391 protein-coding genes, 6 tRNA genes, 1 other RNA gene, 3 pseudogenes and 1 CRISPR repeat array are annotated in these 420,746 nt (G+C 50.5%); of the genes and pseudogenes, 236 read left to right on the top strand and 165 right to left on the bottom strand.

Translation table 11 applies throughout. The features are described from left to right. Positions 1–5: 5 nt before the first annotated feature. Positions 6–2,060, bottom strand: a complete 2,055-nt coding sequence (locus tag AEST_RS11520) for a S9 family peptidase (RefSeq protein ID WP_008609209.1) — start codon at positions 2,058–2,060, stop codon at positions 6–8. 234 nt (positions 2,061–2,294) lie between these two features. On the opposite strand from AEST_RS11520, the gene AEST_RS11515 reads away from it, so the two are divergent. Together AEST_RS11515 and AEST_RS11510 are read left to right on the top strand one after the other, a co-directional pair. After that, the gene (locus AEST_RS11515; RefSeq protein ID WP_008609208.1) at positions 2,295–2,984 is read left to right on the top strand and encodes a hypothetical protein; all 690 of its coding nucleotides are present in this window, start codon (positions 2,295–2,297) and stop codon (positions 2,982–2,984) included. Between the two features lie 511 nt (positions 2,985–3,495). After that, on the top strand, positions 3,496–4,122 hold the full coding sequence (locus tag AEST_RS11510) for a hypothetical protein (protein ID WP_008609207.1): 627 nt from the start codon (positions 3,496–3,498) through the stop codon (positions 4,120–4,122). 361 nt (positions 4,123–4,483) lie between these two features. Here AEST_RS11510 and AEST_RS11505 read toward each other — a convergent pair. From AEST_RS11505 to rpsU, 4 genes are all read right to left on the bottom strand, one after another. Then, positions 4,484–4,560, bottom strand: a tRNA-Ile gene (locus AEST_RS11505). Between the two features lie 306 nt (positions 4,561–4,866). Then, the gene (gene rpoD / locus AEST_RS11500; protein ID WP_008609205.1) at positions 4,867–6,717 is read right to left on the bottom strand and encodes an RNA polymerase sigma factor RpoD; all 1,851 of its coding nucleotides are present in this window, start codon (positions 6,715–6,717) and stop codon (positions 4,867–4,869) included. A gap of 86 nt (positions 6,718–6,803) precedes the next feature. After that, positions 6,804–8,558, bottom strand: a complete 1,755-nt coding sequence (gene dnaG, locus AEST_RS11495) for a DNA primase (RefSeq protein WP_008609204.1) — start codon at positions 8,556–8,558, stop codon at positions 6,804–6,806. A gap of 119 nt (positions 8,559–8,677) precedes the next feature. Then, on the bottom strand, positions 8,678–8,893 hold the full coding sequence (gene rpsU / locus AEST_RS11490) for a 30S ribosomal protein S21 (protein ID WP_008951050.1): 216 nt from the start codon (positions 8,891–8,893) through the stop codon (positions 8,678–8,680). Between the two features lie 239 nt (positions 8,894–9,132). On the opposite strand from rpsU, the gene tsaD reads away from it, so the two are divergent. Continuing rightward, positions 9,133–10,146 (top strand): tRNA (adenosine(37)-N6)-threonylcarbamoyltransferase complex transferase subunit TsaD, encoded by a 1,014-nt coding sequence (tsaD, locus tag AEST_RS11485; protein ID WP_008609203.1) that lies wholly within the window; start codon positions 9,133–9,135, stop codon positions 10,144–10,146. Positions 10,147–10,177: 31 nt separating this feature from the next. Here the strand turns inward: tsaD and plsY are convergent, their stop codons facing one another. Next, complete coding sequence (gene plsY / locus AEST_RS11480; RefSeq protein WP_008609200.1) at positions 10,178–10,783, bottom strand: glycerol-3-phosphate 1-O-acyltransferase PlsY; 606 nt, start codon at positions 10,781–10,783, stop codon at positions 10,178–10,180. 137 nt (positions 10,784–10,920) lie between these two features. On the opposite strand from plsY, the gene folB reads away from it, so the two are divergent. From folB to AEST_RS11465, 3 genes are read left to right on the top strand one after another with little or no spacing between them, the layout of a single operon-like run. Continuing rightward, on the top strand, positions 10,921–11,283 hold the full coding sequence (gene folB / locus AEST_RS11475; protein ID WP_008609199.1) for a dihydroneopterin aldolase: 363 nt from the start codon (positions 10,921–10,923) through the stop codon (positions 11,281–11,283). After that, positions 11,283–11,771, top strand: a complete 489-nt coding sequence (gene folK / locus AEST_RS11470) for a 2-amino-4-hydroxy-6-hydroxymethyldihydropteridine diphosphokinase (protein ID WP_008609198.1) — start codon at positions 11,283–11,285, stop codon at positions 11,769–11,771. The genes folB and folK overlap by 1 nt, the downstream gene beginning before the upstream one ends. A 2-nt stretch (positions 11,772–11,773) precedes the next feature. Continuing rightward, positions 11,774–12,577, top strand: coding sequence for an undecaprenyl-diphosphate phosphatase (locus tag AEST_RS11465; protein ID WP_008609197.1), 804 nt, complete (start codon positions 11,774–11,776; stop codon positions 12,575–12,577). A 70-nt stretch (positions 12,578–12,647) separates the two neighbouring features. On the opposite strand, the gene AEST_RS11460 is transcribed toward AEST_RS11465, so the two are convergent. Together AEST_RS11460 and AEST_RS11455 are read right to left on the bottom strand one after the other, a co-directional pair. After that, the gene (locus AEST_RS11460; RefSeq protein WP_008609196.1) at positions 12,648–13,370 is read right to left on the bottom strand and encodes a hypothetical protein; all 723 of its coding nucleotides are present in this window, start codon (positions 13,368–13,370) and stop codon (positions 12,648–12,650) included. A gap of 512 nt (positions 13,371–13,882) precedes the next feature. Next, positions 13,883–15,103 carry a multifunctional CCA addition/repair protein gene (locus AEST_RS11455; RefSeq protein ID WP_193759647.1) on the bottom strand — a complete coding sequence of 407 codons (1,221 nt, stop codon included), beginning with the start codon at positions 15,101–15,103 and terminating at the stop codon, positions 13,883–13,885. Positions 15,104–15,179: 76 nt separating this feature from the next. On the opposite strand from AEST_RS11455, the gene AEST_RS11450 reads away from it, so the two are divergent. Both AEST_RS11450 and AEST_RS11445 read left to right on the top strand, forming a co-directional pair. Beyond that, on the top strand, positions 15,180–16,109 hold the full coding sequence (locus AEST_RS11450; protein ID WP_008609194.1) for an ExeA family protein: 930 nt from the start codon (positions 15,180–15,182) through the stop codon (positions 16,107–16,109). A gap of 1 nt (position 16,110) precedes the next feature. After that, entirely contained in the window at positions 16,111–16,809 is a 699-nt protein-coding gene (locus AEST_RS11445) for a general secretion pathway protein GspB (RefSeq protein WP_008609193.1), read from the top strand. Positions 16,810–16,813: 4 nt separating this feature from the next. Here the strand turns inward: AEST_RS11445 and AEST_RS11440 are convergent, their stop codons facing one another. Both AEST_RS11440 and putA read right to left on the bottom strand, forming a co-directional pair. Continuing rightward, positions 16,814–17,947: an HD-GYP domain-containing protein gene (locus AEST_RS11440; RefSeq protein ID WP_008609192.1), complete on the bottom strand. Its 1,134-nt coding sequence runs from the start codon at positions 17,945–17,947 to the stop codon at positions 16,814–16,816. Between the two features lie 97 nt (positions 17,948–18,044). Next, positions 18,045–21,821 carry a bifunctional proline dehydrogenase/L-glutamate gamma-semialdehyde dehydrogenase PutA gene (gene putA / locus AEST_RS11435; protein WP_008609191.1) on the bottom strand — a complete coding sequence of 1,259 codons (3,777 nt, stop codon included), beginning with the start codon at positions 21,819–21,821 and terminating at the stop codon, positions 18,045–18,047. Positions 21,822–21,955: 134 nt separating this feature from the next. Between putA and AEST_RS11430 the strand changes: the two genes are divergently transcribed. Continuing rightward, positions 21,956–22,471, top strand: a complete 516-nt coding sequence (locus tag AEST_RS11430; RefSeq protein ID WP_008609190.1) for an Lrp/AsnC ligand binding domain-containing protein — start codon at positions 21,956–21,958, stop codon at positions 22,469–22,471. A 9-nt stretch (positions 22,472–22,480) separates the two neighbouring features. On the opposite strand, the gene AEST_RS11425 is transcribed toward AEST_RS11430, so the two are convergent. Further along, positions 22,481–23,080, bottom strand: a complete 600-nt coding sequence (locus tag AEST_RS11425) for a TIGR04211 family SH3 domain-containing protein (RefSeq protein ID WP_008609189.1) — start codon at positions 23,078–23,080, stop codon at positions 22,481–22,483. Positions 23,081–23,194: 114 nt separating this feature from the next. Here AEST_RS11425 and AEST_RS11420 point away from each other — a divergent pair, with 114 nt between their 5' ends. Continuing rightward, positions 23,195–24,124: a CYTH domain-containing protein gene (locus AEST_RS11420; RefSeq protein WP_008609188.1), complete on the top strand. Its 930-nt coding sequence runs from the start codon at positions 23,195–23,197 to the stop codon at positions 24,122–24,124. A 9-nt stretch (positions 24,125–24,133) separates the two neighbouring features. Continuing rightward, entirely contained in the window at positions 24,134–26,941 is a 2,808-nt protein-coding gene (gene glnE, locus AEST_RS11415; RefSeq protein ID WP_008609187.1) for a bifunctional [glutamate--ammonia ligase]-adenylyl-L-tyrosine phosphorylase/[glutamate--ammonia-ligase] adenylyltransferase, read from the top strand. Here glnE and AEST_RS11410 read toward each other — a convergent pair. The 3 genes from AEST_RS11410 to tolC form a co-directional block, all read right to left on the bottom strand. Next, entirely contained in the window at positions 26,910–27,494 is a 585-nt protein-coding gene (locus AEST_RS11410) for a TcpQ domain-containing protein (protein WP_008609186.1), read from the bottom strand. The genes glnE and AEST_RS11410 overlap by 32 nt on opposite strands. Before the next feature lie 20 nt (positions 27,495–27,514). Further along, complete coding sequence (gene lpxL / locus AEST_RS11405; protein WP_008609185.1) at positions 27,515–28,438, bottom strand: LpxL/LpxP family Kdo(2)-lipid IV(A) lauroyl/palmitoleoyl acyltransferase; 924 nt, start codon at positions 28,436–28,438, stop codon at positions 27,515–27,517. Positions 28,439–28,553: 115 nt separating this feature from the next. Next, positions 28,554–29,849, bottom strand: a complete 1,296-nt coding sequence (gene tolC, locus AEST_RS11400) for an outer membrane channel protein TolC (RefSeq protein ID WP_008609184.1) — start codon at positions 29,847–29,849, stop codon at positions 28,554–28,556. A gap of 126 nt (positions 29,850–29,975) precedes the next feature. Between tolC and nudF the strand changes: the two genes are divergently transcribed. From nudF to rraB, 9 genes are read left to right on the top strand one after another with little or no spacing between them, the layout of a single operon-like run. Further along, positions 29,976–30,611: an ADP-ribose diphosphatase gene (gene nudF, locus AEST_RS11395; protein ID WP_008609183.1), complete on the top strand. Its 636-nt coding sequence runs from the start codon at positions 29,976–29,978 to the stop codon at positions 30,609–30,611. Between the two features lie 39 nt (positions 30,612–30,650). After that, positions 30,651–31,061, top strand: coding sequence for a DUF1249 domain-containing protein (locus AEST_RS11390; RefSeq protein ID WP_238534598.1), 411 nt, complete (start codon positions 30,651–30,653; stop codon positions 31,059–31,061). A gap of 2 nt (positions 31,062–31,063) precedes the next feature. Further along, the gene (locus AEST_RS11385; protein WP_008609181.1) at positions 31,064–31,822 is read left to right on the top strand and encodes a metallophosphoesterase family protein; all 759 of its coding nucleotides are present in this window, start codon (positions 31,064–31,066) and stop codon (positions 31,820–31,822) included. After that, positions 31,822–32,382: a YqiA/YcfP family alpha/beta fold hydrolase gene (locus tag AEST_RS11380; protein ID WP_008609180.1), complete on the top strand. Its 561-nt coding sequence runs from the start codon at positions 31,822–31,824 to the stop codon at positions 32,380–32,382. The genes AEST_RS11385 and AEST_RS11380 overlap by 1 nt, the downstream gene beginning before the upstream one ends. A gap of 21 nt (positions 32,383–32,403) precedes the next feature. Beyond that, positions 32,404–34,296, top strand: coding sequence for a DNA topoisomerase IV subunit B (parE, locus tag AEST_RS11375; RefSeq protein ID WP_008609179.1), 1,893 nt, complete (start codon positions 32,404–32,406; stop codon positions 34,294–34,296). Positions 34,297–34,310: 14 nt separating this feature from the next. Continuing rightward, positions 34,311–35,729 (top strand): tetratricopeptide repeat protein, encoded by a 1,419-nt coding sequence (locus tag AEST_RS11370; RefSeq protein ID WP_008609178.1) that lies wholly within the window; start codon positions 34,311–34,313, stop codon positions 35,727–35,729. Further along, the gene (parC, locus tag AEST_RS11365; protein WP_008609177.1) at positions 35,729–38,008 is read left to right on the top strand and encodes a DNA topoisomerase IV subunit A; all 2,280 of its coding nucleotides are present in this window, start codon (positions 35,729–35,731) and stop codon (positions 38,006–38,008) included. The genes AEST_RS11370 and parC overlap by 1 nt, the downstream gene beginning before the upstream one ends. A 47-nt stretch (positions 38,009–38,055) precedes the next feature. Continuing rightward, positions 38,056–38,799, top strand: a complete 744-nt coding sequence (locus tag AEST_RS11360; RefSeq protein WP_008609176.1) for a 1-acylglycerol-3-phosphate O-acyltransferase — start codon at positions 38,056–38,058, stop codon at positions 38,797–38,799. A gap of 6 nt (positions 38,800–38,805) precedes the next feature. Further along, positions 38,806–39,177 (top strand): ribonuclease E inhibitor RraB, encoded by a 372-nt coding sequence (gene rraB / locus AEST_RS11355; protein WP_008609175.1) that lies wholly within the window; start codon positions 38,806–38,808, stop codon positions 39,175–39,177. Positions 39,178–39,397: 220 nt separating this feature from the next. Here the strand turns inward: rraB and AEST_RS11350 are convergent. Both AEST_RS11350 and merR read right to left on the bottom strand, forming a co-directional pair. Then, positions 39,398–40,225 (bottom strand): annotated as a pseudogene (locus AEST_RS11350) (ISL3-like element ISPst2 family transposase); the annotation flags it as partial. Positions 40,226–40,249: 24 nt separating this feature from the next. Next, the gene (merR, locus tag AEST_RS11345; RefSeq protein WP_008609174.1) at positions 40,250–40,705 is read right to left on the bottom strand and encodes an Hg(II)-responsive transcriptional regulator; all 456 of its coding nucleotides are present in this window, start codon (positions 40,703–40,705) and stop codon (positions 40,250–40,252) included. Positions 40,706–40,776: 71 nt separating this feature from the next. On the opposite strand from merR, the gene AEST_RS11340 reads away from it, so the two are divergent. From AEST_RS11340 to AEST_RS17060, 7 genes and pseudogenes are all read left to right on the top strand, one after another. After that, positions 40,777–41,127, top strand: coding sequence for a mercuric transport protein MerT (locus AEST_RS11340; RefSeq protein WP_001294660.1), 351 nt, complete (start codon positions 40,777–40,779; stop codon positions 41,125–41,127). Positions 41,128–41,142: 15 nt separating this feature from the next. Beyond that, positions 41,143–41,418 (top strand): mercury resistance system periplasmic binding protein MerP, encoded by a 276-nt coding sequence (gene merP, locus AEST_RS11335; RefSeq protein WP_000732276.1) that lies wholly within the window; start codon positions 41,143–41,145, stop codon positions 41,416–41,418. A 27-nt stretch (positions 41,419–41,445) separates the two neighbouring features. Next, the gene (merC, locus tag AEST_RS11330) at positions 41,446–41,853 is read left to right on the top strand and encodes an organomercurial transporter MerC (RefSeq protein WP_000522993.1); all 408 of its coding nucleotides are present in this window, start codon (positions 41,446–41,448) and stop codon (positions 41,851–41,853) included. 38 nt (positions 41,854–41,891) lie between these two features. Continuing rightward, positions 41,892–43,574 carry a mercury(II) reductase gene (gene merA / locus AEST_RS11325; RefSeq protein WP_039925428.1) on the top strand — a complete coding sequence of 561 codons (1,683 nt, stop codon included), beginning with the start codon at positions 41,892–41,894 and terminating at the stop codon, positions 43,572–43,574. Between the two features lie 17 nt (positions 43,575–43,591). Further along, the gene (gene merD, locus AEST_RS11320; RefSeq protein ID WP_008609170.1) at positions 43,592–43,957 is read left to right on the top strand and encodes a mercury resistance co-regulator MerD; all 366 of its coding nucleotides are present in this window, start codon (positions 43,592–43,594) and stop codon (positions 43,955–43,957) included. After that, entirely contained in the window at positions 43,954–44,190 is a 237-nt protein-coding gene (gene merE / locus AEST_RS11315) for a broad-spectrum mercury transporter MerE (protein ID WP_001087807.1), read from the top strand. Before merD ends, merE begins: the two co-directional genes overlap by 4 nt. Positions 44,191–44,255: 65 nt before the next feature. After that, positions 44,256–44,360 (top strand): annotated as a pseudogene (locus tag AEST_RS17060) (DUF3330 domain-containing protein); the annotation flags it as partial. A gap of 11 nt (positions 44,361–44,371) precedes the next feature. Here AEST_RS17060 and lspA (AEST_RS11310) read toward each other — a convergent pair. Then, a complete protein-coding gene (lspA, locus tag AEST_RS11310) occupies positions 44,372–44,884 on the bottom strand; it encodes a signal peptidase II (RefSeq protein ID WP_008609163.1) in 513 nt (170 codons plus the stop codon). 3 nt (positions 44,885–44,887) lie between these two features. Next, complete coding sequence (locus AEST_RS11305; protein ID WP_008609162.1) at positions 44,888–45,784, bottom strand: cation efflux transmembrane domain-containing protein; 897 nt, start codon at positions 45,782–45,784, stop codon at positions 44,888–44,890. A gap of 95 nt (positions 45,785–45,879) precedes the next feature. Here AEST_RS11305 and cadR point away from each other — a divergent pair, with 95 nt between their 5' ends. Together cadR and AEST_RS11295 are read left to right on the top strand one after the other, a co-directional pair. Then, positions 45,880–46,287, top strand: coding sequence for a Cd(II)/Pb(II)-responsive transcriptional regulator (gene cadR / locus AEST_RS11300; protein ID WP_024126910.1), 408 nt, complete (start codon positions 45,880–45,882; stop codon positions 46,285–46,287). Between the two features lie 176 nt (positions 46,288–46,463). Continuing rightward, a complete protein-coding gene (locus AEST_RS11295; protein ID WP_008609161.1) occupies positions 46,464–46,688 on the top strand; it encodes a hypothetical protein in 225 nt (74 codons plus the stop codon). A gap of 140 nt (positions 46,689–46,828) precedes the next feature. On the opposite strand, the gene AEST_RS11290 is transcribed toward AEST_RS11295, so the two are convergent. From AEST_RS11290 to AEST_RS11270, 5 genes are all read right to left on the bottom strand, one after another. Continuing rightward, positions 46,829–47,533 (bottom strand): LytR/AlgR family response regulator transcription factor, encoded by a 705-nt coding sequence (locus tag AEST_RS11290; RefSeq protein WP_008609158.1) that lies wholly within the window; start codon positions 47,531–47,533, stop codon positions 46,829–46,831. Beyond that, complete coding sequence (locus AEST_RS11285) at positions 47,514–48,575, bottom strand: sensor histidine kinase (protein WP_008609157.1); 1,062 nt, start codon at positions 48,573–48,575, stop codon at positions 47,514–47,516. Before AEST_RS11285 ends, AEST_RS11290 begins: the two co-directional genes overlap by 20 nt. Further along, positions 48,572–49,567, bottom strand: a complete 996-nt coding sequence (locus tag AEST_RS11280) for a serine hydrolase domain-containing protein (protein WP_274517119.1) — start codon at positions 49,565–49,567, stop codon at positions 48,572–48,574. Before AEST_RS11280 ends, AEST_RS11285 begins: the two co-directional genes overlap by 4 nt. A gap of 41 nt (positions 49,568–49,608) precedes the next feature. After that, positions 49,609–50,262 (bottom strand): hypothetical protein, encoded by a 654-nt coding sequence (locus AEST_RS11275; RefSeq protein WP_008609146.1) that lies wholly within the window; start codon positions 50,260–50,262, stop codon positions 49,609–49,611. Positions 50,263–50,435: 173 nt separating this feature from the next. Continuing rightward, the gene (locus AEST_RS11270) at positions 50,436–52,133 is read right to left on the bottom strand and encodes a TIGR03545 family protein (protein ID WP_008609144.1); all 1,698 of its coding nucleotides are present in this window, start codon (positions 52,131–52,133) and stop codon (positions 50,436–50,438) included. Between the two features lie 205 nt (positions 52,134–52,338). Between AEST_RS11270 and AEST_RS11265 the strand changes: the two genes are divergently transcribed. Continuing rightward, entirely contained in the window at positions 52,339–53,934 is a 1,596-nt protein-coding gene (locus AEST_RS11265) for an amidase (protein ID WP_008609143.1), read from the top strand. Here the strand turns inward: AEST_RS11265 and zntR are convergent. Beyond that, entirely contained in the window at positions 53,897–54,304 is a 408-nt protein-coding gene (gene zntR, locus AEST_RS11260; protein ID WP_008609141.1) for a Zn(2+)-responsive transcriptional regulator, read from the bottom strand. The two genes, AEST_RS11265 and zntR, sit on opposite strands and share 38 nt — an antisense overlap. Positions 54,305–54,491: 187 nt before the next feature. On the opposite strand from zntR, the gene AEST_RS11255 reads away from it, so the two are divergent. Further along, entirely contained in the window at positions 54,492–56,963 is a 2,472-nt protein-coding gene (locus AEST_RS11255) for a heavy metal translocating P-type ATPase (protein WP_008609139.1), read from the top strand. A 20-nt stretch (positions 56,964–56,983) separates the two neighbouring features. On the opposite strand, the gene AEST_RS11250 is transcribed toward AEST_RS11255, so the two are convergent. From AEST_RS11250 to AEST_RS11235, 4 genes are all read right to left on the bottom strand, one after another. Then, positions 56,984–57,181, bottom strand: a complete 198-nt coding sequence (locus AEST_RS11250) for a hypothetical protein (RefSeq protein ID WP_008609138.1) — start codon at positions 57,179–57,181, stop codon at positions 56,984–56,986. 9 nt (positions 57,182–57,190) lie between these two features. Continuing rightward, the gene (locus AEST_RS11245; protein WP_008609136.1) at positions 57,191–58,048 is read right to left on the bottom strand and encodes a copper resistance D family protein; all 858 of its coding nucleotides are present in this window, start codon (positions 58,046–58,048) and stop codon (positions 57,191–57,193) included. 2 nt (positions 58,049–58,050) lie between these two features. Next, on the bottom strand, positions 58,051–58,497 hold the full coding sequence (locus AEST_RS11240) for a copper resistance CopC family protein (RefSeq protein ID WP_008609134.1): 447 nt from the start codon (positions 58,495–58,497) through the stop codon (positions 58,051–58,053). 103 nt (positions 58,498–58,600) lie between these two features. Continuing rightward, positions 58,601–59,008 (bottom strand): hypothetical protein, encoded by a 408-nt coding sequence (locus AEST_RS11235; RefSeq protein WP_008609133.1) that lies wholly within the window; start codon positions 59,006–59,008, stop codon positions 58,601–58,603. 192 nt (positions 59,009–59,200) lie between these two features. Here AEST_RS11235 and AEST_RS11230 point away from each other — a divergent pair, with 192 nt between their 5' ends. The 5 genes from AEST_RS11230 (at position 59,201) to vapC (ending at position 66,134) form a co-directional block, all read left to right on the top strand. Then, positions 59,201–59,608, top strand: a complete 408-nt coding sequence (locus AEST_RS11230) for a hypothetical protein (RefSeq protein WP_008609132.1) — start codon at positions 59,201–59,203, stop codon at positions 59,606–59,608. A gap of 71 nt (positions 59,609–59,679) precedes the next feature. Further along, positions 59,680–61,524, top strand: a complete 1,845-nt coding sequence (locus AEST_RS11225; RefSeq protein ID WP_008609131.1) for an efflux RND transporter periplasmic adaptor subunit — start codon at positions 59,680–59,682, stop codon at positions 61,522–61,524. 3 nt (positions 61,525–61,527) lie between these two features. After that, entirely contained in the window at positions 61,528–65,376 is a 3,849-nt protein-coding gene (locus tag AEST_RS11220; protein WP_008609130.1) for an efflux RND transporter permease subunit, read from the top strand. Positions 65,377–65,496: 120 nt separating this feature from the next. Then, positions 65,497–65,727: a type II toxin-antitoxin system VapB family antitoxin gene (gene vapB / locus AEST_RS11215; protein ID WP_008609129.1), complete on the top strand. Its 231-nt coding sequence runs from the start codon at positions 65,497–65,499 to the stop codon at positions 65,725–65,727. Further along, complete coding sequence (gene vapC, locus AEST_RS11210) at positions 65,724–66,134, top strand: type II toxin-antitoxin system tRNA(fMet)-specific endonuclease VapC (protein WP_008609128.1); 411 nt, start codon at positions 65,724–65,726, stop codon at positions 66,132–66,134. Before vapB ends, vapC begins: the two co-directional genes overlap by 4 nt. A gap of 114 nt (positions 66,135–66,248) precedes the next feature. Here vapC and AEST_RS11205 read toward each other — a convergent pair whose 3' ends face one another. Continuing rightward, positions 66,249–67,697: a S41 family peptidase gene (locus AEST_RS11205; protein WP_008609127.1), complete on the bottom strand. Its 1,449-nt coding sequence runs from the start codon at positions 67,695–67,697 to the stop codon at positions 66,249–66,251. Positions 67,698–67,893: 196 nt separating this feature from the next. Next, positions 67,894–68,982, bottom strand: coding sequence for a DUF3083 family protein (locus AEST_RS11200; RefSeq protein ID WP_008609126.1), 1,089 nt, complete (start codon positions 68,980–68,982; stop codon positions 67,894–67,896). Between the two features lie 215 nt (positions 68,983–69,197). On the opposite strand from AEST_RS11200, the gene AEST_RS11195 reads away from it, so the two are divergent. Continuing rightward, positions 69,198–69,842, top strand: coding sequence for a MarC family protein (locus tag AEST_RS11195; protein ID WP_008609125.1), 645 nt, complete (start codon positions 69,198–69,200; stop codon positions 69,840–69,842). A 47-nt stretch (positions 69,843–69,889) separates the two neighbouring features. On the opposite strand, the gene AEST_RS11190 is transcribed toward AEST_RS11195, so the two are convergent. Beyond that, positions 69,890–71,398 carry a Na+/H+ antiporter NhaC family protein gene (locus AEST_RS11190; protein ID WP_008609124.1) on the bottom strand — a complete coding sequence of 503 codons (1,509 nt, stop codon included), beginning with the start codon at positions 71,396–71,398 and terminating at the stop codon, positions 69,890–69,892. Positions 71,399–71,789: 391 nt separating this feature from the next. Between AEST_RS11190 and AEST_RS11185 the strand changes: the two genes are divergently transcribed. Further along, on the top strand, positions 71,790–72,584 hold the full coding sequence (locus AEST_RS11185) for a THxN family PEP-CTERM protein (RefSeq protein WP_008609123.1): 795 nt from the start codon (positions 71,790–71,792) through the stop codon (positions 72,582–72,584). Positions 72,585–72,681: 97 nt separating this feature from the next. On the opposite strand, the gene AEST_RS11180 is transcribed toward AEST_RS11185, so the two are convergent. Genes AEST_RS11180 through pepA form a run of 3 tightly spaced genes read right to left on the bottom strand, consistent with a single transcriptional unit; the run spans position 72,682 to position 77,532 of the window. Further along, positions 72,682–75,540 (bottom strand): valine--tRNA ligase, encoded by a 2,859-nt coding sequence (locus AEST_RS11180; protein WP_008609122.1) that lies wholly within the window; start codon positions 75,538–75,540, stop codon positions 72,682–72,684. A gap of 19 nt (positions 75,541–75,559) precedes the next feature. Beyond that, positions 75,560–76,024: a DNA polymerase III subunit chi gene (locus tag AEST_RS11175; protein WP_008609120.1), complete on the bottom strand. Its 465-nt coding sequence runs from the start codon at positions 76,022–76,024 to the stop codon at positions 75,560–75,562. Then, positions 76,024–77,532 carry a leucyl aminopeptidase gene (gene pepA / locus AEST_RS11170; RefSeq protein WP_008609119.1) on the bottom strand — a complete coding sequence of 503 codons (1,509 nt, stop codon included), beginning with the start codon at positions 77,530–77,532 and terminating at the stop codon, positions 76,024–76,026. The genes AEST_RS11175 and pepA overlap by 1 nt, the downstream gene beginning before the upstream one ends. Positions 77,533–77,746: 214 nt before the next feature. On the opposite strand from pepA, the gene lptF reads away from it, so the two are divergent. Next, on the top strand, positions 77,747–78,850 hold the full coding sequence (gene lptF / locus AEST_RS11165; protein ID WP_008609117.1) for an LPS export ABC transporter permease LptF: 1,104 nt from the start codon (positions 77,747–77,749) through the stop codon (positions 78,848–78,850). Position 78,851: 1 nt separating this feature from the next. After that, the gene (gene lptG / locus AEST_RS11160; RefSeq protein ID WP_008609116.1) at positions 78,852–79,919 is read left to right on the top strand and encodes an LPS export ABC transporter permease LptG; all 1,068 of its coding nucleotides are present in this window, start codon (positions 78,852–78,854) and stop codon (positions 79,917–79,919) included. Positions 79,920–79,949: 30 nt separating this feature from the next. On the opposite strand, the gene AEST_RS11155 is transcribed toward lptG, so the two are convergent. Then, the gene (locus AEST_RS11155; RefSeq protein WP_008609115.1) at positions 79,950–80,453 is read right to left on the bottom strand and encodes an RDD family protein; all 504 of its coding nucleotides are present in this window, start codon (positions 80,451–80,453) and stop codon (positions 79,950–79,952) included. Between the two features lie 428 nt (positions 80,454–80,881). On the opposite strand from AEST_RS11155, the gene AEST_RS11150 reads away from it, so the two are divergent. The 4 genes from AEST_RS11150 to AEST_RS11135 all read left to right on the top strand — a co-directional run bounded on the left by AEST_RS11150 (position 80,882) and on the right by AEST_RS11135 (position 84,738). Beyond that, positions 80,882–80,968, top strand: a tRNA-Leu gene (locus AEST_RS11150). A gap of 163 nt (positions 80,969–81,131) precedes the next feature. Further along, positions 81,132–82,259, top strand: coding sequence for a hypothetical protein (locus tag AEST_RS11145; protein WP_008609114.1), 1,128 nt, complete (start codon positions 81,132–81,134; stop codon positions 82,257–82,259). Next, positions 82,256–82,708 (top strand): three component ABC system middle component, encoded by a 453-nt coding sequence (locus AEST_RS11140; RefSeq protein ID WP_008609113.1) that lies wholly within the window; start codon positions 82,256–82,258, stop codon positions 82,706–82,708. Before AEST_RS11145 ends, AEST_RS11140 begins: the two co-directional genes overlap by 4 nt. Next, the gene (locus AEST_RS11135; protein WP_008609112.1) at positions 82,705–84,738 is read left to right on the top strand and encodes a DUF3732 domain-containing protein; all 2,034 of its coding nucleotides are present in this window, start codon (positions 82,705–82,707) and stop codon (positions 84,736–84,738) included. The genes AEST_RS11140 and AEST_RS11135 overlap by 4 nt, the downstream gene beginning before the upstream one ends. A 106-nt stretch (positions 84,739–84,844) precedes the next feature. Here the strand turns inward: AEST_RS11135 and AEST_RS11130 are convergent, their stop codons facing one another. From AEST_RS11130 to AEST_RS11095, 8 genes are all read right to left on the bottom strand, one after another. Further along, positions 84,845–85,114 carry a helix-turn-helix domain-containing protein gene (locus tag AEST_RS11130; protein ID WP_008609111.1) on the bottom strand — a complete coding sequence of 90 codons (270 nt, stop codon included), beginning with the start codon at positions 85,112–85,114 and terminating at the stop codon, positions 84,845–84,847. After that, a complete protein-coding gene (locus AEST_RS11125) occupies positions 85,111–85,521 on the bottom strand; it encodes a DUF2787 family protein (protein ID WP_008609109.1) in 411 nt (136 codons plus the stop codon). Before AEST_RS11125 ends, AEST_RS11130 begins: the two co-directional genes overlap by 4 nt. Positions 85,522–85,551: 30 nt before the next feature. Then, the gene (locus tag AEST_RS11120) at positions 85,552–85,995 is read right to left on the bottom strand and encodes a JAB domain-containing protein (RefSeq protein ID WP_008609108.1); all 444 of its coding nucleotides are present in this window, start codon (positions 85,993–85,995) and stop codon (positions 85,552–85,554) included. Between the two features lie 122 nt (positions 85,996–86,117). Then, a complete protein-coding gene (locus AEST_RS11115) occupies positions 86,118–86,567 on the bottom strand; it encodes a DUF6641 family protein (RefSeq protein WP_008609107.1) in 450 nt (149 codons plus the stop codon). Between the two features lie 39 nt (positions 86,568–86,606). Continuing rightward, complete coding sequence (locus tag AEST_RS11110; RefSeq protein ID WP_008609106.1) at positions 86,607–88,631, bottom strand: AAA family ATPase; 2,025 nt, start codon at positions 88,629–88,631, stop codon at positions 86,607–86,609. A gap of 10 nt (positions 88,632–88,641) precedes the next feature. Beyond that, the gene (locus tag AEST_RS11105) at positions 88,642–89,535 is read right to left on the bottom strand and encodes a tyrosine-type recombinase/integrase (RefSeq protein WP_039925424.1); all 894 of its coding nucleotides are present in this window, start codon (positions 89,533–89,535) and stop codon (positions 88,642–88,644) included. 153 nt (positions 89,536–89,688) lie between these two features. Beyond that, positions 89,689–91,008 (bottom strand): hypothetical protein, encoded by a 1,320-nt coding sequence (locus AEST_RS11100; protein ID WP_008609104.1) that lies wholly within the window; start codon positions 91,006–91,008, stop codon positions 89,689–89,691. 1 nt (position 91,009) lies between these two features. Further along, positions 91,010–92,791, bottom strand: coding sequence for a DUF3987 domain-containing protein (locus tag AEST_RS11095; RefSeq protein ID WP_008609102.1), 1,782 nt, complete (start codon positions 92,789–92,791; stop codon positions 91,010–91,012). Between the two features lie 423 nt (positions 92,792–93,214). Between AEST_RS11095 and AEST_RS11090 the strand changes: the two genes are divergently transcribed. Then, the gene (locus AEST_RS11090; RefSeq protein WP_008609101.1) at positions 93,215–94,030 is read left to right on the top strand and encodes a hypothetical protein; all 816 of its coding nucleotides are present in this window, start codon (positions 93,215–93,217) and stop codon (positions 94,028–94,030) included. A 723-nt stretch (positions 94,031–94,753) separates the two neighbouring features. Here AEST_RS11090 and AEST_RS17520 read toward each other — a convergent pair. Next, positions 94,754–96,043 carry a flagellin N-terminal helical domain-containing protein gene (locus AEST_RS17520; RefSeq protein WP_008609100.1) on the bottom strand — a complete coding sequence of 430 codons (1,290 nt, stop codon included), beginning with the start codon at positions 96,041–96,043 and terminating at the stop codon, positions 94,754–94,756. Between the two features lie 152 nt (positions 96,044–96,195). Continuing rightward, positions 96,196–96,426 carry a helix-turn-helix domain-containing protein gene (locus AEST_RS11080; RefSeq protein ID WP_039925456.1) on the bottom strand — a complete coding sequence of 77 codons (231 nt, stop codon included), beginning with the start codon at positions 96,424–96,426 and terminating at the stop codon, positions 96,196–96,198. 575 nt (positions 96,427–97,001) lie between these two features. On the opposite strand from AEST_RS11080, the gene AEST_RS11075 reads away from it, so the two are divergent. Continuing rightward, on the top strand, positions 97,002–97,490 hold the full coding sequence (locus AEST_RS11075) for an MgtC/SapB family protein (RefSeq protein WP_039925421.1): 489 nt from the start codon (positions 97,002–97,004) through the stop codon (positions 97,488–97,490). A 101-nt stretch (positions 97,491–97,591) separates the two neighbouring features. On the opposite strand, the gene umuC (AEST_RS11070) is transcribed toward AEST_RS11075, so the two are convergent. Both umuC (AEST_RS11070) and umuD (AEST_RS11065) read right to left on the bottom strand, forming a co-directional pair. Further along, entirely contained in the window at positions 97,592–98,869 is a 1,278-nt protein-coding gene (gene umuC, locus AEST_RS11070; RefSeq protein ID WP_039925420.1) for a translesion error-prone DNA polymerase V subunit UmuC, read from the bottom strand. Then, entirely contained in the window at positions 98,866–99,300 is a 435-nt protein-coding gene (umuD, locus tag AEST_RS11065; protein WP_008609094.1) for a translesion error-prone DNA polymerase V autoproteolytic subunit, read from the bottom strand. Before umuD (AEST_RS11065) ends, umuC (AEST_RS11070) begins: the two co-directional genes overlap by 4 nt. A 567-nt stretch (positions 99,301–99,867) precedes the next feature. Between umuD (AEST_RS11065) and AEST_RS11055 the strand changes: the two genes are divergently transcribed. The 3 genes from AEST_RS11055 (at position 99,868) to AEST_RS11045 (ending at position 101,650) form a co-directional block, all read left to right on the top strand. Beyond that, positions 99,868–100,089, top strand: coding sequence for a hypothetical protein (locus AEST_RS11055; protein ID WP_039925417.1), 222 nt, complete (start codon positions 99,868–99,870; stop codon positions 100,087–100,089). Positions 100,090–100,215: 126 nt separating this feature from the next. Next, positions 100,216–100,731, top strand: coding sequence for a hypothetical protein (locus AEST_RS17280; protein ID WP_238534594.1), 516 nt, complete (start codon positions 100,216–100,218; stop codon positions 100,729–100,731). A 4-nt stretch (positions 100,732–100,735) separates the two neighbouring features. Further along, entirely contained in the window at positions 100,736–101,650 is a 915-nt protein-coding gene (locus AEST_RS11045; protein ID WP_008609093.1) for a DUF4868 domain-containing protein, read from the top strand. 27 nt (positions 101,651–101,677) lie between these two features. On the opposite strand, the gene AEST_RS11040 is transcribed toward AEST_RS11045, so the two are convergent. The 4 genes from AEST_RS11040 to AEST_RS11025 all read right to left on the bottom strand — a co-directional run bounded on the left by AEST_RS11040 (position 101,678) and on the right by AEST_RS11025 (position 106,015). Beyond that, a complete protein-coding gene (locus AEST_RS11040) occupies positions 101,678–102,385 on the bottom strand; it encodes a DarT1-associated NADAR antitoxin family protein (protein WP_039925413.1) in 708 nt (235 codons plus the stop codon). Between the two features lies 1 nt (position 102,386). Beyond that, positions 102,387–103,058, bottom strand: a complete 672-nt coding sequence (locus tag AEST_RS17050) for a DarT ssDNA thymidine ADP-ribosyltransferase family protein (protein ID WP_083840428.1) — start codon at positions 103,056–103,058, stop codon at positions 102,387–102,389. Between the two features lie 90 nt (positions 103,059–103,148). Further along, positions 103,149–103,880, bottom strand: coding sequence for a BRO-N domain-containing protein (locus AEST_RS16835; protein WP_051030625.1), 732 nt, complete (start codon positions 103,878–103,880; stop codon positions 103,149–103,151). 857 nt (positions 103,881–104,737) lie between these two features. Continuing rightward, entirely contained in the window at positions 104,738–106,015 is a 1,278-nt protein-coding gene (locus AEST_RS11025) for a tyrosine-type recombinase/integrase (RefSeq protein WP_008609089.1), read from the bottom strand. Between the two features lie 333 nt (positions 106,016–106,348). Here AEST_RS11025 and AEST_RS11020 point away from each other — a divergent pair, with 333 nt between their 5' ends. Then, complete coding sequence (locus AEST_RS11020) at positions 106,349–107,245, top strand: hypothetical protein (RefSeq protein WP_039925410.1); 897 nt, start codon at positions 106,349–106,351, stop codon at positions 107,243–107,245. A gap of 26 nt (positions 107,246–107,271) precedes the next feature. On the opposite strand, the gene AEST_RS11015 is transcribed toward AEST_RS11020, so the two are convergent. The 9 genes from AEST_RS11015 to AEST_RS10975 form a co-directional block, all read right to left on the bottom strand. Continuing rightward, positions 107,272–108,369, bottom strand: coding sequence for a DNA cytosine methyltransferase (locus tag AEST_RS11015; RefSeq protein ID WP_039925409.1), 1,098 nt, complete (start codon positions 108,367–108,369; stop codon positions 107,272–107,274). 115 nt (positions 108,370–108,484) lie between these two features. After that, positions 108,485–108,808 carry a hypothetical protein gene (locus AEST_RS11010; protein WP_039925407.1) on the bottom strand — a complete coding sequence of 108 codons (324 nt, stop codon included), beginning with the start codon at positions 108,806–108,808 and terminating at the stop codon, positions 108,485–108,487. 57 nt (positions 108,809–108,865) lie between these two features. Continuing rightward, positions 108,866–109,138, bottom strand: a complete 273-nt coding sequence (locus tag AEST_RS11005) for a helix-turn-helix domain-containing protein (protein WP_008609084.1) — start codon at positions 109,136–109,138, stop codon at positions 108,866–108,868. Next, positions 109,135–109,545 (bottom strand): DUF2787 family protein, encoded by a 411-nt coding sequence (locus tag AEST_RS11000; protein ID WP_008609083.1) that lies wholly within the window; start codon positions 109,543–109,545, stop codon positions 109,135–109,137. The genes AEST_RS11005 and AEST_RS11000 overlap by 4 nt, the downstream gene beginning before the upstream one ends. A 36-nt stretch (positions 109,546–109,581) precedes the next feature. Next, positions 109,582–110,025 carry a JAB domain-containing protein gene (locus AEST_RS10995; RefSeq protein ID WP_008609082.1) on the bottom strand — a complete coding sequence of 148 codons (444 nt, stop codon included), beginning with the start codon at positions 110,023–110,025 and terminating at the stop codon, positions 109,582–109,584. Between the two features lie 111 nt (positions 110,026–110,136). Next, positions 110,137–110,592 carry a DUF6641 family protein gene (locus AEST_RS10990; protein ID WP_008609081.1) on the bottom strand — a complete coding sequence of 152 codons (456 nt, stop codon included), beginning with the start codon at positions 110,590–110,592 and terminating at the stop codon, positions 110,137–110,139. Positions 110,593–110,631: 39 nt separating this feature from the next. After that, entirely contained in the window at positions 110,632–112,656 is a 2,025-nt protein-coding gene (locus AEST_RS10985; protein ID WP_008609080.1) for an AAA family ATPase, read from the bottom strand. A 10-nt stretch (positions 112,657–112,666) separates the two neighbouring features. Continuing rightward, on the bottom strand, positions 112,667–113,560 hold the full coding sequence (locus AEST_RS10980) for a tyrosine-type recombinase/integrase (RefSeq protein ID WP_039925406.1): 894 nt from the start codon (positions 113,558–113,560) through the stop codon (positions 112,667–112,669). 150 nt (positions 113,561–113,710) lie between these two features. After that, a complete protein-coding gene (locus AEST_RS10975; protein WP_156803893.1) occupies positions 113,711–114,394 on the bottom strand; it encodes a hypothetical protein in 684 nt (227 codons plus the stop codon). Between the two features lie 268 nt (positions 114,395–114,662). On the opposite strand from AEST_RS10975, the gene AEST_RS10970 reads away from it, so the two are divergent. Together AEST_RS10970 and AEST_RS10965 are read left to right on the top strand one after the other, a co-directional pair. Next, positions 114,663–116,705, top strand: a complete 2,043-nt coding sequence (locus AEST_RS10970; RefSeq protein WP_008609077.1) for a DUF3987 domain-containing protein — start codon at positions 114,663–114,665, stop codon at positions 116,703–116,705. Positions 116,706–116,820: 115 nt separating this feature from the next. After that, entirely contained in the window at positions 116,821–118,131 is a 1,311-nt protein-coding gene (locus tag AEST_RS10965; RefSeq protein ID WP_008609076.1) for a hypothetical protein, read from the top strand. Between the two features lie 25 nt (positions 118,132–118,156). Here AEST_RS10965 and AEST_RS10960 read toward each other — a convergent pair whose 3' ends face one another. Continuing rightward, on the bottom strand, positions 118,157–119,350 hold the full coding sequence (locus AEST_RS10960; protein ID WP_008609075.1) for a flagellin N-terminal helical domain-containing protein: 1,194 nt from the start codon (positions 119,348–119,350) through the stop codon (positions 118,157–118,159). A gap of 248 nt (positions 119,351–119,598) precedes the next feature. Here AEST_RS10960 and AEST_RS10955 point away from each other — a divergent pair, with 248 nt between their 5' ends. The 5 genes from AEST_RS10955 to AEST_RS10935 all read left to right on the top strand — a co-directional run bounded on the left by AEST_RS10955 (position 119,599) and on the right by AEST_RS10935 (position 123,908). After that, a complete protein-coding gene (locus AEST_RS10955) occupies positions 119,599–119,823 on the top strand; it encodes a helix-turn-helix domain-containing protein (protein ID WP_008609074.1) in 225 nt (74 codons plus the stop codon). Between the two features lie 400 nt (positions 119,824–120,223). Beyond that, positions 120,224–121,003, top strand: a complete 780-nt coding sequence (locus tag AEST_RS10950) for an ABC-three component system protein (protein ID WP_008609073.1) — start codon at positions 120,224–120,226, stop codon at positions 121,001–121,003. Continuing rightward, the gene (locus tag AEST_RS17585; protein WP_039925399.1) at positions 120,987–121,208 is read left to right on the top strand and encodes an ABC-three component system middle component 7; all 222 of its coding nucleotides are present in this window, start codon (positions 120,987–120,989) and stop codon (positions 121,206–121,208) included. The genes AEST_RS10950 and AEST_RS17585 overlap by 17 nt, the downstream gene beginning before the upstream one ends. Beyond that, a complete protein-coding gene (locus AEST_RS10940; protein WP_008609071.1) occupies positions 121,201–122,820 on the top strand; it encodes a DUF2326 domain-containing protein in 1,620 nt (539 codons plus the stop codon). Before AEST_RS17585 ends, AEST_RS10940 begins: the two co-directional genes overlap by 8 nt. A gap of 335 nt (positions 122,821–123,155) precedes the next feature. Next, positions 123,156–123,908 (top strand): hypothetical protein, encoded by a 753-nt coding sequence (locus tag AEST_RS10935; RefSeq protein WP_008609069.1) that lies wholly within the window; start codon positions 123,156–123,158, stop codon positions 123,906–123,908. A gap of 98 nt (positions 123,909–124,006) precedes the next feature. Here AEST_RS10935 and umuC (AEST_RS10930) read toward each other — a convergent pair whose 3' ends face one another. Both umuC (AEST_RS10930) and umuD (AEST_RS10925) read right to left on the bottom strand, forming a co-directional pair. Continuing rightward, positions 124,007–125,287, bottom strand: a complete 1,281-nt coding sequence (gene umuC / locus AEST_RS10930; protein WP_008609068.1) for a translesion error-prone DNA polymerase V subunit UmuC — start codon at positions 125,285–125,287, stop codon at positions 124,007–124,009. After that, positions 125,284–125,718 carry a translesion error-prone DNA polymerase V autoproteolytic subunit gene (gene umuD / locus AEST_RS10925; protein ID WP_008609067.1) on the bottom strand — a complete coding sequence of 145 codons (435 nt, stop codon included), beginning with the start codon at positions 125,716–125,718 and terminating at the stop codon, positions 125,284–125,286. Before umuD (AEST_RS10925) ends, umuC (AEST_RS10930) begins: the two co-directional genes overlap by 4 nt. A gap of 569 nt (positions 125,719–126,287) precedes the next feature. Between umuD (AEST_RS10925) and AEST_RS10920 the strand changes: the two genes are divergently transcribed. Further along, positions 126,288–126,509 (top strand): hypothetical protein, encoded by a 222-nt coding sequence (locus AEST_RS10920; protein ID WP_039925398.1) that lies wholly within the window; start codon positions 126,288–126,290, stop codon positions 126,507–126,509. A gap of 34 nt (positions 126,510–126,543) precedes the next feature. Continuing rightward, positions 126,544–127,338 (top strand): hypothetical protein, encoded by a 795-nt coding sequence (locus tag AEST_RS17195; protein ID WP_008609066.1) that lies wholly within the window; start codon positions 126,544–126,546, stop codon positions 127,336–127,338. Positions 127,339–127,374: 36 nt separating this feature from the next. Here the strand turns inward: AEST_RS17195 and AEST_RS10915 are convergent, their stop codons facing one another. The 5 genes from AEST_RS10915 to AEST_RS10895 form a co-directional block, all read right to left on the bottom strand. Further along, positions 127,375–128,046: a DUF2290 domain-containing protein gene (locus AEST_RS10915; RefSeq protein WP_039925397.1), complete on the bottom strand. Its 672-nt coding sequence runs from the start codon at positions 128,044–128,046 to the stop codon at positions 127,375–127,377. A gap of 6 nt (positions 128,047–128,052) precedes the next feature. Continuing rightward, positions 128,053–130,251 carry a DEAD/DEAH box helicase gene (locus AEST_RS10910; protein ID WP_008609065.1) on the bottom strand — a complete coding sequence of 733 codons (2,199 nt, stop codon included), beginning with the start codon at positions 130,249–130,251 and terminating at the stop codon, positions 128,053–128,055. Between the two features lie 572 nt (positions 130,252–130,823). Beyond that, complete coding sequence (locus AEST_RS10905; RefSeq protein WP_008609063.1) at positions 130,824–132,101, bottom strand: tyrosine-type recombinase/integrase; 1,278 nt, start codon at positions 132,099–132,101, stop codon at positions 130,824–130,826. 362 nt (positions 132,102–132,463) lie between these two features. After that, entirely contained in the window at positions 132,464–133,216 is a 753-nt protein-coding gene (locus AEST_RS10900; RefSeq protein WP_008609062.1) for a substrate-binding periplasmic protein, read from the bottom strand. 98 nt (positions 133,217–133,314) lie between these two features. Next, positions 133,315–134,238 carry a family 14 glycosylhydrolase gene (locus AEST_RS10895; protein WP_476496685.1) on the bottom strand — a complete coding sequence of 308 codons (924 nt, stop codon included), beginning with the start codon at positions 134,236–134,238 and terminating at the stop codon, positions 133,315–133,317. Positions 134,239–134,572: 334 nt separating this feature from the next. On the opposite strand from AEST_RS10895, the gene AEST_RS10890 reads away from it, so the two are divergent. The 4 genes from AEST_RS10890 to AEST_RS10880 all read left to right on the top strand — a co-directional run bounded on the left by AEST_RS10890 (position 134,573) and on the right by AEST_RS10880 (position 139,228). Further along, complete coding sequence (locus AEST_RS10890; protein ID WP_008609059.1) at positions 134,573–135,676, top strand: AI-2E family transporter; 1,104 nt, start codon at positions 134,573–134,575, stop codon at positions 135,674–135,676. Then, positions 135,663–137,570 carry an alkaline phosphatase D family protein gene (locus tag AEST_RS10885; RefSeq protein ID WP_008609058.1) on the top strand — a complete coding sequence of 636 codons (1,908 nt, stop codon included), beginning with the start codon at positions 135,663–135,665 and terminating at the stop codon, positions 137,568–137,570. The genes AEST_RS10890 and AEST_RS10885 overlap by 14 nt, the downstream gene beginning before the upstream one ends. Before the next feature lie 113 nt (positions 137,571–137,683). Next, the gene (locus tag AEST_RS17275) at positions 137,684–137,839 is read left to right on the top strand and encodes a hypothetical protein (protein WP_008609057.1); all 156 of its coding nucleotides are present in this window, start codon (positions 137,684–137,686) and stop codon (positions 137,837–137,839) included. A 6-nt stretch (positions 137,840–137,845) separates the two neighbouring features. Beyond that, on the top strand, positions 137,846–139,228 hold the full coding sequence (locus tag AEST_RS10880; RefSeq protein WP_008609056.1) for an ATP-binding protein: 1,383 nt from the start codon (positions 137,846–137,848) through the stop codon (positions 139,226–139,228). Here the strand turns inward: AEST_RS10880 and AEST_RS10875 are convergent. From AEST_RS10875 to AEST_RS10865, 3 genes are all read right to left on the bottom strand, one after another. After that, positions 139,217–140,131: a pirin family protein gene (locus AEST_RS10875; protein WP_008609055.1), complete on the bottom strand. Its 915-nt coding sequence runs from the start codon at positions 140,129–140,131 to the stop codon at positions 139,217–139,219. The genes AEST_RS10880 and AEST_RS10875 overlap by 12 nt on opposite strands. Positions 140,132–140,418: 287 nt before the next feature. Beyond that, positions 140,419–141,300, bottom strand: coding sequence for a LysR family transcriptional regulator (locus tag AEST_RS10870; RefSeq protein ID WP_008609054.1), 882 nt, complete (start codon positions 141,298–141,300; stop codon positions 140,419–140,421). 55 nt (positions 141,301–141,355) lie between these two features. Beyond that, on the bottom strand, positions 141,356–141,805 hold the full coding sequence (locus AEST_RS10865) for a DoxX family protein (RefSeq protein ID WP_008609053.1): 450 nt from the start codon (positions 141,803–141,805) through the stop codon (positions 141,356–141,358). A gap of 220 nt (positions 141,806–142,025) precedes the next feature. On the opposite strand from AEST_RS10865, the gene AEST_RS10860 reads away from it, so the two are divergent. Further along, positions 142,026–142,694: a PilZ domain-containing protein gene (locus tag AEST_RS10860; protein WP_008609052.1), complete on the top strand. Its 669-nt coding sequence runs from the start codon at positions 142,026–142,028 to the stop codon at positions 142,692–142,694. 79 nt (positions 142,695–142,773) lie between these two features. Here AEST_RS10860 and AEST_RS10855 read toward each other — a convergent pair whose 3' ends face one another. Further along, the gene (locus AEST_RS10855; RefSeq protein WP_008609050.1) at positions 142,774–143,469 is read right to left on the bottom strand and encodes a pirin family protein; all 696 of its coding nucleotides are present in this window, start codon (positions 143,467–143,469) and stop codon (positions 142,774–142,776) included. A gap of 294 nt (positions 143,470–143,763) precedes the next feature. Here AEST_RS10855 and AEST_RS10850 point away from each other — a divergent pair, with 294 nt between their 5' ends. From AEST_RS10850 to AEST_RS10835, 4 genes are read left to right on the top strand one after another with little or no spacing between them, the layout of a single operon-like run. Then, a complete protein-coding gene (locus AEST_RS10850) occupies positions 143,764–144,666 on the top strand; it encodes a virulence factor BrkB family protein (RefSeq protein ID WP_008609048.1) in 903 nt (300 codons plus the stop codon). A gap of 3 nt (positions 144,667–144,669) precedes the next feature. Beyond that, positions 144,670–145,110 carry a D-aminoacyl-tRNA deacylase gene (gene dtd, locus AEST_RS10845; RefSeq protein ID WP_008609047.1) on the top strand — a complete coding sequence of 147 codons (441 nt, stop codon included), beginning with the start codon at positions 144,670–144,672 and terminating at the stop codon, positions 145,108–145,110. Continuing rightward, positions 145,110–146,012, top strand: coding sequence for a bifunctional GNAT family N-acetyltransferase/hotdog fold thioesterase (locus AEST_RS10840; protein ID WP_008609046.1), 903 nt, complete (start codon positions 145,110–145,112; stop codon positions 146,010–146,012). Before dtd ends, AEST_RS10840 begins: the two co-directional genes overlap by 1 nt. A 4-nt stretch (positions 146,013–146,016) precedes the next feature. Then, complete coding sequence (locus AEST_RS10835; protein WP_008609045.1) at positions 146,017–146,838, top strand: NAD(P)H-binding protein; 822 nt, start codon at positions 146,017–146,019, stop codon at positions 146,836–146,838. Here the strand turns inward: AEST_RS10835 and AEST_RS10830 are convergent. From AEST_RS10830 to hutC, 4 genes are all read right to left on the bottom strand, one after another. After that, positions 146,835–148,856 carry a methyl-accepting chemotaxis protein gene (locus tag AEST_RS10830; protein ID WP_008609044.1) on the bottom strand — a complete coding sequence of 674 codons (2,022 nt, stop codon included), beginning with the start codon at positions 148,854–148,856 and terminating at the stop codon, positions 146,835–146,837. The genes AEST_RS10835 and AEST_RS10830 overlap by 4 nt on opposite strands. Before the next feature lie 159 nt (positions 148,857–149,015). After that, positions 149,016–150,551, bottom strand: a complete 1,536-nt coding sequence (gene hutH, locus AEST_RS10825; RefSeq protein WP_008609043.1) for a histidine ammonia-lyase — start codon at positions 150,549–150,551, stop codon at positions 149,016–149,018. Positions 150,552–150,561: 10 nt separating this feature from the next. After that, on the bottom strand, positions 150,562–152,244 hold the full coding sequence (hutU, locus tag AEST_RS10820) for a urocanate hydratase (RefSeq protein ID WP_008609042.1): 1,683 nt from the start codon (positions 152,242–152,244) through the stop codon (positions 150,562–150,564). Between the two features lie 11 nt (positions 152,245–152,255). Next, positions 152,256–152,963: a histidine utilization repressor gene (gene hutC / locus AEST_RS10815; protein ID WP_008609041.1), complete on the bottom strand. Its 708-nt coding sequence runs from the start codon at positions 152,961–152,963 to the stop codon at positions 152,256–152,258. 157 nt (positions 152,964–153,120) lie between these two features. On the opposite strand from hutC, the gene hutI reads away from it, so the two are divergent. After that, the gene (hutI, locus tag AEST_RS10810; protein WP_008609040.1) at positions 153,121–154,344 is read left to right on the top strand and encodes an imidazolonepropionase; all 1,224 of its coding nucleotides are present in this window, start codon (positions 153,121–153,123) and stop codon (positions 154,342–154,344) included. A 7-nt stretch (positions 154,345–154,351) separates the two neighbouring features. On the opposite strand, the gene AEST_RS10805 is transcribed toward hutI, so the two are convergent. Both AEST_RS10805 and rraA read right to left on the bottom strand, forming a co-directional pair. Further along, positions 154,352–155,419 carry a formimidoylglutamase gene (locus AEST_RS10805; RefSeq protein WP_008609039.1) on the bottom strand — a complete coding sequence of 356 codons (1,068 nt, stop codon included), beginning with the start codon at positions 155,417–155,419 and terminating at the stop codon, positions 154,352–154,354. A 3-nt stretch (positions 155,420–155,422) separates the two neighbouring features. Beyond that, positions 155,423–155,908 (bottom strand): ribonuclease E activity regulator RraA, encoded by a 486-nt coding sequence (gene rraA, locus AEST_RS10800; RefSeq protein WP_039925452.1) that lies wholly within the window; start codon positions 155,906–155,908, stop codon positions 155,423–155,425. Between the two features lie 187 nt (positions 155,909–156,095). Here rraA and AEST_RS10795 point away from each other — a divergent pair, with 187 nt between their 5' ends. Beyond that, complete coding sequence (locus AEST_RS10795; protein ID WP_008609037.1) at positions 156,096–156,620, top strand: phosphatase PAP2 family protein; 525 nt, start codon at positions 156,096–156,098, stop codon at positions 156,618–156,620. Positions 156,621–156,630: 10 nt separating this feature from the next. Here AEST_RS10795 and AEST_RS10790 read toward each other — a convergent pair whose 3' ends face one another. The 5 genes from AEST_RS10790 to priA form a co-directional block, all read right to left on the bottom strand. Then, positions 156,631–157,002: a gamma-butyrobetaine hydroxylase family protein gene (locus tag AEST_RS10790; RefSeq protein ID WP_008609036.1), complete on the bottom strand. Its 372-nt coding sequence runs from the start codon at positions 157,000–157,002 to the stop codon at positions 156,631–156,633. After that, positions 157,002–158,333, bottom strand: coding sequence for an HslU--HslV peptidase ATPase subunit (gene hslU / locus AEST_RS10785; RefSeq protein ID WP_008609035.1), 1,332 nt, complete (start codon positions 158,331–158,333; stop codon positions 157,002–157,004). The genes AEST_RS10790 and hslU overlap by 1 nt, the downstream gene beginning before the upstream one ends. Before the next feature lie 11 nt (positions 158,334–158,344). Next, positions 158,345–158,863 carry an ATP-dependent protease subunit HslV gene (gene hslV, locus AEST_RS10780; RefSeq protein ID WP_008609034.1) on the bottom strand — a complete coding sequence of 173 codons (519 nt, stop codon included), beginning with the start codon at positions 158,861–158,863 and terminating at the stop codon, positions 158,345–158,347. A gap of 56 nt (positions 158,864–158,919) precedes the next feature. Continuing rightward, complete coding sequence (locus AEST_RS10775) at positions 158,920–159,477, bottom strand: SPOR domain-containing protein (protein ID WP_008609033.1); 558 nt, start codon at positions 159,475–159,477, stop codon at positions 158,920–158,922. A 127-nt stretch (positions 159,478–159,604) separates the two neighbouring features. Further along, entirely contained in the window at positions 159,605–161,791 is a 2,187-nt protein-coding gene (priA, locus tag AEST_RS10770; protein ID WP_039925451.1) for a primosomal protein N', read from the bottom strand. A gap of 199 nt (positions 161,792–161,990) precedes the next feature. Here priA and rpmE point away from each other — a divergent pair, with 199 nt between their 5' ends. Continuing rightward, positions 161,991–162,203 (top strand): 50S ribosomal protein L31, encoded by a 213-nt coding sequence (gene rpmE / locus AEST_RS17040; RefSeq protein WP_008609030.1) that lies wholly within the window; start codon positions 161,991–161,993, stop codon positions 162,201–162,203. A 92-nt stretch (positions 162,204–162,295) separates the two neighbouring features. On the opposite strand, the gene AEST_RS10765 is transcribed toward rpmE, so the two are convergent. Continuing rightward, positions 162,296–163,198: a tetratricopeptide repeat protein gene (locus AEST_RS10765; protein ID WP_008609029.1), complete on the bottom strand. Its 903-nt coding sequence runs from the start codon at positions 163,196–163,198 to the stop codon at positions 162,296–162,298. Between the two features lie 447 nt (positions 163,199–163,645). Between AEST_RS10765 and AEST_RS10760 the strand changes: the two genes are divergently transcribed. After that, positions 163,646–164,890: a malic enzyme-like NAD(P)-binding protein gene (locus AEST_RS10760; protein WP_008609028.1), complete on the top strand. Its 1,245-nt coding sequence runs from the start codon at positions 163,646–163,648 to the stop codon at positions 164,888–164,890. A 68-nt stretch (positions 164,891–164,958) separates the two neighbouring features. Here the strand turns inward: AEST_RS10760 and metJ are convergent, their stop codons facing one another. Beyond that, complete coding sequence (gene metJ / locus AEST_RS10755) at positions 164,959–165,294, bottom strand: met regulon transcriptional regulator MetJ (RefSeq protein ID WP_008609027.1); 336 nt, start codon at positions 165,292–165,294, stop codon at positions 164,959–164,961. Positions 165,295–165,474: 180 nt separating this feature from the next. Here metJ and metB point away from each other — a divergent pair, with 180 nt between their 5' ends. The 8 genes from metB (at position 165,475) to argH (ending at position 176,342) form a co-directional block, all read left to right on the top strand. Continuing rightward, on the top strand, positions 165,475–166,647 hold the full coding sequence (gene metB / locus AEST_RS10750) for a cystathionine gamma-synthase (RefSeq protein ID WP_008609026.1): 1,173 nt from the start codon (positions 165,475–165,477) through the stop codon (positions 166,645–166,647). An 11-nt stretch (positions 166,648–166,658) separates the two neighbouring features. Next, positions 166,659–167,765 (top strand): aspartate kinase, encoded by a 1,107-nt coding sequence (locus AEST_RS10745; RefSeq protein WP_008609025.1) that lies wholly within the window; start codon positions 166,659–166,661, stop codon positions 167,763–167,765. A gap of 149 nt (positions 167,766–167,914) precedes the next feature. Further along, the gene (locus tag AEST_RS10740) at positions 167,915–170,824 is read left to right on the top strand and encodes a ligand-binding sensor domain-containing diguanylate cyclase (RefSeq protein WP_008609024.1); all 2,910 of its coding nucleotides are present in this window, start codon (positions 167,915–167,917) and stop codon (positions 170,822–170,824) included. 141 nt (positions 170,825–170,965) lie between these two features. Beyond that, positions 170,966–171,994, top strand: a complete 1,029-nt coding sequence (argC, locus tag AEST_RS10735; protein ID WP_008609023.1) for an N-acetyl-gamma-glutamyl-phosphate reductase — start codon at positions 170,966–170,968, stop codon at positions 171,992–171,994. Further along, the gene (argB, locus tag AEST_RS10730; protein WP_008609022.1) at positions 171,991–172,755 is read left to right on the top strand and encodes an acetylglutamate kinase; all 765 of its coding nucleotides are present in this window, start codon (positions 171,991–171,993) and stop codon (positions 172,753–172,755) included. The genes argC and argB overlap by 4 nt, the downstream gene beginning before the upstream one ends. A 60-nt stretch (positions 172,756–172,815) precedes the next feature. Then, the gene (locus AEST_RS10725; protein WP_008609021.1) at positions 172,816–173,730 is read left to right on the top strand and encodes an ornithine carbamoyltransferase; all 915 of its coding nucleotides are present in this window, start codon (positions 172,816–172,818) and stop codon (positions 173,728–173,730) included. Between the two features lie 8 nt (positions 173,731–173,738). After that, positions 173,739–174,953 (top strand): argininosuccinate synthase, encoded by a 1,215-nt coding sequence (locus AEST_RS10720; protein ID WP_008609020.1) that lies wholly within the window; start codon positions 173,739–173,741, stop codon positions 174,951–174,953. 3 nt (positions 174,954–174,956) lie between these two features. After that, positions 174,957–176,342: an argininosuccinate lyase gene (argH, locus tag AEST_RS10715; RefSeq protein ID WP_008609019.1), complete on the top strand. Its 1,386-nt coding sequence runs from the start codon at positions 174,957–174,959 to the stop codon at positions 176,340–176,342. 60 nt (positions 176,343–176,402) lie between these two features. On the opposite strand, the gene AEST_RS10710 is transcribed toward argH, so the two are convergent. Then, a complete protein-coding gene (locus tag AEST_RS10710) occupies positions 176,403–178,904 on the bottom strand; it encodes a penicillin-binding protein 1A (protein WP_008609018.1) in 2,502 nt (833 codons plus the stop codon). A gap of 156 nt (positions 178,905–179,060) precedes the next feature. Here AEST_RS10710 and AEST_RS10705 point away from each other — a divergent pair, with 156 nt between their 5' ends. The 9 genes from AEST_RS10705 to AEST_RS10665 all read left to right on the top strand — a co-directional run bounded on the left by AEST_RS10705 (position 179,061) and on the right by AEST_RS10665 (position 187,958). Next, on the top strand, positions 179,061–180,140 hold the full coding sequence (locus tag AEST_RS10705) for a pilus assembly protein PilM (protein WP_008609016.1): 1,080 nt from the start codon (positions 179,061–179,063) through the stop codon (positions 180,138–180,140). Beyond that, positions 180,128–180,721, top strand: a complete 594-nt coding sequence (locus tag AEST_RS10700; protein WP_008609015.1) for a PilN domain-containing protein — start codon at positions 180,128–180,130, stop codon at positions 180,719–180,721. Before AEST_RS10705 ends, AEST_RS10700 begins: the two co-directional genes overlap by 13 nt. Beyond that, on the top strand, positions 180,721–181,320 hold the full coding sequence (locus AEST_RS10695; protein WP_008609014.1) for a type IV pilus inner membrane component PilO: 600 nt from the start codon (positions 180,721–180,723) through the stop codon (positions 181,318–181,320). Before AEST_RS10700 ends, AEST_RS10695 begins: the two co-directional genes overlap by 1 nt. Continuing rightward, positions 181,317–181,850 (top strand): pilus assembly protein PilP, encoded by a 534-nt coding sequence (locus tag AEST_RS10690; protein WP_008609013.1) that lies wholly within the window; start codon positions 181,317–181,319, stop codon positions 181,848–181,850. Before AEST_RS10695 ends, AEST_RS10690 begins: the two co-directional genes overlap by 4 nt. 15 nt (positions 181,851–181,865) lie before the next feature. Further along, positions 181,866–183,932, top strand: a complete 2,067-nt coding sequence (locus AEST_RS10685; protein ID WP_008609012.1) for a type IV pilus secretin PilQ — start codon at positions 181,866–181,868, stop codon at positions 183,930–183,932. Positions 183,933–184,085: 153 nt separating this feature from the next. Continuing rightward, positions 184,086–184,604, top strand: coding sequence for a shikimate kinase AroK (gene aroK / locus AEST_RS10680; RefSeq protein ID WP_008609011.1), 519 nt, complete (start codon positions 184,086–184,088; stop codon positions 184,602–184,604). Positions 184,605–184,626: 22 nt separating this feature from the next. Continuing rightward, complete coding sequence (aroB, locus tag AEST_RS10675; RefSeq protein ID WP_008609010.1) at positions 184,627–185,682, top strand: 3-dehydroquinate synthase; 1,056 nt, start codon at positions 184,627–184,629, stop codon at positions 185,680–185,682. Continuing rightward, complete coding sequence (locus AEST_RS10670; protein ID WP_008609009.1) at positions 185,682–187,070, top strand: SPOR domain-containing protein; 1,389 nt, start codon at positions 185,682–185,684, stop codon at positions 187,068–187,070. Before aroB ends, AEST_RS10670 begins: the two co-directional genes overlap by 1 nt. Before the next feature lie 36 nt (positions 187,071–187,106). Further along, positions 187,107–187,958, top strand: coding sequence for a Dam family site-specific DNA-(adenine-N6)-methyltransferase (locus tag AEST_RS10665; RefSeq protein WP_193353308.1), 852 nt, complete (start codon positions 187,107–187,109; stop codon positions 187,956–187,958). Here the strand turns inward: AEST_RS10665 and AEST_RS10660 are convergent. The 3 genes from AEST_RS10660 to AEST_RS10650 all read right to left on the bottom strand — a co-directional run bounded on the left by AEST_RS10660 (position 187,932) and on the right by AEST_RS10650 (position 189,164). Further along, positions 187,932–188,126 (bottom strand): DUF2970 domain-containing protein, encoded by a 195-nt coding sequence (locus AEST_RS10660; protein WP_008609006.1) that lies wholly within the window; start codon positions 188,124–188,126, stop codon positions 187,932–187,934. The genes AEST_RS10665 and AEST_RS10660 overlap by 27 nt on opposite strands. A gap of 1 nt (position 188,127) precedes the next feature. Beyond that, a complete protein-coding gene (locus AEST_RS10655; RefSeq protein WP_039925392.1) occupies positions 188,128–188,367 on the bottom strand; it encodes a hypothetical protein in 240 nt (79 codons plus the stop codon). Between the two features lie 113 nt (positions 188,368–188,480). After that, positions 188,481–189,164 (bottom strand): TorF family putative porin, encoded by a 684-nt coding sequence (locus tag AEST_RS10650; protein WP_008609004.1) that lies wholly within the window; start codon positions 189,162–189,164, stop codon positions 188,481–188,483. A 226-nt stretch (positions 189,165–189,390) separates the two neighbouring features. On the opposite strand from AEST_RS10650, the gene rpe reads away from it, so the two are divergent. The 11 genes from rpe (at position 189,391) to speD (ending at position 199,631) form a co-directional block, all read left to right on the top strand. Continuing rightward, on the top strand, positions 189,391–190,065 hold the full coding sequence (gene rpe / locus AEST_RS10645) for a ribulose-phosphate 3-epimerase (RefSeq protein ID WP_008609003.1): 675 nt from the start codon (positions 189,391–189,393) through the stop codon (positions 190,063–190,065). 49 nt (positions 190,066–190,114) lie between these two features. Beyond that, on the top strand, positions 190,115–191,119 hold the full coding sequence (trpS, locus tag AEST_RS10640) for a tryptophan--tRNA ligase (protein ID WP_008609001.1): 1,005 nt from the start codon (positions 190,115–190,117) through the stop codon (positions 191,117–191,119). Positions 191,120–191,148: 29 nt separating this feature from the next. Next, a complete protein-coding gene (locus AEST_RS10635) occupies positions 191,149–191,940 on the top strand; it encodes a DUF6671 family protein (RefSeq protein ID WP_008609000.1) in 792 nt (263 codons plus the stop codon). 50 nt (positions 191,941–191,990) lie between these two features. Continuing rightward, positions 191,991–192,962 carry an L-threonylcarbamoyladenylate synthase gene (locus tag AEST_RS10630; protein WP_008608999.1) on the top strand — a complete coding sequence of 324 codons (972 nt, stop codon included), beginning with the start codon at positions 191,991–191,993 and terminating at the stop codon, positions 192,960–192,962. 18 nt (positions 192,963–192,980) lie between these two features. Beyond that, a complete protein-coding gene (locus tag AEST_RS10625; RefSeq protein WP_008608998.1) occupies positions 192,981–193,565 on the top strand; it encodes an anthranilate synthase component II in 585 nt (194 codons plus the stop codon). A 264-nt stretch (positions 193,566–193,829) separates the two neighbouring features. Then, positions 193,830–195,047 carry an aspartate aminotransferase family protein gene (locus AEST_RS10620; RefSeq protein ID WP_008608997.1) on the top strand — a complete coding sequence of 406 codons (1,218 nt, stop codon included), beginning with the start codon at positions 193,830–193,832 and terminating at the stop codon, positions 195,045–195,047. Positions 195,048–195,210: 163 nt separating this feature from the next. Continuing rightward, the gene (gene astA, locus AEST_RS10615; RefSeq protein ID WP_008608996.1) at positions 195,211–196,227 is read left to right on the top strand and encodes an arginine N-succinyltransferase; all 1,017 of its coding nucleotides are present in this window, start codon (positions 195,211–195,213) and stop codon (positions 196,225–196,227) included. A gap of 14 nt (positions 196,228–196,241) precedes the next feature. Then, on the top strand, positions 196,242–197,711 hold the full coding sequence (gene astD / locus AEST_RS10610) for a succinylglutamate-semialdehyde dehydrogenase (RefSeq protein WP_008608995.1): 1,470 nt from the start codon (positions 196,242–196,244) through the stop codon (positions 197,709–197,711). Between the two features lie 131 nt (positions 197,712–197,842). Continuing rightward, the gene (locus AEST_RS10605; protein ID WP_008608994.1) at positions 197,843–198,193 is read left to right on the top strand and encodes a DUF3802 family protein; all 351 of its coding nucleotides are present in this window, start codon (positions 197,843–197,845) and stop codon (positions 198,191–198,193) included. 148 nt (positions 198,194–198,341) lie between these two features. Continuing rightward, complete coding sequence (locus AEST_RS10600) at positions 198,342–198,752, top strand: OsmC family protein (protein ID WP_008608993.1); 411 nt, start codon at positions 198,342–198,344, stop codon at positions 198,750–198,752. A gap of 72 nt (positions 198,753–198,824) precedes the next feature. Continuing rightward, positions 198,825–199,631 carry an adenosylmethionine decarboxylase gene (gene speD / locus AEST_RS10595; protein ID WP_008608992.1) on the top strand — a complete coding sequence of 269 codons (807 nt, stop codon included), beginning with the start codon at positions 198,825–198,827 and terminating at the stop codon, positions 199,629–199,631. Positions 199,632–199,709: 78 nt separating this feature from the next. Here speD and AEST_RS10590 read toward each other — a convergent pair whose 3' ends face one another. Then, on the bottom strand, positions 199,710–200,606 hold the full coding sequence (locus tag AEST_RS10590; protein ID WP_008608991.1) for a phosphoribulokinase: 897 nt from the start codon (positions 200,604–200,606) through the stop codon (positions 199,710–199,712). Between the two features lie 135 nt (positions 200,607–200,741). On the opposite strand from AEST_RS10590, the gene AEST_RS10585 reads away from it, so the two are divergent. Then, positions 200,742–201,134 carry an MAPEG family protein gene (locus AEST_RS10585; RefSeq protein WP_008608990.1) on the top strand — a complete coding sequence of 131 codons (393 nt, stop codon included), beginning with the start codon at positions 200,742–200,744 and terminating at the stop codon, positions 201,132–201,134. On the opposite strand, the gene AEST_RS10580 is transcribed toward AEST_RS10585, so the two are convergent. The 3 genes from AEST_RS10580 to AEST_RS10570 are packed head-to-tail and all read right to left on the bottom strand — an operon-like array spanning position 201,131 to position 205,130. Next, positions 201,131–202,909: an ExeM/NucH family extracellular endonuclease gene (locus AEST_RS10580; protein ID WP_008608989.1), complete on the bottom strand. Its 1,779-nt coding sequence runs from the start codon at positions 202,907–202,909 to the stop codon at positions 201,131–201,133. The two genes, AEST_RS10585 and AEST_RS10580, sit on opposite strands and share 4 nt — an antisense overlap. Positions 202,910–202,964: 55 nt before the next feature. After that, entirely contained in the window at positions 202,965–204,254 is a 1,290-nt protein-coding gene (gene purD, locus AEST_RS10575; RefSeq protein ID WP_008608988.1) for a phosphoribosylamine--glycine ligase, read from the bottom strand. 33 nt (positions 204,255–204,287) lie between these two features. After that, a complete protein-coding gene (locus AEST_RS10570) occupies positions 204,288–205,130 on the bottom strand; it encodes a class I SAM-dependent methyltransferase (RefSeq protein WP_008608987.1) in 843 nt (280 codons plus the stop codon). Positions 205,131–205,300: 170 nt separating this feature from the next. Here AEST_RS10570 and trmJ point away from each other — a divergent pair, with 170 nt between their 5' ends. The 21 genes from trmJ to AEST_RS10465 all read left to right on the top strand — a co-directional run bounded on the left by trmJ (position 205,301) and on the right by AEST_RS10465 (position 226,767). Further along, on the top strand, positions 205,301–206,044 hold the full coding sequence (gene trmJ, locus AEST_RS10565) for a tRNA (cytosine(32)/uridine(32)-2'-O)-methyltransferase TrmJ (protein WP_008608986.1): 744 nt from the start codon (positions 205,301–205,303) through the stop codon (positions 206,042–206,044). 5 nt (positions 206,045–206,049) lie between these two features. After that, the gene (gene cysE / locus AEST_RS10560; protein WP_008608985.1) at positions 206,050–206,853 is read left to right on the top strand and encodes a serine O-acetyltransferase; all 804 of its coding nucleotides are present in this window, start codon (positions 206,050–206,052) and stop codon (positions 206,851–206,853) included. Positions 206,854–206,936: 83 nt separating this feature from the next. Then, on the top strand, positions 206,937–207,416 hold the full coding sequence (gene iscR / locus AEST_RS10555; RefSeq protein WP_008608983.1) for a Fe-S cluster assembly transcriptional regulator IscR: 480 nt from the start codon (positions 206,937–206,939) through the stop codon (positions 207,414–207,416). A 19-nt stretch (positions 207,417–207,435) separates the two neighbouring features. Next, positions 207,436–208,650: an IscS subfamily cysteine desulfurase gene (locus AEST_RS10550; protein ID WP_008608982.1), complete on the top strand. Its 1,215-nt coding sequence runs from the start codon at positions 207,436–207,438 to the stop codon at positions 208,648–208,650. A gap of 27 nt (positions 208,651–208,677) precedes the next feature. Further along, complete coding sequence (gene iscU / locus AEST_RS10545) at positions 208,678–209,061, top strand: Fe-S cluster assembly scaffold IscU (RefSeq protein ID WP_008608981.1); 384 nt, start codon at positions 208,678–208,680, stop codon at positions 209,059–209,061. A 6-nt stretch (positions 209,062–209,067) separates the two neighbouring features. After that, positions 209,068–209,391 carry an iron-sulfur cluster assembly protein IscA gene (gene iscA, locus AEST_RS10540; protein ID WP_008608980.1) on the top strand — a complete coding sequence of 108 codons (324 nt, stop codon included), beginning with the start codon at positions 209,068–209,070 and terminating at the stop codon, positions 209,389–209,391. Positions 209,392–209,409: 18 nt separating this feature from the next. Continuing rightward, complete coding sequence (hscB, locus tag AEST_RS10535) at positions 209,410–209,934, top strand: co-chaperone HscB (RefSeq protein WP_008608979.1); 525 nt, start codon at positions 209,410–209,412, stop codon at positions 209,932–209,934. A gap of 7 nt (positions 209,935–209,941) precedes the next feature. Then, positions 209,942–211,798 (top strand): Fe-S protein assembly chaperone HscA, encoded by a 1,857-nt coding sequence (gene hscA / locus AEST_RS10530; protein ID WP_008608978.1) that lies wholly within the window; start codon positions 209,942–209,944, stop codon positions 211,796–211,798. A gap of 1 nt (position 211,799) precedes the next feature. After that, complete coding sequence (fdx, locus tag AEST_RS10525; protein ID WP_008608977.1) at positions 211,800–212,138, top strand: ISC system 2Fe-2S type ferredoxin; 339 nt, start codon at positions 211,800–211,802, stop codon at positions 212,136–212,138. Between the two features lie 70 nt (positions 212,139–212,208). Continuing rightward, complete coding sequence (gene ndk / locus AEST_RS10520) at positions 212,209–212,640, top strand: nucleoside-diphosphate kinase (RefSeq protein ID WP_008608976.1); 432 nt, start codon at positions 212,209–212,211, stop codon at positions 212,638–212,640. A gap of 108 nt (positions 212,641–212,748) precedes the next feature. After that, entirely contained in the window at positions 212,749–213,876 is a 1,128-nt protein-coding gene (rlmN, locus tag AEST_RS10515; protein ID WP_008608975.1) for a dual-specificity RNA methyltransferase RlmN, read from the top strand. A 23-nt stretch (positions 213,877–213,899) separates the two neighbouring features. Beyond that, on the top strand, positions 213,900–215,618 hold the full coding sequence (gene pilW / locus AEST_RS10510) for a type IV pilus biogenesis/stability protein PilW (protein WP_008608974.1): 1,719 nt from the start codon (positions 213,900–213,902) through the stop codon (positions 215,616–215,618). Beyond that, positions 215,605–216,543, top strand: coding sequence for a RodZ domain-containing protein (locus tag AEST_RS10505; RefSeq protein WP_008608973.1), 939 nt, complete (start codon positions 215,605–215,607; stop codon positions 216,541–216,543). Before pilW ends, AEST_RS10505 begins: the two co-directional genes overlap by 14 nt. Further along, the gene (gene ispG / locus AEST_RS10500; RefSeq protein ID WP_008608972.1) at positions 216,543–217,643 is read left to right on the top strand and encodes a flavodoxin-dependent (E)-4-hydroxy-3-methylbut-2-enyl-diphosphate synthase; all 1,101 of its coding nucleotides are present in this window, start codon (positions 216,543–216,545) and stop codon (positions 217,641–217,643) included. The genes AEST_RS10505 and ispG overlap by 1 nt, the downstream gene beginning before the upstream one ends. 93 nt (positions 217,644–217,736) lie before the next feature. Then, entirely contained in the window at positions 217,737–219,002 is a 1,266-nt protein-coding gene (hisS, locus tag AEST_RS10495; RefSeq protein ID WP_008608969.1) for a histidine--tRNA ligase, read from the top strand. A 19-nt stretch (positions 219,003–219,021) separates the two neighbouring features. Then, positions 219,022–219,651, top strand: a complete 630-nt coding sequence (locus AEST_RS10490; protein WP_008608968.1) for a YfgM family protein — start codon at positions 219,022–219,024, stop codon at positions 219,649–219,651. 9 nt (positions 219,652–219,660) lie between these two features. Further along, positions 219,661–220,848 carry an outer membrane protein assembly factor BamB gene (gene bamB / locus AEST_RS10485; protein ID WP_008608967.1) on the top strand — a complete coding sequence of 396 codons (1,188 nt, stop codon included), beginning with the start codon at positions 219,661–219,663 and terminating at the stop codon, positions 220,846–220,848. Positions 220,849–220,923: 75 nt separating this feature from the next. Beyond that, on the top strand, positions 220,924–222,420 hold the full coding sequence (gene der, locus AEST_RS10480) for a ribosome biogenesis GTPase Der (protein ID WP_008608966.1): 1,497 nt from the start codon (positions 220,924–220,926) through the stop codon (positions 222,418–222,420). A 10-nt stretch (positions 222,421–222,430) separates the two neighbouring features. Beyond that, positions 222,431–224,686, top strand: a complete 2,256-nt coding sequence (locus tag AEST_RS10475) for an arginine/lysine/ornithine decarboxylase (protein WP_008608965.1) — start codon at positions 222,431–222,433, stop codon at positions 224,684–224,686. A gap of 97 nt (positions 224,687–224,783) precedes the next feature. Continuing rightward, entirely contained in the window at positions 224,784–225,878 is a 1,095-nt protein-coding gene (locus tag AEST_RS10470; RefSeq protein ID WP_008608964.1) for a DUF2157 domain-containing protein, read from the top strand. Then, positions 225,871–226,767, top strand: a complete 897-nt coding sequence (locus AEST_RS10465) for a DUF4824 family protein (RefSeq protein WP_008608963.1) — start codon at positions 225,871–225,873, stop codon at positions 226,765–226,767. Before AEST_RS10470 ends, AEST_RS10465 begins: the two co-directional genes overlap by 8 nt. On the opposite strand, the gene AEST_RS10460 is transcribed toward AEST_RS10465, so the two are convergent. Genes AEST_RS10460 through xseA form a run of 4 tightly spaced genes read right to left on the bottom strand, consistent with a single transcriptional unit; the run spans position 226,764 to position 230,655 of the window. Continuing rightward, entirely contained in the window at positions 226,764–227,372 is a 609-nt protein-coding gene (locus AEST_RS10460) for a gamma-glutamylcyclotransferase (protein WP_008608962.1), read from the bottom strand. The two genes, AEST_RS10465 and AEST_RS10460, sit on opposite strands and share 4 nt — an antisense overlap. Positions 227,373–227,406: 34 nt before the next feature. Beyond that, the gene (locus AEST_RS10455) at positions 227,407–228,618 is read right to left on the bottom strand and encodes a GGDEF domain-containing protein (RefSeq protein WP_008608961.1); all 1,212 of its coding nucleotides are present in this window, start codon (positions 228,616–228,618) and stop codon (positions 227,407–227,409) included. Position 228,619: 1 nt separating this feature from the next. Next, positions 228,620–229,264, bottom strand: coding sequence for a DsbA family oxidoreductase (locus tag AEST_RS10450; RefSeq protein WP_008608960.1), 645 nt, complete (start codon positions 229,262–229,264; stop codon positions 228,620–228,622). A 53-nt stretch (positions 229,265–229,317) separates the two neighbouring features. Then, positions 229,318–230,655: an exodeoxyribonuclease VII large subunit gene (gene xseA / locus AEST_RS10445; RefSeq protein WP_008608959.1), complete on the bottom strand. Its 1,338-nt coding sequence runs from the start codon at positions 230,653–230,655 to the stop codon at positions 229,318–229,320. A gap of 152 nt (positions 230,656–230,807) precedes the next feature. On the opposite strand from xseA, the gene guaB reads away from it, so the two are divergent. Beyond that, positions 230,808–232,277 (top strand): IMP dehydrogenase, encoded by a 1,470-nt coding sequence (gene guaB / locus AEST_RS10440; RefSeq protein WP_039925389.1) that lies wholly within the window; start codon positions 230,808–230,810, stop codon positions 232,275–232,277. A gap of 106 nt (positions 232,278–232,383) precedes the next feature. Next, positions 232,384–233,961 (top strand): glutamine-hydrolyzing GMP synthase, encoded by a 1,578-nt coding sequence (gene guaA / locus AEST_RS10435; RefSeq protein ID WP_008608957.1) that lies wholly within the window; start codon positions 232,384–232,386, stop codon positions 233,959–233,961. 591 nt (positions 233,962–234,552) lie between these two features. Here guaA and AEST_RS10430 read toward each other — a convergent pair. From AEST_RS10430 to AEST_RS10420, 3 genes are all read right to left on the bottom strand, one after another. After that, a complete protein-coding gene (locus AEST_RS10430; RefSeq protein WP_039925388.1) occupies positions 234,553–234,855 on the bottom strand; it encodes a type II toxin-antitoxin system RelE/ParE family toxin in 303 nt (100 codons plus the stop codon). Further along, complete coding sequence (locus AEST_RS10425; RefSeq protein WP_039925386.1) at positions 234,843–235,100, bottom strand: type II toxin-antitoxin system Phd/YefM family antitoxin; 258 nt, start codon at positions 235,098–235,100, stop codon at positions 234,843–234,845. Before AEST_RS10425 ends, AEST_RS10430 begins: the two co-directional genes overlap by 13 nt. 182 nt (positions 235,101–235,282) lie before the next feature. After that, positions 235,283–236,428 (bottom strand): alpha/beta hydrolase, encoded by a 1,146-nt coding sequence (locus AEST_RS10420; protein ID WP_008608956.1) that lies wholly within the window; start codon positions 236,426–236,428, stop codon positions 235,283–235,285. Between the two features lie 417 nt (positions 236,429–236,845). On the opposite strand from AEST_RS10420, the gene AEST_RS10415 reads away from it, so the two are divergent. The 3 genes from AEST_RS10415 (at position 236,846) to AEST_RS10405 (ending at position 238,293) form a co-directional block, all read left to right on the top strand. Then, positions 236,846–237,112: a type II toxin-antitoxin system Phd/YefM family antitoxin gene (locus AEST_RS10415; RefSeq protein WP_039925384.1), complete on the top strand. Its 267-nt coding sequence runs from the start codon at positions 236,846–236,848 to the stop codon at positions 237,110–237,112. A gap of 199 nt (positions 237,113–237,311) precedes the next feature. Continuing rightward, positions 237,312–237,758 carry an SRPBCC family protein gene (locus AEST_RS10410; RefSeq protein WP_008608955.1) on the top strand — a complete coding sequence of 149 codons (447 nt, stop codon included), beginning with the start codon at positions 237,312–237,314 and terminating at the stop codon, positions 237,756–237,758. A gap of 19 nt (positions 237,759–237,777) precedes the next feature. Further along, positions 237,778–238,293 (top strand): GNAT family N-acetyltransferase, encoded by a 516-nt coding sequence (locus tag AEST_RS10405; protein WP_008608953.1) that lies wholly within the window; start codon positions 237,778–237,780, stop codon positions 238,291–238,293. Here the strand turns inward: AEST_RS10405 and AEST_RS10400 are convergent. The 4 genes from AEST_RS10400 to srmB all read right to left on the bottom strand — a co-directional run bounded on the left by AEST_RS10400 (position 238,253) and on the right by srmB (position 241,473). Next, positions 238,253–238,693, bottom strand: coding sequence for a type II toxin-antitoxin system HicB family antitoxin (locus AEST_RS10400; RefSeq protein ID WP_008608951.1), 441 nt, complete (start codon positions 238,691–238,693; stop codon positions 238,253–238,255). The two genes, AEST_RS10405 and AEST_RS10400, sit on opposite strands and share 41 nt — an antisense overlap. A gap of 11 nt (positions 238,694–238,704) precedes the next feature. Continuing rightward, positions 238,705–238,887 (bottom strand): type II toxin-antitoxin system HicA family toxin, encoded by a 183-nt coding sequence (locus tag AEST_RS10395; RefSeq protein WP_008608949.1) that lies wholly within the window; start codon positions 238,885–238,887, stop codon positions 238,705–238,707. 155 nt (positions 238,888–239,042) lie between these two features. Beyond that, positions 239,043–240,101 (bottom strand): S66 peptidase family protein, encoded by a 1,059-nt coding sequence (locus tag AEST_RS10390; RefSeq protein WP_008608948.1) that lies wholly within the window; start codon positions 240,099–240,101, stop codon positions 239,043–239,045. Between the two features lie 151 nt (positions 240,102–240,252). Continuing rightward, positions 240,253–241,473: an ATP-dependent RNA helicase SrmB gene (gene srmB / locus AEST_RS10385; RefSeq protein WP_008608947.1), complete on the bottom strand. Its 1,221-nt coding sequence runs from the start codon at positions 241,471–241,473 to the stop codon at positions 240,253–240,255. Between the two features lie 68 nt (positions 241,474–241,541). On the opposite strand from srmB, the gene AEST_RS10380 reads away from it, so the two are divergent. Beyond that, positions 241,542–242,267 (top strand): tRNA1(Val) (adenine(37)-N6)-methyltransferase, encoded by a 726-nt coding sequence (locus AEST_RS10380; RefSeq protein ID WP_008608946.1) that lies wholly within the window; start codon positions 241,542–241,544, stop codon positions 242,265–242,267. Here AEST_RS10380 and fldB read toward each other — a convergent pair. After that, complete coding sequence (fldB, locus tag AEST_RS10375; RefSeq protein WP_008608945.1) at positions 242,256–242,777, bottom strand: flavodoxin FldB; 522 nt, start codon at positions 242,775–242,777, stop codon at positions 242,256–242,258. The genes AEST_RS10380 and fldB overlap by 12 nt on opposite strands. Positions 242,778–242,959: 182 nt before the next feature. On the opposite strand from fldB, the gene xerD reads away from it, so the two are divergent. The 8 genes from xerD to yghX all read left to right on the top strand — a co-directional run bounded on the left by xerD (position 242,960) and on the right by yghX (position 251,696). Continuing rightward, positions 242,960–243,871, top strand: a complete 912-nt coding sequence (gene xerD, locus AEST_RS10370; RefSeq protein ID WP_008608944.1) for a site-specific tyrosine recombinase XerD — start codon at positions 242,960–242,962, stop codon at positions 243,869–243,871. 16 nt (positions 243,872–243,887) lie between these two features. Then, positions 243,888–244,619, top strand: a complete 732-nt coding sequence (gene dsbC / locus AEST_RS10365) for a bifunctional protein-disulfide isomerase/oxidoreductase DsbC (protein WP_008608943.1) — start codon at positions 243,888–243,890, stop codon at positions 244,617–244,619. Between the two features lie 4 nt (positions 244,620–244,623). Then, positions 244,624–246,357, top strand: coding sequence for a single-stranded-DNA-specific exonuclease RecJ (recJ, locus tag AEST_RS10360; protein WP_008608942.1), 1,734 nt, complete (start codon positions 244,624–244,626; stop codon positions 246,355–246,357). 113 nt (positions 246,358–246,470) lie between these two features. Further along, a protein-coding gene (gene prfB, locus AEST_RS10355; protein ID WP_169313976.1) for a peptide chain release factor 2 occupies positions 246,471–247,569 on the top strand; the annotation gives its coding sequence in 2 pieces (ribosomal slippage) (positions 246,471–246,545 and positions 246,547–247,569; 1,098 coding nt in all). Positions 247,570–247,596: 27 nt separating this feature from the next. Further along, positions 247,597–249,117, top strand: a complete 1,521-nt coding sequence (gene lysS / locus AEST_RS10350; protein WP_008608940.1) for a lysine--tRNA ligase — start codon at positions 247,597–247,599, stop codon at positions 249,115–249,117. Between the two features lie 176 nt (positions 249,118–249,293). Next, the gene (locus AEST_RS10345; protein ID WP_039925448.1) at positions 249,294–249,677 is read left to right on the top strand and encodes a PA2779 family protein; all 384 of its coding nucleotides are present in this window, start codon (positions 249,294–249,296) and stop codon (positions 249,675–249,677) included. Next, positions 249,677–250,645: a PA2778 family cysteine peptidase gene (locus AEST_RS10340; protein WP_008608935.1), complete on the top strand. Its 969-nt coding sequence runs from the start codon at positions 249,677–249,679 to the stop codon at positions 250,643–250,645. The genes AEST_RS10345 and AEST_RS10340 overlap by 1 nt, the downstream gene beginning before the upstream one ends. Positions 250,646–250,805: 160 nt before the next feature. Next, a complete protein-coding gene (gene yghX, locus AEST_RS10335) occupies positions 250,806–251,696 on the top strand; it encodes a YghX family hydrolase (RefSeq protein WP_008608934.1) in 891 nt (296 codons plus the stop codon). Between the two features lie 561 nt (positions 251,697–252,257). Here the strand turns inward: yghX and AEST_RS10330 are convergent. Then, positions 252,258–252,893, bottom strand: coding sequence for an NAD(P)H-dependent oxidoreductase (locus tag AEST_RS10330; protein ID WP_008608933.1), 636 nt, complete (start codon positions 252,891–252,893; stop codon positions 252,258–252,260). A 303-nt stretch (positions 252,894–253,196) separates the two neighbouring features. Next, positions 253,197–253,661 (bottom strand): CreA family protein, encoded by a 465-nt coding sequence (locus AEST_RS10325; protein WP_039925382.1) that lies wholly within the window; start codon positions 253,659–253,661, stop codon positions 253,197–253,199. 265 nt (positions 253,662–253,926) lie between these two features. Here AEST_RS10325 and AEST_RS10320 point away from each other — a divergent pair, with 265 nt between their 5' ends. Continuing rightward, a complete protein-coding gene (locus AEST_RS10320) occupies positions 253,927–254,874 on the top strand; it encodes a S41 family peptidase (protein ID WP_156803891.1) in 948 nt (315 codons plus the stop codon). A gap of 142 nt (positions 254,875–255,016) precedes the next feature. Here the strand turns inward: AEST_RS10320 and AEST_RS10315 are convergent, their stop codons facing one another. Next, the gene (locus tag AEST_RS10315) at positions 255,017–255,331 is read right to left on the bottom strand and encodes a helix-turn-helix domain-containing protein (protein WP_039925379.1); all 315 of its coding nucleotides are present in this window, start codon (positions 255,329–255,331) and stop codon (positions 255,017–255,019) included. Further along, complete coding sequence (locus AEST_RS10310) at positions 255,318–255,650, bottom strand: type II toxin-antitoxin system RelE/ParE family toxin (RefSeq protein ID WP_039925378.1); 333 nt, start codon at positions 255,648–255,650, stop codon at positions 255,318–255,320. Before AEST_RS10310 ends, AEST_RS10315 begins: the two co-directional genes overlap by 14 nt. A gap of 667 nt (positions 255,651–256,317) precedes the next feature. On the opposite strand from AEST_RS10310, the gene AEST_RS10300 reads away from it, so the two are divergent. Next, a complete protein-coding gene (locus tag AEST_RS10300; protein WP_008608929.1) occupies positions 256,318–257,145 on the top strand; it encodes a MipA/OmpV family protein in 828 nt (275 codons plus the stop codon). Positions 257,146–257,358: 213 nt separating this feature from the next. Here the strand turns inward: AEST_RS10300 and AEST_RS10295 are convergent, their stop codons facing one another. The 4 genes from AEST_RS10295 to parS form a co-directional block, all read right to left on the bottom strand. After that, positions 257,359–257,643, bottom strand: coding sequence for a type II toxin-antitoxin system RelE family toxin (locus tag AEST_RS10295; RefSeq protein WP_008949998.1), 285 nt, complete (start codon positions 257,641–257,643; stop codon positions 257,359–257,361). Then, on the bottom strand, positions 257,633–257,884 hold the full coding sequence (locus AEST_RS10290; RefSeq protein ID WP_008608928.1) for a type II toxin-antitoxin system Phd/YefM family antitoxin: 252 nt from the start codon (positions 257,882–257,884) through the stop codon (positions 257,633–257,635). The genes AEST_RS10295 and AEST_RS10290 overlap by 11 nt, the downstream gene beginning before the upstream one ends. A 269-nt stretch (positions 257,885–258,153) precedes the next feature. Next, on the bottom strand, positions 258,154–258,624 hold the full coding sequence (locus tag AEST_RS10285; protein ID WP_008608926.1) for an RES family NAD+ phosphorylase: 471 nt from the start codon (positions 258,622–258,624) through the stop codon (positions 258,154–258,156). After that, positions 258,624–259,076 (bottom strand): type II RES/Xre toxin-antitoxin system antitoxin, encoded by a 453-nt coding sequence (parS, locus tag AEST_RS10280; protein ID WP_008608925.1) that lies wholly within the window; start codon positions 259,074–259,076, stop codon positions 258,624–258,626. Before parS ends, AEST_RS10285 begins: the two co-directional genes overlap by 1 nt. A 158-nt stretch (positions 259,077–259,234) precedes the next feature. On the opposite strand from parS, the gene AEST_RS10275 reads away from it, so the two are divergent. Together AEST_RS10275 and AEST_RS10270 are read left to right on the top strand one after the other, a co-directional pair. Then, complete coding sequence (locus AEST_RS10275) at positions 259,235–259,582, top strand: PadR family transcriptional regulator (RefSeq protein ID WP_008608924.1); 348 nt, start codon at positions 259,235–259,237, stop codon at positions 259,580–259,582. Further along, positions 259,582–260,529 carry an HAAS signaling domain-containing protein gene (locus tag AEST_RS10270; RefSeq protein WP_008608923.1) on the top strand — a complete coding sequence of 316 codons (948 nt, stop codon included), beginning with the start codon at positions 259,582–259,584 and terminating at the stop codon, positions 260,527–260,529. The genes AEST_RS10275 and AEST_RS10270 overlap by 1 nt, the downstream gene beginning before the upstream one ends. A 142-nt stretch (positions 260,530–260,671) precedes the next feature. On the opposite strand, the gene AEST_RS10265 is transcribed toward AEST_RS10270, so the two are convergent. The 3 genes from AEST_RS10265 to AEST_RS10255 form a co-directional block, all read right to left on the bottom strand. Then, the gene (locus tag AEST_RS10265) at positions 260,672–260,893 is read right to left on the bottom strand and encodes a hypothetical protein (protein ID WP_008608922.1); all 222 of its coding nucleotides are present in this window, start codon (positions 260,891–260,893) and stop codon (positions 260,672–260,674) included. 298 nt (positions 260,894–261,191) lie between these two features. Then, entirely contained in the window at positions 261,192–261,404 is a 213-nt protein-coding gene (locus AEST_RS10260; RefSeq protein WP_008608921.1) for a coiled-coil domain-containing protein, read from the bottom strand. 14 nt (positions 261,405–261,418) lie between these two features. Further along, the gene (locus AEST_RS10255) at positions 261,419–261,637 is read right to left on the bottom strand and encodes a hypothetical protein (protein ID WP_008608920.1); all 219 of its coding nucleotides are present in this window, start codon (positions 261,635–261,637) and stop codon (positions 261,419–261,421) included. A gap of 185 nt (positions 261,638–261,822) precedes the next feature. Here AEST_RS10255 and tadA point away from each other — a divergent pair, with 185 nt between their 5' ends. After that, positions 261,823–262,326, top strand: coding sequence for a tRNA adenosine(34) deaminase TadA (tadA, locus tag AEST_RS10250; RefSeq protein WP_008608919.1), 504 nt, complete (start codon positions 261,823–261,825; stop codon positions 262,324–262,326). Here tadA and AEST_RS17270 read toward each other — a convergent pair. Together AEST_RS17270 and mltF are read right to left on the bottom strand one after the other, a co-directional pair. Continuing rightward, positions 262,283–262,447, bottom strand: a complete 165-nt coding sequence (locus tag AEST_RS17270; RefSeq protein WP_008608916.1) for a hypothetical protein — start codon at positions 262,445–262,447, stop codon at positions 262,283–262,285. The two genes, tadA and AEST_RS17270, sit on opposite strands and share 44 nt — an antisense overlap. A 74-nt stretch (positions 262,448–262,521) precedes the next feature. Continuing rightward, on the bottom strand, positions 262,522–263,952 hold the full coding sequence (gene mltF / locus AEST_RS10245) for a membrane-bound lytic murein transglycosylase MltF (RefSeq protein WP_008608915.1): 1,431 nt from the start codon (positions 263,950–263,952) through the stop codon (positions 262,522–262,524). 198 nt (positions 263,953–264,150) lie between these two features. On the opposite strand from mltF, the gene purL reads away from it, so the two are divergent. Then, positions 264,151–268,041 carry a phosphoribosylformylglycinamidine synthase gene (purL, locus tag AEST_RS10240; protein ID WP_008608910.1) on the top strand — a complete coding sequence of 1,297 codons (3,891 nt, stop codon included), beginning with the start codon at positions 264,151–264,153 and terminating at the stop codon, positions 268,039–268,041. 103 nt (positions 268,042–268,144) lie between these two features. On the opposite strand, the gene AEST_RS10235 is transcribed toward purL, so the two are convergent. The 7 genes from AEST_RS10235 to olsF form a co-directional block, all read right to left on the bottom strand. After that, positions 268,145–268,405, bottom strand: a complete 261-nt coding sequence (locus AEST_RS10235; protein ID WP_008608909.1) for a hypothetical protein — start codon at positions 268,403–268,405, stop codon at positions 268,145–268,147. A 57-nt stretch (positions 268,406–268,462) separates the two neighbouring features. Then, on the bottom strand, positions 268,463–269,557 hold the full coding sequence (locus tag AEST_RS10230) for a diguanylate cyclase (RefSeq protein WP_008608908.1): 1,095 nt from the start codon (positions 269,555–269,557) through the stop codon (positions 268,463–268,465). A 48-nt stretch (positions 269,558–269,605) separates the two neighbouring features. Further along, positions 269,606–270,523: a histone deacetylase family protein gene (locus AEST_RS10225; protein WP_008608907.1), complete on the bottom strand. Its 918-nt coding sequence runs from the start codon at positions 270,521–270,523 to the stop codon at positions 269,606–269,608. Then, entirely contained in the window at positions 270,523–272,367 is a 1,845-nt protein-coding gene (locus AEST_RS10220) for a bifunctional acetyl-CoA hydrolase/transferase family protein/GNAT family N-acetyltransferase (protein WP_008608906.1), read from the bottom strand. The genes AEST_RS10225 and AEST_RS10220 overlap by 1 nt, the downstream gene beginning before the upstream one ends. 133 nt (positions 272,368–272,500) lie before the next feature. Continuing rightward, positions 272,501–273,196: an OmpW/AlkL family protein gene (locus AEST_RS10215; RefSeq protein ID WP_008608905.1), complete on the bottom strand. Its 696-nt coding sequence runs from the start codon at positions 273,194–273,196 to the stop codon at positions 272,501–272,503. A gap of 158 nt (positions 273,197–273,354) precedes the next feature. Further along, positions 273,355–274,869 carry a DUF3300 domain-containing protein gene (locus AEST_RS10210; RefSeq protein WP_008608904.1) on the bottom strand — a complete coding sequence of 505 codons (1,515 nt, stop codon included), beginning with the start codon at positions 274,867–274,869 and terminating at the stop codon, positions 273,355–273,357. Between the two features lie 135 nt (positions 274,870–275,004). Further along, positions 275,005–276,711, bottom strand: a complete 1,707-nt coding sequence (olsF, locus tag AEST_RS10205) for a bifunctional ornithine lipid synthase OlsF (RefSeq protein WP_008608903.1) — start codon at positions 276,709–276,711, stop codon at positions 275,005–275,007. Between the two features lie 152 nt (positions 276,712–276,863). Here olsF and AEST_RS10200 point away from each other — a divergent pair, with 152 nt between their 5' ends. Next, positions 276,864–277,784, top strand: a complete 921-nt coding sequence (locus AEST_RS10200; RefSeq protein WP_008608901.1) for a 2-hydroxyacid dehydrogenase — start codon at positions 276,864–276,866, stop codon at positions 277,782–277,784. 311 nt (positions 277,785–278,095) lie between these two features. Here AEST_RS10200 and smrA read toward each other — a convergent pair whose 3' ends face one another. From smrA to AEST_RS10185, 3 genes are all read right to left on the bottom strand, one after another. Continuing rightward, positions 278,096–278,674 carry a DNA endonuclease SmrA gene (smrA, locus tag AEST_RS10195; RefSeq protein WP_008608899.1) on the bottom strand — a complete coding sequence of 193 codons (579 nt, stop codon included), beginning with the start codon at positions 278,672–278,674 and terminating at the stop codon, positions 278,096–278,098. A gap of 112 nt (positions 278,675–278,786) precedes the next feature. Further along, a complete protein-coding gene (locus AEST_RS10190) occupies positions 278,787–279,065 on the bottom strand; it encodes a hypothetical protein (RefSeq protein WP_008608898.1) in 279 nt (92 codons plus the stop codon). A gap of 152 nt (positions 279,066–279,217) precedes the next feature. After that, a complete protein-coding gene (locus tag AEST_RS10185) occupies positions 279,218–280,546 on the bottom strand; it encodes a M20/M25/M40 family metallo-hydrolase (protein ID WP_008608897.1) in 1,329 nt (442 codons plus the stop codon). A gap of 120 nt (positions 280,547–280,666) precedes the next feature. Here AEST_RS10185 and AEST_RS10180 point away from each other — a divergent pair, with 120 nt between their 5' ends. Next, positions 280,667–281,056 (top strand): response regulator, encoded by a 390-nt coding sequence (locus AEST_RS10180; protein ID WP_008608896.1) that lies wholly within the window; start codon positions 280,667–280,669, stop codon positions 281,054–281,056. Positions 281,057–281,122: 66 nt separating this feature from the next. Then, the gene (locus AEST_RS10175; protein WP_008608895.1) at positions 281,123–281,419 is read left to right on the top strand and encodes an ArsR/SmtB family transcription factor; all 297 of its coding nucleotides are present in this window, start codon (positions 281,123–281,125) and stop codon (positions 281,417–281,419) included. Positions 281,420–281,537: 118 nt separating this feature from the next. On the opposite strand, the gene rpsT is transcribed toward AEST_RS10175, so the two are convergent. Then, positions 281,538–281,807 carry a 30S ribosomal protein S20 gene (gene rpsT, locus AEST_RS10170; RefSeq protein WP_008608893.1) on the bottom strand — a complete coding sequence of 90 codons (270 nt, stop codon included), beginning with the start codon at positions 281,805–281,807 and terminating at the stop codon, positions 281,538–281,540. Positions 281,808–281,981: 174 nt separating this feature from the next. Here rpsT and murJ point away from each other — a divergent pair, with 174 nt between their 5' ends. The 19 genes from murJ (at position 281,982) to AEST_RS10075 (ending at position 300,864) form a co-directional block, all read left to right on the top strand. Next, a complete protein-coding gene (murJ, locus tag AEST_RS10165; protein ID WP_193759646.1) occupies positions 281,982–283,559 on the top strand; it encodes a murein biosynthesis integral membrane protein MurJ in 1,578 nt (525 codons plus the stop codon). 48 nt (positions 283,560–283,607) lie between these two features. Beyond that, complete coding sequence (gene ribF / locus AEST_RS10160) at positions 283,608–284,558, top strand: bifunctional riboflavin kinase/FAD synthetase (protein WP_008608891.1); 951 nt, start codon at positions 283,608–283,610, stop codon at positions 284,556–284,558. A gap of 14 nt (positions 284,559–284,572) precedes the next feature. Next, on the top strand, positions 284,573–287,398 hold the full coding sequence (ileS, locus tag AEST_RS10155; protein WP_008608889.1) for an isoleucine--tRNA ligase: 2,826 nt from the start codon (positions 284,573–284,575) through the stop codon (positions 287,396–287,398). Further along, positions 287,398–287,889 (top strand): signal peptidase II, encoded by a 492-nt coding sequence (gene lspA, locus AEST_RS10150; RefSeq protein WP_008608888.1) that lies wholly within the window; start codon positions 287,398–287,400, stop codon positions 287,887–287,889. The genes ileS and lspA (AEST_RS10150) overlap by 1 nt, the downstream gene beginning before the upstream one ends. Then, the gene (gene fkpB, locus AEST_RS10145) at positions 287,886–288,317 is read left to right on the top strand and encodes an FKBP-type peptidyl-prolyl cis-trans isomerase (protein ID WP_008608887.1); all 432 of its coding nucleotides are present in this window, start codon (positions 287,886–287,888) and stop codon (positions 288,315–288,317) included. The genes lspA (AEST_RS10150) and fkpB overlap by 4 nt, the downstream gene beginning before the upstream one ends. Positions 288,318–288,319: 2 nt before the next feature. Continuing rightward, positions 288,320–289,249, top strand: coding sequence for a 4-hydroxy-3-methylbut-2-enyl diphosphate reductase (gene ispH, locus AEST_RS10140; RefSeq protein ID WP_008608886.1), 930 nt, complete (start codon positions 288,320–288,322; stop codon positions 289,247–289,249). A gap of 12 nt (positions 289,250–289,261) precedes the next feature. Beyond that, a complete protein-coding gene (locus tag AEST_RS10135) occupies positions 289,262–290,341 on the top strand; it encodes a sensor histidine kinase (protein ID WP_008608884.1) in 1,080 nt (359 codons plus the stop codon). After that, positions 290,319–291,026: a LytR/AlgR family response regulator transcription factor gene (locus tag AEST_RS10130; protein ID WP_008608882.1), complete on the top strand. Its 708-nt coding sequence runs from the start codon at positions 290,319–290,321 to the stop codon at positions 291,024–291,026. Before AEST_RS10135 ends, AEST_RS10130 begins: the two co-directional genes overlap by 23 nt. Before the next feature lie 108 nt (positions 291,027–291,134). Then, positions 291,135–291,710, top strand: a complete 576-nt coding sequence (locus tag AEST_RS16830; RefSeq protein WP_008608881.1) for a GspH/FimT family pseudopilin — start codon at positions 291,135–291,137, stop codon at positions 291,708–291,710. A gap of 8 nt (positions 291,711–291,718) precedes the next feature. Further along, entirely contained in the window at positions 291,719–292,153 is a 435-nt protein-coding gene (pilV, locus tag AEST_RS16825) for a type IV pilus modification protein PilV (RefSeq protein WP_008608879.1), read from the top strand. Further along, positions 292,150–293,121, top strand: coding sequence for a PilW family protein (locus tag AEST_RS10115; RefSeq protein WP_008608878.1), 972 nt, complete (start codon positions 292,150–292,152; stop codon positions 293,119–293,121). Before pilV ends, AEST_RS10115 begins: the two co-directional genes overlap by 4 nt. 2 nt (positions 293,122–293,123) lie before the next feature. Continuing rightward, positions 293,124–293,633 carry a pilus assembly PilX family protein gene (locus AEST_RS10110; RefSeq protein ID WP_008608877.1) on the top strand — a complete coding sequence of 170 codons (510 nt, stop codon included), beginning with the start codon at positions 293,124–293,126 and terminating at the stop codon, positions 293,631–293,633. Positions 293,634–293,642: 9 nt separating this feature from the next. Then, positions 293,643–297,053 carry a pilus assembly protein gene (locus AEST_RS10105; RefSeq protein ID WP_008608876.1) on the top strand — a complete coding sequence of 1,137 codons (3,411 nt, stop codon included), beginning with the start codon at positions 293,643–293,645 and terminating at the stop codon, positions 297,051–297,053. Then, on the top strand, positions 297,050–297,460 hold the full coding sequence (locus AEST_RS17515) for a type IV pilin protein (protein ID WP_008608875.1): 411 nt from the start codon (positions 297,050–297,052) through the stop codon (positions 297,458–297,460). The genes AEST_RS10105 and AEST_RS17515 overlap by 4 nt, the downstream gene beginning before the upstream one ends. A gap of 78 nt (positions 297,461–297,538) precedes the next feature. Next, complete coding sequence (locus AEST_RS10095; protein ID WP_008608874.1) at positions 297,539–298,012, top strand: type IV pilus modification PilV family protein; 474 nt, start codon at positions 297,539–297,541, stop codon at positions 298,010–298,012. 3 nt (positions 298,013–298,015) lie between these two features. Continuing rightward, entirely contained in the window at positions 298,016–298,978 is a 963-nt protein-coding gene (locus AEST_RS10090; protein WP_008608873.1) for a PilW family protein, read from the top strand. A 43-nt stretch (positions 298,979–299,021) separates the two neighbouring features. Further along, positions 299,022–299,399 (top strand): hypothetical protein, encoded by a 378-nt coding sequence (locus tag AEST_RS10085; RefSeq protein ID WP_238534593.1) that lies wholly within the window; start codon positions 299,022–299,024, stop codon positions 299,397–299,399. Further along, a complete protein-coding gene (locus AEST_RS10080) occupies positions 299,396–300,463 on the top strand; it encodes a hypothetical protein (RefSeq protein WP_008608870.1) in 1,068 nt (355 codons plus the stop codon). Before AEST_RS10085 ends, AEST_RS10080 begins: the two co-directional genes overlap by 4 nt. Beyond that, the gene (locus AEST_RS10075; RefSeq protein ID WP_008608869.1) at positions 300,463–300,864 is read left to right on the top strand and encodes a type IV pilin protein; all 402 of its coding nucleotides are present in this window, start codon (positions 300,463–300,465) and stop codon (positions 300,862–300,864) included. Before AEST_RS10080 ends, AEST_RS10075 begins: the two co-directional genes overlap by 1 nt. 109 nt (positions 300,865–300,973) lie before the next feature. Here AEST_RS10075 and AEST_RS10070 read toward each other — a convergent pair whose 3' ends face one another. After that, the gene (locus AEST_RS10070) at positions 300,974–301,468 is read right to left on the bottom strand and encodes a GspH/FimT family protein (protein WP_008608864.1); all 495 of its coding nucleotides are present in this window, start codon (positions 301,466–301,468) and stop codon (positions 300,974–300,976) included. Positions 301,469–301,607: 139 nt separating this feature from the next. After that, positions 301,608–302,441: an ammonia-dependent NAD(+) synthetase gene (nadE, locus tag AEST_RS10065; protein ID WP_008608862.1), complete on the bottom strand. Its 834-nt coding sequence runs from the start codon at positions 302,439–302,441 to the stop codon at positions 301,608–301,610. A 138-nt stretch (positions 302,442–302,579) separates the two neighbouring features. Between nadE and glnB the strand changes: the two genes are divergently transcribed. Then, on the top strand, positions 302,580–302,918 hold the full coding sequence (gene glnB / locus AEST_RS10060) for a nitrogen regulatory protein P-II (RefSeq protein ID WP_008949963.1): 339 nt from the start codon (positions 302,580–302,582) through the stop codon (positions 302,916–302,918). Between the two features lie 28 nt (positions 302,919–302,946). On the opposite strand, the gene AEST_RS10055 is transcribed toward glnB, so the two are convergent. Genes AEST_RS10055 through AEST_RS10045 form a run of 3 tightly spaced genes read right to left on the bottom strand, consistent with a single transcriptional unit; the run spans position 302,947 to position 307,324 of the window. After that, positions 302,947–304,485, bottom strand: coding sequence for an FAD-binding domain-containing protein (locus tag AEST_RS10055; RefSeq protein ID WP_238534591.1), 1,539 nt, complete (start codon positions 304,483–304,485; stop codon positions 302,947–302,949). Continuing rightward, the gene (locus AEST_RS10050) at positions 304,458–305,798 is read right to left on the bottom strand and encodes a DASH family cryptochrome (RefSeq protein WP_008608853.1); all 1,341 of its coding nucleotides are present in this window, start codon (positions 305,796–305,798) and stop codon (positions 304,458–304,460) included. The genes AEST_RS10055 and AEST_RS10050 overlap by 28 nt, the downstream gene beginning before the upstream one ends. Continuing rightward, on the bottom strand, positions 305,795–307,324 hold the full coding sequence (locus tag AEST_RS10045; RefSeq protein ID WP_008608851.1) for a cryptochrome/photolyase family protein: 1,530 nt from the start codon (positions 307,322–307,324) through the stop codon (positions 305,795–305,797). Before AEST_RS10045 ends, AEST_RS10050 begins: the two co-directional genes overlap by 4 nt. A gap of 124 nt (positions 307,325–307,448) precedes the next feature. On the opposite strand from AEST_RS10045, the gene AEST_RS10040 reads away from it, so the two are divergent. Then, positions 307,449–308,075, top strand: coding sequence for a ZrgA family zinc uptake protein (locus AEST_RS10040; RefSeq protein WP_008608849.1), 627 nt, complete (start codon positions 307,449–307,451; stop codon positions 308,073–308,075). Positions 308,076–308,179: 104 nt separating this feature from the next. Here the strand turns inward: AEST_RS10040 and AEST_RS10035 are convergent, their stop codons facing one another. After that, positions 308,180–308,725 (bottom strand): DUF3299 domain-containing protein, encoded by a 546-nt coding sequence (locus AEST_RS10035; protein WP_008608847.1) that lies wholly within the window; start codon positions 308,723–308,725, stop codon positions 308,180–308,182. Between the two features lie 98 nt (positions 308,726–308,823). On the opposite strand from AEST_RS10035, the gene AEST_RS10030 reads away from it, so the two are divergent. Genes AEST_RS10030 through AEST_RS10020 form a run of 3 tightly spaced genes read left to right on the top strand, consistent with a single transcriptional unit; the run spans position 308,824 to position 311,276 of the window. Next, positions 308,824–309,516: an ABC transporter ATP-binding protein gene (locus AEST_RS10030; protein WP_008608846.1), complete on the top strand. Its 693-nt coding sequence runs from the start codon at positions 308,824–308,826 to the stop codon at positions 309,514–309,516. Beyond that, positions 309,510–310,766 carry an ABC transporter permease gene (locus tag AEST_RS10025; protein ID WP_008608845.1) on the top strand — a complete coding sequence of 419 codons (1,257 nt, stop codon included), beginning with the start codon at positions 309,510–309,512 and terminating at the stop codon, positions 310,764–310,766. The genes AEST_RS10030 and AEST_RS10025 overlap by 7 nt, the downstream gene beginning before the upstream one ends. Positions 310,767–310,775: 9 nt before the next feature. Further along, on the top strand, positions 310,776–311,276 hold the full coding sequence (locus AEST_RS10020; RefSeq protein ID WP_039925375.1) for a DUF1543 domain-containing protein: 501 nt from the start codon (positions 310,776–310,778) through the stop codon (positions 311,274–311,276). On the opposite strand, the gene AEST_RS10015 is transcribed toward AEST_RS10020, so the two are convergent. Both AEST_RS10015 and AEST_RS10010 read right to left on the bottom strand, forming a co-directional pair. Then, a complete protein-coding gene (locus tag AEST_RS10015) occupies positions 311,191–312,246 on the bottom strand; it encodes a metal-dependent hydrolase (RefSeq protein ID WP_008608844.1) in 1,056 nt (351 codons plus the stop codon). The genes AEST_RS10020 and AEST_RS10015 overlap by 86 nt on opposite strands. A gap of 23 nt (positions 312,247–312,269) precedes the next feature. Further along, the gene (locus tag AEST_RS10010) at positions 312,270–313,076 is read right to left on the bottom strand and encodes a PEP-CTERM/exosortase system-associated acyltransferase (protein ID WP_008608843.1); all 807 of its coding nucleotides are present in this window, start codon (positions 313,074–313,076) and stop codon (positions 312,270–312,272) included. Positions 313,077–313,170: 94 nt separating this feature from the next. On the opposite strand from AEST_RS10010, the gene AEST_RS10005 reads away from it, so the two are divergent. Beyond that, positions 313,171–313,389, top strand: a complete 219-nt coding sequence (locus AEST_RS10005) for a hypothetical protein (protein ID WP_008608842.1) — start codon at positions 313,171–313,173, stop codon at positions 313,387–313,389. A gap of 116 nt (positions 313,390–313,505) precedes the next feature. On the opposite strand, the gene ssrA is transcribed toward AEST_RS10005, so the two are convergent. Together ssrA and smpB are read right to left on the bottom strand one after the other, a co-directional pair. Next, positions 313,506–313,865, bottom strand: a transfer-messenger RNA (tmRNA) gene (ssrA, locus tag AEST_RS17035). A gap of 143 nt (positions 313,866–314,008) precedes the next feature. Further along, complete coding sequence (gene smpB, locus AEST_RS10000) at positions 314,009–314,491, bottom strand: SsrA-binding protein SmpB (RefSeq protein ID WP_008608841.1); 483 nt, start codon at positions 314,489–314,491, stop codon at positions 314,009–314,011. Positions 314,492–314,597: 106 nt separating this feature from the next. Here smpB and AEST_RS09995 point away from each other — a divergent pair, with 106 nt between their 5' ends. Together AEST_RS09995 and AEST_RS09990 are read left to right on the top strand one after the other, a co-directional pair. Then, positions 314,598–315,032 carry a type II toxin-antitoxin system RatA family toxin gene (locus tag AEST_RS09995; RefSeq protein WP_008608839.1) on the top strand — a complete coding sequence of 145 codons (435 nt, stop codon included), beginning with the start codon at positions 314,598–314,600 and terminating at the stop codon, positions 315,030–315,032. After that, a complete protein-coding gene (locus tag AEST_RS09990; RefSeq protein WP_008608838.1) occupies positions 315,022–315,372 on the top strand; it encodes an RnfH family protein in 351 nt (116 codons plus the stop codon). Before AEST_RS09995 ends, AEST_RS09990 begins: the two co-directional genes overlap by 11 nt. 157 nt (positions 315,373–315,529) lie before the next feature. Here AEST_RS09990 and AEST_RS09985 read toward each other — a convergent pair whose 3' ends face one another. The 3 genes from AEST_RS09985 to nadK form a co-directional block, all read right to left on the bottom strand. Then, a complete protein-coding gene (locus AEST_RS09985) occupies positions 315,530–315,886 on the bottom strand; it encodes an outer membrane protein assembly factor BamE (protein ID WP_008608836.1) in 357 nt (118 codons plus the stop codon). A gap of 150 nt (positions 315,887–316,036) precedes the next feature. Then, entirely contained in the window at positions 316,037–317,710 is a 1,674-nt protein-coding gene (gene recN, locus AEST_RS09980) for a DNA repair protein RecN (RefSeq protein WP_008608835.1), read from the bottom strand. Between the two features lie 80 nt (positions 317,711–317,790). Next, positions 317,791–318,672, bottom strand: a complete 882-nt coding sequence (gene nadK, locus AEST_RS09975) for an NAD(+) kinase (RefSeq protein ID WP_008608834.1) — start codon at positions 318,670–318,672, stop codon at positions 317,791–317,793. A gap of 204 nt (positions 318,673–318,876) precedes the next feature. On the opposite strand from nadK, the gene hrcA reads away from it, so the two are divergent. After that, positions 318,877–319,896: a heat-inducible transcriptional repressor HrcA gene (gene hrcA / locus AEST_RS09970; protein ID WP_008608832.1), complete on the top strand. Its 1,020-nt coding sequence runs from the start codon at positions 318,877–318,879 to the stop codon at positions 319,894–319,896. A gap of 40 nt (positions 319,897–319,936) precedes the next feature. Then, the gene (gene grpE, locus AEST_RS09965) at positions 319,937–320,509 is read left to right on the top strand and encodes a nucleotide exchange factor GrpE (protein ID WP_008608831.1); all 573 of its coding nucleotides are present in this window, start codon (positions 319,937–319,939) and stop codon (positions 320,507–320,509) included. A 45-nt stretch (positions 320,510–320,554) separates the two neighbouring features. On the opposite strand, the gene AEST_RS09960 is transcribed toward grpE, so the two are convergent. The 4 genes from AEST_RS09960 to AEST_RS09945 form a co-directional block, all read right to left on the bottom strand. Beyond that, complete coding sequence (locus AEST_RS09960) at positions 320,555–321,319, bottom strand: rhamnogalacturonan acetylesterase (RefSeq protein ID WP_008608830.1); 765 nt, start codon at positions 321,317–321,319, stop codon at positions 320,555–320,557. Then, positions 321,316–322,332: a pectinesterase family protein gene (locus AEST_RS09955; RefSeq protein WP_008608829.1), complete on the bottom strand. Its 1,017-nt coding sequence runs from the start codon at positions 322,330–322,332 to the stop codon at positions 321,316–321,318. The genes AEST_RS09960 and AEST_RS09955 overlap by 4 nt, the downstream gene beginning before the upstream one ends. A 125-nt stretch (positions 322,333–322,457) precedes the next feature. Beyond that, on the bottom strand, positions 322,458–324,953 hold the full coding sequence (locus AEST_RS09950; protein ID WP_039925374.1) for a glycoside hydrolase family 88 protein: 2,496 nt from the start codon (positions 324,951–324,953) through the stop codon (positions 322,458–322,460). Between the two features lie 139 nt (positions 324,954–325,092). Next, positions 325,093–327,897: a TonB-dependent receptor gene (locus tag AEST_RS09945; RefSeq protein ID WP_008608827.1), complete on the bottom strand. Its 2,805-nt coding sequence runs from the start codon at positions 327,895–327,897 to the stop codon at positions 325,093–325,095. 436 nt (positions 327,898–328,333) lie between these two features. Between AEST_RS09945 and AEST_RS09940 the strand changes: the two genes are divergently transcribed. The 18 genes from AEST_RS09940 (at position 328,334) to AEST_RS09855 (ending at position 351,669) form a co-directional block, all read left to right on the top strand. Beyond that, positions 328,334–329,092, top strand: a complete 759-nt coding sequence (locus AEST_RS09940) for an SDR family oxidoreductase (RefSeq protein WP_008608825.1) — start codon at positions 328,334–328,336, stop codon at positions 329,090–329,092. 56 nt (positions 329,093–329,148) lie between these two features. Then, positions 329,149–329,991, top strand: a complete 843-nt coding sequence (gene kduI / locus AEST_RS09935; RefSeq protein WP_008608823.1) for a 5-dehydro-4-deoxy-D-glucuronate isomerase — start codon at positions 329,149–329,151, stop codon at positions 329,989–329,991. 81 nt (positions 329,992–330,072) lie between these two features. Beyond that, entirely contained in the window at positions 330,073–331,092 is a 1,020-nt protein-coding gene (locus tag AEST_RS09930) for a TRAP transporter substrate-binding protein (protein WP_008608822.1), read from the top strand. Then, the gene (locus tag AEST_RS09925; RefSeq protein ID WP_008608820.1) at positions 331,085–331,585 is read left to right on the top strand and encodes a TRAP transporter small permease; all 501 of its coding nucleotides are present in this window, start codon (positions 331,085–331,087) and stop codon (positions 331,583–331,585) included. The genes AEST_RS09930 and AEST_RS09925 overlap by 8 nt, the downstream gene beginning before the upstream one ends. Further along, positions 331,585–332,880, top strand: a complete 1,296-nt coding sequence (locus AEST_RS09920) for a TRAP transporter large permease (RefSeq protein ID WP_008608819.1) — start codon at positions 331,585–331,587, stop codon at positions 332,878–332,880. Before AEST_RS09925 ends, AEST_RS09920 begins: the two co-directional genes overlap by 1 nt. Positions 332,881–332,899: 19 nt before the next feature. Beyond that, positions 332,900–333,676, top strand: a complete 777-nt coding sequence (locus AEST_RS09915) for an IclR family transcriptional regulator (RefSeq protein WP_008608818.1) — start codon at positions 332,900–332,902, stop codon at positions 333,674–333,676. A gap of 13 nt (positions 333,677–333,689) precedes the next feature. Then, complete coding sequence (locus AEST_RS09910; RefSeq protein WP_008608817.1) at positions 333,690–334,775, top strand: LacI family DNA-binding transcriptional regulator; 1,086 nt, start codon at positions 333,690–333,692, stop codon at positions 334,773–334,775. A gap of 169 nt (positions 334,776–334,944) precedes the next feature. Then, positions 334,945–336,390: a glycoside hydrolase family 28 protein gene (locus AEST_RS09905; protein ID WP_008608816.1), complete on the top strand. Its 1,446-nt coding sequence runs from the start codon at positions 334,945–334,947 to the stop codon at positions 336,388–336,390. Positions 336,391–336,446: 56 nt separating this feature from the next. Continuing rightward, complete coding sequence (locus AEST_RS09900) at positions 336,447–338,015, top strand: UxaA family hydrolase (RefSeq protein ID WP_008608815.1); 1,569 nt, start codon at positions 336,447–336,449, stop codon at positions 338,013–338,015. Positions 338,016–338,063: 48 nt separating this feature from the next. Continuing rightward, positions 338,064–339,488: a glucuronate isomerase gene (gene uxaC, locus AEST_RS09895; RefSeq protein ID WP_008608813.1), complete on the top strand. Its 1,425-nt coding sequence runs from the start codon at positions 338,064–338,066 to the stop codon at positions 339,486–339,488. Between the two features lie 82 nt (positions 339,489–339,570). After that, complete coding sequence (locus tag AEST_RS09890; RefSeq protein WP_008608811.1) at positions 339,571–341,037, top strand: mannitol dehydrogenase family protein; 1,467 nt, start codon at positions 339,571–339,573, stop codon at positions 341,035–341,037. Next, a complete protein-coding gene (eda, locus tag AEST_RS09885) occupies positions 341,037–341,681 on the top strand; it encodes a bifunctional 4-hydroxy-2-oxoglutarate aldolase/2-dehydro-3-deoxy-phosphogluconate aldolase (protein WP_008608810.1) in 645 nt (214 codons plus the stop codon). The genes AEST_RS09890 and eda overlap by 1 nt, the downstream gene beginning before the upstream one ends. Positions 341,682–341,691: 10 nt before the next feature. Beyond that, positions 341,692–342,645 (top strand): sugar kinase, encoded by a 954-nt coding sequence (locus tag AEST_RS09880; RefSeq protein WP_008608809.1) that lies wholly within the window; start codon positions 341,692–341,694, stop codon positions 342,643–342,645. A 102-nt stretch (positions 342,646–342,747) separates the two neighbouring features. Then, complete coding sequence (locus tag AEST_RS09875) at positions 342,748–344,361, top strand: NADP-dependent glyceraldehyde-3-phosphate dehydrogenase (protein ID WP_008608808.1); 1,614 nt, start codon at positions 342,748–342,750, stop codon at positions 344,359–344,361. Between the two features lie 117 nt (positions 344,362–344,478). Beyond that, entirely contained in the window at positions 344,479–347,247 is a 2,769-nt protein-coding gene (locus AEST_RS09870; RefSeq protein WP_008608807.1) for an FAD-binding and (Fe-S)-binding domain-containing protein, read from the top strand. 35 nt (positions 347,248–347,282) lie between these two features. Continuing rightward, positions 347,283–347,663: a response regulator gene (locus AEST_RS09865; RefSeq protein WP_008608806.1), complete on the top strand. Its 381-nt coding sequence runs from the start codon at positions 347,283–347,285 to the stop codon at positions 347,661–347,663. A gap of 10 nt (positions 347,664–347,673) precedes the next feature. Then, positions 347,674–350,034 (top strand): PAS domain-containing protein, encoded by a 2,361-nt coding sequence (locus AEST_RS09860; RefSeq protein WP_008608805.1) that lies wholly within the window; start codon positions 347,674–347,676, stop codon positions 350,032–350,034. 6 nt (positions 350,035–350,040) lie between these two features. After that, positions 350,041–351,669, top strand: coding sequence for a diguanylate cyclase (locus AEST_RS09855; protein WP_008608804.1), 1,629 nt, complete (start codon positions 350,041–350,043; stop codon positions 351,667–351,669). A 39-nt stretch (positions 351,670–351,708) separates the two neighbouring features. Here the strand turns inward: AEST_RS09855 and luxS are convergent, their stop codons facing one another. After that, the gene (gene luxS / locus AEST_RS09850; protein ID WP_008608803.1) at positions 351,709–352,218 is read right to left on the bottom strand and encodes an S-ribosylhomocysteine lyase; all 510 of its coding nucleotides are present in this window, start codon (positions 352,216–352,218) and stop codon (positions 351,709–351,711) included. 209 nt (positions 352,219–352,427) lie between these two features. Here luxS and dnaK point away from each other — a divergent pair, with 209 nt between their 5' ends. The 6 genes from dnaK (at position 352,428) to AEST_RS09820 (ending at position 359,412) form a co-directional block, all read left to right on the top strand. Continuing rightward, positions 352,428–354,332, top strand: coding sequence for a molecular chaperone DnaK (gene dnaK / locus AEST_RS09845; protein ID WP_008608802.1), 1,905 nt, complete (start codon positions 352,428–352,430; stop codon positions 354,330–354,332). A gap of 62 nt (positions 354,333–354,394) precedes the next feature. Further along, positions 354,395–355,534 carry a molecular chaperone DnaJ gene (dnaJ, locus tag AEST_RS09840; protein WP_008608801.1) on the top strand — a complete coding sequence of 380 codons (1,140 nt, stop codon included), beginning with the start codon at positions 354,395–354,397 and terminating at the stop codon, positions 355,532–355,534. Between the two features lie 106 nt (positions 355,535–355,640). Beyond that, on the top strand, positions 355,641–356,444 hold the full coding sequence (locus tag AEST_RS09835; protein WP_008608800.1) for a M48 family metallopeptidase: 804 nt from the start codon (positions 355,641–355,643) through the stop codon (positions 356,442–356,444). 182 nt (positions 356,445–356,626) lie between these two features. Further along, positions 356,627–357,235: a hypothetical protein gene (locus tag AEST_RS09830; RefSeq protein ID WP_008608799.1), complete on the top strand. Its 609-nt coding sequence runs from the start codon at positions 356,627–356,629 to the stop codon at positions 357,233–357,235. Between the two features lie 211 nt (positions 357,236–357,446). Further along, entirely contained in the window at positions 357,447–358,316 is an 870-nt protein-coding gene (locus AEST_RS09825) for an HprK-related kinase A (RefSeq protein ID WP_039925373.1), read from the top strand. After that, complete coding sequence (locus AEST_RS09820; protein WP_008608796.1) at positions 358,306–359,412, top strand: nucleotidyltransferase domain-containing protein; 1,107 nt, start codon at positions 358,306–358,308, stop codon at positions 359,410–359,412. The genes AEST_RS09825 and AEST_RS09820 overlap by 11 nt, the downstream gene beginning before the upstream one ends. Here AEST_RS09820 and AEST_RS09815 read toward each other — a convergent pair. After that, complete coding sequence (locus AEST_RS09815; protein WP_008608795.1) at positions 359,390–360,715, bottom strand: Na+/H+ antiporter NhaC family protein; 1,326 nt, start codon at positions 360,713–360,715, stop codon at positions 359,390–359,392. The two genes, AEST_RS09820 and AEST_RS09815, sit on opposite strands and share 23 nt — an antisense overlap. Positions 360,716–360,904: 189 nt before the next feature. Here AEST_RS09815 and AEST_RS09810 point away from each other — a divergent pair, with 189 nt between their 5' ends. The 6 genes from AEST_RS09810 (at position 360,905) to greA (ending at position 370,359) form a co-directional block, all read left to right on the top strand. Next, positions 360,905–362,776, top strand: coding sequence for an MFS transporter (locus AEST_RS09810; protein WP_008608793.1), 1,872 nt, complete (start codon positions 360,905–360,907; stop codon positions 362,774–362,776). A 106-nt stretch (positions 362,777–362,882) separates the two neighbouring features. Next, a complete protein-coding gene (locus AEST_RS09805) occupies positions 362,883–364,037 on the top strand; it encodes an iron-containing alcohol dehydrogenase (protein ID WP_008608792.1) in 1,155 nt (384 codons plus the stop codon). 281 nt (positions 364,038–364,318) lie between these two features. Beyond that, positions 364,319–365,128 (top strand): 4-hydroxy-tetrahydrodipicolinate reductase, encoded by an 810-nt coding sequence (gene dapB / locus AEST_RS09800; protein WP_008608791.1) that lies wholly within the window; start codon positions 364,319–364,321, stop codon positions 365,126–365,128. A 250-nt stretch (positions 365,129–365,378) separates the two neighbouring features. Next, entirely contained in the window at positions 365,379–366,503 is a 1,125-nt protein-coding gene (gene carA, locus AEST_RS09795; RefSeq protein WP_008608790.1) for a glutamine-hydrolyzing carbamoyl-phosphate synthase small subunit, read from the top strand. A 161-nt stretch (positions 366,504–366,664) separates the two neighbouring features. Continuing rightward, the gene (gene carB, locus AEST_RS09790) at positions 366,665–369,886 is read left to right on the top strand and encodes a carbamoyl-phosphate synthase large subunit (RefSeq protein ID WP_008608788.1); all 3,222 of its coding nucleotides are present in this window, start codon (positions 366,665–366,667) and stop codon (positions 369,884–369,886) included. After that, on the top strand, positions 369,883–370,359 hold the full coding sequence (gene greA, locus AEST_RS09785) for a transcription elongation factor GreA (RefSeq protein ID WP_008608787.1): 477 nt from the start codon (positions 369,883–369,885) through the stop codon (positions 370,357–370,359). Before carB ends, greA begins: the two co-directional genes overlap by 4 nt. A gap of 47 nt (positions 370,360–370,406) precedes the next feature. Here the strand turns inward: greA and AEST_RS09780 are convergent, their stop codons facing one another. Both AEST_RS09780 and AEST_RS09775 read right to left on the bottom strand, forming a co-directional pair. Continuing rightward, the gene (locus tag AEST_RS09780) at positions 370,407–371,540 is read right to left on the bottom strand and encodes an RNA polymerase sigma factor (protein ID WP_008608786.1); all 1,134 of its coding nucleotides are present in this window, start codon (positions 371,538–371,540) and stop codon (positions 370,407–370,409) included. 7 nt (positions 371,541–371,547) lie between these two features. After that, positions 371,548–372,495: an alpha/beta fold hydrolase gene (locus AEST_RS09775; protein WP_008608784.1), complete on the bottom strand. Its 948-nt coding sequence runs from the start codon at positions 372,493–372,495 to the stop codon at positions 371,548–371,550. A 216-nt stretch (positions 372,496–372,711) separates the two neighbouring features. Here AEST_RS09775 and cas1f point away from each other — a divergent pair, with 216 nt between their 5' ends. From cas1f to cas6f, 7 genes are all read left to right on the top strand, one after another. Then, positions 372,712–373,689, top strand: a complete 978-nt coding sequence (gene cas1f, locus AEST_RS09770; protein WP_008608783.1) for a type I-F CRISPR-associated endonuclease Cas1f — start codon at positions 372,712–372,714, stop codon at positions 373,687–373,689. Beyond that, positions 373,686–377,018, top strand: coding sequence for a type I-F CRISPR-associated helicase Cas3f (gene cas3f / locus AEST_RS09765; RefSeq protein ID WP_008608782.1), 3,333 nt, complete (start codon positions 373,686–373,688; stop codon positions 377,016–377,018). The genes cas1f and cas3f overlap by 4 nt, the downstream gene beginning before the upstream one ends. A 201-nt stretch (positions 377,019–377,219) precedes the next feature. Then, positions 377,220–377,480, top strand: coding sequence for a hypothetical protein (locus AEST_RS09760; RefSeq protein ID WP_039925371.1), 261 nt, complete (start codon positions 377,220–377,222; stop codon positions 377,478–377,480). A gap of 35 nt (positions 377,481–377,515) precedes the next feature. Further along, positions 377,516–378,886, top strand: a complete 1,371-nt coding sequence (gene csy1, locus AEST_RS09755) for a type I-F CRISPR-associated protein Csy1 (RefSeq protein WP_008608781.1) — start codon at positions 377,516–377,518, stop codon at positions 378,884–378,886. Then, the gene (gene csy2, locus AEST_RS09750; RefSeq protein ID WP_008608780.1) at positions 378,883–379,872 is read left to right on the top strand and encodes a type I-F CRISPR-associated protein Csy2; all 990 of its coding nucleotides are present in this window, start codon (positions 378,883–378,885) and stop codon (positions 379,870–379,872) included. The genes csy1 and csy2 overlap by 4 nt, the downstream gene beginning before the upstream one ends. A 14-nt stretch (positions 379,873–379,886) precedes the next feature. Further along, a complete protein-coding gene (gene csy3 / locus AEST_RS09745; RefSeq protein ID WP_008608779.1) occupies positions 379,887–380,891 on the top strand; it encodes a type I-F CRISPR-associated protein Csy3 in 1,005 nt (334 codons plus the stop codon). A gap of 11 nt (positions 380,892–380,902) precedes the next feature. Next, positions 380,903–381,472: a type I-F CRISPR-associated endoribonuclease Cas6/Csy4 gene (gene cas6f, locus AEST_RS09740; RefSeq protein ID WP_008608778.1), complete on the top strand. Its 570-nt coding sequence runs from the start codon at positions 380,903–380,905 to the stop codon at positions 381,470–381,472. Between the two features lie 129 nt (positions 381,473–381,601). Then, positions 381,602–384,091: a CRISPR direct-repeat array (repeat unit 28 nt; unit sequence CTTCACTGCCGAACAGGCAGCTTAGAAA). 128 nt (positions 384,092–384,219) lie between these two features. Here cas6f and AEST_RS17190 read toward each other — a convergent pair. After that, positions 384,220–384,290: transfer RNA gene (locus tag AEST_RS17190), tRNA-OTHER, on the bottom strand. A gap of 154 nt (positions 384,291–384,444) precedes the next feature. On the opposite strand from AEST_RS17190, the gene AEST_RS17185 reads away from it, so the two are divergent. Continuing rightward, a complete protein-coding gene (locus AEST_RS17185) occupies positions 384,445–384,669 on the top strand; it encodes an addiction module protein (RefSeq protein WP_169313975.1) in 225 nt (74 codons plus the stop codon). Between the two features lie 95 nt (positions 384,670–384,764). Here the strand turns inward: AEST_RS17185 and AEST_RS09735 are convergent, their stop codons facing one another. The 4 genes from AEST_RS09735 to radD form a co-directional block, all read right to left on the bottom strand. Next, positions 384,765–384,974, bottom strand: a complete 210-nt coding sequence (locus tag AEST_RS09735; RefSeq protein ID WP_008608773.1) for a hypothetical protein — start codon at positions 384,972–384,974, stop codon at positions 384,765–384,767. Positions 384,975–385,017: 43 nt separating this feature from the next. Further along, positions 385,018–385,091, bottom strand: a tRNA-Gly gene (locus AEST_RS09730). A gap of 52 nt (positions 385,092–385,143) precedes the next feature. Further along, positions 385,144–386,352 carry an FIST signal transduction protein gene (locus AEST_RS09725; protein ID WP_008608772.1) on the bottom strand — a complete coding sequence of 403 codons (1,209 nt, stop codon included), beginning with the start codon at positions 386,350–386,352 and terminating at the stop codon, positions 385,144–385,146. A 67-nt stretch (positions 386,353–386,419) separates the two neighbouring features. Beyond that, positions 386,420–388,153: a DNA repair helicase RadD gene (gene radD, locus AEST_RS09720; RefSeq protein ID WP_008608771.1), complete on the bottom strand. Its 1,734-nt coding sequence runs from the start codon at positions 388,151–388,153 to the stop codon at positions 386,420–386,422. 88 nt (positions 388,154–388,241) lie between these two features. On the opposite strand from radD, the gene AEST_RS09715 reads away from it, so the two are divergent. Then, positions 388,242–388,637 (top strand): hypothetical protein, encoded by a 396-nt coding sequence (locus AEST_RS09715; RefSeq protein WP_008608770.1) that lies wholly within the window; start codon positions 388,242–388,244, stop codon positions 388,635–388,637. Between the two features lie 5 nt (positions 388,638–388,642). Here AEST_RS09715 and yhbY read toward each other — a convergent pair whose 3' ends face one another. Continuing rightward, positions 388,643–388,939, bottom strand: coding sequence for a ribosome assembly RNA-binding protein YhbY (yhbY, locus tag AEST_RS09710; RefSeq protein ID WP_008608769.1), 297 nt, complete (start codon positions 388,937–388,939; stop codon positions 388,643–388,645). Between the two features lie 81 nt (positions 388,940–389,020). Here yhbY and rlmE point away from each other — a divergent pair, with 81 nt between their 5' ends. The 18 genes from rlmE to AEST_RS09620 all read left to right on the top strand — a co-directional run bounded on the left by rlmE (position 389,021) and on the right by AEST_RS09620 (position 408,106). After that, the gene (gene rlmE, locus AEST_RS09705; RefSeq protein ID WP_008608768.1) at positions 389,021–389,650 is read left to right on the top strand and encodes a 23S rRNA (uridine(2552)-2'-O)-methyltransferase RlmE; all 630 of its coding nucleotides are present in this window, start codon (positions 389,021–389,023) and stop codon (positions 389,648–389,650) included. 48 nt (positions 389,651–389,698) lie between these two features. Further along, positions 389,699–391,627 (top strand): ATP-dependent zinc metalloprotease FtsH, encoded by a 1,929-nt coding sequence (gene ftsH, locus AEST_RS09700; protein ID WP_008608767.1) that lies wholly within the window; start codon positions 389,699–389,701, stop codon positions 391,625–391,627. Positions 391,628–391,764: 137 nt separating this feature from the next. Next, positions 391,765–393,132: an IS4 family transposase gene (locus AEST_RS09695; protein ID WP_008608766.1), complete on the top strand. Its 1,368-nt coding sequence runs from the start codon at positions 391,765–391,767 to the stop codon at positions 393,130–393,132. 65 nt (positions 393,133–393,197) lie between these two features. Next, positions 393,198–394,031 carry a dihydropteroate synthase gene (gene folP, locus AEST_RS09690; protein WP_008608764.1) on the top strand — a complete coding sequence of 278 codons (834 nt, stop codon included), beginning with the start codon at positions 393,198–393,200 and terminating at the stop codon, positions 394,029–394,031. Between the two features lie 3 nt (positions 394,032–394,034). Continuing rightward, positions 394,035–395,369, top strand: coding sequence for a phosphoglucosamine mutase (gene glmM / locus AEST_RS09685; RefSeq protein WP_008608762.1), 1,335 nt, complete (start codon positions 394,035–394,037; stop codon positions 395,367–395,369). 102 nt (positions 395,370–395,471) lie between these two features. Continuing rightward, positions 395,472–396,209, top strand: a complete 738-nt coding sequence (tpiA, locus tag AEST_RS09680; protein WP_008608760.1) for a triose-phosphate isomerase — start codon at positions 395,472–395,474, stop codon at positions 396,207–396,209. A 2-nt stretch (positions 396,210–396,211) separates the two neighbouring features. Continuing rightward, complete coding sequence (gene secG, locus AEST_RS09675; RefSeq protein ID WP_008608759.1) at positions 396,212–396,547, top strand: preprotein translocase subunit SecG; 336 nt, start codon at positions 396,212–396,214, stop codon at positions 396,545–396,547. A 7-nt stretch (positions 396,548–396,554) separates the two neighbouring features. Beyond that, positions 396,555–396,639, top strand: a tRNA-Leu gene (locus AEST_RS09670). Between the two features lie 63 nt (positions 396,640–396,702). Further along, positions 396,703–396,779: transfer RNA gene (locus AEST_RS09665), tRNA-Met, on the top strand. Positions 396,780–397,194: 415 nt separating this feature from the next. Beyond that, entirely contained in the window at positions 397,195–397,650 is a 456-nt protein-coding gene (gene rimP, locus AEST_RS09660) for a ribosome maturation factor RimP (protein WP_008608757.1), read from the top strand. A gap of 34 nt (positions 397,651–397,684) precedes the next feature. Further along, positions 397,685–399,181, top strand: a complete 1,497-nt coding sequence (gene nusA / locus AEST_RS09655; RefSeq protein WP_008608756.1) for a transcription termination factor NusA — start codon at positions 397,685–397,687, stop codon at positions 399,179–399,181. Between the two features lie 25 nt (positions 399,182–399,206). Next, on the top strand, positions 399,207–401,882 hold the full coding sequence (infB, locus tag AEST_RS09650) for a translation initiation factor IF-2 (RefSeq protein WP_008608754.1): 2,676 nt from the start codon (positions 399,207–399,209) through the stop codon (positions 401,880–401,882). Positions 401,883–401,975: 93 nt separating this feature from the next. Next, positions 401,976–402,386 carry a 30S ribosome-binding factor RbfA gene (gene rbfA, locus AEST_RS09645; protein WP_197408368.1) on the top strand — a complete coding sequence of 137 codons (411 nt, stop codon included), beginning with the start codon at positions 401,976–401,978 and terminating at the stop codon, positions 402,384–402,386. Then, the gene (gene truB, locus AEST_RS09640) at positions 402,386–403,336 is read left to right on the top strand and encodes a tRNA pseudouridine(55) synthase TruB (protein ID WP_008608751.1); all 951 of its coding nucleotides are present in this window, start codon (positions 402,386–402,388) and stop codon (positions 403,334–403,336) included. Before rbfA ends, truB begins: the two co-directional genes overlap by 1 nt. Positions 403,337–403,435: 99 nt before the next feature. After that, positions 403,436–403,705: a 30S ribosomal protein S15 gene (rpsO, locus tag AEST_RS09635; protein ID WP_008608749.1), complete on the top strand. Its 270-nt coding sequence runs from the start codon at positions 403,436–403,438 to the stop codon at positions 403,703–403,705. 169 nt (positions 403,706–403,874) lie between these two features. Continuing rightward, positions 403,875–405,995: a polyribonucleotide nucleotidyltransferase gene (gene pnp, locus AEST_RS09630; protein ID WP_008608748.1), complete on the top strand. Its 2,121-nt coding sequence runs from the start codon at positions 403,875–403,877 to the stop codon at positions 405,993–405,995. Position 405,996: 1 nt separating this feature from the next. Beyond that, positions 405,997–406,890: a lipoprotein NlpI gene (gene nlpI, locus AEST_RS09625; protein ID WP_008608747.1), complete on the top strand. Its 894-nt coding sequence runs from the start codon at positions 405,997–405,999 to the stop codon at positions 406,888–406,890. After that, the gene (locus AEST_RS09620; RefSeq protein ID WP_008608746.1) at positions 406,856–408,106 is read left to right on the top strand and encodes a hypothetical protein; all 1,251 of its coding nucleotides are present in this window, start codon (positions 406,856–406,858) and stop codon (positions 408,104–408,106) included. Before nlpI ends, AEST_RS09620 begins: the two co-directional genes overlap by 35 nt. Here AEST_RS09620 and AEST_RS09615 read toward each other — a convergent pair. The 3 genes and pseudogenes from AEST_RS09615 to AEST_RS09600 all read right to left on the bottom strand — a co-directional run bounded on the left by AEST_RS09615 (position 408,103) and on the right by AEST_RS09600 (position 410,714). Further along, on the bottom strand, positions 408,103–408,462 hold the full coding sequence (locus tag AEST_RS09615; RefSeq protein ID WP_083840418.1) for a PilZ domain-containing protein: 360 nt from the start codon (positions 408,460–408,462) through the stop codon (positions 408,103–408,105). The two genes, AEST_RS09620 and AEST_RS09615, sit on opposite strands and share 4 nt — an antisense overlap. Positions 408,463–408,490: 28 nt before the next feature. Beyond that, positions 408,491–409,617: pseudogene (locus AEST_RS09605) on the bottom strand (ISAs1 family transposase). A 281-nt stretch (positions 409,618–409,898) separates the two neighbouring features. Continuing rightward, entirely contained in the window at positions 409,899–410,714 is an 816-nt protein-coding gene (locus tag AEST_RS09600; protein ID WP_008608742.1) for a hypothetical protein, read from the bottom strand. A 124-nt stretch (positions 410,715–410,838) separates the two neighbouring features. On the opposite strand from AEST_RS09600, the gene AEST_RS09595 reads away from it, so the two are divergent. The 4 genes from AEST_RS09595 to AEST_RS09580 are packed head-to-tail and all read left to right on the top strand — an operon-like array spanning position 410,839 to position 415,287. Continuing rightward, positions 410,839–411,492: a heteromeric transposase endonuclease subunit TnsA gene (locus tag AEST_RS09595; protein ID WP_008608741.1), complete on the top strand. Its 654-nt coding sequence runs from the start codon at positions 410,839–410,841 to the stop codon at positions 411,490–411,492. Further along, complete coding sequence (locus AEST_RS09590) at positions 411,485–413,362, top strand: Mu transposase C-terminal domain-containing protein (RefSeq protein ID WP_008608740.1); 1,878 nt, start codon at positions 411,485–411,487, stop codon at positions 413,360–413,362. The genes AEST_RS09595 and AEST_RS09590 overlap by 8 nt, the downstream gene beginning before the upstream one ends. Continuing rightward, positions 413,359–414,255, top strand: coding sequence for a TniB family NTP-binding protein (locus AEST_RS09585; protein ID WP_008608739.1), 897 nt, complete (start codon positions 413,359–413,361; stop codon positions 414,253–414,255). The genes AEST_RS09590 and AEST_RS09585 overlap by 4 nt, the downstream gene beginning before the upstream one ends. 3 nt (positions 414,256–414,258) lie before the next feature. Continuing rightward, positions 414,259–415,287 carry a TniQ family protein gene (locus tag AEST_RS09580; RefSeq protein ID WP_083840415.1) on the top strand — a complete coding sequence of 343 codons (1,029 nt, stop codon included), beginning with the start codon at positions 414,259–414,261 and terminating at the stop codon, positions 415,285–415,287. On the opposite strand, the gene AEST_RS09575 is transcribed toward AEST_RS09580, so the two are convergent. Next, positions 415,281–416,006 (bottom strand): hypothetical protein, encoded by a 726-nt coding sequence (locus tag AEST_RS09575; protein ID WP_039925364.1) that lies wholly within the window; start codon positions 416,004–416,006, stop codon positions 415,281–415,283. The genes AEST_RS09580 and AEST_RS09575 overlap by 7 nt on opposite strands. Positions 416,007–416,023: 17 nt before the next feature. Next, the gene (locus AEST_RS09570) at positions 416,024–416,587 is read right to left on the bottom strand and encodes a hypothetical protein (RefSeq protein ID WP_156803889.1); all 564 of its coding nucleotides are present in this window, start codon (positions 416,585–416,587) and stop codon (positions 416,024–416,026) included. 116 nt (positions 416,588–416,703) lie between these two features. Between AEST_RS09570 and AEST_RS09565 the strand changes: the two genes are divergently transcribed. Beyond that, positions 416,704–417,828, top strand: a complete 1,125-nt coding sequence (locus tag AEST_RS09565) for an ISAs1 family transposase (RefSeq protein WP_008606797.1) — start codon at positions 416,704–416,706, stop codon at positions 417,826–417,828. Here AEST_RS09565 and AEST_RS09560 read toward each other — a convergent pair. From AEST_RS09560 to AEST_RS09550, 4 genes are all read right to left on the bottom strand, one after another. Beyond that, positions 417,821–418,435, bottom strand: coding sequence for a hypothetical protein (locus tag AEST_RS09560; protein ID WP_051030621.1), 615 nt, complete (start codon positions 418,433–418,435; stop codon positions 417,821–417,823). The genes AEST_RS09565 and AEST_RS09560 overlap by 8 nt on opposite strands. After that, complete coding sequence (locus tag AEST_RS17180; protein WP_156803888.1) at positions 418,432–418,596, bottom strand: hypothetical protein; 165 nt, start codon at positions 418,594–418,596, stop codon at positions 418,432–418,434. Before AEST_RS17180 ends, AEST_RS09560 begins: the two co-directional genes overlap by 4 nt. Continuing rightward, positions 418,593–419,717, bottom strand: a complete 1,125-nt coding sequence (locus tag AEST_RS09555) for an ISAs1 family transposase (RefSeq protein WP_008606797.1) — start codon at positions 419,715–419,717, stop codon at positions 418,593–418,595. Before AEST_RS09555 ends, AEST_RS17180 begins: the two co-directional genes overlap by 4 nt. A gap of 58 nt (positions 419,718–419,775) precedes the next feature. Next, the coding region (locus AEST_RS09550) for a sensor histidine kinase (RefSeq protein WP_238534590.1) at positions 419,776–420,746 on the bottom strand (971 nt) is incomplete at its 5' end.

Genomic DNA, 420,746 nt, shown 5'->3' with positions numbered 1-420,746 from the left:
AAGGTTTAGTCCTTGCGGTAGCGCTTAAACCAGGCCAGCGCATGCTCCACCTTGGCAATTAACCATGACGGCCGGTTAGTGACACCATGGTAAGCATCGGGTACCCGCACCATGGCACTATCAACCTGCCGTAACTGCAGTGCCTGATAGTATTGTTCAGTCTCTGCAATAGGTGTGCGCCGGTCTTTTTCACCGGTAAACAGTAACACCGGCGTGCTAACGTTACCCACTAAAGAAAGTGGTGAGCGCTGCCAGTAATGCGCCTGTTCATCCCAGGGGGTACCGGGGAACTGATTACGGATTTGACCAACATAGCTGTCGGCAGCCAGGACTTTTGAGGTCCAGTTAACCACCGGATTGGTCGCCGCAGCAGCATTAAAACGCTGGGTTAAACCTACCGCATACAGGGTTGCTATGCCACCGGCCGAACCGCCTGCGATAAACAGGTTATTCTGATCGATAAAGCCTTTCGCCAGCATCGCATCGACCCCCGACATATGGTCTTTAAAGTCATGCTCAGAGGAATAATTGTAGTGCAGCAGCATCGCAAAGCGCTCGCCATAGCTGGTACTGCCGCGGTAGTTGTTATACAACACCACATAACCTTCAGCGGCATAGCGTTGTAGCTCAGCAGCAAACTGCGGACCATAGGCCAGATGTGGTCCACCATGAATTTCCAGGATCAGCGGATATTTTTTGCTGGGGTCGAAATCAGGCGGCGTAATATACCAGGCCTGGATTTCTTCATTGCCGGCAGTCGAAGTGTAGCGGATCTCCTGCACCTTACCGAGCTGACGCTGTGCCAACAACCCACCATTGAGATCGGTAAGGGTGCGGCTGGCCTTATTCCGAAACACGGCCACTTCGGCCGGGCGCTGGCTGCTGCCCTGAGTGTAAGCCAAGGTGCCATTGCTGGCGACGCTATACATGCCGCTTAAGTATGGCCGGCCCCAGCTGGTACCGCCCAGATCTGAGACTAAGTCGGTCATGCGGTCGCGGGTACTGATTTGTGCAACCTTAGTCAGGCCACGATCAGCATACTGGAATACCAGGGTGTTATTGTTAACCCAATTTGGATTTTCGACACTACGATCCAGCTCAGCTGCCAACATCCGGATCTGCCGTGAACCCAGATCCAGCAGCTTCAGTTTACTGTTAACGTAAGATACGGCATCCGGCCGGGTAAAGGTAAAGGCCAGCGTTTTACCATCTGGCGACAACGCTGGTTCCGCTTCTTCACCGTCTAAGCTGGTCAGCTGGGTCAGTTGTTGATTGCGCAGATTCACCTGATATAAGTCGGCCTGGCGGCTTTGTAACTCCCAATCCGGATGACGGTTGGCGGAGAAAATCAGGTTTTGGCTATCGGTTGTCCAGACTAAGGGCCCCCGATGTTCAAAAGCACCAGTGGTGAGCTGTCGCTCTACGCCACCATCAGCCGGTAGTACAAAAATCTGGGTGTAGGCAGATCGCATAACGCCGCGACCATCTGCCTGATAATAAGTACGCTCGACCACGATGGGGCTGGCGGCCCAGTTCGCGTTAGCGGGTTTTTTCGGTTGATAAACACTTTTGGCAAACTCGGTGGCAGGAGCGGGTACGTCTGCCATAAAGGCAATCTGCTGACCATCCGGCGACCAGCTAAGCTGACCGGGACGCAACTGCACCTGGCTAATTGCTGCCGTTTTTTGCTCCTTCAACCAATACACATAAATCTGACTGCTGCCATCACGTTCAGAAACAAAGGCAATACGGTTATTATCCGGCGCCCAACGTGGCTGACTGTAGCTAAAATTATCGGCAAACAGCGGCGAATGGGCGCCGGTATCAAGATCCAGTAACCATAAGCTGCTCTCGGTACGATCAGTCATGACATTATTTTGCTGCCGTACATAGACAACACGTTTGCCATCAGGCGAGATTTGCACATCGTTGGCACCAGCCAGACGGAAAATATCTTCGGCTTGCAGTGGCGTAGCAGTATTGATATTTGCGCTGCTTGCCAGCACCGCAGGTGCAAAACTGATTGCGGCTAATAGGCCAGCCAGGGGTAACAGTTTCATAAAACCTCTTGCGTGATTATTTTGTCTGTACCTTACCTGTTCCATACCGCACTGCAACTAAAAATCCGGCAAAGCTCATAATTTTCAGGACCATCGTAAGAAAGCGTCAGCTTCTTTGATCTGGATGCTGGCAAAGCTATTGCGGCCTGACTAGGCTTTGCTTGTTTGTACAAATTAGCGCCGGTTTCGCTGATATTAGCGGACCTGTTGCCAGATTAACGCGGGAGAGTTCTGATGCGTAACCTTATCGCTTATTTACTGCTCAGTGCCTTGCTTTACGGCGCGCAGACTATGGCTGCCGGGCAACTCTGGCTGGTAACACCACAATCGGCTACTGCGGTAGCTGTCGGGAAAGATACCGCGTCACCGCCAGCGCAGCAGGTACAGGCCTTTCTCAGCCTCGATATCCGTAATCGGGCAGTCACCAGCTTTGATAGTCAGCTGTTGCAATTACAGGGCACTGGTATGCAGCCGGTGTTGGTAATGCAGTACTGTTTTGAGCAGCAAAGTTTTATCTTCCAGCCTGACTGGTTGGGGCCAACAGGCAATAATGATCTTTGGCTCAGCTCCGCCTTACTGCAGCAGCTTGGCTTGCCACAGCAACGCTTGCCAATGCAAATCGATGACTTTACCGAGCAATTTAGCGGCCAGGCCGATGAAAGTACCCAGATCCAATATCTGAGCCGGCAGATCACTGTTCGCGGCATAATCCCAAGCCGGCTGACCTTGCCCGGACCGGCTAACTTTGTGATCCGCAGTGATTGTAACCCGCCACCACAACAAGAGCGCAGCGTTATGCCACCACACTTTTTGTTATGGTGCGATTGCCCACAGGACGATTTAGCTCAGTCATTACAGCAGTATTTAACCGGCTTATATCGGCAGGCTGGGGTGCAGGTGCGGTTTGGTGTGCAGCGGTTGTAATGGAGCAATGCATCATACTGGTTAGTATCAAATGCCAGAAAAATTACTGACGAAGAAAGAAACACGCAAAAATTTTTACTCATTCCAGGGTATGGTTCTAATATAGGTATTCTTGAGTCGGAGTTTTCCAAAGCCGTTTGTGAGAAGGCCAAAGCTATCCAAATAACACCTTTTGATTTCGCTAGTGATATAGAGTGGCTTCTTGATGGGGGCGTAATGAAACGCCGATAGTATGAATTTAATCACAAACCTATAAGACAACAGGCAGTTCACGCTAAAAAGTTGAGTTTGCTCTGTTACTACTGCTCAGTTTCGAAAACTAGGGATAGCTTGGCATGAAAGTTTTGAAAATGGGAGCATTATAAATACCGGATAGTGGATCAATGGCCAGCAGACTCCCGGAAACTTCAGATACTTTACCCCGCTTCAAAACTTTAAGTTTTTATTTCCCAATATGCCTCAACTTGTTAATATAATGTTTTATTGTCTTCTATATTAAAAAGGATGTTACATGATTAAATTCAAACTATTTGGCCTGGTAATACTTTTCTTATCAGCTTGTTCGAAAAACCCCTACGAGGCATATCCTGGCCTCTGGGAGAGGCAAGACGAAAACCGTAAAGAAGTTATTGAAATAAAACAAGCTGATGGCATTTTCCTACTTAATACCACTGTTTTGAAGGATAAGCATGATAATAGCAATAGCCACAATTTTAGTGCTCTAGCCAAAGTTGACGGTCAACTGAGCTTTAACAACGGTTTGAGTAACATTTTTTTAGTGTTGTCAGAAAGCGATACTTTGATCGTTGGAAAGGATAAGTATAAGCGTATCTCATCTAATAGATTAGATGAGATAAAAGCTGAACTAGCCAAACTCGAGCAGGAAAGAATCGCAACCCAGCAACGGGCAATCGAGGAGAGAGAGCAGGAGCGTCTGGCGCAACAGGAGAGCATGCGACAACGAAATCTAGAAAGAGAAAAGTGCCAAGCTTTGCTTGATAAAATTAATGTTGAAATCGCGGGTATTAAGCAATTTAGCGCCAATAATGCAAAATGGACTGCCGAATACGAGAAGATTAAACAAAAATATACCGAGATAGCCAAGCAATATGTGAATTGCAAGCCAGATTTTTTCTAAAACCTAATGTGAATTAGTCTCGACTTAATCTGACAGACACCGTGAAAAACTGGTAACTGTCAGATCAAGTCTGAGCTAGTACACTTAAGAACTGGCATGCGCTGTCGCCTCGTAAACTTAAGAGCTTTCAGTGCTTACGTCGTTTTCATCATTTTGTTCCGTTTTAGCGGGTTTCGATATATCCCACGTTTACAGCTCATTTTCTTCGTACAAGCAATACGCGGATTATTTTGGTATACAAAATTTAATCAAATAGAAATATGGTTGAAAAACAAAGTGCGGAGGTTGTACGATGTCGGTAGCACAGAGGTAGCACCGAGCTATTTTCAGGAAGTAGGGTAAAACAACAAGCCTTTAAAAATGGTGGCCCCAGCTGGACTCGAACCAGCGACCGATCGATTATGAGTCGAGTGCTCTAACCAACTGAGCTATGGGGCCGTACAAACTAAACTTTTGACTTTTGTGCTAACACATCCCTGATGATCGGCACTCAGCTCGGCCATCCACGGCCTCGCGCTCAAGTCTTTCGAAGTGACGTTAAGTCACTTCTCATCACCTACGGTGACCGCCTTTCGCCTAAGCTATGGGACCATGCAAACGCGAGGAAGTATAAAAACTTTTACTAACTTTGTCATCCGGCTTCTGACACTAACTTCAATTGGTTGCTGCTTTTTTACGCTGAAAACGCTTAAAACACCAAAGACGCTAAAAAGCGCCTTTGGTTTCTAGCGGACAGAGCTGTAATTACTCGTCCAGGAAGCTTTTTAGTACTTCAGAGCGTGAAGGGTGGCGCAGCTTACGCAGGGCCTTGGCTTCAATTTGCCGGATCCGCTCACGCGTTACGTCAAACTGTTTGCCCACTTCTTCCAGCGTATGGTCGGTATTCATATCGATTCCAAACCGCATCCGCAGAACCTTGGCTTCGCGGGCGGTTAAGCCAGCCAGTACTTCGTTAGTGGCGTTTTTCAGGCTTTCCATGGTCGCAGAGTCCAGTGGTGATTCACCGCTGGAGTCTTCGATAAAGTCGCCCAGATGCGAATCTTCATCATCACCAATCGGCGTTTCCATTGAAATCGGCTCTTTGGCGATCTTCAGTACCTTGCGGATCTTATCTTCCGGCATTTGCATCCGTTCTGATAATTCCTCTGGTGAGGGTTCGCGACCCATCTCCTGCAGCATTTGCCGTGAAATACGGTTTAGCTTGTTGATGGTTTCAATCATATGCACCGGGATACGGATGGTCCGCGCCTGGTCAGCGATAGAGCGGGTAATGGCCTGGCGGATCCACCAGGTTGCATAAGTTGAGAACTTATAGCCACGGCGGTATTCGAATTTATCTACCGCTTTCATCAGGCCGATATTACCTTCCTGAATTAAGTCCAGGAACTGTAAGCCACGGTTGGTGTACTTCTTGGCAATCGAAATAACCAGACGTAAGTTCGCCTCTACCATTTCTTTCTTGGCGCGGCGGGCTTTAGCTTCACCAATCGACATCCTGCGGTTGATATCTTTAATTTTAAAGATGCTGAGGCCAGTTTCTTCTTCGACCTTCTTCAGTTTTTCAATGCAGCGAATTAACTCGTCTTTGGCTTCCGCCAGTTTTGCTGAATAGGGTTTGTTGCCACTGATTTCGGCATCAACCCAGGCAGTTGAAGTTTCGTGGCCGGTAAAGGCTTTAACGAAGTTTTTCTTCGGCATCTTGGCGTATTCAACGGCGTGTTTCATTACCAGCCGTTCCTGCACCCGCACCCGGTCCATCATCTCACGCATGTTTTTAACCAGGCGGTCGAATTGCTTAGGTACCAGGCGGAAGCAGCGGAAGACTTCGCTTAGCTTTTCAATTTCGGTTTTGGTAGTGGGATGCTCACGACCGTTTTGCACGATCGAATTGCGGGTCACCTCGTACTGGGTACGCAGCTCGGCAAATTTTTGTTTTGCCAGCTCCGGATCCGGGCCGCTGTCGCCGTCATCACTGTCGGCATCGCCGTCTTCGTCGCTGTCATCGTCAGTATCAGAACTGTCGTCCTGATGTTCTTCCGGTAAGTCGGAGCCGATATTGCTACCCATTACCGGGGCATCATCGACTTCATTCGGGTCAACGAAAGCCGAAACGATATCGCTTAAGCGGATTTCTTCCGCTTCGTATTTATCCCACTGTTCCAGCAGGTAAGTAATGGCTTCCGGATATTCGGCAACAGAGGTTTGTACCTGGTTAATCCCGTCTTCAATGCGCTTGGCGATATCGATTTCGCCCTCGCGGGTTAACAGTTCCACGGTACCCATTTCGCGCATATACATCCGCACCGGATCGGTAGTACGACCCAGTTCTTTGTCTACGCTGACCAGCGCCTGAGCCGCTTCTTCCACCGCATCTTCATCGGCGGTGGCATCAGACATAATCAGATCATCGGTATCAGGGGCACTTTCGAAGACCTGAATACCCATATCGTTGATCATGCGAATAATATCTTCGATCTGATCAGAGTCGATAATGTCTTGTGGAAGGTGATCGTTTACTTCGGCAAAGGTCAGATACCCTTGCTCTTTACCTTTCAGGATCAGGAGTTTTAACTGCGACTGAGGACTTTGCTCCATAGAGACTTATCTTCCACCAAAGTTGATTAATCTAAAAATGCGAACTGGCGATTATAACAAAGCGGGGCTTTTCTAGCCAGCCGCCATTAATTCACCGGACGCGGTTTTTTGCTTTTCAGCGCTTGTAGCAACAAATGATATTCCTGCCATTCGGCTTTTGTTAGTTGCTGCAGTTTGTCTTTTCGTTCCAGGGCTTCCAGCCGCTGTTGCAGATATAAATCCTCAATTGAATGAAAAGTATCGAGGAAATCCTGCGTCAGTTGCTCGGGCGCAATTTGATGTTCCCAACTTGCTAACTTTAACAGTATGGTATGCTCTGGCAGATCTCTCCAGTATTCCAGCAATTGTGCAGTAGTAATTCCCGGTTTAGCCAGAATATGCTGCTGCAGGCTCAGCAATAAATTGATGCCGGGCAAGGCGGCGTCGGCCAGCTCGGGGGCATCCGGCATAACCTGTACTAAACCCGGATTTTGCAGTAATAGGGCAATAGCCCGGCGCATTGGCGTAATTTTTAGCGTGGTCGATGGTGCCACTGGCCGTGCTTTGGCCGGAGCTTTGGTTGTGCGGGCACTTTGGCGGCCGAGTAAATTATCCAGCTTGCTGCTCAGCTGTTCCTGATAATAGGTGCCTGGTACCTGGCGGATCAGCTCCGTAGCCTTAGCCGCCAGCGCGGTTTTTCCGGCATCAGAGCTGGGGTCACTTTCAGCCAGTAAATGTTCAAATAAATATTGGCTGAGTGGTTTGGCTTGCGCCAACCGCTCTAAAAAGGCGGCTTTGCCTTCTTTTTGCACCAGTGAATCCGGGTCTTCACCATCGGGTAAAAATACAAATTTTAGCTCCACACCGTCTTTTAGTTGTGGCAGGGCATTTTGCAGCGCGCGCCAGGCAGCATCGCGACCGGCGCGGTCACCGTCATAGCAGCAAATCACCTGGCTGGTATAGCGAAACAACGTATGAAAATGATCTGAGGTCGTGGCGGTGCCCAAGCAGGCCACCGCAAAGCGGATATCGTGTTCCGCTAATGCCACTACATCCATATAGCCTTCGACCACCAGTAACCGTTCCAGATGGCCCGGTTGCTGCCGCGCTTCATACAGACCATACAGCTCACGGCCCTTGTGAAATAGCCGGGTTTCCGGTGAGTTCAGGTATTTAGGCTGGCCATCACCCAGTACCCGACCACCAAACGCAATCACCCGGCCGCGCTTGTCGCGAATGGGAAACATCAGGCGGTCACGGAAAAAATCAAACTCGCGGCCGTTGTCGTTGCGGCTAATCAGTTTTAAATCGTAGAGCTGGTCGCGTTTGGCTTTACTGTTGGCGTTAAAATGCTTCAGCAGCCCATCCCAGCTCTCTGGCGCATAGCCCAGCTGGTAGTCGGCAATACTCTGTGCACTCAGGCCGCGTTTGGTCAGATAGGCCTGCACCTCTGCGGCTTTCGGATGTTGTTGCAACTGCTGCTGATAATAACTGGCCGCTTGTTGCATTAGCGTGTAGTCATCAGCCTGGGCTTGTGGTCTGTTATTAAATTGGCCTTTTTCGCGTGGCACTTCCAGATGCAGATCTTTGGCCAGCTCTTCAATGGCTTCAACAAATTCCAACTGCTCAAATTCCATCATAAAGCTGATGGCATTGCCATGTGCGCCGCAGCCAAAGCAATGATAAAATTGCTTGTCCGGGCTGACAGTAAAAGACGGGGATTTTTCGTTATGAAAAGGGCAGCAGGCCGTGTAATTGCGGCTACCGGCTTTTTTAAGCGGTACGCGCTTATCAATCAGTTCTACTATGTCCGTGCGGGCCAGTAGCTCATCGATAAATTGACGGGGAATTTGTCCTGCCACTGTTGTCCTTTTTATTCGGGTCTTAGAAAAAGACAAACCGTGTTCATAGAACACGGTGTGCAGATAAAGCATTTAAACCAGGGCTGGTGAGCCCTGCACCGTTATCCGGCAGCTGTAACTTAGTACAGGCGGATACGACGTGCGTTTTCGCGAGACATTTTCTTCGCGTGACGCTTAACAGCAGCAGCTTTCTTGCGCTTGCGGATCCACGTTGGTTTTTCGTAGAACTCTTTCGCACGTACGTCAGCTAAAACGCCGGCTTTTTCACATGAGCGCTTGAAACGACGCAGGGCTACGTCAAACGGTTCGTTTTCTTTTACTTTAACTACAGGCATTAAATTCTCACCTCAGGCCAAAACTGGTTTTCGTTAACCAATACGATTAAAAATGGTGCGGTATTCTACGCAAAAAGCACCACTAAAGTAAAGCGCTTGTGCGATCTTAAATCAGATCCTCTGGCGACCAGGGCGCCAAGCCGCTACAATGCACGTTTTTCAGGGCGCTGAGTATAGCGAAGTGCGATGCACTAAGCGATCTTTTTCCTGCTTTTCCGCCCGAAACAGAGGTCTGAACGATGCGAGTACTGGGAATAGAAACTTCCTGCGATGAAACCGGCATTGCCATCTACGATGGTGAGCGCGGCCTGCTGAGCCATGTGCTGTATAGTCAGATACCACTGCATGCCGATTATGGTGGCGTAGTACCGGAATTAGCATCGCGTGATCATGTGCGTAAAACCCTGCCATTAATTAAACAGGCGTTAAACGAAGCGGGGCTGACGGCAGCCGATATTGATGGCGTCGCCTATACTGCCGGCCCCGGCCTGGCGGGTGCGTTACTGGTCGGGGCAACGTTGGGCCGCAGTTTAGCCTTTGCCTGGCAAAAGCCGGCGCTGGCGGTACATCATATGGAAGGCCATTTGTTGGCACCGATGCTGGAAGAGAGAGCCCCCGAATTTCCGTTTCTGGCGTTGCTGGTCTCAGGCGGTCATACCCAGTTGGTGGCAGTGAAGGGCATCGGGCAGTATCAGTTACTGGGGGAGTCGATAGACGATGCCGCCGGTGAAGCCTTTGATAAAACGGCCAAGTTGATGGGGCTGGATTATCCGGGCGGACCGTTACTGGCGAAACTAGCCACGCAGGGCGATGCGAAAAAGTACAGCTTTCCGCGGCCGATGACCGATCGTCCCGGGCTGGATTTTAGCTTTAGTGGCTTAAAAACCGCGGCCTCGATGGTGATTCAAAAAGAAGGCAACTCGGCACAGGTGCAGGCTGATATCGCCGCCTCTTTTCAGCAGGCAGTGGTGGATACTTTGCTGATTAAATGCCGCCGCGCTTTGGAGCAAACCGGCTACAAGCGGCTGGTAATTGCCGGTGGTGTTAGTGCTAATGAATCACTGCGCCAGCAACTGGCGGCATTAATGCAAAGCCTGAAAGGGGAAGTGTATTATCCACGCAAGGAATTTTGCACCGATAACGGCGCTATGATTGCCTTTGCCGGTTACCAGCGTTTAAAAGCCGGGCAGCAACAGGATTTATCGATTGGTGTTACGCCACGCTGGCCACTGGAGCAGCTGCCAGCGATTTAACGCGGCACTTATGGAAACGGTCGCAAGCGGGTTATTCGCGTACCCGCTTGGATTTATCCCAAATCTTACTTTCCTGCCGGCGGTAGAGCCGGCGGATATTTTCATGATGACGGGCAATAATCAGGATACTTAGCATCAGTACCGGCAAGGTATAGAGTGGTTTGATCCACCAGGTGAAGAGCGGCGCCAGCGCGACGGTGATCAGCGCACCGAGCGACGAATAACCGGTCAGTAATACTACCAGCAGCCAGGTACCAATCAGCAAGCCCGCCAGATCCAGTCCAATCGGCATCATGGCGCCAAAGGCAGTGGCCACGGCTTTGCCGCCTTTAAAGCCAAAAAATAATGGATAGATATGCCCCAGGCAGGCGCAAATCGCAATAATCCCCAACCACAGTGGTTCAATTTTCAGAAAGTATGAGCCCCAGACCGGGATAGTGCCTTTCAGGATATCGAAGACCAGCACCAATACCGCTGGCAATTTACCACCCAGGCGCAGCACATTGGTGGTGCCGGGATTACCTGAGCCATGAAAGCGCGGATCCGGCAGACGAAATAACTGACACACCAGCACGGCCGACGAAATCGAACCCAGCAGGTAAGCAGCTAACATCATGATCAGGATCAGCAGGGTCATTCCGTGGTTCCTCAGCACCCATTTTTGCGATACTATGACGACAGTTTATTCGGGCAGCAGAATACGGGTGTTCCTGCATTTCACCTATCCGACCAGCCTACCTGAAACGAAAAATAACGCAATGCGGAATTCACCGGATGGATATCGTTTTTATCAAGCAACTTGCCGTTGATACGGTGATTGGCGTTTACGACTGGGAAAAACAGATCAAGCAGCGCTTATTGCTGGATCTGGAACTCAGTTATGATCTGAGCCTGGCCGGACACAGTGACGAACTGCGTCACACGCTGGACTATGCCGTGATTAGCGAACGGGTAGTTGCGTTGATTACTGCGCAACCGCTTGAACTGATCGAAACTGTGGCCGAGCGGGTTGCCCAGCTGCTACTCAGCGAGTTTGCGACCCAGGATGTTAAAGTCACAGTGTACAAGCCGGGTGCCGTGCCTGCGGCGCAAACCGTTGGTGTCAGCATTCAGCGTAGCCGCGAGGCGCTAAGCTAATGGCGTTGATTTATATTAGCGTCGGCTCGAATATCGACCGGGAGCACTACGTGCGCGCTGGTGTACGTAAACTGGCCGAACATTTTGGTGCTTTGACCCTATCCTCAGTGTATGAAAGCGAAGCGGTCGGTTTTAACGGCGACCCTTTTTATAATCTGGTGGTCGGTGTCGAAACGACGCTGAGTCTGACCGAGTGCGTCACGCTGTTAAAAGAAATTGAAGATCAGTTTGGCCGGGTGCGCGGTGCGGAAAAATTTTGTGGTCGCACTCTGGATCTGGATTTACTAACCTACGATCAGCTGGTGTGTCAGCAGCCGGTTGAGCTGCCCCGTGGTGAGATAACCGAAAATGCGTTTGTACTCTGGCCGTTGGCCGAAATTGCCGCGGAACAAATTCATCCGTTAACCCAACTAAGCTACGCGACTTTGTGGCAAAACTACAACAAACCCCAGAAACTCTGGCCAATTGATTTTTCATGGAGTGACTAATCTTGAGCATGCTTGAAGTGATTATCCTGTCGATTATTCAGGGTATTACCGAATTTTTACCTATTTCTTCTTCTGCCCATTTAATTCTGCCGTCCGCCATTTTCGGCTGGGAAGATCAGGGCATTGCTTTTGATGTCGCGGTGCATGTTGGCACCTTACTGGCGGTGATGTTGTATTTTCGACAGGATATCGGCCAACTTACTGTAGGCTGGGTCAATTCCTGCCGCGGTAAACAAAGCACTTATGGCACACTAGCCTGGATGGTTATCGCTGCCACTATACCGGCAGGTTTGGCCGGGCTGATTTTTGCCAGCGCCATTGAAACCTATTTGCGCTCGCCCTGGGTGATTGCCATTACCACCCTGATCTTCGGCTCCTTACTTTGGTATGCCGATGCCACTGCCAAACAACATACTGTGATGGAAAAGATGGGCTGGCGCCAGGTGTTGATTATTGGCGTTGCCCAGGCCATTTCGCTGATCCCGGGCACCTCACGCTCAGGGATTACCATGACCGCAGGCTTGATGCTGGGGCTGGATCGAGCCAGCGCCGCCCGTTTCTCGTTTTTATTGTCGATCCCGATTATTGTACTGATTGGTGGTTATCAGGCCAGTAAGCTATTAAAAGAGCCACAAGCCTATGATTTACCCGCGCTGGCTGCTGGCCTGGGTTTATCCTTTATCAGTGCCCTGATTTGTATCCACTTCTTCTTAAAAATTATCAGCCGGATGGGGATGCTACCCTTTGTTATTTACCGGCTGTTGTTAGGTGCTGGTTTGCTGGTGTTTTTAACCTTCTTTCATTAACGGCATCAGGTTTTGAAGGCGGAGATGCCTTTGCATTAAATGCTGTTTTTAGCCTGCCGCCAGTGAGACGCTAGCGCAGGCTAAAGAAAAATACCAGGCCGGCAGTGAACAGGTCGGCACGACCCGAGCGGCCAAGGCTGTTGCTGTAGCTGAAGTCGAGCTGTAACCGCTCTGGGATCAGCTCCGCCAGATAGCCAATTTGATAAAGTGGCCGGCCAGCCTGTTCACGGTACAGTTCTGCAAATACCCAGTGATTTTCCCGGACGGCAAACTGCGCTGAGACGCCGGCGACCCAGTCGTTTGTTGCGCTATCGCGCTTCAGGTGGCCCAGGTTGGTATGAATAAGGACGGCGTCATCTGCCAGGCTTCTGGTGTAGGCTAGGTTTAACAGCCAATCACCCTCTTGCCGGGCGTCAGCAGCAAACTGATAAGCCAGTTGCGCGGTGATACCAAAGCCATTGCTCTCAAGCGTTTTCAGCTCGGTCTTGGCCGCAAAGGCATACTGCTGTGGTTCGCCGCCCGGTGTTTTGGCAAGGCCAATACCCCATTCCACGCCAAAGGCCCGGCAGGCCGGTACCGCCCAAAAGGTATTGGCGCCAGCCTGGCGTTCAACCCAGCTTTCCAGCTGACAGTGGTCGACGATGGTGGCATCGTCGTTTAGCATTGGTCTACCTGCTAAGGCAGGTAGCGTAATAGCCGCCAGGCTCAGGCTCAGAGCAAGCCGGGTAAGGACTAACGATTTGGATGGGGCTAAGGTTGCATCACGCAAAGCAACATGGTTCTGCTGTAACATGTGCCTGTTCCTCTTCGGTTAGGGCGAAGCGGCCACCAGGGCTAACAGTTAGGTCTAATCAGGTTTTAACGGCAACATTCAACAAGCCAAGACATTTGGAGGCGTGCAACATCACCACGCTAAATAAGGTGGATAGCGATGCGCGCACAAAAAACGGCAGCAGAATGCGTTAGTTAACAGATTAAATGGGTAGAGAGTGCCTGAAACGGTAAAAAGGCTCAAACAAAACACCAGTTGACGATCTCAGTTGCAGTGCGCAACTAAAAATACGTTGTAAGGTTATTGTTTGTGGTAGAGCAGGAGAGGATTCGCGAAGAATTACAGTCACTACTCTGTCGCTGACAGAGTAGACACCAAAGGAGCTACACTATCAGACGCTTTTTACTGAAACAGGCCACGGCCTACTTCCAGATTGTTCGCCCACAGTGGGTCCTCGCTTTGGTTAAAATTGCTGCGCAGTATAAAGATTGAACCGTAGCTGTCAAGTAAAACAGCCCGATGTCACAAAACCTTCATTTCAGGCCCTGCAGTCGCAGCTGTTGTAAGCGCGCCTGTTGCAATGCCTCTTTAATCGCCGGGCCTGTGATACCCGTAGCCATGACCTGTTGCGCTGTTACCTTAAGTGCGGCCTCTGCTAACTGTTGTAAATAAGCCGCCTGCGCATACTCCGCCTGCTCAAAGCCGGTACGGCCGCGCAGATCGGCGGTGCAGCAAAGCAGAATATCGTTCAGTCGCTCTGGTTTGCGCCATAAATCTATCGCATTGAAAAACTTCAGCACGGTGCTGGCTTTTAGCTCCTGGGCGCGGTGCACCAACTGATGATACTCGCAGACCAGCAGCGCCAGTTCACGGCAACTATTGGGTACCCTTAAGCGCTCACACAGCTGCTGGATTAACGGTAAACCCGTATGCTCGTGGCCATGATGGGAAGGTAACAGCTCGGTTGGGGTAACACCTTTACCCAGGTCATGCACTAAACTGGCAAAACGGACTTCGATTTTTTCTGACAGCTTGGCCGCTTGTTCCAGCACTAGCAAAGTATGGACTCCGGTATCAATTTCCGGGTGCCATTTTTCCGGTTGGGGTACGCCCCACAGCGCAGCCAGCTCCGGCATCAGGGCGTCAAGCGCACCACATTGCTGTAGTAACGCAAAGTAAGCGGCCGGGGTTTGTGTCGCAAGCGCTTTGGCAGTTTCGACCCACACCCGCTCTGCACTCAGGGTTTGTAATTCGCCACTGCGACTTAGTTGTTGCATCAAAGCCAGTGTTTGTGGTGCTACCTTAAAACCTAAATGGGCATAGCGGGCATAAAAGCGGGCAACCCGCAGCACCCTGAGCGGATCCTCCACAAAGGCAGCAGAGACATGGCGTAGCAGCTTGTGGGCAAGATCCTGCTGGCCGCCAAAGGGATCAATTAGCTTGCCGTCAGCGGCTTTAGCAATCGCATTAATGGTCAGATCACGACGGGCGAGATCTTGCTCCAGCGTCACATCAGGCGCAGCATAAACGCTAAAACCGGTATAGCCAGAGCCGGCTTTACGCTCGGTACGGGCCAGGGCGTATTCTTCTTTGCTTTTCGGATGCAGGAATACCGGGAAATCTTTACCCACCTGCTGATAGCCCAGTTCCAGCATCTGCGCCGGGCTGGCGCCGACGACGACATAGTCACGCTCAGTAAAGGGATAGCCCAACAGTTCGTCGCGCACGGCGCCGCCAACAAGATAAATTTGCACACGCTTTCCTGATTGCTGTTTTTTTGCCATTATACCCGCCTTGGCCTAATTTGCAGTGCTGATAAACAGGATAGCGATGTATAGCGGATTTTTTGGTTTTAGCAGCCCGCCGTTTTCGATAGCACCCAACCCGGACTTTATGTTTTTAAGCCCCCGCCACGCGGAGGCTTTGGCTCATCTGCGCTTTGGTCTGGGCGATGCCGGTGGTTTTGTGCTGTTAACCGGCGAGGTCGGTACTGGTAAAACCACGGTATCGCGCAGCCTGTTGCAGGAGCTGGATGAGCAAACTGATGTTGCCTTTATCCTAAACCCAACGCTGTCGGAGCTGGAACTGCTGGCAGCAATCTGTGATGAGCTAAAGATCCGCTATAAAAAAACCGACGCCAGCCTGAAGTTATTGGGCGATAAAATTACCCAGCGACTGCAAAAAAATCATGACGCCGGCAAAAAGACCATCCTGATTATCGATGAAGCTCAACATTTACAGCCGGCGGTACTGGAGCAACTGCGGCTGTTGACTAATCTGGAAACCAACACCAAAAAACTGCTACAGGTGATTTTGATTGGTCAGCCAGAACTGCAACAACTGTTACAGCGCAACGATTTACGCCAGCTGGCACAGCGGATCACCGCCCGTTATCATCTGCTGCCGCTGAACCTTAGCGAAGTGCAGCAGTATGTGCGTTTTCGGCTGAAAGTGGCCGGCTGTGAGCGGCCGGTCTTTAACGACAAGGCAGTGAAAAAGCTGTACGAGCTCAGCGGTGGTATTCCGCGTTTACTTAACCTGCTGGCTGATCGGGCGTTATTGGCAGCCTATGGTAAACAGCAAGCGGTGGTTGAAGCCTACGAAGTGCAACGTGCTGCGGCCGAGATCCTGCCGCTGAATCAAGCGTCGACGACTGAGAAAAGCCTGCCAGGCTGGCTCTGGCCGCTATTAGCGTTGTTCGGTATAATTCTTGGCTTCTTACTGGCAGTACAAGTTCTGCCGCTGTGGCGTGGAGACTAAGATGTCGATCCTGATGGATGCGTTAAAACAACAAGCACCGGTTGCGGCACCGGTTTCACAGTTCTGGCGCAATCTGGCGATTAGCCTGGCCTTGTTATTGGCAGTGTTAGCGGGTTTTATTGCCGGTTATCTGCTGCTGCCAGGTAAGACAACTGCTATTGCAGTTACCGAGCCCGTTGTTACCCCAGCCAGTAGCACCACTATTGCGGCCACACTGTTGCAAGCGCCGGCCGTGGCGGTTGCACCAGCGCAGTCGGCTAAGGTTGAAGCGCCGACGCCGGTAATCGAAACGCTGCCTGAAGCGCAACCTGTAGTCACGCTAACCACCAATACCGCCCGTGCTGAGCCAGTGGCGCAGCCGGAGCCGGAAGTATCGGCGGAGCTGCGCGAGCGTTTTGCCAGTGCTCTGGCTGAGACGGAGCAAAGTCGTCCGGCGGCCAATCTGACCGCACACAGTGCGCCGGCGCAGGATGTTGGCATGTTGGATCTGACCTTACAACGTCAGTTACCGCGCCTGAAGTTCGAAGCGCATGTGTTTGCCACCCAGCCAGCACAGCGCTGGGTCAAGGTGAATGGCAAGTCGTTACAGGAAGGGCAGTGGATCACTGCTGATGTGCGCTTGAAAGAGATCACCCCGCACTATGTGTTGCTGGAGTTTGGTAATACGCTTTTCAGTATGCGAGCTTTAAGCGAGTGGTAAGCGATTACAGGTAATTCCTGACATCCAGCCCCAGTTTTCGCAAATCCACACAGGCTTCGATCTGTTCTTCCGGAAAACGGGCCAAATCTACCACCTTAGGCGGAATATGGTGCTGATGCACACTATGGTAGAACACCTTTACTTTCGGTGCCGTCGGCTTTTTGCTGTTGTTTTCCAGTACCAGCGCCAGCCGGCCGGTGCTGAGTTTGACTACTGTACCCGGTGGATACACACCGATACATTTAATAAAGAGCTGCAGTAAATCCCCATCCAGCTTGGCGGGCGCCAATGCCAGTAACTGCCGGGCAACCACTATTGGATTAACATAGCCATGCTCCGGTGCTGACATTTGTTCGTATTGGTTGACGATCGCTAACATCTTACTGCCATTATCCAGTTGATGATCGCGGATCGGCGGCTGGCCAGTGCCATCCGGGCAGGCGCAATGCTGGCTGATCCACAGTGAAATATCACCGGCCAGGGCCGCGCTGCGCTGCAAGACGGCGAGGCTGGTGCTGATTGCCGCGGCGTCTTCGGCGTGCAATAACTGCGGATTTTGGGCTTTACCGACATCATGTAACAGTGCGGCCGTGATCAGGGCCTGAATTTTATGCTTAGGCAAGTTCAGAAAGCGGGCAAAAGCGGCCATGTAGATAGCACAATTTAAACTGTGCCTAAGCAGCTGATCACTTTGTTCCGCAATACGCCCCAGGCAAAGTAACACATCGGGGTTGCGGCTAACCGCATCAGACAAGCCGGCACTAACTTCATGCACCAAGCTAAGATCAATGGCTTCATTATGGGCGGCAGCTTGCAGTACTTGTTTTTGGATGGCCTGAGTCTGTTCTATCACCCGGGCTGCTTTAGGTTGTTCATCGGCAAACAGTGCCCGAAAGGCGGCCGGTTCAGCGCTGGTGGCTGGTTCGGTTGGTGTCGCGACAGGTTCTGCTGTGGGAGTCAGCTGCCGGGCCGGATCAATCGCCACCGCCAGCACGCCTTGCTCGCGTAGGCGGCGAATAGTTTCAACGCTACGTACCCAGCCGGCATGCTTGATTGCCAGATCACCGGTTTGCTCCAAAACCTGAACGACATAGCTACCAGGCTGTAGCTGATCAATGGTTACGCGCTGATAAGACATCTATCCTTGCCCTGAATCCTTAAACTACAACTACTATCATAGCAAAAAGCCCACCATCTGGTGGGCTTTTACGTTGATTTAACAAAAAAATCCGCTATTAGCCGACGTTATCCGCCATCGTCATCAGCGAGGCATTACCGCCGGCCGCTGTGGTATTGATGGTTATAGTCTTTTCGGTGACCAGACGGTGTAGCATGCGCTCATCGGCCGGTGAGGTAATCAGCGGCAGAATGGCGCCTTCACGTGCCGCAATCAACTCAGCGGCCAGTGGCTTCAGCGCGCTGCTGACTTCGATAATGGCGCCGTTTAATTCCGGATGCGCCAGCAAGGTGGTCAGACAATCCAGCCGGACTACTGCCAGTAAATGCTGTGGCATACCCGCCGCCAATAGCGCTTTAATACAGGCCTCGGCTTCTGGCAGCTCGGCATCCTCCACCGCGGTGATCACGGCGTTACCGGCCGCCAACGCGGTGATAATGCTCAGTAACCAGTGGCTAAAGTTGCTGCTGTCATCGCGCAATAAGGCCAGAATGCCACGTGGATCCAGCACCAGCACGTTACTCTCACCGGTTGGTCCAGGCAGGTTAATCGGACGGTTTAATTCCAGTTCAACCCGTTGCAGTTTGGCGCGGGCGACCATTAACACCTGCTCCAGATCCGGCTCCTGGCGACTTACCACCTGATTGCTGGCTAAGGATGCCAGAAATTGCCTTAGCACGGAGGTACGCGCCGTGGTTGGCAGCTGTGACCACTTTTGCTGTGCCACTGCAGCTGCCGGCATCGCATAAGCCACAGCACTGCTGGTGGTTTCGGCCAGTAAGCGGGCTTTTTTCGCTTCATCCAGCGCTGCACAATCAACACTGAGGTTGTCTTTTACCAGTCGCTCCAGATACAGCGGGCCACCGGCTTTCGGACCTGTACCAGACAGACCACGGCCACCGAAAGGCTGCACGCCTACCACAGCGCCAATCATATTGCGGTTAACATAGATATTACCGGCTTTGATTTCACGGGCGACCTTGCTGGTAAACTGCTCAATCCGGCTGTGTACGCCCATGGTCAGGCCATAGCCGGTAGCATTGATTTGCCGGATCACATCTTCCACCTCTTCGGCCTTAAAGCGGATGATATGTACCACCGGACCAAAGACTTCACGCTCCAGCACCGTCAAATCGGCAATTTCATACAGGTGCGGTGCGAAGAAATAATGCTCGCCCTCTGTCGGAATAGCACAGGCATAATGTAGCTTGGCTTTATCCTTTAAATAATTCACATGGCTGGTTAGCCGGTCATGGGCTTTGGCATCGATAACCGGGCCCAGGTCAGTGCTTAACCAGGCCGGATCGCCAACATGCAGCTCGGCCATGGCACCTTTAATCATCGCAATAATCTTATCGGCCACGTCTTCCTGCAGGAATAACACCCGAAGTGCCGAGCAGCGCTGGCCGGCACTCTGGAAGCCAGATGAAATCACATCATCGACCACTTGCTCTGGCAGGGCAGTAGAGTCAACAATCATACAGTTCTGACCGCCGGTTTCGGCAATCAGTGGTACCGGCTCGCCGCCGCGCTCGGCCAGTTTACGGGCGATCCAGCAGCCAGTTTCGGTAGAGCCGGTAAACATCACGCCCTGCACCCGCAGATCTGGCACTATGTGTTCACCAACCTGACGACCCGGTGCAATCACCAGTTGCACCACATGCTCCGGCATACCACATTCGCGCAGTAATTCCACAGTACGCAGCGCAATCAGACTGGTTTGTTCTGCCGGTTTGGCGACCACGGTATTACCCACTACCATCGCTGCCGCGACCTGACCGATAAAGATTGCCAGTGGGAAGTTCCACGGGCTGATACATAAGAATACACCACGCGCCTGCTGTGGTTTGGCACATAGCAGCTCGGCCTGATGGGCATAGTAACGGCAGAAATCGACCGCTTCGCGTACTTCAGCTACCGCATCAGCCAATACTTTGCCAGCTTCTTTAACACAGAGAGTTAATAATTCGTCGCGGTGTTGCTCCATAGCATCGGCTAACTTACGCAGCAGCGAGGCCCGCTCACTGATGGTTGTCGCTGACCAGCTGGTAAAGGCCTGCTCAGCGTTAGCCAGCAGTTGCTGCATTTGCTCCGGGCTATGATGGTGCAGATAACCGATAACTTCTCGCAGGTTCGCCGGGTTGACCACAGCTACCGCACCTTCAACTGCTTGCTGGTTGGTGATTATCTGCTCAAATTCCGACATATGCTGTTTCAGCGGTGTCAGCTGGTTAATATCGGTCAGATCCATGCCTTTTGAGTTCAGGCGGCTGGCGCCATAAAGATTCGCCGGCAGCGGAATAGACTGATTGCGTTTCTGGCGCCAGCTTTTTACCACTTCAACCGGATCTTGCAGCAGCGATTCGACCGGAATGCTCTCGTCGATAATATTGTTGACGAAGGAGCTGTTGGCACCATTTTCCAGTAAGCGCCGCACCAGGTAGGCCAACAGATCCGAGTGTTCACCAACAGGGGCATAGATACGGCAGGGCACTTTTTCATTGGCAACCACTAAGTCATACAGCGCGTCGCCCATGCCATGTAAACGTTGGAATTCAAAACCGGTCAGATCGCCAGCCATTTCCAGAATAGTGGCCACGGTATAGGCATTGTGGGTAGCAAACTGCGGATAGATGCTATCGCGGTAAGCCAGCAGTTTTTTGGCGCAGGCCTGATAGGAGACGTCCGTTGACGGCTTGCGGCTAAATACTGGGAAATCGTCCAGCCCTTCCACTTGTGACAGTTTGATCTCGGTATCCCAATAGGCGCCTTTTACCAGGCGCACCATCAGCTTACGACCGACTTTTACCGTCAGCTCGCGCAGCCACTCAATCACATGCAAGCCACGTTTCTGATAGGCCTGAACTGCTAAACCAAAGCCTTCCCAGCCGTTCAGATCCGGATCGCTGAATACCGCGCCAATCACATCCAGCGACATATCCAGCCGATCGGCTTCCTCAGCATCAACGGTAAAGCCAATATTGTAAGACTTGGCAGCCAGTGCCAGCTGTTTCAGACGCGGGACCAGCTCCGCATGCACCCGGTCCAGATGGCTGAATTCGTAACGTGGATGGATAGCCGATAATTTCACCGAAATGCCCGGGCTCTTAATCGGGCCGCGGCCGTTAGCCGCTTTACCAATGGCATGGATCGCCGTCATATAGGCGGCAAAGTAGCGGTCAGCATCGGCCATAGTGCGGGCGCCTTCACCCAGCATATCGTAAGAGTAGCTAAAACCTTTGGCTTCCATTTCCACCGCACGCGCTAAGGCTTTGTCGATGGTTGTACCCAGTACAAACTGAGTGCCCATAATTTGCATCGCGTAACGCACCGCCTGACGGATCACCGGCTCACCTAAACGACCACAGGTGCGTTTTAATAAACCAAATTGCTGTTTACGCTCGTCGTCGGAGTAATTCACCAGCTTACCGGTTAACAACAAACCCCAGGCCGAGGCGTTGACAAAGAGTGAGCTGCTGTTGCCCAGGTGCGAGCTCCAGTCGCCCTGTGACAGCTTGTCGCGGATTAAACGGTCAGCGGTGGTTTTGTCCGGTACCCGCAACAAGGCTTCAGCCAGACACATCAGCACCAGACCTTCTTCGGTTGACAGCGAAAACTCGTTTAACAGCGCATCAACACCGCCTTTGCCAACCTGCGACTGGCGGATATACAGCACTAGCTGACGGGCCCGTTCCCAGGCACGGCTACGGGTTTTGGCATCAACCTCGGCCAGCGGCAGCAGAAAATCTAACACCTGATCTTCATCGGCGCGGTAGTGATTGCGGATGGTTTGACGCAGCGGGTCGGTAGTAACCAGTGAACCGTTAAACAGCATAGAAAAATATCCTGAAAGTAGGCCATATTATTGGCGGCATTGTAGAGAAAAGGCTGCCGCATAGGGTGGTTATTTTTTTAATTTAACCGTATATAATTCTGTCAATAATAGCCAAAACCCAAAAAAATACTGCCATGACGACGAACAGCAAAATTAAAGCGTTAGACCGGATCGATATTAGTATTCTGGATACGCTGCAAAAAGAAGGGCGTATTGCCAATGTCGACCTGGCAAAGAAGGTGAATTTAAGCGCCAGCCCCTGTATTGACCGGGTAAAGCGGCTGGAAAAAGAGGGTTTTATTGAAGGCTATGGTGCCAGGTTAAACAGCAGCAAACTTGGCTATGGTACTGCGGCCTTTATTCAGGTCACGCTGGACCGCACCACCAGCGATGTGTTTGATAAGTTCCGCGATGCGGTGGTGCAAATTCCTCAGGTGGCGGAGTGCCATATGGTGGCGGGCGGTTTTGACTATTTACTGAAACTGCGGCTGCCGAATATGGAAGCCTACCGCAGTATTCTGGCGCAGATTGTGGATTTGCCCGGTGTGGCGCAAACCCATACTTATGTGGTGATCGAGCAGGTCAAAAACGACCAGGGCTTGCCGCTGAAACTGCATGCCGATGCGAGTACGCCACCGGCACAAAGTTAGCGAGCCGTGTTACATCCAGCGATCGCTGTTACGACGCTGTGGTATCAACTTGGGCAAAATCAGCCCGAATAACAGACCAAACAGTAAGATGGCACCGCCCAATACCATAGGTTGCTGCCAGAAGCTGGCTTGCTGCGCATCCAGTTCATTACTAAGCCGCTCGTTAGTGCGTTTTAGCTGTTCCAGTTCGGCCAGCGCCTGGTCGCGCTCCAGCGTCAGGCGCTGCACCACTTGTTGCCCTTGACCGCTATCCTGTTCCAGCTCAGTTAAACGGACGCTTTGCTGTTCAAAACGGCTCTGTAGTTCCGTAAACTGCGCCCGCAGACCCGGGGTTAAGCTCAAGTGTTCTTTCGGTAACCAACCGCTGCGGTTATCCTCGGTTTGCACCTGGACATAGCCTTCTTCTTCAGCCAGGCGTAGCACGCTGCTGCCAGCGGTCAGGGTGCCAATAATCCGGTATTGATTACCCGGACCTGAGTGCAGATAAACTACCAGATTATCGGAAATAAAGGCTGGGGTAGCGCTGGTTTGCGCCTTAACTACAGACACACAAAGCAGCAGGCTAAGCAAAAATAACCACTGACAAAAGCTGCGAAATAAACTGAACATAGGTATCCTGACCAAAATCAAAGCAGTAGTGCATGGGTATTGGCGATGATAGGCAGTTGTGTAGCAGTTTACAAGGGCTAATACCGGCGCTGTGTTATTGCAGGAGAGATCAGTATGAGTCTGGAGCTAGAGTTAAAGTTTTTAGTCGGTGCAGCCGACGCACCGCAAGTGGGTAAGCTATTGGCGCTCTATGGGCAAGTTACGGCAAACCCTGCTCAGCCGTTACTAAATGCCTATTTTGATACCCCACAGCAATGGTTCCGTCGCCACGACATGGGGTTGCGAAGCCGGCAAAAGCAGGGAAAATTTGAGCAAACCATTAAACTGGCGGGGCAACAGCATGGCGCTTTGCAGATCCGGCCCGAATATAATCTGCCTTGCGCTGGTGTGGTGCCAGAGCTGGCTGCCTTTCCAAGCAATATCTGGCCGGCACAGGCCGAGCCTGCAGTACTACAACAGCACTTGCTGGAGCTGTTTCGCACTGACTTCATCCGGCAGAGCTGGCAGCTGACTTCGCCACAGGCACTGATTGAAATAGTCTATGATCAGGGCGAGGTACGCTCCGGTGAGCGCCGGCAGCTGATTTCTGAACTGGAGCTGGAACTGCTGGATGGCGACGCCCTGGCGTTGTTTGACCTGGCGGAGTTTCTGTTACAGGCTTTGCCACTGAGGGCAGGCTGGTTGAGTAAAGCGGCCAGAGGGTATCAGCTTTATCTGCAGCATGGCACTCCTTATCCGCCTGAAATCCCACTCTCAGTACTGCCAGCGGAACGTTTGCTACGACATTTACAGCGCTTACAGCAACTGGAGAATTGTTATAGCCAGCAACTCAATCTGGCGCTGCTGCAGGATGTCGCAGCTGAGCTGCAGCTGCTGACGGATATCCTGCAGGATGAGGGCGAGCAACTGCTTGCCAGCCAGGGCCGTGGCCTGTTGCGCCAGCTTGCTGAGCAGCGGGGGTTGCTGTTCAATCAGCAAAGTTATCAATTATGGTTGCTAAAGTTGTCCCGTTTGCTGTGGCAACGCCAGCAATCCGGCTGCTGAGGAAAAAAGATGACAAGCACTGAATCAATCGTCACCACTTTAACGCCATCACAGCAGGCTAACTTGCATCTGTTGCTGCAGGCCAGCAACTTTCTGGCCAGAACACTACAGCAACAACCGGCATTAGTCAGCGAACTGATTGAGTCGGAACGGCTGGCAAGTAGCTTACAGCAGGGGTTTAGCGATCCGCTGGCGCAAACAGCGGATCTCAGTGAGCAGCAAGCCTTTGCCTTGCTAAGACAATACCGCAATTCCAGCCTGAGCCGGATCCTGGCTGCGGACATTCTGCAGTTACAACCGATCACTGCCAGCCTGAGTCAGGTTTCCGCGCTGGCAGATTGCCTGATCAACAGTGCTTATCACTGGGCGTACCAACAACTCAGTGCTTTGCACGGTACCCCGCTGGATCAGCAAGGACAGCCGATGCCACTATTGATCCTGGGCATGGGCAAATTGGGCGGGCGCGAGCTCAATTTTTCATCAGACATTGATCTGATTTTTACTTATCCGGCCAATGGTGAAATTGCCGGCAGCCGGCGGCCGTTGGAGTATCAGCAGTTTTTTACCAAGTTAGGACAAAAACTGATCGCCGCCCTGCATCAGGTGACGGCGGATGGTTTTTGCTATCGGGTAGATATGCGGCTACGCCCTTTTGGGGAAAGCGGCCCGCTGGTACTGAGCTTCGCGGCACTGGAAGACTATTATCAGGAGCAGGGCCGGGAATGGGAACGTTACGCCATGTTAAAAGCCCGGGTGCTGAATCCGGATCCCTGTCACAGTGTGGAACTGACTGCTTTACTGAAGCCATTTATTTATCGGCGCTATATCGATTACTCGGCCATTGAGTCGCTGCGGCGGATGAAGCAGCTGATTGAGCAGGAGAATCGCCGCCGTAACCGGCGTGACAATATCAAGCTGGGGGCCGGTGGCATTCGCGAAGTTGAGTTTATTGTGCAAACCCTGCAACTGATCCGTGGCGGCCGGATCCCCAGTTTGCAGCAAGCCTCTATTTTGCTGGCGTTCAAGGCGCTTCGGACAGAGGGGATCCTGGACGCAGCCAGTGCAACCATGCTGGAGCAAGACTACCTGTGGTTGCGCCGGGTTGAACAAGCGCTGCAAGGCATGGAGGATAAGCAAACGCAAACCCTGCCGACCGATCCTGAGCAGCAACAGATGTTGCTGACGGCTTTGCAGCGGCCGGATTGGTCCACACTGACCGCCGAGATTGAACAGGCGATGCAGCGTATCCATAGCCAGTTTAAACAGGTGATCGAGCCCGAGCAGCAATTGGAAGCCGAAGAGATCAGTCTCGGGCGGTTGTTATGGGATAGTGAGCTACCCAGCACTGAACTGGCGGAACAGCTCGACTGGTTGGATAGCGAACAGGCTGAACAGCTGGTTGCCCAGCTGCAGCAGTTTAAACAGGATTGTCAGCGACGCTCTGTCGGGCCGCGCGGCCGCGATTACCTGGCCAAGTTGATCCCGCGCTTACTGCATTGGCTGGAACAGCAGCAGGCTTCGACGGCGGTATTAAGCCGGATCCTCGGAGTGTTCCGGCAAATTGTTACCCGTACCGCTTACCTTGAGTTGCTGTTTGAAAATCCACCGGCCTTGCAACAGCTGGTCCTGTTGTGCGCGCAAAGCGGCTGGCTGGCCGAGCATCTGGCCCGTTATCCGATGTTGTTGGATGAGCTGATTGATCCGGCGCAGCTATATCAGGTTGCCAATAAAGATGATTACCGGGACCGTCTGCGGCTCTATCTGTTGCGGGTGCCGGAGGATGATTTGGAGTTGCTGATGGAAAGCCTGCGGCAGTTTAAACAGGCACAGCAGTTACGCATCGCAGCCGCCGATATCAGTGGGGTGTTGCCACTGATGAAAGTCAGCGATCATCTGACCTGGCTGGCCGAAGTCATTATCGAACAGTTGGTTGAGCTGGCCTGGCAACAAATGACCGAGCGTTTCGGCTTACCAGCCGGCGCCAGTCAGCAGGATAAAGGTTTCGCGGTAATAGGTTACGGTAAGTTGGGGGGGCTGGAACTGGGGTATGGCTCCGATCTGGATTTGGTGTTTGTGCATCAATGTCAGAGCCAGGCGCCAACCAGCGGCGAGCGGGCTATTGATTCGCTGCAATTTTACCTGAAGCTGGTGCAGCGCATTCTGCATCTGAGTACCACCCGTACCAATAGTGGTGTGCTGTATGAGATTGATACCCGCTTGCGACCATCCGGGAATTCGGGCTTGCTGGCGATCCATATTGATACGTATCAGCAGTACCTGCAGCAAGAGGCCTGGACCTGGGAGCATCAGGCGCTGGTGCGTGCCCGCCTGATCGTTGGTTCGCCGGCCCTGAGTGCCCGCTTTACCGGGATCCGGCAACAAATCCTCAGTCAGCCCAGAGAGTTGGTGAAATTACAGCAGGAAGTACGCGACATGCGGCAAAAGCTGCGCCAGCACCATGGTGCCGACAGCACGGATGTTAAACATAGCGTCGGCGGTATTGTTGATCTGGAGTTTATCAGTCAGTACCTGGTACTGGCTTATGGCGCACAACATGCCGAGCTCTATCAATACAGTGACAATATCCGGATCCTGGAGGCGGCGGCTCAGGTTGGCTTAATTAGCCCTCAGCAAGCGGAACAACTTGCCGAAGCTTATCAGCTGTTACGAGGGGTGGGTCACCGCGCCACGCTGATGCCGGCCATGCAAAGCAATTTGCAGCACAGTAACGAACAGCGGTTGGTATTATTGCGCCAGGCCGTCAACCAGGCCTGGCAGCAGTGGCTTAACGACGAGCCGGCAGGGATGGTGCCGTAGCGATACAGCTCTGCCGCAGATACTCATGTTCCAGATCGGTCATCACCAGAGCCCGTGCCCGCGGGCAGTACCAACCGGTAACCCGTTGTTTAAAGTCGGGACTGATGGTAAATGCCAGTTCTTGTACGGTATCCAGCAGGGTACCGTTGGTTTCAAAGAACTGCTTAATCACATAGTCGCGTGGTAGAGTCCAAAACAGTACCAGATTTTCTTGTTGTGCGTATTGGCCCAGCGCCTGCTTGACTGTTTCACCGGCCTGAAAACGACGACGGGTATTAGCGCCGCGCCAGGCTGGATCGGCTGCCGTTACCTGAAGTTCGCGCCGGCGTAGCTGAGGGATCAGGTCTTTGCTGCTATCTTGCAGCGTAATAATATACTCACTCTTAGAGCTGCCCTGCATAATGCTATTGCGGAAGTTGGCATAAAACCGGCTGAAGCCCTCTGCTGCGGTATTGGTTTTTTCCGGATTGATCAACACATCAGGTTTAATCACCAGAAAATAGATCAGCACTATGCCCAGCAGCAGTAAAATCACATTAACAAATACTTTCATAGGTCGCTCCGGCGCCAGATTTAGTAAAGCGAGGGCGCATTGGGATCCGGTCGGGTTTTAAAGCGCCGGTGCAGCCACATATATTGTTCCGGGTGTTGCAGTACCGCCCGTTCAACCCACTGATTTACCCGGGTCACATCCAGTTTATCGTCCCCGCTGGGGAAGTCTTGAAACGGCGGCAGAATTTCAATCTGATAACCCTGATAGTCAGCTAAGCGACTGGTGATAACCGGGATCACGACGCAGTTAGCGGCATTGGCAAACAGCAGGGTACCGGTCGTGGTCGCAGTCTCAGCAACAGCAAAAAAAGGCACAAATTCGGCGCGATTGCGGCCATAGTCCTGATCCGGCAGATAAAAACACACTTCCTGGCCATTCAGGGCCTGGATTAGCCCTTTGACATCGCGCTTGCCGATCATATATTTATTCGAGCGGGCGCGACCATGGTACTGCAGGTAGTCCCACAGGGGATTATTGTTCGGCCGGTAAAAGCCGACACTGGGATGGGTTAAGCCGAATACCCGGCAGGCCGCTTCCAGATGCAGAAAGTGGGCGGCCAGTAATAACACACCCTTGCCTTCAGCCAGCGCCTGTTGAATATGCTCATAGCCTTTAAAATGGGCCAGCTTACGGATCCGCCAATCTGGCCACCACCAACCAATCACGGTTTCCAGCATAGCTTTGCCACTTTCTTCGGCGTTACGCCAAAGTAAGGTTTCGCGCTCGGCTGCAGCCATCTCGGGAAAACACAGCTCTAAATTACGACGTGCAATCTTCTGACGGGATTTCAGCACCTTGAATAATAAGCGGCCAAAAGTGGCGCCAATGCCCATTAATACGCGGTAAGGTAGCCAACTTAGCAGGTATAAAAAGGCTGCACCCAGCCATAACAGCCAATATTGCGGTAATAAAAAACGCCAACTAAAACGGGGAGCATTCACCACTATCTACGCATCCGAAAACTCAGGTTGCTGGTATTGTAACGGAAAAATGACTGCGGGAAAGCTGAAACTGGTAGGAGCATGGGCGGGTGCAGCCTGAGCTACACCCGCAACCAGCTTAGTTGGTCAGGGCTGCGTTAATTGCCAGCAGGTCCTGTTCGGTCAGATTACCTGCTGCCTGCTTTAGCTGCAGCTGGGCCAGAATATAGTCATAACGGGCACCGGCCAGATTACGCTGGGCGTCAAACAGGTTGCGGGTGCTCAGCAACACGTCAACGATAGTCCGGGTACCAACCTCAAAACCGGCTTCTGTGGCCTGCAGTGCGCTTTGCGCCGAGATCACCGCTTGTTCCAAAGCGCGGATCACGGACATCTGTGAGTTGACGTTATTAAAAGAACTGCGCACCTGCCGTACGACGGAACGATGGCTTTGTTCCAGTGCCTGGCTAACTTCAACATAATTTGCCTGCGCGACCCGTACGCCTGCTTCGATACCGCCACCAGCATAGATGGGTACCGACAGATTAATACCGACCGAGCTGCTATCGGCGCGGTCAAAGCCTGAAGTTTTCGAAACGCCCAGGTTTGCGGTGGCATCCAGGGTTGGTAAGTGACCGGCTTTGGCCAGTTCGATATCCAGTGACGACACATCCAGCGCAATACGCTGAGCCTGTAACGTCAGGTTATTTTGCTCGGCAATATTCATCCACTCGCTGACCATCTCTGGTGATGGCCGTGAGGCTGAGAACTTATCGGTATTCAACTGCGCTATTTCAGCATGATACTGGCCGGTAATTTCGCGCAGCGCTTCGCGGGCGTTTTCCAGTGCATTCTCGCTACTGATGCCACGGGCAACGACGCTGTCAAACTGCGCTTGTGCTTCATGCACATCGGTAATGGCGGTTAAACCCACGGCAAAGCGTTGTTTGGTTTGTTCCAACTGGCGCTCTACTGAGCGTTTTTCCGCTTCGACAAAGGTCAGGTTATCACGGGCCCGCAGCACATCAAAGTAGGCACTGGTCACCCGGACAATCAAATCCTGCACTTCGGCGTTGTAAACGGTCTGGCTTTGTAGCGCGACCTTTTCCGCGCGGGACAAACCTTGCCAGTTGCTCCAGTCGAACAATGATTGTCGGGCCTGGATACCGGCGCCGACCGTGTTACTGCCGCTAAAGCGCAAGTTATCGCGGCTGCTACGCGTAACATCGGCGCCGAAACTGACTGACGGCAGCAAGCGCGATCTGGACACATCAATACGGGCTGTGGCAGCGTCACGGCTGGCAGCCGCGCGCTGTACTACCGGATCTTTTTGGGTGGCTAACTGATAAACGGCTTGTAAATCCTCAGCACTTAATTGCAGGCTGAATAAGCTCAGAGATGACAGCACCAAGGTGCTTAAAAGGGTTTTTTTCATCTTTATAAATCCTGATGGTAAAGGAAAGTGCGTATAAGTGCCCAAATGATAACCTGTTAACCTAAACTAGGTAATGATTAAACCGTAAAGTTACCCTGAAGAGTGTAACAAAATGTGAGGACACCTATGTCAGAATTCAAGGTACGTCAGTATCCTGCTTTTGCGGCAACAGATCTAGAAATAATCGATAAAAGCACCGTTTTTCAGGGTTTTTTCCGGATTGAGCGCTGGCAACTGCGGCATAAATGTTTTGCCGGCGGCTGGAGTGACGTGATGACCCGTGAAATTTTTGAGCGTGGTCAGGCGGTCGTGGTGCTGCCCTACAATGCCGGGACCGACGAAATCGTGTTAGTGGAGCAATTCCGGGTCGGCGCTGTTAGTAGCGGCCAAAGCCCTTGGTTGCTGGAAGCTATTGCCGGCATGATTGAGCCGGGGCAAAGCCCGGAGCTGACGGCGAAGCGGGAAGCGGTAGAAGAGGCCGGTATTGAACTGACAGAGCTGATGCCTATGTTACACTATTACTCCAGCCCGGGTGGCAGTACCGAACGGATCCAGCTATTTCTGGGGCGTTTAACCGCGCCGGTCGCGGAGGGGATCTTTGGTTTGAGTGCCGAGCATGAAGATATTAAAGTTCATGTCATGCCCAGAATGCAGGCTATGCAGCTGCTGGCTGAAGGTAAAATTGATAATGCCGCCACAGTAATTGCCTTGCAGTGGCTGGCGTTGCATCTGTCTGACGTGACAACACGCTGGGGAAGCTGATTGCTAAGAAAGTCGTATATACCCTACCTGCCGGATTTTTTGAGCTTGTGCGAGCGCAACTATGCCGCTTTACACCGCTTACTGCCGGCTTTGTCAGAGGTCGGAACCCACAGTGATATTCAGTTTGGGATAGCCAGCCGTTACCGGCTAACTATTCTGGAGGTTGCGCCCTTTACCACCCGGCTAAAGATTGCGCTACTGCAAGATGAGTCGTCGTCGTACCAGCCTGGCTTTTTTCAACCTGATTTTGACGTACAGTTATATCACGATGCCCGCCTGGCGGAAGTGGTGCGGGTACAGCAGCAATGGCGTTTTTCGGCAGTCTATCCTTATCCGAATCCGACGATGTCCCAGCCGGACGAAAAACGGCAAATTAATTTGTTATTACGTGACTGGTTAAAACTCTGCGCCAAGGCGGGTTATCGAACCGAACCTGAGGTGTTTCGTTAAGCATGAAATCTTTTGTTTTTCCGCATCAGCACAGCTATCGTGTAGTCCAGTTGACGGATTGCCATTTGCTGGCGCAGCCTGATGGCTGGTATCAGAGCTGCCAGCCGGCATTGCATCTGCGGCAAATTATTGCGTTTTTGCAGTCTGACCGGCCTGACGCGGTAATTCTGACCGGGGATCTGACGCAGGATCACAGTGCCGCAAGTTATGCTTTGCTGGCAGAATTACTCAGCCCACTGCATTGCCCGGTATTTCTGGTGCCGGGTAACCATGATGATCTGCACTTGCTTACAGAACTCTCGCAGCGCAGGCCTTTTGTTGCGGCCGAGAGTCTGCTGTTGGCTGATTGGCAATTATTCTTATTGGATAGCAAAGGACCGACGCCAGCCGGCAGCTTTCCGCAACCGAAACAACAGGCGCTACAACAGCAGTTTAGACAGAGTACGAGCGCGCACTTTTGGCTGTTTATGCATCATCATCCGCAACCCTTAGCCTGTTTTATTGATCAATACGGCCTGACCGAACAACAGGTATTCTGGCAGTTGCTGCAAGCTGAACCCAGGGTTCGCGGCCTCAGTCATGGTCATGCTCATCTGGCTTATCAACGCCAGCTACAGGGGATTCAACTGGTCGGCTGCCCTGCCAGCTCAGTGCAGTTTTTGGAAACGCCAGACTGGCAAACCGTCAATCAGGGGCCACAATGGTGTGAATGGCAATTTAGTGCCGGCGGTACTGTCCGCTGGCAGTTTAAGAGGATTTAATGCTTTATTATTTACATGGTTTTGCCAGCTCAAGTCAGTCGGAAAAAGCCCGCCTGACGGTGGATTATTTTTCAACTTTACCCGGGGTTCAGATTACTGCTCTGGATTTACCTTACACCCCGGATGCAGCCATGGCAGTATTGGCGCAACAAATCACTGCGCCGCCAACAGCCATTATTGGTAGTTCACTGGGTGGTTTTTTAGCGACGGTGTTAGCGGAGCGCTATGGCTGCCGCGCCTGTTTAATTAACCCGGCAGTAGCACCGCACAAGGTGCTGGCGGATTATGTTGGTGATTATCACCATCCGGTATTGCAACAAAGTTACCAGGTGCGGGCTGAGCATATGACGCAATTAGCCAGCCTGATGCCCTTGACGCTAAAGCGGCCAGAACAGTATTTTGTACTATTGCAAAGCGGCGATGAGGTGTTAGATTACCGCCAGGCTCTGGAATATTATCAGGGCGCCCGTTTTGAGCTGATTGAAGGCGGTGATCATAGCTTTGTTGGCTATCAGCAATATCTGACACAGATCGCAGAATTTTGTTTGCAACAGCCGTAAACAGGAAGCAACTACAACAATATGACTGAACAACTCTATAACGCCGAATCCATTGAGGTGTTAACCGGTTTAGAGCCGGTACAACGCCGTCCCGGCATGTATACCGACACCACCCGGCCAAACCATCTGGCGCAGGAGGTTATCGATAACAGTGTCGATGAAGCCCTGGCAGGGCATGCTGATCTGGTGCAGGTGATCCTGCACGATGACCAGTCGATCGAAGTCATTGATAACGGCCGTGGTATGCCGGTGGATATTCACCCGGAGGAAGGGGTCAGCGGCGTCGAGCTGATTATGTGCCGGCTGCACGCCGGTGGTAAATTCTCCAATAAGAACTATCAATTTTCCGGTGGCTTACACGGCGTCGGGATCTCGGTGGTCAATGCGCTGTCCAGCCGGGTTGAAGTCAGCATCCGTCGCGATGGTAATGTTTATGAGATGGTCTTTGCGGATGGTCACAAAGTTTCAGAGCTGGCGATTACCGGTACCGTAGGTAAACGTAATACCGGTACCCGGGTGCGGTTCTGGCCCACACCGTCCTATTTTGATTCGCCTAAATTTTCCGTCAGTCGCTTATTGCATGTGCTGAAGGCTAAGGCCGTGCTATGCCCCGGCCTTACGGTTAAATTTGACGACAAAGTTAACCAGCAACAATACCAATGGTGTTATCAGGCCGGGATCCGCGATTATCTGGCCGAAGCAGTGCAACAGTATCAGGCCTTGCCTGAGCAACCCTTTGTGGGTCAGTTTACGGCCAGTACCGAAGCCGTAGAGTGGGCACTGCTGTGGCTACCTGAAGGCGGTGAACTGATCACCGAAAGCTACGTCAACCTGATCCCAACGGCGCAGGGTGGTACTCATGTCAATGGCCTGCGTCAGGGCTTGTTAGAAGCGATGCGTGAATTCTGCGAGTTCCGTAATCTGTTACCACGTGGCATTAAACTGTCACCGGAAGACTTATGGGATCGCTGTGCTTATGTGCTATCGCTGAAAATGCAGGATCCGCAATTTGCCGGCCAGACTAAAGAACGCTTGTCATCCAGGCAGTCGGCGGCCTTTGTCAGCGGCATTGTCAAAGATGCCTTTAGCTTGTGGCTAAACGAGCATACCGATATTGCACTGGCACTGGCCGATTTCTGTATTAATAACGCGCAGCGCCGCTTAAAAGCGGCGAAAAAAGTCGTGCGTAAAAAAGTCACTTCTGGCCCGGCGCTGCCCGGTAAGCTGGCCGATTGTGCGGCCCAGGACTTGGCCCGTACTGAACTGTTTTTAGTCGAAGGGGATTCGGCCGGTGGTTCTGCCAAGCAGGCACGCGACCGTGAATTTCAGGCAGTGATGCCACTACGCGGCAAAATCCTTAATACCTGGGAAGTCGAGTCCTCGCAAATTCTGGCATCGCAGGAAGTGCATGATATCTCGGTGGCTATTGGTATTGATCCGGACTCTGAGGATCTGTCGGCGCTGCGTTATGGCAAGGTGTGTATCCTGGCTGACGCTGACTCTGATGGTCTGCATATCGCAACCTTACTTTGTGCGCTCTTTGTGCGGCACTTCCGTCATCTGGTGGAACAGGGCCATGTGTTTGTTGCCATGCCACCGTTGTACCGGATCGATATTGGTAAAGACGTTTACTATGCGCTGGATGAAGAAGAGAAGAACGGTATTCTGGATCGGATTGAAGCCGAGAAGAAACGTGGCAAGGTCAATGTGCAACGCTTTAAAGGTCTGGGTGAAATGAACCCGTTACAGCTACGCGAAACCACCATGGATCCGAATACCCGGCGCCTGGTGCGGCTGACGATCGATGATGCGCCGCAAACGCTGGAGCTGATGGATATGCTGCTGGCAAAAAAACGTGCCCATGACCGTAAGGACTGGCTGGAACAAAAAGGAGATCGGGCAATTATTGCCTGAGCACAGGGAGTACTATGAGGGCCTGGATAAGATTGCCACTGACCTTCTGCCTGCTGCTGTGCAGCGTGCTGTCGCTGCTTAGCCCTGGCTATGCCGCTGAGATACCGGATTGGCTACAGCATCTGGCAGAGTTAAAACATCGGGCACCGGATCAGGTGTTACAGCAGCTGGAGCAACAACAGGCCGAGTTTTACCGCCTGACGCCCAGGCAACAGGCGCACTGGCTGAATATCAGAGCTGCGGCACTGAGTCATCAGGGACGTTATCCGGAACAGCAGGATGCGGCCCGGCAGGGGCTGGAGTTACTGGGTGAAGAAAAAAGTTTACTCACAGCGGAACTGTTGTACGAGCTGGGCTATGCCCGTGAAATGCAGCTGGCGCTCAATGAAGCCTTAAGCTGGTATCAACAGGGGATGGCGGTTGCAACAGCGCTGGGTGATGCCAAGCTAAGGCTGCGCGGCGTGGTGAATATTGCCGCTGTCGATTCGCTGCAGGACCGCGATCAGCAAGCGTTGCAGGCTCTTAAGCTGGCCTACCAGGAGGCGGAACAGCTGCAGGATAAAGAATTACTGGCTGATGTGAATGCACAACTGGGCCTGATGTATTCTTCGCTGGCATTTGAGCAGGAGGCATTGGGCTTTCTGGAGCGGGCGCTGGCGCTCTACGATGAGTTAGGCTGGCAACGTAATCAGGTGACAGTATTGTATAACCTGGCCCGTAATTACAGCCACTTGCAGAATTATGAACTGGCACTGCAAAGCTTTGATCGGATGCTGAAATCGGCTGAGCAAGAACAGGACTTACTGAGCCTGTATTATGCATACAGTGGTCTGGCGATCACTAACAACGAGATGAACCGGCCACAGCTGGCGCTGGATTATATGGAAAAAGCGGAGCAGTATCTGAATGTTATCCAGTCAGATTACTATCTCGCCGGCCATTACTACGAAAAAGCGTTAATTTATCAGCAATTGCAACAAAACTCCCTGGCATTGCAACAATTACAACTGGCTGAAGAGCGGATGCAGCAGCTGGATGAAAATAAAGATAGCAATATGCTGCTGGCACTTAGGTTATTAAAAGCAGAATTGCTGGCCGAGCAGGGGCAGTACGAGCGGGCTTATCAGAATTTGCTCAGCTTTGTGCAAGGTTTTCAGCAATTTCGTGACAAAGAAAATGAAATTGAATTAGCCAAGATCCGCATGGGCTTTGAAGCTGAACGCGAAGTGGCGCGGCAAACACTGCTGGAGCAGGAGCTGCAGGTGAAAGCGTTGCGCTTGGCCGACAGTGAACGGGCCCGGCAGATCCAATGGATGTGGCTGGGTATCGCAGTGGGAATTATCGCGTTACTGCTGGCACTGGTGATGCTTGCCAAACTGAGTAAAGCTCGGGGCCAGCGCAGCGGGCTCCAACAGACTAAACAGGAAGAGTGATGACAGAAACCCTGATTGCCGCTGACGGTACGGAACAGTTACCGCTGCGGCGTTTTACCGAAGACGCCTATCTGAACTATTCGATGTACGTCATTATGGACCGGGCCCTGCCACATATCGGTGATGGCTTAAAGCCGGTACAGCGGCGGATTATTTACGCCATGTCAGAGCTGGGCTTATCGCATCTGGCGAAATATAAAAAATCGGCCCGTACTGTCGGTGACGTGCTGGGTAAATATCACCCGCATGGCGACTCGGCCTGTTACGAAGCCATGGTGTTAATGGCGCAGCCGTTCTCATACCGCTATCCATTGGTGGATGGTCAGGGTAACTGGGGGGCGCCGGACGATCCTAAGTCGTTCGCGGCGATGCGTTATACCGAGGCTAAGCTGTCGCGCTTTAGTGAAGTGCTGTTATCGGAGCTGGGCTCAGGCACGACTGACTGGATCCCGAATTTTGACGGCACCATGGACGAACCTAAGGTGCTGCCATCACGCTTACCGCATATCTTACTGAATGGCACCACCGGTATTGCTGTGGGCATGGCAACCGATATTCCGCCGCATAACGCCCGCGAAGTGGCCAATGCCTGTGCTGCGCTGCTGGATAACCCACAGGCCAGTGTGACCGACTTGCTGCAGTATGTGAAAGGTCCGGATTATCCGACTGACGCTGAAATCATTTCGTCAGCCGACGATATCGCAGCCGTGTATCAGACCGGTCGTGGCAGCATTAAGATGCGCGCCCTGTATCAGCAGGAAGACGGCGATATTGTGATCACAGCGCTGCCGCACCAGACCTCGGGCTCCAAGGTGCTGGAGCAGATTGCTGCGCAGATGCAGGCGAAAAAGCTGCCGATGGTATCGGATTTACGTGATGAGTCGGATCATGAAAACCCGACCCGTATCGTAATTGTGCCGCGCTCAAACCGGATTGATGTTGAGCAATTAATGCAGCATCTGTTTGCTACCACTGATCTGGAGAAAAGCTACCGGGTTAACCTGAATATCCTTGGTTTGGATCACCGGCCCAAAGTCCGCAATCTGGTGGAAATCCTTGGCGAATGGCTGACTTTCCGCCGCGATACGGTGCGCCGGCGCCTGCAATACCGGCTGGATAAGGTATTGGATCGCTTGCATGTATTAGAAGGTTTATTAATTGCCTTTCTGAATATTGACGATGTGATCCGGATTATCCGCACCTATGACGAACCCAAACCTGAGCTGGTCGCCTTTTTCGGCATTACTGAACGTCAGGCCGAAGCCATTTTGGAATTAAAACTGCGGCATCTGGCCAAGCTGGAAGAGATGAAAATCCGCGGTGAGCAGGATGAGCTGAGTAAAGAGCGGGACAAACTGCAGGCGATTTTAGGCTCCGAGAAAAAGCTGACCAAACTGATCCGGGATGAACTGTTGGCTGACGCTGAAAAATATGGTGATGAGCGCCGCAGCCCGATCGTACAACGCGAAGAAGCCAAAGCCTTAACCGAGAAAGAGCTGCTGCCCAGCGAAGCGGTGACAGTGGTACTGTCGGAAAAAGGTTGGGTCCGCTGTGCCAAAGGCCATGATGTGGATGGCAATGCGTTAAGTTATAAAGCCGGTGATGCCTTTAAAGCACTGGCCAAAGGCCGCTCTAATCAGCAGGCGGTATTTTTGGACTCCTCCGGCCGCAGCTTTGCCACTGAAGCCCATGAGTTACCGTCGGCGCGCGGTCAGGGCGAGCCGTTAAGCGGTCGCTTTACCATTGTCGCTGGTGAGAGTATTGAGCATGTGCTGCTGGGTGATGAGAAACAAAGCCTGCTGCTGGCCTCGGATGCTGGCTATGGTTTTGTCGCCGAATACGGTGATTTGCTCAGTCGCAATAAAGCCGGTAAGGCGGTACTGAGTTTACCGGTTGGCGCTAAGGTGTTGCCGCCGGTGCTGGTTGGCGATCCGGAGCATGATTTGCTGCTGTGTATTTCTAACGAAGGGCGGATGCTGTTGTTCCCGGTTACCGAGTTACCGAAACTCAGTAAGGGTAAGGGTAATAAGCTGATGTCGATTCCGTCGGCCCGTGCCGCCAGCCGCGAAGAATATGTTACTCAGCTGGCGGTGGTGCCGGCAACCGGCAGTGTCACGCTGGTGGCGGGTAAACGTAAACTGTGCCTGAAAATGGATGATCTGGTGCATTATCAGGGTGAGCGCGGCCGGCGTGGTAATAAACTGCCACGCGGCTTGCAGCGGATTGATGAAGTGATCGTCAATGGCAGCAGTGATCAAACCAGAGACGCCGAGCAATAAGTTATACTAGGCCCCTTGTTATTCTTTGACCTTGCAAGGGGCCTGTTTTGGTTGCCGTTGTTCGTTTACTGCTGTTAGCGCTGTTTTTTATTGTCAGTACTGTGGCGGGCTTACTAATCTGTTTGCTGCGCCCGTTCCATCCCAACAATGTGTATTGGTTTAGCCTCTGGTATGGCAGGGTGTCCTGGATCCTCGGTATTGAGGTGGAAATCCGCCGCGATCCGGCGATCCAGGCTGGTGAACCCTATGTGTTTGTCGCCAACCATCAGAATAATCTCGATCTCTTTACCTTAAGTGGTTCAGTGCTGCCGCGTACTGTAACCATTGGTAAAAAAAGCCTGAAATATATTCCGTTTTTTGGCCAGCTGTATTGGCTAAGTGGTAATTTCCTGATTGACCGTGATGATAAAACTAAGGCGCTAAGCACTATGCTGGCGGCGGCCGAGCGGATTTCCAATCAAAAGATCTCGGTGTGGATGTTCCCGGAAGGCACCCGCAGCTATGGCCGGGGTTTACTTCCCTTTAAGATGGGCGCCTTTCATATCGCGCTGGAAGCCAAAGTCCCGCTGGTACCGGTCTGTATGAGCAGCACCCATCAACAGTTTAAGCTTAATTGCTGGAATAATGGTAAGGTGATTATTCAGATGCAAGCGCCGGTGGAACTTAGCAAAGAGCAGAATATCCGTCAGTTCGCCAAAGATCTGCGCAACCAGATGGCGGCGCAGATCAGCGCCCTTGATGCTGAGCTGGGTAACGACTACACTTCGCAGCAACAACCGCAATCAGAGTAATAACCCATGGAAAACTGGCAAGAATTTACTGAAGAAACTATCGCTGCCTTATTAGAAGATGGCAGCGATCCGGATGCGATGTACACTATTGAGCATCACTTTTATGACCAGGATTTTAATAAACTGGAAAAGCTGGCTGTTGAATTATTTAAGCTGGGCTATGAAGTAACTGACGCTGAAGAAGTGGAATTTGAAGACGGCGGCAGTGCCTGGGTATTTGATGCCATCCGTGAGCAATCCCTGGAAGCGGCCAGTATTACTGCTGATGCGATCAAGCTGGAAGCGCTGGCGAAAAAGCATCAGGTCGAATATGACGGCTGGGGCACCTACTTTGAAGGTGATGAAGACGAAGAGTGGGACGAAGACGACGAGGAGTAAGCCCGTCTGCTACCGACTAAAGCCGCTGCGTTAATGGCAGCGGCGCAGTTGTCAACTCAAAGACAAGGATGAGTTATGCTCGATTTTATTTGGAACATGTTCCAACATCGTCAAATCGGTCAGCTGAATGCTTCTCTCGCTAATAACCTGGAAAAGAATAAAGGGTATACGGATTTAATGGTTGATGGGGCACCTTCACCCCATCAATCTGATACCACCCTCAGATGGTTGATAGGTCGACTCCGTAGTTGAGTTCCTCTGCGAAGTCCGGCAGTCCGTAACCGATGGTTTTCTTGTAGAAAGGAGAGACCTTCGCAGTCGGTGCCTTCTTCTTGTGCTTCGTGGTGTAGAGCATTCGTGCCCGCATCACCTCGAAGGAGTAACCGCGCCCTTCACGGTTCTTGTCCTTGGCCAGTCGGTTGATGGACTCCGTGTAAGCGTTGGTGACGGGCATGTCCGTCTCGAAGTAGGTCATGGTCTCTTCGCGCCAGTTTCCCACTGCCCTGACCAGATCGCTCCAGACTTCCTTTTGGCCCTTCGGGATGGTGGCTATCCACTCGTCCAGGGCGGCTTCTGCCTGGAGCCGTGTGGTGGCGTCCCAGATGCCGTAGAAGCGCTCCTTGTGCTCGTAGGCGGCCAGCAGTTGCGGGAACGCGCCTGTCCAAGTCTCCATGATGAGGCGCTCCCGGTCTGAGACTTCGTGAGCGCGTTTCAGCAGGATTTTCCGGTCTCCCTTGAGAGTCCGGCTCTGGGACGGTTTCAGCTCCTTTCTGAGGCCCTTGCGCACTCTCTCTAGGGCATCGTTGGCCATGCGCACCACATGGAACTTATCGACCACGATACGGGCCTGGGGCAGCACAGCCTTGACCGCTGCCCGGTAGGGGTTCCACATGTCCATGCTGACGATCTCGACCTTCTGCCGGTCTTTCAGCTTCATCAGGTAGTTGGTCACCACGTCCTGGCGGCGGGTGGCCAGCAGGTCGAGCAGGGTTCGCTCCTCAATGTTGGTCAGAATGCAGCGGTAGCGCTTGTTCAGGTAGGGGTCGTCTCAGAATTCGGAAAATAAAGCACGCTAAGGCGTAGTCACCCCGTGACTCCCCCGCGCCGATGCAGCGAGCTTCGTTCCGTCTTGCAGTGACACAATCAGCGGGCAGGAAACGTTCCCTTTCCGCGCATGGCAGGCGCACACCAGTTCAGACAGCACGGCCTCCATGCGTGCCAAGTCGGCCATCTTCTCGCGCACATCCTTGAGCTTGTGCTCGGCCAGGCCGCTGGCTTCCTCGCAATGGGTGCCATCCTCCAGCCGCAGTAGCTCGGCGATTTCGTCCAGGCTAAAGCCCAGCCGCTGGGCCGATTTCACGAACCGCACTCGTGTTACATCCGCCTCGCCATAGCGGCGAATGCTGCCATAGGGCTTGTCTGGCTCCGGCAGCAGGCCCTTGCGCTGGTAGAACCGGATGGTCTCCACATTGACCCCGGCCGCCTTGGCAAAAACGCCAATGGTCAGATTCTCAAAATTAATTTGCATATCGCTTGACTCCGTACATAACTACGGAAGTAAGCTTAAGCTATCCAAACCAAATTTGAAAGGACAAGCGTATGTCTGAACCACAAAACGGGCGCGGCGCGCTCTTCGCCGGTGGGCTGGCCGCCATTCTTGCGTCGGCCTGCTGCCTGGGGCCGCTGGTTTTGATCGCCTTGGGGTTCAGCGGGGCATGGATCGGCAACCTGACGGTGCTGGAACCCTATCGCCCGATCTTCATCGGCGCAGCGCTGGTCGCGCTGTTTTTCGCCTGGCGGCGCATCTACCGCCCGGCGCAAGCCTGCAAACCGGGTGAGGTCTGCGCGATTCCCCAAGTGCGAGCTACTTACAAGCTCATTTTCTGGATCGTGGCCGCGCTGGTCCTGGTCGCGCTCGGATTTCCCTACGTCATGCCATTTTTCTATTAATCACAGGAGTTCATCATGAAAAAACTGTTTGCCGCCCTCGCCCTCGCTGCCGTTGTTGCCCCCGTGTGGGCCGCCACCCAGACCGTCACGCTGTCCGTACCGGGCATGACCTGCTCCACCTGCCCGATCACCGTCAAGAAGGCGATTTCCAAGGTCGAAGGCGTCAGCAAAATTGACGTGACCTTCGAGACACGCGAAGCGGTTGTCACGTTCGATGATGCCAAGACCAGCGTGCAGAAGCTGACCAAGGCAACCGGAGACGCGGGCTATCCGTCCAGCGTCAAGCAGTGAGCCACTGAACCCGAACCTGGGGCGATCATGGGACTGATTACACGCATTGCCGACAAGGCTGGCGCGCTTGGCAGCGTTGTTTCCGCGATGGGATGCGCTGCCTGTTTCCCGGCTATCGCCAGCCTGGGCGCGGCCATCGGCCTTGGCTTTCTACAGGAATACGAAGGGTTGTTTATCTCCAAGCTGCTGCCGCTGTTCGCAGTCGTGGCTTTGCTGGCGAATGCACTGGGCTGGCTGAGTCATCGGCAATGGTACCGCAGCCTGCTCGGGATGGTCGGCCCAGCCATCGTGCTGGCGGCCATGCTCTTGTTTTTTGGCAATTGGTGGACGGCGAACCTCCTCTATGTCGGTCTGGCCTTGATGATCGGGGTGTCGATCTGGGATCTGCTCTCACCGGCCAACCGCCGCTGCGAACTACCACCCAAACACGGCTAACTGCATTGGCAGTTGCCGAAACGAAAAGGAACGATGCAATGTATTTGAATATCACCGGAATGACCTGCGACTCGTGCGCGACACATGTCAAGGACGCCCTGGAGAAAGTGCCGGGCGTGCTGTCGGCGCTCGTGTCCTACCCGAAAGGCTCCGCGCAACTCGCCACCGATCCCGGCACCTCGCCAGAGGCGCTGACCGCCGCTGTGGCCGGCCTCGGCTACAAGGCCACACCCGCCGATGCCCCATCCACTTCAGCGCGGGGCAGACTGCTTGGCAAGGCGCTGGGATGGCTGGGCGGTGGCGACAAGGCTGGTGGTGATGGGGACGGACTGCACGTCGCCGTTATTGGCAGCGGCGGAGCCGCGATGGCGGCGGCGCTGAAGGCCGTCGAGCAAGGTGCGAACGTCACGCTGATCGAGCGCGGCACCATCGGCGGTACTTGCGTCAATGTCGGCTGCGTGCCGTCCAAGATCATGATCCGCGCTGCCCATATCGCCCATTTGCGCCGTGAAAGCCCATTCGACAGTGGCATCGCGGCGACTGTGCCTGCGATTGATCGCAGCAAACTACTGGCCCAGCAGCAGGCGCGCGTCGATGAGCTGCGCCACGCCAAGTACGAAGGCATCCTGGACAGCAACCCGGCCATCACCGTGCTGCATGGTGAAGCGCGTTTCAAGGACGACCAGAGCCTTGCCGTCCGTTTAAACGATGGCGGCGAGCGTGTGGTGGCGTTCGACCGCTGCCTGGTCGCCACGGGTGCCAGCCCGGCCTTGCCGCCGATTCCGGGCCTGAAAGAGTCACCCTACTGGACTTCCACCGAGGCCCTGGTCAGCGACACCATTCCCGAGCGCCTGGCCGTGATCGGCTCGTCTGTGGTGGCGCTGGAACTGGCGCAAGCCTTTGCCCGGCTGGGCAGCAAAGTGACGATCCTGGCACGCAGCACGCTGTTCTTCCGCGAAGACCCGGCCATCGGCGAGGCCGTTACAGCCGCGTTCCGTGCCGAAGGGATCAAGGTATTGGAACACACGCAAGCCAGCCAGGTCGCGCATGTTGACGGCGAATTCGTGCTGACCACCGGGTACGGTGAAATACGCGCCGACCAGCTGCTGGTCGCCACTGGCAGGGCACCGAACACGCGCAGCCTGGCATTGGAAGCGGCGGGAGTCGCTGCCAATGCGCAGGGGGCCATCGTCATCGACAAGGGCATGCGCACCAGTACGCCACACATTTATGCGGCTGGCGACTGCACCGACCAGCCTCAGTTCGTCTATGTGGCGGCAGCGGCCGGCACCCGTGCTGCGATCAACATGACTGGCGGCGATGCGGCCCTGGACCTGACCGCAATGCCGGCCGTGGTGTTCACCGACCCGCAGGTCGCCACCGTGGGCTACAGCGAGGCGGAAGCACATCACGACGGGATCGAGACCGACAGTCGCACCTTGACCTTGGACAACGTGCCGCGTGCGCTTGCCAACTTCGACACACGCGGCTTCATCAAGCTGGTCATCGAGGAAGGTAGCGGACGGCTCATCGGCGTGCAAGCGGTGGCCCCGGAAGCGGGTGAACTGATCCAGACGGCGGTGCTCGCCATTCGCAACCGTATGACCGTGCAGGAACTGGCCGACCAATTGTTCCCCTACCTGACCATGGTCGAAGGGCTGAAGCTCGCGGCGCAGACCTTCAGCAAGGACGTGAAGCAGCTTTCGTGCTGCGCCGGATGAGGAAAAGGAGGTGTTCAATGAGCGCCTACACAGTGTCCCGGCTGGCCCTTGATGCCGGGGTGAGCGTGCATATCGTGCGCGACTACCTGCTGCGCGGATTGCTACGTCCGGTCGCGTGCACCACGGGCGGCTACGGCTTGTTCGATGACACCGCGTTGCAACGGCTGCGCTTTGTACGGGCTGCCTTCGAAGCGGGTATCGGCCTGGACGCACTGGCGCGGCTGTGCCGGGCGCTGGATGATGCGGACGGTGACGGTGCGTCTGCGCAGCTTGCCGTGTTGCGGCAACTCGTCGAGCGTCGGCGCGAGGCTCTGGCCAGCCTCGAAATGCAACTGGCCGCCATGCCAACCGAACCGGCACAGCACGCGGAGAGTCTGCCATGAACAGCCCAGAGCACTTGCCGTCTGAGACGCACAAACCGATCACCGGCTACTTGTGGGGCGCGCTGGCCGTGCTCACCTGTCCCTGCCATTTGCCGATTCTCGCCATTGTGCTAGCCGGCACGACGGCCGGCGCGTTCATCGGGGAGCACTGGGGTATTGCAGCCCTCACGCTGACCGGCTTGTTTGTCCTGTCTGTGACGCGGCTGCTGCGGGCCTTCAAGGGAAGATCATGACCGCTTCCCAGCCAGCCGAGAGTGGGCAGCTTTGAGCTTCGCTACCAATCTGGAGGAGTACCACCATGAACGCAAACGCCCCGAACACTGCCAGTTGCACCACCTGCTGCGTATGCTGCAAAGAAATTCCGCTCGATGCCGCCTTCACCCCGGAAGGCGCGGAATTGTATAGGCGTAGGTGTCAGTCAGATCCATCCGGCTCGGCATTGGTGTTTGCTTTTTTACCCAACAAGCTGCTGGAAACGAAAAGTAAGGCACCGAGGACAATTGCAATATCAGCCAGGTTGAAGGCCGGCCAATGCCAGTCTCGCCAATAGAAATCAAAGGAATCCACAACATAGCCGCGAAAGACCCGGTCAATCAGGTTGCCCATGGCGCCACCGAGGATAAGACTGTAAGCGATGGCTTCTCCTTTATGACGATTTTCAAGGATCAGCTTGATCAGAAAAATCGAGACCACTACCGCGATTCCGATAAAAAAGTAGCGCTGCCAGCCTCCACCATTCGCAAAAAGACTGAATGCGGCACCGGTATTCCATACGTGTACCCAGTTAAAGAATGAGGTCACTGAAATAGACTCGCCATATGCCATTGATTGTTGCACCAGCCATTTTACGGCCTGATCAGACGCTGCCAGCAGGCCGGAGATGGACAACAGAGCGTACGGTGACAGATGTTTGCCAAAAATGGACATTGCTTAATCCTTGAGCGCCAGAATGCGTCTAGCACCGTTAAGTACAATTACCCCCGCGATGGTGCCGATAATCAGATCCGGATAATTGGACCCGGTCCACGCGACCAGAGCGCCGGCGGTGATGACCCCCAGGTTGATCACCACGTCGTTGGCCGAGAATATCCAGCTTGCCTTCATGTGCGCCCCGCCCTCCCGATGTTTGGATATGAGCAGCAGACAACTGGTATTGGCAATCAATGCGACGAATGCGATAGCCATCATCACCAGCGATTCAGGCTCACTACCGAATACAAAGCGTCTCACCACCTCTATGAGTACGCCCACAGCCAAGATCAGTTGCAGTACACCAGCAACATGCGCGGCACGTAGCTGCATTCTCACGCTATGTCCAACCGCATAAAGTGCGAGCCCGTACACGGCCGCATCGGCGAAATTGTCCAGGGACTCTCCAATCAGGCCGGTGGACTGGGCGATCAGGCCGGCTGTCATTTCCACTACGAAAAGGAGCGCATTGATGCCGAGCAACCAGCGCAGAGTCCCGGATTCTTGCGTGGCAGAGGCTGCCGAGAACTCGGCCGCCTTGATGGTCTCCGGATCGGCAGCGACACTTTCCTGAAGCGAGGCGCCTAGCTCCAAGGTCTTCAGCTTCGCGGTGACGGGCTCGACCTCACCGTCATGCACGACCTTCAACCGGCGGTTCGACAAGTCGAAGGACAGTGCCCGAATCCCCTCAACGCCGTTCAGGGCCAGGCGAATCATGCGCTCTTCTGATGGACAGTCCATCTTCGGCACGGCATAAACACTGACCCATTCCCCCGACGCATCGGAGGAGGCCTGCATATCGGTATCCGCCGCAGGCCTTGCATGGTCGCCACAGGGGCCTCCGCAGTTTTTACTCATGATATGACTCCACTTGAATGTGATCGGGTTTTCATTTAAAACTATATAGTCGCTATAAGGTCAATAGCGTAGATAATCCGTTGCGGAGGAACCCGATGCGTATTGGTCAGTTGGCACAGTCAGTAGGGGTAGATACACAGACGATCCGCTTCTACGAACGGCAGGGCTTGTTGCCGCCGCCTGGTCGGCAGGAGAACGGTTACCGTGTCTATACCGAGAAACACGTTGAGCGGCTGGCCTTTATTCGTCGCTGCCGCATCCTGGATCTGTCACTGGCAGAAATTCACGAACTAAAGCGCTATCAGGACGACCCTCATCAGTCCTGTACCGCTGTCAACGCCTTGCTCGATGATCACATCTCTCATGTGCGGTCGCAGATAACCGCTCTGCAAGCGCTTGAGAAACAACTCGTTTCACTGAGAGCGAGTTGCAACGATGACCGGGAAGTTGAGGCGTGTGGGGTTCTTGCTGGAATTAGCGAAGGAAACATGCACCAGCAGTAGGTGAAGCATCAACCAGATAATCCGATGAGATGCCGGTCTGTCTCACTCTCATGCAAAGGTAAGATCAACCATTTAATCCGCTTACCCAGAATAAATACCAGGACAACAAAATTTATTCCTCAGCCGCCCGCTTAAGGGAATTGGAACAGCGTCATGAGCAGCTGAAGTTGGTCACCATGGCAATGTGGACACTGTTAAAGGAACATACCGGACTGACCGAGTCAGAGCTTCGCAAGTACGTTGATAAAGTCGATCTGATGGATGGCAAAGCCGATGGTAAGGTTGATACCCGTGAAAAATGTAACTGTACTCTGTGTGGCAGAACTATCCTGACAACTGCCCTGGCTTGCCCATATTGTGGCGGGCGACTGCACCGGAAAAGTGTATTTTCCCGAGTATAGCGTAACAACTGTAATTTCACTTAAACCCAAAACCGGGGATCGAACATCACTGGTCTGGCAGCAGTCTCGACGATAGTCCGCTGACCGACCGCGACACCGGCTTTTCAGTTATTTTGGCCTGGAGCCGGTTTTTTTAGATATCACAAACTCCAACCCTGTTTAAAAGTGCTGGCCTGACGGCGGGAAATTTCTACCCTCAGTTCGGCACTAAGACTCACGTCAAAACCACCACTGATAGTCGGTTCGATCTGCCGGATATATTGGGTGTTAATAATCCAGCTGCGGTTAGCGCGAAAGAAGGTCTCGGCGGGCAATTTTTGCTCCAGCGCGCTCAGGTTGCGGTAAATCATCGGTTTACCGGCGGCAAAGTGCACCCGGGTGTAGTTGCCTTGCGCCTCAAAGGCGTAAATATCGGCTAGCGTGACAAAATAGCAGCGGTCACCGTCTTTTAAAAACACCTGGCTTTGTAATGTCATCTGCGGGCGTTGGCTGGGTGCCGGCACCTTTGCCAGCGCGGCCTGTAAGCGGGGTAGGGTAACAGGTTTTAGCAGATAGTCAGTAGCGTGGTAATCAAAGGATTTGAGTGCGTATTGGTCAAAGGCGGTGACAAAGATCACATGCGGCAGCTTACTCTGCTCCGCCAGTTGCTCTAGCAGCTGAAAGCCATCGGCCCCCGGCATATCAATATCCAGTAGCAATAAATCCGGGCTAGTGTCTGCGATCTGTTGTAATGCCTGGCTAACATCGGCCGCTTCGCCAACAAGCTCAATCTGTGGGCAGTGTTTTAACTGATTTTTCAGCTCCAGCCGGGCTAAGCGGCTATCGTCAACCAGCAGTACTTTCATCGAGCGACTCCATGGGCAGACAGATCTCAGTCAGCACCTGATGCTGTTGCTGTGTCAGTTGCAAACTGGCACGGCCCTGATATAGCAGACCAAGCCGCTGCCGGATATTAGCCAGTCCTACGCCTGTGCCGGTGGTACCTGGTTGGAGTTGGCCGTCATTGCTAACCGTTAAACACAACTGATTATCGGTAATCCGGGCGCTGATCGCAATGCACCCCCCGGCCGGTAGCTGGCTAATGCCATGTTTAATCGCATTCTCTACACAGAGTTGCAGCAATAACCTGGGTACGGCCAAGGCCAGACAGGCCTCCGGGATCTGCTGTTGATAGCGCAAACGTTGTTCAAACTGAATCGAGCACAGCGCCAGATAATGCTGCACCACTTCCAGCTCCTGCGCCAGAGGCACTTTAACACCAGCTCGTGGGTCCAGGTTGTAACGCAGCATATCGGCCAGCACGCTTAACATCTCGCGGGCTTTTTCCGGATCTTCCAGGATCAGCGCACGGATATTATTTAGCGCATTAAACAGAAAATGCGGTTGTAGCTGATTGAGTAAGGCGTCGAGTTGGGTAGCTTGCAGTAAGGCGGTGGTTTGTCGCAGCTGTCGTACCTTGGTTATTGCGAAATAGAGCGCAGACCAGAGCAGCATAGCCCAGAGCATATTCAAAAAGTTACCGCTGAAGAAAATGTGTTTAACCACAAACCAGCGCTGTGCCTCAGGGATGGGAAAGCTATATTCTGTGTAGCTCATTAAGAAGAATACCATCACAAGTAGTGTTGTTGCCACGGCTGCAATCAAAATACTGCCAACTAGTAAGCTTGTGGCCTGCCCCAGTACACCAGCCTGCTGCAGCTTGCGCCGGTATAGGTTACGCAGCAGATGCGAACCCAGGGCGGTACTGCCGACCAGTACTGCACAGTAGAGCAGCTCGGTAGCGACAGATATCTGTCTGTTGTAGATAAGTAAACTCATCAGGACATACAGTAGCCCCCAGCCACTGTATTGCAGTAGCGTATAACTTGCTGACCGGCTTAACGTCATGGTTGTTTATCCTGTGGTAATAGGGTTGTAGCGGGCTTGGCCAGCCAGTCGGCAAATAATGCCATGCCCTGTTCGGTAACGGGAAGCGCAATATTAGTCAGGATCACCAGCCCCTTTTGCTGTGTCGGTTCGAATACCACCAGGCTGCTAAAGCCAGCGGTTTGACCGGCATGCCAATGCCAGCCCTTAGCGGTCAGCATCCAGCCTGGTGTCATCGCCGGTTGATCGCTCAGTGGCAGTGGTGTCAGCCATAACTGCAGTAGCGGGTCGGTGTTGGCCGTGGCGAAGATGTGCTTAAGCATGCCCGCCATATCTTCAATACTGGCGATGACCGCGCCGGCACCGGCCAGGCTATCAAACTGCCAGTTAGCGACCTGTTCACCATTAATGGCATAACCACGGGCAAGTTTAGGCCACGTTGCGGTTGTGCCGGTGTGCTCTGGCAGTGAAAGTTGTACGTTGGCCGTTGGCATCGCCAGTGGCTGGAATACACGCTGCCGCATCAGCTCAGCATAGGGCTGCTTTAACTCAGTCGCCAACAGCCAACCCAGCAGACCATAGCCATAGTTGGAGTAGCCAAACTGGCGCTCAGTAAAGTCGGTTGTGGTTAGCGCGGCACGCAGCTGATTATCGTGGTAACTGGCATAGGGGTTACGTAAATCCTCCAGTGGTAAATTAGCCGGCAGTCTTGGCAAACCACTGTGATGAGTCAGTAAGTCGGCAAGACTATACTGATGTTTAGCCAGTTCCGGGCGGGCAAACTGCTGTGCCAGCGACCGGTCGAGGTGCCAACGCCCTTGTTGCACCAGGCTTAACACTGCCAGCGCGGTCAGGGGTTTGGTTATCGAGCCAATTTCAAATAAGGTCTGCCGGTCCACCGCTTGACTAGCGGCTTGCGGTTGGGTGTCGGCCAGGCCATGCAGTTGATACTGCACCCGCTGCCTGTCCACCAGCGCGATAGCAACGCCGTGCTGGCCAAACTCCTGTTTCAGCCAGCCGGGTAACTGTTGTAACGTCAGTGGCTCAGTGGGTGTCAGGGCTTTTTTTTTAAATTAAGCGGCATGGCCCGGCCCTGAACAAAGGTACCCTGCCACTGGTCTTGTTGCCATTGCCCCTGATAGCTGGCGCTGATCATTTTAGCGCTGAAATTAAGCTGGCTATCGCTGACGCTAAACTGGTCGACAGGAATCCCATAACTCTGTTGTTTCGGGCTATCCAGGGTCACATGATAACCGCCGGCAATCACGGCGACATTCAACACCAAGGGTAAGCTGGCGTTATTACTCAGTGCCAGATCGCCCGCCCACTGCTGCTCATGTTCCAAACGCTGCAGATCAGTTTTACTAAGCCGGGTGAGCGTAATGGGCATTGCTCGGCCCTGGGTAAAGACCCCCTCCAGGGTTTCGCCGGCAAAGCGGCCATCAAAGCTGGCACGTAATGAATCAGCGGCAAATTTCAGGTGCGTGCCCTCCAGCGTCATGCTGCTGGGCGGAATAGCTTCCAGGCTTTGATTTGGGCTTAACAGTGAAAGTTGGTAGCCGCTATCTTCTGCTGTCAGTGTCACCCCCAGCACGATACCAACGCCGGGAGCCAGCTCAAGTACACCGCGCCAGTGACCGCTGTAATCATCAGCCAGGCTACCAAAGCTGGCCAGTAACAAGCTGCTGCTTAGTAAAATTTTTTTCATCGCATGTCCTCCGTGTTATTCCAGCTTACAGGATAATGCCGCATTTTGTACGCTTGGGTGATTTTATGATAAAGGGTTTGACGGCAGGATAACCGGCGGAAATCCGGGATGAAGGCGATTAGAGATCTGGGCCTGCCGGTATCCGGTGATACCGGCATCCTAGCTGAGTGTCGTTAACCGCCGCCCAGCCGATCAAGCAGCCGGTTACGCAACTGATCCTGCAGATTACCTATTTTGGCATTTAGCAGTTCTTCCAGTTTGGCTTCCATGGCCTTGCTATCGGTTTCTTGTTGCTGTAACAGGTTTAGCCACTCTTGTTGTGGCCCCAGTTGCTGCGCCAGGCGGTTATCCAATTCGGTACGCAGCTGGGTTTGTAGCTGCGCGATTTTTTGTTTGGCTTCGCCCAGCAGCGCATCGCCCAACATCCGATCCAGTGAGGAGCGGATTGTCACTTGCGGATTGGAGATCAAGCCTTCTGCCAGCACATCCAGCGGGATCTGTCCCTGGCGGTTCAGTAAAGTGACGAGCTGGTCCAGATAGCGGTTACCGGTTTGGTCAAAGCGGGCATTTTTTAACAGCACTTTGGCCTGCTGTTTTAGCTGATCATCGGTCAGTTTCAGTGAGCCATTGGCACTAAATAAGCCCGCCAGCAGTGTCAGCGCATTTTGCTCGCGGCCCAATGTCAGATTTTCCAGGGCCATGCCTTCGAGCTGCCAGCTTAGGTTAGTGATCATCTGCTCCAGAATGGCAAAATCGCCATTAAGTTGCAGCTTATCCAGTCTGGGCAGGCCCGCGACATTCAGTTTAAAGCGGGTTGCCACGTTATTGATTAGTTGATGTTGGGTAGTAATGTCCTGCATGGTTAGCAGGCTCTCGGTGCCAGCCAGTAACACCTGAATGCGCGCTTCTTTAACCCAGAAATCCGGAAAGGGCTGATTCGGATCCAGCGGTTTTGCCGGGGCCGGTTCGCCGTCCTGCTGCAAATAGGGTTTGGCCAATTGATAGAGTGCTTCCAGTTTCTGGATTTCACGCGCCCAGACATCGCCCAGCAGGATCTGGAAAATCGGGGCCAGGCCGCCTTGCTGAATATTCGCCAGTTGCTGCAGCTGTTGCCAGTCCTGCTCGGCAGCAGTGCGTACTGCTTTAACGGCTGCACTCAGGGTATCGCGGCTTTCGGTCAGACTTTGTTGCAACTCGCGCAGCTTGTCGCGTTCAGTGCGTAATTGTTGCTGCAGGCTGGTTAATTGCTGGGTTTTGGCGGCCAGATCTGCCGCGTCGCTGATACGGCTGTCGGTTAGCGCCTTAATGCTGCTTTGAAACTCAGCCAGCTGGTCCGGTGTTGGCAGTTGCTGGCGCAAGGTGGTCATTTTTTGGCGCTGCTGCGCGGCCAGCTGTTGTAACTGTTCGCCCTGCTGCAGCGTCTGTAGATTGGCTCTGGCCAGAATGGCATCAGCGGTCGGGATCTCGACTTGCAGTAAAGAGGCTAAATCCAGCGCATTATCATTGGCCGGCGGTACCCGGTATACCTTGCCGGGCCGGGCTCTTTGACTGCCGTATGCCAGCTCCAGTACTTCCAGCTCTTCAACGATATAGTAACCTTTTAAGGCCGGCCAGGGGTCGACTCGGGCATAGGCTTTGGCAAAGCTGATGCTATTAAAATCTGGCTTTGCCGGATCGGTAAGCTGTACGCCATCAAGCTGCAACGATACCGGTAACAGGCGCAGCGATACACTGTCGACATTCACTTCGGCGCCGGTGATCTGCTCCAGCTCACTGATTAAGATGCTTTTAATAATACTGTTGGCCAGCAAATAGGCCACCAGCAGCAAGGTGAGCAGACTCACCGGAATTAACCAGAGTAATTTTTTCATTAACCGATCCTTATTGGTTTGCAGGCGGGCTTAGTAATATAGTTTAGAGGATAATGCCTTAGCTTTCATCACTTTGGTCAGACAATGCTTTAGAAGTTCCATTGCTCCGTTGCGACCAGCAGCAGGGGGCTGCGGTAAAAGGCCCTGCAATCGGGCGCGCCTGGCAGTAAGCTAAAGCCATTGCCATAACAGAAAATGAGGCTGTATGCGTTTACTGGGATTAGGTTTAACACTGTTATTACTGGGCTGTCGGCCGGCGCCGTTACCGGATGTCGAACCAGGGCGCGATCTGCAGTGGCTGGACGCCCGGTCGGCGCAGCAGGCATTAGCCAGTAATGAGATCAGCAGCGAACAGTTAGTGCAGTTTTATCTGGCACGGATAGCCGAGCATAATCAGCAAGGCTATCAACTACATGCCATTACCGATATTAACCCGGACGCCCTGGCGCAGGCGCAGCAATTAGATAAAGAGCGGGCAGCTGGTCAAATCCGTTCGGCGCTGCATGGGTTGCCGGTGCTGTTAAAAGCCAATATCGCTACCGCTGATCAATTGTCTACCACTGCGGGTGCCCTTGCATTACAAGGGCATTTAACCTCGCAGGATGCAGAATTGGTGCGGCAGTTACGTGAGGCCGGTGCTGTGATTCTGGCAAAAACCAATTTATCAGAATGGGCGAATTTTCGCGGTGAAAACTCGGCCAGTGGTTGGTCCGCCCTGGGTGGGCAAACCCGTAATCCGCATCTGCTCAGCCATACGCCCTGTGGTTCCAGCTCCGGTGCCGGGGCGGCTATTGCAGCGGATTTTGGGTTGTTGGCAGTAGGTACTGAAACGGATGGTTCTATTATTTGCCCGTCTGCCATTAATGGTATCGTCGGTATTAAACCCACCCGGGGGGCTGTGTCCGGCGAGGGTATTATTCCGATCGCCAGCACCCAGGATATTGCCGGCCCTATGGCACGCCGGATCTATGATGCAGCCTTGTTATTGGAAGCCATGCTGACGCCCGCCGCCCGTGAAGCCATTCCGGCTTCGCTGACAGCAGCGGCACTGCAGCCGGCGAATGCCGGCAAGGTCCTGCTGGTGCGCGCTTACGACGAGCGCGAGCCTGCTGTGGTATCGATGCTGGATAATACCGCTCGGGCATTAGCGGCGGCCGGTTTTGAGGTGGTGGAAACGGCGGAATGGCAGTTACCCCCGGAGTTATATCAGGCCGAGTTTAGCGTATTGCTGTACGAATATGCCCGCGATCTGCAGCAGTGGCTAACTGACTATCAGGTGCCAGAGCAGGTCAATACGCTGCAAAAGCTTGTTGCGTTTAACCGCGCGCAGGGCGAGCGGGCGCTGGCGTTTTTTGGTCAGGAATATCTGGAGCAGGCGGCGGCGATCGATCTGGTTGCTGCTGAAGCCGACTATATTGCAGCGCTGGCACAAAGCCGCGCTCTGGCTGAGGCCGCACTTAACCAGTATCTGCAGCAGGGTTTCTCGGCGATTATTTTGCCCTCCTATGGTCCGGCCTGGCCTATTGATCATGTCAACGGTGATCAGTTTAATTTTGGCACCTCGACGGCAGCTGCGGTAGCCGGTTATCCGTCTATTACCTTACCCGGCGGCTATAGCGGGGTGTTGCCGCTCGGCATTAGCCTGGTCGGTTTACCCTGGTCAGAGCCGGAGTTAATCCGCATCGCCGCCTTGCTAGAGCAGCAGCTGGCTGCATATCGGCGGCCGGGGTTTATCCCGGCGCTGCCAGCGGATAATGCACAAGCTACACCGGCTCAGCCTGAGCCAACGCAGCCAGAATAGAGCACGCGTTGGCGCTGACTGTGCCACCACAACAGGCATTGTGTAATTGCTGCAGTGCCTGTTGCAGCCGTTGCAGCTCGGCACGCTGTTGCTCTATTTCCTGAATTTTTAACGCGACCTTGTCTTTAACATCAGCACAGACCCAGGCACTTTTGTTATCTTCAATGGCCAGCAGCTCGCGGATCTGCTGTAAGCTAAAGCCAATAGCCTTAGCACGCAGAATAAAACTTAAGCGTTGCACATCGCTCGTGCTGTACTGGCGATAGCCGGCGCCAGAGCGTGGAGCTGTTGCCAGTAAGCCCTGTTTTTCGTAAAAACGAATCGTATCTACCGTGACGTCAAATTGCTGAGCCAGTGCGCCAATTTTCATACCGGATACCTGAGTTGCTAAAATTATTGCTGCGAAGGCGGTCTATCACTACCGCCCGACAGTTTAAGTATAAGTCTGGAGTCAGCTCCAGAGTCAAGTCCGAAAAAAGCGTGTTAATACTGCTTGACTCTGGAGTTACTCCAGATTGCACAATACACTGGCTGAACTATCTGATGGAGTACTTGCCATGTCTGCAGCGAACCTGAAGGTGCTGATACCTGTTACCAAACTGACCTGTGCCGGCTGTGTGCGCCGCGCGACAACGGCACTTAGTGCTGTACCAGGCGTGCAGCAAGCCAATGTTAATCTGGCCAGTGGCAACGCCGAGTTAAGCCTGGAGGCCGCGACAGTACTGCCCCAGGTTGTGAGTGCGTTGGAGCAGGCTGGTTATCCGACCCGCACCGAAGCTTTACTGTTTAGTATCAGCGGTATGCATTGCGCGTCCTGTGTCAGCAAAATTGAGCAGGCCTTACGGCAGATCCCCGGCGTATTATCGGCGCAGGTGCAACTGGTCAATAGTCAGCTACAACTTAGCCGCATCAGTGGGTTGGCACAGACCAGCGAGTTACTGGCAACGGTGCAACGTCTGGGCTATCAGGCTAAGGTCGTGGATGAGCAGCACGCCGATCCCGAACAGGAGCAACAGGCGGCTCAACGTCGCTTAAAGCGTCAGTTTTGGCTGGCGCTGGCCTTAACACTGCCGGTGTTTGTGCTGGAGATGGGTGGGCATCTGCTACCGGCTTTTGCCGCGCTGTTACAGCGGGTATTACTGCCAGAGCACTCCGCCTTATTGCAATTTACGCTGACCACTTTGCTGCTGGCCTGGCCGGGGCGGGATTTTTTCCGCATTGGTTTACCAAACTTGTGGCGCCGCAGTCCGGATATGAATTCTTTAGTGGCATTGGGTACCCTTGCGGCCTGGAGTTTTTCGACGCTGGTGACCTTCGCCCCTGAGCTGATCCCCCAGGTGAGTCGCCATCTGTATTTTGAATCGGCAGCGGTGATTATTACCCTTATCCTGCTTGGGCGTTATCTGGAAGGGCGGGCCCGGGGCCGCACCGGTGCTGCTATCCGCAAGTTACTGGGCTTAAAAGTCAGTCAGGTCAGAGTGCGGGTGAATGACAGCTATCAGGATCTGCCGCTGGCGGACCTCAAGGTCGGCATGCAGTTTTTAGTGCGTCCGGGTGAGCGGATTGCTGCTGATGCACGGGTGATCAGCGGTGAATCCTGGGTCGATGAGTCGATGCTCACCGGCGAGCCGCAGCCGGTGGCAAAGCAGGCGGGCACTGTGGTCACCGGCGGTACGCTTAATGGTACTGCTGGTGCGCTGCTCTGTGAAGCTAAGGCCGTTGGCGAGCAGACGGTGCTGGCACAAATTGTCCGCCTGGTGCAGCAGGCACAGAGTAGCCGGCTGCCCATTCAGGCGCTGGTCGATAAGGTTACCGCGGTATTTGTGCCGGTGGTACTGCTGATCGCGCTACTAACGGCGCTGCTCTGGTTATGGCTGGGCGGTGAGCAGGCCTTAACGCAGGCCCTGGTGAATGCGGTGGCCGTGCTGATTATTGCCTGCCCCTGTGCCATGGGGTTAGCCACACCGGTGTCGATTATGGTCGGTACCGGCCGCGCGGCTGAGTTGGGGGTACTGTTTCGCCAGGGCGCGGCCTTGCAGCAATTGCAGCAAGTCAGGCTGGTGGCCTTTGATAAAACCGGTACCCTGACCCAGGGTAAGCTGGCGCTGACTGATATCGTTGCGACGGCCGATTTAACCGCACAGCAGGTGTTAGCTATCGTGGCCGCCTTAGAGCAGTTTGCCGAGCATCCGCTGGCGCAGGCGCTGGTCGCGGCCGCTCAGGCGCAGCAGTTACCCTTTGCGGCAACGACGGAGTTTCAGGCCATTAATGGTCAGGGCGTTACAGCTTTGGTTGACGGTAAACGTTATTATCTGGGGAATCTGCGGCTGCTGGCTGAGCAGCTGCCGGCACAGTTCCCGGCAGCGGAACTACCGAATGCCAGCCAACAACAGCAGCTGCAGCAGTTAACGGCGGCTGGCAAAACGGTAATTTTCTTAGCGGATACTGAGCGGTTGCTGGCGATGATAGCGCTGGCCGATCAGCTGCGACCGGAAAGTCAGGCGGCGGTGCAAGCTTTGCAGCATGCCGGCTTAACGGTGGTGATGGTGACCGGTGATCAGCTGGTAACGGCAAAGGCAGTGGCAAAACAGCTAGGGATTAGCGAGGTGCGGGCGGGGGTATTACCCGAGGGTAAGCAACAATTAGTGGAGCAGCTAAAGCAGCAGTATGGCAAGGTGGCCTTTGTTGGTGATGGTATTAACGACGCGCCGGCGCTGGCCGCCGCCGATGTCGGCATCGCCATTGGTACCGGCACCGATGTGGCGATAGAAGCGGCCGATGTGGTGTTGCAGCGCAGTGATGTAGGAAGCGTATCGCAGGCACTGCAGTTAAGTGCCGCTGTGATGCGCAATATCCGGCAAAACCTGTTTTGGGCCTTTGCCTACAATGTGCTGCTGATCCCAGTGGCAGCCGGTGTGCTGTACCCGTTTACCGGCACCTTGCTGGCACCGGGACTGGCGGCAGGCGCTATGGCATTAAGCAGTATCTTTGTGCTGAGTAATGCCTTGCGGCTGCAGCGCTTTCGGTAGCGGCTATGGCTTTTCCAGCGTTATCGCAATAGCGGTTTTAACAGGTGGTAAAAGATACAGACTAAACCTGCCGCCTCAATCAGTAATAGCAACACCAGGGCCAGATGCTGCATAGCATGGCCCTGAGTTTTTAACTGATGGTGGACATAGATCCCCGCGGTCAGTGCCAGGCTATAAAGGCCCAGCACCAGATGTGTCAGCAGCATTTCAGTACTCATCTTAGCCTCCTAACCGGACCAGCCCACGATCACTGTCACCACTGCGGTGATGACAAAAATAGCCGTGGCGAGCAGCATTTCTGCGACGATAGCCATTTGCAACCGCCTTGGATCTGAATGTTGTTGCAGTGCGGGTACCAGCCTGAGTTTATTCAAGGCTCCTAAACTCAGCAAGCCAATAACTAGCAGTATTTTAGCAAGCAGCAGTTGGCCATAGCTAGTGCTCCAAAGATGCTCTGGCGCGGATAACAGCAGCCACGTCATGCTGACGCCGCTCAGCAGTATTAGCAGCAAAACCCCGATCATGATCTGACCAAACTGGTGCAGTAACGCATGCAGCCTTGCGGTTGGACTATGGCGGCAAAGCCGCCACAGCAGTGGCAGGGAGCCTACCCAAAAGCCAACAGCCAACAGATGAGTTAGCAGCAGCAACTGCCCTGGCAGGCCAAAGCGCAGCAGGTGTCCGCCTTGCAAGAAACCGAACATCAGTAATAGCAATGCCAGACTTTGCAGCAGAATTGGCAGGTATTTAACCTTTAGAAGCAACAGGCTAAGCAACAGCAAGCCAAAGGCCGGCAATTGAAGACACAGCGTTTTTCCTGCGGCGTCCGGCCACAGAAATTGCATCAGTTCCCAATCAAACATGCCTCCCATGCCCGCCATGGCCATAGTTCCTACCTGCAGCAGAAAGCTGCTTAGCACGCTAAAAGCACCCAGGCCAAACACCAGCGCCTGACCAGGCCGGCTTAGCGGTGCGCTAAGCCGGTGCCGCTGTGCCAGCCAGTTGCAGAGCATCAGCCCCAGTGTGATGGCCGTGCACAGATAAAGTAAGATCCGGCTTGCGGCAGCCCCTTGCTCCCAGTACATGATTAAATGCCCTGTGACTGCAATGTCAGCAGTCTCGCGTGATGGTGCTGGTGCTCATCCGCTTCAGGTTGCTTGCCAGGGGAGGATTCTGTTGCGTTTGGATCAATACTAAAGTCAATGACACCGCTGACCCTGTGGCCGTCAGCGCCTATGGCAGCCCAGGCAAACTGGTAGCTGCCAGCCTTCAGTGCCGGCAGTGTAAACTCAATATGATCGGTGGCTTCGGTATTGCGGCGAAAGCCAAATTCAATGGCGTTATAATCCAGGCTAAGCTCCAGCGATAACATCCGCACCGGATCACCAAAGTGTAGCATCACCACTTTAGGGGATGTTGTGAGCACGGCGTCCTTTGCCGGAATAGAGAACATTAGTGGGGTATGAGCTAAAGCTGCAGTGCATTGCAGGGCAAAGAAGATCAGGGCTGCCATCAGGCTAGCTAAAGTTTTCATCATCATTTCCTTCAAAAATTTAATTGGTTTTGTATGGGGTACAACAGCATGCCCTGGTTTGGACCAAGACAGCCTTGCTAAACTGGGTTTAAAACCAAATCTATCAGCAGGTTTTGGGAGGTTGGGTGGCGCGGTTTAACAAAACGCTTAAATCAATAAAATCTAGGCTAGGGATGGGATCCGTTACCTGGGTAGCTTGAGGCGAACTCTGCTCGAAAGTCAGCGTAGCGGTGACACAGCAACTTGCGCACAGACTACAGACGGGAGTCGTCGCTTTGGCGGCGGCCTCAGGCTGAGATACATCGGCTTGACGAGGTAATTCCACTGTGCTGTTTAAAGGTTCTGCACTGGCTAACTGAGCTGAGCTGTTATCACTGGCCTGGGCATGGCTATCAACCTGCTTGCTGGCTGACTCTGCAGGCTGGTGCCCGAGATGACAACCAGCCATAGCAAAACCAGTCACACTTTTCAGCAGCAAGGCAGCAATCATCAGCAGAGCGGTACAGCGCATTAGGGCACCTAAGCATTAAATTCTGCGTAAACTTTAGCGAACTTTTCCTCTGCAGGCAAATATTCTGCCCTGTGGTATCGGCTGCATTCTGCCACTTAATCTGGCCTGTGTTTTGATCTACTTGCCTTAGTAATTTTGACAATTACAAGACGAAAGCGTAAATTAAGCGCATCTCAACTCTGGTAACTGCAGATGCTCAGCACTTTTGTACAACGGCAAAAAATCTGGGCCATCCCGATGATGGTTAGCCTTGCCTTGTCCTGGTGTTTGCTGTTTTGTCAGAATATGGCACAGGCGGTAGAACCGCCCTCAACAGCGTCGCATAGCGAACATCTGTCACTTTGTCATAGTAAGCTGGCGCAGCTTACTGTTACCGATACTCAGCTGGTGCTGGCGGAAGCACCTTGCAGCGGCTGTGAACAACTGGCCGCAGGCAGTGATCCGCTGCAACTGGCCAGTTGCGCCATCCTGGTCAGCTGGCAATCAGCATACCAATCCGCATTGTTGCCTGATGGCGACAAGAGCAAGCCCTACTGGACACAACCGCCACCACAGCATGGCCCACCGCTTTACTTACGTAAAAACCTTCTGCTGATTTAAGCCTGTACCTGATATGTCTGGTAGTCGCAGCACGCTGCGACTGAGTCTGTTTTTTTGGTATAGGGTGTTTTATGTTTCAGGTAGCTCAAAATAATGGCCGGGGGCAATGGCGAGCCTTCAGTACGCAAGGTATTACGCCGCTGGCGATGACTGCCCTGGTGATCGGCTTATCCGTAGCAAGTTTGCCGTTGTTGGCGCAAAACCATGGCCATGCCCATGCGGGGGCAGCGGGTTCAGCCGTTAGCCCGGCGCAGGATCCGCTGGCGAAATTACAGCCGGCACAGGAATATACCTGCTCCATGCATCCACAAATCCGTTTTAGCGATCCGAATGAGCGCTGCCCGATCTGTGGTATGGCACTGATCCCGGTTGCCGCCGAAGAGAGTCACACCGTAAGCGGGGAGCAGGTCGAACTGCGCTTAAGCCCCAGAGCCGCCGCCCTGTTGCAAACCGCAGTGATGCCGGTACGGCAGGCTGCCAGCAGCCAACACCTTAGTCTACCCGGTACCTTAGTTGCCGATCAAAGCCGGGTGCAAACCATCAGCGCCTGGACCAGCGGTCGCATCGAACAGGCTTATGTTAACCGCACGGCGCAGCAGGTGCAGGCCGGTGAGCCGATGCTGGAAATTTTTAGCCCTGAGCTGATTGTGATCCAGCAGGAGCTACTGCAGGCTAAGCAGTTGTCGGCGCGCAGCAGTTTGCCAGCGGGCAGTACCCTGGACGGCGCACGGCGTCGCTTACGTTTATTGGGGGTGCCCTCAGCGCAAATTGAGCAGATCCTGCAGCGTGAGCAATTACAGGATACGGTGACAGTCAGTGCACCGGTCAGCGGTATTGTCACTGAAAAATTCGTTAATCAGGGCGCTTACGTCAGCACCGGCCAGCCATTATTTACCGTACTGGCGCTGGATAAGTTATGGCTGGAGTTAGCCGCCTTTGAATCCCAATTACCCTTACTCCAGGTCGGACAGCAGGTAGAGGTAAGTGTGAAAGCCTTACCTGGTGAAACGCTGAGTGGCCGCATTGAACTGATTGAGCCCGAGCTGAATATCGCCAATCGTAACGCCAGGGTGCGGGTGTTGTTGGCAAACCCGGATGGTAGATTAAAACCCGGTATGCTGGCACAGGCCAGTATTCAGGCTGAGGTGAAAGCCAGCTTATTGGTGCCGGCATCAGCGGTACTTTTTACCGGTAAACAGTCACTGGTTTATGTCCAGCCAGATCCGGCAGAGCCGCGGTATGAACCGCGTCAGGTCGAACTTGGCCTGCGTCTGGGTGAAGAGTATCAGTTGCTCTCTGGCGTCACTGCGGGTGAGTTAGTGGTGACGCAGGGCGCGTTCCGGCTGGATAGCGAACTGCAAATCCGCGGCCTGCCCAGTATGTTAAATCCAGCTGTTACCCCTACACAGCATGCAACCGCTACGGCGTCCCATACTCACAGCGCGCCGCAAGTCGCAGCGACACCAGTGCCAAATCCGGATGGCTTTGTGGTGCCGGCGGAGGCACAAAGCGTGTTGCTGCAGGCTTATGCGCAAGCTTACGAGGCGTTGGTGGCTGACGATCTGGCAGACTGGCAGCAGGCGACTTTGTCGCTGCAGCAAGCGGTGGCGGCGGTTGACTGGCCTGAGCGGTTCCCTAGAGTGCTTAGCGCGCTAAATGCCGGTGCCGGCGAAATTATGGACGTCACTGAAATTGCACGAGCCAGGGCACTGTTCTACCGGCATAACCTGGGTTTATTACGGTTTGCTGAGTTGGGCGTACTGGCTGATGGCTGGTATGAAGCCTATTGCCCGATGGCTCGCGATGGCGAAGGGGCCAGTTGGTTACAGCGCGAGGCTGAACTACGTAACCCCTATTTTGGCGCCATGATGTTGCGCTGTGGCGATATTGTACGCCGTTTTGGGGCGGAGGGCTAAGGCATGACGACACCCTTGCAACCTGAAGCGGGCCAGACGGAGAACCAGCAGGGTTTCGGCCGTTTTATGGCGCTGTTATTACAGCAAAAGTTGTTGGTGTTCTTGGCCTCGGTGATCTTGCTGGTGGTTGGCATTGGCGTGGCCCCCTTTGGCTGGCAGCATCAGCTGCCACTTAAGCCGGTGGCGGTGGATGCTATCCCTAATCTGGGCGAAAACCAGCAAATTGTGTTTGCCGATTGGCCGGGCCGTTCGCCGCAGGATGTGGAAGATCAGCTGACCTATCCACTCAGTAGCGCCCTGATGGGCGTGCCGGGGGTGAAAGATGTGCGCTCCCTGTCGATGTTTGGTTTTAGCAGCATAGCGCTGATTTTTGAGGACAATATCGAGTTTTACTGGGCCAGATCGCGCATTCTGGAAAAGCTGGCCAGTTTACCGGCTGATACCTTACCGCCTGGTGTACAACCGGCGCTGGGGCCGGATGCGACCGGCCTGGGGCAAATTTTCTGGTATACGCTGGAAGGGCAGGATCCGCAGGGAAAGCCAGCTGGCGGCTGGCGTTTAGATGAACTGCGATCTATTCAAGACTGGTATTTACGCAGTGGTTTGCTCACGGCCGAAGGCATTAGTGAAGTGGCGGCGATTGGCGGCTATCAGCGGGAGTATCAGGTAGAAGTCGACGCGAACTTGTTGCGGCTTTTTGAGGTGACACTGGAGCAGGTCACGGCAGCGGTGATGGCGGCGAACCTGGATGTCAGCGCCGGCAGCCGTGAGCTAAATGGCGTTGAATATCTGATCCGCGGCCAGGGCTTTGTCAAACAGCTGGCCGATCTGGAACAGGCGGTCGTCAGGCTGGGGCCGGACAATGTGCCGATCCGGGTACAGGATGTGGCTAAGGTCAACTTTGGCCCGGCGCCGCGACGGGGTGTGCTGGATGTCGCCGGCGCGGAAGCGGTAGGTGCGGTGGTTACAGTGCGCGAGGGCTATAACCCCAGACAGGCGATTGCTAATCTGCAAACCCGTATCAGTGAGCTACGGGCCGGTTTACCGGCAAAAGCCGTTATTAACTGGGCGGATACCAGCTTAGCGCAGGTCAGTGACTTTGCTGCAGAACAACAATTGCCGCTGCCCGGCGCACAGTTTACTGAGCAAAGCGACAGCGTACAACATGCCTGGCGCAATTGGTTACAGCAACATCCACAGCAGAGTTGGCCGCAGTGGTTAAGCTTAAGTAAAGTGGAGCTGGTGCCGTTTTATGATCGTTCGTTACTGATTGATGAAACGGTCGCGACCCTCGAGACGACGCTGGCGTTACAGATTTTACTGACCACCCTGGTTGTACTGGTGGTGCTGTGGCAGTTCAGAGCGGCACTGGCGGTGAGTTTAATGCTGCCCGTGACCGTGCTGGTCAGCTTTATCATGATGCGTTACTTTCAGGTGGAGGCGAATATTGTCGCCTTAGCCGGGATCGCGATTGCCATTGGTACCATTGTCGATCTGGGCATTATCTTTACCGAGAATCTGTTGCAGCAGCGGCAAGCTACGTTACAGCAGGGGCTGCGTTTTAATGCTGCTTTGGCGATCCAGCAAGCCGGGCGCGAGCTCGGGCCTGCGTTACTTACCGCCATCAGTACTACCGTGATTAGCTTTTTGCCGGTGTTTGCCATGACTGGCGCCGAGGGTAAATTATTCGGCCCTCTGGCCTATACCAAAACCTTTGTGCTGTTAGCTGCGGTGTTACTGGCGGTAACCTTGCTGCCTGTGGTGTTGTACTGGCTGTTTGCCGCACAGCCGGCGCGGCTTAGGGCGCTGTTAGCGCAAAAATGCCGCGGCCTGATCCCGCAGCGCCTGCAAGGCATACCCACTATGCTGCTACGCCGTGCCCATGGCGTGTTAATGCTAGTGCTCTTGTTGACGGTATTGATTTGGCTATCCCAGCTCTGGCTGCCACTGGGGCCGGGGGCTGGCTTCTGGCAAAATCTGTTGCTGGTAAGTGGCTTGTTATTATTGGTATTAGCGGCCTTTTGGTTATTCTGGCGGTTATATTTGCCGCTGTTGCGGTTATTCCTGCGTTTTAAACTGCCATTTTTGCTGTTGCCACTATTGGTGGTGTTAACCGGACTTTCGATCTGGCTGGGGGCGGCACGGGTGATCCCGGGGCTTAGCACCGAAAGTCACTTGGCACACCGTTTCCCGGGATTAAGCCGGGAGTTTATGCCGGCGCTGGATGAGGGGGCCTTTTTACTGATGCCGACGGTCATGCCGCATGCCGCTATCAGTGAAGCGCTAAGTATTTTGCAGCAGCAGGATCAGGCGATTGCTACTATCCCGGAAGTGAAAACGGTGGTGGGTAAAATTGGCCGTGCCGACAGTGCGCTGGATCCGGCGCCGTTATCGATGATTGAAACGCTGATCCAATATCACAGCGAATATAAAACTGACGCACGGGGCAAGCGGCTGTATTTTAAATATGACCGGCAAACTGACAGCTTTATGCGTGATAGCGATGGCGAGCTGATCATTGATCCGCGCGGCCGACCCTACCGGCAGTGGCGTGAGCATATTAAAAGTCCGGATGATATCTGGCAGGAAATTGTGCAAGCGGCGCAGTTGCCCGGCGTCACCTCGGCACCTAAGCTGCAGCCGATCGAAACCCGTTTACTGATGCTGCAAACCGGCATGCGCGCGGCGATGGGTATTAAGCTACAGGCACCGGATTTAGCCACGCTGGAGCAGATTGCACTGGCGTTTGAGGCGGCATTGCGCGATGCCCCGGCCATTTCGCCACTCACCGTAAATGCCGAACGGGTGGTGGGCCAGCCGTATTTAATTGTCACGCCCAATCGGCAGCAAATCGCGCGGCATGGTTTAAGTATGCAACAAGTGCAGCAAAGCTTAAGTACTGCCCTGGCCGGTATGGATGCCGGTCGCACCATCGAGGGGCGCGAGCGGTATCCGATCCGGGTGCGTTATCAACGCGAGCAACGCGATAGTCTGGAGGCGATAGCACAAGTACTGGTGGCGACGCCAGCCGGCTATAGTGTGCCGTTAATTGAACTGGCAGAGATACGCTACGAGCGCGGCCCACAGATGATCCGCTCGGAAAATAGCTTTTTAACCGCCTACATTACCTTTGGCGCAGAGCGTGGTATCGCCGATGTCGAAGCGGTCGCGCAGGTAGAGGCTTATTTGCAACAACTGCTTAGCCAGGGCGAGCTGACATTGCCGGCTGGCGTCAGTTATCAGTTTGCCGGCAGTTACCAGCAACAGCAAAGTGCTGCGGCGACACTAAGCTGGTTGGTGCCGCTGGCGCTGACCTTGGTGTTTATGTTGCTGTATTTACAGTTTAAGCAGGTCAGTACCGCGCTGATGATTTTCAGCAGCATTGCCATTGCCTGGGCTGGTGGTTTTATCGCGTTGGATGCGTTCGCACAACCGGACTTTTTAAACAGCCAGTGGTTTGGCGCCAATCTGCGTGAGCTGTTTAATCTGCAAAGCTATAACCTGAGTATCGCGGTCTGGGTCGGGTTTTTAGCCTTATTTGGTATTGCTGTCGACGATGGCATCGTGATGGCGACTTACCTGAAACAGCAATTTGCCGCCCGGCCGGCAAGTAGCAGTGCCGAAGTGCACGAGTTAGTGTGTGCGGCGGCGGCCAAACGCATTCGCCCCTGTTTAATGACGTCTGCTACTACGATACTGGCGCTATTACCGGTACTTAGCTCCACTGGCCGCGGTGCTGATCTGATGATCCCAATGGCAATACCGACACTCGGCGGCATGCTGTTTGTGCTACTGAGCGTCTTTATGGTGCCGGTGCTTTATGCTGCCCGGGAGGAGTGGCGCTTGCGCTAGGATTTGGCAAAGTGCGAATCAGATACTGTGGTTTGCAGTTTATTACCGCCTGTGTCAGAATAAAGGTATATCCCAGTTGGATATACCTTTTGTTCGTTGCGTTTCAAGATGGAGGTGCTTATGGAAGCCGCCGTATTTAAAAGTAACAAAAGCCAGGCTATCCGTTTACCTAAGGCAGTCGCGCTGCCTGATGATGTTTCCCGGGTTGAAGTCGTGGTGCTGGGCCGTTCCCGCTTAATTACGCCGGCCGGTGAAAGCTGGCAGAGCTGGTTTGATGGTCCGACAGTCAGTGAAGACTTTATGCAACAGCGTGAGCAACCTGCAGAGCAAGAACGGGAGGCTTTTAAGTGATCAGGTATTTGCTGGATACCAATATCTGCATTTATACGATCAATAATAAGCCTACCGTGGTACGTGAGTATTTTATCAGGCATCAGAATCAGTTAAGCATTAGCAGCATAACCCTGATGGAATTGATTTATGGTGCCGAAAAGTCAGCTGCGCCAGAGAAAAATCTTGAAGTACTGGAGGGTTTTGTCGCCCGATTGCAGGTGTTACCCTATGATGAGGCTGCTGCTGAGCATACAGGGCAATTGCGCGCCGAGCTTGCGAAACTAGGGCAGCCAATAGGTCCTTATGATCAAATGATTGCTGGTCACGCCCGTAGTCTGGGGTTGATAGTGGTAACCAATAACCTAAGAGAGTTTAGCCGGGTACCAGGGTTACGCACAGTTGACTGGACGCAAACTAATCCATAGCAAGCCGCTATAGCGCCGGTCTGTCTTGCAAGGATTGCAGCAAGGAAACAGCCAGCGCCGAACGAGTTTGGTCAATTTAATGCCAGTGAGTAAGTTGACAACTTAGCTCTGGCGTTATTCAGTTGCCAATTGCTGCAATAGCCAGTCACGTAGTAGCGCAGTATTGTTAATATTGCTTTGATAGTACCATTTGCCTGCAGGTATATAAGGTTCATTGTGACCGCGGGGTCTATTGCGGTAAACCTTTTGTGGAATTGACAGGCTACCGAGTTTACTGGGTAACTCAACAGTACGGATATCCATATAAACGGTGTCAGCAAAGGTAGGTTGACCTACATGAAGTGCGCCAAGCGGCAGTAGAAAATCTGCAAAGTCTAGACAAGCACTGGCGCAAACGGCATCGGTAAGTAAAATGACCCTGGCAGACGTAAGCGATGGGCTTAATTCCGCTTTGATGTCAGCTTTTGTTGCGGCAAGGCTTTGCGGCACTAAATCTTTGCCAGTATGCTGAGCCATTCGACTAGCCAATGCTTTGAATTCAAGTGTAATATCAGAATCTTCGCCAAATTGCTCAGCTACTTCCTGCACAATTTCTGCAGCCATAGCGGTATTTTGCGTGCTGGCTCGCCAGTACGCCATACCCCGTCCCATAATAGGTAACAACCTGTCATATACATGAGCTTCGCCAAAAAGTGCAATTGCTAAGTCTAAGCCCCATTGCGAGTTGCCTCCACCATTACCACGGACATCAAAAACTATCACCTTAGCGTGTTTTAACGCCTCCAGTTCTGCAGTAATTTGTTGTAACTGTGATTGTTGTGGGACAGATGGCGTGAAAGTGGGTAAGCTAATCCAATAATGTTCCGGTGCAAACATTTCTAGCCGGAAATCTTGGTTAGTATTGACTGATTCGTTATGTTGTAGCCATTGCTGTCGTGAAGTGGTTCGCCAATGCAGAGGCAAGACTACATGGTTGTTTTGATATGTAAACTCGCATTCTGTCAGCAGTTCACCTTGCCAGCTGCCATCCATTCTAAGGATCAGCGGTGTATAGTTTATTTGTACAGCGGTCAGTTCTGGTAGCAGTATGTGGTAAGGGAGTACCTGCTGTACTAAAAGTTGTTGTGGCGTTAAGCCATTACACTGTTTGAGAACAGCTCCAATTGGTGGCAGTGTCGTTGGCCATTCATCAGCCATGGAAGTGACAACGGTGTCTACTCCTTGTTTTTGGATAATAAAACCAGGCCATTGCAAACGTGTGCGTTGATGCCTAAATGAAAGGTCAACATGGCCGTCAGCGAAGCCTGCAATATACTTGCGCTGGATATTTAATACGCCATCTAAATCGCTTACCGCTTCGATGCTGTCTACGGCTTGACGATAACCGTTTTCCAGCCACTGATTAAACTCTGGATTTTGTTTATCAATAACGCCTGGATGGTTGTCTTTCAGATTTTGGTAAATAAAATCAAGGTCTGCTTTAGCCAACTGTTGCCATGGCGAATGAGCAGCATCTAGTGGCGATGAGACGGCAAGGCAAACAAAGAATGCAATTTTTTTCATTATAATCAGAGTATAAGTTTATCAATTACAGCAATGTAACATGATATATTTGGCTTTGCTACATGACAGGTGAGGGAGATATCTGAGCTAGTTTGTCAGGCAACAGCTTGTCAAGAAAATACCAATGCGATTGGAAATATTGAAAGACATCACAATACCCTGTTCATGGCTATTGTGATGCCAAATATCAACTAAGTTATTGGTGGTAACTGATATGCTGATGGAAACGCACCGTTAAATCATCGCGCTCTGGTTGTAGATTCAAAGCTTTAGCAAAACGACGCAGCGCGCTTTCTACTTCATTCATAAAGCGGCCATAACCCATATCGGTTTGGTCGTCTGGCGTGGCGAAAATGATCAGCTGCATCATTTCTACCAGCTTATCGCCCTGCAGGTCGCTGACCAGCTGGCCTTGTTTGGCGCTGGGGTCAAAACCAATCATCTGCAACTCTGTGCCCTGGCTGCTTTTATCAAACTGGCTATTGCGGACCAGCGGTAATAAACCATTGGCCAGCACGGCCAGATGTTGCAGTTTTTCTTGCTGACAGGCCGAGACAAAGTGATCGGCGATATGCTGATATAGTGGCAGATAGGGGCTGCTGCTGTGCAGATCCAGCTTTACCTGCTCTTTTAGCCGCCGGCTTAGCGGTAAATTGACAATCACATAAGTCAGGGCGCTATGGGCCGGCAGTTCAGCTTGCCGGGCTTTATAGCGGGCATCGATAGAGCGCAGTTTATAGCCGTAGCTTTCTTTACTGCCTTTGGCTTTGGCGAATAAATCATAGGTCAGATGCTGGTGATCACGGACTTTGATTTTCAGCTCTGCCAATGCCAGGCGGTTACGCAGCTCGGTCAGTAATGTCGTCACCTGCTGGTGAAAGGCTGCGGCATTAGAGCGCAGTGGCTGCTCGGTGGCCAGAAACAACAGGCTAATTTTCCGTGCCCGCACTTTGGCATCATAGAAGCTATGCTGGGCTTCATGGTAGCTGGGGTTATAGAAAAACAGAATTTGCTCGGCAGTTTGCAGCACATAGGCTTCCTGGTGGAAGCGCACTACCGGTGTTTTACCGTTCGCAATCAGGTGTACATTGCGCAGGCCAAACTGATCGGCCAGTTCAAACAGCTTTTGGCTTAGCGCCTGATACAGCGCTAGGTAGGGGGCGTCTGTGCTGCTTGCCGGGTAGCGGGCTACCAACTCATCGGACAAAACAAACTCAGCCAGCAGGTATTGATTATCGCGGGCCGACGCGGGCAAATAAACCTTGTGTTGCGAACTGACGGGCATAACCGTACTCCTGTACAGATTAAAATTGCGCCAATTGTAGCAAAAAGGCTGGCAAGAGTGCCAGCTGGTTAACATTATTTAAATCCTTGAGTGTTATCAGGTTTTTTTGCAGAGGCTGTGATAGCCCGTGTATGCATAGCAGGATGTTTTTTAAAAAATTCTGCTAGAATAAGCAGTTATTACCTTTTAACCGCCGCCTGAACTCTGGATAGATGATGTCTGTAACCTTATTAATTGATTATTGGCTAATTGCCATTACTGCACTCTTTGTCGTTGTTAACCCGCTGACAACGGCTTTTATCTTTGTTTCCTTATTGCCAAATGCCAATGCCATTCAGCGTAGGCGGGCTGCCAAACGTTCCACCCTGGTCTCGGCCGGGATCTTTTTGTTATTTGGTTTGCTGGGCAGTTTTATTTTTAAGGTATTTGGCATTACGCTGGAAGCCTTTCGCATCGCCGGCGGCCTGATCCTGTTTGGTATTGCGATGAGCATGATGCAAAAAGGTCTGGATGATGGCGAAGAAGCAACAGGTAAAGAGCCGCATCCGGATGGCAAGCTGGCGAAAGATGTGTCGATTATTCCGTTGGCGATCCCCTTTATTGCAGGCCCCGGCGCCATTGCCACCGTGATGATCCTAACCAGTGAAGCGCAGAGTTTGTGGCACTTTATTACGGTGTTCCTGGCTATCGGTATTACGACCTTTTCCTGTTATCTGGCAATGATTTATTCGCATGTACTGGTGCGTTATATCGGCGAGACCGGTAAAGAAATTATTACCCGGCTATTCGGCTTGATCCTGTCGGTTATTGCCGTGCAGTTTGTGATTAACGGCGTGCTGGATATATATCGCAGTTTATAAGTTGATAAGACAAAGGGGATGTCAGGCATCCCCTTTGTTTAAGATGCTTAGGCGATTAGGATAAAGCCAACAAAGGCAATAATCGCCGCAATTAGCGCGTATGGAAATTGCGTAACGGCGTGACTCATCAAGTTGCAGCCAGATCCTTGAGCCGCTAGTACGGTTGAATCACTATAGAAACAGGCCTGACTACCAAACGAGCTGGCAGATAACAGCGCACCGATAACCAGTGGAATATTAGCATCGACCGCCGTAGCCAATGGCATTACGATCGGAATTGATACCGCAAAAATCCCCCAGCTCGAGCCGGTAGCAAACGCCAGTAACGCCATGGCCAGAAACACCAGTGCTGGTAGCATTTGTGCAGTCATATAAGGTGCCAGATTCTCAATAACAAAAAGTGGCAGGCCTAATTTGTCGCAGACATCTTTAAAAATAAAGGCGGCAATGACGGTACTGATGGCTGGCAGCATGGTTTTAAAGCCATTCATCATCACGTCCATCATTTCTGACAGCGACATCAGCTTTTGTACACCGTAATAAATCAGCGAGAACACCAGCGCGGCAATCACGCCTTTTAATACATCTGGTTCGCTTAGTGAGTCACCCAGCAATACGGTAAATACAATCAGCGACAGCATCGGCACCATAAAGTTATGCACCTTGCCTTGCTTATTGCTGCTTTCAAACTCTTCTTCAATTGAGCTGACCGCATACTCATCACTGGTATGGTAGGGCATTTCTTCAGCGGCATGATGCTGTAAACGTACTGGCTGGCTTGGTGAATCGGCCAATTCACAGTCGATCGGTTTACCTTGCTGCATAGCAAGCTCAGCTTTCTTCATTGGGCCGATGTCTGGCATCAGTTTTAGCGCTACCAGCATCACTACGATTACTGCTAGTATGGGATACAGCATATAAGGAATGGCCTCGATATAAACGGCGACACCTTTGCCTTTTTCGGCGATATCGTTATCCTCCAGTAAGCCACCAAAGAACACCGCCCAGGTAGAGATTGGGACCAGTACACAAATTGGCGCAGCGGTAGAATCGACGATATAAGCCAGCTTTTGACGCGAGACTTTAAATTTATCGGTAACCCGCTTCATCGCTTCGCCAACAGACAGCGCATTCAGATAGTCATCGACAAAGATAATACAGCCCATAATAAAGGTCATAAACATCGATGAACGTTGGCCTTTGGCTTTCTGAGCGCCAAAACGACCAAATGCCACTGCACCGCCAGTATGAATTAATAAGCCAATTAGCGCACCAAAGCCGGCACAGACCAGAATTAACCAGCCGATGGTTTCATCCTGCATCACGTCGACGGCAATATCGGAAAAGTTTGAAAGCGACTCAGTGGGGCTGAGTAATAACAAACCGACCACTGCACCCAATACTAACGCCAGTATCGGGCGCTTTAACCAAACTGCGAAAACCAATACCACGATCGGTGGAATTAAGCTTAAGGCAGAGGGTGCTGCAAGGGCGGCCGCTTCGGCCGCCGCGGCAATAGGTTCGGCCAGACTCTCTAAAGAAGCATCTGCTGACATGGTTGCTTATTCTCGTAATAAAAGCCGGGATAGCCGGCAAAGTTAACTGAACCGTTGCAGCAGATTTACAACTCAACGGAGCGGAACACTGCGTGGTGCTCTGGCTAAACGGGCGGTTTAGCTGCATAAGTATCCAGCGCAGGTCTGTCTGATCTTTATGCAGACAAACGCGTGCATCATAGCAAAAAAACGATTTTGCACAATTGGAATCTTTGTGCCTGATATAGGGCGACAGCTGTCAGCTATTTTTACAGCCTGACATTTGCGTTGAAATTAACTTTCGCCAAGTCAAGTAGTTATTTTATGGCACGCTCTATGCTAATTCATGGTTGTAGTTAATCGTCAGACGAGCATTGAGCAAGCTGATAAAACATTTTGCAGGAGCGAGAAAATGAAGAAAATTTTGAAAGGTGCCATCGCAGGGGTCGCGTTGTTATTAGCGCCCTTCACCCAGGCTGCAATGGTCACGCAATGGGACTATACCGTTACGTTAGGTTGGACTGGCTGGACCTTTGGGGCTGGTACAGGAACTCAGTCAACATCAGCATCTCTGCTAACCTGGGGTGCACCCGGTGGTAGTCACGATGTGATTGGTGGTGGTCGTAGTGGTTTAGGTATCACCGAATCACCGGCTAATGGTACCATCAATACCAACGGCCCTTTTGCATTGACTAATATTATCACGCACTACAACAACCCGATCAGCGCTTCTTATGCAACGCTGACCAACGCAGTGTTACAGTCAACACTGTTGTTAACACCAATTAATCCGGTGGATGACACCTTAGACTTACTGGTAGCAAATTTCAGTATTAATTTTATTGAAACACCGAACCAAAGTCCTTGCCCATTCCCATCGTTATCGGTATGTGATGATATTTTTGTTATCTCAACTGATGCGTTGAATGCGTCTTTTGACTATAACGGTTTTACCTACTTTATCAGCATTATTGAAACCAGTGGTTCTTTAAATCCAATGGACGCTGCGACCTGTGCGCAAGCCGGTATTGTTGGTCCATGTTTTGGCTTTAAAACCCAGGAGAACCAATTTACCGACGCCCAGTTCGCATTCCTGATCACCACTGAACCTGTGACTATCGTTGCTGCACCTGGTGTGCTGGCGCTGATGGGGTTGGGTTTAATGGCTCTGGTCGGTGTACGTCGTCGCAAGCAGTTAGTCGCATAGTATCAATCGTTAAATAAAAAATGCCGGCATAGTCCGGCATTTTTTATGGTCAGGTTACCCCCGGAAAGGGGGCTGTCGGGATAGAAATTACCGACTACTATAAGGCGGCGATTTCGGCCTGCTGCGCCTGCAGTTTGCTTACTGCCTGCTCCAGTTCAGCGAGTTTAGCGCGCTCCTTCTCTAGCACCGCTTCCGGTGCCTTGGCAACAAAGCCTTCGTTGTTCAGCTTGCCCGCAACCCGGGATAACTCTTGCTCGGTTTTTTCCAGTTGCTTGGCAATACGGCCCAGTTCTGCTGCTTTATCAATTAAACCCGCCATTGGGATCAGCAGGTCCATGCTGCCAATCAGCTGAGTGGCGCTGGCTGGCGCCTTAGCATCAGCCGCCAATACCTCCAGGCTGTCCAGTTTCGCCATTACCAGCAGGAAATTACGGTTTTGCTCCAGTCGGCGCTGCTCTTCTGCATTAAGATTACGCAGCAATACCGTTAATGGCTTAGACGGCGCAATATTCATTTCGCCACGCACGTTACGGATAGCGGTGATCACGGCTTTTAACCATTCCAGATCGGCCTGCGCCGTTTCATCCACCAGCTCGGCCTGATAAACCGGATAGGCGGCCAGCATAATGCTGTCGCTGTTAATACCGGCCAGTGGCTTAACGGCTTGCCAGATACTTTCGGTGATATAAGGCATAATCGGATGCATCAGGCGTAACAGGCTTTCCAGCACGGTGATCAGCGTATGGCGGGTGCCGCGCTGCTCTGCTTCAGAGCCTTTGAACAACACCGGCTTGGTCAGCTCCAGATACCAGTCACAGAACTGGTTCCAGGTAAACTCATACAGTGCAGTGGCGGCCAGATCAAAGCGATAGCTGTCGAAGTAATGCCGTACTTGTTTTACCGTTTGCTGGTATTGTGCCAGGATCCATTTATCGGCCAGTGACAGCACCTTATCGTTGCTGTTAAAGCCGCAGTCCTGGCCTTCGGTATTCATTAGCACATAGCGGCTGGCATTCCACAGTTTATTGCAGAAGTTACGGTAACCTTCTAAGCGTTTCATATCCCAGTTGATATCACGCCCGGTAGACGCCAGTGCAGCCAGCGTAAAACGCACCGCATCGGTGCCGCTGGCCGGAATACCCTCCGGGAACTGCTTGCTGGTACGGTCGGCAATTTTCTTTGCCAGCTGCGGCTGCATCATATTGGCAGTGCGTTTTTCCAGCAGTGCGTCCAGCGTAATGCCGTCAATCATATCCAGTGGGTCAATCACATTACCCTTGGATTTTGACATCTTATCGCCGTTTTCATCCCGGATCAGGCCGGTGACATAAACTGTCTTAAAGGGTACTTGCGGCTTACCATCGGCATCTTTAATAAAGTGCATGGTCATCATGATCATCCGGGCAACCCAGAAGAAAATAATGTCAAAGCCGGTCACTAACACATCGGTAGGATGGAAGTTCTTTAAATCTTCGGTTTGCTCTGGCCAACCCAACGTCGAGAATGTCCACAGCGCCGAACTAAACCAGGTGTCTAGCACATCATTATCTTGATTCAGGCTGACACTAGCTGCCAGCTGATATTTACTGCGCACCTCAGCTTCGCTACGACCGACATAAATCTTGCCGTCGGCATCATACCAGGCTGGAATCCGGTGGCCCCACCACAGCTGACGCGAGATACACCAATCCTGAATATCACGCATCCAGCTGTAATACATATTCTCGTATTGTTTTGGCACAAACTGAATATCGCCGTTTTCTACCGCTTCGGTCGCCGTTTTCGCCAGTGGCGCAACCCGCACATACCACTGATCAGTCAGCATCGGCTCAATTACCACGCCGCTGCGATCACCATAAGGCAGGGTGTTGTTGACCTCTTCAATTTTTTCCAGCAAGCCGGCGGCATCAAAGGCGGCAACGATGGCTTTGCGGGCATCGTAGCGGTCCAGGCCTTGATATTCAGCCGGGATGGCAATCTGCAGTTCAGTATTTGGCTGGCCGTTAATATGGTAGCAGTCTGCGCTCTGACGGATAGTGGCATCCGGGGTCATCACATTAATCAGTGGCAGTTGATGACGCTTACCGACTTCGTAGTCGTTAAAGTCATGCGCCGGCGTGATTTTGACGCAACCGCTGCCTTTGCTCATGTCGGCGTGTTCATCAGCGATAATCGGTATGCGGCGGTTGGCCAGCGGTAATAGGATGGTTTTGCCAATCAGATCTTTATAGCGCTCGTCATCCGGGTTTACCGCAACGGCGCTGTCACCGAGCATGGTTTCCGGGCGGGTGGTCGCCACCACCAGATAGTCTTTACCATCGGCGGTCTTTATGCCATCGGCCAGCGGATAACGCAGGTGCCAGAACTGGCCTTTTTGCTCTTTGTTCTCGACTTCCAGATCCGAAATCGCGGTATGCAGTTTCGGATCCCAGTTTACCAGGCGTTTGCCGCGGTAAATCAAATCATCTTCATACAGCCGGACAAAGACTTCCTGCACGGCATTCGACAGGCCGGCATCCATGGTAAAGCGTTCACGGTCCCAATCGACCGAGTTCCCCAGGCGGCGCATTTGTGAGGTAATGGTACCGCCGGATTCAGCCTTCCATTGCCATACCTTTTCAATAAATTTGTCGCGGCCAAGCTCGGCGCGGCCGGGCAGACCTTCCTGCGCCAGTTTACGCTCTACTACCATCTGGGTGGCGATACCGGCATGGTCAGTACCAACTTGCCACAGCGCATTTTTGCCCTGCATCCGCTGATAGCGGGTGAGCGCATCCATAATGGTTTGCTGGAACGCATGCCCCATATGCAGGCTACCGGTAACATTTGGAGGCGGGATCATAATGCAGTAGTTATTACCCGGCCGGTTATCGCCGTTCGGTTTAAAATAGCCCTTGCTTTCCCAGGCCTGATACATCGCCTGTTCTATTTCACTGGGGTTAAAGGTTTTTTCCATCTGAGTGATACCTGTAAATTCAGTCGGCAGTAATCGTTTCCGGCAGAATGCCCGCCTGTCGATACTGCTTGTAGCGTTCCCGCGCCTGCGCTTTTAGCGTTGGCTCGGCGGGCACAAATTCAATAATTTGGTTAAAGCGCCGGGCAAAGTCCGGTACCTGATCGGCCAGGTTAATTAACACCTGGCGGCTGGCTTTGGGCGCCTGCCAGCCAATTTCTACCGGTGCGCCGCGTTGCGGGCCTTCACCGGCCAGGTTGTGCGGCACAAAACTGTCTGGCTCAAATTGCCATAACAGTTCATCCAGCACTTCAGCGCTTTGTTGGTCGGCAGTATATACGAAAACCCGTTGTTTGGCGCGGTATAGCTGGGCGCAAAGCTGGCAGGCTAAAGCAAAATGAGCTGGCGCAGGCGTCAGCTCATTAGCTTGGGAACCGGTACTGGCTGCAGCACTTTGCTCAGCCAGCACATAGAAGGTAACCTGCATCAGTGATCCTGCTGCTGACCAGTACGATTGATCAGGAACTGGGTTAGCAATGCGACCGGCCGGCCGGTTGAACCTTTGTCTTTACCGCCACTGCGCCAGGCGGTACCGGCGATATCCAGATGTGCCCAATGATATTTGCGGGTAAAGCGTGACAGGAAGCAAGCGGCAGTAATGGTACCGGCAGCGCGGCCACCCAGGTTGCTAAAGTCAGCAAACGGGCTCTCCAGCTGATCCTGATACTCATCCCATAGCGGCAGGCGCCAGGCACGATCGCCACTTTGCTCCGAGGCATTCAGCAGCTCATGCGCCAATGGGTTATGGTTACTCAGCAGGCCAGAGGCATGTTTACCCAGTGCAATCACGCAGGCACCGGTCAGGGTCGCCACATCAATCACCAGCTCAGGGTCAAAGCGTTCGACATAGGTCAGCGCATCGCACAGCACCAGCCGGCCTTCGGCATCGGTATTCAGCACTTCGACGGTTTGGCCTGACATGGTGGTCAGGATATCACCTGGCCGGTAAGCGTTGGCATCTGGCATATTTTCCGCTGCTGCCAGTACCGCGACGATATTTACCGGTAACTGCAGGTTAATCACTGCCTGCATGGTACCCAGCACTGAGGCGGCACCACACATATCAAACTTCATCTCATCCATGCCATCGCCCGGTTTCAGGCTGATACCGCCGGAGTCGAAGGTCAGACCCTTACCAACCAGTACCACCGGCGCGCTGTTATCGGCCGCGCCCTGATATTTGATCACCGACATTTTCGGTTCATTCACTGAACCGCGGCCAACCGCCAGGTAGGAGTTCATGCCCAGAGCTGACATTTCGGCTACGCCTAATACTTCAACGCTGACCTTATCCGATAACTTACTCAGTGCTGACGCCTGTTCGGCCAGATAGGCCGGGGTACAGATATTCGGCGGCATATTCCCGACATCTTTACACTGCTTAATACCGGCAGCGATAGCTAAACCATGTTCCACTGCGCGCTCGCCAATCGTCAGATCGCGGCGGGTCGGCACATTAAATACAATTTTACGCAGCGGGCGGCGGGTTTCGTCCTTTTTGCTTTTCAGCTTATCAAAGACGTAGAGGCAATCCTGTGTGGTTTCCACCGCATGACGTACTTTCCAGTAGGTATCGCGGCCTTTAACATGCAGCTCGGATAAAAAGCATACCGCTTCCATCGAGCCGGTTTCGTTCAGGGTGCTAATAGTTTTGGCGATGATCTGACGGTACTGGCGCTCATCTAATTCGCGCTCTTTGCCACAACCAACCAATAATACACGCTCACTTAATACATTGGGCACATGGTGCAGTAACAGCATCTGGCCTGGTTTGCCTTCCAGGTCGCCGCGGCGTAATAAGTTACTGATATAGCCTTCACTGATTTTATCCAGTTGCTCGGCTACGGCGGACAGCCGGCGTGGCTCATACACACCGACCACAATGCAGGCACTGCGTTGTTTTTCCGGACTTCCGCTTTTGACGCTGAACTCCATGTTTACTCCTGATTCTAAGAGACTGTGCTACTATGGGCGCTGATCGCATACAGCAGACGCGGCAGCCACAAGGTATGGTGCTGAAATTTTACCGGGTTTTACTGAAAAAGCTCGGTTTTAATGCCGCTTTGCCCGATAATAAAGTGTATAAATACCAAGTTTACTGAAAAATCACCAGCTTTCCAGAGAAAAGACAGGTTTTTAGGGGGCATTTTTGATTATTTTTCGTTATCTGATTGGTGAAGTCTTTCGCGCTCAGTTAGCTGTCTTTGTTATTCTGACCACCATTATTATCAGTCAACGTTTTGTAAAAATCCTGGCTGACGCCTCTGAAGGCGAGATCCCCGGCCAACTGGTACTGAGTATCGTGGCGTTAAAGTTACCGCAGCTGGCGGTGATTATTCTGCCGCTCAGCGCCTTCCTTGGTATCCTGGTGGCGTACGGTCGAATCTATGCCGACAGTGAGATGACAGTGCTTCATGCTACCGGCGTCAGCGAATGGTATGTCACCCGCCTGACGCTGCTATTATCGGTAATGATGGCGCTGCTGGCCGCCAGTGTTACCCTGTATTTCAGCCCTTGGGCAACCGAGCGCGAATATCAGCTACTGGAGCGCGCCGAATCGGACGCCGGTTTATTTTCGCTGGTACCAGGCCGGTTCCAGCATACTTCGAATGAAAAAGCAGTGATTTTTGTGCAGGAGGTCAGCCGCTCCGGTAACCAGCTGGCCAAGGTGTTTGTCGCCCAGTCCGTCGAAAAAGACGGCGGCAGCCAACAGGCTATTGTTTATGCCTCAGGCGGTGCCGTATATGAAGATCCGGAAACCGGGGCGCAACTTATGACGCTGGAGCAGGGGCGCCGCTATGCCGGTGATGGCCAGTCACCGGCTTATGAAGTGATCGAATTTGATCGCTATCAAATCCAGATCCGCGAACAGGAGGTCGAGCAGCGGCGACGTAAACTATCCAGTTTAAGTACGCCGGCGCTGTTAAAAGAAAGCGGTAGTGAGGCGATTGCCGAATGGCATTGGCGGATTGCGATCCCGCTATCAATCCCAATTTTAACCCTGATTGCCGTGCCACTGAGCCGAGTGAACCCGCGCCAGGGCAAATTTGGCCGGTTATTACCGGCGCTGCTGCTGTACCTGTGCTACTATGCCTTGCTGATTATCGCCCGCTCGGCGCTGGAGGATGGCAAGATCCCGCCGCAACTGGGCATGTGGTGGCTGCATGCGGCCGGTTTGACGCTGGGGACGGTATTGATCCTGCGTAACCGGGAAGGGGCGCAGAAGATCCGGGCCTGGGTAGCGGGGCGCTAAGATGATCAGAATCCTCGACCTTTATATCGGTAAAACCATTCTTACTACCTCGGCGCTAACCTTAAGCGTCTTGCTGGCGTTATCAGCGATGTTCCGTTTTATTGACCAGATGCGTTCTATCGGCCGCGGTTATTACGATATGGTGCATGCTGCGCTGTTTACGCTGTACAGCGTGCCTGGCGATGTGGTGATGTTCTTTCCAATGGCGGCGTTAATCGGCGGCCTGATTGGCCTGGGGATCCTGGCCAGCAGCAGCGAGTTGGTGGTGATGCAGGCTGCTGGCTTATCGCGGCTGAATATTATTAACTCGGTGATGAAGTCGGCTGTGCTGATGGTACTGGTAATGATGGCGGTAGCAGAGTGGGGGGCACCGGTGACAGACCGCGCTGCGCGCGAGCTCAGAATTAAAGCCATCTCAGACGGTAATGTATTTGCGGCGCGGCAGGGAGTCTGGGCCAAAGACGGCAACAGCTTTGTGAATATTAAAGAAGTCGACGATCTGGGGAATCTGAAAGAGGTGATTATCTATCAGTTTCAACCGGATCTGGCGCTGGCCCGGGTGGTACGGGCCGAAGCGGCGCAATACCTTGATGATGCCTGGCGCTTGCAGCAGGTTACTGAACTGACCTTTAGTGACGAGCGGATTGAGCAACAGCGACTGCCAACCCAGCGCTGGCGCTCTACGCTGACACCGGACAAACTCAGTGTGGTGAGTATTAAACCGGAAATGTTATCACTGCGGGGGCTACGCGAATATGTCGATTACCTGCAGCAAAATGGTCAGGAAGCCAGCCGTTACCAATTAGCCTATTGGCGGAAAATTCTGCAGCCGGTTACCCTGGCGGCGATGTTGCTACTGGCATTGTCCTTTATTTTTGGCCCGCTCCGTAGCGTAACCATGGCGGCCAGAGTATTGCTGGGCATTCTGACTGGTTTTGGCTTTTATATGAGTAACGAGGTATTCGGGCCGCTGGCGCTGGTGTATCAGTTGCCGCCATTAGCTGGTGCTGCTGTACCCAGCCTGCTGTTTATTGCTATTTCGCTGTACTTTATGCGGCGAAAAATCTAGGTGTACTTACCGAACCTTACTCAGCCCGCTTTAGCGGGCTGTTTTATGTAAATTCAGCACCTTACTTTGATCTTTGCTAAGCACAATCATCTGACTGTTGGTCAGCTGATCCTGCAGTGCCAGCCCTTTACCCCTGCGTAACCAGAGCCAGAAATTGCCAAGGCTACCTAAAGCCAGCAGAGCTCTGGACAGTGCCTGTAAAGCAGTTAATGGTTCACCGCTTTGGCTGACGACCAGCAACCGCCATGCCCGCATGCCGAGTGTTTGGCCTGCTTTACACCAGAAATACACATAAAAACCGAGAATGACACTGAGCAGGTAGACGAAATACAACCACCGGCGCCAGCCACTGGTGATATAGGCAGCGATATCCTGCCCGGGTAACAGGGTGATCAAGGCACTCCACACCAGCACTTGCACAAAAAACATGGCCAGGCCAGCGGCCAGCATAATCAGCGCACAGAGAATTAACACATCATAAATAATGGCTGCTAAGCGCCGTGCAAAGCCAGCCCGTGGGGCATCCTGATACATAACCGCTCCTGAAGATAATAGCGTTAGTCTAGCATGAGGCGTCAATGGCGCCCAAGAGTTGATAACACTGTACGCCCTGTCGGCTAGCATCAAAAGGATTAAGAAACACGGAGGGTTTTGAATCCACCTCGTCTAAATTGGTGCTATTTTAAGCAACTGTGGTGATAAGGCAGTGAAATGTCACACAAAGCACTTGCGCCTGCCAAGCGGCATCGTATAATGCAGGCGTTTACCTCAAACAACTCCTCTCTGCCTGGGTGGCGAAATCGGTAGACGCAGCGGATTCAAAATGCAATGCGTCTAAGATAGTGGTAGACATAACTCATTGAATAGTCTACGATTTAAGAGTTATTAAAAGTGCAGCGGTTATGCAAAGTTTTGCAAAGTCCTGTTTCTGCACTAGTTACAAGATAAAAGACCTCTCAAATGCCTGGGTGGCGAAATTGGTAGACGCAGTGGATTCAAAATCCACCGTTGGCGACAACGTGCCGGTTCGAGTCCGGCCCTAGGCACCAATCAAATTTTCAAAGTTTGTAATTATTACTCCTTTCTTAAAAACCGGATTAAGTACACAGAATCTATTGAAGTTTATTCGATAGGCTTAAAGGTCTGGAATTTAGTTGTGTTTTGCTTTAACTTCTCATTAAAACAAATCCAAGGGAAAGGGATGTTGTTAAAATGATTACAGGACAAACAAAAAATGCAGTACTAACGACCGCGTTAGCTTTTCATTACCAGGTACTGATTGGCTTGGATAAATGCTTTTTACTTGAAGAAAGCCAATCTGTTTGGTTTGAAAAAGATGGTGATGTGAGTCTGTTGTCACCAGATGCTTTGGCATCGACCCAGACAGAAGTTAAAGATTATTCGGCTCCACTTACTGACCACCACGAAAACCTCTGGAAAACACTCAAGAACTGGTTAGCAAAAGAGTTTGACCACACCCAATATGGTGGTTTGGTGCTGCATACCACTCAGGCTTTTGGTGCAACTTCCCGGCTAAATGATTGGAACACGCAAACAGCTGAGAAACGTTTACAGGTACTACAACATATTTTTGCTGAGCGCACCGATGAGCAGCTTAATGCTGAAAAGCTATCTGAAGTCATAAAAATACAGAAAACTGTGATGGCTTTTGATGAGGCTTTGCTAAAAAGTGTACTTGGCAAAGTTACCTTGTTTACTGAGGCCGATAATGCTCAAGCACTAGAAAATCAGATTCTGGCTAAACCTGTTGGCATTCCGAAGAATAACTTAAACAGTTACCTTGATGGGTTAGTTGGATTTGTATATGCGCAAGCAACGCAGCAATCTTGGACCATTAGCCAGCAGGCTTTCGTAGCAAAGTGTGAAGAGTTAACAGCCCTTCTGTGTAAAAAGGAATTCACTTTTCCGGTTTTTTCAGGGTATGAAGCGTCGGAGCATGAAGTTGAACTACATCAAGACAGACCGTTCGTCCAAAAAATAGCTGAAATAGATCATCATCAAATGATCCCTGATGCTGTCGGCAACTGGCTAGAACTGCAAAACTCTCTTTTAGAGCAACTTGATGAATATCCTTTATACAAAGATAAAACGATGACCTACCAGAACCAGCTAGTAAAAAAGTTTAAGCTTGCTCATTCAAGTGCCCAACTCCAAGCAGTCGATGTGCTTAAAAGTTCGAAGTTACTGTATAACAAAACCATGGAAGAGCAAGCGCTCAATATGGGTAATGTCATCCCGCCGATTGAGTACAAAAATGGTTTGATCCACGATGCCATGGACGATGACGAGAGAAATTTAAAGTGGAAGATTGAGCCATGAGTAGTATTGTCGAAGCTCTGTACGAGTTAAAGTACAACCCATTTGAATATGGGCCATATCTTGCCTCGTTTTACACACATTTGGATGAGTCAGAAAACAACTTGTTGCTTGCTCCGTTGGTCATTCCGCTTTGTAGTCATCTTCTTTACAGCCATAAGCTCTATAACTCGAACAAACGAAGCTCAATTTGGTCAGTTTTTGACGACCGAACCAAACTCTATGACCTACAAGAGCGAATTGACGGGTTTCAAGACTTAACAGAGCAATGCATTCAATACTGCTTAATCAATGACTGGCTATCGGTTAATGAGCAACGACTATCTCTGGCGGTATGTGATGTGGCTGATTCAACCTTTACCTCTCAAAAAAGTGCAGAAAAGTTAGGTAGCTTATTTAGCGGGCACTCAGTGGTCGAGATTTATGCGTTTTTAGGAGTGAAACCGCGATGAAAACACTTATTCATGAAATAGGCGTGATTGATAAACAAGGAATCAAACACCCCGTTAATTTTAAAGCTGGGCTAAATGTTGTTACTGGTAAGTCATCGACAGGTAAAAGTGCTTTAATAGAAATATTTGACTACTGCTTTGGCAGTAGTGAAAACACCATCCCAAAAGGCGTTATCACCACCAGTGCAGCCATTTACTATGTGGCTCTTGCAGTTAATGAGCAAGATATGGTGATTGCTCGTGATCCCGATATGGCTACAAAGGCTTTTTTTCGTCGTGTAGACGCATTCAACACGACAGAAATTGATCGAGACTACTTCAATGCCAACTATTTTCGACCTTTAAAAGAATTTACAAAGCATTTAAGGGGCTTTTTCTTAGATATAGATGATGTTGATGAGTCGCTCCAGACTAGAATTAATCGAGGCCAAAAAGCTCCTACACCATCTATTCGTAGTTTTTCGTCGTTTATCCTTCAACATCAAAACTTGGTTGCCAATAAGCATGCGTTATTTTATCGGTTCGACGAGAAGGAAAAGCGAGATCAGGCTATTGAGCATACAAAGATATTTTTAGGGCTTGTCGATCAAAAATTCTTTCACCTATCACAAGAAAAAGAAAGACTAAATGCAGAGGAGCGACGATTAGAGCGTCAAAAAGAAACCAACAAGCGTACGTCCGAAAGTTATAAACAGAAAGTCGGCCCTGTTTTAAGTCAACTATACGCTTTGATGGGCTTTAAAGATGTTCCCTTATCCTTGGACAAGGTACTTCGGCACCCTCAAGATGCCAAAGACCAACTCGATGTCATCATCGTTGCTGAGAAAATAAATCATAACTCCGATGCAATAACGCAACGGTACATGCAATTGAAACAAGCTCGTAATCAAAAAACGTCTGAGTTAAGGCAGTTACAGCGGCAAGCATCTTCGATTAAAAAGCATATTCATGAAGAGGAACGATTTGTTGATAACATAAAACAGTTTAGCTCACCCAAGCATGTTCATATCTCCGCTTCAATATGTCCGTTTTGTCAAACCGAAAAAAACAGCTTACGTGAAAGTGCTGAAAAACTTCAACAGGCTATCTCAAAAGTATCGGGAAATCTTGCGCAAGCTCGCCCGATGAAAGCAAAGTTTGAATCCTCTTTGGTCGAAGTTCAGCGTACTATTGAAGTTGTAAATAGGGCATTGACTGAGCTCAATCAGCAAATAACAGAGATTGAGAAAACAGAGAAGCAGTTAATAGAACAAAAGAGCCTTTATGAGAGTATTGTAATGCAGAAGGCAAAGCTATTTGCGCTTCTTGATACCCTTAATATGGCTGATGACGCAGAGCTTGAAAAAGAAATTAAAGAGGTTAGGAAACAACTCAAGCAAATTACTGATGCGCTTAAAGTGTACGATGTGAAAAAAGGTTTGACACATGCATCGGATAAGGTAAACGAATATATGTCTGTAATTGGCAGTCATTTTGAGTTTGAAGCCAGTTACAAACCAATTAATCTTCATTTTTCATTTGAAACATTCGATCTTTACCATTTAACACCTGACGACGAAAAAATCTATCTACGCTCAATGGGGAGTGGTGCAAATTGGCTATACTGCCATGTAACGTTATTTTTAGCTTTGCATAAGTATTTTGCTGAGCTGGGCGATAAATGTGCTATCCCTTCAATACTGTTTTTGGATCAGCCTACTCAGGTGTATTTCCCTAACTTCAACCGCGATAACTCTGCGACCTTTGAAGAACAAAAAAAACAAGAGGCTGAACAGCGTAAAACCCTTAATGTTGGTCAAAATATCGACGAAGATATCAAAGCTGTTGAAAATCTATTCAGTCAGCTATCCACATATTGCAATGACCTCAAATCAAACATTGGTTTTAGTCCGCAGATCATAGTGACTGATCATGCCGACAATCTAAAACTATCAAACGGGGTTGAGTTTGAGTCGCTGGTGAATGGCAACAGATGGCGTAATAGAGGGCTAATTGAGCCTGTACCAGAACAAGTGAAAAAGGCTGATTAACATAATTAAACACTCAAGGACCAGTTATCTTAAAAACTTATTTTGGTGAGTAACTTTTACGTCTGCTTCTTTGGTCGAGAGGTCACCCGACCTCTCGAAATACTGTTTACTCAGATTTAAGAAATACCCGAAGTGAAAGAAATGATTTCGTCGGAGATACATCAAGCCAGTTACACATATCAATGAATTCCAACAAATCCAGCCCACGCTGTGCCTGCTCAATCTTGCCAAAATAGCTATGCGGTCTGCCACTTTTCGCTGCCATATCGCGCATAGTATACCCTTTTGCCATGCGCTGTTCACGTACCCACTGACCTAAAGCTAATCTGCGTGGATCATCGTTGTTAATGTTTTTGCGTTTTTCAATCTTGCTCATGATGTCACCTCAATATCAAACACGCTCATTTCAAGCCAGTAGGTTAAAAAGTTATCTTCCCATATCGGGTAGATTTCTCTGGCGACTTCGATCGGGTAATAGCCTGATATGTCTTGAAACGTACCAGCGATAAACTCAAAGTCGAGCGCTTTTACAAGTTCTGCATAATCCCCGATACCTGCATAACAAAAGTCTGTGATGTAGCAGAGGTCATATCTGCCGCTTCTGCCTGTGATCATGATTTCAACCGGATGGTAGCCACCATGTTCAGCACTGTATTTCGGATCACGAAAGTTAACGGTGACGAACTCTGCCATCGGCTCTTTTACAGGTTTTATTAAGTCGATAAGTGCATCGATCAATCGCTTTGACACAGGCAAAGCAAGCCCCTCGTACTGAATACGCATAGGTGTTTTCCTCTATGTTATTAAGATGTGCTAAAAAATGTATGGGTGTGTTTGCATCAGGCTAGTGAAGCTATCAAGGCCGATAATCAGATGGTCGAGCACTTTGATGTCCAGCACTTCAGCGGCTTTAATCATCCTTTCGGTAAAATTAATATCTGACTGACTGGGTTTTGGGTCGCCAGACGGATGGTTATGTATCAGCAGAATATTCGGTAAATTCAGTAGCACAGCAGTACGCAGTATTTCAGCAGGACGAACCTGAACCGCATTGACTGTGCCGGTTGCAACGACTTCAAAACAGTTAATGTCGTGCTGTTGTGTCAGGTTCACGACGATAAACTGCTCTTTTGTTTCATACTTCAGATAGTCAAATAGCTGTGCGATGCGCTCAGGTGAGTTAATGTTCTTACCTGTGATATTGCACACCACTTCTTTGAAACGATACTTCACATCGATTTCGCGTAACGTTGGCATAGCACCTCCAAAACCGTTGAAACCTTATAGTTGCTAAGTGCAGTAATAAACATATGCACTGTCAAAACCTCTGAAACTGCCAGAGCGCAGCAACACTCTGGCAATCACTTTCATGGTTAAGCCTATTTTTTCGGCTCTTTAGGTTTTGAGGGTTTCTCCGGTTTCGATTGGATGATTTGCTGATCTAATTCACCCGCTTCAACCGCTTTGATGATGGCGTTAATCACAACAGGCAATTGTGTTTTGTCACCGACATCAATTGCGGTTTTACCTTTATCAATCTCCATCGCCTTAAAGCCGACACGAATTTCAAAGAAGTAATGTTCTTTGTCATCAAAGTACCAAGGCCGTACGGCTTTGCGTTTGCGTACTACTTTTTTCTCACCTGTTTCTGGATCAGTTACCTTCTTTTCACGATAAGCTTCAAACGGTTGACCGTCTAACATGGCCTGTGCAATTGCTAACTGCTCATCGAGCTTTTCGATGAGGCGTAAGCGTTTGCCGATAATGGGTGGTTTAGGCTCAATTTTTGGGCGAGCGATAACCTTGAGAGAACTCAATATGCTTGTCATAGGTATTTCCTTTGTTAGTCGCTGGCGCTTGTTACTAAATTAGTGAACAAAGCCAATCGAGGGGTTGGGTTGTTTACGTTTATTCTCGTCGAGCAGCATATTTAGCGCTGACTGACGATGGTCTTGCTTGGGTTGAAACTTCATACGTCTTGCGATGATCGCAAAATCGCCTGGGGTTAAGTACTTGAGTGTGCTGAGCTGCTGTTGTTCGTCTGCTGATAGCTTAGAAGCGCTTAGGATGCGACGGAACAGCATCAAGACTTGCTCTGTATGCAAGTAGTCGCACTCAAGCTTAAAATCGAATCTACGCAGTACGGCTTTGTCTAACAGTGTTTCGAAATTAGTTGCAGCAAACAGGGGCTGTGTAAAGCACTCCATTTGCGTCAGGATTTCGTTAACGAGCTGCACTTCATGATGCGCTTTTAAACGTTCGCGATTGACCAGTAAACTGTCAACTTCATCGAGTAACAGTACCTGTTTGTTTTGATGCGCTTCTAAAAACAGATTACGTACATTCTGCTCACTGTCACCGACATACTTGCTTAAAATGTCAGAGCATTTAACGCGCTTCATTTTCAGACCTTGTTCTTGTGTCATGTGATGCGCGTAGGCTGTTTTACCTGTACCAGGAGGACCACATAACAACACACGAACAGGTTGTTTCGCTTTTAGTGCATAGGCAATATCATTAATCACCTGCTTGGGTTGTTTAATGTTAAGTAGGCTCACATCGAACGGCATTTCTTGCTGGTAATCCATGGGTTGTTGCCACAAACCACACGCATCTAAGGTATGTTCAATCACCTCTAGTACGGTACTTTCTGCTTTGCGTCGTTTATCACCTATGGTGCGTGACACATAAGCCGCGTTACCAATAACTGCGGGCGTGATGTGTTTTATCGCAGCAATTTTATCAATGGTATCGTCACTGATATTCAAGCCTGTAACCGCATTCGTCGTCAGTTCACGCAGCTTTGTTTCATCAGGTGAGGTGACTTCGAGTACCAGCTTAAAGCGCCTGATATAACTGTCTTCTAAACAGCCGATGTAGTTTGTTATCCATATTGCTGGCACCGTATTTTGCTCCAACGTCTGATGCAGCATATCTTTGCTATAGGCTTTATCCGCGTTGTAGAAAATACTTTCACACTCATCAACCAGCAGTATGTTTTCACTACTGCCACGAAGCAGCGTCTGCACGGTCGTTAAGTACTGTAAGCGCTGACTACTGACGTATTTGGTGTTATGCGGATTGTGCAATTTGCCGTCTTTTACAACCTGACTGCCAACTTCATAAAGTTTACGGTCAATATGTGCAGCAAGGGCGCGAGCAAGTTCAGTTTTACCTGTGCCTGCATAGCCATAGAGTAAGATGTTCACGCCAACATGCTTTGCTTGTGCGGCATTCTTTAGATACCGCAGCAGTAAATCAGTATTCACATACTCAAAGTTGTCGATGTCGAATTGTGCAGCAGGACTCTCAACTAAAAAGCGAGATAGTACTTGTTCGCATGACGTTACCACCTCTTTAGTCAGTAGGTGCTGGATCGGCTGTGAGATTTCAATCCACTGCAACAGCGTTAGCGAATTGTCGGTGGCAAAGATGCCACGATTCATCAACGTTTCGACCGCTTCCGTGATTTCATGCCGTGCTAAATCACTTATTTCCTCGAAAAACTGCATGAAGTCGTGTGCCTCATCCGGTAGCTCAAGGTTATCAAGCAAGAACTTCGCATGCGGGTTGATGTTCATCAGCAGAATAAACTCAAGTAACACCGCAAACTTGGTGTTTACTTCGAACAGCTCACACAGTTTTACGAGGTTTTGGCGTACTTGCGCGGTCTTTTTTACTGACGGGTCTGGTATGCGTAAGTACTCGGCAAGTTCATGGTTCGAATAACTTTCAGAATATGAAATGCCTGTACCAATAACACGACTAATCATCGGTACTGATAGCTCAATCATAAAGAGTGCATCAGGTATTTCGGTGAGTAAGCGATAACATATCGCGCCAGCCATATGATTTAGGTGACGTGATGGTGATTTATGTTTAGCTTTTGCCATTCTCGATACCTTACTCATAACGCAGTGCCGCAGCGGCTTGTTGCATAAACTGCACATCGCGTTTATCGTAGATAGTGGTTGTGGTAATAGCCGCATGGCCTGCCATCTGACGCACGGTATTAAGGTCAACATTTTGCTCTAGCAAGCGCGTAATAAAGGTGCGTCGCAGGTCATGCGGTGACGCATTTTCAACGCCTATTCGCTTTAACTTGCTCTTAATCAGTCTGAACACGAGTGATACACTGATAGTGCTATCAGGACTGACTTTGCCGCCTACTTGCACCGGACAGAACAAGAAACCTGCTTGTTTTGAACGAAGCGCCAGCCAGTTTTGTAGATGTTGCTGACACCATTCAGGCAAGAACACAGTGCGTGATTTATTGCCTTTACCATGACGCACGAGCAGCGTTTGCTTGCTAAGGTCGAGGTCTTTTATATCAAGCGCCACCAGCTCAGAGCGTCTAAGGCCAGTACCAAGCAGCACTGCGAATAAGGCAACATTGCGAATACCTGTTGCTGATGTTGAACGAGTTAGCATCTCGAATAACGATTTAACCTGCTGTTTAGTGAGCGCTGTGCCTTGAAACTCAGGGTATTTAAGCTGACTGATGGTACTTAGCTGCTCAAGTTGTTCAGCATTAGCCTGTTTCATCATGACCGCGATTTTAACGATGCTTTTAAGCGCCACTTGCGCACGGTTGATCGAGCGAGGTGCCCAGCCCTCATGCTGTAACAGCGTGCGGATTTGCAGCATTTCTTGATAGTTGACGCGATTAAAACGGGTCACATCGTCAAGCGGCCAGCCCATGATGCGAGCAATACTACGCAGTTGTGAGGCAATAGATACCCTGCTTGTTGCCGACAGTTTGCTTAGGTAAAGCGCGTACGGCGAAGCTGTACTCATAGAGTACCTCCGATAGTTAAGTAGTGATTTTTTGGGTTGTAAAACGGGAGAGAAATGTGATGTAAGAGGCTGAATTATAGCATAAAACCACTTAAAATTCAGCCTCTATTTTTGACACGCATAATCTAGCAGTAATCAAACCTTGGCAATTTTTCAACCACGACTGAATGCAGTTATGTTGAAAATCAGTTTTTTAATGGCATCCTTTTGTTTGGCATTAAACCAAGTCAGGTTAATGTGCATCTTGTACTTCTCAATCAACTTAAACATAGCCTTCAGCTGCTTCTGACGCATCGATTTATTTTTAACGGTCAATTGTTTTAACATTTTTGCGGTCAACAGATTGCCGCTCTTATCCAACTTTTTCGAATAGTTGCGTAAGGTTTTGATAGCTCCTAGCTCCAGAAACTGTTTCGTCAGTTGTGAGTACTCTAGGTAAATCAGAGGTGAATATACTGCTTTAGCACGAAACATAGATGACAAAGTTTCCAGCTCCGGCAGTTTAATTTTTTTACCATTATTACCCTGTGGTATTGAAACAACCTCTAAGCGCACTAACTCAAATGGGTTTAAGTCAGGGCCTGAAAGCGTTACAACATGATTCTGGCGTTTCCCTAGTTGTTTAGCAATTTTGTTATAAATCACAGTACGGGACTTACTTTTACTGCCAACATAGAACGTCTGACCTAGGCCATCTTCAGGTTTCTTGGGGATGGCGTTGTACCTTTGAACATTACTCGTTGCTAAAGGGATCATAGCCGCAGGAATACCAACAAAGTCTAAAGCCAGATCAATGCGAGTTACTGTAGCTGCTGTAAGTGTCTTTAGCAGGTTTTTAAATATCCCAGTCTGATCAAGCGCTTTGAAAATGTCCTGAATTTCCTCATTTGAGAAACGAGCAGGGTTAAACGAAAATCGTAGTGCTTTCTGCTTTTTACCTTTTCGCTTCCAAGTACCAAATGAAAAATATAGCGGCTCGCTCTTGGTTTCATTTGGCTGAAGAAGACGAATTTGGTATGTACTCCGATAATAATTCCTAATTTTTTTCTCTTCTGAGTACTGATTATGGTTGCCTAGGTCTTTTACTGCTACCAAGTTATAGTCACTAAACTCACCATGCTCAAAAAACTGTGTAATCGCTGCTACCTCTGATTTTGTTGCTGATGCGGTAAAATTAATGGAGTCAATCGTGGGTAAAAGCCCCCACTTTTCTGGATCTGATAATTGGCTACGTAAAAGCATGTCATATGCAACCAAGAATTCTAATGACGTTTCTGGCACTTGAGGCTTTGCGCTGTATGATTTAGCCAGTGCATTTAATTCAAACTCTGCAATAGTACGACGGTTAATGATTGTCTGATAATCTTCTGGGGCAACACACTTGTTCATTAGGTGCCGAAAGGCACCTAATGAAGCTTGCAGTTGCTCAAAGCTATCAACATTAATGGATTTTGCTTTGAACTGCTTAGTCATGTTAAACCTCCAACAAATCCTGGTTAATTTTCCAGTACACAGTTGGACGGCCACCCAGTGTCGAGTCTGATGAACGTTTTTTGAACAGTTCGTACTGGTTAAGAATCTCTAACAGTGACTCCACCAAAGCAGCCCCCTTAAAGCCACGCCATTCCTTTTTGATGACTTGGCTGACGGTAAATGATTTTGATGCCAAGTTAGATGAGATCAAACGTTCCAAAAGCTCTAACGCTTTTGCTTCACGCTTCGTTTCATTAAGGCCAAACGCGTTTTTAAAATGAACCTCGTTAAACTCAACATATTCTGCCGCGCACTCAACATCTTCAAGTTCAATAGTTAACTCGGAGAAATTTAACTTCTTAGTACGGAAAAAGGCGTTAACGAGTGACACGGATGCAATAAAAGGGAACCGTTTACCATAAAGAGCCTCAATCACTTGGTTATCGGACTCTTGCGACATTTTGTATTCATACTCAGTTTGTAGCTGCTTCAAAAGAGCTTGAGCGTCTTTAGTGGGTAAAACTGCCACCCAATCTTTAAAAGTAAATGTGAGCAGGTTATCTATTATTTTTCCCCATAACTTCATATAACCGTCAACTTCTGCATCATTCATTGCATCTTGGGATACTTTATTTCTTTCACAGAAGGCAATCAGAGAAAAGCGCTGAATCAGTCCATCGTTCACAAAGTTTACAATTTTTTCTAGGGTGTCTGGCTGCGTACAGCCCAGCAAACTTGCTTTCTTACTCTTAGTTTCATATGTCTGATTCCCATCAATATGATTTGATTGACTATTACCATCCATAAGGTCAATTAGCAGTTCTTTAAAAAGGCCACCTGCTTCTTGAGATAGCTTTAGAATTGAACCAACCTCATCTTTGTTTATGATAATCGGGTAGTCAGTTTTGCTAACAGCTTTTTGCAAGGCTGATTTAGTAAGACTATTAAGCAAAATATCAGGTATACCCTCGTCTTGCTCTAGCTCTTCAATGCTCTTTTGAATTCTGGCTATCTCATTTTTCAGTGCTATCACATCTTCATTATTTTCTATATCTACATCTTCTTCTTTTCTTAACTCCAATATGAGTTTTACAATTTCATTGGCCTTTTTCTTCGCTATTTTTCGTAACTCAGCGATTTGTAATAAATCTAAATCTGAAGGCTTGCGAGTTGAATGTTTACGAATCGCTGCTGTTACAGCAGATAGTGCTGTATAAAGTGTTCCGGATTTACCAGTGCTAGGGTTATCAACTATGAGTCCAGACATATTGGGTGAAATACTGAATTCAGAATTGTTTTTGAACGGTTGTACATAAACAATTCTGGAGAGCAGGTTACTAATAATCACATAGATGCAGATAGCCGCATAAGCCATACTGGAATTTGAGCGGATAGCTATTGCTGTTGCCACTTTAAGCAAAAGGTCTGGCAGCATAGACTCCTGAAATCTAGGACTCGTAACCTTACTCGCATCCTTCAGCTTCTTAACTTGATGTTTGCATATGTCTTTCGAGTTAAGATCAGCGTCATTTCGAAGATCAGGTTTTAGAGCTGAGAATCCCTTACTTGGCGTCTCTTTAGCTTCTTTCACTGTGTTTGCTGGCGTTTGTTTCAGAGACTGAGTTTTCGCCTTAGTCGATACATTTGCTGTTGTACTACCTTTTTGAACAAATTTAGATTTGCCATGTGATGGCACATTGATTGTTCTGCGGAAGTTTTTGCTTTTAGCCATTTTTATACCCTCATGATTAAAGTTAATGTCAGCTGCACGACTCAAATCCATCAGAATTTGAGTTGCTGTATTGCGGCCACATGAGAAGTTTGCTGGATTTCAAAACAAGCAGTTAGACACCAAAAAATAAAGTTGCGATAACTTGCAATGCCTTAGAAGCCGCATTAATACTGGGCTGCGGAGATGGTGAAAATTATTTTGAAATATGTTTCACACCTTTAGTTGACTAAACACGGCTGTAGAGCTTGTCAGATAAGGGTTTTATGGCTTACCTTTTTTGGGTAAAAATACACTTAAACCAACAAATTCTAACGAAAATTGTTTGTGATGATATTTAATCAGTTTATTCAGAGACTTATCTTAGATTTTTTAGGAGATACACACATTTGGTTTTTTGCGAAAATGCATAATATGGTGTAAATATCTGGTCTAGTTTATTAGATTCTTTCTGCACCTATAATGGGAAATGTTTTAATGTCGGATAAGCCGTATTCAGCTCGTAGACCTCATTGCTCCAATAAGATCGGTACTAAAGAAAATCCAATCATGCTCGTGCCTGAGAGCGCACACAGGCCGAAGCTGGTTAAACATCTTTACCCAGACTTTATACCCAGAAAGCCTGAAGATGAAAAAAAAGCCGATAAGACATCTGATGGTTTAAGGACGAATAATGGAGGTATAGACCTTAATAAATGGGGAAGTAGTGAGCGTAACTACTATCTAGAAAATGTCATCAACAATAGGTTTTTAAGCCATCTGGAAACGAAGTTAGCACTTAAGCTGTACAGCATTTTTACTCACAAAGGCGAATTTTACTTTCCTGGTTATATATTCATTGTCCGTGATACGCCTGATTTCAGTGTTTTCAGCAGACGTTTCGATAATTATATTTGTGTACTCAACTACCATAAAACAGAGGAATACCATTACTATTTCAATGGGCTCTATGATTTGTATGAGGATCTAGAATTGCTGTTTGTCGAGGACTACCACAAACAGCTTTCCAATGCTTTAGATAGCTTACATGACTTTGGATACATTACAGTAACTGATATTGTGGAGGAGAATTTAGATTCAAATCGCCACCCGAAAACTAGTGTAATACCCAAAATTGATACTAAAGTGGTTAAGAGAAAACCAAGACTTAAGCATATTAGGATAGGTCGATGGATGGTTCATACACCTGTTTGGTCTAAGTTGTTACTGCAAGTACCGTCAGAACCCTCAATACCACAGAAACCAAAATCAGCTAAAAAAGCTGAAGAGGCGGCAGACATTGTTAAGTCTTAGAACATTTCAGACTGGTAGCTGTTACTGTCTGGTAGTGGTTTAGCAATAGTAGTAGTGATCAATTTTTACACTGCCGAAACCTCTGAAACCATTTATGGTTAAGGTGGTTAATATTGATCGTATTTTAATAGTATTAGGGTAGCAGTGAGGTAAGTGGTTGATTATCTTTAGCTACTAAGCTACTAAGCTACTAAGCTACTAAGCTACTAAGCTACTAAGCTACTAAGCTACTAAGCTACTAAGCTACTAAGCTACTAAGCTACTAAGCTACTAAGCTACTAAGCTACTAAGCTACTAAGTATAGGTCTATGCTGATCGTAGAGTAGTCTTCTACCACTTGTGATTGTGATTGTGATTCTATTGCTACAAGAAAGTATGGCTTCGCCATACATACTGCACTTCGTGCAGGGATCTATTGGATCTGATTGTGGTGGTGTATTACTAATATTTCACTGCTAATACCCTCATAACTACTACTATATACAACGATATAAGAAAGCATTGTATTATTACATATAGTTATATAGCTGTTTTTAATGCTGTTAGGTACAGGTAATAGCAGTTTTGACAGTGATTTTCAGTAAAACGGCTTAAATTTGTATTATGTTCGCATGGGTTTTGACTGTTTTGACAGTGATTTCTAATGATAAATGCCTAAATCTGCATTGTGTTAGCCTGGGTTTCAGATGTTTTGACTGTGCATTCTTAGGTAACGCATACTATTTATTGTAGCAGTGTCAGTGCAGCTTGTGGTCTCTGGTTTGCTTGCGACAGCACTGTGGTACTGGCCTGCTGCAAGATCTGAAGTCGTGTTAGCTCAGCTGTTTCTTTAGCATAGTCGGTATCTCTGATCCGGCTTCGAGCTGCACTAACATTTTCCTCTATATTACTCAGGTTTCTAATTGTCGCCTGAAAGCGATTTTGCGTGGCACCAAGTTTAGCTCTAGCGCTATCAATTGTGTTGAGCGCTTCGTCAATGATCTCAAGGTTAAGTCTAGTTATTAATTCTTCATCTTCAGGCGGGGCTATCTGAAAAGGCTGAATTCCCACTTGATCAGGAGATAGGCCAGTAAGTTGTGATACGAAAGCTTGAGTTGCAAGAGCAGAAGGTTCATCAGCTGCCGAACCCGTCAAACGAAACTGGAGTTCAATACCAGGTGGTACTTGAAATGAGCCTGTTGCGAAGTCGATTGATGCTGTGAAATTGATTTCCGGTGAAGCTGCATATTGAAGTGCTAAACCAAAAACTAGCATATTAGTATTTGTATCGTTGCCAAATGTAAGTTGTCCTGGCACTAGTGGAGATGGCGCAAAAGGATTACCTGTAAACTCATCTTGAACGGGCCGGAATGGTAAGCCATTAACACTGACTTCTAGCCCTTGAATTACTCCACTTATCGGTGGGTTTGGAAATGAGTATGCTATGTTCCCCGGATTCCTAACTCCCGTTACTCGTGCTGAATTAATACCTGCTGTGCCATCAACAACTATTTCAGATAATCTGAGCCCTTCAGCGGTCCAACCCTCATCACGCTCAAGATTAACATTTATATTCTCACCGGCATTGGCACCAACTAGGAAGTCTCTATTTAGTCGGCCGTCAAGAAGCGGGATCCCAGCGAAGCTGGTAGTTTCGGCAATTCTAGTTATCTCTTTATTGATCTGTTTAACTTCATTTTGAATAGCTGTTCGATCTTCCTGACTGTTGATTCCGCTGCGAGACTGAATAACCAGAGTCCGCATACGTTGAATAGCCGTTGTCATCTCATCTAACGCGCCTTCAGCAACCTGAGATAATGATATACCGTCATTAGCATTTCTGATCCCCTGATTAATACCGTTAATCTGACTGGTTAGTCTGTTAGAGATTTGCAGGCCAGCAGCATCATCAGCAGCAGAATTAATACGATAGCCCGAAGCTAATCTCTGAAACGTCTGATTTAAAGGCGTATTCAAATTGCTTAGCATTCTCTGTGCGGTAAGCGATGATAGATTCGTACTGACGAATAACATTAACTATAATCCTAGGCGTATAGTCCTTATATGTAGGCGTTATCGTCACGAGCTAGACAGATCTTTAGCGAGATCCTGAAATAAATTTACCTGAAGCAGGTAAAGTACTGAGCTTACGCAAAGCCTATAAGCGCTAGCAGTGTGCGCTAAGCTTAATCGATGGGGTTGTTTGAATCAGGGATGAGATCTTTGACAGTGCAGTTTAACGCTGTAGCAATTTTCAGCAGTGAGTCTAGACTAGCATTTGCAATACCACGTTCTAGTCTGCTTATGTAACTTGGGTCAACACCAGTCGCATGTGATAGCGAAAGCTGAGTCAATTGATTAGCTTTGCGTCTGTCACTGATGTTTCTACCGAGTTTTTTTAAAAATTTGTCGTTCATAGTGCTTCCCAGAAAAATCATGGGGACTATGCGGTTTTGGTAGATATAGGTCTATAGGCTATAATCCTAGGACTATAGGTCTAATTGATGCGCGGCAGTTTTGTTCTTGTTAATGGTCAATAAAAGGGATTGTTGAATAGTGGCTTTGTGCCAAAAACGGACATTGACTTTGGCTGTTACTGAATTGCAGGTTTTAGTTAATCCACGAATAAATCTCCCAAACACCTGCACTATCCATCAACAGTATAAGCTGATTTAACGTTTAGCATTTCTTATTAAGTTTTTAACCACGGTCTTGCGGGCGCGAAACCGCTAGAGCGCTTAATTAGCGAAATGATGTACGCTTGGAAGCAATTGATTTAGCGTGGATTAAAGGTTAACTTATTCTGAGTAAAATTCATAAAAGAAGGCAATAGCATTTGCGTCTTGCTGGTTCTTTGAGTAAAGGATAAAAGCTATGCTGGTGATAGGTATTACGAGCATAGGTGCGCAAGGCGCCCCAAACTTTGCGTTAGGTTCGGCCTTGTGAAGAGCCTAGATGAAGTACCGAAAAACGAGAAGTGACAACGAGGACGATGGAAATGTGGCAAGAGATATGGAATACAGTGCTATCGGAATTCTCCGATGTCCAGGATGCGGAGCAAGTTACACGTATCACACTGCGTCTTCTCGTTGCTGCAACCCTTGGAGGCCTATTGGGATACGAGCGGGAGCAGCAAGGCAAGAGTGCGGGGGTGCGAACACACATGATGGTTGCCATAGGGGCGGCACTGTTCGTCCTCATTCCCCAACAAGCAGGGGCATCAAGCGCAGATCTGAGTCGGATATTGCAAGGTCTGATTGCAGGTGTCGGGTTTCTTGGCACCGGAGCCATCATTATGGGAAATAGAGAAGTAGAGACTCGGGGGCTGACGACGGCGGCAAGTATATGGGTAACAGCGGCAATCGGCGTCGCTGCAGGAATGGGACGGGAAACGACCGCCGTCTTGAGCACTCTTATAGCTTTACTCATCCTTTCTGTAGTTCCTTGGATTTACCGGACTAAAAACCAAAATAAAGAGTGATGCGCAAGAACAAAATTTGCCGTCTAACAATTAGCTATCCTTTCAGTCGCTTCGAGCCGCAGGTAAACTCAAGCGTTATTTCTGCTTTTCGCTCAAAGCACCTATTTAGCTTCAGGCAGATCAACCCAACTGGTCGTGTATTGCGGTGACAACATACCGCGTTTCATTGACCAGTCTTGTTTTATACCCTGACTAGCAAACCAGACCTTGCCTTTACCGCTGCCGTTAAGTTTATCAATGACTGTCATCAATGCTTTGCTTTGATAGCTTGGCGGTTCAGGTTCAAACAAGCTGCCTTGATAAACACCATCATAAAAATCTGACAGCATCACTCCTGACTTGGCGTAGCGATAGCCATCACGCCAGATCTTGTCGAGCAGCTTTACTGCAAGACTGATGAAATCACGAGTGTCAGCGCTTGGCGTTACAAGCGATGTACTGATGCTGTTTGCGTAGTATGGGTCACGTTCTTTATCGCTAAATGGGCTGGTTCGCAGAAAAACACTCAATTGCTTGGCTACTTGCTGCTCTTTACGCAGTTTCTGGCAAGCACGACTTACATACTCGCTGATCGCTTCCTGCATATGCTGTTTGCAGATAATCCTCTCACCGAATGAACGTGAACTCACAATTTCCTTTTTAGTTGGTGCTACCTGTTCCAGTTCTGAGCATGATTCACCGTTTAGCTCCTGCACAATACGAGATACCACTACTGAAAATTGCTGGCGCATAAAAGCAGGTTCTGCATCAGCCAGATCAAGAGCAGTATTGATCCCGAGTTTGTTAAGCTTTGCCGTTAATTTGCCACCAATTCCCCATACTTCACTAACAGGCAACAAGCTCATTAGTTTGCGTTGTCGTTCTTTATTTGTCAGATCAACAACACCGCCTGCTTTAGTCCACTTTTTAGCCGCATGATTTGCTAACTTAGCCAGTGTTTTAGTCGGAGCGATACCAACACATACGCTAATACCAATCCATTGTTGAATCGTACTGCGCACTTGCTGACCGAATTGAGTTAGGTCAACGCAATTACTCACACCTGTCAGGTCAAGAAATGCTTCATCAATAGAGTAGACTTCAACCGCTGGAGCCAGTTGCTCTAGCGTTGTCATTACCCTGGCTGATATATCGGCATAAAGTGCATAGTTAGATGAGCAAGCTAATACTTTGCCGGAATCAATCAGGTCTTGGATCTGGAATGCTGGTACTCCCATCTTTATGCCAAGAGCTTTAGCTTCTTTAGAGCGAGCCACGACACAACCGTCGTTATTAGATAACACGACAACAGGAGTATTCTTGAGATCTGGCCTGAACATCTTTTCGCAGCTAGCGTAAAAGTTATTGCAGTCAACAAGTGCGAAAGTTTTGGTTGTCATGGCCTTCTTATTTTACGTACCACGTTAGTAACTACACCGAAGATTTCTAACTCGTCCTCTGAGGTAATTTCAATTGCTTGATACTTAGGGTTGTGTGGTATCAATCTGATAGTAGGGGTTAAGCATAGCTCTTTAACAGTGAACTCATTGCTAAGTGCAGCGACAACAATGTCCCCATGCTTAGCCTCAATAGCCCGATCCACTACCAGAATATCGCTGTCATATATACCGGCGTCCTGCATCGAATCACCGCTAACTTTTACGAAAAACGTTGCAGCAGGATGCTTAATACAGAGTTCGTTTAGATCCAAGGTCCTCTCAACATAGTCTTGTGCGGGGGAGGGAAACCCAGCGGCAACCCTATTGCTGTAAAACGGTATAGGTAAGTAGCGTCTTACTGTTGATACCTTGCCAAGAATTTCTGCTGACATATCACACCTCAACATACTGTATTTAAATACAGTATAAGGCGAAGGCAGGAAAAACGGTAGTGCATGATTAGTTGGTGTTGAATTTGAAAGTGTCGTCCAATTCATATACATTTATTTTACGTAAAATTTAATGATGATAATCAGTATGGAGACGATAGAGGTTAGCGAAGCGCAGTTCAGGCAACAGCTATGGAGATGGAAATCAGTAGGCCGGACTCTTCTAAACTTACCGAAAATTGAAAAGCGTGATCACAAGTTAAGAATATCAGTCGTCAGCGTAGACAACATAACGTGCTACTCACTCAAGAAATCGTTCGAAAGCTATCAGCAGCTATTAAACTGGTACGGTAGCATATTAGACGAATTAGAGTGATCAAGCGTCCTGATTTGTGTGATTAGTGTTAATTTTCACTAGACTAGTGACAAGCCCATCAGATTTGTCTAAGTTAGAGACAAGAACAGTACTTTGTCTCTGATTTAGAGCAAAAGACGCACTTTAATATAGATTAAAGTGCAAAACTAAATTCTGCAGTGAATAAGTCTCAACACTACGGGGAAGTTATATTTATGGCGCATGAAGTATCGATTAACTTGCACACGAAGCTGGTTCAACACAAAGATATTGAAATCGAGGTAAAAAAGGATGGTGCCAAGTTAGGGGATTTACTAATTAGTAAGGGAAACATCGAATGGCTACCTGCTGGGAACAGCGTTAACAAGTACCGTATGAGTTGGTCGACATTTGCGGCGTTCATGGAAGAACATGGTAGAAATGTTCGCATAGAATAAAAGTTCAAAATTTGATGTTGTGATGTTTAAAAGCAACCTACTGTAGGTGTCATTCATAATATGCAATTTAACCTTCTGCCCGCGTTCCTAATTTTTCTGGGGTCATATCTACCACTAGCAATAATATTGGCAATTCAAGATATACCTTCAAGTTGGTGGTCAAAATCAATTTGTTCGCCAGATATAATGTTCAGCGATAAATGCAGCTATAACCCATTCATGAATCCAAGTTTGTCTTTAACATTTCTTGGGATCAGTGTGTTTGCTATTCTTCTTGCGCGATCATCACTTGGAAAAATTTCATATCCATTCCGCATCGAAGTGAAAAAAGCTAAGGCCATTCCAAATGAGATAATAAATTATACGTTTCCTTATGTAGTGTCATTTATGGGGATTTCGTATAGCGAACCTCAAAAGTTACTTGGATTTGCAGTGTTCTTAGTATGGATGTTTGCTATCACTTACAAATCTGGACAAATACTTATGAATCCATTGCTTTTGATTTTGGGTTGGAGGCTTTATGAAGCAACAATTCAGATTAACAACGTTGAAAAGGATGTCAGGGTTTTAAAGGCTGGCATGTTATCTCCAGGAACTTCAACAGCACAGACAATTCAAGAATTTTATATAATCAAAGGATGAATACATGCGGCCTGATTTTGTATCACTACGTAATTTTGATTATGCTAATAGCACAGTACATCTTTGGGTTTTTAAACGTAGTACCACTGCTACAAAATTTTCGGCATGGTACGCACAGACTGACAATGTATTAAATAATAAAATTATAGGTGTTGTTCAGTCAGAAATGAAGCGTATTACGGAGTGTGCGAACTATACACATCTTTCTCAAACAAATGAAAATAGTTGCTTAGAAACGACTATTCAGGGATGCAATTTTACTGATCTAAAAAATCTTGTCGATCGTCCTGAGCCAGATCACCGTATTCGATCTTTAAAAGATCTGCGGAATGCCAGCGGATATTTGGTTAAGTTTTCTAACAATGGGCAAGTGATTTATGCCGTTAAACGGACTGCTTCTAATTGGAGAACTTCATACCTTAAAACCCACATAAATATAGTTTTTAACAATGGTGAGCTTTCTGCAGCTGAAGATAATGGATTCGCTATTGAGAAATATTTTGATTTTTATGCACTGAATGGAGCCATCTTTATTTCAAATAAAAGCGCTTTTGAATCTGTTATGGAACATCGAGCTTCATATGCTCAAGCATTTTCTAACCTTCAATTGAGACCAGATTTCTCGGGTCTTTTTACTGATATTCAAGTGATTAGAAATTACGTCGGTACAAACTCAATTCAATTAAGGAGAATGGCGCGCATCGAAGAAAGAGGTTTGTTTACTCGACCTGGTTTCCTGTCAGCCGTTCAGTTGGTAAATGGTCGACGTAATTGGGGGTTAAATTTTGACAATGATACTGGTCGACTAATTCCATGTGAACAGACAGTAAGAACAATTATGCAAGTTCTTTTAGACCATCGTCTGCTTAGTGAAGTGACAGAATTGATCTACGACGTCCCTGACGCTGTTCAAGTTTAATGCTAAAGGTGACATGTTCATTATGTACTAAATGCGCATGCCAAATTGATGTTCTTCGTTTTCATTGGTATTGCTAATACTGTAATCACTATACAACTTTATAAAGTTTTCCTGCGACGAAGTCGCTTCGTCGAGCAAGTTACGACTCTGTAAAGCTTTAAAAAGTGAAACCGCGTAGGCTTGGCAGTTAATTGATTTTTCAGGATTAAACTCTATGTCAGTAAACGCGTCATACTGGTCAAGTTCGGCATGCAGTTCAGGATTATTTTTGAGAGCATTAACATATAGCCAGTCGTAAAAAGCGGTCATAGGTGATATTGGCCAAACTTGCCCATAAAATCTGAATGATGTGACTCTTCCTGAGTCTTTTAACCGTGGATCTTTTTTAGCTTCGATAGATGTTGCATTTAACAAATCAATGTATTGCTGGCCAGATTCAAACACCTTGCTACTCTGATAGGCACATTCAACGCTAAAAGTTCTTCCGTATCGTTTTGTTTTTATCATTAAATTAAAGGCACTTAATTTTACACCAATGTCTTCCTTTGATTTTGAGCTTACTTCCAATATTTTTTTAATTCCACTAACTTTATTCTTAGCTGATGAATGTAATTCATCAACTGACTTCTGCTTTTGGGATATAGCCATTCCAGCGTGCCATTTAAAATCTACAGGCACAGCTTTTACTAAAAATTTACCACTTTTAGCTGGAATGTATATTGGTCTGATCGCCATGTTACCCCCTGTTTATCGAGACGCCGGTATAACCGTTTTGTCTACTTTGCTTTCTATTATCAAAAACCCCCCAACCGTTCTTAGCCGAAGATTTAAACCCAGAATAGTTCTTCGCGAACTCAGCTCTTTGACTCTCCCGTTCAAAAATACATCCAATTATTAAATGAGGTTCAATGGTGCCGTAAACTAAAACTTCAGCTTGTACGTCCGTTGGGTCGCAAGGCAATAAATATGGATGTTCAGTTCTAACAGTTACTACTTTCCCAACAATTGTTTCATCGAACATTTTTGATAATGCTGCAGGTCCAGTAAAATTGCTAGGGGCAAGGTGTCTTACTTGGTTGCAAGCGGCATTTGTAGGGTAGAACAAACACGGTTTAGTTAATAAAATTTCAGGTTTTACTGCGATTACAACCCAAGATGTTTGCGGATTTTCATTTCTAAGCTTGTAAAGCATAGAGCAGTTTGGGTAAGAAATTGATAAACAATTTGCATCAGTCTTGCCATCCACACGGATTGTGTCATTGGTGAATCCATTTATTCTGTTATTTGGGTTATCAATTACAGCTCTTGGTTGTATTCCGTGCGTCATAATTGACGGTAAATTTTCTAGTCGGGTGAAGTGTATCAATGCAGAAATATTTCTACTTTCTAGGATATTGTTAATGGTCAATTTCTAAGTTCCTTTTAAATGTATTTTAATCAAGTATCAACAGTTTGAGTTTGTTCTTTGACGCTTTATTATTTAATTTTCAAATGAAAGTTAACGTTTCAGAGCTTTCTCCGCTGCTTTAATAAGGACATATTCTGGAAACGCAGGATGTGTTTTTCCATTGATAAATTTTTTCGCTGATGGTTCATCCTGTTCAGCACAAATCTTTATGCACCAACTAAGTATTAAGTGATAATGCGTTGAATCGATTTCATGGCTTTTACAAAAAGATTCTACATCAATAAATTTCCCCTCAGATTTCACAGCCTCCAGCATTGAGCCTAGATGATTGAGTCTCTCTTCATGTTCTAGAAATTTTTGCTTAGTTTGTACCTCCAGCCGCTCTCTCTCTTCAATTTCAATTAATAATGCCTGGACAAGTCTTTTGACATCTGAGTCCTTATTAGAAACTTTTAGAATGGGAGGAGGGTAGGTTCCGTACTTTTGGATTGATGGCAAGACTTCATGCGTTACCCACCTTTGAAACCTTTTGCACGCAGGGCTATTGTCTCTTAAGATAATCCTAAAAAGGCCTGGTTGAGTAACATATGTTTCTTGTCCAAACCCTTCTTTCTCATCTGGTTCAAGAACCTCGATCTGTGCTTTGATCAGGCCCATCAATCCCTCTGATTTTCCACCTTTGGCAAGCTCTGAGTTCTGTTTAGCGAGAAGTGCAACAATATCGTGAAGAGAGAATAAGACGTCTTCTCCACGATACAATGTTCTTATATTTGAGCCACCCTCAGGGTATGTAAGGATAATGCTATTGATATCGTTTTCCATTACTCATCTCACTGAAAAATTAATACGTGTAATCTTGGGGTCAATGCTACGCTTAAGAAGTGATAATGCATTTTCTGACAGGCTTCATTGCTTAATAAAATCCGGTCAAAATAGTAACATCCTTGTTCAAAAAGTTCCTTACCTAGTGTGGCAATCAGGACAACAGTGAGCACAGCCATCAATTTTACGTCCCTGATAACGCCTCCTAGCTTCTGATACCGCTGACTGGCAATTAGGGTGCTCACCCAAGTCTATTCTGTTACGAGGCTCTGGGAGCCAGTAGCAGGTATTGGTATTATGAACTTCATGTTCACCGGTTGATTGAGCGTTTGAGTTTAAGATGTATCTAGCCATAGTATGGCTCCTTAAATTGGATTGTAGTTACACAATAAAGCCTCTAATAAAGAGGCTTTCTGTCAGATCAATTTGGGGTTGATCTGTAATGTTCACGAACCTTTGTCCCGTCATTTCGGGTATGTGCAGGAACATGAACTTTCTTTTTACCACCTTGGGTTTTCGCCATGGTGTCAACTCCTTAGTTGAAAGTTTCAACTAGGCTGCTACAATCCAAACCCCACATTTGGGGTAGCAACCGTACTCGGTTGGTACTGCGATCTTCGGCCGAGTACCAGTCGGCCTTAGATCCTTCAACCTAACCCTCACTACATATGGTGTTTAGTTAGGGCTTAAACACAAGATAGTGTGTGTTTTGTATTTATGCAAGCGAGAAAACTGTCAAAATATACAGTGTCATTTTTGTGTTAGTGCTCACCAACCTGTTATCATAATTGCCCGGTTGCTTACCAATATTGCAACCCTTTTTGTGGTTTTTTTATACAACTTTAAAATTCTCTTTTTTATATACATCCTTTTCGTTTGTAGTTCTTTTCCCACTGAATAAACCGATCTTTCCATAGTTTTACTAACGATTCCTGATGTCCCCACTTTTTCTCGATTTCCCTTTTATCCGGTATCACCACACCTGATAGTTGCTGACTAAACATGCGAGGTATCACATGGCTGTAATGACGCTCGATCATTTCAATACTAGTACCACACTGACGTGCGAGCACATCAATGGTTACCTTTTGAGCCACCAGTTCCCATGTGATAAACGAATGACGAAGTGAATATAGTGTTCTTTTGCCGTGTGGTGATTCGTCAAGGCCAAGTTCTTTCAGTGCAGCATTAAAGGTACGGCTGATTTCTTTAGTTTCTGAACCATCAGGTAATCTAAACAGAAGATCTTTTGCCTGTCGATTTGGAAAACGTTCTGTCATTCGCCAGATTGTACGTTGTAAACTGCGTTTGCATACGACTTCACGAGTACCAGTATGCAGTGTCGTTTTACCCTTACGTACACTTATATAAAAGGTTGCCTGATCCTCATGGCGCTCAATATGAAGATCACCCCATGTTAGGTTGTCTAGCTCAGTACCTGGTCGCATACCAGTATTAATCACAAATTCCGCATAGTCTTGCGTCAATTCGCGGATCTGCTTTGTTACCTCTTTCCGACTGTTTTCCTCCATATCAAAAAGTTTTTCAAGAATGCGTTCGTATTCGGCAGGTGTAAAAGCTGCTCGACGAACCATATTTGCGCCATCTGCTGCAAGTGCTGGTATTTGTGAGGCAAGCATCCACTTATTTTCAACAGCTTCTTTGAATACCAGTTGCAGTGCAGCGTTATGTGTTAGAAGGGTAGAACGAGCAGGCTTACGTTTCATTTTCTCTTCGCGCCACTTATCGAAGGCTCGAAGTGCGTCAACGTCTATGCTGGTGATGAAAGTCCGGTCGAAGAATGGGATATGGTATCTGTTTAAGCAGCCTATATAGTCTTCATAGATGACTTTACCCGCACCACGTTCCATATCATGTTTCATGGTAGCAATGGCTTTTTCAGCAACATCCTTGAACCGTTTACTGGTTGTCAGTGTGTTAGTTTCGAACCGTATCTGATGCTCTACGAATATGCGGTGTGCTTTGGCTATTGCCTTATCTTTGTCTTCTTCCTTAGTTGCCTTGCAATACCACTTACCATCAATGACAAATCTGGCATACCAGCGTTTACTGTTATTCTGAAGAAAGATGTATAAGCCTGTGGTAACATCATGACGTTCAAGTTGTACACTCATAACCACTCTCCATACTGTTGATTCGAATCTTTGGCAGTTGGAAATAGGCTAAGAGAGCCACAGTTATAGAGTGCAAAAGGTGCTGTTTTTATGAGCAAAACTTGCTCTTTTGGCTGACGTTTAAGCATGATAGCAGTCCGAAGTTCTTGCAAAGAATTTGCAAAGTTTCTAAAAATGAGTGTAACTCATTGTTTTGTTGACTGCTATTCTATTTGTAGTCTGTTCAAAATCCACCGTTGGCGACAACGTGCCGGTTCGAGTCCGGCCCTAGGCACCAAATTTAAGTTCCACAATTGTTATTTTTCCGTTATTGTACATACAAGATTTTATTGTATGGACTTTATAGTTGTGGCTGCACCATTTGAATTAACACTTGTTGAAGAAAAACACGAGAAAATAAAAAAACTTTATGATTCTGGATTGTCACCTCTTGATGAAATTTCAGAAATCGCTTCTCAATGTTTGAAACTCATAGCCAATCTGAAATTTGATGATTACGGAAGTGTAGGAAACAAAAATTATATTTGCTATCACGAATTAATTTACAGCAGGCCTATAGCAACGGAGCTTTTTATTTCTGATCCAGAAGAATTTGAAGCATCTTGGTTAGATTTTATTGAGAAGATTGATTCTGAAAATTGCAGTTGTCAATTAGAGGTTTTAAATATTGATCGTATTATTTATACAGCAATAATGAGCTTTGCGATCTGCTATGATATTTGGAAAAATAGTAGTAGAAAAACTCCTGGAACACATTTTGAAATTCTTCTAGGTAGTATCTTTAGTAGGTTTTTTATCAATCACAATCGCGGAAAACATATATCACTACCAGATGGTGAAAGTTTATCAACAGATATTTGCTTTTCAAATAAAAATGAAATATTTGTTTTTCCAGCAAAAACTACAACGAGGGAGCGTATAGTTCAACCTTATGCTCACCAGCGGATTCTAGACTCGATATCACCTGGTCAATACAGAAGCATACTTCTTTGTGTAAGCGAAACGCAAAGGGACAACAAGAAGAAAAAAGTCAATGATATTTGTGTTCCTGGCACTATTAAGCTGTATCAAGAACACTTATCAAAGTTAACTGGAATTTACTATCTAGATCCTCCTGTACGTTATCTCAGCCAAGATATTCTCAAACTTGTAAAAGTAGGTTCAATTGGAGAGCTATTAAAGAGTGATTTAAGTAATATAATAAAATTAAATCAAGTTGGAAATGAGTAGACTTTAAAGTCTACTCAGGAGCTGATTCAGAAAATAGATAACTGCAATTCATTTTTTCGTATAGAAAGTTCTTCTGATTCTATATTTGATAAAACTTTCTTTATTTGTTCTGCAACAGCTTTAGCTAGTGGAGGTGGTACAGCATTTCCAATTTGATACCTAACTTCTTGCCTACTCCCTTGAAAATTCACACTGTCAGGGAATCCCTGTAATCTTGCTGCTTCTCTAGGTGTTAGTGGTCGGTTCTGAAGAGGGTGCCCATAACGACCTCGCGTAAAACTATCAAAGCCTCCTGTAATTGTTGGGCATTGACCATTCCAAAGTAGGCGGCCGTAGACATCTGGCCATCCTCCGCTTTTGGTATCTGCTTTTTTATGACACTCTAATCTTAAATCAAAAGGGATGTCTTGCCATCCACCACCCTGAGGCACATGAGAAAACCTTTCTATGTTTATTTGTGTGACTCGGGCTCTCTGATGATTGAAATAATCTGGATGTTCAGAGTAGTCCATTGGAGGCTCAGGTAAATCTCCTATTATTTCACCGACAGTGCGCCATTTTTCAACCGTTGGTTTTGGTTTTATGAACGGTAGTTCAAAATCTTTACGAATTCCTACTAAGATAAATCTTTCGCGTGTCTGTGCCAGACCATAATCGGCTGCATTATAAAAATGAGGGTAAAGTCTATAGTTTTCAACGTAGTTCTCTAACTCTAATAATTGAGAGAGACCCCTTTTTTGTCCGAAAATTGCGACATTTTCAAGTATAAATGACTTTGGCAGTAATTCTTTTACAAGTCTCGCGTACTCTTTAACTAAGCCATTTCTTGGATCATCAAATATGTGTGCTCCTCTCCGTTGCTTTGAAAACCCTTGGCAGGGTGGTCCTCCACTGAAAAGGTCAAGTTCACCAGTTTTTAAATTGGAATATTCTTTAATAAAATCAGATTTAATCTGTGATGCATCAGCAACAATACAATTATTAGATATGCTTGTTTGATAAGTTTTGACAGCCCATTCATTGAGGTCAAAAGCCATTTTTACATCGAACTCAGCTTGGTCAATGCCAATTGACATCCCGCCTGCTCCACAGAAGCTCTCTATACAAGTAAATTTTTTCTTCATTTAGGATATTTCTTTAAGTTAGCTCACAGGACCATATTGGACTGTATATTAATACAGTTTAACGGGTAAGTGTGATTTTTGTATAACCCTGTGAGGGGTTTCAGCTTGATGCGTTTCAACTTATTGAGTTTAATAGAAATGTTATTATATCTTTTGGTTCATCAGTAGAGATTATTGTGGCATTTTGATCATCAATAACTATATCGGGATATCCATCGTCACCTAAATTCTCTGCTGTGGTAATCGTATAGCGTTTGCTATCAGATTCTCGATTGTCAGGGTTTTCGAAATCAACCCATAACACAAAATACAGACCATTCTTCATGTACCAAAAACTTGGACAGACATCGTTGTGATAACTCTTGTCATGAAGTTGTGGAAAATCGCTTAGGTTAAATCCAAGATTGAAGTTAGCACCAAACGCTTTTTTATACAGCATATAAACCTCAGTTAGTTGTCAGGGCAGCGCGGGATTTTTACTGCCCTTAATTCATATTTACGACTGCTGTTTAAACGAAACTTGCACGGACAAGAATGATTTCATCGGTGATACATCAAGCCAGTTACACATATCAATGAATTCCAACAAGTCCAGTCCTCGCTGTGCCTGTTCAATCTTGCCAAAATAGCTATGCGGTCTGCCGCTTTTCGCTGCCATATCTCGCATAGTATACCCTTTTGCCATGCGCTGTTCACGTACCCACTGACCTAATGCGACTCTACGTGGATCATCGTTGTTGATGTTTTTACGCTTATCAACCTTACTCATGATGATACCTCCACCTCAAAAACCCCCATATCCAGCCAGTAGGTTAAAAAGTTGTCTTCCCATATCGGGTAGATTTCTCTGGCGACTTCAATAGGGTAGTAACCTGTTATGTCCTGAAAGGTGCCAGCGATAAATTCGAAATCGAGTGACTTCAACAGCTCGGCACAGTCGCCAATACCTGCAAAACAAAAATCGGTGATGTAGCAGAGTTCGTATCTTCCACATCGGCCTGTGAGCATGATTTCAACCGGATGGTAGCCGCCTTGTTCAGCGCTGTATTTCGGATCACGAAAGTTAACGGTAATGAACTCTGCCATCGGCTCTTTAACCGGCTCAATGACTTCGATAAGTGCATCGATAAATCGCTTTGATACAGGCAAAGCTAAGCCCTCGTACTGAATACGCATAGGTGTTTTCCTCTCGATAAATGTTGGGTTGTGCAGCTAAAAAATGTGCGGGTGTGTTTGTTGCAAGCTGGTAAAGCAGTCAAGGCCGATAATCAGATGATCCATCACTTTAATGTCCAACACTTCAGCGGCCTTAATCATCCGCTCGGTAAAGTTAATGTCTGACTGACTGGGTTTCGGGTCGCCTGACGGATGGTTATGTATCAGCAGAATATTCGGTAAATTCAGTAGCACAGCAGTACGCAGTATTTCAGCAGGACGAACCTGAACCGCATTGACTGTGCCGGTTGCAACGACTTCAAAACAGTTAATGTCGTGCTGCTGTGTCAGGTTAACGACGATAAACTGCTCTTTTGTTTCATACTTCAGATAGTCAAATAACTGTGCAATGCGCTCAGGTGAGTTAATGTTCTTACCTGTGATATTGCAGGCCACATCTTTAAATCGATACTTCACATCGATTTCGCGTAACGTTGGCATGGCACCTCCAAAACCGTTAAAGCCTGTTAGCTGTTCAGTGCTGTTATTAGCGCACTGTCAAAACCTCTAAACTGCCAGAGTGTTGTTGCACTCTGGCAATCACGTTCATGGTTAAGCCGTCTTTTTCGGCTCTTTAGGTTTTGAGGGTTTCTGCGGTTTAGCCTGCAAGATTTGTTGATCTAACTCGCCTGCTTCAACGGCTTTGATGATGGCGTTAATCACGATCGGTAGCTGTGCTTTATCACCAACATCGATTGCAGATTTTCCTTTATCAAGCTCCATAGGTTTAAAGCCGACACGGATTTCAAAGTAGTAGTGATTGTTATCGTCGAAGTACCAAGGCCGAACCGCTTTGCGCGTGCGCACGGTTTTGCGCTCACCCGTCTCGGGGTCTTTCACTTTTTTATCGCGATACGATTCATAAGGCTGACCGTCTAACATGGCCTGCGCAATCGCTAATTGCTCATCGAGCTTTTCAATCAGTCGTAAGCGTTTGCCGATGATTGGTGGTTTAGGCTCAATTTTTGGGCGAGCGATAACCTTGAGAGAACTCAATATACTAGTCATAGGTATTTCCTTTGTTAGTCGCTGGCGCTTGTCACTAAATTAGTGAACAAAGCCAATCGTTGGGTTGGGTTGTTTACGTTTGTTCTCGTCGAGCAGCATTTTCAGCGCTGACTGACGATGGTCTTGCTTGGGTTGAAACTTCATGCGTCTTGCGATGATTGCAAAGTCGCCAGGTGTTAAGCGCTTGAGTGTACTGAGCTGCTGTTGCTCGTCCTGAGTAAGCCTAGAAACGCTCAGAACGCGACGGAACAGCATCAACACTTGCTCTGTGTGCAAGTAGTCGCACTCAAGCTTAAAATCGAATCTACGCAGTACGGCTTTGTCTAACGCTGTTTCGAAATTAGTTGCAGCGAAGAGCGGCTGCGTAAAGCACTCAAGCTGTGTCAGGATTTCATTCACTAACTGCGTTTCGTGCTGTGCCTGAAGCCTGTCACGACTTGTCAGTAAGCTATCGACCTCATCAAGCAGCAGCGCGTGTTTGTTGCGATGGGCGCTGATAAACAGCTGTCGAACGTTCTGCTCACTTTCACCGACATACTTGCTAAGGACATCTGAGCATTGCACCCGTTTTAGCTTGATGTCATGCGCTTTTGTTAGATAGTGCGCATACGCCGTTTTACCGGTTCCAGGTGGTCCACAGAGCAGTACGCGAACCGGCTGACCTTGCGATACCGCATGATTGATTTCATCGATAACGGATTTCGGTTGCTTAAGGTTAAGCAAACTTACATCAAACGGTATTTCCTGCTGATAGCGCATGTCGTTTTGCCACAGTCCACAGGCTTCAAGCGTATTTTCAATCACCTCTAGCATGGTGCTTTCGGCTTTGGTTCGCTTCTCACCGACAGTCTTTGTGACATAGGCCGCGTTACCGATAATGGCCGGTGTGATGTGTTTAACGGCTGCTATCTTTTCAACTGCGTTTTCACTGAGGTTAAGGCCATGCACGGCCTGTTCAGTTAGCGCTTTTAACTTGCTCTCATCCGGTGAGTTGATTTCCAGTACCAGTTTAAAGCGGCGTAAGTAGCTATCTTCAAGGCAACCAACATGATTGGTTATCCAAATCGCTGGCACCGTGTTGCGCTCCAGCGTCTGATGCAGCATATCTTTGCTGTACGAGCTATCAGCGTTTAGAAAGATGCTCTCACACTCATCAATCAGTAACAGGTTTTCTGTACTGTTACGAAGCAAGGTCTGCACGGTTGTCAGGTACTGTACACGTTGACTGTTCACGTACTTAGTACTGTGTTTCTGCTGCAACTTGCCGTCTGCAATAACCTGACTGCCTATCTCAAATAACTGCCGGTCAAGCTCTGAGGCCAGCGCACGCGCTAACTCTGTTTTACCGGTGCCAGCACAACCATACAGCAGCACATTAATACCGGTATGCTGAGCAGCCGTCGCTTTTTGCATATACCTACGCAGCAGGTCGATGTTCACATAGTCAAAGTCTGACAGCGTAAATGCCGGAGCAGGGCTTTTGACTAAGAAGCTTGCCAGTATTTGCTCGCAGGATGTCACGACACTTTTTGTCAGCAGATACTGAATAGGGTTCGACATCTCTAACCACGGCAGATGCTGTGGTGCTGAATCGGCACTCAGAATGCCTTTTGAAATCAGTGATTCCATCGCCTCAATAATGTGATGCTTATCGAGGCCACTGATGTGCTCGTAGAACAGCATTAGGTCATGGTCTTGGTCTGGTAACTCAATACAGTCGATTAAGAACTTCGCGTGCGGGTTAATGTTCATGATGAGGATAAACTCAAGCAGGATGGCGACTCGTTCATCCAACTCGAAGATATTGCATAGCTGACTGAGATTTTGTCTAACCTGCTCGGTTTTCTTCGGTGCTGGATCAGGAATTTTCAGGAGCTCCAGCAGCTCAAAGTTCGTGTTGTAATCGTTGTAGGATAAGCCCGTGCCTATAATGCGACTGACCATCGGTAACGTTAGCTCAATCATGTACAGCGCATCAGGTATTTCAGTCAGTAAGCGATAACACATCGCGCCAGCCATATGATTCAGGTGACGCGAAGGCGATTTATGTTTAGCTTTTGCCATTCTGGATACCTTACTCATAACGCAGTGCCGCAGCTGCTTGCTGCATAAACTGCACATCACGTTTATCGTAGATTGTGGTTGTGGTCATAGACGCATGGCCTGCCATCTGACGCACGGTATTAAGGTCCACATTTTGCTCTAGCAGGCGTGTAATAAAGGTGCGCCTTAGGTCATGCGGTGACGCATTCTCAACACCAATACGCTTTAACTTGCTCTTAATCAGTCTGAAAACGAGTGACACACTGATAGGGCTATGGGGGCTGACTTTGCCACCTACTTGAACCGGACAGAACAAGAAACCTGCTTGTTTCGAGCGCAATGCCAGCCAGTTTTGCAGATGTTGCTGGCACCATTCAGGCAGATAGACCGTGCGAGATTTATTGCCTTTACCGTGACGCACCAGCAGCGTTTGCTTGCTAAGGTCGAGGTCTTTAATCTCAAGTGCGACAAGCTCAGAGCGTCGAAGGCCTGTACCGAGCAGCGCCGCGAACAGGGCAACGTTACGAATACCGGTGGCAGAGGTTGAACGCGTTAGGAGGTCAAATAACGATTTAACCTGCTGCTTAGTCAGTGCGGTGCCCTGAAACTCAGGATACTTCAGCTTACTGATGGTACTTAGCTGCTCTAGTTGCTCTGGATCAGCTTGCTTCATCATGACCGCGATTTTAACGATGCTTTTAAGCGCAACCTGGGCACGGTTGACAGAGCGAGGTGCCCAGCCTTCGTGCTGTAACAGCGCACGGATTTGCAGCATTTCCTGATAGTTGACGCGATTAAAACGGGTCACATCATCAAGCGGCCAGCCCATGATACGTGCAATGCTACGCAGTTGTGAGGCAATAGATACCCTGCTTGTTGCCGACAATTTGCTTAGGTAAAGCGCGTACGGCGAAGCTGTACTCATAGAGTACCTCCGATAGTTAAGTTTGATTTTTAGGTGGTTGTAAAACGGGAAAGGGGTGTGATTTAAGAGTTTGAATTATATCATAAAATTGCTTGGAATTCAGCCTCTATTTTTGACTCACGTAACGATGATATTAGGTATGACAATGATTTAAAGTGTCGGAGTCCATTTACCTGAAAAGTTTTTTTCGTACAGTTGTTTAGTAAGGGTAACACAAACTAAAGAGCATCGTTCTGTTAGAAAAGTAGGCTGTTTTATATCTTGTGCACGATTCTTGGACTCAGCTTCTTTTTTTCTTGCCTTGCGTCCAAGATAACTATTTTCATATTTAACTTCTGTAACGGTTAGATATTGGAAATCGTGAAGCTCTTGAAGAGCAGCTATAACGTCAGTGCGTGTAAAATTGATCGACATTTTCTTTAGTTTAGGTAACAAATCTATGAATTCTATATTCAGATAAATAGCCAAATGTCCTCGCGGGTGCCCTATGCAAAGTTTATTCATGCTTGAAACTTCGTCACTATGACTAATGATAAAGATTTGTTGCTCGTCAGGCCACATATGTATTTGTATAACCATCCAGATGGCTAGCCTTAGCGCGTTTAAAGACAGATTTGGATTTGATAGTAGATTCTTAAGAAAAATCTGTTCAATGTCATAGACTCTCTCTTTTCTTCCGCGAAATTTACCAAAATCGATTGAGACTGGCTCAAGAGAGTTTCTAGCTTCAGGATTAAATCTAACGCAACGACTTATCCTTGGTCTTGGTGTATTTATCTTTTCCAAGACCAAGGGATTCGTTTCGGTTCCAAACTCAAATTCTGATGTTTTCACTTGCAAAGTCCCCGACATTTTTTCGACTATCCTAAAAACCACTATCCCATAAAAAACAATAAAGTCAATGAGTTACGGATATCGCTTTTTGATGTTTTTTAACTGAAAAAGTTAGAAATTTTCGAGAAAAATAACAAGTTAAAACAATGGCTTACCAGTGTGTTTTTTATGGTTTTTTCAAAAAGTTACAGGGAGGTAAAACGGTCTCTCAATGATATTGTTTGTTAGTGCCAACACGATTGGTAAACATTAACAGCAGAGGTGACTTGTGGAATCGTTAAAGAACATTAGCAATACCAATTCAGATTTATTAGCAGGCGTTTCCGATATTGATTTAACACCGGACTTATCAGCGCTTTCATTTGTGATGGGGTATACAGGTTCAGGTGTAAATTTACTTATCAGAAAAGACAATGATGAATATAGCTCTAGTGAACTAAAGAATTTAATAAATAGTGGAAACTCAGACTTTCATCGCTTAGGTTGCAAAATAGCCTGTGACGAATCTAAAGCAGACCCATTTTTCTTTGTCAGGTATATCGACGATGGCGAGCATGATGAACATGAGTTTGGAGCATTTATCAAGGACCATCCTGAAGCACAATTGCACATTAAGACCAGGACTGCTTTTGAAGCTGTTTATCTGATTGACGGTTCTCGTAAGGAGCTCGAAGATTTAAAGCAATATCTTGGAGAAAAAAAGAGTATAAAAATTTATCGTTGGTTTACTGTCAAAAAGGGCGCCTATTCAGTCGGAGCTCTAAGTAAACCGATGAGTCTATACCGATTTTATTCACTAATGGGTGGCAAAAAATGGATAGCGCCAAAACCATTTCGAGAGAAAGAATCACCTATAAGAATGCTAAACCAAGACATGATGCCAGAGCTGTTATACAACTATGTAATGTCGCAAGCTTCGTTAGATGGCACAACAGCGGACTATGCATTCGCGGTGAATACTTCGTTAATAGGTACTTCGATTTCAAAGTTCTTGAGAGTTGATACCGGTTTTGATGATAATAAATTCATATCACCCAACCTTTGGACTTGCTTGGTTGGTGTCGCTGGTTCTGGAAAAACTCCAGCCACAACAAGTGCATTAAATACATTCAAAAGGTTTATCGTTCCGGCTGACAAAGCCGAATCAAATTACAATCTCAAAATTGATAATGCGATCGCTCATGCTACTGAGAGAGATATTAAGAAAGAGGTTCAAACCGCTTTTGACGAAGGGAAAGTGATTGATCCAGCCAAAATCATAAAGACGATCGGTAAAAAAGTCAAAGTGCTGAATGTTGAAGAGGAAAGTGTTGCGAGTGCTGAGATGCTGCTCCTCACAGATTTCACTCCAGCAGGTTTTAACCAATTATTAACAGGTAAAAATGTACCTCTTGTCGTATATGCAGACGAGTTTCGGCAATTACTGAATAGTTTAAACAACAATTTAGATATGCGAAGCCTCTTGATGCAGTCAGAGTCAGGTAATGCGATTCTTTCAAGAAAAATCGCAACAGCTCAACTGAAAACAGTTAAAGATGCTACGGTAACCGTTATAACGAGTATTCAGCCTGATGCGTACAGACCGCACATTACAGAAGCAAAAAATGGCGAGCAAGGTGGTAATGACGGACTACTTAATCGTTTCCAGCTAACAGTAGTCAATGTTACACCGACAACCGAAGAGTTTCAGTCTCAGAAGCGGCTATATAAGAAAAAAATGCTCTCGTTTTTGAATGCTATCGATGAGTTTATTTCAAACGCTTTAACGTTTGATGGATACAAGGTTGTCAAGTTGTCAAAAGAAGCCAATGTTAAGTTTAATAGGTTTAAGCAAAAGCTTAACGAGGTTCAGAAAAAAGATAACCTAAATGAGTTAATGCAAAGTCACTTGTACAAGAATACTGGAACCGTTTTGAAAATTGCTCTCGTTTATGAGCTTGTATTGAACTATGACGACGATGAAAAAGCGATTAAAGACTTTAGCAAGATCAGTTCAAAGGCGATGGTTTACGCGATTAAAACTATGAGGTATCTATATTCGCACTCAAAATCGATTTTCGATAATGCTGAAAGTGACGTCCATGGGGGTGCTGTCGATTTGCTAAACCGACTCACTAATCTTGATCCAAACATCGCATATACAGCGAGCGAGATATCACAGAGAGACTGGAAAGGTTTCAAGAGAGACACTAGTAAGGTAGAACAGACTCTGAAGTACATTGAGAATTTCGGTTATGTCAAATCAGAAAAGCTGCCTAAAAAAACCGTGTGGCATATCCATCCATTACTGAAGGTTGTACTCAAATTTTAACTTGTCAGTTTGGACACTAATCACACTGGTTGAATCGACATTAGTGTGATTAGTGTGCGTTTTTCGTAAGCATATCGAACATAAACTCTGTTGAGCGTAAACGAGGTTCCAGATTTTGAACACTAATCACACTAAACAAAATAGCGATAAAAATCACTATAATACAACTAAGCTTTCTGATTCTATTATCAATACAGATCAGACATCAGCTACAGTTAGCAGTAAGATCTCATTACTGATCACTAAGTCTAGTAGTGATTACCTTGATAACATTACTCATTACTCAGCTGCTACCAATAGACAGTTACAGCCATCTCAGTACGCTGATCTGGTCTATAGTAGTCGTATGGATGACTTAGTTAAGCCTGAAATTAAAAACTGGTTTAGCCTAAAGCCTGATGATCAACAAGTAGATAAATTTAAACTATCTAAGTTATCCAGTTTCTTAAGTCTATTCCTCAGTAATCCGATGGCATTTGGTTCGAGACCACTCGTTGATATGCTGTATCTGACCATAGATGTCACTCGAAAAGAGCTGAAACAGCTAATAGATATACATTTAAAGCAGCTACCAACCCCGTTCAAGGTGTTAAAAAGGGGTAGAGCAAGCCCTGTTAGGATCAAAAACTATCAGGATGTTTACCAACACTTTGCTCTTTTAGGTGCTGGTAACGAGGATAAGATTGCTATTTTTTGGGGTATTCATCCCAAAGTGTTGGCTGCTAGACCTAAACAGCGATTACTAAAAGTTACTATCAATCCTGCGCGTTATTCCGAAACTGAGTTACAGACATTTTTTGGCTGGTTAAAAGACTCGATTGGAGTTAATGCCAAAAAGAAACTTCTGACTGCAAATGTTACGCGACTAGACATTGCGCTTGATGTTGTCGGTCTTCATCTGCCCGAACTGATTGTCAATCAAGCAGGTTGCACAGAATATGATTATTGGCCAAATGAAACCTCAGATGACGAAGTAGTTGGTACTCAACGATTAGGTGATCCAGGCAGTGGTCACTTTCGAGCATACAACAAACTGCAAAAGCTGCTGGATAGCGGGCCTTTTAGAATTCCTATTCTGTCATTCAAAAAGGTTCCGTTTCAGCCACTGCAAATAACTAGATTAGAACGTGTTCGTAAACCGCATGACACTGGTGGTCTGAAATTGGGTTCAATTTGGCACGAAGCTCAATATTTCTTGAAGGGAACGAAAATTTACTGCCCACGATTCCTGTTAAAGCTTAGTGAAAAACAGCAGAAACAGGTTCGTAAATACGGATTTATGTACTGGTTCACCAAGCTTGGCGGTAATAGTGTGATTAGTGTGCAAGATCTGGAACCGTTGGAGTTAAAAATTAACCATAACTTATTAGAGGCAGAACAGAGAAAAGTACTGAAACAGCTTAAAAAGGCCATCATTTCTGCCTGATCTTAGTAAAAATGGCAGTACCACTCTATTGAAGTAATGTCAGTGCTGCCTGCGGTCGCTGATTAGCCTGTGATAGCACTGTGGTGCTGGCCTGCTGCAAGATCTGAAGCCGAGTTAGTTCTGCCGTTTCTTTAGCATAATCAGTATCTCTGATCCGGCTGCGAGCAGCGCTAACATTTTCACTAATATTACTCAGGTTTCTAATTGTCGCCTGAAAGCGGTTTTGCGTAGCACCGAGGTTTGCCCTCGCGTCATCGATCTCCTTAAGAGCATTATCAATAATACCAAGATTAAATTCAGCTGTTTCACCTTCTAAAGGTGGTTCAGTGTAATAAGCAGGAGTACCATAAAAATCAGGTGTTGAAAGCACAATATCACCGAAAGGTACTACAGAGTTGAGTCTGAACTGAACTGTGCCAGCATCAACACGAATATCGTTAGTACCAAATCTTGTGTATTCAAAATCTGGTCTAATGCTCTTTACAGCTTGAGCGAGTAAATCATTATTTCCAGAATCATCAAATGGATCAAAATTAAGAGTTGGCAAGGTAACAAAACCAGTATCGTTTACGTTAACTTGTATATTTGACCAAGGGCCAGATAGCGATACCATATTAATGGTTTCACCTGGCTCATACCTCCGGCCTGGCACAGCTGGCTCAATTACACCCGGATCTCCCACAAATACTTGATCAATTCCGAGAGCAACAGAGCCATAACCACCAGTTCGATTGAGATCAATAGGAATATAGTCTTCTGGCTTTGCATTGGCGCCAACTAAAAACTTAGTTGCCAGACTGCCGTCCAGTAGCGGAATATCGCCAAATTTCGTTGTAGTAGCAATTCGACTGATCTCTTCTGATAGTGCATTAATTTCCTTTTGAATTGCACCTTTATCCTCAAGTGAGTTGATACCGTTGTTTGCTTGTATTACAAGAGTTCGCATACGCTGAATAGATGTTGTCATCTCGTCAAGTGCACCTTCAGCAACTTGTGCAAGCGATATTCCATCATTAGCATTGCGAACACCCTGATCCATACCGTTAATCTGGCTAGTAAGTCTATTGGAAATCTGAAGGCCAGCAGCATCATCAGCAGCTGAATTAATGCGATAGCCAGAAGCTAATCTCTGAAAAGCTTGGCTTAGCGGCACGTTCAGGTTATTGATTGACCGTTGTGCTGTTAATGAAGAAATATTGGTATTAACAAACAATGACATAGACTATCCATGAAATAGGTTAGAGATAGGCATTACTTGCCTTAAAATCACTAATTGAGGACTATAGTCCTCATTTGTCTTAGTTATCGTTCCGAAACCTGAAAACTTTAACGTGACTTGAGCTAGTGGACGCTAAGCTCATGATCTGATTAATCTTAAATATTAAATCTTGCTAATGAGGACTATAGTCCGTGGCAGGTTAATCCTCTATTTACCATAGTGTCTGCTCCCGATTTTGAGAGCGCACAATGGCTGATCTGGCAAAGCAATTAGGTGAGAATATTCGCAAGAGAAGAGTTGAGATTGGCTTGAGCCAGGACAACCTTGCGCTTAACGCGAATATTGATCGCAGCTACATTGGTCGGATTGAACGCGGAGAAGTTAATATCACTGTCGAGATGCTTTGCAAGATTGCGGCTTATATCAAGATTGATCCGCGCGAGTTGTTGCCTGAATATCTGCCCGAAAATTAATTCGTCTTATTTTCACTTTGTGTCAATAGCGGTCATTGAATTAACATCAAAGCGAATACACAGTGTTTTTGCTTTTCACCATAAAACAGGCACGCTTTTTACAAACCAACAGGCACATTTCTTTGTTGCTGAAGAAGGAAAAACTCAAATTTAGATACTTAGCGAGGACTAAACTAAAAATACCAGGCTAGGTAAAAGTAATAATGCTTCAACACGCTTTTGGTCGTAACTAGCAGTCGTCGTTTGTTATTAATTTTAATTAATACGTTGTAGTTGCTGTGTCATCTGGTAATACTAGAGAAAGCGTGCCAGTACATTATACAAATGTTAAACGTTGAACCGGCATTGATAACTAGTAGTATTTCCGAAAGTGTTGACGTTTTGAGGCAAGGATCTATAGATGGCAAAAAAGAGGGATAGCTATAGTGATAATGAGCACAGTATTCTCTATGCGGAAACTGGAGGGTGCTGTCCATTATGCACACAGCCAATTCTTTTTCAGAAGAATGGATCAAAAAAACCAAGTAAGGGCTATGAAGTTGCTCATATTTACCCATTGAATCCTAACCAGTCACAGACCAATGCGCTCATCGGGTATCCCGTTCCTCCTGACATTAACTCTCTTGAAAACGTCATTGCTCTATGTCCAACGTGCCATACTAAATACGACAAAGATTTTAAGCTGGATGAGCTAATAAGGCTCAGAGAAAATAAGGATAGATATCTGAGTGAGGCAAGAGCAAAACTCACTGCATCGCAGCACACAATTCAAGATGAAGTCTACGAAATATTGGATGCAATTGCTGCATTTGATTCTGATGAAGCTGTACTGTCGCCTACAAATTTTGACATTTCAACAGTGGATAGAAAGTTGAAAACAGGTATGAGCCCACTTCAAAAGCGTGAAATAAAATTTAATGCTATCAGCTTCTATGTGCGAATACGGGATCACATTTGTAAGCTGGAGAAACAAGATCAAGCCTCCGTCAGGATTCTTCAAAATCAAATTAACTCGTACTACCTTGTAATGAACAAGCAAAATCCTGAAAACAAGGATCTAGTATTCAATTACATTTCACAATGGATCAGTATGAGAACCAATAAGTCAATCTTGGCTGCGAAGGTGCTAACTTCTTTTTTCGTTCAGAATTGTGAGGTTTTCGATGTTGGTACCAAGTAAGTTTACGAGGCTTGAAGAGTCCACTATCTTCAAGATGAAATGTATTCTGACCAATAAAAATGACATCGAAAGTGTTCTTGATGTATATGGCAGAACAAAAGATGTGTTCTACGATGCTAGCGAGTTTCTCCATGCGCTTGATGTCTTGTACGTTTTGGGGTTGCTGAATATTGATGATAATACAGGGTTGATTGAATATGCTTAAAGAGATTCAGTGCCCCTTCTTCAATCATGCAAGAATTACTTTTCATAAAGGGCTCAATATCATCTTGGGCGATGATGATGCTAAGAATTCCATCGGCAAGTCTACGGCGTTGATGGTTATAGACTTCGTCCAAGGCGGCGACAGCTTCCTTGAAGATGAGGCGGGGGTCATTAGAGCACTTGGTCATCATCACTATAATTTTTCATTTGTATTTTCAGGGAAGCCTTATTTTTTCAGTCGTTCAACTGACGCCTCTGATGTGGTGTACGTCTGTGGTAGTAACTATGCGAGACTTAATGAACTGCCTGTGGAGTTATACCGCAGGAGATTAAAGGAGCTCTATGGGCTAGAAAGCCTAGAAAACTCCTTTCGCTCTATTGTGAGTCCGTTTGCCCGCATTTGGAAAAAGGGAGGGCTTGAGCCTGATCATCCATTTATCTCCGCCCCTAAAGAGCCTTCTGGAACAGCAGTGGGCCGTTTAATTGATCTCTTCGATCGCAGCAAGGATATTTTTGCTGAGAAGAAGGTTATTGATGAGCAGAAAGAGCGCAAAAAGATCATCGCTGCCTCAATGAATGCGGAAATAATCCCCAGCATAAACAAGGCTAAGTACAAAGAAAACACTAAGACCATTGCTGAGAATTCTGTACAGATCGAACAACTCAAGCAGGGATTTAGTGGGGCACTAAATGCCTACGAGGCTCTGTTTGACAGAGGCTTGCGGCGTATGCAGCAGCGTAAGGACGAGCTTGTAAATTTGAGAAATGGGCTCCAAGGAAAAATAAATAGGTTGCAGCGGGAAATTTCAGGTATCACTCCGAGACTTGCCGCCAATATTGCGCTTGTTACTGAATATTTCCCTTCCGTTGACGTAACAAGACTCGAAAATGTAGAGGCATTCCATCAGAGGATTGGAAGTATCGTTAAGAAGGAACTTAAAGATGAGCTTTCTTCTGCTCAAGCGGAAGAGACAGCTCTTACTGCCGAGATTATTTCATTGGAACAGCAAATTGAAACTGCTTTGAAGTCGAAAGGTATGCCGGATGACATGTTTAAACGCATATTTGACTTGAAGGAAATTACCGATAAGGCAGCTGAAGAAAATAAATACTATGAGCAAAAAGCAAAACTTGAAGAAGCTATAAAGATATCCGGGCATCGGCTAGATGAAATTTATGGAAGCATTTTCCTTGATATCGAGGCTAAAATAAATTTGAAGCTGAAGGCATTCAACAAGGTTGTTTACGGTCCAACAAGAAATAGCTCGGAATTGCGAATTAAAAGCTCTAACTCCTATAGCTTCACGTCCCCAGCGGATTCGGGGACTGGGAAGTCATATGCTGGCTTGATCGGTTTTGACATGGCTATGCTATCTCTGACTAGGCTGCCGTTTGTCATACACGACTCTGTCGTTTACAAGAATATTGAAGTCGCTGCTATAAAGCGGATCCTCAGAATTTTGGCCGTTATCAAATCAAAGCAAATTTTCTTGTCTTTTGATGAGGCAAAGAAATTTGGCTGCCAAGCGGAACAGCTGCTGAAGAAATTCTCAGTCTTGAAGTTGAGTCACAATGATCTTCTTTACAATAAAGATTGGCGCGATAAGAAGTAAATGTCACTGCTACTTTATCCCATGGCAATATGGCGTCGATACGCTCAATAAACTCGTCGACAATAAAATGGTGCTTCGGTGAAGTTTTTTACCGAAGTAGCTAAAACTTAGCCCGACATAGGTAATGGCGAAAATAATCAGCCGGTGTTTGTTGCTGCTTAACTTTATTAATGGCGTTGTTCAGTGCAAGAGGACGGCGTTATCTTCCTAGTGTAAAACGAGCAGAATTGAACGAGTGATCTGCTGGCAGTTTTTTTCAGACTTACCTGCAAATTGACAATTGATAACTATGCTGTCAGCTTGGCAGCAGACAGTGATAAGGGAAGCTGCATATTTTGAATGTATACTTATTTGGAAAATTAAAACATATCACCTTTCGCCCGCTACTGTTGATCTTGATAGCACTCTTGTCTGGTTGCGCTACCAACAGGGTTTTCCTACACACCTATGAGATTGAGCAGGAAGACATAGACAAAATAGTCGCGTCCCTCAAAGAAAAAAAGTTCGACGTTGAGGTTTCAGAGCGGATGCCTCCTATACTCACCTTCGGTAGTTTTATTATCTATCCCCGAGATTCAGGGGATAACGAACCGCTGGTGCAGATTTTAGATGCCATTGGCGAGCATGGTTACTACACAAACTTAATTGCTCAAAACAGAGTGAAAAACCACTACTATACAAAAAAAACCAATATTGGCCTGTATTTGATAAACCCTCGCGCACAGTTACTCTCTGCGCAGCAACAGCTGGAAATGCAATTTCCTGTTAATTTAACGGAGGTGACTTTCTCAAGCACAAACTGTATTCGCCTGTTTTCTCTGGAGTTTGCAAAAGATCATACGGCTATGATTCGCCAGGCCATACCGAAGAGCAACGACAAGTGGACATTTCAATGGCAGCAAACTGAAGACCGGATCATCATCAGTGTTGATGATAAAACCATTAACTACACCGTAGAGAAAAACTACAAAAGGTCAGGAAATCAAAGTGAGCTACATTTAACGATTTTTCCTGGCAACGCATTAGCCCTGGGAATAAGCGAACCTCTCGCTTGCAAATATGAAAGCACAATCCATCTGGTTGACTGAGGAATGACCAGAGTTCTCGTGCTCTCAAGGTTTTAAATTTGCAGAATTATAGGGGCAGATCAAAACTAACCGAACCTTCCGCTTCACGCTCAAAGCACCTATTTAGCTGTAGGTAAGTCTACCCAACTGGTAGTGTACTGTGGCGATAGCATACCGCGCTTCATTGACCAGTCTTGCTTGATTCCTTGGCTGGCAAACCAGACTTTGCTCTTACCACTGCTGTTAAGTTTATCGATGACGGTCATAAGAGCCTTGCTCTGATAGCTAGGTGGTTCAGGTTCAAACAGGCTACCTTGATATACATCTTTATCATAGAAATCTGACAGCATCACTCCGGCCTTCGCATACCGATAACCGTCACGCCAGATCTTATCAAGCAGCTTGATTGCGAGACTAATAAAATCACGAGTGTCAGCGCTCGGTGTTACAAGCGATGTACTGATGCTGTTTGCATAGTACGGATCACGTTCTCTATCACTAAATGGGCTGGTTCGCAGAAAAACGCTCAACTGCTTGGCTACTTGTTGCTCTTTACGCAGTTTCTGACAAGCACGACTGACATACTCGCTAATCGCTTCCTGCATCTGCTGTTTGCAGATAATCCTTTCACCGAATGAACGTGAACTCACAATCTCCTTTTTAGTTGGTGCTACTTGTTCCAACTCCAAACATGATTCACCGTTTAGCTCCTGCACAATACGTGATACGACTACTGAAAACTGCTGGCGCATAAATGCAGGTTCAGCATCGGCCAGATCGAGAACCGTGTTAATGCCTAGCTTGTTTAGCTTTGCCGTTAACTTGCTACCAATTCCCCACACTTCACTAACAGGCAATAAGCTCATAAGTTTGCGCTGCCTCTCTCTATCAGTCAGGTCAACAACTCCACCGGCTTTTTGCCATTTCTTAGCTGCATGATTCGCTAACTTAGCCAGTGTTTTAGTCGGCGCGATGCCAACACAAACGGTAATGCCGATCCACTTTTGAATCGTATTCCGTACCTGTTGACCGAATGCTGTTAGGTCGACGCAATTCGTTACACCTGTTAGGTCCAAAAACGCCTCATCTATCGAGTAGACTTCAACTGCTGGTGCGAGTTGTTCTAGCGTCGTCATTACCCTAGCTGATATATCGGCATAAAGTGCGTAGTTCGATGAACAAGCTAATACCTTGCCGGAATCAATCAGGTCTCGGATTTGGAATGCTGGTACTCCCATCTTGATACCAAGAGCTTTGGCTTCTTTAGAGCGAGCTACAACACAGCCGTCATTATTAGATAACACGACAACAGCTGCATTTCTTAGATCTGGCCTGAACATCTTTTCGCAACTAGCGTAAAAGTTATTGCAGTCAACAAGCGCAAAGGTTTTCGTTGTCATGGCCTTCTTATATTACGAACCACGTTTGTAACTACACCGAAGATTTCTAACTCGTTCTCTGAAGTAATTTCAATTGCTTGATACTTGGGGTTGTGTGGTATCAACCTGATAGTCGGTGTTAAGCATAACTCTTTAACCGTGAACTCATTGCTAAGTGCAGCGACGACAATATCTCCATGTTTAGCCTCAAGAGCGCGATCCACTACCAGAATATCGCTGTCATATATACCGGCGTCCTGCAACGAATCACCGCTGACTTTTACGAAAAACGTTGCAGCAGGATGCTTAATGCAGAGTTCGTTTAGATCCAGAGTCCTCTCAACATAGTCTTGAGCAGGGGAGGGAAACCCAGCGGCTACCTTATTGCTGTAAAAAGGTATAGGTAGGTAGCGCCTTACTGCTGATACCTTGCCTAAAATTTCTGCTGACATATCACACCTCGAAATAGTGTATGGATATACAGTATAAGGCGAAGGCAGGAAAAACGGTAGTACATGATTAGTTGTGTGTTGAATTTGAAAATGCCGTTCAATTTATCTACATTTATTTTACGTAAAATTTAATGAAGACATTCAATATGGAAACGATAGAGGTTAGCGAAGCGCAATTCAGGCAACAGCTATGGAGATGGAAATCAGTAGGCCGGACTCTTCTAAACTTACCGAAAATTGAGAGGCGAGGACATAAGCTCAGGATATCGGTTGTTAGTATCGACAACATAACGTGCTATTCACTTAAGACGCCATTCGATAGCTATCAGGAGTTGCTAAACTGGTACGGTAGCGTACTCGATGAATTAGAGTGATCAAGCTCCGAAATTGTATATATAGTGTTAAATTTAACTAGAGTAGTGACAAGCGCATCAGATTTGTCTAAGTTAGATACAACAACTGCACTTTGTCTCTGATTTAGTGCAAATGACGCACTTTAATGTGTATTAAAGTGCAAAATTAGCTCACTAACGTGACTCGTTAAAAAATAACTATAATAGGGAAATGCTATGGCTCATGAAGTATCAATTAACTTGCACACGAAACTTGTTCAACACAAGGACATTGAAATTGAGATAAAAAAAGACGGTTCAAGGCTAGGTGAGTTGCTAATCAGTAAGGGAAATATCGAATGGCTACCTGCTGGGAACAGCGTTAACAAGTACCGTATGAGCTGGTCTGCATTTGCAGAGTTCATGGAAGAGCATGGTAAGAATGTTCGAATAGAATAATTCGTTCACACCTTTTTTGAGAATGGAATTACAAATGACCAGAGATAACTTTACAGAAAAAACTAAAAGAAACCTGGGAGAAGCTGTAGGTTTTTGCTGTGTTAGGCCTGGTTGTGGCAAAGTCACACATGCATTTAACCGTGAGACAAGTTCGATGTACGGAATAGGGAATGCTGCGCACGACTCAGGTGCAGCGAGGAATGGTCCTCGATATATAGAGACGCTGACAAAAGAACAGCGAAAATCATTAGAGAATGGGGCTCATCTATGCCCGACATGTGCACGTCTTGTTGATATAGACCCTGAAAGATTCCCTTATGGGACAATAAGCAATTGGCAACTATTAGCGGAAAAACATCGACAATCAGGTCTCACGTCGCCAAACCAACCATATGGAATTGATTTTAGAGATGCATGCATCGCATCAAAAAAATTCCTTGAACTTTGTAGTTTCGAAATTCAAGTTAATCCATATTACATAAGTAAAAATATTATAGATATAATTGAGGGTTTTCTGTGCCGTTGCCAAAATTTCCATTCAACAAATGAGATGTGCGCTTTATTCCCTCACTTAGTCAATATTCAAATTCAAATGATAGATTCTTTGCGGCGGATTATAAAAGAGATAAAGTCTTCAGGAATGTGGATAAACCATAATGGCGATTACCATTTAGCCAGAGAAAGTGTTTTTAGGGTTGGAGAAGTGAATGCAGTAACTAAATCACGAGAAATAGTAAATGAAACGCTGAGAGACTTTTTTAACCAAAGGGTTAAATTAAGTGAAATTGTATATTCACATTATCCAAAAGTGGATTTATATTCTTGGTGAAGTTTTTTTAATTTCATGTGATATTCAATTTTTATTTCAGTTTGAAAGATAATAGTGTGATTCTTGAGTTACTTCTGTTACAAGATAATTCCGAAGATGAAACGTTCTATTTTCTTGAAATCTGGTGTTTTTAAGTAAGCTAGGATATTCCTCAAAATTTAATTTGCTTACTATCCAATCAAAGAAAACAAACGGATTCAAAAGTTTCTGGCTGTCAATTCTTATTTCATTTATTGCGCCGACTTGTAAATGACATTTTGAGTGAGAGTTTACTCTTGAGTCATAATCAAGCCTTATATGAGATGTATTTACTACATCAATGCCTTTATCAATCCAGCTTTCTACACCGAAAAACAAGTCTTCTAAAATGTCTAACCCGCTTTCCTCTGCGCTTTCGAGGATGTCATTATAAGCATTTGAAATTTTAAGAGGTACTGGGTAATAAGCTAATTTCGCTTTTGTGATATGATCACCTTCCTTTTCAAAAAAGAATTGTATGAACGATTTATCGAAAAGAAGAAATGAATATTGTCGACTGTCTATTAGTTTTTGGTATTCACTTCCGTAGATCTTTCTGTTGAGTATTCCTGATCGATAGTTTGGCCAAGATATTATATCATTTTCATGGATGTAGTTTGATTCCAAAATTATATCTTTATAATGTGAGTTGATATCTCTTAGTGACCTTAAAATATACGTAAAGTCCATTTACGATTACTCCATATCTAATCTTTGCTGAATAAACTCTCTTAGCAACTCAGGGTTTTCTCTACTCAAGCGCTCCAATACAGTTTGATCATCCTCATTTACAGTAGACGATTTAGACAGTAAAAGTCTACGCCGAGCAATTTCAGTGTCGTTTGGTCTTATATATTCAAATTTTGGCAAACCAAGGGTAATCGCATTTATTTCAGCCTCTAGTTTTCTCATATATTCACCATGGCCTGATATGTAGCACCAACCTCTTGATCTTGTCATAGCAACAAAAAATGAATTGCGCATTTTGAATGAGTAATCTTCAGTTACTCCATGAGAATTAGCAACAAAAACAATATTTGTTTCATTTCCTTTAGCCCTAAAAGGCGTTGTTAGTACAACGCAACCCTCTTCATAAAAGTGCCTATTTGACTCAATATATCCAGGCATAATAGCTTTAATTTCAAAATGATTCAGTGCTGACCGAACTCTTTTAAGGAATACCTCTGAATTCTTGGTGTCTAGTGTAACTACAAAAATTTCATGAGCCTTTATCCCTTCGTTTTGTATTAATTTGTTAATTTTATTTGCAATGTATAATATCTCTTCACTCGAATTTGAGAAGCAATTAACATTAATTAGTTTCTCAATTTGTCCTTCATTATCCTTAATTAGTTTTTCTAGTTGATTTAAGCTATTGCTATCTAGTCTTTCTACTTCAACTCGGTCACCTGCAACGATAGTATCTTTATATTGAGGCGAATTTACTTGGTATCCAAGAGCTTTCCAATCTTTTACTCTATCAACACTATCAACTACACCGTTCGGTCTCTTGACTCCTAAAGCAACACCATGAGCAACCATGAGAATATTTCTTGGGTTACGATAACAATTAGGTAGTATGAAATCTTTGCTTATACCACCTTCATACTCACCAACTAATGCTTCCTCATCAAATCTAAATTCTCCATTAGATTTCTTTCCAAATAACTCATGGAATTCTCGAATTTTGAGTTCTTTAAGAGATTGGAAATCATCATACGCTACAACAATTCTTTTAGGATCTTTTGTTATTTTATATACAATCTCAAAAACTTTATTTGGAAAGTCTTGTGCTTCATCTATGAGAACTAAATCATATATAGGATTAAAGTTGTCACCTATTCTCTCATCTAAATGTGAAAAAATAGAAGTAAGTTGATCCCCCCCTCTGGGGATGTCTCTTAGTGTAAGTGGTGATATCCCATAAATTTCACACAACATGGAATACAAACCCTGTCCTGAAGTTTTTCCTCCCCAAGCGTGCAAAATATCAATAGCTCCAATTGGTAATGCCTTTTTTGCTTCTTTAGCGTAGTAGTCACCAATTTGCTTTTCTATGGAATGATATAAGCTTTGTGTATTAAATAAATATAATATTTTATACTGAGGTAATCTGATAGCCGCTAAGGCAGCTTTAAGTGAAAGAACTACTGTCTTGCCAGTTCCTGCCAAGCCACGAATCCGTTGTGGGCCATTCGGTATCTGCATTGAAACTTGTCTTTGTGCGCTGTCTTGTTTGAATGTCCTTTTGAGTGACATTGAGATAAATTCGCTAATCAATTCAGGCTTTTTATCAAAAATACTAGAGTTAGCTCTTTGGTAATCCCAAGTTCCTTCTATCAAACTTAAAATATCGTCAAATTGCTCCTGAGAACCATTCCATCTGTTATTAGAAATTATTCCAATGATTTCTTTTTCGAAACGCTTAATGCAAATTCCGTCAGATATTAGATTTTCAGATTGAACGAATCTTTCAACTTCTAATTCATCATTTTCAAAAAAAACAGTTATTAATGTGGTATCTACCGAGGCTTTCTTTAATTTTCTATTATATAGGTTTGGAGACCTTTTTAATCTGGATTCAATTTCATCTCTGTAATGCTCTAAAATAACGTCCCTGGAATTAATTGCTCCTTCAGATGTTTTCCAGACTCTGCCATCCTCGATAATTTCCTCAATTCTTTCACTTACGATATCTATGAGTGTAATACCATACTCTTTAGTAACGACTACAAATGATGGTACTTCTTCAGGTGCCGGAGCTCCTAGAACTGGAATTTTATATGCGCAGTAACCGTCTAGATTGGCAAGAGTTCTTCGCAAAATGTTCCAAATTTGCAAGTCGTAAGGAATGCTGTCAATTTCTAGTGAACCGGGTAAAAATTGCATTGCCATGAATTACCATCCGTATAGTTTTGCATCTTTATGTTAGCTAGCGTCAATGATTTTATTTGTAAATATGATAATGTTAAATATTTGTTTATTATATTTGATTTTGTTTTTCAAATAAGCTTTTTATGACGATTATTAGAGATTGCTTTTCAAATAAATAAATTCTTACACCTTGTCCTGTGGTGTAAGTTAAGTGTTTATTGTTATTTTTTTGAAATTGTTCAACCTTATTTATAGTATATTAAAGAGGGTTATATTTGGTTTTGCGTTCTTATTTTGAATTCTAGTTTAAGGTCTTTAACAGGCAGCTATAGTCCAAATAAAAATTTATTTGTAAAGGTTGCGCGCTTTTTGTACTGCACTCTTCGGTCTAGCACCTGTCAGCCTTCGGCGATTCAGGCTGATATTTACGACACATGTTATATTATTCAGTGTTACCATAAAGTAATTTGAATTATTTACTTTTTCAAGAAAAACTCGATAATAATTTACGGCATGAATTTATGTCTGTGGTACTAGCCACAATCATAATTTTCATCTTATTTATCGACATTGCAAGCTGTTTTTCTGAATTTCTATATACACCCTTTGCGTTTGTAGTTCTTTTCCCACTGGATAAACCTATCTTTCCATAGCTTCACCAGTGACTCCTGATGCTCCCACTTTTTCTCGATATCCTTTTTGTCGGGTATTACCACACCTGACAGCTGCTGACTAAACATGCGCGGTATTACATGGCTGTAATGACGCTCGATCATTTCAATACTCGTACCACACTGACGTGCAAGTACATCAATGGTTACCTTTTGAGCTACCAGTTCCCATGTGATAAACGAATGACGCAGTGAATACATTGTTCTTTTGCCATGTGGTGATTCGTCAAGGCCAAGTTCTTTAAGTGCAGCATTAAAGGTACGGCTAATTTCTTTGGTCTCCGAACCATCTGGTAATCGGAAAAGCAGATCTTTAGCCTGCCGATTTGGAAAACGCTCTGTCATGCGCCAGATTGTGCGTTGAAGGCTGCGTTTGCATACGACTTCACGAGTACCAGTGTGTAGTGTGGTTTTACCCTTACGGACACTTATATAGAAGGTGGCCTGATCGTCGTGTCGCTCAATATGAATATCACCCCATGTCAGGTTATCTATCTCAGTACCTGGCCGCATACCTGTGTTAATCACAAATTCCGCATAGTCTTGCGTCAATTCACGGATCTGCTTGGTTACCTCTTTCCGGCTGTTTTCTTCCATTTCAAAGAGCTTTTCAAGAATGCGTTCGTATTCGGCAGGTGTAAAAGCTGCTCGACGAACCATATTTGCACCTTCTGCTGCAAGTGCTGGTATTTGTGAGGCCAGCATCCACTTATTTTCAACAGCTTCTTTAAAGACCAGTTGCAGTGCTGCGTTATGGGTTAGAAGGGTAGAGCGTGCCGGTTTGCGTTTCATCTTTTCTTCACGCCACTTGTCGAAGGCGCGAAGTGCGTCAACGTCAATGCTGGTGATGAAAGTCCTGTCAAAAAATGGGATGTGGTATCTGTTTAAGCAGCCTATATAGTCTTCATAAATGACTTTACCCGCACCACGTTCCATATCGTGTCTCATGGTAGCAATGGCTTTTTCAGCAACGTCTTTGAAGCGCTTACTGGTAGTCAGTGTGTTTGTCTCGAACCGTATCTGATGCTCAACGAATATGCGGTGAGCTTTGGTTATTGCCTTATCTTTGTCTTCTTCTTTAGTGGCTTTGCAATACCACTTACCATCGATGACAAATCTGGCATACCAGCGTTTACTGTTATTCTGAAGGAAGATGTATAAGCCTGTGGTAACATCATGACGTTCAAGTTGAACACTCATAGCCATTCTCCATGCTGTGGATTCGAGTCTTTGGCAGTTGGAAATAGGCTAACAGAGCAACAGTTATAGAGTGCAAAAGGTGCTGTTTTTATGAGCAAAAGTTGCTCTGATGGCTGATGTTTAGGCATGATAGCAGTCCGAAGTTCTTGCAAAGAATTTGCAAAGTTTCTAAAAATGAGTGTAACTCATTGTTTTGTCGGATGCTATTCTAATTGAGGTCTGTTCAAAATCTGCCGGGGGAAACTCCGTGTCGGTTCGAGTCCGACCCTAGGCACCAAATCATATATTATCGCCACTCTCATTTTTTACAATGTCGTTGAGCATTCACATATCAGCGTTCAGGGTGCTATAGCAGGCAGCGACTACTCGTTGCGAACTGCTGGTTGGTAACGCAACAAAATCCTCTGGATAGTGCCATCATCTATCATTAACTGCAGCGTTTGCTGCACCCGACTTGCTAATTCTGGCCGATTAGGGTTAATCGCGCAGTAGACGTTATCTGGTGCTGTCCAAAGCGGGTCTGCATGCAAGCCTTCACTATTAAATTGTTGCTGATGATATTCATAAGCCCGATCCACAGTCAGTACCGCATCAAGTCGCTGTTTTTGCAGCCGCATCAGATTGCTTTGTAGTGAGATGGCGTCATCCCGAATAATCAGGCGCTGTGAAAAGACTGCATCAAATTCAGGGTAGCTGAAACCACGGTCGGTGCCGACCCGCTTACCCAATAGATCAGTGAGCTGGGTGATAGAAAGGCTATGACTTCGTCTTACGATAACCTGGCGCGTTGTAAAGAGGCTGGGACTCCAAGCCAAAAGCTCTGGCTGCTCTACCCATGCCGGACTCAGAAAGCAGGCGATGTCAGCTTCGTCACTACGTAACCATTGTTCCACCCGTCCCCGGGGTAAAGGTAAAAAGTTCAGGGTAATTGTGCTGCGGCTGGCAAGAGCTTCAAGAATATCTTTGCTGATCCCCCCAGCTAGATCGCCACTCTCGTCAAACAGTGCATAAGGGGGCGCGTTAGAGTTACTGACGATAGCACGCAGTGAGCCGGTATCGGCGACCACCGGCGCCGTGGTTAATATCAATAAAATAATCAATAACAAGCCGCGCACCTACACCTCAGATGAATACCGCCGCACTTTTAACTTAGCATGCTATATCCGAAAAACAAGCGAAGTATAATTCGGCTAACTATTTCAATAAAATATGACTAAAATCCCGGCTGCAGCTGTTGTAGAGTAGCTACAGCTAACGGATTCTCGACGATGTCATTAAGGCGCAATAACGTCAGTCCCTGATAATTGCCATTTCGTAGCACTTGTTGCAGGTTACTCCAGCCCTCGGCATGATAGAGACCTGCGGCGAGCGCATTTTCGCCTTTTAATATAACACCCTGTCTACGTGCTTCTGCACCAATCCAGTTCACCAGTGTGCTTGGCATAGAACCTGCCTCACCCTCTGGCTCATCAGACATTTCGAGCGCGGTAAAATGCACTACAACTTTGCGCTGTTGTTTGGCTTTCGGAGCTGCCAGAGCGATTATTTGCTGATAACCCGGCTCAGGTGTGGAACTGAAGGCGGCATTCGCATCAATAATACCGGCCGCTAACTCTGCGGTACGAGCGCCAATGTCAGAGTTGATTGTCCAATGAATACCGGGGATTTTAAAACCCAATGGAATTTCGGCTGGTAGCTGTTGGAAAGCGTATTCTGCATAGCGCAACATCCTGGCGCCGTGTGCCACCAGTGCTTGGTGATACCATTGCAAAAAGTCTTGCCTGGATGGCTCGACCAGGTATTGGTTGCTTGCTATCGCCTGGTCCCAGGACACTGGGAGTGCGATCTCTGCGAAGTTTTTATAAGCAGTGCCCCAGCCTGGGTTGAGTGTGGCGATGCTTTGATAGCGTAAATTGTCAGGCGCAATACCCTTTCTTTGATAATGTGTCCAAATCCAGCCAGGTAACGGGATATCGCAGTCGTCCCCCACATTACCGCCGCATTGATGAAATGCCATAATGGGGATAATTTTTAGTCCGGCAGCGCGAATATCTGAAAAAACATCATCATAGTACTGCCAGACAAATTGTTGGTCGCCGGCTTGCTCCACCAGCCCCCACCAAACATCTACTGAGATTGCTGTTATTCCAAGTTTTTTGCGACCTTGAGTTGATGCTGAAATTCACTGCGCTCCCTGACAATTAAGGGCGCCATGGCATTAATCTCTGGTAATGCCTGTACCGGCCATGTTAAACAAAATAACAGTGAACAGAACAACATCACTTTACGCATGACAGCTTGCCGATAAGTAAAGACCCGCTACTCTAGGCCGAAAAGTCCCTGCTGTCAAAATGGCGACTTTGCCAACCTCGCCAGAGTCTGGCACTGTGTTATTATCAATTCTGTTTTCCAGAAACTACGCCATGTTATGGTAGTTACTGAGAGTGTAAGACCTTAATCCGGGTATCCTTATGTCACAAATCTTCAGCAATGTTGCCGTTAGCAGAGCGTTATTGCTCCTTATTCTGGCTGCTGGCGTGTATTTTTTTATTGGCTTTCTGGTACCGGTGCTGGCGGCGCTGATTATTTGTTTTGCTAGTTGGCCGGTATATCAGCGGTTAGTCAGGCAGTGTGGCAATAATACAACCCTTGCCGCGACGCTGGCGCTGATTCTGATTGTTTTGTGTCTGGTGGTACCGCTAACCTGGGTGTTTAGTTATGCGATAGCAGAAATGAAGCTCTGGATGAAATGGTTATTGGCAGCGAATCAATCGGGAGCGCCAGTACCCGATTGGATTGCGGCCTTACCGGGTGTAGGAAGCTGGCTGGCGCAAGTTTGGCAGGATTATTTAAGTGAACCTCATCAATTGGGGCATGCAGTCAGTGTGATTAGTGGTGAACACCTGAGCGGGATCTCGCGTACTGTATTAAATCTGGGCTGGCAAACGGCCGGCGCTTTGTTAACCATTTTATTCATGCTGATCACACTGTTCTTTCTTTACAAAGATGGCGATAAATTTGCGGGTCAGTTAGATACGGTCGGGGAGAGAATTTTACCTGCGCGTTGGCAGCGTTTCTCCCGGGTGGTGCCTGCCACCGTAAGCTCTACGGTGCTGGGCATGACCGTGATTGCGATTGGTGAGGGGATAGTGCTAGGTGTCGCCTATTGGATTGCCGGGGTGCCATCTCCGGTTGCTTTTGGTGTGATCACTGGTTTTATGGCCTTGATCCCGGGTGGGGCACCGCTGGCGTTTACGCTGATTTCACTTTATTTGGTGGGAACGGGCGATCTGACGGCAGGTATTGCCTTGTTCTTATGGGGCAGTATTGAGCTGTTTATTGTCGATAAAACCATCCGGCCAACGCTGGTCGGTGGGCCAATTAAGCTGCCTTTTTTACCTACTTTTTTTGGTTTAATCGGTGGGGTAAAGACTATGGGGCTGGTCGGCTTATTTATTGGTCCGGTGCTAATGGCGCTGCTAGTGGCAATGTGGCGTGAGTGGTTACGGGAAGTGCCGCCGGCCGCTGAGGTAACCGAGGTAAACTCCAGGGTAGAGGTGGATGGCAGCAGTTAAGGTTTGGGCCGGGCCCATTTTAAGGCGGTTGACGCCAGAGAGGTTGACGTTTTGGCTGGCAACCGATGCCCCGGTAAGGCCCGATCTCACGCTCACACCACAAGATGGCGCCGCGATTAGACTGTCGCAAGATCATTTAAAAGCCGGACATACCGAACTTAAAGCCGGTGCCAAGCTGTACTTTCAGTTGCTGGATATTCACCTGCCAACCGCCTTGCCAACCCAGCAGCCAATTTACTACCAGTTATTATTAAACGGTGAGAGCTGGCAGCAGTGGGCGCCGGATCTGTGCTTTGCCGATCAGCCTGAGCCATTTTTTGTCTTACAACCTGATGTGCGGCAACTGTTGCACGGCTCCTGCCGTAAACCGCATCATCCTGCTGCTGATGGTTTACTGCAGGTGGAGCAGTTACTGGCCGAGACGACGCCGGAGCAGTGGCCGGCACTGTTAATGCTAAGTGGCGATCAGATTTATGCTGATGATGTGGCCACACCCATGTTAGTTGCCATCCACCATTTACTGCCGCAACTGGGCTTGCCAGATGAAACGCTACCCTGCAGTGAAGTCGCCAGTGCCGGCGAACTGCACCAGCGGCAGCCTTACTATCTGAAGCGGGAAGCCTTGTTGCCGGATAATAAACTTAGCCGCGATATGGTGACTAAGGTATTCGGTGGAGTACGTAAACCGGTATTTACTTCAGACTCAGCCCATAATCATCTGATTAGTCTGGGTGAAGTGCTGGCAATGTATTTATTGGTTTGGTCGCCGCAGCCCTGGCAACAGGTTCTGGCGAGCGGGGGATGGCCAGCTGCGCCGGAACTGGACGCACAGCTGCAACAACAATATCAACAACAGCAACAGATATTGCAGCAATTTGTTGATGGGTTGCCGCGGGTTAGAAGAGCCTTGGCGCATTTACCGGTGGCGATGATTTTCGACGATCATGATATTACAGATGATTGGAATTTAACGGCGGCCTGGGAGCAGGCTGCTTATAACCACGATTTTTCGGTACGGATTATTGGTAATGCCTTGTTGGGCTACCTGTTGTGTCAAGGTTGGGGTAATTGTCCTGAAGCCTTTAGTGCGGACTTGCTGCAACAGGTACAGCAGGTGCTGGCGCAGCCGGGGCAGGACTTGCACGATAAATTACTGCAGCAGTTATTTCGTTTTAACCAATGGCAATACCAGTGGCCGACCGAGCCGCCACTGCTAGTGCTGGATACCCGCACTCAGCGCTGGCGCTCCGAGCGCTCGCTGGAGAGTCCGTCTGGGTTGATGGATTGGGAAGCCATTACCGATTTGCAGCAACGCCTGTTGGGGTTAGAGGCAGTGATTCTGGTCTCGCCGGCGCCGATTTTTGGTGTAAAGTTAATTGAAAGCATTCAGCGGGTATTTGCCTGGTGTGGTAAGCCGCTGTTGGTTGATGCGGAAAACTGGATGGCTCATCCGGGTGCCGCCCATGCCATGCTCAATTTGTTCCGGCACCCGAAAACGCCGCGGCACTTTGTTATTTTATCGGGTGATGTGCACTACTCCTTTGTTTACGATATCAGGTTTAGGGGTAAAAGACGTGGACCTGACTTGTGGCAAATTACCAGCAGTGGCCTGAAGAATGAGTTCCCCAAAAAACTGCTCGATGTTTTTGATCGCTTAAACCGTTGGCTGTACTCGCCACGCTCGCCATTAAACTGGTTTACCCGCCGCCGTCGGATGCAGGTAATACCTCACAAACCGGAAACGGCCGATCCCGGCGAGCGGTTACTAAACGCTTCTGGAGTCGGGCTGGTCACCCTCAATGCTGATGGTTCGCCACGAGAGGTCATGCAGCTGTGTGCCGATGGGCGTAAGATTCGCTTTGTGTTACGTGAAGAGGAAGGGCGCTGGGAATAATCAGTGCTGCTCCAACTTGCCAAATCAGCTAAACCTTATACACTGATAAAGCGTTTAAATTCGCTTCTTATAATAATAATTAAAAGAAAACAAACAGATAGGAATATGCTGCTATGGGTGCACTCACTAAATCGCTGCAAAATATCAGCGTGCGTACCAAATTATTAACCGGTTTTCAGGCCAGTGAGCAGACTGCGATGGCCAGTACCAACCTAAGCCAGCTGGGTAATGATTTACAACAAGTCGCCGCACGCTTTCGGGTAGCCTAGTCGCCGATGCTGAACGATTTACTGGAAAACTTGCTGCTGTCGTTATCGATGGATCCCGTGCTGGATAGCGGTGATAAGGCGCGCGCAGAGCAACGTTTATTGCAAAGTTGCTTGCAGGGGCTGGCAATTAGCCGGGCCAGTATCTGGTTATATAACCCGCAGCGTGACGCTATCCAATGCCAGCAAATCTGTTGTTTGCAGGCTGGGACCAGCGATGCCTTGCCGGTATTAAGTCGTCAGCAGTTTCCGCGCTATTTTGCTGAGCTGGATAAAAAGCGGGTGATCAATGCCAGTCAGGCGCGAACGGATCCGGCAACGTCGGAATTTACCGAGTCTTACCTGTTGCCACAAGATATCTGGTCGATGTTGGATGTACCACTGCGCTATCAGGGCGAAGTTATCGGTATTATCTGTTGTGAGCAAACCGGTGCGCCGCGGCAGTGGACCGATGAGGATGCTGGCTTTGTTGGCGCCTTATCTGATCTGTATGGTCGGATTCTAGCGGCGGCAGAACGCTTGCGCTATCAGCAGCAACTGGAACGAAGCAACGAGCGTCTGGAAAGCCTGGTGTCAGAGCGCACTGCGCATTTACAGCAAACATTGGATCAGTTAAGACAAACCCAGCAACATTTAATTGAATCGGAGAAAATGGCCTCCTTGGGTAGTTTGGTTGCCGGTATTGCACATGAAGTCAACACACCGGTTGGCATCGGTTTAACCGGGATTTCGCATTGCAATTATTTGTTAAACACGGTCCAGCAAAGTATCAACGCCGGCACTTTGGGGAAAAGCCAGCTGCAGCAGACGTTGACGGAATTACAAAGCTCTGCTGAATTGGTAGAACGCAATCTGTTACGGGCAGCCGAGTTAATCAGCCAATTTAAGCAGAGTGCTGTTGATCAGTCACACTACGAGCTGCATCGTTTTGCGATTGATGATTACATTCTGGCTGTCGTCAATACCTTACTGCCTTTTTGTAAACAGCATCAGGTGCAGATTGAGCTGGCTCTGCATAGTGGCGTCACGCTCAGTTCTTACCCCGGGGCGATTGCGCAGGTGCTGACTAACCTTATCACCAATGCCTGTATCCATGCGTTTGAAGACTTAGCAGCTGACAAGGTGCCGTTGGTCGTGATCGAAACTGAAGCCCTGGCAGCAGATCGGGTGCAAATCCGGGTGACCGATAATGGCTGTGGCATCCCAAAAGATGCACAGCAGCGGATCTTCGAACCCTTTTTTACCACCCGACGCGGTCGCGGCGGCACGGGGCTTGGGCTATCAATAGTGTATAACATTGTGCAGAAAAATCTGCACGGCGCGATCAGTGTGGTCTCTAAACCAGGTATTGGTACCCGGTTTAGTGTCCGGCTTGATGACTTAGCCCGGTAACGGAATAAACTCTTCCTCATCGCCAGGAACTTTGGCAAAGCGTCCGGCTTGCCAGTCGGCTTTGGCCTGCTCAATCCGTGCTTTACTGCTGGAAACAAAGTTCCATTCGATAAAGCGTTGGCCAATGCTCTCGCCGCCAATCAGCGCCAGCTGACAGTCAGTGCTGGCGCAAACTTCCAGCTCAGTCTCAGCGCTTAATACCACCAGTTGTTGTGCCTGAATGCGGCTTCCCCGCAGCGTCAGTTCGCCGTGCGTTAAATACAGCGCCCGCTCAGCGGCTGGTGGCAGTTTCAACGTTTGCCCTGCCTGTAAACGAGCCTCCAGATAGAGTGTTTCGAAGAAGGTTTTCACTGGCGAGGTCACACCGTATGCCTCGCCAATCATCACCCGAACTGGCACGCCAGCCAGCTCCAGGGTTGGAATACTGTCAGAGGGATAATGATAGAAACCAGGATCACATTCTTCGTCGGCCTCTGGCAGCGCCAGCCATAACTGCAAGCCATGCAAAGGATGTGCTTGTTGGTGCACTTCGGGCCGTTCACGTTCAGAGTGCACGATGCCACGCCCAGCGACCATTAAATTAATATCACCTGGCTGAATTGCCTGATAACTGCCCAGCGAGTCGCGGTGCAGAATTTCGCCGGCAAACAGATAAGTCACTGTTGCCAGGTTGATATGAGGGTGGGGTCTGACATTAACCCCGCTACCGGCCTCAAACTGCGCCGGGCCCATTTCGTCGAAGAAGATCCAGGGACCGACATTACGCTGCTGCCTCACCGGTAGACAACGACGCACGGTAAAACCACCGAGATCTTTGGCTTTAGGTTCGATAATCATCGCGATGCCAGGGCAGCTTTGCCCCAGTTCACAATCCGCATCAATCTGTGGTTGTTGATTACTCATTATTTGCTCTCCATGGTCTGTTAGGGCGTGTTGACGTTTGCTGCTTATATTTTGTTCACACTGGCGGCGCTTTGATCGCGAAACGAGGAGCGCAGTTTAGTTATTCTAAATAAGTGACGAGTGACAATGAGCAAAGCGCCGCCAGTGCGAACCCTTCGGGCAGCGTTTGGCTGGCGTTTCTACTGCGTTATCGCTTATTCATGTAGAATAACTACACATCACAAGCTCTGCCTTGTATAAACACCAGCCAAACAGCTGCAAAAACAAGCAGCAAACGTCAACACGCCCTAATCATTACTCAGGTAGCGTAAGTGACCTAAGAAGCTACGTGCTACCGGGCCAAGTGTATCAGCATCATTAAAATTCAAATAAAAAGTGAAGGTACGGCTGCTGCCACGGGGGAGTTGTAAGGGTAAGAGTTCACCGTTATCCAAAAAGGGTTGCACGGCGTGCTTAGGTAACCAGGCGAAGCCCAAATTCTTACGTAATAACTCAATTGACGTTGCAACATGGCTGACAGTCCAGCGTTGTTCTGATCCCAACCAGCCGACATCTTTCTTCTGATGCTGTGTCGAATCACGTAACACGATTTGCCGGCACTGTTTCAACTCTTCCAAAGCCAGCTCCCGTCTTGGCTGAGTTAGGGGGTGTTGCGGCCCAGCCACGGCAATAAACTCGATTTGACACAGGTCCTCATTCAGATTATCCGGCAAGGTAAAAGGTGAGACCGCGATTTCTGCTTTACCCTGGCTCAATAACTCATTGGCGCCAGACAAGATAGTCTCCAGTAATTCGATCCGGATCAGCGGGTATTCCGCTGAAACGGCGGCCAGGGTCTGATAGAGAATATCGCGCGGAAAGGCCTCATCCACGGCAATACTCAGTTTGGATTCTACGCCGGCTTTTAAATTCAGTGCGACATTTTCCATCCGATCTGCTTCGGCCAGCAAAAAGTTAATCCGGCGTAATAATTGTTCACCGGCAGCGGTAAGCGTCGTTTTCCGGCCTTCCACCTGCAACAGCTGGACATCAAGAGTTTGTTCCAGTTTGAGCACAGCGTGGTGTACCGTAGACTGGCTCTTATAGACAACTTCAGCTGCCTGATGGAAACCACCATGTTCGGCGACGGCTTTAAACATCCGCCATTGTTCCAACGTTGAACGTGCCATCTGTCGCTCCTGCAAAAGAGGCAGTTTGCCGGCTTAGGCAAACTGCCTGGCGAAGTTAGTGCTTGCGGCTGATTAACGCATCGACAGATACTTTACCCGCCCCGCTGAACAGCAAGGAGACACTGGCTGCTAATAACGCTAAGCCAAACTCGTAGCCATTGTTGCTCATAAACAAACCGTTTTCAAAGTGTACGCTAAAGATGGCAACCAACATGGCGAATGCCAGTGCCGCCGCGGCAGGCCGGGTTAAGAATCCGAGGATCAACGCCAGGCCACCAAAGAACTCTGCCGCGCCCGCCAAAAAGGCCATTTCCACACCAGGAGTTAAGCCAATACTGTTCATCCAGGCGCCGGTCCCTTCCAGGCCGTAGCCGCCAAACCAGCCAAAAAGCTTTTGCGCGCCATGAGCCGCAAAAATAATCCCGATCGGAACCCGCAGCGCTAAGGCACCCCAGCCTGCTTGGGTTGTAGTAATTTGTTGCATTAACGCTGTTGCTTTATTCATATCGGTAACCTCAAATTAAGTGAATTTTTTACTGTTGTCGAACTAACTGCTGTCGATGAGGTAACTATAGTGCAGATTATTGATTGTTAAAATTGGATATAATTTATCTATTTGTTCTTATTTTCAGAATGTTTTGCTGGACTAAGCCAAAGTCTTATAGGTGGTATCTGTAACTTTTGTTAGAATCCACTAATGGTCTTTCTGGATGCCAGGCTGATAGATGAAAATAGCAAGCAAAGGTTCGGTAACGCTAGCAGAGTTGGAGCCGGACGCAACATTTTGGCAGGCGTTTAATCTTGGGCTTCGGCTAGAAGTCCAGTTATTAGTTAACTCGGCGTTTCGGATCCGGGCTGAGTTAGTGGGTTTCGAAAAGCGACAATATCTGTTGCTTAGAATCGCTGCGACTGAACCGGCACTGCCAAAAAATATACTGTCACAGAAAACAGGTTTAATTTGCCGTTTTGTGGCAGAGGCCGAGCAGGGCAGAGTTTATGCTTTTAAATCTGAAATTTTAAATGTCATAAGCCATCCATACCGGTTGTTGGTTATTCGCTATCCGGAAGTGGCGCAGTACTTATCACTGCGCTCTGATAAGCGCAACCCGGTGCGCATCCCGGTTAAGATCCAGCTGGCAGCCGGCGAGCAAATTGAGGCGGAATTGTTAGATTTGTCGGTAAAAGGCGGCTTATTGGCCTTAAGCCAAGAGGCTCCGTTAATAGGGCGCGGCGAGCAGTTAAGTCTGTTGTTACCTGACACTTTGCCGCCGGTCACGGCCATGGTGAAGCGCAGTACCCGACCCACCGGTACGGTGCGGCTTGGCTTAGAGTTTGCTCAGGCGCTGCCGTTAGCCAGCTTTGAACGTTTGATGCAGCTTAGTCACGACAAGTAGCGTTATGGTTACTGGCGCGCTCTCAGTGTCTGCAGCTCTGTGTTAGCCCGCTAAGGTCGGGCTAACAGGCAATCTCGTGTTACAGCGGTAAATCAAACCATAGCGCTTGCAGCGGCCCCTGCGTTACCACGCCCTGCAGCTTGTCGACAGCTGCGATCTTTAAACCATCGCCTGCTGCCAAGGTTACATTCGCCAAGGCCAGCTCACCCTCTATCAGATGCAGATAGTAAGCGCGACCGGCTTGTACCGGAAAATTTAATACTTGCTCTTTGGTTAACAGCAGCTGCGCCAAAGCGGCATCCTGCTTGATGCGCAAGGTGCCATCACGGCCATCGGGGGTGATGACCCAGGTTAAGCCAGCCTGGTTGCCAAAGTCCTTTTGCTGATATCCTGGCTCACCATCGCGCTGATTTGGCTCAATCCAGATTTGCAAAAATTTTAGGATCTCTGTCTGGCTGGCATTATATTCGCTGTGATAAATGCCTTTGCCGGCACTCATTAACTGGAATTCACCGGCCGGCAAAATTTCTTCATTACCGGCAGAATCTTTATGTGCAATTTTCCCGCGCAGCACATAGCTGATAATTTCCATATTGCGGTGACCATGGGTACTAAAACCGGCGCCGGGTGCTACCTCATCATCGTTGATTACCCTTAATGCTGAGAACCCCATTTGCTGTGGGTTGTAGTAATCGCCAAAGGAAAAGGTATGCTGGCTTTTCAGCCAGCCAAAGTGGGCACGGCCACGTTGATTAGCGCGAACAATCTCTAACATCGGTACCTCCGGATGTGATAATACTGAACAACGAGCAGTGAGCTGCATCAACCGCGGTAGCCTGGCAGGCTGAATAAAACGAATATATCGAAGAAAATTCAATAATAAATTCTTTAAAATAGAGCATGGCAGGGGCACACTTGTTGCAGCATTACTCGCGGTCATTCTGCTTGCTGAGCCTATGCACAGCCGGTTGCTGGTTGCGGGGGGGGCTGGTATTGTCAGGGCTGGGCTTGGTGTTGTTATGTGGACGTCGTAATGTACGCTAACGTCGATCAACGAAATGGAGTACTCATGCAACTATCTAGCTGGCAGAGCTATTGGCGACAAAGTGTCGACTTTGTCAAAGCCTATTGGCAGCGTTGTCAACAAGATCAGATCCAGGTAATCGGCGGTTATCTGACCTATATTTCGTTACTATCGCTGGTGCCGCTGGTGACAGTGATGTTTGCGATGCTTAGTGCGTTTCCGATGTTTGCGGAGTTTCGCACGAATATGGAGCAGTTTATCTATGCCAATGTCATCCCGTCGCGCGGAGATGAAATTCAGGCCTATCTCACGCAGTTTATCGGTAATACCGGCGGTATGACGGCGATCGGCATTCTGGCGCTGGTGTTTTTTGCCTTATTGCTAATTCACAATATTGATAAAACGCTGAATAAAATCTGGCGGGTCACCAGCCGGCCGCGTTTAATTATCTCGTTTTCAATTTACTGGATGATTCTGACGTTGGGCCCCATCCTGTTTGGGCTGTCGATTGGCGTAACCTCTTATCTGGTCAGGCTAAGTACCTTTGCGGACGACTATACGCCGGGTTTCTCAACCCTGGTGCTGGGTGTGGTGCCTTATCTGATGTCACTGGCAGCCTTTTTTATTTTATATCTGGTCGTGCCCAACCTTAAAGTCCGGGTTAAACATGCGCTTTGGGGGGCCTTATTGGCGATGGTGCTGTTTGAGTTATCCAAGCGGGGCTTTGCCTTTTATGTCACAAACTTTCCGACTTATCAGACGATTTATGGTGCCCTGGCGCTGTTACCCATTTTGTTTGTCTGGATCCATTTATCCTGGATGGTGGTATTGCTGGGAGCGGAACTCACCGCCTTACTACAACAGCGGGAAGCGGGGGAGTGTCGGGAAGATGAAGTTTGTCCGGTGCCGCAGCGTGCGGACAAATCAGTTGCAGCTGAAACAGAGTAGTCAATGAAAGCATTAATTCAAAGAGTCAGTCAGGCCAAAGTTGAGGTCGCCGGCAGCACAATTGGCGTAATCGAACGGGGTTTATTGGTGTTATTGGCGGTTGAAGCCGGGGATAGCGAAGCCGATCTGCGTAAATTGGCTGAGAAAGTTTGCCGTTACCGGGTATTTAGTGATGACAACGGTAAGATGAACCTGAATGTACAGCAGGCAGGTGGAGCCTTGCTGGTGGTGTCTCAATTTACCCTGGCGGCGGATACCCAATCCGGTCTGCGTCCCAGCTTTACACCCGCAGCAGCACCGGAATTGGCGCAGCAATATTATCAGGCATTTTGCACTTACTGCCGTGAGCTGGGGCTTAAGGTTGCAACCGGCCAGTTTGCCGCCGATATGCAGGTTAGTCTGACTAACGACGGCCCCGTTACCTTTATGCTGGAGAGCCGCTAATGGCAAAAACCTTAACCCTGATCAGTCCGCAAACTCCGGCACAGTGGCAGGCCTATTATCAGCTGCGTTGGCAGGTGCTGCGCGCACCCTGGCAGCAACCGCCGGGTTCAGAGCAGGATGAGCTGGAGCAAAGCAGCTTTCATCAGATGCTACTGGATCCACAAGGGCAGGTCGCGGCTGTCGGGCGTTTACATCAAGTTGATAGTGACACTGCTCAGGTCCGCTATATGGCGGTCGCTGAGTCATGGCAGGGCAAAGGCGCCGGTAGCCGAATTTTACAGGCGCTGGAGCAACATGCCGTGCAGCTGGGGATGAAATATATCGTACTAAATGCTCGTGACAGCGCGCTGGCGTTTTATCAGCGTCAGGGGTATCGGGTCGTTGCAGCAGCGCCGACCCAGTTTGGTATTACGCATCAACGGATGCAAAAACAACTCTGTTTGGCCGGTAGTCCAGCAGAATGGCAACAATGGTGCCAAAGTCTGCAACAAACCTGGCACCGCACTATTCCGCTCAGTGCCTATATGCAACTGCAGATCGAACAATGTGATGGTTATCAGCTGCAATGCACGGCACCGCTGCCACCCAATATTAATCTGCACCAGACCATGTTCGCCGGCAGTATCTATACGCTGGCGACGTTAACCGGCTGGGGCATGCTGTATTTACAGTTACAGAGTCTGGGCCTGCATGGCGCACAGGTGCTGGCCGATGCCAATATCCGCTACCTGAAACCCATTCGCAGCCAACCCACCGCAGTGTGTAAAGTTGCGGCAGTATCTGGTGATCTAACGCCATTGGCCGCAGGCAAGCGGGTAAAGCAGCAAATTCGTGTCCAGCTGTTTGCTGAGGGTGAGCTTTGCGCGGAATTTAGCGGCCTGTATGCGGTGTTGCCGGAGTAACTGAATGGCAGAAAAAGTACTGATTATTGGTTGTGGCTGGCTGGGACAACAACTTGCGCCGTTGCTGGCAGCAGCAGGTTACCAGGTTTTTGGCAGCCGCCGCACCCAAGCCTCAGCAGAGGCTTTGCCGGCGCCGATCCAAGGTATCGCGCTGGATTTTCAGTCGCCCTGGTCTGCTGCACAGTTGGCGCTTTTTCAGGATGCCTGGCTAATTTGCACTATTCCGCCCGGTGCTCGGCAAGGAGGAGTGTCGGACTATCCGCAGGTATTACAACAGCTAGCGCAGCTATCTCAGGCTGCAGGGATAAAGGGTGGGATCCATATTAGCTCAACCGGTATTTATCAGGGGCTCAGTGGCGTCGTTAACGAGCGGAGCGAGCTGCAACTGACTCAGCCACGGGTAGCCCTGTTGGCAGCCGGTGAGCAGGCGCTGCAACAGCAGGATAACTGGCTAACGTTGCGTTTATCCGGTTTAATGGGGCCTGGCCGGCATCCGGGGCGTTTTGCTCAGGGGCGGGTGCTGAGCGGTGCGATGCAGCCGGTCAATATGGTGCATAGTGCCGATGTGGCAGCGGCTGTGCTGCAGATCTTAAGCCGTTGGCCCTTACCCGCAGCCTGTTATAACCTGAGCGCGCCGCAGTACGTGACAAAAGCCGAATTCTATCAAGCGGCGGCTCAGAGCCTGGGGTTGACCGCGGCCAGTATTGATTTGAGTGCCGCGGCGATCGAGCCTGCCCGCCAGGTGTGCAGCCAGCGCTTTATCGAAGATGCGGATTTTAGCTTTCAGTTTGCCGATCCCCGCACCGCCTTGCCGCTCTGCAATTAGATTTTAAACCGGGCCGCGCCCTCGGTCAGTTGTTGTGCCAGGCGGGCCACTTCCTGACTTTCGCTCATCGTTTGTTCGGCCTGAGTGGCACTTTGCTGCGCCAGGCCAACAATTTCGTGCATCCGGTCGTTGATAGCTTGCCCCAGCTGTTGCTGGCTTTGACTGGCCTGATTGACGGCACTGCTGATCCGCAGCGTGGCGGAAATCGCCTCTGTGACTGCGGTCAGGGAGGCAACCAGTTCCGTCATGGTCGTCACACACTGTTCGGCTTCCTGTTTACCGGTTAATACTGCGGCGACCGCCTGCTGACTTTGTTGTTGCAAATGTTCAATCATCTGCCGGATTTCACTGGTGGCCTGCTGGGTGCGTCCGGCCAGTGAGCGTACCTCATCGGCGACCACGGCAAAGCCACGGCCTTGCTCACCGGCACGCGCCGCTTCAATGGCGGCATTGAGTGCCAGCAGGTTAGTTTGCTCAGCAATGGCGCTGATAGTGGTCAGGATACTGCCGATATTGGTTGACTGATCATCGACCTTATTCATGATCTGGCTGGTGCTAACCAGCTGCTGTGCCAGCTTATTAATACGCTGGTTGTTGGCCCCCGCCAGTTGACTGATTTGCTGGCTTTGCTGCAAGGCCTGCTGCATGGCTTCACCGGCATCAGCGGCGTGGACTGCGACCGCCTGGGTATTTTCTGCCAGTTGCTCAGTAATTTGATTTACGCTACCGATTTGCTGCTGCTGGGCATGCAGCGACTGGTTGATCTCGCCGACCGCAGTGGTGGAACGCTGCGCCGTACTGCTCAGGGCACTGGCATTTTGCTGGATATTGGTCAGTAAGCCACTTAAGGCATTGATCAGGCTATTGACCTTTTCCGACAAGGCACCAAATTCATCTTGCTGTTCGATATGGAGCTTGCGGGTCAGATCGCCCTGCGCGATATAGCCCAGCACATGGTTAATCCCAGCCAGCGGTTTTAACATCGCGCTAATAGTAAAATAGGCGGTGGTCGCCGCCAGTACGACCAGCACCAGCATCATAAACCAGGTTCGGGTACTACCGGAGCTGAGGGCGCCGGAGGTTTGTTGTTGCAGGGTACTAAAGCGCAGCCCGGCTGCGTTAACCACCTGATCCAGCAGCTCCAGCGCCAGCCCGACTTGTTGTTCCGCGGTATTCAGGGCATTACGGGCTTGCTGCAAGGCACTGAGTTGTTGTTGCTTTAAGGTCAGTAAATTAGGCTCAGCACCGAGCGCATCATTTAGCTCCTGCCAGTGCATAGCAAAATTCTGCCACAGGCCATCGGTATTAATTGACTCGGCTAATTGCGCCAGATAATCGACATTAACCTGCATATCGCTGAGCGCAAAGCTAACGTTATCCTGATTGCGCTCCAACTGGCTGTACTCGCTATAGGCTGCAGTTTCCCGCAGCGTATTCACCAGACCAACCAACTGACCGTCTAAGCGGCCGGCGGTGCCGGCAATAATTTCTGCAGTTTGGCGGTTACGCGGTAATTCCAGCTCTGACAGTTCAATCAGGGCGGCGCCGGCTTCATCGAGCAGGGTTTCCAGCCGCGCCAGCTCAGTGCTCAGCTGCTGTTGCAGCCGTAAACTGCTCAGGCGGGCGCCAAACATTGTGCTGGACGCCTCGGTGTAACGGTTGGCATGTTCGGTGGCACTATTCAGACTTTGCTGCAGCTCGCCGCCCAGATTTAACTGTTGAAACTGGCTCAACAATTGATTAAATGCCTGTTGTTGCTGATTGAAGTTCTGCTGATATCGCTCAATATCGGCTTGTTGCTCGGCCGTAAAGCCGGACGCGGTCAGACGGGCCAGCTGCAATAACAGGATCTGTGCCTGATTGCTTTGTTGTTGCGCCGGCACGGCCAATTCGTTCATTTGGGTATTGGCGGTAGTGACACTGCGAAAACTGCTTAGAGCCGATACACTGGCGATCAGTAATAGGAGGGTGATAAAGCCAAAGCCGATAATGACTTTATGCGCAACGGTTAACTTCATAGCGTAAGCCCCTGTCTGGCCAGATTTTAGTATAGTGATTTTTGAGCGTCTGGTACGCCGTTTTGCGTTAGAAGGACGTTAGCAGGTTTTTAGATACTGGTCTAGCCAGTAGTAGCAGAGAAAATGCCCGGCAAAGCCGGGCAAAGGTAGGTCTGACTGTTAGAAGCTGCAGAGCAGTTGCGGCGGTATAAATTGGTTCAGTTTTCCGTCGCGGAGTAAGTTGGCGCTTTGTTCGATATCCGGGCCAAAATAGCGGTCCTGATCATAAAAAGCGACCTGCTCACGCAAAATGGCTTTGGCCTGCTCCAGAAGCGGGGTAGTTTTTAGTGGCGCACGGAAATCCAGCCCTTGCGCTGCCGCCAGATACTCTACCGCCAGTACGCCGGTGGTATTCTCGGCCATATCGGCTAGTCTACGCGCGGCAAAGGTGGCCATCGACACATGGTCCTCCTGGTTAGCTGAGGTCGGCAGGCTATCTACTGAGGCCGGATGCGCCAGCGATTTATTTTCCGACGCCAATGCCGCTGCCGTGACCTGCGCAATCATAAAGCCGCTATTCACGCCGCCATTCGGCACTAAAAACGCCGGTAACTTACTTAAGCTGGCATCAATTAACAGCGCCATCCGCCGCTCCGACAGGGCACCAATTTCGGCAATCGCCAGTGCCAGATTATCGGCGGCCATCGCCACCGGCTCGGCATGGAAGTTACCGCCCGATAAGATATCGCCATCGTCGGCAAATACCAGCGGGTTGTCGGTAACACCATTGGCTTCTACCGCTAACACTGCGGCTGCCTGACGGATTTGTGTTAAGCAGGCGCCCATTACCTGTGGCTGGCAGCGCAGCGAGTAGGGATCCTGCACCTTTTCGCAATCTTTATGCGATTGGCCGACTTCTGAGCTATCTTGCAGCAGGTGGCGGTAAATGGCGGCTGCGTCAATTTGTCCTTGCTGGCCACGAGCCAGATGAATACGCGGGTCAAAGGGCGCGCGGCTACCCAGGGCGGCTTCCACGCTTAACGCGCCAACCACACTACCGGCGGCAAACAGATCTTCGGCCCGGAACAAACCTTCCAACGCCAGGGCCGTAGAGGCCTGGGTGACATTTAACAGCGCCAGACCCTCTTTGGCAGCCAGCGTCAGCGGCTTTAAACCGACCAGGGCTAAGGCTTCTTTTGCATCATAGATTTGGCCTTGATAACAGATTTCACCTTCGCCAATCAGCGGCAGCACCATATGTGCCAGCGGCGCCAAATCACCGGAGGCGCCGACTGAGCCTTTTTCCGGAATGCACGGATAAAGCCCGGCGTTGACCATGTCAATTAGCAGCTGGATCACGCTTAAACGGATGCCAGAGAAGCCACGTGCCAGGGAGTTAATTTTCAGTACCATCATTAGCCGCACTGTGCTGTCGGCCATAAACTGACCAAAACCGGCGGCGTGCGATAATACGATGGAGCGCTGTAACAGTTCCAGCTCTTCATGCTTGATGCGGGTATTGGCCAGCAGGCCAAAGCCGGTATTAATACCGTACACCACTTTGTTTTGCTTAATAATATCGGCGACACAGGCGGCTGACTTTTCGATAGCCGGGATCGCAGCTGGATCCAGTGTCACCGTGACCGGGCCTTGCTGCACGGCACGTAATTGGGCCAGTGAGAGTTTACCTGGCGTTAAATGTAGGGCATAAGTCATGATCGTTTCTCTAGTTAGCAGTGCGATTAATCATCGGCAAGTCAAGGCCCTGTTCTTCGGCGCAATCAACGGCAATGGCGTAACCGGCATCGGCATGGCGCATTACGCCGGTGCCCGGATCATTCCACAGTACCCGGCTTAAGCGGGCGGCAGCCTGCTCGGTACCGTCAGCCAGGATCACCACACCACTGTGTTGGCTGTAACCCATACCCACACCACCCCCATGATGCAGCGATACCCAGGTGGCGCCACCGGCGGTATTAAGCAGGGCGTTTAGTAATGGCCAATCCGATACTGCATCTGAGCCATCCAGCATGGCTTCGGTTTCGCGGTTCGGGCTGGCAACGGAGCCGGAGTCCAGATGATCGCGGCCAATAATAATGGGGGCTGAGAGTTCGCCGTTTTTCACCATCTCATTAAAGGCCAGCGCAATGCGGGCGCGATCTTTTAAGCCGATCCAGCAAATCCGTGCTGGCAAGCCCTGAAATTGAATGCGTTCACGCGCCATATCCAGCCAGTTATGCAGGTGCGGATCGTCCGGGATCAGCTCTTTTACCTTGGCATCGGTTTTATAGATATCTTGCGGATCGCCAGACAGCGCTACCCAGCGGAAGGGGCCAATGCCCTGACAAAACAGTGGCCGGATATAGGCGGGTACAAAGCCAGGGAAATCAAAGGCATTAGCTACGCCAACATCCTTTGCCATCTGGCGGATATTATTACCATAGTCAGTTGCTACCGCACCGCGCTGCTGCATAGTTAAGATGGCTTTTACCTGTACGGCCATTGAGGCTTTAGCGGCCGCGACCACTGCATCTTCATCCTCCGTACGTTTGGCTTTCGCCTGCTCCAGCGTCCAACCCTGTGGCAGATAGCCATTCAGCGGGTCATGCGCCGAGGTTTGATCGGTGACCACATCCGGCGTGATACCGCGGGCCACCAGCTCGCTAAACACGTCGGCCGCATTGGCCAGCAAGCCGATTGAGGTCGGTTTACCGCTGGCTTTGGCTTGTTCTAACATAGCCAAAGCTTCATCCAGCGAGTAGGCTTTTTGATCCAGATAGCGGGTCTTAAGCCGGAAATCGATGCGGCTTTCATCCACTTCACAGGCCAGCATATGAAAGCCCGCCATCGTCGCGGCCAGTGGCTGGGCGCCGCCCATGCCACCGAGGCCGCCGGTCAGGATCCACTTGCCTGCTGCCTTGCCGGCAAAATGTTGTTTGGCAATGGCGACAAAGGTCTCATAAGTCCCCTGCACAATGCCCTGAGTACCGATATAGATCCAGGAGCCGGCCGTCATCTGGCCGTACATCATCAGGCCTTTGCGGTCCAGCTCGTTAAAGTGCTGCCAGTTGGCCCAGGCCGGCACCAGATTCGAGTTGGCGATCAGTACCCGTGGCGCATCCGGATGCGTCGGAAACACGCCAACCGGTTTCCCGCTTTGTACCAGCAGGGTTTGGTTATCTTCCAGCCGGTCCAGTACTTCGACGATTTTATCAAAGCAGGCCCAGTTGCGGGCGGCACGGCCAATACCGCCGTACACCACCAGCGCTTGGGGATGTTCGGCCACTTCCGGATCCAGATTATTCATCAGCATGCGTTTGGCGGCTTCGGTTTGCCAGCTTTTAGCGGTGATTTGGCTGCCACGGGGGGCGCGGATCACCCGGCTTTTATCAATGCGGTTATCGTTCATAGCAACTGTGGTTAGTGGGGTAGGGCAAAGTTAAGGTGGCCTCCCAGCCGGTAACGACTGCCGGGAGAGGTTAAATAGGCCAGGCTGACCGCGCCGTCACGGCTAAAGGTGCGGCGGGTCAGACGCAGGCAGGGTTCGGGTTTTTTCAGCAGCAACTGCTGACAGGTAAAATCATCCGGCCAGATAGCTTCAACAATATGCTCGGCTTCGGTCAGCGGTGCGATCTGACTTAAATACAGATGCGGGGTGATTTCCTGAAAATCCTGTTGGGTATACAGCGGCACCTGTTTCGGGTTGACATAACGCGCTTCCAGTTGCAGCGGTAGAGCATCGGAGTAATGCACGATCAGCGAGAAGAATACCGGCTCATTGCGTTTTAACCCCAAAGCCGTCGCCACGATAGTCGGGCAAGGCAGCTCGGTGAGCTGTAACAGCTTAGCGCGGTAGGCATGACCACTGCTTTGCACCTCATCGGCAATATTGCGAATTTCCAACAACGAGGACTGCGATTTTAACGCGGCGACAAAGCTACCGACGCCCTGGGTGCGGTACAGGATACCCTGTTCGGTCAGTTCCTGTAACGCGCGCCGGGCCGTCATCCGGCTGACGGAGAACTGTTCTGCCAACTCATTTTCGGATGGCACCCGGCTATGTTCCGGCCAGGCGCCGCTTTCGATCTGGCGCAGCATAAATTCTTTAATTTCGGCAAATTTTGCCATAGCGAGGCTGACCTGTTAGCAAGGGTTACGCAGTGATGTGCTAAAAATAGCGGATCTTAGTTGTATATACAAGTTTTTCAGTTAGACTATTTGCAAAGTGGTTGAACAGCATAACACCCCGGCTACGTAGCACCGCCGCGGTAAACAGGAGCACAGAATGGCAGACTTTGATGCGGTATGGCTAAATGCGAAGCTGGCGACGATGACGGATAACGGTAGCCCCTATGGTGCTATTGCGCACGGGGCATTGGCGGTTAAGGATGGGCTGATTGCCTATGCCGGGCCTCAGGCCGACCTGCCGCCTTTTGATAGCCTGGCGACACCCCTTTATGATGTGCAGGGGCAATGGCTGCTGCCGGGTCTGATCGATTGCCATACCCATTTGTTGTATGCCGGTAACCGCGCCAATGAGTTTGAACTGCGTCTGCAAGGAGCCAGTTATCAGCAAATTGCCGCGGCCGGCGGCGGCATTGCCAGTACCGTTCGAGCAACCCGCGACGCCAGTGAAGAAGAATTGTTTAAGCTGGGTAAAGATCGTTTAAACGCGTTGCTGCGGGAAGGGGTGACTACGGTTGAAATCAAATCCGGCTATGGTCTGGATTTAGCCAATGAACAAAAGCTTTTAGAAGTGGCGGCTTTGCTGGAGCAGCATCATCCGGCCAGTATTGTCAAAACCTTTTTGGGCGCCCATGCGTTACCGCCGGAATTTAAAGATAATGCTGATGGCTATATCGAGGCGGTGTGTCAGATGTTGCCGACTTTGCAGCAGCTCGGCTTAGTAGATGCCGTAGATATCTTCTGTGAGGGCATTGGTTTTAGTGTCGCGCAAAGCCGCAAGGTGTTTGCGGCGGCAACGGCGTTAGGTCTGCCGGTAAAAGCCCATGCCGAGCAGTTATCGAATCTGGGCGGCAGTGCGCTGGTGGCTGAGTTTGGCGGTTTATCGGCCGATCATGTTGAATATCTGGATGAAGCCGGTGTGGCGGCGATGGCGAAAGCCGGTACTGTCGCGGTATTGTTGCCGGGGGCCTATTATTTTCTGCGTGAAACCCAGCTGCCGCCGCTGGCGCTGCTGCGGCAATATCAGGTACCGATGGCGGTTGCCAGCGATCTGAATCCCGGCACCTCACCGTTTTGTTCTTTGCAGTTGATGCTGAATATGGCCTGCACGCTGTTTCGTTTAACCCCGGAAGAAGCCCTGCTCGGCGTCACCCGTCATGCTGCAACTGCGCTGGGGCTGAAAGATCGGGGGCAACTGCAAGCAGGTATGCGGGCAGACTTTGGCTGTTATGCGATAACTCAGCCGGCTGAGCTATGCTATCAGTTTGGGGTATCGCCGTTAAAACAACTGGTGATAGCCGGCAGTCTGTGCCGGCTACCATAACAGCACTTTACTCCACCACAGCAGCCTGGCGTTGTTTGCCGAGAATAAAGGCCTGCACCAGCTGGCTCAGTACCTGACCACAATGGTTAAGTCCGGCGCTAACACCTGAGGGATGCTGCGCCGGCGCAGCTTCTGCCAGATGCAGGTAGGCGGTAGCGGGTAAACGGGCGATTTGATACACCGCCTGCTCTGCCTGCGCCACACTGATACCACTGTAATTCAGCGCACTGGCCGGCATGGCGGTAATGGCATCAGTATCCAGCTCCAGTGCCAGCGGCGTATGAGCACTAAGCACCTTGTCGCAAGCCAGATCCAGCGCTTGCTGCCAGCTTAGCTGTTGGCGGACAAAAATCTGCTGGTAGCTGATAAAATCGGCACCGGCAGCCGACAGTGCTGCCAGGCTGGCGGCATTATTTTTTTGCTGGTGCAGGCCCAGCACCAGATAATGCTGCAGTAGCTGCTTCTCCATCGCATAGCTAAAACCATTACCGCTATGGCGGCCTTCCAGCGCACGAAAATCAGCATGGGGATCAATATTGATACAGTTGGCAGCCTGGCCAGTATGGCTGTGTAGTGCCTGCAACAGCGGCAGCGCATTATTATGACCGCCACCAATTACTATGGGGGTAAGACCGGCAGCAAAAATCGGCGCGACCGCCGCACCAACCCGTTCGTCCAGCTCAGCACAGAGTTGCCGGAGCTGCATCAGCTCCGCGGCATGAGCGGCGTTCAGATTGCTGCTCTGCTGCTGTAAATCGGCACAGCTGACTTCACCCAGCACTAACAGCTGCTGCGCATCCAGTAAGCTGTTTGCTTGCAGATTCAGAAATTTGCTTAAAAACGCCTGCCAACCCAAGTTGGCACCGGGCAAGCCACAGTTGGCCCGTGGGCCGATATCTTCGGGAATGCCCAACAACACAAACTTTCCGCCCGTTGTGGCATGCCGGGCTAAATTCGAACCTAGGTCCAATGCCGGATCCGGCAGTTGGCATTGTTCGGCCAGACGGCTTTCACCCGGACGGGGTTGAAAAAAGGCGCTTAACTGCGCCTTTGTAAGATAGTGAATCGCAGGCATCACTTACTCAATATCCAGCGCTTCCGGCGATAAAATAATGCCAGTACTGTCAGCATACAGATGATCGCCCGGTAAAAAAGTTACACCGGCAAAATTCACCGGTACCTCGGTTTCACCAAAACCATTATCGTCAGCACCAATCGGAATGGCATTCACCGCCTGAATACCGATATCAAAGTCTTCCAGGGCATCCAGATCGCGCACACTGCCATAGCAAACAATGCCTTCCCAGCCATTGGTGGCCGCCAGCGAGGCCAGTTCGGCATCAATCAGCGCACGCCGGGCCGAGCCGCCGCCGTCAATCAGCAATACCTTGCCAATGCCATTATCAGCCAGTACCTGACGGATCAGGCCATTATCCTCAAAACATTTAACAGTATGGATTTGTCCGCCAAAGGAGCGGCGGCCGCCGTAGTTTGCAAAAATCGGTTCAACGACATCAACCTGATCCGCATACAGATCGCACAGTTCAGACGTATTATATTCCACGGTTAACTCCATACCAGAAGAAGGGGTGTGCTCAGTATAACCCGCTGACATATAAGCTCAAGCGGAACTTATCGCCTTTTGGCGCCAGCGCTGCAGCGGGCGGCAGCACTTTTAATCGTCGCTGTCATTTTTTCGTCATTAAGCTTGCTTAGTATCCGGTTAGTTATTGCACAACAGGATCACTGTCATGTTGCTAAAACGACTGGAATACTGGGACCATGCTTTTTTCTGCCGGCTATTCGCCAGGAGCTCCTCGCTGCTGTTGTCGCGCGGCAGTTACTGGATATCGAAAACGGCCGATGGTCCACTGTATTTATTACTGGTGCTACTGCTGCTGGTGCTTGAGGTAGCAGATAGTTGGCAGTTTACCCGGCTATTATTGCTGGCGTTTGCGATAGAGCTGCCGTTGTATCTGTTGTTAAAAAACACTATCCGGCGGATGCGACCGCAGCAGGCGGTCAGGCTGCACCCGGTGGTAGCGCATATCGTACCCTCTGATACCTTTAGCCTGCCATCCGGGCATACTGCTGCGGCCTTTGTGGTGGTAACAGCGGTTGCGCTCTGTTTTCCGGCCTGTTTCTGGTTAGTGTTACTGTGGGGGCTATTAGTTGGTTTGTCGCGCATTATGCTGGGTGTGCACTTTCCGCTGGATATCCTGGCTGGGATCAGCCTTGGCGTTGCCTCCTGCTACAGCGCAGCAAAGCTGCTCTGAGCAGGCGGTGTCACAGGCTTTTAATATTGATCAGGGGGTCGCGACTGGCATTGGCAGCTTTTAGCCGCGCCAGATATTGCTGCCATAGGGTTTCCTGCTGGCTGGCCAGTTGTTGCAGGTAGGCAAAACTATAGAGGCCGGTGTGATGGCCATCGTCAAACTGCAATTTTACCGCGTAATGACCAACAAGGGTGATGGCGCTGATCCCAACCTGCCGCTTATTGGCGACCAGCCGTGGTGTGCCATGGCCACGCACTTCGGCGGATGGCGAATGCACCCGCAGAAATTCCGCACTTAAACTCTGGCACTGCCCCGCGGCATCCAGCAGATCCAGGATCCGCCGTTGCCGGTGGTAATGCAGTTTTACCAGTGCTGTCGCCATTACAGAATAAACCGGCTCAGATCTTCATCCTGCACCAGGCTACCCAGATGCTGCTCAACATAGGCCGCATCAATGGCAATTTGTTGCCCGGTATGGTCGGCGGCATCGTAGGAAATTTCTTCCAGCAACCGCTCCATCACCGTATACAGCCGCCGGGCGCCGATATTTTCAGTGGTTTCATTAACCTGAAACGCCGCCGCAGCGATACGTTTAATGCCATCTTCGGTAAACTGAATTTGCACACCTTCAGTGGCCAGCATGGCACGCGCCTGCTCGGTTAATGACGCCTTGGGCTCCGTCAGAATACGCTCAAAATCGTCGGCGGTTAAGGCTTCCAGCTCGACGCGGATCGGTAACCGGCCTTGCAGTTCAGGCACCAGATCCGACGGCTTGCTCATCTGGAAGGCACCTGAGGCGATAAACAGGATATGGTCGGTTTTGACCATACCATGCTTGGTATTTACCGTGCAGCCTTCGATTAATGGCAGCAGGTCACGCTGTACACCTTCGCGTGACACGTCAGGGCCGCTGGTTTCGCCGCGCTTACAGATTTTGTCAATTTCATCCAAAAACACGATACCATTTTGCTCTACTGCCTCCAGCGCTTCGGCTTTCAGCTCTTCCGGATTGACCAGTTTGGCGGCCTCTTCTTCAATCAGCTGCTTAAAGGCATCTTTAATTTTCAACTTACGTTTTTTCTTTTTCTCACTGCCCAGGCTCTGGAACATGCTCTGCAATTGCGAGGTCATCTCTTCCATCCCCGGCGGCGCCATAATTTCTACGCCAATGGGCCCTTGTGACAGTTCCAGTTCGATTTCTTTGTCATCTAACTGGCCTTCACGCAGTTTTTTGCGGAAGATCTGCCGGGTATTAGAGTCGGTGCTGGCTTTTTCCGGCTCGCCCCAGGCGTCTTTGGGTTTGGGTAACAGCGCATCGAGGATCCGCTCTTCCGCGGCTTCTTCGGCCCGAAAGCGGTTTTTGGCAATGGCCTGTTCGCGAAACATCTTTACCGCGCTGTCTGTCAGATCACGGATAATGCTTTCCACTTCCTTACCGACATAGCCGACTTCGGTAAACTTGGTCGCTTCGACTTTAATAAAGGGCGCATTCGCCAGCTTGGCCAGGCGGCGGGCAATTTCGGTTTTACCGACACCGGTTGGGCCTATCATCAGAATATTTTTCGGCGTCACTTCCTGGCGCAGCGCTGGATCTAATTGCATGCGCCGCCAACGATTACGCAGCGCGATGGCGACAGCCCGTTTGGCTTTGTTCTGGCCGATAATATGGCGATCCAGTTCGTGGACTATTTCTCTTGGGGTCATATTAGACATGGGCTACCTGCTTACAATTCTTCGATAGTCTGGTGGTGATTGGTGTAGACACAGATATCACCGGCAATTTTCAGGCTTTTTTCCACGATATCGCGGGCGCTGAGCTCAGTATTTTGTAATAACGCGGTGGCGGCTGCCTGGGCAAAGGGGCCGCCACTGCCAATGGCAATTAAATCATGTTCTGGCTGCACCACATCACCATTCCCGGTGATAATCAGTGAGGTATTGGCATCGGCCACCGCCAACAGGGCTTCCAGCTTTCGCAGCATACGATCGGTACGCCAGTCTTTCGCCAGTTCAACGGCGGCGCGCATTAAGTGGCCCTGATGCATTTCCAGCTTGGCTTCGAAGCGTTCGAACAGCGTAAAGGCATCAGCGGTGCCGCCGGCAAAACCGGCCAGTACCTTATTGTGATAGAGGCGGCGAACCTTGCGGGCATTGCCCTTCATTACGGTATTACCCAGCGAGACCTGGCCATCACCACCGATGGCAACATGGCCATTGCGGCGAACAGAGACGATAGTAGTCATAAAAAAAGCCCTATGGCGAAAACATAGGGCTTAAGTAAGGGGGACAGCCGGATTTTTCAAGTCCAGTTACGGACCTGACAGGTATTAATCCCCATTTGCCGTAAGCGGTTCATATCGGCAGTGGCGGCCCGGCGCGATTCATAAGGGCCTACTACCACCCGGAACCAGACGCCGTTGCTGCCTTCGGTGCGTCTGACATCGGCAGTAATGCCGGCAAAGGCAATTTGTGCTTTCATCTGTTCAGCCTGGCCTTGCTGGCGGAAAGAGCCGCACTGTAACACTGCTGGCACGCTACGTTGCTGCTCGGGGACTTCGACCGTAATTTCACGGTTTTCCAATTCTTTAATATATTGGTAAGGCTCAGATTGCGGTTTGGGCGGTAACTCATCTTTCGCCGGCGCCTTAACCGGTGCCGCTGCAGGTTGACTGCTACTGACCGGTTGTTGCTTTAAAAACCACAGACCATAGACAAAGACGCTAAGTGTCAGCAAGGTAAGCGCAATCAGCAGCCAGGGCTTATTAGTGGCCGCCGGCGCCTTGGCGCGACTGCCTCTGGCCTGACCTTTAGCGGGTGCTTTCGGACGGGTGGCGCGCACATAATCTTTTTGTGGCATACGACTTATCAATTACCTGTTTTTCTAATCACACTGTATTCTACCCGGATCGGCAGAAAAGGAAATAACGCAGCTCCGATCTGTTACCAAAACAAACCGTGGCGCTGCAGTCAGTGGCTTGCGCGGCTTAATTTAAATCCAGCGCATCGACATCGAGCTGCCATTTGATTTTACGGCTCAGCGGCCATTGCGATACCTCTGCTAAAACCTGACTAAGCAGTTGATGCAGCAGCGGCCGTTGTGCGGCATAGAGGTGTAATTGCCAGCGGTATTTACCTGCCCGGCGTTCCAGCGGCGATAACAGAGGGCCGAGCTGTTGGACCTGAGGTTGCTGCTGACAGTAGCTGGCAACCTGCTGTAGCCACTGCTGGCAAAGCTCACTCTGATGGGCTTCTGCTCTGAATAGCGCCATATACTGACAGGGGGGTAACAGGGTTTGCTGGCGCTCCAGCAGGGCACTGCGGGCAAAGGCGGCATAACCGTTTAGCATGATGTCCTGCAGCAAGGCGTGTTCCGGATGTTGGGTTTGCAGTAACACCTTGCCTTTATCATGACCACGACCGGCCCGGCCGGCAACCTGGGTCAGCAACTGCCCCAGTTGCTCAGGAGCACGAAAGTCGGCGCTATACAGGGCGCCATCGACGTCGACAATCACCACCAGAGTAACAAAGGGGAAATGATGGCCTTTAGCCAGCATCTGGGTTCCCAAAATCAATCTGGGGCCAGGTTGCTGAATTTCGGCTAACAGGCTGGCGAAAGCACCTTTACGCCGGGTACTGTCACGGTCAAGCCGCGTTACCGGAACCTCTGGAAACAACACACTCAGATGCTCTTCCAGTTGCTCGGTACCTTGACCGACCGGCGCCAGCCGGGTACTGCCACAGCCGCCGCATTGTCGTGGTACGGCCCGGGTAGCACCGCAGTGATGGCAGACCAACTGCCGGCTATGTTTATGGTAAGTGGTAAAAGCACTACAACGCTGACATTCGGTCAACCAGCCGCAATCCTGACAGCTGAGAGCCGGTGCAAAACCGCGACGATTTAAGAACAGCATCACCTGTTTGCCCAGTTTCAGCTGTTGATGCATTTGTTGAATACTTTGTGCGGCCAGTCCGTATTGTAAAACCTGTTGCTTCAGATCAACCAGCTCCAGCTGCGGCATCGCCTGACCACTGGCGCGGGCTGTCAGTGTCAGCTTGGTAAAACGACCTTGCTGACAGTTATACAGTGACTCGAGACTCGGCGTGGCCGAGCCAAGCAGGATCGGACAACACTCCAGTGCTGCGCGCTTAATCGCCAGATCCCGGGCGTGATAACGAAAGCCGTCTTGCTGTTTTAGTGACAGGTCATGTTCCTCGTCAATAATAATCAGTCCGAGCTTGCGAAAAGGTAAAAACAGTGCCGAGCGGGTACCTATTACCACAGCTGCGCTGCCACTGGCCGCTTGCAGCCAGCAGTTAAGGCGTTCGCCGTCACTTAAATTTGAATGCCAGACCAGTACCGGGGCCCGGAAACGTTTGCTAAAGCGTTCCAGCGTTTGTGGGGTCAGGCCAATTTCCGGTAGCAATACCAGTATTTGCTGACCAAGCTCCAGCAGGGAGGGGATGAGCTGCAGGTAGACTTCGGTTTTGCCGGAGCCGGTGACACCTTCCAGCAAAAAGGGCCGGAAGCTGCCCTGGGCCTGATTAACAGCGGTTACTGCCAGAGCCTGATCGGCGGTTAATTGCAACGCAGGCTCGGCTAAGCCCCGATAGTGATAGGGCGCGATCTCGGTTTGGAACGACTCGACCAGCTCCTTGGCCATTAATTGCTTCAGCGCACTGCCGCTGTAGTGGCTTTTGACGGTCGCTTCATCCAGCGCTTGTGTTGTCAGGGCCTGCCACAGTTCTGCCTGTTTAGCCGAGCGCGAAAAGCTTTGCAGGTGAACGGCTTTACCGCTGTCGGTCAGTCGGTACGCACGGGGCAGGTAGTCAGCGAGTGGGCGGCCTTCACGCAACAGTGCGGGTAAGGCGGCTGTGAGGACCTCCCCCAGTGGATGGTGATAGTAATCTGCAGCGAAGCTAAGGAGTTGGCGCAGCAAAGCCGGCAAGACCGGCGTCTGATCGATCACGGCAAGCACCGGTTTAAGTTGTTGCTCACTGACGTCGGGTTTAACCGCTAATTGCCAGACAATCCCCACCAATTCGCGTTTACCAAAGGGCACCCGCACCCGGCAGCCTATGCTCACCTCAAGTTCAGGCGGTAACAGGTAATCAAAATGCTGGCGCAAGGGTACGGGCAGGGCAACACGGATCGCAGTCACAGCAGCTTCCATAGCAACAAAATCAGGCTTTAAGTTTAAGGAAGCGCGTGCGCCTTGCCAAGCAAAACAAAATTCTGTGCTTTTCCGGTTTTCTGGTTGCAACTTCAGCGGCTATCTATTAAGCTACGCGCCCTAAATTAACTGTAATTACGTATGGTGTCTGGCGATAAAAAATGCGACCAGATGGCGATACGGCCTAACGAGGTAACCCATGAAACCAGGTATCCACCCGGAATACAAAGAAATTACTGCAACCTGTACTTGCGGTAATACCTTCAAAACCCGTTCAGCTCTGTGCAAAGACATCCACTTGGACGTTTGCTCAGCTTGCCACCCGTTTTATACCGGTAAGCAGAAAGTGTTGGATGTTGGTGGTCGTGTTGACCGCTTCAAGAAGCGTTTCTCTGTACTGGGCAACCGTTAATCGGTACCAAGTACGAAAAAACCGGAGCCTGGCTCCGGTTTTTTATGCCCTATGCTCAGCGAGAGCATAGGTTTCAGCATTTGTTACTAGTTTTACTTGCCACCCGCCAGGGCTTCAGAAATTGAGCCAGAGCTGCTATCCGGGCGGATAACACCGCAGTTACTGCCACTTTGGTCGCAGCTGACGCCCCGGATCCGGCTTCCTACCGAGCGGCTGTCGTACTGTCCGGTGGCAGTTAACCTTCTGACAATGCCTTCCAGCATATTATTGGCCTGTAATGCCTGGCCTGTTACCCGGATCACTTCAATATTCTCGACTTGCCGTAATTCATCAACCAACGTCTGGTGTTGCTGATCAGCAGCGAGTAGAGCTGTCACTTCCTGCAAGTAAGGACGGGCGGATACCTGTCCGGCCAACACTAACTTCCGGTATAGCTCGGCGGCGCCCGGCAGATCCTGCTCGACACCGGCGCCATGTTGTTTTAACTGTGCCAACAGCAACATGGCACTGGCCAGTCGCTGCTCTGTGGCTAACTCCAGTAGATTAATCGCTTCCGGCAACTGGTCATCCTGCTCAGCCTGCAGCAGTTGTACCGCTTTAGCATATTGCGCCGGGGCATATTTTAGATCGACGGCCAGATCAAGCAAACGTTGCGACTCAGCAAGATCTTGTTCCAGCATAAAACCATTTCTAAGCCAGTCGGACATCAGAAAGACCGCCATAGCGTTGCGCTGGCGCACGCCCATCCGCAAATAACGAATGGCTTGCTCGTTACTTTGCTCCAGACCATCGCCGGTCGCGTGAGCCATTGCTACCAATGCTGCTGCATCACCGCTGCCGCTTCGCGCCAATCTGATCAGTCGGCGCAGTTCTTTACTGCAATCGGTATCGGCACATACCCGGTCATTATCCGCCGCGCTGGCATAACTGGTATTTGAATATAAAGTCAGGGATGCAGTGCTGCACAACAGGGCTGCTAAAAGTAGCGCTTTCATAAAACCTCTGGTTAAAAAACAGTTAATGGTGTCGATTTTAGCTACATACGGCTGAGGGTCAAGTTTTGGTCAGAAGCAGATTGTAAACAAGTGTGTCGGTTAACATAATGTGAGCAACTGGCGCAGCCAAATTTGCGTTCCATTCCAGGTTTGAGTAACTGCGCTCACCCGTTAAATCCTTCGTCAGCGCCTGGTCAGCGGAACACAGCGCAGATAATTGGATGTCCAGAACTCTTGGCGGCTGAGCATTTTCTTGTTATAACTGGTTACGAATTATACCAAAGTCGTAATGACGTTACTGCCTTAGTCTGGTACGTCCAGCACGATTTCAGTGTTTTTCCAGATCAGAGCTCATTAGAATGAGCCGACCACCGGCCCGCTGTATAACAAAAAACCTATAAATTAGTGCCGTAGTCTGTACCTACACTTACTCAGGAAAAAATTGGAATGTCAGATTTCAGAGAACAAGCGCTGCGTTATCATGCAGAACCTCGCCCAGGGAAAATCAGTATCGAAATCAGTAAAGCTGCCGAAACCGTTACCGATCTGGCACTGGCTTACAGCCCCGGTGTGGCTGAACCGGTGCGTGAAATTGCCGCTGATCCGGACAACATTTACAAATACACCGCCAAAGGCAATATGGTCGCCGTAATCTCTAACGGCACGGCGATCCTGGGGTTAGGTAACCTGGGCCATCTGGCGTCAAAACCGGTAATGGAAGGTAAGGCGCTGCTATTCAAACGTTTTGCCGGCCTGGATTCAATTGATATTGAAGTATCGCACCGCACTACTGAAGAATTTATTACCACGGTCGCCAATATTGCTGACACCTTTGGTGGTATTAACCTGGAGGATATCAAGGCGCCGGAGTGCTTTGAGATTGAGCAGGAACTGATTAAGCGCTGTAATATCCCGGTATTCCATGATGACCAGCACGGTACCGCTATTGTCACTGCTGCCGGCCTGTTAAACGCGCTGGAGATCCAGGGTAAAGATATCCGCAAAGCCATTATTGTTTGTATGGGTGCCGGCGCGGCTGCCATTGCCTGTATGGAGCTGCTGATCAAGTGCGGCGCCATGCGTGAGCATATCTATATGCTTGATACCAAGGGGGTGATCCATACCCGGCGTGAAGATCTGAACCAGTACAAGCAACTGTGCGCGAACAATACCGATAAAAGGACCCTGGAAGATGCGCTGCAGGGGGCTGACGTCTTCGTTGGTGTTTCTGGCCCCGATGTCCTGCCGCCGGCAGCATTAAGCCTGATGGCGGATAAGCCGGTGATCTTTGCCTGTTCCAACCCGGATCCAGAGATTAAACCTGAACTGGCGCACGCCGAACGTGGTGATTTGATTATGGCTACCGGACGCTCGGATTATCCGAATCAGGTGAATAACGTGCTGTGCTTCCCCTTTATTTTCCGTGGTGCATTGGATGTGCGCGCCAGTGTGATTAATGATGAGATGAAGCTGGCAGCCGTGCAGGCGATCCGGGCTATTGCCAAGGAGCCGGTACCGCAGGAAGTGCTATTGGCGGCTAAAGTTAGTAGTCTGGAGTTTGGTAAAGGCTACATTATTCCGAAGCCTATGGATCCCCGGTTATTACCACGGGTCGCCCGTGCGGTAGCTGAAGCGGCAGTCAGCTCAGGGGTAGCCAGGATCCCGATGCCGGCAGCCTACTTTGATGCCTGAGAGTATGATTGCCAGTAAATAAAAAACCGCCGAAAGGCGGTTTTTTATTGCGAATCGGTTAGCGTTATTTATTCTTCATCGCTGTCGGCTTCGATAATCACCGGAATTTCTTTACCCATGCTGGTCAGGATTTGTCTGACTTCAGCCGGGATTTGATGTGGATTATCTTTACGCAAGTCGTCGTCTGCCGGTAGCGGCTGACCGGTAAAAGCATGCAGGAAAGCTTCGCACAGTAACTCACTGTTAGTGGCATGCCGCAGATTATTGACCTGGCGGCGGGTACGTTCATCGGTTAAAACTTTTAAAACATTCAGCGGTATCGAGACGGTAATTTTTTTAACTTGTTCTGATTTTTTACCGTGTTCTGCATAGGGGTGAATATATTCACCATTCCACTTAGCCATAAGGGATCCCTTGTCGTTAATTTTTGTTTTGCAGCGTAGCGCAAAACGGGAATTCTACTGCTTTCTGTCGGTGAGTCAAATAGTGTGCAACAAATAAAGATTATAGACGGCTAAATGGTTTGACTTCCAGTTAATAATGAATATACTTTTAGACGTCTAAACATCTAAAAGAGTTAAAGCATGAGTCATCGCCATCCCGCTACGATTAGCGCCCGGGCAGGTATCGCTGAAGATACCGCCTTCGGTGCGATCACGCCGCCCCTTTACCTGACCTCGACTTATCAGTTGCCGGCCTTTGGTCAGCCCGGTCCTTATGATTATTCGCGCTCGAATAATCCTACCCGCGATATTCTCGGTGAAGCCCTGGCGGAGCTGGAAGGTGGTGCCAAAGCCATTGTTAGCAATACCGGAATGTCGGCGTGTCTGTTAGCGCTGCAGTTATTGACGCCGGCTGATACCTTGGTGATACCGCATGATTGCTATGGTGGCAGCTACCGTCTTTTTACTAATCTGGCGCAGAAGAAGCAGGCGTTCAAGCTGGTGATTGTCAATTTCCAACAGCCGGATTGGCCTGAACAGATTAAGCGGGCGGCACCGGCGATGATCTGGCTGGAAACACCAAGCAACCCCTTGCTGCAAATCACTGATATTGCTGCGGTGTGTCAGCTGGCGAAAAGTCTGACTGCAAAGGTCGTGGTAGATAACACCTTCCTGTCGCCGGCATTACAGCGGCCGTTGGCACTGGGGGCCGATCTGGTGGTGCATTCGACCACCAAGTTTATTAATGGCCACAGCGATGTGATTGGTGGTGCGGTGATCTGTAAAACGCAAGCCTGCGGTGACGAGTTGAAATGGTGGGCGAACTGCCTTGGCCTCACAGCAGGCGCTTTTGATAGTTATTTAACCTTACGTGGTTTGCGGACTCTGACCCCTCGCTTGCAGTTGCAGCAGCAGAATACCGCCGAGGTGGTGGCCTTTCTGCAACAACACCCGCTGATTGGTAAGGTGTACTATCCCGGCCTGGTGGATCATCCCGGCCATCAGATTGCTAAGCGCCAGCAATCTGGCTTCGGCGCCATGTGCAGCTTCGAGTTAAGCGCCCCGCCAGCCTTACTGACCACCTTTTTCAGTAACTTACGCTACTTCACGCTGGCGCAGTCTTTAGGCGGGACGGAAAGTTTGATTTGTCATCCTGCGACCATGACCCATGCCTCTATGGACGCAGCGGCCCAGGCCACTGCCGGGATAGGGGCAACACTGATTCGGGCGTCGGTTGGTATTGAATTAGCCCAGGATCTTATTGCCGATTTAGCTCTGGCACTGGATGCCGTGGCTGCGGTACAACAGCAGTAAGTGGAAGTAGCATGAGTGATTTTAAGCAAGTAAAATCGGGTGTCGCAGCGCCTTTGACAACGCTCAATATCGTGGTCGCCGGTACCGGTAAGGTCGGCGCCGAATTTTTACGATTACTGGCATCGCAGCAACAACGCTTTGCCGGCCAGATCAGACTTAATCTTTGCGCTATCCTGAACTCGCGCCAAGCCTTACTCAGCGATACCATCGAGAGTCAGGCTTGGTCCAGTGCTTTTAGCGATGCCAAGCCTTATCAGCAGGCAAGTTTAGTTGCCTATCTGGCAGCACTGCCCAGCCCCAAGGTATTGATTGATATCACACCCAGTCAGGACTTTGCCAGGCTCTATCCGGCCTTTATCGCCGCAGGTTGTCATCTGATCAGTGCCAATAAACAAGGTGTTACCTTGCCGGGTTCTGAATATCAGCAGATCCTGCAGGCATTGGAGCTTAGTAGTTTACGCTGGTTGAGTAACACCACCGTCGGTGCCGGGATCCCGGTACAGCGGGTGATGCAGGAGTTATTACAAAGTGGCGATCAGATCCGCGAGGTGAGCGGGGTATTTTCTGGTACGCTATCCTGGTTATTGTGTCAGTATGATGGTACTACAGCCTTTTCTGAACTGGTGTTACAAGCACAGCAGCTGGGCTATACCGAACCAGATCCACGCGATGATCTTTCTGGTAAAGATGTCCAGCGTAAGCTGCTGGTATTGGCTCGTGAGCTGGGTGCAGAGTTAGAATTAGCGGATATTGAGCTGGAACCACTGTTACCTGCCGGGTTAGCAGACGGTGATCTGGCCGGATTTTGGCGTCAGCGTCAGCAATTGGATCTGATGCTGGCTGAGGCTTATGCTAAGGCAACTGCCGGAAATAAGGTGCTGCGTTACGCCGCCAGTCTGCGCTTAGCTGACGGGCAGGTACAGGCCAGTGTCCGTTTAGTTGCTGTGGACAACAAGGCGCCGCTGGCTGCATTGGCACCCTGTGACAATATCTTTGTTATCACATCTGACTGGTATCAGCAGAACCCGCTGGTGCTGAAAGGTCCGGGCGCCGGCCTGTTGGTAACGGCCGGTGGTTTGCATGCAGACTTAGCGGAGTTAGTGAAGTCTGTTCGTTAGTCTAAGGCGTGTTAATCTTTGCGGAAAAAACAAGCAGCGAACGTCAACACGCCCTAAATGCTGGTATGACTTGGCAATTAAGCTAAAACTCAGGTAATCTGAGCATAACGGCAGTATTGCCTGCTGCAACGGATGAATGGATTATCTGCATGCCATTATTGCACCTGTGTTGCTGGTTGTTGTGCATCTTTCTGGCCATCGCGCCCGGCGCTGGCGCTACCCCTGCCAAATTTCATTCCGAGCCCGGCCCGGTGCCGGCGCTGGATAATTATTTTAAAGAAAGCCTGAATACCCGAGATGGCTTACCCCACAACACCATTAATGCGCTGGCTCAGACCGCAGATGGCTATTTATGGTTTGGCACTTGGGAAGGTGTCGCGCGTTACAATGGCCGCGAATTCAAAATTTTTGACCGTAGTCCGGAAACTGGCTTACCGGATGTCGGGGTCAGAACTTTCCATGTCGATTGGCAGCAAGATCTTTGGATTGCCGGTTCCCGCGGCGGATTAGTCAAAGTTAGCAATGGTGTCTGGCACGCCTATCCGCCGCTGGGGGTACTGATTAACCGGGTGCTGCTGGATAGTCAGCGTCGATTGTGGATCGCCACTGAAGGTAAAGGCTTGTATTTGCAGGATGAAGCTGGCCAGCGCCGGGTCTGGCACCGGGCTGATGGCTTGCCCTCAGAGCAGGTACATAGTTTACTGGAAGACGCGACTGGCCGGATTTGGGTAGGTACCTCGGATGGGCTGGTATTCCTGGATCCGGATCTGCAGATCCAACAGGTTGCTTCCGCCGAGTTACAACGTACCCCGGTATTTGCGCTACTTGAGCGGCAGCATGAATTATTGGTCGGTACTGAGCGCGGACTTTTTGCACTGAGCGACCCGCAGGCTCAGCCGCTATCCTTATTGGCCAATGTGCCGGTTTCGTCATTATTGCCACAAGGCCCGGATATTTTATGGATCGGTACCGTTGATCGGGGATTATTCCGGCAAGCCCGTGGCGTGACCGAGCAGCTGGATATCCGCCAGGGCTTACCGAATAACAGGGTACTGGCGCTGTTACTGGATAAAGAGAATAGTATCTGGGTTGGCACTAACGGCGGTGTATTCCGCTTGCGTGATGCTCCTTTCAGTACCTTTACTACCGAGCAGGGCCTGGCCAGTAACTTTGTCCGGACTGTGTTATCGCATTCCGATGGCTGTCTGTACATTGGCAGCAGCGGCGGATTAAATCGTTACTGCGATGGCAAATTAAGCCGCTTAGATTTAAGTACTGTCAGTGTCGGTCAGTCAGTATTGAGCCTGGCCGAGGGGCCTGATGGCAGTTTGTGGGCCGGTACCTATGCCGATGGCCTGGTCCAGCTTCGCGACGACAAGGTCGTACAACATTTTCATGCTGACAACCGCTTGCCGGCGAACGAGGTGCGGGCGGTATTGCCGCTGGCAGATGGCAGTGTCTGGGTTGGTACGGCGCTTGGAGCTGTCTGGCTGAGCGCTGCCGGTGATAAGCTGTATGGCCGGGAACAGGGCCTGCCCAGCCCCTTTATAATGGGGCTGTATCAGAGTTCCGATCAGCGGATCTTTATTGGTAGCGGGGCCGGTGTTGCAGTGCTGTCTGCAACAGGTGAGTTGCAGCGTTTAGATCTGAGTCGTTTCGATGACGCTGATTACGCCTTTGGTTTTGCCGAAGATAAAGAAGCTGGCTTATTGTGGATGAGTACCGATCGTGGGTTACTGGCATATCACTTACAGACCGATAAAATCAGCATGATAGGCCGGGCGCAGGGCATGCCGTTTGATAAGTTATTCCAGTTGGTATTAGACCAACAAGGGCATTTCTGGGTTAGCAGTAATCGCGGTGTATTAAGGCTAAACCGGCAGCAAGCGCTGGAAATCGTTAACGGACAGCGGGGCTGGATTGATATTGAGTTATATGGCGAGAGTGATGGCATGGCCAGTGCTCAGGCCAATGGTGGCTCCGCCAAAGCTGCAACGGTGCACCATGATGGTTCGGTTTGGATCGCGACCTCCATGGGCGTTAGCCGGGTGCAGCCAGAGCGCTTGCAACAATTCGCGCGGCTAACCCCTCCCGTCGTTGTTGAAGAGCTAATTGTCGATGGAGAGTCGCTGGCACTGCGGCAAACGCACCGGCTGGCTCCGGGTACAAACCGTATTGAGTTTCAATATGCCGGTTTGGGTTATGTGATGTCGCAACGGATCCAATACCGCACTCTGCTGGAAGGCTTTGATAGTCAGTGGGTAAACCGTGGCGCCGCCATCAGTGCTGAGTACACCAACTTACCACCGGGATCCTACCGTTTCCGGGTTGCTGCTGCTTATCCCGGTGGTGACTGGAGTAAAAATGAGGCGATTGTTGAGTTCACCTTACTGCCCCAACTGTGGCAGCGCGGCGGTTTTCAACTCTTGTTATTAGTATTGTTGGCTGGCAGTCTGTTTTTGGCGATCCGCTGGCGCCTGAGCAGCCTGCGTCACAGCGAGCTGCGCTTGCGTAAGCTGGTCGCTGAGCAGACCTCAGAGTTACAGTTATTAGCCAGACAGGATGCGCTAACGGGCCTGGCAAACCGTCGTGCTTTTGATGAAGCCCTACAACACGAATATCTGCGTTCACAGCGCTACCAGACAACCTTATGTTTGGCGTTGCTGGATGTGGACCATTTTAAGCGGGTTAATGATCAATTATCGCACGCGGTCGGTGATGAGGTGTTAAAGCGGGTTGCGGCAGTATTGCAACAACAAAGCCGTAGCATCGACTTACTGGCCAGGTGGGGCGGTGAAGAATTTGCCATGCTATTACCTGTTACCAGTTTGCAGGATGCGGCAGAAGTCTGTGAACGCCTGAGGCAAAAAATCGAGAAAATGGATTTATCCGATATTGCCAGCGACCTTAGGATCACCATTAGTATTGGCTTAACCAGTAACCACAAGTTAGATCTATCGCAATTATTGTTGAATGCTGACCATGCACTTTATCAGGCAAAACGCGAGGGGCGGAACAAATTGGTACTGGCCGATCTGCCACAACAGACTGCTTCCTGAGCAGGTCCCAGCTTGCAGTTTTCGTATAAAAATTCAAAAAAACAGCATAATAATTCTTGATTATGCATATCCATCCCACTACACTAGGCGCCAGTTTGTGCTATAACTGGTAGCCTGTGTTTTAGTTAGTAAGAGTATTTCATGTCTGATATTTCAAAATCCCCGAAAATCCGCAGTGCGGTATTAGGCGCCGCTGGTTACAGTGGTGCAGAGCTCTGTGCCTTACTTAGCGCAAACCCTTATTTTGAACTCAGTTATGCTTTCGCTTCTGGCGGCCGCGATCCTGAACCGCTGGCCAGCTTATATCCGCGTTTTGCCCGTCAAGTCGATATTCTGGTGGAACCCTGGCAGGATAGCCTGATCCCTGAGCTGGATATCGAGGTAGCATTTCTGGCATTACCGCATGAGGCCAGTGAAGAGGTGGCTCCTAAACTGCTGGCCAAAGGGATTAAGGTGTTTGACCTGTCCGGCGCCTTTCGCTTAAAGCAGCCAGAGCTGTATCCGCAGTACTATGGCTATGTCCATCAGCATCCGGAATTACTCGAGCAAGCCGTCTATTCGTTAATGGAATGGCAAACTGAGCCGCTGGGTGATCTGGTCTCGGTACCCGGCTGTTATCCTACCGCTTGTTCACTGGCGTTATTACCGGTATTAAAGGCCGGTCTGGTTGCGGCGGATTGTATCCCGGTGATCAGCGCGACCAGCGGTGTATCGGGCGCAGGCCGTAAAGCCAGCCTGACCACCTCTTTCTGCGAAGTCGGCCTGAATGCCTATGGTTTCTTCAAGCATCGTCACCGGCCGGAGATTGAGCAGAACCTTGGCCGTAAAGTGGTATTCACCCCCCATCTGGGTAATTTTAAACGTGGCATTCTGGCCACCTGTGTGGTGAACCTGAACCCTGGTGTCAGTGCGGAGCAGGTCAAGTCGGCCTTTACCCAGGCCTATACCAGTAAACCGCTGATCCGCTTTACCGATAAATCCCCTAATGTGGCTGATGTTGCCGGCACTCCGTTCTGTGACCTTTACTGGCAACAGGATGGTGAACAACTGGTGATTATGTCGGCGATCGACAACCTGTTAAAAGGCGCGGCAGCACAGGCCATGCAAGCAGCGAACGTACGTTTTGGCAAACCGGAAACGGCCGGTTTATTTGCAGGAGCTGTCGCATGAAGCCCGTGGTATTAAAAATGGGCGGCCGCCTGTTACAAGACAGAGCGGCGCTGGATGCCTTGTTAGCGGTATGTGCCAACATTAAACAGCAGCGACCGGTGGTGCTGGTGCATGGTGGCGGTGACCAGGTTGATCAGTGGCTGGCGAAATTTGGTTTTAGTACCGAAAAAATTGATGGTCAGCGGGTGTCACCGGCTGAGCAAATGCCAGTGATAACCGGTGCCTTGGATGGTGCTGTCAATGCCGAAATGGTCAGCCGCGCGATATTAGCGGGTTTAAACCCCGTTGGTTTGAATTTGTCAGCCGGTAACAGCTGTCAGTTTAGTGTTAACACTAAACTGGGGGCGGTAGGTATCGCAAAGCCAGCTGAGCCGACCTTACTTAACCTGTTATTACAGCAAGGCTTTACCCCGGTATTTAGCTCTATTGGTATAGGTGCCGAGGGGCAGTTATTAAATGTAAATGCGGATCTGGCTGCAGCGGCGATTTGTCAGCTGGTTAAGGGCCAACTGGTATTACTGACCGATGTGCCGGGCATTTTAGATGCCCAGATGCAACTGATCCCAACCTTAAGCACGACGCAAGCGGCAGAGTTGGTGACACAGGGAGTGATCAAGGGCGGCATGAAAGTCAAACTGGATGCGGCGCTGGAAACAGCTGCGGCACTTAAAAGCAATATCGTTGTCGCCGGCTGGCAGCATCCGGAAGATTTACAAAACCTGATGCAGGATAAGCCAGTCGGCACCTGCATTATGTATTAACCTCAGGGCGCAGCTTAGCGCCACAGTATAAGGAAACCGCTTAGCGGATACGTGTGTTTTATGAGTAAATTAACCCAGCTGCTGTGTTTAGCTGAACTGGATCAGACACAACTTAAGGCGCTGCTCGAGTTAGCGCTGAATATCAAACAAAACCCGCAGGATTACCAGCAGGCATTAAAGGGCCGCAGCATTGCGCTGTTGTTTGAAAAGCCCTCGCTGCGTACCCGTGTCAGTTTCGATGTTGGTATTTACAAACTCGGTGGCCACAGTGTCTATCTGGATCAGCAAAACGGTGCCATGGGCGTGCGTGAGTCGGTAGAGGATTTTGGCAGCAATCTGGCTTGCTGGACCGATGCGATAGTGGCACGGGTTTACTCGCAAAAAACGCTGGTACAGCTGGCGCTAAGCAGTAAAAAACCGGTGATTAATGCGCTGAGTGATCTCTATCATCCGTGTCAGGCACTGGCCGATTTACTGACCTTAAAAGAGCAATATGGTGACCTGAGTAAAGTGCATCTGGCCTTTGTTGGCGATGGCAATAATGTCTGTCATTCGTTGATGTTGGGCGCCGCCATTATGGGCATGGATCTGACAGTCGTGACGCCACAGGGCTTTGGTCCTGATGCCCATGTACTGTTAAAGGCACAGGAGCTGGCACAGCATAGCGGCGCCAAGCTGACACTCAGTCAGCATTTGTCGTCAGCCGCCGGTGCGGATGCGATCTATACCGATACCTGGGTGTCGATGGGGAATAAAGCCGATCCGGCGCAGGTACAACGTATTTTTGCACCTTATCAAATTAATACTGCCGCCATGCAACGGTTGGCAGTAAAACATTTTATGCACTGTTTGCCGGCACATCGCGGTCAGGAAGTGACCAGCGAGGTGCTGGACAGTGAATTTTCTCTGGCATTGCAGCAGGCGGAAAACCGGATGCATGCGCAAAATGCTGTGTTAGTCAGTTTATTTAGTTGAGGTTGGTAATGAGCGTAAAGAATGTTAAAAAAGTGGTACTGGCTTATTCTGGCGGTTTAGATACCTCGGCCATTGTACCCTGGTTAAAAGATAACTATGACTGTGAAGTCATCGCTTTCGTCGCCAATGTTGGCCAAGGCGATGAAGAGCTGGCCGGCGTAGAGCAGAAGGCCATTAATTCGGGTGCCAGCAGCTGCTATGTTGTTGACTTGCGCGAAGAGCTGGTAAACGAAGTGATTTTCCCAACTTTAAAAACCGGCGCCGTCTATGAAGGCCAGTATTTGCTTGGCACCTCAATGGCGCGGCCAGTGATTGCCCGTGCTCAGGTCAAACTGGCACTGGAGCTGGGCGCCGATGCGCTCTGTCATGGTTGTACCGGTAAAGGTAATGATCAGGTGCGGTTTGAAGGTGCTTTTGCTGCTCTGGCACCGCAGTTAAAAGTTATCGCGCCCTGGCGGGAGTGGGAGTTTAACTCCCGGCAATCGCTGTTAAATTATCTGGCCGAGAAGAAGATCCCAACCACGGCTTCTGCCACTAAAATCTACAGCCGCGATGCTAACCTGTGGCATATTTCGCATGAAGGCGGCGAAATTGAAAATCCATGGAATGAGCCATCTGACCAAATCTGGATGTGGACCAAATCTCCGGAGCAGGCGCCGGATAAAGCCGAATATGTAGAGTTGAGCTTCGAAGCCGGTGAGCTGAAAAAGGTTAATGGCCAGGCCATGAATGGGGTGGCAGCTATTGAGCTGTTAAATGCCGTTGGCTCCGAGCATGGTGTTGGCCGGATTGATATCGTCGAAAACCGGTTAGTTGGTATGAAGTCCCGTGGCTGTTATGAAACACCAGGCGGTACCATTATTCTGGCGGCACTAAAAGGCCTGGAAGCGCTGGTTTATGACCGCACCTCACTAAAATATCGCGAAGAGGTTGGGTTGGAATTTGCCCAGCTGGTCTATGATGGCCGTTGGTTTACACCGTTAAAAGACGCCTTACTGGCCGCTGCCACCTCCTTAGCGGCGCAGCTGACCGGTGATGTAGTGGTCAAGTTGTATAAAGGTAATGTCACTGTGGCCAAACGTCGCTCGCCGAATAGTTTGTACTCTGAAGCTTTTGCTACCTTTGAAGGTGATGAAGTCTATAACCAGAAAGATGCTGAAGGCTTTATCCGGTTGTACAGTCTGGCCAGCCGGATCCGGGCGCTGCACGCGAAGAAGGATTAAGTTATGGCGATGTGGGGTGGTCGCTTTACCGAAGCGACACTGGCTGAGTTCCGCGATTTTAACGATTCGCTGAGTTTTGATTATCAACTGGCGCTGCAGGACATCGCGGCTTCGCGTGCCTGGGCCGCCGGTTTGTTGCAAGCCGGTATTATCAATCAGCAGGAAGCGCAGCAACTGGATACCGGCTTGGCTGACTTAGCGGTGGCGATTGAGGCGGATCCGAAGTTACCGTTGCAAACTCAGGAAGAAGATATTCACAGCTGGGTAGAAGCCCAGCTTACCGCTAAACTGGGCGCGGTGGCGAAGAAGTTACATACCGGACGCAGCCGTAATGATCTGGTTGCTACCGATCTGCGGTTATGGACCCGGCTAAATGCTGGCTATGTGCGACAGGCGTTATTATCAGTACTCAGAGCCTTGCTGGTATTTGCCGAGCGAGCCGGTAGCGACGTGATGCCGGGTTTTACTCATCTGCAGCGCGCCCAGCCGGTTTTAGTAGCGCATTGGGCATTGGCTTATGTCGAGATGTTTAAACGTGACCTGAGTCGCTTAGATGACGCTGTTGCACGCTTAGATGTGTGTCCGCTGGGTTGTGGTGCACTGGCCGGTACTGGTGTGGCGATGGATCGACATACACTGGCACAGCGTCTGGGATTTTCCCAGGCAGCAGCCAATAGTCTGGATGCGGTATCAGATCGCGATTATGTGGTGGAGCTTTCCGCTGCCGCCAGCTTGTGTATGACGCATTTATCACGTTTGTCGGAAGATGTGATCTTCTTCTGCTCGGGTGAAGCGGCGTTCTTTAAACTGGGAGACGCCATCAGTAGCGGTTCTTCGCTGATGCCGCAAAAGAAAAACCCGGATGTATTTGAGTTACTGCGCGGTAAAACCGGCCGCGTACTCGGACATTTGGTCGCCATTTTGCATGTGCTGAAAGGCTTACCTTTGGCCTATAACAAAGATATGCAGGAAGACAAACAGGGCTTTTTTGACCTGATGGCAACCTGGCAGCAATCTCTGCTGGTGTTAGCAACGGTATTACCCCATTTAGCGGTGAATACAGAGCAATGTCGTCGGGCCGCCGAGCTGGGTTATAGCAACGCGACGGATCTGGCTGATTATCTGGTAGCCAAGGGCGTGCCGTTCCGTGACGCGCATGAGCTGTCGGGAGCGCTGGTGTTAAAAGCTTCAGCGGCTAAGGTCGCGCTCGAAGCATTACCACTGACTGAGATGCAGCAGGTCAGCCCGCTTATTACCGATGACGTCTATGCTGCACTGACCATTGAAGCTGGTTTGGCCAAACGTGCCGCCTATGGTGGTACAGCGCCGGTGCAGGTATTACAGCAGTTAAAACTGGCACAGCAATGGTTTGATACTGTTAGTCATTAGTGTGCGCAGCAAGCATAAAAAAACCGGCGTTGCCGGTTTTTTTATGCTCTGAAAGTATGCTTAGAACAGCTCTTCCAGTTCCTGCTTTTGTTGATTGTTCTCACCAAATTGCACCTGAGGTACGCTACCGGATACGTATTGCGTCGGTTCAGTGCCAAGTTTGAAGAACTCAAAACTGCTGGTATGGTCAGTGCTGCGGCTTAACAGCCCGGTTGTCAGATCAATTCGCACTGACGAAATACCGACCGGTGGCGTAACGGTTTTTTCCGGATAGGCAGGCAGGATCTGCCGCATAAAACTCTGCCAGGCTGGCATGGCGGTGCGGGCACCGGACTCAGCTCCGGCGCTTTGCTCCCGACCAAGATTGGCATTCCACAATGCCCGGCCGAGGCTGCGGTTAGCGTCATCAAAACCGACCCAACTGGTTACCGCCAGATCACTGTTAAAACCAGAGAACCAGGTATCTTTCGAATCATTGGTGGTACCGGTTTTACCCGCCAGATCACGACGGCGCAGGTTTTGTAGCTGCCAGGCGGTACCATTCCAACCGGTGCCCTGGCGCCAGTCGCCACCACCCCAGATACTGCTCTTTAAGGCATCGGCAATTAAAAAGGCGTTTTGCGCTGAGATCACCCGTGGCGCGGCCTGAGCCGGCGTTTCCCCGTCCGTTTCCGGACAAGCTTCACAAGCTAACAGCGGCTGATGTTGAAAGATGACTTTATCCTCGGCATTCAGTACCTTGTCGACAACATAAGGCTGTACCAGAAAGCCGCCATTGGCGAAGACAGCATAACCGGTAACGACTTCCAACGGCGTCGACGAGGCAGAGCCCAGGGCCAGTGTCTCGTTGCGGGGCAGATCGGCGGCGCTGAAGCCAAATTTTAGTAACTGTTCGATAGTGGCGTCGATACCGATACCGCGCAATAAGCGGATGGAAACAACGTTTTTCGATTTCGCCAGAGCTTCGCGGATCCGGATTGGCCCGTCATAGACTGCTGGCGAGTTGCGTGGCCGCCAGGCAATACCGGCACCGTCATCCCAGTGGTGGATAGGGGCATCGTTCATTAAGCTGGCTAAGGTATAGTTATGCTCGAGCGCAGCAGAATAGATAAAGGGTTTGATATTGGAGCCTACCTGACGTTTAGCCTGGGTTACCCGGTTAAACTGGCTTTGCGCAAAACTATAGCCACCGACTAAAGAGCGGATAGCACCATCTTTTGGATCGATGGCCACCAGGGCACTGCTGGCGGCTGGGAGCTGGCTCAGGCGCCAGAGCTCATCCTGCTGCCGTACCAGGATGTGCTGGCCGGGTTTCAGGATCGCCGCCGCTGTTTTCGGTGCCGTGCCCTGACGCTCATCGGTGATAAAGCTACGGGCCCATTTCAGGCCATCCCATGACAGCTCCTGCAGTTGGCCGCCTTTTAGCAACACCATGGCACTTTGCTGTTTCACGTCTAATACGATAGCCGGAATAAGGTCCTCAATACCTTGCTGGCGGTCCAGGTAAGCATTGATTTCCGCAGGCTCAGGTCGGTTCTTCTCGGTAAATACCGGCTCTGCAGCATCGCTTTGCTGCAACTGACTTTGCCACAATTCGGCGACCGGACCACGATAGCCATGACGCTCATCATAGTCGTACAAATTCTGTTGCAGAGCCCGGCGGGCAATGGCCTGATCTTTACTATTGATAGTGGTATAAACGCGAAAGCCTTCAGTGTATGCAACTTCTTCACCAAAACGGTCAACCATTTGTTGGCGCACCATTTCGGCGATATAGGGAGCGGAGGCGGTGATCTGGGCACCATGTAACCGGCTGGTCACCGGGGCGGCGATGGCCGCGTCGTAGGTGGCGCGATCAATAGCGCCAGTGTCCAGCATCCGGCCAAGCACAACGTTACGACGGGCACGGGCGTTACTGGCTGAACGTACCGGGTTTAATACCGATGGCGCCTTAGGCAGACCGGCAATAATCGCCATTTCGTCAACACTGAGTTCCTGTACCGTTTTACCAAAGTACACCTGAGCCGCGGCTCCCACCCCAAAGGCGCGATGACCCAACTCAATTTTATTCAGGTAGAGCTCCAGGATCTCGTCCTTGGTCAGCAATTGCTCGATATGAATGGCCAAAAAGATTTCTTTGATTTTACGGATCAGCTTCTTTTCGCGGCTTAAGAAAAAGTTTCGGGCTAGCTGCTGGGTAATAGTACTGGCGCCCTGGCTGAGCTCGCCAGAGGTGGCAACCACGGTCGCGGCCCGCATTATACCGATAATATCGATACCCGGGTGCTCGTAAAAACGGGTGTCCTCGGTGGCCAGGAAGGCTTGAATCAATAGCGGGGGCATTTCGTCCAGGCGTAATGGGATCCGACGTTGCTCACCAAATTGCGAAATCAATTCGCCATCAGCAGTAAACACCTGCATCGGGGTTTGTAAGCGGACATCTTTTAACGTAGCGACATCAGGTAAATCATCTTTCAACCAAAAATAGGTCGCAGTGATGCTGGTGACACCGAGCAAAAAGGCAACAAAAACAAAAATAAGCAGTTTTTTAAACCAAGACACGATGCGACCCCAACTTTAACTCCCAATTTGGTAATTTCACTGCTAGTATATATTTATTAGACTGAGATTAAACGCTTTTTCTTGCCAAAAAATCGTGTCTAGGCTAAGAATACCTAGTATAAGAATAACTAACTAAAATAACGGCTGCAGGACGCTATGATCAAAAGCCTGTTTAGTAAACAAACGCCCGTAATGGTTGGGATTGATATCGGCTCTCACTCAGTGAAAGCGATACTGCTCAGTCAGCATAGCGGCTATTATAAAGTTGAAGCCTTCGCGGTTGAGCCGATGCAAAAAGGCGCTATGTCAGACCGTGAGGTGCAGGACATTGAAGCTGTCGGCAATGTGCTGGCAAAAATCCGCAAAAAAATTCCCCGCTCGGTGAAATTCGCTGCCACTGCTATTTCTGGCTCTACCGTAATCAGTAAAGTCATTTTTATGGATGTGTCCTTAACCGATGCTGAACTGGAAAGTCAGATTGAGGTTGAGGCTGATACCTTGATTCCTTATCCGTTAAACGAAGTCAGCCTGGACTTTGAAAAACTCGACGTTAATGAGTCCGATCCGTCGAAGGTCAACGTGCTGCTAAATGCGGCCCGAACCGAAAGCGTTGAAGCCCGTGTTGCTGCGCTGGCAAACGGTGGTTTTACCGCTAAGGTTGTTGACGTCGAAAGCTATGCCCTGAGCCGGGCACATGAGCTTTGCCTGAACCAATTGCCGGCAGACGCCGGTTCTAAGGTGGTGGCGATGGTCGATATCGGTGCAACCATGACCCTTCTAAGTGTAGTTGAAGGCGGTAAAACGCTGTATACCCGGGATCAGGTATTTGGCGGTGAACAGTACACCCGCAGCATTCTGTCTTATTATAACAAGAGCTACGAAGAAGCAGAGTTAGCGAAAGTTACCGGTGATTTGCCCCCCAATTATACCTTTGAAGTGCTGGCACCATTCCAAACGATGCTATTGCAACAAATTCGCCGTGGTATTCAGATGTATCTGACCAGTAGCGGTAAGGACGCGGTGGATTATCTGGTGGTGTCGGGTGGCTCAGCGCTGATTGAAGGTATCGACAAATTACTGCTGGACGAGTTGGGTATCCATACCGTTATTGCTAACCCCTTTGCCAGTATGGAAGTGGCGACGGCAGTCGATCGTGACGCGCTCGACAATTGTGCACCGCAGTTGATGGTCGCCAGCGGCCTGGCATTGAGGAGTTTTACACCATGGCATATATAAACCTGCTGCCGTGGCGCGAAGCAGCCAGAAAAGAGCGGCAAAAAAACTATGTAATGCTATTGGCTCTGACAGCTTTGGTAAGCTTTCTGATTTTCTTTCTGATTAATATGATCTACAACGCCAGACTCGAAGGGCAGGCCAAGCGCAATCAATTTCTGGAAAGCGAGATCCGGGTGCTTGACCAACGTATCGCTGAAATTCGTAACCTGAATGAAACCAAACGCAGCCTACAACAGCGGATGACGCTGATTGAACAATTACAAAGCAGCCGTAATCTGGGCACCCAGGTGATGCTGGAAATTACCCGTATTGTGCCGGCAGGCGTCTATCTTACCCAACTGGAAAAGAAAGGTTCATCATTGTTATTGCTGGGTAAAAGCGAATCGAATAACCGGTTGTCGAATATGTTGCGTGAAGCGGAGCAGTCTGAATTGTTATCCACCCCTTACCTTGAGTTTATCGAGGCTGGCCGTGAACGCTCCTCATTGTTGAGTGATTTCCGGATGCACGTAAAAATCGAAGGTTATGATGCGTTAGAACAGCAAGCCCCTGTAGCAACCAGTGGGCAGGGGGGCAGATAATGGCTCTGAATATGAAGTTATCAGAGATTGATATCAATGACCTTGATCTCGAGAATATGGGGTCCTGGCCCTTAGCTGCGAAAGCCATTTTTGCACTGCTGGTTGCGGCCTTGGTATCAGTACTTAGTTATTATTTGCTGATTGACAGCAAAATTGATGAGTTGGCGGCAGCGCAGCAGAAAGAGCTGGAGTTGCGTCAGACTTATCAGAACCGTTACGCGTCCGCGGTAAATCTCGAGGCATACCGTGAACAAATGAAAGAAATGGAAGAAACCTTCGCGGTGTTGCTTAAACAGTTACCCACAACTCATGAAACGCCGGGCTTGTTGGACGATATTACCTACGTTGGTACCACCAGCGGTTTGACGTTCTTACGGATTAATTGGGAACCTGAGGTAGAAAAAGAGTTTTACACGGAATTACCGATCAAGATTGATGTGGTCGGGGATTATCACCAATTCGGTAACTTTGTCAGTGAAGTCGCTAAGCTGCCACGAATCGTTAGTTTACATGACTTTACCATTCAGGCTGATAAAGATAATAAACTCAGATTTAACGTCGTCGCCAAGACCTATCGCTATAAGGAGAGCATTCAATGAGAGCACTCCTGACAGCAGTAACGCTCAGCTTGCTACTGACCGGTTGCTTTGATGACGTCAGTGATATTCAGGCGCATATGGATGCGGTCAAGAATAATGCCCGCCCCCGGGTAGAGCCATTACCACAGGCGAAAGAGTTTACCCATATTCCATATAATGTGGGTAATGTACGTAGCCCCTTTACTGAACCCAGCCCGGAAGCGATACAAGACCGTATTGCCCAACAACAGGATTGCATCACGCCGGATCCGAACCGGCGTAAAGAGCCGCTGGAACGTTTCGCGCTGGATAATCTGCGGATGCGCGGGACCTTGGGTGATGGCGGGCAATTATGGGCCTTGATTGAATCAACAGATAAGGCATTACACAGAATAACGCTGAACAATTATATGGGGCTGTTTCACGGTAAGGTGATCAGAGTTGAACCCACCCATATGGATTTGTTGGAGCTGATCCCGGATGGTTCTGGTTGCTGGGTAGAACGAACCACCAGAGTTCAGATGTTCGATGCTGCAACAGCAGGTAACTAGGTGTGCGAGTAAATCATGGATAAATTAATTAAAAATAAAGCGGCAGGATTTAAAGGCAGCAGACTTGGTTTGTTAGCGTTGCTTGTCAGTGCTTTGCCTGCAACAGCAGCACCTTTACTTTATGAAGTTCGTTACAATCCGTTGTTAAACGGTGAGACGGAAATCGAGTTTGTATTTGATGAGCCATTGGTGCAGGAACCCCGGGTGCAACTATTACAGCAACCGGCCCGCTTGAGTGTGACCTTCCCAACGGCGGAGTTGGAGCAACGTCTTGCTAATGTTGCCGTTGGCCAGGCTGGCGTGTCGGCTGTCCGCTCAGCGCTGAATGACGAAGGCGTTAACTCCGTTATTGCGATGGACACGCTGAAAGTCTATCGCACCCGTCTGAATGATAATGTCTTCTCTGTGCACCTGGCCGATACACCTCAGGTTACCCGGCCAGGGAGCAGTTCTGAAATTAATCCAAGCTTTATCAATCAGCTACAAGCCATTGACTTCCGCCGTGGTGAACGTGGCGAAGGCCGGGTGCTGGTGTTTTTGAAAGAGAATGCCGCTGCTGTCGATGTTCAGGAACGCCTTGGCAAGCTGGAAATTGAATTCCACAATACCTCTATCCCGGATGAATTGTTGTATCAATTGGATGTGATGGACTTTGCCACTGTCGTAAAAGGCGTGGAGACTTTCCGTGACGGTACCTCAACCAAGCTGGTGATTGATGCTACTGAGCAGTTCACTTTCAATTATCAGCAGATCGACAATATTTTCACGGTCAATCTGGTGCGTGACACCACCAGTCGCAGTATTTTGGGTGGCGGGCGTGAATACAAAGGCCGGCCAATTTCACTAAACTTCCAGGATATTCCTATCCGCACAGTATTGCAGATTATTGCCGACTATAACGGCTTTAACCTGGTCACCAGTGATACTGTGACCGGCAATATCACCCTGCGCCTGGACGGCACACCCTGGGATCAGGCATTAGATATTGTACTGCGGGTTAAAGGCCTGGATAAGCGGATGGAAGGCAATATCTTAATGGTCGCACCGACCGAAGAGCTGGCAGCCCGTGAAGCGCGTGAACTGGAAGCGCGGCAACAGGTTGAGCAACTGGAGCCACTGTATTCTGATCTGATCCAGATTAATTACGCTAAGGCCGCCGATTTAGCAGGTTTATTATCGAACCGTGAAGCAACCTTGTTATCAGATCGCGGCAGCGTTGTAGTGGATGAACGCACCAATACCTTGTTACTAAAAGACACCGCAAAAAATATTGAAAGTGTACGCCGGCTGCTGGAACGCCTGGATATTCCGGTACGGCAGGTACTGATCGAGTCTCGTATCGTCACCGTGAACGATAATGTGACTGATGAGCTGGGGATCCGCTGGGGCTTTAGTGATCAGCAGAGCACCAGTGGTGGTAACCGCGGCGTTTCGGGTAATGCGCCGGGTGCGAACACTATATCTAACGGCGGTTTCCCGTCACTGGACGATCGTTGGAACGTCAATTTGCCGGTAGCGAATCCGGCCGGTAGTATCGCTTTCCATGTTGCGCGTTTGGCTGATGGTACCTTATTGGATCTTGAACTGTCTGCGTTAGAGCAGGAAAACAAAGGTGAAGTGATTGCCAGCCCGCGAATTACTACCTCAAACCAAAAAGAAGCCCGCATTGAGCAAGGTGTCGAGATTCCTTATGTTCAGGCTGCATCCAGTGGCGCAACGACCGTTGAATTTAAGAAAGCGGTATTAAGCTTGACGGTGACGCCACAGATTACACCGGACAATAAGATTATTCTGGATTTGGTGATTACCCAAAATACCCGTGGTGAAACGGTACAAACACCAACAGGTCCGGCAACAGCCATTGATACCCAGCAAATTATGACTCAGGTGTTGGCCGATAATGGCGAAACCATAGTACTAGGTGGGATTTATCAACAGCAAATCGTTTCTACGGTAAGTAAGGTACCGCTGTTGGGCGATATTCCATATATGGGTGTATTATTCCGCAACAAGCGTGAGCTGAACGAAAAGAGTGAGCTGTTAATTTTTGTCACGCCACGGATCCTGACGGAAGGCCAATAACTGAAGAGGCGCGGGTCTGGCCCGCGCCTCTGATATTTAGCTTGCCAATCAAAGGCCATTCCTGACATAATTCAGCGCTTCAATTTTTCGTGGGAGCCTAACGGTCCTTGAATTCAACTTTCCTTTGAAATAGCTGACTTAGCAATACGACATATGGCAGAAAAACGTAATATCTTCCTCGTAGGCCCTATGGGTGCCGGTAAAAGCACTATAGGCCGTCATCTGGCAGAGATGCTTCACCTAGAGTTTTATGATTCCGATCAGGAAATCGAACGCCGTACCGGTGCAGATATTGCCTGGGTATTCGATCTGGAAGGTGAAGAGGGCTTCCGGGTCCGTGAAGAGAATGTCATTCAGGATCTGACTGAGTTGCAAGGGATAGTGCTGGCCACTGGCGGTGGCTCAGTATTAAGCAAGGAAACCCGTAATCGCTTATCGGCACGGGGCATAGTGGTATACCTGGAAACACCAATCGAGAAACAGGTCGCCCGTACTCAGCGTGATAAGAAGCGTCCACTGCTGCAGACCAAAGAAGAGCCAAAAGAAGTGCTCGAGCGTTTAGCCGCTGAACGTAATCCACTCTACAGCGAGATTGCCGATCTGACAGTGCGTACTGATGAACAGAGCGCCCGGGCCGTCGCTAACCAGATTATTGAACAACTAGGTTTCTGATTTCCAGCACAGGGGGCTGCTTATGCAAACCGTTGCCGTACAACTTGGTGAACGCAGCTACCCTATCCAGATTGCCCAGGCCTTTCCTGCCTTACTTCCTGAGATCGCTGCGGCTGAGCAGGTGGTAATTGTTTCCAATCCTACCGTCGCTGCGCGCTATTTACCGCAAGTAGAGGCGTTGTTTCAACATCCTTGCCGACATTATCTGGTACCGGATGGTGAGGCCTATAAAACGCTGGCAACCTTCGAAGCGGTTTTATGCTATTTGCTGGAACAAAAGCTGTCACGACAAGTGGTGCTGGTTGCACTGGGGGGCGGCGTGATTGGCGACCTGACCGGTTTTGTTGCCGCCTGCTATCAGCGCGGTGTACGTTTTATCCAAATCCCAACCACCTTGCTATCACAGGTTGACTCCTCGGTCGGTGGTAAAACGGCGGTTAATCATCCGCTGGGTAAGAATATGATCGGCGCCTTTAAGCAGCCGGAGCAGGTATTAATCAGCACTTCGACTCTGGCCTCTTTGCCGCCGCGCGAATTTGCCGCCGGTATGGCAGAAGTGATCAAATATGCATTGATTAGTGATTTACCGTTTCTGGACTGGCTGGAACGGCATGCTGATGCCATCTCTGCTCAGCAGCCGGCAACGCTGGCAGAAATGATCCGGCACTGCTGCCAGATGAAAGCTGATATTGTCAGCCGCGATGAAACTGAGCAGGGCGAACGGGCTTTACTTAATCTCGGCCATACCTTTGGCCATGCGATAGAAGCCTTCCTCGGATACGGTGAATGGTTACACGGTGAGGCCGTCGCTGTTGGCATCCTGATGGCGCATCAGCTGGCCCATAGCCGAGGTTATCTGCAGTTGGCCGAAATGGAACGGGTGCGTAACATCCTACAACACTTTAAGTTACCGGTGTCTGCGCCAGCTTCAATGCATATTACGGATTTCCTGCCCTTTATGAAAACCGACAAAAAGGTGGTTAATGGGCAACTGCGCTTTATTTTGCCGGTCGCACTCGGTCGTAGCCAGATGCTCACTGATGTCAGTGAAGCCGAACTGATACAAGTATTCAACTGATGAAAATCAGAAGTCTGCAGCAACAGCTGGATCAAAATAGCTACCTGTTACCATCACAGCGGGACCTGCTGTCGCGCCTGTTATTTCAACTGGCTTTTAATGACTTCGATCGGCTGGCTATTGTTGGTGCCGCGGGCAGCGGTAAATCAACCTTAGCGCTGGTGTTAGCTGAGTTATTTTCCGAATGTCAGGAAATGTCGGTTAATGTGGCACTGGTACAAAGCCCGCTGTCATTACAGCAACTGAGTAAACAACTATCACAGCAGTGGTTTGCTACTGAGCAGCTGGATACTGAGTCCTTGTTGGCGCGTTGTCGTACCGATAATACCTCTGAGTATGTATTACTGCTCGATGATGCGGATACGCTGGATTTAAGTTGCTGGGCCTTGCTGGAACAATTACCGGCACGGCTGTTTTGCTTTGTGCCGCAACCCGACCCCAGATTTCAGTTAAATCTGACGATCCCGGCACTCTCCTTAGTGGATAGTCAGCAATTATTGCAAGAGCAGCAGTTAGACCCCTTAGCACTGGCGGAGCGTTTTGCGCTTAGCCAGGGTAATCTGCATCTGTTGTTACAAATGCCGCTGATTGCAACCAAAACAAGTGCAACCAGAACGAAAAAGGTTGCGGCGCAAAGTGGAGCTTTCCCCTGGTTGGCTGCCGTCGCCCTGGTAGCGGTCGTGGTGATAGCGGCAGTTAGCTGGTTAGGGCGTACACCTCCAACAACGCTACCGCCGCTACCAACAAGTACTGCGCCTGATGCAGCTATAACAGCAAACACCCCTAAGGCTGAACTGATGCCGGATACGCCGGAGCCGCCACTGCCTGGTGCAGAGATGATTGAGCCGGAAGTGCCTGCTTTAGCATCAGTGACGGCCGCTGAAATAACGGATCCCGGCACCTTATCAATTGAAACTCATAGCGATGCTATACCTGAACAGGTTGCTGAAGAAGTGACAACAGTCGCTGCCGAAACACCCGTTATAGCGCCTGAGCAAGCGCCGTTAGCCACTAAGCCAACAACTATAGTGCAACCGCAACCGGCCAGAGTAACCGCCACAACAACGGCTAAGCCAACTGGCTCAGCAGCATCAGCTTTGGCTGCACTGGCCGCGACTGAGCGACTGGTACAACTGGCAGTATTATCTGATGAGGCAGCGTTAAAGCGCTTTCAGCAGCAATACCCAGGCTTGCAGTATCAGCTGTATCAACGTCAGCAGCAGGGACGGCAGCAGTGGGTGTTAGTCGCCGGCCCGTTCAAAAACAATGCCGCCGCCTCGGCCTATATTGCACAGTTACCGGCAAAGTTGCGTGACGCCGGCCCCTTTATCCGGACTGCGCGTTCGGTGCAGCAGGATCTTGCTGCTGCAACTCAGGATAATCGCTAAGTGCCGCCAAGAGTGCAACCAAAAGAGCCAGTAAAAATGCCGGCAAAAGTACAGCAGAAAAGTCGGGCATTTTTGAAATGGGCCGGTGGTAAGTTCAACCTGGTCAGTCAGATTGAGCAACAATTACCGGGCGCAGCTTGTCTGGTCGAGCCTTTCGTTGGCGCTGGTTCGGTGTTCTTAAATACCGACTATCCGCGCTACCGGCTAAATGACATTAATGCCGATTTAATTGCGCTCTATAAGACCTTACAGCATGATGCAGAGCGCTATATTGCCGATGCCAGAAGTCTGTTTGTCGCCAGTGCGAATACTAAAGACAGCTATCTGGCGCTGCGTAAGCAATTTAATGAGCTGCATGATCCTTATCAGCGTGCGCTGTTATTTTTGTACCTGAACCGCCATGGTTACAATGGACTGTGTCGCTATAATCTCAGCGGTAAATTTAACGTGCCCTTTGGCAGTTACAAGAAGCCGTATTTTCCGGAAGCAGAATTGTATTTCTTTGCGGAAAAGGCGCAGCGTGCGGTCTTTAGCTGCCTGAGTTATCAACAAGTCTTTACCGATTTGCAAAGCGGCGATGCCGTGTATTGCGATCCGCCTTATGTACCCCTGAGTAAAACAGCCAGCTTTACCAGCTATGCCCGCCAGGGTTTTAGTCTGGATGATCAGGCTCAGCTGGCGATTTTAGCTGAACAAGCCCAGTTACGTGGTTGTAATGTATTGATCAGTAATCATGACACCACCTGGACCCGCAAAATATATCAACAGGCACGGCTAACCAGCATCGCAGTGGGGCGCTCGATCAGCCAAAATGGTCAGGGTCGGGGTAAGGTGCAGGAGTTGTTCGCTTATTATCCGGCGTTAGCGCAGCACCAGAAAAACGACTAATAACAGCAGGGCAACGAAACAGAGCGCGGCAAAGATACCGGTCAGGATATAAGGCACAGCGCTTTGGCTTTGAAAGTCTTGCTGACGCTGTTGCTCAGATTGTACCCCGATAAAGGCGCCGAAAACCGCTTTAAGCACCTGCTTGAAGCCGGGTTTCGCCGCAGTCATATCAGCTTTTCGGTGCGCTGGCAGGTAGCAGCCGACTTACCAGTTCCAGAAAATCGACAAAGTGAAATTGTGTCGAACGACTGTTACCAGAAAGCCAATTCAGCCAGTTATGTTGGATATCCTGACAGCTTGCTTGGGTTGAAGGTGTGCAGATCTTTTCGGCGTCCAGCTGCCAAACTACAAAAGCAAGCATCATGCCGCCTGCTAGGAGCAGAGACTTGCTTGTTTTGGTTAGTTTCATGTTAATTCCTGTTAACCTGATGCAGAGTCCCAATGATAGTAGATTCTTTCGCCAGACACAAGCTGATTAATTATTAGACGCTGGTGCTGGCGACAAGTGGCAGGCTTTAGCCGTTAGAATGCTTTTGACACCCCAAAGATCACCCGGCTGTCACACAGCTTACAATCTTTGATATCGGTGTCGACGTAAGCCAGTGATAACCCAAGCCCCAGTACTTCGGTACTCAGGGTTACGCCGTAATCCAGATAGCTGGAGGAGCTGTCATCCGAGAATTCATTATGGCCGACGTGGAAATCCACACTCAGGTTGTCCGTCAGCGCTAAACTATAGCCGGCATAGACATAGTAATACTTGCCGCTGTTGCCATAGTAGTCATCGCTGTAAGCCAGGCCCAGTGTAAAATCCTGATAGCTGACTGAGCCATAGAGTTCCCAGAAGTTCGACCCCTCGAACTCGGTGTTAGGGTAGCCATAACGCATAATACCGACATCGGCGCTCCAACCCTCGGCGATATCACCGCTCCAGCCCAACAGTACATCCAGCTCCAGTGTGCCCTGACCACCAAAATCGACACTGGAGCCCCAAACCGACAGGTACCAACCACTGTCAACGGCCAGGGTTAAACCACCTTGTAAGGCCGGCGCTTCTTCGGTTTGTGAGATACCACGGAAGGCGTAATCAGAAACAAAGGTCACATCACCACTGACTTCAACCGCTTGGGCCTGCGCACTGGCCAGGCTGGCTGTTAACAATAAGCCGGATAAACCGGCCACGGAGCATTTTTTGATCGATGTCATTGTTATTCCCCTTAGATTGGATTCATCAAGGGAATTCCAAGATATATGCCAGATTATAAAGTTGATATATAACAGTGGTTTATTCTAATTGCTGGCCAATATTGCCATTTAGACTGCTGCTTGCTGGTGCAGTGCTGCCTGATTTTTGTGCAATCATCAGCGGCCTTGGCTGCTTTCTGCGCCAGAATTGAGTAAAGTCTGGGTTTTGGATCGGGAAACCTGTGCTATGCAACCTTACTTAATTGCTCCCTCTATACTATCAGCCGATTTTGCCCGCCTGGGCGAAGATGTGAACGAGGTACTGGCCGCCGGTGCTGACGTGGTGCACTTTGATGTGATGGACAATCACTATGTGCCGAATCTGACAATCGGGCCTATGGTGTGTCAGGCGCTGCGTAACTATGGTATTACCGCACCGATCGATGTGCATCTGATGGTCGAGCCGGTAGATAGCCTGGTGCCGCAATTTGCTAAGGCGGGCGCCAGTATTATTACCTTCCATCCGGAAGCCTCTAAACATATCGACCGTACCCTGCAATTGATCAAAGACCATGGTTGTCAGGCCGGCCTGGTATTTAATCCGGCAACGCCACTGAGTTACCTCGATTATGTGCTGGATAAGGTCGATGTGGTGTTACTGATGTCTGTTAACCCCGGTTTTGGTGGTCAGAAGTTTATTCCGGCAACGCTCGATAAGCTGGCCGCAGTGCGTCAGCTGATTGATCACAGTGGCTTGCCGATCCGGCTGGAAATTGATGGTGGGGTCACGGTAGCGAATATTGGCGAGATTGCTGCTGCCGGCGCGGATATGTTTGTTGCCGGTTCGGCGATTTTTAACAGCCCGGATTATGCTGCGACTATCGCACAGATGCGGCAGCAACTGGCAGCGGTAGCCGGTTAATGTATAATAGCGCTCTTTTTTTCGAACTTAACACAGGATTATGCACAGCATGAGCAGTAAACCCATAGTACTCAGTGGCGCCCAGCCATCCGGACAACTGACTATCGGTAACTATCTGGGCGCACTGCGGCAGTGGGATCAGATGCAGGACGACTACAACTGTCTGTATTGCATTGTCGATCTGCATGCGATTACTGTGCGGCAGGAACCGGTAGCACTGCACAGTGCCTCGCTGGACAGTCTGGCGCTGTATCTGGCTTGTGGTATTGATCCAAAGCGCTCAGCCGTTTTTCTGCAATCGCATGTCCCTGAGCATAGCCAGCTGGCCTGGGTGCTGAACTGCTACACCCAGTTTGGTGAGCTGAGCCGGATGACCCAGTTTAAAGATAAGTCAGAGCGGCATAACAATAATGTGAATGCCGGTCTGTTTACCTACCCGGTGCTGATGGCGGCCGATATCCTGCTGTATCAGGCGAATCAGGTCCCTGTAGGTCACGATCAGAAGCAGCATCTGGAATTGGCGCGTGATGTCGCGCTGCGCTTTAATGCGCTGCATGGTGACATCTTTACGGTGCCGGAACCCTTTATCCCTCAGGTGGCTGCCCGGGTGATGAGCCTGCAGGAACCAACCAAAAAGATGTCAAAATCGGATGACAACCCGTGGAACTTCGTCGGCTTGCTGGAAGATCCGAAGATGATCAGCAAGAAATTTAAAAAAGCCATCACGGACTCTGAAGATCCGCCACGGGTGTATTTTGACCTGGATAACAAGCCAGGCGTTGCTAACCTGCTGAATATTCTCAGCGGTGTTACCGGTAAAACGGTGGCGGCACTGGAAGCCGAGTATGAAGGCAAGATGTACGGCCATTTAAAAGGTGATGTTGCCGATGCGGTCATCGCTCTGCTTGAGCCGGTACAGCAAAAATTCCGTGACATCCGGGCCGACCAAACGCTAATGCAGCAAGTGATGCGCGAAGGTGCCGCCAAAGCCCGTGAGCATGCCAGCCGCACCCTGGCAGCAGTCAACGCAGCTGTAGGTTTTGTGGCGCCCTAAGCGCTACTGTTGTTGCCGGAGTTCCCCTGATGCAGCAGGTCGCCTTTCTGACCCAACACGGCAAGGTGCCGCTGCTGACCGAGGCCCTGGCTGCGCTGGGTTGGCAGGTTTTTGGCGTAACGGGTTTTGATACTGATTTATTGGGCAGTTTTGCCGGCGAGCAGCCACGTTTTATGACTGCCGCTGAGTGCGCGTTACGCAAAGCGGCCATTGCCGCCGAGCTGGCAGGGACTGCCATCGGTATCGGCAGTGAGGGCAGCTTTAATGCCGGTCCCTATGGTTTGGGTACCCTGAATCAGGAATTGCTCTGCTGTGTCAATATTGACGAGGGCTGGGCAGTGACCGCAGTGGCACAGCAACTTTGTAGTGCCCGTAGCTGGCAGCTTACCGAAGCTGTCATGTTACAGACTATACTGCCCACGATCCCCGACGGACAATTGCTACTGCTAAAGCAGGAAGCTCGCCTGGAAAAGGCATTAACGCCGGCGCAGGCGCTGTTGTGCTGCGAGCAATGGTTAGCCAGGGGCGCGGTAACGCTCGAATATGACTTACGTGCCCACTGCAGTCCGGAGCGACAGCAGGTGATCCGGTTGGCGGCCGACAATTTGCGGCAACGGCTGCAACAACGTTGCCCGCGTTGCCATAAACCGGGGTTTTGGCCTGAGCTGCCGTTAGCCGGTTTACCTTGTGCCGACTGTGGTCAGCCAACGTCGCAGCACCGCGGTCTGCGTGCCTGCTGTCGCTACTGCGATTATCAGCAAGACTTTTTGCATAGCAGCGGTTTCGCCGATCCGGCCAACTGCCCGCAATGTAATCCATAGCGCGTGAAACCGCCTAAAATAGTACGGGTAACCGATGAAAAGAGTATCTGATGAAAACTGAGCTATTAGCTGCGGATCAGCCAGCAGATGTCAGCCGGGCGGCAGCCCTGCTGCAGCAGGGTGAGTTGGTGGCAGTGCCAACAGAAACTGTGTATGGTTTAGCGGCCAATGCGACAGATGCCGATGCGGTGGCGAAAATTTTTCAGGCCAAAGGCCGGCCGGCGGATCACCCCTTGATAGTCCATATCCCAACACTTGAAATGCTGGAACAGTTTGCGGTACAGATCCCACAAAGTGCCTATCAGCTGGCCGCTGCCTTTTGGCCCGGCCCCCTGACGCTATTGCTAAAAAAGGCGCCGCAAGTCAGCACTGTGGTGACCGGTGGTCTGGAAACGATCGGGATCCGGATGCCCGCTCATCCGGCACTGCTGTCGTTGTTGCAACAAGCCAGACTGGCGGTTGCCGCACCGTCGGCCAATCTCTATAAGAAACTCAGTCCAACCCGTGCCGCTCAGGTGCTGCATGGCATGGCCGGGAAAATTGCCGCCGTGCTGGATGGCGGACCTTGTGAGCATGGTCTGGAGTCGACCATTGTCGATTTAACCGCTTCACAGCCGCAGATCCTGCGCAGCGGGCCGATAACTGCCGCGCAGCTGGAACAGGTACTGGGGTGTACCGTCAGCACGCCGCGCGAGCACCAGGTTAAAGTATCTGGTAATGTCGGTGCCCATTATCAGCCGAATACGCCGGTCTATCTGTTGCCATCTGATGCATTACTGGCGCAGCTTGCCAGCAATACCCTGCCTACCGCGGTACTGCATTTCAGTGCCTTGCCGTTACCTGCGGTTAGCTACCGGCAACAGTTACCCGCCAGTGCGGCAGCTTACGGCCAACAACTTTATCACCAGTTATTTCTGGCCGATCAACAAGGCGTGGCGCAGATCCTGGTCGAGCTGCCCCCGCACGGCCCAGGCTGGGAAGCCGTGCAGGACCGGTTACGCCGTGCTGCCTGTCATGAGTAACAGCGACGGAATCATGTTATGTTGTTAATGATTGATAACTACGATTCCTTTACCTGGAATCTGGTGCAGTATTTTCAGGCACTGGGGCAGCAGGTGTTGGTTAAACGCAATGACGAGCTGTCATTGGCGCAAATCCGTAAGCTGGCGCCAGATTATCTGGTGATCTCACCCGGCCCGGGCAACCCGGATCAGGCCGGTATCAGTTTGAAAGCGATAGAGCATTTTGCCGGCAGCTTGCCGATCCTCGGCGTTTGTCTGGGCCATCAGGCGATTGCCCAGGTGTTAGGGGCGAAAGTACTGCGCGCGCGTCAGGTGATGCATGGCAAAAACTCCCTGATTGAACACCAACAGCAATCGCTGTTTGCCGGTCTGCCAAGCCCGCTTAGCGTGACCCGCTATCATTCGCTGGTGGTGGCTGCCGAGACCTTACCTGCTTCGGCTGTTCACACCGCCTATACCGCGCCTGAGCCGGATGGCTGGCGGGATCTGATGGGGCTTTGGCTGCCGGAGCTGCAATTACATGGCGTGCAGTTTCATCCGGAAGCCATTTTGACCGAACATGGTCGGACCATGTTGGCGAATTTTTTAGCAGTGACTGCTTAAGCTGTGTCGTCAACCGCTGCCAATTCTGCGCCAGCGCTGATGGCTGCTGCGTTAGACTGACAATCGCAGCCAATACAGTTGCTCACGCCAGCGCTTAGTTATTCAAATCCTATGCAAATCTATCTGCAGGCCTTGTATTTTCTGGCCTGTACGGCTTTTTCCGGGCAAGACAACGCCTTTTAAATCTGTAATAATGCGTTTAAGGCCCTTTTATGGCCCACTTATAAATTTGTACCCGCCCGCATAAGAAGAGGACACGACAAAATGACTGCTGATATTCAGGTAACCAGAGCGCTGTTTGACGAAGTAATGGTGCCCAACTACGCCCCGGCAAAATTGATCCCGGTAAAAGGTCAGGGCGCCCGCGTCTGGGATCAGGAAGGTCGTGAGTATATTGATTTTGCCGGCGGTATTGCAGTTAGCAGCCTCGGCCATTGTCATCCGGCACTGGTTAATGCACTGAAAACCCAGGCCGATAAGTTATGGCATCTGAGCAACGTGCTGACAAACGAACCTGCGCTGCGTTTAGCGAAGAAGCTGGTTGAGCAGACCTTTGCTGAAAAAGTCTATTTCTGTAACTCAGGTGCAGAAGCGAACGAAGCGGCCTTTAAACTGGCCCGGCGCTGGGCACTGGATACCCATGGTGAGCATAAGAACGAAATTATCTCTTTCGCTAAGAGCTTCCATGGTCGGACCTTCTTTACCGTAACTGTGGGTGGTCAGGCATCCTACTCCGATGGTTTTGGTCCTAAGCCAGGCGCGGTGTTACATGCAGAATTTAATAATCTGGACAGTGTTAAAGCACTGATTTCTGATAAAACCTGTGCCATCGTGGTGGAACCGATCCAGGGTGAAGGCGGCATTATCCCGGCGACGGCTGAGTTTCTGCAGGGATTACGCCAGCTGTGTGATCAACATAACGCCCTGTTGGTGATGGACGAAGTACAAACCGGCGTTGGCCGTACCGGTAAGCTATACGCCTATATGAACTATGGTGTAACGCCGGATATCCTGACCAGTGCCAAATCTTTAGGCGGTGGCTTCCCGGTGGGGGCTATGCTAACTACCACTGCTATTGCTGCTCATCTGAAAGTCGGTACCCATGGCAGTACCTATGGTGGTAATCCGCTGGCCTGTGCTGTTGCTGAAGCGGCGATTGATACTATCAACACCGCGGAAGTATTAAGCGGCGTACTGAAGAACGAACAGGTCTTCCGTGAATGTCTGCAAGCCATCAATGAAAAGTACCAGGTGTTTACCGAGGTGCGTGGCAAAGGCATGTTGTTGGGTGCGGTGTTAAATGAAAAGTACAAAGGACGGTCACGTGATTTCTTCCTGGCCGCGGCCGAGCAGGGCTTATTTGCGCTGGTTGCCGGCACCGAGGTGGTGCGTTTTGCGCCATCACTGGTGATCACTGAAGAAGAGATCCGCGAAGGTATGCGCCGCTTTGAAGCCGCGGTGCAGCAAGTTACTGCCGCCTGATCTGACAGGCTCCAAAGGTGACACTAAGAGCACCGGAGCCGGCAACCTCGTTTGCCATAACCATATTACTTTAAAGCAAGCAAAATGACTCATGGTACAACAGCGGCTATCCAGCGGGATGCCGCTCTGACCATGGGATAAAGCAAAAATGGAGTAAGCGACCATGATGTTAATTCGCCCGATCCGAGCGAATGATTACCCGGCGCTGTATCAGATGGCAGTGGAGTCCGGTCACGGCTTTACGTCGCTGCCGGTGAATGAAGAGCTGTTGATGCGCAAAATCAGCCGCTCGGAGGCGTCTTTTGCCAAGACGGTCTCTGCCCCGGGGGATGAAGGCTATCTGTTTGTATTGGAAGACAGTACGACCGGTCAGATCTGTGGTACCAGTGCTCTGGAAGCCGCGGTCGGTCTGGATGACGCCTTCTACCATTATCATTTGGGTAAGGTAGTGCATAGCTCCCGCTCGTTGGGAGTCTACAAAACAGTAGATATTCTGACGTTGTGTAACGATTACACTGGCGTCAGTGAACTCTGCACGCTGTTTCTGCGCACCCCGTTCCGGCAGAAGCATAATGGTCGTTTGTTATCGAAAATGCGTTTTTTGTTCCTGGCCGAGTTCCGGCAGCGCTTTGCAGATAAGGTGATCGCGGAGTTACGCGGTGTGTCCGATCAGCAGGGTAATTCACCGTTCTGGCAATGGTTGCAGGAAAACTTTTTTGCGCTGGACTTCCCAACCGCAGACTATCTGACCGGTATTGGTCAGAAAGAGTTTATTGCCGAGCTGATGCCTAAGTATCCGATCTATGTCAGTTTACTTAGCAAGGCAGCGCAACAGGTGATTGGTAAGGTCCATGAGCAAACCCGGCCGGCGCTGGCGTTACTGGAGTCGGAAGGCTTTGCCTGCCGTGGCTATGTCGATATTTTTGATGCCGGTCCGACGGTAGAAGCCCGGGTAGAGCAGATCCGTACGGTCAGAGACAGTAAACGTTATCTGGTAAAGATTGGCGCTGTGGCCGCCGGCGAACCCTGTTTAATCAGCAACACGTCGTTGAGCGGTTTTCGGGCATCCTGGGCTGAGTTGAATTTAGCGCCGGAGCAGGAACATATCATGATCCCGCCAGCCCTGGCGACAGCACTGAATGTGGCTGCCGGTGACTGGGTGCGGGTGAGCAAAATTTAACACAGGAGTAGCAGATGAACCAGGCAGTGCAGTTTATTAATGGTCAATGGCTGGCCGGTACCGGTAAACCGATGCAATCTATCGATCCGGCTAAGAATCAGCTGATCTGGCAAGGGCAGGCCGCCAGCAGTGAACAGGTGGCAGCCGCGGTCGCCGCTGCGCGTGAAGCCCAATATAGCTGGGCGGATCTGAGTTTCGAACAACGGGTTAGTGTGGTAAAGCGCTTTGCCGAGCTGTTGAATCAACATAAAGAAGCCCTGGCCGCCTGTATCGCTGAAGATACCGGTAAGGCGCTGTGGGAAAGCCGCACTGAAGTGACGGCGATGATCGGTAAAATCGATATTTCGGTACGGGCCTATGAAGAGCGCACCGGCGTAAAAGAAAACCCGATGCCGCAGGGGCGTGCCTTTGTGCGCCATAAGCCGCACGGCGTGGTTGCCGTATTCGGCCCCTATAATTTCCCGGGACACTTACCAAACGGTCATATCGTACCTGCGCTGTTAGCGGGTAATACCGTGGTATTTAAACCCTCTGAGCTGACCCCGAAAGTGGCCGAGCTGACGGTAAAAATTTGGCAGGAAGCCGGTATCCCGGCCGGGGTGATCAACCTGGTGCAAGGTGAAGTGGATACCGGTAAGGCACTGGCCAGTGATGATGGCATCGACGGCCTGTTTTTTACCGGTAGCTCCCGCACCGGTCACTATCTGCACCAGCAGTTTGCCGGCCGGCCGGAGAAAATTCTGGCGCTGGAAATGGGTGGCAATAACCCGCTGTTGGTAAAGGATGTCGCTAATATCGATGCGGCAGTGCATGACATTATTCAATCGGCCTTTATTACCTCTGGCCAGCGTTGTACCTGCGCCCGTAAGCTTTATCTGCCGGCAAATGCCGAAGGTGATGCGATTCTGGCGCGGTTACTGGATGTCAGTAGCAAGATCCAGGTTGGTGAGTACGATGCGCAGCCTCAACCCTTTATGGGATCGATGATTTCGGTGGCTGCGGCGCAAAGTATGCTGAAGGCTCAGCAGCAATTAGTCGCCCTAGGCGGTAAGATACTGCTGGAGTTAACACAGCTGGATCCGGCTAAAGCCTTGGTTACACCTGGTATTATCGAATGCTCAGACATCACTGAGTTCCCGGACGAAGAGCACTTTGGCCCGCTGTTAAAAGTATTCCGCTTCACTGACTTTGATCAGGCCATTGCCGCGGCGAATCACACCAGCTTCGGTCTGTCGGCAGGCTTACTCAGCGATAGCTATGAGCTGTATCAACACTTCTACAAGCGGATCCGCGCCGGCATCGTTAACTGGAACCGGCCTATTACCGGTGCCAGCTCGGCGGCGCCCTTTGGCGGTATTGGTAAGAGCGGTAATCACCGTGCCAGTGCTTACTATGCGGCGGATTATTGCGCTTATCCGGTCGCGTCAGTGGAGCTGGAGCAGGTGGTGTTACCTGAACAGTTGTCACCTGGCCTGGTGTTTTAATACAAAATAAATCGGAGCTGCGGCTCCGATTTGTTTTCCGGGCAAATATTTGCTTAAATGATTGAAATCCTTTCGCTGTTCGGGCAAGTTATCCGGCAGTCGCTTCTCAATCAGTGGTGCACAGGTAGGCTATGGTTATTGATAAACCCGGTTATGAACACCTGATCCAGTTCTTAACGGAACATCTGTCGTTGTTTACTGCGACAGGTCCTGCTGCGCCGGCCAATAAAACGATTGGTGTACTACTGGAAGAGAAGATTGCAGAACAAATCATTACCCTCTGTACCCAACACACTGAACTGGAAACCAACCACCGCTCACTGATTATCCGTGAGGTCGATGGCATTATGTATGATTTTCAGGAGATCTTATCTTCCGTGCTGGATAAGCCGGCCACACAGGACCAGCAAGATCTGATTAACGAAATTGCCTTGCTAATTAAAAATCTGTTTGATAACGCTATTGCCGCCCTGTTTGATTAGGGCGCGTTAAGCGCGGCAACAGCCTCCTGCAAAGCTCAAACTGCTTTAAATCTGACCACGCAGCCTCAGTGCGGCTGATAATTTTGCTGGCGACTTAACCGAGTTTTCCGTAGAATACCCAGCCTTATTTTTGAGCTGAGACAGTCTGATGGAAGCAACCGTAAGCTGGGTGAATAATCTGACCTTTCTGGGGCGTTCAGGTAGCGGCCACGCTGTGGTTTTTGATGCCGATCGTGACAGCAATACCGCGCCCACGCCAATGGAAATGCTGCTGATGTCGGCCGGAGCCTGCTCCTCGGTTGATGTGGTGGGTATTTTGCAAAAAGCACGGCAACAGGTCCGGCATTGCGAGGTGCAACTGTCTGCGGAGCGCGCAGAAACCGTGCCTAAGGTGTTCACGACGCTGCATTTGCATTTTGTGGTCACCGGCACCGACTTAAGCGAAAAGCAGGTAGAGCGGGCGGTTAATCTGTCGGCAGAAAAGTACTGCTCAGTTTCGATTATGCTGGCACAGAGTGTCAAGGTAACGCATTCGTTCAGTGTTAAACAGGCTGAATGATTAGGATGACTGTAAGGTCAGGCTGAAAGTTAACTGCGGCGTCTGGTGCGTCGTTAGCGGAGAGCAAAGAAATTGGTTAAGCCTTTTGAAAAACTGAAACTGCATGGTTTTAATAACCTGACCAAAAGTTTAAGTTTTAGTCTGTACGATATCTGTTATGCCAAAACCGAACAGCATCGGCAGGAATATATTGAATATATTGATGAGCAGTATAATGCGGATCGCCTGACAGATATTCTGACTGAAGTTGTCGATATCATCGGCGCCAATATATTGAATATCGCCCGGCAGGACTATGATCCACAAGGTGCCAGCGTGACTATCCTGGTTAGCGAAGAGCCGGTGCTGGTTGACCCTGATAATTCAGAGAACCCGGGGCCACGGCCTGATGCGGTGGTGGCACATCTGGATAAGAGCCATATCTGTGTTCACACCTATCCGGAAGTACACCCACATGATGGTATCTGTACTTTCCGTGCTGACATTGAGGTGTCAACCTGCGGTATTATTTCGCCGTTAAAAGCGCTGAATTTCCTGATCCATAGTTTTGAGTCCGACGTGGTCACCATTGATTACCGGGTACGGGGTTTTACCCGTGATGTCAGTGGTACTAAACACTATATCGACCACCCGATTACCTCAATCCAGAATTTTATGGATGAGGATACGAAGAAAGCTTTCCAGATGATTGACGTTAACGTTTATCAGGAAAACCTGTTTCATACCAAGATGATGTTAAAAGAAGGTGATTTAAACAATTACCTGTTTGGTATGGGCACCGATTCGATGACGCCGGAAGAGCAGAAACTGATCTCGAAAAAAGTGTTCCGCGAAATTAAAGAGATTTTCTACGGCCGTAACCTGCCGGAAATAAAATAAGCGTAACTGCTTAGAGTCACACAGCCAGCCTTATGCTGGCTGTGTTGTTTTTGCCGCCCGAAGGCCCAGATATTAAATTCAGATATTAAATAATGAGCCCTGACCGCGGGCATCCCGTCGTTTTAGCATCAGCGCTTCAATCAGTGGCGTCAGGATCAGCTCCATCGCCAGCCCCATCTTGCCGCCGGGCACCACCAGCGTATTAACCCGTGACATAAAGGCACCGTCAATCATCTGCAAATAATAGGGAAAGTCGACATGCTTGATACCGCGAAAGCGGATCACCACAAAGCTTTCGTCCAGCGAAGGGATATCTTTAGCACTGAAAGGATTCGAAGTATCGACTGTCGGCACGCGCTGAAAGTTAATATGGGTGCGCGAGAACTGTGGCGTAATATGATTAAAATAATCTTCCATACTGCGGACTATACTGGCCTGCACCGCCTCGCGGCTATGGCCGCGCTCTGAGGTGTCACGGATAATTTTCTGGATCCACTCCAGATTGACGATAGGCACCATCCCAATCAGCAAATCGACATGCTGGGCGACATTATGTTGTTCTGTTACTGCGGCACCATGCAAGCCTTCGTAAAACAGCAGATCGGTATTTGGCCGCAGGTCCTGCCAGGGCGTAAAGGTACCGGGCAATTGGTTATAGGGCACGGCTTCGTCAAAGGTATGCAAATAATGACGGATCCGGCCGGTGCCATTTTCGGCGTAACTGGCAAAAAAGTTTTCCAGGGCGCCAAAGTCATTAGCTTCGGGTCCAAAATAGCTGATATAGCGGCCTTCTTCCTTCGCTTTACGGATCGCGACATCCATTTCCGGCCGGCTGTAACGATGAAAACAATCACCTTCAACAAAGGCGGCATCAATGCCCAGGGTGCGGAAAATATGCTTAAAGGCATTGCTGGTGGTGGTGGTGCCAGCGCCAGAGGAGCCGGTAACGGCAATGATAGGATTTTTATGCGACATAACACTTACCAGAAGCTGAATTAAAAGTACCTTAGCGGATCCGCAGGGCTTTACGCAACCCACCTTTTTGTTGATCCGAAATGGCTGGCTTAAGTACAAGCTGGTATTACCCGGAATTAAATAGGAGAACCTCACATGTCTGGCATCTTAATGCCGTTGTTTTTGATTGCCATTTTACCTTATCTGGCAAAGCTGCCTCTGGTCTGGGCTATGCACCGCGCCGGTGGCTACGACAATCATTATCCGCGTCAGCAACAAAGCCAGCTCAGTGGTTTCGGTCAGCGTTGTACTGCGGCGCATTACAATAGCTTTGAGGCGCTGGCGTTCTTTAGTGTGGCCGTGCTGATGGTGCTGGCGGTCGGGCAGGTTACGCCACTGATGCAACTGCTGGCCTGGAGTTTTGTCGGTTGTCGAGTCGGCTATCTGCTCTGTTACTGGCTGAACTGGGCGACGCTGCGTAGTCTGATCTGGCTGGCGTCGATGGCCAGTGCCATCAGCTTGATGCTGCTGGCACTGGCAAGGCTTTAAAAGCGAAAGGTCGCCAAAATCGGATCGTGGTCGGATGAACGATATGGGTTTGGCGCAAACAGTTGCTCACGCTGACTGGCGGGTTTAAAACGGGTGCTGTAATCCAGCAGCACAGGCTCATCGGCATTAATCGGCCAATGTGTAAAGCTAACCATCTTTTCTGCCAGCACCGGTGTCGTTAACAAGTGGTCCAGTGAGCCGCTCTGTCCTCTGAATACAAAGGAATAGGACGCTGCCTTACCATCATCCAGATATTGCCAGCCTTGTTGTTCAAACCAGCGGATCGGATCTTCCTGCCGGTAGGCATTAAAATCACCCATAATCACCTGATAAGCCGTGGTCACCCCGGTTGGGGTAGTCGCTAACCACTGATGCAGCGCCGTTGCTGCCTCAACCCGGGCGGCATTCCAGCAGGCCTGGCCATCGCCCTGATCGCGTTGCGTGGCGTAATCGGCGTTACCGGTTCTCGGACAGCTGCCTTTTGACTTAAAGTGGTTTATCGCCACCGTCACCACTTGCTCTGATGCGTGATGCCGGAAGCTTTGCGCAACCGGTGGCCGATGCAGGCGGGTAAAGGGAGCGGCAGTTTGGCTGGCCGCCTGACCCACTGCTGTTACCCGGCTGGCCCGATAAAACAGGCCAACTTTAATATCGTCGCTGCCCGGTGCATCGGCGAGTACCACCTGCTGATACGGCTCGCTGCTGCGTGCGTTTAAGGCGGCTAGCAAGGTCGCGCTGGCACTGCCCTCGGCATAGCCATTATTCTCCAGCTCCAGTAAGCCGATAATATCGGCATCCAGTGCCAGCAGGGCTTCCACCAACTTGGCTTGCTGGCGCGCTAACTCTGCTGCATTACGGGCACCACGCCGGGTTGGGAAGGCATTTTCCTGGCCATGGCCGGTAAAGAAATTCAGCACGTTATAGCTGGCGATACGTAACTCATCCGCTGCGGTTTTGTCAGGTGCAGCCGGCCTCGGGTTAGTTGTGATAAAGCTGGGTTTTGCCGTTGGTAGCAAGCGGTAACCGCGTTCATCCTGGTGCAGGATCCCTTCAATATTCAGTATCTGATCGCCGACCCGTAAACTGTTATATGCACTGAGCCCGGTGTCTGGGTAAGGCAGCGGATCCGGATTTTGCTGATAACGGCCGTCATCAAGCAAAATACTGCGTCTGTCATTTTCTGCGGCCAGTTGCTGTGCAGCGGCACCTGGTGTTGCCACCTGCGTCGGTACCATCAGCCGCTGGTCGGCCAGCATAATTTCACCATAGCGACCCAGATTATAGCTGTCAGTCACTACCAGTGGCTGCTCGATCCGCAGCCACATCCCCTCGTAAGCTTCCCAACTTAGCTCGGCTGGCAAGGGTAGCGTCAGACTCAGCGGCGCCAGCTCGGCCTTACCACAGTCAGCTAAGACCTCTACATCGATCAGGCTGGTCAGCTGCTCGACTTCGGCCACAGTGCCGCGCACACTTAACAGCTGGCCGGCCTGGTACTGTTCGGCGTTATTCAGCGCGACAAAGATACCTTCGGCCGTCAGCGGGTCCTGATCCGGTACCTGACTTTGCAGCATCAGGCCGGGCATAGGGCCATCAGCATAGACTACGCCCAGCACGACGCCCTGAATACTGACCTGCTGGCCGAGTAGCGGGCTTTCTATCCCTCTGCCCTGAACCTGCGCGATACTATGTGATGCGGCTTCGCAGCTAACAGGTGCCTGCTGGCAGGCCGTTAACAACAGCAAGCTACTCAGGCTGAGCCATAACGATTTTTTCATGTTGCAATCCCGATAAAAAAAGGTGCCGCAGCACCTTTTACACTTTTGCTAAAGGTTATTTTTGCTGTTCGCGCGCGACTGCCCGGTAACCGATGTCGGTACGGTAATACAGTTGCTCCCAGCTAATCGCACCAGCCAGTGTATAGGCGGCTTGTTGCGCGGCGGTGACAGTCTCACCCAGCGCAGTAGCACAGAGTACCCGACCACCGTTAGTCAGCACCTGACCATCTTTCAGCTCGGTACCGGCATGAAACACCTTGCCTGGTAACTGCGCGGCTTGCTCCAGACCGCCGATCACCTTACCTTTGGCATAGGTATCCGGATAGCCACCTGCGGCCAGTACCACGCCCACTGCGGCCTGTGGACTGAACTCCAGTTGCATTTGATCCAGTTTCCCATCTACAGCAGCCTGGCACAGCGCCACCAGATCGGATTGCAGTCGCAGCATAATCGGTTGCGTTTCCGGATCGCCAAAGCGGCAGTTAAATTCCAGTACCTTTGCCGAGCCATCTGGCGCAATCATCAGGCCGGCATACAGAAAGCCGGTAAACACATTACCCTCGGCCGCCATACCGCGGACCGTCGGATAAATCACCTGTTGCATTACCCAGTCATGCACCTCAGGTGTCACCACCGGAGCCGGTGAATAGGCACCCATACCGCCGGTATTCGGGCCTTTGTCCGCATTATCACGTGCCTTGTGATCCTGCGACGACGCGAAGGCCAGCGCATGTTGACCATCGACCATCACGATGAAGGAGGCTTCTTCACCGGTCAGGAATTCTTCAATCACTACCCGGCTGCCGGCATCACCAAACTTATTACCACTGAGCATATCGTCGATTGCAGCGAAGGCTTCAGCTTCGGTTTGGGCGATAATCACGCCCTTACCGGCAGCCAGACCGTCGGCCTTAATCACAATGGGGGTACCCAGGCGGCGCACATAGTCTTTTGCCGCGGCGATTTCAGTAAAGTTCTGGTAGGCGGCGGTTGGGATCCGGTGCCGCGCTAAAAAGTCTTTCGCGAAGGCTTTAGAGCTTTCCAGCTGGGCGGCAGCACGGGTTGGGCCAAAAATCGCCAGGCCGGCAGCACGGAATTGATCCACGACACCTTTCGCCAGCGGTGCTTCCGGCCCAACAATAGTGAGGCCGATCTGCTCTTGCTGTGCAAAGGCCAGCAGGGCATCAACATCGTCCGCGGCGATGGCCACATTCTGCAAATTGCTTTCCAGGGCTGTACCGGCATTACCCGGCGCCACGAACACCTGAGTTACCAGAGGCGATTGTGCCGCTTTCCAGGCCAGAGCATGTTCGCGGCCGCCGCCACCTATTACCATTACTTTCATTAGTTTTTCCGTTTTAGTCAGGACGCCCCATGATCAGGGCGTTGCAGGTTTCCGAAACTTTAAGGTCATACGGTCACTTTCACCGATGGCCAGATATTTATCACGATCCTGCTCACCCAGCCGCAGGGTTGGGGGCAGAGTCCAGACACCACCCGGATGATCGGCAGTATCTTTCGGGTTAGCATTAATCTCACTACGGGCTTCCAGCGTAAAGCCAGCTTGTTCCGCCAGTTTAATAGTCAGGCTCTCCGGCATATAGCCACTGCGGGTCCAGTCAGTATCCAGCTGGGTTTCCGGCAACCGATGTTCGACAATTCCCAGCACGCCACCGGGCTTTAACGCTGTGTAAAAGTGAGCAAAGGCCGTGAGCATCGCCTCTTCACCACCGGCCATATACCAGTTATGTAAATTGCGGAACGTCAGGACGACATCGGCACTGCCCGCCGGGGCAATTTCAATACCGGGGCGTGGCGCAAACTCGGTTAGCTTTACCTTGCTATAGGCCGGGTTAGCAGAGAGCTTTTCCACAAAGGCCTGCCGGCTGCGTTGGCCATAGCCCTCGGCGCTGGCCGGAAAGTGGGCGGCGTAATACACCCCTTGCTCCGCAAGCAGCGGCGCCAGAATTTCGGTATACCAGCCGCCACCCGGGGAGATCTCAACCACTGTGGCTTGCGGGGTAACGTCGAAAAACTGCAGGGTGGGTAGCGGGTTGCGGTATTGATCGCGCGTCATATTGGCGGCAGACCGCAGTGGATTATTACTGATTGCCTGCTCCAGGCTGGCTATTGGGGTGGTCGCGACCACCGCAGATGACAGTAACAGGCTGCTTAAAAGCAGGGTAGGGCGACTCAGAACTCGGCTCAGTTGGGTTAACATCAACAGCTCCTTCAAAAAGTGGCGATAGTTTAGCAAAGCAACCGCCGAAATGCAGCGGCTTTTGGCAACGGCTTGCTTCTGATTGTTTGGGTGGCTAGACTGCTAAATTTCAATCTACAACCCCTGTTGGCTATGTTAGAATAGCCGACCTTTTTAGTGCAGGTCGCTCTATGTTAGATCAGATTAAAGTCGTATTAGTGGGTACGACGCATACCGGGAATATTGGTTCGGTCGCCCGGGCGATGAAAACCATGGGCTTATCGCAGCTGTGTCTGGTCGCGCCGAAGACGGCACCGGATGGTCAGGCTTATGCGCTGGCGGCTGGTGCCAGTGAAATTCTGGCGGCGGCACAAACCTATGACACCCTGGAACAAGCCATTGCTGATTGTGCGCTGGTGATAGGCAGCAGCGCCCGCTCCCGTACCCTGAGCTGGCCGATGTTATCCAGCCGTGAATGCGGTATCAAAGCGGTACAGCAAGCTAAGACCGCGCCGGTGGCGCTGGTATTTGGTCGTGAAAGTAATGGTTTGAGCAACGAAGAATTGCAGCTGTGTAATTACCACGTTTGTATCGAGGCCAATCCGGAATACAGCTCATTGAATCTGGCGATGGCGGTACAAATTTTCTGCTACGAAGTGCGGATGGCGTATCTGGCAGCGTGCGAGTCGACAGCGGAGCCCGATCATACTGCCTATCCGACCTCGTTACAGATGGAAAACTTTTTCCAGCACCTGGAAACGGCGCTGACGCATACCGGCTTTATTATTAAGCAGCATCCGGGTGTGGTGATGACTAAGCTGCGTCGGTTATTCACCCGGGCGCGGCCGGAAGAAGCCGAATACAATATTTTACGCGGTATCCTGACCTCGATGTTGCGGTTGGAAAAAGTGGATCAGACTACTCACAAGGAGTAATTGGCATGTTTTCCGGTATCAAAGAAGATATTCGCAGTGTATTTGATCGCGATCCGGCGGCGCGCAGTACTTTTGAGGTATTAACCACCTATCCCGGTTTGCATGCTATCTGGCTGCATCGTTTAAGCCATAAATTATGGCAAGCCAATTGGAAATGGCTGGCCCGCTGGTTAAGTACCATTGGCCGCTGGTTAACCGGGGTGGAGATCCATCCCGGCGCGCGGATTGGCCGGCGTTTTTTTATCGATCATGGCATGGGCGTAGTGATCGGGGAAACCGCTGAAATAGGCGATGACTGCACCCTGTATCACGGCGTGACGCTGGGCGGTACCAGTTGGAGCCCGGGCAAACGCCATCCAACGCTGGGGAAAGGGGTGGTTATTGGCGCCGGTGCCAAGGTGTTGGGGCCCTTATATGTTGGCGAAAATGCCCGTATCGGCTCGAATGCGGTGGTGGTAAAAGATGTGCCGGCCGGTGCTACCGTTATTGGTATCCCGGGGCGGATCGTGGCGAAAGCCGATGCCGAAACCTCAGCGCAGCGGCAGCAGATGGCGAAAAAGTTTGGCTTTGATGCTTATGCAGTCTCGGCTGATAACCCGGATCCGGTTGCCAATGCTATCGGTAGTTTGCTGGATCATATTCATTTTCTGGATAACAAAGTGACTGAGCTGTGTCAGAACGTCAATCAGCTGGGGGGTAATGTCTGTTCTGAGTTGCCGCAGGTGAAGATTGATGAAGCCGAATTTAAGCTGGCAGAGCAACGCGCTGCTGAGCAGCGGCGTAAAGAAGACGAGAGCGCCAGTGCCTAATACCTGACTGTTTTAGTCAGGTTTATACTTGACTAAAATAGTCAGGAATGTACAATAGCAGCATTCTGCAACAGGAGTTGACTATGCGTTTAACCTCCAAAGGCCGCTATGCTGTTACCGCCATGCTTGATGTGGCACTACATGCCGTAAAAGGCCCGGTACCCCTGGCTGATATCTCGGAGCGGCAAGGTATTTCTTTGTCTTACCTTGAGCAATTATTTGCCCGCTTACGTAAGCAGGGCTTAGTCAGTAGTGTGCGTGGTCCGGGTGGTGGCTATCAACTGGGACTGCCAGCGGCGGCGATTTCTGTCTCTGCGGTCATTGCGGCAGTAGATGAGTCGGTCGATGCCACCCGTTGTCAGGGCAAATCAGATTGTCATGGCGGTGCCCGCTGTCTGACCCACACCTTGTGGAGCAATCTGAGCCATCGAATAGAAGACTTCCTGACCAATATCAGCCTTGAAGAGCTGGTCAATCAGGAAGAAGTGCGGCAAACCGCTTTGCAACAAAGCCGTAAAGTTAAGAATCCGGCAACGGATATTGAAGTCAGCTGTCAGCTATAAGCGCAACACGGAGCCAAGAATGAAGCTACCCATTTATTTAGACTATGCTGCGACCACCCCGGTTGATCCACGGGTTGCGGAGAAAATGATGCAATTTCTGACCATGGACGGCCAGTTTGGTAATCCAGCGTCACGTTCGCATCGTTTTGGCTGGCAGGCTGAAGAAGCGGTAGAAATTGCCCGCAGTCAAATTGCTGAGCTGGTAAATGCCGATCCGCGTGAAATTGTGTTCACTTCAGGCGCGACCGAGTCGAATAACCTGGCGATTAAAGGTGCCGCCGAGTTTTACCATAAAAAAGGTAAACACCTGATCACCGTCAAAACAGAGCATAAAGCCGTATTGGATACTATGCGCCAGTTAGAGCGTGACGGCTTTGACGTGACTTATCTGGACGTCGAAGCTAATGGTCTGGTTGATCTTACTAAGCTGGAACAGGCGATGCGCCCGGATACCACTGTGGTCAGCATTATGATGGTCAATAACGAAATTGGCGTGGTGCAGGATGTTGCGGCGATAGGGGAATTATGTCGCAGCAAAGGCATTATTTTCCATGTTGATGCCGCTCAGGCCACCGGCAAGGTTGAGATTGATCTGCAGCAGCTGAAAGTCGATTTGATGTCGTTTTCCGGCCATAAAACCTATGGTCCCAAAGGCATTGGCGCCTTGTTCGTGCGTCGTAAGCCACGTATTCGTTTAGAAGCACAAACCCATGGTGGTGGTCATGAACGTGGTATGCGTTCAGGCACCCTGGCGACACACCAAATCGTTGCGATGGGTGAAGCCTTCCGCCTGGCCAAAGAAGAAATGGCCGCTGAGCAGCAGCGTATCACCGCACTGCGTGACCGCTTGTGGAACGGCATTAAAGATATTGAACAGGTATTTTTAAACGGTGATGCCAAGGCACGGGTACCGAATATTACCAACGTCAGCTTTAACTATGTTGAAGGTGAGTCGCTGATTATGGCGCTAAAAGATATCGCCGTGTCTTCAGGCTCTGCCTGTACCTCTGCCAGCTTAGAGCCATCTTATGTGCTGCGGGCTTTGGGGCTATCAGATGAGTTGGCGCATAGTTCAATTCGTTTTAGTATCGGCCGTTTTACTACTGAAGAGCAGATTGACCACACCATCAAGATTGTACATGAGGCCATCGCCAAGCTGCGTGAAATGTCGCCGCTGTGGGATATGTACAAAGACGGTATTGATTTAAACACTGTAGCCTGGGTCGCGCACTAAGCGCACGCCAGCAGAGAGGTAATTATCATGGCATACAGTAACAAAGTAATTGATCACTACGAAAACCCACGTAACGTTGGTTCTTTCGCTAAAGATGATCCCAGTGTTGCCACCGGTATGGTCGGCGCACCCGCTTGCGGTGACGTAATGAAGCTGCAAATTAAGGTTAACGAACAGGGCGTGATTGAAGATGCCAAGTTTAAAACCTATGGTTGTGGCAGTGCTATTGCCTCCAGTTCACTGGTAACCGAATGGGTAAAAGGCAAAACACTGGACGAAGCCCAGCAAATTAAAAATACCGACATTGCGCAAGAGCTGGCGTTGCCACCGGTAAAAATTCACTGCTCGATCCTGGCTGAAGACGCCATTAAAGCCGCTATTGCTGATTACAAACAAAAGCGCGGAGGCTAAGGCCAGATGGCAATTTCGATGACAGCTGCTGCCGCTGAGCGGGTCGGCAGCTTTTTACAAAACCGGGGCAAGGGTGTCGGGCTGCGGGTCGGTGTTAAAACCACCGGTTGCTCTGGTCTGGCTTACGTACTGGAATTTGTGGATGAGCTGAATGAAGATGATCAGGTATTCGAAGATCATGGTCTGAAGCTGGTGGTCGATGGCAAAAGCCTGGTCTATATCGATGGTACTCAGCTCGACTTTGTCAAAGAAGGGCTGAACGAAGGCTTTAAATTCAATAATCCGAATGTTAACGGCGAGTGCGGTTGCGGCGAAAGCTTCACGGTATAAGTCAGGCACTGAGGTAAGATGAACTATTTTCAGTTGTTTGATCTGCCCGAGCAGTTCGAGCTGGATCTGGCTGAGCTGGGCTCACGCTATCTGGCGCTGCAGAAGCGTTTTCATCCGGACAACTACGCCGCCGGTTCGGAACGGGATCGGCTGCTCGCTGTGCAGCAAACGGCTAATATCAATGATGCTTACCATAGCCTGAAACACCCGTTGTTACGCGCTGAACATATGCTGGCACTGCGCGGCATTAAGCTAAGCAATGAACAGCGCAGCTTTACTGATCCGGCGTTTTTAATGCAACAAATGGAGCTGCGGGAACAATTAGCCGAGTTAGCTACGGTAGTGGATCCCGAACAGGCGCTGTATGACATCGAGCAAGAGCTGCAACAGCAACGCAAAGCGCTACTGAGGGCACTGCATCAGGCGTTGGCCTCAGGCACGGCGGCGCAAGATCAGCTGGCAGCCGAACTGGTACGCAAGCTAAAATTCTTTTACAAACTGCAGCAAGAGCTGGAGTTAATCGAACAGCAACTACAAGACTGAATTCATTATGGCGTTATTACAAATTGCCGAGCCGGGCCAGAGCGCGGCGCCGCATCAACATAAATTGGCTGCCGGTATTGATTTGGGGACCACCAATTCATTGGTGGCGACAGTACGCAGTGGTGAAGCCAAGGTACTGCTGAATCAGGCGGGTGAGGCGATGGTCCCCTCTGTTGTTCAGTATGGCGCTAAGCAGGTGGTCGTCGGCTCGGCCGCTGTTGCGGCTGCCGTCAGTGATCCGGAAAATACCATAGTGTCGGTCAAACGGCTGATGGGTAAAGGCTATCAGGAAACACTGGCGCTAACGGAAAAGCTCCCGTATCAGTTGATTGAACAAAGCGGCCTGGTAGCGATTGAAACGGCTGCCGGCGTGAAAAACCCGGTGGAAGTCTCCGCAGAAATTCTGGCGACCCTGGCCAATACCGCCAGTCAAACCCTTGGTGGTGAGTTAAACGGTGTAGTGATCACCGTGCCGGCCTATTTTGATGATGCGCAGCGCCAGGCTACCAAAGATGCCGCCAAACTGGCCGGTCTGAATGTGCTGCGTTTGTTAAACGAGCCAACAGCAGCAGCCTTGGCTTATGGCCTGGACTCAGGGCAGGAAGGTATTATCGCTGTCTATGATTTAGGCGGCGGCACCTTTGATATTTCGATTTTACGCTTACGACGCGGTGTGTTTGAAGTGCTGGCAACCGGTGGCGATTCGGCACTGGGTGGCGATGATTTTGATCAGGCGCTGGTAGCCTTGTTGCAGCAACAACACGATCAACCCAATCTGTCGGCCAGTGCCCGTCGGCAGTATCAGCAACAGGCGAAAGCCATTAAAGAACGCCTGACCAGCAGCGATAGCACCGATTACAGCTTTAGTGCTGATGGCCAGCAGCTAAGCGGTAGCGTCAGCCGCCAACAATTTGAAGATTTGATTAGTCCACTGGTCAAGCAAACCATTCGCGCTTGCCGGCAGAGTTTACGCGATGCCGGTTTAACAGCCGATGAAGTATTGAAAGTGGTCTTGGTCGGCGGCTCAACCCGGGTACCCTTGGTACGTCAGCAAGTCGCCGCTTTCTTTGGCTCTGAGCCGTTAACCTCAATTGACCCGGATCAGGTGGTTGCCATTGGTGCGGCGATTCAGGCCAATGTGCTGGTCGGCAATAAGGCTGATAATGAAACCCTGCTGCTGGATGTGATCCCGCTGTCGCTGGGTATCGAAACCATGGGTGGTCTGACCGAAAAAATAATCCCGCGTAATACCGTAATTCCGGTGGCGCGGGCGCAGGAATTTACCACCTTTAAAGATGGTCAGACTGCGATGGCAATCCATGTGGTACAGGGTGAGCGTGAGCTGGTCGAAGATTGCCGTTCACTGGCCCGCTTTGAACTGCGCGGCATTCCGCCGATGCCGGCCGGTGGCGCCCATATTCGTGTTACTTTTCAGGTTGATGCCGATGGGCTGCTTAGCGTCAGCGCGATGGAAAAATCAACCGGCGTGCAGGCCAGTATTCAGGTAAAACCGTCCTATGGCCTGACCGATGATCAGGTGGCGCAGATGATTAGCGGCTCGATGCAATATGCACGGCAGGATATGCAGCAGCGCTTATTACGCGAGCAGCAAGTTGAAGCGGAGCGGGTGCTGGAAGCGGTCAGTGCCGCGCTGGCGACCGATGCTGCCTTACTGAATGAGCATGAACTGGCGACCATTCGTGATGCGTTACGCCAGCTGGCCGAATTGAAACAACAGGGCGATACCGCGGCAATCAAAGCGGCAATCGAACACACCAATCAATTAACAGATGATTTTGCGGCGCGGCGGATGGATAAATCGATCCGGTTGGCGTTGCAGGGTCACAAGGTAGACGAGGTTTAACATGCCCCAGATCGTATTCTTACCTCATCCTGAGCTGTGCCCGGAAGGGGCCGCGCTGGATGCCAAAACGGGTGAAACCGTGCTCGATGTGGCGCTGAAAAACGGTATTGCCATTGAACATGCCTGCGAAAAATCCTGTGCCTGCACCACCTGCCACGTGATTATTCGTGAAGGCTTTTATTCGCTGACGCCCAGCGAAGAGCTGGAAGATGACATGCTGGATAAAGCCTGGGGTTTAGAGCCAGAATCGCGCTTAGGCTGTCAGGCCATTGTGGCTGACGAAGATTTAGTGGTGGAAATTCCGAAATACACTGTCAATATGGTTAGCGAAGGGCATTAGGTTTTTTCCGGAATTTAGCGTATACTTTGCCGCCCAAAATTTTAACCCTTTAGACTTACAGGAGCCTGACATGGCCTTAGAACGTACTTTCTCTATCGTGAAGCCGGATGCCGTAGCGAAGAACCTGATCGGCGCAATTTACAGCCGCTTCGAAGCCGCTGGCCTGCGCATTGTTGCTGCCAAGATGTTACACTTAAGCCGGGAACAGGCTGAAGGTTTCTACGCTGAGCACAAAGAGCGTCCATTCTTCAATGCGCTGGTATCTTTTATGACGTCTGGCCCGGTCATGGTACAGGTGTTAGAAGGTGAAGACGCAGTGCGTAAGAACCGCGAAATCATGGGTGCTACTAACCCGAAAGATGCTTTAGCCGGTACTTTACGTGCGGATTTCGCTGCCAGCATCGATGAGAACGCGGTTCACGGTTCAGACGCTGCGGCTTCTGCGGCCCGTGAAATTGCCTACTTCTTCACCGAAGCTGAGCTGTGCAGCCGTACCCGTTAATCCGGTAGCTGTCTGCAAAGAGACTAAGGGGGCAGCAGCCCCCTTAGTGCATTCAGCACTGCAGGAAGAAAGTTTTTTGTTGATATTGGTTAGCTGGAGTTTACTGGCATGAGCAACACCCGCGAAGTCGTCAATTTGCTGGACCTGACCCGGTCGCAAATGCAAGAGTTCTTTGTCAGTCTTGGCGAAAAGCCATTCCGTGCTGATCAGGTGATGAAATGGATTTATCACTACTGTGTTGATGATTTCGACAAAATGACCAATATCAACAAAAAACTCCGTGAACTGTTAAAGGCGCGCTGCGTGATTAAAGCGCCGGTCGTGGCCACCCGTCAGGACAGTGCCGATGGCACCATCAAGTTTGTGATGGCGCTGGAAGGCGGTCAGGAGGTGGAAACCGTCTGGATCCCGGAAAAAGATCGTCGTACCCTTTGTGTGTCTTCTCAGGTCGGTTGTGCGCTGGACTGTTCCTTCTGCTCCACGGCGCAGCAAGGCTTTAACCGTAACCTCAGTGTTTCAGAAATCATTGGTCAGGTGTGGCGGGTATCACAGATTATCGGCAGTTTTGGTGATACCGGTGAAAAACCGGTCACTAACGTGGTGATGATGGGCATGGGTGAACCGCTGCTCAATCTGAACAATGTAGTGCCGGCGATGGAACTGATGATGGAAGACTTCGGCTTTGGCTTATCCAAGCGTCGGGTCACGCTCAGTACCTCAGGTGTAGTACCGGCTCTGGATTTACTACGCGAGAAGATTGATGTCGCCTTGGCGATCTCGTTGCATGCGCCGAATAATGCGCTGCGCGATGAACTGGTGCCGGTAAATAAAAAGTATCCGATGGAAGAGTTTCTGGCGGCCTCGCGGCGCTATATTGAGCATTCTAAGGCTAACGATAAAGTCACGGTGGAATATGTGATGCTGGAAGGCATCAATGACAGCACCGATCAGGCGCATGAACTTGCTAAAGCATTGAAAGATACACCATCTAAGATTAATCTTATTCCATTCAATCCGTATCCGGGCTCGCCGTACAAGCGCTCCAGTAATTCACGGATTGATCGCTTTAACAAGGTCTTACAAGATCACGGTTTTACTGTTATGGTACGTAAAACCCGCGGCGATGATATTGATGCCGCCTGCGGACAGTTGGTCGGTGATGTCATCGACCGTACGAAACGTTTACTGAAAAAGCAGCAGAAAGGCGAGAACATAGCGGTAAAAGTGCTGCAATAACAACAAATGGATGGCCAGTGGTAATGCAGAAACTTCCTGTGGTAACCGCGCTGACGGCATTGTTTATCCTCTCTGGCTGTGTGTCAGAGAATACGATAGTGGCGAATGATCGCCAGGTCACGCAGCGCAATGTGGATAACACTGAAGCGGCTAAAACCCGTATTTCGCTGGGCTTAAATTACTTGCGTCGTGGCGATAGCACTCAGGCATTGTTTAACCTGGAACGTGCCCGCGCGATGGCGCCAAATTTGCCAGAGGTGTATAACGCTCTGGCATTTTATTATCAGACGGTCGGTGAGCATGCGCAGGCAGAAAATGCCTATAAGCAGGCTATTGCCCGCGATGCCAATAATGCTGACGCCTATAACAACTACGGTGCCTTCCTGTGCCAGATTGGCAAGTATGATGAAGCCGAACGGCTGTTGCTGGCCGCCATTGCCAAGCCGGGTTATATCCGGGTTGCTGAAAGCTATGAGAACCTGGCGCTCTGTCAGTTAGAGCAGGATCGTTTTGAACGGGCGAAGGGTTATCTGGCTTCGTCGCTGAGTCATAACGGTACCCGGATCAGCGCCCTGATTAACAGTGCCTCGGTGCATTATGCGATGGGTAGTCTGGCAGAAGCAAAAACTGACTTACAACGTATTCAACGTCTGGGCCGGGTGTCCGCGCGCAGTACTCTGCTCAATTATCTGGTCTCGGAGAAGCAGGGCGATTTGTCGACCATGAAACACGCGGAGCAATTACTGCTTACGCTGTACATCGACACCAACGAAGCCCGGCTGTTGTTACAGCAGCGTTTATTGGAAAGCGAGTTTGAGCAACTGCGCGAACGCTATAAGCAGCATTTGCTGGCGGATTTTATGCCGCAAAATTCGGCCACAGCAGCCCGGAATACCACCCAGCCTGTGGCTAATCCGCAGCTGCGGATCCGGCGCAAAATTGCTGAGCCGGAAGCGGTAGTAACGACGGCTGCCACCACCCCGCCACCAGCTACACCAGCAGCTGTAAGCACACCGCGACCAACGCATTCGACCTCAGCCATAGCTGGTAGCTTACAAAATCAGCAGCATCAGCAAAGTCAGCAAGTACAGGCGCTGGCACCCAGCACAAACCTGCCGGCAGAGCGGCAGTTAACGCCGGCGGCGACAACGGAACCGCATCGCAGCGCGGCTGAACCTGTCGTAGCAGCAACCACAACGGAACCGCAGACTAACGCTGCCGAGCCGGTGGTGACAGCAGTTAACGCAGCAGAGACCACAACCGCCAATCAGACAGCGTCTGATAGTCGCGAGCTGCCAGCCAGAATGCCAGCCAGCAGGCAGTTAAGTTATGCCGACACTTCAGCCGAAGCGGCGCAGCAAGTTCCGGTGCATTTGGTTACAGCCGGCGAATCGCTGCACAGTATTTCACTGCAGTATAATATCCTGTTGCCACGACTGTTGGAGTGGAACCATCTGACCGAGCAATCCCGGTTGCGGGTAGGCCAAAATATTTACCTTGGCCCGAATGATGCCCCTCCTGAACCGACGGCGCCGCCGGTACGTTTGGCCGCAGCCCAGCCAGTTGATAATTATTTTCATCAGGTTGCTGAGGGCGATACTATGTTTGCTATTTCATACCGCTATAATATCCGCCTTGAACGCTTTATGGCCTGGAACAATCTGACGGAAGAAAGCCGTCTGTCCATTGGTCAGCGGCTGTATATTGTCGATCCGGCTACGATAAATAATGACCCAGAATGATCTTAACCCACCAACACAGGAATTAAGTGTTGGTCAAACCCTTCGCCAGGAACGCGAAAAACGTCAACTCAGCCTGGAACAAGCTGCGCAGCAACTGAAATTGCGGGTCGAAATCTTACGCAACCTGGAATTGGACCAGCCTGATAAGGCAATCTTACCCACCTTTATGCGTGGCTATCTCAAGTCATACGCCCGGTTTTTAAAATTGCCGGAACAGGCCTTGTTGACCCGGTTTGAGCAGCAGCATCAGGTGAAAAGCGCGCCGGTGAAAACTATGCGCACTTTTTCAAACCGCTCGGCAAAACAGCGCACCGAAGCCCGTTATATGTGGCTTACCTGGTTAATTGTGCTGGTATTGCTGGTGTCATTAGCAGTCTGGTTCTGGCAAAGTGCTCGCGAGAACAAGCTGTTACAGAGTGACGCTTTGCCGGGCCCGGCACAGACATTGGTCGCGCCAACACCCGTGCTCGTTAGCGAACCGCCGCCAGGTGCGGTTGAAGTAGCTACTGTGGAGCCCGAAGTAACAGAAGTAACAACTGCCGTCGCAGAGACGCTAACCGAACTTGACGTTACGGCTTTACCGCCGGCAGCACAACAGCAACTGGAACAGCTGAATCAGGCATTACAGCAAGAGGAGGCGGTCAGTGCTGTCAGTGAACAGCCGCCACAGTCGTTACACGACAGGTTAAAGATGACCTTTAGCGATAACTGCTGGATTGATGTGTTGGATGCCAACGGCGATCGTATTGCTTTTGGTACTAAACAAGCCGGCTATGTAATGGAACTTAACGCCAAAGGGCCTTTTGTGATTACCCTGGGCAATCCCGGCGTGGTAAGCATTGAATTAAATGACCAGCCTTACGATATGTCGCGTTTCCCCGGTAACCGCGTTGCCAAGTTTACCTTGTCAGGACAAAACGAATAATGTTTGCAGAGAATCCGATTAAGCGCCGGCCCAGTACTCAGATTAAGGTCGGTAATGTACTGATTGGTGGTGATGCCCCTATCGCCGTGCAATCAATGACCAATACCCGCACTACCGACGTTGACGCGACCGTGGCGCAAATCCGTGCTATTGCTGCGGCCGGTGCCGATCTGGTGCGGGTCTCAGTACCAACAATGGAAGCAGCGGAAGCCTTTAAGCTGATTAAACAGCAATCGCCGATCCCCTTGGTAGCAGATATTCATTTTGATTACCGTATCGCACTGAAAGTCGCTGAATATGGTGTCGATTGTTTAAGGATTAACCCGGGCAATATTGGTCGTGAAGATCGGATCCGTGCTGTGGTGGATGCGGCGCGCGATCACAATATCCCGATCCGCATCGGCGTTAATGGCGGTTCGCTGGAAGCCGATATTCAGGAAAAATACCGCGAGCCGACACCGGAAGCACTGGTTGAGTCGGCAATGCGGCATGTTGATATTCTGGACCGGCTGAATTTCGATCAGTTTAAAGTTAGTGTTAAAGCGTCAGATGTGTTTTTGGCGGTAGGTGCGTATCGCTTACTGGCGACACAAATTAAACAGCCCTTGCACCTTGGCATCACCGAAGCCGGTGGTGCACGCGCCGGCGCCGTTAAGTCAGCGATTGGCTTAGGTATGCTGCTGGCTGAGGGTATCGGCGATACGTTACGGATTTCGCTGGCCGCTGATCCGGTGGAAGAAGTTAAAGTGGCCTTTGATATTCTGAAATCACTGCGCATCCGCTCACGCGGCATTAATTTTATTGCCTGCCCCAGCTGTTCGCGGCAGGAATTTGATGTGATTAAAACCATGAACGAGCTGGAGCAGCGGCTGGAAGATGTAGTAGAGCCCCTGACCGTTTCGGTAATTGGTTGCGTGGTAAATGGTCCGGGTGAAGCCTTAGTGTCTGATTTAGGTGTCGCCGGTGCCAGTAAAAAAAGTGGCTTTTACCTGAATGGCGAACGCCAAAAGCTGCGGCTCGATAATGACAACATTGCCGAGCAGCTGGAGCAGCAGGTGCGGCAGTATTTGCAGCAGCGGATTGCGGTAAAGCAAGTCTAGGGCGACATTTCAGCCACTACAGATTATAATCACGCTTTTTTATTAACCTATTGCATGTGGGCGCTGCGGCGCCCCCAAAATGGAAGCAAAATTTTGTCGAAGCAAATCCAGGCAATTCGCGGCATGAATGACTGCCTGCCGCAGGACAGTGCCCTCTGGCAATATGTAGAAACCACCTTGCGCGACACCGCTGCCAGTTATGGTTACAGCGAAATCCGTTTTCCGATTGTCGAGATGACCGAGCTGTTTAAACGCTCGATTGGTGAAGTCACCGATATCGTTGAAAAAGAGATGTATACCTTTACCGATCGCAATGGCGACAGCTTGACGCTGCGCCCGGAAGGTACCGCCTGCTGCGTCCGCGCCGGCAATGAACATGGTTTACTGTACAATCAGGAACAGCGGCTGTGGTATACCGGGCCGATGTTCCGCCACGAGCGGCCGCAAAAAGGTCGTTACCGCCAGTTTCATCAGTTTGGTCTGGAAGCCTTCGGTATTGCCACGCCGGATATTGATGCTGAAGTGATTATTCTGACGGCGCGGATTTGGCAAAAGCTGGGTTTAACGCCTTATGTAAAACTGGAACTGAACTCACTCGGCTCCAATGAGGCGCGTGCCGCCTATCGCGATAAGTTAGTTGCTTATCTGGAACAACATAAAGACTTGCTGGATGAAGACAGTCTGCGCCGGCTGTATAGCAACCCGCTGCGGGTGCTGGACAGTAAAAATCCGGCGCTGGCTGAGGTGCTGGCTAAAGCGCCTAAACTGGCTGAGCATCTGGACGCTGAGTCTGCCGCACATTTTGCCTCGCTGCAGCAGCGTTTAACCGCAGCCGGTATTGAGTTTGTGATTAATCCACGACTGGTACGTGGCCTGGATTATTACAACAAAACCGTATTTGAATGGGTAACCACTGAGCTTGGCGCTCAGGGTACCGTCTGTGCCGGTGGTCGTTATGATGGTTTGGTTGAGCAGCTCGGTGGCAAGGCGACCCCTGCGGTTGGCTTTGCGATGGGGCTGGAGCGCTTAATCCTGTTACTGCAAAGTTTAAATCTGGCACCGGATTTACCGGCGCAAGCGGATATTTATCTGCTGGCGATGGGTGAAACTGCGGAACTTGCCGCTATAAGTGTTGCCGAAAGGCTGCGTAGCGAGTTACCGGCAAAACGTGTTATCTTGCACTGCGGTGGCGGTAACCTGAAAAAACAATTTAAAAAAGCAGACAAGTCAGGCGCAGCCATAGCGCTGATTTTAGGCGAAGAAGAACTGGCGCGGCAGGAAATTACCGTTAAATGGTTGCGCGAAGAGAAGCCACAACAAACGCTAAAGCTGAGTGAACTAGCACAGCAGCTGGCCTGAAAGTATACGGAGTAGTTAGGTGGAAATTTACAGCAGTGAAGAACAACAGGTTGAGGCCATTAAACGCTTTTGGAACGAGTACGGCAAAGCCATTGTCGGTGGTGTCGTTATTGGTTTAGCCACCCTCTATGGCTGGCGCTATTATCAGGCGGAGCAACGTGCCAGCGCTGAAGCCTTATCCGGTAGTTACAGCCAGTTAGTGCAACAGCAGGGCGGTGACGACGAATGGATCGCCCAGGCGCAGAGTTTTATTACCGCTCAGGGCTCCAATAACTATGCTATTTTTGCCGCCTTATTAACTGCCAGAGAAGCGGTTAATAAAGGGGATTTAGCCCTGGCTGTACAACAGCTGAGCTGGGTACAACAGCAAACCAAAGATGCCGGCGTTAAGGCTATTGCCCAATTGCGGTTAGCCCGGGTACAGCGTGAAATCGGTGATCTGGCGGCTGCTCTGGCCACCGTTAATCAGCCGGTACCGGAAAGCTTTGCTGCGCAACAAGCCGAGTTAAAAGGCGATATTTTGCAGCAAAGTGGTGATTTGGTTGCTGCTAAAGCTGCTTATCAATTGGCGCTTAGCAAAGCACCACAGAACACGCAGTTGGTACAAATTAAGCTGGATGAGCTGGCGCACGTTGCTGTGACGAATTAAGGGGCCGGCATGAGATTTTCAGTTAAACAGGCCGCGGTCGTATTGATGACCCTAACGCTGGCTGCCTGCTCCAGCAAAGAGAAGCTGGTATTGCCAGAAGTACAAAATCAGATCAGTCCGAAAAAAGTTTGGAGTGCTCAGGTTGGTAAGGGCGTAGCGCATTATGAATCAGGCTTAAGGCCATTGATTCATGCCGAGCGGGTCTATATGGCCAGCCGCGAGGGCATGGTAATGGCGTTTGAGCTGAGCTCCGGCAAACGGCTCTGGACCTATGACCTGCGCAAAGACGACACCCTATCGACAATCCAGAAGCTACGTCAGCGTTTCTCGTCGGATAATGCCCGCATTGCCGGTGGTATCAGCCAGGGCTTTGGTAATATCTATTTCGGTACCGAAAATGGCGAAGTTGTTGCACTGAATGCCGAAACAGGTCAGTTAAGCTGGCGGGTACAGGTTCCGGGAGAGGTGCTGGTTAGCCCGGCCGTCGGTGATGGTTTTGTGGTAGCAAAATTAGGCACTGGCGCTCTGGTTGGTCTAAGCTCAGACAATGGTGAACAGCGCTGGATTTTTGAGAACGAGCAGCCGCCTCTGACGCTGCGCGGTACAGGTGAGCCGGTGATTGACAGTGGTGGCGTGGTGTATGGCACGGCCAGCGGTCGGGTTGGCGTGCTAATAGTTGATCGCGGCTTTCAGGCCTGGGAAGAAAATATTGCCACGCCCAAAGGCAGTACCGATCTGTCACGGCTGGTCGATGTCGATGCCAAGCCGATAGTCATCGCCGGTACCATCTATAGCATTGCCTTTAATGGCGAATTGCATGCACTGGACCTGCGCACCGGCCAGCAATTGTGGAAGCGTGATTATGCCAGCTTCCGCAATATGACAGTGCAGGGCACAGTGTTGTATCTGGTGGACTCGGTCGGGCGGATCCATGCCGTCGATCGGCGCAATGGTACTGAATTATGGAGCCAAACCGGATTGCACCGCCATTTCCTGACCGGACCGGCTGTGTATAAAGACTATCTGGTGGTGGGTGATAATAAAGGCAATTTACATTGGCTGGATCGCAACAGCGGTGATTTTGTTGCCCGGCAAAGTTTTGACAGCTCCGGCTTTTTCCGTGAGCCGGTCAGCAATAACGAGGTGCTGGTGATCAGTACCCGCGATGGCGAGCTGACCGTACTGCAAACGCCTTAACACAGGCGGGTTGCGCTTTTAAACTGAAAACAGGCCTGACTCAGGCCTGTTTTGTTATTTTTTGAGGTTGACACCATGTTACCTGTAGTGGCCCTGGTAGGGCGCGCCAATGTTGGCAAATCGACGTTATTTAACCGCCTGACCCGCACCCGGGATGCCCTGGTGGCGGATTTTCCGGGGCTGACCCGCGATCGTAAATACGGTTCGGTAAAGTTTGAAGGCATGGAGTTTATCGTGGTCGATACCGGTGGTATCGATGGCAATGAGCAAGGCATTGAAGTGGAGATGGCTGAGCAGTCATTAAAAGCCATTGCCGAAGCGGATGTGGTGCTGTTTATGGTTGACGCCCGTGCCGGCGCAACGGTTGGTGATACGGCTATCGCGGCGCATATTCGTAAAGTCGAAAAGCCGGTATTTCTGGTTGCCAATAAAACCGATGGCCTGGATGCCGATACCGCAGTCGCGGATTTTTACAGCCTGGGCCTGGGCGAAGTCTATCCGATTGCCGCGGCGCATGGTCGCGGTGTTACCTCGTTACTGCAACTGGCGTTACTGCCGTTCCTACAACAACAGTTGCCCGCGGCAGCAGAGGGCGAAGCGCAGGATGACGCTGAATTTACCGAATCGGCCGATTTTAAAGAAATGACAGAGGAAGAAGCCGAGGCCGAAGCGGCGCGCTTGCGTTCCGAGCATATTAAACTGGCAATTGTGGGCCGGCCCAATGTCGGCAAATCGACACTGACCAACCGCATCCTCGGCGAAGAGCGGGTGGTGGTCTATGATATGCCCGGCACCACCCGCGATTCGATTTATATTCCGATGCAGCGCAACGACCGTAACTACACCTTGATTGATACCGCTGGCGTGCGTCGTCGCGGCAAGATCGATGATATGGTCGAAAAATTCTCCGTGGTGAAAACCCTGCAGGCGATTGAAGATGCCAATGTGGTGGTATTAGTGCTGGATGCGCGGCAGGGCATTTCCGATCAGGATTTAAGCATCCTCGGCTTTGTGCTGAATGCTGGTCGTTCCTTAGTGTTGGCAGTTAATAAATGGGATGGCCTGAACGACAGCGTGAAAGATGAGATTAAACGTGAGCTGGACCGCCGCCTGGGCTTTATCGACTTTGCCCGGCTGCACTTTATCTCGGCCTTGCATGGCTCTGGTGTCGGTAATTTATTTGAGTCGGTGGAAGAAGCCTTTGATTCTGCCACTAAGCGGGTCAGTACTTCGCTGCTGACGCGGATTATGAAAATGGCGCAGGAAGATCATCAGCCACCAATGGTTGCCGGACGGCGGGTAAAGTTAAAGTATGCCCATGCCGGTGGTTACAACCCGCCTATTATCGTTATTCATGGTAACCAGGTAAAAGATTTGCCAGATTCCTATAAGCGCTATCTGATGAACTATTATCGCAAGGCGTTGCAGATGATGGGCACGCCAATTCGCATTGAATTCCGCGAAGGCGAAAACCCCTTTACCCCGACCAAAAAGAACACTGAAACCGCGTTGCAGAAATATAAGCGCGAGCGGCTGTTAAAAGCGCGGCAAAAACTGGCACAGAAGAACTAAGGATCACCCGATGAAATTTCGTTTTCCGGTCATTGTAATAGATGAAGACTTCCGCTCTGAGAATATCTCTGGCTCAGGGATCCGTGATCTGGCAGAAGCCATTGGCAGCCACGGCTTTGAAGTCATTGGCTACACCAGCTATGTCGATCTGACCGCCTTTGCCCAGCAGGCCAGCCGCGCCTCCTGTTTTATTTTGTCGATTGATGATGAAGAGTTTGGCAGCGGCAGTGAGCAGGAAGTGAATGTGGCACTGGCTGAGCTACGCGCCTTTGTGAAGGAAGTGCGCAAACGCAATGCCGATATTCCAATCTTCCTTTATGGCGAAACCCGCACCAGCCGGCATATCCCGAACGATATTTTGCGTGAGCTGCATGGCTTTATCCATATGTTTGAAGACACGCCGGAGTTTGTGGCACGGCATATTATCCGCGAAGCACGCAAATACCTGGATGCTTTAGCGCCACCGTTTTTTACTGCGCTGATGGATTATGCCCAAGATAGCTCTTACTCCTGGCACTGCCCCGGACACTCCGGTGGCGTGGCCTTTTTAAAGAGCCCGGTGGGGCAGATGTTCCACCAATTCTTTGGTGAGAATATGCTGCGCGCCGATGTCTGTAACTCGGTGGATGAATTAGGTCAGCTGTTAGACCACACTGGCCCGGTAGCAGAGAGCGAAGCCAATGCGGCGCGGATCTTTAATGCCGATCACCTGTTCTTTGTCACCAACGGTACCTCCACCTCGAATAAGATGGTCTGGCACTCCGTGGTGGCGCCGGGTGATATCGTGGTAGTCGACCGTAACTGTCATAAATCCATTCTGCACTCGATTATTATGACCGGTGCGATCCCGGTATTTTTAATGCCGACCCGCAACCATTACGGCATTATTGGCCCGATCCCGAAAAGTGAGTTTTCACCCGAAGCCATTGCAAAGAAGATTGAGGCTAATCCCTTTGCCCGCAATGCGAAAAATAAAAAGCCACGCATTCTGACCATTACCCAGAGTACCTATGACGGTATTTTGTATAACGTGGAAGAGATTAAGCAGGAGCTGGGCTCGACCATCGACACCCTGCATTTTGACGAAGCCTGGCTGCCGCATGCCAGCTTCCATGAGTTCTACCACAATATGCATGCCATCGGTAAAGATCGGCCGCGGTCAGAAGATACGCTGGTGTTTGCCACCCAGTCGACGCATAAACTGCTGGCCGGTTTATCCCAGGCATCACAAATTCTGGTGCAAAATGCCGAAAAACGCAGCTTAGATACCCATCGCTTTAACGAGTCTTATCTGATGCACAGCTCCACCAGCCCGCAATATGCAATTATTGCCAGCTGTGACGTGGCCGCAGCGATGATGGAGCCACCGGGTGGTACGGCGCTGGTAGAAGAAAGCTTACTGGAAGCGATCGATTTTCGCCGCGCGATGCGCAAAGTGGATGCCGAGTTTGGTGAGGATGACTGGTGGTTTAAAGTCTGGGGCCCGGATCGTTTGCCGGAAGAGGGCATCGGTAACCGTGAGAAGTGGGTACTGCATGCGCAGGACAGCTGGCACGGTTTTGGCGAGATTGAATCGGGCTTTAATATGCTGGATCCGATCAAGGCCACCATCATTACGCCAGGCATGAACCTGCATGGTCAGTTTGATGAAACCGGTATTCCGGCCGCTATCGTCAGCAAGTACCTGGCCGAACACGGTATTATTATTGAGAAAACCGGCCTCTATTCGTTCTTTATTATGTTTACTATCGGTATTACCAAGGGGCGCTGGAACTCGATGGTGACCGAGCTGCAGCAGTTTAAAGACGACTATGACCAGAACCTGCCAATGTGGCGGGTAATGCCGGAGTTTGCCGCCAAGAACCCGCGCTATGAAAAAGTCGGCCTGCGCGATCTGTGTCAGCGCATCCACAATATGTACCGTAAGTACGATGTGGCTAAGGTCACGACTGAGATGTATCTGTCGAATATCGAAACCGCGATGACGCCAGCCGATGCCTGGGCCAAGATGGCCCACCGTGAAATTGAACGGGTGTCGATTGATGATATCGAAGGCCGGGTTACTGCTATGCTGGTAACGCCTTATCCACCGGGCATTCCACTGATGGTGCCGGGCGAGCGCTTTAATAAAACCATTATCAACTATCTGAAATTCACCCGCGCCTTTAACTGCGAGTTCCCGGGCTTTGAAACCGACGTGCACGGTTTAGTACGGGAAACAGTTGACGGTGAAGTGAAGTATTTTATTGATGTGGTGCTAGAGTAAAGTCGTGGCGAACTGTTGCATCCGGCAACAGTTCGCCTATGCTGCAAGGACGCAATAGTGGCAATTTGCCCGGCCATCGCTAACAGGGACAGACGCATTGAGTAGCTCACCCCCGCTGAATAAAACCCAGGCACAAGAGCGTGTCGATCAAATCCTGGCGTTTCGCGCCGAGCAACAACTGCTGGCCGAACAAGGCTTATTGCCGCCTGAGTTGCAGGCCGGTAAGGTGCGCGACTATCACGATGCGTTGTTACAGCAGTTTCAGCATAGCCTGAATATCGATCTGAATGCTAAGGCCCGGCATCTTTCGCTGGGCATGCAAATCGTTTCTTTCTTGGGTGCGCTGGCGCTGGCTGCCAGTTTGTTTTTTCTGTTCTATCAGTATTGGGGGTTCTTTGGTACCGCAGCCCAGGTCGGACTGTTGATCAGTGCGCCGCTGTTAAGCCTGGGGCTGGTCGGGTGGCTCATGCGGATCGATGCCAGCGGTTACTATGCCAAGCTGGCGGCTCTAGTGTCCTTCGCCGCTTGGGTGCTGAATATCGTCATGCTGGGCAGTATTTTTAATTTGCCGGCATCGCCGAATGCTTTTGCCGTCTTTGCGCTCTATGCCTTTACGCTGGCGTACTTACTAAACCTGCGGTTACTGTTAGCTGTGGGTATGCTCTGTAGTTATATTTTTCTTGGCGCCCGTTTTGGCAGCTGGATGGGCAGCTACTGGGTGTCGACCGGCGAATATCCGGAACATTTTTTGTTAACCAGCCTGTTGTTCTTTTTATTACCCCTTAAATTTAAGCAGCAGCGCTACGATGGTTTTGCTGCCACCTATCAGATCCTCGCTGCGGTAGTGTTCTTTATCGCGATACTGATCCTGGCGAACTGGGGCAGTGTCAGTTATTTACCCTGGTCGCATGGCGTCATTGAGGGACTGTATCAGGTGCTGGGTTTTGTCTGTAGCGCCTTGCTGGTGCTGTACGGTATCCGGCAACAGGCGGCAAAGTTAATGCTCACCGGTAATATGTTCTTTGCGTTGTTCCTGTATACCAAGTTTTTTGACTGGTGGTGGGACTGGTTACCGAAGTACCTGTTCTTTTTCCTGTTGGGGCTGACGGCCATTCTGGCACTGTTAATTTTTAACCGGTTACGGCTGGTGGTTCAAACCGCAGCCAAGCCAGGTGAGGTGGCCCATGTTTAAGCCTGGGGCAAAAAAGCTGCTACTGTTAGCGGTGATAACCGTACTGGGCGTCAACGCTTTTATCCTTGGCAAAGTCTGGCTAAACCGCAGTCTGGTTGTGGCTGAGCTGACGCTGAGTGAGCGGGAACTTGACGTGCCATACCACTGGGGTATGGCCAAAGAAGATTCATCATTACGCCTTAATCTGATCTGGACCACGCCCTGGTTAACGTCAAGCGAGGACGACTGGCAATATTTGTCTCGGCAGCAACAACGTATCCTAAGGTTGCAGCAGCCGCAGTTTGCCAGTTTTCGTTTCGGTAGCTGCACAGATGGCTATCAGCGACAACAGCGTTCAGGCTGGGTGTTGCTGGAGTTTAATGGTCAGAGTTATCAGGACTACCTGAAACAAGCGGAACAACATTATGCTGCGTTACAGCAACGGCTGGCAGCAGAAACGGCTGCGGAGTTAAATGCCGGCATAGCACAGGACAGGCTGCAGGCAGCAGCAAAACGCCGGCATGAACAGCAACAACGTGCTGAAGAGCAATGGCGAGCAGCGCGGGAGGAGGCAACCCGGCTGTTTGTGATTGATGCCGCCGCTGATCGCAACTTATTACAGCAAACACTGGCAAAACATAGTGGGCCTACTGCCGGTCAGCTATTGATAGTGCCTGCAGATATTCAGCTTAGCTATACCTGGTGTCAGGACGATAAAACAGCAAAACAGCCCGAGGTAATGGTAAACCGCTTGGCGGTGGAGTCGTTATATGTGGCTAAGCCTTATGCGCAACACTTGCCACAGGATGCCAATCGTCAACAGAAAATCCGCTTTCAGGCTCAGCTGCGCTATGGCCGTTTTGCCGAGCCCTGGCTAAGTGCGCTGACGCTCAGCGGGACTGAGCCTTAAGCTATTGGCTGCTGCGGTAAATCTAACAGCAGCTGCTCCAGCTTAAACACATGTTCATCCTGTTCGTTAAGCTGGCGCAGTGCCTGTGCCAGCTGCAGCAAATACTCGCTATTCGGGCCGCTTGGGCCATGGCTTGTGGCGATTTGCCGGGCAATCACCGCTTCCGGTGCCGGACCCAAATAGGCGGCATTATCCGGATTGGCAATATAGACCACGCCTTGCTCGATGCCTGAGCTATCCGCTGTGGAGTGGGGACCTGCGTTATCCAGCCAGTGTAGTTCGGTAAAAAAGCGCAGATAGCCGTTTTTCTCACGCTGATCTAAATGGGCAAAGGTATCCGGTGTTACCTGATACGCCATACCGACACAGCGCTTACCGGCCGCTTCCACCAGAGTAACAACCCGGCCCGGTGCCTCTGGCGTACCACGGTGATCGTGCGAACCTTGCCAGAAGCGGCGCTGCCAGCCATAAATACAGGCCGGCCGGCAAGCGAGATAGGGAAAATCCGCTTTATAGATTAAAGAACCATAACCGAACAGCCATACCGTATTCAGATGATCTAAGGGTTGGCGTTGTTGGTTTAAGGCAATGGTATTAACAGGCATAAAGTTTCTGCGTTATCCGCGTAGTAATCCGGGTTTATTTCATCGTATTTGAGTATGACAATGGTTCGGGTATTGCTTGGTCGCCAGGCATGTTGTTAGTTGAGAAGCTGGCCTGAGTAACGGTATTGCGGCCGGCCTGTTTGCTGGCATATAAGGCCTCATCAGCCCGCTTAACAGCCTCCATTGCCGGATGTTCTGTGGGGATAACATGCACCATACCAATACTGATGGTCAGGTTAACCTGATCCTCGTCAAGCCATACCAGTTGTTGTGCTACCTGTTGGCATAAGCGCTGCCCGACTTTTAACGCCGTTTGTTCGTCGATATCAATCAGCAGTACCGCAAATTCCTCACCGCCAACCCGACCAATAATATCGTTGCTGCGTAATTGCTTCGACAGTAGCCTGGCAACCGCTGCAATGGCTTTGTCTCCCACCGCATGTCCGAACGTGTCATTAATACGCTTAAAAAAATCGATATCGAGCATCATAAAAGCAGCCGGTGTATTGGGATGCTGTCGCCAATAACGCTCTATTTGATTAAAGAAATGTTCGCGGTTGGCCAGCCGCGTTAAACCATCGCGTTGTGATTTTAGCGTCAGTTTGCGTTCCAGTTTTAAAAAGCTTAACCAGGGCAGCAGCAAAGCGGTTAGCGTTGTCAGCAGAATATGGCTAAGTAAAGTATAAATCGATGCCTCAGGTAAACCATGCAGGTCCAGTTGCTGCCAATTCAGAGTCACCAGCATGGCCTGTACAAACATCACGCCGGCGTGCAGCACAAATACGCTTTGCAGGGTACGGGTGAAAATCGGTTCAGTGATAATGGATTTCTGCAGCAAACCAGCGCTAAGGCAGAACGTCAGGGCGATAGTGACGGCTGCCGCTATGCTAAGTAAACCGGGATGCTGATGGCATAACAATAAAAGTAACAGGCCGAGCGTCAGCGCCCATCCTGCTTGTTGGCGGCGTTTTCTGGTGTAGCGAAAGCGCGAGAATTGTACTAACCCAGCCAGCACAAAAACCGGTGCCAGCAGCAACAAACCATCGGCAATAAAAAAGCTAAGCAAAGCTGGTAGCGGGTAGGGCCTTAATATAACTAATGCCGAGCCCAAAACAAAACAACCGCACGAATAGGCCCAAAGCTTAAAACAGCGATCCTTGGGTTTGCGGCGGTACAGCAAATAAAGATAAAGACCGACAGTTAAATTGGTGGTTAACGCCAGCGTGATAACTGTCGGCAGATGCATACTAGCTTACCTGAGCAGCAATTTGCTGCAGGGCTGCCGCCAGTTGTTGTGGCTCCTGAGCGCCGGAAATCAGGTATTTATTATTGATAATAAAGGCCGGTACGGAAGAAATGCCAGCATGCTGATAGCGAGCGATATCCTGTTGTACCTGCTCGCTGTAGGCATCTGAGGCCAGAATTTGTGCTGCCGTTGTTACATCTAACCCCAGTTTAGCCACACAGTCGAGCAGCACCTGATGCCTGGAGACATCAGCAGCCTCACCAAAATAGGCGGTGAATAAGGCCATTTTCATTGCCGTCGCCTGGCCCTGCGTCTCTGCCCATTTCACCAGCCGGTGTGCATCAAAGGTATTGCAGGTAAAGCGCTGCTGCATCTTGCTGAAATTTAAACCAAGCTCCGCCGCCACTTCCATAATGTAAGCCTGGCTTTGCCGCATCTCGGCTTCGGATTTGCCGTATTTACTGCTTAGCGCCGGCAGGATCGGCTCTTGCGGCGCGTTTTTATCCGGGTTGAGCTCAAAGGCATGCCATTCCAGTTCAATCTTAAGTTCAGGCAGGCTGGCCAGCGCACGCTCTAAGCGGGCATAGCCAACGGCGCACCAGGGGCAGGCGATATCAGAAACCAGATCAATTTTCAGGGTGGTCATGCAGTGTCCTCTTAAATAGTTACCATGGCCGGTTTACACCCGCCGCCGCTCGCTCAGTCTTTTACCACCTGTGTCACCACTGCGCTAAAGCTCCCTCGCGCCAGTCGGGTACTTATGGCATCGCCAACCTTAAGGTGCGCGCTACTGGTCAGCGCCTGCTGCTGGCTGTCAAAACTGATGCTATAACCCCGTGCCAGCGTCGCCAGTGGGCTAACGGTATGCAGCTGGGCACTGAGTCGGGCCAGTTGCTGACTGCTGTATTTTAACTGTTGCTGTTGCGCCTGCTGCAGACGTTTTGCCAGCTGCTGTAACTGCAGTTGCTGTTGCTTAATGGCTTTGGCCGGCGATAAGTGCTGCAGGCTTTGTTGTAAATAACTGTGTTGCCGCCGCGCGGTTTGCAGGTGTTGCTGCATCCGCCGTTGCAAACGTAGCTGCAATTCATCCAGCCGCTGCTGCTGTTGCTCCAGCCGCCGCTGTGGATGCAGTTGCTGCAGCCGTTGTTGCAGTTGCATTAAACGTGGTTGCTGCTGTGCCAGTTGCCGGCGCATGGCGCGGCTAAGGCGTTGCTGCAGCTGTGTTAACGCCACCAGATACTGGCTTTGGTCCGGTGATACCAGCTCTGCCGCGGCTGAGGGCGTGGCGGCCCGCACATCGGCGACAAAATCGGTTAGCGCAAAATCAATTTCGTGGCCCACCGCACTGACAATCGGGATCGGACACTCTGCCACGGCACGGGCCAGGGCTTCATCATTAAAACACCAGAGATCTTCAATCGAGCCGCCGCCGCGGCCGATAATCAGCACATCGACTTCGTTGCGTCTTATCGCGGTACTGAGCATATTTCGAAGCTGGGAAGCGGCGGTTTCCCCCTGCACCTGACACGGATAAATAATCAGCTCAATTCCCGGCGCCCGGCGCGCCAGCACGGTAATAATATCGCGAACGGCAGCACCGGTAGGCGAGGTAATCACCCCTACACGCCGCGGATTGGCGGGTAACGGCTGTTTGCGTTCAGGGGCAAATAAGCCCTCGGCTGCCAGTTTGGCTTTAAGTTGCTCAAACTGTTGTTTTAACAGGCCAGCACCGGCCGGTTCAATAAATTCGGCCAGCAACTGATATTCACCACGCGGCTCATAGACACTAATTTGGGCCCGGATCAGCACTTGCTGACCATTTTGCGGCCTGACAGTGGCATAGCGGTTGGCTTGCTTAAACATCGCTACCTTAACCTGTGCCGCCTGATCTTTGAGGCTAAAATACCAATGGCCGGAGGCGGCTGCGACAAAGTTTGACACTTCGCCAACCAGCCATAGCTGCTGAAACTGCAGCTCCAGCGTCAGTCGTACTTCAGAATTCAGGCGTGATACCGTATAAATATCCGGGTTTTGCATAGCGTTATTCGGTTGAGCAATCAGGCCCCTAGTGTACCCAGAGTGGGGCTACCTGACAAAAAGAAAAAAAGCCTTTGTCCTAAAGCCCGCTTTGCGCTAAAATTGCACCGCAACATTCCCTATCATTTCACCCAGAAAGCGAGATTGTTGCAATGCTCAGGATCATCAAAGAAGCCCTTACTTTTGACGACGTGTTATTAGTACCGGCACACTCTAGTGTTTTACCCCACACTGCGGATTTACGCACTAAACTTACCGCCTCAATCACGCTGAATATCCCAATGGTATCTGCTTCTATGGATACGGTTACCGAAGCCCGGCTGGCCATTGCGCTGGCGCAGGAAGGCGGTATCGGTTTTATTCATAAAAATATGACCATTGAAGAGCAGGCTGCCAACGTACGCAAAGTGAAAAAGTACGAAAGCGGTGTGGTATCTGATCCGGTAACGGCCTCTGCTGAGATGACGGTACGCGAAGTGCAGGCATTGGCGCAGCAGCATGGTTTCTCCGGCTTTCCGGTACTGGATAAACAGGGTGAATTAGTCGGTATCGTTACCGGCCGGGATATGAGCTTTGAAGCCAATCTGCAGGCGAAAGTGACCGATGTCATGACGCCGCGTGAGCGTCTGGTGACGGTAAATGAAAATGCCCCACGCGAGCAGGCACTGAAGCTGATGCACCAACACCGTATCGAGAAGGTATTGGTGGTTGATGATAACTTTAAACTGAAAGGCTTGATCACCGTGCGTGACTATTACAAAGCCGCCAGTAAGCCGAATGCCTGTAAAGATGAATTCGGCCGGTTACGGGTGGGTGCGGCAGTGGGCGTAGGCCCTGGCACTGACGAGCGCATCGCCGCTCTGGTAGAAGCCGGTGTTGATATCCTGCTGATTGATACCTCACATGGCCACTCGCAAGGCGTTATTGACCGCGTTAAACAAACCCGCGCCCAGTATCCGGATTTGCAAATTGTTGCCGGTAATGTGGCAACGGCAGAAGGCGCTAAGGCGCTGGCCGAAGCCGGTGCCAATGCAGTTAAAGTGGGTATCGGTCCGGGTTCAATCTGTACTACCCGTATTGTTACCGGCTGTGGTGTACCGCAAATTACGGCCATTTCTGATGCAGTAGAAGGGGTAAAAGGTACCGACGTTTGCATTATCGCCGATGGCGGCATCCGTTTCTCCGGTGACATTGCCAAAGCCTTAGTGGCCGGTGCCAACTGTGTGATGGTGGGCTCGATGTTTGCCGGTACTGAAGAAGCGCCGGGCGAAGTTGAACTGTATCACGGCCGCTACTACAAATCTTACCGCGGTATGGGCTCGTTAGGAGCGATGGCGCAGCGTAACGGTTCCTCTGACCGCTATTTCCAGGGCAGCAACAACGCGGAAAAACTGGTACCGGAAGGCATTGAAGGCCGTGTTGCCTATAAAGGCCCGATTGAAACCATTATCCATCAGCAAATGGGTGGCCTGCGCTCTGCGATGGGCTTAACCGGTTCACCGGATATCGATACCCTGCGCACCAAGCCCAGCTTTGTCAAAGTGACAGCCGCCGGCATGGGCGAGTCGCATGTGCATGATGTGCAGATCACCAAAGAAGCACCGAACTACCGTTTGGGTTAAGTTGGCGGTTAGGTAAATTTAGCGTTTAGGTTAGCTTGGCGTTTTCGTTAAGCCAATACCCGAATCCGGCTGGCGCAAGCCAGCCGTCTGAGCATACAAGGTTACTATGAACAAAAATATTCATCATCATCGTATTCTGATCCTCGACTTTGGTTCGCAATATACCCAACTGATTGCCCGCCGGGTACGTGAAATCGGCGTTTACTGCGAGCTGTGGGCCTGGGATGTGACCGAAGCCCAAATCCGCGATTTTAATCCAACCGGTATTATCTTATCCGGCGGCCCGGAAAGCGTTACCGAAGCCGGCTCACCACGGGCACCGGCTTATGTGTTTGAAGCGGGCGTGCCGGTACTGGGCGTGTGCTACGGTATGCAAACCATGGCAGAGCAGCTGGGCGGTAAGGTGCAGGGCTCAGAGGAGCGTGAGTTTGGTTATGCCCAGGTCGAAGTGCTGGCGCCAAATGAACTGTTCGCCAAAATTGAAGATCACATCGGCGCCAACGGCAATGCCTTGTTAGATGTGTGGATGAGCCACGGCGATAAAGTGGTACAGATCCCGGCCGGTTTTACCACTATTGCCCAAACCCCAACCTGCCCGCATGCCGCCATGGCGGACGAAGCGCGGCAGTTCTATGGTGTGCAGTTCCATCCGGAAGTCACCCATACCCGGCAGGGGCTGCGGATGCTGGAGCATTTTGTGGTGGATATCTGTGGCTGTGACAAGCTGTGGACACCGGCCTCGATTATTGAAGATGCCATCGTACGCTTAAAACAGCAAATCGGTGATGATCAGGTGATCCTGGGCTTATCCGGTGGCGTCGACAGCTCTGTGGTCGCCATGCTGCTGCACCGCGCTATCGGCAAAAACCTGACCTGTGTTTTTGTTGATAACGGCCTGCTGCGACTCAACGAAGGCAAGCAGGTCATGGATATGTTTGGCGATCACTTTGGTTTAAATATTATCAAAGTCGATGCCGAACAGCGTTTCCTGTCGGCCTTAGCCGGCGTGGATGAGCCTGAAGCGAAGCGGAAAATTATCGGCCGCGTTTTTGTTGAAGTGTTCGACGAACAAGCGCAAAAGCTGAGCAATGCCAAATGGCTGGCACAGGGCACTATCTATCCGGATGTGATTGAATCCGCAGGTTCAGCAACCGGTAAAGCCCATGTGATTAAATCGCACCATAACGTTGGCGGTTTGCCGGAGCATATGAAGCTGGGCTTAGTCGAGCCACTGCGCGAACTGTTTAAAGACGAAGTGCGCAAAGTCGGTTTAGAGCTGGGCTTACCGTACGATATGCTGTACCGTCACCCGTTCCCGGGACCAGGTTTAGGCGTGCGGGTACTGGGCGAAATCAAAAAAGAATACTGCGACTTACTGCGCCGTGCCGATGCGATCTTTATCGAAGAGCTGCATAAAGCCGATCTGTACAATAAAGTCAGCCAGGCGTTCGCGGTGTTCCTGCCGGTTAAATCAGTGGGTGTAATGGGCGATGCCCGTAAGTACGACTGGGTAATTTCGCTGCGCGCGGTAGAAACCATCGACTTTATGACCGCCCACTGGGCACACCTGCCATATGAGTTACTGGGTAAGGTGTCGAACCGGATTATTAACGAGATCAATGGTATTAGCCGCGTAGTCTACGATATCTCAGGTAAGCCACCAGCAACCATCGAATGGGAATAACTTTGGCGTTGGCAAAATCCTAGCACTATTCTAAACGCTACCCCGATCCAGGACTCCGGTACGCTCGCCGTACCGGAGTCCAATCTGCGATAGTGGGATTGGAGTTTTTAGTTGATGAGGACCTAGCTTGCAGCGGAGAAACGCCGCTTTGAGCGAATTGCAGACATTTTTCGATAGAGTGGGAATAGTTTTGGCGTTGGCAAAATCGTAACGCCTTTCTAAAGGCTTCCTCAACCCCAGGACTCCGGTACGCTAGTCGTACCGGAGTCCATCCTGCGATAGTGATAGCAGCACCAATCTAAACGCTACCCCGCTCCAGGACTCCGGTACGCTCGCCGTACCGGAGTCCATTCTGCGATAGTAATAACAGCGCCAATCTCAACGCTACCGCAAACCTAGGACTCCGGTACGCTAGTCGTACCGGAGTCCATCCTGCGATAGTGATAGCAGCACCAATCTCAATGCAACCCCGATCTGGGACTCCGGTATGCTTGCCGTACCGGAGTCCATCCTGCGATATTGGGATTGGAGTGAAGTAGTGGCTAACTTGTGTGCGTCGCCGTGGCCTTAGGCCACGAATGACGCGGATTTTTAGCTGTGTTCCAGCATAAATGCACGAAGGTGTCGTTCCTCTCGCATGACAAAGAGCACAAAAACCCGCTGCTCATCCTCACGATAAAAAATGCGACAAGGTGGAACCACTACTTCCCTGTAAACCGAATCTGGGAGTTCAGGAGGAATTCGTCCGGATTTGGGGAAATTCGCCAAACGTTCTGTGTTGTCGAAAACAGCCTTCACGAGATTGCTTGCGGCAGCAGGATTGTCCAAAGCAATATACTCTGCAATGGCATCGAGTTCCTGGAGTGCTGGCTCTGTCCAGATTACTTCAGCCATTTACTCATTTTTTCTTTGGCCTCACTTTGGCTATACGTTCTTCCTTCAAGTACCGCACGCTCTCCCCGAGAGAGCCCCTCAAGCAGCTCAAGCCGACGCTTCATAAATTCATAATCCTGCACATCAACAAGGTATGCAGATGGCTGACCATGCTCCGTAATCAATACGGGCTCTTTCGACAGGTGCAGATCTGCCAGAATCTTGGTAGCTTGTCGCTTTAGATTCGTAACTAATTCAACTTTCATAATTTCAACCTGTCCTAAGTGTAAAGTGACACTATAGTATCACTTTTCGAGTGAGGCAATCCCGGCTAACGCCCAAATTTAGCGCGGAAAACCGCGCAGCTGGTTCACGTCGCAACCAGCGCTTTTTGCTAGCGATAAAATTCTATTGTTAGCTTTCTTAGTTAGAAGGACCACACCACACGTTAATTTTTATCTATTTTCATTTTTTCAGCTTTCAAGCCCGAATTCTGCGCCTTGATTTCATCAATAAAAATTGAATCATTTGCAATAGCCAGGTCTAGTGCTCGCTCAGATGCAATGAGCGCAGCAGGTAAGTTTTTGTTCAAACTGTAAGCCGTAGCTAAACTATCCCATAGTATTTCAGAGTCAGGAAAAGCCTCAGTACCTTTTGCTAAAATCTCAATTCCCCATGCTGGTTTGTCTTCATATGCAGCTTTTAGTCCATACACATTAAATTGGTGAACTGACAAAGGAAATTTATAGCCGAATTCCTTAGTTTTATTCTCATAGAATGTTGTCAGTGCTGACATAGGCATAACATCAACCCCAGGTACCGCATTCCAACCGGAAAAAATAGCTCGTAACCCTTTTGCCAAGCCAATCAAAGGAGTGCTATCGTGAGTTTCATCAGGAAATCTTGCGTAACTGTGATAAAGCCCTGACTTTGAATGATGTTTTAAAGCTAATAACATACGTTCAAAAGCTTCTGGCATTTCATTTGGCTCGCTCGCCATGCTAATAAACCATCTCATTGGTTTTGCTATGCTGGTGGTGTGATTCTTTTTGTAATCTGCGACTATCACTGCCTCGTCCCACCAAAGGCTGGGACTAATCGATATAACGGCGTTAAATTTAGAGTGCCCTTTTACAGCCAAGTGACTGGTATATAATCCCGAGAGTGAATGACCCGCTATGACATAGTATGGCGCAACTCTATATTGCGCATTTAATAGATTTAACAACTCATCTTGCAGGAAGCGCGTCAGTATATCCGCTTTGCCAGCTCGACCGGCAAAAGCTTCTGGCTCGGTTTGGGTATAAAACATCAATCTATTTTTTAAACTCACACCTACAACAATCATCTCCGGTATCACAGCGTAAGTGCTGTAAAAATTCACACTTGCAGCTGAGTGATTGAACTGAGTCGAGCCATCTAACACCACCAACACAGGATATAAAAAGTTATCAGAATGATGGTAAGTTTCAGGTAAGGATATTTGAACTGTTACATCTTCTCCTAATAATTCTGAATTTATCGTCAGGCGCTGATACTGAGCAAAAGCTGGACTAGACAACAGAAAAACTAAAACGAGTAATATAGATTTCATTTGATACCTTTATATAACGCCCCGCGCATGCGCGCGAACTTGTGAGCGTCGTAAGCGTAACGCCAACCACACATTCCAATCCTAACTGATCAACTTTACCCTGTCTGCCATTATCAACTGCCAGGGTAATCATCATGCACCGTACCAAAGAACAATGGCTGGCCTTGTTTGCCGAGCAAGCCCAAAGCGTTGTCTATGCTTAGATCTGGACAGGATACTTTTACAGCTCCAATATCCGCTTTTACGACTACAGTATCTTTCTGCTCCAGATCGCAGGTTGTGACTCCGGTACGGCAAGCATACCGGAGTCAGGCGCAGTAGCGGCAAAGCCGAAACGAAAAAGCTGCCGCTATCCTTGGTCTTGTTAAGGCTCTTGACATATATTTGTAAGGTCATTCCGTGTCTCAAGGTGCTGTTATGGATACGATCAGCGTAAACAAATTTAGAGACAACATGAAAAATGTTGTAGACGAAGTAATTACCAGACATAAACCGCTCAAAGTAAAAAGAAGAGCCGGAGACGCTTTCGTTGTGATTAGTGCCGATGACTGGGAGCGCGAGCAAGAAACGCTTTATGTACTGCAGAACCTAAGCCTGATGCAACAAATTGCTGGGTCCCTTGAAACTCACAACTGTGGTAAAGGCTACATGTGTTCCACACAGCATTACCAGCAAAAGAGATAACATTGGTTTTCAGCTCCAAATCGCAGATGTGACTCCGGTACGGCAAGCATACCGGAGTCAGGTGTAGTAGTGCAGGCTAAGATTCCCAAGTTGGCGCCACTGTGCTACTTTTATCTGGCTGACCAACTCCGGACGGGATCCGTAGCCGCGTTCACATATTCAACGCCGGCTTCGCATTGCATAATAAGAGGAAAAACCGATGCGTAACGTCAAAGTCATCCAGCATAGTATTGTGATCCAGGCGCCGGTGGCGCAGCTTTGGCAACGGATGTTTGACCCGCAGCTTTATCGCGAGTGGATTGCGGCTTTTTGTGAGGGCTCTTACTATCAGGGGCATTGGCAGCAGGGTGAAACCATCCGCTTTCTGGATCCAAATGGCAATGGCATGGTGGCAAAGATTGTCGAGTACCGGCCGATGGAGTTTATCTCGGTCAGCCATCTGGGTTTTGTTTATGCCGGCCAGGATGATTTGGATAGTGCCGAAGTAACAAGTTGGGCGCCAGCCTACGAGAACTTCTATTTTACCTCTCGCGGTGACAGTACCGAGTTGCGGATTGAGCAGGAAATTGCGCCAGTATACGAAGACTTTATGCAGCAAGCCTGGCCTAACGCTTTGCAGAAACTAAAAACTCTAGCTGAACGTTAATCGCGCTGTTATAAACGAAATGAATCAAACTAAGTTAATCCTGCTTAAGCAGCAGCCTGAGCTGATCCCGATGCTGGCGCATTGGCATTATCTGGAATGGGGCGCCCTGTTTCCGGAAAAAACCGAAGCCGACTTTGCTGCCGATCTGGCCGCCAGTTTAAATGAGCAGCAATTACCAATCAGTTGGGTCGTAGTGTATGAACATCAGGTGGTAGGCACCGCCTCGCTGTTACTGCACGATATGCAAACCAATCGTGAGTTATCGCCCTGGTTGGCCAATATTTATCTCGCATCCTCGGTAAGAGGTAAAGGCCTTGGCAAATGGTTGGTGCAGCAAGTGATGACAGAAGCCCGGCAGCTGGGGCTGATGCAACTGTATTTATTTACCGAAGATCAGGCAGCGTTCTATCAACGCCTGGGCTGGCAGGTACTCAAGCAGGAGCTGTATCAGGGCAAGGCAGTGACCATTATGAGCTGGTGCTGTAACGGAATGGCTAATTGCTTGCCGTCTCCAATTCATGCCGCGCCGCTGTAGCCAAAAAGTGACTGCGATCACGATAGCGTTCCGGTGAGGTTTTAACTTTCTGGTCGATGCGGCTGATTAACGTAACGGGCATACTGACATTGATTCGCTTTGGTTTACCTTCATAAGCTGACAAATCAATGTAAAGTAATAGCCAACTATTGCAAAACGCATACTCAGCTTGTTGTTGATAGTACAAAGGCCCCAGATCCTGAATATCACCTATTGCCCATCCTTGCTCCTGCCAAGTTTCTAACGCCATAGTGATAGCTTCTGTTACAGCTGGCGCAATTTCTGCCTGGCTGTCAGCAGCACTGATACAGCTAAAGTCGGCGGTACAAAGCGCAGGCACCACCAGACCATAAGCGGTTTTATCATCTGTTGGTTGTTCAATACCCACCGAAAAATACATAGTTTACCTCGTTATATACCAGCGGCTTTTCTGATCGCTTTTGATGTGCCAATAGGTAAGGCACCTTTGGGATGGGGAACGACAAAGGTTTTACCAGTAAGCGGCGAATACCACAGTTGATGGCTGCCTTTGCCTTGCCGCTTTAGTTCACAGCCAGCAGCTTTCAGTTCCCTGATCAGATCTATGGATTTCATTATAGCTCCGTTTCGCAGGCTTGCACACACCAATACACACACTCTGGTAAACAGACTTACCAGAGCAGGCGGGTAACGGATAAGGTGTAACTTTAATGTAAAAAGCTTAGCAGGTTTTTGCTAAGCTTTTATCAGGCAGGAAAAGTTTATCGCGCTCAGTTCTGAAACACCGGCTCCAGCAGGCGGAAGGTGCCGGCGTCGGCATCCATTTCTGCCATAGCGCCAACCGGTACAATAAACTGCTTTGGAATATGGCCAATCATGGCGCCGCGGTAAGCCGGAATACCGAGCGGTTTAATAAAGTCCGCAAAGATTTCATCTAAGGTTAAACTGCCCCAGCCGTTGCCCGGAGTACAGCGGTTACAGTCGCCAAAAATAAAGCCTTTAATTTTATCCAGCGCGCCCATTAGCTTTAAAGTGCTCATCATGCGGTCGATTCGGTATGGCTGCTCTTCAATATCTTCGAGGAATAAAATCTTATCCTGAAAATCCGGCAGGTAAGGCGTGCCAGCCAGTGCCGTTAATACCGTCAGATTGCCGCCGATCAGCTGGCCCTGTGCTTTGCCGCCGGTAATGACCCGGGTACGGTTTTCGCGCTGCACCAGCTCGCCTTTCAGATCCTGCTCGTTCTGGTATTGCATCAGCTCTTGGTTAAAAAACAGCCGCTCAAACTGATCGACATTAAAGGCATTCCAGCTGCCAATGCCATTCGGGCCATGAAAACTGACCAGACCGCACTGTGCCAGCAAGGCATTATGCAGGGCGGTGATATCGGAATAACCGAGCAATGGCTTAGGATTCCGGCGGATCATCTGATAATCCAGCAGCGGTAAAATTCGGGCTGCGCCAGAGCCACCCCGGGCACAGATCACGGCTTTAACCTCCGGATCGGCAAACATCGCGTTCAGATCCGCGGCGCGATCTTCATCTCTGCCGGCTAAATGGCCACGGCGTTCGTTATAAAAGCGGCCGCTTTTTACTTTAAAACCCAGGGCTTGCAGGGTTTCGCGCGCGATCACCAGATCTTCAAGATCCGCGACGGCAGCCGATGAGGCGATTAAGCCCACCGTATCGCCCCTGCGCAGCGGTTTTGGCAGAATGCGGCCAGTAGCTTGCGGCCTGGCCGTGGCTGCGCCAGCCGGTACAGCGCAGGCGGTAAGCGGGAGCAGGCTTAAGGCCAGCGCACTGTGTTTTAGAAATTGTCGTTTGTCCATCAGCGGCACCATGCTTATTAGTAATAATTTATTCCTATTGGTAGCATAACTTTGGAATAAATGCAGCAGCTATGGCGGAAAATCAGGCGTTTTTTCGAAGGGAAGCCCGGCGCAGAGCGCGGCCGGGCTGCATAATGGCAACTGACAAAGCTTACTTTTTGGCTTTCGGTGCCAGCTTTTTTGCGGCAACCCGGCCCGGTTTTTTCTTTTTCTTGGTGACCTTGGCTTCTTTATGTTTTGGTCGCAGCTCGTCGATAACCCGGCGCTTTAGCGGCTGCTCGGTATAACGCTCAACCTTGCCAACCACTGCCATATCATGGGCTTCGACCAGCGAAATCGCGGTACCTTTTTTACCGGCGCGGCCGGTGCGGCCAATACGGTGCACATACACATCGGCGCTACGCGGCATATCATAGTTAATCACATGGCTGATATCGTCGATATCCAGACCACGGGCGGCCACGTCGGTAGCCACCAAAATCCGTACCTGATTATTGGTAAAACGCGCCAGCGCCTGCAAGCGTTTATCCTGCGGCATTTCGCCCTGCAGCCAGCAGCACTTAATACCGGCAGTTTCCAGCTGACCGGTTAGCGTTGCCAGGCGCTCGCGGGTTTTGACAAACACTATGGCTTTACTGACGTCGGGCTGCTTCAGAATATGGGTTAGCAGCGCCAGCTTATGGTTGGCATCATCGGCCAGATGGCACCACTGCAAAATTTTGGCTTTTTCTTTGCGCGATGGGTTGGCTTCGACATGCTCCGGCTCTTTGAGTGCCTTTTCGGCAAAGCGCTCTAACGAAGCGCCTTCCAGCGTGGCAGAGAACAGGAACGTCTGGCGGCGACGGCGCGCTTCCAGCACAATACGGTTCATCTCACCGATAAAGCCCATATCCAGCATGCGGTCTGCTTCATCGAGGATCAGCAGTTCTACTTCATCGGCCTGAAAGCTCTCGGCATCCAGATATTCAATTAAGCGGCCCGGGGTGGCAACCAGAATATCGTTGTTCTTTTCCAGCGTATCTTTATGGCTACCGTAATTGATACCGCCGGTGATCAAACCGACATTGAGCGTAGTGAACTGGCTGAATTGTTTAAAGGTATCGTAAACCTGATACGCCAGCTCGCGGGTGGGTGTCATCACCAGTACCCGGGCAAAGCCCGGATCGCGGCGCGGGAAATCCAGCAGGTACTGAATCGCCGGTAACACAAAGGCCAGGGTTTTTCCGGTACCGGTGGGGGCACTGGCTAACAGATCACGGCCTTCCAGCGCCGGCGGGATCGCCAGTTGCTGTATTTGGGTAGGCTGATCAAAACCGGCACTTTCCAGCGCCTGATTTAAGGCGTCATCCAGTTGGAACTCGGCAAAACTCATGTTATTTCCTTAAGCTGTTATATTGTGACATTAGCGGCTGGCGCGTTACACTCCGCGCCGGAGGGCTTATGTCAGCAGGTTTTCAGTGTAAACAATTTTATATCGGCCATCAGCACTGCGCGATGAAAGTCGGCACCGATGCGCTGTTATTGGGCGTCTGGGCGGCTTTGCCCACCGCGTTACAGGCGACACCCGCCATGCTGGATATTGGCTGTGGCAGTGGCATTTTAAGTTTAATGCTGGCACAGCGCACCGGGGGCCAAATTCCGATCACGGCAGTGGAGCTCGATACCCATGCCGCTGCCCAGGCTGCCGTTAATGTGGCATTAAGCCCCTGGCCTGACGCTATTCGCGTGATAAAGGGCGATATTCTAACCTATAGCACCGCCGAGCGTTACGCTTTAATTATTTCTAACCCGCCTTTTTTTCAGCATGCGCTGCCAAGTCAGGATGCCACGCGGCAACAGGCTAGGCATACCGATAGCTTGCCCTTTGCTGCGTTGTTAAAGAAAGCGGCGCAATGTTTGGCGCCTGGCGGAGAGTTTTGTTTAATTTTACCGGCCAGCAGTCAGGCGGCTTTTGCGCAAGCCGCGCTAGAGCAAGGTTGGCAGTGTCGGGCCCGCTGCGCTGTACAAAGCAAGGCCGGCAAGCCGGTGAGTCGCTATTTACAAAGCTGGGTTAAAGCTGACACTGAACTTGACACTGAGATCAGTCAGCTGCTGATCCATGATAGCAGCGGCGGCTATTCGGCAGCGTACCGGCAACTGCTGCAGGCATTTTACCTAAACTTCTGAATCGGCAATTTCCAGCAAAATTTGCTCTACCCACTGCGCCAGCCGCGCATCGGTTTGCTCGTATTGGTTTTCATCATCCAGTGCCAGGCCATAAAACCACTCGCCATCCGGTGTGACGGCTTTTGAGGCGATAAAGTCATAGCCCTGATTTGGCCAAAAACCAACCCGTTTTACCTGCTGTTTGGCGATTTCATGATGTAGCATACCGAGTGCATCCTGAAACCATTCGGCATAGCCCAGCTGATCGCCCATGCCATACAGCGCGATGGTTTTACCGCTCAGGTCCACCTGATTAATCTCGGGCCAGTGCGCTTCCCAGTCTTCCTGAATTTCACCAAAGTCCCAGGTCGACAAGCCGAGGATCAGGATGTCATAGTCGGCCATCGCAGTTAACGGCGTATCTTTTAAGTTATGCAGTGCCACATATTCCGGGCCAATCAGCGCCTGAATTTTTTCTGCCACCATTTCGGTGTAACAGGTGGTTGAGCCGTAAAACAAGCCAATCTTCATCTGGCAGACCTTTTTTATCGAGAGTGTTATTGCATGCTAAAAACGGGCGGCAGTTTAGCATAATATGCGCCTTGAGCCCATCAGCAAGCTGAGGTAGCTGCCGCTCGCTGGCAGATCAGCACCCTTGTTCCTCAAGGGGGGCCTCCGGTACACTAGTCGTACTCAGTTAAGAAAGAAGTGCCATGCCAACACCACCGCTGTCCGCCGTAAATCTGCACCTGATCCAACAGTTTCAGGAACAACTGGAACTGGAGCAGGCCGCCAGCGTGCATACGCTAAGTGCTTATGGCACGGATCTGAAACATTTCGCCCGTTATTGCCAGCAACAGGGGCAACCGCATCTTACGGCAGTGAGCAGTGATCTGATTAACCGCTATCTGGCGAAACGCTATGACGAGGGTTTTAACCCGCGCAGCACTTCGCGGCTACTAAGCAGCCTGCGCCGTTTTTATCGTTATCTGGTGCAACAACAGCAGCTTGCGCAAGACCCAACCACTGAGCTTGTTAACCCGAAAATTGGTAGCAGCTTACCGAAAACGCTGTCGGAGCAGGATGTTGAAGCCCTGCTGGCCGCGCCGGATATCAGTGAACTGATCCAGTTTCGCGATAAAGCCATGCTGGAGCTGTTATATGCCACTGGCATCCGGGTAACCGAGCTGGTGACACTATCGATGCAACAACTGTATTTGCAGCAGGGCATAGTGCGGGTGCTCGGCAAAGGGCGCAAAGAGCGCCTGGTGCCAATGGGCGAAGAAGCGCAGTACTGGCTTCTTCGCTATTTAAAAGAAGCACGGCCGGCGCTACAAAACCAGCTTAGTGATGTGGTGTTTCCCAGTAGCCGGCAACAGCTGATGACACGGCAAACCTTCTGGCATCGGATTAAGTTTTATGCGAAAGTAGCCGGCATTCGGGCTACCTTGTCGCCCCATACGGTTCGGCATGCCTTTGCCACGCATTTGCTGAATCATGGTGCGGATTTACGGGTGGTGCAGATGTTGCTGGGGCACAGTGATCTCTCTACCACACAAATTTACACCCATGTCGCGCAGGCGCGCTTACAGCAATTGCATCAACAACATCATCCGCGCGGTTAGCGGAGTGGGAAGCATTATGAAAAAGTCAGTTAAAACCCTGTTATCGGTATTTGTTGCCACCATGCTGCCACTCACGGCGGTGGCCAATGAAAAAATCAGCCAGGCGTTGTCAGAAGTTGGGCTAAATGTGCAGGAAGTCAAAGCGTCGCCGATGACCGGTGTCTCTCAGGTGATCACCGACCAGGGGCTGTTTTTTATGTCGGATGATGGCCGTTATCTGATTGCCGGTAATGTGCTGGATCTGCAGCAATGGCAAACCATTCGTGGCCAAAAAGTGCCGACCAATTTAAAAGATCAGCTGATGGCGCCGATTATCGTGCAAAAACTGGCGGAGCAAAAAGATCAGGTTATCGAATACAAGTCGCCGAAAGAAAAGTATGTGGTGCATGTGTTTACTGATCCCAGTTGTGGCTATTGCCGCAAGTTACATCAGGAAATGAAAGATTATCTGAATGCCGGTATTACCGTGCGCTATCTGGCGTTTCCGCGGGCCGGTGTCGCGTCAGAAACCGGTTTACAAATGCAGCATATCTGGTGCGCCAAAGATAAAAATGGCGCTATGGATAATGCTAAGGCTGATAAAAAGGTAGCTAAAGCTATGTGTCAGAATCCGGTCGCCAGTCAGTATGCATTGGCGCAGTTCTTTGGCATTAATGGTACCCCAGCGGTGATATTGCCAGATGGCAGCCTGATCCCGGGCTATATGCCGGTAGCGGCGATGCTGCAACAACTGAACACCGGAGAGTAACACCTTGCAGGTAAAACAGATCAGCCGCCGGACACTGCCGGCGCAATCTGCATCAATACTGGATCCGGCACTGCACCCGGTATTACACCGTTTGTATCTGAGCCGTGGCGTCAGCTGTGCCAGTGAGCTACAACGTCAGGCTTCGGCGTTACTGCCTTTTACGCAACTAAAAGATATTGACCGCGCCAGCGCCCTACTGGTGCAGGCGCTGACCAGCCAGCAACGTATTGTGATTGTTGGCGACTTCGACGCCGATGGCGCGACCAGCACCGCCGTACTGATGAGTGGCTTAAAGGCCTTTGGCTTTAAGTATCTGGAATATCTGGTACCGAACCGCTTTGAATACGGCTATGGCTTAACGGCGGAGCTGGCCGAGATTGTCGTAGCACAGGGCGCTGAGCTGATTATTACCGTCGATAACGGCATTTCCGCTATCGAAGGCGTGGCACTGGCAAAACGTGCCGGTGTCAAAGTACTGGTTACTGACCATCACTTACCGGGCAATACGCTGCCGGATGCCGATGCCATCGTTAACCCGAATCAGCCTGGCTGTAACTTCCCAAGTAAGGCGCTGGCCGGTGTTGGTGTGGCGTTTTATTTATTACTGGCATTACGTGCCACCTTACGTGACCAGGGTTACTTTGCTACACAGGGGCTTACCGAGCCTAATGTGGCGGAATTGCTCGACCTGGTAGCGCTGGGTACCGTCGCCGATGTGGTGCCGCTGGATGCCAATAACCGCATCCTGGTACATCAGGGCTTAATGCGTATTCGCGCCGGTAAATGCCGGCCCGGTATTCAGGCGCTGATTGATGTCGCCAATCGGGATGCGGCCAAACTGACCGCCAGTGATTTTGGCTTTGCACTGGGACCGCGACTGAATGCTGCGGGCAGACTGGATGATATGTCGCTTGGCATCAGTTGTTTACTGGCGCCAAACTTAGGTTTAGCGCGCCAATATGCCGCCGAGCTGGATAACCTGAACGCCGAGCGGCGCAGTATCGAGCAAAGTATGCAGCAGGAAGCGCAGGCACTGCTGAGCCAGCTCTCCTTTGATGGCAGCAATTTACCGGAAACCCTGTGTTTATACCGGCACGACTGGCATCAGGGCGTAATTGGTATTCTGGCCGGCCGTATTAAAGAGCAATTTCACCGGCCAACCATCGCTTTTGCCGAGGGGGATAACGGCGAGTTAAAAGGCTCGGCGCGTTCAATTACTGGCTTACATATCCGTGATGTGCTGGAAGAGATGGCAACCCAGTATCCGGGGCTGATTAAAAAATTTGGCGGCCATGCGATGGCAGCTGGTTTAACGATTAGCGCAGACAAGCTCGATACCTTTGCGCTGGCATTTAACCTGACGGCAAAAAAATACCTGACAGCGGAGCAACTAACCGCGATGGTGTTAACCGACGGCGAGCTGGAAGCAGAGTGTTTTGAGCTCAGTTTTGCTCAGTTGCTGCAAAATGCCGGGCCCTGGGGTCAGGCTTTTCCGGAGCCGGTGTTTGATGGCGAATTTCAGCTGTTAAGCCAGAAAATGCTGGCCGATCGGCATTTAAAAATGCTGCTAAAAGGCCCCGGCGGCAAGCTGGTAGATGCCATTTGGTTTAATGCCGATAACAAAGCCTGGCCCAATGTGAATATTCAGCGGGTACGGCTGGCCTACCAGCTGGATATTAACGAATATCGCGAACAACAAAGCCTGCAACTGATTGTGCGGTATATGGAAGGACTGTAAGCAAACCTCAACAAGCCCTGGTTGAAGATTGCTGTTAAAAACTGCCCGTAGCGGCAGTTTTTTTGTTATAATCCGCGCCAATTTTTTTATCGTCCTACAGGTCGGTTTATCCCATGTTTGAAGTGAATCCGGTATATAACAGCATCAAAGATGTTACTGAACGCACCAATGTGCTTCGGGGGTATCTTTGACTACGATGGCAAAAAAGAACGCTTAGAAGAAGTCTCGCGCGAGTTAGAAGACTCCGCTATCTGGAATACTCCTGACAAAGCCCAGGCGCTGGGCAAAGAGCGCTCGGCGCTGGAGCAGGTGGTGGGTACTATCGACAAGCTGGACCAGGGCCTGGAAGATGTGCAGGGCTTGCTGGAGCTGGCGGTTGAAGCCGAAGATGAAGCGACCTTTGAAGAAGCCAAAGCTGAGCTGGCCGATCTGGAGAAACAACTGGCGCTGTTGGAATTCCGCCGTATGTTCTCTGGCAAACATGATCAGAACGACTGCTATCTGGATATTCAGGCTGGCTCCGGTGGTACCGAAGCGCAGGACTGGGCCAGCATGCTGATGCGGATGTATCTGCGTTGGGGTGAAGATAAAGGCTTTAAACCCGAGCTGTATGAAGTGACCGACGGTGATGTCGCCGGCATTAAAGGCTGTACCATCAAGTTTACCGGTGAATACGCCTACGGTTGGCTACGCACCGAAACCGGCGTACACCGCCTGGTGCGTAAGAGCCCGTTTGACTCCGGTAACCGCCGCCATACGTCTTTTGCCTCGGTATTTGTGTCGCCGGAAATCGATGACGATATCGAAATCGAAATTAACCCGGCAGACTTACGTATTGATACCTACCGCGCTTCAGGTGCCGGTGGTCAGCACGTTAACCGGACCGATTCAGCGGTGCGGATCACGCACTTACCAACCAACATCGTAGTGCAGTGTCAAAATGACCGCTCGCAACATAAAAACCGCGACAATGCCTATAAGCAACTGCGCGCCAAGCTGTACGAGTTTGAGCTGCAAAAGCAAAATGCCGAAAAGCAGGCGCTGGAAGATACCAAGTCGGATATCGGTTGGGGCAGCCAGATCCGCTCTTATGTACTGGACGACTCGCGCATTAAAGACTTGCGTACCGGGGTAGAAACCCGCAATACCCAGTCGGTGCTGGATGGCGATCTGGACAAATTTATCGAAGCCAGCTTAAAAGCCGGTTTGTAATTTTTTAACTCACTCAGGAATCAACAAATGTCTGAACAGCATAACCAACATGAAGAAATTCAGGATGTTAACAAACTGATTGCTGAGCGAAAACATAAGCTGGCGGCGATTCGCGAGCAGGGCATTGCCTTTCCGAATGATTTTCGCCGGGCGCATATCTCTGATGAAATTCATGCCAAGTACGATGCGTTAAGCAAAGAAGAGCTGGAAGCCAACAAGGTAGAAGTGAGCCTGGGTGGCCGGATGATGACCCGCCGTATTATGGGTAAAGCCAGCTTCTGTACGCTGCAGGATATGGGCGGCAAGTTTCAGGTGTATGTGGCGCGCGACAGCCTGCCGGAAGGCCTGTATAACGACCAGTTTAAAAAATGGGACCTGGGCGATATCCTCGGCGTAAAAGGTTACTTATTTAAAACCCAAACTGGTGAGCTGACAGTATGGGCAACGGAAATCCGCTTATTAACCAAAGCACTGCGCCCACTGCCAGACAAATTCCACGGTTTAACTGATAACGAAGCGCGCTACCGCCAGCGTTATCTGGATCTGATCTCAAACGAGCAATCTCGCAAAACCTTTTTGGTACGCAGCAAAACTGTGGCCTATATCCGCCGTTTCTTTAACGAGCATGGCTTTTTAGAGGTCGAAACGCCAATGCTGCAAGCCATTCCGGGCGGTGCCTCGGCACGGCCGTTTGAAACCCACCATAATGCGCTGGATATGCAAATGTTCCTGCGTATTGCCCCTGAGCTGTATTTAAAGCGGCTGGTGGTTGGCGGTTTTGAGAAGGTATTTGAGTTAAACCGTAACTTCCGTAACGAAGGCGTGTCGACCCGGCATAACCCGGAATTCACTATGCTGGAATTCTACTGGGCCTATGCCGACTATAACGACTTAATGGATTTAACTGAAAAGTTATTCCGTGGCTTAGCGCTGGACGTACTGGGCAGCACTGAAGTGCCGTATCAGGGCGAGGTGTTTGACTTTGGTAAGCCGTTTGCGCGGATGTCGGTGACAGAGTCGATCCTGCATTACAACCCGTCAATTACCAAAGAGCAGTTGGCGACCCGTGAGTCGGTGGCTGAGCTGGCGAAATCGCTGGGCATTGAAGTAAAAGCCAACTATGGCCATGGTCGTATTTTAATGGAAGTGTTTGACGAGCTGGTAGAAACCAAGCTGCGCCATCCGACCTTTATTACCGAGTACCCGGCTGAGGTATCCCCGCTGGCGCGGCGTAACGACGATAACCCGGAGATCACCGACCGCTTTGAATTCTTTATCGGTGGCCGTGAACTCGGTAACGGCTTTAGCGAGCTGAACGATGCCGAAGATCAGGCCGAGCGTTTCCGCGAGCAGGTCGCGCAAAAAGACGCTGGTGATGATGAAGCCATGTTCTACGATGAAGACTTTGTTACCGCGCTGGAGCACGGTTTACCGCCAACAGCAGGTCAGGGTATCGGTATCGACCGCTTAGTGATGTTGCTGGCCGACGCGGCCTCGATCCGCGATGTGATCCTGTTCCCGCATATGCGTTTACATCACGATAAGTAAGCCTTAGGCGCCCAGGCGCGCTATCCGGTCTTCGGCACAGTGGCTGTCGAAGACCGTTCTCCTTCCTTGCAGCTTAGTTTTAATTAGTCTAATCTCAGTCAGTTAGCGTTCAGCAGCTTAGTGTAATGTTAGTTTTTGCTGTTGCAGATTCTGTTATTAACTACAAGGATATCGAAATGCAAAATAAGCTAATTACAGCGGCGTTACTCGCCAGCAGCCTGACGTTGGGTTTGGGTCAGGTATCGGCAGGTGTGGTCAGCTCTGAGCAAATGCTTGCCAGCCAGCAACACCACTACAACAAGCAGCAGGTATTGTCGTTTTTGGATACGGCCGAAGTGCAGCAAAAACTGGTGCAGCTGGGTGTCAGTCAGGAAGAAGCGGCACAGCGGATTGGCAATATGACCGATGCAGAACTGGCTGCGCTCAATAATCAGTTACATGAGATGCCGGCAGGGGGCGTAGTAGATACGATTGTCACTGTTTTAGTGGTGATCGCGGTGTTAGACCTACTGGGTGTCACGGACGTTTATCCGTTTATTCGGCCAATTCGATTTCAATAATGTTCGCTAAAGCGAAATCGGCCAACATTCTGGTTGGCCTTTTATTGCTGCTGTTGCTTACCGCTTGTCAAAGCCCACCGCAAAGCCGGCAACTGTTGGCTGAGCCACCGGCCATTAGCCGGCAGGCCTTGCTGAGCGCAGTGCCCTTCTATCCACAGCAAGAGTATTTTTGTGGCCCAACCACGCTCTCTGAAGTGGCTGCCTACTATGGGGTGGAGCACAGCGCTGAGAGTATTGCCGGTCTTACTTTTACGCCAGGGCTGCAGGGCAGCCTGCAAATTGAAATGGCCGCTGCCAGCCGCCAACTGGGCTTTGTGGCTTATGAACAACGCGGCAGTTTAAGCCAGCTATTGCAGCTGGTTGCCGAAGAAATTCCGGTTATTGTATTACAAAACAATGGTTTGAGCTGGTTGCCCAGATGGCACTATGCTGTGGTTATTGGCTATGATTTAGATCGGCGCGAGATTATTTTGCATAGCGGTCTCAGCGCCGAGTACCGGCTTCCGCTGGCTACCTTTGAGCGCACCTGGCAAAGAGCCAATTATTGGCTACTGGCGATGTTGCCGCCCGCGCGCACCAGCGCACTGCTGGACCCCTTTCTTTATACCCGAGCCTGTCAGGATCTATTGCAAACCCGGCAAACTGCAGCTGGTGTTACGGCGCTCATCAGCGCCACCAAACAGTGGCCGGATTACTGGCTACCGTATTTTCTACTCGGCAATCACTTTTTCGCCCAAGCACCGGCCGAGGCCGCCATTTGGTTTGCTCAGGGCCTGCCGCTGGCCAAACAGCAACCGGCCTATTTAAACAATTATGCTTTGGTATTGAGTGAGCTGGGCTGCAAAGCGCAGGCGCTGGAACTGATTCAGACTGCGCGGCAGCTGGCGCCTGACGATGCCAATATTATAGATAGTGAGCAACAAATTACCGCTCAGGCGACAACAGCGAGCTGTAGTGTGACTCACTAGCTACCACATCATCGCGGTCAATTGCCATCAGCCGCCGCCTGCAGGCTACTGATCGCAATAGGGTACAGCAGATTGAACCGGCAGCCACAGCACGGCGTTTATTGCGCAAATATTGCGCTATTATTGTGCATTAGCGAATAACGCATCCCGGGAGAGCACTATGCCACGTTTAACCGCCGCCGACTTTAGTCCGGAATTACTTGAGCTGTACGATTTTTATGTGCATGGCAAATTAAGCCGGCGTGATTTTTTAGAGCAGGCGGCTAAATTTGCCGTTGGCTCAATGACGGCGGTTGCGCTTCTGTCCGCGTTAAGCCCGAATTATGCGCTGGCACAGCAGATCTCTTTTAACGACCCCGAGATTATCGCCAGCTATATTCGTTTTCCGTCACCCAATGGGCATGGTGATGTGCGCGCCTACCTGGTGCGGCCGGCCAAGCTGGAACAACCCGCGCCAGCCGTGCTGGTGGTGCATGAAAACCGAGGTCTGAACCCTTATATCGAAGATGTAGCGCGGCGGCTAGCCAAAGCCGGCTATGTGGCGCTGGCGCCGGATGGTTTAAGCTCGGTTGGCGGTTATCCGGGTAATGATGACGAGGGCAGGGCCTTGCAGCGTCAGGTTGATCCACAAAAACTGTTAAACGATTTCTTTGCTGCACTTGAGTTTTTACTGGCCAGCGAGCTGACCACCGATAAAATCGGCATCACCGGCTTTTGCTATGGTGGCGGTGTCTGTAATGCGGCGGCTGTTGCTTATCCGGAACTGGCCTGTGCGGTACCTTTTTATGGCCGGCAGGCCGATCCGGAGGCGGTAGCGCCAATCAAGGCGCCGTTGCAGTATCATTTTGCGGAGAACGACCCCAGAGTCAACGAAACCTGGCCGGCGGTAGAAGCAGCACTTAAAGCCGCTAATAAAACCTTCGAAGCCCATTTCTATCCCGGCACTTATCATGGCTTTCATAACGACTCGACACCCCGTTACGATGAAGCCGCTGCTAAACTCGCCTGGCAACGCACCTTGGATTGGTTTGCCCGCTATCTAAAAACCTAGCCCAGCATCGCGACCCCGGTATGCTCGCACTACGACTCCGGTACGCTTGTCGTACCGGAGTCGGTCCTGCGTTAGCGAGAAAAACACTCAAGCTCAAAACTACACCGCACCACGACTCCGGTATGCCTGTCGTACCGGAGTCGGTCCTGCGATAGTAAGAAAAACACCAAATTCAAGACTACCCCGCATCACGACTCCGGTATGCTTGTCGTACCGGAGTCGGTCCTGCGATAGTGAGAAGAACACTGAGCTTAAGACTACACCGCACCACGACTCCGGTATGCTTGCCGTACCGGAGTCGGTCCTGCGATAGTGAGAAGAACACCGAGCTCAAGACTACACCGCACTACGACTCCGGTATGCTTGCCGTACCGGAGTCGCTCCTGCGATAGTGAGAAAAACACCAAACTCAAGACTACACCGCATCACGACTCCGGTATGCCTGTCGTACCGGAGTCGCTGCTGCGATAGTGAGAAGAACACTGAGCTTAAGACTACACCGCACCACGACTCCGGTATGCTTGCCGTACCGGAGTCGGTCCTGCGATAGTGATAGATAAATTAACGGTAGGAAACAAACTCGTCTTTAGCGCGTCGCACCTTTTTCAGGTTAACCAGCCAGTCACCCTCGGCGGCGCGATAACCCAACGGTAATAACAGCACCGATTTTAAACCTGAGGCTGCCAAGCCAAGGATCTGGTCCACTTTTTCCGGTTCAAAGCCTTCCATCGGTGTCGCATCGACTTGCTGCTCTGCCGCAGCAAGCAGCGCTGAACCCAGGCCAATATAAGCCTGACGGGCAGCATGCTCAAAATTTTGCTCTGCCGGACGCTGCGGATAGTACGCCAGCAGTTTCTGCCGGTAGGCTTCCCAGCCTTCGTTTTTAAAGCCACGCTGCTCATTAACCAGATCAAACATCATATTGATCCGTTCAGCGGTATAGTTATCCCAGGCGGCAAATACCAACAAATGCGAGCAATCGGTTACCTGTGACTGATCCCAGGCCACCGCACGGATTTGCTGCTTGATTGCCGGATCCGTTATAACTAACACCTGATAGGGCTGCAGGCCGCTGGAGCTTGCGCTAAGGCGAATCGCCTCCAGGATAATCTCCAGTTTATCTGCCGGCACTTGCTCGGCAGCATTCATTTTCTTAGTGGCATAGCGCCAGTTTAATAACTCAACAATATTTGACATGGTATCTCCGTGATAGCTTACGCAGTTTGGCTGAAATTGGTACAGCAGCAATCGCTTTCAAGGTGAGCGCCAAAAGATTTTTGCCGCCAATATCAGCACAACTCCGCTACGCTTGCTATAACAGAGTCGGGTCAAAACACCAAACGCAAGGCTACACCGCATCACGACTCCGGTATGCTTGCCGTACCGGAGTCGATCCTGCGATAGCGAGAAAAACACCAAACGCAAGGCTACACCGCATCACGACTCCGGTATGCTTGTCGTACCGGAGTCGGTGCTGCGATAGTGACAGGAACACCAAACCTAAGGGGCAACACCCGAAGCGGTATAAGCCTCTGTCCCCCACAGTGGTACCGTTGACAGGCCATGCTTAAAGCTGCCCGAGGTTTCCTTGGTTGAGTAAGACAGATACATCAGGGTTTGATTCTGCGCATCGTAGATGCGGCGGATTTTCATACTTTTAAAAAATACGCTTTTCGATTTAGTGAACAGCACTTCACCGTTTTTGCTTTTATCGATTTTAGCAATCATCTCAGCGGTAATGGGGCCGGTTTGCCGGCAAGAGATGGCGCTGTCAGAGGGATCTGAAAAATCCAGATTAGCCTCAATACTGGATACGTGGCAGGTTACGCCGCTGACGATAGGATCAGTAAAGGCATCCAGTTTGATATCTTTGGTAGTAAAGAGCCCCAACGACACATCTCCTACTTCATTTCTATTGCAGCCGGTAAGTGTTAGTAGCAATAAAACGCAACCTAGTATCCGCATTCCAGACTCCTTAGTGTGCTTTGCTGGCCGCTGCCAGCCCAGTGGTTAGTGGCAATAATAGCGCAATTGGTGGTTTTGCAGCAGACCGCAGTTTAAAGCAGGTAAAAAACTACTGAATTTGCTTTGGATAGCGTGTCTGGACGCGTCGTTTAAATTTAACAACGCATTAAATAAAGACGAGGGACCTTTTATGGTTTAACTTATCAGTTTTTAATTAAATACTGATTTTGAGACAACAGTGCGACTGCTATTGGTTTGTTGTTATTTGTTCACTTCACTTACAATGGCCGCTGTTGAGCGGGGTTCAAGCCTTGACGTTACCCTGCAATTGGCAAAGCAGCATGGCTACTATGCTGATCGGGTTGACTGGCCACAGATTGAAGCTAAAGCTAAGCTGCTATTAACAAGTCGGGGAGAGCCGGCGGCGATCCGCTTTGTCCTTGAAGCGTTGGGTGACAGACATTCCAGCTATATACCGCCAACAGGTGAAACTGCGGATACCGTAAAAAATTCGAACCAGAAATCAGAGAAGCTATTGTCTGAGACCAGGACGCCCGTCGCTGGCATTCCAGTCATCCGGATCCTCGCCTGGTCGGGCACTTCGCAGCAGGCTATGGCGGTAACCCGGTCACTGAGGGAGCAATTAAACAGTGTATTATCGGTACCGCGTTGCGGCATTATTCTGGATTTTTCAAATAATCGAGGCGGTAATATGTGGCCGACCCTCGTTGGTCTGAGCCCGCTGTTAACGGAGGGCTTACTGGGCTCCTTTAAGAGCGCACAAGATGAAGCCCGGTTAATTGAAAAGTGGCAGAACAAGATTTTCTACCGTGGTGAAAGTCATAACCTTAACAGTGCGATAACGGAGCAACCGACGTATCCAGCTCGGCGCATCGCCATCATTGTGGGGCCTTTTAGTGCCAGTTCGGGTGAGATTGTTCCTATTCTGTTACAAGGTCAGCAGAATGTGCGGGTATTTGGTCAGCCCACTGCTGGTCTGGCCACAGCAAATACGTCCTTTTCTTTGCCGAACGGCGGTTCGGTCAATATTACTACAGCACTTACCGTCGATAGGCATGGGGAGATAGTTGAGACTCGCCTTATGCCAGACGAGGAAACCTTAAGGCCATTGGAAACTGCAGCAAATTGGGTGATGCGGCAATGCCAGAGTGGGGGAGCGCTTAATACACATCTGCCTTTTGGGGGGGAGTGAGGCTCGGTATAGGCTTGGTCGTACAGAGAGTCGCGATTTTTTTGGTATGTGCCAATTGCAGACATTTCACTACGTTGGCATAAAGGTCAGCTTTTAGTTATCAGCAGGAGCCCAAGCCCGTAGTAGCGACAACAGCCGTTTGTTATAGCTCGGCTATGTATGACAGCGTTTCAGGATGACGCTGTACTAACTTTAAAAGGGTAACAGCTTGACCATTTGGCACACTACGACCTTGTTCCCAGTTTTCTAATGTGCGTGAAGACGTATGAAGTAACCTTGCGAAGACGCCACGGGACATATTAAACTGCTCTCGAATGCTCACGATTTCATCTGGTGAGATATTCAATTCACCCGTATCATTCACATGATGTGTTTTTAGGGTCAGCTTACCTTCTGAATGCTGTTTAGCCTCAACAAGAGCTGAGCTTAACTCTGCAAATAAATCACGAGTGCTCATTGCGCCACGCCTCCATAAAAGCCATTAATTGTTTTCTTTGAATTGCATTTAAATCGGACATTTCATTTTTGCCGTAAATGGTTAGCAAATAGAAACGCCTTTTTTCATCGAGAAAGTAATAGATAATCCGTGAACCACCACGTTTTCCTTTACCTTTGCTGGCAACTCGAATTTTGCGTAAACCGCCAGTACCTTGAATCACATCACCCAAGTGTGGGTTTAACATTAATTCAGCTTGAAAGAGCCTGTACTCATCATCACTGAGGTATTCATCTCGGTGCTTTTCAAAAATTGTTGATTCGACAAATACACTTTTCATAGAGAAAGTGTACGCAAATAACGTACAGATGACAAGAATTAGTTCTACTTTATCCCGGCAATAGCATCTAAATCAGGATTAGAAAAAACCAGAAATATGTCCAGTTATGCTGTATAACGCAGACTTCCGTATGTAAATTCTGTTGCGGGGGCAATTTCCGCTCCAAACTCAAAGCGGCGTTTCTCCGCCACAAGCTAGGCTCCACATCAACGAAAAGTGCCAACTCTACTATCGCAGGTTGCGACTCCGGTACGGCAAGCATACCGGAGTCGAGATCAGGCTCAATCTGCGCGGCTTGATTTATTGCTCAACGCCCGTCATTTCCTGCTACAGACCTGGCACGATATCAATTAAAGATGCATATCCCACTAACGCAGATGGCGACTCCGGTACGGCAAGCATACCGGAGTCGAAGTCAGGCTAAATCTTCGAGGGCTTGGTTTATTGCTCAGAGCCCGTCATTTTCTGCAGCAAACCTGGCATGGCATATACTAAAGGTGCTTATCCCGATATCGCCGATGGCGATTCCGGTACGACAGGCATGCCGGCGTCGATACCAGAACCACGCTAAAAACATGACAAACAGTGATCTTTACGCAACAAAATCCGTAAACGCTAATGTATAGATAAGTTGGCATTTTGCTAAATTGGCATAGGAAAGCATTTTATGAAGAAATTACTAGTGTTAGGTACCGCCCTTGTTATGCATAGCCTGCTGTTGCCGGCAGCGAGCGCACAAGAAACAAGAACCGCTTTGGTGCCCTTGCCATCTATTGATGATTTTAGTCGGGGTAAAGATGGCTGGAGTTTCGCGTTAGGTGCGGGTATTGAATACGAAACGGCCTACGAGGGTTCAGACGAATTTGGTTTGGAGCTTGAACCGGCAGGGGGCTTGCAATGGCGGCGCGGTAATGATGTGTTCTATTGGGTCGGTGAAGCCATAGGGTGGCGTGGCTTACGTGCAGATACCTGGTTGTTTGAAGCCCTTATTGGCTTTGATGAGGGGCGTGCAGAAAGTGATTCTAAAAAAGGTTATCTGGATGGGCTCGGTGACAGTGATGAGGGCTTTGAATTAGTGCTGCAAACCCGTCGCGCCTTTGATACAGATTGGCGCTATTGGCTGGTTGGCCGGCTTGTCACCGGCGGTGATGGTAACCTGGGTTTGTTTGGTGTGGGTCGCCGCTTTGGCGAGAAGTTTGATGGTTCGGGCTCTGAGGTGAATATTGTTGCAGTATTTCACGATAGTAAATATGCCAATAAAGATTTCGGCATCACCGCTGAGCAATCGGCGGTATCAGGTTTAGCCGCAACCAATATGAGCGGCGGTTATCGCTCTGTCGGTATCAATTACAATTATCGTCACTACATAAACAATAACTGGCAGATTTATGGTGAGGCACTGTATGAGCATTTTAGCAGTGCTGTCCGCAAAAGCCCGATTGCCCGTGGTGACTTTGAAGCAGAGGTTGGCATCGGCTTTATCTATGTGTTTTAAGCGCTAAAGCTAACAGTGCGCGAGAAAGCCCGCAGCTCCAGCATTTGGCCGTTGGAAAATAGGGCATTGCCAGATCCCCGCGTCCGCAAGCTGTGTGTTTGCTACCAAAACTGAATGTCCGCAAATAAATCAATGCGGGCATTCGGTTTATTTAAAATAATGAGTTAAAACTGTGTCTATTGCAATTGTTTGTAGTGCTTGCTCTATTAGATCTTAGGTTCGCTTTTTGAGAGACGAATAAACCTTACCCTTTTCCCGCTTACCTACGGCAATTACATACACAAACAGTTCATCGTCAACAACCTCATAGGCTAATCGATATCCGGCAGAGCGAAGTTTAATTTTGTACACTGATTCATAGCCACTTAACTTATCAGCAGGTACTCTGGGATTTTCTAATCGCTCCGCCAGTTTTTTCTTGAATTGACTCTTGATCGGGGCACCAAGCTTTTCCCATTCCTTAAGCGCAGCCGGAAGAAATCGCAGCTTATAAGTCATCCAGCGACACCGTTATAGCTTTATCCTTGTCACCACGACGTTCCTCAACAAGCCGCGCCAATTCATAGTCTTCCAGCATATCCATCAGAGCCTCGTAGGTCTCTGCTGGAATCAGATAGGCTGCAGGTTTATTGTGGTTTAGCACCGCTATCGGTGAACCACTTGCCTGAGCGAGCAAGGCTGAGGGGTTTTTCTTAAGTTCTGAAATGCTTACAGAAAAGTCCGCTAATACCTGACGCATAAAAACCTCTATTTTGACCTTAATTATGGTCTTATATTAGCTCGTTTTTCTATTGGGTGCCACGAAGTTTTAGGTATGACAGTTATATATTGTGTTGAATTCCTGTTTCACGTTCAAAGCAGCCTCTCCTCACAACATGATAGAGCGACATCAACTAACGGTGCTTATCCCACTATCGCAGATGGCGACTGCGGTACGGCAAGCATACCGGGGCCGAGCATAACGGAGTCAGTCGGGGCTGGGAGTTGCATTGGATTTGGCGTATTAAGCTATCTAAAGATCCGTGAATCAAAACTAAATTCGAGTTTTTCGGCTTTGGCGAGGATAGCAGGCAGCAGCGGGTGCTGCGGATTAATCAGGTAGTTACGGTCTCGCGGCGAAATGCTTGAAGGGACCTGGAGTGCGGCGAACTCGGGGTTTTCGGCGTTAAGAAATTGATCGCCAATCAGTTGCGTCTGTTCCGGCGCCGGTATTGCCCGCCAGTTAGCTGGTAGAACTGAATTGTCCAACGGGATAATCAGCTCGTCGGGTAACTCAATGCGGTAAAGATCGTATTGGTGAATCACCTCAGGGTCGTGATTAAGGTGTACAAAAACTTCCAGTATGCAAAGCGATTCAGATGCAGCGAAATACAGCGCCGCTGTGCCTTTTGAGTTCCAGCGCCCGCCAAATAATTTTGCGCCTTGCGGATTGAAGGGCGCCTCGGCGAACTTTTTTTGGGTCAGCCGGTACAGTTGCATCAAGAAAACACGCCGTGTTCGAGCCGGCCGATTAACTCTTTAACCGTTTCAAAATCGACAGTGGTCGCAATCATATCTAATGGCCGCTTGCCATTCAGGCCATACACACTTTCACGCAACCAGGTCAGAGCGCGTTGTTCATTGCCAAAAAGCTCGGTCGCTAGTTTGATCAGCAGTGCCAGGCGGTACATAACGTCACTTTCCTGAGTGTTGAAACGTTCTCCATTTTTCAGGCGGCGCTTAATGGTGCTGATTGGGATCAGGGTAACATGGTGAAACTCGGTTTGTGACAACCGGGCTTTCGCCAGAATGTTACGATAGACCTCTGGTTTAAAGCCTTGATGAATAGCGGCATTTTTTGACGTTGCCTCATCTTCTATACCAAGGCTATACCAAAAATTCGGTTGGTACAGCGGTGTGGGTTTAAAGCTTTTCACTGCGCTGACAGTCATCATTGAGCCCTTTTTGGTTCATATGGCCTATTAAAAATAGCCCATATGGGCCAGTAGTGCAATTTTTAATTATTATCCCCCTTGCTTTTATACTATGCGTCACCTAGTATTTTGCTGTGTGACGCACAGTATGCGGCACACAGTATCAGGAGCAAAAGATGACACAATCGCAACTGGACAAAATTCGGCTGGAACTGCGCCGCGGGGTGCTGGTTTTGGCGGTGCTGGCGTCGCTGAAAGAGGCGCATTATGGCTATTCGCTGCGCAAACAGCTTAACGACAACGGTATTGAGATTGATGAAGGCACCCTGTATCCGCTGATCCGCCGTCTGGCAGAGCAGGGGTTACTTGACAGTGAATGGCAGCAAGGCGAAGGGCGGGAGCGGCGTTATTACCAGCTATCTGCCAGCGGCCACAGCTTGCTTGGGCAGTTAACCGATGAATGGCAACAGCTTAATGGCGCCCTGAGTAACTTACTGGGTGTAAAGCCAGAGGAGACAGCATAATGGATTTAGTAACACGTTATATTGCTGCGGTGCAGCGCGAGTTACCCGAGGATAAACGCGATGAAATTGGTCGTGAACTGAATGCCAATATCCGGGATCAGCTGGATGCGCTGGCGGAGCAAAAAGGTGAGCTTAGCGACGACGACAGTGCTGCCGTGCTGCTACAAATGGGGCATCCACGCGATGTGGCCCAGCAATTTGTGCCGCCGCAGCCGTTAATTAGCCTGAGCTATATGCCGGTGTACCGCTATACCCTGTATATGGTGCTGGGGATTTTGTTTGTCCTGCAAATTATCGCCAGTACCAGCGCCTGGTTGCACAGTCAGTTTGGTTTGCTGCTGTATCTGAAAAGCGTTGCCAGTGGCTTTATCGGCGATGCCTGTCTGGCATTTACGGCCATAACTGTGACTTATATGTTGTTATCGCGAGAGCCAGCTGCAACGACAAACGCCACACCGAACTGGCATCCGCGGCAGTTACCGGCGGTGGGGCCGGGCTGGCAGACGATTTCGCTGCAGAATATTTTCACCGATCTTGGCACCTATGCCTTTTTGTTGGTGCTGATCTGGTATCCGCTTTGGTTTACCCCAGAGCAGTTAGAGGCGCAGCGTATTAGTCTGGCTGAGCCAGCACGGCAGTTTCTCAGCTGGTGCACACCGGTGTTGCTGGCCGGCATAGTGCTGAATATCGGGCAACTAAAACAACGCTTCTGGAATCGCCCGCTGTTGATCGCGAATGTGGTGCTAAATAGTGCGCTGGTGCTGATTTTGCTTTATCTGGCTGTGAATGGACCACTGTTAGATATTAAACTTGACGAATTGCCTAACGCCGATGAATGGGGGGCAATGCAGCGCATTATAACGGCGACTTTGTTAATTACCGCCTGCTTTCCGGCTTACGAGCTCGGCCGCGATCTGCTGCGCTTAAAGCGTTTAAAAGGAGGCTGAGCAGCTTTAAGCCAGGCCAGAAGTGCCAGAGGCTGAACTATCGTTCAGCCTCTGAATTCAGTTTAGTGCTGTGGTGAAGATTTTATTGGCACCCTGGGTACTGCTCGTTTTATAGCGATACCTGCGCCTGCCAGCTAACTGCTTAGTACTGCCGGCTGCGCTTATTATCACGCACCAGCCACCAGACCAGATAACCCAGGATCACCAGGGGTAATACGGTGAATAACAAGGTCAGGCCGATGCCAATGACCGCGCCGACCAGACCAATTAGTAAGCCAAAGATGGTTGCAGCAATGGCGATTAAGCTTGGTAAGCAGTAAATACCTACGGCGACTAATAAAATAATAACGATTGTTCTGTTCATACTAAGGTCCTTTTGTTCGAGCTATTGATTCAGGTTAGCTTAAGGTAATCAAACAGTATGCCAATAATATAGTTGTTAAATATCAATTGCTTAAGTCGTGCTGTTTATCGCTGTAGAGATTTTAGACCACCTGCTTTAGCGAAATTAACCAATTAGTAGTGAAAATCTTTATCAGAGCAGTCAGTCAGCGGCAGGGCCAGCGTCTGGGTTGGTGGCGGCGGTAGGTCTGGGTTGTTACAGCAAAAATAAAAACGGGCAGCAGTAAGCGGCCCGTTCCGGAGGTCTTAGGATGGTGTTGTCAGAGCTTGTTAATCTGCTCTTTTAGCTGATAGGACTTATCGGTAACAATACTTTCCAGGGTGCCCACCCGTTCCTTCAGTTTGGCAATTTCTGCCTGTAAGGCTTCGATATCCGCCTTGCCGGCTTTGCCTTTGGTTTTCATATGCGTTTCGTAGGCTGCGTAACCCAGGCCACCAATAATGGCGATAGCGGCAATTTCAAATGGACCCATCTGTGTTCTCCCTGTTATAACCGGTTAATTTCTTCTTTTAACTGATATTTTTTATCTGTCACTATGCTTTCCAGTGTCGCCAGGCGCTCTTTTACTGCCAGCAGTTCCTGCTGCAGTTCATCAAAGCCTTTACCCGACGCCAGGTGCCGGTATTTATAGCGCATTTTCAGCGCATCATAGGCCACGCCACCGACGATTGCCACTACCACTATTACCACCACGCCAATATCCATTGTTATCTCCTTGCTGTTTTTTTGTAAGTAAAAGCAAGCACAATGCCATTATTGTAAGTTATTGATTAATAGCAAATTGATTTAAAGGTGCGGCCTGTACTTAGCGTAAAATGCAAATATTTAGTCAGCTTTAACATAGTCTAGTGGTAAAATTGGCCAAAGAAAGTGAATTTTTGTAAGGCTTTATGACTGACGAACAGTGGATGCGCCATGCAATGATGCTGGCACAGCGGGCGGAACAGCTGGGCGAGGTGCCAGTCGGGGCGGTATTGGTTAAAGATCAGCAGATCGTTGCTGAAGGCTGGAACCAGATGATTAGTCTGAATGATCCCTCGGCGCACGCTGAAATGCAGGCGGTACGTCAGGCTGGCCAGGTGCTGGACAACTATAGGCTGCTCGATTGTACGCTCTATGTTACGCTGGAACCCTGTACCATGTGCGCTGGGGTGCTGGTACATAGCCGGATCAAACGTCTGGTCTACGGGGCGGCTGATTATAAAACCGGTGCCGCAGGCTCGGTGCTCGATTTAGTGCGCTACCCGCAGTTTAATCATCAGTTAGAGGTAACGGCCGGGGTGCTGGCTGAGGAATGTGCCGCCATGTTGTCTGCGTTTTTTCAACGCCGGCGGGCCGAGAAAAAACAGCTTAAACAGCAGGCGCTTCAACCAGATGTTGAAAGTAAGCAATAAAACTGCGGCGGCGGTGATGTACCTTTTTAATTTGCAGATTGCGCTTAATCCGGCGGCGGCTGGATGCCACATCCAGTAAGCGACGGCGGCGTTTTAGCGCCGGCTTTTTCTTTTTTAGCATAGACTTATCCTGTTCTTTACACTGTTGTGAATAATATGGGCAGGGCTGGCGGGCTGCAAGCACCCCAGATGAATTTATTGTGACAGGGGCGGCGCCTCGGCAACTTGCTCACTTTGTTCGACCAGTCGTTGCCGCTGTTGTTCCTGACGCTGCTCTAATTGTTGCCGCTCATCTACACCCACTAGCGTATCGTAATAGCGGCGGATATTTTCAACATAGAGTGCGGCTTCGTCACCGCGGGCAAAACCAAAGCGGGTATGTTGGTACACCGATTTTTGCCGTAGCAACGGCAAGCGCTGTTTTACTTCCAACCATTTATCCGGATCGGCGCCATCACGCTGCGTCAGGCGCCGGGCATCTTCCAGATGACCCCAGCCAATATTGTACGACGCCAGCGCAAACCACAGCCGGTCTGGCATCGGGATCCGCTCCGGGATCCGGTTTAGCAGCAGCTGCAGATAACGGCTACCCCCGGCAATACTTTCTTCGGCATCCAACCGGCTTTGTACTCCCATTTGCCGCGCAGTGGGCATGGTTAGCATCATCATGCCGCGTACCCCGGTAGGGCTGCGGGCTTTCGGATTCCAGTGCGATTCCTGATAACTCAGCGCCGCTAACAGGCGCCAGTCGAGGTCGCCGGCATATTCGATAAACCAGTGCCGGAATGCCGGTAGGGTGTCCTCGATAGCCCGGATAAAGCGGATGGTATCGACATAGTCAAACAGCTCAACATGGCCAAAATAGCGATCTTCCAGCGTAACCAAATCGCCATTTTGATAAACATGGCCAAAATACTCAATCAGTACACTAAACAGGCTATCGTCCTGATTTTTGGGTAGCAGCCAACCTACCGGCAGATTTTCACTGACTGTCAGGCCGATATTCAGTTGCGGGAATAGCCGGCGGTTTACCGCCAACTGGTTAGAGTCGGTCAGGGTATAGCGGATGCTGCCATCGACCACTTTTTGCAGCAGCTCGTCGGCATCCAGCTCCGGATCTTCCTGATAGCTCAGCCCAGGAATCTCTGCACTGAGTCGTTTCAGGGTTTCCGCATGGCTACTGTGAGCGGAGACAATCACTGGCTCAGTTAGGTCGGTTAATTGTTGCGGCCAGTTGTTACCCTGGCGAAACACCAACAGTTCGTTAATCCAGCGGTAGGCCGGTGCCGCCCGGAATTTTTGGGTGCGCTCTGGGGTCAGTGTCAGGCCGCCGGCAATAAAATCCACCTGACCATTTTTCAGCTTGGTTTGTAAATCATCTAAATCGAAGCTGGGGAACAGTTGCAGTTCAACGCCTAAGCGATCGGCCAGCCCCTTAGCCAACTCATACTCAAAGCCGGTAGGGCCATCGACACCAATATAGTAACTGGTCGGGCCATGCAGGATGCCAACCCGTAATTGACCGCGCTGATAAATGTCAGCCAGCTGATTTGTTTGCTCTGGCAATGGCTTAGAGCAGGCCAGTAACAGCAAGCTCAGGCAAAGCACAGACCATAATCGCAGCATAATCAGTTCCGGTTTAGACGATTTTGCGATGTTACCGCAAACTTCTTAGTCGCAGCCAGCCTTTTCACATATCACTTAGCGCGAATTTTCTTTATAATGTGGCGCCTTTTAAGGCGTGTTGATGTTTGCTGCAAAAACAAGCAGCAAACGTCAACACGCCCTAGGTTCCACTGTCGTTCAACCAACGGAAAATAGCCTATGTTGATCCTGCGTGGTGCACCTGCACTGTCCGAATTCCGAATTCAAAAGTTACTCGATCTTTGTGCCCAGCAAAATTTACCGGTTAACGGTATCTATGCCGAATATATGCATTTTGCTGATTTATCGGCACCACTTAGCTGCGAACAGCAGCAGGTGCTGGATAAACTGTTAACCTATGGTCCGAGTATCGCCAGTCACCAGCCAACAGGCTTGTTGCTGTTAGTGACACCACGCCCCGGCACCATTTCGCCCTGGTCTTCCAAAGCCACCGACATTGCCCGCAACTGTAACCTGCCAACGGTAAAACGCTTAGAGCGTGGTATTGCCTATTATGTTGACGCAGTAGCCTTAACTGCGGCTCAGCAGCAACAACTGGCCAGCCTGTTACATGATCGGATGATGGAAGCGGTATTTACCGAGTTGGAGCAGGCTGCCGCGCTGTTTACACAGGCCGAGCCGGGAACCTTAAGCTCGGTGGACATTCTGAGCGGTGGCCGTGCGGCGCTGGAACAGGCCAACCAGACGATGGGTCTGGCCTTGGCCGATGATGAAATTGATTATCTGGTCAGCAATTTTCAGCAGCTGGGCCGCAACCCGAACGACATTGAACTCTATATGTTTGCGCAGGCCAACTCTGAGCACTGCCGGCACAAGATTTTTAACGCCGACTGGACCATCGATGGCGTAAAACAGCCGAAATCGCTGTTTAAAATGATTAAAAACACCTTCGAGCAAACGCCGGATTATGTGTTATCAGCCTATAAAGACAACGCAGCGGTGATGGTTGGCTCTGAAGCCGGTCGTTTCTTCCCAACACCGACTAGCCGCGAGTATCAGTATCACCATGAACCAATCCATGTGCTGATGAAGGTAGAAACCCATAACCACCCCACGGCGATTTCACCTTATCCGGGTGCGGCAACCGGCTCGGGCGGCGAAATCCGTGACGAGGGTGCCACTGGCGTGGGTTCTAAGCCCAAAGCGGGTTTAGTGGGTTTCTCGGTGTCTAACCTGCGTATTCCGGGCTTTGTACAGCCGTGGGAAAGTGATTTTAGTAAGCCGGAGCGCATTGTTACCGCGCTGGACATTATGTTGGAAGGTCCATTGGGTGGCGCTGCCTTTAACAACGAATTTGGTCGCCCGGCGATCAACGGTTATTTCCGTACCTACGAAGAAAAGGTACACAGCCATAACGGCGAAGAAGTTCGTGGTTACCATAAGCCGATTATGATTGCCGGTGGTCTGGGCAATATCCGTGAAGAGCACGTCCAAAAAGGCGATTTGCCGGTGGGTGCCAAGCTAGTGGTATTAGGCGGCCCGGCGATGAATATCGGTCTGGGTGGTGGTGCGGCGTCTTCGATGGCATCAGGCCAGTCGAATGAAGATCTGGACTTTGCTTCGGTACAGCGCGATAACCCGGAAATTGAACGCCGTTGTCAGGAAGTGATTGACCGCTGCTGGCAGCTGGGCCAGGACAACCCTATCGTCTTTATTCATGACGTTGGTGCCGGCGGTTTATCCAATGCCTTCCCGGAGCTGGTAAACGACGGCGGTGTCGGTGGTAAGTTCGAGCTGCGTAATGTACCGAACGATGAGCCTGGCATGTCGCCGCTGCAAATCTGGTGTAACGAATCGCAGGAGCGCTATGTAATGGCGATCCCGGCCGACAAAATGCCGGTATTCGAAGCCATCTGTAAACGTGAACGCGCCCCTTATGCGGTAGTGGGTGAAGCCACTGCTGAACAGCATTTAACGCTGAGCGACAGTTACTTTGGCAATACGCCGATTGATCTGCCGTTAAACGTGTTACTGGGCAAGGCGCCAAAAATGCACCGCGAAGTGCAAAGCTTAAAAGCGCCGGCTAAGCCTCTAGATCGCTCTGCTATTACGCTTGCCGATGCGGCTGAGCGTTTATTACGTTTGCCGACCATTGCCGAGAAAACCTTCCTGGTAACTATTGGTGATCGTACGGTAACGGGTTTGGTTGCGCGCGATCAGATGGTGGGCCCCTGGCAGGTACCGGTGGCGAACTGTGGTGTCACTGCCGCCAGTTATGATACTTACCATGGCGAAGCCATGGCGATGGGTGAGCGGACGCCGGTTGCCTTGCTGGACTTTGCTGCCTCGGCCCGTCTGGCCGTAGCGGAAGCCATTACTAATATTGCTGCCACAGATATTGGCGACTTAAACCGGATTAAACTTTCTGCTAACTGGATGGCCGCCGCCGGTCACCCCGGCGAAGATGCCGGTTTATATGCGGCAGTAAAAGCGGTCGGCGAAGAGCTGTGTCCGGCACTAAAAGTGACCATCCCGGTGGGCAAAGACTCGATGTCAATGAAAACCCGCTGGCAACAGGATGGTGAAGATAAGGCCGTTACCGCGCCTATGTCGCTGATTATCACCGCCTTTGCCCGGGTAGAAGATATCCGTAAAACCGTGACGCCACAGCTGCGCACGGATAAAGGTGCCAGCTCCTTATTGTTAATTGATCTGGGGCAGGGCGCTAACCGCTTAGGCGGCTCGTGTTTAGCTCAGGTGTATAAGCAACTGGGCGATCAGCCTGCTGATCTGGATAGCCCACAGCTACTGATTAACTTCTTTAATGCCATGCAGCAACTGACGCGCGAGCAGAAATTGCTTGCCTACCATGATCGCTCCGACGGTGGTTTATTTGTCACCCTGGCCGAGATGGCCTTTGCCGGTAAAGCCGGTATCGCCGCCGACATCAGCGCTCTGGGTAGCGATGCGCTGGCGGCGTTATTCAGCGAAGAGCTGGGTGCGGTGCTGCAGGTTGCCGACAGTGAACTGGCTTATGTCCAGCAGGTGCTGGCAACACATAACCTGGCAGCATTAAGCCATGTTGTAGGTAAAGTTGAGCAAAGCGATCGTTTTGCGATCAGCCAGCAGGGCACAGTGGTATTTAACGATAGCCGCAGCCGGCTGCGTACCGTCTGGGCCGAAACGACTTATCAGATGCAAAGCCTGCGCGATAACCCGGCGGGTGCCAAGCAGGAGTTTGACGCCAAGGCCGATCAGCAGGATCCGGGCTTGCATGCCAAACTGACCTTTGATCAGAATGCCGATATTGCCGCGCCGATGATTTTAAAAGGCGCTGCACCCAGGATCGCGATTTTGCGCGAGCAGGGCGTGAACTCGCAGCTGGAAATGGCTGCTGCCTTTAACCGTGCCGGCTTTAGCGCCGTTGACGTGCATATGAGCGATATTCTGAGCGGTCAGGTGTCGTTAAAAGACTTTAACGGTTTAGCAGCCTGTGGTGGTTTCTCTTACGGTGACGTGTTAGGGGCCGGTGAAGGCTGGGCCAAGTCAGTGCTGTTTAACGAGCAGGCACGCAAAGAGTTCCAAACCTTCTTTGAACGGCAATCCACCTTTGCCTTGGGTGTTTGTAACGGTTGTCAGATGATGTCGAATCTGAAGAGCCTGATCCCGGGTGCCGATTTATGGCCACACTTTGTGCGCAATAAATCTGAGCGCTTTGAAGCCCGCTTTAGCCTGGTGGAAGTCCAGCAAAGCCCGTCGCTGTTCTTTAGCGGTATGGCTGGCTCGCGGATGCCGATTGCGGTATCGCACGGTGAAGGCCATGCCGAGTTTGCCTCTCAAGCTGCCTTTGCTGCTGCCAATCAAAGCGGTACTGTGGCACTGCGTTTTGTTGATAACTATGGTCAGGTTACCGAGCAGTATCCGGCAAACCCGAATGGTTCAGTGGCTGGTATTACCGCGCTGACTACTACCGATGGCCGGGTTACCATTATGATGCCACACCCGGAGCGGGTATTCCGCACCGTGGCCAACTCCTGGCATCCGGATGACTGGCAGGAGGACAGCCCCTGGATGCGGATGTTCCGCAATGCCCGGGTCTGGTTAGGCTAGTCTTTAGCCTGACGCTTTAAGTTAACCGAATAAAAAAACCTGCTGCGGCAGGTTTTTTATTGGGTGCTTTTACCGTTGTCACGAACTAGCTATCACGGCATCACTACTGGTTTTTTTCTTCCACGAACAAGGAGCGGATCCAACCAAAACCGATATTAACGAGCCCAGCCAGGGTGTCTGCCTTTGCCGAGGGTTCCGCCAGATTAATCGCAGTCGGCGACTGCGTCTGAGATTGCTTGGCATTGTTGATCGCGCCGTCAAAGAAATCATCGGCGCCTTGTTGGGTACTGTAAGTGCTGCAGGCACTAATTAGTAAGCTGACGACAATTGCAGTTAATTTGGCGATTTTTCTGATGTTTTTCAAACTTAATCCTTGTCATTGACTATTCGCGTGCATTCTTAAACGATTAACACATTTTGTCTAGCTCAAAAACTGTTGCCGGGCCTGATTACGGCCTTGTTCTTTCGCCTCATAGAGCAGTTGATCGGCTTGATGCATCAGCTGACCACTTTGATAGCCGCTGCCTGGATAGTTTAGGGTAACAATACCAATCGACGCGGTGACCACATTAAAGGGCGAGTTTTGATGGGGAATGGCCAGGGCCGCTAACTTGCGGGGTAATTGCAATAGCGAGCTAGGTGAGTCGGCGCTATGTTGTTCAACCAGAATGAATTCTTCGCCGCCAAAACGTACCACCAATAGCCCGGATTCTGCGGAGAGCAAACGCGACAGTTGCACCAACACCAGATCACCATCCAGATGACCGTAGTGGTCGTTGTAGCGTTTAAAATAGTCGATATCTAACAAACCCAGAGACAACTGCTGGCCGGCTTGCAGGCTTTGCAGCTTTTCTTGCAAACGTTGTTCAAAGCTACGCCGGTTCAGCAAACCGGTTAACTGATCAGTTTCGGCTTTTTGTTGCTCCAGCCGCACGGTTTTAAACTGGCTGCGCAATAAAATATCAAATTGCCGTTGCCAGCTCAGGCAGAGTAATAACGTAATACTCAGATAAAACAGCGTCCAGCCGGTGTTGGTATCGGTACAGTATTTCAGAAACACAATGCTGGCGCTCAGTTGCAGCCAGAGCAGCAGTTTTTGCTGCAGGTTGAAAATCGGGATAGCAGCCAGCGCGAAGGCTACCACCAAAGGGCCACCTTCGCCCAGTTTGCCAAAATATTGGGCTGAGCTGTAAAAGGTCACCGCCAGCAGCAATAACACCAGGGCGGCTATCGCCAGCCAACCTTGTAGCCAGTGATCGGGTGTCAGGCGCCGGTTGTAAACTGCAAAGCTTACAATCAGTGCTGCCGCAATAAAGCGCGATAGATTGTTCAGGCTGTGCCATTGATCGCCCAGGATAATATCGGTGGCACTGAACACTAGCAGCAACAGGGCACAGACCAGCGCCAGCCGCTGCGCAATATGGCGGGTACTGGCAACCAGATACAGCCGGAACTCCGCCTCGCTGGCCGGGTCCAGATAGGATAAAGATGGAAAGTAGTTTTTAATCAGCTGCATAAGCAAAAGTACCCTGAGTTGCACTAAGCTTAGCAGCTAAAATTGGACCTAGAGCAAACCTTTTAGAAAAGCCACTACGCTGCGTCCGAGCGCACTTAAGGCATAACCGCCTTCCAGCATGGCGACGATACGGCCCTGGCAGTGTTTGTCGGCCAGTTGCTTCAGTTCAGTGGCAATCCACTGGTAGTCTTCTTCGCGCAACATAAAATGCGCCATCTCATCTTCAGCGTGGCCGTCAAAGCCGGCGGAGATTAAAATCAGCTGTGGTGCAAAACGATCAATAGCGGGTAGCCAGTGCTGTTTTACCTGTTCCCGCCAGGCGGTGCCGCGACAGCCACCGGCCAGTGGCAGATTGATAATATGTTCGTTATTTGTCTCAGCGCCAGTGTAGGGATACAGCGGATGTTCAAACGAGGAGCAAAATAGCACCCGTGGTTCATGTTGAAAGATATCCTCGGTACCATTGCCATGATGTACGTCAAAATCGACGATGGCAATTCGGCTGAGCTGGTACTGGTTCAAGGCATGCTCGGCGGCAATCGCAATATTATTTAGCAGGCAAAAACCCATTGCCTGCTCGCGGGTGGCGTGGTGGCCCGGTGGGCGCACCGCGCAAAATGCCTGCTCGTTACTGCCAGCCATCACCTGATCTACGGCGTTAATGCCACTGCCGGCAGCATGCAAAGCCGCATTCAGACTTTTGGGACCCATAATGGTATCGGGATCCAGCCAGATATGGCCTTCGCTTGGCGCTTTGGCAAACAGCTCGTCAACATAAAGTTTGCCGTGGGCCAGATACAAGGCTTCTTTAGTTGCTGCGGTGGCATCGCGCTGCATCACCACATATTCCATACCGGAGCGGATCAACTGATCGTTGATGGCCGATAAACGTTCCGGACATTCCGGATGATCAACGCCATTTTCATGGTAGTAGCAGCTGGGGTGGCTGAAAATGGTAATGGGCATCAGCACTCTCCTGCCGGGGTTAAGTCCAGTTTTAAATAGGCTTCTGACGGATCGTCACTTGGCAGGCGCACAAAGCCGGCGTTTTCAAATACTCTGAGCATCGGTTTGTTTTCTGCCCGTACATAGGCCTGCATTGAGCTTAAACCACGAATACGGGCCACATTAATCATTTCTGCCAGCAGCCGTTTCGCCATGCCTTTGCCCTGAAATTTTTCGCGGGTAACAAAGGCGACTTCGCAGCTATTCTGGCTTTCAATCAGGTAATAACGGCCGACGGCCTGAATTTCCACCACTGAGCCTTTTTGTTTAACGATACACAGTGCCAGATCTTTTGATTGATCGACGCTAACCAAAGTACAGGACTTCTCGCGACTCATCTGGGTCGGCACGGAGTTGTAGCGCATTTGCAGTGTTTCTTTGGTGTGGGAGTAGAAAAACTCCTGCAAACGCCGCTCATCTGACGGATTCAGCGGCCGTAAATCAAAGCTTTCGCCGTTAATGGTCAGCTCTTTAAAACCCACAGGTCCCAGCTCCGGCACTTCGACCGGGGTTTGTACCTGATAATGCGGTACCCAGTAATGCTTGCGCACTTCAGCTAACAGCTGATTACGGAACTTTGGATGGGCGACCCGGATCAGTTCCAGCGCCCGCTCGCGGATACTTTTGCCGCGCAGTGAGGCGACGCCAAATTCAGTGACCACATAATGCACATGGGCGCGGCTGGTAACGACACCGGCGCCTTCCCGGATATGCGGCACGATCCGGGAAATTGAGCCGCTTTTGGCAGTAGAGGGCAGGGCAATAATGGGTTTACCACCGTTACTCATTGAGGCACCACGGCTAAAGTCAACCTGACCACCGACGCCACTATAAAACTGATGACCGATTGAATCTGACACCACCTGGCCGGTCAGATCCACTTCGATGGCACTGTTAATTGACACCATCCGCTCGTTGCGGGCAATGTTGCTGGGCGAATTGACATACTCACTGGGATAGAAGCCGATATGCGGGTTTTGGTGCACAAAGTCATACAGCTGCTTAGTGCCGATACAAAAGCTGGTGACACTTTTGCCGGGATGAAAGGTTTTGCGCCTGTTGTTGATCACCCCTTTTTTAATCAGCTCCAGTACACCGTCGGTCAGCAGCTCGGTATGCAGGCCCAGATCCTTGTGATTACTCAGATAGCGGGTTACCGCTTCGCAGATTTTACCTACGCCAAGCTGAATAGTGGCGCCATCTTCGACCAGCAGCGACACATACTGGCCGATACGCTCAGTGCGCGGATCCAGCTCGGTAGGCTGGACTTCCGGCAGTGGCTGCTCGGCATAGAAAAAAGCATCGATATCGTCTTTATGAATAAAAGACTGGCCGTAAGTGATCGGCATCGCCGGATTGACCTGGGCAATCACCGTTTTGGCGGCCTTTGCTGCAGCGGCTATCACATCAACTGATACACCAAGTGAATGATAGCCATGTTCATCGGCCGGGCTCACCATAATCAGCGCGGCATCCAGCGGCAGTACGCCGTCGGTAAACAGCGCCGGAATATCGGTCATAAAACAGGGGGTGTAATCAGCCCGGCCCTCAGCGACAGCCTGACGCACGGTATGGCCGCCGATAAAGAAGGTATTGACCTTAAATAAATGCTGAAACTCGGGTTTGGCCCATTTGTTGTCTGACAGGGTCACCAGTTGCACAATTTCAATATCATGCAGGCTTTTGGCATTCGCAATCAGATCGTCAATCAGTAGGGTTGGCACCGCGGCATGGGAGCCAATAAAAATCCGGTTTCCGGATTTTAGCAGGTGTTGCCAGTTAAGTTTGGAAACAGGACTTGGCATAACAGCTCCGGCTTGAGATCAGTATTAGCACTCTAATCCAGAAGCCGGAGCGGGAAAAGCCCCGACTTTGGTCGGAGCGCCCGGAAAAATACCGTCAACACCGTAATGTTGACGGCAAAGGGCAAGATAAAACTTACAGCGTCCAGCGCAGACCAATCATTGCTACCAGCGGATCAATGCTGACATCAACGCTTTGCACTGTATTGCCATTAACCCGGACATGCGCCTTGGTATCGATATCAATTTTGCTGATCATCAGGTGGACACCCAGGTTATCAGCCAGTTTGATATTGACGCCGGCTTGTGCGGCCAGGCCCCAGGAGTTTTTCAGCTTAATGGTCACAGGATCATTAGCACCAGCCGCACCCAGCGCGACCAGCGTGCTTTTCAGCTGACCATCGGCTTCGGTATTAAAGAAGTTGGTGTAATTGACGCCCAGGCCAACAAAAGGCTGAATGTTGCTGTTACCAACATCAAAATAATACTGGCCGAGTAAGGTAGGCGGTAAATGTTTGGTTTTACCTACTTTTAAACCGTCAATAGCGCCATCGCCACTGATTTTGTGGGTAAAAGGGGTAGCGGCAATCAACTGCACGCCCCAGTTTTTATCCAGTTTGTAGTCAAAGGTCAGGCCCAGTTGGGTATTGTCATTCACCTTGACGCCAGTTGAGCCGGCCGGTAAGCCTGCGACGGCTTCTACCACATTCAGATTGCCGCTGCTGTCACTTGGCATCACGCTGATGGCGCCAACGTTGACAGAAAATTCGGCCATCGCAGGGGCGGCAACTAAACTCAGGCCCAGTGCTACTGTAGATAACATTGTTTTCATTGTATTCTCCCGTCAGATAACTGGCGCCATTGTGCGCTTGCTGGCGGTGAAAACCTTGGGCTGGATCAAAAAAGCCCGCTACAAAGCGGGCCTTTAATGGTAAGTATTGTTCTATATCAACAAAGTGGTAGGGACAGGTCGCCGTTGCGCAGCGTGGCCTAGTCCTGCTGTTGGCGCCGGTTCTCAAAGCGGTTAGAGCGCTCGGAGATCGAACCTGTTGCCCGGCTCTCGCTTGCTGGCCGGCTGACAACGGCTTGCCGTTGTTCCATTTGTGGCCGCTGCGGCTGTACCCGCTGACTGTCCTGTGCTGGCCGGCTTACCGGTTGTACCCGCTCTTGCTGAAATCTTTGCGGCTGCACCCGCTCGGTTCTTACCTCTTGCTGCGGCCGTTGATACTGCACGCGCTGCTCTCTATTTAATGCCTCGTTGCGCTGTTGCGTGCGTAGCGCACTGTCCTGCACACGTTGCGGCCGCTGCCGGTCAACGGCCGGGCTGGTGTCTGCAACAGGGATTGGCTGCATACGCTGCTCATTTTCCGCCCATTGCTGAGCAATACGTCCCTGCGCAGGGCGCTCCTGACGTTGCGGCCGTTCGCTTCGTGCTATCTCATGCTGGCGCGGCTGACGGTTGCTGTCATACTGACGGCCTTCGCGCTGCGCACTACGTGGTGCTGCCTCAGCTTCGCGGTTAGCCTGACGGAGCTTGCTGTCGGCCGGAATAAAGCGATTGTCTGGTTGTGAGCGCGGCTCCTGATTACGCTCAGCACGCCATTGTTCGCGAGGTCTGTGCGGCGCATCGTCATGACGGCGTGATCGATCAGGGCGGTGCTGATAGTCTGGCCGGTCACGTAACTGACTGTGCCGGTAATGCACGCCACGGCGGTGATAATGATCATGCTGCCAACGTGGTGCATTGTGGAAGTGCTGCCGTTTTGGATAATAGCGCGGTGGTTTATGATAGTAATAGTGGTGCACTATCACATGATGACGATGCCAGTCGAAGACGCTGAAATAAAACGCCGGTCTGACATGGTAACCACTGCTCCAGTAAAAGCTGACCCGGCTGCGGTGACCGACCGGCTCATACCAATACAGTGGCGGATAGGCTGGCCACCACCAGTTACCGTAAACCACCCGGGTATCGTAGTAGGGCACATAAATCACTTCACGCCGCGCCGGTTCAATCACGATCACTTCGCGTTCGCGCTCCACCACCACATGCTCCATCTGTTGCAGCGAACCCTGAGCATAGGCGCGTTGCCGTAAGCGCTGAATACTGGCCAGTAACGCTGGCTCATCGGCTAAAAAGATTTCTCCCAGCCGCTGCGTCCATTGCAGATCATCATTCAGGCGTTGCACTAACTGCGGGAAGGCAACCAGAGCCTGCACACTGGGGTCCCAGTCCTGGCCTTGCACGGCTTCTACCGCGTCTTCGCCGCGAAGATCCGGGTTACGCTCTAACCAGCGTGCCGCCTGCACAATTTCCAGCGGATAGGTCGAGGCAATCAAGACGTGGGTTAGTACTGAGTCCGGATACAGTGCAATCGGGGCCAGCATCTGGTCCAGCTCGGCCTCGCTGTTACTGGTGCGGCTTTGTGCCTGACTGGCGCAGGCGCTGAGCAATAAAATCGCCAGGGCTAACAGTAGCTGTGGCAGGGTTCGTTGTATCGTCATATCAAGCTCCTTACCACGGGCGTTAAGTTGCGCCGGCAGAGGGTTGGACATTTAGTATACAACTTATAGTGGGCCGCGGCTGAATCGCGGCTGAACTTTACCGGATCTTTACACTAAGCCACAAGAAACGGTGGATTAGCTTAGATAACGGGCGCGCTTTTGCGCTTTTAACTGTGTCAGGTCTACCAGTACCAGGCCATCAATGCAGTCAGCGAAATCCGGGTCCGTACCAAAGGCCAGAAATTTCACCCCACCTGGCTCGCACAGCTCACTGTATTGCTTATATAAGGTGGGAATACTTACCCCCATATTGGCCAGCAGGTGTTTTAGCTGCACAAAGTCTGCTGCATAGTCCTGACCGCTGAAGTGCTGCTGCAGTTGTTGCAGAATAGCGTGCGGCAGCTGATAGGGCTGATTTGATACCGCTGTTTGCTGTTCATCCTGAAAATATAAAGAGTAGAAATAGACCATCAGATCCCGGGCTGCTTGCGGGTAGCTGTTCGACAGGCTGACGCCGCCAAACAGATAGCGTAGTTCCGGATACTGCTTAAGGTAAGCTCCAATGCCATACCACAGATAGTCCAGGCTGCGCTTACCCCAGTAGCGTGGTTGCACAAAGCTGCGTCCCAGCTCCAGCCCCTGCGCCAGATAGGGTTGCATCTGGGCGCTAAATTGAAATAGCGAGGCGGTATATAAGCCGGCTAAGCCGTGATCAGCGATCACCCGGGCCGTATTGGCAAAACGGTAGGCGCCGACAATCTCCAGATCATCGCTATCCCACAGGATCAGATGTTCATAATGGCTGTCGAAGCGGTCAATATCACGGCGCTGGCCACAACCTTCACCGACAGCCCGAAACGCCAGCTCGCGCAGGCGGCCGATCTCGCGCATCACCGGCGAACTTTGCTGATGATGGTACAGGTAGATTTTTTTGCCATCGCCGGTTTCGCCCAGCAACTGGCAACTTTCTACCGCCTTTTTCAGCACAGCCCGCTCTTCCGGATGCGCTATCGCACTCTGGGTTTTAAACAGCGGGGCTTTATCTTTTGCCAGCCGGTACAGATGCTTTTTAAACAGTTTAACTTTATCTGCCAGCTCCAGCTGCAGGTTGTTAAAGCTGTCAAACGGAATGCTTTCACCAATGCGCAACGTGATCGATTTGCGCTGTTGCTTAAACATTTCCTTTACCAGCAATAAGGTGGCCAGCGGTTTATATAGCATCGAGGCACTGTAAAACAGCGCCGAATTGCGCCCACCAATATAGATCGGCAGAATTGGCGCCTTACTTTGGCTGGCAAAGCGCAGAAAGCCGCTATGCCACTTGCCGTCCCGGATACCATTGGGTTTTAAGCGTGATACCTCACCGGCCGGAAACAGGATCAGTGCGCCTTCCGCCGCCAGATGGGAGGCAATGGCGTCTAAGCGGCGCCGCTCGGTGCCACCTGTCATATTATTTACCGGTAACAAGAGGGGGTGCAGCGGCGGTAGTGCCATCAGCAGCTGATTGGCCAGTACCTTAACATCTGGCCGGATCTCGCTGACCAGCTTTAGCAGGGCCAGCCCGTCCAGCGAGCCGATCGGATGATTGGCGATAATCACCACCCGCCCGGTCGCCGGGATCCGCTCCAGCTCGTTGTCGCGTACGGCGTAGCTGAAGTTAAAATAGTCCAGCACCTGCTCCACAAACTCCAGTCCCTGCAGGTGCGGGTAGCGCTTGGCAAAATTCTGAAAATCCTGCTCATGTAACAGGTAGCTGAGGAATCCTTTAACCGGCCGGTAAAACCAGCTCTGGCGGTCAACCTGGGGCAGTTGTTGTTCGATCATTTGTTCGACATTCAGCATCGCTCTGTCCTCTCACCTGTTACATAGGGTCACACAGTTGAGCCTAATGCCTTTGTATGACGCCAAGTTGGCAGTTTTATGGCAGTTTGACGACAGCCGAAGTGCCGCTTTTATGCTAAGGTTGGCACCCTGGCCAAGATATGGAGTGAGCTGTGACTATTGCCCTGATTATCCCTGATCGAAAACTGGATGACTTACAACAACGGCTCAGTGCCGCCCTACCGGGGGTAACGATTGAGGTCTGGCCCGAGCTGAATGATCCTGCTGCTGTCACCTTTGCCGTGGTATGGAAGCACCCGGCAGGCTGTTTACAGCAGCTACCAAATTTAAAAGCGCTGCAAAGTTATGGTGCCGGTGTCGATAGTATTCTTACCGATCCTGAGCTGCCCGTGGTACCGCTGGCGCGGGTTGTTGATCCGGCGTTAACTGAGTCTATGCTGCGTTATCTGGCCGGTATTGAAAGCTATTACCGTTTGCGCCTGGATCAGTTTCATCGCCAGCAACAGCAGGCGCAGTGGAAACCGAAAAGCCCACGTCAGTTGCGCAAGCTTTGTGTGCTGGGGTTAGGCGAACTGGGCGCGGCCGCCGCACAATTTTTTCAGATGCAGGGCTATCAGGTGACGGGCTGGGCCCGTCGCCCGCAGCAGCTTAGCGGTGTAACTTGCTATGCCGGCGTTGATGGCTTAGCCGCAGCACTTAACGATGCCGATCTGGTGATCTGTTTATTACCACTGACCAGTGCCACCGAGGATCTGTTAAATCAACAGCTGTTTGCCCTGATGAAGCCGGGAGTGATACTGGTCAATGTCGCGCGTGGCGCGCTGCTGGTGGAGGCGGATTTATTGGCCGCACTGGACAGTGGGCAGGTTCAGGCGGCGTGTCTTGATGTGTTCCGGCAAGAGCCCCTTGCTGCAACGCATCCGTTCTGGTCGCATCCGTCGATTTTGGTCACACCGCATATCTCGGCGGTAACCCGGGTGGATACAGTGGTGGCGCAGATCGCAGAGAATTACCGGCGTAGTGAAGCCGGCTTAGCATTGTTAAATCAAATCGACCGGCAACAGGGCTATTAACTGGTTAAAATTACAGCGTTGCCAAGGGGTTATTAACGGATTACACTCTTTTGGTCGCAGTAACCGGCCTGTCGGTCGCAACCAGGGCTGTTGCCGTGACAGAATAATAAGAATAAATGTTGAGGTTAGGTTATGAGTAAAGCGTCCAGTCGTGGTTTTGGCTTTACCACTCTGGCTATTGCCGTGATTTTAATGGCGTTGTCAGCCTTTCTCACCCGGGCAGAAGCCTTTTGCTGGGTGATTTAAAAATTAAGGGCCGTTTGGGCCCTTAATTTTTTATCTGTCTGCCGCGGTGCGGTAGCCGTTTTGTACTATTTCTTGCTGTGCCGTTCCCGGTTTTCGCGCTTTTGTTCGGCATTTTTTTGCAGCAGGACATAGGTAGCACTATAGCCGCCATGTTGACGCTGTGCGGTATGCGCTGCCAGAACGACACTAAAAGCCGGTAACCATTTAAAAACATAGCTACGTAAGATGGCTGGATGCGGCTTGCTGTTGCGGCCCATACCATGCTGGATCAATAAGGTACGCACGCCCCGTTGATGGCAGTCGGTAATAAATTGCTGTAGCACACCGCGGGCTTCGATCAGTGTTTTGCCCAGCAGGTTCAGGGTGGCATCCAGTTGATACTTGCCCAGGCGCAGATTGCGGTATACCCCTTGTTGCACGCCGTCTTTACAATAGGCAAAGACGTCATCCGGCTTTACCAGCTCGACATATTCCATGCTCAGGTAATGCGGATCATACTCCATTTCCTGTTCCGCCGCCTTGCGTCTGGCTTGTTGCGCCAGAGTGGGGCTAAACTCAGCGTTGGCTTGCAGCACAGCATCCTGAGTCAGTGGCTTTACATCGGCCATTTCAGAAAGAAACAGCTCGAATTCATCTTCCTGCATAGCGGTCTCCGTCGATTAGCATGGTCTGGATGCACTACGTTAAAAAGCTAGCGCTGGTCCAGACCTGAAAGATCGGAAAGTATAACGGCAAGCCGCTTTGGAAAAAAGCGGCTTATTCGGCTTGCGGTTTTAAGGCGGCGGGTACGGTGTCGCTACTGGCGGCTTTTTTGCGTGCCGCAGCAAAGCGCAGCAAGTAGTAGGCATTAATCAGCAATACCAACAGGTTTGAGATCACACCTTGTGGAATGGCGATATGGCTGTAATAGACAAATAGCAGGCTACAACCTATTAATGTAGCTAATCTAAGCCAGAACACATCTTTAATAAAAAACGCGCCGATACAGATCGTCAGGCCAACCCAGCTGATAATGTCGTAAATCAAGTTTTCCATCTGCAGGCTCCATATTGCGGCAGGTTAATTGCGCGCATTATGAGCAGTGTGGAGTTTTTACTCAACTGAGGAATATTGTAGATTTCAAATTAGATTTTTTAATAGATGTAACCCTGCTGTCATAATGGCGACAGCAGGGGCAGGGGGGGAGTTTACTGGCGTAAATCAACGCTGCTATTGGCGATGGCGCGGGTCATAATCAGCCAGGCTTCCAGGTTTTGCCGCAGTGCCGTTGGATCAATTTTATCCAGGGTATCGTTTGGCGTATGGTGATAATCGAAGTAATCGGTGCCATCCTGCATCAGGCTGGCGACTGGCACACCCTGAGCCTTTAAAATTGACACATCCGGACCACCTGAGGCGGTATTCGGACCCATGGCAATACCCAGCGGTGCCAGTTGTTGCTGGATCTGTCTGGCAAATTGCAGCGCCTGCTCGCCCATACCGGTATCAAAACGCCAAACCCGGCCGGCACCAAAGTCAGATTCAGAGGCAAAGACATGCTTATGCAGTTGTTGGTGATGACGGGCGGCATACGCACGGGCGCCAATCAGACCGCCTTCTTCGTTGCCAAACAGCACCACGCGGATCGTGCGCTCCGGCTTTTCCTGTTTTAGCAGGGCGGCCGTCGCCATTACGATGCCCACCCCGGCGCCATCATCCAAAGCCCCGGTGCCTTCGTCCCAGGAATCCAGGTGCGCACTAATTAACACAATTTCATCCGGTCTTTTACTGCCGGTAATTTCCGCAATCACATTATGGCTGGTGACGGTGCCTGGCAGCTTGTTGTTCATTTGCAAGCTTAAGCTGACTTCCGGGTTACGGCTGAGCATTTTACTAAGCTGCAAGGCGTCAGGTACCGAGATCGCCGCCGCCGGGATCCGCGGCACGCCCTCTTCATAGCGCATCTGACCGGTATGAGCGAAACGGTTGCTGCTGCTGCCGACCGAGCGGATCAGCAAGGCTTTGGCACCGAGTTTTGCCGCTTCGACAGCACCGCGGGCGCGACCACCGACTACCTGGCCGTAGAAGCCACCACGGATGTCTTTTTCCAGCGCATGGTTAATAAAGACGATACGATCTTTGACCTGTGACGGCTCGGCGGCAATCAACTCTTCCAGCGTATTAAACATCACGACCTGAGCCGTGATACCATCAAAGGGCGTACCCACAGAGCCACCCAGAGCGGTGAGTACCAAGGCCTGGTTGAAAGGAGCACCAACGCGCAGACTGGCGTCACCACGCTCCCAATACAGCATCTCAAACGGCTCGCGCCAGACTTTATCAAAACCTAACTGTTTAAAATGTTGCTCGGCCCAGATCACAGAGCGGATGTCAGCTTCACTGCCAGCCAGGCGCGGCCCGACCTCGACGGTTAAGGATTCCACCAGCTTATAGGCCAAATCTTTATCCAGTGGTAGGGTTGTTGCCTGCACATTCAGACTAAAAGCTGCTATTATTGTGCTGATCCAGAGTTTCATATGCTAAGTGACCTTGGTAGTTTAGATTTTTTCGAATTTATCATCTTTAACGGATTAAACCCAGATTTAGCGGCTAACGTAAGAAAAAGCCAGACTAACTGAGTAAGGAGTACCTTCAGGATGCAAGGGCAGACACAGGGAGACGCATCATCAGGCCTGACAGCTTTGGTGGTAGACGATACGCTAACCAGCCGACATTATCTGAAACAGATCCTGCAGTCGCTTGGCGTAGCGGTAGTGCATGAGGCCGCAGATGGCGCCAGTGCTGAAGCCTTATTTGTGCAACAGCAACCGCAGCTGGTTTTTTTGGATATTCAGCTGCCAGACATCAACGGTAAGGTACTCTTACAACGATTCCGGCGTATTGATCAGCACTCGCATATTTTTATGGTGTCGGCCCACTCCAGTGTCGACAACCTGAAGGCGGCAGTAGCAGGTGGTGCCAAGGCTTTTGTCGTGAAGCCATTTTCGGCAGAGCGAATTAGTCATCTGGTGCAACCTTTGCTCTGATTATTGGTCTGAAGCGCTAAGCACTTTGATTTTCAGATTTAACCAGTCAGGTAATGGTAACGACAAATGAATTTAGACGATATGCTGAAAAATTCAGCGCAAGCTGTGAAGTTGCTAAAGGCAGTTTCGAATGAACGGCGGCTGATTATTTTATGTCACCTGTTAGAAGGTGAAATGTCGGTGGGTGAAATTAACGAAAAGCTGGATTTAAGTCAGTCAGCCCTTTCGCAGCATTTGGCATTGTTACGAAAGCATAAACTGGTGAAAACCCGCAAAGAAGCACAAACGGTATTTTACCGCCTTAACAGCGCCGAGGCCGAGGCCTTGATCGCGTTGATGCATAAATTGTACTGTTCAGAATAAAGGTTGCTACGGCAGCCTTTATTTTTGGCCGCTATCAGGGTTTGTTGACCTTTACTATGAAGAATCGCGTAAAACAAAAAAGCCAGCATTAGCTGGCTTTTTCGTCGAACTCTGACAGTTAAGCGGCTTTTAACGCTTTAACATGTGCATTTAAGCGAGCTTTATGACGAGCTGCTTTGTTCTTATGGATCAGACCCTTGGCCGCCATGCGGTCAATTACCGGAACCATTTTGTTGAATGCTTCCTGAGAAGCAACTGCGTCAGCAGTTAACACCGCTGCGTAGGTTTTCTTGATGAAAGTACGCATCATAGAACGTTGACTGGCGTTTTGCTGACGACGTTTTTCTGATTGAATTGCGCGCTTCTTAGCAGACTTAATGTTAGCCAAGGTAACACTCCTAAAAACTAAACCGGACTCTTTAAAGGCCGCATAATATGCCTATTTACTGTGCCATTGTCAAATGCTTTCCGCGAAAAGGCCAGCAATTTAATTGGGATTACCGCTGGTAATTGGCGCCCCGAACAGGTGAAAATAGCGACGCATTATACACAGGAGTTTCAGGTGTCGGGAAAATTATTAAAGTCAGGGCTGATTGTGAGTTTTATGACCCTGATTTCACGGGTATTGGGGCTGGTCCGCGATGTGGTGGTCGCTAATTTTGTCGGCGCCGGTGCGGCGGCCGATGTATTCTTTTTTGCCAACCGCATTCCAAATTTCTTACGTCGTTTATTTGCCGAAGGCGCTTTCTCGCAGGCCTTTGTGCCGGTATTAAGTGAGGTGAAAGCGCAGCATGGCGATGATGCGGTGCGCGAACTGGTGGCAAAAGTCGCCGGCACACTCGGTGTGATTGTCACACTGGTAACCCTATTTGGTGTCATTGCCTCACCGCTACTAGCTCTGCTGTTTGGTATGGGCTGGTTTATCGAATGGCTTAACGATGGCCCGGATGCACATAAGTTTGAGCTGGCCTCGTTAATGCTGAAAATTACCTTTCCCTACCTGTGGTTTATCACCCTGGTTGCCTTGTCGGGTGCCATTCTAAATACCTATAACCGCTTTGCGGTGGCGGCCTTTACGCCGGTATTTTTAAATATTGCCATTATCGGTAGTGCGCTCTATCTGGCACCGACGCTGGATGAGCCTGCGCTGGCCCTGGCCTGGGGTGTGTTTATCGGTGGCGTGGTGCAGCTGTTGTTTCAACTGCCGTTTCTGGCCAAAGCCGGTTTGCTGGTGATGCCAAAATGGGGTTGGCGCGATACGGGCGTGACGAAAATCCGCACCCTGATGTTGCCGGCGCTTTTCGGGGTATCTGTCAGCCAGATCAACCTGCTGTTGGATACCGTGATCGCGTCGTTTTTATTAACCGGTGCGGTGAGCTGGCTGTATTACTCAGATCGCTTAATTGAATTTCCATTGGGTTTATTCGGTATTGCGATTGCCACTGTTATTCTGCCGAACCTGTCACGCCATCATGCCACCGCCAATGCGGAGCGTTTTTCGCATACGCTGGATTGGGCGATCCGTTTTGTGGTGATGTTTGGCTTGCCGGCGATGCTGGCGCTGATGGTGCTGGGGCAGCCCATTATCAGTGTGCTCTTTATGCGCGGCGAATTTACCCAGCAGGATGTGCTGATGGTGTCATACAGTCTGGTGGCCTATAGCTGTGGTTTGCTCAGCTATATGCTGATTAAGGTGCTGGCACCGGGCTACTACGCCAGGCAAGATATTAAAACCCCGGTAAAAATTGGCATTATTGCCATGGTCGCTAATATGGTGTTTAACCTGATGCTGGCACCGTTTTTAAGTTATGTTGGCCTGGCGCTGGCGACTGCCATGTCGGCCAGTTTAAATGCGTTTTTACTGTATCGGGGTTTAAAGCTGGCCGGAATTTATCAGCTAAGCCGGCAAAACTGTTGGTTCTTAGCCAAATTTACGCTTGCTGCGCTGTTAATGGCGGCAACCTTGTGGTGGCTGAGTCCGGCGCTGAATGACTGGATTGCCCGGCCACTGACAGCACAAATTCTGTTGTTAAGTAGCCTTTGTGTCGGCGCGGTGCTGCTGTACTTCGCCTTGCTGTTGCTTTTCGGGGTACGTTTGGCGGATTTTAAAGCGAAATCTGTTGCTGAAAGCCGTCACTAATCCGGTTATAATCCGGCGTTTACAGGCACCAGAGGCATTATTGCAGGCATGGAGTTAATCCGCGGTATCCATAATATTCTGCCGCAGCATCAAGGCTGTGTACTGACTATTGGCAATTTTGATGGTGTGCATCTGGGGCATCAGGCGGTGCTGGCAAAGGTGCAGCAGTTAGCGCAGTCACTTCAGCTGCCATCCTGCGTTATGGTATTTGAGCCGCAGCCGCTGGAGCTGTTTGCCGGTAATGCCGCGCCAGCGCGTTTAAGCCGCTTTCGCGAAAAATATCAGGCGCTGGCCGCCGTCGGGATTGACCGCATGCTGTGTGTGAATTTTAACCGCAGCTTTGCCGCTCAGGATCCGCAGCAGTTTATCAAAACCCTGTTGCTGGATAAGCTGGGCGTGCGGCATCTGATTGTGGGCGATGATTTTCATTTTGGCAAAAACCGCAGTGGTAATTATGCCTTACTGGCCCAGGCCGCGGCGCAATATGGCTTTGGTTTAAACAGTACCTCCAGTTTAAAACTGGGCGAGCAGCGGGTCAGCAGCACTTTGATTCGCGAAGCGCTGCAACAAGACCAACTGGACAAAGCCGCCGCCATGCTGGGGCGGCCTTTTACACTAAGCGGCAGGGTGCGCCATGGCCGTAAGCTGGGGCGGGATCTGGGTTTTCCGACGGCCAATGTCTGGCTTTACCGGCGTAAGCTACCGGTGTCGGGCGTGTACGCTATTACAGCGCATACTTGTTATGGTGTTTTTAACGGTGTCGCCAATATTGGCAACCGACCGACAGTGCAGGGCAGTCGTGAGCAGTTAGAAGCCCATTTATTTGATTTTAATCAGGATTTATATGGCAGCCAGATCCGGGTAGAGCTACGGCATAAACTTCGAGCCGAGCAACGTTTTGCCAGTCTGGATGCATTGCAACAACAAATTGCCGCCGATGTTGCGGCAGCACAACAGTATTTTAGTGAGGCCGCGTCCGCGCAGGCCCCGACAACCTAACGGAACCGAAACGGATGAGCGATTACAAGCATACCCTTAACTTACCGGAAACGGCCTTTGCCATGCGCGGTAATCTGGCGCAGCGGGAACCGCAAATGCTGGCCAAGTGGACGCAGGATGATCTCTATGGTCAGATCCGCAGTGCAAAAAAAGGCAAGAAAACCTTTATCCTGCACGATGGCCCGCCCTATGCCAATGGCAATATCCATATCGGTCATGCCGTTAACAAAATTCTGAAAGATATTATTGTTAAAGCCAAAACCCTGTCTGATTTTGATGCGCCCTATGTCCCGGGCTGGGATTGCCATGGCCTGCCGATTGAGCTGGTGGTGGAGAAAAAATACGGCAAGCCGGGTACCAAGCTGACACCGGCGGAGTTTCGTGACAAATGCCGCGAGTATGCGTTAACGCAAATTGATGCACAGCGTACTGATTTTATCCGTTTAGGTGTATTAGGCGATTGGTATAAGCCGTATCGCACTATGGATTATGCTACCGAAGCCAATATTATCCGCAGCCTGGGTAAAATTATCGGTAATGGCCACTTACAACAGGGCTTTAAGCCGGTGCACTGGTGTACCGACTGTGGTTCGGCCTTGGCCGAAGCCGAGGTGGAATATCAGGACAAGGTCTCCCCTGCGATTGATGTGCGCTTTAAGGTGTTGGATGACAGCGTCGCCGCTAAGTTTGATCATCCGGCTGGTCATGCCGGGCAGGGCCCGATTTCGGTGGTGATCTGGACCACTACTCCCTGGACTATTCCGGCGAACCGCGCCGTGGCTCTTAACGCTGACTTACAGTACTCGCTGGTGCAGGTTGAGCAAGGTCCAAATGGCGCAGAGCGCTTAATTCTGGCCACCGATCTGGTTAAAGACGTGATGGCGCGCGCCAATATCGAGCATTACCATGCGCTGGGTTTCTGTCAGGGCGCGGCGCTGGATTTAGTTAAGCTGCAGCATCCGCTGTATGATTTTAGCGTACCGGTGGTGTTAGGCGAACACGTTACCACGGACTCGGGTACCGGCTGTGTGCATACGGCACCGGGTCACGGTCAGGAAGACTTTGTAGTTGGCCAGAAATATGGTCTGGAAGTGGCAAACCCGGTGGGTGCCAACGGTGTTTATCTACCGGATACGCCGCTGTTTGCCGGGCAACATGTGTTTAAAGCCAATGAAACGGTAGTTGAAGCGCTGAAAGCGGCCGGTGCCTTATTGGTACACAAAGCCTATAAGCACAGTTATCCGCATTGCTGGCGCCATAAAACGCCGATTATCTTCCGTGCTACGCCGCAGTGGTTTATCAGCATGGAACAGCAGGGGCTGCGCCAGACATCATTAGCAGAAATTGAGCAAACCCGCTGGATCCCGGATTGGGGTCAGCAGCGGATTGAAAATATGGTCGCCGGCCGGCCGGACTGGTGTATTTCACGTCAGCGTACCTGGGGCGTACCGATTGCGCTCTTTGTGCGCAAAGACAACAGCGCCTTGCATCCACGTACGGCCGAACTGATTGAGCAGGTGGCGCAGAAAGTTGAGCTGGCGGGTATTCAGGCCTGGTTTGATCTGGATGCTGCTGAGCTGTTGGGCGCGGATGCTGCCGATTACGTTAAGGTTACCGATACCCTGGATGTCTGGTTTGACTCTGGTGTAACCCATGCCGCAGTGGTAGATGCGAGGCCGGAATTCCATGGTGCCGAAATTGACCTGTATTTAGAAGGTTCGGATCAGCACCGTGGCTGGTTTATGTCGTCACTGATGACTGGCGTCAGTATTAAAGGCAAGGCGCCGTATAAACAGGTACTGACACATGGCTTTACCGTGGATGGTGAAGGCCGCAAGATGTCGAAATCGCTGGGCAACGTGGTGTCACCGCAGGATGTAATGAACAAACTGGGTGCTGATATTCTGCGCTTATGGGTGGCGACCACGGACTACACCTCGGAGATGACGGTATCGGATGAAATTCTGAACCGTGCCGCTGATAAATACCGCCGTATTCGGAATACCGCGCGCTTCCTGCTGGCCAACCTGAATGGCTTTAACCCGCAAACGGATGCACTGCCATTTAATGAGTTGGTGGAGCTGGATCTGTGGGTAGTAAACCGGGCGGCGAAGTTACAACAAGAAATTATTGATGCGTACGATAACTATCAGTTCCATCAGGTAAGTCAGAAACTGATGAATTTCTGTACCGTAGAGCTTGGCAGTTTCTATCTGGATGTGATTAAAGATCGTCAGTATACCGCGCACACCGAGTCCAAGGCCCGCCGCTCCTGCCAGACTGCGCTCTATCATATCGCCCAGGCGATGGTGCGCTGGATGGCACCGGTAATGAGCTTTACCGCGCAGGAAATCTGGGAAGCCTTACCAGGCCAGAGCACGCCTTATGTGTTTACCGATGTCTGGTATCCGGGTTTTGCCAACTTACCGGCAGGTAAATTCAGTGACGCCTTCTGGCAACAGCTGTTAGAAGTTCGCGATGAAGTCAATAAGGTGCTGGAAGCAGCGCGCCGCGAAGAAAAACTCGGCGCCTCTTTACAGGCCGAAGTGACCTTGTTCGCCGGTGCTGAACTGGCGCAAGCGCTGTCACAGCTGGGCGACGAGCTGCGTTTTGTGCTGATTACCTCAACCGCTAAGGTGAGTGCGGAGCAACCGGCTGCCGCTGCGGTGGCCACCGCCATTAAAGGCTTAAGTGTGCTGGTGGAAGCCTCTACCGCCGCCAAGTGCGAGCGCTGCTGGCACCACCGTCACGATGTCGGCGCCGATGCCGCCCATCCGGGTATTTGTTTACGTTGCGTCAGTAACGTAGAAGGTAGCGGTGAACAGCGGGAATTTGCCTGATGCAGTTGTTTAATAATACCGCCTGGCGCTGGTGGTGGCTGATCCTGCTGTTAATCGGTCTGGATCAGCTGACCAAGCAGCTGGTACATCAAAATATGGCCCTGTTCGATTCGATTGAATTACTGCCATTTTTTAATCTGACCTATGTGCGTAACTATGGCGCGGCCTTTTCGTTCTTAAGTGACGCTGGTGGCTGGCAACGCTGGTTCTTTACGATTCTGGCGGTGGTGATAAGTAGCGTGATTGCGGTCTGGATGAGCCGGTTACCACGGCAGCAGATTAAGCTGGGGTTGGCATTGAGCCTGGTGTTTGCCGGCGCTATCGGTAATTTAATTGATCGCAGTATCTATGGTTACGTAATAGACTTTTTCCATCTGTATTACCAGACCTGGCATTATCCGGCCTTTAATATCGCCGATTCGGCGATCTGTATTGGCGCCGCCCTGATTATCTGGGACAGTTTTAGCAGTGATTCTGAGGCAAAAAAATGAGCGAAATTCAGGCCAAAAGTACGGTAATCTTCCACTTTGATATCACGCTGGCCGATGGCAGTGCCGCCGAGAGTACCCGGGTGCACAACAAGCCGGCAAAATTACAGATGGGCGATGGCAGCTTATCACCGGCATTTGAAGCCCAGCTGTTAGGCATGTCGGCCGGAGAGAAAAAAAGCTTTACCCTGGCCCCGGAAGACGCCTATGGTATGCCGAACCCGGATAATATTTATTACGTTGACCGCAGTAAATTCTCGGTTGATGCGCCGGCGAAAGTAGGCGCCATTATTGGCTTTGCGATGCCGGATGGCTCGGAATTGCCGGGTTTAGTGCGGGACGTGGTGGGCGATTCGGTCACCGTCGATTTTAATCATCCGCTGGCGGGTCAGACTCTGACCTTCAATGTCGAAATTGTGCAGGTAAGCTAAAGATGGATATTTTACTCGCTAACCCGCGGGGCTTTTGTGCCGGTGTTGATCGGGCGATCAGCATTGTAGAACGGGCGCTGGAGCTGTTTCCGCATCCAATCTATGTGCGGCATGAAGTGGTGCACAACAAATTTGTAGTGGACGGTTTACGCCGTCGCGGCGCTGTCTTTGTGGATGAACTGGACGAAGTGCCGGATAGCCATATTGTGATTTTCAGCGCCCACGGTGTGTCGCAGGCGGTGCGTGAAAATGCACGGCAGCGCGGTTTAAAGGTGTTTGATGCCACCTGCCCATTAGTGACCAAGGTGCATATGGAAGTGACCCGCGCCAGCCGCAAAGGCACCGAATGTATCCTGATTGGTCATGCGGGACATCCTGAGGTAGAAGGCACCATGGGCCAGTATGATAATGCTGCAGGTGGCATCTATCTGGTGGAGTCGGTCGAGGATGTGGCAAAACTGCAGGTTAAAAATCCGGCACAGCTGTGCTATAGCAGTCAGACTACCTTGTCGGTAGACGACACCGCCGATGTGATTGATGCATTGCGCGCCCGTTTTCCGGACATTGAAGGACCGCGCAAAGATGATATTTGCTATGCCACGCAGAATCGCCAGGATGCGGTGCGCGAACTGGCCGCTAAAGCCGAACTGATGCTGGTTGTCGGTGCGAAAAACAGCAGTAACTCCAACCGTTTACGCGAGCTGGCGGAGAAGCTTGGTTGCAAAGCCTATTTAATTGATACCGCCAACGATATCCAGCAAAGCTGGCTCGACGGTATCAGCCGGGTTGCCGTTACCGCCGGTGCTTCTGCGCCGGAAATTCTGGTGCAGGATGTGATTAGCCAGTTGAAAATGTGGGGCGGTAAAACTGTGACCGAAACCACCGGCCGCGAAGAGAATGTGGTGTTCGCCATTCCGGCTGAGCTGCGTTAAGCGGAGACGACCATGCGACAGACTGTGACGCAAGCTCCCGAACAGTCTGGCGTTTTTCCATCACTTTGCCGCGGTAAAATGCTGCTGCGGCTGCTGGTGTTAACTCAGGCCGTAGCTATCCTACTGGCCTTTGCTCCCGGAATTAGCGGCGACCCCTGGCTCAGACTGGGGGTGGTATCGCTGTGCAGTCACTGGATCACCTTGTTAAGTCTCGGGTTCTTGTGTCCGGCCTTGCAACGCTTGCCGGGTGTCAGTTTGTCTCGTCTGGCGACGCTGGTCGGTAGTACCCTGTTGTTAGCAACCGTCCTGGTGTCGCTGGTGATCTGGTGGTACTTCGCTGCCGGCCTGCCGGAATATCAGAGTGTCTGGCATTTTACTGCAGCGAATATGCTGTTGGCTTTTGTCGTCTCGTTATTGTTAATCCAACTATTGTTAATGCATGCCGAGCGCGCCAGGCTGCTGGTTGCCCAGCAGCGGGCCGAGTTAGATGCCCTGCAGGCCAGGATTGCACCGCACTTTTTGTTCAATAGTTTAAATGCGATAGCAGAGTTGACGCATCAATCCAGTGCGGCGGCTGAGCAGAGTTTGTTGGATCTGGCTGATTTATTCCGGGCCGCCATGCACGCGGGGCAATTGCTCCCGCTTAGTCAGGAACTGGCATTAGCGCGCAAGTATTTGCAGCTGGAGTCGATCCGGCTTGGCGATAAACTGCAACTGGACTGGCAACTGCCAGCAGACTATCCGGATACTCAGCTGCCGGCGCTGACGTTACAACCCTTGCTGGAAAACGCAGTTCGTTACGGTGTTGAACCAGCGTCGCAACCGGTCACCATTTCGGTGCAACTACTGGTTGGACAGCAGCAGCTGGTATTATTGATCACGAATCCGATTAACCACTCAGCTGTGCAGCCAGCCGCGGACTTAACGCAGCAAAACGGTATTGCGCTGAGTAATATCCGCAATCGTTTGGATCTGCTTTATGTCGAGCGACAGCAATTTAGCTGCAGCGCGCAGGATGGTGTATTCAGGGTTAAACTGGTGTTACCTATCATAAAACGGGAGACAGCGGATGCGGGCGCTAATCATAGATGATGAACCTCTGGCACGGGCCCGCTTAAAACGTTTACTGCAAACGAGCGCGCAGTTTGCAGAAATCGATGAAGCTGCGGACGCTGAGCAGGCGCTCCTGCTCAATCAGCAACACCTGCCAGATGTGGTGTTTCTGGACATTAACTTACCCGGCAAAAATGGCTTAGAGCTGGCAAGGGTTTTCGCCATTCAGCCAACACCACCGGCAATCATCTTTTGCACCGCTTATGCAGAACATGCACTGGCAGCCTATGACTGTGCGCCGAAAGACTATTTACTGAAACCTGTCAGTCAGCAAAGTTTGGATAAAGCACTGGCGAAGTTGAGTCTGGTAACGCGGGCGGACCAGCGAGCCCGGGAGTCTGACACGGCGAAATTAGTCTATCTGCAGGGCGGAATTAAACGCTCACTGTCACTGAGTGAGGTGTGTTATTTTCGCGCCGGCGATAAATATGTGACGGCGGTACTGCCGGCGCAGGAGATCTTGCTGGAAGAAAGTCTGTTGGCACTACAGCAACGTTTTCCAAATCAGTTGTTGCGGATCCATCGTAGTCTGCTGGTGCATAAGGCGCATTGTCAGGCGCTGTTAACCCGGGATGGCAAACACTACATGCAATGCCAGGGGCGCCCTGAGCTACTAGAAGTTAGCCGCCGTCTGCTCAGCCAGGTTAAACAAGCGCTGGCTTAACCGCTTATCTGAAATTTCAACCGCTGGTCCAGCCGGCTTTTACCTTGCTTGTACTCGCCGCTATAGTAAAACTGAGACAGGTTTTCACAACCCGATAAGGAAGTGGCTGTGCAAAAAGCAAACATATCCGGCTTTACGTTAATCGAGGTAATGGTAACAGTGGCGGTGCTGGCAATAGTGATTACTGTAGCCGTGCCCAGCTTTGGCAATTTACTGGCCGCAAACCGTTTAACCGGCCAATCTAATGAACTACTAGGTGCCCTGGCATTAGCCAGAAATGAAGCCATTAAGCAAAATCAGGACATCGTATTTTGCCACAGTAATGATCTGCTGGTTTGCGAAAATGCACCGGCTGCGGGCTGGCGTGGTTATTTGGTATTAAGGCCGGCTGATAATACTGTGATTGCTGCCGGTCGTCTTAGCTCAGCCAACCTTATCCTGTTGGCCAGCCCGGCCGTAAATAACTCGACCCGTAATAATGTTAATCAGGTGATTCGCTTTAATCCGCAAGGTGTGGTGCGCCAGGGCAATCAGGAAGCGGTATTGAACGGTGTGCTGCGGGTGTGTACTAATGTCGCCAGTATCAATCCGAATTCACGTGATATCCAGCTGAGATCAGGCGGACGGGTCAGAATTGTGCAAATTCATAACGCTGGCTGCAATGCCCCGGCAAACTTAGCGTAGGTGCAGTGATGAAACAAAAAAATCGCAATAGCTACAAAAGCCAAACTACGCAGCGGGGTGTCACCCTGCTGGAAGTTATGATCGCAGTCTTTGTGCTGGGTATAGGGTTATTAGGCGTGGCAGCGCTGCAAGGTGCCAGTGTCAGACATACCAATAATGCCCTGGAGCGGACTATGGCTGTGATCCTGACCGAAACCCTGTCTGAGTTACTGCGTGCGAATCCACAGCTGGCACGGCAGGGCAGTTTTGCCTTTAGTGATTGTACCGGCAGTACTGAGCTGGGCACGCATGGCTGGGTATTGGACGTGAAACAAGCGACTCGGGCAGCTACTTGTCCAGAAGTTGAATGGGTTGCTGCACGAAATGTCTATATTGTGACAATTGAATGGGATGATGAAAGAACCGGCGTTGATAGCAGGGTTATTACGGAAATTATGCCATGAACAAGCAGTTAACAGGCTTCACGCTGGTTGAATTGATGGTGGCGATGGTACTGGGCTTACTGGTACTCGGTGGTGCTCTGACAGTGTTCCTGGCCAATCAAACCACTGGCCGCGCCAATCAGGCGCTGGCGGAAATTCAGAATACCGCCCGCATGGCACATCTGTTAATGGCGCATGATATTCGCAATGCCGGCTTTACCGGTTGTGGTAACTCGCCGCGGGTAGCAAATGTGGTCGCGGTTGCAGGTGCTAACCCAATTTGGGCCAATTGGCGCGATGGTCAGGGTATCCGCGGTTTGCCTGCACCGGTTGGCGCTATTAATGGCCGCAATGCTAATGATGGCTCAGAAGCATTACGGGTGCTCTACGGTGGTGGTAGAAGTAATACCATTCGTTTATATGATGGCCAAACGCTGACACTAAATAGCCCCTCTGTGGTCGGGGCTGGTGAGTTGGCCATTGCCTGTGATGAGAACCTGGCCAGTATTTTTCAGGTCAGTCAGGTCGGCGGTGCTGCACAGGATCAGGTTCAGCATATGGTAGCCGGATTAAATTGTGACGCTAATCTGGGTTTTGTCGCGCCGGAGGATTGGGCCTGCGGTGTGCACCCGGCGCGTAACTTTAATAATGGCGCCATGCTAATGCGTTTGGAGTCCGTGGCCTGGTTTGTCGCGCCCAGCCTGGATGATGCCAATGTTTCGTCATTGTTTCGCGCTTCGTTGATTAATGGCGGACAGTTAAATGAAGAGGTGCTATTTGGCGTAAACAATCTGCAGTTTGCTTATCTAAACGGCGACACCATGGCATTTCAAACAGCGGCGGCGGTGACCGCTGCTAATGCCTGGGGCAGGGTGATAGCGGTCAACGTCACCCTAACCTTGGATCCGGCTATTTTGCAAGGAACAGAGGTACCGGCAAACGCCAGAACGATTCGTTTTTTAGTCTCGCTGCGTAATAGGTTGGGGTAATTATGATGAGATCCAGACAACAAGGTGTTGCTTTGGTGGTCAGTTTACTGCTGCTGTTGGCCATTACTCTGGTCGCAATCAGCAATATGCGGCGTACCACAGTACAGGAGCGAATGACAGGTAACCTCTATGACAGTCAGTTGGTAATGCAGCAAGCAGAAGCGGCCTTACTCTTTGCTGAGCGGCGTTTAGAAAATGCAGCTTTGCCGGCTGGCCCAGTTGGCTTGATAGGTCAGCCGGGCATTTACAATTTACCCAATCCGCTGGCGGCCGATCGTTGGGCACCGGGGAATAACTCGCAGTGGCAACCGGGGCCGGCGATGAATGATGCTATGGTGGTACAGGCACAATATATTATCGAGTATATGGGCGATTGGGCCTATCCGCCGGACTGTGACCGCTCGTTAACGATACCGGCAAATTGCCTGCAACCTACCTTTAGAATTACCGCCAGGGTACCAGCGAATGATGGCCGGGCAGAAACCATGCTCCAAACCGTTTGGCGTCGTTGAGGACAAGCTATGAAACCTTTTAACGCAATACCTATGCTGAGTAAACCGGCGTTTTTGTTCGGATTGCTCTTTGGCGCCGCCAGTGCCCACAGTGCAATACAGATCTCGAATGTACCACTGCAAACTGGTAGTGCCGTGCCGCCTAACATTATGTTTATTATTGATGACTCGGGTTCAATGCATTGGGAAATCACGCCGGATGATTATCTGGGCTCTGCCTACTATGTTTTTCCCCGGGTATCGGGAAACTATGGCCTCGGAGACTATAACAATAACGTGGTCTCATTTCGCGATGAGAACGCGGCGAACAATACCGAAAGAAATTATGTCGCAGCGATGCGCTCCTTTGAGGTAAACAAGTCCTATTATAATCCGTCAGTGACCTATCGCCCCTGGATAAGAGCTGATGGCAGCAGTTTTCCTGATGCGACGCCTGCTGCGGCGCGTCATAATCCAATCCGTAATACCGGCACCCGTAATTTAACTACCAACAACACCGAATCCGCGACCTGGGTGAGATGTACGGCTTCAGCAACAGGCTCCAGCTCTTGCAGCACCGTCAGCGAGAGCCGTACATTTTTTCCAGCGGTATATTATCAGTACAATGGCGGTGACAGATTTAATCGTAACAACTACACCAAGGTCGAAATTCGCGCCACTGTCACCTCTTACAGCGGCGGTGGTCGTGTTAACCGCACCGATTGTACAGCCGGTGTTTGTACCTATGCGCAGGAAATCCAGAACTTTGCTAATTGGTACACCTATTACCGCTCCAGAATGTTAGCCTCGCAAGCGGGTATCGGCCGGGCCTTTGTTAACCAGTCTGAGCGGATGCGTGTTGGTTTTGGCTCCATTAATGCCGCGTCCACTAATGTCGACGGCGTCAGTACCAGAACGATTATTCGTGGTGTACGACCTTTTTCTGGCTCTGATAAAGACGACTTTTACCGCCGTTTATATGAAAGTAACTGGCCGACTTCTGGCACACCACTGCGTCGGGCATTGGATGATGCAGGCCGTTACTATTCACGCTCAGATAGTAAAGGGCCCTGGGGGTTAAATCCGGGCTCAGGTACAGAGCCGACTTTAGATCATATTACTTGCCGGCAAAGCTTTACCATCCTGATGACCGATGGTTACTGGAATGATGCTGAAGCAACCACCACCGCCGCCAGAGCCAATGTCGATGGTAATACCGGCCCTTTAATCACAGGTCCTGATGGGCTGCAATATCAGTATCAACCGAGATCGCCATTTTCCGATGGCCATAGTAATACGCTGGCTGATGTCGCCATGTACTATTGGAACCGCGATTTACGCCCAGATCTGGAAAACCGGGTGCCAACCAGTACCATTAATCCGGCATTCTGGCAACATATGGTGACTTTTGGCGTCGGTTTAGGTGTAACCGGCTCAGTTAATCCGACAACAGCTTTTAATGCGATTAGTAGTGGCGCCAGTGTTACCTGGAACAACCCAACTACTAATGCGGCTAAGTTGGATGACCTGCTACATGCGGCAGTCAATGGCCGTGGTGGTTTCTTTACCGCAGATAACCCGGATGATTTTGCCCGCAGATTGGAGGCGACGCTAAGGGCAATTCAGGACCGGGTGGCGTCTGCCTCGAACCTGGCCGGTACAACCACCTCAACCCAAGCGGATAATTTTGTATTTCAGGGCAGTTTTAATTCGGGTGAATGGAGTGGGGCCCTAAAGTCCTTCAACATCGATGATCCTGCCGTTCCGGTCTGGGAAGCCAATTTCCCGGCGTGGGGCAGCAGAAATATTATTTTTGGTAAACGTAATAATGCCGGTGCAGCGGTGTTCACTAAAGCTAATGTTAATGCTGATGGCAATGCACTAAGTGGCAACGATGACCTGATTGACTACCTGCGTGGTGATCAGAGCAAAGAAGTGGGAGACAATGCCCAGTTTAGAAAACGGGTTAGTGTATTAGGGGATATTGCCAATTCGTCACCGCTATATGTAGCTAATCCGGTGAACCGTAATTTCCAACGTTATAACTGGGCTGGTGCCAGTAGTTATCGGGACTTTCTTGCCGCACAACAGAGCAGGTCTGCGGTGGTTTATGTGGGGGCTAACGATGGTATGTTGCATGCTTTTAATGCCACCTCAGGTACTGAAATTATGGCCTATGTACCTGCCTCTGTGCTTACGCCTGCGGCTAATCTGGCAGATTATGCCAGTGTAGAGTATGAACATCGCTACTTCGTTGATGGCTCTCCGGTTGCTTTTGACGTTTACCTTGGCGGTAGCTGGAAAACGGTTTTGATAGGTTCTTTAGGCCGTGGTGGTACAGGTCTGTTTGCAATAGATGTTACTTCACCTGTTGCATTAACAACCAATGCCGCTGAAAAGGTGCTTTGGGATAAGAGCTTTCCCGAGTTAGGTATCACAACCAGTAAACCCGTGGTCGCACGTTTAAATAACGATAAATGGGCCGTAGTGGTTGGGTATGGTTATAACAATAGCGCCAACAAGGCCGGTTTATTGGTTATTGATTTGGAAACCGGTGAGGTGTTACGTAAGCTGGATGCTGGCACTGCCTTAAATAATGGTACTGGTCAGGTTGAAGGTTGGGATGCTAACGGTGATGGTATTACGGATTGGTTTTTTGTGGGCGATCTGCAGGGCAATATCTGGAAGTTTGACTTATCTTCCAGTAGCGCAGCAAGCTGGGCAGTGGCTTACGGTGGTGATCCACTATTTGTTGCGAAGGATAAGAACGGGGTGCGCCAACCTGTTACCGGCGGCCTGACTCTGAGTTCGGATCCGAAGACCGGTTATCTTTGGGTTAACTTCGGCACCGGGCGGATGTTGTCAGAAGAGGACCCGCTGACCAGTAGCCTGAATACCTGGTACGGGATCCGGGACGGTGCCAAAATTACCAGCCGTAGTGAACTACAGGAGCGGAAAATCCTGGGTGAGCAAAGCAATGCTCGTGTCATTGAACTGGGCGCACCTAATGATATGACGACGAAGCGGGGCTGGTTTATTGATTTGGGTGATCAGCGGGAGCGGATCGTAAACCGGCCACAATTGGTTGGTAATGCGATGGTGGTAAACAGCATTATTCCCGGTGATAACCTGTGTAATCCGCAAGGTAGCGGCTGGGTAATGTCGGTTGACCCTTACAGTGGTAGTCGTTTACGTTACAATTTCTTTGATCGTAACAATGATGGTACCTTTGACGGCAACGACTCGATCAGTATTCCCGGTGTTAACAACGGTGAACTTACCGTTGTCAGTGCGATCCGCTTTGATGGTATGCCGAGTGAGCCGGTGTTTTTTGACAACAAAATGATTGTTGGCTTGGCAGACACCCGTATTGCTGATGTCAATGTTGATCTGGAATTTTTACGCGGCAGGGTATCCTGGCGGGAGTTAAGTAATCCATGATGATAAATAAAATTAAAGGTATCACGCTAATCGAGTTAATGGTGGCGGTGGCAATAGTAGGTATTCTGGCCTCTATTGCCTACCCATCTTACCGCGATTATGTATTGCGCAGTAATCGTAGTGCGGCTACCGCTTGCGTGATGGAGCTGTCGCACTTTATGGAGCGCGGCTATTCGGCGAATTTTAGCTACCTTGGGTTAAATTTGCCGGCTAGTCAGTGTATTAACGATCTTAACCAGCGCTATACCTTTGCGCTGGACAATCAGGCCGCCAGAACCTATCGGATTACCGCAACCCCATCCGCAGCCCAGGCTGGGGATGGTTGCGGTGTGCTGACCTATGATCAGACGGGGCGCAAAGGTGCTAACGGTGGTTTTGACCTGGCAACAGTACAAAGGTGTTGGTAAAAAAATTCACAAATTTTGTTGAAATTTTAACAAGGTGATCTAAGTTTATTTACCTAAGGGTTGCTAAACGAGGTCGCCATGTTACGCCAACAGGGAGTGACTTTAGTCGAGGTACTGGTCACTTTACTGATCTTAAAAGTCGGCTTACTGACAGTGCTTGCTGCTCAGCTGCAAGCACTGCGCTTGACTACCGATGCCTTGCAAACCACCACAGCTGTGGCGCTGGCGCGTGATATCCTGCCACAACTTTCCAGTTTTCATACTACTACAGATACCGCTCTCGATGTATTGCCGGAAGCGGGTATGCCGCCTTGCGCATCGGGTTGCGTGGACGGAGATTACCGCCAGCATTTGCTGGCGCGCTGGCAGCAGCAATGGTTAACCGATAGTGGCTATGGGCTCTTGCTGGCGCCCGAGTTTTGCCTACAGCAGCAAGCCGGACACATCAGATTGCAAGCCAGCTGGCAACAGCGCTCGGCGCTGAGCCTGGCCAGCCAGCACTGCGGCGGCGGGCCAGGTCGGGCCGGTCTACAGGTTCCTGCCATGGAGTAGCGTATGACAGGCAAGCAAGGAGGCTTTTCATTAATCGAATTAATGATCGCCAGTACACTGGCGCTGTTACTACTGGCGTTGATGTTAACTGCTTTTAGCAGTCTTAGTGCTGCTTCTACCCAGAGCCGGCAGCTGGCGTTTTTGCAGCAAAATGGCCAGTTAGTAATGAATTTGTTGTATAACGAGTTTGAAAATAGCGGTTTCTGGGCCGGTCAATCGCTAGCACAAGTCAGGCAAAGTAGCAGCCAGGCTGCGCCACCGGCCGCCGATTGCCGGCTGCCCGGTATGACGCATGGCAGTTTCCCGCTTACCAATGAACCCTTTCTGACGCTTTATGCCGCGGCGGCCGGTAGCAGCGGGCAATTATCCTGTTTGTCTAACCTGGCAAATGGCACTGAGTTTATCCAACTCAAACGCACTTTGGGTTTAGCTGTAACGCCTGATGAAATGCGTGCCAACCGTTATTACTTCTGGCCGCAGTGGCAGCAAGCGCAGTTCGTCGATCGTGACAGTGCTATTCCGGCTCAGACACTGCTTTTTCCCTACCAACATTTAGTGCTGTATATCCAATGGCAGCAACACAGCACTGGCAGTATACCGGTCCTGATGCGCAAGCGTCTGGTTCGCACTGCAGGCGGACAAGCCAGTATCAGTACCGACTCGGTAGTCGATGGGGTGGAGCGGCTGCACTTTGAGTTTCTGCTCGATCTGGATCAGGACGGGCTACCTGATGCCATAGTACCCACCGCCGATATGACCAGCGGCTACTGGTTACAACAGGATGCGCGGATCCTGGGTGTCCGCTTCTTTGTGTTACTGCGGGCGTTGGAGCCGGATATGCGGTATCAGAATCAGCGTTTATATCAGTTGGGATCGCAGCAGTTTGCTGCGCCCGGCGATCACTACCGGCGCCTGCTGTTAAGTGGGGCGGTGAATTTTAGTTTTGCCAGTACGGCAGAAGAGTGAGGACGACAATTCAGAGCATCGTTACTGAAACTACGGAGGAGCTATGAGAGAGCAAGGAATGGTTTTACTCAGTGCACTGTTGTTTTTAGTGGTTATGTTATTAATGGTCAGTAGTAATTTATATATTAGCCAGCTTAGCGTGAAATCGGCTCAGGCAGCGCAGCAGCAACTGCAACTGGACGTACAGGCATTGCAGGCGCATCTGTTACAGTTATCCGGTTTGGATCCGGAACTGCTACCTGATCCGGTATCAGCTCTGCCCTCTTGCCCGGGAACCTATGCCGCCTGGTCAGATGCCAGCATGCAATGTGAGTTGGTGTTATTTGAAACAGCAGAGCAACATCATCAATACCCGCTTTATACCCGCTACGGCAGCATGCTGCTACGTAAAAGGTTGCAGATCCCGGAGTTTGCACCATGAGCCCCCGCATTCTGCTACTTTGGCTGCTGCTGCATAGTCTGGCTTTGCCTGCGGCTTGCCCGGAGTTTCTGCCGACTGAGCCGGCACGGCTAACGCTTAAACATCAGCAACAGACGGTACAGGCGGAACTGGCCTGGGCCGCAGCGTCGTCGGAGCCTGCCGAGCTGCAGGTGCTCGGCGCAGCAGATCAGCAACTACTTGCCAGCATCGCGCTGAATCATCCGGCTTTTTCCGGTAGCTTTATGGCGCAGCCGCTGGCAGAAGATGCGGATCTGGATGGGCTGGCGGATCATCTGTGGCTGGTGAATCAACAAGGCTTAATTTGGCGGGTGGCTTTTTCCGGCAACCAACTGGGTACGCCTGTGCTATTGGCGGACTTGTCCGGGCTTGGGCTGCAGTTTCGTTATAGCGTCAGCTTGCTCAGAACGCGATTACCAGGTCGCCTGGCGCCGGCAGTCTGGAAAAATCTGGAGCAGCATCTGCTGTTATTGCTTGGCCGCGACCCACTGTCGGATCAGGATGTGTTGCTGCTGTTGCGTTATAGCGTTAATCCGGCGCTGCAAACCTTTATCCAGGGCGCTCAGCTCACAGATCGCACTGAATTATCCGATGCAGAGCAGCAACTTACGCTCAGTGCTGCTGATTGGCGTAATTTGTTGGCAACGGCGGGTTGGCAAATGCGCTTAAACGGTCGCTTAACGGCACTGCCGCGAGTGGTTGCCGGTGTGATCTATGCGCCTTTAATGCGCCCAACCGCAGACAGTTGCCAGCCTGAACTGGCCGAGCATCAGCTGTTGGCAGTGCAATTACATACCGCAGGGCAGGTCTATCAAAGCCGGCAGCTGAGCATCCCCTATCTGGCAAACGGGCGTTTGCAATTGCAACAGCAGGTGGATCTGAGCGTCAGCCTGATCTGGGCTAATACCGAGCAGCAACTGACTATTCTGCCGGTACTGCGTCGGATCAGTGGTGATTGTCACTATTGCAGTGAGCCGCTGCAGCTGGATGCCCGAGCTTTTATCCGACGTCTGGCCACCTTTAAAGACGAGCAGGGGGCCTTTTAATGAAAGCGCGTGGCTTTACGCTGCTGGAGATGCTGATCACATTGCTGTTGCTGGGGATCCTGGCGAGTATCAGTTACCCGTCTTATCAGCAATATATCCTGCGCTCCTACCGTGCCCAGGCGGTTACTACCTTATTAGAACTGGCTGCGCGGCAAGAGCAATATCTGCTGGCAGAGGGTCGTTACGCCACCAGTGCGGTTGAGCTGGGGTTAAGCTCAGCACTAACTCTTAACGGCCGTTATCAGTTACAGCTGTCGGCAAGCATAGCACCGCACAGCTATTTACTGCTGTTAACGGCGCAGGGACCTCAACAACAGGACCAACTCTGCCGACAGTTTAGTCTGAATCATCTTGGGCAGCGCAATCCCGGTTTGGCTGAACCGTTAAGCTGTTGGGAGTAAAGGCAATGGCCGGGTGGCGTCAGCAAGTCCGCTTATGCTGCAGTTAAAAGAGCAGCAATGCCAATATGACGCAGAACCTTGGCGATGAGTAAGCTAAAGCGAAATCCATTCAGGGGCAGGCGGTATTGATATAATGCAGCCGGCTGCGTCCGGCCTGATTTAATACCAGCCGGTAATGCCAGTTAAAGCGGCTGGGCGGACAGTAATAAAAGGTACCGTTTTCCAACGCATTTAAACTGCCGTCACGGCGAAACTCCAGATGCTGGCGGTTATAATTCAGACGATGCCCGCCTGGCAGCGCCGGTAGTTCCCGTAATAGCAATGGTGGTGTCGGCTCTGGCAACTGTAACGTCAACCTAATGGGATCGTGCTGCCAGTCGCCCAGACATTGATTGCCGCTGACGGGGCACAAGCGTACCGGTTGCAGATGGCTACTGGCTTGCAGCCTGGCAAAATGTAAATGGCGGCTGAATTGCTGCACATAACTTTTGGCGCGCTGCTGGTGGATAAGTTCATCCATCGCCGGCGCACCGATGGATAGCAAGATAGCTAATACCGCTAACGCAATCAGTAGTTCAAGTAAGGTTAACCCAAGTTGGCGCATATCCAGACTCCTTTGCTACTGCTATGAAGTCTAGCGCGAAGATATGTATTGTGAAATAAATGTTATTTATATTGTTCTTGGTTGTTATGCTAAAACGCCCTAAAGCGGTAATTCAGCCCGCTTTAGGGGATGTGCGCTGTTACAAAGGGTCGTATACCGTTGGGATCGGTTGGCGCTTATGTTGGGTTTTCTGATAGATCTGCACTAAACGCGCGCTGACTGCCGCATCCACTGCCTTGCCTTCCAAAAAGTCATCAATTTGCTGGTAAGTAAGTCCCAGCGCCGCTTCATCGGCCTTTTGCGGCGCCATACATTCCAGATCGGCTGTCGGTGTTTTTTCTACCAGTAGTTCCGGCGCGCCCAGATGCCGTGCCAAGGCCCGGACCTGGCGTTTACTTAAGCCGAACAGCGGTGCCAGATCACAGGCACCGTCACCCCATTTGGTGTAGAAGCCGGTAATATTTTCTGCCGAATGATCGGTACCCAGCACTAAACCGCCTTGCAGCGCCGCAATATGATATTGCGCCAGCATCCGGCAGCGAGCTTTAACATTGCCTTTGGCAAAATCCTGCTGCGCTTCGCCCGGTAACGGCAGGCTCTCAATACCCAGTAAGGTGCTCTGATGCAGCGCATCGGCTGCCGCCTTTATATTGACCGTCACACTAAGACTGGGTTGGATAAAACGCAGCGCCAGCTGCGCTTCTTCTTCATCTTTTTGCACACCGTACGGCAGCCGTACCGCGATAAACTGATAGCCACCACTCTGTTCGCGGTTTAATTCATCCACCGCTAACTGGGCCAGCCGGCCACAAGTAGTGGAGTCAACACCGCCACTGATGCCAAGTACCAGAGTTTTTAAGCCGGCACTTTGCAGCCTCGCTTTAATAAAGTCGACCCGGCGGCGGATCTCAAATTCGACATCGATCTGCGGCAGCACCCGCATTTCCCGGATAATTGCTTGTTCTATGCTCATAGTGGCCTCGCTGTTGGTTATTGATATCTTAACGGATTTATTGCTGAAAGGATCAACAAAATGCGCTCCGACAGCTGAAGCCTGCAGTCTGTTGTATTATACTGCGGCCACTATCTAAGCAGAGCGATGAGTTCTACCATGAAAAAAATTGAAGCCATTATTAAACCCTTTAAGCTCGATGATGTGCGCGAAGCGCTGGCCGATCTGAATATTACCGGCATGACGGTAACTGAAGTTAAAGGCTTTGGCCGGCAGAAAGGCCACACTGAGTTGTACCGCGGCGCCGAATATATGGTGGATTTTTTGCCTAAGGTTAAGCTGGAAATCGTAGTCACTGATGAGCAGGTAGAACGTTGTGTCGAAGCCATTATGACCACAGCGCAAACCGGCCGCATTGGTGATGGTAAGATCTTCGTGTTTGATGTGGAGCGGGTGATCCGTATTCGTACCGGTGAGGAAGACGAAGAGGCCATCTAAGCTGCTCCCGTCAGTTTAAGCCAAGGTGTTAGTCGAATAACCCGAGCTGACTGCTCTGCTTTACTGAGCGCCGCTCTGCTGGCCGATTTCGGCTGGCATGGCGCTGAAATACCTGACGCTTTTCCAGTTCAAACTGCCCGCGTTGCTGCGCCAGCCACTGACTGAGTTTCGCTCTGGCGGCGCTTACGGCCTGGCTGGCCGCGACCACCGGCGCCGGATAATCACGGCCTATCATACAACCGTATTGCTGTTGCAGCGAGCTGCTCATCAGCCAGGGCTGATGCAGCCAGCTGTCCGGCACCCGGCGTAATTCCGGCAGCCATTGCCGGATAAAATCACCCTTGGGATCTTTTTGCATACTTTGTTTTACCGGGTTGTACATGCGGTTGGGGTTGATCCCGGTCGTGCCGGCTTGCATCTGAATTTGCGGATAGTGGATGCCCGGCTCGTAGTCGACAAAGCATTGTGCCAGATGTAATGCCAGCGGCCGCCAGTGCAGCCATAAATGATAACTGGCAAAGGCCACCAGCATGGCGCGGCCGCGAAAGTGCAACCAACCGGTATTTAGCAGCGAGCGCATGGCCGCGTCAATCAGCGGATAGCCGGTCTGACCGCTGGCCCAGGCCTGGAACAGCGCCGCATCAAAGGCGTCCTCGCGTAAGCCATCAAAGCCGCGATGCATATTACGCATTTCCACTTCCGGCTCATCTTCCAGCTTCTGTATAAAATGGCAATGCCAGCGCAGCCGGCTGTAAAACGCCTGCAGCCCGCGTTTTTGCTGGGTGGAATCGCTGGCCTTACGTTGTTGCTCGGTAAGCTGCTGCAGTTGACGGATACTAAGCTGGCCATAAGACAGAAAGGGGCTGAGGCGGGAGCAGCTATTTACTGCGCGCGCCGCAAAAGAAATGCCGCCATGATAGTGCTGGCTGCGTTGGTGTAGAAAGCTATGCAACGTCTGTTGCAGCTGCCAGCCATGTTGCCGCTGCTGACACGCTGGCAAGTCGCGGCTGCGTTGCGGCACCGGCAGCGGCGCCTGCCAGTTCGCGGCGCAAATAAAAGGTAGCCTGGCCGGGCAGGGGTACAGCGGTTGGCTCAGCCAATGATCGGCTTGCTCAAACCAGTGATCGCGTGAACTGAGCGTGCGGATCACCGCAAACTGCGGGTATTGCTGCCATGGCAGAGCCAGTTCTGCCAGTAAACGTGCTACTGCCAGATCACGCTGATAGCTCCATAAATTACCGGTTTCCTGATGGCTATAGACAGCGCTGATCGGAAAGCGGGCACAGAGCTCACGTAGCACCCGGGTCGCGGCGCCATAACACACCAGCAGAGGCTGCCCCAGCGCTGTCAGTTGCTGCTGCAGCTGCGTCAGGGCTTCGCTGACAAAGGCCCAGTGCCGTAACGACACATCAGGCTGTTGCCAATAATCTGGCTCGACAATATAGACTGGTAACACGGCGCTGCCATTTTTGGCGGCATAAAACAGCGCCGCGTGGTCCTCGAGGCGCAGGTCGCGTTTAAACCACAGCAGATGCATCGCTAGAGTTCGCTTAACCAGCTGCGCCACTGCGGTAACAGGTGGGCGTGTGCGGCAGGGCGATGCGCTGCCTTACCGACGCCGCTGATGTCCGGCAGCAGCGCCCGTACAAAGGCCGCGTCGGGATCGTACCAGAGCGCCTGCTTAATCGGGTTAAAAGGCCGGGCTTCACTATTGCCATAGCCCGCGATATAGGCCCAGTTACCCCAGTTACTGGCGACATCGTAATCGAGTAGCCGCTGCTCGAAGTAGGCAGCGCCCAGCCGCCAATCCAGCGCCAAGTCATGCACCAGATAGCTGGCCACATTCTGCCGGCCGCGGTTACTCATTAAACCGCTCTGATTTAACAGCCGCATATTGGCATCGATAAAGGGTACGCCGGTGTTGCCGGCACACCAGCTGGCAAAAGCATGCTGCTGCGAGTTGTTCAGGTTGGGTTTGCTGTAATCAGCCTTACCGCTGATGCCGGTTTTACTAAACCAGCGCGCCTGATATTTACGCATTTGCCAGCGGAAAAACTCCCGCCACAATAATTCAAATTTTAGCCAGTAGGTTGATTCGTTAGCTTCGACCTGCTGTTCAAATTGTTCCACCTGCTGCCAGCAGCGGCGCACCGACAAGGTGCCCAAGCTGAGCGGCGTTGAGAAAAAGCTGGCGTAATGCTCACCGATGAGCGCATTGCGGCTGTCTTTGTAATGCAGAATATGCCGGCCCTGCCAGATAAAATGCTTAAGTCGCGCCAGCGCCTTAGTTTCATCCCAGCTTGCCGGAACGCTGTTGCCAAGCCATTGCTGTAGCATCGCCTGCTGCGAGTAAGTGGCGGCAGCAGCCGGGCTTAACCAGTCACCAGCAGGCTGCGTCCTTTTCGGCGGCGTGACCAGCAGGCTTGGCTCCAACTGTTTGCGAAATTGCGTAAAGCGATCAGGCAAGCGGCTAAGCTCTGGTCTTAGTGAAGCGCCGAGTAGGCTGTTATTATCCTGCAGTTCCAGCGCAAGCGCCGGTGCCAGAGCACGCAGCGCCTGGTATTCCTCCGGTGCCGTTGGCTCACTGGCCAGCAGTCTATCGGCCTGCAGCTGTTCTGCTAACTGTAAAAGTTCGCTGCGGGTATCGCCAAAGCGGATAATCAGACCAATATTGTGCTGTGCCAGGGCCTCAGTGAGCGCCTGAAAGGCTTGCAGCTGGGTTTTCAGGCGCCACAGATTGCTGCGATACAGGCCATACTGGCGGCCAAAGCACTGCTGCTGCTCAAGCACCACTACCGCAGCGGCCGGCCCCGCTGGTGCCTTGAGCAGCGGGTTGTCATCCAGCCGTAAGCTGCTATTTAGTAGTACCAGTGTTGTCATAACTGCTCAATCTGTATTAACCACTGCGCAGCCTGGGCGCGGATCGCTTGTTGCTGCTCCGGCGTTTTGTTATGCCAGTTTTTATAAGCCAGCTGCATCCGTGCATTCTGACCTAATTGCGACTCGTTGCGGGCCAGAAAATCCCAGTACAGCGCGTTAAAAGGGCAGGCTTTGGCACCTGTCACCTCTTTCACCTGGTAGTGGCAATGTTTGCAATAGTTGCTCATCCGGTTGATATAGGCGCCGCTGGCGGCATAGGGTTTTGACGCCAGAATGCCGCCATCGGCAAATAGCGCCATTCCCAGCGTATTGGGCAGCTCAACCCACTCGTAGGCATCGACATAAACCGCCAGATACCAGGCCGTGACTTCATCGATGGCTAAGCCCGCCAGTAAGGCAAAGTTACCGGTAACCATTAAGCGTTGAATATGATGCGCATAGCCATGTTGCAGGGTTTGACTGATCGCCTGCTGCATACAGCGCATCTTAGTTCCGGCATGCCAGTAAAACCCTGGCAGAGGTGTATGCGCCTGCAGGAAATTATGGCGGCTGTAGTCTGGCATCATTAACCAATACAGGCCGCGGACATATTCGCGCCAGCCAATGAGCTGCCGGATAAAGCCCTCGGCGGCATTCAGGCTGACGCTTTGTTCGCGCCAGGCGGTTTCGACTTTCTGGCACATCCAGCGTACATCCAGTAAACCTGCATTCAGGTACATCGAACAGATGCTGTGAAACAAGAATGGCTGCTCCAGCAGCATTGCGTCCTGATAATCGCCAAAATTGGCCAGCTGCTGATCAACAAAATGCAAGAACGCCTGCCGGGCGGCTTTACCGGTGACGGCGTAGTGAAATTCACCGACGCTGCCAGGATGGTCGGCGAACTCGGTTTCAACCAGCGCCATCACCTGCCGGGTAATGGCATCGGGGCTAAACTGCAATGGCGGAATTTGCTGCAGATCCGGTGGGCAGGCCTTGCGGTTGTCTTTATCGTAGTTCCATTGGCCACCGACAGGTTGTTGCTTCGCATCCATCAGTAAGCCGGTGTAGCGGCGCATCTGGCGGTAAAAAAACTCCATCCGCAGCTGCTGGCGATCTGTGGCCCATTGTGCAAACATCGCCGTTGAACAGATAAAGCGGTCATCTTCCAGCACGTGCAGCGGCAGATTAAAACGTTCGCGCCAGCTCAGTATCTCCTGTTGCAACCGGTATTCGCCGCACTCGGTGATGACAATGTCACTGAACTCTTGCTGCTGCAGGGCATGGGCAACGGCATCGGTCATACTGTGAATACCCGGCTGAGCGCCATATTCCAGATAACAGAGCGCAAAGCCCTGTTGCCGCAAGGTTGCAGCAAAATGACGCATTGCGCTAAACAGTAAAATGATTTTGTGCTTATGATGTTTCACGTAACGGGCTTCGGTTTGCACCTCTGCCATCAGAATCAGGTCGTCAGGACCCGCCTGACGCAGGCTGGCCAGGGCCGGGCTTAATTGATCGCCCAGAATAATAATCAGTTTGCGCATAGCGGCCACAGTTAATCAGAGTTATGGCGAGTACGGGAGTGAGCCCTTTGGCGATCATTCGTTAGCGTTGCAGTCGCGTAAAAACTGAGTATGATGTGACACAATAACATTTGAGGAGAAGGCTATGTCATCAAAATTGATTGCCCTGCTGCTGCCCGCCATACTGCTGGGCCCGGCTGCGCTGGTTCAGGCGCATCCGGCGCATCAGCACGACAAAGCGCCCAAGGCTGAACAACATAATCACGATCATGATCATAAACACGATCATGACCACAAGCATGAGCACGACCATGATCATGATGAGATGACTCAATTGGGTGCTCATGTGCATGGCGCGGCGACGCTGACGCTGGTACTGGAGGGCAATGAACTGCAACTGGCGTTGCAATCTGCCGCCTACAATATCGTCGGTTTTGAACACGCGCCAAGCAATAACGAGCAACGGCAGGAAATTGCGCTGGCGCTGGATAATCTTGCCCAGGCAACCTGGCTTACCTTAAGCCGCGACGCCCACTGCGAAGTGCAAAGCGCCGATGCTAATACTGATCTGACCGAACCGGGTTACACTGGTCATGGTGATTTTTATGCCAATATCAGTTTGCTGTGTCAAAACCCGGCGCGTTTGCAGCAGTTGGAGCTGGGTTTGTTCAGTCTGACGCCGGCACTGGAAAAGGTGGAGGTGCAGTGGGTGATTAACGGTCGCCAGGGCGCCGCTACAGCAACACTGAATAACAACAGCATTCGTTTCTAACGGCAGTTGTATCGCAAGGCGCTGGAAAGCAGCGCCATAAAAAAGCCGGTATTGCTTAAAACAGCAAACCGGCTTTTTTGTAACTGTTTTTTGTTACGGGGGAGTTACCAGGTATATTCTTCTACCTTATCGGCCTTGATGCTGTAAGCCGCATTGGCTAAGTCATGCGAGACACTGTCAGTGGTAATGGTGCCGCTGATCCAGAATGGCGAATAGATCATATCCGCGCGCAGATTGGACGCGCCGGTAACATAGATAATCTGGTTTGGTGGCGGTGGCGGTACGTGGATACAGGCACCAAAGTAGGGTACCAGGAAGAAACTGGTCACATTTTGTTTGTCATCAAATTCCAGCGGCACAATAAAGCCCGGGATCCGGACCTTAACGTTATTAAATTCCGGTTTTACCTTGGCTGACTGTAAAATTTGCTGCCAGGCCTGGGCAGTAGGGTCATTACCATTGTAGTTATCTTCAAACGGTGAAGGCTGACTATAGTCGTGCGTCACCTCGGGTAAGGACTGGAGTAGCTTCAGGTCCTCTTCCGGCATTAAATCAGTCCATTCAATGGTTTTAACCTCGGCCGCCTGCAGGCTAAAAGCCAACATTGCGGTCAGTACCAAAGAAAACGCAACAGACAACTTGTTGAACATTGGAGTTTCGCCTCTTAATTAACGCATAATACGGCACAGAACACTGCACAGCACATTGCACTATGCTGCGCTATCATAGCATGCAGAAAGGAGACCCTGTGACCACCAAGCCGAAATTTCCTGCGATTGAACTCAAAGATCTTAAATTTTGGTACCAGCCCGGCGGTTGGCAACTGGCCATCCCAAAGTTGTCGCTAAGTAGCGGCCAGCACCTCTTTGTACGCGGAGCCTCGGGCAGCGGTAAAACTACGCTATTGAATTTGTTATGCGGTATTACCGTGCCTAACGCTGGAGAGATCTGGTTAAACGGCATGGCGCTGCATCAGCTCAGTGCCTCGCGTCGCGATAAATTGCGCGCTTATGAGATCGGGGTGGTGTTTCAGCAACTGAACCTGATCCCCTATCTGAGTGTGCTGGATAACGTACTGTTACGTGCTGCCTTTGCCAGGGCGCCGGCCGCAGCAATGCAGCAGCGGGCCCGCGAACTGTTAACAGCACTGGGGCTGGGAGATAATTACTGGCAGCAAAAAGCCAGCCAGTTAAGCGTAGGTCAGCAGCAGCGGGTTGCCATTGCCCGGGCTTTACTGACCCAGCCAACCTTACTGATTGCCGATGAGCCCACCTCAGCCTTGGATGCTGATAACCGCGATGCCTTTATGCAGGTATTGCTCAGTGAGGCGGATAAAAGCGGCACTACTGTGATCTTTGTCAGCCATGACAGTCAGTTGCAGCGTTATTTTCATTATCAACTGGCGATGACAGCCCTGGAGCAAGGAGTAGTGGCATGTTAATTAAACTCGCCCGTCTAAGTTTATGGAACCGCCGGGGCACTGTGTTACTAACCCTGTTGTCGCTTACCATTAGTCTGGTGCTGCTGCTGGGAATTGATCATATCCGTAAAGAAGCCCGCAGTAGCTTTACCAATACGGTGTCTGGTACTGATCTGATCGTCGGTGCCCGCTCTGGTCAGCTGAATTTGTTGCTGTATTCGGTATTCCGGATCGGTAATGCCACCGCAAATGTCAGCTGGGCGACCTATGAGCGGATCAGCCGGCATCCACAAATCGCCTGGACCATCCCGTTATCGCTCGGCGATTCGCACCGTGGCTACCGGGTATTAGGCACGAATCAGGGCTATTTTGAACATTTCCGCTACGCCTCATCGCAGCAGCTGCAGTTTGCTGAGGGCGTGCCCTTTACCGGTGTTTATGATGCGGTATTAGGCGCTGAGGTGGCAAAGCGTCTGGGCTATGTGCTGGGGCAGGAAATCGTACTGGCGCATGGTATCGGCGCCGTCAGTTTTTCCGAGCATAAAGACAAGCCCTTTACTGTCGTCGGCATCCTGGCGCCAACCGGTACTCCTGTTGATCAGACAGTACATGTTAGCCTGGAAGGCATTGAAGCCATCCATATCGACTGGCAGCAGGGCGCGCCTATGCCTGGCCGGCAGGTCAGTGCCGAACAGGCGCTGGAAATGGATTTGACTCCGAAGGCGATTACCGCCTTTATGGTGGGGTTGAACTCACGGATGGCAACTTTTGTGGTACAGCGGCAGATCAATGAGTTTCGCGGTGAACCTCTGACTGCCATCTTACCCGGGGTGGCACTGGCTGAGCTGTGGCAAATGCTGGGCATGGTAGAGAATATGCTGCTGCTGATCACCTTATTGGTGCTGGTGGCGGCTTTAGTTGGCATGATGACCACCTTGCTGGCCTCGATGCGGGAGCGGCAACGGGAAATGGCGATTTTACGTGCGGTGGGGGCCAGCCCCTGGTATCTGTTCTGGCTGATCCAACTCGAAGTACTGTTACTGACCAGTGTGGCGATGCTCAGCAGTGCTGTGTTACTGCTGGCAGCGCTGTGGGGTGTGCAGGACTATCTGGCAGCGAACTATGGCCTCTTTATCAGCCTGAGCCCCTTTAGCTTACAAAGCCTGTACTGGGCTGGCGGCATTCTGGCTGCTGCTGCGCTACTGGCTTGCGTACCGGCCTTGGTGGCTTATCGCCGTGCCCTGACTGATGGTTTAAGTATTCGTTTATAAGGACAGTTAATGCAGCTATTTTTAGTCTATTTAGGTGGTACCGCACCCGGTGCCAATATTGAACTGCACGACGTGCGTTTTGTGGTCGGTGAGACCATTGAGCAGACTTACCCCCAGCTGCGTCAGCAATGGTTTGGCGAGCTTAAAGGCCTGCATTTAGACAGCTATCTGGCGCTACATAATATTGATGGCTATCAGATCCGTCTGTCGACAACGCCGGTTGAGCAGGCGGAAAAGCTGTTTTTTGTTAATTTTGGTGGTTATTACCCGGGCAAGATTGCCGAGCAGCATGATTTTATGCTCTGTGTGGCGAAGAATGCGGCAGAGGCTAAGGCAAGGGCCAAAGCCCAGTTATTGACCGATGCCGATAGCCCGCACAAAGATGATTTGCTGCAGTTAGACGACTGCCTGCCGTTACAGCAGGCTAGTGGCTACTATATTGAGCTGCTGCCGGGCGGTCAGGCTCAGCCACTGCGTCCGGACTGGTCAGGTTACGAGGTAATTGGTTAGCGGCACTGAGCTCACCGGTCAGAGTGCGCCACACCCAGCTTACGGTTTCGGCCAGCTGCAGTTGTCGGGGCAAGCGGCTGGCCGGTTGCCCAGGCTCCTCGGCCAGCACAAAACTAAAGGCATAGTTTTGTTGTTGCCCCATCCGTAAATCTGTGATCACCACTTGCTCGCCCTGTTGCTCCAGGGCGTAAAAACCCTGACTAAAGGTGGCCAGCGTTTGCACGTCCGGATGCTGCTGATAGCGCTGGTATAACTCAGGGTCCAGTACATAACGCTGAAACACGATGTCGCTGTTCTTTTCCAGCAGCGAGTAGAAGCCTTCATAGTAAGCTTCCTCGGTGACCAGCAATACCCGCCACAGCAAGGTGTTAAGTGCGGTCGGTACCACCAGCACCCTGGCGTCATTGCTTACCGGCTGCTTGGCAGCAACTTGTAAGACATGCTGCTGCGCAGCCAGCCCCCAGAGTAAATAACAGCTGGAGAACACCAGGGCTGCAGTATTAGCGGCCAGGGCTCTTTTGCCGCGCCACAGCACCCAGGCCAGGCCGAGCAGTAATGGCAGCGTATAAAGGGGATCGATAATAAAGATGCTGCCCACCGCAAACGGATGATTACTAAAGGGCAGCGCCAGCTGGGTACCATAGATGGTAAGGGTGTCCAGTAGGGGGTGGGTAATTAGCACCAGCCAGATCGCCAGCAACCAATGACGGTACAGCGGCATTTGCTGATGAATTTTACAAATCAGCAGCGCCAGCAGTGGTGATAACAGAGTCAGGTAAAACAGGGCATGGCTAAAGCCACGGTGGTACACCATATTACTCAGCGCATCACCGTAGTCGATCAAGATATCCAGATCCGGCAGTGTGCCGGCCACCGCGCCCCAGAGCGCGGCTTTTTTAACTGAGCTTTTGCGGCCCACCACAGCAACGGCAACTGCCGAGCCAAGAGCAATTTGGGTTAATGAATCCATAGTGCTATGTAATCCGTCGGACGTTAGCGGATGCCAGAGAGGCTAACCTGCGCCAGTTGCGCAGCCAGCACTTGCCGTAACAGCTTATAATCATCACACAAAGTATAGAGGCTTTTGTTCACATCCAGGTAATAGGCAGCGCGCTGACCGTTCAGTTCAATGGGGGCGCTGATTTGCCGGAATTGAAAGCCGACCCGGTTGAGCATTCTGGCCAGAGCGGGCGCAACCACAGCATAGGCATGCGCTATCCCCTCGCTGTAGGCTTGCTCCAGTGCAGCCAGATACAAACCCGCTGCCAGATAACGGTAATGACTGTTGTTCGGGCTAACCTGTAGCGGATTTAACTGGCTAAGTGCCGGATTATGCGGTTGCTGCTGGCGGCGAAATTCACCGGCCAGCGCCAGACGTGATAGTTCACAAATGCTGTCCGGTGCGAAGGCTGCTGGCTGCAATTGTGGTTCGGTAAAACTGCCAGCGAAATAACTAGCTACCGGTAATTGTTCTGCGGCTGAACGGCAATACACCATCCGCATAGTGCCGGCCAGACTGTGGCTTTGCCGGTGTTGTAGCAGATAATGGGCAGAGCGCTGATCGTAGTGATCCTGCTCAATGGCATTGGCATTGGTAGGCTCAAAGCCTAACTCTTCGCAATACACCTGGTGGCGTAAACGATAGCTTTGTTGCTGCTCGTCGCTACTAACGGCGCGCTTGATCTGAAAATCGCGCTGAAACAATAATGCCCAGTGACCACCTTGCTGTGGGAGTGGTTCGCTGGGCACAGCAGTTTGTGGCAGGCTAAGCGCTAAACTCGCCTGAGAATTAGAATGCATGGCGCAACCCTGACAATAGGAAAATGCTGTTTTTGTTGTAATAGCATAAGCCGGCCGGCGCGTCCTGAGTGCGGCATTCTTCCCTGATACAGCTATGCAACTGGCCGCCCATTTTCAGGCGCAGCGCAGCACTGATGCTTACTATGCAGATTTTATTTGCAGAGATCAAACCAGCAAGCGCTTATTTTGCAGCAAATCGCTGCTAAATCACCACAGGACAAGGGAAAAAGGTGTGAAAATATTTATACATAGTATCGAAACAGAGTGTATTTCGCATCGCCAAGGTTATGATAAAGCGGCTTTGGGGGCATGATAGTCGCTAAGAAGTTAAATTGCTGCTGACAAACAAACATTGCTCGATGGTGAGATTATGCTGCGGTTTGTGATTGCGGCAATAAAAAAGCGGCGCTAATGCGCCGCTTCTCTAGTTGGTGGAGCTGGCGGGAGTTGAACCCGCGTCCGAAAAACCTACATCGTCGGTACTACATGCTTAGCCAGTTATTTAGTTAACCCTATGAGCGCCAGCTGGCAGGCTATCGTCGGGCGAGCCTGATTGGTTTTAACGTTTTGTCTCCAGGCGAAGACGCGACGCGATCCTGTTAGGGGTGATCTTCCAGAGTCTCAGCTTACAGGCATGCGTGAGGGGAAGAGCTATCTACTGCTTATTAGGCAGCGATTGCGTAAGTTTCGTCGTTTGCGACTATTTAATTGAGGCTTTTTTACGAGGCCTACCTCACCTCGGCATGCACCTAAGAGTTCGTGAATCCCGTCGAATCCAGAATCAGCCCCGAATTCTGTGGAAGTAACACTCACTTTCAGTGTTTGGCTATTGTACGCAGCCTGATTGCTTTACACAAGCGGGCTTTATGCTTTAGCCGTTTTCCTGTCGCCCTAATTAGATGGGGCCAGGCGGAAAAAGTTTCAAGGGTGTTTTAGTGTTTACTGTGTTTCATCATGCGCTCTTTCTCGCGTGACCAGTCGCGGTCTTTAATATCGTCACGCTTGTCATAGCTTTTCTTGCCCTTGGCTAAATGAAACTCCAGCTTTACCCAGCAGGCTTTCCAGTACATGGCGGTGGCGACCAGGGTATAACCTTCGCGCTCTTTCAGGCCAACAAGTTTACTTAGCTCGCGCTTGTGCAGCAGCAGTTTGCGGCTGCGCTCGGGGTCGCATACCACATGGGTAGAGGCACTGTTTAGCGGCTGAATTTGTGCGCCGAGTAAAAAGGCTTCACCATTATGCAAAATGACATAAGAGTCGGACAGGTTGACCTTGCCCTCGCGAATACTTTTTAATTCCCAGCCTTGCAGGGCCAGGCCGGCTTCGTAGCGGTCTTCTAAAAAGTACTCGTGCCGCGCTTTGCGGTTTTGCGCTATGGTACCGTTTTTGTTTTTGCTTGCTTGTTTTTTGCTCATATTTCGTTACTTGTCGCAGCTCAGTGTTGGATGTCAGCGATGGCTCATGCCTTGTTGCAGCGCGTTATTCTGTTACAATCGGCGGCGAGTTTAAAGGGGAGTGAGTATGCCACAAATTGAGCGCAGTGCCTTGGTTTTTTACAGCGCGCAACAAATGTACGACCTGGTTAATGCGGTGCCGGATTATCCGCAATTTTTACCCGGCTGTACCAAAGCCACGGTGATCCGCCACACTGAACAGGAAATGGTGGCGAAACTGGAAGTTTCCAAGGCAGGCATTGGGCAAAGCTTTACTACCCGTAATATTTTACACCCGGTACAACGCATAGAAATGCAGCTGGTTGATGGGCCTTTTAAGCGCTTGCAGGGCGGCTGGCAGTTTGTGCCGTTAAATGAGCAAGCCTGCAAGGTGATTTTGCAGCTGGAATTTGAATTTTCAAATAAGTTGGTGCAGTTTGCCTTTGGCAAGATATTTCAGGAGTTAACGGCTGCCATGGTCAACGCCTTTACCCAGAGAGCGAAGCAAGTTTATGGTGAATAACAGCGCAGGTGCCGCCATTTCCGATACCATTAGCGTTGAGGTGGCGTATGCCTTGCCGGAGCGGCAGGCTTTGTTAACTATCTCGGTGCCGGCTGATACCTGTGTTGAGCAGATTATCCGTCAATCCGGTATTTTGCAGCAATTTCCGCAGATTAACCTGAGCGAACAAAAAGTGGGGGTCTGGAGCCGGCCGGTGAAGCTAAGTGATAAAGTGAAAGACGGCGACCGGATTGAAATCTACCGACCTTTGATTGCTGATCCGAAAGATTTGCGTCGGCGCCGTGCCGAAAAAGCTAAGGACGAGGGGCGGGCGAATAAAGTTACCGGTGGTCATTTATAAGGTCAAAGCAGTTTGGTATGCCATCCTACCGCAGTTTGGCCGCGACGCTTACAACAATAATCACAACAAAAATCACAAAAAAAATCACAACAACAATGACTACAATAAAAAAGCCGCGATAAAGCGGCTTTGCTGTATATCTTGCTAATATGCTGTCTTAAATATCCAGCGGTTTATCAAAGTCCGGGTGTTTATCAAAGTCACCACTGATATTGACCAGCCGGTCATCTTTAAACTCCACCACCAGGCGCTTTTCAAAGTTATTGCCACGGCCGCCTTTCAGGGCATAAAAGTAATGCCAGGTATCGTGGTCAAAGGGGTTGGCTGCGACCGGATTACCCAGTACAAACACCACCTGCTCCTTGGTCATGGCAATACGGAGTTTATCAACGTCCTTTTGCTCTAAAAAGTTACCCTGCGGAATATCAATACGGTATACCCAGCTGCTACAGGCGCTCAGGCTAAGAGCTGCCGCCAGTAAGACGATTTTTACTACTGCTTTCATAGATACCATGTCATCAACCTAAGTGCCGTCATCATAACCCAGGATGCGTAAGCAAAAAACCTGTTTCTGAGTACGGTGCGGTAAAGTCGGGTTTCGTTGCCGGGCTAAGCTGCTTACACACCTTTGGTGCTGTGCAGCTTAGCGCAGCAAAACTGCAGCTCAGACTGCTGGGGTACACAAAAGTTCCCGCGCATTGGCCAGCGCATTGGCACTGATATTCTCGCCGGCCAGCAGACGGGCAATTTCCTGGATCCGCTCATCATCACTGAGCTGGCGCATCCGGGTTTCGGTGGCGATACCATCGGTATATTTTTCCACAAATAACTGCTGATGGCCCTGGCTCGCCACTTGCGGCAGGTGGGTAACGCAAATAATCTGGGTACTTTGACCCAGCTGGCGTAATAAGCGGCCGACGCCAGCAGCTACCGGGCCGCTGATCCCGACATCCACTTCATCGAAAATCAAGGTAGGGGTGGTGACCTTATCCGCCAGTATTACCTGTACCGCCAGGCTGATCCGTGATAATTCACCGCCGGAGGCGACCTTACTTAAGGCTTGCAGTGGCTGGCCCGGGTTGGTCGATACCTCAAAACTGATCAGATCCAGGCCGTTGGCGCTGGCCTGCTCTAACGGCAAGGTCGAAACATTGATAGCAAAGCGGGCATTGGCCATGCTCAGTTCATGCATATTTTTGCTGATCAGCTCGCTTAGCTCCGAGGCCGCCTGCTGGCGGGCGGCTGTTAAAGCTGCCGCAGCCTGCTGATATTGGCGACTGGCTTGCTGGATAGCCAGTTCCAGTTCGGTCAGCCGCTGCTCTGAGCCGGTTAACTCTGCCAGTTCTGCCGCTAATTGTTGGTGCCGCTCTGCCAGTTGTTCATTAGCGATCTGATGCTTGCGGGCCAGATTAAGCCACTGTGCCAGTCGCTCGTCGACTTCAGCCAGCCGCTCCGGATCCAGTTCCACCTTATCGGCATAGCGGCGCAGTTCACGGCTGGCTTCTTCGGTTTGTAACAGCGCATCGCTTAGCATTTGCTGTATACCGGCCAATGCCGGGTCCAGTGCTTGCAACTGCTCCAGTTGGTAGCTTACCTGAGACAGTGCGCGGTAAATGCTTTGTTCATCATCATCGTATAGTTGCTGCAGGCATTGCTGGCTTTGCGACAGCAGAGTGTTACCGTGCGTCAGCCTGCTATGTTCGGCTTCCAGCCCGCTGAATTCATCAGCCTGTGGCGCAAACTGATCCAGTTCTGCTACCTGATACTCCAGTAACTGGCGCTGGGCATCACGCTGTTGCTGAGAATGCTGTAATGCCTGATGCTCCTGCTGCAACTGCTGCCAGTAGCGATAGCTTTGCCGGCATTGCTGCTGCAGCTCGCTGTTGGCGACATAGGCGTCCAGTAACTGACGCTGATAATCGGCCTTTAACAGCAGTTGATGCGCGTGCTGGCCATGGATCGATAACAGGTACTGTCCCAGTTGCTTTAGCTGCTGCGCCGGCACCTGCACGCCATTAATATAACCGCGGGAACGGCCTTCATTACTGACGACACGCCGGACAATACATTCGTTACCCATCAACAGGTCTTGTTGTTGCAGAAAGTCGCGCGCAGCGGGCAGGGCGGAGATATCAAAGGTGGCGACAATATCGGCTTTGTCGGCGCCGGGACGCACTACTGCGGCATCGGCCCGTTCGCCCAGGCACAGTGCCAGGGCGTCAATGGCAATGGATTTACCGGCTCCGGTTTCACCGGTGATGGTTGACATCCCGCCCGCCCAGTCAATTTCCAGCGCGCGAACTATGGCAAAATTACTGATATGAAGATGGCAGAGCATAAGGCACCTGATACTGTTTATAGTTACAGTGTAAATTTATACAGTAAAAATGACTTTAGCAAGCCGGGCGCCGATTTTTTTTAGTACAACTTGCTGCCCCAGCCCAGTTTATTGCGCAACACATGGTAATAGCTATAGCCGGGCGGATGCACCAGTCGCAGCGGGTTAGGGTGTTTGCGAATGGTAATATCATCGCCTGGCATTACCGCCAGAATCACATGGCTGTCGCAACTGATTTGCAAATGGGCGTCATTGGTATCTGCTACTTTCAGGCGAATTTCGCTGTTCCCCGATACTACCAGCGGCCGGCTACTTAGCGTATGCGGAAACATTGGCACCAGGCTCATAGCATCCAGATCCGGGGTCAGAATGGGGCCGCCACCGGAAAGGGAATAAGCGGTTGAGCCGGTTGGCGTGCTGATAATCAGGCCGTCGGAGCGCTGGCTGTAGACAAATTCGTTATTAATATAGGCTTCGAATTCAATCATATGCGCTACCTTGTCGGCGTGCAGCACCGCTTCGTTTACGGCACTGTTACTGCTTTTAATACTGCCGTGACGATGGACGGCGATTTCCAGCAGGTTACGCTTTTCGGTAACAAAATTTCCGGCCAGCACCTCAGTTAACGGTTCGGCAAAGCTCTCCGGCGCCAAATCAGTTAAAAAACCAAGATTACCGCGGTTGACACCCAGTACTGCCACATCAAACCGCGCCAGCACCCGCGCTGCGCCCAGCATATTGCCATCTCCGCCGACCACGATTGCCAGATCGCAGGTTTTCCCCAGCGTCACCAGATCCAGCACTTCGGCTGCGGCGATGGGCAAGCTTTGCGCGACCCGCTCTTCAACATAGACGCTCAGGCCCTGTTGCTGCAAAAACTGATACAGGCTGAGCAGGGTTTGGTTGGCGCCGCTGTGGTGCGGTTTACCGATTAATCCTACTTTGCTAAAGGCAAGACTCATAAGGCTTCCATATTTAAAGACCAGAGTGAAAAGATCACAGTTAGATGCTCATCGTTAACAGGGCTGGTAAGCACCGGCCACCGTGTTGCCTAGCGGCCAGACTGTTGGCTCAGTATAACGGCTGCTGGCTTTAGTGTCCTGAGCTGCTTGAAATTTTTTAGAAAGGCCCCATCATAGTTAGTAATATAAGGCAGGTGCAGGCGCATGACCGAAACATTAAGCAGAACCGAGCTGATTTTAAAACTGATCGTTGAGCAGTATCTGCTGGATGGTTTACCGGTATCCTCCAAACTGATCGCCGAAAATCAGGCTTTGTCTGTCAGCTCTGCTACGGTGCGCAATACCATGGTGCAGTTGGAACAGCAGGGGCTGATCCGCTCACCCCATACTTCAGCCGGCCGCATTCCTACCACCTCTGGTATCCGGTTATTTATCGATAAGATGCTGCAGCTGCAACCGCTAAGCGATAGCTGGGCCGCGGAGATTAAAAAGCGTTTGGTACCGCAGTTGCCGGTGTCGTTATTATGCCAGCAGGCCGGGCAATTACTGGCTAACCTGACCGGTTGTGTCGCTATTATCAGTGCGCCCAAGGCAAGTGGCCGTGAAGTGCGGCAAATCGATTTGGTACGTCTGGCCAGTGACCGTTTGTTACTGGTGGTGATCGATGAAGACGGCGACATTCTGCACCGGGTGCTGCAATGTGAGCAAAGTATTGATTCGGCTACCTTAAGTAAGGTGCTGTGCTTGTTAAACGCGGCTCTGGCCGGTGGCCAGTGGCAGGACGGTATAGCCCGGCTCGGTAATTTGCTGCGCAGCGAAAGCGGCCTGAGCCAGGCGCTGTTGCAAAAGGTGCTGGGGCAACTGAGTCTGGATGAGTTTATGCAGCATCAGCCACTGATCTTTGGTCAGCATCAGTTGTTGCTAACCCCGGATTATCAGCAAAACCCGGCCTTGCAGCAGGTAGTGCAGATGTTGGAACATCCGGCCGGCCTGATGCAGTTACTGGAGTTGGTGACCCAGGATAGCAAACCCAAACTGATCCTCGGTAAAGAGTCGGGCTTTGTTGAGTTGGCGCAGCTAAGTGTGATCGCCCAAAGTTATCAGCAACAGCCACACCGCTTTATTGCACTGCTTGGGCCGCGCCGGATGAATTATGCGCGCCTGGTGCCACTGGTGGAATCCTGCGCCGCCCAGTTAAATTTAAACTTGAATCGGCCAAATTGATCCCCATAATACCCCTACGCAAAATTGGAGTATTGTAACAATGACTGAGCAACACAAGCCTGCAGAAACCCCTGAAGAGCTGAACCAGACTACGGATAGCCATGCCGACACAGTGGAGCTGTCGTCTGAGCAAACCATTATCAGCAAGCTGGAAGAAGAACTGGCGAAAACCCAGAGTCAGCTGGCTGAGCAACATGATTTAATGCTGCGCATTAAAGCCGATGCCGATAACGCCCGCCGCCGCGCCGCGCAGGATGTGGAAAAGGCACATAAGTTCGCGCTGGAGAAGTTCGCTTCGGACTTATTGCCGGTACTGGATAACCTGGAGCGGGCGCTGAACTTTATCAACCGCGAAGACGAGGCCTTTAAGGGTGTGATCGAAGGTATCGAACTGACGATGAAGAGCTTCCTGGACACGGTTGAGAAATATGGCGTGATCCAGCTGGATCCGGCCGGTCAGCCATTTAATCCGGAGCAGCACCAGGCGATGAGCATGCAGCCGACTGCGGATTTACCGCCGAATACGGTGACCTTTGTGATGCAAAAAGGCTATGAGTTAAATGGCCGCTTATTACGCCCGGCCATGGTTGGGGTGTCTAAGGCACCGGAATAACAATTTGCTGCCAGTTTCTAAGCGCCCGGCCTGTGCCGGGCGTTTTTATAACAGCTCGCGGTAAATATAGGCCGCCAGTGGATGTTGCTGCCGCTTTAACTCCCGCACAAAGAATTGCGCAATCTTAGCGGCACCCTGCAGCGTCAGATGGGTGTTATCGGTGCTGCCGTCGGGATACTTGCGATAAAGATCAGCCGGAATTTGAATAAAGTACGGCTGACTGCCCGCCAGGCCGGCGTTTTCAATAAAGTCACAGCTCTGCTGCTGTAAATCAAAGAAGCTTACTGTCAGCTCGGCGGCGACCTGAGCAGTGGCTTCTGCATAGGCGTTCAGATCCCGGATTAAGACCCCATCACTGTTAAAGTTGCGCCGGCAAATCGAACTTGCCAATAGCGGAATGGCGTTTTTGGCACGAATATCGGCCACAAACTGGCGTAAAAACGCCTGATAGTCGCTATCTGGCGCCGCATAGCGCGTCGGATCCGCAATTTTCTGGTCATTATGGCCAAACTGGATCAACACATAGTCGCCGGCACTCAGTTCGCTTAACAATAGTTGCCAGCGCCCCTCATTGATAAAGCGCCGGGTACTGCGGCCATTGGCGGCATGATTAATAATCGTTAGCTGCGACAGCATAAAGGCCGGTAGCAGCTCACCCCAACCGCGTTCCGGGTAGGCCGGGTTGATCTTAACCGACATCGTCGAGTCACCGACCAGATGCAGCCGCGCTGGTACCGGGTTGTTGGCGAAACTCTGGGAAGCGAACGACAGGCTTAGCAACAAACACAGGCAAAGGATTAGTCGATTCATGGTTGTTGTTCCATTAATTGATAAAGCCGTGCCAGCTCAGCCTCGGGATCCCAGCGACCGTCAAAGGTCCACTGTGCGGTGATCTGCGCCGCGCTAAGGTTAGCCGGATGCGTAGCCAGATTATCTGCCAGCCACGGATAGCGCGGTGCGCTGTCAGCGCTCTGGCTAAAGTAGTAGCGATCGCCCCATAAATTGGCCCGGTCACGTTCCGGTTGTTGCGGATAGGTGTGACGGAAGATTGGCCGGTCAGCCATATTCGGGCTGTAGCTGTTATTGATCAGATAAAACTGCGCATCGTAGTGGCGGCGGCCCAGCAAAAAGCCGGGTACACCATCGAACTGCGAATTGACCACCACCAGTTTTTGCGCTGGGTCCAGTTCACCGTCATGCCACAGGGTGGCATAGGCTTTCTGATTGTAAAAAGTGACGTTGTCAAAAAAAGCCCAGCCACGTGGGCACACCATATCGGTATGGCCTTCGATATAGCAGTTGCGGTGGTAGTACATGCCGTCGGTCTTATTCCACAAACTTAGGGTATCGGCACCGCCGGCAATAATGGCGCAGTCATCAGTAATAATCCGGCTGGCATGCTCAAAGCCACGGATCGCGAACTGATGTTCATGATCGCCGGTTAGTTCACCATAGCTGTTTTTAATCGTCAGGCCGAGCAGGGCAATGTCGCTGGCGCGGATATTTACCACGGCGCTGCCCCAGTCATCCGGATGGGACGCCAGCCAATTTGTGCGCAGTTCAGCATATTGAATGATGGTCTGAGTGCGGCCCTGACCAACCAGAGCCACCTTATCCCGTGTCAGGTACAGCTTTTCCTGATAGATACCCGGCTTAATCTGAATAATTGCCTGCTCAGCAGTGGCCGGCAGGCTATCCAGTGCCGCCTGAATAGTTTGAAACTGCGCGCTGCCATCCTGTGCGACGCTTAAGCGCAACACATTGCTGGCTAGTGTCATGTTTGGTAGCAAAAGAAAAATCAAAGCCAATAAGACGTTATGCATAAAAGTCTCCCGAACAAGCACTGTTAAAAAAAGAGCCGGCAGTTGCCGGCTCAAACCACAGGAGAGGGAGAAGTCCTCTCGTACTCCAGGGCCAGCGTTAACTGCACCCTGCTGCCAGGCAGTTGTTACTGGTTAACCGGGTAGCCCAGAAGTTTTGCCATTTCGACTGCCGCCATAATAAAGGGGCCGTTGGCCTTAGCGTCGTTACGGAAGACCGGCTCGCTCATATAGTAGTGGTAGCTGCCATCGCGGCCAAAGCCCAGACCCGCCACCTGCACCGTATTAACCAAGCTGACTAAACCATCCGGATGCACCAGCATAAATTCGCGCACTAACCCCTGATAGGCTTTCAGCGCTGTGGCTTTATAGCTCGGTGGCAGATAGCCGTTGTTTATCGCTTTAGCATAGAAATAGGTAAACATGGCGCTAGCGGATGACTCCAGGTAGTTGCCTGTTGCCTCGGGCCGATCCAGAATTTGATACCAGACGCCACTGTCATGCTGAAAGCGTGGTAAGGCTTCCGCCAGCTCAGTAATCATCTGCAGCAGTGGTGCCCGCAGCTCGGTTTGTTCGGCCGGGATATAATCCAGCACATCAACCAGCGCCATACTGAGCCAACCCAGGCCGCGGCCCCAGAAATGCGGCGACAAACCGGTTTCAGGGTTAGCCCAGACCTGCTGTTTCGCTTCATCCCAGGCATGGTAGTACAGGCCGGTATTGGCATCGCGCAGTAATTCACGGGTTAGCTTAAATTCTTTAACGACTTCCGGCAGGCCCTGGCCTTGCTCAAACTCTGTGGTGTAAAAGGCGTAGAATGGCATGCCCATATAGACGCCATCCAGCCACAGCTGATGCGGATAAATTTGTTTGTGCCAGAAGGCGCCATCCTGAGTGCGCGGATGCTCGGCGACCTGACGACGCAGCAGTGCCAGCGCCTTGCGCGCCGGCTCGTTCGGCTGGCGCAGATAATCGCGCAGCAGCATATTGCCGGTATTCAGGCTGTCGATATTGTATTTTTTAATGCTGTAAGTGCGGATATCTCCCTCAGGTGTCACAAAGGAGTTTACAACGTCGCTTATCACCTGTTGCCATTCGGCGTTAGGTTTAAGCTGCAGTAAATCATCATAGGCTTGCAGCAACAGACCAGTGGTGTATTCAAAGGTTGCCGGACGTTGACGCTCATAATCCCAGCCGCCGTAAGCGTAGTAGGGAGTTTGCCGTACCATCTCACTTTTGGCCAGTAGCTCTCCCCAATACAGTGCGTGCTCAGCAGTGAGTGGCTGCTGCAGTTTCGCGGCAGTGGCGGCGGTATGCAGGCGCTGCCGTGGAGTCAAGGTCAGTTGTTCGGCTTGTTGCTCAAGGTAGGCAATAAATTCCGCTTCGGTTTTGATGCCGTCTGCTTCACCATCCCAGGCGGCTAAAAAGTAGTATTCCAGCTGGTTGCCAGCCGGTTTCATCACGCTGACATGGCTATGCTCGTCTTCGGTTTGTGCCGTGCGCTGGCCGCGTTTAAACAGCAGTGCCATCCCAAGTTTGCTATCAGGGGCCGATAAACTCTGATTCCCCCAGGTCGCGACATAGGTCCAGGCGTGACCGGTGATCTCCACTTCGCCCTGAATCAGTTTGGTATCCGGTAGTTTTGCCAGACCAATGGCAAGATTATCCAGTGGCTCAGACAGTTGTAACCGGGTATTGACCAGCCGGCTGCCGGCAGTCATCGACAGATCAGCGGTTAAAGTGACGGTTTTGCCGGCAATTTGCCAATCCTGATAGGTTATCTGTAATGCGGAGTAGAGCGGGCCATTTTCAATCACTTTGGCGGTATGCTGGCCAACCCTGGACACACGCTCAACTTTCTGACCATCCCAGTAACCATAACCACCGGCGCCCAGTGATTGTCCGACTTTTAGCAGATCCATACCCCAGTCGGCCATTTCATGGTACGACCGATAGCCATCCTGGCCGACATCCTGCAACACCAGCTGTGGTTTGGTTTTACCAAAGACATCAAAGCCATTACGCCAGTCCAGATAAATCCGATAGCCGACCTGATCTGATTCGATACCAGGGCCTTCATAACGGATCCACTCCGAGTGATCGGTATATTGTGGCGGCGGTGTCAGTTGCTGCACGTTCTGAAAGGTGCCGCCAATATATTTGGCACCTTGCCATTCGCCACCGACTTTATGCGAAATTTCGGCCTGAGTTCTCGCCGGCAGCTTTAGAGCTGCCAGGGCGGCAGCATCATGTTCAATGTGTAGTTGCAGTTGTTCGGCTGGCTGAAAATCCAAGGCTAAAAACAGCGTATCGCGCGTACCGTCACCGCTGCGATCCAGATGCTGCAGTGGTACCAACTGGCCGGCACGACGGGCAACCAGATCCTGCGCCTGCTGAGCGGTTAAGCCCAGATCATAGTAACTCAGGTAAACCGGCTGTTGGCTGCGGACAAAGTCAGACGGATTGGCAATCAGTAACTTGGCTGCCACCGGCATAGTGGTTACAGTTGACGGCTTAGCAGTGGTTTGGTTTGCGGCAGGCGGATTGGCGGGTTGACCGCAGGCTGCCAGTAGTAAGCTGCTAAGCGTAACAAGAGGAAGAGTTTGCAGAAGACGCTTGTTCACGATAGTTACCCTGTTAAATAGAATTGGCACTTGCCTGTGAGTTATTCGGGCCTTCCGTGGCACGCGAAACATGCTGCGCCTGATTCAGGGGCAGACAGCACTTAAGCGGCAGTGCGCCGCTTAAGTGTCAGAGGGGTGCTTAAAACTTATATTGCGCACCCAGGTAGTACTGCCGGCCGGTAGCATGGTAGTAAGTTAAACGGTTGCCGCTGGAATCAACCCACTGATCGTCCACTTCATTGGTCAGGTTCAGTGCTTCAAACGTCAGCTTCCAGTTATCGTTTAACTGATACGACATCGCAGCATCAATATTACGGGTAGCATTGGTGCCTTCCATATCATTGTTATCGCGGCCGATAGCGTTGGTCAGGTAACGCGCACGGTCTGCCAGTGACACCCGGGCGGAGAATTTTTCGTCCTCGTAGTACAGGGTGGCACTACGGGTATTCTCGGATAAACCCTGCAGGTCACGGGTGGCCAGCACGACGCCGGTATTGTTAATGTAGTCCATCTGGGCTTTAACATAGGTATAGTTACCGATAAAGCCGAAACGGTTCCAGAACTCCGGCAGGAAGCTAAACGGCATCTGGTACTGCACTTCAAAGCCATACAGATTACCGCCCGGGCCATTTAATGGCGTATTGGTTTGCCACTCTACGTTCTCAGTACAACCTGTGGCCTCGCCATAGCCGGGACCGGCATTACAGGCGTCAATGGCGGCCTGGATCGGTAAACCGGTTTCGGTAAACAGCTTGGTCTCGCGCAGACCTTGTACATAGCTGTCGATATCCTTGCGGAATACGGCCACGCCTAATAAGGACTCATTATCAAAGTACAGCTCTAAACCTAAGTCATAGGTTTTGGCTTTGGTCGGCTCCAGCGTTGGGTTACCGCCGCTTATGGAACGGGCGCCACCCGATACGGATACTGAGACGTTAGGTCGGATGCTACCGAGACCAGCCCGGGCCATCACTTCGGCATAACCAAAGCGGATAATCACATCATCCATGGGTTCAAACACCAGGTTCAATGACGGCAGGAACTCGTTATAGTCATGCTTGGCGGTAATCAGCTGCTCAGTTCCACCCAGAGTCGCCCAGGCAGTGGAAGACTGATCGGTTTTTACAAAGCGGCCACCAATATCACCGCGGAAGCCGGTATCACCCAGTTCGGTATCAAAGGCCAGTTGTACATAGGCACCCAGCGTTTTCTCTTCAGCAGAGTAGTTATCGACGCGGCGGAAATCACGGCTCACGGTAAAGGCACCGGTATTGCTGTAGATATTGTAGCGGGCATCAATAGCCGCTAAATCCGGCACCAGCCAGCTGCCGTAAGGACCCACCCCCGCACCATACTGGCGGATCAGATCCGGGCTCATCACCACGCCAGCGGCGTTTTCACTTTGCCGGCGTGCTTCGTGGGTTTCGAATTCAAACTTTTTATAGTGCAAACCACTGCGTAAGGTCAGGATATCGTTCAGCACATACTCAACGTTAAAAGCAGCACTATCAAAGGTATTTTCTGCGCCCAGTGGCCGTAAACGCACGCTGTTAGTAGTCCAGCCGTTCGGGTCGAATACGCCGGCACCGAATAGCAGTTCAGGATTCTGCCGCTTGCCGCCACGGTAATCGTAACTGAAGGTCTGGCCGGCCTTTTCCATTACCACTGTGGTTTGGATCGGGTTATCGAACTCAGAAGTGGCGCGACCGATCATACCGTCAATTTTCAGGTTATCGGTTAACTGATGTTGGCCACTGAGCGTGATTTGCAGGAACTCGGTCGACAGTTCGTCATAACGCAGTTCGTTGCGGATCAGCGCGTTTTCAAAAGAGGCGTAGGTGACGGTATTGGTACCGTCGATTTCGTAATCCAGTACGTTCATACCGCCGGTAATGCCGCTGGCCGGGTTGGTCAGGGCGGCCCGGTTAGCACCGGCATTCAGAATGCCTTGCATAAAGGCTTCCTGACGGGTTGAATCGTCTTTGGAGTACAGCACATCCAGATTAAAGCGGGTTTCCAGGCTTGGACGGTATTCCAGTGCGGTAGCAATACCGGTACGTTTCACATTATGGACATAAGAATCGTAACGTGGCAGACGTGGCCGGAAGGCATTATTAATGGCCTGCAGCTCAGGCGCATTGGCATCACCACGGTAAGTGCCAAAGTCATTGACGTTGTTCCAGCGCACGGTAGAGGCGCCTTCATCCAGAATATTACGCTCGGAGAAGGCTGCTGAAATCAGATAGCCAAAGGTGCCATCGTCGTTAATATTGCTAAACAGGAAGGAGCCTTTCGGATCCACTTCTTCTGACTTATCGTTATAGCCGGCTTGAATATTGGCCGCAAAGGTCATGCCATCATAATCGAAGGGGCGGGCAGTGCGCATATCGACAGTCGCACCCAATGAGCCTTCTTCAATATTGGCCGACGCCGTTTTGCGTACCGTCAGTTCGTTAAATAAGTCTGAAGAGAAGGTATTAAAGTCGAAACCACGGCCGCGGTTAGCGCCGCCGATCTGGTCGGTACCACCACTGGTGGATTGTGCCTCCATACCGTTGATCCGCACCCGAGTAAAATCCGGGCCCAGGCCACGTACTGAGATCTGGCGGCCTTCACCGGCTACCCGGCTAATGGCTACCCCCGGAATACGCTGCAGCGATTCGGCCAGGTTCAGATCAGGGAAATCAGCGATATCTTCTGCCTTGATGGTGTCAGTGGCACCGGTTTCAAAGCGCTTCTGGTTTAGCGCGCTGGCCAGACTGCCACGGAAGCTACCGACAACGGAAATCACTTCAATTTGTTCTTCCGCTTTTTGCTGTTCGGTCTGTTCAACCTGTTCAGTTTGCTGTGCCAGCGCCTGAACGCTGAATAAGGTTGCCAGACCGGCCAGGGTTAATGCCCGGCAGACTTTACTGGGGCGAAAGGGTGTTCTGCTGTTTACCATCTTGTTCACCTTGTCCTGAGTGTTTATCTGTTGCCAGCTTAACTGGCTATTCTCGTCTTTGTCAGGAACCTATACCCGTTGTCTGTAACCTGGCAGCGTAAAAGCTGTGTGGGTTATCGTGCCGGGTATATTGCTCCCCTGTTGATAATTCGGCGACTGTTAAAGCATGGCTGTCTTGTCTACCGGTGGCAAAAAAAGCTTGCAATTTTATGCCACCGATGGCAAAAAGCTAACACCAAGCAGTAAATCCTGTCAATTAATGATGCAAATTAAATCAGTTTTCGACAGGCGCTTTCTGCGGATTTGTGGTCTAACTTAATGAATTTATTGCATTTTATTGGTTGTTGAAAATTCAGGTTGTTCCATATTTGAACATTATTCCTGACGATGACACCACGGATGCTGCAGCGACAAACCGACAAAATAGGAGTGACAGATGACAAGCTTATTTACCCTGAGCGGCCAAACGGCGCTGGTCACCGGTGCCAGCCGGGGTTTAGGCCAGGCGATTGCTAAGGCGCTGGCTGCAGCGGGGGCCAAAGTGCTGTGCGCCTGTTCCAACAGCGGTGGCGCAGCAGCGACGGTTGATGCCATTCTGGCCAGTGGCGGCCAGGCACAGGAGTTGGTGGCGGATCTGAGTAACGAACAGGCCGTCCGGGATCTGGCTGCCGCCGCGCTGGCAGCAGGGCCGGTGCAGATCCTGGTGAACTGTGGTGGCACCATTTTCCGGGCGCCGGCACATGAGTTTCCGATGAGCGAGTGGCATAAGGTGATCGCAGTCAATCTGGATGCGGCCTTCTTATTGTCGCAATTGCTCGGCGCCGAGATGATCAAACGCCAGAGCGGTAAGATTATTAATATCGCCTCGATGCTTTCCTACAGTGGTGGCATCACGGTACCGGCCTATACTGCCAGTAAACATGCGATTGCCGGAGTCACCAAAGCGCTGGCCAATGAGTGGGCGCAGCATAATATTCAGGTTAATGCGATAGCCCCGGGCTATTTTCGCACCGATAACACCGCCGCTTTACAGGCCGATGCACAGCGCAATGCCGCTATTTTGGGGCGGATCCCGGCCGGACGCTGGGGTGAGCCGGAAGATTTAGCCGGTGCCGCCGTATTTTTGGCGAGCGCGGCCAGCGATTATGTGAATGGCCATGTGCTGGCCGTCGATGGCGGCTGGCTGGCGCGCTAAAGCGCTAAATAACGAGACAGCCAGAGCGCAGCAACCCATTAAACAGAGGACTAATGATGAGCGTAATTTTTGAAAGCCGTTATCCAACCCACCCGGATGATGTAAAGCGTTACGATACCGAGCAGCTACGGCAGCATTTTCTGGTCGATAACCTGATGCAGCCTGACCAGCTGGTACTTTGCTATACCCATTACGAGCGGGTGATTGTCGGTAGTGCGGTGCCGGTGGCCGGTCCGGTACAACTTGAGACGGTAGCAGCGTTAAAAGCCGACTATTTTTTACAGCGCCGTGAACTTGGCATTATTAACGTCGGCGGCAGTGGCGTAGTCGAAGTTGATGGCCAGCGTTATCCGCTGCAAAACAAAGAAGCACTTTATGTCGGTATGGGCGCACGGCAGGTTCGTTTTTACAGCGACAACGCCGCTACCCCGGCTAAGTTTTATCTGAATTCGGCGCCGGCTCATCATAGCTATCCGACCAAACATCTGACTATGGATAACTGTACTGTGCTGCAAATGGGCGCTCAGGCGACGTCGAATGAACGCGCGATCCATCAGTTAATGATTAATGATGTGGTAGAGACCTGTCAGCTGCAAATGGGTCTGACGGTATTAAAACCCGGCAGTGTCTGGAATACCATGCCGGCGCACCAGCATGACCGCCGGATGGAAGCCTACTTTTACTTTGATTTAGCGCCGGAGCAGGGCGTTTGCCACTTTATGGGCCAGCCACAGCAAACCCGGCATATTTGGGTCGCCAATGAGCAGGCGGTGGTGTCGCCGGCCTGGTCGATTCACAGCGGCTGCGGTACCAGCAACTATGCCTTTATCTGGGGTATGGCCGGTGAAAATCTGGATTATCACGATATGGATAAGTTTCCGGCCAGCGCCATGCGTTAATGGCAGCAGCCAACGTCAGGCCGGCACAGACCGGCCGACCGGCTGGCACAGTAGCCAGCATAGGATTAACAGGGTAACAGTATGAAGAAACGAACACAGCAAGGCCGGATGCGCTGGGTGCTGGCGGCAGCGGCCAGTTTGCTGCTAAGCGCCTGTCAGCCGGAGCAGGAGGTTAAGGTGCTGAGGCTGGCGCATACGCTGGATCAGGAGCATGTGGTGCATAAAGCCATGGCACTGATGGGCGAGCGGCTGGCGGAATACTCCGGCGGCAGTATGCGGATTGAGATCTACAGTGGTGGTCAGCTCGGTAACGAGCGGGAGCTGGTTGAGTTGCTGCAGATCGGCAGTCTGGCGATGACCAAGGTGTCGGCCAGCCCGCTGGAAGGTTTTGTGCCGGCGATGCAGGTGTTCAGTGTGCCCTATATTTTTGACGATAATGCGCATTTCTGGCGGGTATTGGAAAGTGAGATCGGTCAGGGCTTGCTGCAGGAGATCCAGGTTGCCCGCCTGTATGGCCTGGGTTATTACGATGCCGGCAGTCGCAGTTTTTATTCCAGTAATACCCGTATCGACAGCCCGGCCGATTTACGCGGTAAAAAATTCCGGGTGCTTAACAGCCAAACCGCCGTGCGGATGGTGGAAGCACTTGGCGGCGCCGCTACCCCGATTGACTGGGGTGAGCTTTACACTGCCATCCAACAGGGGGTGGTGGACGGCGCCGAGAATAATCCGCCCAGTTTCTATTTATCCCGTCACTATGAGCTGAGTAAATATTTCTCGCTGGATGAACACACCGCGGTACCGGATGTGCTGATTATGAGCCTGCATGTCTGGCAGGATCTGACACCAGAGCAGCAGCAATGGGTGCAGCAGGCCGCCAACGATTCGATTGTCTATCAGCGTGCTGCCTGGCAACAAGCGTCGGAAGAGGCGCTTAATGCCGTTAAAGCCGCAGGGGTGACGGTTATTTACCCGGATAAAGAACCCTTCCGTCAGGCGGTTGCGCCCTTCTATCAGCAAATGCTGCAAACCCGTATCGGCCCCTTGCTTCAGCAAATTGCGGCCATGCGTGAGGTTAGCCCGGAGGTAAAGGATGACTAAATTATTGTTCTGGGTTGATACGGTGCTGAAGTGGTTTCTGGCGCTGCTGATGCTCAGCATCGTGCTGGTGGTAAGCTGGCAGGTGGTATCACGTTATTTGCTGCAAAGCCCAAGCTCGGTCACCGAAGAATTGTCGCGTTGCCTGTTGATTTGGATAGGCATGATTGGCGCAGCACTGGCCTATCGTACCGGCGTACATCTGGGGCTGGATATTGTTACCCGGCGCTTTGACGCTGAGTTACAGCGGCGGTTGAATATGTTGCTGACCAGCGCGGTAGTGCTGTTTGCGCTGGCGGTGATGGTGGTGGGTGGCGGTAATCTGATGGCGCTGACCTTTGAGTTAAATCAGATGTCAGCAGCACTGGGAATTAAGATGGCCTATATCTACAGCGTGATCCCGCTATCAGGCTTACTTATCGCGTTTTATGGCTGTTGCCAGCTGTATCATCTGGCGCTGCGACAGCCAATGCCACAAGTCGAGGGGCTGCACTAATGGAAATCTCAATTCTGGTTCTGTTGCTGGTCTTTTTCTCACTGCTACTGCTCAATGTCCCTATTTCGTTCTGTATCGGGTTGGCAACGCTGGCCACCATGTTGATCAGTATCGACTTTATGCCGGCGGTCACGACGATGGCGCAGCGGATGGCCGGTGGGATTAACAGCTTTGCGTTACTGGCGATCCCGTTTTTTATTTTGTCCGGTTTGATTATGGGGCGCGGCGGCATTGCCAAGCGGCTGATTGAATGCGCCATGGCACTGATCGGCATGTTGCCGGGCGGCCTGGCACTGGTTAATGTGGTGTCCTGTATGTTCTTTGGTGCCATCTCCGGCTCAGCGGTAGCCGCCACTTCGGCTATCGGCAGCTTTATGCTGCCAGAGATGAAAAAGCAGGGTTATGACGTTAACTTCAGTGCCGCTGTAACCGCTTCTGCGGCAACCACCGGCATGTTAATTCCACCGAGCAATATTCTGATTGTCTATGCCATTGCCAGTGGCGGGGTATCGATTGCCGCGCTCTTTGTGGCCGGCTATTTACCCGGCATTTTGCTCGGCGTGTCGCTGATGCTGGTTTGTGCCGGCTATGCAAAGTTAAAAGGCTATCCGGTCGGTGCCCGTTTGCCGCTGAAATTAGTGGCGCAGAAAGTGGCGGCTGCCTTACCCAGTCTGTTTATGATTTTCCTGGTGATTGGCGGCATTATCGGTGGCATTTTTACCGCCACTGAGGCTGGCGCCATCGCCGTGATCTATTCGTTGATTCTCGCTGTTGGCCTGTACCGTGAAGTGAAAGTCAGTGAGCTGTCGGGTATTTTGATGAAAGCGGCCGAAACCACGGCCATAGTGCTGGCGTTAATTGCGACCTCGTCGGCGATGTCGTGGATTTTGTCTTATGAGCAAATTCCGCAAACCATCAGTGCGGCGATGCTGACCATCAGCGAGAACCCTTTGTTGATCCTGCTGATGATTAATCTGATTTTATTGATTGTCGGTGCCTTTATGGATATGACGCCGGCGGTGTTGATCTTTACCCCAATCTTTTTACCGGTGGCGGTTGAGCTGGGTATGAGCCCGCTGCATTTTGGCATTATGATGGTGTTGAATCTGTCGATTGGTCTGGTATCGCCGCCGGTTGGCAGTGTGCTCTTTGTCAGCTGCGCCATTGCCAAAACCCGGATTGAAGAAATTATCCGGCCGATGTTGCCGCTGTATCTGGCGATGTTTGTGGTACTGATGCTGGTAACCTATATTCCGGCGATCAGCGAGTTTTTACCGGCCCTGTTTGGGTTGTAAAACACCAAGGAGCAATGCGATGGGTAGTTATGTGATCCCTAATCTGGCTAATGCCTGCCGGGTATTGGCCCTGGTGGCTGAATCGGAGCAAGGCTTAAGCTTAACCGAGCTGGAGCAACGGCTGGCGGTGCCACGCACGACCACCTTTCGCATTTTACAGACGCTGTGTCAGCAGCACTTGCTGGAAAAACACGGTAAGCGCTATCTGGTAGGCGCGGCGCTGTTTAAGATGAGCTGCCAGCTGGTGAGTACTTCTAAACTGAGCCGTGAAGCCTTACCTTTCTTGCAGCGCCTGACACTGGCCACCGGCATGAGTGTGCAATTGGTGCTGCCGCATGCCGAGGGGGCACTGATCACTGAGGTCTGTGATTGCCCAAACCCACTGCGGCTGGCAGCAAGGCCGGGCACGCTGGCTTATTTTAATTGCTCGGCAGCAGGTAAGCTGTTTCTGGCGTTTTTACATTTTGATGCGCTGCCTGAGCTGGCGGCTCAGGGCCTGTTTCGCGCCCAAACACCACAAAGTATCGTGAGTTGCCCTGAACTTAGGTTAGAATTGCAACGCATATTAGGCCGGGGTTATGCAACGGATGATTTAGAGTATCATCCGGATGTGCGCTGCTTAGCGGCCCCGATCCGCGATGAACGCGGTATAGTCGTCGCAGCGGTGTCGGTAACGGCGCCGGCCAGCATGTTCCCGCGACAAAATATTACTGAGGTTGCGGCGAAAGTGAAAAAAGCGGCTATCGATATTGGATTAACCGTATACCGGCCACAACTGGCTGCCAATCAGAAATAATCCGGAATGCGAGATGAGTAACCTTATGCAGAAACAGTCAACCATCAATGATGTCGCCCGGATCGCCGGTGTGTCGAAACGCACCGTCTCAAGAGTGATCAATGGCTCACTGAGCGTGGGGGAGAGTACCCGCTTAAAAGTTGAGAAGGTGATTAACGAGCTGAAGTATGCCCCCAACGCCCAGGCGCGTGGCCTGGCATCCAGCCGCTCTTATTTGCTGGGGCTGATTTATGATAACCCGGACGCCCTGTATCTGGATGATGTACAGCGCGGCGTGCTGGAGGTGTGTTCGACGCTTGGCTATGAGCTGGTCGTGCATCCCTGCCGTTATCAGAGTGAAACCCTGGTCAATGATTGTCTGCGTTTTATGCGCCGCTCCAAGCTGGACGGGGTGATCGTATTGCCGCCGGTATCAGAGTCGGAAACCCTGGCCAGCGCGTTAAAAGAGTCTGGCAGCCCCTATGTCCGGCTTAGCTCAGTGGCACTGGATAGTCAGGAGCATATCGTGGTGTCGGACGACCGCGCGGCTGCGGCCGAAATGGCGCGCTATTTTGCGCAGCTGGGCCATGAGAAGATTGCCTTTATCAGTGGTCCGCAGCGTTATAAATCCTCGACTGAGCGGATGGAAGGATTTCAGCTTGGCTTGTCAGCCTATGGGGTAAAGATCCCACCGCAGATGATCCTGGAGGGCAATAACAGCTTTGAAACCGGCATCGAATGTGCCCGGCAGTTATTGCAGCGCGACGAGCGCCCGACCGCGATTTTCGCCAATAATGACCAGATGGCAGCCGGCGTATTAAAGGTGGCGTATAGCCTTGGCATCAAGGTACCGGATGAGCTGTCGGTAGCCGGTTTCGATGACAATATGCTGGCGTCGCGGGTAACTCCGGCGCTGACAACTATTCGCCGCCCGGTGCGACAAATGGCGCTGTTGGCGACGACGAAGATGATTATGTCGATCGAACAAAACCATAAAGCGGCATTAAATGTGGCAGCCAAGGTGGCGCCAACCCTGGTGGTGCGGGAGTCAACCGGCCCATGTAAAACGGCGGTTGTCGCTAACAATGCGGCAGCGCTGGTGGCTGGTCGCCGGAGTTGATTTGGCGTAGCACTAAAAAAGTTGCCAACGGTGGCAATTTTTTTAGTGAAATGCTTGCCACCGGTGGCAAATTGGTTATTATAACAACCAGACCCCGGTAATTGTCGAGCGACTGCCTCGACGTACGCAGTAGGTATTGTTCCCTGTTGCCAACAACAAAGGATACAAGATGACAGATCTGAAGAAACGTAACAGCCTGAAACTTTTTACCGCCGCCTCGGCCAGTCTTGGTCTGTTAAGCGTCAGTGGTTGCCAGAGCGTTACGCCACTGCCTGTTAGTGCCAAAGACGCCGACGACTTGCGGCAGTGGCAGCAGGCCGATCAGATTATCGCCGCCATCAAGCCGGTTAAGTTTCCGGATCGCAGCTTCTCAATTACTGATTTTGGCGCTGCAGCCAAAGCCGGCTTTGATAATACGGCCGCCATTGCCGCGGCTATTGCCGCCTGTGCCGCTGCCGGCGGTGGCCGGGTACTGATCCCGGGCGGCCGTTTTGAAACCGGTGCGATTCATCTGAAATCGAACGTCAATTTACATCTGGCTGATGACACTGTGCTGTCGTTCTATACCGATCGCAAACATTACCTGCCTTATGTGATGACCCGTTGGGAAGGTGTAGAGTTAATGGGCTATTCACCACTGATCTATGCCTATCAGCAAGAAAATATAGCGCTGACCGGCAATGGCATCCTTGAAGGTAATGGTGCGGTAGACGCCTGGTGGCCGTGGAAAGGCGATTGGGAACGCCGAAATTGGGATTACGATGCCAGTGTTGACCAAGTGAAAACCCGCTCACCGCTGTTTGAGATGGCCGAACGCGGCGTACCGGTTAGTGAGCGGGTGTTTAACGAAAACTTTTTACGCCCACCTTTTATTCAACCCTATGGCTGTAAGCGGGTATTGATTGAAGGCGTTACCATCCGTAATTCGCCGTTCTGGTTAATTAATCCGGTGTTATCGGAAGATGTGATAGTGCGTAATGTCAATTGCATCAGTTATGGGCCGAACTCGGATGGCTGTAACCCGGAGTCCTGCAACAGAGTGCTGATTGAAAACTGCCTGTTTGATACCGGCGATGACTGTATCGCGCTGAAATCCGGTCGCAACAATGATGGCCGTCGTCTGGCAACACCGGTACAAAACGTCGTGATCCAGGATTGTATTATGCGTGCCGGTCATGGCGGGGTGGTGATGGGCAGTGAGATCTCCGGCGGTGCCCGTAATATCTTTGCCCGCCGCTGCCGGATGAGCAGCCCTAATCTGGCGCGTGGTATCCGAATCAAAACCAACTCGGTCCGTGGTGGCCTGATTGAAAATGTCTATATCCGGGATATCGAGATTGGTGAAGTGCGCGACGCTATCGTGATTAACTTCTTCTACGAAGAGGGCGATGCCGGCAACTTTATGCCACAAGTTAATAATTTACATATCAGTAATCTGACAGTGCAAAAGGCGCAGCGGGCTTTTGAGCTGCGCGGCTTCGAACGGGCGCCAATCAGCGGCGTTACCCTGCATCATGTGCAGTTTAACAACACAGCAGCGCTGGGCGTGCTGGAAAACATTGCTGGTATTGATCAGTTAGACGTCAGCCTGAACGGCAAGGCGATTAGCATTTAATTTTTTGTTTTTATTGCCACCGCTAGACAAGGTTGGCGCAACACAGGTAACAACAGATGATAACAGAGCAGCAAGCCGGATGCAGTATCCGTTTACCGGAACAAAGCAGTGCAGCCCAGCTGGCGGTATTGCAGGTGCACCAGCGCGATAATGTGCTGGTGGCGTTGCAAGCGCTGCAGGCGGGCGAGCCGTTACCGGCGCCGTTTTCACATCTTAGCGCGCAAACCGCAGTACCGGCTGGGCATAAGCTGGCGCTGACGGCAATTGCGGCCGGTGAGCCGGTGCTGAAATACGGTTTTGCGATTGGCCGTACCACTCAGCCGATTGCTGCTGGTGAGCATGTGCACTCGCACAATCTGGCGACAGCACTGAGCGGCACCATTGAATACAGCTATGCCGGCTGTCAGGCACCGGTGCTGCGTTTTCCGGCTGACTTGCCACAAAGTTTTCAGGGTTACCGGCGCAGCAACGGCAAGGTGGGTACCCGCAATGAGCTGTGGATCATCAATACGGTGGGCTGTGTCAACCGGGCGGCAATGCGGGTCGCCGAGCAGGCGCGTCAGCACTATGCCGATCTGTTAGCCCTTAATAATATCGACGGTATTCATGCTTTCACCCATCCTTTTGGTTGCTCGCAACTGGGCGATGATCTTGATCATACCCGCCAGTTACTGGCCGGCCTGATCCAACATCCAAACGCCGGTGCGGTGCTGATCCTGGGACTGGGCTGCGAGAACAATCAGTTAGCCAGGCTGTTGCAAGCCTGCCCCGGTGTTGATAGCAGCCGCATCCGCGCCTTTAATGCCCAGCAGGTTGAAGATGAAGTGGAGCAGGGCCTGGCTGCAGTGGGGGAGTTATTACAGCTAATGGCCAACGACCAGCGCTCGGCCTGTCCGGTATCAGATCTGGTGCTGGGCATGAAATGCGGTGGTTCAGATGGTTTTAGCGGCCTGACAGCTAACGCCCTGGTAGGACGTACCGCCGATTTGCTGGCCGCGGCCGGTGGCAAGGTGGTGCTGACCGAAACGCCGGAAATGTTTGGCGCCGAGCAGGTGTTTATGGCCCGTGCCGCCAATCAGCAGGTGTTTACCGATCTGGTCACGCTGGTTAATGACTTTAAACAGTACTTTATCGACAACCAGCAACCGGTGTATGAAAACCCGAGCCCGGGTAATAAAGACGGCGGCCTGACCACGCTGGAAGAAAAGTCGCTGGGTGCCATTCAAAAAGGCGGCTCTGCCGTGGTGCAGCAAATTATCCGTTACGGCGAACAAGCGCATGCCGCCGGTCTGACCTTGCTGGAAGGGCCGGGCAATGATGCGGTGTCCTCGACGGCGCTAACGGCAGCCGGTGCCACCTTACTGCTGTTTACTACCGGTCGTGGCACACCGCTGGGCTTCCCGGCACCCACCGTCAAGATCGCATCGAATTCCAATCTGGCGGCGCGTAAGCCGCAATGGATTGACTATGACGCCGGCCAGTTGTTGCAGGTCGGGCAGGATGCGCAGCAGTTTACCGGGCAATTTTTCCGTTATTTGCTGGCGGTGGCCTCGGGCGAGCGCACCCGCAACGAAATTTCTGACAACCGTGAAATCGCTATCTGGAAGAACGGTGTCACGCTTTAACCTATGCTGCGGCCAGGCCGCAGTCAGTATGCTTACAGGATCTTAATTATGGCTCAGACCACGCCTTTAACCTTACATCCGGACCGCTTATTCCCATCCGATCCGCTGGTACGCGATATTGCCCGCCGGCTGTATCAGCAAATCAAGGATCTGCCTATTGTCAGCCCGCATGGTCATACTGATCCGCGTTGGTTTGCCGACGATGCCAACTTTGATAACGCCACAACCTTGCTGCTGCTGCCGGATCACTATGTGTTCCGCATGCTGTATAGCCAGGGGATCAAACTGGAAGAGTTGGGGATCCGGCGTAAGGACGGCGTGGCGGTAGAAACGGATTACCGTAAAATCTTCCGTATTTTTGCCAAGCACTATTATCTGTTTCGCGGCACGCCATCGCGGATCTGGCTGGACAGCGTGTTTCACGATGTGTTTGGCCTCAAGGTCGCGCTGAGCGAAGAGACCGCCGATCACTACTACGACAGTATCAATGCCCAGTTGGTAAAGCCGGAATTTAAGCCGCGCGCCTTACTGGATCGCTTTAATATCGAGCTGATTGCCACCACCGAAGGGGCACTGAATGACCTGCGCCACCATGCCAAACTAAAAGGCACCGGCTATGAGCATAAAGTGATTACCACCTTCCGGCCGGACGATGTGGTCGATGCGGATCGTGCGGATTTTGCCGCTAACGTCGCCAAACTGGGGCAATTAACCGGCGAAGATACGCAAAGCTGGCCGGGTTATCTGGCGGCACTGCGAAAAAGACGGGCTTTTTTCCGTGAACATGGCGCGACGGCAACCGACCATGGTCATCCGTCGGCTATTACCGCTGATTTACCGCCAAGTGAGGCCGAAGCCTTGTTTCAGCGTTGTCTGGCCGGTACTGCAACGCCTGCAGAAACCGAGTTATTCCGTGGCCAGATGCTAACCGAGATGGCCGGCATGAGCCTGGAAGATGGCATGACGATGCAAATTCATCCCGGCGCGCACCGTAACCATAATCAGGTGATCTTTGAGCGTTTTGGGCCTGATAAAGGCGCTGATATTCCAAGTCCGACCGAGTTTGTCAGTAACCTGAAACCACTGCTGCAAAAATATGGCAACGAAGCCAGCTTAAACATCATTCTGTTTACGCTGGATGAAACCACCTATGCCCGCGAGCTGGCGCCATTGGCTGGCCATTATCCGGCGTTAAAGCTGGGCCCGGCCTGGTGGTTCCATGATAGCCCGGAGGGCATGCTGCGCTTCCGGCATCAGGTTACCGAAACGGCTGGTTTCTATAACACTGTCGGTTTTAATGACGATACCCGGGCTTTCTTCTCGATCCCGGCCCGGCATGATGTGGCGCGGCGTATTGACTGTCGCTTCCTGGCCGGTTTAGTGGCCGAGCACCGCCTGACCGAAGCAGAAGCCGCCGAGTTGGCCTACCAGCTGACTTACGGCCTGGTGAAACAGGCTTATCAGCTGAAGTAATAGCACCGCCTAACTCAGGGGGACGGTGGCAGGCACTTGCCGGCATACCGTCATCAGGCTTAACGCGAACAGCAGGCAAACTATGACATTATTAAGCAATAACACTCTTGCCAGTTTGGCCGGCAAACTGCCACTGCCCGCCTACCGGCTGGCACCACAGCAACCCGGTATCGGCATAGTGCATCTGGGGCCCGGCGCGTTTTTCCGCGGCCATCAGGCCTATTACACTGACTTGGCACTGCAGCACGGTGGTGACTGGGCGATCAGTGCGGTCTCGATGCGCTCGCCGGATGTCAGTCAGGCGCTGACTCCGCAGGACGGGCTCTATACGCTGGCAGTACTGGATAGCGACACCCGTTATCAGGTGATTGGCAGTGTGCAGGAAGTGCTGATTGCCAGTGAGCAGTATCAGAGTGTACTGGCACGACTCAGCGATGCGGCGACCCGTTATGTCACCCTGACGATTACCGAAAAAGGCTATTGCCTGAATGCGCAGGGCGAACTGGATTTACAGCATCCGCAAATTCAGCAGGATCTGAGCAGCGGCCAAACGGCAGTCACCGCTATCGGCTTGCTGGTTGCCGCCTTAGCAGCACGCTATGCCAAGAATGTGGCGCCTTTTTGCGTACTCAGTTGCGATAACCTGACCGATAACGGTCATAAGCTACGCAAGGCACTGATTGGCTTTGCGGCGCAAAAGGCGCCGGCCCTGGCCAACTGGCTGGAGCAGCAACTGATCAGCCCCTGTACCATGGTCGACAGTATTACGCCGGCAACCGACGCTGCGCTGCGCGCTCAGGTCGCGGGGGTACTGGGCGTTAACGACAACTGGCCGATTAAACGCGAAGCCTTTGTGCAGTGGGTGATTGAAGATATTTTACCGGCAGAGCGGCCAGCCTGGCAGCAAGCCGGGGTGATCTATGCCGCCGATGTCAGCGCCTTTGAAAAAGCCAAGTTACGGTTATTAAATGCCCCGCACTCGACGCTGGCCTATATCGGTTATCTGCTGGGGTATGAAACCGTGTATGACGCCATGCAAGATAAAACGCTGGTGAATTTACTGCAACAGATGGTGCAGCAGGAAATTATGCCATCTTTTACCGCACCGGCTGAGCTGGATATTCAGCAGTATAGTCAGGCGATTTTTGCCCGCTTTGAAAACCCGGCAATCCGCCATCTGCTGGCGCAAATTGCCTGGGATGGGTCGCAGAAAATGCCGATGCGTATTCTGCCGGTGATCCGCGATAACCTGGCGGCCGGGCGCAGCATCAGCAAACTGAGCTTTTGTCTGGCAGCCTGGTTCTTATTTATCCGCCGCCGGCTGGCAGAAGGTCAGCCGCTGGTCGACCCCTTAGCCAGCAGCCTGACTGCGGCAGCCTCAGTCTGTAATGGTGATGCGCAGCATGATGTCGCCCAGTTTCTGGCGATTGAAGCCGTGTTCGGCACTGAGCTACCAAAGCAAAATACCTTTATCCAGGCCGTAACTGCGGCCTATCAACAACTGACGACCCTGGTATCCGAACATCCAGTGGCGCGCGGAGTAGTCTAATGTCGGCGTTATCTCACGTTTTACAAGGCCCAGCCTTATTACCCATTATTCAGGCTGAGGTACCAAGCACTGCAGTAGCTATTGCTAAGGCGATGCAGCAGGGCGGTATCGGTTCGGTCGAGGTGGTACTGCGCACACCAAAAGCGTTGGATTGTATCAGTGCTATTCGCAGCGCCTTACCTGAGCTGTTGGTGGGTGCCGGTACCATTTTATCGGCGGCGGATGCCCAGGCAGCAAAAGACGCCGGTGCGCAGTTTCTGGTGAGCCCGGCCAGTACGCCAAAACTGTTACAGGCCATGCTGGATACCGGGCTGGCGCTGGCGCCGGGGGTATCGACCCCTTCAGAAATTGCTCTGGCACTGGAAATGGGCATTCGTGAACTGAAATTTTTTCCGGCCAATTTATCCGGTGGCAGTGCCATGTTAAAGGCACTGAGCAGCATTTTTCAGCAAGTACGGTTTTGTCCGACCGGCGGCATCAGCCAGCAAAATCTGGCCGAATATCTGGCGTTGCCAAATGTGTTTGTGGTCGGTGGCTCCTGGATCTCGCCGCCCAGTGCCATTGCCAGTGGCGACTGGGCACAGATCACGGCATTGTCGCACCAGGCTTGTAGCCTGGCCCGACAATTAAAACAGGCGGCATAGGAGAAAGACCATGAGCAAACGTATTGTCATTATGGGCGAGTGCATGGTGGAGCTGTTTCAGCTGGTGGAAAATGTCTATCACCAGGCCTTTGCCGGCGATGTGTTTAATACCGCTGTTTATCTGAAACGCTGTGCTGAGCAACCTATTGAGGTGCAGTTTTTCACCGCCGTCGGTACCGATCTGATTAGCGACAAGCTGGTACGGGCGGTGGAGCGCGAAAAAATTGATACTCAGCTGATATTACGCAGCAAAACCGCACGCCCCGGCCTGTATATGATTAATACCGATGCCTTTGGTGAGCGCAGCTTTGTGTACTGGCGCGATACGTCGGCAGCGAAACAGGTGCTGCAACTGGCGAGCGGTCAACAGCGGTTGGCGGAGCTAACGGGAGCTGAGATGTTTTTCTTCTCCGGTATCACGCTGGCCATTTTGAATGACAGCGACCGCGAAGCGCTGTTTGCGCTGGTGGCAGAGTTAAAAGCCAGCGGCAGCCGGATCATCTTTGACCCTAACTACCGCTCGGCGCTGTGGCCAACAGCCGAAGCGGCAAAAGCAGCATTTTTGCGGGCCTATGCGCTGGCTGATGTGGCCCTGCCGGGGCTGGATGATCATAAGGTGTTATTTGCCGCCACCTGCACCGAACAGGTGGTAGCACAGCTTTCCGCCCTTGGTGTGGAAGAGATCGTGGTGAAAAACGGCAAGGACGGCATCAGTGGCCGTTATCAGGGGCAGGATTTCAGCGCCCTGGCATATCCGGTCAAAAAAGTGGTGGATACTACAGCGGCCGGCGATTCCTTTAACGGCGGTTATCTGGCGGCCCGGCTGGGCGGTATTGCGCCGGCGCAGGCGGTAAAGTTTGCGGCGCGGCTGGCGGGCTTTGTGGTGGAGCATACCGGTGCCATTGTTGGCAAAGAACATTTTAATGGCTTTTGGGCTAAGAACCGGCCATCGCAATTCCGATAACAACAATATTGTGGCGGACAAACCCGCCCGCTAACAATAAGATCTGATCGATCAGACAGTACCCCTACAACCAGGCAAACTTTAATTGAATGGGAGTAAGGTATGAGTATAACGACATTGTTTCCGCAAGCGGCGGAGATCCCGGCAGAGTTTGCCCAGCAGCGGCTACTGGAGCAGCGCGACTATCTGTTAAATGGGGAGCTGGTTAGCTGGCCAGGTGAGCTGAGCCCGGTAATCAGCCCGGTAAAGCTGCGCCATGGCGATACCCTGACACCGGTATTACTGGGTTATACGCCGCTGCTGGATGCCTCGGCGGCATTGCAGGCATTGGATGGCGCCGTTAAGGCCTATGATCTGGGGCGTGGCGCCTGGCCGAGCATGCCGGTGCTGGAACGGATCCGGCATGTTGAAACTTTTTTAGGCCTGATGCAGCAGCAACGCACCGAGGTGATCCGGCTGCTGATGTGGGAAATTGGTAAGAATTATCCGGATGCGGCCAAAGAGTTTGACCGCACCTGCGATTATATCCGCGATACCATCGCCGCCCTGAAGCAGCAGGATCGGGACGCCAGCCATTTTATTATCGAACAGGGCGCACTGGGCAAGATCCGCCGGGTCCCGGTTGGGGTGGCGCTGTGTATGGGGCCCTTTAACTATCCGCTCAACGAAACCTTTACTACGCTGATCCCGGCACTGATCATGGGCAATACCGTGATCTTTAAACCGGCGAAATATGGCGTGCTGCTGATCCAGCCGTTGTTACGCGCCTTTGCGCAAAGCTTTCCACCCGGGGTAATTAATATTATTTATGGCCGCGGCCGGGAAACGGTCGGGGTACTAATGGAAAGTGGCAAGATCGATCTGTTTGCCTTTATCGGCACTAACAAGGGCGCCAGCGATTTAAAACGGATGCACCCTAAGCCGCACCGGCTGCGCGCTGTACTGGGGTTGGATGCGAAAAATCCTGGCATTATTCTCGCGGATGCCGACTTAAAGCGCACTGTCGCTGAGGTCGTCGCCGGTGCCTTGTCATTTAACGGCCAGCGCTGTACCGCACTAAAAATTCTGTTTGTCGAACGGCCTTTGGCAGATCGTTTTGTTAGCGCGCTAAGCCAGGCGGTAGATCAGTTGCAGCTGGGCATGCCCTGGCAAGCGGGTGTACAGATCACACCGTTGCCAGAACCCGGTAAAACGGCTTTTCTTACCGCTTTACTCGAAGATGCCATCGCCAACGGTGCTCAGGTACAAAATGCACAGGGTGGTGTCTGTGCCGGCTCCTTGTTTAAGCCAGCGGTGCTGTATCCGGTGAACGCCAGCATGCGGCTTTATCAGGAAGAGCAGTTCGGCCCGCTGGTGCCGGTGGTGCCTTTTGACAGCATCGACGAGGTGATTGACTACGTGGTGAACTCGAACTTTGGCCAGCAGCTGAGTATCTTTGGGCAGGATCCGCGACAGGTCGGTGAGCTGGTCGATATTTTTGCCAATCAGGTCGGCCGGATCAATATTAACGCTCAGTGTCAGCGCGGGCCGGATAGCTTCCCGTTTAACGGCCGCAAAGACTCCGCCGAGGGCACCTTGTCGGTCGTGGACGCGCTGCGGCAGTTTTCCACGCCAACATTAGTCGCGACCAAGTATCAGGATCCGGATGTTGGCTTTGTAAAACAGATTATCCAGCAGCGCGCCTCGCACTTTCTGGCAACAGATTTTTTGTTCTAGGTGAGATGCCGCAGTTTTGCTAATTGCCGCCAAACCGATTAAGCTGCTGCCAAGCCTGTAACCGTTGGCAGCAGCGCGATCTTTGCTGCTTACCAGCCGCCATACTTTGAGGTTGATATGCAGCCGCAGTTTCTGCACGCCGTACAACAACTAATTCCCGCTGAGCGCTATTTCGATGATCCTTTGAGCACGCTGGCCTTTGGCACTGATGCCAGTTTTTATCGGTTAACACCTAAGTTGGTACTCAGGGTTGAAAGCGAACAGGAAGTAATCGCTTTATTAAAGCTGGCGGGTCAGTATCAGGTGGCGCTAACCTTTCGCGCGGCGGGCACCAGTTTATCCGGGCAGGCGGTGACGGATTCGGTGTTGTTGGTGCTGGGCGAAAACTGGCAGCAATATCAGATTTTTGAGCTTGGTGAGCGGATCCGGCTTGCTCCCGGGGTGATAGGCGCGCAGGCGAATCAATGGCTGGCGTCTTATGGCCGCAAGATTGGCCCGGATCCGGCATCGATTAACAGCTGCAAAATTGGCGGCATCGTCGCCAATAATGCCAGCGGCATGTGCTGTGGTACCGCGCAAAACAGCTTTAATACCCTGCACGGTATGCGTTTGGTGCTCGCTGACGGCACGGTGTTGGATACGGAAGATGCAGCAAGTGTCGCGGCCTTTCGGCAGTCCCATGCGCCACTATTAGCCGAGCTTAGCACACTTGCCCGGCAAACCTGTGACAATCCCGAACTGCTGGCCAAGATCCGCCATAAATACCGTTTAAAAAATACCATGGGCTTTTCGCTAAATGCCCTGACGGAGTTTAGCGACCCTATCGATATCCTAAGCCACCTGATGGTGGGGTCAGAAGGCTGCCTCGGCTTTATTAGCAGTGTCACTTACCAAACCGTGCCGGAGCATCCGCATAAAGCCAGCGCACTCTATGTGTTCCCGGATATTGTTAGTTGCTGTCAGGCGGTGACCTTGCTAAAAGACACGCCGGTGGCGGCAGTTGAGCTGCTGGACCGGCGCAGTTTACGCTCGGTGCAACTTAAAGCCGGCTTGCCGGCCTGGGTTGCGACCTTGTCAGAGGGGGCAGCGGCACTGTTAATTGAGAGTCGCGCCGCCACAGTGCCGCAGCTGGAACGCCAGTTGGCACAAATACAGCAGCAACTGGCGGCCTTTGAGCTGGAACAAAAAGTGGATTTTACCCGCGATCCGGCAGTCTGTGAGCAACTGTGGGCGATCCGCAAAGGCACTTTTCCGGCGGTCGGCGCGGTACGCGAAACCGGCACCACGGTGATCATTGAAGATGTTACCTTCCCATTGCCCCGCCTGGCAGAGGGGGTATTAGCCTTGCAGCAGTTGTTTGACCGTTTTGGCTATCACGAGGCCATTATTTTTGGGCATGCGCTGGAGGGGAATCTGCATTTTGTGTTTACCCAGAGTTTTAACAGTGCCGCCGAGATCCAGCGTTATGCTGATTTTATGCGTGAGGTGGCGCAGTTGGTGGCAGTAGAATTTGGTGGCGCGTTAAAGGCTGAGCATGGCACCGGCCGTAATATGGCACCCTTTGTGGAGCTGGAGTGGGGCACTGAAGCATACCAGCTGATGTGGCGGATTAAGCAGCTATTAGATCCGCAGCATATCCTTAACCCTGAGGTGGTGCTAAGCCGCGATAGTCAGCTGCACCTAAAGCATCTGAAAGCGCTGCCGGCGGCGGATCCTTTGGTCGATAAATGTATTGAATGTGGCTTTTGTGAGCCGGTTTGTCCCTCGCGTAAGCTAACGTTAACGCCGCGCCAACGCATCGTAGCACAGCGTGAGATCTCACAACTGCAGCAAAGTGGCGAGGATAGCGCGCGCTTAACTGCATTGCAGCAAGCTTATCAGTATGCCGGCACCGATACCTGCGCCGCCTGTGGCCTGTGCAGCACAGCCTGTCCGGTGGGCATTAATACTGGCGATCTGACAAGGCAACTGCGTGCCCGTGCCAATCAGCGTTTTCATGGGCTGGCGAACTTTGCTGCCAGTAAGTTTAGTGTGATTAGCAGCCTAGGGCGCGCCGCGCTTAACATCGGCCAGCTTGGCGCCCGCGTGTTTGGCGCGGCCATGCCAATTTGGCATCAGGCAATGCCTACTGCGGCCCGCGCCTTTCAGTTACCGGATAAGCCGGAGCAGGGCTCAGGCTTAATACCGGTATTATACTTTGGCAGTTGTAGTGGCCGGGTACTGGGGCCACAGCAGCATAGCCAGGACCCGCGCAGTCTGGCTGAGGTAAGTGCCAACTTACTACAAAAAGCCGGTTATCAATTATTTCAGCCGCCAAAACTGGCGCAGCAATGCTGTGGCATGCCGTTTCAGTCCAAGGGGCAATTTGCTGCCGCCAAGCAGCTGCAGCAACAATTGCATCAGTGGTTAATGCAGCACAGTGAGCAGGGCCGGATTGCAGTGTTTTGCGATAGCAGCCCCTGCAGCTTAACTTTACGCGAAGCCTTAGATCCGAGATTACAGCTGTTTGATAGTATTGATTTTATCTATGACAAGGTTCTGCCTAAGCTAAAGCTGAATAAACAGGCCGCGCCACTGGCGCTGCATATCAGTTGCAGCGCGCAGCAGTTGGGGCAGGGCCGCAAGCTGACTGAACTGGCCGCCGCCTGTACTGAACAGCTGGTGATCCCCGAGGGCATCAGCTGCTGTGGTTTTGCCGGTGACAAGGGCTTTTTCTTACCGGAGCTTAATGCGTCAGCATTGTCTGATTTAGCGCGGCAGGTAAGTAAGTGCTCACGGGGGGTATCTAGCAGTCGCACCTGTGAAATTGGCTTAAGCCGGCACAGTGGCGTCGAGTATCAACATCTACTTTACTTGTTAGATGAACTATCAGATGCTGAGTGCTAACTCACTGCAATCGCAGCTTATTACGGGAACAGAGGATGCGCATTTTACACGTTGAGGACGATGAGGATATCCGGGCGGTGACCGAAATCGCTTTGGTGCAGCTTAGCGGTTTTCAGTTATGCAGCTGTGACTCAGGTGCTATGGCGCTAAGTCTGGCACAGGCGTTTCAACCCGATCTGATGCTGCTCGATGTGATGATGCCGCAGATGGATGGCTTGCAAACCCTGGCGGCGTTACGACGTTTGCCCGGTTTGGCTGCCGTGCCAGCGGTGTTTATGACTGCCAGGTTGCAGGACGCCGAAAAGCAACAGTACCTGAATGCCGGCGCCATCGCAGTGCTGGAAAAGCCCTTTGATCCCCTTACGCTTGGCCAGCAGTTACAGCAGTATCTGAGCAGGCCGGCATCAGACAGTTAGAGCCGACACTATGCAAGCACCGATAACGCCAGCTAACGAAGTGCAACGTTTGCAGGCTTTACAGGCGTTAAAGCTACTAGATACGGCGGCTGAGCCCCGCTTTGACCGTTTAACCCGCCTGGTTCAGCAATGTCTGGATTGTCCAATCGTATTGATCTCGTTGATTGATGAGCAGCGGCAATGGTTTAAGTCCCGTCAGGGCCTGGAGGCTTGTGAAACGCCAAGAGATATGTCCTTTTGTGGCCATGCAATTTTAACTGACCAGCTATTTGAAATCAGCGACGCCCGGCTCGACCCACGTTTTGCCGATAACCCGTTGGTGACAGCTGCGCCTTTTATCCGTTTCTATGCTGGTGCGCCGCTGACCATCAATCAGCAGCGCATTGGCACCCTGTGTTTAATTGCCCCTGAGCCGCGGCAACTCACGCCGCAACAGCGGCAGAACCTGCGTGACTTTGCCGATGCTGTAGAACAGGAGATTATCGACCGCTTGCAGGAGCAGGCCGAGCAGGAGCTCAAAGCCAGTCGGGATCAATATCAGGCGCTGGTTAATAATATCCCGGGTATTACCTACCGTTGCCAGGCCGACCCGAACTGGACCATGCTCTATATCAGCGGCAGTATCGATCCGTTATCAGGTTACCCAGCCAGCGACTTTATTCAGAATAAGCTGCGCAGTTACGCCAGTGTGATTTACCCACCAGATCGTGAGCGGTTGGAGCAGGCGGTTGCTCAGGCGATAGCGCAGCGACAAAGCTGGACCCTGCAATACCGGGTGCAACACCGTGATGGCAGTCTGCGCTGGGTTGAGGAACGTGGTCAGGCGGAATATGACGACACCGGACAGGTACGCTATCTGGATGGTTTTATTCTGGATATTAATGCTGAAAAGCAGTTGAAACAGCAGTTATTGAATCTGACCGCACACTTACCTGGTGTGGTGTATCAATACCAGCAATGGCCGGATGGCCGAGCCGCCTTTCCCTATGCCAGCGCAGCTTTAAAGCGGATCTACGGCGTAACACCAGAGCAGGTAAAGACCGATGCGACGCCGGTCTTTGCAGCGATCCACGAAGAGGACCTGGCAGGACTGGCGAGTAGTATTGAACACTCCAGGCAGCAGCTGCTGGAGTGGCGCCATGAATACCGGGTCAAAGATCTGAATGGGAAAGTGGCTTGGATGGCGGGTAATGCGACACCGGAAGCGATGCCGGATGGCAGTGTGCTCTGGCATGGCTATATTCAGGATATCACTGCCTCTAAACAGAGTTTTTTGGCGCTGCAGCAGGCCAATCAGCAGTTGCAACTGGCCCGCGAGCGGTTGGATACCGCCAGTGAGCTGGCTCTGATCGGCTTCTGGCAGGCTTCATTGAAAACCGGTGAACTGTGGTGGTCGCCTGCCATTTTTCAAATCTTTGGTTTTGATGAAGCCAATACCACTCCCAGTGTGGCGCTGTTTAAAAGTACTCTGCATCCGGATGACCGGCAAAAGGTGGCACTAAGTGAACAACAAGCCTTAATCAGTGGCATTCATGATGTCAGTCACCGGATTATCCGGCCGGATGGCAGTATCCGCTGGGTACATGAGCGGGCACGTATCGTAACGGATGCCGATAATCCGGAGCGTATTATGGTCGGTTCAGTGCAGGATATAACCGAGCGGGTGCAGTTACAGCAGCTAAAGGATGAGTTTATTGCCACTGTCAGCCATGAGTTACGCACGCCATTAACGGTGATTAAAGGCGCGCTGAGTTTGGTCAATTCCGGCCAGCTTGGTGTTTTGCCTGCCGCGTCACAAAAGTTGCTAGTGGCGGCACAGCAAAATAGTGAGCGTCTGGCGCATCTGATTAACGATTTGCTGGATATGGAAAAACTGGTTGCCGGCAAAATGCCGTTTTTACGCCAACCGTTGCAGGTACAGGCGCAGTTAGCTCAGGCGGTGCATGAGTTGGAGCCTTTTGCCGCACAATATCAGGTGCAATTAGAGGTCACGCCGGTTGAATCTGGTCTGCAGCTGTGGGCCGACAGCCTGCGTTTACAACAAACGCTGGCCAATTTATTATCCAATGCGATTAAGTTTTCCAAACCCAACAGCCGGGTGCAACTACGTGCTCAGTTGCTGGCGGATCATATTCGGATTGAAGTTGAGGATAACGGGCTCGGCATCCCGGAGGCGTTTCAGGCACGGATTTTTGAGCGTTTTGCGCAGGCCGATACTGAGCAACGCCGGCAAAAAGGTGGGACTGGCCTGGGGCTGGCCATATGCAAGGCCTTGATTGAACAAATGGGTGGCGAGATCGGATTTCAGTCTGCCGCCGGGCAGGGCACCTTGTTTTATTTTACGTTACCGGCAGTGAATGCCGATAAGTGATGATTGATGACTGACATTTCAAAACATAAAGCCGATTTAAGTACAGCCTTTGCTCAGGTACGACAGCGGTTTGAGCAGGCTCTGCCGGCGCGGGCTGCGGCAATGCGGGCTTTGGTTAACAGTGATGAGCTGGCGGAGAATGATTTACAACAGTTAATTTATGAGGCACATAAGCTGGCAGGAGCCTGCGGCACCTTTGGTTTCCATAACCTGGGTGGACAAGCGCGGATCCTCGAGCAATTGGCCCGAACAGTCGAAGCTAAACCGGCAGCACAGCAACGTCAGGCCAGACAAACGCTGGAATATGCGTTACAGGACTTTCTGCAGGCGGTGGGCGGAGCCTTACAGCAACGCGCAGCCTTACAAAATAATCAGGCCGTCGAGGTCCGGTTACAAAATGCGATCTGGTTATTACTTGGCACAGCACAGCTCAGCCAGGAGCTGATTACTCAGCTCTCGGCCTTTGGCCATCAAATACGAGAGTTCCACGACTACGACAGCTGCCTGAAGGCGCTGGAGCTGGAATGTCCGGCGGTGTTATTTAGCGCTATTAATCTGGATGGTCAATCCTTATTTAAACAACGCCTGCTACTGGAGCGCTTATCGCAGCAGGGCGGGCGCTTGATGGTGTTTGCTACTGAGGATAATTTCGAACTCAGGATCAAGGCCGCGCAACTGCGTGCCGAAGCGTTTTTTGTGTCCTCTATTGATGTGCCCAATATGATTGCGACCTTGTCCGAGCTGGTTGAGCAGGCGAATGGCTATCATGGCCGGGTTTTTATCGTCGATGATGACCGGTTGTTGGCGGAACACTATGCGTTGGTACTGAACTCAGTCGGTATTGAAACCCGGATCATGCAGAATGTGCGGAATATCGTGCATGAGCTGTTAAGCTTTCAACCGGATCTGGTGTTGATGGATATCTATATGCCCGATTATTCGGGTACTGAACTGGCGGGGGTATTACGCCAGTATCAGTCGCTAAAACGCCTGCCGATCGTCTTTTTATCGTCCGAGGCAAATAAGTTTTTGCAAATTAAGGCGATGGCACAGGGTGCAGATGATTTCCTGACCAAGCCAATCGCTGATGCGGAGTTGGCGCAAGCGATTAAAGTGCGGCTCAGGCGCAGCCTGCAGATCCGGCAGCTTATTGAAAAAGATGGCCTGACCGCTTTAATTAAACACAGTGCCATTAAAGAAGTGGCCGCGCTGGAGCTGGAGCGTGCTGAACGGTCTGGCAAGCCGCTAAGTGTCGTGATGCTGGATATTGATTTCTTTAAATCAGTCAATGACCGTTACGGTCATGCTACCGGCGATATTGTTATTACTGCTCTGGCAACGATGCTACGTAAAAGAATCCGCAAGACGGACAAAGCCGGTCGCTATGGCGGCGAGGAGTTTATGCTGGTATTACCGGATTGCAGTAGCGAGCAGGCACGGCAATTAACGGCGCAAATTTTACAGGCCTTTCGCCAGCTACAGTTTAGTGCTGCCGAACAATTGTTTCAGTGCAGTTTTTCGGCGGGGGTGGCCTCGACCAGTGACAGTAGCTATGCCAACGCCGATTTGCTGATTGCGGCAGCTGACACTGCGCTATATCAGGCCAAACAAGCTGGCCGGGATCGGGTATGTTGATCGTTTAGCTGGCGGCTGTTGCTGCCGCCAGCCGGTTTATTACAGCTTTTGCAACACTTCTGCCGGTAAGACTAACTCGTCATTACGGTTGACACCAACACCACGGCTAATCACATTTTGGGCAATCTGTTTTGCTTCATCCAGCGAGTGCATTTGCGCGGTACCACACTGATAAATATTCAGCTCCGGAATATCATTTTGACTGGCCACCTGCAACACATCCTGCATCGCGGCCTGCCAGGCAGCGGCTACCCGCGGTTCATCCGGTGTACCAATCAGGCTCATATAAAAACCAGTGCGGCAGCCCATTGGCGAGATATCGATAATTTCGACATCCTGGCCATTAAGATGGTCCCGCATAAAGCCGGCAAATAAATGCTCAAGCGTATGGATACCTTTTTCCGACAGGATCTCTTCATTTGGTACACAAAAACGCAGGTCGTATACGGTAATGGCATCACCCTTTGGCGTGGTCATTTTCTTGGCGATACGCACCGCCGGCGCTTTCATAATGGTGTGATCAACGGTAAAGCTATCAAGTAATGGCATAACAAATCCTGTAAGCAGCAATAAATGCGTTGATTATAGCGCTGGCGGCCAGCGAAAGTTAACCGCTTTCGCGAGTTAGCGGCAGAAGCGGCACAAAATACGCAAAAACGTAAAATTTTACTTTTGATAACCTTGAATAGATCAGGGCTAATCCCCACTAATCGGTCATCGCAATGTTTCATTGTTCAGAATATAGGTGGAGAGACGTTATGGGTAGAATTATTGGTATTGACTTAGGTACAACCAACTCTTGTGTAGCTATTTTAGATGGTGATAAGCCAAGAGTCCTGGAGAATGCCGAAGGGGCACGTACCACGCCTTCAATTATTGCTTACACAGAAGATGGCGAGGTGTTAGTCGGCCAGCCAGCTAAGCGCCAGGCGGTGACTAACCCGAAAAATACCTTATTCGCCATCAAGCGCTTAATCGGTCGTCGTTTTGAAGACGAAGAAGTGCAGCGTGATATCAAAATCATGCCTTTCAGCATTGTTAAGGCCGATAATGGTGATGCCTGGGTTGAAGTAAAAGGTAAAAAGTTAGCGGCACCACAAATTTCAGCTGAAGTGCTGAAAAAGATGAAAAAGACGGCTGAAGATTACCTGGGCGAACCGGTAACCGCAGCTGTTATTACAGTACCAGCTTACTTTAACGATGCTCAGCGTCAGGCTACTAAAGATGCAGGGCGGATTGCCGGTTTAGATGTAAAACGCATTATCAACGAGCCAACCGCTGCTGCGCTGGCTTATGGTATGGATAAAAAGAAAGGCGATACCAAGGTTGCGGTTTATGACCTGGGTGGCGGTACTTTCGATATCTCTATTATTGAAATTGATGATGTTGACGGCGAGCAAACCTTTGAAGTACTGGCCACTAACGGTGATACGCACTTAGGTGGTGAAGACTTCGATAACCGCGTGATCAACTATCTGGTTGACGAATTCAAGAAAGAGCAAGGTATTGATCTGCGGAACGATCCGCTGGCGATGCAGCGTTTAAAAGAAGCCGGTGAGAAGGCGAAGATTGAACTGTCTTCAGCGTCACAAACGGAAGTGAATCTGCCGTATATCACGGCCGATGCGACCGGTCCGAAGCACCTGAATATCAAGGTTACCCGGGCTAAGCTGGAATCACTGGTTGAAGATTTAGTGCAGCGCACCCTGGAGCCGCTGAAAAAGGCGCTGTCAGATGCCGATTTAAGCGTCAGCGACATCGATGAGATCATCCTGGTAGGTGGTCAGACCCGGATGCCGAAAGTACAGGAAGCGGTTACCGCCTTCTTTGGCAAAGAGCCACGCAAAGACGTGAACCCGGATGAAGCGGTTGCAGTAGGTGCGGCAATCCAGGGTGCAGTACTGTCGGGCGACGTGAAAGACGTATTACTGTTAGACGTGACGCCACTGTCGCTGGGTATCGAGACCATGGGTAGCGTGATGACCGCGCTGATTGAGAAAAACACCACTATTCCGACCAAGAAGTCGCAGGTGTTCTCAACTGCCGATGATAACCAGTCTGCGGTAACGATTCACGTACTGCAGGGTGAGCGTAAACGTGCCTCTGACAATAAGTCACTAGGTCAGTTTAACTTAGAGGGTATTCGTCCGGCCCGTCGTGGCGAGCCACAAATCGAAGTCACCTTCGATCTGGATGCGGATGGTATTCTGCATGTGTCGGCGAAAGATAAAGATACCGGTAAAGAGCAGAAGATTACCATTAAGGCGTCTTCTGGCTTAAGCGAAGAAGAAATCCAGAAAATGGTGCGTGATGCCGAAGCACACGCCGAAGAAGATAAAAAATTCGAAGAGCTGGTGCAGGCGCGTAACCAGGCCGATGCCATGGTACATGCCACCCGCAAGCAAATCGAAGACGTCGGCTCAGCTTTAGCCGCCAACGACAAAGAAGCGATTGAAGCGGCTATTGGTGAGCTGGAAAAAGCCATCAAGGGCAATGAGAAGTCAGAGATCGAAGCCAAAACCCAGGCGCTGATCCAGGCGTCACAGAAGCTGATGGAAGCCCAGCAAGCCAAAGGTCAGGCGACTGACGCTGGTCAGCAGGCCGGTGGCGCTGATGACGTGGTCGATGCGGAATTCGAAGAAGTTAAAGACGACAAAAAGTAATTAACGCGAAAGCAGGCTGCAGCTTAGGCTGCAGCCGTTAACTGAGAAATAAGCACAGATCTATGTCCAAGCGTGACTATTATGAAGTACTAGGTGTCGCTAAAGGCGCCGATGATAAAGACATCAAAAAGGCTTATAAACGCCTCGCCATGAAATTTCACCCGGATCGTACTCAGGGTGATAAAGACATGGAGGAGAAGTTTAAAGAAGTACAGGAAGCCTATGAAGTTTTGTCTGACGAGCAGAAGCGCGCAGCCTATGACCGTTACGGCCATGCCGGAGTAGATCCGAATCGTGGTGCCGGTGGTTTTGGTGGCGGCGGTGGTGCCGACTTTGGCGATATCTTTGGTGATGTATTCGGTGACATCTTCGGTGGTGGCCGCCGTGGTGGTGGCGCGCGTTCACAACGCGGTGCTGACCTGCGCTACAACCTGGAATTAACACTGGAAGAAGCGGTTAAAGGTAAGTCGGTTGATATTAAAGTACCGACCATGGTCAGCTGTGACAGTTGTGATGGTTCCGGCGCCAAAAAAGGCACTTCAGCCAAGAGCTGTCCAACCTGTAACGGTGCCGGTCAGGTTACGATGCGTCAGGGCTTTTTTGCGGTACAGCAAACCTGTCCTACCTGTTCTGGACGTGGCAAAATTATTCCGGATCCCTGCAGCAAGTGTCATGGTGAAGGTCGCGTAGAAAAGACCAAAACGCTGTCGGTTAAGATCCCGGCCGGTGTTGATACTGGGGATCGCATTCGCTTATCTGGCGAAGGTGAAGCCGGCATGCATGGTGCACCTGCGGGTGATCTCTATGTCCAGGTGTCAGTAAAAGCGCACCCGATCTTCCAACGTGATGGCAATAATCTGTACTGTGAAGTGCCGATGAGCTTCGCTACCGCCGCCTTAGGTGGCGAGATTGATGTGCCAACGCTGGATGGCCGCGTTAAGCTGAAGATCCCGGCAGAGACGCAAACTGACAAGATGTTCCGCTTGCGTGGCAAGGGCGTACAGTCGGTGCGTGGCGGCGGTGTCGGTGATCTGGTCTGTAAGGTGGTGATTGAAACCCCGGTTAAGCTATCAGAGCGGCAAAAAGAGCTGCTGCGCCAACTGGACGAGAGCATGACCGGTGAAGGCGAAGCCACGCATCGGCCGAAGTCAAAAGGCTTTTTCGATGGTGTGAAAAAGTTTTTTGATGATTTAACCAGCTAAAGCTGTTATCTGGCAGCAGCAACAACAGAAACCACCCGTTTTTGGGTGGTTTTTTTATGCTCAGACGGTAAACTTAAGCCACGATGTTATTTTCAATGGACTGCCTATGTTAAAGAAATTACTTGTTCCGACGCTCTGCGCGCTGTTACTGAGTTCCTGTGCCGAATCGCCCACTGGCCGGCGCCAGGTGATGTTGTTTGATAACAACCAGCTGAACACTCTGGGAGCTCAGACCTTTGAGCAAATGAAAGCCGAGCAAAAAATCAGTACTGATCCGGCAACTAATAACTATGTGCAGTGTGTGGCGAATGCTCTGCTAAAGGTTACCCCCGCTGAGTACCAGCAATATAAATGGGAAATCGTGGTATTTGACAGCGATCAGGTGAATGCCTTTGCCTTACCCGGTGGCAAGATGGGGGTCTATACCGGTCTGCTCAAAGTGGCACAAACGCCGGCCCAGTTAGCGGCGGTGGTTGGGCATGAAATTGGCCATGTGATGGCCGGCCATAGTAACGAGCGTTTATCGACCAATCAGTTTTTACAGGTGGCATTGGCGCTGGGTGATGCCGGCAGCCGGGCGGCCGGGGTGCGTTATCAGCAGGAGATGATGGCAGCTCTTGGTTTAGGTGCTCAGGTTGGTGTTGCTTTGCCCTTTAGCCGGGCTCATGAAACTGAAGCCGATATTATTGGCCTGGACTTAATGGCGCGGGCCGGTTTTAATCCGGAAGAGTCTGTTGCGCTGTGGCAGAATATGGCCGCTGCCGGTAGTGGCGGAGTGCCGCAATTTTTATCGAGCCACCCGATACCGGATACCCGGATCCGCACCTTACAGCAAAAGATGCCGGAAGCTGCTACACTGTATCAGCAGCGGCGCCAACAAGGTACCTTGCCGGCTTGTCGGAAGCCCTAATGACTGGCTTGCTCCGCAAGAACTCAAATAACTGCGGATTGAGTGTCAGTAATTTTTACAATATCGTGGCCTGGTCAGGTGTTTGCCAGACTAACAATATGATGAAACAAAGGTTTGCAAGAGCTGGTATAGTACTTGCATACTATTTCAGCAGAGAAGTGCTTTAACTAACGGAATTTGCTATGCAAGGACATGACCCTAAAGATCAGAACGCGGCAAAAATGAACCGGCGTAAGTTTTTAACCCGTACCGGCGCTGGTTTGGTGATTGCCTCTATTCCTGCACGTTCTGTATGGGCCAGTAGTGGTGGTTTGACCCAGTCTATCGTGGCCTCTGGCCATGGCTCTAATTTTACCAATAGTGAGCCGATTAGGCTGAAATCCTCTGGTTTCTTTGGCAATCCGGGCCGAGGAAGTCAAGCCAGTAGTGGTTTTGGCTATGATAATGTAACTTTCAGCAGTATTTTTTCAGGCCCCCCGCTGCCCACTATTGAAGAAAGACAATTAAAAAGACGAAAAAAATCTATGCAAAACATTACTATAAGTGATGTTGTTACTGTAAATAACACTTGGTGTCACGGTGATAATCAGGTTAACCGTTTTATGGCAGCACTGTACCTTAATGCAATTAACCACGGAAAATTTGGTATTCACTTTCCAATTATAGGTAGTTCTGCCACCTTTTTAACTGACCGAGACTTCGCTATTTACTTGTACAATATGGGATTGCGCCATGGTGGACAATTTGGATTAGAATTACAACAATTGTTTAGTCAGTCACTGCAAGCATAAAATTGACCTTAATTATTCACGAATTTGCTGACGGCTCAGGCATTGTACTTTTTGACTGTTTGAGCGGTGAAACGCTTGCTATCGGTATCACTAAAAATACGTTGTTTAACTGGATAGAGAAAAATGAGCTTGATAAACATTTTTCTCTGTCTGAATCTTCCCGTCTTAAGCACCTGCTATCCTCAGCCAAATATAAAATCGTGGAATCTAAATGCAGTTTCGGGCCCGTTTGACGCTAGCTCCTTTTAATTTTGAAATTATAACGGACCTTCCACTTGTAGCCGGAAATTTGTGCAAGATGTATCCGGACTCTATTCGGCACAACGAATCTCTTATTGATTACTCTTTAACGGTTACTAAAGGCCAGGGAATTCGTCGTTTATTTAAACCACAGGCGCGTTTTTTTGCCGATACGCAGGAACCGTTCCAGCCGTTACAATTGCAGCAAGGTTATGCGATGTTGGAATGGGGGATGAATTGGTGCATTGCCGCGCACGAAATGCAGTATGTCATTATCCACTCAGCGGTACTGGCCAAAGGGGATAAAGCCATTTTGTTTCCTGCACCACCGGGCTCAGGTAAAAGTACCCTGACAGCCTATCTTGCCTTTAACGGCTGGCGTTTATTATCCGATGAAATGGCGCTGATCCTGCCGTTTAGTAATAAGGTGCAACCCTTTGTCCGGCCAATCTGCCTGAAAAACCGCTCCATTGCGCTGGCTAAAAGCTGGTTCCCGACAGGGGTGTTTTCCAGCATTGCTACCGACACCCACAAGGGTGATGTGGTGCACCTGTCGCCGCCTGCTGCCAGCTGGCAAGGCGCTTTGCAACAAGCTGAAATTGTAGCCGTGGTTTTTCCGAGTTATCAGGCTGACACCAACCTGGATATTTATAGCCTCGATCAGACTCAGGCCTTTATGCAGCTGGCGCGAAATGCCTTTAACTTTGGTGTGATTGGTCAGGAGGGCTTTGCCACCCTGACCGCTATTATTGAACAGGTGCCGGCCTTCGAGGTGCAGTACAACGATTTAAAAGCAGTGGCCGCGTTTTTAGAGCAAGAGGTACTTGCTGATGCGCGCTAGTCAGCTGTTGTTACAGTTATTTCAACAACCGCAACTGGCGTTGACACTCAGTGCGGATAGTTGGGTGCATCTGATCAGACTGCTGCGTCAGCAGCAGCAACTGGCTCGTTACGCCTATTTATTCCGCCAGGCCGGCGTCTTTACACAGCTGCCCCAGTACGCGCGGCATCACTTACGCAATGCCGAAATTATTGCCGATAAGCAATATCGTCAGGTCAGCGCTGAGGCAGCTGAGCTGACGCAGTTACTGGCACCGTTGCAGGTGAAACCGGTATTTCTGAAAGGCGCAGCCTATGCTTTGCAGCAAGGATTGCCTGCCGGAATAGGCCGGACTTTCAGCGACCTGGATATCTTAGTACCGAAAGAGCAAATTACAGCGGTAGAGCAACGACTGTCGGTATTTGGCTTTTTACCTGAGCCGGTTAGTGCTTATGATCAGCATTATTACCGTAAATGGACGCATGAGATCCCGCCGCTACGGCATCATAGCCGCGGCACTATTCTGGATATTCATCATAATTTGATCCCACCCATCTCGGGCCGGGCGCCGGATATTCGCCGTTTCTGGCAGCAGCTGAACCTAACCGCCGACGGCTATCAGGTACTGAGCTTACCGGCTATGACCTTACATAGTCTGATCCATCTGTTTTTTAACGAGGATTTCAAAAAGGGCTTTCGGGACCTGACCGATCTGCATTTGTTATTTGCCGGCTTTAGCGAGCAAGATTGGGAGCAATTGCTGCAACTGGCCGAGCAGACCGGCTTTATGTTTGAATTGATGCTGGCTTGCCGCTACACCAGTTATTTACTGGCTACGCCAATTCCTGCCTGGGTGATGCAACAAACCGAGCAGTACCAGCCGTCAAAACTGCGCTTACGGCTACTGGATTTTATCTTCCTGCGACTGTTAAGTCCGCAGCACCCGTTATTAAACACTTATCTGGATCAGCTGGCCGCGCTACTGGCGCTGATCCGTGGTCACTGGCTGAAAATGCCGCCACAGATCCTGTTCGGGCACCTGAGCGTGAAAGCATTTTGTGCTGTACGTGATGCTCTGTTTGGTAAGCACCAATTTAGCCCGAAACGGCCTGGCTAGGCTGCCGGCGCACTAACACGACACCCAAGGCTACCAGCAGTAAAATCAGACAGTAGTAGTTGTGTGTAATCACCTGCCACGGCGATAAGCCAAAACTGGCACCCAGTAACAACGCCTGCGCACCATAGGGGACCAATCCCTGGCTGATACAGGCAAAGATATCCAGCAAACTGGCACTGCGCCGTGGGCTGATATGGTGTTGCTGCGCCAGATTGCGGCTAACATCGCCGGTTAATACTATGGCAACGGTATTATTGGCAATACAGAGGTTACTGATAAAGGCCAGAGCGGCGATGGCCAGTTGCTGGGCTTTATTGCCGGCAAGTCGCAGTTTAGCGGTAATAGATTGGATTTTATTAGAAATCCACTGTAAACCACCTTGTTGTTTAATAAATTCACTGAGGCTACTTACCAGCATCGCCAACAGAAAGATCTCCTGCACATTAGCAAAGCCAGTCGCAATATCCTTACCCAGATTGCTGATTGCATAATCGGCAAGCAGACTACCCTGCAGCGCAGCCAGGGCGATACCGAGCAGCAATACGACAAACACATTGAGACCTAAGACTGCCAGTACCAGAATGGCGGCATAGGGCAAAATACCCGTCCAGTTATAGGCTTCGGTGTTAATTTGCGGCGCATCCGACGTCAGCAGACCATATGCCAGAATGGTCAGTAAGGCCGCAGGCAACGCAATTTTGATATTTTCTTTAAATTTATCAGCCATATTGGCGCCCTGGGTGCGGGTAGCAGCAATAGTGGTATCTGAGATAATCGATAAGTTATCTCCGAACATAGCGCCACTAAGCAGTACCCCAGCGACAATCGCAGGGTTCAGTTCCGCCTGATTGGCGATGCCCACGGCTATCGGCGCCAGGGCGCCGATGGTCCCCATCGAGGTACCCATCGCAGTAGAAACCAGAGCGGCAATAATAAATAAACCCGGCAAAATAAAAGCAGGCGGAATAATACTTAAACCGGCATTGACCACGGCATCGACACCACCACTGGCGGTCGCCACACTGGCAAAGGCGCCGGCTAATAAGTAAATCAGACACATGGTAATAATATTGCTATTACCGGCGCCTTTAATAATTACGTCGATAGATTGAGTAAGCGGGGCGCGATGCAGCCACACCGCCAGGATTAATGCCGGCAGAATGGCGACATGACCAGGCAATTGGTAAAACGCGTACTCGACATTCTGGCTTTGAAAATACAGGCCACTGCCTAAAAACAGTAGCACAAAGAGTAGCAACGGCAGTAATGAGCGCTTAGCGCCGGTATTAATTGTTGTATTCACTAGAGCAACCTCAGCAAAATGGCAGCGCACTATATAGATGTCCAGACGTCTTGTCAATCTGGCGGCAGTTGAGGCATGTTGTGTTATGGCGTTACTCATTTGCCCCCATGCGGAATAACATAGGGTATTTTGAATAAAAAACATACCGTTAGAGCGCAAGAATCATTATTAGCTAGTGCGGAGGCACGGATGGCAGCAAAGCAGATCATTGGCAGCAAGCGGTTTCTGCCGTTCTTTTTGACTCAGGCGCTGGGCGCCTTTAACGACAATGTATTTAAAAATGCGCTGATGTTGCTGCTGACCTTCAGTGCGGCCAGTGCTATGCCCTGGAGTGTCGATGTCAGTATGAATCTGGCTGCCGGGCTTTTTATTCTGCCGTTTTTACTGTTTTCAGCCACCGCCGGCACCCTTGCCGATAGTGTGTGTAAAACCCGGCTAATCCGCTGGCTTAAATTGCTGGAAATAGGCCTGATGCTGTTAGCAGCAGCTGCATTCTTCTTCGAACAATATTTATGGTTGCTCGGATTGTTGTTTTTAATGGGGGGGCAATCCGCTTTTTTCGGTCCGGTAAAATATGCCATCTTGCCGCAGTTGTTAACTGATCGACAGCTATTGGCAGGTAATGCCTGGGTTGAAATGGGGACCTTTATCGCGATTCTGTTGGGCACTATCGTTGGTGGCTTATTAGTCGGCGTAGCCAATGCCATGCTATGGATCGGCAGTTTAGTGGTGTTGTTTGCGGTGTTGGGTTATCTGGCCAGCTTGCAGATCCCGGAAGTAGACGCTGTCGCTGCCGGTCCGCGTTTTCAATTTGCGCCTTGGCGGCAAAGTCTGGAAACTGTTCACATCAGCTATCAAAACCGTACCCTGTATCTGGCGATTATGGCAATTAGCTGGTTCTGGTTTTTAGGAGCCAGCTATCTGACCCAGTTTCCGAATTTTACCAAAAGCCATTTAGCCGGTGATAATACTGTGGTGACGGCCTTGCTGGTCGCCTTTTCGGTTGGGGTAGGCATAGGTTCGATGCTTTGTGAGCGTCTATCCGGCGACAGAGTTGAACTGGGGCTGGTGCCCATTGGCTCTATTGGCCTGACGGTGTTTGGTATCAGCCTGTATTTTAGTACGCCGGCTGTTATGCCAGCGGAGTTGTTATCACTGAGTCAGTTTTTGGCCACTGCCTTTGGCTGGTGGGTACTTTTAGATTTAACCTTGATTGGTGTTTTTGGCGGGCTCTTTATTGTGCCGCTGTATGCGATGCTGCAGCAGCGGGCAGAGCCAGCGCAGCGGGCGAGGATGATCGCCGCCAATAATATTTTTAACGCGCTCTTTATGGTGGTTGCGGCGCTGGCGGGTATGTTATTTCTGGCTGGGTTTGGCTTAAGTATCCCAGAGTATTTTCTGATCCTGGCCATTATGAATGCGGTGGTCGCGCTCTATGTTTACAGCACGGTGCCGGAGTTTGTGCTGCGGTTTGTGATTTATCTGCTTAGCCATACTATGTACCGGGTGAAAGCACAGGGGCTGGAGCATATTCCCGAGGAGGGGCCGGCGGTACTGGTGGCCAACCATGTTAGCTATGTTGATGCGCTGTTGATTGGCGGTGCAGTGCGCCGGCCAGTGCGCTTTGTGATGTATAAAGGGATTTACCAGATCCCGGTGGCTAACTGGCTGTTTAAAGCCGCCAAAACCATTCCGATTTGCGGCAAGCAACAAGACGAACAAATGTATGAAGCAGCCTTTGCGGCAATTCGATGTGAGCTATCAGAAGGCAATCTGATCTGTATCTTCCCGGAAGGGCGCTTAACTCAGGATGGTGAAATCGATGCCTTCCGCACAGGCATTGAACGGATTGTCGCCGAAACCCCGGTGCCGGTGATCCCGATGGCGCTGCAAGGCCTGTGGGGCTCTTTTTTTAGTCATCATGGCGACGGCGCTTTTAAGTTTAAGGGGCGGTTTTGGTCGAAGATTAAGTTGGTAGTTGGCGAGCCGGTGGCAGCTTCTGCAGTAACCGCAGCGAACCTGGAACAGCAGGTCAGAGCGTTAAGAGGTGCTGAGCGCTAGTCGAAATAAGCAGCAAACAACAGTTAAATGGCCATTTAACTTGATCCGGGATGCCCGCAACCCCATAGCATTAAGACATTTCGTCTGACAGCTATGGAGCCTGTGCATGTTTAACTTTTCCTATCAAAACGCCACTCGTATTGTGTTTGGTAAAGACCAAATCAGTGAACTAGCGCATCTGGTACCCAAAGATAAAAAAGTACTACTGATCTACGGCGGTGGTTCGATTAAACGCAATGGCGTCTATCAACAGGTGGTTAATGCACTCGCAGGTGTCAGTTTTGTTGAGTTTGCTGGTGTTGAGCCAAATCCCGCTTTTGAAACGCTGATGCGGGCAACGACGTTAGTGAAAGAGCAGGGCATTGAGTATATTCTGGCGGTCGGCGGTGGCAGCGTAATTGATGGCGCCAAATTTGTTGCGGCTGCCGCCGTATTTAACGGCGATCCCTGGGATATTCTGGCCAAAGGTGCTAAGGTCACAACGGCAGTGCCTCTGGGTTGTGTGCTGACGCTACCCGCGACTGGCTCGGAGAGTAATGGCAATTCAGTCGTTACCCGCTATGAAACCCAGCAAAAGCTGGCTTTTAGCAGTGAGCTGGTGTTCCCGCAATTTGCTATTTTGGATCCGACTGTCACGTACAGCTTGCCACCGAAGCAGGTGGCCAATGGCGTGGTCGATGCCTTTGTGCATGTGATGGAGCAGTATCTGACTTATCCAGTCAATGCACCGGTGCAGGACCGTTTTGCTGAGGGCTTACTGCAAACGCTGATTGAAGAGGGCCCGAAAGCGTTGGCGGAACCAGAAAACTATGATGTGCGCGCTAATGTGATGTGGGCCGCGACCATGGCACTGAATGGCCTGATTGGCCAGGGCGTGCCGCAGGATTGGGCGACTCATATGATTGGCCATGAAATTACTGCGCTCTATGGCTTGGATCATGCACAAACACTGGCGATAGTGTTGCCGGCACTCATGCAGCAACAACGCGCTACTAAAGGCGCCAAGTTGCTGCAATATGGCCAGCGTGTCTGGCAACTTCAGCATCAGGACCAAGAGCGGTTGATTGACGAGGCCATCAGCCACACCCGGCAATTCTTTGAGCGGATGGGCGTACCTACCCGTCTGGCTGACTATGGTATCAAAGCCGATGCCGTTGATAAGCTGGTCGACAAACTGGTACAGCATAAGATGCTAAAGCTCGGCGAACATCGGGATATTACGCCGGAAGTGAGCCGCAGTATTCTGCAACGGGCGGTTTAGTTTTTAGTGTTGAATGTTGAATGTTGAATGTTGAATGTTGAGTGTTGAATGTTTAGTGCTTAGTGCTTAGTGCTTAGTGCTTAGTTGGCATATAACCTATGCCGAACTACCGTGTTGGCTCTTGGTGTTCGTTTGGTTAAGCGATCGCCAAGGGCATTCCGTATCTGCTGGTAACTTTCTCAATCTACATTTCCTGATCACAGAAGCGGGCATCCTTTGGTGACTTGAGTATAATGCGCTAACTTGTCCATTTTTATGATTGATAGAACGCAGGGTAGAGTATGACCTCAATTGGGATCTTTGGTGCCAATGGCCGTATGGGCCGGGCTTTGGTGACGGTAGCAAAAGAACAGCAAATACAGCTCACAGCAGCAACGGTGAGATCCGGTTCCGAGTTAGTGGGGCTTGATGCCGGCGAACTGGCCGGCTGCGGTAAAATCGGGCTGGCGCTGAGCGCTACTGCCGCCGCGGCAGTGCAGCAAGCTGAAGTATGGGTCGATTTTACCATGCCCGAGCCGATGTTAGCCCAGCTGGCACTCTGCGTGGCTGAGCGTAAAGCCATGGTGATTGGCGTCACCGGCTTAACCGATGCCCAGTATCAGATAATTCAACAAGCCAGTACGCAGATCCCGATTGTCTGGGCGCCAAATATGAGTGTCGGCGTGAATTTGCTGCTACATCTGGCACAAACTGCCGCCAGAGTGATGGGGAATACGGCGGATATTGAGATTATCGAAGCGCACCACCGTTTTAAAAAGGACTCGCCGTCGGGTACTGCAATGGCAATAGGTGCCAGCATTGCCCGTAGCCTTGGCCGTAACCTGAACGAGGTTGCCGTCTATGGTCGCGAAGGCATGATTGGTGAGCGGCCGCAACAAACTATCGGCTTTGCCACAGTAAGGGGCGGCGACATTATTGGCGATCATACCGCGCTGTTTGCAGATCTTGGCGAAAGGCTGGAAATTACCCACAAAGCATCAAGCCGTAACACCTTTGCGCAAGGCGCACTGCGCGCTGCTTTATGGTTGCAAAATAAGCAGCCAGGACTTTATACCATGCAACAAGTGCTGGGTTTGCCAAAGTTAGATTAAACTTTTGCGGCATTTAACAAAAAAACGTGTTAAAGCCGCTATTTTTGTAAAAACAAAAAATAGTCATAGCCAAATTAGCGCTTATCACCTAAAATAAGCAGGTTTGCCCGTACGCTGGAAGATGTCCTGGTTTTGTTATCATTACCGGGAACTGTTAGCGCACGGTAAATACGGGTATCAGAATTTTAGGTCAAAACGGGTTGTAAAACGCCACTGGTTTTCGCCCGTTTTTTGCTGTTTGGAGGTTATTTTGACTAAGTCCGCCCTGCTCGTACTGGAAGACGGCACCGTATTTCGCGGTACAGCCATTGGCGCCGAAGGAGTTTCTGTTGGTGAGGTAGTATTTAACACCTCGATGACCGGGTATCAGGAAATTTTAACTGACCCCTCATACGCAGAACAAATTGTGACTCTTACCTATCCTCATATCGGCAATACCGGAACCAATGAGGAAGATGAGGAATCCGGCAAGATTTGGGCGAAAGGCCTAATCATCCGTGACCTCCCGCTGTTAGCCAGCAATTTCCGCAACCAACTCTCTCTTAGTCAATATTTACAAAACAACAATATTCTCGGCATCGCCGATATCGATACCCGCAAATTAACCCGGATCCTGCGTGAAAAAGGCGCCCAGAACGGCTGTATTATGGCCGGTGATAACCTGGATGAAGCTAAAGCACTGCAACTAGCCAAAGGCTTTCCGGGTTTATCGGGGATGGATTTGGCAAAAGAAGTCACCGTCAGCGCACCTTATCAGTGGACCGAAGGTAGCTGGCAGCTGGGCGTGGGCCATCAGGCCGCTGCCGCCGAGCGCTTCCATGTCGTAGCATATGACTTTGGTGTGAAACGCAATATCCTGCGTATGTTAGCGGACCGCGGCTGTAAACTGACCGTAGTACCGGCGCAAACCCCTGCCGCTGACGTACTGGCCTTAAACCCGGATGGTATTTTCTTATCTAATGGCCCGGGTGACCCAGCACCTTGCACCTATGCCATCGAAGCGATTAAAGCCTTTTTAGAGACCGATATTCCGATCTTTGGTATCTGCTTAGGTCACCAGTTACTGGCCCTGGCCAGCGGCGCTAAGACGGTAAAAATGGCGTTAGGCCATCATGGTGGTAACCACCCGGTACAAAACCTCGACACCAAACGGGTGCTGATTACTGCGCAGAACCACGGTTTTGCGGTAGAAGAGGCCAGTTTACCGGCTAACTTACGCGCTACCCATAAATCGTTATTCGACGGCACCCTGCAAGGGATCCACCGTACTGATAAACCGGCATTCAGTTTTCAAGGCCACCCGGAAGCGAGCCCCGGCCCGCACGAAGCCTCAGAGCTGTTCGACCACTTTATCGCATTAATGCAAAAGGCTTAAGCCTATACCCAAAATCATTGGAGATACGGGTAGGCGGCAACTGAGCGCATCTCCAGGAGCATAGGATACTATGTGACTGGGGTAAGAGAAGGCAGCCAACACCCCCGTATCTTCAAGGATGAAGGGGATAAGCCAAGAAAGAATTACGGAGATTTACTGCAATGCCAAAACGTACCGACCTAAAAAGTATTCTGATCTTAGGCGCTGGCCCTATCGTGATCGGCCAGGCCTGTGAGTTCGACTATTCAGGCGCTCAAGCCTGTAAAGCCTTAAAAGAAGAAGGCTACCGCGTTATTCTGGTGAACTCTAACCCGGCCACCATTATGACCGATCCGGAAATGGCCGATGCCACCTATATTGAACCAATCCACTGGCAGGTAGTAGAAAAGATTATCGAAAAAGAGCGCCCGTGCGCTGTACTGCCGACCATGGGTGGCCAGACGGCACTGAACTGTGCGCTGGATTTAGAGCGTCACGGTGTACTGGCGAAATACAATGTCGAAATGATCGGCGCCACGGCTGATGCCATTGATAAAGCTGAAGATCGCAGCCGCTTCGATAAAGCGATGCGCTCTATCGGTTTAGCTTGTCCACGCGCCGGTTTAGCCCACTCGATGGAAGAAGCCTATCAGGTACTGGAAACGATCGGTTTCCCTTGTATTATCCGCCCGTCATTCACCATGGGTGGGTCAGGCGGTGGTATTGCCTATAACCGCGAAGAATTTGAAGAAATCTGTACCCGTGGTCTGGATCTGTCGCCGACCAAAGAGCTGCTGATTGACGAATCGTTAATCGGTTGGAAAGAGTACGAGATGGAAGTGGTGCGCGACAAGAACGATAACTGCATTATCGTCTGTTCGATTGAAAACTTCGATCCGATGGGCGTTCACACCGGTGACTCGATCACCGTAGCGCCGGCGCAAACCCTGACTGACAAAGAATACCAGATTATGCGTAACGCCTCGTTGGCGGTATTGCGTGAAATCGGCGTTGAAACCGGTGGTTCGAACGTGCAGTTCGGTATTAACCCAGTTGATGGCCGGATGGTCATTATCGAAATGAACCCGCGGGTTTCCCGCTCATCAGCACTGGCTTCGAAAGCGACTGGCTTCCCAATTGCCAAGGTCGCTGCCAAACTGGCGGTAGGTTATACCCTGGACGAACTGGCCAACGATATTACCGGTGGTGTCACCCCAGCATCATTCGAGCCGAGTATCGATTACGTGGTGACCAAGGTGCCGCGCTTTAACTTTGAAAAATTTGCCGGTGCTAACGATCGCTTAACTACCCAGATGAAATCAGTGGGTGAGGTAATGGCGATTGGCCGTAACCAGCAGGAATCGCTGCAAAAAGCCCTGCGTGGTTTAGAGATTGGTGTCTCAGGTTTAGACCCGATTATTGATATCAATGCCTCGGAAGCCAAAGAAAAGATTATCCGTGAACTGCGCGAGCCGGGCGCGCACCGTATTTGGTATATCGCCGATGCCTTCCGCTTTGGCATGAGCATGGACGAGATCTTTAATCTGACTAAGATCGATCCCTGGTTCCTGGTGCAAATTGAAGATCTGGTAAAAGAAGAACAGGCACTGAGTGTTGACGGCTTTGCTGCCTTGGACGAAGCGCGGATTGCCCGCTTAAAACGTAAAGGTTTTGCCGACAAACGTATTGCTGAGGTGCTGGGTGTTAGCGAAGCCGAAGTGCGCAAAAAACGCTACAGCTATAACATTCACCCGGTCTATAAGCGGGTTGATACTTGTGCTGCAGAATTTGCTTCAAACACCGCCTATATGTACAGCACTTACGATGAAGAGTGCGAAGCGGCACCGAGCAACCGCGATAAGATTATGATTATCGGTGGTGGCCCGAACCGTATTGGCCAGGGTATCGAATTCGACTATTGCTGTGTGCACGCGGCGTTAGCGCTGCGTGAAGACGGTTATGAAACCATTATGGTGAACTGTAACCCGGAAACGGTTTCTACGGATTACGACACTTCAGATCGTTTGTATTTCGAGCCGATTACGCTGGAAGATGTGCTGGAAATTGTGCGCAAAGAACAGCCAAAGGGTGTCATAGTGCAATACGGTGGCCAAACGCCACTGAAGTTAGCTCGTGCTTTAGAAGCGAACGGTGTGCCAATTATTGGTACATCACCGGATGCGATTGACCGCGCCGAAGACCGTGAGCGCTTCCAGCAAGCGGTGAATCGTTTAGGCTTAAAGCAGCCGAAAAACGTCACCGTTACCAGCTTTGATGAAGCCTTGGCTAAAGCGCCGGAAATCGGCTACCCGATGGTAGTACGCCCGTCTTATGTATTGGGCGGCCGGGCGATGGAAATCGTTTATGACGAGCAAGACCTGCGCCGTTATATGAACGAAGCGGTAAGCGTGTCGAATGACTCGCCGGTATTGCTGGATAACTTCCTGGATGATGCTATTGAAGTTGATATCGACGCCATCTGTGACGGTAAAGAGGTCGTGATCGGCGGCATTATGGAACATATCGAACAAGCCGGTGTGCATTCAGGTGACTCGGCTTGTACGCTGCCACCACATAGCTTGTCGCAGCAAATTCAGGATCTGATGCGTGAGCAGGTGCGTAAACTGGCACTGGAGCTGGGCGTAGTTGGCTTGATGAATACCCAGTTCGCAGTCAAAGATGGCGAAGTGTACTTAATTGAAGTTAACCCGCGTGCAGCCCGCACCGTGCCGTTCGTCTCGAAAGCCACCGGCGTCGCCGTAGCCAAAGTCGGTGCCCGCTGTATGGCAGGCCGTTCGCTGGCAGAGCAGGGCATTACCAAAGAGATTATTCCGCCGTACTTCTCAGTAAAAGAAGTGGTGATCCCGTTTAATAAATTCCCGGGCGTCGATCCGATCCTTGGCCCGGAAATGCGTTCTACCGGTGAAGTAATGGGGGTAGGTAATACCTTCGAAGAGGCCTTTGCGAAAGCGGAACTGGGCTGTGGCATTATGATCCCGACCGGTGGCCGTGCCTTGCTTTCTGTACGCGACAGCGATAAAGTGCGCGTGGTTGAGTTAGCTAAACGTATGGTGGAATCTGGTTTTGAACTGGATGCCAGTGGCGGTACGGCAGCAGCCTTAAAAGCAGCCGGTATTGAGTGCCGTGTAGTCAATAAAGTGTTCGAAGGTCGTCCGAATATGCTGGACCGGATTAAAAACGGTGAATACAGCTATGTGGTAAATACCACCGAAGGGCGCCAGGCCATAGAAGACTCCAAAATGCTGCGTCGTGGCGCCTTACAGCATAAGGTAAACTACACGACAACGCTGAATGCCGCTTTTGCTACGGTAAAAGCCAATGCGGCCAGTGCTTTTGCTAATGTCGTATCTGTACAGGAATTGCATAAGAGAGTTAACGGATGAGTTTAATCCCGATGACAGTTCAGGGCGCAGAAGCACTGCGCGCTGAGCTGAACGAGCTAAAAACGGTAAAGCGCCCGGCGGTGATCCTGGCGATTGCCGAAGCGCGTGCGCATGGCGATTTAAAAGAAAACGCTGAGTATCATGCCGCCCGTGAACAGCAGGGTTTTATTGAAGGCCGCATTCAGGATATTGAAGCCAAGTTGTCCAATGCGCAAATCATTGATGTGACCAAGCTGCCAAATAGCGGCAAGGTGATCTTTGGCGCTACCGTCACCATTCTGAATCTGGATACGGATGAAGAAGTGACCTACCGGATTGTCGGTGATGACGAAGCGGATATTAAAAATAATCTGATTTCGGTGAATTCACCGATCGCCCGTGGCCTGATTGGCAAAACAGCAGATGAAGTGGTTAATATTACGACGCCAAAAGGCGTGGTGGAATATGAAATCACGGACGTACAGTATCTGTAAGTTTTAAATTCTGCATTAAAAACGCCGGCGCTGATGCCGGCGTTTTTTTAGCTCCAAAACCAGCGGCCGTTTTTAACTAGCCCTGCTATCAAGCCGGCAAAACCGGCTGTCGCGCCACCGAGCATGCCAAACCAACACCAGAGCAGATTGTTGCGATACTGCCGTTTCGCTGCTGCACTCTGTGCGGCTTTTGCCAATAAGCGCGGTTTAATGGTTTGCCATACCCGAAGTTGCAGATAAGCCACGCCGGTCATAAACAACACAAAGGCTAGCAGCGGTGCTATGGCGCCAGCGGTAAATTCGTATGCGGCAGCTAGTAATATGCCTGAGAAGCCAACCCAAGCCAAAGCCTGATTCCGATAACGTAATAAGCGACTGCGCTCGTGATTACTGGCGGCATTTTTTAGTGGCGCGCGCATCCCCAGCAACACACCGAGCATGCCGCCGAGCGCGCCAAATAGCGCCCCACTAAATAGCCAGCCAAATTTTGCCAGGCCGCTGCTCTGTGCTGCCATAGCACTGGCAGTTGCGGCAGCTGCAGGTGGACTACCGACTAATAAAGCGCTAAGCACAGCACTGCTAAGGCCCACACCTGGCGCAGTGCTTAAAATCAGCTTGCCATATCTGGCTAATAGCTGCTCTTTTAGCATTTCCCGCACCCGCTGCAGTTTTTTCCGGACATTGGTCTCAGTCAGCCCTAATAAACTGGCAACCTGTTGGCTATTTTGTTCTTCACGGTAAAACAGCAGTACGATTTCCCGGCTCTCAGGCGGCAGCTCATCCAGCAGGTTACGGATTAGCGTGGCCTGCTCGCTGCGCAGTAATTCGTCGGCCGGGCTGCTGTCGCTGGCAAAACTCTCCAGCAAGGCTTCAGCGTCAGTGCCTCGCTCGATCTGCGCATCCCGTTGTTCACGCAGATAGCTATAGGCACGATAACGGGTGATCTGGCGCAGCCAGGGCAAAAAGCTGGCCGGATTCTGCAGGCCATTCAGTTGCTGCCAGGCCGCAATAAATACCTGCTGACAGACTTCTTCACTGGCGTCTAAATCTTTCACAATCGCCAGTGCAATACTGCTGATACCATTTTGGCAGCGCTGTACCAGGCGGCTAAAGGCCTGTATATCGCCGGCGATGGCAGCGGTAACATCGGGTTGTAATTGTTGTTCTATGCTAACCGACATAATCAGCTTACTCCTGTAACGCCTGACGCAGCGTGCTGATAAACCACTCTGGCTCATCCAGCATCATAAAATGGCGGCTAGTAGTATTCATCAGCAGGGTAGCATTAGCAATGCCGGCAATTTGCTGCTGATAAAGGGCGGCGGCCTGTTGCTGTTGTGCAGCGGGCAGGGCACCACTGGCTCCCAACAGCCAGACTTTACTGGTAATGGCGGTAACCTCAGGGCGTAAGTCCGTGGTGAGCAGTTCATACATCGCCTGGCCAACGCTATTCGCATCGGAGGCCGCGGCCATCTCCAGTACCAGTTGCTGATGCTCTGGCGCCCTGGCCTGAATAAAAATACCCTGCGCCGCACCGGCTTTAAGTTGTTCGCCATTCAGTTGCCGATAATAAGCTCTAATTTGCAAAGCTTGTTGCTGCATATCGGCAACCTGGGTTGCAGGATTGCGGCTAAAAATGGGTGCAATATAGGGCAAGCCATCGACCGCGACCACAGTACCTATTTGCTCAGGAGCGCTACTCGCCAGTGAGAACGCCAAAAAAGCCCCCAGGCTATGACCGACTACTGCCGGCTGTTGCAGTTGTTGCTCAGTAATGTACTGCAGCAAATCCTGTTTCAAGCGGGGTAATAGTTCGCCCTCAATAGCCGGTGTGCCGGCAAAGCCGGCCACACTAATCAGATGTAGCTGATAATCCTGCTTTAGCGCTGCAGCAGTATTCTGCCAAATCCGGCTATCAGACATTAAACCGGGGATCAGTAATACTGGTTTGCCTTCACCTATCACCTCTACCTGAAAACTGGGAGCCGCTTCGATCTCAGCCGCTTTTAACTGTGGGATTATCACACCGGCGACGATGGTCAGCGAGATAGCTAAATGTGTCCAAAAGCTCGGTTTGGTTTTGGTAGTGCTTTTATCAACGTGGTTATTTGCATTTGGCTTCGTGTTATTTTTCATGGCAAGTTCCTTGGTTAATTAGGGGTTACCTTAACAAGTCGCCGCAGCTCACCGTGGTGTGACAAAAAATTTTTAATAATTTTTATGTTTTTTGCTTTGTTATTTAAAACATAAGCTTGCGTTGTATGTATATATTAATCATACAGGTGTTTTTGTACAGTGTTGTTATTCTGGGGAAGTAGGGTAGAGTAAGATTGTTAATTAGGAGAGTTTGTTATGGATGACTTTTCACCATCAGATCTAAAAAGCATTCTGCATTCCAAGCGGGCAAATATGTATTACCTGCAGCATTGTCGCGTGCTAGTTAAAGGTGGTCGTGTTGAATACGTAACTGATGAGGGTAAACAGTCGCTGTATTGGAATATCCCCATTGCCAATACGACTTGTTTATTACTGGGAACCGGAACTTCAGTGACTCAGGCTGCAATGCGGGAGTTAGCGCGGGCAGGGGTTTTAGTTGGATTCTGTGGTGGTGGTGGCACGCCATTGTTCAGCGTAAATGATGTTGAAGTTGAGGTAGCTTGGTTTAATCCGCAAAGTGAGTACCGGCCCTGCGAATATTTGCAGCAATGGTTGAAGTTTTGGCCGGATGACGACAAAAGGTTGCAGGCAGCTAAAGCGATTCAGCAGTTTAGAATTGATTTCACGTTGAAGCACTGGCTAAAAAATAAATCATTTATTGATAATGGCTTTGTGGTCAGTGAAAGCCAATTAGATTCAGCATTGTCACGCTTTAAACAAGATGTAGATGCTGCAAATGGCACCCAGCCACTTATGTTGGCGGAAGCCCGCTTGACCAAGTTACTGTATAAAATTGCCTGCAATACCTTAGCGCATGACGACAGCTTTACGCGCGCCAAAGGCGGAAGCGGTATTGATCCAGCTAATCGCTTTTTAGATCACGGTAACTATTTAGCCTATGGCTTGGGAGCAACAGCAACCTGGGTTTTAGGTTTACCGCATGGCTTTTCAGTACTTCATGGAAAAACCCGCCGTGGTGGTTTGGTATTTGATGCGGCAGATCTCATTAAAGATGCATTGGTGCTCCCACAAGCTTTTATCAGTGCGATGAATGGCGATGACGACCAGGAGTTCCGGCAAAACTGTATTACCAATTTTCAGCAAGCTGAAGCGCTGGATTTCATCATCGATAGCCTGAAAGATATCGCTGCACTGCATGGTGGCGAACTATGAACATTATGCTGGTATCGCAGTGCTCGAAAAATGCTCTTATTGAAACACGACGGATCATAGATCAGTTCGCTGAACGCCGTGGTGACAGAACCTGGCAAACGCCAATCACTTTGCAAGGGCTTGATGTGCTGCGCAAGCTGTTGAAAAAGTCGGCACGGCGAAATACCGCTGTGGCCTGTCATTGGATCCGCAGTAAAAATCATACTGAGTTGTTATGGGTAGTGGGTAATCAGCGTAAATTCAACGTTGATGGTGCCACACCAACCAACATGACATTGCGCAATATTCTGCGTAGTGAGGATGAAAACAGCTGGCACAACGCCGAGGTTATCGCTTTATTGGCTGGTATTGCCGGTTTGTTTCATGATTTTGGTAAAGCCAATCTGCTGTTTCAGCAAAAAATAAATCCCAAAGTAAAAACGCCGGGTTATGAACCTTATCGCCATGAATGGGTATCGCTACGGCTATTTCAGGCATTTACTGCCGGTAAATCAGATAAGCAATGGCTTACTGAATTAGCCAATATTACGGCTCAGTTTGAACACAGTGTTTTAGCAAAGCTACATAAAGATGCGCCGGAACAGGGTCATCTGGAGCCATTTGCCGGTTTAGCACCAGTAGCTAGGTTAGTCGCTTGGCTAATCGTATCTCACCATAGATTGCCTATTTTTCCGGATAAAAAATCTGATACCAAACCTGTGTTTGAAAACATAAACAGCTGGCTGAACAATTTTGATGTGTTATGGAATTCCGTAAACAGTGCTGAGAGTTGTGAGCAACAACGACGTGAGCAAAACTGGTTTTTTGTATATGGTTCGCCTTTGCTCAGTGCAACCTGGCGGCAAAAAGCCGGAGAAATTGCAGCTAGAGCGCTAAATTGTAGTAGGTTATTTGAGCAAGATTGGTTTGAGCAGCGCTTTACTAGTCATAATGCACGGATGGTACTGATGTTGGCCGACCATTATTATTCGGCGCAAGAGCCTAAAACAAAATGGCAAGATGCAAGCTACAAAGCCTTTGCCAATTCTTACCGTGAAAATGGTGAGCTTAAGCAAAAGCTAGATGAGCATAATATTGGTGTAAGCCATAATGCCTATTTATTGGCCAGAAGTTTACCGACGTTAAAAAATACCTTGCCAGCCATTACCCGGCACAAAGGTTTTAAGCAACGGGCCAAGCTGGATAAGTTCCGCTGGCAGGATAAGGCCTATGATTTGGCTTGTTCGGTACGGGAAAACAGTGTTTCTCAAGGCTTCTTTGGTATCAATATGGCGAGCACCGGCAAAGGTAAAACTTTTGCCAATGCCCGTATTATGTACGGTTTAGCTGACGAAAAGCTGGGATGCCGTTTTAGTGTGGCACTGGGGTTAAGAACGCTAACGTTACAAACAGGTGATGCATTAAAACAGCGTTTGCAACTGACTGATGATGACTTGGCGGTGTTAATTGGCTCCGCAGCAGTGCAACAATTGCATGATATCAGTAAGCAAGCTTTACAAGCTGAGCTTGCTGTCAGTAGTAGCGCTACTGGCAGTGAGTCGCTGGTCGATCCTATCGCAGAGCACCTTTACGTAAGTTATGAAGGCAGCTTGTATGATGGCCGCTTAAAAGACTGGCTAAACAGTAGCCCGAAGCTAAACCAACTGGTGAGTGCACCGGTACTGGTAAGCACTATTGATCATTTGATGCCAGCAACCGAAGGTGTGCGTGGCGGTAAGCAAATCGCGCCTATGCTGAGGTTGCTAACGGCTGATTTGGTGCTGGATGAACCCGATGATTTCGACACTGCCGATTTACCCGCGCTGTGCAGGCTGGTGAACTGGGCTGGCATGTTGGGCGCCAGATTACTGTTTTCATCTGCCACTTTACCGCCAGTTCTGGTGTGCGCTTTGTTTGAGGCCTACCGCACCGGCAGAGAGAACTTCAATGCAGTGAATGCTGACGGTCGGTCACAATTGCCGGTTATCTGCGCTTGGTTTGATGAATTTACCGCAGTAAAAGCAGAGTGTGCAGATAAAAAGCAGTTAATGCAGCAGCACACGCTATTTGTTGAAAAACGGGTTAAGGCCCTGGCAACTCAGCCTGTGCTGCGTAAAGCCAGTTTACTGGGGGTAACCGCCAGCAGTAAAAATCCAGAGCTGATTATTAGCCAACTGGCTAGCCTAATCCAGCAGAGTATTTGTCAGTTACATAGTCAGCATCATCAAGTGGCACCTACAGGTCAAAAAGTATCCATCGGCTTGGTACGTATGGCCAATATTAATCCTATGGTCGCTGTGGCTAAGCAGTTGCTACAAATGGCAGTACCTGTCGATTGCCATATTCATTATTGTGTTTACCACAGCCAGTACCCATTAGCGGTGCGCTCTGCTATCGAGCAAAAGTTGGATGCAGCACTGACCCGCTACAATACGTCAGCGCTTTGGCAGCAAGCTGAAATCAGCCACGCACTCGCGCAATATCCACAAGGCAATCATCTATTTGTGGTATTAGCGACCTCTGTCGCTGAAGTCGGCAGGGATCATGATTATGACTGGGCAATTGCCGAGCCCAGTTCTATGCGCTCACTGATCCAGTTGGCCGGGCGTATTCAACGGCACCGCCAGCAACCAGCAAGTAGCGATAACTTGTTAATTCTGTCGCAAAATTTTAAAGCATTAAAAGCGGTAACAAATAGGGATGGAAAGCGCAAACCTGCCTATTGTCAGCCGGGGTTTGAGCGGGATGATTTATTATTAAAACATCATGATCTTCAACAGATCTTGCCGGTCGAGTATTTTCAGCATATCAGTGCATTACCACGTATCAGTCAGCCAAAACTAGTTGAATCGAAACTGTACTCTGACCTTGTTGTATTTGAGCATTTGGCGCTATTTCAAAGTGTATTTCCTCAACCAGAAAAATGGTCATCCGGTAGCGGTGACTGGCCAACAGATTATGCCGCAAGATGGTGGGATCATCATGCAACTTGGAGTGCTGAATTACAAAGGCGTAAGCCGTTTCGCAAGTCATCGCCTGATGAACCTTACTGCCTGATGTTATCAGAAGAAGATGACGAGCCGGTATTTACGCGGATTAATGATGCAGTCTGGCCACTGGAATATATCAAAGCAGAAAATTTTGTTACTGAAAGCTGGCAGCCAACGCAGGGCAACCATGCCTGGTTTACGCTGGATGCGCTGTCAGTGTATCAACAGCGTGCAGAACAAATGGGGCTCACGCTGGAAGAGGTAAGCAAACAATTCGGTGAGATCCGTTTAAGAGTAAAACAGAATGCCGAAAAGTGGCAGTACCACCCTGTATTGGGAGTGTATGGCGCACTCGGCTGAGTGCGCTGCTACCTGTGCGGTAGTTAACAACAAATATACTTATTTCTGAGCTACCAACTGCGGTAGTGGGGCGATTTTAGAGTAAGTCGTTAGTTGCGTCTAATGTTAAGTTTGAATATTTACAATAAATATACTTAGGTGTTGATCTTGGTTGTTGGTTGAATTATAGTCAATTCAGGTTTCGTTATCTGAGGTAAATGTATGAAGATTCATGGTGCTGTTGTAAGAGAGCAAGGTGTAACGTTTGCAGTCCTTGTTGTAAAACCACACATAGTGGCTTCAAGCCAACTAAGCGAAGAGTTCACTGAGTTTTCAACGGCCTATTTTCCGAATATGCCGATAGTGCTGATGGCCCAAAATAGCAAGGGAATACCAACCTATTCTGGTAGGCGCGATATCGTGAAGTTTCTAACGAATATACATCCAAATCAGATACCTTGGCGGGAATATACGATTAGTTAATTGTATGCAAAAAGCTTTTAATTTCAGGAGGATTTATGCAAACCAAAGGGCTAGCAGCAGTAATAGCTGATTATATCGACCAACGCAGGTTGCAGAAGCTGGAGCCAATAGAAAAAGCATTGGAGAAAGCGCTAAAAGGTGTTGACGATGCTGTTAAACAAGCGCAGATCAACACTGAGTTTTCGCCTCAGATCCTACAAATCAACCAACAGTTTGATGTGAGGCATTGGTTAGATGATGCGGCAAAGCGTGCAAAACAAATCAGTCTTGTTACTCATGCGTTGAAGTTTACTCATGGCGATGCCAAAGGCAGCAGCGTGTTGTCACTCGAATATATGGAGGATGCCGACTATCTCGTCACGGCCAGTTTAGCCAACTTGGCCATTGATGCCGTTGGTAACGCAGCAGCATTAGATGTTGCCAAGCTACTACAATTAGAATTTGAAGGGCGGAGTCTTGCACAGACCCTAACAGATGGCGATTTCAGCGCTCTTGCAGTTTTTAGCGAAGATCAGATGCAACTCACTGAATGGGTTGAAGGTTTCAAGTTGGCTCTGGCAGATAAAGCCTTGTCATCTCATACCTTAGCCAAACAACTGTATTTCCCCATCGCTGATGGCCAGTATCACTTGCTTAGCCCCGTATTTGCCTCGTCTCTTGCGCATCAATTTAACAGCAAAATAACTGCCGTGCGCTATGGTGATGAACCCAAAGCTATTCGGGAAGCGCGCCGGGCTGGTAAATATCATGACAAGCCAGACATTCGATTTTTAGATACTGCAATACAAAGCTTTGGTGGCTCTAAACCACAAAATATTTCGCAGTTGAATAGTCAGCGGGGCGGTAAAACCAATTTGCTCAACTGTGCGCCGCCATCCTGGCAATCGACGTTAAAGCCACCATTAAATGAGCAATCGATATTTAACAGTCGCGAATTTAACCGCAGGGTATGGCGCGATTTACAAGAACTACAACGTTACTTACTTAGCGTAAAAGGGCGCGATAGTACTTTAGAAATTCGTCGTAATATCGCCGCTTACGTAAATGATCTTATTGATGGCTTACTAAATTATGCAGCTGAAGTGCAGGGATTAAGCGAGTACGCTGGTTGGAGTTTCCAAAATTGTGAGTTAAAACTGGCGGAACAACTGTGGTTGGATGTCTGGTGTGAGGATCTGTTGTTCCAGCAAAAAAGGGCAAACAACAATTGGCAGCAAGATATTTGTCTGGCCTTTGCCGGTTGGTTAAATAGTAAGCTGAACAAAGCCCTGAAGAATGATGGGTTAGTGTTTGGTACTGTGCAATATCAGCATTGGGCGAAGTTGTTGTCGCCCCGGCTACGCGATTACGAGCTTGGCACAATGGTGTTTTCTGCAGCTAAGGCACAAGCGGAGGCTGCAGTATGAGCAATTATATTTTGCTGGAGCATATCAAAGTCCAAAATGCCAATTGTATCGCCGGTTTTACTTATGGCTTTCCGGCCATTACCCATTTCCTTGGCTATACCCACGCACTGTCGCGTAAGTTACAACAACAGTTTGGTATTGAACTAACCGGCTGTGCAGTGGTATGCCATCAGCATCAGGTACAGGCCTATCAGCCTGGCGGTTGGGGCGATTACGTTTTTGCGCTTACCCGCAACCCATTAACCAAAGAGGGCAATACTGCGCCTATCGTTGAAGAAGGACGAATGCACCTTACCGTTTCATTGATTCTGGAATCTAGCAAAGCATTTAGTGGCGCTCAGCAACAGCAGTTAGTTGAAACACTTACTGTGCTAGCGCAACGGCAAAAGCTAGCTGGTGGCCAGGTTAGTTGCCTTAAAGGCGTTAGCCTGTACAGCGATGATGATGAGCAGGCGTTAAGCCGTAAATTGCTGCGAAAAGTGCTGCCGGGTTTCGTGTTAACGGATCGCTCAGAGCTATTAAAGCAGCATTATCAGCAGTTAATCTCGACTCAGCCCAATGCCACTATGCTAGATGCCTGGCTGGATTTTGCAGCGTTAACTTATCAGGCTGTTACAACTGAGGATGCTGACTCACCAACAGAGCAACATGCTGTTGAATGGGTACGGGTACCTAAACCGGACAAAGGCTACCTGGTGCCGATCACCACCGGCTATAAAGCAATTTCAGCGCTTTATCCTGCTGGCGCTGTCGCCAATAGCCGTGATCCGCAATATCCGTTTTGTTTTGTTGAATCTGCGTATGGCGTTGGCCAGTGGTTAAGCCCGCACCGAGTGCCTGATTTACGTGATGTTATCTGGCGTTATCGTCAGCAGGGCCCCTGGTATTTATGTACAACAAACACGGCACAGAACACATTAAAGCTGCATCCGGAGCAGGAAGCCGCTTTAGTTGAACTGACAGAAACTGAACTTACTTACTTCTAATAAGGAACTTACTTATGACTACTACTTTAAAAACAGCATCGGTACTGGCTTTTGAAGCCAAACTGGCAAATTCAGACGCCATTATGGCCAGTGGCAACTGGGAAGAACGCGCAAATGGCAACAGCTTTTTGCCTGTAGCGGTTAAAGAAAAAGCGGTACGTGGCACTATTTCAAACCGGTTAAAGTCGGCTTTGGCCAGCGATCCGGCAAAGGTTGATGCTGAAGTGCAAAAAGCTAACCTACAAACCGTTGATAATGCCGCACTGCCGTTTGAGCACGATACGCTTAAAGTGAGTTTTACCTTAAGAATCATCGGCAATTTAGCGACACCTTCTACCTGTAATGATCCTGCATACCAACAGGCATTGGCCAACCTTATTAATGGCTATGCTGAACAAACCCAATTTACCGAGTTAGCCAATCGTTATGCCGCCAACATTGCCAATGGTCGTTTTTTGTGGCGCAACCGGGTAGGCGCTGAAGCAGTAGAAGTGCAGGTAACGCATGGTAAAGAGCTCTGGATATTTGATGCCCAACAGTTTGACTTGCGCAGTTTTGCAGAGCCAAAAGGCGATTTAGCAAAACTAGCGCAAGTGATAAAACAGGGGCTGGCAGGAGAAAGCTTTGCGCTGCTTAAAGTAAGTGCCTTTGTAAAACTGGGCGCAGGTCAGGCAGTTTATCCATCACAAGAGCTGGTAATGGGCGGCGGCAAAGGTGACAAAAGCAAGTTCTTATACCAGTTGGATGGTGTGGCTGCCATGCACTCGCAAAAAATAGGCAATGCTTTGCGCACTATTGACACCTGGCACCCGGAAACCGCAGAGGTTGGTGCTATTGCCGTAGAACCTTACGGCTCAGTAACTAACCGTGGTAAAGCGTATCGCCAGCCAAAAGACAATATGGATTTTTATAAATTACTGGATGGCTGGGTATTAAAAGGTAAAACCCCGCCATTGGAGCAGCAGCATTACATTATGGCCATGTTTATTCGTGGTGGTGTGTTTGGTGAAGCCGGTTAAGGGAGCTGACTATGGATAGTTATATCGAAATAACGGTATTACCCGACTTAGAAGCTGACGCCAATTTTCTAATGAACAACCTGTGCTCAAAACTTCACGCGGTGTTAGGGCAGGTGACTATGGGTAAAGTAGGCGTTAGTTTCCCCGGTTATGCTCAAACTGGTAGGCATCTTGGTTCTCAGTTGCGTATTCATGGCACGGCAAGCATGTTGGAAAAGCTGATGGCTGAAAATTGGCTAAAAGGGCTCAGAGATTACTGCCAATGCAGTGCGATACAGCCAGTCCCTGCTAATGCCAAGCAGCGTTACTTTGCCAGACGGCAAGTAAAAAGTGCACACAATAAGCGTCAGCGTTCAGTCAGCAAAGGCTGGTTAACACAGGAGGAGGCATTGGATAAGATCAGTGACGAGTCGCAAAAACTTTTGAAGCTGCCATTTTTGCAATTAATCAGCCGAGGTAATAAGCAGCAAATGAAAGTGTTTATAGAACAGGGACCGGTAGTTGAGCATGCAATAGTAGGTAGTTTTAACTCATACGGGTTAAGTCGATTATCTGAAAAAATAACAGTTCCTTGGTTTTAACCCTTTTTTTGACCAATCGCTGGCAGCCCTTACCATATAAGGGCTGCTTATTGCCTCTGTAAAAAGGGTAAATCAGACATAAAGTATAATGTTCTTTAATAATCAGGTTATTAGTGCTTAAATACGCTACTTCACTGCCGAACAGGCAGCTTAGAAATGCCAGAAACCCGTTGCAGCCGCAACCGTTACCTTCACTGCCGAACAGGCAGCTTAGAAATGATCATCAAGGTTTAAGTCTCCCTTGATAACCTTCACTGCCGAACAGGCAGCTTAGAAATGCGCCTCCAGCTCCAAAATCCGCTGCTCTGCCTTCACTGCCGAACAGGCAGCTTAGAAAGCAACACCGATGCCAACCTTCAAAAGCACATCCTTCACTGCCGAACAGGCAGCTTAGAAATGACTGCGCTCAAGTAGCGCGATGAATGACAACTTCACTGCCGAACAGGCAGCTTAGAAATGCAACGGTAACGTAAGATGGTTCAGACTCCTCTTCACTGCCGAACAGGCAGCTTAGAAAGCCACGTAAAATTTCGCGGTACTTGTTATAGGCTTCACTGCCGAACAGGCAGCTTAGAAACACTTGGGTCACGCTTTACCTGTGGTTCGCCGTCTTCACTGCCGAACAGGCAGCTTAGAAAACGCAGCGGGATCAGATATTCACCGGCCGACACTTCACTGCCGAACAGGCAGCTTAGAAAACGAAACCATATACCTGGTACCAACCGATTACCTTCACTGCCGAACAGGCAGCTTAGAAACTGCTGAACCAGCAGAACCCGAACCTGAATGTCTTCACTGCCGAACAGGCAGCTTAGAAAAAGCTGCAAAAGGCGGCTTTTGTGCTTGTAATCTTCACTGCCGAACAGGCAGCTTAGAAAGCGCACGGAAGAGACTTCTTCTTGTATATACACTTCACTGCCGAACAGGCAGCTTAGAAATTGAATGGTAACACGACCAACAAAAGTATCTTCTTCACTGCCGAACAGGCAGCTTAGAAAATAACTTCAACAGCGTAACCGGCCAGCGCCAACTTCACTGCCGAACAGGCAGCTTAGAAACCTCCCGGACGCCCCACAAATCTAGGCTTTTTCTTCACTGCCGAACAGGCAGCTTAGAAAATTACCTCGACAGCGTAACCAGCCAGGGCTAACTTCACTGCCGAACAGGCAGCTTAGAAATTTGCAGTGGTTGAGGCGTTTCAGTTCGCTTTCTTCACTGCCGAACAGGCAGCTTAGAAATGCACTGAGGATCGCGGTAAGGAGCTGCGCATCTTCACTGCCGAACAGGCAGCTTAGAAATCGAATTGCGCCTGAAGTTTGCAGCACAGCGTCTTCACTGCCGAACAGGCAGCTTAGAAAAATTCCGCGCAGCTAAGCGAAAAATTCAGCAGCTTCACTGCCGAACAGGCAGCTTAGAAATGTGCGACGCTAACCTGTGCGGCGCTAACCTGCTTCACTGCCGAACAGGCAGCTTAGAAATCATAGACGCCATCATCACGTAACCACGTAACCTTCACTGCCGAACAGGCAGCTTAGAAATGTACGGCGTTGTTAATTCTCGCTTCTGCATCCTTCACTGCCGAACAGGCAGCTTAGAAAATATTGGCGTCAACAGAAAGCACCTGCTCCCACTTCACTGCCGAACAGGCAGCTTAGAAATGCAACATGGCTTCTGCTATGTCTTTTAGCCTCTTCACTGCCGAACAGGCAGCTTAGAAAAAGCTAACCATATGCCTAATGGCCTTTTTAGTCTTCACTGCCGAACAGGCAGCTTAGAAATCAGCAGCCAGCCTTCCGTCCTTTGTGACGTTCTTCACTGCCGAACAGGCAGCTTAGAAAAGTTTAGAGCGTACAGCCGCCGCTGTTTTACCCTTCACTGCCGAACAGGCAGCTTAGAAATATGTCGGGCCAGGCCGTTGCATTGCCTACCCCTTCACTGCCGAACAGGCAGCTTAGAAAACTAGCAAACCCCCGAAACAGTGGTCGGCTGCCTTCACTGCCGAACAGGCAGCTTAGAAAGGATCAAACTGCATGGGGATGGATCTTTGGATCTTCACTGCCGAACAGGCAGCTTAGAAATGCTCGGATGGCGAGTCCGGAGTCGAGCAGGCCTTCACTGCCGAACAGGCAGCTTAGAAAGTTTGGCAGGATCAGCCCGTGGCTTTGGTTCCCTTCACTGCCGAACAGGCAGCTTAGAAAAATGGCACCATTGGCACCTTTATGGCCATGCTCTTCACTGCCGAACAGGCAGCTTAGAAATCTCGCGGCAACCGCGCCCGCACTCATTGCAGCTTCACTGCCGAACAGGCAGCTTAGAAAAACACCACAGCCGAACAAGTGGCACAAGATAACTTCACTGCCGAACAGGCAGCTTAGAAAATGCTGAACTAAACCGAACTTGGATCCAGCGCCTTCACTGCCGAACAGGCAGCTTAGAAACCTGGACAATCTATTTCATTAAGAGCTACTGCACTTCACTGCCGAACAGGCAGCTTAGAAAAGCACGACGTACCCGACGACTAACACCCTGATCTTCACTGCCGAACAGGCAGCTTAGAAATGGCTGAGCTGCAAAGCCGGCAGATGATCACGCTTCACTGCCGAACAGGCAGCTTAGAAATATCTCGTCAATCAGGTCACGTATCACATCACCGTCACTACCGAACGAGCAATTTATAGATCGTAAAATTCTGTTAAAAAGGGATTATGGAATTAATTTATAAGCACGCCGGTAGTGTTAAATAAAGCAGCTAATGGCGGGGGTCGAACCCGCATAAACGATCATAACACCGCCGCTTTACCATTAAGAGTACACTAGCTGCCCCAGTAATATAGAATATGGCCAAAAAGAGTGCTACAGCTTTAGTGTAATAATTGAGGAGCTGTGTAACTTCGATGCATCCTTCGCATGCTCCGGGTTAGTTGATATCGCGGGAATTCGGAGCGCTATATTTCAGTGGAAGCACGATGAGAATGAAAAGAGTAACGAAGTATTGCCAAAAGCAGCTGCCAAGCAATCCCAGCTTGATAAAAGCTGAGTTTGTTTCCATAAACTCAGAGATCCTTGCTACAGATTCGGGGTTGACAGCCTGGCAGTGCGCAGTTCTTACCTCTCGTTTAGACGATTACAAAAAAGATCCAGAACAAGGTGAAAACTGGGATTCTGTTATCACTGAACTTCGCTGCTACGCAACATAAGCTTAATCCCGTCGAATTCGACGGGATTGAAGGTGTAGCAAAAAAGCAAAGTCCCCGGATTCGAGGACTTTAAAGGCTTACGTAAACTAAAAAAATCAGCTGGAGATAAAAATCAGTGGCAAGTTAGTACCCGGAATACCGCTGTCTGCCATTAATACTGAAAGCCAAAGCAGAATAGCCAACAAGCCGCAGTAGGCCAGGATAGTGACTAAAATACCGGTGTCGGTCATAGGCTGAAGGGCTTTATCGCGCTCGTTGGCGTCACTTAATAAGTCGAAAGTGCCGATGATGCACAAAATTAACAATTAAGTTAATGCGCAAAGGGAAAAAGATAAAGAAATGACAAGATGGAGCGGGTGACGGGAATCGAACCCGTATCTCGAGCTTGGGAAGCTGGCATTCTACCACTGAACTACACCCGCAACGCAGAGCGCTAAGATACGGATTACGCTGCAAGTCGTCAAGCATCATGCACTAACGGCAAAGCAGAATTAGCACTGCGCTCCAATCCAGACTGCGACTATGCAGGCCTATGGGCGCAATTTCAACGCCGCAATAAATACCCAGCATTGGGATCTGAGCTGCAGTGAGTTGTTGTTGTATCAAAACAGCTTCAGCTTTGGAGCCTGTCATACGGCCGGCACAATCGAAATACAGTGCGGCTACAGGTTGGCTTTGCTCGGCGCGCATTTGGGTAAACAAGGCTGTTAGTTGGTTGGTAGCAGCAGCCTGAATACTTTGGCTATTGCGCTGCATTAAATGAACGGTAGTGCCTTCGGCCAGATCTGGTTCAAACAGAATAATGCCCTCGTCGTTGGGCAGAATGCCATTTATCAGTCGGGTGACATAGCTAGTGCTGTATAAATTGTGGGTTTGCTCCGGGTATTTAACGCCCAGGGCAAAATCAAGTACCGGCTTTTGATTGCGCCACGATCTGGTACCAATTACTTGGTCCAGCACTGCACAAACGGGTTGTTTATCTAATTCGTAAATAAACTGCCCGAAACTGCGGGTGATAGTAAAGCTACGTGACGTAAAAGGCTCACAGCCATGCATAGCCACTATGTAGGGGCGTAAGTTGCCACTAAATTGCAGTGCCAGAGCTGCATCATCGGTTAGTTGTCGCTGAAAAAACTGTTTCGTTGGTCCAAATACCAGATCTGCTAATAAACCCGCACCAGCGATAGGTAACTTTGCGGGTAAAGGCTTACGCAGAGCCTTAAGTAGCGGGGGCGAGGGGTTTAATATCGCAGGTTGCTGGGCATTGCCGGCATACCGAATTGAATCATAAAACAGAAGTAGCAGCTTGGCATTATTATTGGGAGCTAACTGTTCTGCCAGTGACGCTCCGGCTGCGCTGGGATCACGGCTTAACTGTTCGGCAAGTGCCGGGAAAAAATCCACATCGGTCGCCGCCAGCGCCATAGCGGCAGCAGCTTGACCGCCACTGACCAGGTGATTGTTAGTGATAACGCCCACGGCGGAGCCGCCGATAATAATGGTGTTGCCGCCACAATATTGCCGCGCACCATCCAGCAGGCGCTGATAGTCGGTCGCTGCATTGCAAAATAGCAGTAATACGGCAACTTCGGTAATGTTGCCCTGCGTTGCGGCGTCTTGGGCTAGTTTAAACCCGGCTGCAAAGGGCACTTTGGCGTCACAGTAAGCCACTCCGGCTTGCATAGAAAAATCCTTTTTTAGCAAATTGCTGCTATTTTAGTCTTGTCGGCGGCCTTTTGTAACTTTATTTTTATATTTTATCCCGATGCAGAAAACGCCCCTGATAATCAAAAAACGCCTCGACCAGTTGCCAGTGCTTTTGCTGCTTCTGCAACAGTAATAGTTGCGGTGGCTTAAAATAGACTGCCAGTGCAGCCAGCTCAGTCGCGTTGGTGAATGCAGGCAGTGGTAAGCCAGGTGCTTTGCTGTGTGGTTTGATAAACACTGCGTACAGCGCCCGGCGCTGAGCCGCAGTGTCCAGTTTAAACCAGCGATAAAACGGCGTGCCATCCACATCATAATAGGTAACTTTTAGCTGACCTTCTTCGGCACTTAGTTGCATAGCGTCACAGCGAAATAGATGATGATGTTGCTGACTTAACACCTCACGCAGTCGTTTGTCGGGATCAACCAGAACTGATTGGCATTGTCCGCAACTGCGGGCCGCGATGTCGTTCTCGGCACCACAATCCGGGCATTGGCGGCTGCGAAAGCGAAAGTCGCACTGTTGTTGGCTGTCGGCGATTAAACCCTGACAACGGCGGCCGTAGTGTTCGATAATATCGCCATCCTGGTCAGTCAGACCCCAGAATAAGTTAGCAAACCCACAACTGGGGCAGGGTACCTGTACCGGTTTTGCTTTACTATGCGGCTTCGGCGCCCCGACTTCCGGAAAAAAAATATCATAGCCATTCGCAGCATAGTCAATGATCAAACATTCGTCTTTACCGGGCGAGAGCCGTAAGCCACGTCCTACCATCTGCTGAAATAAACTGACTGAGGCGGTTGGTCTTAATATCGCAATAAAATCGACATGCGGTGCGTCAAAGCCAGTGGTTAGTACAGCAACGTTTACCAGAAACTTCAGTTGTTGTTGTTTAAACGCCTGTATCAACGCATCCCGCTCTGGATCCGGAGTATCGGCGGTAAGGATGGCGGCGGATTCATCAGCTAACAGTGTCATTATTTCTTTGGCGTGCTTAACGGTAGCCGCGAAAATAATCACTCCGCGGCGGTTAGCGCCTAAGTCGCGGATTTGTTTTACAATTAAGGTGGTGGCACGGCCCATTTTTCCAAGCAGAGAATCGACAGCAGTTGCTGAATAATCGCCATCCGGTGCCGGTGATAAGGCACTGAAATCGTACTGCGCGCTTAGTCCATCTAATAAACGCGGTGGTGTTAAGTACCCTTGTTTGATCAGTGGTCGTAATGGGTAATCAAACACACAGTGTTCAAATGCCGGATTGTCGGTATTACCGATTTTTCCAAAATAGTGGCTACGATAGATCCAGCCACTACCCAGCCGGTAGGGGGTGGCAGTGAGTCCCAGCAGTTTCAGCTGTGGATTAACGTTTTTCAGATGGCTAAGTAGTTGTTGATACTGACTGTTTTCGCTAAGGCTAACCCGATGACATTCGTCGATAATCACCAGTGAAAAAGGCTGTTTGAACAGTGTTTTGTTTGGCGTAGCAGACTGGACACTTGCGACCACGGTTTTTCCGGTGGGATCGCGTTGTTGTAAGCCTGCAGAAAAAATACTGGCACTCTGGCCCAGCTGAGCAACCTTATCTGCATTTTGTGCCACCAGTTCTTTAACATGGGTTAGCACCAATACCCTGCCACGCGCCCGGCGGGCTAACTCGGCAATCACTAAGCTTTTGCCGGCACCCGTTGGCAATACAATAACTGCGGACTCATCACGTTGTTTGAAGTGTGAGATGGCTGCCTGTACCGCTTGTTGTTGATAGTCTCGGAGTTTAATCATGGGGTTGTGATGTTCTGCTCGGACCAGGTAACACTATATTTCTTGATCATTCCGGTTATAGTAACAAGACGTTCCACCGGAGGTGTACATGTTATCTAAAAAACCTTTTGCGCTTAAACTGGAGCAGCGAGTTTTATGGGTTTCTGCGCAAGGTCTTTGGACCACTGCCAATGCCGAGCAGTATGTGCAGGAATTTCGGAACCTGGTCAAACCCATAGTCGCAGCGCCATGGGCATTGGTGCTCGATATTCGCCAGTGGCAGATTTGCCCGGCAGATGTACTCAAGCTTTGTGTGGAAAATACCGAGTGGTGTTACCGGCACCGATTGGCACATGTTGAAACGATTTATGCTGACAACACTATGGTGCTATGGCAGTTTGCCAAGGCAACCGCAGCCAGTAAACCAGAACAGTTGGTTAGCCAGGCTGCTGCAGATGAACAAAGCGCGCGTCAGGCACTGCAGCGTGCTGGCTTTCTTCAGTAAGCCGCCTAGCCGCGAGGCAGCTGAATTTTCTTATCTTCTGACTGGCGGTACAGCACCAGAATTTTACCAATGACCTGAACTTTCTCCGCCTTGGTTTCGCGGATAATCGCATCCATCACCAGTACTTTTTGCTCACGATCTTCGCCGGGTACTTTAATTTTAATCAGCTCGTGGAAGTTCAGGGCGTTGTCAATTTCGGCAACCACACCTTCGGTGAGGCCATTGGCACCCAGTAAAATAACGGGTTTTAAATCATGGGCTTTACTTTTTAAGAACTGTTTTTGTTTATTGGTTAAACTCATAAGGTTAGAATATCCGGTAAAAGCTTGAATTATGCCTATTGTAGCGCCATCTAGGGCATAAGACTATTTAAGAGTGGTAACATGACCAAGAAAAAACGCTCCGCCAGTTCAACCCGCTGGTTGAAAGAGCATTTTGATGACCATTTTGTGCAAAAAGCGCAAAAGCTTGGTCTAAGATCGCGGGCCTCCTTTAAACTGGAGGAAATCCAGCAGCAGGATAAGTTAATCCGCTCTGGGATGACAGTGGTTGATTTGGGTTCAGCGCCCGGCAGCTGGTCGCAATATGTGGCAGGTCTGGTGGGTCAGCAGGGGACGGTAATTGCCTGTGATATCTTGCCGATGGATCCACTGGCCGGTGTGGCATTTTTACAGGGCGATTTTCGCGAAGAGGCGGTTTTACATGCGTTACTGAGCCGGATCGGCGGTAAAAACGTAGATGTGGTACTATCAGATATGGCACCGAATATGAGTGGCAATGATACCACTGACCAGGCGCGATCCATTTATTTGGTGGAACTGGCGCTGGATATGTGCCATAAAGTGTTGAAGCAAAATGGTAGCTTTGTGGTCAAAGTATTTCAGGGCGATGGCTTTGAACAGTACCTGAAAGACGTGAGAGCAGTATTTAATACGGTAAAAATACGTAAGCCCGAATCGTCACGTGCCCGTTCACGTGAGACATATATCGTGGCGACCGGCTTCAAACTTTAGTAAAGTGTGCCGGTATTTCGATTTCTAGTTAATGATGAGGTTATAACCTTGAGCGACATGGCAAAAAATCTGATTGTCTGGTTAATTATCGCTGTGGTGCTGATGTCTGTATTTAACAGCTTTAGCCCGAACGAAAGTGCGGATCGCCAGACGAGCTATACCCAGTTTGTCAGGGAAGTAAACCAGGGCATGATCCGCGAAGTAAAGATTGAACGCAGCGGCGTGATCACTGGTGTGAAACGCAGTGGTGAGCGTTTTGAAACCGTGTTGCCAGTTAATGATCCCAAGTTGATGGATGACCTGATCAATAACGACGTACGGGTGCTGGGTGCTAAGCCGGAAGAAACCAGCTGGCTGGCCACCATCTTTATCTCCTGGTTCCCAATGTTACTGCTGATCGGTGTCTGGATTTTCTTTATGCGCCAGATGCAGGGTGGTGGCGGCAAGGGCGCGATGTCTTTTGGTAAGAGCAAAGCCCGCCTGATGAGCGAAGATCAAATTAAAACTACCTTTGCTGACGTTGCCGGTTGTGACGAAGCGAAGGAGGAAGTGTCTGAGCTGGTGGATTACCTGCGTGACCCGTCGCGTTTCCAGAAGCTGGGCGGCAAAATTCCAAAAGGCATTCTGATGGTTGGCCCACCGGGTACCGGTAAAACGTTACTGGCCAAGGCGATTGCCGGCGAAGCCAAGGTGCCGTTCTTCACAATTTCGGGTTCAGACTTCGTAGAAATGTTTGTCGGTGTCGGTGCCTCACGGGTACGCGACATGTTCGAGCAAGCCAAAAAAGCCGCGCCTTGTATCATCTTTATTGATGAAATTGATGCGGTTGGCCGCCAGCGTGGCGCCGGTTTAGGTGGTGGTCATGACGAGCGTGAGCAAACCTTGAACCAGATGCTGGTTGAGATGGACGGCTTCGATGGTAACGAAGGTATTATCATTATCGCTGCCACCAACCGTCCGGACGTGCTGGATGCCGCCTTGTTACGGCCAGGTCGCTTCGACCGCCAGGTGGTAGTAGGCCTGCCAGATGTGCGTGGCCGCGAACAAATTCTGAAAGTACATATGCGCAAAGTGCCGCTGGCTGAAGATGTGAAAGCCAGTGTGATTGCACGCGGTACACCGGGTTTCTCTGGCGCCGATTTAGCTAACCTGGTAAACGAAGCGGCACTGTTTGCTGCGCGCGGCAACCGTCGTGTGGTTAGTATGGAAGAGTTCGAGCGCGCTAAAGATAAAATTATGATGGGTACCGAGCGCCGCTCAATGGTGATGACTGACGCTGAGAAAGAAATGACGGCCTATCATGAAGCCGGTCACGCTATCGTGGGGTACTTGGTGCCGGAGCATGATCCGGTACACAAAGTCACTATTATCCCGCGTGGTCGGGCGCTGGGTGTCACCTTCTTCCTGCCAGAGCAAGACGCCATTAGCGTGAGCCGTCGTAAGCTGGAGAGTAAGATATCCGTCGCCTACGGTGGCCGTTTAGCCGAAGAGATGATTTACGGTACCGATGCCGTGTCAACCGGTGCGTCGCAAGATATTAAATATGCGACCTCGATTGCCCGTAATATGGTGACCCAGTGGGGCTTCTCTGATAAATTAGGACCGCTGTTGTATGCCGAAGAAGAAGGCGAAGTCTTCCTGGGGCGCAGCATGGCGAAAGCTAAGCATATGTCTGACGAGACAGCATCAATCATCGATTCGGAAATCAAAGCCATTATTGATCGCAACTACGATCGGGCGAAGGAGCTGTTGGAACAGAATATGGATATTCTGCACTCGATGAAAGATGCACTGATGTTGTATGAAACCATTGATTCCCGTCAGATTAAAGAATTAATGGAGCGCCGCCCGGTCAGCCAACCTGAGAACTGGGAACCGCGCGACAAGGGTTCAAAGGATGATGGCGATAGCACTGCCAAATCAGATAAGCCGGCACCAACGGTGACGGATAAACCCTCTGAGGGCAATGTGCACTAAAGCTGTTGCTGATGCTACTCAAACCCCGGTTTACCCTGTCTCTTATACACAAATCCCCCGGTTTTTACTGGGGGATTTTTTGAACTCTCCGCACGCTTTCCGATCAGATCTTTCACTTAATCTAAAGGTGAATACTGATGAACAATGCACAATGGGCAAAAAGTACTTTTGGTCAGGCCGACTTAGGGGATCCCCGCCGAACCACACGTCTGGTAAAGTTAGCGGAAACCTTAGCAAACGATCCAGGAAAGCCATTCGTGTCTATTACACAATCCCCCGCCGATATGGAAGGCGCTTATCGTTTTATCCGTAATGAGCACGTCAATGCTGACGCGATAGCAAAAGCAGGCTATCTGGTCACAGCAGCGCAAGCCGCCAAACATAATTTATTACTGGCTTTAGAGGATACCACTGCCATCACTTACAGCCATCGTTCCGTGCGAGATGAGCTTGGTCATGTCAATCAAGGAAATAACTATCGGGGCATACTTGCGCACAGCGTTTTGTTATTCGCTCCTGAGCAACAAGAGCTTGTTGGATTAATTGAACAATCCCGCTGGACACGGGATATCAGCACGCGCGGAAAGAAACATGTGCGAACACAAACACCTTATGAAGAGAAAGAAAGCTTCAAGTGGCAGTCTGCTTCGGTCAATCTATCGGCACGATTAGGCACTAAAATGGCCGATGTGATATCCGTCTGCGACCGCGAAGCTGATATCTATGAGTACTTGCAGTATAAGCTCTCAAAGCAACATCGCTTCGTGGTTCGTTCCATGCAGAGTCGCCATATTGAGCAGTCTGAACAGAAGCTCTACGACTATGCTGCAGGTCTTGAAAGCGCCGGACAAAAGCAAATCCATATAGCGCAAAAAGGTGGACGTAAAGCACGTACAGCAACAGTAGACATTGTCTTTGCGCCAGTCACGTTGCAAGTGCCGGCAAATAAGCGTGGCGAATCACTATCGCTTTATTATGTCGGGTGCGAAGAGCGAGCCGATGACAAAAACGCGTTAAATTGGCATTTGCTGACTACCGAACCAGTCCAGAGCAAAGCAGATGCACTGAACATCATCCGTTATTACGAGCATCGCTGGTTAGTAGAAGAATATCACAAAGCCTGGAAAACGGATGGTACAGATATTGAGAATGCCCGCTTACAAAGTAAAGATAACATTGAGCGGCTTGTGACCATCAGCGCCTTTATTGCTGTAAGAATAGTGCAGCTGAAGTTTGCGCGCGAACAACCAGACGAGATAAGTTGTGAACAGGTGCTGTCGCCAAAAGCCTGGAAATTGTTATGGATAAAACGGGTCAGCAGGACCTTACCTGACACCGTCCCCTCGATGAAGTGGGCTTATACCGAGCTTGCAAAGCTCGGTGGGTGGAAAGATACAAAACAAACCGGCAAGGCCTCGGTCAAGGTATTGTGGCAAGGATGGTTCAAACTACAAACCATCCTTGAAGGTTATGACCTAGCAAAGTCTCTTGAGGCTGACTTGTGATCAAGAGACAGGGTTTACCGGGGTTTGTCGTTTAATAAGCAGATCGTTCGACTAAGGTTTTTTGCATGCGTTTAGTTTTGCCTCGCCAGCGTGAGCTGGATTTAAGCCGCCCCCAGGTGATGGGGATATTGAATGTTACCCCGGACTCTTTCTCTGATGGCGGTAAACATCAGCAGCTAGAGCAGGCGGTCGCAGCCGCAGCCCAAATGTTACAGGATGGCGCCACTATTCTGGATATCGGCGGTGAATCAACCCGGCCGGGCGCTGCTGAGGTGGGTCTGGAGCAGGAATTAGAGCGGGTGCTCCCGGTGATTAGCGCGCTGCGCAGCCGCTTTGATTGTGTGATTTCGATTGATACCAGTAAGGCGGCTGTGATGTCAGCCGCGGTTCAGGCTGGCGCCGATATCATTAACGATGTAAGAGCCTTGCAGGAAGATGGCGCCCTGGCAACGGCCGCTGCGCTGCAGGTTCCGGTTTGCCTGATGCATATGCAGGGTGCGCCACGTACTATGCAACAGGCGCCGGACTATCAGGATGTGGTGCAGCAAGTGTTGGCATTTTTATTACAACGGGCGCTTGACTGCCAACAAGCGGGCATAGCGGCAACACAAATAATTCTGGACCCCGGCTTTGGCTTCGGTAAGAATCTGACGCATAACTATCAGCTGTTAGCAGCGATGGATAAATTTGTGCAAAGTGGTTATCCGGTACTCGCCGGAATGTCACGCAAATCTATGATAGGTCAATTATTGGATGTCCCGGTAACTGAACGTCTGGCGGGAAGTCTGGCGTGTGCGACTCTGGCAGCTTATGCCGGGGCGCAAATTATCCGGGTACATGATGTTAAAGAAACTGTGCAGGCTGTGCGGGTAGCCGCAGCGGCACGATACGGAGTCTAAGGAATGAGCAGAAAATATTTTGGTACTGATGGTGTGCGCGGACGAGTTGGGGATTTTCCGATTACCCCGGAGTTTGCGATGAAACTGGGCTGGGCAGCCGGGCGGGTGTTATCTGAGCGAGGTACCCGTAAAGTATTGATTGGTAAGGATACCCGTATTTCAGGTTATTTACTGGAGACCGCTTTAGAGGCTGGTCTGATTGCCGCGGGAATCGATGTACGACTGTTAGGCCCCATGCCAACACCGGCAGTGGCCTATTTAACCCGTACTTTTCGTGCTGAGGCGGGCATTGTGATCAGTGCATCACATAACCCTTATTATGATAACGGTATTAAGTTTTTCTCAGCCGACGGCACCAAACTACCCGATGAGGTTGAGCTGGCCATTGAGCATGAACTGGAACAGCCGATGCTGTGTGAGCCATCGGAAAAGCTGGGTAAGGCAACCCGGATTAATGACGCGGCCGGCCGTTATATTGAATTTTGCAAAAGCCATTTGAGTAACCATTTATCTTTAAACGGATTAAAACTGGTCGTTGATTGTGCCCATGGTGCTACCTACCATATTGCGCCGGCGGTGTTTAAAGAGTTAGGGGCAGAGGTTATTGCTATTGGGTGTAAACCAGATGGTCTGAATATTAACGATCAATGTGGTGCAACCCATACCGACTTACTGCGTGAAACTGTGTTAGCACAGGGCGCAGACCTGGGGATTGCTTACGATGGTGACGGTGACCGGGTAATGATGGTCGATAATTCCGGGCGGGTGCTGGATGGCGATGAAATTGTATACATTATTGCCCGCGCAGCGAAAGAAGGCGGCACCTTACAAGGGGGCGTAGTCGGCACTCTGATGAGCAATATGGGGTTAGAGTTAGCCCTGGCCCGTCTCGACATACCTTTTGTACGCAGTAATGTTGGCGATCGTTACGTGATGGAATTGTTGCGGGAGAAGAATTGGCGTATCGGCGGTGAAAACTCTGGCCATGTGCTGAATCTGGATCACACCTGCACGGGTGATGGCATTATCGCGTCACTACAGGTGCTGAATGCGATGTTGGGTAGTGGTAAGTCGCTGGCGGCACTTTGTGCTGATATGCGCAAACTCCCGCAGGTTCTGGTCAATGTGAAGTTTGCTAAAGGTTCGGCACCGCTGGATAAGTTGAATGTGCAACAAAGTATTCGCGAGGTTGAACAAGCGCTGACGGGTACTGGCCGGGTGTTAATTCGTAAGTCCGGTACCGAGCCCCTGATCCGGGTGATGGTTGAGGGTGAAGATGAAACGCTGGTGCGCCAATACGCTGAGCAAATTGCTGCCGCGGTTAAAATCGCCAGCTAACCAGTTAAAAAATGTGCAACCAAGCGCCATTATGACCGAAAAGCTTGTTCTAACGGACAAGCTTGGTTACTATCAGCCCGTTTTAGTAATGGATAACCATCAATGGCGCTTAAACCTCTGATTGCAGCCAACTGGAAGATGAATGGCAACCGTGAGCTGGTTAGCACGGTAACAGAGGCTGTCGCCTCGCTTTCGGCTGCGGTAGATGTGTTGGTATGTCCGCCGGCTACCTTGCTGCCGGTGTTTAAGGCGCAACGAAACTTTGCGTTAGGTGGGCAGGATGTTAGCGCAGCGCAAGCAGGTGCTTATACCGGTCAGTTAAGCGTTGCGTTGTTAAAAGAGGCATCAGCCAGCTATTGCCTGGTTGGTCACTCAGAGCGGCGGCAATATCAGTTTGAAAGCGATAGCTTGATTGCCCAGAAAGTGGCTGCGGCTATTGCCGGTGGCATTACACCGGTGCTCTGTATCGGTGAAACGCTGGCCGAGCGGCAGCAAGAAAAAACTGAGCAGGTTCTTGCGAAACAACTAGCTGCAGTGTATGCTTCGCAGCCCGAATTACTGAGCAAATCGGTAATTGCCTATGAGCCAATTTGGGCCATTGGTACCGGCGAGTCGGCAACACCGGAGCAGGCGCAGCTAACACATGCGTTTATCCGGGCGGAATTAAGCCGTTATGATGCCGAAGCGGCAACGCAGTTACGAATTTTATATGGCGGCAGTGTCAATGCAGCGAACAGCGCAGCACTTTTTGCACAGCCAGACATAAATGGTGCTTTGGTTGGCGGAGCCAGCTTAAAGCCTGATGAGTTTGTACAAATTTGCCTGAGCGCAAAGGACTAAGTATGTACGAGATTTTTATTGCTTTATATTTGTTAATTTCACTGGCTCTGATTGGCCTGGTACTGATTCAGCACGGTAAAGGCGCCAGCATGGGCGCAGCGTTCGGTGCAGGCGCTTCGGCAACAGTATTTGGTTCTTCAGGTACCGGTAATTTCCTGACCAAGACTACTACAGTACTGGCGACTTTGTTTTTTGTGCTGAGTATTGTGCTGGGTAACTTTACTGCTAAGCAAAGCAAGCCAGATGATGGCAGCGATTTCTTTCAGTCTGTTCCGGTAACGACCGAGCAGGCCCCTGCCAAAAAAGATGACGTCAACGACATTCCGGTAGGCAATTAAGTTTTACGCCGAGATGGTGAAATTGGTAGACACGCTATCTTGAGGGGGTAGTGTCTTCGGACGTGCGGGTTCAAGTCCCGCTCTCGGCACCAAATTAACGCAAGCATGCCTTGCGGACACAGTTCAGGCACGTTATAATGTGCGCCAGTTACGGACGCGGGATGGAGCAGCCTGGTAGCTCGTCGGGCTCATAACCCGAAGGTCGTCGGTTCAAATCCGGCTCCCGCAACCAACTTGATTGTTAGAAGTGATTATAGAAAGTCGCCCTCGGGCTCCTCTTTATAACCACGGGGCGAAGGTCGAAATCCGGCTCCCGCAACCAACTTGATTGTGAGAAGTGATTATAGAAAGCGCCTTCGGGCTCCTCTTTATAACCACGGGGCGAAGGTCGAAATCCGGCTCCCGCAACCAACTTGATTGTGAGAAGTGATTATAGAAAGCGCCTTCGGGCTCCTCTTTATAACCACGGGGCGAAGGTCGAAATCCGGCTAGCGCAACCAAATTTAAAACATTAATCATTGGCGATATGGTTAGTGTCTGGATACTGATTCGCCCCGCTCGTTCGGGGCGTTTTCGCATCTGGAGTCCGTGTTTTAAGTAGTAATGGGCGCTTCGCCCATTTTTTATTTGTGTTTCGGAGGTCTTTTTTGGCTAAACAAGAACAGCAACTAACTGAGCTGCTGACACCGACTGTGGAAGCAGCCGGTTATCAATTATGGGGTATCGAGCTGGTCCGTGCTGGCCGCCATACCACCTTACGGATCTTTATCGACAAAGCAGATGGCGTCAATGTAGACGACTGCGCCATTGTCAGTCGTGAAGTCAGTGCTCTGCTGGATGTTGAAGATCCTATTCCTACTGAATACACGCTGGAAGTGTCTTCACCGGGTTTAGATCGACCGTTATTTACCGAAGCACAGTTCGCACTCTATGTCGGGCAAAAGATCGAGGTGAAACTGACAGTCCCTCAGGAAGGCCGACGCAAATTCAAAGGCATACTGACAGCGCTCGATGGCGATATGTTGGTAATGGAAGTAGATGGCAAACCCTTTAGTTTGCTTGTCGATAACATTGATAAAGCAAACGTGGTGCCGGTTTTCTAACTGGCCCGGGTAGCATCAGAACGAGGCATAGACCATGGCAAAAGAAATATTATTAGTTGTTGATGCGGTGTCGAATGAAAAATCCGTGCCGCGGGAAAAAATTTTCCAGGCGCTGGAATTCGCATTAGCTGCAGCCACCAAAAAGAAAAATGAAGGCGATATCGAAGTTCGCGTTAGCATTGACCGCAAAACCGGCTCTTATGAAACTTTCCGCCGTTGGGAAGTGGTTGCCGATGACGCCGTAATGGAACATCCGTACCGCGAAATCACCTTATCGGCAGCACAGTACGACGAACCGAATCTGAAAATTGGTGACTTTGTCGAAGAGCAAATTCCATCAATTGAGTTTGACCGCATCACCACCCAGATGGCCAAGCAGGTGATCGTGCAGAAAGTCCGCGAAGCAGAACGTTCACAAGTGGTAGAGGCTTACCTGGACCAGGTCGGCGAGCTGGTGACTGGCGTGGTTAAAAAAGTTAACCGTGACAGCATCATCGTTGACCTGGGTAACAATGCCGAAGCCATGTTACCGCGCGAAGAAATGTTACCACGCGAAACCTACCGTCCGGGTGATCGTATTCGCGCCTTATTATTTGATGTGAAGCCGGAAGCCCGAGGTGCTCAGCTGTTTTTAAGCCGTGCCAAACCGGAAATGCTGCTGGAATTATTCCGCATCGAAGTGCCGGAAATTGGTGAAGAAATGATTGAACTGCGTGGTGCCGCCCGCGACCCAGGTTCACGCGCCAAGATCGCGGTGAAGAGCAACGATCGCCGCATTGATCCTGTCGGTGCCTGCGTAGGTATGCGCGGTTCCCGGGTGCAGGCCGTGTCTAACGAGCTGGGTGGTGAACGGGTTGATATCGTACTGTATGACGATAATGACGCCCAGTTTGTCATTAATGCGATGGCACCGGCGGAAGTGGCCTCCATTATTGTTGATGAAGACGCCCACTCGATGGATATCGCGGTTGAGGATTCTAACCTAGCGATGGCCATCGGCCGCAGCGGCCAGAACGTGCGTTTAGCCAGCCAGTTAACCGGTTGGGAGCTGAACGTGATGTCGGTTTCTGATATGAAGAAAAAGCATCAGGAAGAAACCGAAAAAGTTCGCCAGCAGTTTATGGACGCGTTGGAAATCGATGAGGATTTCGCAGAAGTGCTGGTTGAAGAAGGTTTCTCAACACTGGAAGAAATCGCCTACGTGCCGATCAGTGAGCTGTTATCAATTGACGGTCTGGACGAAGAAACCGTTGAATTGCTGCGTAGTCGTGCCAAGGACGTGTTAACTACCCGCGCCCTGGCCAATGAAGAATCACTGGAAGGTGCTAAGCCGTCTGAGGCGTTACTGGCACTGGAAGGTTTAGATACCCATACTGCTTATGTTATTGCCAGCAAAGGTGTCACCACGCTGGATGACCTGGCAGAATTAGGAACCGACGATTTGTTAGAAATTGTAGAAATGCCTGAAGAAAAAGCTGCAGCCCTGATTATGGCTGCCCGTAATATCGTCTGGTTTAATGAAAGTAACTAAGTAGTCAACGGAGGTAACAACACAAATGGCAGAAGTCACCATAGAAAAACTGGCCAGTGATGTCGGTACTACTGTTGATCGGTTAGTGCAACAATTTGCTGATGCAGGTATTACCAAGGCCCAGGGCCAGACGGTAACCGAAGACGAGAAAAAGGCGTTATTAGAGCACCTGAGCAAGCAGCATGGCGGCAAGCCAGCTGAGCCGGCAAAACTGACGTTAAAGCGCAAAGAAAAAACCACCCTGAGTGTGGCCGGCGGCGCTGGCCGTAACCGGGAAATCCAGGTGGAAGTGCGTAAGCAAAAAACCTATATCAAAAAGCCAATGCTGGATGAAGCCACGCTAAAAGCGCAGGAAGAAGCCCGCATCGCCGAAGAGCAGGCCGAAGCCGCACGACTGGAAGCAGAACGTAAAGCGCGTGAAGCCGCCCAGTTAAAGGCGAAAGAAGAAGCCGAGCGTCGTGCCGCTGAAGCGAAGAAACGCGAAGAGCAAAAAACGGCAGCGCCGGTCAATAAAGATGACCCGGAAGAAGCGGCTCGCCGTGCTGCGAAAGAAGAAGCCCGCAAAGAAGCGGAGCGTATTCGTAAGCAGCAGGAAGCGGAAGCTCTGCGTAAGCTGGAAGAAGAAGCTGCGCGTCAGGTTGAAGCCGCCCGCAAGCTGGCCGAAGAAAATGGTGAGCGCTGGTCACAGCAGGAAACAACCCGTTCTGATGCCGACGATTACCATCTGACCAGCAATAAATTCGCCAAGCAGGCTGAAGATGAAGTCGATGCTAAAGAAGAGCGTGCGGGTCGTCGTGGCGTAGGTAAAAAAGCCCCGGTAGCAAAAGCGAAGAAAGGTAAAGATGAGGCCAATGATAAAGAGGCCTTTAACCGCGCGAACCGGCATGCCAAGAAAAAGAAAACCCCTACCAGCATGCAGCACGGCTTTAATAAGCCAGCACAGCCGGTAGAGCGTGAAGTTAAGATTGGTGAAACCATCACCGTGGCCGAATTGGCAGCGAAAATGGCGGTCAAAGCGTCGGAAGTGATCAAAGTGATGATGAAGATGGGCGCTATGGCTACCATCAACCAGGTCATTGATCAGGAAACTGCGGCTATTGTCTGTGAAGAAATGGGCCATAAGTTTATTCTGACCAAGGAAAACGAACTGGAAGAAGCAGTGATGTCGGACCGTGAAGGTCAGGGCGAGCTGGAGCCACGCGCACCTGTGGTGACTGTTATGGGTCACGTTGACCACGGTAAGACCTCATTACTGGATTATATCCGTAAAGCCAAGGTCGCAGCCGGTGAAGCCGGTGGTATTACTCAGCATATCGGTGCTTATCATGTAGAAACGCCACGCGGTATGGTGACTTTCCTGGATACACCGGGTCACGCCGCCTTTACCTCGATGCGGGCACGTGGTGCCAAAGCAACAGATATTGTTATTCTGGTTGTGGCCGCCGACGACGGTGTGATGCCGCAAACCAAAGAAGCGATCCAGCACGCCAAAGCCGGTAATGCACCGTTAGTGGTTGCGGTAACGAAAGTCGATAAACCGACTGCTGATATCGACCGGGTGCGGAATGAGTTGTCGCAGTATGGCGTCATTTCGGAAGAATGGGGCGGCGATACGCAGTTTGTACCGGTGTCGGCTAAAACCGGTCAGGGCATCGACGACCTACTGGAAGCCATTCTGAACCAGGCGGAACTGCTGGAATTACAAGCTGTCCATAAAGGCCTGGCGAAGGGCGTGGTCATCGAATCCCGCTTGGACAAAGGCCGTGGTCCGGTCGCCTCTATCCTGGTACAGGAAGGCACCCTGACTCAGGGCGATGTGGTGCTGTGTGGCTTTGAGTACGGCCGCGTGCGCGCCATGCGTGACGAAAACGGTAAAGAAGTGAAAACTGCCGGCCCGTCAATTCCGGTCGAGATTTTAGGTCTGTCCGGTGTACCGCAAGCTGGTGACGAAGTCACAGTGGTGAAAGACGAGCGTAAAGCCCGTGAAGTTGCGCTGTACCGTCAGGGCAAGTTCCGCGATGTGAAACTGGCGCGGCAGCAGAAAGCCAAGCTGGAGAATATGTTCGCCAACATGTCTGAAGGCGATGTATCTGAGCTGAATATCGTGCTGAAAGCGGACGTACAAGGTTCGGTGGAAGCGATCACTGAATCTCTGATGAAGCTGTCGACGGACGAAGTAAAAGTGAAGATTGTCGGCTCAGGCGTAGGCGGTATTACTGAAACTGACGTCTCGCTGGCTGCGGCCTCTTCTGCCATTATTATCGGCTTCAACGTTCGTGCTGATGGTTCGGCTCGTAAACTGGTCGAGGACGAAGGTCTGGATCTGCGTTACTACAGCATTATTTATGAGCTGTTAGACGAAGTGAAACAGGCAATGACCGGTATGTTGGCGCCAGAGTTTAAGCAACAGATCATTGGTCTGGCTCAGGTGCGCGATGTGTTCCGCTCACCGAAGTTTGGCGCTATCGCCGGCTGTATGGTTACCGAAGGTATCATCAAGCGCAATGCGCCAATCCGCGTACTGCGTGATAACGTGGTGATTTACGAAGGTGAACTGGAGTCACTGCGTCGCTTTAAAGATGACGTTAGCGAAGTACGTCAGGGCTTTGAATGTGGTATCGGTGTGAAGAACTACAACGATGTGCGCGAAGGCGACCAGATCGAAGTGTTTGAAACGATCCAGGTAGAACGTACGCTATAATAGCAACGGCTTACCGATAAACAGGGGCACAGGTTGCCCCTGTTGTGTTTAAGTCTCGGCAGCGCTGCGCTGCAGCATGAGACTAAGGATAAGATAATGAAAGAGTTTTCCCGTGTTGATCGTCTGTCACAACAGATGAAAAAAGAAATGGCAGTGATCCTGCAGCGCGAAATTAAAGATCCCCGGCTGCACACCATGATCACCGTGTCCGATGTTGAAGTATCGCGCGACTTATCGCATGCCAAGGTGTTTGTGACCTTCCTTGGTATGGATGATAGTAAGGTTGAAGACAACCTGAAGATCCTGAATGAAGCCTCAGGTTTTATCCGCAGCTTAATTGGCAAAAGGATCCAAACCCGCATCGTGCCACATATCCGCTTTGCCTTCGATCAGTCGCTGAATGAGGGCATTCGGATGGCCAATCTGGTGGATACGGTTCGTAAAGATGACGAGCGTAAGCGCCAGCAAGCTGGCCCGAATCCGGAAGCGGAAGAACTGGAATAATGCGCGCCCGTAAAAATGCCCGGCCGGTACATGGCATCTTGCTGTTGGATAAGCCGTTAGAGGTCAGTAGTAACGGTATTTTACAACGGGTACGCTGGTTATATCAGGCGCAAAAAGCCGGTCATACCGGCGCGCTGGATCCGATGGCGTCTGGCTTACTGCCTATTTGTTTTGGTGAAGCGACTAAGTTTAGCCAATTTTTGCTGGATACTGATAAAACCTATCAGGTGACCGCCACCTTTGGTATCCGTACCACCACCAGTGATGCCGAGGGCGAGGTCGTCAGTGAAAAAGCGGTCAGTTTTAGCGAGCCTGAGTTGACCGCAGCGATGCAGCAACTGAGCGGGGATATTTTACAGGTGCCGACGATGTTCTCGGCGTTGAAGTATCAGGGGCAGCCCCTGTACAAATACGCCCGGCAGGGCATTGAGGTGCCACGCGAAGCGCGGCCGATCAGCATCTACCGTTTTGAGTTGCTGTCACGTACGGCACAGACCGCAGATTTTATTGTGCATTGCTCCAAAGGCACCTATATCCGCACTCTGATCGACGATCTGGGTGAACTACTGGGCTGTGGGGCTCATGTCAGCCGGTTGCACCGGGTGCAGGTAGGGCCTTTTCAGGCGGCGCAAATGGTCACACCGCAACAGCTGGAAGCGCTTAATGAACAGCAGGACTGGGCGGCGTTGGATGCATTACTGTTGCCGATGGATGCCGGGTTACAGGGCTTACCCAGCCAGGTTCTGGATGCTGCGCAGCAAAAAGCCATTATGCATGGCCAGAGTTGTCAGGTTGCCGCCGCTGATGCCGAAGTGGTAAAGCTTTATGCCGAATCAGGTCAGTTGTTGGGTATTGGTGAAATTGTGTCTGGCGAACTGAGTAGCCGGCGACTGATTAATCTGGCGGCGTTAGCACCGACAGTTGCCGACGACAGCAGTTTACTTGCTTAAAACAGGCCGGCCCTGTACAATGCGCCGGCAGTTTTGCTGCCGCTGGATGAGTGATCGGCGGTTAGCGTATCTTAGTTCACTCACATTTGGAGACATACCATGTCATTAAGCGCTGCTCAAAAAGCACAAATCGTTGCTGAATACGCTGTTAAAGCGGGCGACACCGGTTCACCAGAAGTACAGGTTGCTCTGTTAACCGCTTCTATCAACCACCTGCAAGGCCACTTTGCCGAGCACAAGCACGACTTCCACTCACGTCGTGGTCTGCTGCGCATGGTTAGCCAGCGCCGTAAACTGTTAGACTACTTGAAAGGCAAAGATCTGGCGCGTTACAGCAGCCTGATCGAGCGTTTAGGCTTACGTCGTTAATCGACGTCAGTAAAAGAAGAGGCTTTCGGGCCTCTTTTTTTATGGCCAAAATTTTTTCTGGCAAAAGAACGGAACTATCTTTTGTCACAGCTTACAGAGTATACTAAGCGAGCAAATAAAACAGAGCAACACATCGCAATTCGGCGATTAAGACAAAGGAAAACACCACGTGACTCCCATCGTAAAATCATTCCAGTTCGGCCAACACACCTTTACTTTAGAAACCGGCGTTATCGCCCGTCAGGCAGATGCCGCAGTGCTGGCCAGCCTGGGAGATACTGCTGTTTTAGTAACAGTAGTGGGCAAAAAAGAAGCTAAGCCTGGTCAGGACTTCTTTCCGTTAACCGTAAACTACCAGGAAAAAATGTATGCAGCTGGCCGGATCCCGGGTGGCTTTTTCAAACGTGAAGGCCGGCCAAGCGAAGGCGAGACGTTAACCTCACGTTTAATCGACCGGCCAATTCGCCCACTGTTCCCGGAAGGCTTCACTAACGAAGTGCAAGTTGTTGCTACTGTGGTGTCAGTACAGCCAGAAATTCAACCGGATATCGTGGCGCTGATTGGTACCTCTGCTGCTTTAGCCATCTCTGGTATTCCGTTCAGTGGCCCTATCGGTGCGGCCCGTGTTGGTTATATCAATAACCAGTACGTGTTAAACCCATCAGAAGAAGAACTGAAAACCTCTAAGCTGGACTTAGTGGTTGCCGGTACGCAAAACGCGGTATTAATGGTGGAATCGGAAGCCGGTATCCTGTCAGAAGACGTGATGTTAGGCGCCGTTATGTACGGTCACCAGCAAATGCAAACTGCAATCAATGCCATCGTTGAATTTGCCGGCGAAGCTGCTAAGCCAGCCTGGAACTGGGTTGCCCCTACGAAGAACGACGCGCTGATCGCAAAAATCGCTGAGCTGGCGACTGCCGATTTAGGCGATGCTTACCGCATTACCGAGAAAGCCAAACGCTATGAGCGCATTGGTGAAATTAAAGCCGCTCTGATTGAGAAATTATCCGCTGAGCTGGCAGAAGGCGAAGCGTTGAACCTGACGGAAGTCGGTGAAATTTTCCACAATTTAGAGTCAAAAGTGGTGCGTGGCCGCATTACCAAAGGTGAGCCGCGTATCGATGGCCGTGATCCGGAAATGATCCGTGGTTTAAGCGTGATGACTGGTGTTCTGCCACGTACTCACGGTTCAGCCCTGTTCACCCGGGGGGAAACTCAGGCGCTGGTGACTGCGACCTTAGGTACGGCGCGCGATGCGCAAAGTGTTGACGATTTACTGAGTGCCAAAAACGATACCTTTATGCTGCACTACAACTTCCCTCCGTACTCAGTGGGCGAAACCGGCATGATGGGCTCACCAAAGCGCCGTGAAATCGGCCACGGTCGTCTGGCTAAGCGTGGTGTGCAGGCGGTAATGCCGTCGTTTGATGAGTTCCCGTACACGGTGCGTGTGGTTTCAGAAATTACTGAATCAAATGGTTCAAGCTCAATGGCGTCAGTCTGTGGTTCGTCACTGGCGCTGATGGATGCCGGTGTACCAATCAAAGCCTCAGTGGCCGGTATTGCCATGGGTCTGGTTAAAGAAGGTGATGACTTCGTCGTGCTGTCTGACATTCTGGGCGATGAAGATCACCTGGGTGATATGGACTTTAAAGTGGCCGGTACAGCTGAAGGTATCACCGCGCTGCAGATGGATATCAAGATCGATGGTATCACTCAGGAAATTATGCAAATCGCGCTGAAGCAAGCGAAAGCGGCTCGTCTGCATATTCTGAATGTGATGGATCAGGCAATTAGCTCGCACCGCTCAGAGATGTCTGAGTATGCACCGCGCATCTACACCATGAAGATTAATCCGGAGAAAATCCGTGAAGTTATCGGTAAAGGTGGCGCCGTAATCCGTCAAATCACAGAAGAGTCCGGTACCACCATCGAGCTGGAAGATGACGGTAGCATCAAGATTGCTGCCACCACCGCGAAAGCGGCGCAGATTGCCATCGATAAGATCAATGCTATTACTGCTGAGATTGAAGTTGGTGCTATCTACCAGGGCGAAGTAGTACGGATCGTTGATTTCGGTGCTTTCGTTAATGTGCTGCCAGGTAAAGATGGTCTGGTGCATATTTCACAAATCTCTGATGAGCGCGTAGCGAATGTTGCTGATCATCTGCAGGTTGGCCAGAAAGTGGCAGTGAAAGTACTGGAAGTGGATAAGCAAGGCCGCGTGCGTCTGAGCATCAAAGAAGCCACGGCAAAACCAGCTGCAGAAGCGGCTACAGAAGCTTAATGTGACCAAAACGCTGTATAAGCTAGCCCTGCTTGCAGGGCTTATTACCCTAACCGGCTGCGCACAGCGGCCGGTAACACCGGCAGAGGCCTGGCTGACGCCAGAGCCACTGCAGGTGCCTTACCGTAATGAGTTGGCGATCGCACGCTTATCTGAAATTCTGCAACGGGCTGAACTGACTGAAGCACAAAGTGCCCAGTTATTTTATGACCGTGGCGTGATGTACGACAGTGTAGGCCTGCGCTCACTGGCCCGGCTCGACTTTATGCGCGCCCTGCGTTTAAAGCCGGATATGCCGGAAGTTTATAATCTACTGGGTATTCATTACACCCTGAGCGGTCAATTCAGCGAAGCGTACGAAGCCTTTGATTCTGCGCTGGAGTTGGCGCCGGATTATGATTTCCCGTATTTGAATCGTGCCATTGCCTTTTACTATGCAGGCCGGCTGGATTTGGCAGAAGCTGACTTTGCCCAGTTTTATCAGTTAAAACCCAATGATCCCTACCGGGTGTTATGGTGGTACATTGGTGTGGCAGAAAGCAGACCTGAGCAGGCGCAGCAGCAGCTGCGGCAACAGCTAAGTTTGCTGGATCCGGATGATTGGGCCACCAATCTGGTGCGTTTCTACGCCGGACAACTGTCAGAGCAGGCACTGCTGCAATCCATTCTGCAGGGACTGAATAATCCGCGTCATCTGGCAGAGCGTTTATGCGAAGCGTATTTTTACCTGGCGAAGTGGCATCAGGCGCGGGGTAATCTGGAGCAGGCACTGATTTATTACCATAAAACGCTGTCGACCAATGTCTACGAGTTTGTCGAACATCGCTATGCCAGAATGGAAATAGCCAGGATCCGCGGCGATGAGCCGAGCCATGAACAGCATGAGCAGCACTAGCGCTGCGACTGTATTTAAAAAAAGCCGGCTTGCTGGCTTTTTTCTTTTGCTTGGTGTTGTCGCCTGTCAGGACGCGCCCACGACCGAACAACAGCTACTTTCCCGCGCCAGCACTGACGGCGCAGCTGCTGCGCAATTAGCCCGCTTACGACTGGCCGAGAACGATCTGACTGCGGCCTTACAGTGGTGGCGTCAGGCTGCTGCGTTGGATGCCCCCGGTGCGCTGGAGCATGCGCTGATGCTGCAAGTCCGGCTGGAAGGTAAACTGGCGACGGCACATTGGCTTACTGCGCAGCAAGCTGCGGGGCAAGACTATACTCATCAGCTGCAACCCCAGTTACTGGCGGAGCTCGGGCTCTGGGCTATGCCACCGCAAACCGAGTTTAGCGCGGCGGAAAATCTGGCGGGCGCCAGTTGTAGTTTAAGGATCCAGCCGGTGGTGACCTCAGCCGCGGCTGAGCGCACCTATCAACTGTTAGCGCAGCAGTGGCAGCAGGATCCGCAACTCAGCCAGCTGCCGGTTTGTTTCGCCGCTGTGGTCAGAGTTCAGTCAACCTTGTTAAATTGCAGCGAACAAGCAGCCAGCCGGATCCATTGTGAGTATCAGCAATTGCAGCAGCTGGTGCAGCAAGGTCAGTTTCAACAGCTGTTATTACTGGGTGGTCGCGGTATTGCCAGTTTTAATAATGGCATTATCCAACTGCCAGAAGATGCCAATCTGGCTTTACTACGGCATGAATTTTTACATATTGCCGGTTTTCTTGACGAATATGCGCTCTCTGCGCTGGCTGCCCGTGCCGTTTGCCAGAGCGGGCGGATCGCGCCTAATCTGTTAGTCGGCGCGGATAGCAGCACATTAGCGCGCTATCGACAGCGGTATCGGGTTGCTGCGCAGGATATCGAGCTGACCGCCGTTGACACCTGCCAGGCCGTGGGCTTGCAGGCTTATCGGCCGGTGGCGGCGGTAAACAGTATGCGACATTTTGAAGCCCCGTTACCCCAACTGTATTTTGACTTGTTGCAACAAGAGTTAGAGCAGGCGGCGTTGTTAATGCCAGTACAGTATTATTTTGCTTATCTGGCACGGCAGCAGGAGGCGTGGCTGGATTGGTATCAGTTGATGCACACCGCGGCGGGGTTCGGTTATCCGCCGGCGATCCGGGCTTTGAGTAAGCTTAATCAGACGACAACAGCCGCTGCCGCAGCAGAAGACTAGTCGTGGCTGCTTAGCTCGGCCAGCTCACGTTCCAGCAAGGCCGCATCACCCAGGTTTAGTTCCAGTAAACGGCGCAGATGACTGATACTATCAATATCGATTTTCTGGCAGTACAGACCCAGCAGGTCCTGATGCTGATGCGCGATTAACACCTGCATCGAGATTTCTTCGACACTATCACTTAGCTGCAGCCGCAATAGCATCGGCTCTGTCGTTAGCGACAGGCTCTGCGCCGGGCTGCGGACCAGGGCGCCTTTCAGCGACAAGTCCAGTACTTCGGTCGGGTAGCTATGGCCAGCAACGTCCAAATGAGCTCTGCTGAAAAAGCGCACTCTTTTATAATGTCTCTGCTCCATACTACCCCCAGGGCTCCCGCATGAGTGTTTAATTTTCAAACACTCTGCTGCTGAAACCAGCTTTTAAGACATCTTCCAAATAATCCGTTTTCATCCAGGCACGTTTTTGTTTTGCGGGGATGCTGCCTTTCGATGGCTCTGCTCTTAGCATATTTAAAGACCATTGCCGTAGTATTGACCAGTTTTCCGCCGCGTGATTCTGATAAATCTGGCAAGCATCTTCTTTCATGCTGACATCCAGCACCCAATGTAGGCTATTTTCAACGGCCCAATGAGCTCTAACCGCCTCGGCTAACTGTACTTCGTTCAGCTTGGCTGAACTGATGTAGTAACGATAAGTGAGTTCCGATTTTTTTCCTTTACTTCCCGGTAACTTAGATTCATTCCAACGGTTTGCAGACCAACCCATTTACTAAAGTTTCCCTTCAGTTCGCTGGCGTCTTTTACATGGTAACTTCTTGCTTCTATTCGGCCTCGGTTCTTTTCTATGACAATCCCATCAAGAGGGCGACTTCGTTGCCCGGCAAATAACGCTTCTACTGCGTTGTATAACGTTCCCTGGTTTGCCTTAAGCGCCAACAGATAATCCCCATTCCCCTCTATCACTTGCTCTGCTATCGCCGTTTGACATCCCATCGCATCTATTGAAACCAGGGCGCCTTCAATATCCAGCAATCGAATCAGCTCTGGGATGGCTGTGATTTCATTCGATTTTTCCACGGTCTTCAGCTGCCCCAACACCACTTTGTTCGCACAAGCAAAGGCGTTCACCATATGGATGGTCGATTTTCTGTCTTCTGGTGCATAAGAGCTACGTAGCGTTTTGCCATCTATGGCAATCACTTCTCCCTGCGTTAGCTTGTGCACCGCTTGCATCCAGTCGATAAAACATTGCCTGAATTGTTCCGGAGCAATTTTGGAAATAATACGCGCTATCGTGTCATCTACCGGGACGCCATCACTTAAAAAACCTTGTTTCTGAAACCACTCGTGATGACCTTTAGCATAATCATGGATCTCCGACCATCCCTCTGCGCCTGCAATCACGCCACATAAGGTCACGAATAAAACATCAGATAAAGGATAGGTAACTTTTGCAGACTGACGGTTGTCGATGATGGTGTCAAAGTGTGTAGTAAAGAGTTCAAGGTACATGGCATGCTTCCAAAAAAGGAGTATATGATCACAACTAGATCAGATCGTCAAACTGATCGTTTATTGTTTAAAAAACGTTCGCGATCTCGCCCTGATACTACCCCCTAAGTTTTTAATTAGCTTAGCAGATATCTGTGAATTACAAAGTTAATTTGTACTAAACAAAACTATAATACCATCATTCGACAATACTATTTGTTACTGACATACCCACCAGTAAATTTTTACATTACTATTTTGTATTGGTATCGTATAGACTTGCTTCGCATTAAGAGCCAATTTTACGCCACAGAGTTTTGTTTCTTTAATTCTGAATGATTCACAGGGCACTCTAGCCCTGCTTGGTTGCAAACTGATCTAATGTACTCGAGTTCCTCGTCTGTGGCGTTAGGGTTTATCCGTATTTCACGAACTATAGCCTTCAGTTGATAGTGAAGAATATATCCGGGATTTTTTTTATGGAGTACCAGGTGGCTTTGCTGTCGGCCAAGTTCTGACATGGATGAAGTCATCTGGCTGGACAAATAAGATGGTGTATCACCAACATAAATCTTGCGGTCTGCATCGATATCGTAGCCAGTTAATATTTGGTACTTCGTCAAATTGAAAATAATCCGAAACTCGTTCTCATGGGAATATTTATTGTTTTTATAATGCAGAGGGTTATGAACATCGTACGCTTTTTTTGCATCATCGTAAGTGACAAAAACAAATTCAGTTGCATGCTTTAGTGGTTCTGGGAGGTAGTGATTTAAATGTACACTGCTGCTCAAGATAGCAACACCATCCGTGCCATACTGAGACCACATATTTATATCTTCCTTTTCTCCCACATACCAAGAGCTTATAAAATGAGAGTCTCTTCTTGAAGCTCCAAAGCCTGTTAGTACTTCGTTAACTCCTTCGAGTAATTTAGCATCTATGGGAGCTTCAGTTATCTCTTCAGCTTTTTTTGCAAAATCTCTCACAACAAAAGAAGCATCATAGATGCCTTCTGACTCATCAGATTGTTGAGATGCTGGGCCTACATACATCCCCTGGTCACCAAGCAGCCACTCAAATTTTTCTCGTGTTAAATACCTTAATACACTGGTCATACCGTGTCGCCTTCCCAAAAATTTAGCTTTTTAGTAAATTGGTTATCTAATCTTGATGTAACGTGACGAGGAATAGGTTTGTCGTTTTTTGAGAAACTTAACGGATTTTTTAGGAGCGGTCTATATGCCAATCCGTAACATCCCAAAAAACTACCGAAACGTTACTGGCGTTGCAGCTAACTCGAAAGCTGAGGGTAAGGCGATGTTTGAGTCTACCCTTGAGCGCGATTGGCTGACGTTGCTGCAGTTTTCTGCCGAGGTAGAGCGCTTTGAAGTCCAGCCGGTTAAAGTGGCTTGGTTTGATGAAAAGGGTAAAGAACGCTCGTACACGCCTGATGTACTGGTCTATTACCACCAATCTGGGCACAAGCCATTACTGTGTGAAGTGAAATATCGCGATGAGCTTCGTGAACACTGGGGGCAGTTCAAACCTAAGTTTCAGGCTGCGTACCGGTTTGCTAAAGAGCGGGGCTGGCGGTTTAAGCTGATAAATGAAAAGCATATCCGGACGCAGCTGCTCGATAACGCCAAGTTTCTGCTACCTTTTACTCGCCGTGTTCCTGATGATTCAGAACTTGCTCCACAGTTGTTAAACACGCTCGCCAAAGTAGAAAGCTGTTCCGTGCAAGAGCTGCTAGCCAGCATCGATGCAAACCCTATGGTTCAGGCAGAATATATTCCGCTACTATGGTATTTGGTAGGTACGAAGCGAGTGGGAGCCGATTTGACACAGAAGCTGACGATGGCCAGCAAAGTATGGAGTGTGGCCAATGGCTAAAGTGGCGTTGGTAGAGCTAAAGCCAGGCAAGTTGGTATCTTTCCAGGGCAAGGTACACCGCATTCGGCGTGTGACTTCATTAGAAAACGTAGAGCTGCTGGATGATGCTAATCAAGCGGTCATGGTCACCAAGGTTGATGAGCTGCAACCTGCTGAGCAAAGCAACGAGCAGACCCACACCGATCTGCAAGCAATTGGCGAAGCAGCCTGGGCGGTTGCGCAAAAGCGCTATGACATTATTAAACCGCTTTTAGATAAGCCCGACCGTACGCGGGGAGATGTCGCAACTCAGGCAGCAGCGCACTCGGTGCATACCAATACGGTGTATGGTTGGCTCAGGGCCTATGAGCAAAGTGGACTACGCTCATCTCTACTACCTAAAACCCGCAGTGATAAGGGTGCGGTTAGGCTCACCCCTGAGGTTGAGAAGATTATCCGTGAGGTGATTGACAGCGAATACCTGACGAAGCAGAAAAAGAGCCAGCAGAAAGTATGCGATGAAGTCAGAAAGCATTGTTTAAGGCAGAACCTGCCGGTACCACATGGCAACAGTGTTCGAAATCGCATTAAGCAATTGCAGGGAGAATTGGTTGCCGCCCGCCGCCTTGGCCGTAAAACTGCTGACTTAAGTTACAAGCCGCATGAGGGCAGTTTCCCAGGTGCCGATTACCCACTGGCCGTAGTACAAATTGACCACACCAAACTCGATATCATCTTGGTTGATGATCATTATCGGCAACCTATTGGCAGGCCTTGGATTACTTTGGCATTTGATGTCTGTACCAGAGTCGTAACGGGATTTTATGTTTCATTTGATCCGCCGAGCGCGTTATCGACCGGCTTGTGTTTAACCCATGCAATTCTAACGAAAGATAAATGGCTGACCAGGTACCCAACGCAAAACCAATGGTTAGTGTGGGGGCTGCCAGCCAAAGTGCATCTTGATAACGCCAAAGAGTTCCGTGGCAATATGATGCAACGCGGTTGTGACGAGTATGGTATTGATCTTGAGTGGCGTCCGGTAGGCCGGCCAAATTTCGGTGCTCATGTAGAGCGTGCACTAGGCTCTTTCGCGCAAGAGATTCATACACTACCTGGTACCACTTTTTCTAATCCGCGAGAAAAGGGCGAATATGACTCAGAAGGCAAAGCTGCGTTAACTTTATCCGAGTTCGAGCAGTGGCTAACGATTTACATTGTCGATGTATACCACCAGAAAATACATAGCAGCCTTGGTATGTCACCAGCTCAGGCTTGGCAGCGTGGTATTTTGGGTTCGGATAAAGTACCAGGTTCAGGCTTGCCGGCAAAAATTGCCGACGAGTTTAAACTTCGCCTGGATCTCATGCCATTTGAACTACGGGCCGTGCTGGATTATGGCGTACAAATTGACAAAATTCACTATTATTCAGACGTGTTGCGGGTGTGGATTAATGCACCTGATCCAAATGACTCCAAACGTAAGCGCAAGTTTATGTTCCGACGCGACCCGCGCGACTTAAGTCAAATTTGGTTCTACGATCCCGAGCTGGCAACTTATTATGCCATCCCATATCGTAATCTGTCGCACCCGCCTATTAGCATTTGGGAGCTGCGTGAAGCGCGTAAACGCGCCAAAGAAGCCGGTGTAAAAGAAATAGATGAGCAGGCCATTTTTGATGCCTATGATCGTATGCGTGAAATTGAAACCGCAGCAGTAAAGACCAGTAAGGCGGTTCGGCGCATGAATCAGCGGCGTAAAACGCATCAGCTGTCGCACAGCGTAATAGAGCAAAGCCGGCCTGCAAAGACTGAGGCACCTTTGCTGCCGGCAGTTCCGCAAGACGAAGATGCGGAATTTTTGCCGTTTGATGAGTTGGACGAACTATGACTGACAATGCCAGCCACCTGACAGCCAGCGCCCGCGAAGTGCTCAGTCTGACCGATGCTGAACGGATTTTTCGAATTAAATCAGATCGCTGGATTGGCTACCCTTATGCCAAGGTGGTACTGAAGCAACTGGATGATTTGCTGCAACACCCCAGGGTAAATCGGATGCCCAATATCATCCTGATTGGTGATTCGAATAACGGTAAAAGCACCTTGGTAAAGCGTTTCTGTCAGCTAAACCCTACTGTCGACAATCCAGAGGGTGAAGCTGTTATTGCACCAGTGATGTATGTGCAGGCACCACCGGTACCGGATGAAGGGCGCTTTTATAATGCTATTCTCGACTTGCTGTTTGCGCCTTATAAACCCAGTGAGCGCGTTGATAAGAAGCAGTACCAGGTACTAAAACTGTTACGGTATGCTCAGCTAAAGGTACTTGTGATAGACGAAATACACCAAATCCTTGCCGGCAGTCTGCACCGGCAGCGTGCCTTTTTAAATGTGCTGAAGTACTTAAGCAACGAGCTGCAAATATCAATTGTCGGTGTAGGTACCAAAGATGCACTTAGAGCATTGCAGACAGAGCCACAGCTGGCAAATCGCTTTAAACCAATACACCTGCCACGCTGGGAAATGAATGACGACTTTAAGCGCTTGCTGGCCAGTTTTGGGGCCATGCTACCGCTTAAGCTGCCGTCAAAGTTACATAACGAAGCCATTTTCACCAGGCTATATGCTATGAGCGAGGGCAATATTGGCGAGTTAACCAGCGTATTAAACACTGCTGCTGAGCTGGCGATTTTAAGCGGTAATGAATGTATTACGCTGGATACCCTAAATCAAATCGACTGGACGCCGCCTTCAGAGCGCCGGCGTCAGTTTTTAACCGTCTAAATCATGTTATCGGGGACTTTGTGGCCAGCTCATCCCCGACCTTTGCCTGGTGAGGCATTATCTTCCTGGTTTATTCGTTGTGCTCATGCCAACGGTATGAAAGCCCAAACCTTTGCCGTGCGTAACTTTGGCCATCAAAGGCAGTTATGGAATCGTGATGTTGATCGGTTTGCCCCAGACTGGTTACTGCAAACGATGAGTGAACGCACTGGTACGCCGCTCGAGCAGGTTAAAAAGATGACGGCATTGCTGTTTGAGGGGCGGTTGTTTCAAACCAAGAACCCCAGCGGTCAGCTACGCTGGTGGTTACCATTAAACATGTATCACAGAACTTACCGTAACTTTGGTATTCAGTATTGCCCGCAGTGTCTGGCGGAGGATGCTATCCCATACTTTCGCTTAGGGTGGCGATTGGCATTTTATACGTTTTGCCCGAAACATCAAATTATGCTGCATGACCGTTGCCACCAGTGTCAGCAGCCGGTTGCGTTTCATCGGGTTGAATTGGGCAAAGCTAACCTGCTTGATGCCGGCAATATGAACCACTGCTGGAATTGCAATTCACTGCTTAGCGATGCACCAAAAGTGCCGGTCGATAAATGGCACAAACGGCCATTCACCCAATGGGAAGCTCTGCTGAAAATCGTAGACCGTCAGTTTAGAGATAGCGGCCCGTTTAACAAAGCACGGCTCATTCTATGGCATCAGATGTGCCGGTTAATAGTCAGTGTAAACCTTGCGCCTGATTTGCAGAGCCATATCTGCAGTGTAGTGAAACAACCGGTGCTAGAACTTACTAAGAGTCGGAAAGCTTTTGAGCAACGGGATATTTCTGAGCGTCATTATGTGCTTGGACTCTCAGCTTGGATCAGTGATGTTAATGCAGAGCGCAAGCTTCGCACCGTAATAATGAAACGAAAGTTACCTTTCAATCAGATTTATAGAGATTTGACGATTTATGAAATTAAAGCTCTAGCTAATATACTTTCAATCCCTGTAAATATAAAACGACGAAATGTTTCTCATTATTGAGGGCATGAGTACCAGTTAATAGAGTATAGGGTGTTGTCCGAGTTCATGGTTTTTCTCAGATTCTGATTACATAAAGAAAAATCCGCAATGACCATGTATTTCTCAATTAAATCGAGCATTTTGTGAAATGTATCACATTCTTTTTTTGAAGACTTGTCTACAAAATGGTCTGCTACGATCATAACTAATGCTGACAAAATATCCATTTGTGAAGTAGGAACTCGAAACAACCTATTCTCTCCGAGTTGTGGAGTCAAAGATGTTACTCTTTCTATCACCTTCTCATTTAGTACAGTGTTGTCATGTTGCATGTGAAATATAGGATGTGCAGGTTGTACATCAACATCAAAATCAAAATGAAATCCACTAGAAACTTTTAAGTTCTTATAATCAACAGAACTTACTGGATAGCAATACAGCACTTCAGTGCAGTAACGATCTATTTTAATTTTTCTTTCATCTTTACCAGATATTCTAATATATCCATCAAGGTAAGCGCAAATTCTTTTGCTGCCGGCATTTCCCTTTTGAGATATTGAAGTCAAAGAAAATGGTTCCGATGGGCGAATTAATTTGTTTGAATCATCACTAAGCTGTTCATCAATAATCCATTTTGTAGGCATTCTAACGACAGCTTTACTATCTAATTTTGCAATTGTAGAACTAAGCGAATTCTTAAAGTGATTAAAATTTGCTTCGAAAACTCTGACCGACGACATTTAAGTATCCTACTTAATTAGAAGCCTAAGAATGGAGCGACTTCATCGTACAAATCAATACTCACTCTGCTCAGATCCGCTCCATTCGGCATCCAACTCAAACCACCGACGGAATGCTCTAAAGAAATTGGAGACTTCCTAAACAGACAGTAAAATCCTGCTGGAGACTCTCTAGACACGCAGCAAATACTCGGCTTAATACCTTCCTTGCCCTGTTGTCTGGCGTATTCAATACCATCCTCACAGTCATTATCTATCAGAATGTCATCTAGTTTATATCTCCACCAATATGAATGATTATTAGTATTTGAGAAGGGACCTGAATACTTAGCCGCTATGAATAAATCTTCAACTTCTTTGAAACAATCATTTTCAATATTCACATATGAAGCTGCAGCTGTTTCATTGAGCATGATTCCAGGATATTTTAGTATTACATTGTATAACCAAAAGCCAATTATATAAGACAATCTACTCCTAATGATTCTTTCAAACTCAATAGGATCTTCCTTGTCAGTCAATTCTCTTATCTTGAGGACTTCCGCCATAACTGAATAAGAAGTTGCATATTGCTGAAACATTGGCTCTAATCCAGGATCAGGGCAAGATCACGAACATTTAACGCGCACTTTAACATAACTGATTGACCGCGATCTTCCGTTGTGATCAGATACTGGCTTTTACGCGGAGCCAGTTTATGAACATCGATATTTTTGCAGAGCACTTTTCAGAATTAGAAGACCCAAGGCAAGCATCTAAGGTCGTTTACCCCTTGTTTGACGTGGTATTTTTAACGCTGTGTGCCGTTATCGCAGGCTGTGAGGGCTGGGAAGATATTGAAGATTTCGGTGAAAACCGCTTTGACTGGTTGCAAGAACATGGTTTTTTCAAACTGGGCTTGCCGGTACACGACACTATCGCACGGGTGATGTCATTGCTGGACAGCGAAGCTTTACAGCGTTGCTTTGCCAGTTGGATGCAGGCTTGTACAGAGCTTACTGATGGTCAGGTGGTAGCGATTGACGGCAAAACGTTGCGCAGCTCTTACAACCGCGAAGACCGCTGCTCTTCTATTCATATGGTTAGCGCTTTTGCCAGTGCCAATGGCGTGGTAATGGGCCAGGTTAAAACGGACGAGAAGAGCAACGAAATTACGGCGATACCTCAGCTACTTAACTTGCTGGAGCTTAAAGGATGCTTGGTCAGTTTGGATGCCATGGGATGCCAGAAAGAGATAGCGCAGCAGATAGTAGATAAAGAAGCCGACTACCTGTTGACGGTTAAAGGCAACCAAGGACAGCTGCATGATGCCGTAAAACAAGCCTTTGCGGGTAAAGCGCACAAAGATACTGCCGCGCAGTCACTAGAAAAGAACCGTGGGCGCTTGGAGTACCGTGAATTCCAGGTATGTGATGCCAGTGAATTACCGGAAAAACTCAAAGCTGCGTGGCCAGGGCTGACAACCCTTGGCATGGCAACGACTTACCGGGTGGAAAAGCACAAGCGAGCCGTATTAGAACAGCGTTATTTTATCAGCTCAGCCGTTCTTAGTGCCGAGCGGCTAGCCAGCGCAGTTCGCGAGCATTGGAGTATCGAAAACCAGTTACACTGGGTGCTGGATGTAAGCTTAGGTGAGGATGCTTGCCAGATATATCGTGGTAATGCAGCGACTAATCTTGCCACGATGCGACACTTTGGTTTGAATATGTTACGCGCTGAGAAGCGAAAAATGAGTATCAGAAGAAAGCAGCGTCAGGCATTGATGAATGAGGCTTATTTGGATGCGGTGCTTGAAGCTGGAATGAGTATGGTTATTAAATGACCACTCGTAATCTCACCCTGAATCCAGGATAACCAAGAATAGTAGCTAAAATAGCTGCAGGGCCTTTTTCCAACAAATCTTTATGCATTTCTTGTATGAGTTCTTTCAGCTGATTAAAGCCTTCAAAGATATTTCTAATAGTAGAGAGACATACTGGTGATTCGCCAAACTCACTATGTTCTATATCATTAATATCTATTTTTATTGAGTAGACATGACTCTTTTCGACTAACTCCAACAGTTTTTGTCTAGCTGTCTGATAACCTGTAGTTCTAGAGTATCTGCAATGAGGTATTCCAGCATTTTGACACGCTGATGCGACTACTGATTCGGATAACTGCGAATCTAATAAAGATAAATCATGATCTACTATAACTAGTTTTATATGAGGGTTTGACTGGAAATAAAAACATAACCTGTCTTCAGGAGCACCAGAACGTATAGCTTTGTTTTCTTCTCTGTCTCTTTGCGGAAGAAACTCAGATACATTCTCTTTCGTTACTGTAATGATTTGTACTTCATCTCCTGAGAATTCTTTTTGCAGAACAGAGAGTAACATGTCTCTCTTGTCAGGCGTATCATCAATAATTAATATTGTATCTTTCATGTTAAACTCTCTTCTTTACGCATTGGCAACTCTACTTGAAAGCAAGTAGAAAAGCCTAGAGGTGGTTCAATTAGTTCAACTTCGCCTTTTTTGAGCATCACAAGCTTTTTTACTAATGACAAACCAAGCCCCATACCCAGGGTGAGATTACGAGTGGTCATTTAATAACCATACTCATTCCAGCTTCAAGCACCGCATCCAAATAAGCCTCATTCATCAATGCCTGACGCTGCTTTCTTCTGATACTCATTTTTCGCTTCTCAGCGCGTAACATATTCAAACCAAAGTGTCGCATCGTGGCAAGATTAGTCGCTGCATTACCACGATATATCTGGCAAGCATCCTCACCTAAGCTTACATCCAGCACCCAGTGTAACTGGTTTTCGATACTCCAATGCTCGCGAACTGCGCTGGCTAGCCGCTCGGCACTAAGAACGGCTGAGCTGATAAAATAACGCTGTTCTAATACGGCTCGCTTGTGCTTTTCCACCCGGTAAGTCGTTGCCATGCCAAGGGTTGTCAGCCCTGGCCACGCAGCTTTGAGTTTTTCCGGTAATTCACTGGCATCACATACCTGGAATTCACGGTACTCCAAGCGCCCACGGTTCTTTTCTAGTGACTGCGCGGCAGTATCTTTGTGCGCTTTACCCGCAAAGGCTTGTTTTACGGCATCATGCAGCTGTCCTTGGTTGCCTTTAACCGTCAACAGGTAGTCGGCTTCTTTATCTACTATCTGCTGCGCTATCTCTTTCTGGCATCCCATGGCATCCAAACTGACCAAGCATCCTTTAAGCTCCAGCAAGTTAAGTAGCTGAGGTATCGCCGTAATTTCGTTGCTCTTCTCGTCCGTTTTAACCTGGCCCATTACCACGCCATTGGCACTGGCAAAAGCGCTAACCATATGAATAGAAGAGCAGCGGTCTTCGCGGTTGTAAGAGCTGCGCAACGTTTTGCCGTCAATCGCTACCACCTGACCATCAGTAAGCTCTGTACAAGCCTGCATCCAACTGGCAAAGCAACGCTGTAAAGCTTCGCTGTCCAGCAATGACATCACCCGTGCGATAGTGTCGTGTACCGGCAAGCCCAGTTTGAAAAAACCATGTTCTTGCAACCAGTCAAAGCGGTTTTCACCGAAATCTTCAATATCTTCCCAGCCCTCACAGCCTGCGATAACGGCACACAGCGTTAAAAATACCACGTCAAACAAGGGGTAAACGACCTTAGATGCTTGCCTTGGGTCTTCTAATTCTGAAAAGTGCTCTGCAAAAATATCGATGTTCATAAACTGGCTCCGCGTAAAAGCCAGTATCTGATCACAACGGAAGATCGCGGTCAATCAGTTATGTTAAAGTGCGCGTTAAATGTTCGTGATCTTGCCCTGGCCCCATACCTGACCCTAAAGGATTATTTTGATTCGACGTTGTAGTAAATAAAGGATCCCAGATGAGAGTTCTCATTCCTGCTGGAATACCAGGACCATTATCTGATACTGTGATAACGTGTTTGTTTCCTGAATTATATGCAGAAATTTTAATAAGTTTCCTATCAGTTTTATGATCAGCTAGGGCTTTTATCGCATTAGAATAGAGGTTGTGAATTATTCCCTTATACATAGCTACAGGCATGTTAGGCCCTATAAGTTCTGCATCAATCTCTGATATGTCTACTTCAATATTTCTCTCTTTTCTAAATTTGGAGAATGTGTTTTTTATTGAACGAACTTGAGCTTGAACCTTATAAGCCACATTGTTGTTTGAGTGAGTGCTACTTATAAATGCTTGTGTATAATCAATATAACCATTGAAACTCTCGATTGAACTTGCAATTTTGTCGGCATGCTCTTTTAATTCTGGATGCTGTTTGCTTAGAAACAGTAATCTTTTTTGTGCTAATTCTAGTTCATGGAGAGTGCTTTGATATTCGTGAGTCATAAAACCTGCGACTACACCTAGAAGCCCCATTGTGACTAAATTCTCTCTAGATTCGCGGTCATGATCGTTCAGTCTGACATAATCACTTCGCAGTCTTTGGTATTCGCTTGTCAGTCGAGCTTTATCAAAAGATGAAAGTGATGGCACACTTTCAATAACCTCAATGGTTCGGTCAATGTCGTCCCAAGCTTGTTGATATTGCTTCTTTCTTTTTTCTTTTTCTGCTTCTAATCTAAGCTGTCTATCAAATTTGGCTATTAACTCTACTGAAAATCTTACTGTCTCGTAAAGTTGTTGAAATCCTGCATTCTCTAGGAATCCCTGTCTATCCATGGTAGGAGATAACGCATTATTGTTCATTGATGCTCTAAATAACTGTG

The sequence above is a fragment of the Alishewanella aestuarii B11 genome (genome assembly GCF_000280055.1).
Lineage (GTDB): Bacteria > Pseudomonadota > Gammaproteobacteria > Enterobacterales > Alteromonadaceae > Alishewanella > Alishewanella aestuarii.
Note: the sequence above shows the minus strand (reverse complement) of the source record. Positions and strands in the feature narration are given on the sequence as shown.

What these genes read in the sequence shown, in the direction of transcription:
- AEST_RS11520 (WP_008609209.1), bottom strand. Translation starts at nt 2,060, where the DNA reads ATGAAACTGTTACCCCTGGCTGGCCTATTAGCCGCAATCAGTTTTGCA.
- AEST_RS11515 (WP_008609208.1), top strand. Translation starts at nt 2,295, where the DNA reads ATGCGTAACCTTATCGCTTATTTACTGCTCAGTGCCTTGCTTTACGGC.
- AEST_RS11510 (WP_008609207.1), top strand. Translation starts at nt 3,496, where the DNA reads ATGATTAAATTCAAACTATTTGGCCTGGTAATACTTTTCTTATCAGCT.
- rpoD (WP_008609205.1), bottom strand. Translation starts at nt 6,717, where the DNA reads ATGGAGCAAAGTCCTCAGTCGCAGTTAAAACTCCTGATCCTGAAAGGT.
- rpsU (WP_008951050.1), bottom strand. Translation starts at nt 8,893, where the DNA reads ATGCCTGTAGTTAAAGTAAAAGAAAACGAACCGTTTGACGTAGCCCTG.
- tsaD (WP_008609203.1), top strand. Translation starts at nt 9,133, where the DNA reads ATGCGAGTACTGGGAATAGAAACTTCCTGCGATGAAACCGGCATTGCC.
- plsY (WP_008609200.1), bottom strand. Translation starts at nt 10,783, where the DNA reads ATGACCCTGCTGATCCTGATCATGATGTTAGCTGCTTACCTGCTGGGT.
- folB (WP_008609199.1), top strand. Translation starts at nt 10,921, where the DNA reads ATGGATATCGTTTTTATCAAGCAACTTGCCGTTGATACGGTGATTGGC.
- folK (WP_008609198.1), top strand. Translation starts at nt 11,283, where the DNA reads ATGGCGTTGATTTATATTAGCGTCGGCTCGAATATCGACCGGGAGCAC.
- AEST_RS11460 (WP_008609196.1), bottom strand. Translation starts at nt 13,370, where the DNA reads ATGTTACAGCAGAACCATGTTGCTTTGCGTGATGCAACCTTAGCCCCA.
- AEST_RS11450 (WP_008609194.1), top strand. Translation starts at nt 15,180, where the DNA reads ATGTATAGCGGATTTTTTGGTTTTAGCAGCCCGCCGTTTTCGATAGCA.
- AEST_RS11445 (WP_008609193.1), top strand. Translation starts at nt 16,111, where the DNA reads ATGTCGATCCTGATGGATGCGTTAAAACAACAAGCACCGGTTGCGGCA.
- AEST_RS11440 (WP_008609192.1), bottom strand. Translation starts at nt 17,947, where the DNA reads ATGTCTTATCAGCGCGTAACCATTGATCAGCTACAGCCTGGTAGCTAT.
- putA (WP_008609191.1), bottom strand. Translation starts at nt 21,821, where the DNA reads ATGCTGTTTAACGGTTCACTGGTTACTACCGACCCGCTGCGTCAAACC.
- AEST_RS11430 (WP_008609190.1), top strand. Translation starts at nt 21,956, where the DNA reads ATGACGACGAACAGCAAAATTAAAGCGTTAGACCGGATCGATATTAGT.
- AEST_RS11425 (WP_008609189.1), bottom strand. Translation starts at nt 23,080, where the DNA reads ATGTTCAGTTTATTTCGCAGCTTTTGTCAGTGGTTATTTTTGCTTAGC.
- AEST_RS11420 (WP_008609188.1), top strand. Translation starts at nt 23,195, where the DNA reads ATGAGTCTGGAGCTAGAGTTAAAGTTTTTAGTCGGTGCAGCCGACGCA.
- glnE (WP_008609187.1), top strand. Translation starts at nt 24,134, where the DNA reads ATGACAAGCACTGAATCAATCGTCACCACTTTAACGCCATCACAGCAG.
- AEST_RS11410 (WP_008609186.1), bottom strand. Translation starts at nt 27,494, where the DNA reads ATGAAAGTATTTGTTAATGTGATTTTACTGCTGCTGGGCATAGTGCTG.
- tolC (WP_008609184.1), bottom strand. Translation starts at nt 29,849, where the DNA reads ATGAAAAAAACCCTTTTAAGCACCTTGGTGCTGTCATCTCTGAGCTTA.
- nudF (WP_008609183.1), top strand. Translation starts at nt 29,976, where the DNA reads ATGTCAGAATTCAAGGTACGTCAGTATCCTGCTTTTGCGGCAACAGAT.
- AEST_RS11385 (WP_008609181.1), top strand. Translation starts at nt 31,064, where the DNA reads ATGAAATCTTTTGTTTTTCCGCATCAGCACAGCTATCGTGTAGTCCAG.
- AEST_RS11380 (WP_008609180.1), top strand. Translation starts at nt 31,822, where the DNA reads ATGCTTTATTATTTACATGGTTTTGCCAGCTCAAGTCAGTCGGAAAAA.
- parE (WP_008609179.1), top strand. Translation starts at nt 32,404, where the DNA reads ATGACTGAACAACTCTATAACGCCGAATCCATTGAGGTGTTAACCGGT.
- AEST_RS11370 (WP_008609178.1), top strand. Translation starts at nt 34,311, where the DNA reads ATGAGGGCCTGGATAAGATTGCCACTGACCTTCTGCCTGCTGCTGTGC.
- parC (WP_008609177.1), top strand. Translation starts at nt 35,729, where the DNA reads ATGACAGAAACCCTGATTGCCGCTGACGGTACGGAACAGTTACCGCTG.
- rraB (WP_008609175.1), top strand. Translation starts at nt 38,806, where the DNA reads ATGGAAAACTGGCAAGAATTTACTGAAGAAACTATCGCTGCCTTATTA.
- merR (WP_008609174.1), bottom strand. Translation starts at nt 40,705, where the DNA reads ATGCAAATTAATTTTGAGAATCTGACCATTGGCGTTTTTGCCAAGGCG.
- AEST_RS11340 (WP_001294660.1), top strand. Translation starts at nt 40,777, where the DNA reads ATGTCTGAACCACAAAACGGGCGCGGCGCGCTCTTCGCCGGTGGGCTG.
- merP (WP_000732276.1), top strand. Translation starts at nt 41,143, where the DNA reads ATGAAAAAACTGTTTGCCGCCCTCGCCCTCGCTGCCGTTGTTGCCCCC.
- merC (WP_000522993.1), top strand. Translation starts at nt 41,446, where the DNA reads ATGGGACTGATTACACGCATTGCCGACAAGGCTGGCGCGCTTGGCAGC.
- merA (WP_039925428.1), top strand. Translation starts at nt 41,892, where the DNA reads ATGTATTTGAATATCACCGGAATGACCTGCGACTCGTGCGCGACACAT.
- merD (WP_008609170.1), top strand. Translation starts at nt 43,592, where the DNA reads ATGAGCGCCTACACAGTGTCCCGGCTGGCCCTTGATGCCGGGGTGAGC.
- merE (WP_001087807.1), top strand. Translation starts at nt 43,954, where the DNA reads ATGAACAGCCCAGAGCACTTGCCGTCTGAGACGCACAAACCGATCACC.
- lspA (WP_008609163.1), bottom strand. Translation starts at nt 44,884, where the DNA reads ATGTCCATTTTTGGCAAACATCTGTCACCGTACGCTCTGTTGTCCATC.
- AEST_RS11305 (WP_008609162.1), bottom strand. Translation starts at nt 45,784, where the DNA reads ATGAGTAAAAACTGCGGAGGCCCCTGTGGCGACCATGCAAGGCCTGCG.
- cadR (WP_024126910.1), top strand. Translation starts at nt 45,880, where the DNA reads ATGCGTATTGGTCAGTTGGCACAGTCAGTAGGGGTAGATACACAGACG.
- AEST_RS11295 (WP_008609161.1), top strand. Translation starts at nt 46,464, where the DNA reads ATGGCAATGTGGACACTGTTAAAGGAACATACCGGACTGACCGAGTCA.
- AEST_RS11290 (WP_008609158.1), bottom strand. Translation starts at nt 47,533, where the DNA reads ATGAAAGTACTGCTGGTTGACGATAGCCGCTTAGCCCGGCTGGAGCTG.
- AEST_RS11285 (WP_008609157.1), bottom strand. Translation starts at nt 48,575, where the DNA reads ATGACGTTAAGCCGGTCAGCAAGTTATACGCTACTGCAATACAGTGGC.
- AEST_RS11275 (WP_008609146.1), bottom strand. Translation starts at nt 50,262, where the DNA reads ATGAAAAAAATTTTACTAAGCAGCAGCTTGTTACTGGCCAGCTTTGGT.
- AEST_RS11270 (WP_008609144.1), bottom strand. Translation starts at nt 52,133, where the DNA reads ATGAAAAAATTACTCTGGTTAATTCCGGTGAGTCTGCTCACCTTGCTG.
- AEST_RS11265 (WP_008609143.1), top strand. Translation starts at nt 52,339, where the DNA reads ATGCGTTTACTGGGATTAGGTTTAACACTGTTATTACTGGGCTGTCGG.
- zntR (WP_008609141.1), bottom strand. Translation starts at nt 54,304, where the DNA reads ATGAAAATTGGCGCACTGGCTCAGCAATTTGACGTCACGGTAGATACG.
- AEST_RS11255 (WP_008609139.1), top strand. Translation starts at nt 54,492, where the DNA reads ATGTCTGCAGCGAACCTGAAGGTGCTGATACCTGTTACCAAACTGACC.
- AEST_RS11250 (WP_008609138.1), bottom strand. Translation starts at nt 57,181, where the DNA reads ATGAGTACTGAAATGCTGCTGACACATCTGGTGCTGGGCCTTTATAGC.
- AEST_RS11245 (WP_008609136.1), bottom strand. Translation starts at nt 58,048, where the DNA reads ATGTACTGGGAGCAAGGGGCTGCCGCAAGCCGGATCTTACTTTATCTG.
- AEST_RS11240 (WP_008609134.1), bottom strand. Translation starts at nt 58,497, where the DNA reads ATGAAAACTTTAGCTAGCCTGATGGCAGCCCTGATCTTCTTTGCCCTG.
- AEST_RS11235 (WP_008609133.1), bottom strand. Translation starts at nt 59,008, where the DNA reads ATGCGCTGTACCGCTCTGCTGATGATTGCTGCCTTGCTGCTGAAAAGT.
- AEST_RS11230 (WP_008609132.1), top strand. Translation starts at nt 59,201, where the DNA reads ATGCTCAGCACTTTTGTACAACGGCAAAAAATCTGGGCCATCCCGATG.
- AEST_RS11225 (WP_008609131.1), top strand. Translation starts at nt 59,680, where the DNA reads ATGTTTCAGGTAGCTCAAAATAATGGCCGGGGGCAATGGCGAGCCTTC.
- AEST_RS11220 (WP_008609130.1), top strand. Translation starts at nt 61,528, where the DNA reads ATGACGACACCCTTGCAACCTGAAGCGGGCCAGACGGAGAACCAGCAG.
- vapB (WP_008609129.1), top strand. Translation starts at nt 65,497, where the DNA reads ATGGAAGCCGCCGTATTTAAAAGTAACAAAAGCCAGGCTATCCGTTTA.
- AEST_RS11205 (WP_008609127.1), bottom strand. Translation starts at nt 67,697, where the DNA reads ATGAAAAAAATTGCATTCTTTGTTTGCCTTGCCGTCTCATCGCCACTA.
- AEST_RS11200 (WP_008609126.1), bottom strand. Translation starts at nt 68,982, where the DNA reads ATGCCCGTCAGTTCGCAACACAAGGTTTATTTGCCCGCGTCGGCCCGC.
- AEST_RS11195 (WP_008609125.1), top strand. Translation starts at nt 69,198, where the DNA reads ATGTCTGTAACCTTATTAATTGATTATTGGCTAATTGCCATTACTGCA.
- AEST_RS11190 (WP_008609124.1), bottom strand. Translation starts at nt 71,398, where the DNA reads ATGTCAGCAGATGCTTCTTTAGAGAGTCTGGCCGAACCTATTGCCGCG.
- AEST_RS11185 (WP_008609123.1), top strand. Translation starts at nt 71,790, where the DNA reads ATGAAGAAAATTTTGAAAGGTGCCATCGCAGGGGTCGCGTTGTTATTA.
- AEST_RS11180 (WP_008609122.1), bottom strand. Translation starts at nt 75,540, where the DNA reads ATGGAAAAAACCTTTAACCCCAGTGAAATAGAACAGGCGATGTATCAG.
- AEST_RS11175 (WP_008609120.1), bottom strand. Translation starts at nt 76,024, where the DNA reads ATGCAGGTTACCTTCTATGTGCTGGCTGAGCAAAGTGCTGCAGCCAGT.
- pepA (WP_008609119.1), bottom strand. Translation starts at nt 77,532, where the DNA reads ATGGAGTTCAGCGTCAAAAGCGGAAGTCCGGAAAAACAACGCAGTGCC.
- lptG (WP_008609116.1), top strand. Translation starts at nt 78,852, where the DNA reads ATGATCAGAATCCTCGACCTTTATATCGGTAAAACCATTCTTACTACC.
- AEST_RS11155 (WP_008609115.1), bottom strand. Translation starts at nt 80,453, where the DNA reads ATGTATCAGGATGCCCCACGGGCTGGCTTTGCACGGCGCTTAGCAGCC.
- AEST_RS11145 (WP_008609114.1), top strand. Translation starts at nt 81,132, where the DNA reads ATGATTACAGGACAAACAAAAAATGCAGTACTAACGACCGCGTTAGCT.
- AEST_RS11140 (WP_008609113.1), top strand. Translation starts at nt 82,256, where the DNA reads ATGAGTAGTATTGTCGAAGCTCTGTACGAGTTAAAGTACAACCCATTT.
- AEST_RS11135 (WP_008609112.1), top strand. Translation starts at nt 82,705, where the DNA reads ATGAAAACACTTATTCATGAAATAGGCGTGATTGATAAACAAGGAATC.
- AEST_RS11130 (WP_008609111.1), bottom strand. Translation starts at nt 85,114, where the DNA reads ATGAGCAAGATTGAAAAACGCAAAAACATTAACAACGATGATCCACGC.
- AEST_RS11125 (WP_008609109.1), bottom strand. Translation starts at nt 85,521, where the DNA reads ATGCGTATTCAGTACGAGGGGCTTGCTTTGCCTGTGTCAAAGCGATTG.
- AEST_RS11120 (WP_008609108.1), bottom strand. Translation starts at nt 85,995, where the DNA reads ATGCCAACGTTACGCGAAATCGATGTGAAGTATCGTTTCAAAGAAGTG.
- AEST_RS11115 (WP_008609107.1), bottom strand. Translation starts at nt 86,567, where the DNA reads ATGACAAGCATATTGAGTTCTCTCAAGGTTATCGCTCGCCCAAAAATT.
- AEST_RS11110 (WP_008609106.1), bottom strand. Translation starts at nt 88,631, where the DNA reads ATGGCAAAAGCTAAACATAAATCACCATCACGTCACCTAAATCATATG.
- AEST_RS11105 (WP_039925424.1), bottom strand. Translation starts at nt 89,535, where the DNA reads ATGAGTACAGCTTCGCCGTACGCGCTTTACCTAAGCAAACTGTCGGCA.
- AEST_RS11100 (WP_008609104.1), bottom strand. Translation starts at nt 91,008, where the DNA reads ATGACTAAGCAGTTCAAAGCAAAATCCATTAATGTTGATAGCTTTGAG.
- AEST_RS11095 (WP_008609102.1), bottom strand. Translation starts at nt 92,791, where the DNA reads ATGGATTTGAGTCGTGCAGCTGACATTAACTTTAATCATGAGGGTATA.
- AEST_RS11090 (WP_008609101.1), top strand. Translation starts at nt 93,215, where the DNA reads ATGTCGGATAAGCCGTATTCAGCTCGTAGACCTCATTGCTCCAATAAG.
- AEST_RS17520 (WP_008609100.1), bottom strand. Translation starts at nt 96,043, where the DNA reads ATGTTATTCGTCAGTACGAATCTATCATCGCTTACCGCACAGAGAATG.
- AEST_RS11080 (WP_039925456.1), bottom strand. Translation starts at nt 96,426, where the DNA reads ATGAACGACAAATTTTTAAAAAAACTCGGTAGAAACATCAGTGACAGA.
- AEST_RS11075 (WP_039925421.1), top strand. Translation starts at nt 97,002, where the DNA reads ATGGAAATGTGGCAAGAGATATGGAATACAGTGCTATCGGAATTCTCC.
- umuC (WP_039925420.1), bottom strand. Translation starts at nt 98,869, where the DNA reads ATGACAACCAAAACTTTCGCACTTGTTGACTGCAATAACTTTTACGCT.
- umuD (WP_008609094.1), bottom strand. Translation starts at nt 99,300, where the DNA reads ATGTCAGCAGAAATTCTTGGCAAGGTATCAACAGTAAGACGCTACTTA.
- AEST_RS11055 (WP_039925417.1), top strand. Translation starts at nt 99,868, where the DNA reads ATGGCGCATGAAGTATCGATTAACTTGCACACGAAGCTGGTTCAACAC.
- AEST_RS11045 (WP_008609093.1), top strand. Translation starts at nt 100,736, where the DNA reads ATGCGGCCTGATTTTGTATCACTACGTAATTTTGATTATGCTAATAGC.
- AEST_RS11040 (WP_039925413.1), bottom strand. Translation starts at nt 102,385, where the DNA reads ATGGCGATCAGACCAATATACATTCCAGCTAAAAGTGGTAAATTTTTA.
- AEST_RS16835 (WP_051030625.1), bottom strand. Translation starts at nt 103,880, where the DNA reads ATGGAAAACGATATCAATAGCATTATCCTTACATACCCTGAGGGTGGC.
- AEST_RS11025 (WP_008609089.1), bottom strand. Translation starts at nt 106,015, where the DNA reads ATGAGTGTACAACTTGAACGTCATGATGTTACCACAGGCTTATACATC.
- AEST_RS11020 (WP_039925410.1), top strand. Translation starts at nt 106,349, where the DNA reads ATGGACTTTATAGTTGTGGCTGCACCATTTGAATTAACACTTGTTGAA.
- AEST_RS11015 (WP_039925409.1), bottom strand. Translation starts at nt 108,369, where the DNA reads ATGAAGAAAAAATTTACTTGTATAGAGAGCTTCTGTGGAGCAGGCGGG.
- AEST_RS11010 (WP_039925407.1), bottom strand. Translation starts at nt 108,808, where the DNA reads ATGCTGTATAAAAAAGCGTTTGGTGCTAACTTCAATCTTGGATTTAAC.
- AEST_RS11005 (WP_008609084.1), bottom strand. Translation starts at nt 109,138, where the DNA reads ATGAGTAAGGTTGATAAGCGTAAAAACATCAACAACGATGATCCACGT.
- AEST_RS11000 (WP_008609083.1), bottom strand. Translation starts at nt 109,545, where the DNA reads ATGCGTATTCAGTACGAGGGCTTAGCTTTGCCTGTATCAAAGCGATTT.
- AEST_RS10995 (WP_008609082.1), bottom strand. Translation starts at nt 110,025, where the DNA reads ATGCCAACGTTACGCGAAATCGATGTGAAGTATCGATTTAAAGATGTG.
- AEST_RS10990 (WP_008609081.1), bottom strand. Translation starts at nt 110,592, where the DNA reads ATGACTAGTATATTGAGTTCTCTCAAGGTTATCGCTCGCCCAAAAATT.
- AEST_RS10985 (WP_008609080.1), bottom strand. Translation starts at nt 112,656, where the DNA reads ATGGCAAAAGCTAAACATAAATCGCCTTCGCGTCACCTGAATCATATG.
- AEST_RS10980 (WP_039925406.1), bottom strand. Translation starts at nt 113,560, where the DNA reads ATGAGTACAGCTTCGCCGTACGCGCTTTACCTAAGCAAATTGTCGGCA.
- AEST_RS10960 (WP_008609075.1), bottom strand. Translation starts at nt 119,350, where the DNA reads ATGTCATTGTTTGTTAATACCAATATTTCTTCATTAACAGCACAACGG.
- AEST_RS10955 (WP_008609074.1), top strand. Translation starts at nt 119,599, where the DNA reads ATGGCTGATCTGGCAAAGCAATTAGGTGAGAATATTCGCAAGAGAAGA.
- AEST_RS10950 (WP_008609073.1), top strand. Translation starts at nt 120,224, where the DNA reads ATGGCAAAAAAGAGGGATAGCTATAGTGATAATGAGCACAGTATTCTC.
- AEST_RS17585 (WP_039925399.1), top strand. Translation starts at nt 120,987, where the DNA reads ATGTTGGTACCAAGTAAGTTTACGAGGCTTGAAGAGTCCACTATCTTC.
- AEST_RS10940 (WP_008609071.1), top strand. Translation starts at nt 121,201, where the DNA reads ATGCTTAAAGAGATTCAGTGCCCCTTCTTCAATCATGCAAGAATTACT.
- umuC (WP_008609068.1), bottom strand. Translation starts at nt 125,287, where the DNA reads ATGACAACGAAAACCTTTGCGCTTGTTGACTGCAATAACTTTTACGCT.
- umuD (WP_008609067.1), bottom strand. Translation starts at nt 125,718, where the DNA reads ATGTCAGCAGAAATTTTAGGCAAGGTATCAGCAGTAAGGCGCTACCTA.
- AEST_RS10920 (WP_039925398.1), top strand. Translation starts at nt 126,288, where the DNA reads ATGGCTCATGAAGTATCAATTAACTTGCACACGAAACTTGTTCAACAC.
- AEST_RS17195 (WP_008609066.1), top strand. Translation starts at nt 126,544, where the DNA reads ATGACCAGAGATAACTTTACAGAAAAAACTAAAAGAAACCTGGGAGAA.
- AEST_RS10915 (WP_039925397.1), bottom strand. Translation starts at nt 128,046, where the DNA reads ATGGACTTTACGTATATTTTAAGGTCACTAAGAGATATCAACTCACAT.
- AEST_RS10910 (WP_008609065.1), bottom strand. Translation starts at nt 130,251, where the DNA reads ATGGCAATGCAATTTTTACCCGGTTCACTAGAAATTGACAGCATTCCT.
- AEST_RS10905 (WP_008609063.1), bottom strand. Translation starts at nt 132,101, where the DNA reads ATGAGTGTTCAACTTGAACGTCATGATGTTACCACAGGCTTATACATC.
- AEST_RS10890 (WP_008609059.1), top strand. Translation starts at nt 134,573, where the DNA reads ATGTCACAAATCTTCAGCAATGTTGCCGTTAGCAGAGCGTTATTGCTC.
- AEST_RS10885 (WP_008609058.1), top strand. Translation starts at nt 135,663, where the DNA reads ATGGCAGCAGTTAAGGTTTGGGCCGGGCCCATTTTAAGGCGGTTGACG.
- AEST_RS17275 (WP_008609057.1), top strand. Translation starts at nt 137,684, where the DNA reads ATGGGTGCACTCACTAAATCGCTGCAAAATATCAGCGTGCGTACCAAA.
- AEST_RS10880 (WP_008609056.1), top strand. Translation starts at nt 137,846, where the DNA reads ATGCTGAACGATTTACTGGAAAACTTGCTGCTGTCGTTATCGATGGAT.
- AEST_RS10875 (WP_008609055.1), bottom strand. Translation starts at nt 140,131, where the DNA reads ATGAGTAATCAACAACCACAGATTGATGCGGATTGTGAACTGGGGCAA.
- AEST_RS10870 (WP_008609054.1), bottom strand. Translation starts at nt 141,300, where the DNA reads ATGGCACGTTCAACGTTGGAACAATGGCGGATGTTTAAAGCCGTCGCC.
- AEST_RS10865 (WP_008609053.1), bottom strand. Translation starts at nt 141,805, where the DNA reads ATGAATAAAGCAACAGCGTTAATGCAACAAATTACTACAACCCAAGCA.
- AEST_RS10860 (WP_008609052.1), top strand. Translation starts at nt 142,026, where the DNA reads ATGAAAATAGCAAGCAAAGGTTCGGTAACGCTAGCAGAGTTGGAGCCG.
- AEST_RS10855 (WP_008609050.1), bottom strand. Translation starts at nt 143,469, where the DNA reads ATGTTAGAGATTGTTCGCGCTAATCAACGTGGCCGTGCCCACTTTGGC.
- AEST_RS10850 (WP_008609048.1), top strand. Translation starts at nt 143,764, where the DNA reads ATGCAACTATCTAGCTGGCAGAGCTATTGGCGACAAAGTGTCGACTTT.
- dtd (WP_008609047.1), top strand. Translation starts at nt 144,670, where the DNA reads ATGAAAGCATTAATTCAAAGAGTCAGTCAGGCCAAAGTTGAGGTCGCC.
- AEST_RS10840 (WP_008609046.1), top strand. Translation starts at nt 145,110, where the DNA reads ATGGCAAAAACCTTAACCCTGATCAGTCCGCAAACTCCGGCACAGTGG.
- AEST_RS10835 (WP_008609045.1), top strand. Translation starts at nt 146,017, where the DNA reads ATGGCAGAAAAAGTACTGATTATTGGTTGTGGCTGGCTGGGACAACAA.
- AEST_RS10830 (WP_008609044.1), bottom strand. Translation starts at nt 148,856, where the DNA reads ATGAAGTTAACCGTTGCGCATAAAGTCATTATCGGCTTTGGCTTTATC.
- hutH (WP_008609043.1), bottom strand. Translation starts at nt 150,551, where the DNA reads ATGACTTATGCCCTACATTTAACGCCAGGTAAACTCTCACTGGCCCAA.
- hutU (WP_008609042.1), bottom strand. Translation starts at nt 152,244, where the DNA reads ATGAACGATAACCGCATTGATAAAAGCCGGGTGATCCGCGCCCCCCGT.
- hutC (WP_008609041.1), bottom strand. Translation starts at nt 152,963, where the DNA reads ATGGCAAAATTTGCCGAAATTAAAGAATTTATGCTGCGCCAGATCGAA.
- hutI (WP_008609040.1), top strand. Translation starts at nt 153,121, where the DNA reads ATGGCAGACTTTGATGCGGTATGGCTAAATGCGAAGCTGGCGACGATG.
- AEST_RS10805 (WP_008609039.1), bottom strand. Translation starts at nt 155,419, where the DNA reads ATGCCTGCGATTCACTATCTTACAAAGGCGCAGTTAAGCGCCTTTTTT.
- AEST_RS10795 (WP_008609037.1), top strand. Translation starts at nt 156,096, where the DNA reads ATGTTGCTAAAACGACTGGAATACTGGGACCATGCTTTTTTCTGCCGG.
- AEST_RS10790 (WP_008609036.1), bottom strand. Translation starts at nt 157,002, where the DNA reads ATGGCGACAGCACTGGTAAAACTGCATTACCACCGGCAACGGCGGATC.
- hslU (WP_008609035.1), bottom strand. Translation starts at nt 158,333, where the DNA reads ATGTCTAATATGACCCCAAGAGAAATAGTCCACGAACTGGATCGCCAT.
- hslV (WP_008609034.1), bottom strand. Translation starts at nt 158,863, where the DNA reads ATGACTACTATCGTCTCTGTTCGCCGCAATGGCCATGTTGCCATCGGT.
- AEST_RS10775 (WP_008609033.1), bottom strand. Translation starts at nt 159,477, where the DNA reads ATGCCACAAAAAGATTATGTGCGCGCCACCCGTCCGAAAGCACCCGCT.
- priA (WP_039925451.1), bottom strand. Translation starts at nt 161,791, where the DNA reads ATGGAAGCTGCTGTGACTGCGATCCGTGTTGCCCTGCCCGTACCCTTG.
- rpmE (WP_008609030.1), top strand. Translation starts at nt 161,991, where the DNA reads ATGAAACCAGGTATCCACCCGGAATACAAAGAAATTACTGCAACCTGT.
- AEST_RS10765 (WP_008609029.1), bottom strand. Translation starts at nt 163,198, where the DNA reads ATGAAAGCGCTACTTTTAGCAGCCCTGTTGTGCAGCACTGCATCCCTG.
- AEST_RS10760 (WP_008609028.1), top strand. Translation starts at nt 163,646, where the DNA reads ATGTCAGATTTCAGAGAACAAGCGCTGCGTTATCATGCAGAACCTCGC.
- metJ (WP_008609027.1), bottom strand. Translation starts at nt 165,294, where the DNA reads ATGGCTAAGTGGAATGGTGAATATATTCACCCCTATGCAGAACACGGT.
- metB (WP_008609026.1), top strand. Translation starts at nt 165,475, where the DNA reads ATGAGTCATCGCCATCCCGCTACGATTAGCGCCCGGGCAGGTATCGCT.
- AEST_RS10745 (WP_008609025.1), top strand. Translation starts at nt 166,659, where the DNA reads ATGAGTGATTTTAAGCAAGTAAAATCGGGTGTCGCAGCGCCTTTGACA.
- AEST_RS10740 (WP_008609024.1), top strand. Translation starts at nt 167,915, where the DNA reads ATGCCATTATTGCACCTGTGTTGCTGGTTGTTGTGCATCTTTCTGGCC.
- argC (WP_008609023.1), top strand. Translation starts at nt 170,966, where the DNA reads ATGTCTGATATTTCAAAATCCCCGAAAATCCGCAGTGCGGTATTAGGC.
- argB (WP_008609022.1), top strand. Translation starts at nt 171,991, where the DNA reads ATGAAGCCCGTGGTATTAAAAATGGGCGGCCGCCTGTTACAAGACAGA.
- AEST_RS10725 (WP_008609021.1), top strand. Translation starts at nt 172,816, where the DNA reads ATGAGTAAATTAACCCAGCTGCTGTGTTTAGCTGAACTGGATCAGACA.
- AEST_RS10720 (WP_008609020.1), top strand. Translation starts at nt 173,739, where the DNA reads ATGAGCGTAAAGAATGTTAAAAAAGTGGTACTGGCTTATTCTGGCGGT.
- argH (WP_008609019.1), top strand. Translation starts at nt 174,957, where the DNA reads ATGGCGATGTGGGGTGGTCGCTTTACCGAAGCGACACTGGCTGAGTTC.
- AEST_RS10705 (WP_008609016.1), top strand. Translation starts at nt 179,061, where the DNA reads ATGATCAAAAGCCTGTTTAGTAAACAAACGCCCGTAATGGTTGGGATT.
- AEST_RS10700 (WP_008609015.1), top strand. Translation starts at nt 180,128, where the DNA reads ATGGCATATATAAACCTGCTGCCGTGGCGCGAAGCAGCCAGAAAAGAG.
- AEST_RS10695 (WP_008609014.1), top strand. Translation starts at nt 180,721, where the DNA reads ATGGCTCTGAATATGAAGTTATCAGAGATTGATATCAATGACCTTGAT.
- AEST_RS10690 (WP_008609013.1), top strand. Translation starts at nt 181,317, where the DNA reads ATGAGAGCACTCCTGACAGCAGTAACGCTCAGCTTGCTACTGACCGGT.
- AEST_RS10685 (WP_008609012.1), top strand. Translation starts at nt 181,866, where the DNA reads ATGGATAAATTAATTAAAAATAAAGCGGCAGGATTTAAAGGCAGCAGA.
- aroK (WP_008609011.1), top strand. Translation starts at nt 184,086, where the DNA reads ATGGCAGAAAAACGTAATATCTTCCTCGTAGGCCCTATGGGTGCCGGT.
- aroB (WP_008609010.1), top strand. Translation starts at nt 184,627, where the DNA reads ATGCAAACCGTTGCCGTACAACTTGGTGAACGCAGCTACCCTATCCAG.
- AEST_RS10670 (WP_008609009.1), top strand. Translation starts at nt 185,682, where the DNA reads ATGAAAATCAGAAGTCTGCAGCAACAGCTGGATCAAAATAGCTACCTG.
- AEST_RS10665 (WP_193353308.1), top strand. Translation starts at nt 187,107, where the DNA reads ATGCCGGCAAAAGTACAGCAGAAAAGTCGGGCATTTTTGAAATGGGCC.
- AEST_RS10660 (WP_008609006.1), bottom strand. Translation starts at nt 188,126, where the DNA reads ATGACTGCGGCGAAACCCGGCTTCAAGCAGGTGCTTAAAGCGGTTTTC.
- AEST_RS10655 (WP_039925392.1), bottom strand. Translation starts at nt 188,367, where the DNA reads ATGAAACTAACCAAAACAAGCAAGTCTCTGCTCCTAGCAGGCGGCATG.
- AEST_RS10650 (WP_008609004.1), bottom strand. Translation starts at nt 189,164, where the DNA reads ATGACATCGATCAAAAAATGCTCCGTGGCCGGTTTATCCGGCTTATTG.
- rpe (WP_008609003.1), top strand. Translation starts at nt 189,391, where the DNA reads ATGCAACCTTACTTAATTGCTCCCTCTATACTATCAGCCGATTTTGCC.
- trpS (WP_008609001.1), top strand. Translation starts at nt 190,115, where the DNA reads ATGAGCAGTAAACCCATAGTACTCAGTGGCGCCCAGCCATCCGGACAA.
- AEST_RS10635 (WP_008609000.1), top strand. Translation starts at nt 191,149, where the DNA reads ATGCAGCAGGTCGCCTTTCTGACCCAACACGGCAAGGTGCCGCTGCTG.
- AEST_RS10630 (WP_008608999.1), top strand. Translation starts at nt 191,991, where the DNA reads ATGAAAACTGAGCTATTAGCTGCGGATCAGCCAGCAGATGTCAGCCGG.
- AEST_RS10625 (WP_008608998.1), top strand. Translation starts at nt 192,981, where the DNA reads ATGTTGTTAATGATTGATAACTACGATTCCTTTACCTGGAATCTGGTG.
- AEST_RS10620 (WP_008608997.1), top strand. Translation starts at nt 193,830, where the DNA reads ATGACTGCTGATATTCAGGTAACCAGAGCGCTGTTTGACGAAGTAATG.
- astA (WP_008608996.1), top strand. Translation starts at nt 195,211, where the DNA reads ATGATGTTAATTCGCCCGATCCGAGCGAATGATTACCCGGCGCTGTAT.
- astD (WP_008608995.1), top strand. Translation starts at nt 196,242, where the DNA reads ATGAACCAGGCAGTGCAGTTTATTAATGGTCAATGGCTGGCCGGTACC.
- AEST_RS10605 (WP_008608994.1), top strand. Translation starts at nt 197,843, where the DNA reads ATGGTTATTGATAAACCCGGTTATGAACACCTGATCCAGTTCTTAACG.
- AEST_RS10600 (WP_008608993.1), top strand. Translation starts at nt 198,342, where the DNA reads ATGGAAGCAACCGTAAGCTGGGTGAATAATCTGACCTTTCTGGGGCGT.
- AEST_RS10590 (WP_008608991.1), bottom strand. Translation starts at nt 200,606, where the DNA reads ATGTCGCATAAAAATCCTATCATTGCCGTTACCGGCTCCTCTGGCGCT.
- AEST_RS10585 (WP_008608990.1), top strand. Translation starts at nt 200,742, where the DNA reads ATGTCTGGCATCTTAATGCCGTTGTTTTTGATTGCCATTTTACCTTAT.
- AEST_RS10580 (WP_008608989.1), bottom strand. Translation starts at nt 202,909, where the DNA reads ATGAAAAAATCGTTATGGCTCAGCCTGAGTAGCTTGCTGTTGTTAACG.
- purD (WP_008608988.1), bottom strand. Translation starts at nt 204,254, where the DNA reads ATGAAAGTAATGGTAATAGGTGGCGGCGGCCGCGAACATGCTCTGGCC.
- AEST_RS10570 (WP_008608987.1), bottom strand. Translation starts at nt 205,130, where the DNA reads ATGTTAACCCAACTGAGCCGAGTTCTGAGTCGCCCTACCCTGCTTTTA.
- trmJ (WP_008608986.1), top strand. Translation starts at nt 205,301, where the DNA reads ATGTTAGATCAGATTAAAGTCGTATTAGTGGGTACGACGCATACCGGG.
- cysE (WP_008608985.1), top strand. Translation starts at nt 206,050, where the DNA reads ATGTTTTCCGGTATCAAAGAAGATATTCGCAGTGTATTTGATCGCGAT.
- iscR (WP_008608983.1), top strand. Translation starts at nt 206,937, where the DNA reads ATGCGTTTAACCTCCAAAGGCCGCTATGCTGTTACCGCCATGCTTGAT.
- AEST_RS10550 (WP_008608982.1), top strand. Translation starts at nt 207,436, where the DNA reads ATGAAGCTACCCATTTATTTAGACTATGCTGCGACCACCCCGGTTGAT.
- iscU (WP_008608981.1), top strand. Translation starts at nt 208,678, where the DNA reads ATGGCATACAGTAACAAAGTAATTGATCACTACGAAAACCCACGTAAC.
- iscA (WP_008608980.1), top strand. Translation starts at nt 209,068, where the DNA reads ATGGCAATTTCGATGACAGCTGCTGCCGCTGAGCGGGTCGGCAGCTTT.
- hscB (WP_008608979.1), top strand. Translation starts at nt 209,410, where the DNA reads ATGAACTATTTTCAGTTGTTTGATCTGCCCGAGCAGTTCGAGCTGGAT.
- hscA (WP_008608978.1), top strand. Translation starts at nt 209,942, where the DNA reads ATGGCGTTATTACAAATTGCCGAGCCGGGCCAGAGCGCGGCGCCGCAT.
- fdx (WP_008608977.1), top strand. Translation starts at nt 211,800, where the DNA reads ATGCCCCAGATCGTATTCTTACCTCATCCTGAGCTGTGCCCGGAAGGG.
- ndk (WP_008608976.1), top strand. Translation starts at nt 212,209, where the DNA reads ATGGCCTTAGAACGTACTTTCTCTATCGTGAAGCCGGATGCCGTAGCG.
- rlmN (WP_008608975.1), top strand. Translation starts at nt 212,749, where the DNA reads ATGAGCAACACCCGCGAAGTCGTCAATTTGCTGGACCTGACCCGGTCG.
- pilW (WP_008608974.1), top strand. Translation starts at nt 213,900, where the DNA reads ATGCAGAAACTTCCTGTGGTAACCGCGCTGACGGCATTGTTTATCCTC.
- AEST_RS10505 (WP_008608973.1), top strand. Translation starts at nt 215,605, where the DNA reads ATGACCCAGAATGATCTTAACCCACCAACACAGGAATTAAGTGTTGGT.
- ispG (WP_008608972.1), top strand. Translation starts at nt 216,543, where the DNA reads ATGTTTGCAGAGAATCCGATTAAGCGCCGGCCCAGTACTCAGATTAAG.
- bamB (WP_008608967.1), top strand. Translation starts at nt 219,661, where the DNA reads ATGAGATTTTCAGTTAAACAGGCCGCGGTCGTATTGATGACCCTAACG.
- der (WP_008608966.1), top strand. Translation starts at nt 220,924, where the DNA reads ATGTTACCTGTAGTGGCCCTGGTAGGGCGCGCCAATGTTGGCAAATCG.
- AEST_RS10475 (WP_008608965.1), top strand. Translation starts at nt 222,431, where the DNA reads ATGAAATTTCGTTTTCCGGTCATTGTAATAGATGAAGACTTCCGCTCT.
- AEST_RS10465 (WP_008608963.1), top strand. Translation starts at nt 225,871, where the DNA reads ATGTTTAAGCCTGGGGCAAAAAAGCTGCTACTGTTAGCGGTGATAACC.
- AEST_RS10460 (WP_008608962.1), bottom strand. Translation starts at nt 227,372, where the DNA reads ATGCCTGTTAATACCATTGCCTTAAACCAACAACGCCAACCCTTAGAT.
- AEST_RS10455 (WP_008608961.1), bottom strand. Translation starts at nt 228,618, where the DNA reads ATGCATCTGCCGACAGTTATCACGCTGGCGTTAACCACCAATTTAACT.
- AEST_RS10450 (WP_008608960.1), bottom strand. Translation starts at nt 229,264, where the DNA reads ATGACCACCCTGAAAATTGATCTGGTTTCTGATATCGCCTGCCCCTGG.
- xseA (WP_008608959.1), bottom strand. Translation starts at nt 230,655, where the DNA reads ATGCAAAACCCGGATATTTATACGGTATCACGCCTGAATTCTGAAGTA.
- guaB (WP_039925389.1), top strand. Translation starts at nt 230,808, where the DNA reads ATGCTCAGGATCATCAAAGAAGCCCTTACTTTTGACGACGTGTTATTA.
- guaA (WP_008608957.1), top strand. Translation starts at nt 232,384, where the DNA reads ATGAACAAAAATATTCATCATCATCGTATTCTGATCCTCGACTTTGGT.
- AEST_RS10430 (WP_039925388.1), bottom strand. Translation starts at nt 234,855, where the DNA reads ATGGCTGAAGTAATCTGGACAGAGCCAGCACTCCAGGAACTCGATGCC.
- AEST_RS10425 (WP_039925386.1), bottom strand. Translation starts at nt 235,100, where the DNA reads ATGAAAGTTGAATTAGTTACGAATCTAAAGCGACAAGCTACCAAGATT.
- AEST_RS10420 (WP_008608956.1), bottom strand. Translation starts at nt 236,428, where the DNA reads ATGAAATCTATATTACTCGTTTTAGTTTTTCTGTTGTCTAGTCCAGCT.
- AEST_RS10415 (WP_039925384.1), top strand. Translation starts at nt 236,846, where the DNA reads ATGGATACGATCAGCGTAAACAAATTTAGAGACAACATGAAAAATGTT.
- AEST_RS10410 (WP_008608955.1), top strand. Translation starts at nt 237,312, where the DNA reads ATGCGTAACGTCAAAGTCATCCAGCATAGTATTGTGATCCAGGCGCCG.
- AEST_RS10405 (WP_008608953.1), top strand. Translation starts at nt 237,778, where the DNA reads ATGAATCAAACTAAGTTAATCCTGCTTAAGCAGCAGCCTGAGCTGATC.
- AEST_RS10400 (WP_008608951.1), bottom strand. Translation starts at nt 238,693, where the DNA reads ATGTATTTTTCGGTGGGTATTGAACAACCAACAGATGATAAAACCGCT.
- AEST_RS10395 (WP_008608949.1), bottom strand. Translation starts at nt 238,887, where the DNA reads ATGAAATCCATAGATCTGATCAGGGAACTGAAAGCTGCTGGCTGTGAA.
- AEST_RS10390 (WP_008608948.1), bottom strand. Translation starts at nt 240,101, where the DNA reads ATGGACAAACGACAATTTCTAAAACACAGTGCGCTGGCCTTAAGCCTG.
- srmB (WP_008608947.1), bottom strand. Translation starts at nt 241,473, where the DNA reads ATGAGTTTTGCCGAGTTCCAACTGGATGACGCCTTAAATCAGGCGCTG.
- AEST_RS10380 (WP_008608946.1), top strand. Translation starts at nt 241,542, where the DNA reads ATGTCAGCAGGTTTTCAGTGTAAACAATTTTATATCGGCCATCAGCAC.
- fldB (WP_008608945.1), bottom strand. Translation starts at nt 242,777, where the DNA reads ATGAAGATTGGCTTGTTTTACGGCTCAACCACCTGTTACACCGAAATG.
- xerD (WP_008608944.1), top strand. Translation starts at nt 242,960, where the DNA reads ATGCCAACACCACCGCTGTCCGCCGTAAATCTGCACCTGATCCAACAG.
- dsbC (WP_008608943.1), top strand. Translation starts at nt 243,888, where the DNA reads ATGAAAAAGTCAGTTAAAACCCTGTTATCGGTATTTGTTGCCACCATG.
- lysS (WP_008608940.1), top strand. Translation starts at nt 247,597, where the DNA reads ATGTCTGAACAGCATAACCAACATGAAGAAATTCAGGATGTTAACAAA.
- AEST_RS10345 (WP_039925448.1), top strand. Translation starts at nt 249,294, where the DNA reads ATGCAAAATAAGCTAATTACAGCGGCGTTACTCGCCAGCAGCCTGACG.
- AEST_RS10340 (WP_008608935.1), top strand. Translation starts at nt 249,677, where the DNA reads ATGTTCGCTAAAGCGAAATCGGCCAACATTCTGGTTGGCCTTTTATTG.
- yghX (WP_008608934.1), top strand. Translation starts at nt 250,806, where the DNA reads ATGCCACGTTTAACCGCCGCCGACTTTAGTCCGGAATTACTTGAGCTG.
- AEST_RS10330 (WP_008608933.1), bottom strand. Translation starts at nt 252,893, where the DNA reads ATGTCAAATATTGTTGAGTTATTAAACTGGCGCTATGCCACTAAGAAA.
- AEST_RS10325 (WP_039925382.1), bottom strand. Translation starts at nt 253,661, where the DNA reads ATGCGGATACTAGGTTGCGTTTTATTGCTACTAACACTTACCGGCTGC.
- AEST_RS10315 (WP_039925379.1), bottom strand. Translation starts at nt 255,331, where the DNA reads ATGAGCACTCGTGATTTATTTGCAGAGTTAAGCTCAGCTCTTGTTGAG.
- AEST_RS10310 (WP_039925378.1), bottom strand. Translation starts at nt 255,650, where the DNA reads ATGAAAAGTGTATTTGTCGAATCAACAATTTTTGAAAAGCACCGAGAT.
- AEST_RS10300 (WP_008608929.1), top strand. Translation starts at nt 256,318, where the DNA reads ATGAAGAAATTACTAGTGTTAGGTACCGCCCTTGTTATGCATAGCCTG.
- AEST_RS10295 (WP_008949998.1), bottom strand. Translation starts at nt 257,643, where the DNA reads ATGACTTATAAGCTGCGATTTCTTCCGGCTGCGCTTAAGGAATGGGAA.
- AEST_RS10290 (WP_008608928.1), bottom strand. Translation starts at nt 257,884, where the DNA reads ATGCGTCAGGTATTAGCGGACTTTTCTGTAAGCATTTCAGAACTTAAG.
- AEST_RS10285 (WP_008608926.1), bottom strand. Translation starts at nt 258,624, where the DNA reads ATGCAACTGTACCGGCTGACCCAAAAAAAGTTCGCCGAGGCGCCCTTC.
- parS (WP_008608925.1), bottom strand. Translation starts at nt 259,076, where the DNA reads ATGACTGTCAGCGCAGTGAAAAGCTTTAAACCCACACCGCTGTACCAA.
- AEST_RS10275 (WP_008608924.1), top strand. Translation starts at nt 259,235, where the DNA reads ATGACACAATCGCAACTGGACAAAATTCGGCTGGAACTGCGCCGCGGG.
- AEST_RS10270 (WP_008608923.1), top strand. Translation starts at nt 259,582, where the DNA reads ATGGATTTAGTAACACGTTATATTGCTGCGGTGCAGCGCGAGTTACCC.
- AEST_RS10265 (WP_008608922.1), bottom strand. Translation starts at nt 260,893, where the DNA reads ATGAACAGAACAATCGTTATTATTTTATTAGTCGCCGTAGGTATTTAC.
- AEST_RS10260 (WP_008608921.1), bottom strand. Translation starts at nt 261,404, where the DNA reads ATGGGTCCATTTGAAATTGCCGCTATCGCCATTATTGGTGGCCTGGGT.
- AEST_RS10255 (WP_008608920.1), bottom strand. Translation starts at nt 261,637, where the DNA reads ATGGATATTGGCGTGGTGGTAATAGTGGTAGTGGCAATCGTCGGTGGC.
- tadA (WP_008608919.1), top strand. Translation starts at nt 261,823, where the DNA reads ATGACTGACGAACAGTGGATGCGCCATGCAATGATGCTGGCACAGCGG.
- AEST_RS17270 (WP_008608916.1), bottom strand. Translation starts at nt 262,447, where the DNA reads ATGCTAAAAAAGAAAAAGCCGGCGCTAAAACGCCGCCGTCGCTTACTG.
- mltF (WP_008608915.1), bottom strand. Translation starts at nt 263,952, where the DNA reads ATGCTGCGATTATGGTCTGTGCTTTGCCTGAGCTTGCTGTTACTGGCC.
- purL (WP_008608910.1), top strand. Translation starts at nt 264,151, where the DNA reads ATGTTGATCCTGCGTGGTGCACCTGCACTGTCCGAATTCCGAATTCAA.
- AEST_RS10230 (WP_008608908.1), bottom strand. Translation starts at nt 269,557, where the DNA reads ATGCAGCTGATTAAAAACTACTTTCCATCTTTATCCTATCTGGACCCG.
- AEST_RS10225 (WP_008608907.1), bottom strand. Translation starts at nt 270,523, where the DNA reads ATGCCCATTACCATTTTCAGCCACCCCAGCTGCTACTACCATGAAAAT.
- AEST_RS10220 (WP_008608906.1), bottom strand. Translation starts at nt 272,367, where the DNA reads ATGCCAAGTCCTGTTTCCAAACTTAACTGGCAACACCTGCTAAAATCC.
- AEST_RS10215 (WP_008608905.1), bottom strand. Translation starts at nt 273,196, where the DNA reads ATGAAAACAATGTTATCTACAGTAGCACTGGGCCTGAGTTTAGTTGCC.
- AEST_RS10210 (WP_008608904.1), bottom strand. Translation starts at nt 274,869, where the DNA reads ATGACGATACAACGAACCCTGCCACAGCTACTGTTAGCCCTGGCGATT.
- olsF (WP_008608903.1), bottom strand. Translation starts at nt 276,711, where the DNA reads ATGCTGAATGTCGAACAAATGATCGAACAACAACTGCCCCAGGTTGAC.
- smrA (WP_008608899.1), bottom strand. Translation starts at nt 278,674, where the DNA reads ATGCAGGAAGATGAATTCGAGCTGTTTCTTTCTGAAATGGCCGATGTA.
- AEST_RS10190 (WP_008608898.1), bottom strand. Translation starts at nt 279,065, where the DNA reads ATGGAAAACTTGATTTACGACATTATCAGCTGGGTTGGCCTGACGATC.
- AEST_RS10185 (WP_008608897.1), bottom strand. Translation starts at nt 280,546, where the DNA reads ATGAAACTCTGGATCAGCACAATAATAGCAGCTTTTAGTCTGAATGTG.
- AEST_RS10180 (WP_008608896.1), top strand. Translation starts at nt 280,667, where the DNA reads ATGCAAGGGCAGACACAGGGAGACGCATCATCAGGCCTGACAGCTTTG.
- AEST_RS10175 (WP_008608895.1), top strand. Translation starts at nt 281,123, where the DNA reads ATGAATTTAGACGATATGCTGAAAAATTCAGCGCAAGCTGTGAAGTTG.
- ribF (WP_008608891.1), top strand. Translation starts at nt 283,608, where the DNA reads ATGGAGTTAATCCGCGGTATCCATAATATTCTGCCGCAGCATCAAGGC.
- ileS (WP_008608889.1), top strand. Translation starts at nt 284,573, where the DNA reads ATGAGCGATTACAAGCATACCCTTAACTTACCGGAAACGGCCTTTGCC.
- lspA (WP_008608888.1), top strand. Translation starts at nt 287,398, where the DNA reads ATGCAGTTGTTTAATAATACCGCCTGGCGCTGGTGGTGGCTGATCCTG.
- fkpB (WP_008608887.1), top strand. Translation starts at nt 287,886, where the DNA reads ATGAGCGAAATTCAGGCCAAAAGTACGGTAATCTTCCACTTTGATATC.
- ispH (WP_008608886.1), top strand. Translation starts at nt 288,320, where the DNA reads ATGGATATTTTACTCGCTAACCCGCGGGGCTTTTGTGCCGGTGTTGAT.
- AEST_RS10135 (WP_008608884.1), top strand. Translation starts at nt 289,262, where the DNA reads ATGCGACAGACTGTGACGCAAGCTCCCGAACAGTCTGGCGTTTTTCCA.
- AEST_RS10130 (WP_008608882.1), top strand. Translation starts at nt 290,319, where the DNA reads ATGCGGGCGCTAATCATAGATGATGAACCTCTGGCACGGGCCCGCTTA.
- pilV (WP_008608879.1), top strand. Translation starts at nt 291,719, where the DNA reads ATGAAACAAAAAAATCGCAATAGCTACAAAAGCCAAACTACGCAGCGG.
- AEST_RS10115 (WP_008608878.1), top strand. Translation starts at nt 292,150, where the DNA reads ATGAACAAGCAGTTAACAGGCTTCACGCTGGTTGAATTGATGGTGGCG.
- AEST_RS10110 (WP_008608877.1), top strand. Translation starts at nt 293,124, where the DNA reads ATGATGAGATCCAGACAACAAGGTGTTGCTTTGGTGGTCAGTTTACTG.
- AEST_RS10105 (WP_008608876.1), top strand. Translation starts at nt 293,643, where the DNA reads ATGAAACCTTTTAACGCAATACCTATGCTGAGTAAACCGGCGTTTTTG.
- AEST_RS17515 (WP_008608875.1), top strand. Translation starts at nt 297,050, where the DNA reads ATGATGATAAATAAAATTAAAGGTATCACGCTAATCGAGTTAATGGTG.
- AEST_RS10095 (WP_008608874.1), top strand. Translation starts at nt 297,539, where the DNA reads ATGTTACGCCAACAGGGAGTGACTTTAGTCGAGGTACTGGTCACTTTA.
- AEST_RS10090 (WP_008608873.1), top strand. Translation starts at nt 298,016, where the DNA reads ATGACAGGCAAGCAAGGAGGCTTTTCATTAATCGAATTAATGATCGCC.
- AEST_RS10085 (WP_238534593.1), top strand. Translation starts at nt 299,022, where the DNA reads ATGAGAGAGCAAGGAATGGTTTTACTCAGTGCACTGTTGTTTTTAGTG.
- AEST_RS10080 (WP_008608870.1), top strand. Translation starts at nt 299,396, where the DNA reads ATGAGCCCCCGCATTCTGCTACTTTGGCTGCTGCTGCATAGTCTGGCT.
- AEST_RS10075 (WP_008608869.1), top strand. Translation starts at nt 300,463, where the DNA reads ATGAAAGCGCGTGGCTTTACGCTGCTGGAGATGCTGATCACATTGCTG.
- AEST_RS10070 (WP_008608864.1), bottom strand. Translation starts at nt 301,468, where the DNA reads ATGCGCCAACTTGGGTTAACCTTACTTGAACTACTGATTGCGTTAGCG.
- nadE (WP_008608862.1), bottom strand. Translation starts at nt 302,441, where the DNA reads ATGAGCATAGAACAAGCAATTATCCGGGAAATGCGGGTGCTGCCGCAG.
- glnB (WP_008949963.1), top strand. Translation starts at nt 302,580, where the DNA reads ATGAAAAAAATTGAAGCCATTATTAAACCCTTTAAGCTCGATGATGTG.
- AEST_RS10050 (WP_008608853.1), bottom strand. Translation starts at nt 305,798, where the DNA reads ATGACAACACTGGTACTACTAAATAGCAGCTTACGGCTGGATGACAAC.
- AEST_RS10045 (WP_008608851.1), bottom strand. Translation starts at nt 307,324, where the DNA reads ATGCGCAAACTGATTATTATTCTGGGCGATCAATTAAGCCCGGCCCTG.
- AEST_RS10040 (WP_008608849.1), top strand. Translation starts at nt 307,449, where the DNA reads ATGTCATCAAAATTGATTGCCCTGCTGCTGCCCGCCATACTGCTGGGC.
- AEST_RS10035 (WP_008608847.1), bottom strand. Translation starts at nt 308,725, where the DNA reads ATGTTCAACAAGTTGTCTGTTGCGTTTTCTTTGGTACTGACCGCAATG.
- AEST_RS10025 (WP_008608845.1), top strand. Translation starts at nt 309,510, where the DNA reads ATGTTAATTAAACTCGCCCGTCTAAGTTTATGGAACCGCCGGGGCACT.
- AEST_RS10020 (WP_039925375.1), top strand. Translation starts at nt 310,776, where the DNA reads ATGCAGCTATTTTTAGTCTATTTAGGTGGTACCGCACCCGGTGCCAAT.
- AEST_RS10015 (WP_008608844.1), bottom strand. Translation starts at nt 312,246, where the DNA reads ATGGATTCATTAACCCAAATTGCTCTTGGCTCGGCAGTTGCCGTTGCT.
- AEST_RS10010 (WP_008608843.1), bottom strand. Translation starts at nt 313,076, where the DNA reads ATGCATTCTAATTCTCAGGCGAGTTTAGCGCTTAGCCTGCCACAAACT.
- AEST_RS10005 (WP_008608842.1), top strand. Translation starts at nt 313,171, where the DNA reads ATGCAACTGGCCGCCCATTTTCAGGCGCAGCGCAGCACTGATGCTTAC.
- smpB (WP_008608841.1), bottom strand. Translation starts at nt 314,491, where the DNA reads ATGAGCAAAAAACAAGCAAGCAAAAACAAAAACGGTACCATAGCGCAA.
- AEST_RS09995 (WP_008608839.1), top strand. Translation starts at nt 314,598, where the DNA reads ATGCCACAAATTGAGCGCAGTGCCTTGGTTTTTTACAGCGCGCAACAA.
- AEST_RS09990 (WP_008608838.1), top strand. Translation starts at nt 315,022, where the DNA reads ATGGTGAATAACAGCGCAGGTGCCGCCATTTCCGATACCATTAGCGTT.
- AEST_RS09985 (WP_008608836.1), bottom strand. Translation starts at nt 315,886, where the DNA reads ATGGTATCTATGAAAGCAGTAGTAAAAATCGTCTTACTGGCGGCAGCT.
- recN (WP_008608835.1), bottom strand. Translation starts at nt 317,710, where the DNA reads ATGCTCTGCCATCTTCATATCAGTAATTTTGCCATAGTTCGCGCGCTG.
- nadK (WP_008608834.1), bottom strand. Translation starts at nt 318,672, where the DNA reads ATGAGTCTTGCCTTTAGCAAAGTAGGATTAATCGGTAAACCGCACCAC.
- hrcA (WP_008608832.1), top strand. Translation starts at nt 318,877, where the DNA reads ATGACCGAAACATTAAGCAGAACCGAGCTGATTTTAAAACTGATCGTT.
- grpE (WP_008608831.1), top strand. Translation starts at nt 319,937, where the DNA reads ATGACTGAGCAACACAAGCCTGCAGAAACCCCTGAAGAGCTGAACCAG.
- AEST_RS09960 (WP_008608830.1), bottom strand. Translation starts at nt 321,319, where the DNA reads ATGAATCGACTAATCCTTTGCCTGTGTTTGTTGCTAAGCCTGTCGTTC.
- AEST_RS09955 (WP_008608829.1), bottom strand. Translation starts at nt 322,332, where the DNA reads ATGCATAACGTCTTATTGGCTTTGATTTTTCTTTTGCTACCAAACATG.
- AEST_RS09945 (WP_008608827.1), bottom strand. Translation starts at nt 327,897, where the DNA reads ATGGTAAACAGCAGAACACCCTTTCGCCCCAGTAAAGTCTGCCGGGCA.
- AEST_RS09940 (WP_008608825.1), top strand. Translation starts at nt 328,334, where the DNA reads ATGACAAGCTTATTTACCCTGAGCGGCCAAACGGCGCTGGTCACCGGT.
- kduI (WP_008608823.1), top strand. Translation starts at nt 329,149, where the DNA reads ATGAGCGTAATTTTTGAAAGCCGTTATCCAACCCACCCGGATGATGTA.
- AEST_RS09930 (WP_008608822.1), top strand. Translation starts at nt 330,073, where the DNA reads ATGAAGAAACGAACACAGCAAGGCCGGATGCGCTGGGTGCTGGCGGCA.
- AEST_RS09925 (WP_008608820.1), top strand. Translation starts at nt 331,085, where the DNA reads ATGACTAAATTATTGTTCTGGGTTGATACGGTGCTGAAGTGGTTTCTG.
- AEST_RS09920 (WP_008608819.1), top strand. Translation starts at nt 331,585, where the DNA reads ATGGAAATCTCAATTCTGGTTCTGTTGCTGGTCTTTTTCTCACTGCTA.
- AEST_RS09915 (WP_008608818.1), top strand. Translation starts at nt 332,900, where the DNA reads ATGGGTAGTTATGTGATCCCTAATCTGGCTAATGCCTGCCGGGTATTG.
- AEST_RS09910 (WP_008608817.1), top strand. Translation starts at nt 333,690, where the DNA reads ATGAGTAACCTTATGCAGAAACAGTCAACCATCAATGATGTCGCCCGG.
- AEST_RS09905 (WP_008608816.1), top strand. Translation starts at nt 334,945, where the DNA reads ATGACAGATCTGAAGAAACGTAACAGCCTGAAACTTTTTACCGCCGCC.
- AEST_RS09900 (WP_008608815.1), top strand. Translation starts at nt 336,447, where the DNA reads ATGATAACAGAGCAGCAAGCCGGATGCAGTATCCGTTTACCGGAACAA.
- uxaC (WP_008608813.1), top strand. Translation starts at nt 338,064, where the DNA reads ATGGCTCAGACCACGCCTTTAACCTTACATCCGGACCGCTTATTCCCA.
- AEST_RS09890 (WP_008608811.1), top strand. Translation starts at nt 339,571, where the DNA reads ATGACATTATTAAGCAATAACACTCTTGCCAGTTTGGCCGGCAAACTG.
- eda (WP_008608810.1), top strand. Translation starts at nt 341,037, where the DNA reads ATGTCGGCGTTATCTCACGTTTTACAAGGCCCAGCCTTATTACCCATT.
- AEST_RS09880 (WP_008608809.1), top strand. Translation starts at nt 341,692, where the DNA reads ATGAGCAAACGTATTGTCATTATGGGCGAGTGCATGGTGGAGCTGTTT.
- AEST_RS09875 (WP_008608808.1), top strand. Translation starts at nt 342,748, where the DNA reads ATGAGTATAACGACATTGTTTCCGCAAGCGGCGGAGATCCCGGCAGAG.
- AEST_RS09870 (WP_008608807.1), top strand. Translation starts at nt 344,479, where the DNA reads ATGCAGCCGCAGTTTCTGCACGCCGTACAACAACTAATTCCCGCTGAG.
- AEST_RS09865 (WP_008608806.1), top strand. Translation starts at nt 347,283, where the DNA reads ATGCGCATTTTACACGTTGAGGACGATGAGGATATCCGGGCGGTGACC.
- AEST_RS09860 (WP_008608805.1), top strand. Translation starts at nt 347,674, where the DNA reads ATGCAAGCACCGATAACGCCAGCTAACGAAGTGCAACGTTTGCAGGCT.
- AEST_RS09855 (WP_008608804.1), top strand. Translation starts at nt 350,041, where the DNA reads ATGACTGACATTTCAAAACATAAAGCCGATTTAAGTACAGCCTTTGCT.
- luxS (WP_008608803.1), bottom strand. Translation starts at nt 352,218, where the DNA reads ATGCCATTACTTGATAGCTTTACCGTTGATCACACCATTATGAAAGCG.
- dnaK (WP_008608802.1), top strand. Translation starts at nt 352,428, where the DNA reads ATGGGTAGAATTATTGGTATTGACTTAGGTACAACCAACTCTTGTGTA.
- dnaJ (WP_008608801.1), top strand. Translation starts at nt 354,395, where the DNA reads ATGTCCAAGCGTGACTATTATGAAGTACTAGGTGTCGCTAAAGGCGCC.
- AEST_RS09835 (WP_008608800.1), top strand. Translation starts at nt 355,641, where the DNA reads ATGTTAAAGAAATTACTTGTTCCGACGCTCTGCGCGCTGTTACTGAGT.
- AEST_RS09830 (WP_008608799.1), top strand. Translation starts at nt 356,627, where the DNA reads ATGCAAGGACATGACCCTAAAGATCAGAACGCGGCAAAAATGAACCGG.
- AEST_RS09825 (WP_039925373.1), top strand. Translation starts at nt 357,447, where the DNA reads ATGCAGTTTCGGGCCCGTTTGACGCTAGCTCCTTTTAATTTTGAAATT.
- AEST_RS09820 (WP_008608796.1), top strand. Translation starts at nt 358,306, where the DNA reads ATGCGCGCTAGTCAGCTGTTGTTACAGTTATTTCAACAACCGCAACTG.
- AEST_RS09810 (WP_008608793.1), top strand. Translation starts at nt 360,905, where the DNA reads ATGGCAGCAAAGCAGATCATTGGCAGCAAGCGGTTTCTGCCGTTCTTT.
- AEST_RS09805 (WP_008608792.1), top strand. Translation starts at nt 362,883, where the DNA reads ATGTTTAACTTTTCCTATCAAAACGCCACTCGTATTGTGTTTGGTAAA.
- dapB (WP_008608791.1), top strand. Translation starts at nt 364,319, where the DNA reads ATGACCTCAATTGGGATCTTTGGTGCCAATGGCCGTATGGGCCGGGCT.
- carB (WP_008608788.1), top strand. Translation starts at nt 366,665, where the DNA reads ATGCCAAAACGTACCGACCTAAAAAGTATTCTGATCTTAGGCGCTGGC.
- greA (WP_008608787.1), top strand. Translation starts at nt 369,883, where the DNA reads ATGAGTTTAATCCCGATGACAGTTCAGGGCGCAGAAGCACTGCGCGCT.
- AEST_RS09780 (WP_008608786.1), bottom strand. Translation starts at nt 371,540, where the DNA reads ATGTCGGTTAGCATAGAACAACAATTACAACCCGATGTTACCGCTGCC.
- AEST_RS09775 (WP_008608784.1), bottom strand. Translation starts at nt 372,495, where the DNA reads ATGAAAAATAACACGAAGCCAAATGCAAATAACCACGTTGATAAAAGC.
- cas1f (WP_008608783.1), top strand. Translation starts at nt 372,712, where the DNA reads ATGGATGACTTTTCACCATCAGATCTAAAAAGCATTCTGCATTCCAAG.
- cas3f (WP_008608782.1), top strand. Translation starts at nt 373,686, where the DNA reads ATGAACATTATGCTGGTATCGCAGTGCTCGAAAAATGCTCTTATTGAA.
- AEST_RS09760 (WP_039925371.1), top strand. Translation starts at nt 377,220, where the DNA reads ATGAAGATTCATGGTGCTGTTGTAAGAGAGCAAGGTGTAACGTTTGCA.
- csy1 (WP_008608781.1), top strand. Translation starts at nt 377,516, where the DNA reads ATGCAAACCAAAGGGCTAGCAGCAGTAATAGCTGATTATATCGACCAA.
- csy2 (WP_008608780.1), top strand. Translation starts at nt 378,883, where the DNA reads ATGAGCAATTATATTTTGCTGGAGCATATCAAAGTCCAAAATGCCAAT.
- csy3 (WP_008608779.1), top strand. Translation starts at nt 379,887, where the DNA reads ATGACTACTACTTTAAAAACAGCATCGGTACTGGCTTTTGAAGCCAAA.
- cas6f (WP_008608778.1), top strand. Translation starts at nt 380,903, where the DNA reads ATGGATAGTTATATCGAAATAACGGTATTACCCGACTTAGAAGCTGAC.
- AEST_RS17185 (WP_169313975.1), top strand. Translation starts at nt 384,445, where the DNA reads ATGAAAAGAGTAACGAAGTATTGCCAAAAGCAGCTGCCAAGCAATCCC.
- AEST_RS09725 (WP_008608772.1), bottom strand. Translation starts at nt 386,352, where the DNA reads ATGCAAGCCGGAGTGGCTTACTGTGACGCCAAAGTGCCCTTTGCAGCC.
- radD (WP_008608771.1), bottom strand. Translation starts at nt 388,153, where the DNA reads ATGATTAAACTCCGAGACTATCAACAACAAGCGGTACAGGCAGCCATC.
- AEST_RS09715 (WP_008608770.1), top strand. Translation starts at nt 388,242, where the DNA reads ATGTTATCTAAAAAACCTTTTGCGCTTAAACTGGAGCAGCGAGTTTTA.
- yhbY (WP_008608769.1), bottom strand. Translation starts at nt 388,939, where the DNA reads ATGAGTTTAACCAATAAACAAAAACAGTTCTTAAAAAGTAAAGCCCAT.
- rlmE (WP_008608768.1), top strand. Translation starts at nt 389,021, where the DNA reads ATGACCAAGAAAAAACGCTCCGCCAGTTCAACCCGCTGGTTGAAAGAG.
- AEST_RS09695 (WP_008608766.1), top strand. Translation starts at nt 391,765, where the DNA reads ATGAACAATGCACAATGGGCAAAAAGTACTTTTGGTCAGGCCGACTTA.
- folP (WP_008608764.1), top strand. Translation starts at nt 393,198, where the DNA reads ATGCGTTTAGTTTTGCCTCGCCAGCGTGAGCTGGATTTAAGCCGCCCC.
- glmM (WP_008608762.1), top strand. Translation starts at nt 394,035, where the DNA reads ATGAGCAGAAAATATTTTGGTACTGATGGTGTGCGCGGACGAGTTGGG.
- tpiA (WP_008608760.1), top strand. Translation starts at nt 395,472, where the DNA reads ATGGCGCTTAAACCTCTGATTGCAGCCAACTGGAAGATGAATGGCAAC.
- secG (WP_008608759.1), top strand. Translation starts at nt 396,212, where the DNA reads ATGTACGAGATTTTTATTGCTTTATATTTGTTAATTTCACTGGCTCTG.
- nusA (WP_008608756.1), top strand. Translation starts at nt 397,685, where the DNA reads ATGGCAAAAGAAATATTATTAGTTGTTGATGCGGTGTCGAATGAAAAA.
- infB (WP_008608754.1), top strand. Translation starts at nt 399,207, where the DNA reads ATGGCAGAAGTCACCATAGAAAAACTGGCCAGTGATGTCGGTACTACT.
- truB (WP_008608751.1), top strand. Translation starts at nt 402,386, where the DNA reads ATGCGCGCCCGTAAAAATGCCCGGCCGGTACATGGCATCTTGCTGTTG.
- rpsO (WP_008608749.1), top strand. Translation starts at nt 403,436, where the DNA reads ATGTCATTAAGCGCTGCTCAAAAAGCACAAATCGTTGCTGAATACGCT.
- AEST_RS09620 (WP_008608746.1), top strand. Translation starts at nt 406,856, where the DNA reads ATGAGCCGAGCCATGAACAGCATGAGCAGCACTAGCGCTGCGACTGTA.
- AEST_RS09615 (WP_083840418.1), bottom strand. Translation starts at nt 408,462, where the DNA reads ATGGAGCAGAGACATTATAAAAGAGTGCGCTTTTTCAGCAGAGCTCAT.
- AEST_RS09600 (WP_008608742.1), bottom strand. Translation starts at nt 410,714, where the DNA reads ATGACCAGTGTATTAAGGTATTTAACACGAGAAAAATTTGAGTGGCTG.
- AEST_RS09595 (WP_008608741.1), top strand. Translation starts at nt 410,839, where the DNA reads ATGCCAATCCGTAACATCCCAAAAAACTACCGAAACGTTACTGGCGTT.
- AEST_RS09590 (WP_008608740.1), top strand. Translation starts at nt 411,485, where the DNA reads ATGGCTAAAGTGGCGTTGGTAGAGCTAAAGCCAGGCAAGTTGGTATCT.
- AEST_RS09585 (WP_008608739.1), top strand. Translation starts at nt 413,359, where the DNA reads ATGACTGACAATGCCAGCCACCTGACAGCCAGCGCCCGCGAAGTGCTC.
- AEST_RS09580 (WP_083840415.1), top strand. Translation starts at nt 414,259, where the DNA reads ATGTTATCGGGGACTTTGTGGCCAGCTCATCCCCGACCTTTGCCTGGT.
- AEST_RS09575 (WP_039925364.1), bottom strand. Translation starts at nt 416,006, where the DNA reads ATGTCGTCGGTCAGAGTTTTCGAAGCAAATTTTAATCACTTTAAGAAT.
- AEST_RS09570 (WP_156803889.1), bottom strand. Translation starts at nt 416,587, where the DNA reads ATGTTTCAGCAATATGCAACTTCTTATTCAGTTATGGCGGAAGTCCTC.
- AEST_RS09565 (WP_008606797.1), top strand. Translation starts at nt 416,704, where the DNA reads ATGAACATCGATATTTTTGCAGAGCACTTTTCAGAATTAGAAGACCCA.
- AEST_RS09560 (WP_051030621.1), bottom strand. Translation starts at nt 418,435, where the DNA reads ATGAAAGATACAATATTAATTATTGATGATACGCCTGACAAGAGAGAC.
- AEST_RS17180 (WP_156803888.1), bottom strand. Translation starts at nt 418,596, where the DNA reads ATGACCACTCGTAATCTCACCCTGGGTATGGGGCTTGGTTTGTCATTA.
- AEST_RS09555 (WP_008606797.1), bottom strand. Translation starts at nt 419,717, where the DNA reads ATGAACATCGATATTTTTGCAGAGCACTTTTCAGAATTAGAAGACCCA.